The sequence below is a fragment of the Rhizobium sp. BK008 genome (assembly GCF_014197345.1).
GTDB lineage: Bacteria > Pseudomonadota > Alphaproteobacteria > Rhizobiales > Rhizobiaceae > Rhizobium > Rhizobium anhuiense.
In genome coordinates this window covers 283,020-645,698 of record NZ_JACIFK010000003.1, presented here as the reverse complement: position 1 = coordinate 645,698, position 362,679 = coordinate 283,020, and the positions used below count along the sequence as shown (strand labels likewise).

Genomic DNA, 362,679 nt, shown 5'->3' with positions numbered 1-362,679 from the left:
ACATTGGCCGCCAGCGTATAGGAGGCGAGCGCCGTCTTGACCGTATCGGTGCCCTCGCCGGCATTCTCGGTGATCACGTCCCCGGCATTGTCGACGACATAGGTGTCGTCACCGGTGCCGCCGATCAGCGTGTCCGCACCCGTCCCGCCGTCGAGCGTGTCGTTGCCGGTGCCGGCTGTGATCACGTTCGCCAATGTATTGCCGGTGCCGGTGAAGGCTGTTGTGCCGGTGTAGGTCAGGTTCTCGACATTGGCGAGTGCAGCCAGCGAGTAGCTGGCAAGTGCCGTCTCGATCGTGTCGGTGCCGGCGCTTGCGGCTTCCGTCACCACATCACCGGCAGCGTCAACGATATAGATATCGTTGCCAAGGCCGCCGACCATCGTGTCGGCGCCTGCGCCGCCGTCGAGGATGTCATTGCCGGCTCCACCGGTGATGACGTTGACCGCAGCATTGCCCGACCCGGTGAAGTCGCCCGTGCCGGTGAAGGTCAGGTTCTCGACATTGACCAGCGAGGACAGAGAATAACTGTTCAGCGTCGTCTTGATCGTGTCGGTGCCGCCGCCGGCGGCCTCCACCACCACGTCGCCTACGTTGTCGACCACATAGATGTCGTTGCCGGCCCCGCCCGTCAGCGTGTCGGCACCGGCTCCGCCGTCCAGCGTGTCGGCACCTGCCGCACCCGTGATCGTGTTGACAAGCTCGTTGCCGGTGCCGGCAAAGGCCCCCGTTCCGTTATAGGTGAGGTTCTCGACATTGGCGCCGAGCGTATAGCTTGCCAGGTTCGTGCGAACCCCGTCGGTTCCTTCATTAGCGTTCTCGGTGACGCTGTCGCCGGCATTGTCGACGATGTAGGTGTCGTCGCCCGCACCGCCGATCAAAATGTCCGCATTTGCCCCGCCATTCAGCGTATCATTACCGGCGAAGCCGAGGATCACATCGTTGCCGGCCGCGCCATCGATCGTATCGTCGCCGGTCCCGCCCGTCAGAATATCGTTGCCGGCGGTGCCGACAACGTCGATGCCACTCCCCGTCGTCGATGACAGATAGGACTGATTGACCGCAAGAGCCACCGCGAAGTCAGCCTTGGTGGTGCCGGATCCGAGTGCCGACGTCCAGAAGGATGCCTCCGAGGCGGTCGGCGCCCTGCCGAGAGCATTGAGGAAGAGCTGATTGACGAGATCTGCCGTTGACAGGCCGCCATAGAGCGTCGTGAAAGCCGAGGAGGCCAGAATGTCATTGGCGACCTGGAACTGGGTTTCGGTACCGCCGGTGATTGCGGTTGCCTTCGTGGCCGCTTCGCTTCCCGACGGATCGCGGCCGAGCAGGACGCGATAAAGACGATCGACAGTTTCGGTCGCCGCGGCCTTGTCTGTCGAATGCAGATACTTGCCCGAAGTCACATTAGTCGTGACATGATCGTTGCCGACGACTTGATGTTCCGCGCTCTCCGAAATCGCAAGGATCAGGCCCGCCCGCGTAATGCTGCCGGAGTTCAGTTTGCCGAGCCATGTTTGCATCTCGCTGACGGATGCATTGCGTCCATAGGCATTCTGATAGAGCACTTCGACGAAGCCGACATTCGACAAGGTCCCGTAGTTCGTCGTGAAGGCTGCGCTTGCGATGAGGTCGGTCGCAAGTTGCGTCGTATTGAGCGCACCCTGGGTCAGATAGGTCCCTAGCTGCTCGCGCTCGGAGTTCTGCATGTCGCGGTCGAAGACGACATCGTAGATCCGCTGCATCTCGGCGATGTCGAGGTTTTCCTCGGTCATCTCGATTTGCGCCGATCCACTGAGACCACGCACATTCGACCAGGTGATGGTATCGATGCCATCCGGATCGATCCCGTGCCCGACATAGGCAGTGACCGATCCGGATGAAGACACCGCGTCCCAGCTATAAGAGCCGTTCGCCTCGGCGGCCACCGAGATGAATTCGTCGCCGAGATCGGTGGGCGCACTCGTTGGATCGGACGGCGTATCCGGCGACAGGATCGTCACGTCGGTGCTGCGGCCGTCGTCATCGACGTTGATGACGTAGCCGTCGGCGGAACTGTCCGCTGCGCCGGTACGCCAGGACTTGCCCGTCGGATAATCGAGCGATTGATAGGTGTTTCCTGCCGCATCGGTGTTGAACAGTTGGCTCTCGTCGATGACGCCGTCACCATCGTGATCGAAGTCGGTGACGATCTCGAGACCATCGGCGCTTGTGATGCGGACAAAGCCGCTGCGCTTTGTCCCATCGCCGTAATAGGTCGTATCGGTCTCGACCAGCTGCCCGTTGGCGTCGACGGTTGTGGTGTCGATCTGTGATTCCGAGACACGTCCGGCTGCGTCGAGCTGAGAGAGTTGTGTCTTGCTCAGGCCATCGGCGCCCGTGGTGCTGGTCACCTTGTCGAGCACGGCAACACCGTCAGAGGCGAGATCGGTAATGGTCTCGGTACGGCTGCCGTCCGGGTTGAGAACGGTCACATCCGTTCGCCGGCGATCAATCACACCGTCCCCGTCCGAATCGAAACTGTAATCGGTCTCCAGACCGTTCGCGCTGACTGACGTCGTCGAGCGATCCTTGAGAGTGCCGTCGGCATTGAAATTGGAGAACGTCGTCGTCTTGGTACCGTCGCCTGCAGTAACGGTAGTCTCCGTGTGATCGCTGACGCCATCGCCATCGCTGTCGCGGCTCTCCGTATGCGACAGGCCGTCGGCGCTATCTGCGGTCGTCTCCGAACGCAGCAAATGGCCGGTGACCGTATTCGAAAGCAGGACGGTCTCGGTCTTGCTGCCGTCGACATTCTGGACCGAGGTATCGGTCTTTGCATTCTTCGTTGAGAGCGCGATCGCAGTGGTCTTTGTCAGGCCGTTTGCCGAAATCGTCTGAACCTCCTGGTCGACGAGCCCCGTGACGCCGGAGCCCGACAACGCCGTGCCGGCGCTCGTCGTGGTCGTGGTACTGCCATCGCTATTGTGGACCGTAAGCGCGCTTGTCGCCCAAGTATGATTGCCGCTCCACTGCTGGGTGACAAGGTCGCCATTGGTGGAGGTCGTCTTGATGACCTGGTCGATAACCTGGCCTGTTGTATTGGTATCGCGCAGCGTCTCGGTACGCGAACCGTCGGCGTTGAGCACCGTCCCATCGAAAATCGTTTCGCTGTATGAGTCGGTGTCGTCGCTGTTGGTGAAATCGTTCTTGACCGTTTTCGTCAACCCGTCGGCACTGACGGTCGTCGTCTTGATTTCGTTGAACGCGACCGGATTGTTGATGCCGTAGCTTTCGACGATCGTGACCTGCGAACCATCGCTATTAACCGAGTTGACGGTCGTCTGCGCATTGGTTGGCGGAATACCGTTCGAGAGATCACTTGTACTGCTGCGGCCATCGGCGCTCGCTGTCGTCAGCGTATGGACGTATTTCAGGCGATTGACACCGGCGACACCGTCCTGAATGTCGAGGGTGCTACCGTCTGCATTGCGCGTGCGGGCCTCGTGAACCGTTTTGTCGACGGCGGAGTCGCTGCCGATATAGGTGTCGGTCGTGAGTGTTTGACCATCCGCGCTGATCGTCGTCACGGTCTTTCCGGTCTGCGTGTTTCCATTCCCGTTGCTGCGAGTAACGATGACCGTCGATGACCCGTCGGCATTTGTCGTGGTTGCCGTCACCGACCGGCTGTCGAAGTCGCCGTCGCCGTCGGCATCAGTTTCCACCGTCTTTACAAGACCGTCAGCCGACGTCGTGGTGACGACGCGTTTTTCGAGGATCGTTCCGTCCGGGCTGAAGGTCGAGACACTATCGATCGTGCTGCCATCGGCGGCAACAGTGACCGCCTCGACGGTGTCGAACCCGCCGTCGCCATTCGCATCCGTATCGAACGTTTTCGTTCGGCCGTCTGCCTGCTCGATCGTTACCACCTTGCTGCGGAGTGCAGAGCCGTTTTCAACCGTGATCACTTCGGTGGTCGAGCCGTCGGCGTTAAGCGCCGTGACGTCGGTCACGGTCGTGTCGACAAGCCCGTCGCCATCGGCATCGAGCGTCGTCACCCTGCTATATCCGCTATGGCTTGTCGTGATGGTGTTTCGATCGACAAGCGTCGTGCCGTTGCCCGCATAGTCCGAAACCATCTCCACCCTCGACCCGTCCGGGTTGAAGGAAGTGACGTCGCGGGTCACGCTGTCAAAGGTTCCGTCGCCATCGAGATCGGACTGAACGGTGATCTGGCGGCCATTCGCGCTCGTGGTGGTCACGCGCCTGGCGGTCAGATTGGCGGCAGCAACAGCCGTGCCGGCATAGTCGGAGACAGTCTCAACCCGGCTTCCGTCCGCGTTGAGCACCGTCACGTCGCTGCTGTGCCGATCGGTGTCCCCATCCCCATCGCTGTCCGTCGTGGCAATGGTCGTCAGGCGATCGGCGCTCGTCGTCGTCAACGAAGATTGGAGCAAATGCTGTCCATCGGCGCTGTAAGTCGACGAGGAGGTCGTTTCGCTGCCATCGGCGGCGATGTTTGAAATCGTAACCTGTTCGGGACTGGAGAACTGATCGAGATAGGTGCTGGTCGTGATGCTCCGGCGGTCGGCGCTCGTGACGGTGACCGTCTTGCCGATTTGCGCCGACGTGGCGCCAGCGGCTTTGACGACCGTATGCGTCTGGGAGCCGTCTGCATTCAGCACGGTCGTATCTCGTTCTGAAGTATCTTTCGAACTGCCGGCGCCAAGGTAATTATCGACGGTGGTGGTTTTTCCGTCGGTGCTGACCGTGGTGATGGTCTTACCCGTCTGGATGCTGTGATCGCCGTTCCAGTTCGTAACCGTGGTCGTCGAGGAGCCGTCGGTGTTGATGACCGTCGCGGTATCCGACTGCTTGTCGAAACTCCCGTCGCCATCCTCATCGGACCGTAGGTTCTTTGACAATCCATCGGCGGACGTCGTCGTCACCGTCCGATATGACAAAACGGTTCCTGCCGGGTTGAAGGTCGAGAGCGTATCCGTGATCGTTCCGTCGCTGGCCACCACGATCGTTTCGACGGAATCGAATCCTCCATCACCATTCGCATCGGTCTGAACCGTCCTGCTGCACCCATCTGCGCTCCAGGCCGTCACTGTTCGATCCCGCAACGTCAGATCGTCGTTCTTATCAGTGACGGTTTCGACCCGGCTGCCATCGGCGGCAATCACCGTGCTGTCCTGGCGGGTCAGTTCGAAGGCACCGTCACCGTCGGCATCCGTGTTGGTTGAACGCACGAGGGAGTCGGCGGTGAGCGTCGTGACGGTCTTGCTGAGCAGGGTTCCGTCAGCGCTCTTCACAATCTGCGTGGCCTCGGACGTACCATCCGTGTTGACGACAATGAAGTTTGACTGAAGCTGATCCGTTAGCCCATCGCCGTCGAGATCGGTGGTTACGCTCTTGCTGCGGCCATCGGCGCTTGTCACCGTCACCGTTTCGTCGATACCGCTGACGCCTGCCGTACCGGCATATTCGCTGACGTCTTCAGTTCGTGCTCCGCCGTTCGCCACCGATATCATATCGGTCGTGGTGGCATCGACGATGCCGCGTCCGGTCGAGTCCACGGTCTTCGTCTTCGTCAAACCATCCGCACTGGTTATCGTTGTCGTCTGATCCTTCTCCGAGCCATCGGCATTCAGATCGGTCACTGTAACGGTCAGCGTACCGTTCGCGGCGGTGGCATCGGTCTCCCGCTGGGTGGTAAAGCCGCCTCCCGTCTGATCTCTGGAGATGGTAACGAGTTTGCCGTCAGCGCTGGTCACTGTGGTCGTGCGGTCGGTCAGGATCGAGCCGCCATGATCAAAGTCGGCGAGCACTTCCGTCCGACTGCCGTCGCTTGCAACGGTGATCACATCGGTTTGCCGCTCGTCGATGATGCCGTCGCCATCCGTATCGATCGTCAGGGTGCGGGTCAGACCATCCGCCGAGGTCGTCAGGATGCGCTCGGACTGAAGGCTTCCATCAGTGCCGCTGACCTTCGTGTCGATGACGGTCGACCCGTCTGCGGGGTGCGACGTCGAGGTTGACGTGACGACGCCGGTCTTGTCGAAGGCCAGTGACACGTCCGCCGCCGTGCCGGTCGAACCGTTGCTTCGCTGAAATGTCGCGGTGCCGCTGATGGCCGAGCCATCGGGCTGAGTGGTTGCCTGGTTGTTCGAGATAAGATCGATTGACGAGATGCCAAGATCCGAAAGGGTTTTCAGCTGTTGCGTGCCATCGGCCTGCGTGACGACGACCTTGAAATCGGCAAAACGGCTGTCGCCGGCATCGAGCTTCCCATCATGGTTGGTGTCGAAGACATCGCGCAGCGCCTGCATGTCCGTCGCCGCCGTCGTGTCCCACGCGGTAAAATCGATCTCGCTTTTCTGATCGATCTTGCCGTCACCATTCGCATCGACCGCCAGCACGCCGTCGCCGGCCGCTGCCCAAGCGGTCAGATGCTTCTTGCCGTCCCCGGCCATGTCGAAATAGGTGATCGACGAGGTCTGCTGCGTCAGCTTTATACCGTTGCCGTCCAAGTCGAGGACGATTGGCTCGTCGTCGTCACCATCGTCATCGTCATCGCTGTCGTTCCCGTCATCATCGTCGAGATCTCCATCGATGTCAGGAAAATTGCCATTATCGTCGTAGGAACGCGGGCCAACGTCTGGCATTGCATCGCGGGGAGGCTCGTAGTCGCCGATATTGAGCCCTCCAAGATAGTTTTCCTGCCTATCGGTCGAGCGGTTGCTTTGCCCGCCAGATGATGATTGTGACGGTCCGTCGCTGTCATCCGAGCTGGAATTGTCACCCATGCCTTCGCTGCTTGATGAAGAGCCGGATATCGAGGGGGCGGAGTCACTATTATCGGAGCCGCCGTTGGTCCAGTCGTCAGTATAGAAGTAGTCCCAAGATTTCGGTGTATTGCGCACAGTGGTGAAGCCAAAATTCGCCGGGTCGGTGAAATTACTGCTGGGATCGGCTGCAAAGTCGGTAGATGCCACCTGGTTCGCGGGCAATCCGAATCCACTGCTGACGCTAAGACCAGCATAAGGGTCGTACACGTCGAGTGTGTCCGCATCTAATAACGGTGCCTGCGATATGCCGAGCCGATCGAGAACTGCTGCGGCGAGTTGTTTCTCGTTGTAGTCTTGGGTTGCATAATACTTGGCTTCGTCCAGCGCGTCGAGTTGTCCGGCGACGTAGTTTCGAACGGAAGGACCGAGTCCTTCACTGTAGGTGAGTGCCGCTGCGCCTCCCAAAATAGCGAAAGTGACTGGATTTTCTGCGGCTGATACTTCCGCCACCCCGCTTGCGAGCGATACTGCGAGGCGGCCAGCGGAGAGCGCTATGCTGTCGTCGACGTAAATTCCCACAGACCGATTCAGAGCTGATTGCTTATCATGGGACAGGATATCGAAGATTGCGTCCACCGGGAGAAGACTTTTGGTCAGCAGATCAGAACGTGCCGCCATGCGTGCGTAGGAACTGATCGATGAGTCCGCCGAGACAGCCGTCGCTATGTGGTCGAACTCACCGTTGGCGAGCTCCGAAGCTATGTCGTTTATTCCCAATTGCTTGGTAGTGCGCGTACTTTCCGCGTAAGTTGCGGAGATTGTGTAGGCCATAAACGACTGAACAGCAAATGCCGCTCTGCCAACTTCTTTATTGAATTGATCGAACTCGTTCTTGAGGTCATCGAAACTGAACGTGACACTGAGAGTATTCATCAGGAATTCTCGCGATCTTTTATTGTCTTGCGATAGATGTGGTATAGATGCACAAAAAACAAAATAAAGAATAAGGACGTTAAGATGTTTGCCATGTAAAGATTAAAGAAGCCGCTATCCCTGGACCCTATAAAAAAGTCTATCGCATAACACTTCGCATTTTCGCAGGGCGTAGTTAATCTGTAATCAGAGACATATATGACGAGGCAGGCCGTTATTACTACTGAAGCCGCCACCGATGCGCTCTTTATATTCCTTTCAACCGGGACCTTGCTGAGTCTGTAAAAAAATCCCTCATCAGTCACCTTAGCGCGACGGGCCATCCACCAGGCGATTGGGAAGAAGATCAAAGCGATTACAATCTGCGCAACCAAGAAGATGAGCAGATAGTCAGGGGCTCGAAATCGGTGAAATAACGCGAGAGATGAAATTGTCACCGCGACCATCAGAATCGCGAAAACGCTATCTAAGCTAATAATGCTTCGTCGAAGTAGAATTCGACCTACTAAGAACAGGAAGATCAGAAACAGGACGATGGGGACGGGCCCGATCGGGGAAAGCGGGCTTGCAGGTACAAAATCACCGTTCACGCTCGGATCCTCCATCAATATGACGAGACGACGGAAAATACCGACCATCTCGGTTGCTGCGGGGGCGCATCGCTTTTATCAAATTACCGCTCCTTCATTGCATCGCTCGCCACTTCAACGAGAGGCGAAAACACGTAGGCCAGTATCCGCCTCGAACCGGTTCTGACCTCGGCCGTTGCCGACATTCCCGGTGAAAGCGAAACAACCGCGCCATCCGCCTGCACCGCATTTTGCTCAAGCTTCAGCGTCACCGCGAAAACGAGGTTCTGTGTCCGCTCGGCACCCGCAAACAGCGAAGTTTGCGGTGCGGCAGCAGCGTCTTCCTCTCGGCGCTCGGCGTCCGGCTCCGGAATGGCATCGGTTGCTATTTTGGTGATCGTTGCCGGAACCGTGCCGTATTGGGTGAACGGGAAGGCATCCAGCTTCACCACCGCCGGCTGGCCGACATGAACGAAGCCGATATCGCGATTGGGAACGTAAACCTCGAGTTCCAGTGTGGCCCCTGCAGGAACGACCCTCAGAACCTCTTCGCCAGCCGTCACCACCTGACCTTCGGTGGAGATCGCGGAGGCCTGGACGACGCCGTCGATCGGGCTGCGCACCGTCATTTGCGCCAGTTCGGCGCGGCTCTTTGCAAGGCGCTGTTCGAGATCTTCGGCCTGACGCTCGGCGTCGCCGAGTTTTTCGGTCTGGTCACTGATGAACGTGCTGCGTGCCTTCTCAATTTCGGCACTGAGGACATCGATCCCGGCTACGGCGTCGGCAAGTTGACCCTTTTGGATCGCAAGCTGTGTCCGCTGCGTCTTTAAGGTTTCGGTCGCGTCGATGACGCCGGCGACCGGCCCTGCGTTCTCACCCACGAGCGTGTTACGCATTGTGACCCGCTGTTGCAGCGTATCGACGAGCGACGCCTGCTCGTCGAGTGTATCCTGGAGATGGTCGCGCTCCCCTTCCTTCTGGCGCATTTGGGAACGCAATGACGTCAGCGACGCATCGAGCTGACCAAGCTCGCTAGAGAGAATGGCATCCTCCCGCTTGCGAAGCTGCTCGGGTACGTCTGCCGCCCAGTCGATGCGAGCACCGCGAGGATCATCCGCTGCAGCCGCGGCAACAAGCGCCTCACGTCGGCGCGCGGCTTCTGCCTGAACGGATGCGAGCGCGGTCTCTGCATCCCTTTCGTCGGCAATGGCTTCGGTCGAGTCCAGCTGGAACAGCACGTCACCGCGATGCACTTCGGTCCCATTGGCGGGCGGCAGACCAACGACCTTGCCGCCGTAGAGCGGCTGGACGACCTTGACCCGTCCGACCGGCTGGATCTTGCCCTGTGCCGTCGCGATGATGTCGATCCTGCCGAGATATGCCCAGGCAAGCGCGACGGCCGCAAGCAGACAGATAATCAAAAGGAGCGCCGTTCCGACCGGAGACGGCGGCGTTTCAAGTACCTCGAGTGCAGGCGCCAGGAACTGGTTGTCGGATCTCGACCGTGTAGGCGGAGGCGAGGCAGCGACGGTGCGGGCTGCGACAGTCATGCCGGAACCCTTGTATCGTGCTGCAACGTCCAGAGTCGCGCAAAGAGACCATCCTTCTTTGTCAGAAGCTCGTCGTGCGTTCCCATCTCGACAACCCGGCCATCTGCCATGCCGACAATCCTGTGGCAGTTTCTGACCGCCGCAAGGCGATGGGCGATGATGATCACGGTTCGCCCCTGGACGATGTGGCGCATGTTTTCCTGGACGACGCGCTCGCTTTCATAATCGAGGGCACTCGTCGCCTCGTCGAAGATGAGGAGCGGCGGGTTGGTGGCGAGCGCCCTTGCGATGGCTATGCGCTGCCGCTGCCCACCCGACAGGTTGGCGCCCCGTTCCTCGATGACGGTGTCATAGCCCTGCGGCAGCTTCGATATGAACTCGTCCGCACCGGAAAGCCGGGCCACCGCCAGGACCTGGGCGCGTGGCAATGCGGGATTGGCGAGTGCGATATTCTCGTGGATCGTGCGGTTGAAGAGCAGGTTCTCCTGCAGAACGACGCCAATATGACCTCGCAACCACGCCGGATCCATTTGCGAAATATCCATCCCGTCGAGCAAGACTTGGCCTTCGTTGGCAAGATAGAGCCTCTGGATGAGCTTCGTCAGTGTCGATTTACCTGACCCCGAAGCGCCGACGATACCGACCACCTCGCCTGGGCGGACATGCAGGTTGATGCTTTTCAGGATATCCTGACCGCCGGGGCGGTAGCGGAAACTGACATTCTTGAATTCGATGAGACCTTTCGGAGCGGGAAGGGCAAGCCGCGTTGCCGGGGTTCGCTCCATCGGCGTATTCAGAATGTCGCCGAGACGGTCGATCGAGATCTGGACTTGCTGGAAGTCCTGCCAGAGCTGCGAGAGCCGGAGGACGGGTGCGGTCGCCTGGCTGGCGATCATGTTGAAGGCGACGAGCGAGCCTACCGACAGCTCGCCGTTGATGACGGCGCGCGCACCGAACAGCAACAGCAGCGCAGTCGTAAGCTTGCTGATGTACTGGATGACGTTCTGCCCACCGGCGCCGAGCAGCGTCGTCTGAAACGCGGTCTTCACGTAGGCGGCGAGCTTTTCTTCCCACTGCGCCTGCATGACCGGTTCGACCGCCGCCGATTTGACGGTCTGTATGCCGATGATCGCCTCGACGAGCAGCTGCTGGCTGACCGCGCCACGGTTGAACTTCTCCTTGATCATGTCGCGAAGCGGTGGGCGGACGAGAAAACCGACGAGGGCGTAGAGCGGGATCGAGCCGAGAACGATCAGTGTCAGGCTCCACGAGTAGAGCCACAGGATGCAGAGAAAGACGATGGCGAATACCAGGTCGATTGCGGCAAACAGCCCCTGCCCCGTGAGGAAGTTCCGGATCGTTTCCAATTCCCGGACACGGGCGACCGTCTGGCCTGCAGACCGGGTTTCGAAATAGTCGAGCGGCAAGCGAAGCAGGTGACGGAAAAGCCGTTGTCCCAGCTCGACGTCGATACGGTTTGTCGTGTGCGACAACGCATAGGTTCGCAGGTACTGTAAGACGACATCGAAGAGACCGATGATCGCAATTCCGGCGACCAGAACGAACAGGGTCGAATAGCCCTTGTGCGTGAGAACCTTGTCGACGACCACCTGGAAGAAGAGCGGCGTTACCAGGGCAAAAATCTGAACGAAGAGCGAGGCGACGAGGACATGTGCAAGTGGCTTGCGGTAGCGCCAGAGGGACGGCAGAAACCATTTCAGTCCGAAGGTCCTGGGATCTGTCCCTGCCCCTCCTAATTTCCGGGCCACGAGGAGCGCGCGGGCACCTGTCTCGACAAGCAGCTCAGCCGCCGATAATTCACGATCGGCGCGTGTTACGGGATCAACGACCCTGTATCGGCCGGCAGGGGTCGGTCCGCCGAGAATGGCGAATGTGCCTTCCGGCATATGCACGATCGCAGGAACAGGCAGATTTCTGAGACGCGCTTCGGTCAATTCGCGGACGGCCCTTGCCTTCAATCCGACTGCCGATGCCGCCCGCAGAAGATCCTGCTCGGAAGCTAGTCCGCTGCCAATTGCAAGCTCATGATGAAGCTGGTTCGGATCGGCAGCAATCCGGTAGAAGGCTGCAATTCCGCACAAAGCACGCAGGCCGGAATCCACCGGTTGCGCTGCCGCATTTGCGATGCCAGGGTCGAGACTGCCCATAGAAAATCCCATTGTATTGAATGTATAAATATTGCAATCCGGGTCGAACGAGATGAGGTAAATCCATTACCCAGGCTGGCTTTGAGATCTTTACTTAATTAAGAGGCGATATAGTTTCTGCAATCCTGTATATTCGCTCCGGCGACAACGTGACGTGAAATTCTATCAAAAGGCGCTCAGGCCTCCGGCAGGCTCCACGCTCCAGAGATGCGATAGTTTTCCATGGAAAGGAGAAACACCTACGCATCGCGCGTCCTGCAGCGGACTCGCGCCGTTGTTGAACTCTCGAAGCAGGGCGCACTCCAAAAGCGCGCTAGCTCGCACAAGAATCTTGACTTAATTTGAGATTTTTTGAGGTGCTTTAATCACTGGCGGGGCTCGCTTCTTCTTGTAAAGGGTAGTTACCTTTGGCTTTAACAAAGGCTCCTAAAGCAACCGGCTTTGACTAATCCCGTCGCGCCCTACGCGCAGAAGGATTGGTTACTCCGAGCCCCCGCTCGTCAACGCCAGTTGGTTACTTCATGACTTAGAAGTGGACAGCCAATTCTTGTCAGAAAGACTACCTATGATTTTGTTTTGGTTGCCTCACGTTTAATCGGAGAGAACTATCGGTCAAATCACGGCTCCGTGATAACGTGTGCATTTGGGCCCTGAGGCCATTTTGTCGCATGAGGTCAACGCAACTCTCGTACGAGATTGATCCGTATCCATAGTCTTTGACGATGTTCGGTTGATCGAAGACCGGTTCGACGGAAGGCCGACAGCGCCCTTGTATCCGCGCATCGGGCTTTGTAAAACCAAATTCGGGCGATCCGCTAGATTGTCCTCGCGATATGCGCTTATGGGAGAATCTGAAGGCCAATCCATGCCCTCTATCTTTAACTTCACCGGAACTTCCGGCTTTTAATCTTCTGCGCGAAATCAGGATATGGAAAGAACGTTGATAAGGACCACGGTGACGATCCCCATGTCGATCTCGTGGTTCATTTCCAGTTGAGCTTTTGCCGTTATTGCTTCGCTTATCGGCCCGCGCTCGAATAGATGACCCAATTCGATGGAGACTAAACATGCGTGTGGCTAAGATCGGCATGGGCGTTATACTGCTGGTGACCATTCACTCCGTTTCAGCTTTTGCAGCAAACACCGATCACGCCACGGCAGCGGGTTCCCTCGCCAATCATGACGATGCAGCCATCAACGCGTTTCAGGTCATGTGCACGCTAGAGCCGGAAAGCTTTGATCATATCAGCGCGACAGCGCAGGCGATGCTCATGCGTAAGTCGATTGATAAGACGGAAACGCAGCCTGGAGATATCACGCGTCATCTCGAAGTCTTTGGAGGTACTCTGTCGACTGGCCCCTTCAGCTTACTTGTCGAGAAGATCAGCGGGCCCACTATCGACGCCACAAACTGCGGAGTAGCATCAAATACACCGGATAAACGCGCCTATTTAGATGACCTCGTCAGAACACTTCACCTGAGCCAGAACGGCTCCAGACGAACAGACCTCAATGGCAACCAGGTGACAACGTGGCACGATGTTTACGGCCCTCATACATTTCTCGATCTGACCGATTTGAGGGGGAGCAATGGCGTTCTGGTCCAGCTGCTGCATGCGCCCGCAAAACCTGAATAGCCTGACCATTAATCTACGTGCGAACCGTAATCAATCTGTTGGTTGCGCGGACATACAGCGTCTGGCGCAGTTGAACGGAGTCGAACCGCCGACCACCACTCGTGATAGTTAGGTGATTGGCAAGCAACACGTTCTTCTGTTCCCCCGCCGGAGAAGTTCCCTCCGATACATTATGCGATCTTCTTCGCACAGAATGTGAACACAACGGCAACAGACCGGACGCTGGCCTTGAAAACACTCGCCGTGCCAGAACCGTTGACCCGCTATTTCAGTGTAAGTATTTATGGACGCAACGCAGGCCGCCGCTTCTGCTAAACAAGTGAAGAAGTTAGACGCTTTTTCATGCTGATATCACCAGTCTAGCATTAACAAAACGAATGACGGTTCGACTAGGACCTTTGGCGCATGATACGACCTTCGACCTCGACTTCACCTGTCGGATGGATAACGTGTATATCGTCGCGGCAGCTTGGGATCACCGTTTCGAGATCCGTCAATAATAGCGGATCTAAGGTAATTTACCTTCGTGATGAAAAGCGCTCCCAGTTGTGATACATTTCCATCAGAAGCTGTATCGCGACGGCGCGTCTGAAGGGGGCTCCGATGGCTACGGATTCGTTCGCCTACGACGTATTTGTCTCATACGCTACTGACCCAGACGGCCAGCTGGTCCGCGCAGTCGAGGACCTTCTGGAAAACTTCCATCGCCGCCCTGACGTACCGAAAGATTTGATCACCGAATTGAAGCTGTGCGTCGATGGTCGCGATTTCAAGTTTCCTCGGCTCTCCCCGGGTACCGAACCCACCGATGCTATCGAACAAGTCGTCAGGGGCTACCTTCGGCAATGTAGATCACTCATCGTGTTTTGTGGGCCGATGGCTCATCGCCACCCTTGGATCAATCGTGAGATCGAGTGGTGGGACAAGGAGCGGCCCGATGGGCCAATCTACTTTGCATTTACGCACGGACAATATCCGGACCCCGCCAAAAAGACAGGGTACATGCCGAAGAGCTTGATAGCGCGGGGTGGTCCTGACAACTCCTCGTATTTTGACCTTCGCCGCTTCTATCAAGGACGGCACTGGCTTAATTTTAAGCACCAATACAGGCTATTGGCCCAAACCGTGGCCGGACCCCTGACGCGCAAGAACCGGCCACGTTCAGAGACCAATTCGCATCGAAACAGCAGCAAATATTCGAATTTGCTCAATAACGCATCCGAATGGAAATCGGTCCGATCCTTTGATGATGAGGTATGCAGGATTGCGGCACAGCTCGTTTCCGACAAATTAGAAAAGTCACTGGCTGTTGCCGACCTGACCAACACGTATCTTGCCGCCGATTACAACGCGAGAAAAAGACGTGTATGGCGAGTAGCTACCGGCGCAGTGGTGGTCTTTATCGCGATCAGCACCGCCTGGATGTATCTGGATAGAATGGCGCGAGAACGGCGGGCGTCGGCGTTGGCCGATCAAGCGCAGGCGGAAATCGACAATCGGCAGTATGAACAGGCCATGCGACTTGCGCTCGCTGGCTTACCGCTCGAACGTGACGCGCCATGGGCACCGGGCTGGGAACACCCGACAATTCAGACCCTCTTGGCCAAACTGGCGGGAGCCGCCACCCTCTCAGGATACAGGGCGGAGATTACTGAGGGAGACAACAAAACGCTTACCAGCGCGGCCTTCAGCCGCGACGGCCAACGAATTGTTACGTCCTCGGAAGCAGGGGTCACTTCGCTATGGGATTCTCGATCCATGGAGAAAATTGCGAGTTGTTCCTTCGACAGCGTAATAGCTCCAAAGGACCGCAAGCAAGGCCTCCATAAGGGGAGCCCAGGTTGGATTCGCGACTCGCAATTCAGCGCTGATGGGAAGCGCATTGTCAGTGTCGGTCCATATCGCACTGCTTGGATTTGGAGCGCCCAGGATGATGGTTGTACTCATCCCATTTTACTGTTGGGCCATGAAGATGATGTGAGGACAGGCGCCTTCAGTCCGAACGGTGAGCTGGTGGTGACTACCTCCGACGATGATTCAGTTAGAATCTGGGATTCCGCATCGGGCGCACAACGACTTCAATTGAAAATTCCTGGCACGTCCCTTTCTCCGAGCGATTACACGACGAGCGCGGAATTCAGCCCCGACGGCAGTAGGCTGGTTATCACCAGGTCCGACGGCTTGATAGCGTTGGCCGACACCAGCGATTTCAATGTCGTGGCATTGGAGACTGGCTCCTTCGCCTGGCGAGCACGTTTTAGTCGTGACAGTAAGAAGCTCGTGACGGTGTTAGATAACGGCAACATCGCCATCTGGGATGTCACAGGCCGCTTCAAGATTCCATTACCGAAGCAATTTCAGCCAGTTGTGGACGCGTCTTTTAGTCCGAACGGTCGCCTCGTGGTAACAGCATCAGCCGATGCCTCGGTACGAATATTGGATCTCACCACTTTTACCGAGCGCTTCGTGTTCAGAGGCCATCAAAAAAGTGTCACGCGTGCGGAGTTCAGTCCCGACGGCAAAGAGATCCTAACGTCATCTGCCGACGGATATGCACGCATTTGGACTGCCGAGGGCAATGTCGCCCCTTTGACCGTGAAGGCGCACGCCAAGTCAATAAAACACCTTGAAATCAACCCAGGTGGCAACAGCCTCTTCACCGTGGGTAGCGATCGCACAGCGAAGTTATGGGAATTGCGTGATGGGGATCCAAGACTTCTGAAGGAATTTGGATCCGACGATCACTACGTGATTAGCGCAGCCTTTCATCCGCGAGAACAAAATCTCGTTCTTGCGTACTCCGATGGACGTGTTTCAGTGGTGAGCCAACCGGACGGCAAAGAGATATACTCCGCCGAGATTGGCCTCACCGACAACACATCCGTAAGTTTCGACCCGAGTGGTACGCAGGTCGTGATAGGTGATGATTCAGCCAAGAGCGCGGTCGTCTGGAACCTAAGGACCGGGGAACGCAAGAACCTCGAAGGCTCAAGGAGGATTAGAAGTATCGCGTTTAAGAACGAAACCCTGGTGGCCATGGGATTCAAGAGTGCTGAGCAAGGCGCAAGAGTTGGGATCTGGGACACGTCCTCAACCGAGATGGTTCAGAGTTACCCGCACGATGGGGACGTCCTATCGGTTCATTTTAATTCCGATCATACCCGCCTTGCGACAGCGTCGCTTGATGGAGTGGCCCGAATATGGGGGACTTCCACCGAAGAACCGGACTTGACGCTCTATCACGGCAAGGATGTTAATAGCGCTCGCTTCAGTCGTGATGGATCCCGGATCGTCACTGCGTCGGGCGACCACACGGTTCGAGTATGGGATGCACTGACCGGAAGTCAGATCATCCGGTTTGACATTGAGAGCACCGCACGGGATGCTCTTGTTACCCCGGATGGTGACCGCGTTGTAGTGGCCTCGGATGAGGGCTTTCTGGAAGTGTTTGATGTCTCCTGGACGGCCGATAAGACCGATCTTCCGAGACGCGTCTGCCGGGAAAAGCTTAAGGGCATCGAGTCACAACCGAGAATGGCAAATCAGCCCGCCAACCCACTGTTAGGATCAGACGATATAAATCCTTGCGACCGCTTTCGTTGAAAGAACGCTCTCAGCCTCCGAAAACTAACGCAACAGAGAGCTTCGGAGATAACCGGCGGTGCTTTGTAGCCGCAACGAACCCGCTAGATGCTCGGAGACTCGGTTTGAGTTGCGGTAGAGATCCGTGCATTGAAGCAAAGCGTGAAACCTGTACTTTGAACTTATAGGTAACGAGTCTTTTCCCAATGCTTTCTCGCAATGTGTAAGGTGCAGATGAGCACGACCGACGAAATTTCCCCGCGTCCCTCGCTGACAGCCGCGCCAGTCGCTGTGCGCGATATTCACAAAACGGTTGTGCCGCTCGATAATCCGACGGCGGCGGTGTTGAAGGACATCGAGCGCGACTTGACGGCCTTAACGACAAGCGGCGAATTCATTGAGCTCGAAGCCAGCGTCAATCGCTTCTGTCCGTTCGAGCAATCGGTATGGTTCGAGCCGAGATTCGACACGGGAACGCCTTTCATATCTGCCTAGCCCAAACGGCCACACGCATTTGAAACGGGCGCTGTTGAGGGCATTCCTTCCGGCTTGCTTCGAGGACTATGATGAAGCTGCATCAAAGAGCGGTCAGCGCCTTTTTTTCGCGAGTAAGAAAGCGTCTCAAATAACAACAAATTGTCCCTTCCGTCGAACATGTAACGCGTTGAGATGGCTGTTTTTGCTGCTAGGCGACGTCTAGCCTAAGCGCCTGTATGTCTGGGTCTCGTATGCAACATCTCCATGCCTTCCTGCTCCTCCAAGAGCCGTTCAAGATCGTTGTCCAGCATCCGTCGATCACGCTCAGATTCAAAAGTCAGAATTCTCAACACCAGAATTGGCACTCCCCCGGCTGTCTATCGCTTGAGATTACTGCCCTCACGGTGTTCCTGCACACGATTCTGGGCAATCTTGGAGCCAAAGTAGTGAGCGAACAGGCCAATACCCAGCGCGACCACCGAGCCACCGAAGCCAGGAATGAGGCTTGCTGCGACGGACCCTATTACTTGGGCCACCGGCTCCAATCCTGACGACCCCGCCAGCCGATTTGTGAGAAAATCGAAAACAGTACGAGCCGTCGTACCCGTGACAGGCTGGCTGGCAATCAATGCCTGAAGCTTGGACAAGTCAGGGAGACTTCCGGCGTCGATACTCTTCAGCACATCGGAGATTATTGGAGTACCTTTCCGAATTTCGTCGAGCAGCGAGATCGAATTTGGAGCCGTGGGGTTTGCCAAATAGGTCTGTAGTTGTGCAAGGATTCCGCCGAATCCCGGGGCAGGAGTTGTCGCTCCGCCGCCGGCCGTGACTGCTGTGCTGTTTCCAATTCCTAGCACTCCGAAAATTCCTGAAATCCAGCCCAGTAGCTTTGTGCGGCGGGCGTCTATAACCGTCGCCGAGCCTTCCTTCACAAGATCCGCCTCAGTCGCATTCAGCCTCGACCTATCAAGCGGCCGCGAGGGCGCATTGTTGAGTGCGACCATCGTGGCGGAGTCCGCGATGCCCGTGACCGTAATGCCGTTGTCCAATTGAAAGGCACCGACAGCCGCGCGGGTCAGGGTGCCGTACACCCCGTCAACGGCACCAACGCTGTAACCAGCCTCCTTCAGCATTTGCTGAAGCCCCCGGACTGCCTCGCCGCTTCCCCCAAACTGAAGGATCATTGAAGTACCTCCCCTGGCCGTCCAACCCGCGTCCAATGGAGCGGTGACGACTGAGAGTTCCTTGTCGTACGCGATTAGTTCGTGTTGCTTGATCAAGCGGATGAGTTTTTTCCCATAGTCGGGGTCGGTTGCGTACACGCCGGTGAGTGCATTGCAGAATGCTACCGAGTCGTCCTTAACCGCCATCGCTTTTCGGTAATAAGAAGACGTCCCTAGTAGGCGCCCGTGCTGCGAGAACGCCTCGTCGAAGTTTGCGAACTTTTTGAAGCGTGCCGTAACCGTGACTCTCTTGCCGTTTAGGACTTCACCTGTCCGCGCGAGAACATAGGGCTCGCCTTCCTTCGCTTTGATGCCAAATGGATTGTTCGATCCCGGCGGCATGCGCTTGCCACCCGCGCTTTCAAGGACAAATTGCGCAAGAGTCACGGAAGCAGGAACGCCCCATATGCGATCCGAAGCTTGCGCTGCCGTGATAACCGCGGAAACCAAACCGATCTCGGGTATCTCGTTAATGACATCGTCGGTTGGTGCCGAAGTTCTGCCAAATGTATCCTCATCTGTGTCGTCAACGATCGCCCCGAGACTTATTCCAGGCCGTCGAACACTGTCCGGTGGCGGTGGCGGGGCGGTTTCCGCCCCTGACCAAGCCGCGATGGTCGCGGCGACGTTTTCCGCCCAAGCCTCGTCTCCCAGGGGTGGATATTCACCTCGCAACAATGTCTCAATCGATGTACCGCTGTATTGAAGGTGCGGCAGTTCCCAACTCAGTGGCTCTAGATTATTCGCACGCCCAATCGAATGCAGCCTCTCCCACCACTTGTTGAACTTTCCCTTCGACGACCAACTCCAATTCCCGTCAATACGAAGGACGAAATCAACCGCCAAGCCGTACTGGTGATAGGACGACCAAGGACGGGCCTTGGTGACGATATCACCTGGCGCCGTCCTCCCCTGAGCGTACAGCATCCTTTGACGTTCGGGCGTGCGGTAAGCTTCGAAAACCTCAAACGGTATCTCCTCTGCCCGAAGCTGGGCGATCACGCGATCCACGGCATCGCGTACAACTGGATGAAGGACCCGAAGGTCAGCTAGACGTGCGGCATCCGAAGACATTGACTTGCCCCTACACTTTCAATGCGATCTGTTTGCTGATGTGCCCCTATTGGTTGAATATACTACAGGTGCAATATAAATCCAGTACAATCTTTGATGCGATCAAGTATTATCGTCTACTGCTCCCTCAATCCCTTGCAACCCCTCGTCGCGTACAGCTTTTCTTCGGATAGGCGGAGTTCTGATGACCGTCTCTCCTGCATCCTGTCTATGACCGCAGGATTGATATCAGCTGATTGAAGTCCGAAATGTTTTGCCGTTCGCATTCACCGGCCGAGTCCTGCTTTTCGGTGAGAAGGTCGTCTACGACGTGCCGTGCGTTGGCGGATAGCGCCCAGTTCATAGGCACCGCCATTGAACACAGATCGACCGTCAAGACTTTTGTCGGCACTCCCCCGGCTTGGGTCGGAGCGAAGCGATATAGAAGCGTCTTCAATCGTTCGCCGTGAGCGGCCCGGCTTCGATAGAGGCCCTGGATGGGGCCGAACAGATCGGGCGCTATGGTAGATAGACCGCCGTCTTTTCCCGGACATCCTGATTTTGGGGATTGGTCTCGACAGGCGATCGGAGTGGACGGACCCGCGACCGCGCCAACCGCGTCAGGCGTGAACGGTGGATTGACGCCATCGTTGGAGATCAGCAGGAAAATAGGCTGTATATTGTCAGTCGAGGCCACTCCACCCGATGCCACCATGCTTTGGGCAAGGCCCCTGGCAACTTCGACACCCGCCGCGTCAAAGTAGCCACCATCGACGATATGCACCGCGTCCACGTGATGAGGCATCACGGGGTTTGATATTGTGCCACTTGAACTGACGTAGGGGAACCGTGCTCCATTTAATATGGCGGTCGACAAGCGGACATCGGTTCCGGCGATGTAATGGAAGTCCCACGCATCAATCGCGTTGCCGACTTGGATGTTGCTGGTTAGAACGGGGCGACCATCTTCCTGGAGTGCACCGCCAATCAGCCATGCCGGAATCCAAGCCTTTCTCGATGGCTGCGACCAGAGCGATAGGAAGTCCGTCGAAAACTTCGAGGGGTCGTCACAAGGAATAGCTTCGCAACGCTTCCTCCATCCGTATTCCCAACCTTTCTCAAGTGCTTCCGACCTATCGGGAAGCACCGAGATGGGCACGAACCGTTGGAGTAAATCCGGGAAGAGCATTCCGGCGAGCGCGGGGCTCAGATAATCATCTCCCACAAAGGAAGATACAGCCTGCCTCAACGTTACGCCGCCTGCCGCTATAGCAGCTCCGGTTTTCTGATCCTGGATGCTGGAGAGAAAGCCCGCGACACCGAGACTCCCCCCCGAAATCGAGCTGATCGCAAACACATGCTTGGAGAACTCGCCCTTGCTTTCCATTTCCAGTTGGGACAGGACGGCTGCCGTCCAATAACCAGCTCGGGAAGCCCCACCCTCGCTGGCCACAAAGATCAGTGGGATTGGCTTTTCGGTTTTTATGGGAAATTGCGCTCGCCAGGTCTTGTAGGCCTGGTCGAGAGTTGGCCGCCCAAGTATCGCGGCACGTTGAACCGCCGCGCTGGACCGCGACCGCCTAACTTCGTGATTGTCGACCCAATAGCTGAAAACGATCACCAACAACAGGAGCGTGATTCCAATACGAAGATGATATCGGCCGCCTATAAGCAGCAGAGTTGTTAGAATGGGTATGAACAAAGCACATGCCGTTAAGACGACTGCGGCAGGACCAAAGAAGACGGGAAGCCTGACAGGGTCCACTATTATCACGGCCATTGCGATTATAGCGTAGGCGATTCCGACCCCTAGAACCGTACGACGCAGATTCGTAAGGGAAATCTCCAAGGCAGCGGCGGCTTTTGGACGACCGTTCTTTTGCAGACGCTCCGAGGCCCGGTGCATGGCTTTTGTAAGTGGTAGGCGGGCCCACGACAGAATAAAGAACGCAAGGCCGAGCCCTGCCAAGAGCCACGCCAGCCAAGCGTTAGCTGAGTTCACGCGCCACAATGCGATAAAGAGCAAAACAAAAGGGATAAGCCCGAGTAACCTAGGCGCCCAGGTCAGGTAGTATCGATACCGCCATTCCTCACGGGGACCGAATTCCGTTTCGACTATGACCCGCGCCCAAAACCACGCTTGAAATGCCAGTACGACCACCGATAGGCAGAGCCAGAAAACTTTGGCATCAAACCCCGTGTGCTCGGAGCCGATATCGGTAACCGTCCGGATGAGGTCCTGACCTTGCCCCATCCAAGCCAAGATCGAACCTACCGCGGTGGTAATCGCAAAAATCGGAAAGAACCCACGGGTTCTGAATAGAAGGTCGGAGATGCCCTCCGCCACTGTAGTTCTTCTAGGTCGGGTCGAAGTGTCCATCGAAGCGTCCGCGTAGAGAGCATTGACCGTTCTCAAAGCCACGCAATACAAATTCATCTTTGGATACTTATGTGCGGCCGGCCAATATTGGTTAACGATCTAATTTCAAACTGGACAGTCGGTATGCCAAGTGTATTTTATATTATTCCACAACCACCGGAATGCAAACAAAAAGTTGCTTGTGAAAACAACCCCGAGAGAATCGTGTTTAGATACGATAAGCTCACAGCGGTATAACACCTCCACAAGGAATGGTTGAATGCACATATAAAAAGTGCATCAATGATGATGGATAGCGTGCTCCAATACTCTTTCGGGCGAATACTTGCCATGTCTGGTGACCGGGACATGGCAGTTCAGAACGGTAAGGGGGTACCTGGAGCCTAACCCTTCGGGAATTGGCGTCGGGCGACTTACTCTTCGACGATCAGTTCTTCGCCACGTACTGCGATCGATTTGGCCGGAAGGCGACAGCTCGGAATCACTCCCTGCACGTCTCTTGCTAGAGATCAGTCAGGAGAGCATAATTTTAGAATGTCAATAACATGTCAGTTTGCGGATTCCAAAGAGGGAGGGGGACCCATGCGACAAGAGCTCGACCCACGCGAGCTAGTCCTTTTTGCGAAACGGCCTGGTGATATCTAATCCCTTCTATAGAGTGTGACTGTTATTGCGTTTGTCAGTTTTCAAAGGCGATCGATCGGACGCCGGCTACTCGATCGCATCTTCGGCTTCGACTTTTTTATCTCATACTCATGGAAAGATGGTGGGACATACGCAAGAAACCTGGCACACGCCCTCGAGAAGGAAGGCTTCGAGGTATTCCTCGATCGGGAAGACTATTCATCAGGCGACAGCTGGAAGGAGGTTGGACGTTGGACCTTATGGCGGACCGCTCAGCTTGTTCTTGTGGCGACCCCCGAGGCCCTCGATTCAAAACCCGTTGAGCGGGAAGTCCGCTTATTTCAGAAATCAAAACGCCGCATTGTACCTATCGAGTTCAACGGTTCTTTAGGGCTGGGTTCCACAACGCGTGTCGGAAACCTTCTCAAGTCAGATGTTCTCAGGCTCAGCGAGCCGTGCTGCGCAGACACTCCTGCCGACGTAACGATTAAAGAAATTCGCAAAACATTCACTCTCACGAGGCAAGACAGAAAAAGGAGTCGCATCCTCCTGATCGTGGCGGCCACCATGATGGTGCTGGCTGCAATCGGAGCAAGCATGGCTGTGATTGCGGAAAACGCGCGAACAAAAGCAGAAGAAAGTGCAACAAGGGCATTGGCGCAGCTTTTTCGAGCGCGGCCTACAGCTTGGTGGAGCGTGATCCTACATTCGCCCTGCGCCTATCTCAGCACGCATTGACATAATAACAACACCACAGCATATATCGCGCTTCTTAAGGCGTTCAATTCGGGAAGCTGGCTTTATTCTCAGCGTATAGATGCAGCGATTGACGGTGATTTCGCTGGAGACGGCAAGAGCTTCGCCTGGACAGATGGGAAGAAGATCATCCTTCGCACGTTGGATGGCGCGTCTATCGGCGAATGGCCCGCTCAAGCGGACCACGTGCTGTTCGACGAAAATGGCAATCTGGTGTCATGGTCCCCATGGGAGGGACCAGGATCCGAGGGCCGAGTCGACATTTGGGGCAAGGATCGTTCGCTCAAGGGGCAATTCAGAGGACCGTTGATTTCAGCCGAGCGATGTGGCTCGAGCAGAATTGCCTTCTTGACGTTTCAGCGGGGCAAAAGAGATGAGCGTGAGGTCGCACTCCATCGAATGAACACCACCGACAGCCAATCGACTTTCGTCAGCCTGCCAGGTTTCGTCGATGGACTCCGGGCGTCGATCGGGTGTTCAGCCGATGGCAATATAGTTGCCCTTGCTGGACCACTCTCACGAACGCTTTATGTTGTGAAAGAGGGGCAAGCTGAAGCAACATCCCATGCCTGGCAGGGCAGCGGCCGACCGATCGATGTGCTGGTTGAGCCGTCCGGGCAGTTCGCTCTTATTTACCTCGTATCCGACCGCGAGGGTGCCAACGATGCGATTGCTGTTGTTCCGCTCGAAGGCGATGCCCCCGCAAGCAGAATCGACCTTGGGCGTTCAGCTGTGGGTGACGAACCTGGCGGGCTGCTCCTATCGCTTGGCAGGAATCGAGTACTTGCTGCGTCGACCGGAGGCTGGACTGTCGTTGTTGATTTGACTGACGAAAAGCCTGCCGTCCTGGAAAAAGCCGGTCGAGCTGCTGACCGCCTTGCCGGTTCAGTCCACACCGGCGAATTTGTTATTGGACAGCGCTCAGGCCTTGCTACGATCTACAATGCATCCGGTTTTCAGATTGGCCGACTGCTGGGGTCCTCTTCCTCAGACGGTCTCAATCCTTCCTTCTCTAGATTGGTTGTCAGCTCGGATGGCCAGACGATATTAACAATCACTAGGGATGCCGGTCTGCGTCTCTGGAGCCGCCCGGAATATCCACTTTTGATTGCACGAGCTTCTAATGCTGAGCTTATTGACGATAAGCTGCCAGCTAATCTTGCTGCCCGCCTTAGCGTACTGGTCGGTCCGACACAGACCCTGACAGCGAAGCAATGCGAGGGTACTAGGTCGATCGTTATCGACGGCTACGGCGAGATGAAATTATGTTTCGAATTCGGAGGGCGCACTGAACTGATGAGCCCAGGCCTGACCGATGCAGATATTGAATTAATAGCCAGTTCCAGCGAGCCTGGTGACATAGCGGCATGGTACGGGGCACGCGCCACCCAAATGTTTGTTATGTCACCCACTCGGATACTGGATTGGCTGAACGCGACCAAAATTCAACCGTGGTCTCCGACCATCGGCGAAATGGAGGAACTCGTCCAATAAATTCTCAAAGGCCACCAACCGTTAGGCGGGTTCCCACCGGGCAATGACGACTCTGACTCAGCCAGCCCGTGCGCAGCAGCTGAGAACGGGGCCCGTCGTGGGCCCAATAATTGATTGTCCAGGCACACGTCAGACTGCTGCTCAATTTACAACCCGTTACGTACCGAACCGCTCCGGCGGCTGATGGCATTTTGCTGCTGCAAATCTGCTCTGTGGAAACGATTCTAGCAGTTTCGGCGATGCCAATGAGCTACGTCCAAAAGTAGGATTGGTTACCGCGGAGCCGCTGATCGAAGTGGAATCGCGCGCAATCAAACGGTTGCAATATCGGAACAAAGTAAGCACAAAGATATTGAAGTTTTCATCCTTTGACAGTATTTATGAAGAATTGCATCTTCCGCGATATAAGGGAGTTTCCGATGGCTGACCGTCGCCACATCTTTATCAGCCATCACCATGCCGATGACGCGCTTGTCACAAACCTTACGCGCATGCTCGGACGGACTGGTTACGAGATCCGCAACAGTTCTATTCGCGCCAAACCAGCCAATCAACGCCGCCTCGATGAAGGACAGGTTCCCGAGCGCACGCTGAAGCGCCTGTTGCGTATGAAAATGTCTTGGGCATCCACGGTCGTATTGCTGATCGGCAAGGATACACACAAGCGCCCCTGGGTCGACTGGGAGATCAAAAAGGCGAACGAGTTGGGTAAGCGGATCGTTGGCGTTTATGAGCGTGGCGGCACCGAAAACGACGTGCCTGAGGCATTCAATAAATACGGCGATGCACTAGTATGCTGGAATTCGGCGAGCGTAATCGATGCCATCGAAGGCAAATGTGATCCGTTTGAGGGGCCTGACGGCGCGCCGCGCCAACCAACTAACTATACTCCTCGTAGTAACTGCGCCGCCTGATGACGAACGTATATGTCTATGCTGTGAGTTATGACTTGGGGTTTGCACCCAATCCGTTTGGCGGGCTGTGCAGCTTGGCATGCTGCAAGCCGAAGATCCGTGAGAAGGCCGTCCATGGCGACTGGATCATCGGACTTACGGGCGTCAAGATCAAACCTGCTATGCGCTGTATCTTCGCAATGGTCGTCACAAGTAGTACCAATTTCGACGAATACTGGGGACATCCCGATTTCATCACGCGACGTCCAGTGCGCAACGGGACGCCGAAGAAGCAGGTTGGTGACAATATTTACCGTCGCGACACACCCGCTTCGCCGTGGCTTCAGGAGGATTCAGCCCACAGTCAGGTTGACGGCACGCAATGCCTACTGAACACCGCCCATGACACACGGATCAACAGGGTCCTGCTTTCCAACAAATTCGTTTATTTTGGCTCTTCGGCGCCGTCAGTGCCGCAACCAGTTCGTGAAGCTTTGCAGTATTCACGAAATCCGCGAGACTATCGCAAGTTTGATGCGGCCCAAGCCAAGCCACTCATAGACTGGCTCGCTCCCGAGATCGAAAGACATCCCAATCAGGTGCTTGCCGACCCTATTAATTTTGCTTCAGGCGCTAAACGTTTCTCCTCAACGCTGCAGCGTATGATCTGAGTACCACCGCATCACGGCCAGCGCTGCGGTTTTTTTGCTTTTACCTCACCTGAAGGACTTCCACTCCGCGCCCTTTGAGGTAAACGGCTCAAGGGGTCAGGTGACCGCCTGGTGGTCCGGCCGTATTATGGCCAGCAGGGGCCTGCGTGCACCTTGAGCTTTACGCGGCTAGAGCCTTAGGTTCTGGACGAATAAAATCACGACAAAAGTCGTGGCGTTCGCAACATAGGTTGTCAGCAAGATCAGCTGTGGCAGGCCAAAAGATCACACACATTTATAGACTTGTGGGTAATTTCGATTTGCTTGGCAGGCACAAGAATCGGGCAATCATAGATCTTTACTTTTTGGTAGTCTGGCCTAACCTGAGGTTTTAAGAACTCACTGATTCTTCGCGTTCTCGTTGATTGAAAATCTGTTCCAACAAAGAAATGCCGCAAAAGCCATGCCGTCCTATCGAAACATCAGTTTTGCTTCGGTCTCAAGCGTCCAGGAGCTTTTGCTCAATGGAGCGGACGTCATTGTCAAAGAGCGTCAGACGAAAGAGCTGATTGCAAGGAGCACGCGACTGGAGCGGCCGCTTGAGCGCTACCTGTATGTCCCGAAACGTCATAACGACATTGTTGCGCAATTCGCGGAGAGCATGTGGGTGCTGGCGGGCAGAAATGACATAGCCTGGCTCAAGAAATATCTCCCGCGGGCACCGTTGTTTTCCGACGATGGGAAAACATGGCGGGGAGCTTATGGCCCGCGCCTGCGGTGCTGGCGCAGCGTCGACCAGATCGACGCGGTGCGAAAGCTTTTGCTAGCTGATCGGACAAGCCGCCAGGCAGTCATGACCCTGTTCGACCCCGCCCTTGATTACGAGCCATCCAAGGACATCCCCTGCAACAACTGGCTTGGCTGGATCATCCGCGTAGATCGGTTGCATATGTCTGCAGCGCTGCGCAGCAACGACGTATGGTGGGGTTTTTCGGGAGCCAACGCGTTCGAGTGGAGCATCCTTCATGAGATGATGGCCTACTGGTTGGACGCGGAGGTCGGCCAGGCGGATTATCTCGCTATGTCGTTCCACCTTTATTCCGACCACTTCGACCGCGGCGGACAGATGGTGAGTGGCTTCCATGGGCTCTCCCCCTACGATTTCGGGGTACACCGGGCGGCCTTCGCAACCCCTTGGGATAGGTTCCAGTCGAAGCTCGATCGTTGGTTCGCGATCGAGGCTAAGATTTCCGCGCGACCTGACGCGCCACTTGGAAGTTTCGGGCAGGTCGGCGACCCGTTGCTCGACAGCGGCCTGACGCTAGTCCATATCGCCCAAGCGCACGCGCTGTGGGGCGAAGGGCGATTGGCCAGTGAAATGGCGCAATTGCCTGCCTGCGACTATGCCGCCGCGCTTTACGAGCAGTATGGCCGCATATATCCGAGTCTTCTGCAAGCGGTCCCGCAGGGGCCCATTGCGGATTATCTCGCCGCTCGGTCGCGTAGCAGCGCCGACATGATTGGCGACTTCAAGGCGGCTGTCAAAAAACTGCACGCCGAGAAGGATCGCGCCTATGGCGGAGCGTGGAAAAAGCGGGGCGAGCTAGTCAGCATCCAGCCGAACATTGCCCGCAAAGTGGACCGCCTCGACACATTGTCCACGACCGGAGCGGGCCTCACCGGCGAGACAGCCCTGGACACCGCCGTGGACTTGTTCGTCTATGTAGAGAAATACCGCCTGTTCCTTGTCGAGAGCCTGCCTGCTGGCGCGCTTGTGCCGGCAGACGCGCCCGTCCCTCTCAGCAGCCATGAGCAGAACTTCAACACATTGATCGACCTGCTAGAACTTAAGCCACCCACTCGCCCCCTTGCTGAGACAATCAAGGACGTGAACACGGCTTTTGACGCCTGCTGGCATGGGGCTGAAGACCGCGCCGCGCCGGAGGAAAAACTCATACTGGCAACTACTCTATCGGGATACGCTGCCGAACTGCTCGCACTGCTCGTTCACGGCAACAGGCAGGCCCTGGTCGCCTTTCTTCAAACCGGAACCACCACATGAGTCCCGAAGATCTTACAAAACTTACGCTAAAGCTGCGCGAAGCCGTCACCGAACGGCGGCCGGGTTCGCGGGTGGCCATTGCCGGCTGGTCTGCCGCTGCCTTTGACGTTGCGGCGGACCCGGTCTTCACTTCAGGTGCGGCCGAACTGGTCGGCATCTTTGCCGGGGAAGGCGGAGCGTCGGTTAAGCCGCTCAAGGAGCTACCTGCCCACTTTCCGGATATCCTGGTCATCGCCGAGGACGCAGGGAAGGAGCCGATCCTCGAAGCCATCGCTTTAACGCTGTCGCCCAACACGAAAATCGTGATCGGCGGCTTCTCACACTTTGAGTTTAGTGATCCCGTATTTGATAAGATCAGGCGCGACGTCTTCATTCCGTCCTTCGCCAACGGCTATCGGCACAGTCTCGTCCATATCTACCAATGCCTACAGAACGCACACCGTCGGGGCCTCAAGGGGTGCGTGGCGGAGTTCGGCATGTTCAAAGGCGGAACCACAATGTTGATCTCGCGCTTCATTGAGGCGCTTGGGGCCGACTGGAAGGTATACGGATTCGACACGTTCGACGGCTTCCCAGACAAGCGTAGCCCACTCGACATGTACTACCATCCCGATTGTGTATTCCGGGACGTGGACATGGTCAAAGCCGTCTTCGGCGGCCGCAACGTGGAGGTGGTCGAGGGTGACGTGGTGGAGACCGTGTCCCACCTTGCCGCCGAAGATCTAGTGCTTTCTTTCGTGGATACCGACAATTTCACGTCGGCAGAGGCGATCATTCGTGTCATAGCTGATCGGACCCAAACCGGGGGCGCGATTATTTTCGATCATTGGACGGGACACGATCGCCACATCGACACTATTGGTGAGAGAATAGCCGCAAAACAGCTCGCGGCCGACACACGATACTTCAACCTGCATGGCACCGGTGTATTCTTGAGGCAGTTATGAACCCTTCCCCGACCCACTTCAGCCGACGCAGTCCGCCCCAGCTACGCAACGGAGTTTATGAGCTCTACTGGACGTTCGCATCACGGCGACAATCGGCCTTCGAGGCGCGACTGGCCGGACAGAGCCAGCCTTGGACGTCCGACCCAATTCTGCAGGTTTATAAGTTCTGTAACGTTTTTCGGGCGGCTGACCGCGTGTCTCAGTTCATGATCAAGGACGTGGCGTACGGACAGGACGCCGAAACCACCGCCCGCGATCGAGTGTTCCAGATTACCGCCTTCCGCACCTTCAGCAACATTGCCACGTGGGAATCGGTAACCTCCGAACTCGGAGGATCACCACGTCTCGATCACCTCCGCTCAGGCGAATTCGAGCGGGCTCTCGATCGAGTCAAGGCGCAGAACGGCGGGCTCTACACCGGTGCATTTATCCTTTGCGCCAACAAGGCGTTCGGTTTCGACGAGAAGCACCGCAACCACGTTGCGCTCTTCAAGCACATGTTCCTCGATCACGCCTGTGCCGAGCGGGTACTACAGGCGCCATCACTGGAAGCCGTCGTGGAATTGTTGCAGGGCTTTCCGCTGATGGGACCGTTCATGGCCTATCAGACTGCAATCGACCTCAATTACTCCGAACTGCTCGACTTCAGCGAGGACGACTATACTCAAGCCGGCCCAGGCGCGCTGCGTGGACTGAAGAAGGCCTTCACCAATCTTGGGGATTACTCGCCGGCGGACACCATCCTCTGGATGGTAGATCGGCAGGACGAGGAATTCCGACGGTTAGGCCTGTCCTTTCGAGGTTTGTTCGGCCGCAGGCTGCATGGTATCGATTGCCAGGGCCTATTCTGCGAACTCGACAAATATTGCCGCGAGGCGGTTCCCCAACTGACCAGCGCGCGCAGCCGGATCAAAGCGAAATACTCAGGGTCGGAGCGAAATATCGACCTGTTCTTTCCTCCCAAATGGCAACTTCCTTCGTCGGGTGTCATTCGCGGATCGAGACCTATGTCTGGTGAGCGTAAGCGTAGGCAGGCAATGGTCGCGCCGCTCAAATCTCCAAAAGAGGTTCACGAAGAGCTCGCCATTGCAGATCTTTTTGCCTAACCACTACTGAATAGCGACTCGACCTGCGCACTGGTGAAATGCTCCTCGCGCCCATTCTTGCTTTCGAGAAACCTGATGATGTGGTTGCTGTAGTCAGCATTGCGAAACACCGCCGTCTCGCGCTCGGGTCGCGCGACAAGCCCGTCAAGCACGCGCCCCTGCGCTTGTTCCAGCGCTCGAACTCCCCAGTAGCTCCCTCCGGATCGCCGGCATTCAGCGTTTGAGTCAGAGTCGCGCTCGAAATAGCGCCGGTGTTGAACTGCCAGGAGACAAGCTCGTCAAACTGGTTTTGTGATAGTGTAACACCTTCACCTCCCGGGTGATATCACGCTCGAACTTCGCGAGGTCGTTGCGGAAAATATTGATCGCTTCACTGAGCGAAATCTTCATTCCAGAACTGGGCCGAGGCGCTCCGGTGGCAGCGGTGTGCCCGACTCCGACTTCTTCGAACTCGCGAGATCACACTCAGGTCGCTGCAAAGCCGCGCGGTTAATTACTCTTCCGAGCCGGAGGTTGTTGGCCCCTCTGACGTTGCGAACGTCATACGCCGCACGAATCCCTTGGAGCGGAACTGTTCCGGTTGCGGCCACGGTGCCTTTAGAAAGCGACACTTCGACACGCACGCAAGCTCTCGACCTTTGCGCGACAAAATTGCACACGGCCTCGTCTTCGACTATCATCGCGCCCGCCATGAAGAACGGTCGGAAAACCGCACATGCATACGGAGGATCAGGCAACAAAACGGGGTTGGTTCCGCAGGCTGCTGGCTGCACTCGGGTGGCCGCTGAACGCCGAGCCCGTCAGCGCCGCTGGGAACTACGCCTTCATCAGTTACCATCACCAGGCAAACGACACCGTCCAGGCCGAATGGCTCTTGACGGCGCTCGAAACATATTCCGTACCGGCAGATCTAGCAAAGCAGCTCAAGGTGCCGCCGCGCCTCGGCAAGGTATTCCTCGCCAGCGCGGATCTTGCGGCGACGCCCCATCTATGGGACGTCATTGTCGCCGAGCTCAAGAAGAGCAGGAACCTCGTCGTGCTGTGCTCGCCAGAGGCTGCCGATCGACCCTGGATCAATGATGAGATCTTGGAATTCATCCGGCTAGGTCGGCGCGATAGGATCTTCGCCGTGCTTCTCGAAGGAGAGCCGGCCGAGTCATTTCCGTCTGCGCTGCGCACGATCAGCACGAGGCCCGACGAGGTCGAACGGGCATTAAGCCGCCGGGAGGAGCCTTTGGCGGCGGATCTCAGGCCAGTGACGGACGTGAGCCTGCGGCGTGTGCGGCGCATAGCGCTGCTGCGGCTTGTTGCGGGCATGCTCGGCGTCGGCTTCGACGCGCTTCAAAACCGCGATCAAGAAAGGCAGATGGCGAATATCCGCCGCATCGCTTTCGGCGCCGTGGTGGCGACTGTCATCGTGTCCGGCCTGGCTGTCTGGGCCCTGATCAACCGTGCGGCTGCGGCCCGCGAGCGCGAAGCGGCCGTCAATAACGAGGCGCAGTCGATTGCGCGTCTCGCCGACAACTGGTCCGCCCAGAAGGAAGTGCTGGATGCGGAATCGGGATATGCGGCCTCGATCGCCGCCAAGGACCGCGCCCAGGTTCGAGAGTCCCTGCTCCGGATAAGGGCCCAGGGCATTTCCCATCTCTGGGACGCGCCGTCCCGCATGGGCGGCAACGCAATACTGACTGTTCCGGACGGCAAGGAAGTGGTCGCCGCGCAGGGCGATTACACCATCCGAGTGCTGAGCATCGCCGACGGCTCGGAGCGCATTGAGCTTGGCGGACACCGCGCCCTGGTCGTAGCGCTTGCACTGTCGTCAGATGGCAAGCGGCTTGCCAGCGCGGATGTCGAAGGATCTATCCATGTCTGGGATATGCTCGACGGATCGTCGATCGAGACTTATGCGCCGCGACCGGCACGCGTCGTGGCCCTAGGCTTCGACCGGAACGGCCGTCTCTGGAGCATCAGCAGCGACAACCAGCTGGCGCGCAGGGAGGTCAATGGAACACTCGCGACCACCCCCATTCCGGGCAACAGCGTCTCCGCCGCGGTCATACGGCCCGACGGACCTGAGATCATAGCTGGAGACACCAAGGGCTTCATCCGCAGGATAAGTCCGGAAAACGGCACTGATCTCTCGGTGTTCAAGGCCGACAAGCTGGCGATCACATCGATGGCGGTCGATACCGAGGGAAAGCGTGTGGCCGAGTGGGGCACGGACGAGCGCTATGTAAGCCATACCGGAGAGCCATTGCCCTGCAAATGCGTGCGGGTCTGGTCGCTGGAAACATCCGCCTTCCTGGGAGAACTCTTTGACAGCCCCGGATATCCGGGTCAAAGCGCGCTAACCTTTTCGCCTGACGGCACCATGCTGGCGATTGCAACGCTGAGCGGCAGCGAGATCTGGGATATCGGCTCGCAACGGCTCCGGAAAGTCGAGGCTAGGCGTCATGGTGTCGGCGCGGTGTGGTCGGCCGCGTTCTCGACCGACTCGAAGCGGCTGTTCGCCATCGGCGAACGCCTCAATGCGTACGACGTTGCCTCGCTCGAAAAGCTGGAATGGCTGGGCGGGCACGACACGTCCGCAAGCAGCCTCGCCTTCTCCCCGGACGGCAAGAGGCTGGTGAGTGCTGGGCTCGGGGGCGATCTCAGGTTTCACGACGCCGACACCGGGCAAGAAGTGAGTGTCATCGACGACACTTCCGGCGGATTAAGCAGCATCGAATTCGACCCCACTGGACGGTGGATTGTCGGATGCACATTTAGCGGAGGCCTCAAGCTGTGGGACATGACAGCCGGAATCAGTATCGAGCGACCGGCCCGGGGATATACCAAACAGTGCGCCAGCCTGGATAGCAATGACGGACGCCTTGCCGTCGCGCAAGGCGATATGGTCGTCTTCTATCGGCTGGATGGCGAGCCTGACGGCGTCGTGCCTCTCACGGGCGTCTCTCCCGTCGGCGTAACCTACTCTCCTGATGGGACACAACTCGCCGTGGCCAACAGCTCCGGCCAAATCCGCTTCTACAAAGAGACCTATTACGGAACGCCGGAAGCCGTGCCGCTCGCGCCCGATATCAATCGGCTTTCCCATATCGCATTCAGTCCCAATGGCAGGCTGTTTGCCGCGGCGGGCCAGAATATTCTAGTGATCTGGTCGGTAGACAAGCCGGTGCAACCGGTGCATGCCATCACTATTCCCGGAGAGGTCAACAGCATGACCTTTAGCCCGGACGGCCAGCTGGTCGCTCTGGCGATGTACGGCGGCGTCAGCATTATCGACGTGATCAATGGGACGGTGATTGCCCATATCAACCCGTATCGCACGCTCAAGGCGCATATAACGAGCGTTGCCTTCGATCCTGCAGGCAAACGGCTCGCCATCGGCAGCGATCAGGGCGTCATTCGCAACTACACGATCGGCGACGGCGCGGAGACCTGGACCATTCGTCCTCCAGACCGCATGCCGGGCGACTATTCCTTCACGCCAGATGTGGCGTTTTCACCAAAAGCGGCGCGTGTCGCGATAAAGGGGCTGGACCAGAGCATCCGGCTCTTCGACCTCACCAGCCGGCGCCTCATCGACACGATCAGCGGCGATTATGCCAGGGGCGAAGGCTTGCTGTTCTCCGCCGACGGCAGGACGTTGACCACGGGTTCGCAGAGAGGTGTCATCCGGACCGTGACGCTGGATGGACACTCGGTGGACGAGATCGCGGTCGCGAAGGACGACCAGCCCGTCAACCTGATCACGGCGTCTAAGGACGCATCGCTATTCGCATTCGCCACGCATGACTCCGGCCAGAAAGATGTGGATTCGACCACTATCGTCGTCTGGGACAGGAAGGCGGGAAAAGCCAATGCCGTCCTCACTGGTCATGGCCGTGCCGTAATGTCGCTGGCCTTCAATCCGGTGGCGCCCGTCCTGGCCTCATCATCCTATGACACAACGGCACGGCTATGGGATCTGACTCGGCCCGGCTCTTACCGGGACCTCCCGGGGCATGCCGGCTCCGTGACGTCGATCACCTTCAGCCCAGACGGCAAATTGGTGGCGACGGCGTCTCGCGACGGCTTCGTCCGTATCTTCGATGCCTCCACCGCGGGGCTCATTGCCACGCTGGAAGCCGCCACCGACGGCAGCTATGTCGAGCAGGTGACCTTCGCACCGTCGGGAGACGTGTTGATCGCCAGCGGCCAGGGTGGCACCACGATCTGGCAGGCGGGGTCCTGGACCTCGCTCGTCCATCTCAGCGGCCATAATGATCAATGGGTCCAGACGGCGGCGGTCGATCTAACCGGCACCTGGCTGCTGACGACATCGCAGGATCCCTATATCCGGGTTTGGGACCTGAAGGCGCTAGCGCGCTTTCGCGAGGAAGATCCTCAAGCCATTCTCGCGGACAGCGTGAAACGTACCGATCGAAGCCTCGGCGATCTTATGCCGCGGTGATTGCCGGCGGGTTGTGCGGCGATACAGCGAAACCGCAATACATGGCCGCCCTTTTGCGTCTTGGCCATTGCGCCCGTGCCGCGTCTCTCTGTATGATCGAGTTGCGCGCCTTCACCACAGAACCATCTGGTTGCGCATACAGCATGCAGCGCCAAATGGGGACGGGAGAGCATGGTGGCGAAGACAAGCAATGCCGGGGAGACCTGGGCCGAAATCCTTGGGGCTACCGATCCAGATAGCGCATTCGGCGAGGTTTTCTTCGCAACCTACGGCAAGCGCCTCTGGGCGCCGGACGCGCAAGACGCCCTGGCGGCGCATGCATTTCATATCGAACTTATATCGCGGATCGCCACACAACCTCTCGGCTATAGCGAGGGCGTAGAGGAGCGCGCCCTGACCAGCGTGTTCGATCTTTTCGCTCGGGCTCGCGCGATATGTGACGCGAACCTGAAGGGGACCACCTTCGAGACGCTGGTCTGGTACGTGCTCAACACCCACGTCCGTCCGTTCACCGCCAAGTGGCACGCGAAAAAAGCCGCGGGCGTGCTCAATGCCCTCGACACGACCGATCAGTTCCGCGCCGAACTCAAAAACGTCCAGACGGCACTGATATCGCTGGATCATGCGCTGCAGGCGGTCATGTCTGCCGAGGGCTACCTCATCCCGGATGTTGCGGCATCGAATCCCAATCTCGGATCGATCGACGATGAAATGTCAAAGTCCGTCACATGGCGGCCGATGGGGGAAAAGTCCGCCGCCAAAGGCGAAGCACATTGGGACCTTGTGGAGCAAGAAGCTGTCTGGATTCGAAGGCGCCGAGAAAGTTACAGCTTGACAACCACTCAACCGTGGGCAGCAGGGCTCGCGCTGTCGGGAGGGGGTATTCGCAGCGCGACGTTCGCACTCGGCGTCATGTCGTCGCTCGCCAAGCGCGATCTTCTCCGCCAGTTCGACTATCTCTCGACCGTTTCGGGCGGTGGCTATGCCGGAACCTTCCTAACGCAATTGCTCGGGTCGCTGCCGGAGAGGGGAAAGCCGGCCCAGAGCGGGCTTGTGCAGCCGGATGATCCGCAGCTTAGCCTGAAGCGGGATCATCTACCATTCGCCCGCAACGAAGGCGAATCGGAGCTGCTTCGGACCATCCGGCAGAATGCCAGCTATCTCTCGGGATCGCTGTGGGAACGGCTCGGGATCGCGATGACCCAGGCCTATGGGATCTTCATGAACCTCGCCGTCGTGGCCCTGTTTGCCGCCGCCTTCGCCTTTGTCGACTACGTGCTTCGCGAGATCGTACCCGCACCGGCCGGCCAGTGGACCTCGATCATGTCAATCGGCCTACTTGCGGTTTTCCTCGCGATCCCGCTGCTTAGAAAGATCGCGTTGTTCTCCGCGGGCAGTCTTTTCTGGATGGCGGTGCTCGGGGTCATGTTCCTGCTGCCGCTTTTTTGGCTGGCGCTCGGTCTGGTGCATACGCTGTGGCAACCGATCACAGCTCTGTGGAATACTCTCTACGATGTGCTGGTGAAAGAGGTACCGGAGAGAGGGGTGATGACGACGCTCGCTGCTGTATTCGTGTCGGGATCGGCATTGGCCGGCGCTGTCATGGCCCGGCTCATCAAAGCAAGGCCGATCCTTTTGACTATTCTCATCTTCATCTTTTTTGCGGTGCTGGAGACGATCGCCTTCTATAGCTACACCGCGCTGCAACTGCCTTATGCCACCCTCACATTCGCCAGTCTGATGGTTATCTTCGGATATCTCTGGCTCTTCCTCGACGTGAATTCGATTTCTCTGCATGGCTATTACAGGGAGAAGCTCGCCACCGCCTTCCTGATCGATGCGGCGCGCCAGCCGGCTAAACCGATCCACCTCACTGAATTCACTCCCGATTGGGCGCACTTTCCGATCATCAACTGCGCCGTCAACCTTCCGGGCTCGAAGAATGCGTCGATGCGGGGCCGCCTGTCGGACGTTTTCTCGTTCACGCCCGTCGCCACTGGCTCACCGGTGCTCAAATACGAAGCTACAAGCCTTTGGGAAAAGAGACATCCGCAACTGGACATCGCCACGGCGATGGCATTGTCGGGCGCGGCCGTCTCGCCGCAAATGGGGCTGCGTACGTCGCGCTATGCCAGCTTCTGGCTGACGCTGCTGAACCTCAGGCTGGGCGCATGGCTTCGGAGAGCAGGCGAAGACGAAACGAAAGGCCCCGGCATCGGCTATCTATTGCGCGAACTGAGCGCGACGGCCGATGAAAATGACGCCTATGTTAACATCTCGGATGGAGGGCATATCGAAAATCTTGGCGTCTACGAACTGCTTCGGCGCCGATGCCGCTTTATCGTCGCAGTCGACGGTGAGAACGATCCCCAGATGACTTTCCATGCGCTCACCAACCTACAGCGTCTGGCCTACATCGACTTCGGGATTGTGCTGGAGGTCAACCTCGACGACCTACGCCTGAACCAAGCCGGCCTAAGCCGCTCGCATTTTCAGCTATGCCGCATCCTCTATCCGAAGGGCGCCCAGGATTCGGAGCAAGAGATCGGATATCTCGTCTATCTCAAGCTATCGCTGACCGGCAACGAGGGCGAGTTCCTGCGCCGCTACAAGCTCGACGAGCCATCATTTCCCCATCATTCGACGGCCGACCAGTTCTTTTCCGAGCCGCAATTCGAAGCTTACCGCGCGCTCGGCGAGCATGTAGGTGAGAAAATGTTCCTTCCAGCGATCACAGGCGATCTCGGACAGGATGTCATGTTAGAAGAGTGGTTCCGGCAGCTTGGGCGCAGCTTCCTCGATCCGCGCCCCGCCGCGTCGATCAGCAGGCCTGCTGCGGTGCCGTAGCGCAGGGCTAGCGCCTTATGTTCTTAGATCAATCGAGAGGCGGAAGCACCTAGTATGCTCGATCTCCTTCGCATTCATGTCATCTGGGACATCCAGTCGGCCGCGGCAACCCATACCGCGGAAGTCATTTCACGGCATTTCGACGGTATCGGAATGGAGCGTGAAGGCGTCGCCTTCCGCGTCCCCGTTCGTTTCAGAAGCGCACCTTGGAAACTGGGCTCGCTCCACCCGCGTGCCGTCGAGCTCGATAAGGCGCAGCACAATGCCGTGGTGCTCTTGTTCGACGACTATATGAACACCGAGCGCGCCGCATGGGAGGATTATGTGCGCGGCATCCGGTCCGCGATCGACACGCGGGCCGGCGCCGATGTCTACATGGCCTTCGGAAGTCCTACTGGGGAGACGCCATTCGCCAGTGACCTGGCCCGAAACACGCAATATGCCAGGCGCGACAAGTGGCATCGGCTTGTGTCGGACAACGCGAGGGATAGCCGTCTCCTGCTTCATCTTCTGCTGAAACTCAGAAGGCACCTGCGCGGTCCGCTCGGCAAGGACACGCAGGCAGAGCCGCTTTTCGTCAGCCATGCCAAGGCAGATGGAGACACCACAGCACGCGCAATCGTAGACTATGTGAACGACAGCAGCAACGACGTTCCAGTGCAGACCTTTTATGATGCGATGGAACTCTCGCCGGGCGACGATTTCGAGGAGCGTTTCGAGGAGGAGATCAGCAAGGGCACCTTGCTGGCGATCGTGTCGGACATCTACGAGGCGCGCCCGTGGTGCGTCTATGAACTGACGACGGCCAAGCGGCATCAGCGCCCGATCGTGCTGGCGGATGTCGGGAAGGTCCGTGTCAGCCGGACATATCCCTATGGCGCGAACCTACCCCGTATCCGCATATCGCCCGAACAGGAAAGTTCTATCTGGGTCGAGCCTTTGCTGGTCGAAACTCTATCCGAGGGGCTTAGATGCGATCTCTTCGTTGCTCACGCCGGACAGATCCTTGCGGCAACCACGCTGAAAGATGTGACCGTGCTTCCCCGCCCGCCGGAATTGCTTGATATCGTCGAGCTTCCCGAACATCCCCATACCATCGTCTATCCGTCCCCTCCTCTCGGCAAGATCGAGCGCGACATATTGGAGAAGGCCCTCGCGCGCGTGGCGCCGGGCTCGTCGATATTGAGCTTGGGAGACGTCATATGACCGTTTTGGCGGGCAAATCCGTCGCGATATCGATAAGCGATGCGCCGGACAGGCTCAGACTTGGCTTCCCCGAGCGCGAGATCGAGCGCATAGTCTATTCGATCTGCATGGCCGTAGTTAGGGCCGGCGGCCGGATCTTCTATGCCGGTGACCTCCGGCCAACCGGCTACACGTTCAAGATATTTCGCCATCTCGCAGGCGCTTACGCCGCACAGGGAGTGACGCCCTTCACCCATGTCGTCCCGCAGCCAGCCCTCATGCGATCAAAATTCGACGAATGGGACCTTTCGCTGAAGGAAGCCCGCAACACCGCGAAGACATTGCTCGTTATAGGGGATGACGTGGTCGCGTTTCGCCGTGCTGCCGACGGGCTTTTGGTCGGTAGCGCCGGAGAAGTCCCATCTCTGCTGATCAAGGACGAGGCTGCCTTCATTGCATGGCAGTCGTCGCTGCCGCGCGTTGACGACGCAGTGGCCTTCACCATCGCCCGCAAGACGGTCACCGTCATGACGGAAGCGCGGATTGCGATGGGCGGCAAGATGGGGCTGCTGAACAACCCAAATGACCATTATCGGGGCGCTGCCCCGGGCATCATCGAGGAAGTTACCCTGAACCTAGAGGCGAAGAAGCCCTGCGTGCTGCTTGGGGCCTTCGGCGGTGCGACTCGAGACGCGGCGATCGCGCTTGGTCTGCTGCCGGCTGGGCATAGCGTGGAGCGGGGGACACAGATGCCGTCCTATCATGATGCCGTCGCAAAACTCGGCGGATTGCGCAACGCGCTACCACCCAGCTTGCGGGACCGATTGGCCACCCTGGCCGACGATGATGGATCGGAAACGCTCGCCGCAGCTGTCGTCGCGGTCATAGCAGACTGGGCGCAGAACGCTTCGCCGCCAAGGAGCGATTAGGCCCTTCTTTCAGCAGCGGGAATTCGATCTGTTTCCCATGCCGCGGCGGGTTAAGCCTCCGACAACGCCAGGCGAAAACCGAAATCCGTTGGGCGATGCGTGACGGGCACGCCATGAAGGCGGAGATAGCTCCGGACCTCAAACCGGTCGTTCTTGAACGAGCCGCCGCGCAGGACACAGTCACTCTCGCGCGTTCCTTCCGCAATCACGAACTCCCAGACATTGCCGGCCATGTGAAAGCAGCCAAATTTGCTAGCGCCGTCCTTGTAATCCGTCACCGGGCAAGTCCCGTTCACACCGGCCTCGGCCGAATTGCAGCGCGATAGATCGAAGACGTCCCCCCAGGGATAAATACGCCCCTCCTCCGACCGTGCGGCAAACTCCCACTGGTCTTCGGTCGGCAGAAACCATTCCTCATCGCCATTGGCTTCCGAATTGTACCAGTTTATGAAGGCTTTGGCTTCGAGGAAAGAGATGGACGAGACGGGGTGATGTTCCTGCCCTGCCGGAATGGTGTCGGAATTCGCCCAATTTGCCGGCCCCATCGACTTCTTGTCGCTCGTTAAGAACTGAGCACGATAGGACCCGCCGACCGTCCAGAATGCGGTGTTGTGATATCCGCCGCTTTTCACGAACTCGAAATATATCAGGTTCGTGACAGGGTAAGGCGCGATACAGATCGACTTTGGCAGCCTGACGGCATGGTTTCCGCGCGTCACGACCCATGGGCTGTGACGTTCGTCCGGATCCATGTAGCGAATAACGCTCGAACCCGGCGTAACCCTGATCAGCGACAGCCGTTTCGGCGCCCCAACGAACGCCGGCGAGATCGGAGCCTCGACGCTGCTCTTCTCACTGATCTCAGCCAGCATCGGCAGCAGCTGCTTTGCCAGCCGGGCGCGCGAAGGATCATCGTCAAGGATGGTGCGTCCCAGTTGCGCCGTGATCGCATCCTCGAAACGCGCGGCGGTTGTTGGATGCATTGTTGAGATCAGGCGCTGCAGCAGCACCAGCCCCTGGAATTGCTCGAACGCCGACTTGCCGCTCCCGATGGCGGACAACGCCATGTCAGCATGATGCCGTTGGGGATCCGTTCGCGCCAGGGCGAGACCAACGATACGTGCGCCATCGGTCGCCTCACTGAACAACCTTTCCCCTACCGTCCCCGCATCGCGCTGCCCGGCAAGTGTCTGGGCGCGGTTCACGATCGACGTCATTAGGTTCGTACGCGCGTTGCTGGCCGGCATGCGTTTTCTGATGTCGTCATATTCCAGACCAAGCCAACGCAGCTCCTCGTAGAAATCGTTTGCTCCGTGCGAGGTGAATGCAACCAGTCCCTCCGACATCCGACGTTCATCAATCAGGTAATCGTCGTTGAGTGGCTCCCCGTTGAGATACTCCGAAAGCTTCAGCATGCGGGCGAGCATCGATGTCGTCTGGTGATATTGGTCGCGAAACGGGGACAGCACTTCTGTATAGGCATAATAGGGCTCGTAGCTCACGGGAACTTCGCCCCAGTAAGTCTCCTCCTGCCAAGGATCGAGATGAACCATGAGGCCTGAAAAGCGGGCACGTGCAATGTTGGTCGCGATTTCGAGCCGGTCCTTTTCCGATGCCTCGACCCGGGTGGCCAGAGGCCAGATTTTAATTGTCGGCTCACCGGAGGGCGCGTGCCGGGCCGTGAAAGCGTGCCGTGCGGCGGCAGAAGCGCCGAACACGCTCTGGCGATTGAGCGTGAAGCACACGACGAGCTCGTCCGGCATCTGCAGCGTGCATATACCCGACGTATCGCTAACACCCGTCCGGCTATCGATCAGGATGAAGTCATAGGCTTTGCGCAGATTGACCTTCACCGCCTCGAACAGCACGCCACCGCCAAGCTGCTCGTAGAAGTCATGCCAGTCGAAGGAATTTACCCGGACGCCATAGGCGCTGTCCTGCTTGCCTGCTGGCACGAGGTGCAAGACGCCCCCGTTCGGAAACTCCCAATTTAGAGGGATGGCGTGTGCCAGGATGTCGCCAAACTCCTCGAACCACCGGGAGTCCGATCCGTCATTTTTCGAAACAGCGGCGGTTGCAAAGTCGCGCACGAAATCAATCACACCGGTGGAATGTTCGAGATTCTTGTCGTCCAGAAAGGGTTCGAAATAGCGATGCAGGCCGGGTGCCTCCAGGTCCCAGTCTATCGTCAGAACGCGCTTGCCGGCATTGGCGAGAATCCATGCGACGTTGGCCAGCGCCATCGACCGCCCCGTGCCCCCCTTGTAAGAGTAGAAGGTGACGATCTTCCCTTGTGGCGTGGGCTTTGTCGCGGAAATCATCGGTCGGGACTTCCCAGACTTGGCAACGAACCCGTGGAAATGCCCATGGCCGCAGCGGTTTCGGCCATACCGTCATCTGCGGCCCGTCGCAACGCTGACGCCCGGGGCGTGCCTGGCTGAGCGGATGGGCCGGACGGACCGGACATCAGTTTCTTCATCAGGCGTGAACGTATTTCCTCAATCAGTTTGGCCGTGCGCTCTTCCAGCGTGCTCTGCGAAAAGATCGTGCGCCACTCATGATAGGGCGGCGGGTCCCCAACCTTTTGCGGACACATGGTCTGGAGAGCAATCCAACGCGTGTCGTCTTCGATCTTGTCCTTGACCTCCGCCTCCCACGGAACGATAGCAGCACAGTTCAGATAGTACTTCTCGTCATACTGCTCCATCGATTCCGACACCGCCTCCTCGCCCAGACTTCTTGGGTCGAGAAAAAGCACCGTTGGAACGTCGTTCTCGTAGGTCTCCTTCAATTTCTGCGACAGAGCAGAGTCACAGAGGATTTCTTCGTATCGAAGACCGAGATCGCCTGAGATCTTCTGGGACAGTGCCCCAATACCAGATTTGTCCGGATCATAGGGCTTCCAGTCCCAGCCGTCCCGCGCGAGGTACACGAAGCATGTTTTCGAGATGTTGCCCTGCATATGGGAGGGCTGGGGAGCCGCGTTGCGGGCCGGTGACCAGGCCGACTTCACCTTGTTAAAATCGAGGCTGTCCAAGGGTGTCAGGAGCTCATTTTGAACGGCGTCCACAATCCGGTCCGCGAACACATCGAGAACATCTTCGTAAAGGGCGGGATACGCCCCCTGGAGCGCCGCCAGCTGTCGCATGCCGCGGGAACTATATTCCGGCGGCAGCCTACCATCCTGATATTGCACCTTGGCCGCGCTCTCGGGTAGCTCCGGAATGGTTTTCAGCCAGCGGACCGGGATGATGCCAGTGACGCCTGCATCCTTCTTGCAGCGGTCGAGCAGGACCTGGAATTCCTTGCCGCACCATTCGCGGGTGAAGTAACTGGGGCTATAGAGAACTATCGATGCCTTACATTTCATCAAGGCGTTCTTGAGTTGCTCGGGCCAGAGTTCCCCCGTCTCGATGTTTTCGTCGACGAAGTATGCGTCTTCGATAGGGATAGCCAGCAGGCTGGCGACCCTCGCCCCGAGATCGGTGATGAAAGTTCTGAAGTTTTCACGGAATTGCTCGTGCTTAACATCCTCTCGGGCGTAACTCACAAAAAAGGCGGGCGAGTTGGTCATGAGTCGCTCTTCGCTAGGCTGCAGTCAGCGTCATATTGCTGAACCACTCGATGGTATTTTTAGTTGAAATCCAAATCAAGTTCCCCTTGCAACACTGAGATTGAATTTTCGGGCGCATTGCAAATCGCTTGAACGACTTCGTACTGATCATGGGAAGCAACCCTCTGGATTTGTGGCAACATGTTGTGACGAAGCCGCCATATTTCATGCGCCGCCTATACTTAGCCAGCGTCAGCTGATCATGTGCGTTCAGGCCGAATTCGGCCACAGCGCAAAGCGCGACGATCGTTGGTCCAGTGTTCGCTGCAATCTCTGCGGCGGTGCGGCGCCAAAGCGTATCCCGTAGAAGCAAGTCCGCCTCTAAACGCTTCGGTTTTTCTGTAGTCAGCACATCAGTTCATTGCTAGCCTTCGACTGCCGGGGCTGTCTGAGAGGGATAACCGAATGTCTGATAAAGCGTCAGAACCCGAGAAGAGCAACTTCGACGTCTTCATCAGTTTCGTCGCCCAGACAGATTATAAGACGGCGCGATTGATAAAGAATTTTCTGGGAACGTTCCACAAGAGGGTTGATGCTAGCGGACTGAAAATCCCCGAGATCAAAGCCTTTATGGACACCGATAATCTAAGACGCAGCGTTAACTTGTCAGGTAGCCAGGATCTCGATGACTCGCTTCGATCCGCGCTCTCGAATTCAAAAAATCTGCTTGTCCTGTGCTCGCACGCGACGCCGAGCTCGCACTGGGTGAGAAGCGAATTTCAATGGTATATCTCGCAGCGAGGTTCGAAAACGGTGCTGCTTGGTGTAACCGAACCACTTGATCCCACGAACACCGCAGCGAAATTTTTCCCGACCTACGTGACGGAACACGGATTAGAGAAACGGCTTTGGTACGATTTCCGCTCCGTTCGACTACGAAAACGAGATGGCATCCGCCCTAGGCCTATCGAGGACGTACTCACCCAACTGGCGGCGCATCTGACCGGACGGTCGGTCGAAGAGACCACCTCTGCTTGGTACCGTGAACAGCGACGCATCGCCCGGATGCGCAGTTATTACATTGCAGCAATTGCGGTTACCACTGTGGTTGCGGTGATCGCCGGCTCTGTTGCGTATCTCTCCCATCAGACAGCTGAGCGCAGTATGGCGGACAAACTCATCCAGCAAGGCCTTAAGGCCGAGGCCGATGCGGACATCGTGTCCGCCGCGACCGCATATGCTCAGTCACTGAGCCACGCAGATACCCGCATCGCCCGTTTTCAAATAGCGGGATTGCTCAAGACGCCGGTATCACCGATCAAGCTTTTCCAGCTGCCAGTGACAGGTGCAGAGGGCGAATTGTCGGCGGTCGCTTTCGTAGCAAAACAGAGCTTCGCGATCGGCGACAAAGCCGGCAATCTCATACTCCTAGACATCGAAAGCGGTGTTGTGACTAGGCTTGCGACGATGGCCTCCGGAATAAATGCCCTGGCATTTTTCCCGATCAGCAACCGGCTAGCGGCCGGCTTGGCTGGTGGCGACGTCATTTCCATTGACCTTGCCACCGGAAAGTCGACCCAGATCAGAAAGTTAAACCAACCGATTCTGGGCCTGAAAGCTGAGAGCGAACGCGAATTGCTAGCAATCGGGGTGGCAAACGATGCCGGTGTGTTTGTCCTAGACAAAGACGGCAAGCAGATGATGGGCCTGGACACTCACACCGATGATGTCCAGGCGCTGGCGTTCAACGCGGACGGCACGTATCTGTATTTTGGAGGTTCCAGCCCTTACATCTGGGCCTGCCCTGTCAGCAACGATCAATGCTCCATGATCACCCGAGTAGAACAATATGTCTATTCGATCAGCGCGAGTGCGACGACCCGTTACAGCCTTGCTACGGTAGGAGATCAAGTTCTTCTTTTCGATCATGCTCTCCAAAAGATGGACACCCTCTCGAAATCCGGGGGAGCGCATTTTTACGCCAGTTCGTTCGACCCGTCTTCACAGTTTGTCGCGATCGCGTCTTCCAGAGGGTTTATCGAAGTCTTCGACGTTCAAGCCAAGCGGGCGATCCTCAACACACGAGGTCACCAGGGAGAGAGCTACGCCTTGGCTTTCAACTCGACCGGCGACAAGCTAGTCTCCGTCGGCCTGGACGGCACGGTCATGGTGTGGAACTTGGAGCGGGACGCCGCCGTCATACCTTCGCAGAAGTTTACACCGACAGCCCAGATGCTGACACCACCGCAGCGTAATCAAATCATCGACATGAGAGTTCTCGATGACAAGCTTGCCGTCGTTGCCTTGGCCGATATGTCGAACCGCATTTACGAGCTGCCCTCACTTTTGCCCGCTCCCCTAGATGACAGCCCGGCGGATATGGGAGGCAAACTGGCTTCTTCATTCGTCCGCGCGCGCGGCAGGACTGCATTCGGCCAATTCGATCCAATCGCCGTTTGGAAGAGCGAGCACGAAGCCGCAGCCTCCGCCCTTGATAAACTGAGCGTCGAGGCGACGGCTTCGGCAATTTCCAGGGACGGCCGTTTTGTTGCGCTGGTTTCGAAAACTGGCGACGTTTACATTCTCGACTCGTCCAAAGGCATTACGGTCAAGGGCCCGACGAAGATCACGAACACGACCGCGATCGCGTTCGTCTCATCCGAGTCGCCTTCCATTGCGGTTGCGGACGGCGACGGTAAACTCACGATGTTGACCATCTCTGACCTCACGCATCAATACTCCGGGACGATCCACTCTGGCGCGGTAAGAGCGATGGTTTATTCAGAAGCCGCAAGAACGTTGGTCGCGATCGGTGACGATGGCTTTGTCGGCGCGATAGATCCGGCGACGACCCACGTTCGCAAGTCCGTCACTGACGCCGGCGCGCAAAGCCTAGCAGTCGCCCCGAACGGCAAGGTCGCCGCCGTGGGCTCTTTGACCGGCACAATCGAAATCTTCGACATTACATCAATGGAGTCGCTGGCGAGATTGTCGGCCAATCAGGGTGGCGTAAACGCGATGGATTTCGATCCGCGTGGCCGCTACTTATATTCTGGGGGCTTCGACGAAGCCCTGCGCCGTTGGGATATCGATTCGATAATCTCTGCCAGCTTTGGCAAGGTCGACGATGTGTTGGCGAGCACGGCGGCTATTGAGATGCCAAAAGCGATCAAGGTATCGGAATCCTCGAACAGCGAATAGTGGGGGGATCCAAGCGCGATGCAAACGGTGCAGGGCAGCCGCTCTGAATCGGCTAGTCGCTTGTGCGCGGTCGTAAGGATGCACCAATCATCTACGTTCAATCACGGTCCAGTAAACCTTAAGCCAACCTTTTCACCGATCGAATGCGTGAAACCCCATTAGGCGACTCCGGCGATGAATACGATGCGTTTTTGTCCTACAGCACTGCCGTTGACGGTCAGCTCGCACCAAAACTGCAAAACGCCATCGAACGGTTGCCGCTCCTTGGTATCGACCCCGGTCGTTAAGAATTTTTCGCTACAGCACAAACCTGAGTGTACCTCCCGATTTGTGGCAGGCTATAAAATCTTCCATAGCCGACGCGCGCTTCTTTATCCTGCTAGCGTCGCCTACGGCGGCGCAGTCCAAATGGGTCAAAAGAGAAGTTCAGTTGGCTGAATTACCACGGTTCAAGTCGGTTTCTCATAGTCCTGACATCTGGCACCATCGCGTGGAACGATGTTTGCAACGATCAGGGTTGGAGCAATACGGACGCTTTGCCGAAAGAACTGGCGCAAGCGTTTTCGCGTGAGCCCGTGAGCCGCTTTACGCAGACTTACGGTGGGCCAACGACCCCGAACGGGTCATGCAGCGTATCATTTTCCGCTTTCCGAGTTCGAGAAGCTCACGAATGGTTCGACCGATCGGCCTGATGCGTCCTTTTTCACAAGGTGATAACCTGGAAACGCTCTTGCGCAGGGTGTTTGCGCCAGACGGCAAACAGAGAGTTGGCCGGTGAAGCAAATCTAAGGCCGGTCAACTCTAAGCAGAATCGACGAGGACCACCGCACGTTTCAGCTTCGCAATTGTGCTGTTACTGGTTGATTCACCGACCGATTAATCTATCCAATGTTTGGGGCGCATTGGAAATAAACTGTCTTCAAGTCGGCATTCCAGTTCAACCGTCGGTTAAGATCTGGGAGACGCTGTGAACCGAAGGAGATAAAGTGGACGACCGGTTTGAGCGCCGAAGCATTTGGAGAGCTTTTCTCGACCGTGTGTTTGGCTATGATTTTTTTATTTCCTATTGTTGGGCGGATGGTCAACGTTACGCCACGGCGCTTGCGAAATATTTGGAGGAGCGGGGATACGAACTTTTCCTCGATCGCAAGGATTATGATCCCGGCGATGACTGGGTGAGGATCGGCTCGTGGAGCCTAGCGCGTACCAGCCAATTGATCCTGGTGGGGACAGCTGGAGCACTGGATTCGCCGCCTGTGCTGCGAGAGGTCCAACGCTTTAGCGCGACGAAGAGGCGGATCATTCCGATTGCATTTGGCGATAGCCTAAGCATCGAGTCCTTGAAGAACTCAGGTCTGGCCCCCTTCCTTCCAGAAGAAGCGCTGCGTGTGCTAGAGCCGGCAGAATCGATTACTGCGGGCCCGACAGAGGACGCCATCACCCGAATAGTCGGGTCGTTCACCCACATGCGCCAGGACCGTAAGCGTGCCGCAATTTTTGCATTTGTTGCGCTGGCCCTCGCTGTTCTGACCGCTGTTTCGTTCTGGTTCGAACGATCTGCCAACTACCAGCGCTTTGTGGCATCGGCGAATCTCATGAGTGCAAGGTCTAGGCTAGAATTCGAGCACGGCCGCAACCGCATGCTTGTCGCAGCGATGCTGGCGCGGGAAGCCCTCTATCGTCTGAAGGAGAGTGATCAACCCCACACGGAAGCTTTCGAGGTTCTGCAAAGGACCACCAAACTCATGCCGGGTCGGCCTACGGCACGGCCGGAGCTGCCCTCCGAGGCGGACCAAATGATTTTGCAAACACGCACAGAAACGCTGCAGCTGATGCTCGCTGATGGTGAGCTTTGCTCTGTATCCTTAGCCGATCATACCGTCCACTGCTTGTCTACAGGGCGCCAGCTTACGCAAATCGCCGATATTCCTGGGACCACGTTTTTCGCAGTCTCCGACAAGGATGGAAGGCTATGCTTTTTCTCCGCTTCGGATGGTCGGGCACCCCAGCCCGTACATTGCGAAGAACCATCGATGTTTCAGTTCCAAAGCGATCCTTCGCGAGGAACCTCCGATTGGCTTGTGACCGGAAATGGCCAGATACTTATGGCGTTTGATGGCGACAGGATTTGTAGTTGGACCCTTCAGAATGGCGTATCCCCATTGTACCGACGCTGTCACGTCATTGCCGGGATCAGCCAATTGCTCCCCTACGGGGACGATCGGGTCCTCGTCGTCGCGAACAACACGGCGTGCGTCTATGCGGCAGACGAGCGCGAGACAATTGCCGAGACTGCCTCCCATAAATGTGCTGCGGTGCTCGAACGCGTGGTTGGCGTCCTGCCTGATCTTTATTTGGCCTCGGCTAACAATGACCGGGCGCAAATTCACGACTTGACGCGCAATGCCACTTTCGACGTCGCTGTTGATCATGTCTGGCAAGTGATCTTAAACCGGGACTTTCATGTCGCTGCAATCCGTCAAATGCCCCAAGCCTCCACTCGGAACGAGGTTTTTCTTGTCGATCTCTCTACCCAACTGGAACGCACCCGTCTGGGCCATGACGGACGGATAAATCAAATTATGATAGTCCCCGGCACACCATATTTGCTGACGCGGAGCGGCTCCAGCTTCCCGTCGGATCACACGGTTAGCGCCTGGGATTTGCGAAGCGGAGAGGAGGTTCGACGTTTCGTGGTTGAAGGACCGGCGACAACGTTTGCCATCGCGGAAGATACGTCGGTGCTTGCCGTTTCGGTCGCACGAGAGGAGGCACCCCAATTTCCCGCCAGCCTCGTTTTCTGGCCGCTCGACTGGGAACTGCTTCAAACGGTGCCTCTTTTCCAGAAGATCGTCAGATCGCACATTTATGTCGACAGAGCACCGGCCGTTGCATTGACCGGAGAGTCCCTCCGCACGTGTGTGATGGAAATCGGCGGGTCACTGCAGCAACGATGCGTAAATCACGGGGATAGTCCGACGGATATTGCATTTGTGTTCCCCGATAAGCTGATTGCCGTCATGGGAGATGGTGAGCAGGCACATTTGTGTCTCGGCCATTTTGGAGCCAACCCTTTCGACAACTTGGAATGCAAGCAAGGAAGCCCGGGCGCCGTTGAGGCGATTTCAAAAAACGGTCAATGGTTTGTCGTCAGGCAGGAGGGAAGACTGTGTGTTTCTTCGGTTTCGGGTGCACCGCTCAACTCAACTCGTTGCCTTGGCTCAGCAAGCGCTTTAAAAGCGCGTCTGATCTCTAATGATGGTCAGCTCCTGCTCACGGATCAAGACAGCAACGGCACTATCGTCTATGATGTCGGGTCATCAAAGCCGATCTTGACGGTTCCCCCCATCAAAGGAGATTGGGACCTGTCCGAATTCTCAGAAGACTCAAGATCGCTGGCGGTTTCGATAGGAAACGGCGCTGCAACGTCGGCGCAACTGTTCGTCTATGATCTCACCTCAGGCACGGAGCGGGGCCAGCTATCGTTCCCGGAGCGGGTTCTGAGCCTCACGTTTGGAATTCGGAGCACTTTAGTCCTGGGAGCCGAACAATCGAAAGCCGCGTATCTGTGGAATTGGGGGGCCGGGGTGATCGAAGGTCGCATTCCACTTGACTTTCCGGCTCAGGCGATCGCAGTTGATAAATCCGGGACACTTTTCACATTGGCAGGGCCGAGAACCAGAGCTTACGGTGAACTCCGCAGATGGTTTACGACTGACGAGGCGATTTTGGCGGCCTCATGTCGACAACTGCCCGACTCTATTCCAAAGGAGCACCTGGCCACGCATGGAACCGACAACGTGCCAATTTTCGACTGCAAAGCGCGTTGATGCGCGCCCAAGTTAATATTCAACGCTGCCTTCCGATTATAAGAGGTGTTCCACTAGGTGACGGTGGCGCTTCCTCCGTAGGAAAAGTCGCTTTGGCTGCGAGGACATCGAGTGAGGGCCCTAAGAGGGTTAAACAATAGGATGTTAAAGCACCCCCATGCCCGAAACCTCCCCCTCCCCGTTATCTCCCTGAGGCCGAGCTCCAAAAAGATCCGCCGCGCCGCCTGCGGCGTGACCTCGAGCGTCTTCGCCACCATTTTTCCGGACACCAGCGGTTTCGCCATGACCAGCTTGATGAGCTCCGGCAATTTTGAAGACGTCCGCCGCCCCTCCAGCTTCCGCTCCAACAGGGTTCGGGCCAGCGTTAGCCGGGGTCATGCTCCTTTAGTCCGATCTCGGCGGCCGCGATCAGCCCGTGGGCGATCGCAAGCAGCCGGGTCTCCCAATCACGATGCCGGCGCCGATCTACGGAAATGGTTTTGAGGCCGAGATTGATGGCGGCGAGATGTGCGCCGGTGGTGATGCCGCCTTCCCGCAGGATCGACGCGGCGAACAGCCGGCCGAGCCAGGGCGCGTGCTGAAGAACGGACAGCTCGTTCCAGGCATCCAGGGCGAAGATCGCCTGCAGGATAGCCGGCAGGTTTTCTGCCTGGCGCAGCACGCCGCGCCATTCGCCGAGCCGGGCATCCTCGTCCCAATCGAGATCGTAGATGATTGGATCTTTGTCCTGACCGCCGCCACGGCCCGGCCGTCTGGCGTTTTTGATCGCCGCCTCCGACCGGGCGAGCACCGCATCGATGGCGGCGTAGTCGACGCCCGGAAGATTTTCGACGTCATCATCACCCCCCTCCCCTTCCGCGATGATCGCGACCGCAGGCCGAGTGACGCCGGCCGGCTCTACTGCCTCAGCACCGACAAGATTGATGTCCGACGTCTGTCGCAAAGTGCGGATGCCCTCTGTCGATAGCGCCCAATCCGGCAACTGCGTAGCGATGAGTCGGCGGGTGCGCAGCACGTCACGGGCAATGGTGAGTACATCGGTCGGTGTGCGAATATCCTTCGTGGCGTCGTGGAGGAGGTCTTCGAGATGCACGAGCTCGCCGTCGATCCACAGGGAGGCGCAGGCGTCAGCAAAATTTTGGCGTTCGATCCAGCCCTGACCGACCGGCGAACGGGCGATGCACTCATCGATGCGTGCCAGCTCGACACCGGCGCGAAAAGCCGGCTCCATCAGTAACTGGAGCAGATCTGGTGGCAGAAGGGATTCCTGTTTTTGTGAATCATGATTCACTTCCTTTATGACGAAGCGCCGCCTCCCCATGGCCGAGCATGCCGACACGCTGTCGCTGAAGGCGCTGCGGGAGTTGATGACTGGTCTGGTGGAGCGGGCTGATCGGGCAGAAATCCGGATCGAGAAGCTTGAGGCTGACAACCGAAAGCTTCGTGAAGACAACGACCTGCTCAGGGTAGAGAACACGCGGCTGAAGGTCGACAACCAGCTTCTGCGCGACGAGATTGCGCGGCTCAAAAACCTGCCGCCACGCCCACCCTTCAGGCCGTCGGGTATGGACCAGGCAACGAGTGACAAAACGGTTGCCGGCAGCCGAAAGCCTGCGCGGCGTCGCGGGCCGAAAGGCGACAAGAGCAGCGTCACGCGCGAAGAGGTGCTGCCTGCCAACGCACCACCCGGATCGCGCTTCAAGGGCTACAAGGATTGCGTGGTGCGGGATCTGGTTGTGCGGGCCGAAGTGGTGCGCTATCGCCGCGAATGCTGGGTGGCTCCGGATGGACGCACGATCGTCGCGCCGCTGCCTGCGGGGATAAAGGGCGGCTACGGCGCCAGTCTGCGTCGCTTCTGCCTGATGCTTCATAGCCATGGGCAGGTGACGACGCAGCGATTGACGACCTTGCTGAACGATGTCGGTATCGAGATTTCCAAACGCCAGGTCATCCGGTTTTTGACAGAGCGGCTGGATGGCTTTCATGCCGAGGATGCTGCCGTGCTGCATGCGGGCCTGATCTCGGCTCACTTTGTCACGGTTGACGACACTGGCGCCCGTCATGCCAACCGCAATTTCCACACGACACAAATCGGCGGCGAACATTTCACTGCCTTCCGCACGGCGCCGTCGAAGTCGCGGCTGAACTTTCTGGCCCTGCTGCGCGGCAACTATCAGGACTATGTTCTCAACGATGCCGCCTTCACCTTTCTGGAAGACCGTCAGGTCGACCCCGCCCTTCTGGCGCGGTTGAAGACACGCCAACCGCGGCGGTTTGCCAATCAGGTTCCGTTTCTCGAGTATCTGGCCGCCAATGGTATCGACATCTTCGACAAAGAAATAATCCGCCCGTTTGCCGAGGCCGGCATCTGGGGCGCCATCCGCCATCATGGTCTGGTCGGCAATGCGGTGATTGTCTCCGACGATGCCGGACAGTTCCGCGTCGGCACCCATGCGCTGTGCTGGGTCCACGCCGAACGGTTGCTGCACAAACTGATGCCGGCGACACCCGGCCAAGTACGGCATGTCGAAACCCTGCGGGATCTCATCTGGCGCTTTTACAAGGCCCTGAAAGCCTATCAGCGAAGACCTGATCCGCGTGCAGCCCGGAGCCTTCAGGCCCGGTTCGATCGGATTTTCTCGCTGCGCACCGGTTATGGCGACCTCGACAAACTGCTGTTTCGACTGAGACGCCGCAAGGCAGAACTGCTGCGGGTTCTCGAGCGGCCTGAAACCCCGCTCCATACCAATGCGTCGGAAAGAGATCTGCGCGGATTTGTCATCAAGCGAAAGATTTCCGGCGGCACGGTCAGTCGCAACGGTCGCCAAGCGCGTGACAGCATGCTCGGCCTGATGAAGACCTGCCAAAAGCTCGGCCTGTCGTTCTGGCACTATCTCGGCGATCGGCTGGGGATCAGTGACGAAGATCATGCTGTTGCACCCCTCGCCTCCCTGGTTGCAGCTCGCGCCTGAACGCTCTCGGCCCTTCGAGCACCCTGCTCGGCGCCAGACATGCTGATTGTGTCGGCATGGCCACCAAATCAGCCCCGCTTACCTCCATCAGGGCTGTCATGCTGATTTTCGCGAGATCGTAAGCCATTAAAATCATGGTAAACGAGCCATTAACTAGAAGAGATGTTGGCCATTGCTTCCGCTGCTTCAGACAATTGCGGGTTGGTCTTATAACCATCGATAAGTATCAAGTATCGATAGTGATGGATTTGGCGGCGCAGAACCGCTAAAGTCGGGGCAAGTCACAGCGCCAGAGACCGCCATGCTAGAGCCAAAAGCCCTCCCCTCCCCTGTCGATCCGGTGCATCGCCGCGCCGAGGAACTTGATGCACTCGACGCCATCCTGCCGTTTGCCCGTCGTGATCAGCTAGCCGCATTGCTGACGGACGATGATGTCGCCACCTTAAAACATCTGGCGCAACAGGGCATGGGCGGCAACACGCTCAGGGCGCTCGCTTCCGATCTCGGCTATCTTGAGGCTTGGTGCGCGCTTGCCATCGGCTCTCCACTGCCCTGGCCGGCGCCGGAGAGCCTGCTGTTGAAATTCGTCGCTCATCATCTCTGGGACCCTGTTGAACGTGCCGAGGATCCGAACCATGGCATGCCGGTCGAGGTCGAGACAGGATTGCGCGCCGAAGGGTTTTTACGGGTCAACGGCCCGCATGCGCCCGACACGGTGCGCCGGCGCCTGACCTCGTGGTCGATCCTGACACGCTGGCGCGGACTAACCGGAGCGTTTTCGGCGCCATCATTGAAGACCGCGCTCCGGCTTGCTGTGCGCGCCGCGCCGCGGCAAAGCCGCCGCAAGAGCAAAAAAGCGGTTACCGGCGATGTCCTGGCAAAGCTCATGGTCACCTGCGCCGGCGATCGTCTGGTCGATGTTCGCGATCGTGCCCTGCTGCTGACCGCCTTCGCTTCCGGCGGCCGCCGACGCTCCGAAATTGCAAGCCTTCGCATCGAGGATCTGATTGACGAGGAGCCGGTGCATGCCGACCCGCAGAATTCCGCCTCCCCTCTCCTGTCCTGCCTGACACTCAAGCTCGACCGCACCAAGACGACGAATGTAGAAGATAAGGCCCATGCCGTCCTGATCGGCCGTCCGGTCGGGGCTTTGAAGCGATGGATCCAGGAGGCAAAAATTGAGGCAGGGCCAATCTTCCGTCGTATCGACCAGTGGGGCAACGTCGATCGCCGCGCCTTGACACCGCAGTCCGTCAATTTCATCCTCAAGGCCCGCTGCAGGAAGGCTGGTCTCGATCCAGAGATATTTTCAGCCCACGGGCTGCGATCTGGTTATCTCACCGAAGCGGCCAACCGCGGCATCCCGCTTCAGGAAGCCATGCAGCAGTCATTTCATAAATCGGTGGCGCAGGCTGCAAGCTACTACAACAATGCAGAACGGAAGAACGGGCGGGCCGCAAGGCTGGTCATTTGACGGATTGACCCTCAAATCGCACCGTTGGCGCAAAAGTTCTACGAGGCAATTCAGGTCGCCGTCATGGAAGGCTGGAAATGTACTTGGTCTGCATCAACGCCAGCCACTGTCATAACGATAGCCTGTGCCGTCAAAATCGCGATAGCCGGAGTTGTCCTCATGACGCGGACCAACTCTGTAACGGTAGCCCGAGTCACCATAGTCGCGATAACCGACATTACCTTCATAGCGCGGGCCGCGGCTGTAGCGATAATCTGCGCCTTCATCATACCGCGGACGGTCCCTGTCCTCGATGAGAGCACCGGCAACCAGTCCGCCGATGAGCCCCGCCGCCAGCCCACCAACGATGGCAGCACTCCTGTCGCCGTGCCGGTGCTCGCGATAATCATGTGCGCTCGCGGAGCCATAGGAAGTGAAGATGCTGCCGGTCGCGACCAATGTAGCAAGTGTCGAGAGAATGATCTTTTTCATCGGCTACTCCATCAGAGCCTGTGTTGGGAGGTAAGGCTCTTTCTGGTTACTTGATGACATTGGCGCGCTGAACAGGCTGTGAATGTTGCGTTTCGCTGCCGTTCATCGACCGTTGGAGTTAAGGCCCCACGCCAACGGCCGCGGTAGAAATCAATCCAGTCATCGACCTTGGGTTAAAGATGGCGTTCCGAACAACCGACGCGGCGAGCCTTTAGGCGCACGGCAATGTGAACGACGCGCGACGCGCCAGCGGACGCAGCCGAGCTATCAACATATCGTCCTTGCAATTACGGAATTATACTCCATAAATGCAAGGATGATTGAACGTCGAATATCTACAAAACTGACTGAGTTGATCGATTCGAGCCCCGCCGTTGCGCTCATTGGCCCGCGTCAGGTCGGCAAGACTACGCTGGCTCTCGCCATAGCCGAACAACGCCCATCAATCTATCTCGACCTGGAATCGGATGCCGACCGCGCCAAACTCACCGAGCCGGAACTATATCTCAGCCAGCATAGCGACAAGCTCGTTATCCTGGATGAGGTTCACCGGCTACCAAATCTTTTTCAGAATTTGCGTGGGCTTATCGATCGGGGCCGGCGAAATGGGAGGAAGGCTGGCCATTTCCTGCTGCTCGGGTCCGCATCCATCGATCTATTGAAACAGTCGGGTGAGACGCTGGCCGGTCGCATCGCCTACCTTGAAATGGGTCCGATCGACAGCCTGGAAGTACCAGTTGATGATCTGAATAAGCTATGGGTGCGAGGCGGCTTCCCTGATAGTTTCCTTGCGGTAAATGATCGTGCAAGCCAGCGCTGGCGGCAGGACTTCATACGAACCTATCTGGAACGAGATATTCCCGTGCTTGGTCCTCGTATTCCTGCCGAGACATTGCGGCGCTTCTGGATAATGCTCGCACATCATCAATCCGGACTTCTGAATGCCGCAGAATTTGCGCGTTCGCTCGGCGTCGATGGCAAGACGGTCGCCTCCTATCTCGATCTCCTGGTTGATCTACTCCTCGTACGACGCCTTGAGCCTTGGCATGCGAATGTTGGCAAGCGCCTTGTCAAATCACCGCGGGTCTATGTTCGCGATAGCGGCATCACCCACACCCTTTTGGGACTGACCACTCAGGAGGACCTGCTTGGACACCCAGTCGCCGGGGCAAGCTGGGAAGGTCTCGTGATCGAGACGTTGATTGCAGCAGCCCCCCCCGGAACTCAGAGCAATTTTTACCGAACATTGGCTGGTGCGGAGATTGGCCTCCTTCTGACGCCCCCGGGTGAACGACCTTGGGCTATCGAAATCAAGCGGAGCCTGACGCCGAAACTCGAGAAAGGCTTCTATCTTGCATGCGAAGATCTCGACCCAGCACGACGCATCGTCGTTTACCCTGGGCAGGAAACTTTCCGCCTAAAGCACGATGTGGAAGCAATGCCCCTAGCCTCGATAGGCAAAGCTCTGGTTGACCTTACCTAGCGGGCGTATCGCCTATAGAAGCCCGCTCCAGCATCTCTCTGGGCAACAATGCGCGAACAATGCGATAGCGCTCATTCAAACACACAGTTCTGCGGCATTACGCCGGTGGAAGGCCGCTGACGCGCGTTCCGTGTCGACCGGAAGACGCGCTGGGAGCGCCTCCTCTCTTTGATCATAAAACATACTCGCAAAGGGTCATTTCTTCGCGCATTCCTTATTTGTACAAAGCACCTGAAAAGCAGCCGCAAAGACCCATGGCAAGACGACCAGCTTCAAATCAGCCGCCATTACCGAAACGGCTCGTCGGCTACGCCCGCGTCTCGACGGACGATCAGGTCCATGACGCGCAGATGGATGAGTTGCGCGCCGCCCACCTTCTGCGTTCTATCGACCGCTTCGTCGACCTGTCCGGCCTTGCGGTCCCACTTGCGGCCTTTCTATAGCGAGATCGGGCGGCCCTCGATTGATCCAGAACTGATGATCCGCATGCTGATCGTAGGCTACTGCTTCGGCATCCGTTCCGAGCGTCGGCTGTGTGAGGAGGTGCATCTGAACCTCGCCTATCGGTGGTTCTGCCGGCTCGGCCTGGAAGGCGATGTGCCGGATCATTCGACTTTCTCCAAGAACCGGCATGGCCGCTTCCGGGATAGTGATCTGCTGCGCGAGCTATTCGAGACGACAGTAAGGCGTTGCATCGACGAGGGTCTTGTCGGCGGCGAAGGCTTCGCCGTCGATGCGAGCCTGATCAAGGCGGATGCGAACAAGCAACGCTCGGCGGAAGGGTCGGAAACGGTCGACTGGAGTGCGATGGCCGAGACCCGTCGCTGGGTCCAGGAATATCTCGACACGCTCGATGACGCGGCGTGGGGTGCGGCCAGTGAGGTGAAGCCGAAGTTCGAATCGAGGTCTGATCCGGCGGCGCAGTGGACCGGAGCGCAGAAGGGCCATGCCTTCTTCGCTTACGCCACCAACTATCTGATCGATATGAACAATGCCATCATTGTTGACGTCGAAGCGAGCCGGGCGATCCGACAGGCCGAAGTCGGCGCGGCACGCACCATGATCGAACGCACCCAGGATCGCTTCGACCTTTATCCAGAACGGCTGGCCGCCGATAGCGCCTATGGTTCTGCCGAGATGCTGGGCTGGCTGGTGCACGAGCGGGGATAGAGCCGCATATCCCGGTCTTCGACAAGTCCGAGCGGCGCGACGGCACTTTCGAAAAAGCCGACTTTGTCTACGACCACAAACGCGATCTCTATACCTGCCCTGGCGGCAAGGAGTTACGCTCGCAACAGATCACCCACAAAAATGAGCGTCCGCTTGTCGACGAGGATGGCATGGTATGCTACCGAGTCAGCGAGCACGACTGCGATCCCTGCGCCCTGAAACCCAAATGCTGCCCGAACACCCCGGCGCGCAAAATACCACGCTCCATCTATGAGGGCGCTCGCGACATGGCTCGCGATATCGCCAAAACGGAAGCCTATGTCACTTCGAGGCGGGAGAGGAAAAAGGTCGAGATGCTCTTTGCTCACCTCAAACGCATCCTCAGATTGGATCGCTTGCGACTACGAGGGCCGAATGGAGCTAGAGATGAGTTCCACCGCGCAGCCGCAGCCCAAAACCTCCGGAAACTCGCAAAGCTAATCCCGACGCCGATGCCGAAACCAGCACAAAGGGAGCTACACCTTGGCGCGCCAGCCGCAATCCAGATGCTGCCGCACGATCTCGACGCGACTTTATCAAAGGTATCTGCCCAAAGCGGCCGTTGCTCAAACGGGGGCAGCAACCTTACGGCTCGGTAGGAGATACCAAAAGACAGAAGTCAAAACGACTGCACCGCCCAGAAGGACTGGTAGCGTGATCTCCTCGCTGTAGAAAATCCAGACCCATATTGGGCCAAGGATGACATCAAGCATGGATAATAGTCCGGCTTCACCTGAACCAATCCGGCGAGAGCCAAGCAACAAAAGCACATAACCAAAGCCGGTCGTGAAAATCCCATAGAAAGCGCATGCGAGGAGTTGTGTCGATGTCGGTATCGAATACTGCATGAGCGGAAGGGCGATGCAAAAGCAGGCCAACGCGGCCAAGACCGTCATCATCGTCGAATCCATGCTTGGAAACCGTTTGGCAATGACAATCTGCGTGGCGCATCCAGCCGTCATGATAAAAGCAGCCAGGATGCCAAGAAGGTCGTTTGCCGACATAGCTGCTCCGACCGAAATAGCTACTCCCAGGAAAGCTAGACAGCCAGCGATCACGAAGCGGTATGTCACGCGGTCGTGCAGCCATAAGAAAGCGATCCCGGTCGCTACAAACGGAAGCGTGGCGTACACCGTCATGACATTCGCGACGGTCGTCCACTGCAAAGACGCAATATAGGTGATCGCCGCTACTGTAGAAACGACACATGCAACCACACCGGGCATGCCGAAAGTCCCTTTAACACCTTTCTTCGTCCATCTTCGGCGGATCAATAGAAATGCGCCAAGCGTGACGAATGAGAAGGCCGACCGCCAAGCGACCATTGACCAGACATCCATGTCGGCGATGCGCACAAAAAGCCCGGCCGTGCTCCACAAAACAGCAGAAGAAATCACGAGATAGATGCCGACAAGCCTACTGGGTGCTATGCTCATATGAGGTCACTCCGTGGAGAGAGATGTGCATAAACAACCTAGTAGACGATTGGTCTAGTTATGGATGGTCAATCTGCGACGCGTGAACGCCTCATTTCCGAAGGTATGCGGCAATTGCTGGCGCATGGCTATGACGGTGTGGGGATCGGCCCGATCCTGAAGGCCGTCGATGTCCCGAAAGGGTCCTTCTATTATTTCTTTCAGAGCAAGGATGACTTCGTCGTAGCGGTCGTCGAAGCGTATGAGGAGAAGTACCGGCAGGTGCGGGAGAAATTCTTCACTGACATGTCGCTCCGTCCGCTGGCCCGCCTCGATGCCTATTTCGCAGCTCTTGAACAAGAGTATAAGGCGGCCGCCCCATATGCAGGGTGCCTTTACGGTATGATTGCCCAAAGCGCTGCAGGCCGGAGCGCAGTCGTTCTCGATGCGCTCGCCGCTTCATTCGAACGCTGGGAGAAAAGTATTCAAGGGGTGCTGGCCGCTGCGCAGCAGGATGGCGATATCGACAGTGACGAGAACATCAATGATCTAACAGCGAGTATCGTGGACGCTTACGAGGGGGCGCTCATTCGAGCTAAAGCCAAGGATGGTGTGTTGGCATTCACCCGCTTCCGTGAAATCGGGCTGAAACGTTTGATTTCGCCCACGAAGCTAAATGTCCGCTAGTCGCATTCAGCCAATCCGGAAGATTCCAATGATCCTGGAAGGTAATAAAGTGGTATCATTCCAACGAAATTGATTCCGCGTAATCAAGCTGATCGACATCCCCATTCAGAGGCGAAAGGGCATCTGCCTTTTCGGTGGCCAACGCGCCGGTGACGCAGCGTGTGCTCCCCGTTCCTGGAGTGCAGGACCTTCTTGGGAAGCCACATTCACGGTCGTCTTCGATTAACGCGGTTCCTCGAGAGAACGTGATCTCCGAGGCGATTAGTTCCCACAAAATCCCTCTCAAAACTGCGAGTAGACGATATTGGATCTTTCGCCTATCGATTGCTTATGAAATCGTCGCTCGATCATATGCCGCTTCGCAAGCAACGAGAACTCGGCCGGGTCCTTGAAATCCTCCACGAGGAATTCGAGGACGCGCTGAAAGAAGGCACGGCCGATTTCAAGAAGCGCGGCCGGATTCTGAAGATTATCCTGTTCGGCTCGTACGCCAAGGGCGGATGGGTCGATGAACCCTTCACCATGAAAGGGTATCGCTCCGATTTCGATCTCTTGATCATCGTCAACAACCGCAAGCTCTGCGAATTCGCCGACTACTGGTACAAGGCCGCCGACCGGCTAATCCACGAGGCCTCGATCGAAACGCCGGTGAGCTTCATCGTCCATTCAAGGCGTGAGGTGAATACCTACCTCAAGGAAGGACAGTATTTCTTCTCCGACATTCGCAAGGAAGGCATCGTCCTTTATGAACTTGACGATGAACCGCTTGCGGAAGCCGCACCACTAAGCCCGGCAGACCAACTGCGTATTGCTAGGGAGCACTTCAAGGACAGGTTCTCGCTTTCCCAGACATTCTTAAAGGGTTTCCGGTTCTATGTCGGAGAGAGAGAGTTTCGCGTCGCCGCCTTTGAACTCCATCAATCGCTCGAGCAAGCTTATTCCTGCGTCCTGCTCACCCTCACCAACTACGGCCCACCATCGCACAATATCAAGTTTCTGCGCTCCCTCGCCGAGGAACAAAACCGCCGGCTGGCCGAAGCCTTTCCGCGTGATCAACACAAGGAACGCGCGTGGTTCAACACATTGAACGAAGCATATGTGAAGGCGCGCTATTCAAAGCATTATGAGATCAGCGAGGAGGCGCTCAGGTGGCTCGGCGAGCGAACAACAATGCTGCTCGAATTGGTCAGGGTCGTTTGCTCCGAGCATCTGGAAAAGCTGAAGCACAGCAGCGACTAGAAACCGGACGACACGGCCATGATTGGTGGGACGCAAAAGGCTTGATCACCAAGCTTTAACAATGGCTTCAATTCCCCGGGCCGGACCTACGCGAAGAACTCGCAAAGCGGCCGGTGGCCGGCTTTGCGAGGTGCTTGCCGTCAGTTCCTGATGGAATGGTTGGACCAGACTAGAGCCGGATACCGCCAATTGTGAAACCACCGTCGACGGTGATTTCCTGGCCGGTGACGAAACTGGCATCGTCCGACAGCAACCACGCCACGGCGCCCGCGACGTCTTCTGATCTGCCGTTACGGCGAAGAGGCGTGTGACTGGCGAGGCGAGCCGCGAAGACAGGGTCGATGACGTCATCGGCCATCGGCGTCAGGATGATGCCAGGGTTTATGGCGTTGACGCGGATGTTCCGTGGGCCTTGTTCCACCGCAAGGGTGCGCATCATCGCCTGCAGGGCACCCTTCGTGCCGGCATAGGCTCCGGCGCCTGGCATCACGCCACCAGCCGTCCAGGAGGCGTTGATGAGGATCGCACCATCGGCCAGAAACGGCAGGCATTGCTTGATGGTGAAAAAGGTGCCGCGCAGATTGGTGGCGATAAGCGCGTCGAATTCGTCCGCTTCCGTAACAGCCAATGGCTTGAACTCCCCAAGCACGCCGGCGTTGGCGAAGAGGGCATCCAGTTTGCCGAAGCGAGTTATCGTCGTGTGGACGGCCGCGGCAACCGCCTCGTTGTCGGCGATATCGCAGGCAATCGCAATGGCTGTGCCGCCAGCGGCCTCGATCTCCGACTGCAATTGGCCGATAGGCTCGGGCCGGCGTCCGATGAGAGCGACCTGGCCACCCTCTTCGACCAATCGAAGCGCGGCAGCCCGCCCCATGCCCGTTCCCGCCCCGGTAATGAGGACCGTTTTGCCCGTGAATCTGTTCTGCGCCATGTCGTGCTCCTTGTTTGCAGCGTCACAGGAGTTGTAATTTCGCCCATACAAATGGATAATCGCGAAAATAATATCGTCATTTAAAAGCAGAGCTATCGAATGGGCCTATTCCGATCCATGCAGGTATTCGTGACAACGGTGCAAGAGGGCTCGATGAGTGCCGCCTCCGGCAAGCTCGGGATGTCACCGGCAATGGTTGGGCAGCATGTGGCAGCACTTGAGGAGCGCCTCGGAACGCGTCTTCTGAACAGGACGACCCGCCGTCAGAGCCTGACGGATTTCGGCGCCAGCTATGTCGAACAGTGCCGAGATATTCTGGAGCGCGTGGCGATTGCCGATCAGGATGCCGAGGCATTGCAAGCAGAGCCTCGCGGCAAGCTGAAGATGACGGCTCCGACGACGTTCGGCGCAGAGATGCTGATGCCGAGACTGCAGCGCTACCGCGCGCTTGCCCCGGATGTCACGCTGGATATCACCTTGACGGATCGCAATGTCGATATTGTCGACGAAGGATTCGATATTGCCTTCCGTATCGGCGAGTTGCCCGATAGCCGCTTGATCGCGCGCCGTCTTGCCCCTTACCAGATGATGATCTGCGCTGCACCAGACTACCTTGCTCGAAGGGGCAATCCAGGTCATCCAAGTGACCTGGCCAACCATGATGCCATCGGCTTTGCCCCGGCAGCGCGGTCACCATGGAAGCTGGCGAACGGCGACGTTAAGGTCGAAGTCATTCCGCGGATGTCGATCACCGTCAATAGCGGTCAGGCCGTGCGCATGGCCGCGCGCGCGGGCCTGGGAGTGATCATGCAGCCATCCATTCTGCTGCGTTCGGATGTCGAGGCAGGCCTGCTCGTTCAACTCTTTCCAGACTGGCATCTCCGCGAGCGACCGATGTCGCTTATCTATCATCGCGATCGCCGCATGACGCCGCGCCTGCGCAGCGTCATCTCGTTTGCCATTTCAGAATTCGGCGCGACATCCGAATGGCGGGAAGATCCCCATTCCTAATGACCCGTCGTGGCGGGCTGGTCAGCCGACGGCTATCGGACTGGCGCGCTGCTTTCTCGGACGAACCGATCGACCACCGTTTTCGGCACTGACCAAGCGGCTGTTGTGATAAGCGGAATTCCTCTCGCTCGGCGGGGCGCCTTTACGTCCGAACAAGAGCCATCGATTGCCCAACGCGACGATCGCCATACAGCGGGAACAGCAGCACCACTTGGAACGTTTAGAGAACGAATTCAGGAGGCCGCTATGAGTGACAATCCGAAAACGAAGACATCATCCAACACAGAGAAAGACCCCGACGATTGGGTCAGCGGCGACGAGCCGATGACCGGCGCGCAGCGGTCCTATCTGAAGACCTTGTCGGAACAGGCGCACCGGCCTGAAGCCTATGCCGAGGATCTGACCAAGGCCGAAGCGTCCAAGCGGATCGACGAACTCAAGCAGTCGCTCGATTTGGAATGAGCGGCCGCCTTGTCGTAGCCGATTGATTGAGGCCGAACGCCGAGGGCAGACTTTTGCGCCCCACTGTATTCCGATTGCGCAACGGCAAAAGGGCTGCTGCAACGCGAACCAGTCCGCGTGATTTTTGGTGCACAAAGGATTTACGCCGTTGGCCAGCGTGGTGGTCGCTGCGAGCACCCTCGCCGATCTTGGTTCCGGCCGCGGCCCGATAGTAGATCCCAGTGCCCGAAAGCGGCCACCGCCGCATTTGCATTGGCGATGACGTGATCGCGATCTTCAACATCTCACGAACCTCGTATCCCCGGGCCTGGGTATTTCCTTCACCTGCACTGTCAGCTGCTCGAAGACAAGCCTGGCATTTCATTGCGCGCACTGAGATGGTGTAGGTGACCCCATCGCGACCGGACTTTGCCTGGTGCGGTCGAACATGCCCGCGAACTGGTTACACTCGAAACCTGGACAAGCCCCATAATCGCATCATCTCAGCTGGAGCCGAGATATCTGCCGGGATCACATAAGGGTCAGCAGATCGTGGTGTTATGACGCTCTTGCGTTTCTTGATCGGAAGCCCGTGGCCCATGTTGCTGACCGAATAGAGGGCCACTTTCCTCTCGCCGGTCACTTTCCACGACTGCAAGCTGCCCCATGGTTTTTTCTCCAAGCGGCCGCTGCTTTCTACAATGCCCTGAACTTCGAGCCACTGAGCAACACAAGCGAGCGCATTGGCGGGCTTGACCACCCGGTCTTCCATGCCCTGCCAGATGGTTATCGGAGGCCATGCCCTGACTTCTGGCGAAATCTCGGCGATCGGCCGTCCCCATCCGCCCGGTGGCGGCGTCGCACCTGACTTCATCGCGCGCAGGGCCGACATCGCGTCGCGGACAGATCCGAACGGCATGCCGGCGATGATTGCGGCGCCGGCAAACAGTGAGGGATAGATCGCGACAAGTGCGCCCGTCATCGCCCCGCCGGCGGACAGCCCCGCGATGAAGATCCTCGACCGGTCGATGCGATGTCGCTCGCATAGGTGCTCGATCATCTGCTTGATCGAACGGACCTCGCCGCGGTCTCGCGCGACGGCACTTGGTCGAAACCAGTTGAAGCAATCTTGCGAATTGTTTGCTCTCTTCTGCTGTGGATAGAGAAGAACGAAACCGCGTTCTTTCGCGAGCTTGGAAAAGCCCGCCGCGGCATCCAGGCTTTCAGGAGTCTGACGGCATCCGTGAAGCAAGACGACAAGCGCAGGGTTCTTCGGCAGCCTGGACGTCGGAACGAAGGATTTCATCGCCAGGCGGCCCGGGTTGCTTCCAAACGCGGTTGTCTCGACCAAAATCGGTTTCGCGGGACGGGGCGTTGAACGTTTCGTTTTGCGTCGGGTCTTTGCGACAGCTTTCTCGATCCGTTTGCTGATTTTCTTTTGGGCTCTGAGGACCCTCAATAGCGATCTGCCGAAACTGAGCTTCATGGGTCGATGTTCTCAACCCGACAAAGGAGCGCTCGCAGACCCGGCCGGGCTGCCTCGCGCATGGCATCCTTCAGTGGGAACCAATGTGTTTTACGGATGCTTTTCTCCGGAAACTCGTCCGCGATGCGCGACACCTGGAGAAGATGGACGGACACATGGTAGTGGTTGGGACCCGTGTCCTTTCGATACGAAAAGGAACCGAACACGGTCGTGTCGACGAGGCCCACCACTCCGGCTTCCTCGAAGGCCTCTCTGAGCGCCGCAGCGCTGGTGATTTCACCATACTCGACGCGCCCTTTCGGAATGCCCCAGCGACCGTTCCGTCGGCTGCCTACAAAAAGAATTTCAAGTCCACCGCCTTCGGTCCGACGATAGCAAAGAGCACCAGCCTGCGCGACATCGCGACCAGACAGGGTGTTCGTAAGTTCCGTCTGGTCGTTTTCGTTGAGCATTGTCCGCCTCCGGTTTCGAAGCCCGCGCACGCTAGCGGGGCTGCCTTCAAGAGTCCAGTTTGCTTGATCACCTCTGGTGGCACTCTCGAGTTGCGCCTTTCTGGGCTTTTCTGCCAGCGGCATGCACGCGACTTAAATCAATGTTCACGCATGTATTCCATGGTGATTGTGCTTGGCCGGCAGATTTCCCAACCGGATAATTTCGAAACAGGCCCGGCACGATGCACGAGGCACGCATGACACCCAAGTCGTCTTCAATGAGCAGCTCGGAGCGGCGCATGCCGTTCACGGTGGTGAAATTTGCCGAGGCGACGAAATTATCCCTGATCTCGATCGACAGCCACGGAGATATCGACTTCGTCAATCCCTCCGCCTGCGCGCTGTTCGGCTACACCAAAGGCGAGATGATCGGAAAGCCCATCACTATCATCATCCCGGAGCGGATGCGGGGCGCCCACATGGCAGGGCTGCAAAAAGTGTCGGCGGGGCAAAAGCCAAATCTCGGTGGCAGGCCGGTCGAGGTGTCGGCGGTCAGGAAGGACGGCACGGAGTTTCCGATCGAAATCACCCTGTCGACCTGGCGTGGCAAACGCGGCTTCTGTGCTGGCGCCGTCATCACCGATATTTCAGAGCGACGGGAGAAGGAAGGGCGACTGTTGCGCCTGGCAAGCCAGGATACCCTGACGGGACTGCTTAATCGTCATCGCTTTTCCGCGCTGCTTGCCGATACGCTTGCTGCGGGAAACGCTGCCGCCATCATGCTCTTGGACCTGGATGGCTTCAAGGAAGTCAACGACACGCACGGACATTTGGTCGGCGATTGCCTTTTGCAGGCCGTCGGTGTCAGGCTCCCATACACGCTGCGTCCTGACGCTCATATTGCACGTGTCGGCGGCGACGAATTTGCGGTGCTGTTGCAGGATGTAAGCGACCCGCGTGCCGTTTATGCCCAAGCCGATGCTATCCTCCAGGCATTTGCAAAGCCGTTTGAACTCGGCGGACATGTCCTGGAACTCGGCACCAGCATCGGCTTTGCTCTTTCACCGGCCCACGGGGTGGAAGCCGAAGAGCTGATTGCCAGTGCCGACTACGCCCTGTATCGAGCGAAAGCCGCAGGCGGACACTCGATCCGGATGTATGACGCCACCATGCGAAGCGAGACGTCGGCGCGGCGCGAACTGCGCGATGAGCTTCTTGCCGGGATGCGTCAAGGTGAGCTGGAGCTCTTCTATCAGCCCCAGGTCAGACTCTCCGACGGAAAAATCATCGGGCTCGAAGCATTGATCCGCTGGCATCATCCCACCCGGGGCCTGCTGACGCCTGGAGCCTTTCTTCCTGCTCTCGATCAGAGCGCATTGGCTCTGGATATTGGCTGGTGGACGCTTGACGAAGCAGCAAAGCGCGCCAGCGAACTGCAGGCGTCAGGCTACAAAATCAAGATCGGCGTCAACCTCTTCCCGGGGCAACTCCGCGGCCCCAATCTCATCCACAAAGTGGCCAACGCACTTCAAAGGCACTCCCTTGCACCCGAGGGACTGGAGCTCGAAGTCACCGAAACGATCGCACTAGCCGATGACGATCGTTCTCTGGAAGCGATGACGGCCCTACGGGAGCTTGGCGTTGGCATCGCCTTCGACGACTTTGGAACGGGATATGCCTCGCTCAGTTCCTTGCAGCGCTATCCACTGACGACGCTGAAGATCGATCGCGGTTTCATCCAGCAGATCCGCAGCAGGCCGAACGATGCTGCGATCACACGCGCACTGATCGGGCTCAGCCGAGACATGGGACTGGACACCGTCGCGGAAGGCATTGAAACCCGCGAACAGGAGGAGGCTCTCTTGGCCTTGGGTTGCCCATATGGCCAAGGCTACCTCTTCGGTCGGCCTATGCCGTTCAGCGCGGCCGTCGGTGTCATTGAGCAGAATGCAGCATCCACCCCGCCCAGAGCTGACTGCATTTGATGCAGTCCCGCGATGCATCCGACGCTTCGCCTTGTCAGCTATGGCGTGCCGGGAAACTCCGGCGTCAGCAGTTTTGACCATCGCCGCGAGCGATTTTAGTTGCCGCGGCGGCGCGATAGTAGATTTCAGTCACCCGAAACCGACCCTCGAGGCGTTTGCACTGGACGATGACGTCGATCGCGATCTTCAGCATCGCGCGTATGTCGTTTCGCTCCAGGTCCCGCCCGCCGTCGGATTCCTTCACCAGCAGTGTCAGCTGTTCGAATGCAAGGTCGGCGGAGTCGGCGTGCACCGTTGTGATCGAACCCGGATGGCCTGAGTTCACATTGCGAATGTAGTAGAACGCGGTGCCGTCGCGCAGCTCCTGCAGAAGAATGCGATCCGGCCGCATGCGCAGGCAGGATTCGAGCAGATCCTTCGCCCCGACTTTCGCCAGCCCTTGGCCGCCCTTGGAATAGAAGAGACGGACGTGGTTCGGCTGCGGGATGACGAGCTCCGGCGTGTCTTCAATCGAGATGATGCGTTCGCTCGACGGGATATGGCGAATCAAGGCTTTCGAGAGCGTCGTCTTGCCGGATCCTGTCGCCCCGGAGATGATGATGTTCTTGCGTGCGTAGACGGCCTCTCGCAGAAATGCCTGGTAGGACCCCGTTCTATAGAATTCCAGAAGCCTCCGGTCGGCCGAGGAGATGTCCGCCTCTTGCCTCGCAACCTCGGCGAACAAGCCGCCCTGGTCAAGATCGTTGAGGCTGAGCGACACGGAAGACGGTTTTCTGATCGTGATGCTAACGGTTCCCTTCGTCGTAGCGGGCGGGATGACGATCTGGATCCGCTCGTCGCCGGGCAGCGTTGCCGAGAGGATGGGCCGGGTTTCGTCGATCGACTGGTTGGAAAAGCTTGCGACAGCGCGCGCCAGACGCATCAGCTTGTCGAACGACAGCTCCGGCAGATCATGGGCCTGCCACCCGGCCGTGCCCTCGGTGACCACCTGGGTCGGCCAGTTGACGATGATCTCATAGAGGGATTTGTCGCGCAGGAAGGGCGACAGGGGTGCCAACAGCTCTCGCACGACGCCTGAATCGGCTCCCTCTGTCATGGCGGGCTATTTCGTGACCAGGGTCGAGGCTGGCGCGAAGTCCCCGAGAACCGCCCGATCGTAGACTCGGTTGCGCGGTTCCGTCACGCGGAGGCGATAGACGCTCGAGAAATCGAGATCACGCGCAACGAAGATCGAGACGAGCTCCCCTTGATGCTTCAATAGCGTCGGCGCAATGTTGATCGACTGCTCGACGGCGATGGTCGCGGCCTGCTTGCCGGCGCTCGTCGTGTTGTCTGCATCGACATCGCTGTCCTGCAGCTGGCTGTTGACGTAGGAGGTGGCGTCGCCGACGATCGACAACAGGATCGCGCTGCCGAAACGCTCCCACCAATGGGTATCGACGTAACCGTCGACTCCGGCACGCCCAAGGGCGTCGGTTGCCGGCGACGCCAGGGTGATGATCACCCCCTTGGGCGTCTTTGCCCGGTTCCAGAGCACAAACAGGCGCTTCTGGCCGCGGCGAAGGCCGCCGCGATATTCGCCGACCACCTGCGTGCCCTTCTCCATCAGCACGACCCGGCCGTTATCCGAAAGGACGTCGCGGCTGATGACACAGCTCGTGAACCCGGGTTGGTCCGACGACAGTGCCGTCTCCAGAACGCATGGAATGGAGGTTCCCATGGCGACGATGAAGTCGCGATTCCCAAGCGTGCCGGCGCGCGAGCCCTGCAGCTGGGTCGGCGTCAACAGCCGATTGAAGCGCTGGTCCTCGTTTTCGGCCTGGGCACCGGGACCGCCCGAGTTGCTCCCGAGCGGAACGTAATTTGACGCGGTATCGGCGCTGGCGTCCTGGTCTCGAGAATGAGACGGAGAGGATTGCTTCCCACCATAGGCGATGACCGGCGCGCGGCGGGCAGCGTCGAGAAGCTTCTCGTCCTCGCCCGCCTGTTCGGGCATCCCGGGTGTTGGCAGCAGCGTTTCCGGCGGCGTGGCGACCGGTTGGACCGGTTCCTTCGCCGGCTCGAAATCCGACGTCTGCCGGATGACGACGCGTTCGGGCTGGATGCCATCTACGGGCTTATCCTGGCCGCGCATCGACCAGAGGGCAAAGCCAACGAAGGCGACGATGGCGAGCGCCACCGCACCGCGTCTCACCGTCGGATTGCTGTCGAGACCGCGGCCCGTCGTCGTTTCGGCGCGCTCACCGGGAATGTGGGTGCTGTCTTCCTCGGCCATGGCGTCCTCCTATTGTCCTGCCACAGCCTGCGTCTTCACGACGCGCTCGACAGAGGGTGAGGTCGTATTCGTATCGGGATCGATGCCAATACGGTCATAGGCCTCGTTGAAGACGCAGAGGACGTCGCCTCCCCTGCGCAGGATGAACTTGCGGCTGATCGCGTGCACCAGCACCAGGTTGTTCTCGACGGACTTCGGCACGAGGCTCTCGCTGCCGTCGGAATTTTCCATGTAGATCGCCGGCATTTCCTGGTTGCCGGCAAAGGAAAAGGTCGTGACCTTGCCATTGTCGTAGACGGCCTGCGGTTCAAGTGCCGAGGTCCCTTGAGCCGAATAGCGCCAGTTGCGTGGCCCATAGGCCTCGTGGAGAGCCAGAACCTTGTCAGCTTCTCCGGCCTGAGCTGCTTGCGCGCGGGCAGCGGTCTCCAGCCTCCGGCGTTCGGCCTCGTCGGCGGGATAGCGATACTTCACATAGAAGTAGGTGTTCTGCCCGGCCTCGACGCTGCCATCGCGCACCGTCAGCTCCATCTGGTAGCTGCGGGTCGAGCCATCCCGCCTGGTCGTGACGACCGAGATGTTCGTCACCGGCTGGTTTTCGCGGGGTTTTAAAAACAGGATGTTGCCGGCCGGCGCCACTTCCCACGCGACGCTGTTGCCGAGTGCCACATGGGCGATCTCCTCATCGGCGGCGAACTCTATCTGCACCGAAGACCGCAACGTGCCGACAATCTTGGTGATGTTATAGGGCTGGTAGTCGATGAAACGGACGCGGCTATCCTGCGATGCGCCTCGCGGGATATCGAGCGCCAGCGCGGTCGTGGTGAGTCCTGCGGTCACCGTCAGGGCGATGAGGAAACTCTGCTTCAATTGATGGCCTCCGGATCGGCGCGATATTCGCTGACGGCAAAACCAAGCGGATTGGTCAGCCGGTCGGTCGAGGACATCGGCGCGTTGACATAAGAAAAGGTGAGCGTCGCCACCCAGTGGGTGGTCCGGACGTCGTCACCACGCGTGACGGTCCTGGTATAGCGCACCGATACGACATTGGCGTTGATCAGCGAGATCGAGACGATGTTGACGCGTGCCGTCGCGCCGCGGCCATAGATATTCTGCGGAGAGTCCGGATTGCCGCCTCGGTAGATCGCCGCAAAACGCGTCTGCTCCGGCTGGGTCGAGAGCAGAGCGACGGTGCGAAAATTCTCCTCGGCCTCGCTCCAGACATAGGCTTCCCGCGCACGCACATATTTGGCGGCGAAATACTTGGTCACCGCCTCGTCGTAGCTGCCGGCAGTCGACGTCAGCGCCGAGACGACGTCGACGATGCCGGTCGAATTGTCGACCCGAACGACGAAAGGCTCGACCGTCTTCAAAGGCGTCAGCCCGGCAACGGCGACGATCGAGGTGGCGGCAAGCACGCTTGCGGCAATCGCGATAGACCAGGCGATGCGCGCCGACCGCTCCACCTGGACCAGCCGATCCTGATCGAAGCGGCGTGCCCTTTCGAAATAGCTCTTCAGACTGTCGGTACTCACGATCTCACCCCTCCTCGCATGGCCGATAGGAACCCGCGGCATCGAAATGCGCGAAGTCGGCTGGCCCCTCCGTCAGCGGCTCTTTTCCATAGGAAGACACCTGGCCGGCCGCCGTCGCCGGGACTGCGTCATTGCCGCTTTGCTTGGCGGGCTTGTTGTCCTCCCACTGCCACATGGCGCGGTTAAGCGGCCGGCGCGAATAGCCATCGCATTTGGGCAAAGGATGGGACCTCGATGCGCAGCCGGTGAACTCCAAGGCAAGGAGGAGCGAGACGATAATGCGGATCATTGAAATGCAAACCTCTGAAACATTTGTCGTGGAGAAGTCGTCTTCCGGCCCCTCAAGATCTGAGACGGCGGCCGACGGAACGGGCGCCGCGACCAACAGCTCTGGCACCATGCGAGGCGGCCCAGGCGAGCGTGCCCTCATGGGCGTCTCGGGCAGCACCATAGCCGTAGGTCAGCGACGCCCCGCCCGCTGCAAGCGCTGAGGCGATTCCGGGCAGTTGGTAGAAGACGTAAAGGGCAGCAAGGCAGATGGCGCAAAGGGCGACCGGGCGCATCATGACATCGGTATAGCTTTCGACCGCCGTGAAGGTCGTGTCGATACAGCTGATCAGCAGTGAACCGATCGCGACGACCAGGACCTGGAGAATGACGAAATTGGCGAGCTGACCGATCCAGGATTCGGTAAAACGACGGGTGGACTGGAACATCGCCAGCGCCACGAAGATCGGCCCGATGGCCAGCACGATGGCGAGCGCCAGCCGGGCATAGAGCGAGACGATATAGCCGATCGCAGCCACCGTGAAGCTCGCGCCGATGGCCATCATCCCGCCGATGCCGTTGACGATGTCGGCAGGCCAGGTGGCACGCGCCCAGATGTCCTTGGCGCATTTCTGGCCCTTGTCGAGCAGGCTGTCGAAGGTGGAGGCACTCGGTGCGCTACCCGAGTTCAGCGCCTGGGAAATCTCGCGCGGCAGCGTCTCGAAGAAAATCTTGGTGACATAAGTCTGATATTCGCTGGCGTTGCGCACCAGCATGACGATGATCGCAAGTTTCATCGCCCGGAAGGCGAATTCGACAATGGGCTCCTGGACTGAGCCCCGAAGGACGAGGTAACCATAGAGCACGACGTAGAGCGTCAGCGCCGCGGTGAGCGGGCCGCTGATCCAGCTGGCGATGTTCGACGTGCCCGACGAGATGAAATTCTCGAGCGGCGACTTGAACTGACCATCGACGAAGCTGAAGACCTGGTACATGGCTCAGCCTCCAGGCGTAGTGCGGAGCCACAGCTTCCAGTGCGCCGCCTCGGCGTTTTGGCAATTGGGCGTCTGACGCAAGGCGCCAGGGTTGCTGCGGCATTCGCTTGTGATCTTCGCGAGCAGGGCCTGATCAGCCATCAGTTCGTCGACGGTATAGATCTTGTCGCCCTCGCCGAAGCAGCCGGAAAGCGCAAGCGCGGCGATACCAGGAACGAGATATTTCATTTGAGCGCCTCTGCCATGGCATCCAGGCGCTTGCGCCAATCCTCGGCCCTGCGCTGGTCGTCGACCTGAACCTGTGCCTGCTGGACCATCTGCAGAGCCTGCATGCGCAGCACGTCGGTTTGCAGAAAGGCGGTTTCGGCCTGCAGGCGTGCCTGAAGGTCGGCGATATCCTTGGCGTCGGCTGCACCCGAGATCTGCTGGCGTAGCTGATCGATGCCGTCGATGCGCTTGGTGGCGGCATCGTAGATCTGCTGGCCGAGGCTCATCTGCCCGGCATTCTGGTTCTGAGCGCGGGCCAATTCTTGCGCATAGAAATCATTGGCATCGGTGCGATAGGTCGAATTTTCTTCGAGGAATTTCGAGGCGGAGGTGGCGAAGACACCGCTGCCCGAGCCTTTGAGCAAGCCTTCGATGGCATTGAAATCCTGCGGCAATGCCTTGCGGATCGAAGGGTCGTTCAGCAGACCGGCGACATCGGCCATGTTGGTAAGCTTGTTCAGCGATGCGTAAAGCTGCTGCGCCTGCTGGAGCTGCTGATTGAGCGTGTCGAGCTGGGATTTCAGCTGAGTGATGCTCTCGATCTGCTTGGCGATCGCCGTCTCATCGATGACCGGAATGCCCTGTGCGAATGCCGTTCCAGCCGGCAACAGTGCAACCATCATCGCCAGAGCAAACTCTATTCTGATCCTCTCCATCAATCCGTCCTCCTTCTTTGCCGAAACACGGGTAGCCAGTCTTCCAGCCGGTCGCCGATCTCCGCCCGGATCGTCTCGGCGAGTTCGACGTTGGCGGTGCGGCCGGACAGGATGTCGAGCTCGTCGTCAAAGCCCCTGAGGTTCAATTCGGCGACGACGCTGTTGTGGCCCTGCTTGACGATGAAGCGCCGGCTTTCGACCGAAAGCTCGCGCGAGAGCAGTTCGAATTCGCGCTCCGTCAGTTTGAACCCGTCGACGTAATCGCCATGGTCGCCGCGCGGATTGGGAAGGAAGATCTGCGTCGGGCACTGCTCGATGATCGTATGGGCAATCGGCGAGACGATCGCGTCGCGCGGGCTTTGGGTCGCAAACAGCATCAGGCCGTTCTGTTTGCGGATCGTCTTCAGCTTGTTCTGCGCGAGGTCGCGAAAGCCTTCGTCCTGCAGCGCCTTCCAGAACTCGTCGATGACGATGATGATGCGCCGCCCGTCGATCAGTTGCTCGATGCGGAAGAACAGGTAGGCCATCAACGGGGTGCGGATTTCCTCATTGTCGAGGAAGTCGGTCATGTCGTATCCGATGAACTTGGCGCCGATCCCGATGTCGTCGGTTTGGTTGTCGAACACCCAGCCGAGCGGCCCACCCCTTTCCCACCGCCTGAGCCGCGCCGCGATGCCTTCGGGATCGGTATTGTTGAGGAAGGTGCGCAAGGCGCCGATCGAACGCCCTTCGACCGGCAGGTCCGCCAGCCCGTCGATCGCCGAGGCGATGTCGCGCAGCTCCAAGACCGTCAGTTGACGCTTTGCCGACCCGACCAGCTGGCCGACCCAGCGGGCGAGGAACACCTTGTTTTCCGGGGTGAGTTCAAATGCCTTCAACGGCGCGCAGCCGGTGGCGACACCGTTTCGAAGCGGCAGGTAGGTGCCACCCGCGGCCCGGACGAACAGGTCGGCTCCGCGATCCTTGTCGAAGAAGACCATGTGCGGATCATGTTTTTCGAGCTGGGACAGCATGAAGTTCAAGAGCACCGTCTTGCCCGTGCCGGACGGGCCGCAGACGAAGGTGTTGCCGAGATCGCTATGGTGGAAATTGAAATAGAAGGGCGAACCGGAGGCGGTCTTCAGCATGGCGACGGCCGGTCCCCATTCGTTGCCGTCTTTCCTGCCGGCGGGATAGGAATGGAAAGGGGAAAGTGCGGCAAAATTTCGCGAGGTGATGGCGCCCGATCTTGCCCGGTAGCGGAAATTGCCCGGCCCCTGCCCCCCACCAGGCCGCCTCAAGGCCAAGATCCTCGCGGGCGACGACCGCACCCCCATTGGTGAGATAGGCGCGTGCCTTGGCCATATTGTCGGTGAGTTCCTTCACCGAGGGCGCAAAGACCGACAGGGCCAGATGATGTTCTCCAAGCACGAAGCGGTTCGATTCCAGATCGTCCATGGCATCGGCCAGCTCTTCGATCTGCGACGCCGCCTTGTCGCCGGCGCTGACCATCTGGTTCTGCTTGCGCCCCATGATCGTGCGCGCATCGGCTTTTGCGACGAAGGCGAAAGATTGCGTCAGGATAAGCTCGAAGGGCGCCGTCAGGATGCCGTCGAGCATGCCGCTGCGGGTGGTCGCCGGATATTCCTTGAACCCGAATATGCCGGCGTAACGGCTTGCGGCCTCATGACGGATCTCGACGGTCTCCCGCCCGAAGATCACCCGGTGCGAATAGATCGCCGAGGATATACGGCCTTCCGTCAGCGGGACGCGCTCGCGCCGGCCGCCGACGATCTGATGCAAAACCTCGCTCGGCTCGGAAAAGACGATCTCGTCCTGTTCGTAGAGGCAAAGCACACGAGGCTCGAAGCGTTTCAGCCCGGCGGTCACGTCGGAGACCTTGTCCCTCAGATGCTTCAGGGCATCCTCATCAAGCTCGACACGGTCGCGGCGCGCCTTGCGCAGGCGGGAGAGAAGATGGGCGGCTTTTTCTGCGGGATCCCGGCCCGGATGCCAGACAAGCGAGAGGTAAAGATCATTGCGAAACAGATCCTCTTCGATCATGCGGTCGCGATATCGAGCGTTCAGACCTTGCGAGAAGGGGTTGGCGAAGGCTCCGTCCGGGTAGGCGTTGTCGCGGCGGCGGATGACATGAGTCCAGAGCGCCAGATGGTCGTCGGCGATGTTGCGGTAAAGCGTATTAAGATCGCGGTGCAGGCTGTTGAGGTCCAGGACATCGGCAGTTTCGAAGGATATGCCTTCAAGCGCGACCATCACCATCAAGGCCCTGGATTCGAGCGCGATCGTCGTCTCGTCGACATGACGGACGTATGGAATGAAAGTTTCGGGCCCGAGTTCGCGCGAGCGAAGCGTTGCGGTGCTAGGCAAAGCTCAAATCCTTTTCGTCATAGCGCCGGATGAGCCTCAGGGGCGACAAGCTGGCGCCGCCCCAATAGGCGGCGTTGCGCGACCGGCCGCGGGTCTCGATCCAGGAGATCAGGATGCGGAACATGTTGTGGTCATGCTTGACGAGCGTGCGGAATATGAAATGGAAGACGACGCCGACAAGTGCGTAGGCGATCGATCCCGCGGTGATATAGAGGATGGTCGTCAGCATGACGTTGACGCCCATCGCCTCCATCGTCACGCCGGCAATCATCGCCGGGCGCGTGCAGGCAAGAAACAAGATATCTTCCTCGATAGCGGCGGCTGTTTGCATGATGATCAGCTTCCGACGATCGTATTGACGAGTTCCGTCGCACCAAAGATTCCGCCGATGCCGATAATCCAGAAACCGGCGCGGCGAAGATCCATGTAGCCGAACATCCAGGCGATGCAGATGATGATGACGGCGATGACCGCAAGCAGCCTGGCAATATTGCCGGTCAGCATGTCGACGATGTTCTGCAGGACGGTTTCGACGCCGGCCGCCTGCGCGAAGGCCGGCTCTACCAGGCAGGCGCTGATGACGGCGGCCATCAGGAGAGGGGCTGCGACAGGGCGAAAGTCTGCTCTTGAGATCATTTTCGTTGCTCCGATCGTTCGTCTTGAAACACGAGAACCTGGGATGACCGCCGGACGTTGAAGACGTCCCACGATGCGGCTCCGCCGGATTGGGAAAGCAATTGTGTAGCCGGCGATATCTCCCGCCTGGCTGACGGGTCCGCGACAGGGGTTTCTTGCCGCGGCTCGGCGATAGTGAGAGACGCAAGGTCGGAAGGCAGGCGGCTCATTTCCTGGCGGACCTCAGCGTCATATTTGATCATTTCGCCAACAGACGGATCGTCACGCCCGTAGTAGGACTGAAGCATCACCTTTTCGGCTTGCGTCGCATCGGCCCCGGAGCGCAAGGCAAGGCGGTAGTAGCCATCGAGCAGAGTGGCCGTCGCCTTGAGGTTCAAGCAGGGATCGAACGCATCCGAAATCGAAAGCTTCAGTCTGCCCAGCTCCGCCGCCCCAATGCCGCCCAGACCGATCCGGATGTCCTGCCGATCGGCAACAAGGGAGGTCGCGCGCTCGATCGCCTCCGCCTTCGACGCGGGTTGGCGCTCAGGCGGCGGACCGCTGTTGATATCAATGGCGAGTGGATTGAAGCCGCTCTCCAGACTGACGACGGCGGCAAGCGTCCTGACGTCCACCACGGGTGCGCAGTTCTGGGCGAGATCAACGAATGCCACAGCCATAGTTCAGTACCAGACCCGTTGCGTGCCCATCCCATCGATGGTGACGTCGACATAGTGGGGCTGCGATCTCACCATCGGGCGAGCGGTCGCATAGCCCATGCATTGGCGCCGACCATTGACCAGCTGCCATCGCGGCGCCAAAACCGAATTGTTGCTGGAACTGCTGCTCTCCCCGAGATCGGGGCAGAACGCGTCGCTCACCGGCTGAAGGGCGATCGACACGCAGGTTATTTCCTGCCCGCGCGGACCATAGTCGCTTTGCAGCCGGTATCCGCTTTCGCAGTAATACGGCTCATAGCCCGGGCGGGAACTGTGGAAGGTGGCGCCGCTGCAAGTGGGGAACGAATGCCCCTCGGCAAGCTCGCGCCAGAGCTTTTCGATCGGCGGGCGGCATTCTGCAAACTGCGTCGGGCCTCCGGGGTTGGAAAGGCACAGAATAACCTCGCAACCCCACTCATTTGCTTGCGCCCTGCCTGGTGAATTAAGATAGGGTGGCAATATGCAGCAGGCCGCGACAACCGTGTTGAACAGAAGGTTTTTCATGAGCACGACCCTTCAAAGACGTCCCATTGCGGAAGAGGTAGCGTGGTGCTAGTGCGATTTATACTGATTTATATAACACAGTAAAAAGACATGACAAGAGCAATTGCAACCCAGTGGCGTAATCTGGCTTTCTCAGGCCTTATCCTGCATGAGATCCTCGATCACCCCCAGGAAGACGAGACGCCTCAGGCAAGGCTGAAGCAGGTCGGCATGATGACGGTCCTCTACAGCATGAACCAAGCGCACCAGAAGCTAACTCTTTCCAGCATCATGGAAATCACGTCTCTGACGCGCAGCGGCGTCAAGGAGACGGTGGACCTTCTGGTGAGGCGAGGAATGTTGACCGAGACGATCGTCAAGAACTCTATGGGTCGTGGAACGGCGCGTCAGTTCGAGATCTCGGAAGCGCTTCTGGAGAAGCTAAGTTCGTTCGGAAACGAATGAGCGGCGGATTTAAGTGACGTTTTTCAGATCGTCCAGCATTCGGCTGCCATACCCTCCGGCGGATGATCTGGTAAACTGAGCTCATGATGACACCCGATCAATACAGTTTTCGCAGAGCGACACTGGACGACCTTGATTTGCTCATGGAATGGCAATCAAAGCCTCATCTGCGTGAATGGTGGAATTCGGATGAGCCATAACGATGAAGAGGAGTTGGCTGATCCTCGGGTAGCACGCTGGATTGTTTCATCCTTCGGACTTCCCTTCGCGTTCATGCAGGACTACACAGTCCATGGGTGGGAAGATCACCATTTTGCCAAACTTCCCGAGGGTTTCGCGGGGAATTGACCAATACATTGGCGACCCCGATACGATCGGTGTTGGGCACGGATCAGCATTTATCGGCGCCAGAATGCAGGCTCTCTTTGATGAGAAGGCGCCGTGATCGCAACCGATCCTCATCCTGGCAACGAACGAGCGATTGCCGTCTACAAAAAACTGGGTTTCGAGCCGTTCGGACCGCCTCAGGAAACTCGGTTGGGGCCTGATCTTGCCAATGAGGCGCTAAGGGCTGGCAATCCACGGCAGCTTGATCCTCGGAGCAGAGCTTCTTTACATCGGCCCGATCCGACCCGGCACAGCTTAACAATCCCGAACAGGACGTCTTTGAGCGCGGCTGTCTCCCTGCCAGCAGGCGCCTAGGCTCCTGTTGTATTTAGACTAGAAGTTAGAGTTGAAGTGTCCCTGTTTGTGCAAAGTTGGAATGTCACTCCGCCCGGATTTCGATGAGGTGGGGGTGCCATCTCGATCGAAACTGCATCAAGCCCTTTATGCGAGCCGTCGCATAGCCGTCAGCTGTTTGCCAACGCCTCTCCCCAACGTCCTTCTCGAACCGACGCGCGACATCGACCTGCAAATCAGGCCCTTGGACGGGATCGAGCGGCGGCTCACCGCACAATTCCGGTACCGATCAGTTTGACAACTACAGGTTCGCGCAAGCCAATCTGATTACACTCCTCTTTGCTGGGCAGTGAATTTTCAGAGCGTTGGTTCTTTTCAGAGCCCGGCCAAACAGGCGGTGCAGGCTTCGAAACGCTGAACTTTATTGTATTGGCTAACGCAAGAGTTTTTACATATGACGTCGATTGTTTCCTCCCTTACCAGCAGTCAGATCAGGTCTCTTGCAACGTCCACGGTTGCAGCCTGGACGACGGAAGATGTGGCCTCGCTTACCACCAAGCAGATCAGCGCGCTTTCGTCGTCTCAAATCGCTGCTTTGGACACGGAAGATGTCGATGTTCTCAGCTCGCAGCAATTAAGTGCCATTTCACAAAGTGCCATTGTCGGTTTGACCGTGGATCAACTGGCTGTCTTGAACAGCACTGACATCGAAAGCCTGAGCTCGCTTCAAATTGCGGCAATCACGACCGCGCAGATTGGCGCATTGACGACAGATCAGGCACAGGCCCTGACCTCATCTCAGGTGGGTGCTCTCAGTTCGTTGCAGCTCGCCGCTTTAAGCGCCGCGGATGTGGCGACTTTCTCGACCACCGATCTCGCGGCGATCACCAGCAAAGCCATATCGGGCCTGTCCACGGCCGCTATCGCAACCCTCTCGACGGATCAGATCTCTGCCCTGAGCGCGAGCGCGATCGCGGGCCTCACCACAAGCCAGATCGCGGCGCTGAGCACATCGCAGGTTGCCGCCTTGACGACGGCCCAGGTCGGCGCGCTCAAGGCATCGCAAATCGCGGCCATGGGCACGAAAGACATTGTGGTGCTTTCCACCGCCCAGCTTGTTGCTCTCAGCACAGGTGCGGTTGCGAGCTTGACGACCAACCAGATCGCCGCCCTGAGCGCGGCACAGGCCGAGGCACTGTCGGCCACGCAGGTAAAGGCGCTGAGCTCAACCCAGATTGCAGCCCTGGGGTCAGATGATTTAGCCACCTTCTCGACCGCCGATATGGCGGCGATCACCAGTCAAGCCATATTGGGCCTGAGCACGGGCCTTGTCGCCGCCCTTTCCACCGAACAGGTCGCGGCCCTGAGCACGAGCGCGATCGCTGGTCTGACGACCAGCCAGATCGTCGCCCTCAGCACGGCGCAGATTGCCTCGTTGACGACGAGCCAGGTCGGCGCCCTCAAGGCATCGCAAATCGCGGTCCTCGACACGAACGACATCACGGTGCTTTCCACCGCGCAGGTTGCCACCCTGAGTAAGGGTGCGATCGCCGAGCTGTCGACCAGCCAGATCGTCGCCCTCAGCACCGCGCAGATTGCCGCCTTGACGACGACCCAGGTCGGCGCCCTCAAGGCGTTGCAAATCGCGGTGATGGACACCAACGACATCACGGTGCTTTCCACCGCGCAGGTTGCCGCCCTCGGCACATCAGGCATTGCGGGTCTGACGTCCGGCCAGATCGCCGCCCTGAGCACGGCACAGGCCGAGGCATTGACGACGATCCAGGTCGCAGCCTTGAGCTCGACCCAGATCGCGGCCCTGGGAACGGACGACATAGCCACTTTCTCGACCGCCGATATGGCGGCGATCACCAGTCAAGCCATGCCGGGCCTGAGCACGGCCGTGATCGCCTCCCTCTCGACGGACCAGATCGAGGCACTGAGCAAGGCCGGCATTGCGGGCTTGACGAGCGAGCAGATCGCCGCCTTGAGCACGGCGCAGGCTGGAGCATTGACGGCGAGCCAGGCCGCGGTTTTGAGCTCCAGGCAGATTGCGGCTTTAGGTACGGCTATCGTCGCATCCCTGTCCACCGCGCAGGTTGCCGCCCTCAGCACATCAGGCATCACCGGGCTGACCTCCGACCAGATCGTCGCCTTGAGTACGACACAGACCGAGGTCCTGTCTGTCGCACAGGTGAAGGCGCTGAGCTCAACCCAGATCGCGGCGCTCGGAACGGACGACATAGCCACCTTCTCGACCGCCGATATCGCGGCAATTACCGGCAAGGCGGTCACCGGCTTGAGCACGGGCCTTGTCGCGGCGCTTTCCACCGCGCAGGTCGCGGCCCTTAGCACGAGCGCGATCGCGGGTCTGGCGACCAGTCAGGTCGAGGCCCTCTCGACGGAACAGCTTGTTGCTCTGAACACGAGCGCTGTCGTTGCCCTGACGACCGGTCAGATCGCCGCCTTGAGCCCATCGCAGGTCGCCGCCTTGACGACGACCCAGCTTGGCGCCCTCAAGGCATCGCAAATCGCGGTCCTGGACACGGCCGACATCGCGGCGCTTTCCACCACGCAGCTTGCCGCCCTCAGCACATCAGGCATCACGGGTCTCACCTCCGATCAGATCGTCGCCCTGAGCACGGCGCAGGCCGAGGCACTGACCACCTCACAGGTGAAGGCGCTCAGCGCCGCCCAGATCGCGGCGCTCGGAACGGACGACTTGGCCACCTTCTCGACTGCAGATATGGCGGCAATCACCAGTAAAGCGGTAACCGGCTTGAGCACGGCCGGCATTGCCGCGCTTTCGACGGATCGGATCGCTGCTCTGGGCACGACCGCCGTCGTTGCCCTGACGACCAGTCAGATCGCAGCGCTCGGCACATCGCAGATTGCCGCCTTGACGACGGAACAAGTTGGCGCCCTCAAGGCGTCGCAAATCGCGGTCGTGAACACCAAAGACATCACGGTGCTTTCTACCGCGCAGGTTGCCGCCCTCAGCACATCCGGTGTCACGGGACTGACCTCCGACCAGATCGCCGCCTTGAGCACGGCGCAGGCCGAGGCACTGTCCGCCTCACAGGTGAAAGTGCTGAGCTCCGCCCAGATTGCGGCGCTCGGAACGGACGACTTGGCCACATTCTCGACCGCCGATGTGGCGGCGATCACCAGCAAGGCCATGGCCGGCTTGAGCCCAGACGGCATTGCAGCACTCTCGACCGATCAGATCGCCGCCTTGAGCACGAGCGCCGTCGTTGCCCTGACAACCAGCCAGATCGCCGCCTTGAGCACCAGCCAGGCTGGCGCGCTGACGACGACCCAGGTCGCGGTCCTCAGCTCAACCCAGCTCGGCGCTCTTGGGACGGATGACATAGCCACCTTCTCGACCGCCGATATCGCGACGATCAGCAGTAAAGCCATATCGGGCTTGAGCGCAGAACAGATCGCAGAGCTTTCCACCGCACAGGTTGCGGCCCTCAGCGCGAGCGCGGTTACTGGCCTGACGACCAGCCAGATCGCAGCCCTGAACACCAGCCAGGTTGCCGCCTTGAGCACCGCTCGCGTTGCGGTGCTGAGTTCAACGCAAGTCGCGGCCCTGGGGGCGAATGTCGTCGCATCCCTTTCCACTGCGCAGGTTGCGGCCCTCAGCGCCGCCGGTACGGCGGGTTTGACCACCGAACAGATCTCCGCCCTGAGCACGACGCAGGCGGAAGCATTGACGACGACCCAGGCTGCAGCGCTGACTTCAACACAGTATTCCGCCTTGGGGACGGATGATATCGCGACCTTCTCGACCGCCGATATTGCGGCGATCGGCAGCAAAGCCATATCGGGCTTGAGCACGGCCGTCACGGCAGCCCTCTCGACGGATCAGATCGCTGCCCTGAGCGCAGCAGGGGTTGCAGGTCTTTCGAGCAGCCAGATCGCGTCCCTGAAGCCGGCGCAAATTGCCGCCTTGACGACCGCGCGGGTTGCGGTGCTGAGTTCGGCGCAAGTGGCGGCTCTCGACAAGGACGCCGTTGCTTCCCTTTCCACTGCGCAGATCTCTGCCCTGAGCGCGGCCGGCATTGCGGGTCTGACCACCGAACAGATCGACACCCTGAGCACGGCCCAGGCAGCGGCATTGACGACGACGCAGGTCGCCATGTTGAGCTCGACCCAGCTTGCGGCCCTGGATGCGAACGATATCGCCGCATTCTCGACCGCCGATATTGCGGCGCTCGGCAGCAAAGCCATATCGGGCTTGAGCACGGCCGTCATAGCAGCCCTCTCGGCGGATCAGATCGCCGCACTGAGCACGGCCAGCGTCACAGGCCTGACCACCAAACAGATCGACGCGCTGAGCACCGGTCAAATTGATTCCCTGCTCACCAAGCAGGTTGCGGCGCTGAGTTCAACGCAAGTCGCCACCCTCGGTACGGATGTCGTCGCTTCCCTTTCCACCGCACAGATTGCCGCCCTGAGCACATCCGGCATTGCGGGTCTGACAACCGATCAGGTCGAGGCCTTGAGCACGGCGCAGGCAGAAGCATTGACGACGGCTCAGGTCGCCGCGCTGAGCTCCACCCAGGTGGGTGCTCTGGAACCCAATGACGTCGCCACTTTTTCGACCGCCGATATCGCGGCGATCACCAGTAAAGGCATGTCGGGCTTGAGCACGGCTGTCATAGCGGCGCTTTCGACGGATCAGATCGCCGTCTTGAGTGCATCCGCGATCGCCGGGCTGACCACCAGCCAGATCGCCGCCCTCGGCACGTCGCAGATTGCCGCCTTGACCACCGCGCGGGTTGGAGTGCTCAGCTCAGCGCAGGTGGCTGTTTTGAGCACCGATGTCATCGCCGCCCTTTCCACTGCGCAGGTCGCCGCTCTGAGCGCATCCGGCATTGCGGGTCTGACCACCGAGCAGATCGCCGCCCTTTCCACTGTACAGGCGGAGGCCCTGACGACGACGCAGGTCGCCATGCTGAGCTCAAATCAGATAGCCGCCCTGCAGACGGATGATCTGGACGCTTTCTCGACCAAGGACATCGCGGCGATCGGCTCGAGCGCCGTATCAGGCTTGTCCACGACCGCTATGGCTGCCCTCTCGGCGGATCAAATCGCGGCCCTGAGCACGTCAGGCATTGCGGGTCTGACCACCGAACAGATCAATGCGCTGAATTCCGGTCAGATCGACGCCTTGCTCACCAGGCAGATTGCAGCGCTGAGTTCGACGCAAGTCGCCACCTTGAGTACGGATCTTCTCGCCGCCCTCTCCACTGAGCAGATCGCAGCCCTGAGCACATCAGGCATCGCAGGCCTTTCCACCACACAGATTGCGGCGCTGAGCACCGCCCAGGCCGAGGCCTTGACGACCACGCAGGTCGGCGCTCTCAATTCCAAGCAAATCGCTGCTTTGAGTCCGGACGACATAGCCACGTTCTCCACCAAGGATATCGCGGCCATCAGTTCGGGTATCATATCGGGATTGTCCACCGCCGTTATCGCGGCCCTCTCGACGGATCAGGTCGCGGCCCTGAGCACGTCAGGCATTGCGGGCCTTTCCACCAAACAGATCGTCGCTTTGAGCACAGCACAGCTTGACGCTTTGACCACCGCTCAGATCGGCGCCCTCAGTTCGACACAGCTTGCTGTGCTGGATGCCGACGACATAGCCACGTTCTCGACCAAGGATATCGCCGCCTTCAGTGCGAGCGCCATAGCGGGATTGCCCACCGCTGTCATAGCCGTCCTCTCGACAGATCAGATCGCGGCCCTGAGCACATCCGGCATCGCACAGCTTTCCACCAAACAGATCGCCGCCCTGAGCACCGCACAGGCCGAGGCATTGACGACGATCCAGGTCGGGGCGCTGAGTGCGACGCAGCTTGCGGCCCTGGATACGGACGATATAGCGACTTTCTCAACCAAGGATATGGCGGCGATCGGTTCGAGTGCGATCACCGGATTGTCCACGACGGTTATCGCCGCGCTGTCCAGTGCTCAGATCGCTGCCCTGAGCACGGCCGGGATTGCCGGCCTTTCCACCAAACAGATCGCGGCCTTGGACGCCGGGCAAATCGACGACTTGCTGACCAAGCAGGTTGCTGTGCTCAACTCGACGCAGATCGCCGCCCTGAGCACCGCTGCGGTCGCTTCCCTTTCCAGCACGCAAGTTGCCGCGCTCAGCACGTCCGGTATTGCGGGTCTGACCACCACGCAGATCGCTGCGCTCAACACAGGTCAGGTTGGGGCCCTGACGACGACACAGGTCGGGGCTCTCAGCTCCAAGCAGCTTGTCGCCCTGAGCACGGATGATATCGCGGCCCTGTCAACCGCCCAGATTGCGGCGCTGAGCACGACCGGCATCGCCGGCCTGACGACCACGCAGATTGCCGCATTGAGCACGGACCAGGCCGAGGCTCTGACGACGCCCCAGGTTGCGGTGCTGAGCTCGACCCAGATTGCGGCGCTCGGAACGGACGATCTCGAGACCTTCTCGACTGCCGATATCGCGGCGATCAGTTCGAGTGCCATTTCGGGATTGAGCGCGGACACGATCGCAGCCTTTTCGACGGACCAGATCGCGGCTCTGGGTACGGCTGGCATTGCGGGCCTTTCCACCGCGCAGATCGAGGCCTTGAGCACCGATCAGCTGGAGGCCCTGACCACAGCTCAGGTCGGCGCGCTTGGTTCCAAGCAAGTTGCTGTCTTGGCGACCGCTGATATCGCGGGACTGACGACCGCGCAGATCGCGGCACTCAGCACGGCCGGCATCGCAGGTCTGAGCGCCGCGCAGATTGCCGCATTGAGTACCGATCAGGCCAGTGCCCTGACGACACTGCAAGTCGCAGTCTTGAGCTCGACCCAGATCGCGGCGCTCGGAACGGACGATCTCGAGACCTTCTCGACCGCCGATATCGCAGCGATCAGTTCGAGCGCAATATCGGGATTGACCGCAGACACGATAGCAGCCTTTTCGACGGGCCAGATCGCGGCCCTGGGCACGGCTGGCATTGCGGGCCTTTCCACCGCGCAGATCGTTGCCTTGAGCACTGGCCAGCTTGAGGCCCTGACGACCGCTCAGGTCGGCGCGCTTGGTTCCAAGCAGGTTGCTGCCTTGAGTACCGATGATATCGCGGGACTGTCGACCGCGCAGATCGCGGCTCTGAGTGCCGCCGGCATCACAGGTCTGAGCAGCGCGCAGATTGCCGCACTCAGCACAGGTCAGGTTGAGGCCTTGACGACGACCCAGGTCGGGGCTCTCAGCTCCAAGCAGACCGCGGCGCTCGGAACGGACGATCTCGAGGCGTTCTCGACCGCCGATATCGCAGCGATCGGTTCGAGCGCACTATCGGGATTGTCGACAGCCGTTATCGCGGCTCTGTCGACTGCCCAGATCGCGGCCCTGAGCACGGCTGGCATCGCCGGCCTGGCGACCGCGCAGATTGCCGCATTGAGCACCGATCAGGCCAAGGCTTTGACGACGAGCCAGGTTGCCGTGCTGAGCTCAGCCCAGATTGCGGCGCTCGGAACGGACGATCTCGAGACCTTCTCGACCGCCGATATCGCGGCGATCAGCTCGACTGCCATATCCGGTTTGAGCACGGCCACCATCGCAGCCTTATCGACGGGTCAGATCGCGGCCCTGGGCACGGCTGGCATTGCGGGCCTTTCCACCGCACAGATCGAGGCCTTGAGCACCGATCAGCTGGAGGCCCTGACCACCGCTCAGGTCGGCGCGCTTGGTTCCACACAGGTTGCCGTCTTGACGACCGATGATCTCGCGGCCTTGTCGACCGCGCAGATCGCGGCTCTAAGCGCCGCCAGCGTCGCCGGTCTGAGCAGCGCGCAGGTCGGTGCTTTGAGCATCGAGCAGGTTGAGGTGCTTTCCACCACACAGATTGCCGGGTTGAGTTCGGCCGGCATCGCGGGCCTCGCCACCGACGACCTGGCAACCTTCTCAACAGCCGATATCGCAGCGATCAGCTCGGCTGCCATACAGGGATTGTCTACCGACTTTATCGCCACTCTCTCCACGGCTCAAATTGCCGGCCTGGGCACGGCAAGCATTGCCGGTCTGAGCAGCGTTCAGGTCGCAGCCCTCAGTATCGAACAGGTTGAAGCGCTTTCCACCACCCAGATTGCGGCATTGAGCTCGGCTGGCGTCGCAGGCCTGACCACCGAGGATCTGGAAAGCTTCTCGACAAAAGAACTGGTGGCGATCAGCTCGAGCGCCATATCGGGATTGTCCACAGCCGTTGTCGCCACGCTTTCCAGCGAGCAGGTCGCCGCTTTGACAAAAAGCCAGGTCGCCTCGCTGGGTTACAAGCAGGTGGCGGCCATGAGCACCGATCAAATCGCGGCCTTGTCGACGGCGCAGATCAGTGCCCTGAATGCAGTGCAGCTCGCCGCACTGGACACGGACGACCTCGCTCTCTTCTCCACCGACGACATCATCGCCTTGGGTTCAAGTGCGATTTCGGGACTGACCACCAGAGCCATCGCCGCCTTGACGACAGAACAGGCGGAGGCTTTGACCTCAAGCCAGGTCACCGGCCTGACTTCGGCCCAAGTCGCGGCACTGACCACCGAGGAGCTGGCAACCTTCTCGACCGCCGATATCGCATCGTTCAGCTCGACCGGTGTGGCTGGATTGTCCACGGACGATATTGTGAGCCTGTCGAGCGAGCAACTGAATGCTCTCATGGAAACCCAGATGGGGAATCTGAGTTCGGACCAGATAGCGGCAGTCATTTCGGTTTATCTGAATGCCTGATCGCACGGCGGGAGCGCGAGCGAGCAGCGCAAGGATTTCGGCCATCGCAAGGGTCGCAGTCCCACGCTGATTTCAAGAGGTGTCTGCCCGACATGTTTAGAGCAAGCTATCGCCGTTAGCTATCGTTAGCCTTTCGCAAATGGTAGCAATGCCGGCCGTCAATTCGTGGGATGTCCATGGTCACCAATGATGCATCAGCGCCAATTCCCGTTCCGTCACTGGCTGGGATCCTGGAGCTCGCGCGCACTCAGCGCCTTTCTTTCACGGACTTGTTTCAGTTCGCCGAAAGTCGCAGCGCCGTCGGGCAAAGACTCGAGGCGGCAGAGGTCTACAAGGTCTGGATCGCCTTCAACGAGACTCATCCTTTCCTGCATCTCGTCTATTTCAATTATTCGGTCACCCTGCGGCAGTTGGGCGACGTGGCAGGCTCGATCCACGCATTGCGCGCCTGCTTGAAACTTAATCCGCGCTTTGGACCGGCGCACATCAATCTTGGACGGGCGTTGGAAGACAGCGGCGTTGCCACGCAGGCCATTCTGCAATGGCAGAGTTTCGTGGAGATGACTGCGGAGAGCACAGCCGACGGGCTGCTGCATCGCCTGCTGGCGCTTCAGCACATCGGGCGCGTCATGGAAAACGCGGGCCTCCTGGAAGACGCGGAAACGGCATTGTGGCAGGCGATGGAACTGCGGCCCGACAAGACGGAAGCCGGGCAACATTGGAGCGCGCTCCGCCAGCGCCAGTGCAAGTGGCCGACGCTGGTGCCGTCGGACCATGTCTCCATGCGTCACCTGCTCGATTCCATGTCGCCGCTGGCGCTCGCCTGCTTTTCCGATGATCCATTATTCCAGCTCGCCAAAGCCTACCGCTACAACAAGGCCTTCGTCGGACGTCCGGATACCAGCGGCTTCTCACGCAAGGTGCCGAAGCAGAAGACGGGAACCGGCCAGCGCCTTCGCGTCGGCTATGTCTCCTCGGATCTGCGCGACCACGCGGTCGGTTTTGCGCTTAGAGAGGTGCTGGAGCTGCATGACAAGAAGAGCCTCGAAATCTACGCCTATTATTGCGGCGAGCCGGTTGCAGGGGATGCGACCCAGGCACGCATGAAAGCTGCCGTTGATTGTTGGCGCGATATTGCCGCGCTGAGCGATGCCGACGCTGCAAGGCAGATCGCCGACGACGACATCGACATTCTTGTCGATGTCAACGGCTACACCAAGCATGCACGAACGAAAATCTTTGCCTACCGGCCAGCGCCTGTGGTGGTCAACTTTTGCGGTTATCCCGGCACCATGGCCAGCCCGTTCCATCACTACATCATCGCCGACGAACACATCATCCCGCCCGAGAACGAGATCTATTATTCGGAAAAGGTGCTCAGGATTGCCTGCAACCAGCCGATCGATCGCAAGAGGGTGATCGCCGAAAGGCCGTCGCGAGCAGAAGCCGGACTGCCGGAAGACGCCTTCGTTTTTGCCTGCTTCAACGGCATGCAGAAAATCACGCAGGAAACCTTTGCCGACTGGATGAAAATTCTTCTTGCGACGACCGGCAGCGTGCTCTGGCTGCTCGCTGGAAACGACGATGTGGATCAACGCCTGCGCCAGGCAGCGGAGAAAGCCGGTGTCGCGCCGGAACGGCTCATTTTCGCGCCCAAGGCGCCGAATGCGAAGCATCTCGCCCGCATCGCGCTCGCCGACCTGTTCCTCGACACATTTCCCTATGGAGCGCATTCCACCGCAGCCGACGCGCTCACCATGGGACTGCCTATCCTGACATTCCCCGGCAAGAGCTTTGCCGCGCGTTTCTGCCATAGCATCGTTGCCGCCGCCGGCGTCCCGGAACTGATCTGCTCGGGGCCGCAGAGCTACATCGAAAGAGCCATTGGCTTTGCAAACGACCCCAAGAGCCTGAGAACGATCAGGGAATCCTTGCAGGCAAAACGGGAGAGCTGCACGTTGCGCGACATTCCAGCTCTTGCCGCCCGCCTCGAGGCGCTTTTCTGGCAAATGCAAGCAGAATCCGAAGGCGGTGAAACACCTGTGCCGGACTTGCGCAACCTCGGCATTTATTACGACATCGGGATGGAACTCGTTCAGGACAATATCGCGTTTTCGGACGATCGGGCTTACAGGCAGGCTTACCGCAACAAGCTGGCCGAATGGCACGATTATGCGCCTTTCCCCTACGACAGCCGCCTGGCGACGGAAGGGTTCACCGCCTCGACAATAAGCGCCACCGGGAAGAGCTGATCGGCAATGCCGCGGATTGAAAAAATTGCCGTCGTCGGCGCGGGCCTTTCAGGTGCAGTCATCGGGCGTGAACTGGCCAAGGCAGGTCACGAGGTCGACGTCTTCGAAACGCGAAACCATATTGCCGGCAATTGCCACACGGAGCGCGACGCGGCGACCGGCGTCATGGTTCATGTCTACGGGCCGCACATTTTTCACACCGATGACAAGGACGTCTGGGACTATGTGAATGTCTTTCAGAATTTCCTGCCCTATAAGAACCGGGTCAAGACGACCAGTTCCGGGCAGGTCTATTCCCTGCCCATCAACCTTCACACGATCAATCAGTTTTTTGGCAAGGTGTTCAGGCCTGACGAGGCGCGCGCTTTCATCGACAGCTGCTCGGACAAAAGCATAAGCGATCCGAAGACCTTCGAGGATCAGGCGCTGCGCTTCGTCGGCAAGGACCTGTATGATGCCTTCTTCAAGGGATATACGCAGAAGCAATGGGGATGTTCGCCGGCCGAGCTTCCGGCGTCCATCCTGAAACGGCTTCCAGTCCGTTTCAACTACGACGACAATTATTTCTTCCACAAATACCAGGGCATGCCGGAGCACGGCTATACCGAGATGATCGGGCGAATTCTCGATCACACAAATATAACAGTCCATCTGGAAACGCGCTTCGATAGCGGTCTGCGCAAGAGCTTTGACCACATATTCTATTCCGGTCCGCTCGACGGCTATTTCGAATACGAATATGGCCGTCTGGGATATCGCACGCTGGATTTCGAGCGCTTTACCTATGAGGGCGACTACCAGGGCTGCGCGGTCATGAATTATGGGGATGTCGCCGTGCCCCATACGCGGGTGACGGAACACAAGCATTTTTCCCCATGGGAAGATCATGCCGGCTCGGTCTGTTATCGCGAATTTTCCAGGGCCTGCGGTCCGGATGACATCCCCTACTATCCGATCCGCCTGATAAAGGAAAAGGAGCAGCTTGGCCAATATGTCAGGCGCGCCTTACAGGAGGCTTCCGTCACCTTCGTCGGCCGGCTCGGGACCTACCGCTATCTCGACATGGACGTGACTATTCGCGAAGCCTTGGACACCGCACGGCTATATCTCTCCACGAGCGCCGGTGAGACGCCCATGCCTGCATTCTTGCATCCGCCGCTCCAGATGCCTTGATTGGCGCCGGGACGAGGGCGCGAACCCGCCTTTCCCGGCCGGGTCCGGCGTTGAAGTCATTTCAAAAATTTGCAGCATGCTTTTTTGGCAGTGCTCGTCCCAGTCGTTCGAATCCCGCTGCGCCGGGCGAGCGAGGGTGGCGATAGGCGTTAGCGAAGTCTTTTCCGGACACGGAGGCCCTGTTCCGCTCAGCCCTGGGAGCGGTCAAAAAAGCCGCAGTTCTAGAATTATTTTCTCCAATCATAGGAGTTATTTGGAATCGATCGGAATAGTCATCTCCGGTTACCGCTTATAGTCTATTAAATTCATAGACTATAAGCATGCCCCCCGCCGAATATGCGTCGCAAGAGGACCCATTTTACGGATGATCGCAATGGCCAAACAGGTGATCGAATATGCCGGCGTTCCGGTCGGCATCGTCGTTCCAGACAAGGACCTGCTGAAGTTCATCGCCGTGAAGTTTCATGTGCATGACCTCGACGGCCAGCACTTCGCCGCGCCATCGGATGTGCTGCGGGCAATCCACAAATTGATGTCGGCATCACAAGCCGGCATTCATCGCGCCGCCTGATCGGAGAAACACCATGGGCAGGCTACGCCAATTCTTCCGGCTCTCTGCGTTGCGCGACGAGCTCGAAACGAGGTTGCTTGCTCGAGAGTATCGCTCCCTGCTTCTCGACGACCATTTCGAAGACGGCACGGAGAGGGAACTCCAATCGACATACGCGGAGCTCACCATCGAAATCTCTTCGCGCCAGTATCGGCACCGCCATTGAAAGCGCACCCGCTGTTCACGCCATCCTGAACAGCGCCGTCAGCGCTCAAGAAGTGACTGTCAACACCATCATCGACCTGTCGACCGCTTCCATTATCGATCGGCTGGCGTTGCGACCCAATCCCGAGCCGGGTTTTACCGGACCTCAAATTCCGGATCCGGCGGGACCTGCAAGGCCAGCGCAAGATGATTTGTCTGCGCCGCAAGCCCGATGATCGTTAGAAGTTCGCCATGCTGTGCATCCGTCATGCCGCGCGAACGGGCCGCTGCGGTATGGGATTGAATACAGTACTGGCAAGCATTCGCCGTCGACACCGCTATGTAGATCATTTCACGTGTCAATGGATCGATCGCACCTTCCACGGTCATGACCGATTTCAGCGTTTCCCATACCCGCTTGAGGTTTGCGGGATCGTTCGCAAGCGCACGCCAGAAGTTGTTGATGAAGTCGGTCTTGCGCGTCGCCCTGATGTCGTCGAACACGGCTTGAACGGCCGGAATGGCCGCAGCCTCTTGGTCAGACAGGAGCTTGACTGTTGCCATCGAAAGTTCCTTTCCGGCGGCCTCCATGGACGGCCGTAAACGTGATCTTTTCTTCGGTTGCGTCGGCAGGCGAGAATTCACCGACAAGAGGAAATATCTAACGCAGCCGTTTCGGGGAAGCGGGCAAAATTAGAATTATTATAGAATTTATAGATTATCCTGTTCCCTAGCCCTGTCGAGTTTAGCGATGAGATTTTCGATCGCCCGGTGGATGCCCATCGGGTGCATGTGACTTGCCGTCTTCTTCCAAGACCAACCAGGAGCTTTCCATGAGCAATCCAGTTCTCGTCAATCAGATCATTCCCGAGTCCGATGTCGTGCCGCTGACCGGCCGTGTCGGCGCCGAAATCAGGGGTATCCGCCTTGGCGGAGAACTTTCCGACGCGACGGTGGCAGCCATCAACCAGCTTCTCCTGAAACACAAGGTCATCTTCTTCCGCGACCAGCAACATCTTGACGATACCGAACAGGAAGCCTTCGCACGCCGCCTGGGCGACCTTGTACCGCATCCAACCCAGGGTCCGGTGGCCGGCACGGCTTCCATCCTCAATCTCGATTCCAGCCGCGGCGGCGGCAGGGCGGACCAGTGGCACACCGATGTCACCTTCGTGGATGCCTATCCTAAATTCTCGGTCCTTCGCGGCGTCGTCATTCCGGCAGCTGGAGGCGATACGATCTGGTCCAACACGCATGCCGCATATGAAAGTCTGCCGGCGCCGCTCAAATTGCTGGCGGACAATTTATGGGCCATTCACAGCAATGCCTATGACTACGCAGCCGTGCGCCCTCGCGCCACCGCTGAAGAGAAGAAGCATTTCGAGGAAGTCTTCACCTCGACCATCTACGAGACCGAGCATCCAGTCGTACGTGTCCATCCCGAAACCGGCGAAAGATCGCTGCTGCTCGGCAATTGCGTTCAGCGTCTAGTCGGCCTGTCGAAGAGCGACTCCGCGAAACTTTACGAGGTGTTCCAGTCCTACGTGACCGCCCCGGAAAATACCGTGCGCTGGCGCTGGAGAGCCGGAGATGTCGCAATTTGGGATAACCGCGCGACCCAGCACTATGCGGTCAACGACTACGGCGACCAGCACCGGGTCGTGCGCCGCGCCACCGTCGATGGCGACGTCCCTGCCAGTGTCGACGGTCGCCGCAGCGTCACCCACGTTAAGGCTGCCCGGCCGAAAGCAAATGCCGCATGAGCGCGGCCGGACAGTGGAAGGACATGAAACTCGCAAGCGCTTGCCGTGCTGATCGCCTCGGCTGGCGCAGGCTCCGGAATCCACTTGAAGTCGGTTGCTGCAAAATTCCTTAAATCGGCATCGATTGAAGGATAACATCATGCAGTATGTCAAAGTCGACAGCGCCCTCTGCGTATGTGGAAATACGCGCGGCGCTGTCGTGAGATTCCAAGAGCGCACTATCGATGACATCGAGGCAGAAGGGAGATTAGCAATGAGGCGGTTTGCGACACGCGTTGCCATGATTTTCGGGATGACATTTTTCTCGGCCGTTGCGGCCGCTCGGGCCGACGAGCCGGGGCTCTGGAAGGTTTACAACGACGCCTTCAAGGGCGCGAAATATGTGGATCTGACCCATACCATAACTCCGAAAATCCCCGTTTGGGCGGGCTTCGGCAATTCAAGCTTTGCACCGGCAAAGGCGGGTGCGAATTTGGAAGGCTTCGCCAAGCAGGGCGATGTCTACACCTACGACAAGCATGGTTTCGAAGCGACGAGCTACCTGCTGACAACAGATCAGCTCGGCACGCAGCTCGATCCGCCGGCCCATTGGGCACCGGAATATGCCGCAATCGACGAGTTGCCGGCGACCTTCGCGGTCCGCCCGCTCGTCGTCATTTCTATCGAGGACAAGGTGAAGGCCGATCCCGGCTATCACCTGCAGGTCTCCGACATCAAGGATTTCGAGGCGAAACACGGAACGATTCCCGAAGGATCGGTTGTCTTCGTCCGCTCGGGCTGGTCCAAGACATGGCCGGACCCGGCGCTCTCGACCACCACGCCTTTTCCGGGCGTCAGCCTGGATGCGCTGAAATTCCTCCATCTCGAGCGCAAGATCCTGTTTCACGGCCACGAGCCGCTCGATACCGACACCACGCCCAACCTCGAGGGCGAACACTGGCTGATGCATAACGGCTTTGCGCAGGCCGAAGGCGTTGCCAATCTCGATCAGGTCCCGGAAACGGGTGCATTGGTCGCGATCGGTTATCCGAAATTCGGGGGTGGGCTTGGCGGCTATGCCCGCTATATCGCCATCTGCCCTCCGGATTGGCCGCATGGCGTGACCATCGGCTCGGTGCCGGAAGCGCCGCTCGCAAAATTTGACAAACCGCTTCACTACGATGAAGCGGCAGGCATGCGCATTCGATAAATCGGGCGGCGACATCAAGTCCGCTCGGAGAGGTCATTGCCTTTTGGCACACGCCGATCATCCACATAAGGAGGATGTTCGCGTTTGGCGACCGCCAATGGCACGACATCGAGCTCGATGACAATGATCGAGCTCGTTTGGTCGTGGGATCGATGAGCGGTTGTAAGGGCGTCACGGCAAAGGCGCGGTCGGCAAGCAGGCACGGTCCGGATGGCGAGGCCCAGTTTTCGAAGCGAATCCCTGATACACCGAGGAAAAATCAGAAGAGGAACACATCCATGACCGCTCAACCCGTTGCCACCCGCATCGTTCTTGCATCGCGCCCATCCGGAAAGCCGGTGGCGGCGAATTTCCGGCTCGAGCGGGAGACGGTTCGCGATCTCACCGAGGGCGAGGTTCTTCTTGAGACGCTTTATCTTTCCCTGGACCCCTACATGCGCGGCCGCATGGACGATGCCAAATCCTATGCCAAGCCGGTCGACATCGGCGGCGTGATGGAAGGGGGCACGGTCGCGCGGATCGCACGCAGCCGCAACGCGGCGTTCAAGGCGGGGGACATCGTGCTTTCGCATTCCGGCTGGCAGAGCCATGCGATTTCAGATGGTGCGGACTTGCGGAAGCTCGATCCGCAAACCGCACCGATCACGACGGCACTCGGCATTCTCGGAATGCCCGGCTTCACGGCCTATGCCGGGCTTCGCAATATCGGCAAGCCCAAAGAAGGCGAAACGCTTGTGGTCGCCGCGGCGAGCGGCGCGGTTGGCTCGGCAGTCGGGCAGATGGCAAAGATTTCCGGGGCACGTGTCGTTGGAATTGCAGGCGGGCCTGAGAAATGTGACTACATACGCCAGGCGCTCGGCTTCGATGTCGCCATAGACCATCATGCAAGCGATTTTCCGGCACAACTTGCAGCCGCTTGTCCGAAGGGTATCGATGTCTATTTCGAGAATGTCGGTGGCCACGTCTGGAGCGCGGTGTTTCCATTGCTGAACGACTTCGCACGCATACCGGTCTGCGGGCTGATCGCGCATTATAACGAAGGATCCTCTGCCTTGAGCGGACATGATCAGCTTCCTGCGGTGATGCGCGCCATCCTGCGCAAAAGCCTCACCATCCGCGGTTTCATCCAGCGCGAATTCGCCGATCAGCGTCCTGACTTCTATCAGCAGGCTGGAGCGTGGATCACCGAGGGACGGCTCAAATACAAGGAGGACATCGTTGACGGACTTGAAAACGCTCCAGAGGCTTTTCTTGGCCTTCTGGAAGGGAGGAATTTCGGAAAACTGATCGTGCGCGTCGCGCCCTGAAACATCGCCTTGACGTTTCCTATTTCGCGGCGCGGTTCTTTTTGCTCGTTGTCGCAACAGAACAAAAAAGCCAATCCCTAAGAAGCGGATGCCGGAGCACGTATATTCTATGAAAAAGATAGAGACACTTTAATTTAGCCTCATCCTATTCCGGAGGCTATGATGAAGATTACAAGACGCGCTTTCACGGCGGTGGTGGCAGGCGCCATCGCGACACCTTTGACGCATGTTCGACTGGCTGGCGCAGCTGACAAGGTCGTGCGTATCGGCTACCAGAAATATGGAACTCTGGTGCTTCTCAAAGGCAAAGGGACGCTGGAGAAGAAGCTTGAATCGGTCGGCTACACGGTTGAATGGACCGAGTTTCCAGGCGGCCCTCAACTGCTCGAGGCGCTGAACGCCGGTGCCGTCGATTTCGGATCGACCGGCGAAACGCCGCCGATCTTCGCCCAGGCCGCCAACGCTCCGCTCGTCTACATCGCGCACGAGCCCCCTGCCCCGCGCGGCGAAGCCATACTTGTCCCGAAGGACAGCCCCATCAAATCGGTCGCGGAGCTGAAGGGCAAGAAGGTCGCCTTCAACAAGGGCTCGAACGTGCATTACCTGCTCGTCAAGGCGCTCGAAGAAGCCGGCTTGACCTACGAGGACGTGGAAGCATCCTTCCTCGCCCCGGCCGACGGCCGCGCCGCCTTCGAAAAGGGCGCGGTCGATGCTTGGGTCATCTGGGATCCCTTCCAGGCAGCGGCGGAAGTGGCGGTCGAAGCGCGAGAACTCAGAAACGGCGAGGGCATCGTTCCCAATCACCAGTTCTATCTCGGCACCAAGGCGCTGGTCGACGGCCACGCCGAGGCGATCGATGTCTTGATCGAGGCCATTTCCGAGATCGACGAATGGACCAAGTCCGATACCGCGGCTGCGGCGGCCGAGCTGTCACCGTCGGTCGGCATCCCCGAACCTGTGCTCGTCAAGGCGCTCGAGCGTCAGTCCTACGGGGTCAAGAGCCTGGATGACACCGTCGTCGCGCAGCAGCAGAACATCGCCGACACGTTTTTCAAACTGAAGCTCATTCCCAAGCAAGTGAAGATTGCGGACGTCATCCGCAAGAGCAAGGCGTGATCCCCACCTGAGATCCTGGTCCCAGCGGGAAGGTCTGGCCAACCTTCTCGTTAGGAGCCGCGTTGTGAGCCTGCCGAGTGTAGCAAACCTCCGGCGCGTGAGGCGTTATGCGTCATCATCCCTAGAGCCCGAAGGAACGGAACGACTGATGCGGTTAGTTGGCGAGGCCCCCGCGCACTACGCCTTTTGGACGGATATCGCCGTGCTCCATCCGTCGCTACAATCCTCGCGCGAAATGACGGGGATGGGGGATGCGTCAGGGTTATCGCAATCCACAAAAGAGACCGGTGCTTCTCAAGTTTCCGGGTTTGGTCATCGGCGCGCTCGCGTTTGGTGCGGCCGGCGGCTGGACCGCGAGCGACTTGCTGGCCTCATGGAGCGCTTCTGGCGGCTCCGGACAATCGTGCAGGATCAAGGGCAACATCTCCATCAACACGGGCGAGCGTATCTTCCACCTGCCGGGGCAGCGACGCTACGCAGAGACGAAGATCAGCCCCCAGTTCGGGGAAAGATGGTTCTGCTCAGAATTCGAAGCGTGGGCCGCCGGCTGGCGGAAATCGAAATCGTGATGCTTCGGCGTGGGGCCGGAGAAGCTTTGGCGCGGGCATGCCGCAGAGACCGGGCCGCATCGACTTAACACGTTCTCTGGGAAACGATGGTGCTACGGATCGGGGACTAACCCAGCCCCGATCCGTCAATCCAAGTTGACGTGAGAATCCTCGATAAGCCTTTAACCGCGCTCGCACCGGCGCCCGTCGTGGGACACCGCGAAGTCGCAGCAGTATCGGCTGCTACTCTCCCGTTTGGGGGTTCCTTGCAATTCGTTCGCCGGTTTGGGGGTTTCTTGCCCCTTCGCCCTGCACTTTCCCCGAGCCTGTCGGACCACTCTCCTTGGAGCCAGGCGCTTCGGCCCCGTTTTGCGGCCCGCCCAACCAATCATCGGTCTCGCCGGTACGCTGCTCATTCCATTTAAGCTGGCCCCGAAGATCTTGAGATACTGGCTGGGGAGGCTTTGCCGTGCCAGACGAGTTGGAAGGAGCGGCTTGGCTGGGGTCTTCGGGCGCAGCCGCGTATTCTGGGGGGTCTTGGATTGTCTTCTTGGCGGGAGGCGTCTTAGAGTTATCGGTCATCACGATCTCCACTGTTGCGCCTTGTTGGATTGGGTAAGGCGGACCAACGAAAATTATCAGACCAACGAATTGAAAACTACCGTAGGATTTAATGGTATATTTTACCGTCTCAGGTTGTAAACTTAGATCGACCGGCGAGAGCGGCGGAAAAGATTTCCCTCGAAGACCTCACAGAGGACATAGCGCCGCGGATTGCTGACCAGCCTGAATGCTCGCCCGCAGACGCTTTTACGTGCTATGATGGGCCGCACGGCTCAAGCTCGACGTCGGCAATATGGCAGAGCCGAAAGCTACTTTGCCCCGGCGTAGAGATTTTGCGCCCAGCACGGGTTCGAGCCCCGGAGCGCTGGGTGTGTTGCCTTTTTTGCTGATCCGAGGCGAGGAGGTTGTTCATGTCCACGAGTAGTGTTGACCGCCCGCTGCAACCCGGCGACCGGGCACCGAATGTTGTATTCGACGCGATCTCGCGCGAAGGCAAGATCGCGCTCGATGATTTTCGAGGCCGCAGCCCGTTACTGATCGGTTTGTTTCGAGGCCTACACTGTCCGTTCTGCCGGCGTCATCTCGCGGCGATGGCGCAACTCAACCCGGCCCTGAAGGAGAAAGGCATCGAATGTCTCGCAGTGGTCAAGACGCCAGTCGAGCGGGCGCGGCTCTACTTCCGCTACCATCCGCTACCCGACCTTCTTAGCGCATCCGACCCGGTGGGGGCTTCACATCGCGCCTTCGGTTTACCCATCCTCGAGTTCACGGAGAATGAAACCGAATGGCCGCACAAGCTCGGAATGGACGCGGTCATGACAATGCGGATCGATCTGCCGGGGGAGTTGCCCGTGCCGATGAACCCGGCTGCGGCGGGCGACTTTCTTGAGAAAAAGGACTGGTATGAAATTACGGCGGCCGACCGGCAGATTATGATCGCCGGTCACATGCCGCTTATCGGCGAGTTCCTGCTCGATCGGGAAGGCACTGTGCGCTGGAGTTTCACAGAAGCCGAAGAGGAAGGCCAAAATCTATGCCGGGCGCCGAGTCCCGAAGAATTGATGTCCGCAGCTTCCCAAGTCGCACATCTATAAGCTGCTGAAAATCTCGACGACCACCGTCCTCAGACGGTCGGCAGCCTTTACCAATACTCGGCGGACTCGCAGGGCTTCCCGTTGTTGACGATGATCAGCAGGTCGAAATCCGCCCGATAGCCCTTCGTTGTGAAGGGTTCATCCACCCAGCCACCTTTGGCCTAGAAGCCAAACAGGATGATCTTCAGGATCCGGCCACTTCCAACACCGCGCCTAATTTAACTGTTGGCGAAATGATGTAGGGCCAAGCCGAGGTCGGATACGCGCCTAAGCTCCTCGGCCGCGTGCATTGCCTGTGGCTGATCGGGTCCGTATGACTGCCGCCGGCTAACGGCTCGCGGCCGTAGTCGATGGCGCTTCCCATAAGGCGGGGAACCTCGTCGCAGCTGCGAGCTGAGCGGCGTCGATCCGGCCGCGCGAGGCCAGCATCGTGATGTCGCTCTCCTTGATGTTGATGATCGCTGGGACCGTGCGCGGTTCGTCGCATCTGACGGATGTCGAACCAGCGACCCCTTGACCCCAGGAATTGGAGCCGTGATCGACGGTTTTGCCGCCGATCGCGACGCCTTCCAGCATTGTCAATGTCCGGACCTGGACTTGGGCCTCAGATATGCAGGGCACTTCCCAAAGCTTTCAGCGCCGCCTCCATCACCGCTTCGCTGCGGGTCGGATGTGCATGGATGGTGCCTGCGATGTCTTCCAGACGCGCACCCATCTCGATGGCCAGCGCAAAAGCCGCCGAGAGCTCGGAGACCCCGGCGCCCACCGCCTGCAGGCCGAGCACGAGATTGGTGTCGGCGCGGGCCACCACGCGCACGAAGCCCTCTTCGGATAGCATCGTCATCGCCCGACCGTTGGCGCTGAACGGAAACTGGCCGGTGCGGATTTCATAGCCTTGCGCCTTCGCCTCTGCCGGCGACAGGCCGGCGCTGACGATCTCCGGGTCGGTGAAGCAGATGGCGGGAATGCATCTTTTGTCCCAGGCCCGCTTCTTGCCCGCAATGATCTCAGCCACCATCTCGCCTTGCGCCATGGCCCGGTGGGCAAGCATCGGCTCGCCGGTCACGTCACCGATCGCATAGATGCCGCGCATCGACGTGCGGCAACGATCGTCGATCCTCAGATAAGGGCCGGCACGATCGAGATCGAGCTCTTCGAGACCCGACCCAGCCGTTCTCGGGCGGCGGCCGACGGTGACGAGGATGCGGTCCGCCGGCAGGCTTTGCTGACGGCCATCCGGTGTTTCGACGATCAATGCGTCGCCATCGTCGGCAAGGCCGATCGCCTTGGCGCCGGTCAACACCCGGATACCGCCTTCGGCCAACTTGCGCATGACGGGCCGCACCAGCTCGGCATCATATTGGGGCAGCACCTGCGGCGTCGCCTCGACGACCGTCACATCAGATCCCATCTTGGAAAAGGCCGTCCCGAGCTCCAGCCCGATATAACCGCCGCCGACCACGACGAGTTTGTTCGGCAGCTCGGTCAGCGACAGCGCCTCTGTCGAGGACATGACGCGGCCGCCGAAAGGCAGATCGGCAAGCTCCACCGGATCGGAACCGGTGGCGATCACCACGGTCTCGGCCCGGATGATCTGCTGGCCGGTTTCCGTCTCCACCTCCACCGTCTTGCCGTCGCGGAAGCGGGCCCGACCGTGGACGATCTTGACCCGCGCCTTTTGCAGCAGTCCCGAAACACCGCCTGTGAGCCGGCCGACGATCCCGTCCTTCCAGGCAATCGTTCTGCCGAGATCGATCGAGGCGCCTTCGACGCGGATGCCCATCGGGTTCCTGCCAGCCAGCATCTTTTGCGTCGCGTCGAATTCCTCAGCCGCATGGATCAGCGCTTTGGAGGGAATGCAGCCGACCGTCAGGCAGGTGCCACCCGGTTTACCGGCCTCGACGATGACGGTATCGATGCCGAGCTGTCCGGCGCGGATGGCGCAGACATAGCCGCCCGGACCGGCGCCGATGACGAGGAGCTTGCAGAGGATCTCTTTCATGGATCTCAGCCTTCGATGAAAATGAGCGCCGGCGTTTCGATCAGCGTGCGGATGCGCTGCACGAAGTTTGCCGCATCCCAGCCGTCGATGATGCGATGGTCGAAACTGGAGGAAAGGTTCATCATCTTGCGCGGCACGAATTGCGCGCCGTCCCAGACCGGTCGCGTGGCGATCTTGTTGACGCCGATGATCGCCACCTCGGGATGATTGATGATGGGTGTCGAGACGATGCCGCCGAGCGCGCCGAGCGAGCTGATGGTGATGGTGGAGCCGGAAAGCTCATCGCGCGTCGCCGTCCCGGATCGTGCTGCTTCCGCCAGCCGGTTCATCTCGGCGGCGCAATCCCAGATGCCGCAGGCTTCCGCATGCCGGACCACCGGCACGGTCAGGCCGGCCGGCGTCTGTGTGGCGATGCCGATATGGACGGCACCGTGGCGGGTGATGATGCCGGCATCGTCGTCGAAGGTGGCGTTGACGTCAGGCTGCTCGGAAATCGCCTTGACCAGTGCGCGCATCAGGAAGGGCAGAACAGTCAGCTTCGGGTGGCCTGGCCTGCGGTCGCCGTTCATGGTGGCGCGAAGCTCCTCGAGCGCGGTCATATCCACTTCCTCCACATAGGTGATGTGGGGGATGCGCGAGGCGGAAAGCACCATCTTCTCGGCGATGCGGCGGCGCAGGCCGGTCAGCTTGATCTCCTCGGTCGCCGTCTTCCTGGCAAAACCGTTCTTCACTGCTGCGGGAGCGGCTCCTGGGGTCAGGAATTGCTCGATATCCTCGCGCAGGATACGCCCGGCCGGTCCTGTCCCCTGCACCTGCCTGAGATCGACACCGCTTTCCCTGGCAAAAAGCCGCACCGAGGGAGCGGCAAGCGGCTTTTCCGTCGATGCAGCCGCCGGCACTGGCGCTGGCGCTGGCGCTGCCGGGGTAGGTTTTGCAATGTCGGCCCTGGGGGCTTCGGCAATCGGCGCCTGCCCAATCACCACAGGCTGCGTCTCGCCGACATCTCCCGCCGTCTCGATCCGCACCAGCGGGGCCTTGACCGCGATGCGGTCTCCGACCTCGCCGGCAAGCCAGATGACGGTGCCATGGACGGGCGACGGAATTTCCACGGTGGCCTTGTCGGTCATGACGGCGGCAATCACCATGTCCTCGCGGACGGGATCGCCTGTCTTCACGTGCCATTCCACAATCTCGGCCTCGGCGACCCCTTCCCCGACATCGGGCATCTTGATGATGAATTCGCCCACGGCTCAGGCCTCCATGACTTCGGCAAGCGCCCGCCCGACACGGCCGGGACCGGGGAAATAGTCCCACTCCTGCGCATGCGGATAGGGCGTGTCCCAGCCGGCGACACGCACGACCGGCGCCTCGAGATGATAGAAGCAATGTTCCTGCACCAGTGCTGCGACCTCGGCGCCGAAGCCCGACGTCAGGGTTGCCTCATGCACGACGACGCAGCGCCCCGTCTTGGCGACCGATTTGACGATCGCATCGAGATCGAGCGGCAGCAGGCTCCTCAAATCGATCACCTCGGCATCGATGCCGGCATCTTCGGCTGCGGCAAGCGCCACATGCACCATGGTGCCGTAGGCAATCACGGTCACCGCCGATCCGACGCGCCGCACCTCGGCCTTGCCGATCGGAATAGTGTAATGGCCATCGGGCACCTCGCCGAGGTCATGCTTCGACCAGGGCGTCACCGGCTTCTCGTGATGGCCGTCGAAGGGGCCGTTATAGAGCCGCTTCGGCTCCAGGAACATGACGGGATCGGGATCCTCGATCGCTGCGATCAGCAGGCCTTTGGCATCGTAGGGATTGGAAGGCACGATCACCTTCAGCCCGCAGACGTGGGTAAAAAGCGCCTCCGGGCTCTGGCTGTGCGTCTGGCCGCCGAAGATACCGCCGCCGGTCGGCATGCGCACGACGATCGGGCAGGTGAAATCGCCGTTGGACCGGTAGCGGATGCGCGCCGCCTCCTGCGTCAGCTGGTCATAGGCCGGATACATGTAATCGGCGAACTGGATTTCGACACAGGGCTTCAGCCCGTAGGCGGCCATGCCGATCGCCGTGCCGACGATTCCGGATTCGCTGATCGGCGTATCGAAGCAGCGTGTTCTGCCGTATTTTGCCTGCAGGCCCTGCGTCGAGCGAAAGACGCCGCCGAAATAGCCGACGTCCTCGCCGAAAACGACGACATTGTCGTCCTTCGCCATCGAGACGTCCATGGCGCTGCGCACCGCCTCGATCATCGTCATCCTGGCCATGTCAGTACCCCGCCTGCTGCCGCTGACGGCGGATATGCGGCGGCATCTCGGCATAGACGCCCTCGAAAATGTCGCGCACCGAGGGCCTGCCGCCGGCATGCAGGGTGCCGTGCGCCTCTGCCTGGCGCTGCGCCTCGATCACCTCATCCATGATTTCGGCTTCCGCCTGCACATGCCGCTCCTCCGACCAGACACTCTTGACGATCAGATGTTTCTTCAGCCGCAGCACGGGATCTCCGAGCGGCCAGGCCTCCGATTCCGTCTTCGGCCGGTAGGCGCTCGGATCGTCGGAGGTCGAGTGGGCGCCGACGCGGTAGGTCACATATTCGATCAGCGTCGGGCCGAGATTGCGCCGCGCGCGCTCGGCCGCCCAGCGGGCGACCGCATGGACGGCGAGATAATCGTTTCCATCGACACGCAGCGCCGGAATGCCGAAGCCAAGGCCGCGGGCGGCGAAGGTGCCGGAGCCGCCGCGGGCGATGCCCTGGAAGGTGGATATCGCCCACTGATTGTTGACGATGTTGAGGATGACCGGCGCCTTGTAGGTCGAGGCGAAGACCAGCGCCGAGTGGAAATCCGATTCCGCCGTCGATCCGTCGCCGATCCAGGCCGCGGCAATGCGGCTGTCGTTCTTGATCGCCGAGGCCATCGCCCAGCCGACGGCCTGCACATATTGGGTAGCGAGATTGCCCGAGATGGTGAAGAAGCCGTGCTCCTTGGAGGAATACATGATCGGCAGTTGCCGGCCGCGCAGGGGATCGCTCTCGTTCGAGTAGATCTGGTTCATCATCTCGACCATCGGATAGTCGTCGGCGATCAAGAGGCCCGCCTGGCGATAGGTCGGGAAATTCATGTCTCCCTTCTCGAGCGCCTTGCGGAAGGCGCAGCTGACGGCTTCTTCGCCGAGATGCTGCATATAGAAGGAGGTCTTGCCCTGCCGCTGCGCCATCAGCATGCGGGCGTCGAAGGCCCGCAGTTTCATCATGTTGCGAAGCCCGGTCAGCAGCTCCTCATCGGAGAGCGACCCGGCCCAGGGGCCGACCGCCTCGCCGTCGCGGTTCAAAACACGGATGATGGAATAGGCAAGATCGCGGATGTCTTCCGACGCGACATCCACCTCCGGCCGCGGCACCGCGCCGGCCTTGGCAATCCTGACATTGGAAAAATCAGGCTGGCCGCCAGGTCGGACGGCGGGTTCGGGGACGTGCAGGCTCAAACGAGCAGAATCCACCATGTCGTTTCTTTCCTCCCTTGCCGGCCTTGCCCCTCTCCTCCGAGAGCCGGGCCGGATGTCGTTCTATAGATTGCGGGCGATCACCATGCGCTGCACGTCGCTCGTTCCTTCGTAGATCTGGCAGATGCGCACATCGCGGTAGATGCGCTCGACCGGATAGTCGGCCATGTAGCCATAACCTCCATGGATCTGGATCGCATCGGAGCAGACACGCTCGGCCATCTCGGAGGCAAAGAGCTTCGCCATCGAGGCTTCCGACAGACAGGGCAGCCCCGCCTCCCGGAGCGAGGCGGCATGAAAGACGAGCTGCCGCGCCGCCTCGATCCGCACCGCCATATCGGCAAGGCGGAAGGCCACGGCCTGGTGCTCAAAGATCGGTTTGCCGAAGGCCGTGCGCTCGCGGGCGTAGTCGCGCGCCGCCTCGAAGGCCGCCCGCGCCATGCCGACGGCCTGCGCCGCAATGCCGATCCGCCCGCCCTCGAGATTGGCGAGCGCGATGCGATAACCTTCACCTTCCGCACCGAGCCTCAGCCCGGCCGGGATGCGCATGTTGTTGAAGGCGATCTGGCAGGTATCGGTGGAATGCAGCCCAAGCTTCTCTTCGACGCGGATCACCTCGTAGCCTGGCGTCTCCGTCGGCACGATGAAGGCGGTAATGCCTTTCTTGCCGGCGTCGGGATCGGTGACGGCAAAGACGATGATGACATCGCCGTTCTTTCCCGAGGTGATGAATTGCTTGGAGCCGTCGAGCACATAGTGGTCACTGTCACGCCGCGCCCGGGTCTTCAGGTTCGAGGCATCCGAACCCGCCTGCGGCTCGGTCAGCGCAAAGCCGCCAATCCATTCGCCGTTGGCCAGTTTCGGCAGGAAACGCTGCCGCTGCTCCTCGGTGCCGAATTTCAGGATCGGCACACAGCCAACGGAACTATGCACGCTCATGATCGTCGAACAGGCTCCGTCGCCGGCGGCGATCTCCTCAAGTGCTGCGGCATAGGCGACCACGCCGGTATCCGAGCCGCCATAGGCTTCCGGCACCAGCATGCCGAGCAGCCCGAGTTCACCCATCTCCTTCAGTTCCTCGCGCGGAAAGAGATGCTCCCGGTCGCGTTTGGCTGCCCCCGGCGCCAGCCGGTCGCGGGCAAAGTCGCGGGCGAGATCTGAAATCTGCTGCTGGAGGTCGGAAAGGATCATCTGTTCTCTCCTCCTATTGCCGCTCGATGGCGACGGCGGTCGCCTCGCCGCCGCCGATGCAGAGCGCCGCCATGCCGCGCTTCAGATCGTAGCGCTCCAGCGCCGCAAGCAGCGTCACCAGGATCCGGGCCCCCGAAGCGCCGATCGGATGGCCGAGCGCGCAGGCGCCGCCATGCACATTCACCTTCTCATGCGGCAGGTTGAGATCGCGCATTGCCGCCATGGCGACGACGGCAAAGGCCTCGTTGATTTCGAAAAGATCGACCTCCGACAACGATAAGCCGGGGCGATCGGACAGTTTCTGCAGCGCCCCGATCGGTGCGGTAGCGAAAAGATTGGGCGCCTGCGAATGGGTGGCATGGCCAAGGATGGTGGCAAGCGGCTTGAGGCCGCGATGCTCCGCCTCGGAACGGCGCATCAGCACGAGGGCTGCCGCGCCATCGGAAATCGAGCTGGAATTGGCGGCAGTCACCGTGCCGCCGTCTCGGAAGGCCGGTTTCAGCGTCGGGATCTTGTCGAGCTTCGCCTTGCCGGGCTGTTCGTCGCGGCTCGCCACCTGCTCAGTCCTGCCGGATTTCACCGTAACCGGCACGATCTCGCGGTCGAAACAGCCTTCGGCAATCGCCTTCTGCGCCCGCGTCAGCGAGGCGATGGCGTAGCTGTCCTGCGCCTCGCGCGTGAACTGATAGGCCTCGGCGCAATCCTCCGCGAAGCTGCCCATCAAGCGCCCCTTGTCATAAGCATCCTCCAGCCCGTCGAGGAACATATGATCCACGACACGCCCATGGCCGAGCCTGTAGCCGCCACGGGCCTTGTCAAGGAGATAGGGCGCATTCGTCATGCTTTCCATGCCGCCTGCAACCGCCACCGAGGCGCTGCCTGCGGCGATCAGGTCATGCGCCATCATCACGGCCTTCATGCCCGAGCCGCACATCTTGTTAACGGTGCTGGCCGCCGTCGCGAAAGGCAGGCCGGCATGGATCGCCGCCTGGCGCGCCGGCGCCTGGCCCTGCCCGGCCGGCAGGACACAACCGAAGATAACCTCCTCGATCGCCTCGGCCGCGATGCGGCTGCGCTCAAGCGCTGCGCGGATCGCCGTCGCTCCAAGCTCCGGCGCTGTCGCCTCTTTCAGCTCTCCCTGAAAGCTGCCGATCGGGGTGCGCGCTGCACCGACGATGACGATGGGATCCTGCAAAACCATCTTTCCTCCTTGGGGCGACGCGTTCACCGCGCGCCCATCCGCAATGCGCCGTCGAGGCGGATGACCTCGCCGTTCAGCATGTTGTTTTCCAAGATATGGCGCACCAGCCCGGCAAATTCCGCCGGCCGGCCGAGCCGCGGTGGAAAGGGCACGCTCTTGCCGAGTGCGGCCTGAACCTCAGCCGGCATATCAGCCATCATCGGCGTCTCGAAAATGCCGGGCGCGATCGCGACGACGCGAATGCCGTGACGCGCAAGCTCGCGGGCGATCGGCAAGGTCATCGCCGCCACCCCACCCTTGGAGGCGGCATAGGCTGCCTGGCCGATCTGACCGTCGAAGGCGGCGACCGAGGCCGTATTGACGATGACGCCGCGTTCGCCTTCGGCATCCGGATCGGTCTGCTGGATCGCTGCGGCGGCAAGCCGGATCATGTTGAACGTGCCGATGAGATTGATTCCGACCGTGCGGGCAAAACTTTCCAGCCGATGCGGCCCGTCGCGGCCGATCACCTTTTCGGCCGGTGCGACGCCTGCGCAATTCACCAAGCCGCGCAAGCCGCCGAAGGCGTCGACGGCAGCGGCAACCACTGCTGCTCCCTGCTCCTCATCGGCCACGTCGGCCTTGACGAACTGTGCAGCGCTTGCGAATTCCCGGGCGACATGTTCGCCCGCTTCGGCATTGAGATCGGCGATCGTCACGCGCCCGCCTGCCTCGACAAGCGCGCGCACCGTGGCAGCACCGAGGCCGGAGCCACCGCCGGTGACGATGAAGCTTGCTCCATGGACCAACATGAATCTGTTCCTCCCTGCCGGCGGCGACCGCCTCCAAGCGCAACCGACGGGTACGATTCTATTCGCTCCACCTATTGCAAGCGATGACAGAAATGCTCCATTATTTCGGCCAGTTTTGCCATAGCGAGGGTGGGATGGCCGAGATTGAGCGACGGATGATCGCGCCGGGCTTCGTAGAGGAGGCGCTCGACAGCCTGCGGCGGCTCGGCAAACCGACGGCGCCGATCCTTGCGCGCGTGGGACTGCCGCCGCGGATCGATCAACCGGTGTCGGCCGAGACCTATGGCGCGCTCTGGCTGGCCATCGCCGCCGAGCTCGACGACGAATTCTTCGGTATGGGCGGCCGACCGATGCGCAGCGGCAGCTTCACGCTGCTCTGCCACTCTGTGCTGCATGCGCCGACGCTAGGTCATGCGCTTCGTCGGGCGCTGCGTTTCCTCGATATCGTACTCGACGATCCCAGGGGACAGCTCGTCATCCGCGACGGTCTGGCCGAGGTCGAGCTTCGGGATGCCGGCGGCCCGCGTTCGGCCTTCGCCTATCGCACCTATTGGATCATCCTGCACGGCATCATCTGCTGGCTGGTCGGCCGGCGCATTCCGATCCGGCGCGTCGACTTCCGCTGCGCCGAGCCCAAACAGGGCGCTGACTACCGGCTTTTCTTCGGTGCGCCGGTGCGCTTCTCGCAAGCCATCAGCCGGCTGGGCTTTGACAACACCCTGCTCGACCTGCCGATTTCACGCAGCGAACAGGCGCTCAAGCAGTTCCTGCGCGGCGCGCCCGCCAATATTCTGGTGCGCTACCGCTATGATGCCGGTATCGCCGCCGCCGTCCGCCGCCGCTTGAGTCAGGCAACGCCTGCCATGTGGCGGAGTTTTGCCGAGCTTGCCGCCGATATGCGCATGCCGCCCTCCACGCTCCGCCACCGCCTGCACGACGAGGGACAAAGCTATGCCGCCATCAAGGACGACATCCGCCGGGATCTCGCCGTCGACCTGCTGCTGAACACGCCGAAGACCATCGGCGAGATCGCCGTCCAGCTCGGCTATTCCGAGCCGAGCGCCTTCTTCCGGGCCTTCAGGAAATGGATAGGCAAGAGCCCTGAGGCCTTTCGGCGGGACGGAACGGAAAATCGAGAGGATGTCAGTCGAATCGATTGACTCGTTCTGACCGGCCCCGCGCGTTCGCGAACATGACGGCAATCTTCATCACGAAGGACTTGCTGAAGCGACCAAGAACCTCCTGATGAGGCTCGATGTACCAGGAACGCTCGACGATATCGTAATTGTATTCGTCGACGACGATCCAACTTTGTTTGAGATCACCGAGACCAGCACGCCGACGTTCGATATCGGGAATTTCCAGCGCAGCCCTTCCCGACGGCGGCGGTTGCGTGGTGATTGCCAGAAGGGCGAGATGCGTATTTCCATCGCTCGCACTGCGGATCGCAATGATGACACAGACCGGGCGCTGTTTGCGCCCCTCCGTCTCACCACGCTGCTGCTGCCATGCCCAGAGATAGGGATAGGTTATCACCTCGCCAGGGCGAAACTCATGGTTCATCGTCGTAACTTTCCCCGCGCGCCAGTCGCTCAATCGCCTCGCCGAACAACTCGGCATGCTCATCCGGCATCTCCGAAATGTGATGCGCGCGACGCGGGTCCTCGCCGCTGCGCATCCGCTGATAGTGTTCATAGCTCATCAGCACGAAACGGGGCTTGTTGTGGCGGGTAAGAATAACCGGCTCGCGGCTCGCGACATCGGTGACATCACCAATCTGTTTATTGAGATCACCTGTCGTGAACTGTCGCATGACTATACTCTCCGGTTTAATTTCCATATATTCCATATTTTCCATCTTTTCAAGAAAATGGCGTTCACGCGCCCTCGACGAGAATTCTCAAGGCTCTCCACCCGTATCATTCAAGGGCACTTTGACCCCGCCGCAACCCGCGCTACATATTTCAGCGGGAGGAGTGCCATGTTTGATTTTTCGCTCGGCGAAACCGCGGACGCGATCCGTGAAACGACGGCGCGGTTTGCTGCCGCTCATATTGCTCCGCTGGCTGCGGAAATCGACGAAAGCAACACGTTTCCACGCCAGCTCTGGCCTGAGATGGGCGCCCTCGGCCTGCATGGGATTACCGTCGAGGAAGAATTCGGCGGCGCCGGTCTCGGTTATCTCGATCATGTCGTCGCCATGGAGGAGATTTCACGGGCCTCGGCTTCCGTGGGCTTGAGTTACGGTGCCCATTCCAATCTCTGCGTCAACCAGATCCGCCGCTGGGCCTCGCCGGAACAGAAACGCCGTCATCTGCCGAAACTGATCTCCGGCGAACATGTGGGTTCGCTTGCCATGTCCGAGGTGGGCTCCGGTTCCGATGTCGTCTCCATGCGCTTGCGTGCCGAGAAAAAGGGGGACCGCTATGTTCTGAACGGCGCCAAATTCTGGATCACCAACGCGCCGCATGCCGATGTGCTGGTCGTCTATGCCAAGACCGATCCCGCAGCCGGCCCGAAAGGCATTTCCGCCTTCATCGTCGAAAAGGGCCTGCCGGGCTTCAGCGTCTCCAAGAAACTCTCCAAGCTCGGCATGCGCGGCAGCGATACCGCCGAACTGGTCTTTCAGGATTGCGAGGTGCCGGCCGAGGCGCTGATGGGCCGGGAGGGAGAAGGCGTGAAGATCCTGATGTCCGGCCTCGACTACGAGCGCGCCGTGCTCGCCGCCGGGCCGCTTGGCATCATGCAGGCCTGCCTCGACGTCGTGCTGCCCTATGTCAGCGATCGCAAACAGTTCGGTAAGCCGATCGGTGACTTCCAGCTGATGCAGGGCAAGATCGCCGACATGTATGTCGCGCTGAATTCGGCGCGCGCCTATGTCTATACCGTTGCCCGGGCCTGCGATGCCGGCCGCGCGACGCGCACGGATGCGGCCGCCGCGATCCTCTTTGCCAGCGAGAATGCCGTGAAGGTCTCGCTGGAAGCGATCCAGGCACTCGGCGGCGCCGGCTATACCAAGGAATGGCCGGTCGAACGCTTTTTGCGCGACGCCAAGCTCTACGATATCGGCGCCGGTACCAACGAGATCCGCCGCTACCTGATCGGCCGGGAGCTCATCGCATCATGACGGTGATTTCGACTGCGATCGACCGCGATAGCGAGACCTTCAAGGCCAATACAGCCAAGAACAAGGGCCTTAGCGACGAACTCCACGACCGCTCGGCGAAAGCGCGCCAGGGTGGATCGCAGGCAGCGCGCGAGCGCCATACCGGCAAGGGCAAGCTCCTGCCGCGCGACCGGATCCAGCTGCTCATCGATGCCGGCAGCCCGTTCCTGGAGATCGGCACGCTGGCGGCCAACGGCATGTATGATGATGAGGCGCCCGGCGCCGGCATCATAACAGGCATCGGCCGTGTTTGCGGCCGCGAGGTGATGATCGTCGCCAATGACGCGACGGTGAAGGGCGGCGCCTATTACCCCCTGACGGTGAAGAAACATCTGCGGGCGCAGGAGATTGCTCTGCAGAACCGGCTGCCATGCCTCTATCTGGTCGATAGCGGTGGCGCCAATCTCCCGCATCAGGCCGACGTCTTTCCCGACCGCGACCATTTCGGCGCGATCTTCTACAACCAGGCCCAGATGTCGGCCGAGGGAATCCCACAGATCGCCTGCGTGTTGGGAAGCTGCACCGCCGGCGGCGCCTATGTGCCCGCCATGTCCGACGAGACGGTCATCGTGCGCAATCAGGGCACGATCTTCCTCGCCGGTCCGCCGCTGGTGAAGGCCGCGACCGGCGAGATCATCTCGGCCGAAGAGCTCGGCGGCGCCGAGACCCATGGCCGCCGCTCCGGCGTCGTCGATCATGTCGCCGAGAACGATGAACATGCGCTGCTGCTCGTGCGCGATATCGCAGCCACCCTCAACAGTGTGAAATCAGTCGATATCGACCTCCAGCCGCCGCGACCGCCGAAACTCGATCCCGAAGATCTCTGCGGTCTCATCCCGGATGATGTGCGTTCACCCTACGACGTGCGCGAGGTCATCGGACGGATCGTCGATGGCTCGGAACTGCATGAGTTCAAGCCGCTCTACGGCACCACGCTGGTCTGCGGTTTCGCCCGCATCTGGGGCATGCCGGTCGCCGTCATCGCCAATAACGGCGTGCTGTTTTCCGAAAGTGCGCTGAAGGGCGCCCATTTCATCGAGCTCGCCTGCCAGCGGCGCATACCCTTGCTTTTCCTGCAGAATATTTCTGGCTTCATGGTCGGCGGCCGCTATGAGGCTGGCGGCATCGCCAAGGACGGGGCCAAGCTGGTGACGGCCGTTGCAACCGCCACCGTGCCGAAGGTCACCGTCATCATCGGCGGCAGTTTCGGTGCCGGCAATTACGGCATGTGCGGCCGCGCCTATCGCCCGCGCTTCCTCTTCACCTGGCCGAACAGCCGCATCAGCGTGATGGGCGGCGAACAGGCGGCCTCCGTGCTTGCCACCATTCGCCGAGATTCCATGGAGGCGCGCGGTGAGAATTGGCCCATGGAAGAGGAGGAAGCCTTCAAGGCGCCGATCCGCGCCGGCTACGAGGCCGAGGGCAATCCCTATTATGCCACCGCCCGCCTTTGGGACGACGGCATCATCGATCCACGCCAGACGCGGGACGTGCTGGGCCTTGCCTTTTCCGCCTGCCTGAATGCGCCGATCCCGAAAGGGCCGCGCTTCGGCCTGTTCAGGATGTGAGGCGTCGATGATGGAAAGCCTGCTCATTGCCAACCGGGGCGAAATCGCCCGCCGCGTCATCCTCACGGCCAGGATGCTCGGCATCCGCACCATTGCCGTCTATTCCGAAGCCGATGCCGGCCTGCCCTTTGTCAGGGAGGCGGACGAGGCGATCGCCATCGGCCCCTCGCCGGCCCGCGAAAGCTATCTCTCGCCGCAGCGCATCCTGGAGGCTGCCCGCAAGAGCGGCGCCGCTGCGATCCATCCGGGCTACGGCTTCCTGTCGGAAAATGCCGATTTTGCCGAGGCGGTGGAGAAGGCCGGCATCGTCTGGGTCGGCGCGCCGGCCGCTGCCATCCGGGCGATGGGGCTCAAGGATGCCGCCAAGGAATTGATGCAGGCAGCCGGCGTGCCCGTGACCCCCGGTTATCTCGGATCGGACCAGGGCGAAGAGAGGCTGGCGGCGGAAGCCGAGGCCATCGGTTATCCCGTACTCATCAAGGCGGTTGCCGGCGGCGGCGGCAAGGGCATGCGCCGCGTCGACCGCGCGCAGGATTTCGCCGAACGTCTCGCCTCCTGCCGCCGTGAGGCGGCCGCCGCTTTCGGCGACGACCGCGTTCTGATCGAACGCTATATCGCCAATCCGCGCCATATCGAGGTGCAGGTTTTCGCCGACAAGCTCGGCAATTGCGTGCATCTCTTCGAACGCGATTGTTCGCTGCAACGCCGTCATCAGAAGGTGATTGAGGAGGCCCCTGCCCCCGGCCTCGATGCCGCCACCCGGGCGGTGATCTGCGAGGCGGCGGTCAAGGCCGCAAGAGCGGTCAACTATGTCGGCGCCGGCACCATCGAATTCATCGCCGATGCCTCCCAGGGCCTGCATCCTGACCGTATCTGGTTCATGGAGATGAATACGAGGCTGCAGGTAGAACACCCCGTCACCGAGGCGATTACTGGCGAGGATCTGGTGCTCTGGCAGTTGAAGGTCGCGAGCGGCGAGCCCTTGCCGAAAAGCCAGGACGAGATCGCCATGAATGGCTGGGCCTTCGAAGCCCGGCTCTATGCCGAAAATCCGGCCGCCGGTTATCTGCCTTCGACCGGCCGGCTCGACCATCTGCGCCTGCCGCAGTCCGTCCGCGTCGACAGCGGCGTCGAACAGGGCGATGAGATTACCGCCTTCTACGATCCGATGATCGCCAAGATCATCGCGCATGGACCGGACCGCGAGGCAGCCCTTTCGAAACTTGCAGCCGCCTGCGCCGGCATCGAGGTCTGGCCGGTCAGATCCAATGCCGGCCTGCTTGCCCGCATCGCCACCGATCCGGATTTTCGCGCCGCTCGGATCGATACCGGCTTCCTCGACCGCCATGGCGATAGCCTTGTGGCGAGGGAGCCGAGCGAAATCGCGATCGACACCGCAGCCGCCGTGCTTTCAAGAAATACCGATGATGATCCCTGGGCCGCGCTTGCCGGATTCCGCATCGCCGGCGCGGATGACAATCGAGTGCGCATCCGTATCGGCGATCACCTCTTCTGGGGGCAATCACGTCGGAAGCCTGAGGCAAATATCGTCACGATTGGTGAAACGACCGTGCTTTTCGACGCCGGCAATACCTGGCCGATCAGCCTGCCCGTCGCCAGCGAAATCGAGGCGAGCCAGGGTGCGGGCGATGGCGCGATCCTTTCGCCGATGCCCGGCCTCGTGATTTCGGTGGATGTCGCCGAAGGCGATCATGTCGCCAAGGGGGACCGTCTGCTGACGGTCGAAGCGATGAAAATGGAGCATTCGCTGCGCGCGCCTTTCGACGGCATCATCGGAAAACTGCAGGTTTCCACCGGCGCCAGGGTCTCGGAGAACCAGCTGGTCGTCACCGTCACGAAGGAGCAGGATTGATGGCCGGCCGCTATTTCGACGAATGGACGCTCGGCGACCGCATCGCCCACGAGATCCGCCGCACGGTCACCGAGACCGACAACCTGCTGTTTACGACGCTTTCCCACAATCCGCAGCCGCTGCATCTCGATGCCGATTATGCGGCCGGCACCGAATTCGGCCGGATCGTCGTCAACGGCACCTTCACCTTTGCGCTCACCGTCGGCCTCTCGGTCGGCGACACAACGCTCGGCACGCTCGTCGCCAATCTCGGTTACGACAAAGTGACGATGCCGAAGCCGGTCTTCATCGGCGACACGCTGCGGGTGGAAACGGAGGTGACCGAACTGCGCCGCTCGAACTCCCGCCCCGACGCCGGCATCGTCACCTTCCGGCACATCACCCTGAACCAGCGCGGCGAGATCGTCTGCCAGTGCCTGCGCACCGCCATGCTGAAGGTAAAGCCGTCATGAGACTTCGCTCGCTGCTCTTCGTGCCCGGCGATCGGCCGGAGCGTTTCGAGAAAGCACTCGCCTCGGGCGCCGATGCCGTCATTCTCGATCTCGAAGATTCGGTTGCACCCGCCAACAAGCCACGCGCCCGCCAAGCCGTCCACGAATTCGTCCTGCGCCAGACCGGCGAAACCAATCTCCTGATCCGCATCAATCCCCTCGCCTCCCCGGAGTTCGAAAACGACCTTGCCGCTCTGAGTGGCCTCCATCCTTTCGCGATCATGCTGCCGAAGGCCGAGGGGGCGGCTTCGGTGCTGAAGCTCGCAGGCTCACTTGCACCTGAAATCCCCATCTTGCCGATCGCAACCGAAACGCCGTCCGCGATCTTCGAGATCGGCAGCTACCGGGACGTCGCGGCCAGCCTCTGCGGCCTGACCTGGGGTGCCGAGGATCTGCCCGCCGCGATCGGGGCTGCGACCGCGCGACGGACGGATGGCCGTTACACGCCGCCTTACGAGCTTGCCCGCTCGCTGACGCTCTTCGCAGCCCATGCCGCCGCGGTTCCGGCCATCGACACCGTCTATCCCGATTTCCACGATCATAGCGGTCTCAGGGCCTATGTCGGCCGCGCCCGGCGCGACGGCTTTTCCGGCATGATGGCCATCCATCCGAGCCAGGTCGAAACGATCAACCACGCCTTTACGCCGGATGCATCCGAGATCGCCTGGGCGGAGAAAGTCGCCGCCGCCTTTGCCGCCAGGCCCGACGCAGGTGTCATTCAACTTGACGGGCGCATGCTGGATCTGCCGCATCTCAAGCTCGCGCTCCGCATCCTGGAGATATCAGGACGATAGTCAGGGAACGCGTTTGACCGCCTTCTGCCGATCAGCCCGATTTCGCCGCCTGCTCGGAGGCGACAGGCACTTCTGGCGAGAGATAACCGGCGCCGACGGCGACATAGAGATCCACATAGTCTTTGGCAACCTGCTGCACGGTAGCGGCAAGGCTTGCCTCAGCATCGGAAACCGACCGCTGGGCGTCGAGGACATCGAGCAACGACGAGGCGCCGTCCTTGTAGCTTGCGGTCGACAGTGCCAGGGATTCCTCCGCCGTCTGCACCTGCCTGCGCAACGGCGCCAGTGTCTGCGTGTCGCGGCGAACTGCCGACAGCGCGTTTTCCACCTCTTCGACCCCGTTCAGCACCGCCGCTTTCCAGGCGAGATACTGCGCCCTCGCATCGGATTTCTCGATATCGACATTTGCGCGCAATTTGCCGCCGTCGAAGATCGGCAAGTTGAGCGTCGGTCCGAAGGACCAGCTGGTGAGGCTCGAGCCGCTGGCGCCCGATGATTTGACCCAGCTCGGCGAAATCGAACCGGAGAGCGAGATCGACGGATAAAGCTGGGCTTCGGCAGCACCGATATCGGCGACGGCCGCCGCCAGCTCGCGTTCGGCCTTTCTTATATCAGGACGGTTGCGGATGAGATCGACCGGAATGCCGGCGCGAATATCGCCGCGGAAAACCGGCTGACCGGCGCTTTTCTGCAGCTCGTCCATCAGCGAGGCCGCCGGCATCCCGAGCAGCGTGGCAATGTGATGGGCCGATTCGGTGAAGCTCTGTTCGAGGCCGGGAATGTCGGACTTTGTCGACTGCACCAGGCCCTCGGCCTGAACGACGTCGAGGCGGGAGGCCGCACCTGCCTTGAGCTGCAACTGCGTGAGTTCGTAAGTTTGCTGGCGGGATTTCAAGCTCGCCTGTGCAAGCGCGATGCGCTCCTGGTAATAGCGGGCGTCGATATAACTCTCGACAAGGTCTTTCAGGAAGGTGAGCTTTGCATTGTCGGCCGTCGCATAGGCGGCTCCCAGCGAGGCGATGGCACTCTCCTTGGAGCGACGGTACTGGCCGAAGATGTCGAGCAGCCAGGAAAGGCTGGCCTCACCGCCTGTGGTATTCGTGGTGCCGACCGTCGTGCGCAGCCGCCCCTTTTCACCGGATACCGTGTGCGAAGCGTCGACACTGAGGCTCGGCAGACCGCCGGCGCCGGCAACCGTGACATTGGCGGCAGCCGAATTGATGCTCTCGAGCGCCTGCAGCACATCGAGGTTTTCGCTGAGGCCATGGGCCACCAAGCCGTCGAGCCGCTTGTCGCGATAGGCCTTCCACCACTCAGCCGTCACGACATTGCCGTTGCTTTTGGTGGTGCCCTCTTCGAATTTGGCGGGAAGCGGCATCTCAGGGGGAACGTGATCCGGACCGCTGACGCAGCCTGCGAGCAGCAGCGTGAAGGCGGATGCGGCGTAGCGGAGGGATGATAGTCTGGTGCGGAGCGACGGACTCACTGGCAAGCTTTCTGAACCGGGATCGGAGATCCAGGCTTAGCGAGGCCAGCGTTAATGGCGGTAAAGAAACTGTAAAGTTAGGTAAAATCCCGGGATGCTTGATCATCAACCGAACCCTAGGGCGTCGGCCGTCTCGGAAGTTCCAGCGTGATCGCCAGGCCTCCGGCGTCAGGCAACGACGCATGCGCACGCCCGCCATGGCGCTCGATGGCCTGCCGGGTGATGGCAAGACCCAGGCCGTATCCGCCTCTTGGAACCGCCTCTTTCCCGCGTGAGAACGGCTGGAAGATGCGTTCGAGTTCGTCGCGCCTCACACCTGGCCCCCGATCGGTGACGCAGATTTTGAGGCGCTCGGCCGCCGCCTCGCAAGACACGGATATGTGCGAATGTTCGGCCGTGTATTTGACGGCGTTGCGCACGACGTTTTCGAGTGCCCGGTAGAGCAGCTCGCCTTCGACCTCGGCGCGGAAGCTGCCGTCGACGCTTGTCGTGATCGACACATCTCGTGCCTGGGCTTCGAATGCGGCGTCGCCAAGGATTTCATTCAGCAGTTCGATGACATCCAGGGCCTGGGTCTTCAGCGGCAGGCCGGAGCCGGCGGTGAGCCTGGCAAGGGTCAGAACTTCGCCGACCAGCGCGTCGAGCCGTTCAACCTCCCGGTCCATTCGGTCCAGCATGGCGCCGAGTTTGGCCGGGCTCTGCCGAAGAACGCCGACGGCAGCCTGCAGGCGGGACAGGGGCGAACGCAATTCATGGGAGACATCATGGAACAGCCGCTGCTGCGCATCCTGAAGCTCCTGAAGCCGCGCGGCGGTGGAATCGAAGTCATGCGCCAGCGCAGTGACTTCATCCTTTCGGCCGGCCATCTGGTCGCCGATACGGAAGTCGAAGCGGCCATGGGCGAGCGCGCTCAGGCCGTCGCGCAAATGCACGACGGGTCGAATGAGATAGCGGGCGAGTGCTGCGGCAGCGACCGTACTCGAAACGAAAATCGAAAGCCAAGGCACCAGCAGCGCCAGGTTATCCACCACGTTGAGAAGGAAGTTCGCTTCCGGCGCCACGGAGATCCGGTAGCAAATTCCGTCCTTCAGAATGGACTTCGTCTCTGCCCTACCTTCGTCTCCGCACGCAGGCGACCCCATGGTTTTCGAAAGCGTCAGGCCCAGCGGCACCGTATCTTCACTTGAGCGGATGAAGCGCTCTGCGGCGTCCTCCCCATCCCTTGCGAGGACGTTCGCGGTCAGCTTCAGAATGATCGCTCGCTCCTGGTATTCCCGATCGCGGCCAGGCGGCGGGATCTGAAAGAGGTTGACGATCACGATGATCACAGTGAGCGTCGTTGCAAGCGTCAACCAAATCGTCGCGAAGAATTTCCAGAAAAGCCTAGGCATGGTCAGTCCACGAGAAGTTGATAGCCCTGGCCGCGAACGGACTGGATCCAGGATTGCCCGTCCTCCCTCAGTCCGAGCTTCTGGCGCACGCTGCTGATATGGACGTCGATACGGCGATCGAACGGGGTCAGCGGCTTGCCGAAGGCCCGTTTCGAAATGTCCTGCTTCGACACGAGCTGGCCGGCGCTGCGGGCAAGCACTTCGAGCAGGCTGAACTCGGTGCCGGTCAGCTCCAGGCTTTCTCCGCGCCATTCGGCGATCCTGCTGCCCGGATGGAGCACGAGCTGCCCCGCCCTGATCGTGTCGGTCGACGCGCCGGCTGCCGGCTGCCCCGCCCGGCGCAGGATGGCGCGCAGCCGCGCCGCCAGTTCGCCCGGCGAGCATGGCTTCGGCACATAGTCGTCGGCGCCGAGATTGAGGCCCGATATCCTGTCCACGTCATCGCCCCTTGCGGTCAGCATCAGCACCGGAACCTGGCTGAGCTTCCTGATCCTCTGCAGAACCTCGATCCCGTTCATCCGAGGCATCATGATGTCGAGCACGATGATATCGACCGTATTGCCGGCAGCAGCGGCAATGGCAGCGCGACCGTCCGTATCCGTTGCGACGTCATATCCCTCTTCAACGAGATATTCCTGCAGAAGCGTCGTCAGCTCGGCATCGTCGTCGATGAGGAGAACCTTGTTCATTCACTTCGTCCGTCATTAATTCGATGAAGCCATACAGCACAAACACCGTCGCGTGAGCGAGTTTTACCTATCTTAACACTAACTTGACCGCACTTAACGTTCGCCCCGTTACTTATCCTGCCATGACATGGACGCGCGCCGAGGCCGGTTGCCGCGCATGAGTGGCAATCATCCGCCAAGTTGGCGCGGATCGGGAAAGGGCAGCGATGCCTTTGACCACAAGGAGTGCATCGTTGAGAAAACCATCTGGAATATTCGCCACCGCTCTTATTGCGGCAGCGCTTCTGCTGCCGCTGCGCAGTGCCGTGGCGGATCAAGCCGCCGCCCCCGCCCTGACCGTCTCGCTGGCGGCGCCGGCTGAGCGGGACTGGCCGGAAACCGTTCCGGCAAGCGGCTGGCTGAAACCCTGGCAGGAAGCCATCATCGCTTCCGAGACGAGCGGACTTCGCATCACCGAAATCCTGGCCGATGTGGGCTCCGTGGTTAAGAAGGGGCAGACCCTCGTCCTGATGTCGCAGGACAGTGTGCAGGCCGATCTTCGCAAGCAGGAGGCGGCCGTCGTGACCGCGAAGGCAAACCTGACAAAGGCAAAGGCCAATGCTGATCGCGCTCGCCAGCTTCAACCCTCCGGCGCTCTCTCGGACGAGAAGATCGTCGAATATCTTGCCGACGAACAGACCGCGGCGGCAAGTCTTCAATCCGAAGAGGCAGCGCTCGACAGCCAGAAGATCAAGCTCGACCAGACAACCGTCACGGCCGTCGACGACGGTCTGATCACCTCGCGCTCGGCCGAGCTCGGCGCCGTCGTTTCCTCCGGCAGCGAATTGTTTCGCATGGTCCGCCAGCAGCGGGTCGAATGGCAGGCCGAGGTTTCCGCCCGGTACCTCTCGCGCATTTCGGAAGGATTGCGCGTCGACATCGACGGGCCGGACGGACGCCGCATTCAGGGCAAGGTGAGGCTCGTCGGACCTTCGATCGACACCAATACGAGCCGGGCGATCGTCTATGTCACCCTTCCCCAGGACGTTCAGCCGCGCACCGGTCTTTATGTCACCGGCACCGTCGAACTCAGGACCACGCCGGCGCTGACGGTTCCCGAGACCGCGATCGTTTTCCGTGACGGGATCAACTACGTCTTTGCGGTTGGCGAGGACAAGCGGGTAAAACGGGTGCGGGTCGAGACCGGGCGCCGCAATGACGGCGAAGTCGAGATCATCTCGGGCATTGATAAATCGGCGAGAGTGGTGACGTCGGGCGGAGCGTTTCTGTCGGACAACGATCTCGTGAAAGTCGCGGGAGAAGGCTGATGAACTTTTCCGCATTTTCAATCCGCAATCCCGTACCGGCGATCCTGCTCTTTGCAATGCTTGCCGTCGGCGGCCTGCTGGCCTTCAAGCATCTGGCGGTGCAGAACTTCCCCGATATGGATCTTCCGACCATCAAAGTGACTGCGACGCTCGACGGCGCCGCACCTTCGCAGCTGGAAACTGAGGTCGCCCGCACGATCGAAGACAATCTTGCCTCGCTGAGCTATCTCGACCACATCACGACAACGATTACCGACGGCTCGGTGTCGATCAGCGTCTCCTTCAAACTGGAGAAGGACAGCGAGACCGCCTTGAACGAAGTCCGCAATGCCGTGGACAGCGCAAAGTCCGATCTGCCGGCGCAGATGCAGACGCCAAGCGTCAGCAAAGTCACCGTGCAGAATTCGGCGCTGGTCACCTATGCTGTCCGGTCTTCCGTCCTCAACGAAACCGAGCTCTCCTGGTTCATCGACAACGATCTGACCAAGGCGCTGCTCTCGGTGCCGGGCGTTGGACAGGTCAATCGTATCGGTGGTGTCGATCGCGAGGTTCACGTCGACCTCGATCCGACGACGATGGCCGCATTCGGCGTCACGGCGACCACTGTGTCGGCGCAGTTGAAATCGGTTCAGGCCGATACCTCAGGTGGCCTCGGAGAGATTGGCGGCACCCGTCAGACCTTGCGCACGCTCGGCGCCGTTGCCTCGGTCGACGCGCTGAAGGAACTGCGAATTCCCCTGGCCAACGGGCAGCAGGTTCGCCTCGACGACGTCGCATCCGTCACCGACAGCTTCGCGGAGCGATCTTCGATGGCCTATCTCGACGGCAAACCGGTGGTGGCGGTCGAGATCAAGCGCTCGAACGGCTTTTCGGACAGTGGTGTCGCCGCGGACGTCGACAAGGCAATGAAGGAGTTTGCGGCCAAGCATTCCAACGTCCAGATCGAGGAGGCCTACAGCACGATCGGGCCGATCCTCGACAATTACGACGGTTCGATGCACATGCTGTACGAAGGCGCGATCCTGGCGATCGTCGTCGTCTGGCTCTTCCTTCGGGACTGGCGTGCGACGATCCTGTCGGCCGTGGCGCTGCCACTGTCCGTCATACCGACCTTCCTCGTCATGTACCTGGCCGGATTCAGCCTTAATATCGTCACCCTGCTTGCGCTGTCGCTCGTCGTCGGCATCCTCGTCGACGACGCCATCGTCGAAGTCGAGAACATCGCCCGCCATTTGCAGATGGGCAAGCGGCCGATCGACGCCGCTCTGGAGGCGGCCGACGAGATCGGACTCGCCGTCATCGCCACCACCTTCACGCTGGTCGCCGTCTTCCTGCCGACGGCCTTCATGAGCGGCATACCAGGGCTCATCTTCCGCCAGTTCGGTATCACCGCCGCGGTCGCCGTCCTCGTTTCGCTCGTTGTCGCACGCCTGCTGACGCCGATGATGGCCGCCTATTTCATGAAGGCCCATCCGAAAGAGGAAAAGGACGGCCGCATCATGCGCGCCTATATGGCAATCGTGAAAGCCGCCATGAACCACAGGAAGACCACAGTGGCCGTGACCGCCGTCGTCGTCGGGCTTTCGCTGGCCACCATCCCGCTCCTGAAATCCGGCTTCCTGCCCGCTTCCGACGACGCGCGGGCCCAGATCACGCTCACCATGCAGCCGGGCGCCACCATCGAGCAGACAGACGCCACGACCAGCCAGGCCGCCGATATCATCGGCAAGCTCCAGGACGTGACGCATGTCTTTTCCGCGGTCGGTTCGGCATCCTCGGGCGGCGGCCCAGATTCCAGCACCTCGAGCAGCGTCGGATCCGCGACGATCGTCGCCGTGCTCCCACCCATCGGCGAGCGCGACCGCAAACAGTCGGAAATCGAAAACGACATCCGGCAGGCTCTCTCGGTCCTTCCCGGTGTGCGGATCGCCGTTGGCGGCGGCGGCAACGGCACGAAGCTCGAGATCACCCTTGCCAGTGACGACGCCAACGCGCTCGACAGCGCAAGCACGGCGCTTGAAGAACAGCTGCGCACGCTGCAGGGCATCGGCGCGGTGACATCGACCGCGGCCAGGCAGGCGCCGGAGATCCAGATCACGCCCGATTTCGCCCGCGCAGCAGCGCTCGGGGTGACGTCGAGCGCCATCGCCGAGGCCGTGCGCGTGGCGACGGATGGAGAATATTCCGCCGATCTGCCGAAGCTCAACCTGCCGCAGCGCCAGGTTCCCATCGTCGTCCGCTTCAGCCCCGAGACGCGCACCAAACTCGACGACATCAAGAACATGCGGGTGTCTGGGACGAACGGCAATGTCGATCTCGGGTCGATTGCCGATATCCGGATCGGCGGCAGCCCGTCGGAAATCGACCGCATCGATCGTATGCGCAATGTCACTCTTTCAGTCGAGCTCAACGGCCGCATCCTGGGCGACGTCAACCGCGAGGCGCAGGCGCTGCCGGCGCTTCAGCATCTGCCGTCGGGCGTCACCCTTGTCGAACAGGGAGAACTCCAGCGCAGTTCGGAGCTGTTCCAGAGCTTTGGTCTGGCGATGGCAATCGGGGTTTTCTGCATCTACGCGATCCTCGTTCTGCTCTTCCACGACTTCCTGCAGCCCCTCACGCTTCTGATGGCTCTGCCGCTCTCGCTCGGCGGCGCGCTGGTGCCGCTGGTGGTGACCGGAACCAGCTTCTCGATGGCGGCCGTCATCGGGCTGCTCATGCTCATGGGCGTGGTGACGAAGAATTCGATCCTTCTGATCGAATACGCGATCATGTCGCGCCGCCAGGGCATGCCTCGGTTCGATGCTCTTGTGGATGCATGCCACAAACGCGCGCGACCGATCATCATGACCACCATTGCCATGGCATCCGGTATGCTGCCGGTGGCCCTCAGCCTGACAGGCGGCGATTCCAGCTTCCGGCAGCCGATGGCGATCGTGGTGATCGGCGGGGTGATGATGTCGACGCTGCTCAGCCTCGTCGTCATCCCTATCATCTTCACCTTCGTCGACGACTTGAACGAGGCGCTCAGGCGCCTCGTTCACCGGACCGGCCCGGAAACCGCCGAGGCCGAACCGCATCCATCCAACGATCACACGACGATCACCTTCAAGCCTGAGCTTTCGAAGCGGGGGCAAGGTCAGAGATGACTGCTCTCGCCGGGTTATTGGCCAGAAGGTCCCGCGCCCGATAAGGGCGACGCCTGGCGATCGTCAACCTCTTCGGTCTCGTTCCTCTCCCCCGGAACGAGACCGCGGGACGTAATGCCCCCGCAGGCGGCATCGTGCCGCCTGCGCGTCCTGCACCGTGTGGAAAGTCCAGGCACGCATCGCCTTGGTGGCAACTGCCCTCGTCTGAATCTTTACCAAACTTTACACTTCCTTAACCGCGCTTAACATCCGAACAGCTATTAGAGTTCGACCTCAGCCCAATCCGGAGTGTCGTGTGTCCAAGGCACATCGAAATATTCTGCGTTGCCGCTTCGCGGAGCGGAAAGTCATACTTGCCGAGGCTTCGCGATGCATTCTCAAGTTTAAATCAAACTATGAGTATTGTTATATTTTCTTGAGCGCACGCGTTATTATGGTAGTTCGGTTTTGTATTTCAAATCAGTGCGACACAGCGCCTCGTTTCTTAAGATTTAGGAGCGAATCAGACCGTATGGAAAACGTTCGAAAGGAGTGTGATGCTCTGTCGGAAGACATTTCGATTGGTGGAACGGGGTGATTGATGACATGCTCCGGATTAGATCGAGTCAATACCCTCTTGCACGCCAGCACTCCCTGGCTATGGCGATCGCGGTGACCGGTGGGCTGTTGATGTCGATGCTGCTCAGCCTCATCGTCATCCCTGTCATTTTCACACACGTCGACGACCTGAACGAGCCGGAAACCGCCGACACGGAAGCGCATTCATCCAACGATCACACGACGATCACCTTCAAGCCCGAACCTTCCAAGGGAGGGCAAGGCCAGCGATGGCTGCTTTGGCGCACACTGCGGCAGAGAAGATGGGCGGCGTTGCAATGGCAAGAGGGTCGCAACCCGATACGGGCGATTCCTACCGACCTCAGTGACAACCTCTTCGGTCGAGTTCCTCTCCCCGGAACAAGGCCGCGGGACGTATTCCCCCCGCAGGCGGCGTCAGCCGCCTGCGCGTCCTGCCATCGTTGACCCGGCTTTCGGGATCGACGGACGGGTCGCCGACGAATTGAAAACCACCGCCATTCCTGAAAATCGCCAGGTCTAACGACCATGCTTGGCACGCCAGGCGGCAAAATCCTCGATATTGCCCGGCTGTGTTGCCGGATAGAGGCCGATGATCGATTGACCGGCCAGCACCCGTTCTGTGACGAAATCCTCGTAAGCCGTCATTTCCACCGCCTCATCGGCAATCTCGTCGGCCAGTTCGGCCGGAATGACGATCACCGCTTCATCGTCGCCCACCATGATATCGCCGGGCCACACCGCCACATCGCCGCAGCCGATCGGCACATTGATGTCGAGCGCTTGATGCAGCGTCAGATTGGTCGGCGCCGACGGGCGGTTGTGATAGGCGGGAATCCCCAGCCCGGCAATTTCCGGGCTGTCGCGAAACCCGCCATCGGTGACGACGCCTGCCACGCCCCGCACCATCAGCCGCGTCACCAGAATAGAGCCGGCGGATGCGGCGCGCGGATTTTTGCGGCTGTCCATCACCAGCACGGCCCCGGCCGGGCAGCTTTCGACGCAGGCGCGCTGCGGATGCTCCGGATTGCGGAAAACCTCGAGCTTGTTCAGGTCTTCGCGCGCCGGAATGTAACGCAGCGTATAGGCCGGGCCGACCATGTTCCGGCCTTTGCCGGCGACCGGCTGCACATCCTGAATGGTCTGGTTGCGCAGGCCGCGCTTGAACAGCGCGGTGCTGATGGTGGCAACGCTGACCTTCATGAGTTTGTCGCGCGTGCTGTCCGAAAGTGTCGTCATGCCTGTCTGTCCTCCTGGAAAATGTCTGGCTAGAAAATATCCGGTTCCCCTGCCGCCGGGCCAAATTCCGGCAGCAGATAGTCGAAATCGCAGCCCTTGTCGGCCTGGCTGACATGCGACGCGTACATCCAGCCGTAGCCACGACCGAAACGGTCGGCGGGCTTCACCCAGGCGGCACGGCGCCGCGCCAGTTCGACTTCGTCGACCAGCATGTCCAGCCGGCGGTTGGGAATGTCGATCCTGACGATGTCCCCATTCTGCAAAAGGGCGAGCGGGCCGCCGACATGGGCTTCGGGCGCCACATGCAGCACGCAGGCGCCGTAGCTGGTGCCGCTCATGCGCGCATCCGAGAGCCGCAGCATGTCGCGATGCCCTTGTTTCAGCAGTGCCTTGGGCATCGGCAGCATGCCCCATTCCGGCATGCCGGGACCGCCGAGCGGCCCGGCATTGCGCAGCACCATCACGTGATCGGGCGTCACATCAAGCGCCTCGTCCTCGACTGCCGCCTTCATGTCGGGATAGCTGTCGAAAACCAGGGCGGGACCTTGATGGACATGGAAGCGCGGGTCGCAGGCCACCGGCTTGATCACCGCGCCATCGGGCGCCAGATTGCCCTTGAGCACGGCCAGCGATCCCTCCGGGTAGATCGGGTTGGAAAGCGGCCGGATCACATCGTCATTATAGACCTTCGCGTCGGCCAGCGCGGCACCCAGGGTTTCGCCCGAAACCGTCATGGCGCTGAGATCCAGCCGCTCCCTGATCTGCGACATCAGCGCCACGAGGCCGCCGGCATAGTAGAAGTCTTCCATCAGATAGGTCTTTCCGGAAGGGCGGATATTGGCCACGACAGGCGTGGTGCGGCCGAGCGCGTCCAGATCATCCAGCGTCAGCGCGACCCCTGCCCTGCGCGCCATCGCCAGCAGATGGATGACCGCATTGGTCGAACAGCCGGTCGCCATGGCGACCGTCGCCGCATTGCGCACCGCCGCCGGCGTCACGATCCGGTCCGGCGTCAGATCCTCCCAGACCATGTCGACGATCCGCCGTCCTGACTGGGCCGACATTCGGATATGATTGGCATCGGGCGCGGGAATGGATGAGACCCCCGTCAGCGTCAGACCCATCGCATCGGCAATCGCGGTCATGGTCGAGGCCGTGCCCATCGTCATGCAATGGCCGTAGGAACGGGCAATGCCGGCCTCGATGCCGGCCCATTGTTTATCGGATATCGTTCCGGCGCGCCGTTCGTCCCAATATTTCCAGGCATCCGATCCCGATCCAAGCTGCTGGCCGGCATAGTTGCCGCGCAGCATCGGCCCCGCCGGCAGGTAGATCATCGGCACCCCGGCGCTGAGCGCCCCCATGATGAGGCCCGGCGTGGTCTTGTCGCATCCGCCCATCAACACCACGCCGTCGACCGGGTGGGCCCGGATCTGCTCTTCGGTCTCCATCGCCAGAAGGTTGCGATAGAGCATGGTCGTGGGCTTCATGAAATTCTCTGACAGCGCCAGCGCCGGCATTTCCACCGGAAAGCCGCCGGCCTGCAGCACGCCGCGCTTCACGTCTTCGACGCGATGCTTGAAATGGGCGTGGCAGGGATTGAGATCCGACCAGGTCGACAGGATGCCGATCAGCGGCTTGCCGGCCCAATCGCCGGCGTCGTAGCCCATCTGCATCAGGCGCGAGCGATGGCCGAAGCCGCGCAGGTCTTCCGATGCGAACCAGCGCGCCGATCGCAGGTCTTCCCGTGTCTTCGTCACTTTCAAAGACATGCCGACATGCCTCCATCCACGTAAACTATGTGACCGTTGACATAGCTTGAAGCGTCCGAAGCGAGAAAGATACAGGCGCCCGTCAATTCCTCAAGCCTGCCCCAGCGGCCGGCCGGCGTGCGCCGTTCGATCCAGCTCGAAAACTCCGCATCGGCGACGAGCGCGGCATTGAGCGGGGTATCGAAATAGCCGGGGGCTATGGCATTGACCGCCAGCCCATAACGCGCCCAGTCGGTCGCCATGCCTTTGGTGAGATTGCCGAGCGCACCCTTGCTTGCGGTATAGGGCGCAATTCCCGGCCGGGCGAGCGCCGTCTGGATCGAAGCGATGTTGATGATCTTGCCGCGCCCGCGCTTGATCATGTGGCGGGCGACGGCTTGCCCGACATTGAAGGCGCTGGAGACGTTCGTGCGCATCAGCAGCTCGAACATCTCGGGGTCGAACTCCTCCAGGGGCGCGCGATGCTGCATGCCGGCATTGTTGACCAGAATATCGATCGGCCCGCTGGCTTGCTCGAATGCGTCGATGGCGGCACGCACGGCCTTGGCGTCGGTCGCATCGAACAAAAGTGTCCGCGGCGGCGTGCCGGCACCGCCCAGGCCCTCGGCTGCAGCGGCGAGCTTTCCAGCATCACGGCCATTGAGGACGATTTCGGCGCCTGCCGCAGCAAGGCCCTGAGCCAGGCTGAAGCCGATGCCCTGGCTCGATCCGGTGATAAGCGCCCTTTTGCCGGACAGATCGAACACTTCAATACCCTTTGGCACGGCAGCACTCCTCATGACAGCGGCGTCATCGCTTCGAAATCGGGCAAGGCGCCGCTCGCATAGCCGACGGCCCCGAGCGAAGCGATGGCGATCCGGCCGTCGCGGATCGACAGCAGCGGTTCATCGGAACCCTGCTCGTAGAGATCGGGATGAGCCGCGGCAAAGCGCGCCTTCTCTGCCTGCGGCGCGCCCTGCATGCCGGCGACATAGTGATGACCGTTACGCTCGACATGGGAGAGGCCAAGCAAGGACACCAGCGCCAGATCCTGCTGCACGGCAAGCCCGGCCTGGCAGGTCAGATCCTCGCCCGAGAGGAACAGTCCCGGCACCGCTCCGGTTCTGATGCGGATCGCCTTCATCAGCGAGCGGTAAATGCCCTTGCAGGTTTTCGAGGAGACGCCGGTGTAACCGAGCCCCCGGGCGCGGGCGAAGGCCTCGTCGTCGTCGTCGCTCTCATCGATCAGGAAGGGCAATTGCGCCGCGAGAGCCCCGAGCGGCGTTTCCATCGTGATCGCGCGTGAGAACGGCTGTTCGACAAAGGCGATGGCCGCGCGCAGCCTGGCGAGCAGCGGCATGGCCTCGATCCGCGCCAGCAAGGCGGCGAACTGTTCGGCGCTGCCGAACTGTTCGTTGCCGTCGACCGTCACCCAATAGTCGGACATCCTCTCCAGCACGGCGGCGATCCGCAGCAGGCGGTCGAGATCGGCCTCGATCGCGCCCGAAAGCTTGATCTTGAACCAGCGATTGCCATAGCGCCTGATCACCGCCTCGAGGCTTTCCGGCAGGCCGTCGTGAACAGGATGGATGACATCGCCCTCGGTGATCGGGTCGAGAAGCCCGATCGTATGCCGAGCCGAGATCGCGCCGGCAGGGCGAAGATCGGCCAGCATCGCCGAGGCGGCGTCGGCGTCGATATCACCGGGCAGCATCGGGCCGCCGATGCCGATCCAGTTTTGACGTACCGCCTCGAAGAAGGAAATGCCGGCAAGGCGGCAATAGGCATCGAGCGCAGCACGGGCGATCAGCGACGGGCCGAAACCAGCGGCGAGCGGATTACCAGGCAGGCGCCGCACCGTTTCCACCTCGTTCAGACGGGCGGCGGCAAACAATGTCGTCGGCTGAGACGATTCGAGCGAGGCAGCGGCAGCCGCACGGATCGAAGTGCGCAACTGATCGACATTTTGCGCCGGCGTCAGCGCCGGATCCTTGTCGAACCATTTCGGCACCATCAATTCGGCGGCGCCGCCGATGGCGGTTCGCCCCTTTTCGTCCTCGACGCGGACCCTGAGGAAGGCTTGCGGCGCCTTTTCAAGGGTGGCCGCGCCAAAGCGGAACGGCAGACGCAGGCTGATATCGCGCTCGAAGGCGTCGATCTCGATGATCTTGATGCGTGGGGCAGTCACGGAACCTCCAATACTTCTGTCCACCGTCACGCCATCCGGTCGAGCATGGCGCGGGTCACTTCATGCCGGAGCGGTTCGCGGCGAAGCAGCCGGCCGATCTCGTCCACCATGGTCTGTCCCTGCGCGAAATGCGCCTCTTCAGTATGGCCGGCAGCATGCGGTGAAATGGTGACATTGGCCAGGGCCGGATCGCGGAACGGGCTATCCGGAGGCAGCGGCTCGTCGTCAAAGACGTCGAGCGCCGCCTCGATACGGCCGGAGCGGATCGCGGCGAGCAGCGCTGCCTCGTCGACCAGCTGCGAGCGCGCCGTATTGATGAAGAGTGTGCCGGGGCGCAGCAGCGCCAGTTCGTGGGCGCCGATCATCCGGCGCGTTTCGGGCAGGACAGGCGCATGCAGGGAAATCACGTCGCTTTGCACGAGCATATCGTTCAGCCCGGCGCTGACAACGCCGAGGGCTGCGGCCTCGCTCTCATCCAGGAACGGATCGACGACCAACACGCGGCAACCGAAGGGAACGAGCAGACGCATCACCGCCCGCCCGACATAGCCGGCGCCGACGATGCCGACCGTTCTGGCGCCCAGCAATCTCTGCGGCACGGCGGCGCGGACGTCGAGCCATTCACCGCCATTGCGCAAGTGATGATGCAGCCGATGAATGCCGCGCATGGCGAGCAGCGCTTCGGCGACGACAAATTCGGCAACCGAGGCGGCAATTTTCGAGGCGGCATGGGTCACGCGAAGGCCATCGTCGAACAGACGCGCCGGGACCAGTGTGCGGACACTGCCTGCCGAATGAGCGACAAGGGCGAGCTGCGGATGGCGGGCGCGCACGGCGGGGTCGAAGGGCGGTGTGCCCCATCCGGTGAGGCATGCGGTGGCGCCTTGCAGCAGGTAGTCGACATCGCCGGCGTCGATTGTGGCGCCGGCCGGCCAGCGCACCGCGCCAAGGGCGTTCAATTGGGTTATCGCCGCATCGTCCAGCATCATCCGGCGGGTCTTTTCGGTCAGCAATACGGCAATGACGGGAGCCTGTTCGTTCATGGTTCTACTCTTTCACTGCGGCGACCAGCCGCCTGAGATGGGCGAGATCGGCGCGGACCTTGTCGAGCGCCTGTTGCTGGGGAACCCGGTATTGCGAATGCACCGACAACACACCGGTAAATCCTGTCGTCACCATATGCGGAACGATGTCGCTCCACGGCACCATGCCTTCGTCGAGCCCGTACCAGTCCGAATGCCATGCGCGCTGGCCGTGGGCTCCGTAAGTGCCGGGGAACCAACCGCTGTTCTTGACGCCCATGCAGCAGAACCACGGATCAAGAATGTCGAGGGTCAGACGCCAGTCTTCGCTTCCCTCGCGAATGATCTGATTGGCCGGATCGACATAAGCGCCGATCCTGACGGGATCTCGCCCGGCCAGCAATTGCACCGCCAGCGCGCCCGAGCTGTGCAGGGTCCCGCCGTGGAGCTGGATGGTCAGCGTGACGGCGAAGCGTTCGGCCAGGCGCTCGAAGCCGTCGAGATCACGCCGCGCCTCATCGAGCTGAACCTGCCAGCGCCGCAACGGGTCGTAACGCCAGAAGCCAAGCCTGATCTGGCCGATGCCGGCCTCGCCGCAACAGCCGAGAAGCCGGGATGCGGCATCGTCGGGCCGTGTGGAATCGATGGTGGCCATCGGGGCACGCACCCCGGCTGCGGCAAAGAGTTTTACGGCCTTGACGATCTCGTCCGGCCTGTCTGGGGAAACGGCATGGCCATCTCGAATGAGAAGATCGGCACAATCGAATCCCAGGCCGGCAGTGATCTCGGCCGCCCTCTTGAGCGGCAGGCCGTCCAGGGTCTTGGTGAAATAGGCGATATCCATGGATCAGATCCCAGAGAGAAAGGCGCTGTTCATGAGCGGGCGATACAAAGCTCGCTGCGGCGGCCGAATGCATCGCGGGCGCAGACCGCGTAACGCACGCCCTCCGGCGGCGACATATGCAGGAATGCGGTCGAGATCAGCGGCGCGGGACTGACCTTTTCAAACGTCCCGCCATCGGCGCTGGCCAGGACATCGTAGAAGATGGCAGGGCCGGCATCGCCGGCAGCCCAGAACAGCATGCGCTCCTCCCGGCCGCCGAGACCGAGGTAGCGTTCGACGACAAGGCCGGTCGGTGCAGCCGGGGCCGCGCTGGTGTCGGGAACGACAAGCACCTGCGTCAGTGACGGCAGCGGCACATCGAGATCGACACTGATCCGGCCGTCGTCGCAGGCGACGACGCTGACTGGATGCAGCAAGGCGGGCTCCTGTGCCCGGCGCAGCTCGGCAAACTGCGCTTCACTAGGTGCCGGCGGCGCGCCGACCGGCTCGAAGGGGCCGCGCGGGTTGCTTTCGTCGCGCTGGGCTTCCCAGACCTCCATCGGATTGGTGAATTCCTCGTCGATGCGCAGCAGGCAAAGCGCATGGCGGCCAGGAACCAGGCCGCTCACCTCGAGGCGGACGGCGGTCCGGCCCGAACGGTTGATGGCATCGACACTGTGGATGAGGCTGATGGAAACACCGCCGCCCGGCAGCCGTGTCGGCAGGATCGCCAGGCCATCCTGGTCGGGAGCAAGCGGCGGTTCGGCCGTCACCTTGCAGACGGTATCGCCAAGCGTTGCGAGCAGTTCCATCGATGTCAGGCCGGGCTTCTTGATGATGTCGAAGGGCGGCGCCCGATCGACATCCGTCACCACAGTGCTGAGATCGGTCTTGTGCTCCCATTGCGCCTTGGTGAAATTGCGCGGGCCGAAATAGGCAAAGATGGTGCGCTGGCTCCAGCCGCCGATAAAGGCATGGTCATTGCTGAGGAAGGTGAAATTCGCCGCTTTCGGGGCGATGATGCGGCGGTCGTGCTGTTCGATGATGCGGGCGATGATCCCGGCGTAATAGGCTTTGCCGTGCCAGCTATGATGATCGCTCCAGCCGAGCTGCGGATCGCATTCGTCGTTGATCACGGGCAGGCCCGCGAGACGCGGGTGATTCTCCTTGAGATAATCGACGACGAGAAGCGTGCGGTCGACGATGCCGTTGGTTTTCGGGGTCAGATCTTCCTTGCTGCCATTGACGCCCTTTTCGTGGATCGAGATGTAGTCGAGGCGCGGCGGGCCGTTGCCGGTCAGGCAGCTCGTGCCGCTGTCGCAATGCGCCATCAGGGCGCGAAAGATCGGCGAGAGCGTGCGGGCGGTGCCAGGCCCGCCCATCGGCAGGCTGGGATCGACGGCATCGAGGCCGGCGACGCAGGCGTCGTAGTAATTGGTGTAACCCTTGATCCCATAGGTCCACCAGCCGGAGTCGGCCTCGTTCGTCGTTTCGAAATACCATGTGCGCAATTCGTCCATGCCGTAACGTGCGCCATAGCGATCTGCCGTCACCGTCACGAGATCGCGCCAGCGCTTGACCTGATCCATATCCTCATAGTCGGTGAACACACCCGACGGGTTGCCCATCAGCTCGAAGAACGGCTTCAGGCGGTGTTCGATCATCACGTCGAGCGCGCGGTCGAGCAGGGACCAGTCGTAGCCGGCCCCGCCCTTTGCGCTCAGCAGATTGTAGAGATAATGCACACGCAGGAACTTGATGCCCTCATTCGGCAGGCCGCCGATATAGGCGAGCATCTGGCGCATCTCGGGCTCGAGCAGCAGCTCGGCCGGCGAAAAGCCGGTGCCGCGCCAGAACCGGTTGAACGGGCGCACCGCTTCACCGGCATCAATATTTATTCGCGTACGTTCACGCATGGGTCGTCTCTCCTTGGGCGGAAGTTTGGCGACGCGCCGCAAAGCCGGCACACGGGGCCAGGAGCCGGATTATTTGAACTTGTCGCGCATCGCATCGATGCCGGGGATGGTTTTGGTCAGATGCTGATGGGCGGGGTCGAAGCGCTGGATCAGACCTCGGCGATGCTTGCCGACCAGGATGGTGAAGATATAGCCGCGATGCCCCGGAGAGGTGACCGTCGGGTGGTAACCCCGGTCGACCAGGACAGTGTCGCCATTGCGGGTCATCAGGATCTTGACCGGACCGTCCTCGTCATAGGTGATCTGGCTGCCGAAGCCGGTCTCCGGCTGGAAGCGGTAGTGATAGAGTTCTTCGTGCCGGGTCTCGACATCGCCGTCTTCGGTATCGTGCTTGTGAGGAGGATAGCCGGACCAGCAGCCTTCGCCGGCATAGAGTTCGCTCACCAGCAGGTTGCCGCAACGTCCGTTCTGCCGTTGGCCGAGCAGATGGACGATCCGCCGCTGGCTGTGCGTGTCAGACGAACCGACATTGACCGCATCGACCTCATCCGGCGTCACCCGAAACGGGGCGTAGCGGGTGTCGCAGAGACCGCCGGCAATGGCGACCTCCGCCGCGGCGCCACGAGCCGATATCCGGATATTGGCGCCGACGGGCGCGTAAACCGAGTCCGCATCGCCTCCCCAGATATCGGCTCGCCGGCCCACAGCTTCGAACATGATGCCATCCACCTCGATATCCACCTGACCCGACAGCACGACGTAGAGGCTTTCGTGCGCGGGCAGCCGCCGGATGTCCTGCTCGTTGGAGGCGAGCGTGACGAGATCGAAGTAGATGAGATCGAGCGTCGCGGAGGAGCTATCCACGATGGGACGCTGCTCGGAGCGTGGAATGAATTCAGGCATCAATTGAACTCCGGAGCGGTACGGTCGGCGAAAGGATTAAGCGACAGGGATTCGGCGTGGTGACAGGCCACGGCGTGCCCATCGGCGGTGACGGTGCGCAAGCCCGGCACCTCCTGCTTGCAAAGGCCGGTGGCGTAGCGGCAGCGCGGATGAAATGCGCAGCCGGGCGGCGGATGAGCGGGGTCGGCAACCTCGCCCGCCAGCCGGATGCGTTGACCGTGGCGGCGCATCCTCGGATCGGCGATCGGCACCGCCGAGAGCAGCGCTTCGGTGTAGGGGTGGAGCGGGCGCGAGAAGATCTCTTCCGTCGGCGCCTTTTCGACGACCCGGCCGACATACATGACGGCAATATTGTCCGAGATGTGCCGGACGACCGAGAGGTCGTGGGCGACGAAGAGATAGGTCAGTCCGAACTGCTCCTGCAGATCCTGCAGCAGGTTGATGGTTTGCGCCTGGACGCTGACATCGAGCGCCGAGACGGCCTCATCGGCAATCACCAGGCGCGGATTGGACGCCAGCGCCCGGGCGATGCCGATGCGCTGGCGTTCACCGCCGGAGAAAGCATGGGGATAGCGGTGCATATATTCCGGCCGCAGGCCGACGCTCTGCATCAACTCGGCGACCCGATGTTCGAGTTCACGACCCTTGGCGATGCCGTTGACAGCAAGCACCTCGCCGATGATGTCGATGACGGGCAGGCGCGGATTGAGCGAGGATTGCGGATCCTGAAACACGATGCGCAGGTCGCGATGGATTTCGTCGAGGGCGGAACCGGACAGCGTGGCGAGATCGACCGTGCCACCGCTGCGGCTACGATAGCGGATTTCGCCGCTCGTCGGCTGATAGATGCGCAGGACCGTGCGGGCAAGCGTCGACTTGCCGCAGCCGGACTCGCCGACAATCCCCAGTGTTTCGCCATCCTCGACGCGAAGCGAAACGCCGTCGACCGCCTTGACGTGGCCGACCACACGCCGGAATGCGCCCTTGCGAATGGGGAAATGCATCCTGAGATCATTCAGTTCGAGCAGAGGGCTTCGTTGGATCATGGGATCGGCCATCATCGTCCTCCTTCGTAAAGCAGACAGCTGGCGACATGCCGGTCGCCGATGGCGACGGGCTGCGGATCCCTTTGGTCGCAAAGGCCGGCCCTCGCCTCTTTGCATCGAGGATGAAAGCTGCAGCCCTGGGGTCGGTTGAAACGCGAGGGCACCATGCCGTCGATGATCGCCAGCCGTTCGCTGGGTTGTCCATGCATGCGCGGCACCGATTGCAGCAGCGCCTTGGTGTAGGGGTGGGCCGGAGCGTGGAAGATCGTGTCGACATCGCCTGCCTCCACGACCCGGCCGACATACATGACGACGACTTCATCGGCGATTTCGGCCACCACGCCGAGATCATGGGTCACGAACAGCACCGAGAGCCCGAATTCGGCCTGCAGCGAGGCAAGCAGATCGAGGATATTGGCCTGGGTGGTCACATCGAGCGCCGTCGTCGGCTCGTCGGCGATCAAGAGCTTGGGGCGGCAGGCGAGCGCGAGCGCGATGCAGACGCGCTGGCGCATGCCGCCGGAAAACTGGAAGGCATAGCTTTCCATACGCTCGGCCGGCCTGGGAATGCCGACCAGAGCCAATGTCTCGATGGCATGCTCGCGCGCCTCCTTCTTTCCCATCTTCAGATGCAGGCGGATCACTTCCACCATCTGGTTGCCGATCGTATGAACGGGGGAAAGGGCCGCCATCGGCTCCTGGCTGATCAGGCCGATCTGGGCACCGCGGATCGCCCGCATATCGCGGCCGCGCGGATCGAACGCCGCCAGGTCGACGGAGGGTGCTGCGGGATCCGGCCGGTAGCGGATTGCTCCCGAGACGATCCGCCCTCCGCGCGGAACCTGGTTGAGAATCGAGCGGCCGGTAATGCTCTTGCCCGAACCGGATTCGCCGACGACGCAGACCGTCTTGCCGCGCGGAATGGAAAAGGAGACGCCGTCGACCGCCCTGATCGTGCCCGCACCGCTGAAGAAATGGGTCCTGAGATCGTCGACCTCGATCAGCGGGTCGCGAGCACCGTGCCGGTCGCCAGTGGCGGCGAAATTGGGATCAGTATTCATAGGGATCTGCAGCATCGCGTAATCCATCACCGAGGAAATTGAGGGCGAGCACGGTGACGATCACCGCAAGACCGGGAAGAAACAGCCAGGGCGCGCTCGTGACCGCGAGAATGTTCTGCGCCTCCTGAAGGAGCACGCCCCAGCTCACGACAGGCGGGCGCAATCCGATGCCGAGGAAGGAGAGCGCAGTTTCCGCGAGGATCATCGTCGGGATGGCGAGCGTCACCGAGGCGATGATGTGGCTCATGAAGGACGGCACCATATGCCGCCAGATGATGCGCATCTGCGAACAGCCATCGAGACGTGCGGCAATCACGAAATCCTCCGTCTTCAGCGACAGGAAGCGCCCGCGCACCACCCGTGCCAGATCGGTCCAGCCGATCAGCGACAGGATGACCGTGATCCAGAGATAGACCAGGATCGGATCGGCACTGATCGGAACGGCAGCCGCAAGGCCCATCCACAGCGGGATGGTCGGGATGGAATTGATGAGTTCGATGGAGCGCTGGATCACATCGTCGACCCAGCCGCCGTAGAGCCCCGAGATGCCGCCCAGGATGATGCCGAGGATGAGACTGATTGCGACCCCGATCAGTCCGACGGACATCGAAACGCGGGTGCCGTGGACCGTCCGGCTGAAGACATCGCGACCCAGCCGGTCGGCGCCGAACAGGTAGAAGGGTTTGCCCATCTCGGTCGGGCCGATCAAGTGCCGGTCCAGATTAAACAGGCCCCAGAGCCGATAGGGTTCGCCTTTCACGAAGAAGCCGATGGGAATGACGACGGCCGGATCGGCCACGTAATTGCGGCTGAGCGCGATCGGATCGACCTTCATCGAATAACCGTTGACATAGAGGGGATGAAACTGCCCCGCCGCGTCGTGGCCGGCGAATCTGATCTGCTGCGGCGGCGCATAGGTGTAGCGGGAATCATAGGTCTGCGATGAAACCGGAGCGAGAACCTCGGCAAACAGGGCGACCATGTAGATCAAGAAGATGACGACGCCAGCGGCCAGCGCCAGCCGATGGCGACAGAAGCGCCGCCAAATGAGCTTCCACTGCCCGGCGACCGCGTCGGAATTCTGGATCAGTTCAGGTGATAGCGCGATGGCTTGATCGGTCATATCTCTCGTCCTTCAGCCGTTGCGAATGCGTGGATCGAGCCAGGCAAGCAGCAGGTCCGAGATCAGCGTGCCGATCAGCGTCAGCATGCTCATCAGCAGGATGAAGGTGCCGGCCAGATACATGTCCTGGGCAAACAGGGCGTTGAGCAGCAGCGGCCCGGTGATCGGCAGGCTGAGAACGATGGAGACCACCACCGAGCCGGAGACGAGGTGCGGCAGCACCCAGCCGACGGTCGAGACGAACGGGTTGAGCGCCACCCGCACCGGATATTTCAACAGCAGCCGGATTTCACTCAGGCCGCGGGCCCGGGCCATGTCGACATAAGGCTTGTTGAGCTCGTCGAGCAGGTTGGCGCGCATGATGCGGATCAGCGCTGCGGTGGCGCCAGTGCCGAGAACGACGACCGGGATCCACATATGCGAAATGAGATCGCCGAGCTTGGCCCAGCTCCAGACGGCGTTGATATAGGCGGGCGAAAACAGCCCGCCGGTACTTTGGCCGAAATATTGCGCCGAAACATACATCAGCACCAGCGCCAGCAGGAAGTTCGGGATGGCAAGGCCGAGAAAGCCGAAGAAGGTGGCGACGTAATCGCCCGCCGAATATTGCCGCACGGCCGAATAGATGCCGATTGGAAAGGCGACCGCCCAGACAAACAGCAGCGTGGTGACCGATACCACCAACGTCAGGCCCATGCGGGCCCAGATCAGCTCGCTAACCGGCTTGTTCCAATCGAGGGACTGGCCGAAATCGCCGCGCAGCAGGATGCCGCTGATCCATTTCCAGTATTGGACCGCCCAGGGCTGATCGAGGCCATAGCGTTCGCGCAGGCCGGCGATGACGCCGGGATCGATCGTTTCGTTTTGGGAGGCCAGACGCGCGGTCATCGCGGTCAGGAAGTCGCCGGGCGGCAACTGGATGATGATGAAGGTCACGACTGAGATCGCGAACATCATCGGGATCATATAAAGCAGACGTCTGATGATGAAGCCGGCCATGGTCAAGCTCCTTCAATCGGCGATCGCCGCCGGATGATTGGGACTGGGCTGGTATTGCTGGGATGGCGCCCGGAGACGCCATCGCTGTCGGTCGCGTGCCGTTACTGCTGGTAGTAGAAGGTCTCCGGCTTTGCCGGTCCTGGCGTCATGTAGAATGACGTGCTGGGGATGACCTTCGGGACATTGCGCATATTGGTCTTGACGATGCCGACGCGGTCCGGCTCCAGGTTGGTGCCGATGACGTAGAATTCGTCACGGGTGATCGCCAGCAGTTCCTTCATCGCCGCCAGCTGCTTTTCGAGCGTCGGCGCCTCCTGTACCTGCCGGTAGAGATCCATCTGCTTCTTGGCAGCGGGGCTCGGCTCCTCAGCGTTCGGATCCTTGGGGTTCTGGTAGTAGAGGCCCCAGGCCGTCGCGAAGCTCGATTCATATTCGTGCGGGAAATACCATTTGGGATCGAGCAGGCCGAGGAAATCGTAGCCCCCGCCGCCAACCCATCCCAAGCCGTCGTTTTCATTGTTCTGCAGGCGGGAGAAAATCAGCGAACGTTCGGCCGGGCGCGGCTGCATGTCAATGCCGACGGCCCGCCAGTAGCGCTGGATCATCTCGAGCGCGTCCACCTGGATCGGGCTTCCGGTCAAAGCGTCGATCGCAAAGGTAATCCGCTTGCCGTCCTGGCCGAGGCGATAGCCTTCGGCGTCATGTTTGGTCAGGCCCGCCTTGTCGAGATATTGATTGGCGAGATCGACATTATATTCCAGATACTGCGTCGCCATCTTTTCGTCGTAGAGCGCGGTGCCTTCACGCGGCGCTGCCTGATAGGGTTTAGCCTGTCCGGCATAGATCAGCTGGTTGAGCTCTTCGCGGTTGATGGCATAGCTGAGGCCGATGCGGAAATCCTTGTTGGAGAAGACGGCGCGCAAGGCCGGATTCTTGTGCGTCTGGTTGAGGGTGATCAGCAGGGCGTTCGACCACGCCGGCCGGGCGATAAACAGGCCGTAGCCGCCCTTCTCCTGGTTCTGCACGATCACGGTTCGGGCGTCGGTCGTCTCGATGAAGCGATTCTGCATGTCGATTTCGCCGCTGATCGCCTTCAGGATGATTGCCTGGGTATCCTGCATCACATCGATGGTGATCCGATCGAAGTAAGGCAGCTGGTTTCCTGCCGTATCCACCTTGGCATAATATGGATTGCGTTCGGCAACGACCTGCGTGGTCCCGTTATAGGGCGCGGTCAGCACCCAGGCATCGAGTGTCGGGCGGCCGAGATCGCGCCAGCGGCCGGGAAAGCCGATCTTGTTGTTGAAGAGCTGGACCCAGTCGGTTGCGCCGGCTGCTTTCACCAGGGCGTCGATACCGTCGGGATTGAAATCCTTGTGGAATTGCTTGAGGTAGTGCGCCGGTGCGGCTGCCAGAATATCGGAGCCGCGCACAGTGGCCATGTTCATCAGGAACAGGCCGTTCGGTGCGGCAAACTTGAAGACGACCTTGTCGTCGGCGAGCTTTTCGACCTTGACGGTCTCCCCGCCTGCGGTCAGCCAGTCGGGCGCTGCAGGCGTGATCTTGGTGTTGCGCAGCACGTTCTCGTTCCACCACACCAGATCGTCGGCGGTGAAGGGCTCGCCGTCCGACCAGCGCGTGCCTTCGCGCAAGGTGAAGGTATATTCGGTGGCATTGGCATTGACCTCGACGCTTTTGGCGATATCGGGGATCACCTCGGTCCATTCCGGGTTCCAGCGGACCAGTCTCGTATAGCCGATCGAACGCTCGATCTCGCTGTCGCCACCGCCAAAGGTGGCCGTGCGCCAGGTGCCGCCATAGGTACCGACCGATTCAAGCGGCGTGAGCACCAGCGGCTCCTTGGGCAGCCGTTTTTCCACAGGCGGCAGCTTGCCGGCATCGACCAGCGCCTTCAGTTCCGGCGATTCTTCAAAGCCGAATGCGGCGCCGGCCCAGCCGGCGCCAATGAGGATCGCCGCGGCAACGGTCGAGACAACCTGCTGTCTTAAGATTCTGACGTGTTGCATTCTTTCCTCCCAATATTCCGCTCTAGGTTATCGTTAACGTATTCTCCTCTTTCTCGAACGTTATCGTTACCGTACAATCTTGTCAAAGAGATTCTCCCTGCCTTGCATTGAGCCGGAGTTGCCTTGGCTTTCCGGGAAATTATGCTAGTTATCGTTATCGTAAGTTTCTAACCCCTCCGAGAGACAGTCCCGTTGAGCCGCCCTAAAGAGCCAGAATCCAAAATAACCATCGCCGATGTTGCCCGCGCCGCAGGAGTGTCGCCGATGACGGTGTCGCGCGTGCTCAATGACCAGGGCGGAGCCAGTGCGGAGACCAGTCAACGGATTATTCTGGCGGCGAGCGAACTCAACTACCGGCCCAATCCCTTTGCGCGCGGATTGCGGTCCGATCGATCGAAGGCCATCGGCCTTCTCGTTCCCGACATCACCAATCCGTTTTTTCCCGAAGTCATCCGGGGAGCCGAGGATGCCGCGAGCGCTGCCGGCTACAACCTGCTTCTGTCCAATGTCGTCGAGAACAGCAAGCGGGAGGAAGAGCTCATCGAAACGCTGCTCAGGCATCGGGTCGACGGGATCATCGTCTGCAGCCCGCGACTGCCCGATGCCGCCTTGCATAAGGCGCTTGCGCCCCACCGGGCCGTGGTGCTCATCAACCGCGAGGCGCCCAACGAGGTCGCCGGGACGATCGTCACCGACTACGAGACAGGAGCATCGCGCGCCATCGACCATCTGGTCGAGCGCGGACGCCGCAAGATCGCGATCATCGCCGGGCCGCGCAGTTCGTTTGGCGGCAAGAGCCGTCTTGTCGGAATTCGCAAGACGCTGGCGGCCCACGGGCTGAAGGCGCAAGGCATCGTCTATTGCGATCCCACCGCCGCCGGCGGCCAGACGGCGGCCGCGCAATTGCTGGCGGAAGCGCCCGGCATCGATGCGCTTGTCTGCTACAACGATCTTAATGCGATCGGCGCCATGAAGGCCTGCCGGGCCGCCGGCATTTCGATCCCCGGGCAGATTGCCCTGATCGGTTTCGACGACATTCCGACGGCCGAACTGCTGTCTCCGGCGCTCACCACCTTGCGGGTGCAGAAGCGGGAAATGGGGGAGGAAGCTGTGCGTCTGCTGCTCAGCCGCATCGCCACCAGAAACCGCCAGCACGGCATCGTCATCGTGCCGGAGCTCATCATCCGTGAAACGACCTGAACGCCCCGGAGCATGATGCCGAAACGTGTGAGCGGTCTTCGGACGACATCATGCTCCAATCTTAAAGTTTGGAACGGGAGGAATATCCGATGGATATCGACAATCTGCAGTCACTGGCCCTGCCTGAGGAGAAGAAGGCCTGGTTCGTTCACGACCGGTTCGGCATGTTCGTGCATTGGGGGCTGTACGCGCTGCCGGCACGCCATGAATGGGTCAAGAGCCGCGAAGAACTGAACGACGCCGACTACCAGAAATATTTCGATCACTTCGATCCCGATCTCTACGACCCACGCGAATGGGCGAGGCGCGCAAAAGCCGCCGGCATGAAATATGTGGTGCTGACCACCAAGCACCATGAAGGCTTCTGCCTCTGGGATACCCAGGCCACCGACTTCAAGGTGACCAACACGCCTTATGGGAAAGATCTGTTGCGCCCCTTCGTCGACGCCTTCCGCGCCGAGGGCCTGAGGATCGGCTTCTACTATTCGCTGATCGACTGGCATCATCCCGACTTTACGGTCGATCCGCGCCACCCGCAGCGCAATCATCCGGATGCGCTGAAAATCAACGAAGGCCGGGATATCAGCCGCTATGCCGCCTTCATGCGCGAGCAGGTGCGCGAGTTGCTGACCGAGTTCGGCCAGATCGACATCATGTGGTTCGATTTCAGCTATCCGCAGTGGAAGCTCGGCGAACTGGTTGGAAAGGGCCATCAGGATTGGGAAAGCGAGAAACTCGTGCGCCTGGTGCGCGAACTCGCCCCTGATATCATCATCAACAACCGGCTCGATCTCGCCGGCCTGCAGCCCGATATCGTCACGCCGGAGCAATATATGCCGCGGGCCCGGCCGCTACGCGACGGCAAGCGCGTCGTCTGGGAAGCGTGCCACACGCTCAGCGGCTCCTGGGGTTATCACCGCGACGAGGACACCTGGAAAAGCACGGAGCAACTGGTGCAGATGCTGGTCGGCACCGTGGCCATGGGCGGCAATCTGCTGATGAATGTCGGGCCGACGGCGCGCGGCACGCTCGACCACCGCGCGATAGCTGCCCTTGCCGCTTATGAGGAATGGATGGCGCTGCACGAGCGCAGCATTGTCGGCTGCAGCCAGTCCGACTTCACCGCGCCGGCCGATTGCCGCCTGACCCAGAATGGCGATCGTCTCTATATCCACCTCTTCAACTGGCCCTATCGCCATCTGCATTTCGATGCGCTGGCGGGCAAGATCGAATATGCGCAATTCCTGCATGATGGCAGCGAGGTCGCCTGGCTGCGCCCGTCCGCCAATACGTTATGGGCAAACACCCAGTTTCCCGTCGGCGAGGATCAACTGACATTCGTCCTGCCGGTGCGCCGGCCTCAGATCGTGGTCCCGGTCATCGAAGTCAAGCTCAAGGCAGGGAGTGCCCCAGGCGTCCAGGATTAGAAGGTGGTGACCAGCTTGCCTGAGCGGACATATACCCGCTCAGGAGAATGGCTCGGCCGGTCCCGCCGCCGGATGCCGACAACGGGCTCAGGGATTGGCTGCGGTAGTCTCCACGAAGAACTGGTTGAGCTGCTTCATTTCAAGCGCATGAGCGCGCTTTCTAAGAGCGACGGCCTGTTTGAGCGTCTCAAGCTCATCCGTTATGTCAATGAGATGAGCCTCGGCGACGAGCATCTCGGCTTCGATCCTTCCCTGCTCTCTCAATTGCCAGGCATCTCGGATGCGGAATTGAACGATGATCGTGCCGAAAAGCGCCGCGAGCGCCGAGCTCATCATAGGAAGCCATTGGGGAACGGCCGTGCCATAGGCCGAAAACAACGAAGAGAGGCCGCTCAGAACGATGATCCCCATTGTGAGAAAATTCCAGAGATACTGGTTGACCCTGGAGGATCGCGCATACCAGTTTCGATGCGTCCGCAGGTCACGCAAAGCCTGCCTTTTGATCTCCACCGTATCCGATGGAAGCATCCTTTCCGCTCTCTCTCGAGCAAACTCCCGTCTTGCTGCCAAAATCACGTTGATGACAACGATGGTTATCCCGAAGGTAATCATGAACCAGGAGATGTAGCTCAAGGGAATTTGGTCGAGGATGACGTTCGGAGGAAATTCCGGCTCAAAAACCTCAATTAAAGCGCCAAGCGATATCAAGAATACAGATAAAACAACAACCGCTATAGAAAGCATCCCTAATATATTTCTATATCGTGATGGCAATGGCATTTGCTGCTGCAAAGCAGGGTCATCGTCCCTCTTCCTGAACAAATCCATCACCCTATCCTCGGGGTTGGAGGTTTGACCACAGTCAAACTTGCAACACACGAAAAATCAAGTAACGTTTACTAATGATACTTGATTAGGCGATCGCCGGCGGCTCTATCGCTTGCTTCAGGATATGCTGATTGCCACCGGCCGGTCGAGATCGCGAGCGATATAATCCTGGATCTGGCGGACGATCTGCCCGGCGTGAGCGATCGCCAGCTGATCGGCCCGTTCGGCGTCGCCGGCCTCGATCGCGGCGATCATCTCCTCATGTTCGTCGACATATTGGCGCGGCAGGCGGTCGTCGAAGGTCGAATAATACAAGCGAAGAATGCGCCGGCCCTCGTCGAGCAGCCTGGCGAAGAAGGCCGTATAATAGGAATTGCCGGCCAGTTCGGCGATCGCCACGTGAAATTCGCGGTTCGCCTCGATCATCGCATAGGCGTCGCGCGCGGCAACGGCATCGGCGAAGTCCCTCTGATGCGACCGGATCACCTTCATGACTTCGGGGTTACGCCGCTGGGCGGCGCCGCGCGTCGTGACCCGGTACATCAGCGTCAACGCCTCGAAATAGGTGGGCAGGCTGGCGAAATCGATCGTCGCGACGATCGTGTTCCTGTTCGGCAGGGTCGTGACCAGCCCATCGGCGGCGAGCCGCAACAGCGCCTCGCGAATGGGAGTCCTCGACATCCCGAACCGTTCAGACAGCCGCACTTCATCGAGCGGACTGCCGGGCTCCAGCGCCATCGACAGGATTTCCCGGCGCAGCGTGATATAGACGCTCTGCGTGCCGGAACCGCGCACCCGCACATTATCCGCCTCGTTCTGCATCCGCGCCTCCGCTGTCATGAGAGCCTTGTATTGCGTTTCGGCCGATTCCCGCAACGGCAGTCTTCCGCCTGCAAATTTTAGGATCGCGCCGGATTGAATCTTGTCGACAGTTTGTATATAACGCAATCAAATTCAAGGAGGTCGATCGATGACAACAGGATGGAAGGGCGTATTTCCCGCCGTAACGACACAATTCAACGAAGATCTTTCCGTGGATCTGGCTGCGACCCAGCGCGTCCAGGACGCGCTGGTGAACGACGGCGTCAACGGGCTGATCGTGATGGGCACCTGCGGCGAGAACAATTCGCTCGATCCCGAGGAGAAGCGCACGATCCTGAAAGCCGCCGTCGAGGTCGTCAACGGCCGCGTTCCCGTTGTGACAGGCGTCTCCGAATTCGACACGCGCCGTGCCGTCGCCTATGCCCGCGACGCCGAAAAACTCGGCGCCGATGGCCTGATGCTGCTGCCGGCCATGGTCTATGTGCCGAAGCCGGAAGAGCTGATCGCGCATTTCCGCACCGTCGCCGAGGCGACCTCGCTGCCGATCATGCTCTACAACAACCCGCCGGCCTACCGCGTCAATATCGGCGCCGATGTGCTGAAGGTGCTTGCCGACGTGCCGAATATCAAGGCGGTCAAGGAAAGCGCCCCGGATCCGCGCCGTTTCACCGATCTCATCAATGAATTCGGCGATCGTTTCGATATCTTCGCCGGCCTCGACGACGTCGCGCTCGAAGGCCTGATGCTCGGCGCCAAGGGCTGGGTCTCCGGCCTCACCAGCGCCTTCCCGGAGGAATCCGTGCAGCTGGTGGCCGCCGCCGAACGCGGCGACTGGGAAGAGGCCCGCAAGATCTATCGCTGGTTCATGCCGCTTCTGCATCTCGATGCCGAACATGATCTCGTGCAGTCGATCAAACTCGCCGAGCAGATCATGGGCCGCGGCTCCGAGCGTGTCCGCCTGCCGCGCCTGCCGCTTTCTGGCGCCCGCCGCGCTGAAGTTACTGCGATGGTGGAGAAGGCCGCGGCCACGCGCCCCTCGAAGATCCGCCAGGCTGCCTGAGACAACGGGGCCGGCAAACGCCGACAAGCGGTTGCCGGTCTTTCCATTCTCGCTACTTTTCAGGCGAGAGCCCGTTGTCGCCCGGCCGCGGCAGACCTTCTGGCTTTCGTTCCTATCTCGTGTTCTTGGAGTTTCCGGAACGGATCAGGCTGTTTCGGCTGACGAGCGACGGTATCTGGAAAATATGCTCGGCAGCTGTGCGGCCTTCTATTCTGGAAATGAGGGTTCGCGTTGCGATCTGACCGAGTTCCCTGCCCGACTGGTCGATGCTTGCGAGATTGACGAGACCGAGGGCTGCCGTGGACGAGTTGTCGTATCCGATGACGGCGAGATCTTCGGGCACGCGCACACCCATTTCCATCGCTAGGCTCAAAAGGGTGATCGCGTCGAGATCGCTCCAGCAGAATACGGCGCGCGGCCTGTCTTTCCGCGATAGGAATTTTCGCATCGCCTCTTCCCGCTTTGGCGAAGCAATGGGAATTTTGCCGATCGCTGGCGAGGAGCCGAGCCCGCCACGCTGCATGGCCCGGCGGAACCCGATCTCACGCTGGCGGACCACGGAGACCGCGTGCCCCTGGCGCTCGCCAAGGCTGAGCATTTCGATATCGCGATAGCCGCAGGCCAGAAGCGCTTCCACGGCGATCTCCGCACCGCGCTGATCGTCTGCATTGATGGTATCGAAAGCCGTGGCGTTGGCATCGTGGTAACCGACCGCGACGATCGGTATCTGGACTGCGAATTTTGCCAGGATCTCCGAGGGCAAACGCGGCGCAACCAGGATAAGGCCATCCATCTTGTAGTCGATCATCGACTCGATCAACGACGTTTCCAGTTGCACGCGCGCATCGCTGACGCCGATCATCGCCTGATAGTGCGAGGGCGCCAGCACCCCGTTGACGCCGGCAATCACCTCCGGAAGAAAGGGATTGCGGATGTCGATCAGGAGCACACCGATGGTGAAACTCCGGCCGCGCAGCCCGCGCGCCGCCCGCGAGGGGCGATATGCGAGGGCCTCGATGGCATCCATCACCCTTGCGCGCAGTGCGTCACTGACGCCGTAAGCATTTCGCATCACCTTGGAAACCGCTGCGACCGATACGCCTGCATGAGCTGCTACGGTCCGGATCGTTACACGATCGTTTCGTTGCGGCTTTTGTTTTTCTTCGACTGACATGAAATCTCTGACTTGCGGCTGCGGGCCGCCAACATTGCCCGCAGAACCACCATGACAGACTGGCAACGAAAATTCTATTGCGCTTCAGAAGAAAATGTAGAACGTTATATGGAGAACGTTCTACAACTCGTCGGGAGGACTTGATGAACTTTCAGCCGGCAGCCATCAGCGGCAACCTCGTTTTGCGTGCCTGGTCCGGGGATATGATCGCGCCACTATCGGATAGCGGTCAGGGAACGGCCGCAAGCTTCGTCTCCAAGACTTTTGAACATGATGGCGCCAAGCTTCCCGTCGAGCTCTTTATCTCCGCACTTGGCCTCTACCGCTGCTTCATCAACGGCGTTCGCGTCGGCGACGACCTGTTGACACCCGGCTGGACCAACTACGACGATCGCCTTGCCTATCAGCGATATGATGTCTCGGATCTGCTCAAGCCGGGCCAGAACCGCATCGAAATCTGGCTTGCCGACGGATGGTATCGGTCGCCTTTGATGTGGGGCGCCCAGGCGATCCCGAATTGCTGGGGCAACAGGATCGGCGCCATCGCCGATCTGCTCGGACCGGATGGCAACCTTCTTTCCACCGACACCACATGGCGAAGCGGTCTTCTGCCGATCCTGAAGTCCGGGATCTACTTCGGCGAAATCTATGATGCCCGCCAGGAAAATTACGCCGAGACCCATGGCACCGAGAAGCTGGACTTCGACAGGGCGCTGCTTGTCGCGCATGAAACGGCTGCAGTGCGCGAGTTGCGGCCACTCACCCCGGTTGACAGCTGGACCGACGATAACGGCAGGACCGTCTACGATTTCGGCCAGAATGTCGGCGGCTATGCCAGATATACGGTCCGCGGAACCGCCGGTGCCGAAATTCGGGTGGAGCATTCGGAGGTTCTCGGCCCCGGCCGTCATTTCGATAATCGCAACTATCGCACGGCGGCCGCCCATACCGTCTACACGCTGCGTGGCGACGGCGACGAAACCTACGCGCCGCATTTCTCCTTCCATGGTTTCCGTTATGCGCGAGTGACCATCACAGGCGACGCAAAGATCCTGTCGATCGCATCCGTCCCGATCTCGTCGGTCCCCGATCCGGCCGGCGGTTTCACCTCGGGCAATGCGCTGGTCAATCGCCTCGTCGAGAATACCATCTGGTCGCAGCGCGCCAATTTCGTCGAAGTACCCACCGATTGCCCGCAACGCGACGAACGTTTGGGCTGGACGGGCGACGCCCAGGTATTTGCCGCAACCGCTTGCTGGCTGAGCGACAGCCAATCCTTCCTGAGGAAATATCTGCGCGACGTGATGGCCGACCAGCGCGAGGACGGCGCCGTCTCGCATTTTTCGCCGGATCCGACACGTCTGCATCCGGCCAACTTCCCGGGCTATGCCGGCTCGACCGGCTGGGGCGACGCGATTGTCGTCATCCCCTGGGTACTCTATACCCATTACGGCGACCGGGCAGTCCTGGCGGAATGCCTGGATTCGATGGTGCGTTGGGTCGATTTCGTCTGGTCGATCTCGGATGGTCCGCTGGTGCGCCCGCCGTCGCATTGGGGTGCCCGCGGCTTCACCTTCGGCGACTGGCTGCAGCCGGTCGGCGACAACCGGAAGCCTCGCCCGACGATCGCCGACGATTGCGCGGCGACGCTCTACCACTTCATCTCGACCGACCTTCTGGCAAGGATCGCAGCCACGCTCGGCGAGCATGCGCTTGAAGAGCGAATGAAAAGCCGCGCCGACGAGATCCGGCGGGCATTCACCAACGAATTCATCACGCCATCGGGACGGCTCGCGCATAACGACCAGACGTCCTATGCGCTCGCCTTCCTCCACGAGTTGATACCGGCCGAGCACAAGCAAGCCGCGCAGCAGCATTTCCGGCAGGTGATCATCGATGCCGACTACAAGATCGGCACCGGCTTCATCGGCACGCCTGCCCTGCTGCCGGCGCTGACGAAGCTTGGGATGGACGATCTGGCCGAAAAGGTCTTCCTGCAGGAAGATGTACCGGGCTGGCTCTATCAGGTATCGAAGGGAGCGACGACGATCTGGGAGCGCTGGGATTCCATGGCGCCCGACGGCACCATCTACGAACCCGACATGAACAGCTACAACCACTATGCCTATGGCGCCGTCTGCCAATGGCTGTTCGAAAGCGTCGCCGGGATTTCGCCGAGCCCGCGCGCACCGGGATTTGCCGAGGTGATCGTCGATCCCGCGCCGATTCCGTCCCTTTCGCCGGTTTCAGCCCATCATGACGTGAGCCAAGGGCGCATCGAGGTTGGCTGGCAGTGCGACGGCAACGAAGTCACCTATGTGCTGACGCTTCCGGAAGGCTGCATCGGTCGCTTCCGGCCCGGAAAGCGACATCAAAACCCATCGCTCAATGGAGCGCCTGTGGCCGAAGAAGCCGTTCTTCCCGCCGGAACACACAGACTGGTCTTTTCCCTACCCGAATCTTGAGGAGCATACACGTCACACCGTTCAGAGGAGGAACGTCATGACACATCGGATAAAGCTCATTCTTGCCGGCACGTCCGCGCTTTTGGCATTGGTCGCGGCCGGTCCGTCGCATGCGGAAGTCACGCTGTCATTCCTTATCGACAATAACCCGGACACAGTCGCGGCGGCCGAGGCACTGGTTGCCGCCTATCAGGCAAAAGCACCCGACGTGACGATCGAAATCGAGCCGCGGGCCGGTGGCGGCGAAGGTGACAACATCATCAAGACGCGGCTTGCGACCGGCGAGATGTCCGATGTATTTCTCTACAATTCCGGTTCGCTCTTACAGGCGCTGAAACCGACGCAGACGCTTGTCGATCTGAGCGGCCTGTCGTCGCAAGCGAAGGTCGACGAAAGTTTCAAAGCGGTCGTGCGTGCCGATGGCAAGCTCTATGGCGTTCCCTTCGGCACGGCGATGGCAGGCGGGATCCTCTACAACAGGAAAATCTACCAGGACCTCGGCCTCTCCGTCCCGAAGACATGGGCCGACTTCATGGCGATCAACGCGAAGGTCAAAGCTGCCGGAAAGGTCGCCGTGGCGCAGACCTATCGCGACACCTGGACCTCGCAGCTGTTCGTTCTGGCTGACTATTACAACCTGCATGCGGCTGTGCCGAACTTCGCCGCAGACTATACCGCCAACAAGGCAAAATACGCCGAGACGCCTGCGGCCCTGAAGGGCTTCGAACGTCTGAAGGACGTTCACGACGCCGGTCTGATGAACGAAGATTTTGGCGCGGCAAGCTACGACGATGGCCTGAGAATGGTCGCAACCGGCGAGGCGGCGCATTATCCGATGCTGAGCTTCGCGGTCGGCGCCCTCAAACAGAATTATCCGGACAACCTCAACGATGTCGGCTTTTTCGCGCAGCCGAGCGACGACGCTGCGACCAACGGCTTGACGGTCTGGATGCCGCCAGCCCTTTACATTCCGGTGACCAGCCAGCACGCCGAGGAAGCACGGAAATTCGTCGATTTCGCCGGAAGCGTCGAGGCCTGCAAGATCATGGTGGAAACCAACGCCGTTCAGGGGCCTTCCCTGATCGACGGCTGCGACCTGCCAGCTAGCGTACCGCCTGCGATCAAGGACATGCTCCCCTATTTCGAGGCCAAGGACAAGACGACGCCGGCGCTGGAATTCGTTTCGCCGATCAAGGGACCGGCTCTCGAGCAGATCACCGTCGAGGTCGGCTCCGGCATTCGCCAGCCCGCCGAGGCAGCGAAACTCTACGACGACGATGTCCGCAAGCAGGCCAAGCAGCTCGGCCTGCCCAACTGGTAGCGGTCTTTCGGGCCAGTTATCCTCGCTCCTGACGGAGCGAGGTTCCACCCGATCGAAGAGATAGAGATGACCGAGACACGCCGCCGCTCGCGCAAGTCGCCCTACCCGCTCTGGTTTTTCATTCCCGCCGCCGTCATCTACGGCGTGCTGTTTCTGTTTCCGACGATATCGTCTCTCTGGTTCAGCCTGACGCGCTGGGATCTTTCGACGGCCGAATTCATCGGGCTTGAAAACTTTCGGCAATTCTTTTCCGAACCGTTTCTAGTCAAAGGGCTCGTCAACACGCTGATCTACGCCGTGACGACCTCCGGCCTGAAGACGGTCTGCGGACTGCTGTTGGCTGTGCTGCTCACCAGCAATATCTTCGCCCGCGGTTTCCTGCGCACGCTGGTCTTCTTCCCCGTCCTGGTCTCGACGATCGGCATTGGCATCACCTTCACGGTGATGATGCATCCGACCAAGGGTATCATCAATGGCACACTCGAGACGCTCGGCATTCCGGGACCTGGATGGCTCACCAATCCGGCCTTCGCGCTTTTTTCGGTGGCTCTGGTCGATGTCTGGAAGGGTGTCGGCCTCGCCACCCTGATCTTCATCGCCGGTCTTGCCGCAATCAGCCCCGATTATTACGAGGCGGCGAGAATTGACGGCGCCACGCGTCTCCAGCAATTTTCCCGGATCACCCTGCCGCTCGTGCGTCCGGCCACCGTCATCGTCGTGACATTGTCGCTGATCGGCGGGCTCCGCTCCTTCGATCTGATATGGGCCATGACCCGCGGCGGGCCTGGCTTCTCCTCCGACGTGATCGCCTCGGTCATCTACAAGCAATACCAGGCGGGTTTCTATGGCCTGTCGACGGCCGGAAACGTCATCCTGTTTGCGCTGATCGCTGCAATCATCCTGCCCTTTACCCTGTGGTTCAACCGGCGCGAGGTCGGGGAATGAGAAACGTCCGCCCTTATGTGACCGGCGCGATGGCCCTTGCGGTGGCGGCGATCATCTTCGTCATGCCGTTCGTCTTCGTCGCTCTCCAGGCGGTCAAATCGAAATCCGAAGCGTCCCGGCTCGATTTCGAATTGCCCGAGCATTGGCTGTTCTGGGATAATCTGGTGGCCGTCTTCAAGGCCCGCGACTATCAGCTTGCGCTTGCCTATTTCAACTCCACCCTGATCACGGTCGTCTCGGTCACCATCCTGATCCTGCTGTCGGCGATGGTCGGATATGTCATGCAGCGCCGCAAGACCGTCTGGAACAGGGTGGCCTCTATTGCCCTCTTCATGGGCCTGATGATGCCGCCGGCCGTGGTGCCCACCATCGGCCTGTTGCAGGATATCGGCCTGTTCAAGACCATGACCGGGATGATCCTGATCCAGGTCGCCTATAATCTCTCGTTTTCAGTATTGCTTTATCGGTCATTCATCTCGACCATACCGCGCGATCTCGATGAGGCGGCGCTGATCGACGGCGCCAAACCCCGGCAGATTTTTTTCAGAGTGGTCCTGCCGCTTCTGAAACCGGTGACCGTGACCAATGTCGTCGTGCAGTCAATCGCGATCTTCAACGATTTCACCAATCCGCTCTACTACCTTCCCGGCAAGGAGAACGTCACGGTGCAGCTGACGCTCTATAATTTCCAGAGCATGTATACGAGCCAGTACAATCTGCTCTTCATGAACATCCTCCTCGTGACGATCCCGCCGCTGATCGTCTTCATCTTCTTCAACCGGCAGATCGTCGCGGGTATGACGGCCGGCGGCGTAAAGGGGTAGCAAAATGGCTGAGCTCACTCTGAAACAGGTTCGCAAGAGCTTTGGCGCCCTCGAAGTCATCAAAGGGGTTGATCTCGAGGTTGCCTCCGGCGAGTTCGTGGTGTTCGTCGGTCCGTCAGGATGCGGGAAGTCGACGCTGCTGCGCATCATCGCCGGCCTGGAAGACACGACCTCAGGCACGTTGACCATCGGCGGCAAGGACGTGACCTATGCCGAGCCCTCGGAACGCGGCATTGCCATGGTGTTCCAGAGCTACGCGCTCTACCCGCATATGACCGTCGCCGAAAATATCGGCTTCGGCCTTTCGCTCGCCCACCGTCCGAAGGCGGAAATCGCCGCCAAGGTCGCGGCGACGGCGGAAACGCTGCAGCTCACCCAGCTCTTGGAGAGAAAGCCGAAAGCCCTCTCCGGCGGCCAGAGGCAGCGCGTCGCCATCGGCCGGGCGATCATCCGCGATCCCAAGGTCTTCCTGTTCGACGAGCCGCTCTCCAATCTCGACGCTTCGCTCCGAGCCCAGATGCGCCTTGAAATATCAGATCTGCACGCCCGGCTGAAATCGACGATGATCTATGTCACCCACGACCAGGTCGAAGCGATGACGATGGCAGACAAGATCGTCGTCCTGAATGGCGGGGTGGTCGAGCAGATCGGCAGTCCGATGGAGCTCTACCGTAACCCCGCGACACCCTTCGTCGCCGGCTTCATCGGCAGCCCGAAGATGAACCTGTACGGCGGCGAGACGGCACGGCGATTGAACTGCACGACCTACGGCATCCGCCCCGAACATATCAGGCTTTCGCAAGGCGCCGGACAATGGCAGGGCAGGATCCGGCATCTGGAGCGGCTTGGCGCCGACGCGATCCTCTACCTCGAGGTCCCCGAACTCGGCGAGATGGTCGTTCGCGCCGAAGGCGAGACTCCGTTTGCGCCCGGTATGACGGTCTGGGCAAATCCGGTCGAGGGAGCGGAGCATCGGTTCTGAGGCGCGCGCCCCTTGGCATCGATCCAATTGAGTGTCAGACGAAAAGCGCCGGCCAACATCTCGCTGAAAAGTCTGTGGAGTGTCAGGCGAGAAGTCGCGCGGGTTGGCCTTGGCGGACTAGCAGTTCGACCGCCTGCTTGTCGAAAGACACGACGGTCTCGCCGCCAAGCCATGCTCCTTCATGGGCAATCACGCCATCTGCGAAATCGCCACCCGCTTCCAACATCTCCAGTCCTGCTTCGACCGCAGGGCGGTTCATTGCCACATTGCCCGCGTTGAGCAGGTCGTGAACCGTCTGGGCAACATCTTCCTTCGATAGCTTGGCGCCTCGATGCAGTATCCAAGCCAGCTCGCATAGGCTCGACAGCGAAACCGCAATCAGCGATGCTTCCTTGAGGAGTTTTGCCGCTGACTTTCCCTGCTCGGCATCGTCCTGCAGGACGGCCCGAACAAGAATGTTGGTATCCACTGAAACTTTCATTCCTCGCCGGCCCAGCCTGAAGCTGCGATTTCGTTTATCTCTTCGTTGGTCAACGGCTTTTTCGGCTTGCCAGCACGCCGGCCCTCTTGCCGCGATCGACGCCCTCGGCGAGGCCGTTTATCACTTTCATGCCAAGGACACGTTTCTCAACGCATCTGTCCAGGCGACGACGAGCCGGTTGCAGAGCGGCTCGATCGTGAACATCGCCGCTCCCTCGTGGAGCTACATCAAGCTCTGCTACGGCCACGGCGAGAGCTGCTAGCGCGAGTTCTGCTACCGTCTCAGCATGAACGATTACGGCTGGCTGTCGATCGCGCACGAGGACGTCATAACTGTCGAGCACGGAAGGTCTGGTTCGTTCCGTCAACCTTCTCCAAGCCGTCGCTCCGACGGAGCCGAGCGACTACGCACCGCAGGCGATTTGACGAGCAACGATTGCGCGGCGCTGGAAGTTTGAGACGATGCGCTTAGGACTCGTCGGCTATGGAACCCGAGGGCAGCATTTCCATGCTCCGTTCATCCAAGCGGCAAGGGCGTGGAACTGGCGGGTGTCGTCGCCCGCGCGCCCGAGACGATCTCTCGTGTTCGAGCCGACCTGAGCGACATTCCCGTCTTACACATCCATTCTCGGCGGTGATGGCTGGAGCTCCTTCCGCGCACGCGGCAATAGCTCGATGAATGCCAACACACTACCTCAGTCTATTGCGATATTCCGAAGATGTGCTCGGAATAGTGCCTTGAAGTCTCGGAAGCAATTGAAACCGAACGCATGTGCAAGGCGCAGAACCGTCTGCGGTGCGACCCCACACGAGACGGAGATCGACTTGATGGTGCCGAAGGCCATTTCCTCGGGACGCTCGAACGCGAACTGTGCGACCTTTTTAAGTTGATCCGGCAGGACCACTGTCCGGGATACTACCAGACCTTTGAGGTCCTTGATTGTCGTCGGCCGCGCCGATCGCTCTATGTCAATCATGTCCATAGCTCCGGATTGATCGCGGCCGAGTTCGTTGACATCACTTCACGGGCACGGGGGCGTTCTTCTGGACCGACTCGATGCAAGCGAGCGCGATCGCCAGCGCCTGGCGGGCGTCGTGCCCCGTCGCACCTCCGGAGAGCTTGCCTTCGCGAACCGTCTTCGCGAACGAGGCGAGTTGGGCGGTATAGCCGTGGATGAAGTGGTCGGTGTCGCGACGCCATGTGTCGTTGGACACGCCGTCCTTATCGAACATGGTCATGCTGGAGCGGCGGACGTCTCCCATGGTGATCATGCCGCCTGAGCCGAACACCTCGCCGCGGATGTCATAGCCATACATGGCGCAGAAGTTGGCTTCCGCCACGGCCACGGAGCCGTTGTCGAACCGGATGGTGACGACGGCGGTATCGAGAAATCCTTCGTCCTTGGCGTCCGGGCGGACCAACGCGTCGCCAACGGCGTAGACCTCGGTGACCTTCGCACCGGGGTTCAGCCACAGCAGCGTGTCGAAGTCGTGGATCAGGGTCTCGTAGAAGATGGTCCAGAGGGGAATGCGGTCCGGATCGGCACCGAACGGGCCGGGATCACGGGTAAGCGAGCGGATGAGCTGGGGAGTGCCGACCTTCCCGGCGTCGATTGCTGCCCGGCCTTCGGCGAAAGCCTGATCCCAGCGTCGATTGAAGCCGACCTGGAGAGGGACGCCAGCCGACTTGGCGGCGGCAACGGCACGCTCGGCGTCTTCGAGGGTAAGAGCCATCGGCTTCTCGCAAAACACGGCCTTTCCGGCCTCGGCCGCCTGAACGACGACATTGGTGTGGAAGCGGGCGGGCGTGGCGATGATCACGGCGTCGAGGCCTGGATGGGCGAGCAGCTCGGCGACATCAGTATAGGAGGCGTCGACGTCAAGCTTGGCGGCTAGGTTTGCGGCGGCACCGGGAGCCGGGTCGGCAATGGCGACGAGTTCGGCATCGACCAGACGACGGGCGACGGTCTCGCCATGGAAGGAGCCGATGCGGCCGGCTCCGATGAGGCCGATGTTGACGGGTTTCTTAGGCATTTTCTTGTTCCTGTTTTGGGAGACTTGAACTGTCAGAGAGTGAAGGCTTTGCGGAAGGCTTCGAGAGCGACGTCGGAGTCTCCGGATGCCCAGGCCTCCATGCCGATCGGACCGGAATAGCCCATGGCGGCCAGCGCCTTGGCGATGCCACTCCAGTTGACCTCGCCTGTGCCCGGTTCAAATCGGCCGGGAACGTCGGCGACCTGAATCTCGCCGATCCAAGGTAGAGATTTGCGGCACAGCTCGATCAGGTTCCCTTCGCCGATCTGCGCGTGATAAAGGTCGAGATTGAGCCTCAGGCGCGGATGATCAATGCTGGAGACCAGCGCCAGCGTGTCCTCGGCGCGGCCGAACGGGACCCCTGGATGGTCGACAGGGAGGTTCAGGTTCTCGAGCGTAAATGTCACGCCTTCCTCTTCGGCGAGGTCGACGATGCGGGATAAGGTGTCGCGGGCCTTGAGCCACATGGCTCCTGTCACGATCTCGATCGGCTGAACCGGGAGGCCGCGGTCGCCAAGTCCGGTGCCGTGAAGGTTCAGGCGTTGAACGCCGAGGCGCTTGCCGACCTGTGCGGTCTCGCGGGCCGTCTTGAGCAGCTCGGCGGCACCATCGTCATCGGTGAGCCGGCCCGTCAGATAGCCATTCATGATCGTGAACGTCGCTCCGGTCGCTTCGAGCTTGCCGATGTCGTGCTCTGGCCAGTTCCAGAGACCCACACCGAAACCGAGTTCTTTGAGACGGGAGGCGCGCCATTCGATCGGCTTGTCGCGCCAGATCATCTCGGCGCAGGCTGCGAGCGGGAACGAAGAAGTCATGTCATTACCTGGTCCGGTCGTCGCCGGACTCCTCTTGGCTTGTTTCTGGATCGAGCCGATCATCGATCGGAGTGAGGTGTGGCTCCGGACTCCGGGGCCACGGAGCGGGCTAGATGGTGCCTCCGAGTTCCTGCGAAACGGACTGCAGCTCCTTGCCGCCGGCCATCAGGTTCTGAAGCTCGTCGATGCTGATCTCGCCCTTCGTGAAGGTGCCGAGCGTCTTGCCGCGGTTGAGAACCGTGAAGCGGTTTCCGACTGCGTAGGCGTGGCGCACGTTGTGGGTGATAAAGATTACGCCGAGGCCCTTCGCGCGGACCTGGTTGACGTATTTTAGCACCATCGAGGTCTGGGCCACGCCGAGGGCCGACGTCGGCTCGTCGAGGATCAGGACCTTTGCGCCGAAGTAGACCGCTCGTGCGATGGCGACGCACTGGCGTTCGCCACCGGACAGCGTACCGACGGCCTGCTGCGGATCGCGAACATCGATGCCGATACGGTGCATTTCGTCGCGCGTGACGTTGTCGGCGAGGTCCATGTCCATGGTCTTGAACGGGCCGAAGCCTTTCAGGGGCTCCCGGCCCATGAAGAAGTTCCGGGTGACCGACATCAGCGGGATCATGGCGAGGTCTTGGTAGACTGTGGCGATGCCCGAATCGAGGGCGTCGCGCGGGCCTGAGAACAGCCTCGGCTGGCCATCGACGAGGAATTCGCCTGAGCTGGGTTTGTGCACGCCAGCGAGCGTATTGATCAGCGTGCTCTTGCCCGCGCCATTGTCCCCTAGCAGGCACAGAACTTCGTTGGAATGCACCTTCATCGACACGCCGTTGAGGGCGATCACGGAACCAAAGTGTTTGACGAGGTCCTTGACCTCGATGAGGGGCGTCTGGGAATTGCTCATCACCGTTCTCCCGTAACGCGCTTGCGGATGACGTTGTTGAAGATGACCGCGATCAGCAGCATGCCGCCGAGGAAGACGAGATACCAATCCTGGTCGATAGAGGTGTAGGTCAGGCCAATCAGGACCATGCCGAACACGATGGAGCCGAAGAAGGCACCGATCGCCGAACCGTAGCCGCCCGTCAGGAGGCAGCCGCCGATCACCGCGGCGATGATCGCCTCGAACTCTTTCTGGAACCCGCGACGCGCATCCGTAGAGCCGGCATCGAGGACGGTCAGGATGGCAACGAGGGTGGCGCAAAGCGCGGTGATCACAAAGAGCGTCGTCTTGACCCGACGGACCGGAACACCTGACTTCTGGGCCGCCCATGCATCGCCGCCAGCGGCGAATATCCAGTTGCCGAACCGGGTCCGAAGGAGGAGCCAGGTCGCACCGAGCGCGATGGCGATGAACCACAGGATTTCGACGGGAACGCCGGGCACCTGCGGATTGCCGTTGGGAAGCTTGGCGATTACGCCGAGCTCGGCCATCCAACGGAACAATCCCGCAAACGCATCGCCCGAGAAGATGGGGGCAAGCGGACTGTTGGCGGCGGCTTCCTTCATTCCACGGAGCTGGGTGGAACCGCCGCTGGCCCATTTGAGACCCACGAGTGTCAGGCCTCGTAGAATGAAGAGGAATGCAAGCGTCACGATGAACGATGGTAAACCCGTCCGGATCGTGATCTGGGCGTTGGTGACGCCGATGCAGACCGCGAAAGCCATGGCGATGAGGATGGCGACGCTGAGGGGAAGCTGGAGCACGACGAGAGCTGTGCCGAAGACGAGGCCGGCGAAGGCCACCATCGACCCGATGGAGAGGTCGAACTCCCCGCCAATCATGAGCAGGGCAGCTCCTATCGCGAGGATGCCGAGCTGCGCGGCGGGGGCCATGAAGTTCATGATGCCCGCGAGCGTGAACATCGCCGGGTTCGCGGTGAAGACGAAGAATATTGCAACGAGCACAAGTCCGGCGACGGCCCCGAGTTCAGGGCGGCGCAGAAGCGAGGTGACGGTCGACACCTTCTTGAGCCGCTCATCGGCGCGCGAAGCCGTCGCGCCGTTTTGTTCATTGACGAGGGACATGGCCCGTTCCTTTGCGAATGGTCGTTCAAGTCGCGCCGAAGCCAGAGTGTGCGAGGGACTCCATGGCAATGCGCGTCAGGCAAGAGTGGCGGCCCCCGTGGAGGTTGGGGACCGCCGGGCTTCGCTTAGCGAATGCCCTGGGAGGACTTCTCGATGACGGAAGCGGCGGTGTCCTTCTCGACGAAGCTCGGACCCGACGGGACATTGCCTGCCGGGATGGTGCCGTAACGGGCGTTGAGCGCGAGGAAGGTCACGGGCAGGTAGCCCTGCAGATAGGGCTGCTGGTCGACGGCGAACAGCGCCTTGCCGTCGGCGACGGCCTGGAGGAAGTTGGCGGACAGGTCGTAGGAAGCCACCTTCACCTTGTCGGCAACGCCCATCTTCTCAACGACGGCTACGGCGCGCTCGCCGACAAGCGGAGCGGACAGACCCAGGACGACGTCGATTGACGGATCGGATGTCAGGGCAGCCTGAATCTTGGCTTCGATTTCGGCCGGATCGGCGGTCGTCGGAAGCACGGTTAGCTTGCCGCCTTCAAAGCCCTTCTCGGTTCCGGCGCAACGCTGGTCAAGCGCGGCATTGCCGACTTCCTGGTTGACGCAGAGGACATGCTTAAGGCCGAGCGACTTGAGCATCGCGCCGACCTTGATGCCTGCCGGAGTTTCGTCCTGGCCCACATGGAGCCTGATGCCCAGCTTCTCTTGGGCGGCGATGCCCGAGTTCATCGAGATGACCGGGATGCCCGCGGCGACGGCCTTTTCGATCGCCGGGCCGAGAGCGTCCGGATCGGGATTGGAGATGACGATGCCAGCAGGATGCTGGTTGACGGCGGCTTCGATCAGCTGGCCCATCGCGACCATGTCAAAGGTTTCGGGCGCGCGGTAGTCGACCTTGACGTTGCTGTCCTTGGCAGCCTGCATCATGCCGTTCTTGACGATTGACCAAAACGGGTCCGAAGCCTGCCCGTGCGTGACGGCGATGATGGAGATTTCCTGCGCCTTGACGGCGACGGCGGCCGAGGTGGCGACACCGAATGCGATTGCGCTCATGGCGAGCGTCTTCAGCAGAGCTTTCATTTCTTCCTCCTGGTATGCCGTCCCACTCCTCAGGTCGGCCAAAAAACATCTTGCACCCGGGTGCAAAATCGCTTGCACCCGGGTGCAAGTGGATGCATATTATTGTCAGATGTTATAAAAGCAAGAGATATTTCATCGGCAGGCGATGATGGAATATTTGTTCCATCCCAGGGGAGAGGCATGCGAAAGCGGGCTACGGCAAAGGAAGTGGGGGAGGCGGCGGGGGTGTCTAAATGGACGGTCATTCGCGCGTTCAAGCCCGGCGCGTCGATCACCGACGAAGCCAAACGCAAGATCATGGAGGCGGCGGAGAAACTGAACTATTCGCCCAATCTGCTCGCGCGCAGCCTTTCGACGAATGTGACCCATCAGGTCGCCGTGCTCGTCGACGACTTCGCCAACCCGCAGAAACTTCCGTTTCTGGAATCCCTGACCGAGCGCCTGCAGGCCGCGGGTCTCGTGGCAATGCTCATCAACATCAACAATCACTTCGACCATGTACATGCGCTTCTCAATGCCGACCAGCGCCTGGTCGATGCCATCATTCTCCTCGGCACCGCATTTCGGGACGAGACGTTGAACGACCGTCGCTTGGGACCGGGCATGCCGCCCATGTTTGTCCTCGCGCGCGATAGCCAGATCGAAGGTGTCCCGGCGGTCGTCTGCGACTCGGAAGTCGGCCTGAGGGATATCGTGGACCACCTTTATGAACGGGGCTACCGGCGGCCAGGCTTCATGACCGGGGCCTCGGCGCTGTCGACCGCATTGAAGCGGAGGCACCACTTCGCCGAGTTTTGGAGGCAGAAGGGTGTCGAACACATCGTGGACATCTCAGCCGAGCGCTACAGCCGGGAGGACGGAGGAGCCTCGGCCCGTGAATATTTGAAGAAGACCTCCCCTGAAGACCGGGTCGACGTCCTGATGTGCGAGAACGACATCCTGGCGATCGGCGCGATGGAGACGATCCGCAGCGAGTTCGGTGTTAGCGTGCCGGAGGACATCGCTGTCGTCGGCTTCGACAACTACGAACTCGGCGCGACACCCGCGTTCGGCCTCACGACCTACGAGCAGCCGTGCCGCGAGATGGTCGACCTCATCGTGGAAATGGTCACTGGCAAGCGCGAAGGAGAGACCATTTCCCTTCCGGGCAAGCTCGTCGTCCGGTCGTCCACGTGATCTGAAACCTGTCATTCGAATCTGCGCCCTGCGGCGCGGGATCGAGAACCCATGCGCAAAATTTGGAGACGCAGATGAACCAGTCCCTATCCTCCCTCCCGCCAGGCGTCCGTCTTGGAGTGAGTCCGTTGTCCTGGGCGAACGACGTTCTTGAGGACCTGGGCGCGAACATCCCGCTCGAAACCTGCCTGGATGATGCGGCCGCAATCGGCTACCAGGGGGTCGAACTCGGGCGCAAGTTTCCCCGCGACGCCGCCGCTCTTCGACCGCTTCTGGATTCGCGTGGTTTGGCCTTGGCCTCGGGATGGCATTCAGGCGAACTGGCCGAGAGGGACGTCGAGGCCGAGATGGCTGCGGTAGCTCCTCATGCCAGCCTTCTTCGCGACATGGGCAGCTCGGTCATGGTCTATGGCGAGGTGGCGATGATGACCCCTGGAGCGCCGCTCGACGCCCCGATGTCAAAAAGGCTTGTCATGCCCACCGACGAAATCGCTGCGTACGCGGTCCGGCTTACGGAATTCGCCAAGCGCCTCCAAGATGCCTATGGCCTCCGGCTCGCGTATCACCACCATCTCATGATGGTCACAGAGACCCTTGACGAAATTTCCACATTGTTCGACCGAGCTGGAGGTGATGTCGGCCTTCTTCTGGACACCGGACACGCGGTTGGCGGCGGCTTCGACTACAAGCACCTTATCGATCGCTTCGGCGACCGGATCGCCCACATCCATCTCAAGGATGTTCGTGGCAAGGTAATGGAGGTGGTGAGGGCGGTTGATCTCAGCTTCAATGAGGGCGTGCGCCGGGGCATGTTCACGGTTCCCGGTGATGGCGACGTTGATTTCGCCCCCATCGCCGATTTCGTGCTGAATGGCCGCTATCGCGGATGGTTGGTCGTTGAGGCTGAGCAGGACCCCGAATTGGCTCCGCCTAAGCCTGCCGTGACAGACGCATTTGATCGCGTCCGTCGGCTTTTCGCTTGAGGATGTCCGCTATTGGCGGATTATGTTGACAAACGCCGCAACGGATCAGCGTCTCATTTTGCCTGAAGTGATGTTGCGCGACTACGGCTTGCACAGGCTCTGCGCAATCTTGTTTCGCCACAGGCAAACAGTTGGAATTGTGTTCATCGCGTTTCGCGTGAAAATCACTTCGAATGCGGCCCTAGTGGAGTCTTCCAACACAATCTGCCCAAAGCGACCACGAGCTCCCGTCGACCGGTGACACTTGCTGACGAATTCGTCCATTGCCCCAATCCGCTTCTGGAAATCGTGGGCAGCAATCCGACGCGGATCCTCAGCGCAACCATTTGGCTTGCTGATATCTCCGAGTTCGAAGAGATGAATATCGTCTGGGACGCCTGGATGTCCCCAGGTCATGCGCCGGTGCGCGCCACGGTCGAAGCGAGGCTCGCCGGGCCAGAATTCGCCGTGGAGATCGGCATTATCGCAGCGACTGGCAATTGACGGTCCGTGCCTCGACCCAGCCGTCACATCAGCGAGCGGCTCCGATGTGACATACAGTCGACGCTGACGAGAGGCATTCTGGTCCCGGCCAATTTAGGCAATGCCACCGAGGCATACGTATTTAAGCTCGGTATATTCGTCCAACCCGTGCCTTGAGCCTTCGCGGCCGAGGCCCGACATCTTCACGCCGCCGAACGGCGCCTCGGCGGTGGAGACGAGACCGGTATTGACGCCGACCATGCCATATTCGAGCGCTTCAGCGACGCGAAATACCCGCGACAGATCGCGCGCGTAAAAATAGGAGGCCAGTCCGAACTCGGTGTCATTTGCCTGTTCGATGACGTCCTCTTCGTCGCGGAAACGAAACAGCGGGGCAAGCGGCCCGAAGGTTTCCTCGCGGGCGACCTGCATGCCGGCAGCGACATCGCGCAGGATCGTCGGCTCGAAGAAATGGCCGCCGAGCGCGTGGCGCTTGCCGCCCAAGACGATCCCGGCGCCCTTTGAAACGGCGTCGCTGATATGGCTTTCGACCTTGGCAAGGGCGTTGTCGTCGATCAGCGGGCCGAGCACGACGTCACGGTCGAGACCATTGCCGACCTTTAAGCCCGAAACCGCCTTGGCAAGCTTGGCGGCAAAGGCCTCATAGACGCCGTCCTGGACATAAAGCCGGTTGGCGCAGACGCAGGTCTGGCCGTTGTTGCGGAACTTGGCGATGAGCGCGCCTTCGACGGCAGCGTCGAGATCGGCATCGTCGAAGACGATGAAGGGGGCGTTGCCGCCAAGCTCGAGGCCGAGCTTTTTGATCGTCGGCGCGCATTGCCGGTAAAGCAGTTCGCCCGTCCGGGTGGAGCCGGTGAATGTCAGCACTCTGATGTCACGGCTTGATGTCAGCGCACCGCCAATGGCCGCTGCGTCACCGGTCACGATGTTGAGCAGCCCCGGCGGCAGGCCGGCACGCTCCGCGAGAACGGCAATCGCAATGGCGGAGAATGGCGTCTGCAGCGCCGGCTTGAGGACGACGGCACAGCCGGCGGCAAGCGCGGGACCGATCTTGCGGGTGATCATCGCGTTCGGAAAATTCCAGGGCGTGATCGCCGCCACCACGCCCGCGGGCTGGCGCAGCACCAGGATCCGCTTGTCCGGCTGATGCCCTGGGATGGTCTCGCCGTTAATGCGCCGTGCCTCTTCGGCGAACCATTCGATGAAGCTCGCACCATAGGTGATTTCGCCCTTGGCTTCGGCCAGGGGTTTTCCCTGCTCCAGCGTCAGGATCATCGCCAGATCGTCGCGGTTTTCGATCATCAGGCGGTGCCATGCCTTGAGAACGTTGGCGCGCTCCCCGGCGGTCTTCTTCGCCCAAAGCTTCTGGGCAATGACGGCGGCGCGGATCGCGTCCTCCGTTTCCGCCGCACCAAGGTCTGGGACCACCCCCAGCGTCTCGCCCGTCGCCGGATTGCGGACCGTCGCCGCCTTGCGGCCTTCGGCTTCGATCCAGCGATCGGCGATGGGGCATGCCTGGCGGAACAGCGAGGGATCATTGAGCTTCATAGGACAACTTTCAACAGAATACGTGAGCGGCGCCGGGATCGAAATCCAGATGGACTATATCTCCACGGCTAAGCCCGGCAATAGCCTCATGACCGAACGGCAAGCGGACTGAAAGCGCCTCGCCTGCCGCCGTCTCTGTCGAGACGTGGATATTGTTGCCCAGAAAGGTAATGTCGCTGACCGTCGCGGCAAGACCCGCGCCGGCCGCCCGGGCGCGCGACAATCGAATGCGCTCGGGCCTCAGCATCAGAGCTGCCCTTGCACCGGAGGTCCCTTTGCCATGCACCGGAATTTGATTGAAAATGGTCCCGCCGCCCAGGGTAATGGTGGCTTGTCCGTCGGAAGATGACACCAGGTCGCACGAAATGAAGTCGCTGTCGCCGATGAATTCGGCAACGAAGCGGGTCTTCGGATTGGCATAGAGTTCGGGGCCGGTCCCGATCTGGTCGATGACGCCCTTGGAAAAGACGGCGATGCGGTCGGAGAGCCGCAGCGCCTCCTCCTGGTCGTGCGTGACATAGAGGATCGTCACTTCGGTCTGCTGGTGGATGCGGCGGATCTCATGCTGGATTTCCTCGCGCAGCTTCTTGTCGAGCGCCGACAGAGGCTCGTCCATCAGAAGCACCGGCGGATCATAGGCGAGGGCTCTGGCAAGAGCGACGCGCTGCTGCTGGCCGCCGGACATTTGCGCGGGCTTCCGATCCTCGAAGCCTTCGAGCCGAACGAGGCGCAGCATCTCCTTCACCTTGCTGTCGACCTCGGCCTTGGACTTGCGCCGGACCTTCAGCGGGAAGGCGATGTTTTCCCCCACCGTCAAATGCGGAAACAGGGTGTAGCGCTGGAACACCATGCCGATGTTGCGCTTGTGCGACGGCGTGGCGAGCAGGGTCTTGCCCTCCAGCGTGATGTCGCCTTTCGTCGGATTTTCAAAGCCGGCCAGGATGTAGAGGGTCGTGCTCTTGCCGGATCCGGACGGTCCGAGAAAGGTGAGGAACTCCCCGCGTCGGACGTCGAGATTGACGTCGTGCACGGCGACGACAGGGCCGTATTCCTTGCGTATTCCGCGGATCTGAAGGAATGGTTCTTTCATTGTTTCAGTACCTTACGCACGACGGCAACAAGCGCCATCAAGATGATCGTCAAAAGGATGAGAAGGGTCGACGCGGCGGCGACTACAGGCGTCAGATCTTGTCGCAGCGTCGCCCATACCTTCACCGGCAGCGTCTGCAGGGTCGGACTGGACATGAAGATCGCCACCACCACCTCATCCCAGGATGTCAGGAACGAGAAGACGGCAGCCGAAAACAACCCATGGCTGATCGCCGGCAGGGTGACCCTGATCTTTGCTTCCAGAGGCGAGGCGCCGCAGAGAACCGCCGCATCCTCGATCGATTTGTCGAAGCCCTCCAGCGCACTTGATATGGAGAGGATCGAGAAGGGCAGCGCCAGAACGAGGTGCGAAATGACGAAGCCCGCCAAGGTGCCGCCCAGGCCGATCCTCAGAAAGAAGGCATAGAGGGCAACCGCAAGGACCACGACGGGAAGGATCATCGGCGTCAGGAACAGTGCTTTCAGCGCGTCGCGGAACAGGAACGAACCGCGCACCAGCCCGAAGGAGGTCACAAGCCCGAGCAGCACCGACAGGATGGTGACGATGACCGCGATCTTGAAGCTCGTCAAAGCGGATTCCAGCCAGCGCGGATCGGCAAAGAGCTCGCCGTACCATTGAAATGTCCAGCCGGGCGGCGGGAAGATCAGCCACTGGGAGGAGCCGAAGGAGAGCGCCGCGATAAAGACGATCGGCAGCAGCAGGAAGGCCGCGGTCAGAAGCGTTATCGTCAGCAGGATATATTTCCACCAGCCGAGGCGGTCGAAATTGAGCAGCATGTCAGCGCCCTCCCGGGTTCTGGTTGCCGAAGAAGCGCAGTTGCACGGCATAAAGCGACAGGGTCACCACGAGGAGAACCAGCGCCGCAGCACCGCCCATGCCCCAGTTGACCAGCGACTGCACGAATTGCGCGATCAGTTCTGCGAGCATCATGTTGGCGGTGCCGCCAAGAAGCGACGGCGTGACGAAATAACCAAGCGACATGACGAAGACCATGAGGGCGCCGGCCGCCATGCCGGGCATCGCCAGGGGCAGCAGGACACGGGTCAGGCATTGCCACCGGTTGGCGCCGCAAAGGGCGGCCGCCTGCAGGGTCGACGGATCGATCTTCTTGATCACGCCGTAGAGCGGCAGGATGATGAAGGGCAGCATGATATAGGTCATGCCGATCGTGACGCCGGTCAGGTTGTTGACGAGTGCCAGGGGCTTGTCGATCAGGCCCATTCCGATCAGCATCTTGTTGATGAGGCCCGTCCGCTGCAAAAGCACCATCCAGGCATAGGTGCGGGCCAGCAGGTTGGTCCACATCGACAGGAGCAGGATGGCAAAGATCACCGACGCCAGGCGCCCGGGCATGATGGCCAGCGCCCAGGCCACCGGGAAGCCGATCAGCAGCGAGATCACCGTGACCAGACCCGAGACGATGAAGGTGTTGGCGAAAATCTTGAGATAGGTCGCGGAGCCGATCAGCTGCGCATAGTTTCCAAGGCCCGGCACGGGTTCCAGCACGCTTCGCAACAGGAGCACCGCCACCGGTGCGATGAAAAAGATCCCCACAAAGGCGAGCGCCGGAACGACCCCGCTAAAACCTGTTGGCCTGCGCACCTTTGGCAGGGGCGCTATTGCAGCGGAGGCATCGCTATACGTCGACATGACAGTCCTTCCCACCCGTCAGTTTCCACAGGCGCCGAGGCCTGACAAACGGGCACTGACGCTGCGGGAGGCACGGCGAACATTCGCCGTGCCCGTTCATCTCATCTTCCAGGCTATTTCGCCTGCCAAGCGTACCACTTCTCGCCGATGGCATCGCGGTTCTCAGCCCAGTAGTTCATATCGGCATTCACCTGGCTTGCCGTCTGCTGATCCGGCAGGGTCTTGGCCGTCTCCGGATCCATCAGCTTGGCCGAGTCGACGTTGATCGGCGCATATCCGGTGGCCTTTGCCAGGGCGGCCTGCGGTTCGGCCGAGGTCGCCAGTGCAATGAACTTCATCGCGGCTTCGACATTCGGCGAACCCTTCGGCACGACGAGCGCATCCGCAGCGGTGATGTTCTGTTCCCAGGACGTCTCAACCTTGATGCCGGTCGCAGCAAGTGCGGTCATGCGGCCATTCCAGACACTGCCGAAGGGAGCCTCGGCGGATGCCAGAAGCTGCTGCGACTGCGCGCCGCCCGACCACCAGATGATATCGGATTTGATCGTATCGAGCTTCTTGAAGGCACGATCGAGATCAAGCGGATAAAGCTTGTCGGCAGGCACGCCGTCGGCAAGCAGCGCAGCTTCGATTACACCGGGAGCCGACCATTTGTAGAATGTACGCTTGCCCGGAAACTTGGCGGTGTCGAACAGATCGGCCCATGTCTTCGGGCAGGCGCTGACGGCATCGGCATTGCAGCCGATCACGAAGGAATAATAGAAGCTGCCGACAGAATAGTCGGTGACGAAGCGCGGATCGAGCTTGGATTTATCGATGACGGAGAAATCGAGCTTCTCAAGCTGGCCGTTCTTGCCGGCCTGGGCGGCATAGTCACCTTCGACGTCGACGACGTCCCAGGTGACCTCACCGGCCTCGACCATCGCCTTGAGCTTGCCGTAGTCGGTCGGTCCATCCTGCACGACGGTGATGCCGGTCTTCTCGGTGAACGGGCTTGCCCATGCCGCCTTCTGCGCGTCCTGGGTCGTTCCACCCCAGCTCGAGAAGACCATGTTGTCGGCGTGTGCCGGTGCAGACACAGCCACGAATGCGGCAACCGCCGCGAAAGCAAATGTTGTTTTCATGTTCCCTTATCCTTGTTCTGGTTTGTCCTACGGGTATGCCTATGCCGTCAGTGCGCCTCGCTCCTGAGAGAAAAGTTAGCTGGCTTCATAATCTTGTTTTCCGCCACTTCGATCAGATCGCGGATCTTGGGCAGGAAGGCCTGCCACCGGGGATCGGCCATAAGCCTCTGGCGCCGCGCCTCCCGGTCGTCCAGGCTGGTAAAGGCCCAGATGTGGACGATCTCGTTGATCGTCCCGATTTCCGAAAAGAAGTAACCGACGAGTGTGCCGAGATGGCCCTTCTGGATCTCGATCCCCTCTTCCTCGACGACCTTGAGATATTGCGGGATCGTGCCGTTCTTCAGCCGATAGGTCCGGATTTCGTAAAACATCGGCGCTACCTCATCACGAAGGGATCGGGGATCGGATCGTCCGATGTCCTGAGCCAGATCGTCTTGGTGCGGGTATAATCGAGCACTGCGGCCATGCCGCCTTCCCTGCCATGGCCCGACAGGCCGAAACCGCCGAACGGCGCGATCGGCGATACGGCGCGGTAGGTGTTGACCCAGACGATCCCGGCGCGGATCCCCTTCATCAGTCGGTGCGCCCGGGTGAGATTCTGGGTGAAGACGCCGGAGGCCAGCCCATAACGGGTATCGTTGGCAAGGCGCAGCGCCTCGGCCTCGGTCTCGAACGACACGACGGACAAGACCGGCCCGAAGAATTCCTCGATCAGCGAGGGCGAGGCGACATCGTCGCAGTCGAGGATCGTCGGCGGGAAATAATAGCCTGCGCCGTTGATCTTGCTGCCGCCGGTGACGAGGCGGGCGCCGCTTTCGATCGAGCTGGCGACGAGGGCGCCGATATGGTCCTGCTGGCGCTTGGTGGCAAGCGGGCCGACTTCGGTCGCCATATCGAGCGGCGCGCCGATCCGGATCGCCTCCGCCTTCTCGCGCAGCAGGGCGACGAACTTGTCTTTGACGCTGCGTTCGATGATGAGGCGCGATCCGGCAACGCAGCTCTGCCCCGTCGCCGCGAAGATGCCCGCGACCTGGGCGTTGGCGGCGCTTTCGAGATCCGCATCGGCAAAGACGATGAAGGGTGACTTGCCGCCAAGTTCAAGCGAGGTGGAAGCGAGGTTTTCGGCCGAGTTGCGAACGACGTGCCGGGCGGTTTCAGGACCGCCGGTGAAGGCGACATGCGCGACCTTCGGGTGCCGCCCGAGAGCCGCACCACAGGAGGCGCCGAAACCGGTGATGATGTTGACGACGCCTGCGGGAAAACCTGCCTCGTGCACGAGTCGCGCAAATTCGAGAAGCGGCGCCGGCCCGTCTTCGGAGGCCTTGACCACCATGGTGCAGCCGGCCGCCAGCGCCGGGCCGATCTTGACCGCCGACAGGAAAAGCTGGCTGTTCCACGGCACGACCATCGCAACGACGCCGATCGGTTCACGGCGAAGCCAGACATCCATGTCAGGCTTGTCGATCGGCAGATAGGCGCCTTCGATCTTGTCTGATATGCCGGCATAATAGCGGTAGTATTCGGCGACATAAGCGATCTGCGCCGATGTTTCGCGGATGATCTTGCCGGTGTCGCGCGTCTCCAGCTCCGCGAGGACCTGTGCGTTGGCGGCGACCAGATCGGCCAGCCTGTAAAGCAGCTTGCCGCGTTGCGTGGCCGTCATTTTCGGCCAGGGGCCTTCGTAAAGCGCCCTGTCGGCCGCGTTGACAGCCAGATCGACATCACCTTCGCGCGCTTCGGGCATCTCAGCCCAGACCGCGCCAGAGGCGGGATCGATGCTCGGATAGCTGGCCTCGCCATCGGAGAATTCGCCGTCGATATAGTGCTGGAAACGCCGCATGGTCTTACTCCTGAAATGCCGGCATGACCTCGGTGATGAAGCGTTCGAGCGACGCCTTCTTGCGCTCGAAGCTCATGCCGGTGTCGATCCAGAAGGAATATTCGTCATAGCCGAGCGCTTCATACGCCTTGAGCCTGGCGATGACGGTCTCAGCGTCGCCAACCACATTGTTGGTGCGCATGACCTGATCCGAGAGCATCTCGTTTGCTCTGATCTGTTCGTCCGGAATCCGTTCAATCAGGCCCTGGGTAACCGGCTTCTCATTCTTGAACCAGGCGAAGAAATAATTGTAGTAGACGCTGAGTTCATGGGCGGCCTGGGCGACATCGTCCTCTGACGAGCCGACATAGGTATGGCGCAGCAGCATGATCTTCGGCCGCTCGAGATCGGGATTCTTGGCGCAGGCGTCGTTGAAGCGCTCCATCAACGACTGGACCTCGTCGTCGCCCTGCCAGAGCGGCGTCACCTGAACGTTGCAGCCGTTGGCAACGGCAAATTCATGCGAGTTCGGATCGCGCGCCGCAACCCAGATGGGCGGGTTCGGCCGCTGCAGCGGCTTCGGCGCCGAGGTGGTCGAGGGAAACTTGAAGAACTCCCCGTCATGGGCGTAGTCGCCGGCCCATATGCCCTTGACCGCCGGAATAAGCTCGCGCATGCGCTGGCCGGCGCCCCAGGCATCGAGACCGGGCAGCAGACGTTCATATTCGAAGGAATAGGCGCCGCGCGCGATACCGATATCGAGCCTTCCGTCGCAGATGATGTCGGCCATGGCGGCCTCGCCGGCTAGCTTGATCGGGTGCCAGAAGGGGGCGATCACCGTCCCCGTCCCAAGCCGTGCCCGCGATGTGCGGCGCGCCAGATCGGCAATGGTCACGAACGGGTTGGGCGCAATGGTGAAATCCATGCCATGGTGCTCGCCCGTCCAGATCGCATGCATGCCGCCCTTGTCGGCAATCTCGCAGAGCGCGACGAATTCCTCATAGAGGCTTTTGTGGCTCTGGCTGGCGTCGAGCCGTTCCATATGGACGAAGAGGGAGAACTTCATGATTTTGCGCCCTTGGCTGGAATGGGATGAACGGTGCCGCCGGTCTCGTCGCCGAAATAGACGCCGAAATTGCCGATCGAGCTTTCCATCGCAAAACGGTTGACGATATCGGCGGTCGAACTGGTCTTGAACTTTGCCGCAACCAAGGCGTCAGGTTTTACGAACCTGCCGCCGGCAGGCTCGCCCTCGCCGGCAACGGCGTGATAGACGATGTGCTGCTTGCCGTCGCTCTTGCCCTCATAGACCGAATAGAGAAAGCCGATGCTGACCTTCAGCCCGGTGAGCGACTCCAGGTATGTTTGCAACGCCTCGGTCGGGTTGCCATCATAGGCGTCGACGCTTGGCAGGGAGAGCACATCCTCGCCGAGCAGCAGTACCTCTCCGCGGCGCTCGACGACGGCGGCCAGTTTGATATTGCCCTCGCTTGCCGCGGAAACCGCCTTGCTTGCCAGCGTCGGCGTGAAATAACCGCCGCGCGCATAGCCGAGACCGTTGCGGCCGCTATTGTCGAAAGCTTCGATGCGTCCCATCAAAATGACGTGGTCGCCGGCCTCGATGACCTGTTCCATGGCGCATTCGAACCAGGCCGCCACATTCGAGAATATCGGGCAGCCTGCCGATCCCCTCGCCCACTCGACCGCCGCAAACCTGTCTTCGACCGGGCGCGCAAAAGTGTTCGACACGTCTTTCTGCGTTTCCGAAAGCACGTTGATGGCAAAATGCGGCGCTCCGGTCATGATGGCGAAATTGCGCGACGTCTTGGCAAGGCAGACGAGCAGCAGAGGTGGATTGAGCGAGACCGAGGTGAAGGAGTTCGCCGTGAAGCCGATCGGATTTCCATCCCCGTCGCAGGCGGTGACGACGGTCACGCCTGTGGGAAAAGCGCCGAATGCATCTCGCAATGCCCTTGGGTCGACAGTCTGGATTGTCATCGTTCATCCTCCCCGAACGACAGCCACTCAGCGAGCAGCGAATTGACGATATCAGGCGCGGTCAGGTTCACCATGTGACGATGACCTTCGACGATACGGACGTAGCCCTGCGGCGCAAGCTCTGCCATTTGCGTCGCCATCAGGGGTGTCGAATTCGGATCATCGGACCCCGTCAGGAACAGGGCCGGACCGGCCACATCCTTCCAGCCATCGGCGTAGGTCTCGTCTCCGCCCGCAAAGGCAGCGTAAGCGACGGCATAGCCCTGGGGATCAACGAGGTTCAGCCACTTTCGTGTCAATTCACGCGCAACGATGCTGTCCGCATCATCGCCGAACCAGCGGGCCAGAGGCCCTTCCTTGTCGACGCCCGCCACCGGAATGGCCGCAGCCCGCGCCAAGACGGCAGCCTTGGCTTCAGGGTCGCGCCTGTAGACGCCATTGAGGTATGCGACACGGCTGATACGCTTGCCAAAGGTCGCTGCCGCCCCTCCCGATACCAATGCGCCCATCGAGTGCCCGGCAACATTTGCCGCGTCGATCGCCATCTCGTCGAGAAAGCGGCCGAACCAGGCGACGAATTCCTCGAGCCGACTGCCTGCCGGCAGCTTTGCGCTCTCACCGTGTCCCGGCATGTCGACGGCGATGACGCGATGGTCCGCAGACAGAAATGCGATCTGCGGAGCCCAGGCCTCGAGCCGCATGCCGACGCCGTGAATGAGAACCAGCGGCTCACCACTGCCGGCCTCGTGATAGGCCGTGCCGCTTGCCGTCTTCTTTCGGGGCAAGGCACCGGCGGCGTTCGTTGCTGCAGCGGTGCCTGTGGTCGATCCGGCTGTCAGCATCTCAAAGCGCTCCCTCAAACGCCCGCAGGATTGGCAACGTCCTGCCCCAGGTCCTTCAGATCTTGGTAGCGGTCGCCGATGCGGTGATGGGGGCGTCCGCCTATCGAAGCACCGAGGGCCACGACGATCTCGTCGGCGGCAGGCGCGTCGGGGATCGACGTCTGGATGGTCAGGTAGTGCGAGCGGCGACCCTCATCGTTCTTGTCCATCAGCGGGATCATGATCGGCGCGTTGGCAGGACCGCGTGTGTTGCAGAAGGCGAGATAGGACTTGGCGCCGACGGCTTGGCGATAGAAATTGCCGAAGCGCAGCGTATGGATGAGCGCCGATCCGTGTTCGATCTCGCCGTCCAGGCCGACGACCGCGGACTTTCCATATGCTTCGACGGCCTCACCGGAGCCGACCGCATCGATGATCATCTTGGTCAGCAACTCGCCGAGCACCGGAGCGCCTGCATGGATTTCAGGCTTGAGGTCATCGACGAAGCCACGGCCCGCCCAGGGATTCTTCACGACCGCGAAGGCGGTAAACAGCTTCAGCGGAACCGCCGCGGCCTTGCCGCCCTCGATCAACGTCGTTTCGATCTGCAGTCCCGTCTTGCGAATTTGAATGGCCACCAAACACCTCATTTCTCAGTTTCGTATTATGGTATACCATAATATACGAGTGTCAAGTTCGTTCCCGCGAAGACGCGGACTTAGACAATCCTCCCAAGATACTCATTCAAAAACAAAGGCTTGTCCGCTGAACGCGATCGCCGCAGATCAGCTGCTGCCAATGTTGGCCGGCTCTGGAATCTCGACGTCGGCACGCGTGCGCATTCGACGCTCCGGAAGCACTTTCCTTCTTTCAGCCTGTGGTGAACCGCCAGAGGCCCCGCAACGGCGGCCCGCAGGCGCAACGAAGCCGGACGCCACAACCATCCCAGTTCCTATGATACCGCCTCATATATTATTTATTATGGCATACCATCACATTGAGCAAAGTTGAGTGTCAAGCGCGGAGTATGAATTGTCGTGAATTGCACGAGGTCATCATGGCGAATGCCGTCTGCATTCGGCCGGTATGTGGATTCAGTTCCGTGCGGCTGCTCGCCCAACGTCCATGCTCCGCAAGGGACCTTGATACGGCTTGACTCATTTGTCTGCGGGCGCCTATCGAGCTTTGATCACTGATTTACTCGAACGGGAAATGAGCTTGTCGCCACAAGAAAAACGCATGCGGATGATCCGTCAGGTCGTGATCTTCGGCATTGTGCTCGCCGCCTTTTTGGGCTTCGACGCCTACCGCCTGAAGACAGGCAATTTTGGATAAATGCGCGCCCTTGCGCAGTGAATGCGTATGTTTCCCAGAAGGATTATGACCGCGGGTCGGGAGAGGGAAAAAGCCGTGTCGTCGATCTATCTTCTTCCGCACATTGCCGAAAGCGGAAATCCACATGCGTCCTGAACGTGGCGCATCGATCGAAGCGAGCTTTGCGTCGGAGAGCGTCAAAGCCGGTCTGCTCGCACGCCTTGCAAGCTCGCAGGGGGTGCCCGCACTTTGACGCAAATTCCCTTGTTCGATGTGCAGAGAAGGTTGCCGGTTTGGCACGCGATGTCGGAGGTGTTCCTCGACAGCGAATTGCAGGCAAAGGACTATCGCCGGATCGCCAAGGCGCTCGACATATCCAGATACTCCCTTGCGGAGCTCCGATCCATCCTGGAGGACGAGGTGGCCCCGGCATTTGCATCAAACCTCTGCTCCGTTGCAGGAGAATGGGCCGGTTGGCGCGAGAACGATGTCCAAACCATCATGTTCCAATCGCTGTCGCGGCGACGTTTTCGTCTTCTGTCATGGCTGAAACGGGTGATGCGTCGACGGCATATCGAGCAAGAATGGGAGAAGATCGCGCAATTCCTCGAACAGGGATGAGGCCACCCTCGCAATATGCCGCAATACCGCAGCGGCCTGCGCCTCGCCTATTCGGCCGGCTTCTTGGCGGACAGTACCGCTTCGGCGATCGCGCTCGCAGCGGCGACGTGATCCATCGCCGCCCGGTAAGCCCCCTCGCCGTCGCCGCGGCGGATGGCATCGACGATCTTCGACATCTGTGCCGGTCCTTCGATGCCGCGCCCCTCCGTCTTGATCGTCATCGAACGTAAGTGGTTTATGCGCACGGTGAGGAGGTTGACGACGCCCCAGGCAACGTGCCTGTCGACCATCGTGAACAGCGTTTGATAGAAGGAAGAGGTGTTGGTCAGCACACCCGCCATATCGTTATCGCGGTAACTGTTGCGAATCCCACTCAGGGATTCTTCCAGCGCGGCGACGATCTCGGGGCTGCGGCGCTCGGCGCATAGCCGCGCCGCCATGCCTTCGAGCGCGCCGCGGATCTCATAGATCTGTTTGGCTTCCTCGATGTCGAGCTGCGCGACGATCGGCCCCTTGTTCGGCAGATTGGCGACAAGCCCTTCCGATTCGAGATGTCTCAGAACCTCGCGCACCACCGTTCGGCTGACCCCGAGCTGGGCGCAGAGATCGCGCTCGACAAGGCGATCTCCGGGACGGAAATATCCGTTGACGATGGCCTCGCGGACCTTGTCGAGCGCCAATTCCCGCAAGGTCTTTGCAGGACGCTCGACTCTAATGGCGTCCTTCAGAGCACCGCTCATTCTGTACCTCAGTGTTGGACTGACTTCGCACGCTCAAATTCCCCAGCGGCAGCCGAATGCAAGAATCGTATTATGGCGTACCAGATACTGTAGCTGTCGGCGACCGGCAATTCAACAAGCGCCGTGCCGCCCGGAAAGGTTCAGCCTCTCGAAACGATCTCCTCGGCTACGGCCTTGGCTTGCACCCGGATATCCGGAACGGCGGTGATCTCCCAGAATTGTCCCGCCGTCAGGGCGCCGACTGCGAAGAGTCGGGCCGGCGAGATCTCGGACGGGGCTGTCACCTCGGAAGCGGCATTCACCTGGATCCCGAGACCAAGGGGATCGGGGACGATCAATTGAAACCGGCTCATCTCCTTCAGGAGCGGTGAGTGGCTGATCCCGGCGCGCTCCATTCCCGTGCAGTTGACGAGCCAGTCCGCATTGATCCCGGCGATCTGCGGCGTTGCTCTCACCCTGTAGCTGGCAAGGAGCCTGCCCTCCTGGGCTCCCAGCGATTTCAGGAAACCCGCGTGGAAACGAACGATTCCGTCCGAGACCAGCTTCTCAAACTTGTCGAACACGTCGGGCGCGACCCGATGGCGATGGATATTCCACCAGGGAAGCGCATGCCTGAGGAATCGCGACCGTTCCTTGCTGGAAAGCCGTTGCCAGAGAGCCTGCGTTGCGGGCCTCAGACCGTCCATCACGCCTCGCCAGTCGGCAACCGTCCTGCTCTTGCCCCGCAAGCTCTTCAATATCTCGCTGATCGTATCCGGAAGCGCCTCGACGTCGATCGGCAATGGCGCCGGCAATTCCCTCGCATGTCCGAGCGGTGCGAGCCCGCGCCGCGAAAGTACATCGATCCTGCCGCTATGGCCGTGGGCGCGTAGCGCCAGAACCTGATCGATCATCGTCAGACCGGATCCGAGGATGCACACCGCATCGGACGATGCGACGCGCCTTAGCCACGAAAGCCGCCACGGATTCTCGATGATCCGTGATCGCAGCGATGGCGGGACGCCATCCGGATCGACCGGAAGGCTGGCATTGCCGACACCGAGACAAAGCACCACGTTCCTGCCGGCAATCTCGTCGCCATTACCGAGATGGAAGGCCAGCGTGCTGCTGTAACGTTCCACGCATCCGGCCGCCTTGGCCTTGATGAAATCGACCCGGCAACGACCGTCCCGCTTTCGAAGCAGCCGCGCAAGTGTGTCGCGGACATAAAGACCGTAATCGCTGCGCGAGGCGAAATCGCCTGCCTGCATCAGGCGTCCATGACGTTTCAGCCAGTCGACAAAGTCGTCGGGTTGATGCGGCAGCAGGCTCATGCGGCCGGCGGGAACATTGAGGCGATGGAGATAGAGCTCCGTTCGGTACGCCGTCCCGCGGCCGAAACCGGGATCGTCGCCGACGACGGCAACCTTCGCCGAGGCGGGAAGCTGCTCGATGAGATTGCAGGTCACGGCAATCGCTGAAAAACCGGAACCGACCACGATAACATCGTATATCAACGCATTCTCCCTGAAGCTCCCCAACGCCCGGCGAGACATTTCGTCATTCACGCCTCGAGATCGCTCGCCGTGCCTTACGGATCGCACAAGCGGCAGAATCACGAAACAATTATCTCTATCGTCTATAAATATAGTTTGTTATTTCTCCCGCTAGCCCGTTCCCAACCATTACCCTTTTGCGGGTGAGATCGAGGGCCGTGCGGCCCTGAACAAAGGGGCTCAGAATGAATTTTAAGACTTTGGTTGCCGCGATCGCTATCGGCGTCGGCACGCTTGCAACGACTGTTATCGCCGAAGCGGCGGACCAGAAGGTGGTGGTCGGCTATCAAACCGATGCCTTGCCGTCTTCCGTGGCGATCGCCAATGGCGAATTTGCCAAGGAAACCGGGTATGACATCGACTTCCGCAGATTTAATTCGGGCGCCGAGATCTTTGCGGCGATTGCCTCCGGTGACGTTCAGGTCGGTTATGTCGGCTCCAGCCCGTTTGCGGCTGCAGTATCACGCGGGCTCGAGGTCAAGGCCTTTTACCTCGCCTCCATCTCGGGCATCGACGAGGCTCTCGTCGTCCGCAACGGTTCCGGCATCGAAAGCCTGAACGATCTGAAGGGCAAGAAGCTTGCTGCCGCGCCTGTTTCCACCGACCACTATCAGCTGCTGGCGCTGATCAAATCGTTGGGCCTGACCGAAAAGGACGTTCAGGTCTTCGCCATCCCTCAGCCCGAAATCGTCGCCAGCTATAACCGCGGCGATATCGACGGAGGCTTCGTCTGGGATCCGGCGCTCACCGAACTGAAGAAGAACGGGAAGGTTCTTGTCACCTCCAAGGACGTGGCGGACAAGGGTGCGCCGACATTTTCGGCCTGGGTCGCGACCTCGAAATTTGCCGCCGACAACCCGGCATTCCTGAAGGGCTTCGCGTCGGTCATCAACAAATACTACGCATCCTTCGCCTCGGACAAAGCCGCCTGGGGTCCCGACAGCGACAACGCCAAGTCGCTCGCCAAGCTTCTCGGCGGCACAGCCGACCAGCAAGCATCGGCCCTGAAGAACCTCACGCTTCTGACGCCTGAGGTTCAGGCATCGGATGCCTGGCTCGGCGGCGGCGAAAAGGCGGGTGCCGGCAAGATCCTCAAGGACACGGCATCATTCCTGAAGGAACAGGGCAAGGTTTCCGACGTGCTGGCCAATTACGGCGCCTTCGTCACCGCCGACGCGCTGACCGGCGTCAGCAACTGATCCTCCTCGACGCCGGCGCGGCTTGCCGCACCGGCGTCTAACATGCGAGCAGGAATATGCTTAAAGTCGATCACGCCAGTGTTTTCTTCGCAGCCCGCGACGGGCGGACCGTTCACGCGCTTGATCGCGTGTCTTTCGATATTCCCGAACGGGGTTTCGTCGTCGCACTCGGAGCGTCGGGATGCGGCAAATCAACTCTTCTCAATGCGATTGCCGGTTTCCTTCCGCTTTCGGAAGGCCGGATCACGCTCGACGGCCGCGCGGTCGAACGGCCGGGTGCCGATCGCGGCGTCGTCTTTCAGAAGGACTCGCTGCTGCCGTGGAAATCCGTCGTCGACAATGTCGCGCTCGGTTTGAAATTCGCCGGGGTCAAGCGCAAGGAGCGCGAAGCGCGCGCCCGGGAGTTGCTCAGGCTCGTCGGCCTCGATGAATTCGCCGGCGCGTTTCCCTACGAGCTGTCTGGCGGCATGCGCCAGCGTGTCGGCATCGCGCGTGCTCTGGCGACAAATCCCGACATCCTGCTGATGGATGAGCCGTTCGGCGCGCTCGACAGCCTGACGCGTGAGCAGATGCAGGAACTGCTGGTTTCCATCTGGGATAAAACGGCAAAGAAGGTTTTCTTCATCACCCACTCGATCGAAGAGGCCCTGTTCCTGGGTACGCAGGTCCTGGTCATGTCGCCTCGACCGGGACGCGTCGTGGCGCGTTTCGATCTGGATTTCGTTCGCCGCTTCGCCGAAACCGGCGACGCCCGATCGATCAAGGCGTCGCCGCAATTTGCCGAGCTGCGCGAGGAGATCCGCGCCATTCTGCACAGCACCGAAGATTTAAGGAGCGCCGCATGAGCGATATAGTCCAGGCATCGCCGATTGCGACTGGTAGTGAGGACCGCCGGGTCAAGCTGGTGAAAATGGCAAGCTTCGGAGCCGGTGAGAAGTCGACGGTGGCCATCAGCATTGCCACGGCGCTTGCCATACTGCTGCTGTGGTGGGTCGTATCCGCGCTCGGCGTCGTTCCACACCTGTTCCTGCCGCGTCCGGACGAGGTGCTGACACAGATCGGCGCCGTCTATCGCGACGGTTACGCCGGCGCGTCACTGTCCGAGCATATTTTTGCAAGCCTGTTCCGCATCGTGGCCGCAGCCCTCATCGCCATTTCCGCCGGCATTCCGCTCGGCTTGCTCATGGGACTGAACCGCTGGGCAAAAGGCGTGCTCGACGCACCGATCGAGTTCTACTGGCCGCTTCCGCCGCTCTCCTACCTGCCGCTGATGATCATCTGGCTCGGCATCGGCGAGACGTCGAAGATCACGCTGCTGGTGCTGGCGATGTTTGCGCCGATCTGCCTCTCGGCCCAGGCCGGCGTTCGTTCGCTGCCGATCGAGCGGGTCAATGCCGCGCGTTCGCTGGGCGCGAGCCGGCTGCAGCTCTTCCTGGACATCGTCCTGCCCTCCGCCCTGCCCGAGATTCTCACCGGCATCCGCATTGCGCTCGGTGTCGGCTGGGGCACACTGGTGGCGGCCGAATTGATCGCCTCCACGCGCGGAATCGGTTTCATGATCATGTCGGCTTCACAGTTCCTGGCGACCGACGTCGTCTTCGTCGGCATCGGCATCATCGCGATCTGCGCCTTCACCTTCTCGGCCGCCATCCGCTTTCTGGAGGCGTTCCTCGTGCCCTGGAAAGGCAAGCTCTGACCGAATGGCGGGATGGCGCGCCATCCAAACATCGGCTTGCGTACACGACATTCGGTGCAGCTCGGGGGCTGACGTCAACCTCCGAGCTCGCCCGTTAGGGCCATCCTAGATTCACCGAGTATCGAAAATTCGCGGCATCGCTCGTGGATGTCGCGATCGGTCAGTGCACAGTAACCGCATCGGCCTGGCGCTGCTGCAGGCTGCGGACCAGCATCACGGCCTCCCTGACGATTGCCGAAAATGTTGCATCATCGGCCTCTGCGATCCTTCCGGTCATATTGCGAATGATTGTCGTCAAATGGATAATGGAATGGCGATGCTGCGGATCTTCCGATCCGATTTCGGCATCGGCCATGGCAAGCAGCGTCTGAACTAACCGCTCCATGGTTTGCCGGCGCCTGGTCCTCGGGTCGGCATTCGGATCTTCGCTCAGGCGCAGGAGGTCGGCGGCAATGTCGGACATCCGATTCCACTCACATCGCAAAAGCCGGCGGCATGGCAGCGACATGCCTTCGACCGCGCGTCTGCGCCTTCAAGTTCTGCAACAGCCGGTAGCCGTTGCGCCAGCGGCCGAAGCCGCTGGAAACATTGATATGGCCGGCAAGGCCGATATTCCTGGTCTCGGCATTCCACAGGCGGCCAAACAGGGTCAACCGATCGACCGTCATGTAGGCATCGTTCATGCTGCCGACGACGATACTCGGAAAGGGCAGAGGCGCCGTCGGCATGGCGCCAAACGAGATATGCCCCGGATGCAGAATTTCCGTGGCCGGCAGATCGCACGGAGCGACGAGTAGGGCTCCTTTGACGCGGCGCGCCGCACTTCGCCCGGCCAGCCGGGCGGCAAGCAGGCATCCGAGACTATGGGCAACCAGATAGGCCTCACCGGCCTCCTCAAGCGCGCCTTCCAGTCGCAACAGCCAGCTGTCCAGATTCGGATGATCCCAATCGTCCTGAGCGACGCAACGGCTGTCCGGCTGATCCTCCAGCCAATGCTGCTGCCAATGCCCTTCTCCCGAGCCGAAAAGCCCGGGAAGAATAAGTACATCGATCATCTGGCGCCATCCTCTCCCGGGCGGCGCGCCGGTCCTTTTTCCCATCGGGGCAAACATCTGGCACCATTCATCGGATCAACCCGATCACCAGAGCGAACAGGAATGTGAAAGAGCTGACGATCGTGCAGATCCCGGCCGCATGCCTGAGCTGCGACATGACGCTGCTTCCCGCCCTTCTCGCATTGTGCCGACGCAGCTCGGTCTCAACGACAATCGCCATCACACCGCTCTCCTCAATACCAAAGGCCTGGCATGGCGCCCCAATAATGGAGCTCGTATTCGCGTGCGGACCAATCGCGCTCTTCGTCGCGCGTGAACAATCCATTGGCAGGCGCGTGCGCAGCCGGCGCCTTCGGCTCGAGCAATCGGCCAATCGTCAGTTTCAGCCAGAGGTGAAAATCAAGCTTCATGCGAACCTCCTGTCAGGGACTGGTACTTTTCAGCGAGAACTTTTGTTTTCACGCAATTCCGGACGCAAACCGCTGTGCACTTTTGCTGGAATTGCCCTAGGACATCAGCGAATGACGGCTCGCATTGGCGAGAAGATCGCGGAGCGATGCTGTCGGTCCGTAGAGCATCAGCAGGCGGTTCTCCTCGCGTTTGGCGAGGCGATATCGTCGGGCGAATTCGAAGACGCTCCACAATTGATCGCTTGGCCCCGGCCTTTCCGCATCATCCATTTTCGCCTCCTGAGATCGAACCATGGCGGCGCCCCTTACTCGGCCGCCGCCAGTGCAGGGTTTGCGTCCGGGAAGAAGGCAGCCAATTCGCCGATCACTTCGTTGATGCGGGCCAAAAGCGGATCGGATGAGACCGCATAGTCGGTAAAATCGCGATCGGCCGCATAAACGGCAGTCGGCAAGGTATGGGCCATGAAGAAACCGAACAGCGGCCGAAGCTGATGCTCGACCATCAAGGCATGCCGGTCACCGCCGCCTGTCGCGGTGATGATGATCGGCTTGCCACGAAGCTCGTGCGGATCGAGCAGATCGATGAGGTGCTTGAAATGGCCGGGATAAGAGCCCTTGTAGGTCGGCGAGCCGATGATCAGGGCATCGGCCTGCACGATCTCGTCGACGACATGTCTGGCCTGCTCGTCGAGGTCCTTGCGCCACAAGGCCCTGCCCAGCGATGGACCGACATCATTGAGATCATAGGTCTTGCTCGCAAATCCGTAACGAATGCTCGCGCGGTCGGCGACGTGGCGCACGAGTGCCAATGTCTTCGAAGGACGGTTGAAGCTGCCAGCAATGCCGACGAGTTTGAAACCTGACATGGTTTTTCCTCTCTTTGGATTGCCTCAACTATTGTCTACAAAATTGATAGATTAAAGGAACGTGCATCTCTCCTTATTCGGCTGGTTGAAAAAAACGTTCGCTCTCGCCCCGGCACGCACAGGCTGAAGGGCGATCGTCACCGGTTCTCGCGACCGCAGGCAGAAACGGGATATCGGCTCCAATGGGGAAAGACGTCGTGGAACATGGAAACACCGCGGGGGCGGTCAATGCCGTCACCAGCAAAAAGCGCCGGTGAACCGCTCGGGCTAAATGGCTTTGCCGCAAGGTTGGATATTATTGGTATAAGATTTCCGGTTCAGCGGAACGATTGGATGACACGCTCTGCCCTTTCCGTCGCAGAAAATATACATTCCTTATAGATTTTAGCGGGAGTTTTTCATGCCATTGCAGACGGCTGATGTCATCGATTTCCAGGCTTACCGGCAATCGCGCTGCAAAGATGCGGCTGATGCGTCAAAGGCGCTCGCGCCGGCATCTTTCGCGATGCAGCCCGTTCTGATGTGGGTGCCCTATTGGGGTTTTATCCCGGTGATGGCAATGGGCATTGCCGGATATGGCGTCTGATCAAGCGCTTCTCTCCGACGCCGAAACCATAGACGCCGCCGAGCAGATCACCGTTCAGACAGGACAGAATTTGCGGCGCATTCGCACCCGCCGCGGCTATTCCCTGGACAGGCTGGCAAAGATCGCTGGCGTCAGCCGCGCCATGCTCGGCCAGATCGAAACGGGCAAAAGCAGCCCGACGCTCAGCATTCTCTCGAAGATCGCGCTTGCTCTCGGCATTCCCTGCGCAGCACTGATTGCCGAACGCGGCGAGACCTCGATCATTACAGTGCCGCGGGCAAGATCGAAAATCCTCGCCTCGTCCGAAGGGCGCTTCCGGACACGGGCTCTTTTCCCCTTCGAAGGCGAGCGAAAAGTAGAATTCTACGAGCTGAGGATCGCTCCGCACCATAGCGAAAGTGCCGATGCCCATCAGCATGGAACGGTGGAAAATCTGGTCGTTGCCCAAGGCACCGTCGAAATCATCGCCGGCAGGCAGGCGCCGCATATCCTGGGCGAAGGCGACGCCATCATCTTCGATGCCGACGTGCCCCATATCTACCGCAACATGACGGGAACGGAAGCGATCCTCTACCTGGTGACGACCTATCTCGAAGACGTTCGCGTCTGACGCAAAAAGAGCCCCCGTCTCCGGAGGCTCTTGGTCATTTCCTCTAAGAGGCCAATGGCTCAGGCGGCCATCGTGCAGCACATTATCATGCCGCCGCAGTTCATCATGACAGGCATGCCGCCGGACATCATCGACATCATGCGCTTGCAGCATTCCATGAACATGTCCTTGTCCATGCCTTCCATCGGCTTCATTTCGCAGACCATGCCCTCGGCAGTCATCGTGCACTTCATGGCGCCCATCATCATCATCATCGGCATGGAGGCCATCATCGGCATCATGGCGCCGTTCATCATGGGCATGCCTGACATCATCGGCATCATTCCACCCATCATCGGGTTCATCATGGCGGGCATCATGTTGTTCATCATCGGCATCATGTTCATGGCGGGGTTCATTGTCTCTCTCCGATCAATATAGCGGCGTTTCGCGTTTCGCTGAAACGGGAGATAAAAGAACTAATTAGAGCAAACAATGTAAAAAAATCTTCCCCCATCTTTTCCTCCAATAGAATGGAACGGTTTCGATGGGAATGCGCAATATTGCCAAGATAACGGAATTCCATCCGCTATCATCGCCCGAGCGGGACGATCGCTCTGAACAGTCTCCCTGAATACGCCAGGAGAATTAAGTCCCCCACGCCATTGTGAAGGACTTTCTGAAAGTCTGTCGTTTCCGAACTAAGTTTCCGATATCTCGACCGACAGATCCGGGCCGAGCGCCTGCAGGAAGCTAGCGGCATCGAAAATGGCTGCCGGCGCCTTTGCGCCGATATCGCGGATGCGTCCCGAGAGGATACGCTGGACCGCTTCACAGATGATCGGAGCCGTGACGGCGTAGATGTCTTGTCCCTGTGCGACAATCTGACGGCGCACGTCACCCTGCGTGACGATCACTTCTACTGCAAAGCGCTGCGCCGAACGCCCAGATTCGTCGACTGCCTGCGGCGGAGGCGTCGACGAGTCGCGAACATCCCGCAGAGCGGTTGTGCTCAAGAAGGTGTGCAGTTCCTTCGTCCGGACGTGCCGGGCGATCAGCGGCACTTCCGAAAAGGGAAGCTCGACGAAAGTCTGCCGGCCGAACGGGGCCGGTAAAATCGACACCCTTTCAGCAGGCGGTTGAGGCACCGGCTCCAGCTGCCCACCGCTGACGGCCAGGCGCCGTGCAGTGTTTCTTTCTCCGGTAACGCGTGTGCCTCTCGTCGGCAGCCAGCTGTCAAGCGCAACTCGAATTTCGATGTCGTCAGCGTGCTCCCACTCGTCCATGACAGCTGCCACGAGCAGGTCGGCCAAGCCGCCATAGAAACCCATGGCCGGGATGACGGCTATGCCCGCTTCCCGGGCCGCAACCTCATGCCTCTCGAACGTGGCCTGCACACTCGGTTGCTCGGCCGTCACGTCGAGATAATGAATCCCCGCTCGCAATGCGGCACGCACCACTGCGTCGGCGGTGTCCATGAACGGGCCGGCGCAGTTGATGACCGCCGCCGCGCCGGCTAGCGCCCTGTCCAGTTCCCCGTCATCCTCGACCGCTGCTTCGCGGCATTCGATGCCGCGCTCTGCAAAGCCCGCAGCCGCCAGCCGCTGGGCATTCCGTCCAATCGCGATGGGCTTGAGACCGCGCCGCAACAGTTCGGCGACGACAAAACGACCGGTATGGCCGTTCGCTCCCAAGACCGCGATAGATTGGGACGTCTTCGTGATGTCGGCTTCGTAGATGGTCATTGTTTTCTCCTGCGCTACAGACCTGTCTGTATTCAATAAAACATACAGGTCTGTAGCGTGTCAATCCGTTTGCTGTTATGCTGGCGACCTTGGAGGTACACGAATGTCGAAAAGCGCAACGAACTCCCGTGCCTCTGGCGGCAACGAGGTGCGGGATAGAATTCTCGAGACGGCGTCGGAACTCTTTTACCGGCGCGGCGTGCGTGCTGTCGGTGTCGATCTTGTGGTCGAAAAATCCGGCGTCGCCAAAACCAGCCTCTACCGCCATTTCGGCACGAAGGACGACCTCATCGCGGCCTTCCTCAAGCGCGAAGACCTGGACTTCTGGAGCACCTGGGATCGCGTGACGGAACAGCATCCGGACGATGCCGAGGCCGAGCTCGATGCACATTTTGAGTGGATCGGCGAACGGGTCGGGCGGGAAAACTACCGAGGCTGTCCGCAGATCAACACCGCAGCCGAATTTCCCGAAGCGGATCACCCTGCCCGCAAGGTCGCCGAAGCCCACATGCGCGAGATGCGGCGGCGTCTGAAGACCATCGCCGAGGAGCTTGCGGTTGCCGCGCCCGATCGGCTCGCCGGTCAACTCGCGGTTCTGATCAACGGCGCCTTTGTCAGCATGCAGCTCTTTGAACCCGGCGAGGCCACCGGTTTGCTGCGCGATGCAGCGCACGCCCTGATCGCCGCCAGCCGTAGCTGATCACACTGGACATCCGCTGAAAGTACAAATTGCAGAGCTGTGAAATGGGGGCAAAAGGAAGCCGCAAGACAGGGCGACTGAGCAGCCCCCAAATCCCGGCTTTTCAAACATCATTGCCCGGTCCGGCTCAGGTAGAAATTTTAGGAATGATGAGGATGCGTGGGATCGTCGTGCGGCTTCAGGAAAAACCGGCGCGCAATATCCCCATAGCCATCATAGACAAGCCCGCCATTCAACCGGACAAGCGTTTCGCGGTTTTTGCGATAGACCGCCGGAAGGCGATACCATGAGATGCCCGGCCGGCGGTGATGGAGAACGTGCAGATTGTTGTAGAGAAACAGCAAGCCGAAGAGATGGCTGTTTTCGACGATGGCGGTGCGCTCCTCATGGCTTTCAGCATATCTGTGCTCGGCATAGGATCTCAGCCGCGTCATCGCAGCACCCGTATAGACGAAAGCAAGATAGAGCCACAGCGGCATACCGCAGACGACGGTCGACCAGAATAGGACGCCGACGACGCCGATGCCGTGCGCTGCCCATATCCGCCGCCGTCCCGGTTCGTCCGCCCGTATCAGCCGCCATTCCTGCCCAAGGAAACTCAACAGCATCACCACAGGACCGATGGTCAATCGGCCGAACAGGGTGGTATTCCACCGGGCCAGCAACCGCCCGGTCGCACCGAGCTGCTCCCAGGCGGCCTTGGTGAAATAGGAAGATTCCGGATCCTCGATCGGATCGGTCAGATATTCGTCGCGATGATGCTCCAGATGGCTTTCCCGATAGATCGGATAAGGCAGCCACAGCGACAGCGGTATCGACCCGATCGCATCGTTTATCGCCTGGTTTCCCGTCGGGTGGCCATGAATGACTTCGTGCTGAAGCGATCCGTGCCAGGCAATCAGCCAACCTCCTGCGATCATGACCACGAGCGGCGGCAACGATTGGCACCACCAGGTGAGCGCCAGAAACCCGCCATGAATGACGAGTGCAAGAATGACCGTCGGCCACTCCGTCGAACGCGTGGGAACCATGGTCCCGGCGGCCCGCAAAGTCCTGTCGAGCATGCGTGTGATTTCCCCATCAACCACACCAATTTATCGCAGGGCATCGGCAGAATGGAATAAATTCCATCTATTTTATAGACTTATGTGAAAAAATCCGTCTCTAAGGCTTGTCGCCGTGAAGATGACGTTCGAGGAAGGACAAATTGTCCTGCCCCCAATAGATCTCGCCATCATAGACATAGGTAGGAAAGCCGAAGACGCCGCTGTCGCGGGCATGCACGCGGTCCGCCGACCATTTGTTCTGGACATCGTCGTCGGCTTGTCGCCGAAGAAGTGCTGCGCCATCGAAACCTGCCGAGGTCACGATCGCCTCGCGCACATCGGGCTTGCCGATATCCTCCGCCTCGCTCCAGAAGGCATGTTGCAGAGCGCGGGAAACGCCGATCCAATCCTGTCCGTCGAGATAGGCGGCAATCACGAATAGGGATGCAGGCGTCGGATCGCTCAAATCCGGGCGATGCTCAAGCCGCAGGTCCTTGCCGCGCACGCGCGCCCAGCGCTTGAGATCCCGCGTCCAGTAGGCACGCCGGATCTCCGGGCGATTGCGCGAAAAGATACCGCCGTTTTCCTCGACCACCGTCGTCAGATAGGGTGTGATGACGACATGGTTCTTCGCCGCAAGTTCGGCAAAGGCGTCGAAGCCTATATAGGCCCAGGGCGAGCCGATCGAAAAGAAATATTCTACCGATTTGGTCACTGATGCATATTCCCTAAGAGGTGATGGTCCGGCGTCGTACGGGCGACGCATTTCAGGAAGCGGCACGGATGCCGGATTGCGCTTTCCATCCGAGCTCCGGTGCAATTGTCGTCACGAAGTCGTGGAGAATTTGGCGATATTCCGCGTGCTCGAACTCGTAAGGGAGTTCCAGCCTCAGCTCGCTGACCTCGGGCAGGATCGGATCGGCAAAAAGCTGCGCCAAAATCTCGTCCGACGTGCCGACGATATCACGGGCGAAAAGCGTGCGCCGCTCGCCCTGTGGCGAAAGGGTCCGCTCGTGGCGGCCATCGGCATAGTCTCGATATCGGCGCCGCGTTGCCGCATCGGCGCTGTCGAAAGGCACGATGACGCGGCCCAGCGCGACGCGGCGCTGCTTGCCCGCGGCGCGAAAGGTTTCGATTAGCCGCGATTGCGCGGTGAAGAAATCATCCGTTCCCTCCCCCGTGATCACATTGCCGGTCAACAGGTTGAAGCCGTTGCGGCCGGCCCATTCGGCCGAGCGCTGCGACCCGCCGCCATACCAGATCCGGTCGATCAGGCCCTTGGCATAAGGCTGCAGCCGCGGCCGCTGCGGGCCGAACGGTGTCTTGATCAAGGTCTGCTCGTCGCCGAGATAGGTGCCGCGCAGATTGTCGGCAAAACGCGCCACGCGATCATGCGAGAAATCGTAACCCGTCCAGTCGCCGTCGAAGACGAGCGGGGCGACCAGGTCTGCGTGCAGCGGCCGGCCGGCGCTGACGCCGATATTCAGCCGCCCGCGCGACAGAATATCGACGGTGGCGAGATCTTCAGCCAGCCGATAGGGGCTTTCATAACCGATCGGAATAACGGCGGTTCCGAGCTCGATCCGGCTGGTGCGCTGCGTCGCCGCCGCCAGGAAGGCGCTCGCAGAAGAGATTCCAGGCTCCAGGTGCCGCTGGCGGACCCAGGCGCTGTCGAAACCCAGATTCTCGCCATATTGCAGCTGCTGCAGCGTCTGCTCCAATCCCGACAGCGGGTCGTCGTCGGGATAGTTGCCGGGGGTGAGGAAGCCGATATGGCCGATGGATATATTGCCCACTCGTGCCATCCCATCAATATTTCGGCAGGCCGGGCGGGTTGGTCTCCGACGCCGGCAGGGCCTCCTCGGACAGGTGCCAGTGGTCGAGGATTTTTGCGTATGTGCCATCCTTGATCAGGCCGTTGGTGGCGACAGTCAGCGCGTCGGCCAGCCCGCTCCCCTTGCGGGTGGTGATCGCAACATCCGAGCGATCAGGCCAGCCGGCGCTCAGCGTGCCGACACGCCTGATGTTCTTGTCGCGCGCGGCAATGAAGACGAGCTGCGCATGCGGCTGGACGATGACATCGGCCCGGCCGGACCGCAGCGCGAGAAGACTTGCTGCCTCGTCGTCGTAATATTGCAGCTCGATCGGCTTCAGGCCGGCGGCGACATCTTCCTGGCTCCACTTCACCAGGATACGCTCCTGGTTGGTGCCGGCGCCGACGATGATCCTGAGGCCGGCGGCGTCCTTCGGCTCCTTGATCGAGGTGACGGCACTGTCGGATTTCACGAAGAAACCATGCAGCCCCTGGCGGTAGGTGGAGAAATCGAATTTCTCCTTGCGCTGCTCGGTGACGCCGACATTGGAGATGACGGCGTCATATTTGCCTGAGGTCAGGCCGAGTGGCCAGTCGATCCAGGCGACGGGCACGATCTCCAGCGTCAGGCCGAGGCTGTCGGCAATGGCATAGGCATAGTCGGGATCTGCCCCGACCACCGACTTGGCGTCCGTGGCATAGGTGGCAAGTGGCGGGCCGCCGGGGCTGACGGCGATGGTGAACTTGCCGGGTGTGACGAACTTGAATTCCCTAGGAATGGCAGCGATGGCCGCATCGTTCCTGGCGGCATGAAGCCGGCCCGGCTGTTCCGGGCTCAGGTCAAAATCCTCGGCCGCGTGGGCGGAACCGAAACCAGTCAATGCTGACACCAGGGCTGCGAAGAGCAAAGTGCGAGATGTCGGATGGATCGTCACGTTCAATATGTCTCCGTTTGCGTCGAGAAGTGGGAACGGACCGGCGCGCTACCCTGTAACGCCGGTCCACCAGACCAAGATTACGAACCGCTCTTCGGCAAGCCGGGCGGGTTGGTCTGAGCCTTGTCGATTGCCTCGGGACCGAGGTTCCACGTATCGAGGATCTTGCGATAGGCGCCACTGGCGATCAGATCGTTGACGACATCGGTCAAGGGCGCTGCCAGGCCACTGCCCTTGCGTGTGGTGACGGCAATTTCTGCCGTGATCGGCCAACCGCCGCTGACGGTGCCGACGAGCTTGGTCTTGCCGTTTATCCCGGCCGAATAGGCCTGCGTCGCGTTTACGCTGAAGACGGCATCGGCTCTGCCGGACTGGACGGCGAGATCCTTGACCGCATCGTCGTCATAATATTGCACCTCGATCGGCTTCAGGCCGGCGGCGACATTCCGGCGGTCCCATTCCAGCAGGATCTTCTCCTGGTTGGTGCCGGCATCGGTGATGACCTTCAGGCCGGCAATATCCTTCGGCTCCTTGATCGCCGCAATCGGGCTGTCGGCCTTGACGTAGAAGCCGAGCTCATCCTTGCGGTAGGTCGAGAAGTCGAATTTCTCCTTGCGCTCTTCCGTGACGGTCACGTTGGAGATCACCGCATCGAACTTCCCCGAGGTCAGCCCCAGCGGCCAATCGGCCCAGGCGACGGAAACGAGCTCGAGCTTCAGCCCCAGGCTGTCGGCGATCGCCTGCGCCAGATCGACGTCGTAACCGATAACGGTCTTGGAATCGGAGGCATAATCGTGCAGCGGCAGATTGCCGCTCGAGCTGATGCCGACGGTGAAGACGCCGTTTTCGACGAACTTGAAGTCCTTGACTTCGGCAATGCGCTTCTCGTTCTTTTCCACCCTCAGCCGGTTCGGCTGCTCGGGGCTGAGATCGAATTTCTGCTGCGCCTGAGCGGAACCGAAACCGATCGCGGCAATGGTGACGGCTCCCGTTATCAGCAGCCTTGCCCTATCTGTAAATGTCATGCCCCTTCTCCATTTCATCTTTAGGTTGTAGTTATTGTCATTCAGCCAGAGCAGCCCGTCGCGGCCCGGCATTTCGCCAGCGCTATCGGGCGCTAGAGAACCTTGGCGAGGAATTCCCGTGTTCGGGGATGTTCCGCTTGCGTGAAGATGCGGGCCGGCGGGCCGGCCTCCAGAATGCGGCCGCCGTCCATGAAGACGACGGTGTCTGCGACTTCGCGGGCAAACCCGATTTCATGGGTGACGATGACGAGCGTCGTACCGGTGCGGGCAAGCTCCTTGATGACATCGAGCACTTCGCCGACGAGTTCCGGATCGAGCGCCGAGGTCGGCTCGTCGAAGAGCAGCACCTTGGGACGGAGCGCCAGGGCGCGGGCGATCGCCACGCGCTGCTGCTGGCCGCCGGAAAGCTGGCGCGGATAGGCGTTGATCTTGTCGCTGAGGCCGATGCGGGCCAACAGCTCCTGCGCCAATTGCACCGCCTCCTCGCGGCTGACGCCGCGCACCTGGACCGGCGCCTCGATGAGGTTTTCAAGCACGGTCAGATGCGGGAACAGATTGAAGCTCTGGAAGACCATGCCGATATCGGCGCGGCGGGTGAGAATATCCTTTTCCTTGAGCTCGTAGAGCGTGTCGCCCTTCCTGCTGTAGCCGACGAAATCGCCGTCGACCGAGATGAAGCCTTCATCGACACGCTCCAGATGGTTGATGGCACGCAGAAGCGTCGACTTGCCGGAACCGGACGGGCCGAGGATTGCGGTCACGCTGCCGGCGGGAAGGCTGAGCTCGACATCATCGAGCACCTTCAGCGAGCCAAAGCTTTTGGAAATACCATGGATACGCACCGCACCACCCGTCCGCAGGGCCGCCGCATCATCGAAGCCGGGCCTGCGCACTCGCTCGCTCGCCGTATCGAGAGCTAGCAGCGGACGGCGGAAGCGTTCGAAGAATGCCTGGAAGGGCAGCGGTGTCGGATTGCGCACGGCACCCTTTGAGAAATAGCGCTCGATATAGTGCTGGGCGACCGACAGCACCGTCATGATGATCAGATACCAGACGGTCGCGACCATCAGCAGCGGAATGACTTCGAGATTGCGGCGGTAGATCACCTGGACGGTATAGAAGAGCTCCGGCAGCGCCAGCACATAAACCATGGATGTGCTCTTCGCCAATCCGATCAGCTCGTTAAAGCCGGTCGGCAGGATCGAGCGCATGGCCTGCGGCAGAACGATGCGGAAAGCCTGGCGGCGGCGCGGCAGGCCGAGTGCGGCGGCGGCTTCCAGCTGACCATGATCGACTGAAAGGATACCGCCGCGCACGATTTCCGCAAAGAAGGCCGACTGGTTGAGCGTGAGGCCGAGAAAGGCGGCGGCAAAGGGTGTCAGCAATTGCACGGTGGGATAATCGAGGAAGACGGTATCGGTGAAGGGGATGCCGATCTTGATCGTCTCATAGAGATAGCCGAGATTGTTCAGGATCAGCAGCAGCACGATGACCGGGATCGAGCGCAGCAGCCAGATATAGCCCCAGGAAAGACCGGAAAGCAGCGGCGACTTGGAAACGCGGGCAAGCGCCAGCGCCGTTCCGAGAATGGAACCGGATATGGCGGCAAGCGCGGTCAGGAGCAGCGTCCTTCCGAGGCCGACGAGCACGGGCTCGGCAAAGAACCATTCGGCAAAGACGCTCCAACCCCAGCGCGGATTGGTGAAGGTGGAATAGAGCACGGCGATGATGACGAAGGCGGCGAACACCGTGCCTGCCAACCGTTCGGGATGGCGCGCCGCCACGATCCGGTACCGGGAATAGTCCTTCGATTCTGCCGTCCTGCTGCCGGGGTCGATGCCGGCGAAATCCGTCGTCAGTGCCATTGTGCTTCCCTTTTATGATTGTCGGTCTTTGCCGCTTTCAGTAATTTGCGCCGGCCACGCGCAACCGCGGCTCGGCATCGTCGAGAGCAGGCTCGGCGAGATGGGTGATGTCCTTTTCGAAAGGCAGGCTCTTGTAGATCTCGGGATCGGCTGACGTGTCGAAGAGCGCGGTGTAGCCATAGTTCAGATAGAGGCCGACGGCCTCGGGTTGGCGAAAGCCTGTCGTGAGATAGATGCGGGCATAGCCCTGGCGGGCGGCCTGGGCCTCCAGCTCCACCAGCACCTTGCGGGCAAGGCCCTGCCGGCGCAGATCGGAGCGCGTCCAGATACGTTTGAACTCGGCCGTGCGTTCGTCATAATGCTTGAAGGCGCCGCCGCCGATGGTTTCGCCATCGCGGATCAACAGCAGAAAATTGCCATCCGGCGGCGCAAAGGCTTCGGGGGGATAGCGGTTGAGCTCGGCGGCCGCACCTTCGGCATTGAAATAGGTGCCGTAGCGGCTGTCATATTCGTAGATCAATTCATCAATCAGCGGCTTGGCGCGCGGGTCGAGAGGACTGGTATAGAGAAACGTATCGCTCATATCGTTCATCACCCGTTGTCATCAGTGAGGAAGGTTTCGGCGAGCCGCACCCAATAGCGGGCGGCGGGCGCGATGATCGCGTCGTTGAAATTGTAATGGGCGCTGTGGAGAGGAGCGCTGTCGCCATTCCCGACGAAGAGGTAGCTGCCGGGGTTCGCCTGCAGCATGAAGGCGAAATCCTCGCTCGCGGTTCTCGGTCGGAAATCCTTCTCGATCGCCGCTGGACCAAGAGCGTCATATGCGACCCGGCTGGCGAATTCGGTTTCCCCGGCATGATTGACCAGCGCCGGAAAGCCGAGGCGATAATTCACATCGGCCTCGGCGCCGAAGCTTTCGGCCTGGGCATGGGCAAGGGCCGGAATGCGCTCTCGCAACAGTTGACGGACGATTTCGCTGTAGGCCCGCATGGTCAGCTGCATCTCGACGCTTTCCGGGATGACGTTCGAGGCAGAGCCGGCATGGATCGAGCCGACGGTGACGACCGCCATCTCCTGCGGATCGACATTGCGCGAGACGACGCTCTGCAGCGCGGTGATGAAGGAGGCCGAAGCGAGCACCGGATCGACGGTGCGGTGCGGTTCGGCGCCATGGCCGCCCTTGCCGATGATCTTGATGATCGCCTTGTCGACCGAAGCCATGGCCGGGCCGGCGACGAAGCCGAATTTGCCCGTCGGCACACCCGGCCAATTGTGCAGCCCGAATACCGCATCGACGGGAAAACGCTCGAACAGACCTTCCGAAATCATCTTGCGGGCGCCGGCGCCAATCTCCTCGGCAGGCTGGAAGATCAGCCGCAGCGTGCCGTTGAAATTGCCGTTCTCTGAGAGATAACGGGCGGCGGCGAGCAGGATCGCGGTATGTCCGTCATGGCCGCAGGCGTGCATGACGCCGGGATTGCTGCTGGCATAGGCCAGTCCGGTCGCCTCCTCGATCGGCAGCGCATCCATGTCGGCGCGAATACCGATCCGCTTCTTGCCGTCGCCGCGCGGGAGGGTGGCGACGACGCCGGTGCCGGCAATGCCCGTCACCACCTCGTAGCCCCAGGCGGAAAGGTGAGATGCCACAAGCTTGCTGGTTCTGAGCTCCTGGAAGGCAAGCTCCGGATATTGGTGGAGATCGTGGCGAAGCGCGATGATTTCATCGAGGTAGGTGGCGATGCCCTTCTCGACCGGATCGTTGCTGCGCGGGTTTTGAGCGATGATATCCATGACGGTTCGCCGGCGCCTCAGGCGCCGACGGCCTTTCCGCGTTCGAGCGGCTCCGCATCCGCCGCATAGCGGCTTTCGCGGAAGGGTAGGCCGAGATGGTCGCGCAGCGTCTCACCCTTCAGGACCGGATCGAAATAACCGCGCTCTGTGAGGATCGGCAGAACGTATCTGGAGAAATCGTCGAAACCCTCGGCGATGACGGGAAAGCCCAGAATGAAGCCGTCGGCCGCGCCCTGATCCACCCAGCGAATGATTTCGTCGGCGATATGCTCGGCGGTGCCGATGAAGGCGGTGCGCGGCGTTGCCGAATCGAGCGCGACCTGGCGGAGCGTCAAGCCCTTCTCCCGCGCCGTCCGTTTGATGCGGTCGGTGGTGGCGCGGAAATTGTTCCTGCCGATATCGCCGAGTTCGGGGAACGGCTCGTCCAACGGATAAACACTGAAATCATGATGATCGAAGAAGCGGCCGAGATAGAGCAGCGCCTCCTCTATCGTGACGAGGTTGCGGATCGCCTGGTACTTGGCTTCCGCCTCTTCCTGCGTCGCCCCGACGATCGGCCCGATACCCGGATAGATGCCGACTTCCGCCGCCGGACGCCCATGAGCGATGACGCTGTCCTTCAACTGGCGATAAAAGGCCTGCGCCTCCTCGAACGGCCCGCCATTGGTGAAGACGGCATCGGCATGCTTGCCGGCGAGCCTGATGCCGGAATCCGAGGCGCCCGCCTGGAACACGACCGGCTGGCCCTGCTTGGAACGGCCGATATTGAGCGGTCCCTCGATACGGAAGAACCGGCCCTTGTGATTGAGGCGATGCATCTTCGTCTTGTCGGCATAGACGCCGGTCTCGCGATTGCGCACGAAGGCGTCATCGTCCCAGGAATCCCATAGACCCTTGATCGCATCGATATAGTCCTCGGCGATCTCGTAGCGCAGTTCGTGTTCGGGATGTTCGCGGCTGTAATTGCGCCCCGAACCCTCTAGCGGCGAGGTCACGGCATTCCACCCTGCCCGGCCGCCGCTGATGAGATCGATCGAGGCGAACTGGCGGGCAATGGTGAAGGGATCGCTGTAGGAGGTCGAGACCGTGCCAACGAGGCCGATTTTCGAGGTCGAGGCGGCAAGCGCCGAGAGGATGGCGATCGGCTCGAACCGATTGAGGAAATGCGGGATCGACTGCTCGTTGATATAAAGCCCGTCGGCAACGAAGGCGAAGGCGATGCCGGCCGCCTCCGCCTTACGCGCCGTCTTGACGACGAAGTCGAAATTGACGCTGGCATCGGCCGGTCCGCTTGGATGTTTCCAGGCATTCATGTGGCCGCCGGGACCTTGCAGCATGATGCCGAACGTGACGTGTTTCTGAGCCATGGGATCAATCCTTCTTGGAAACGGTCAGGCGACGAGGGAAAGCCGCTCCGCGGCGAGCAGTTCGATGGAGGCAAGACGCTCGGCGACCGAAAGCGCCGGCGTGTCGAGCACGAACTCCTTGACCCCGTAGCTGCGGTGAAGCTCGTCCAGCTCCTTGCGGATTTGCTTCGCCGTGCCATGCAGCACGCTCGGCACCTTTTCCTCAGTGCGGTAATCGGTGACGCCGGCCTGGCGAGCGAATTCGGCCGCCTGCTCCTCGCTGCCGACATTCACGGTCTGGCCGTTCGGCAGGAACACCTTGACGATGCGCAGTTTGCCGACGCGCTCGCGGGCGTAGTCCTCGCTTTCGGCGGCAAAGGCTGCGAGCGCCAGGATCGGACGCTTGCCGCCGGATACCCGCTCATAGGCCTCGAAGGTCCTGCGCAAATTGTCCGGATCGCCGTTCAGGTGACCGGCAAAGACAAGTTCCCAACCCTTCTCGGCGGCCAGCTCGGCGCTTTCGACGCTGGCGCCGAGCAGGAAACGTTCGGGAGCCGTCGGCGGGAAAGGGGTCGCCTGCGCACCATCGTAATTCGGGTCGGCGGCGAGATAGGTGTTGAGATCGGCAAGCTGGCTGGCAAAATCCGGCTTCCTGGATGGATCGACGGCTAGCTGGAGAGCGCGCGTCGACAGCGGAAAGCCGCCCGGCGCCTTGCCGACACCGAGATCGACGCGGCCGGGCGCAAGCGAAGCCAGAAGATTGAAGGTCTCCGCAACCTTATATGCGCTGTAATGCTGCAGCATGACGCCACCGGAGCCGATGCGGATTTTCGACGTCTTTGCGAGAAGGTAAGCTATCAGCGCCTCTGGCGCCGAGCTCGCCAGGTTGGACATGTTATGATGCTCGGCGACCCAGAAACGGTGATAACCAAGTTCCTCGGCCCGGGCAGCAATCTTGACCGTCGCCCGCAACGCATCTGCGGCGGTTAAACCCTGTTCGATCGGGCTTTTGTCGAGAAGACTGAGGAGGTAGGTCATGACGTCACGATCCGATCCCTGGTTGCAAAGCTTAGTCTATAAAATCAGTAGACAAACATCATTATAAGAAATGACATTCTCTTTCGAACACGCTGAGTGAAAAAAAGATGGCCGCACATAAGATGGAAATCGCCTGCCAGAACTGGGTCTCACCGGCAGCGGAGGGCTTCTTTCAATCGACCAATCAAGGATCAATTTTCCGGTCGAAAGGGCGTAAGTGAATGAAGCTGTCAAAACAGCTAAAGCCGATCAGCGACCTCAAGGCGCATGAGCCGACGATCCTTCGGACACTTAAGGATCATTCGCAGCCGGTCGTCATTACGCTTCACGGAGAAGCGAAAGCTGTCCTTCAGGACGTCGGCCAATATGAAGAACACAGGAGACGCTGGCGCTCACCAACCGGCAGGTCGAGGAGGGCAAACTGCGCCCCGCTGCGGAATCCTTCGCACGGATCAGCAAACGTCTGGCCGACAGCCAATCCTAATTCATTATGGTGTTCTTTTCGCTGAGGACGCGGAACGCGACATCGAGAGCCCATGCACCGAGCCTGAGGGATTTCCCAACCCGTACACCAGCCTGGCCGCCATCAGGGGCGTCTTACCGCATAGGCGTGCATTATGTGCGCGACGTCCTTGCCCCATATCGTAAAGCTGACCGGGTTCTACTAGCAGGCAAGCTATACGATCCAGCCCCCAGACACGATCCGGCAGTACCATGGCCGATTCCTGCCTGAGGACAAAGCCGCCCTAACCGCCCGTATCTCATAACCCATTGATGCCACAGCAAACGTGCCGTTAACCAGAAGTGATATCGCCTATTACTTCCGCCGCACGGGATGGACTTGTGCATTTCTCCCTCACTTCCGAGAAGGATTCGTTATCGAAGTGAGGTCTTCAAGGTGTTCTGACGTTCCCATAGATCGTGGCACCGCGCCGCGACATTCTTTCGCGGGGGCCGACACCACGCAGTAGACCAGCCACAAACAGCGAGGCTCGCAAGAATTTTGCCGACCTCTTCGAACGCGCCGACCAGGGCGAGGAAATTACCATCATGCGCGCCGACACCGTCTATGCCCGCATCGGTCCAGCCGATACGACATTGTCGAAAAGGGCCTGCTGCACGCCCGTTGCAAAGCTTGGACCTCTTTGCATTGGTGGCACCTCTCATCCATACGATCCGCAAAACCAAAGAGTTCTTTCGAAGGCTTTGGGGATGGAGCTCTTCGTAGCAGCCTGCAGAGACTTTTGCCCGAGCTTAGCCACCGCCGCCGCCCAGACGGAGCCGAAGACCTATCCAAATTTCCGTCCGGCTGACGCATTTGCCCGCAGAAGAGCCATCAGCATCGGGCCGATCGCGAATTCTCCCTTTTCGCTTCGTCGTGTCAGGCCACGAAGATAGCCACCAGCCGAATTAATGTGGCCACCGCGCTCCAGGATGCATGCCATGACGGTTGCCGCGTTTTCCGGACCCATCACATTGGCGGCCTCTTCGTAGGCCGACGGACTGACGCCGAGCATCGAGCGAACCGTGACCGCCGCGGTCATCAGATCGCGCCAGTTGCGGATGATACCGCCCGGACCATAGGCGAGAATTTCCGGGCAGGCTTGCAGAACCAAGCCGAGCGGGAAGGATTTCAGTCGGTCACCATCATTGCGGCCGCCTGTCCGTAGACTGTGCTCTTTCTCGCACCGACTCGAATGGGCTGCCTCAGCTCTACCCTCTTCTGACGTCGCGGCCCGTCGCCCGTTGTCTTGCTCCGGCATCGCGCCCTGCTTCGTGTCGAAGTCTGGTTCAAGTTCAGAATTAGATTCGGGATTCGAATTCTGTATGTGGCGCTCAATATAATTGGCATTGCCGCGCTCTTTTATTGATTCAATCCGAATTTCCAACCGGTTAAGGACATCTGCCCGCAGAGTCGTCAATTCATCCAGCAACAGTTCGAGCTGCGACGCCGTCGGGGATCGGGGCAGGCCTTCGATCAGGTCTCGGAACTCGCAGTACAGGCCTTGCCAGTCGCCAGGGATCTGTTCCTCGACGGCTGCTTCGATCAATTTTGCGATGTCGCGACGGCAAAGAGTGATGCGTTCGCGCAGACGCTGGACATGCAGCCGCTCGGCCATCACTTCGGCTGCGAGTTGTTCGATCTCGCTAGCACGGGCAAGCAGTGGCGCAAGCGAGAAGCCGAACGCCTCGTTGACCTCCCCTGCCCTGTTCCTGCGGACATAACGCTTGCCGTTGGGGCTGTCCTTGCGCAACAGCAGACCTGCCTGGACGAGCGCGGCGAGATGACGCCGGACGGTCTGCTCGGCCATGCCGTGCGTTCTGAGCGAAAGCTGGATGTTTGATGGGAATACGATCAAACCGTTCTCCTGCGCCAGCTCGTTCTTCGGATAAAAGCTCAAAAGAGCGTTGAGTACGGCAAGCGCTCGATCGCTGATGCCGAGAAGCGGCTTTGCTTCGCAGAGCGCGCGAAACAATCTCCACTTGTCGACGGACTGATCAGTCTTGATCTCGCGTGCCATTACTTGGCTTGTGAGCATGCCAAGCGTCATTAACCGCCGCCCGAAGGGCGTCGTCACATTCCCGGTTTCCATATCTTCCACCTCAACGAGGCAAAAGAAATCCGCTCGCCAAAACGGCGCCAAAAACTCTTGACAGCGATTCTCGGAAGTGCGATTCTCGGAGGTGTTCAAGACTACGAGGAAAGCTTCCGTGACGGTGACGTTCGGGGGCTTTTTTCTTTTGCGCGTTATCTCCTATCCGGATTGTCAGCTGACAATCCGGTCTGACTGCCTCATTTTCCCTCATTCTCCTCTTCGAACTCGGCGGCGAGGCTTACCAACCGCTGAGCCAGGAATTCCGAAAACGCCGCCGATTTAACGGTGATGCGAAAGGTTTTGCCGGAGCGGGCCACCAAAGCAAGCGGAGCGCCACCCTGGGCCCGGAGGGTCTGCTCGGCCCGCTGCGGTGGGGTCTTCTCCTCCAGCGCTTTCCAGATGACATCAAAGCGGCTGTTGGTGTCCAACGCCAGGAAGCCGCGGGCACCGATTGCGGCCTGGGCCTTCTTCTGCCCGCCCGTCTCCCTGAATTTTTCGGCAAACGCCAGCCAGCGCGGGCGTCCAACCTTGGGAGCCGGCCCAACGGCGAGAATAATCTCGGGGTCGATGGTCTGAGCCACCTGCAGGAGCCGTGAGGTTTCCGGCTTGTCGGTTGTCAGCGCCGTGGCGATCATCTCGCGGCTGAATCCATGCTCATCCAGGCGGCGCGCAAACAGTGCCCGCTCGATAAAACTCAAGTCGACTCGGGGGCCGTTTTCCTGGCCCTGTGCGAGGATCAGCTCTTCATCCGTGAGCTTTCGCACGACGGCCTTGACGGGAACCCCGATCTCTGCCGCGGCTCGCAGGCGCCTGTGGCCATAGGCGGCCTGGTAGTGCCCAGCCCTTACCGGGTCCGGCCGTACCAGGATCGGAACCTGCTGGCCGCTGTCCCGGATCGATTGCTTCAATCGCTCGAACTCTGCATCCCTATCGACCGGGATACGGTCGCGGATAAAGGACATTTCGACGGCAGCCGGATCGATCTCCAGTACCTTGTCGCCGGAGGCCAGCGATTCACGCAGCGCCTTGGCGGCAGCCGCTTCCTCTCCCAACCGGCCAAGCGACAAATTCATCGCCTTGACCGCTCCCGATGGGCGGTGCGGCGGCTGCGCGATTGGCGCCTCCGGCCGTGTCGGCTCGACGGCGCCGACCATGCTTTTCAGGATGTCGCGTCCCTTTGGGCTCATGTCCTGCTCCATGCGCTGCGGATGAGTTGCTCGACCTCGGCATTGACGCTGTCGACGGATTCCACCCCGCGGTCATAGGTCTGACGATGCATCGTCTCGCGTCCTGCCTCGTAGATTGTCTGCTTAGAGAGTCCCGCATCCGAGACAGCCGTCGACTTGACCATCATCGCCGTCAGCACGCGCTCGCCGAACAGACTGCGCAAGAAGGCGACGATCTGCGCCTGCGGCCCATCATTGGGCTCATAGCGGGTGATGAGATAACGCATCCAGTCGTAATCCAAATTGCCGCCTGCCTGTTTGACTACGGCCAGCAGGTCGGAGGTCATCGTTAGGAACTGGTTCATCGACGCCACGTCGAGCATCTGCGGATGGACGGTGATCAGGACGGAGGTTGCGGCGCAGAGGGCAGACAGCGTCAGGAAGCCCAGGGTCGGTGGGCAATCGATGATGACGACGTCATAGTTCTGCTCCAGCGAATGCAGCGCATTACCGACCCGCATGAAGAACATGTCCTTGTCGTCGCGGTTGGTGTCGGCAAGCGCCTTTGGCGTATCGTGTTCGAACTCGTGCAGTTCGAGATTGCCGGGAATGAGATCGAGCCCGGGGAAATAGGTCTGACGGACGATGTCGCTGACATCGCGGCGCGTCTCGTCATATTTAATGGCGCCGTAAAGTGTCTCGTTTTCGCCGACATCGAATTCGGGCTGATATCCAAGCATCGCCGACATCGACGCCTGCGGATCGAGGTCGACGGCGAGCACGCGGTAGCCACGCAGAGCCAGGAACTGCGCCAGGTGGACTGATGTCGTCGTCTTGCCGGAGCCGCCCTTGAAATTGGTCACGGCGATCACCTGGAGATGGTCGCCCGGTCGGCGCATCGGCAGATAGGAGGGTTTGGTGCGCCCTAGGTGCTGGCGCATCGCATGGATTTCCTCGAGCGAGAATACCCGACGGCCAGCCGCTGTCTTTTCCGGACTGATGCTCTCGACCTGGGCGGCGAGATGACGAACATAGCTGTCGGTGACGCCGAGCAGCTTGGCTGCCTCGGTGCTGCTGAACCGCCGCAACGATTTGCGGGCATTGGGTGAAAACAATCGCTCGAACAGCACCTGCAGCTGGCTGCCGAGCATCGTCGAGTCCTGCGCAATCGTCTCGTCGATCGAGACTGGACTCGCTCTCTTGGCTTTCTCAACAATCGCGACCTTGGTCGGCATTCACGCAAATCCTGATAAATCGAGTGATTTTGCGCAAATGATCGTGAGTCTGCTGATTCCGTCAAGCGGTTTCTTGGATGGCCAATCTATTATAAAATGGATTCTGCAAAAAAATCATGTGGAATTCCGGAATCTTAGCACCATTGTCAGCTGACAACGACGGCCTGCTCCGGGTCGATGAAAGCCAGCCTCAAAGTATCGCGGCACATAATCGATACGACTCAGCGTCGCTAGCGCTCCATCCAAGCGCACCTTCGGACGCCTGGCATAGACCGATCAGGTTGTTCGATTTCTCATTTGTAGGCGGACGAACGGTACAGGTTTTCGGCTTCCAGCCCGCGGACGGGTTCATTGCCGGAAGGCTTGTCATTTGCGTCCTGGGTTTCGGCATCGCGGCGTGACGCTGCAAGGGCCAGCATTTGTTCGAGACGGCCCGCATTGAGCGGAGCGCTTATTCCCTTGAAGTTCATTGACACATCCTTCGTCATAGATTGCGTGAAGCCGCAGAGATAAGCGTAATTCGAACCCGCCGATAACCGCCAGGCAGCGTTATCACCATCTTTTCCTGGGGCCGGGAAGGGGAGGGCCTCCATCTTTCAGGTGGTTCAAAAATGCAGCGACCGGCGGCCACGATGGGGATTTCGGATCACTCTGCTTACCAAGTTGGAAAGGAGCCTCGCAGACACAGGCCGGGCGTGAAAGGAAGGCGGCCCATCTTTGATAGCAAGGGCGAGCCGGCACTGCCGCTGATCGTGCTTCATCGCGGTGGAGGTCTTCCTGCAGAAGCGCTTTGCTGCGCAGCCTATCGGGGTGAGGGGACATTCGGCCTTGGTCTTCTCCGCCCCAATCTAAGTCGGCGAGCAGCTGGTATCAGAGGGGTGGGGCTTCGGTTGCGTCAGGAACCTGTCAATGGCCAATCGATCACACACCTAGTCCGGTGCCGGCGTCAGAACGGGGTCATAGCTGCAATCATGCCGGGACGACGCGGCCTCGACGTCGAAGATCGCAATAGCGCGCTAGGCGAATCAGGCATCAGCCGATATGATCGGCAGGCCAGCGGGTTCACGCAGTATCGTTCAGCTCCCGAGCCAGTCCCCCATCGATACGCTCCGCAAAACCACGATCCTTCCTAGCGGAACTGATTGTTGAGTTTGCTTCCGTATACGAAATTCTTCTTTGTTTACTGCATGTTTACCATAACGCCCCCGATCACCGCCAAGCCCGCATCGCCGCCCATCCGCGCGCCTTTGTCATTTGGTGCTACGTGAGGAAGGGGGTGAGCCTATCGCGCCTTCGTTGCCTCGCGATTGGTAAAATGCGCGTTGCCCAAACCTGTACCGATGGTCAGCACGGCCCATCTCGACACGTCGTTCATATAAGGGATCTGCGACAATCCCTGCACGACGGCATCGTTGTGCATCATCACGAATGTGCTGTCGTCGCCGATCTCGGGAATGGCCTTCATCAGCGCGGCGGGAAGGTTGAAGCTGTCGCTCTCCCAGTTTCCGCCCGGCAGGTTCTGTCCGCCGCGTTCGATGGAGCCATCGGCTTTGATGATTCCGGGGCATGCGATCCCGATGATGGGCGCGGGTTTGAGATTGGCTTTCTCAGCCTTGCCAATCAGATCCTGCAACATCGCGGCCAATCTCTCGATGGTTGCGGTACGGCTTGGCTCGTCGTCGGCGTGGCGCCAGATGGCTGATTCCCAGACGCTCGCATCTTTAAAATTCGGTACGTCGTTCTTTCCGAATTTAACGACGCCGGCGCGAACATTTGTCCCGCCGATGTCGACGGCGAGCATCGCCTCGTGGCCTTTGAAAATCCACGGCGGCATCAGGTGAACCGCGCCGATCAGTCCGGCCTCATCGGGATGGTGAACGATCGGCACCACCTCGACATCAATGCCCGCCACCTTGAGAAGAACCATGGTCCTGGCGATCGCCAGCTCGCCAAAACGGCTCTGCCGGAAGCCACCGCCGACGACGATGCGTTCCGTCCTGCCCCAGCGCTTGTCTTTGAGGAACTTTCCGATCACGTCGGCAAAGTCCTGGGAAAAGTCCTCCACCGCCCCCATGACCAATGCCGCCGCCTCCATATCGTCGCCTTTCAGAAAGGCATCGATCTTCTTCTTGGAAAGCTTCGCCGTCGCGGTCTTGCCGATCGGGTCATCTCCGACCTTGCGGATGCGCTTTCTCCAGTCGTCGAGCTTCTGTTGGAAAGTCTTCTTGTTGGCGTTGTCGCCAACGAAACCATCCTTGTCACGCAGTTCGTTGTTGTAGTCGTCGATCGTCACCAATGGCAGATTGAAAGCGCCATGTGCCAGCGGGGCGTTGACCTCATCACGGGGATCAGAACTGCTTTTGGCCATCAATGTACCTTCTACGGCGCGAGTGCTCGAACGGGCGGCGAGATACAACGCGGACTAGCCTCAGGATGTTCCGGAGTCTGAAAAGCCACCTTGTCCTTGTTGGCCGGCGACCTAGCTTCAATCATTGCAGAGTTTGGAGAATACCGTGCAGGACGACACCGCTACCCAGGAAATGCTTTCACTGGTCTTGGAAGAGCCGGACCATTGGGCGATGTTTCTCGATATCGACGGGACGCTGCTCAATCTTGCGCCCACACCGGATGCGATCGAGGTCCCAGAAGCGCTTCCCGGACAACTTCATCGCCTGTCGAACAAGCTCGGCGGTGCCCTGGCGCTGGTCACCGGACGATCACTTTCTTATGCCGACGAGCTGTTCAAACCCTTTGAATTTCCGACAGCCGGCCTGCACGGTGCCGAGATCAGAAGCGCCACCGGCATGCAGACGGTCGAGGCGACACCTGAGTTTCAGGCACTGAAACATGCGCTGACCGCGGAAGCCGAGCACTATCCCGGTGTCTTGATCGAAGACAAGGGCGCGGCCGTTGCCGCCCATTACCGTCTCGCACCCGAATATGAAAAGGTGCTTGAAGACCGCATGCAATACTATGCCGAGCTCGCCGGACCGAACTGGGCATTGCAACTCGGCAAGAGGGTATTTGAATTGCGGCCGGCACGGTCGAGCAAGGGCGATGCACTGGAGCGATTTTTCCAGTCCGATCCCTTCAGGAACCGCTGCCCGATTACGATCGGCGATGACCTGACCGACGAGTCGATGTTTGCGATCGCCAATGCCCGCGGCGGCGTTTCCGTGCGTGTCGGCGCGATCGGCACCCCGAGCTGCGCCACGAGCCGGCTGTCCTCCTCTGCACTGGTCAGAAACGTCATTGCCGCCTTGGCAGCCTGAACTGCGTCCTCGGACGATATGCATGCGGATTGTTGCCGTCTTTCCGTCCGCTCCGCAGCGTCAATTGTCAAAAAAGTATCGGTTTTGACTGGGAATCGTGGTGGCGGGCGTGAAACGAGACCACTACACTCCCCTTAACAATAAAGCCAAAAAGGGAATTTGGCGGGCTGGCGTGGAGCCGTCCTCGGAGGAGGAAACAATGGAACCTGACTTGGAAGTCATTCAGATCAGGCCGGGCGAATCTTTCGCAACGAAGGCGCACGGCTATCCCTACCATACGGTTCGCTGGCATTTTCACCCCGAATACGAACTTCATCTGGTCGTGGCGACGACAGGACGGTATTTCGTCGGCGATTTCATCGGCGAGTTCGAGCCTGGCAATCTCGTGCTGGCGGGGCCTAACCTTCCTCACAACTGGATCAGCGATGTCCCGAAAGGATCGAGTATTCCGCTTCGCTGCCAGCTCATCCAGTTTAGCGAGAATTTCATCAGCGACACGATGAAGGTGTTCGCCGAACTCGGTCCCTTCGATGCGGTTCTCGAAGCCTCCCGCCGCGGCGTGCTCTTCGGAGCCGACACCAGCCGCGAGGTTGCTCCCCTGATGAACGAGGTGCAGCAGGCGCACGGCGTGCGTCGCATCGAACTGTTCATGATGATCGTCGGCCTGCTCAGCCGGGCGCAGGATTCCCAACTTCTCGCCAGCCCGAGCTATCTGCCCGATCCATCGGGATACATGTCGGCCGGCATCAACAAGGCGCTCGCCTATATCAGGGAAAATCTGACGAAGTCCTTCGACGAAGCCGATCTCGCAGCGATTGCCGATCAGTCGACAGGCGCCTTTTCGCGCGCCTTCCGACGCCATACCGGCATGTCGCTGGTACAGTATGTGAAACGCCTGCGCATCAATCTTGCCTGCCAGATTTTGATGAGCGATGACCATGCATCGATCACCGATATCTGCTTCGAGGTCGGCTTCAACAATCTGTCCAACTTCAACCGGCAGTTTCTCGCGGAAAAAGGCATGACGCCTTCTCGTTTCCGGCGATTGCTGGGTGACAATATCAACGTGGCAAAGGCGGCCTAGAGGAGGAGTCGAAAGGGCACAGCCCGAGGGAGGACAAAGAGGAGGAACCAAAACTGACACTGACTTGAACGTGGGCGCGCGATGAGCGCGCTCGCGATCGGAGATGCTTGTCCTCAAAACGTCAAACCGCAGGGACAGGCGCGACCGTTCATTCAGCCGAACGGCCAGAGCAGAACAGTGCAATCGCGAACCTACACAATTTTACCAATGGGAGGAGATGGAAATGATGAAATTCTCGACAAAGTCGGCAGGCGCCGCGGTCTTCGTTCTGTCCTTGCTGGGCGGTACTTCCGCCTTTGCGCAAGCAGCCGTTTCGGATGCGACAGTTGCATTCCTCATGCCCGACCAGGGCTCGACCCGCTATGAGGAGCACGACCATCCGGGTTTCGTCGCGGAGATGAAGAAGCTTTGCGCGTCATGCAAGGTTCTTTATCAGAACGCCGATGCCGATATCGCAAAACAGCAGCAACAGTTCAATTCGGCGATCACCCAAGGCGCCAAGGTCATCGTGCTCGACCCGGTGGATTCGGCAGCGGCCGCATCGCTCGTCCAGCTCGCACAGAGCCAGGGCGTGAAGGTCATTGCCTATGACCGTCCGATTCCAAAAGGCAAGGCCGATTTCTACGTCTCCTTCGACAACAAAGCGATCGGCAAGGCAATTGCGGAATCGCTCGTTCAGCATCTCAAGGCTCAGAATGTGCCGACCGATGGCGGTGGCATCCTGCAGATCAACGGTTCGCCGACCGATGCGGCTGCCGGGCTGATCAAGGACGGCATTCACGAGGGGCTGGCGAGCGGCGGATATAAGACGCTTGCCGAATTCGACACACCCAACTGGCAGCCCTCGAATGCGCAGCAATGGGCAGCCGGCCAGATCACCCGTTTCGGCAAGCAGATCGTTGGCGTGGTCGCCGCCAATGACGGTACCGGCGGCGGCGCAATTGCAGCTTTCAAGGCAGCGGGCGTCGATCCCGTGCCGCCGGTGACCGGCAATGACGCGACGATCGCGGCACTACAGCTGATCATCTCAGGGGATCAGTACAATACGATCTCCAAGCCGAGCGAAATCGTTGCCGCTGCCGCTGCCGACGTCGCCGTGAAGCTCCTGGCCGGAGAAACGCCGAAGGCCGAAATGACGCTGTACGACACGCCGGCGCAACTTTTCGTCCCTGCGGTCGTCACTGCCGAAAACCTCAAGGCTGAGATCATCGACAAGAAGATCAACACCGCCGAGGAGCTGTGCACCGGCCGCTATGCTGACGGCTGCAAGAAGCTCGGCATCACGAAGTAATCCGCAACGGGAAGCGCGACCGGTTCGCCGGCTGTGCTTCCCGCTTCGCTTTCCTGAAAGGCCAGGCGATGTCTGAAACCTCCCATACCCTTCACCCCTACCGTCAGCCTGTCCTCAGCCTGCGCGGAATATCGAAGAACTTCGGGGCTGTGTCGGCGCTCACCGATATCGAACTCGACGTGCATGCCGGCGAGGTTGTGGCGCTGGTTGGCGACAACGGCGCCGGCAAGTCGACATTGGTCAAGATCCTGGCCGGTGTGCACCAGCCAAGCTCGGGCACGATCCTGTTCGAGGGCAAACCGGTGAACCTGCCGAGCCCAAGTGCTGCTCTCGGGCTCGGCATTGCAACGGTATTCCAGGATTTGGCACTTTGCGAAAATCTCGACGTCGTCGCCAATATCTTTCTCGGCAAGGAACTCAGTCCGTTTCAGCTCGATGAGGTCGCCATGGAGATCCGCGCCTGGCAGCTCTTGAACGAGCTTTCGGCTCGCATTCCAAGTGTGCGCGAGCCGGTCGCCTCACTCTCCGGAGGGCAGCGCCAGACCGTGGCGATCGCCCGATCGTTGCTGCTTGAGCCGAAACTGATCATGCTCGATGAACCCACAGCAGCGCTTGGCGTTGCTCAGACCGCCGAAGTGCTTGACCTCATCGAGCGCGTGCGGGAACGCGGCCTCGCCGTCATCATGATCAGCCACAATATGGAGGATGTGCGCGCCGTTGCCGATCGCATCGTCGTCCTTCGTCTCGGCCGCAACAATGGCACCATGCCGCCCGACGCGTCCAACGAACAGCTGGTCAGCGCCATCACCGGCGCCGCCAACAATTCCGTCTCCCGCCGCGCGTCGCGCCGCCAGGCGCAAAGCCGAGAGAACGAGGAGGGCAGGCCATAATGAAGACCATCCAGAATGACCCGGCGGCGCCGGCGCTGCTCGACCGGCGTGACGAGAGAGTGCGCCACGATGACAGTCTGGGAGGCTCGATCCAGGCCTTTTGGGATCGCATCCGCTCCGGCGATCTCGGTTCCCTGCCGGTCATTGTCGGCCTGGCGATCATCTGGACGGTGTTCCAGGCGCTCAATCCGGTGTTTCTCTCCAGCAGCAACCTCGTCAACATGCTGTTCGACTGCTCGACGGTCGGGGTCATCTCGCTCGGTATCGTCTGCATCCTGATGGTGGGTGAGATCGACCTCTCCGTCGGCTCCGTCAGCGGCTTCGCCTCGGCGCTGGTCGGCGTCTTCTGGGTCAACCAGGGTTGGCCAGTGGTCCTGGCAATCCTCGCCGCCATGATTGTCGGCGCCCTCATCGGCTCGCTTTACGCGTTTGTCTTCAACCGCTTCGGCATGCCGAGTTTCGTGTCCACCCTGTCCGGGCTACTCGCGGTTCTCGGCCTCCAGCTCTATATCCTGGGAGCGACCGGTTCGATCAATCTCCCCTACGGTTCCTGGCTCGTCAGTTTCGGCCAGATCATGGTCATGCCGGATCCGATCGCCTATGCGCTGGTGTTACTTGCCGGCATTGCCTTTTTCTTTTCCGGCTACCGTACGGCGACACGCCGGCGGGCAGCCGGCCTGTCGGCAAAATCGACCGGCGGGCTGCTGCTGCGCGCCGTCATCATCACGCTCGCCCTGGAAGCCGTCGCATTCTATCTCAACCAGTCGCGCGGCATTCCGTGGATGTTCGGCCTTTTCGTCGGACTCGTCGCCGCAATGAACTATGCGCTGACGCGCACGAAATGGGGGCGCTCCATGCATGCCGTCGGCGGCAACAGGGAAGCGGCCCGCCGCTCCGGCATCAACGTCTCGCGCATCTATACGAGCGCCTTCGTCATGTGCGCGCTGCTGGCGGCAGCCGGCGGCGTGCTGTCGGCCGCACGGCTGGCGACGGCAAGCCAGCAGGCCGGCACCGGCGACGTCAATCTCAACGCCATTGCGGCAGCCGTCATCGGCGGCACGAGCCTGTTCGGTGGGCGCGGCAGTGCCTACTCAGCCCTTCTCGGCATCATCGTCATCCAGTCGATCGCCAGCGGGCTGACGCTTCTCGATCTGTCGTCGTCGCTTCGATACATGATCACCGGTGCTGTCCTTGCCGTCGCCGTCATTGTCGACTCGCTGGCACGCCGATCGCGGATCTCGCACGGCCGAGCTTAGAGCAATTTCAGCAAAAGTGCGCAGCGGTTTTGCCGTCCGGAATTGCGTGAAGACAAAGAGATAGAGCGCTTCCGTGATTCGAAGAAGAACGGAAATGCTCTCACCAACTGGGAAAACAGAGGAAGAAAATGGGACAGGATCTGTCTGGAAAAGTCGCGGCCGTCACCGGGGCGGCGTCGGGTATCGGACTTGAATGCGCCAAGGCTTTGCTTGCCGCGGGCGCTCGGGTCGTGCTGGTCGACCGCAATGAGGAAGCGTTGCGGGAAATTTGCTCGAAACTGGGCGCCAATGCCATTCCACTGGTCATCGAACTCACCGATCCGAAAAGCGTCGAACGGATGATGCCGCAGATCCTGGAAAGAGCCGGCCAGCTGGATATCTTCCACGCCAATGCAGGCTCCTATATCGGCGGTGAGGTGCTGGGTGGCGATCCTGATGCCTGGGATCGGATGCTCAATCTGAACGTCAATGCTGCCTTCCGTTCGGTGCATGCCGTTCTGCCGCATATGGTCGAGCGCAAGACCGGGGATATCATCCTGACGAGTTCCGTTGCTGGCATGATCCCTGTCGTCTGGGAGCCGATTTACACGGCGTCCAAACACGCGGTCCAGGCATTCGTCCATACGTTGAGGCGGCAGGTGGCCAAACATGGATTGCGCGTCGGCGCCGTCGCTCCAGGCCCCGTGGTCACCGCTCTTCTCAGTGATTGGCCGCAGGAGAAGCTGGATGAGGCGCTCGCCGCAGGCGGCCTGATGGAAGCGAACGAAGTGGCCGAAGCGGTGCTCTTCATGCTGACGCGCCCACGCAACATCACCATCCGCGATCTCGTCATCCTGCCGCAGAGCGCCGACATCTGACGAAAGTGCGAACGCCCACGTAAGAGGAACCGAACATGATCTTCGACAGATTTCGCCTGAACGGACAGGTGGCGCTGGTGACCGGCGGCACGCGCGGCATCGGGCTTGCCATCGCCGAGGCGCTCGGCGAGGCGGGCGCCAAAGTCATCATTACGGGCCGGGCCCGCAATGCGGCGGCGGAAGATCGGCTCTCCAAGGCCGGCGTCGAATGCGATTTCATCGCCGCCGATCTGAGGAAGGAAAGTGCTGCCGACGAGCTCGTCACCGAAACCCTTTCGCGCGCGGGCCGGCTCGACATCCTCGTCAACAATGCCGGCATCGCCATTCACGGCGACAGCGGCGAATTCTCCGATGCCATCTGGCGCGAGATCATGACCATCAACCTCGACGCCGTCTTCCGCGCCTGCCGCGCCGCGCTCGCCCCCATGCGACGCCAGCGCGGTGGCGTGATCCTCAATATCGGTTCGATGTCGGGCATCGTGTCCAATATTCCGCAAAACCAGGTCGCCTATAACACCTCCAAGGCGGCCGTCCACATGATGACCAAGAGCATCGCCAGCGAGGTTGCCGCCGAAAACATCCGCGTCAACGCCATCGCACCCGGCTATATCGAGACCGATCTGTCACGCGGCGGCATCGACAATCCCGACTGGTTCCCGACCTGGCGCAGCATGACCCCCATGGGACGCGTCGGGCAGCCTGAGGAGGTGGCCGGCGCTGCACTGTTTCTCTGCTCGGCCGCGGCAAGTTATGTCACCGGCGAAGTGCTTGTCATCGACGGCGGTTATACAACGCGGTGAGACGCAGGCCTCGGGGTCGGGGAGCTCGGTTCGGTGCCGCCCACGTCTGAGGCGCAATTCAGCAATCTCTCCTCAGCCCTTTGAGAACTGAACCGGGATGGTGATTTCAAACTCGGCGCCGTCGCCGGTCGTCTGCAGCGGCCGGATCGTACCGCCATGGGAGCTCAGCATGGCGCGGACGATGCCGAGACCCATACCGTGCCGCCCTGCTCGCGGCGGGTGGAGAAGAACGGCTGTTCGGTCGCTGGCCGATACGCTGAGTTCCAACAGGCTGGCGCCGTACCGAAAAGCGTTTTCGGCAAGGGGACGCAGCGAACATCACCCAATCAGTTGACTGGCTTGCCGAGATTTGTGAGCGGATCGTTGAAAAATGCCAGGACGCCTCATCGGAACCTTGGCGCACGTTTGGCATTGTGAAGCAGTTCGCAGGCGGTCGCGAACGGCCCAAAAAGTTTGAGCAACAGCGCTTGTTGCTCGGCGTCTATACGGTGTCGCGCGCAGAACTCGGTAACGGACCAGACTTTGGTCAGATCGTCCGTTTCGATTTGGCTGGGTTCGATATGTTCGGTCAACGGCGTATCCTCCGATACATCGAGCCTACCGCTCTCCGGCGTTTATAAGAACTAGCTAAAAAGAACTATGCCGTTTTGCAGACCTTCTGACAAGCGGAAATGAAAACGCCCGCCAATTGCGCGGCGGGCGTCGTGTCTTACTGATCTACCGTTGTCGCTCAAGCGATATGGGAAGAATCAAAATCCGTGCCGGTGATGTTGAGCGTCACCTTGGCGGTGTCCGTGTGGCCTTCGCCGTCGGAGATCTTGTAGTAGCGCAGAACTTCCGTGTAGGTCTGGCCCGCATTCAGATCGCTCGTCAGTTCGTAGGTGAATTCGCCGTTCGACTTGACATGGAACGTGCCATACGTGCCGGCGACGTCGGTAACGGCGTCATTATTGGCATCGACCTTGGTGCTCAGGAACTGGCGGAGGAACATCTTGCCGTTATCGCCGGCAATGTCGTTGTCCAGAACGTTACCAGCGATGGCGCTGCCTTCGGTGAAGTGGAAAGTATCGTCGACCGCGATCGGCTTGACCTGAGTGACGCCCTGGATGTTCAGGGTGAACAGACCGACGTCGGTATGACCGCTGCCGTCGGAGATCTTGTAGGAAACCTTCTCCTGGTAGGATTCACCATTGGCGAAGCCGATCTTGGCAGCGTCGCTCAGGACATAGGTGTAGCTGCCGTCCGGCTTGACGAAGAAGGTGCCGTAGTCGCCCTGGATCTCGGTGACCTGGCTGTTGCCGCTCTTGGCGCCAACGCTCGCGCCGTCGAAGGCACGCAGGAACAAGTGGCCGTTATCGGATGAATCGTTGGAAAGAAGATTTCCGGAAATTACGTCAGTTTCAAGAAAAGTTGCACTATCATCAGTTGCGTGTATCGGCGAAGCCATCGCTCTCTCCTAAAATTGTTTATCATCGGGTCAATTTCGACCTCTGCGAGCCGCTCCTTTAACAACCTATTAATACTACAAGTCAATGGCCTATTTAACGGAAGGTTAATTTGGCTGATGGTCTCCACGTTGCTTCCATTCCGGCGAAATAATGTCACATTCGAGCCGAATCTTAGAAATTTCGGCCCGAACTACACCCGGATAACTTGAATAAAATCGTATGAAGTATATCTGAAGGCGACTGGCGATGCCGACGTCGTGCTATCTGGGCCATCCGTTGCAATCGCAGCCGCCGATACCTATGTTGCGGATGTGCCCGATCCAAGCAAAATCGAAGCCCGCTTCTGGCCTGATTGAGGCGCTTTATGCATCGGTGCGCCTAGGGCCAGGTGATGCGCAATCCCACAAACAATCGATGACGCGGCCACGGCCGACGAAGGATTTCATTTTGAACGACATACATACAGCCACCGCCGTTGCGGCGGCGAGCCCGCGTGAGGATGACGAAGCTGTCCGTAGCGCTGCCAAGACTTGGAAGCCGTCTCCCTGCCTGCTCACCCGCCGTGAATTGCAGGCTTTGATCGCCGAGCAGCTCGGCTGAGCGCGATTGGCGCACCATCCAAACAAGGAGAACTCGAAATGCAGGTACTCGTCAGAGACAATAATGTCGATCAAGCACTCAGGGTCTTGAAAAAGAAAATGCAGCGCGAAGGGCTGTTTCGTGAAATGAAGGAACGGCGCGCTTATGAGAAGCCGTCCGAACGGCGTGTCAGGGAAAAGGCGCAGGCGATCAGCCGGCACCGCAAGGCCGCACGCAAGAAGATGCAGCGTGAAGGTCTGATCGCCGCGCCAAAACGGGCGGTGGCCGCCCGTTAGCGACCCATTCCGACCGGGTTTCGGCGGTTACATTCCCTGAAAGGAACAGACAATGGACGAACTCAATAGCCTCACCGTTTCGGAAGAACGCCTCGAGGATTGCCGCGATGTCGTGGAGCCGGATCTGCAGGATCTGATCCAGAGTGCTTTGACATCGGGCTTTTCCCGTGAAGAAATCCTCATCGCCGTCAGCGAACTGGTCGCGGAAGACTTCGCAATGGTCATGAAAACCCCAAGCGTCCATTGAGGCGCGGGCGCAGTGGCTATCAGAGCGTGGCTGCCGGCGCGGAACATCGGTCGCGGCAGATGGTTACTCCGTCTCCTTGACAGATGGAGATGATGATGGCCGAGCATGACGATGCGATGCGGGTATGGGAGCTGATCGACAAGATCGGGTTTTGCATGCTGACAACGCGCAGCAGCGACGATCTCAGAGCCCGCCCGATGTCCGCCTATACCGCGCAAATCGAGAACGCGATCTATTTTCTGACGGATGTCAGCAGCCACAAGGACGATGAGATCGTTCGCTGGCCAAATGTGTGCCTGGCCTTTGCCGACACCAAGGGACAAAAATATGTTTCCGTGTCAGGCACAGCCGAAGTGCAGAACGACCGCGACAAGATCAGGGAATTATGGGCGACGCCGGCAAAGGCGTGGTGGGACAATCCTGCTGACCCCTCCATCCGCATCCTCAAGATTACCCCTTCTTCGGCAGAATATTGGGACAGCCCGGGCACCATCATCAGCTATATCAAGATGGCGGCCGCCGCGGTCTCGAACAGCAAACCCGATATGGGCGACAATGCCGAGGTCAAACTCTGACGCTGAGATACGTTTTGCAGACGACGGGCCTTAGGCCTGGTTTGCCGATGCCTTGACGAAGTCGATGAAGGCCCGCAGCGGTGCGGGCACCAGGCGCCGACCGGGATAATAGAGGAACGGCCCGGAAAAGCTCTGCCACCACGGTTCGAGGATGGGTTCGAGCGCACCGCTGTCAAGATGCGGGCGCAGCCAGTCCTCGAAAACGGAGATGATCCCCGTGCCCGATATTGCGGCGTCGACGGCAAGATCCATTGCCCCGCCGACCCTGACGATCAATGGTCCGGTCGGTTCGACCCGTACCACCTCGTCGTCTCGCTCGAATTCCCATGGGGACGTCAGCGCACCGCTGGCAAAACGACCCAGCAGACAGGCATGGCCGAGCAACTCGCGAGGGTGTTGCGGCCGGCCACGGCGATCGAGGTAGTCGGGCGAAGCCGCAGTGGCAAAACGCTGGATGCGTGGCCCGATCGGCACTGCGATCATATCCTGCTCCAGCCGCTCGTCATAACGGATGCCTGCATCGCAGCCGGCAGCCAGCACGTCGACGAAGCTCTCCTCTGCAACGACTTCCAGCCGAATGTCGGGATAGGCGGCGAGGAACGGTGGAATGATGGCCGGCAGCACCAGCCGCGCCGCGCTGACCGGCACGTTGAGGCGCAACGCACCAGCCGGCCTGTCCCGAAATCCGTTGACCACGTCGAGGGCAGACTCCACCTCGCTCAAGGCAGGGCCCAGCCGATCCAATAGACCCTTGCCCGCTTCGGTGGGGACGACGCTGCGCGTCGTGCGGTTGAGCAGCCGAACACCGAGCTCGGCCTCCAGGCGTCGCACCGCTTCGCTGAGGAAGGAGGCGCTGCCGCCGCTGGCGCGCGCGCCCTCGCGAAAACCGCCGGCCCGCGCCACGGCAACGAACGCATTCAGATCACCCAGGTCGACTTTCATTGTTCGCCACTCCGCACAACCCGTGCGGTTTGTACCTGATTATCCCACGCGTCGACAGCGCCTATCTTGGTGTCATCTCTTGAAAGGAGTGAGACCATGTCCATTATCGATCAGGCCGGCAGTTTCAATCTCGGCGGTCGCAGCGTGAAGCGGCTCGGCTACGGCGCCATGCAGCTTGCCGGCCCCGGCGTGTTCGGCCCGCCCAGGAATCATGGCGCGGCCCTGGCCGTGCTGCGCGAGGCGGTGGAAAGCGGCGTCAATCACATCGACACCAGCGACTTCTATGGCCCGCACGTCACCAACCAGATCATCCGTGAAGCGCTCCATCCCTATCGCGACGATCTCGTCATCGTCACCAAGATCGGCGCCCGCCGCGGCACGGACGGATCATGGATTCCGGCGTTCTCGCGGGAGGAACTGACGCAGGCAGTCCACGACAATCTCCGCAATCTCGGCCTCGATGTGCTTGATGTCGTCAATCTCAGGATCATGTTCGACGTGCACGGCCCAGCCGAAGGGTCGATCGAAGCACCGCTGACGGTCCTCGCCGACCTGCAGCGGCAAGGTCTGGTTCGTCACGTCGGGCTGAGCAACGCCACATCGAGGCAGATCGCCGAGGGCCGCCGGATCACCCAGATCGTCTGCGTGCAGAACCAATACAATCTGGCGTATCGGGCCGACGACGAGCTGATCGACGATCTCGCCCGCGAAGGCACCGCCTACGTGCCGTTCTTCCCGCTCGGCGGGTTCACCCCGCTGCAGTCGTCCACCCTGTCCGATGTCGCCGCCCGCCTTGATGCCACGCCCATGCAGGTGGCGCTCGCCTGGCTGCTGCGTCGCGCGGAAAACATCCTGCTGATCCCGGGCACCTCGTCCGTCGGCCATCTCAGGGAGAACCTCGCCACCGCCAGCCTCGCACTGCCGGATGACGCCGTCTGGGAATTGAACCGCATGGCTGATATCGCCGCCTGACGGTTATCGCAAGATCGCAGCTGATCCCCGATCGCTACGCCACGCTATTGCATGGCGTAGCGGCACAATTCTGGGCCGCCGATTGCGGCCCCACTTCAATAGCGCTCCGGCACGAGCATTTCAGCCGGAACCGGCGCCCTATTGTAATCGGCGTGACGGATGCGGTCCGGCAACTGGATCTCCGGTTTCGGAACATCCTCGTAAGGGATCTGCTCGAGAAGATGGGCGATGCAGTTCAACCGCGCCCGTTTCTTATCCACGGCCTGCACCACCCACCAGGGTGCATCCTTGGTGTGCGTGCGCGCCAGCATCTCTTCCTTGGCCTTGGTATATTCCTCCCAATGGACACGGCTCTCCATATCCATCGGCGAGAGCTTCCACTGCTTCAGCGGATCGTGGATGCGCATCTTGAAGCGGAATTCCTGCTCTTCGTCGGTGATCGAAAACCAGTACTTGATCAGCACGATCCCGGAACGGACCAGCATCCGCTCGAATTCAGGCACCGAGCGGAAGAATTCCTCGAGTTCATCAGGGGTGCAGAACCCCATGACGCGCTCGACACCGGCGCGATTGTACCAGCTTCGGTCGAAGAGCACCATTTCACCGGCTGTCGGAAGATGCGGGACATAACGCTGGAAATACCATTGATGCCGCTCCCGCTCGGTCGGGGCGGGCAGCGCGACCGTCCGGCATACGCGAGGATTAAGCCGCTGGGTCACGCGCTTGATCGCGCCTCCCTTGCCGGCCGAATCCCGACCTTCAAACAGTACCACCACTTTCAGCTTCTTATGCTGAACCCAGTCCTGCAGCCGCACCAGTTCATGCTGAAGCCGGAAAAGCTCCCGGAAGTAGATCTTTCGCTCGAGCGTCTGCTCCGCCGGTTCCGACATTCCTTTGGCGACCAGATCGTCCAGCCGGTCTTCCTCCATCTGCATTTCCAGCTCCTCATCGAAGCTGTCGGCGATTTCGGCCTTGATCCGGTTGAGCTGGTCCTGATGTGATTGCGACATGGCCTTTTCCTTTTGCTTCTTTTGACAGGAGCATGTCAGTGCGAAGTTTGTGTGACGACCACTTCGCGAAGACCAAAACGGCTACTTGCCTCTCTCGTTCCACGCACTCGATAGAAACAGGTGCCGAGTGGGATCAGTGCGTCTACAGCTGCCCTGCTCGGTACTGGTCGACAAGGTTCCGGCAGGCGCGGATCGTCAGGGCCATGACGGTGAGCGTCGTGCCGGCGATGCCGCTGCCGGGAAAGGCGCTGGCATCGGTGACGATCAGGTTCGGCGCATCCCACACCTGGTTGTAGGGATTGAGCACCGAAGCCTCCGGGGTTTCGCCCATGCGCGCGGCGCCCGTCTCATGAATGGCCGCGCCCATGCACATGGTCTTGCGGAACCATGTGCGGAACATGAAACGGCTGAAGGCATCGGCTTCGGGAAAGGCGCCTTTGCCCATCTCCTTGAGGCCGGTGGGCGAACCAATGAATTCGAGGTCGCCGCCGACCTCCTTGATCATGGCAATCAGCGTTTCTTCCTGCCTTTTGAGCAGCGCCTGCTCCTCCTCCTGCATGACGCAGCGGATATGCGGCACGGGAATGTTCCAGGCATCCCTGCGCTTGGCGTCGAGCGTGATGCGATTGTCGGCATAGGGCAGCATTCGGCCGAAACCAAAGAAGGCGAGACGCGCATCTGCGTCCGCGGAGACCGGCGCCCGGCCGACGCTTCCCTGGTAGTCGAAATCGCCGCGGGCGGCGTCGCCCTCGCCGAAGCGGGGAATGAAGATCCCGCCCGACGGATTGTAGAACGGGTCGGTCGGCGCGGACTCGTCCGTCGCCCAACCCTTGGCCTTCGAAAAGGAGCCGAACGCGAGACACGGAAGCTGATCCATGAAATAGCGGCCGAGGGCGCCCGAACCGTTGCCAAGCCCGCCCGGATGTTTCGCCGAAGCCGAATTCAACAGCAATCGCACGCTCTCTATCGGCGAGGCCGAAAGCACAACCATCGCAGCCCGCGCGGTCGATACTTCGCCCGTATTGCGATCGATGAACTCCGCGCCGGTGGCGCGGCCCGTCTTCTCATCCGTGGTGATGCGACGAACGACGGCGTCGTAGCGGACGCTCAGCTGGCCGGTCGCCTTTGCTTCGCGCAGCGGTCGCGGCATGCGGTCGGCATCGGGCGCGATATAACGCCAGGAGACGACGTTCCGCTCCGGCCAGCGGCTTTCCACCGCCTGCTTAAAGGTCTGTTCGGCCGGCGTCAGGCTGGCCGGCTTCGCATAGACGCCGTCCGGCAGTGTCGCCACATTGTCCTTGTTGCCGTAGAGCCCGAGATAGCCCTCAACCTCGTCGTAGAAAGGCGTCAGCTCTTCATAGGAGACCGGCCAGTCGATGCCCTTTCCCGTGCGCGAGCGGAGCTTGAAATCGTCGTCGGTCCAGCGCAGCAGCACCCGGCCGAAACTGTGGAGGCGCCCGCCGCCCTGGCGGCCGCGGATCCACAGGAAGGGCGCGCCCTTCGGCGTCGTATAGGGGTTCTTGCGGTCGTTGACGAAGAAATGGCTGAAACGCTCGGTGAAAAACGCCGCACGCGCCTGGATCGGCTGGCCCTTGAGAGTGGCGCGCGCGCGCTCCCAGATATTGATGCTGCTTGCCGGCGCCTTCTTGCGGGCGGGATCGAAATCCTTCGGCCCGACGGCGGGACCGGCCTCGAGCAGCAGCACCGACAGTCCTTGGGCCGTCAGTTCTTTGACCGCAAATGAACCCGCGGCGCCGGAGCCGATCACCAGCGCATCATAGACGATCTCAGCCATGTCTTTTCAAATCCTGTCCTGGAGGCAATCCTCAAAACGGCGCGAAACGCGCCCGGAATTGCGGGAAAACAAAGGGACGGCACATCACAGCCGCGATCCATCGGCGCCGAAGAGGGACGCCTTGGCGATATCGAGCCCGGGAGCCAGAGCATCACCGGGCTCAAGGGTCACGTCGCCCATCAGCCGGAGCGAGAGGCTTTGGTCTGCCCAGTCGAACCAGACAACAGCATCCGGGCCCATCGGCTCGACCACAGAAACGCGGCCGGGAATGGTGGGCAGGCCACTGGTGAACCCATCGAGCACAAGGTGTTCCGGGCGAAAGCCGAGTGTAGCCGGGCCGTCCGCCGCAACGGCACGGAAAGAATAACCGGAAAGATCGATGGTCAGCCCGTTACCCCGGAAGACCGGCGCCCCGACGCTGCGCTCGATCCGGCCCTCGATAAAATTCATCGCCGGAGCGCCGATGAAACCGGCAACGAACAGATTGGCCGGGCGGCGGTAGATCTCGGCCGGGGAGGCGAGCTGCTGGATCACGCCATCGCGCATGATGGCGATGCGGTCGGCAAGCGTCAGGGCCTCGACCTGGTCATGGGTGACATAGATCATCGTGTTGCCGAGGCGCTGATGCAGCTTCTTGATTTCGACGCGCAATTCGTTGCGCAGTTTGGCGTCGAGGTTCGACAGCGGTTCGTCGAACAGGAAAACATCGACTTCGCGCACCAGCGCCCGGCCGATGGCGACGCGCTGGCGCTGGCCGCCCGAAAGCGCGGCCGGGCGCCGGTCGAGCAGCTTGTCGAGGTGGAGAAGGGCGGCGGTGCGGGCAACACGCGCCTCGATCTCGGATTTCGGCAGGCCGGCGACGCGAAGTCCGAAGGAGAGGTTTTTGCGCACCGACATGCGGGGATAGAGCGCGTAGGACTGGAAGACCATGCCGATGCCGCGATCCTTCGGCTCCTCCCAGCTGACGTTCTTGCCGGAGATCCAGACCTCACCTGATGTAATCTCCTGAAGGCCGGCAATGGCGTTCAGAAGCGTGGACTTGCCGCAGCCGGAAGGGCCGAGCAGCACCAGGAACTCTCGTGGCGCGATGTCGATCGACATCTTCTCGATCACCGTATGGTCGCCATAGGCGATCTTCAGATCCTTGACGGAGACGGCAGATTGCATGGAAGCGTTACCCCTTGACGGCGCCGGCCGCGATGCCGCGCACGAACCAGCGGCCGGACAGGAAATAGATGGCGAGCGGAACAATGGCGGTGAGGATGGTCGCCGCCATGTTCACGTTGTAGGTGCGCTCGCCCATCGTGGTGTTGACGATATTGTTGAGCTGCACGGTCATCGGCAGGTTGTCGCGCCCGGCAAAGACGAGACCGAGCAGGAAGTCGTTCCAGATGCCGGTGAACTGCAGCATGGAGACCACGACGACCATCGGTACGGCAATCGGCAGCATGATCTCGAAAAAGATGCGCCAGAAGCCCGCGCCGTCGACGCGCGCCGCCTTGCAGAGCTCTTCCGGCACGCTGACGAAATAGTTGCGGAAGAGCAGCGTCACCAACGGCAGGCCGAAGATGACATGCACGAGGATGATACCCGCCAGCGAATTGTAGAGATCGATATTCGCCATCGCCCGGACCATCGGATAGAGGAAGATCTGGTAGGGGATGAGGCCGCCGGCCATCAGCAGACCGAAGAGCAGGTTTGCCCCGCGCGGCCGCCAAAGCGACAGCGCATAACCGTTGACGGCGCCGATGAAGACCGAGAGCGCGACCGAGGGAAGGGTGATCGCCACCGAATTCCAGAAGCCGCTGCGAATGCCGACGCAGACGGTTCCCATGCAGGCGCCCGACCAGGCGGTCATCCAGGCAGAGAAATCGAGCGTCGCCGGCAGGGAAAAGATCTGCCCGAGCCGGATTTCGTCCATGGACTTCAAGGAGGTGACGACCATGGTATAGAGCGGCAGAAGGAAGAACAGTGCGGCGACGACGAGGAAGGCATAGAGGCCGATGCGCCCGGCGGTGATCCGTGCCGGTTTCGGCCCGTTCGGATGAGGATCGGCCATCACGCGGCTCCCTTCGCTTTGTCGCGCATGTGCATGATGTAGCGGAATGGGGCGACGGCGATGATCACGCCGAGGACAAGCACCGTCGCGCCGGCTGTGGCGAGGCCGAGGTTCTGGCGTCCGAACAGATTGTCCATGATGAATTTCGCAGGCACCTCGGTCGCATTGCCGGGGCCGCCATTGGTCATGGCGACGACTATGTCATAGGTCTTGATCACGCCCATGGCGAGCAGCATGCCGGCGGCGGCCAGCGCCGGCCCGAGCTGCGGCAGGATGATCGAGACATAGATCCGCCAGACGGGAATGCCGTCGATCCGCGCCGCCTTCCACTGCTCGGCCTCGATGCCGCGCATGCCGGCGAGCGCAATGACCATGACCAGCCCCGCGCCCTGCCAGACGCCGGCAAGCACCAGCGCATAGATCGCCATGTCGCGGTTGACCACCCAGTCGAGGACGAAGCTTTCCCAGCCGAGCGAGCGCACGCTTGCCTGGATGCCGAGCGTCGGATTGAGCATCCATTGCCAGATCAGTCCCGTCACCACGAAGGACATGGCGTAGGGATAGAGGAATATGGTCCTGAAGGCGCTTTCGAAACGGATCTTGCGGTCCAGTGCTGCGGCCAGCAGGAAGCCGAGCAGCAGACAGCCTGCGACGTAAAGGACGCCGAAGATCAACACGTTTTGCAGCGATGCCAGCCATTTGGCGGAAGAGAAGAGCTTCGAATATTGGGCGAAGCCGACATAGCTCGAGGACGGAAAGAGCGTCGAATTGGTAAAGGACAGCCGGATCGACCAGGCCATGGTGCCGATGAAGACCACGACCGCAACGAACCATGTCGGCAGCAGCGCGATGGTGGCGGAAAGATTGGGCTTGCGTTTGACGGACATCGGCCAGCTCGTTGACGGAATGGAAAGCAGGGCTGGCGCCGCCGCGCGAGGCGGCGCCCGGCAGCTGTGGCGTCGGGTCAGACCGACGCCACAGTCACTATCCTACTCGAAGATGGCGAAGAAGTTTTCGGCCGCAGCGCCTGCATCGTTCGAGCCGCCGCTCCAATATTCGTCGACGAAATCGTCGAGCGCACCGACCTGCTGGGGCGTCAGCACGATCGCCTGATCCGGCACGATGGCGCCGGCGCTCATCAGCTCGACGCCCTTCTGGGCGCAGGCGTCCAGCTTCGACTTGTCGACGTCGGCGCGCATCGGAACCGAGCCCTTCTTGAGAGCAAATTCGACCTGGATGGTCGGGTCCATGACGACTTCGGCGAGCAGTTTCTGGGCCTTGTCGGTTTCGGCCTTGCCTGTTTTGGGGAACCAGAGGGCGTCGGCGATGTAGACCATGCCCTTCGACTCCGGAACGATCATGCAGCCGTAGTCCTTGCCCGGCTCCTTGCCGGCGACGGTGAATTCGCCTTTGGCCCAGTCGCCCATGAACTGCACGCCGGCTTTGGCGGTGATCAGCATGGCGGTCGCGTCGTTCCAGTTGCGGCCGGCGGCACCCGCGTCGACATAGCCGCGCAGCTTACCGAGGACTGCAAGTGTCTTTTTCACGCCCTCGACCGATGCCGGGCTCTTGTCCTTGTCGACATAGATCTTCAGGAATCCGTCGATGCCGACCTGCGAGAGCAGGATCATGTTGAAGACCTTGGTCTGCTGCCAGGGCTGGCCGCCCCAGGCGACCGGAACCATACCGGCAGCCTTCAGCTTGTCGAGATCGGCAAAGAGCTCGTCCCAAGTCTTGGGCTCTTGCGCGATGCCGGCCTTGCCGAAGGCTTCCTTGGAATAAAAGAGCCAGCTTTCGCCATGGGCACCGGTCGGCGCAAGGTAGACCTTGCCGTCATAGGAGATGAGATCATGGATCGATTTCGGCAGGGCGTCGGCCCATTTGCCGCCGGCGGCCACGTCGTCGATCGGATTGAACAGGCCCTGGTTGATGAAATCGGCGGCAGCCAGCCCGATGACGCCCTGCTTGGCGCCGGGCGCGTCACCGGCGACGATGCGGTTCTGGAAGGCGGCATCGGCGGCGCCGAAGCCGGCGATCGAGGAATCCTTCCAGACGCCGCCGCGTTTTTCGAACTCGGTCTTGATGACGTTGAGGGCCGCCGCTTCGCCGCCCGACGTCCAGGACGACATGATCTCGATCGTCGGCTTGTCCTCGGCATGCGCCGAGGTCATGAGACCGGCGAATGCCACGCCGGCAAGAAAAAGCTTCATCATGGTCTTCATAGTTCCACCTCTTGAAAATGCCCTCTTTGCGGGGCGTTTGTTGTCGTCGGAATTGTTGTCAGCGATAGATCGGCAGGAGCGCCTGCCGGACGAGCGTGAGCCCGTTGGCGATGTCGCGGACGGGATCCGGCGCGGCATCGAGTTCGAGGATCGCCCAGCCTTCATAGGCCCGGTCGCGCAGCAGCCGGATCCAGGCCGGCCAGTCGACCCGTCCGAGGCCGAAGCTGCAGAAATAGGGCTGGTGGCGTTCATGGATATGCTTGTCGATCGGCGTGTCGGCGGGCATCGGGCCGATCGCATCCTTCCAGTGGGCGATGATCATGCGCTCGTGATGGCGATCGACGAGTTGGACGGGATCGGAGCCGGCAACGATGATGTGGGCGGTGTCCGGACACATGTGCACATAGGCCGGGTCGGTCAAAAGCATCATCAGATCGACGTCGCGCGCGGCGGCAAAGATCGAGTGCGCCTCGGTGTGCAGCGCCAGCCGTACGCCCCTGGCATGGAGGGTCGCGCCGAGCCGGTTCAGAAAATCGGCGATCACCTTGGCGCGGTCGAAATCATGGAACTGCACCGGCTGGGCGCCGAGCGTCTGGCGTAAGGGCGCGCCGATCACCATGATGTCGCTGCCGCAGGCTTTCAGGAAGTCGGCATAGCGTTCCGCCTTGTCGATCAGCGCGCGCTGGGCCGCGGGCTCGGCGAAGTCGCCGGCCGCCTCAAGTTCCGCAAAGAAACCGCTGCACAGCGTCAGACCGCGTGTTGACAGCTCGGCTGCGAAAGCATCGACGGAACCATAGGTCTTGATCGCGTCCTGCCAGTTGAAGGGAGAAAAGGTCAGCTCGACGCCGGTAACGCCGGAGGCCTGGACACTGTCGAGGATCTTGTCCCAGAAGGCCCGCGGCTCGGCGCGTGCATGGTCGACGATCGCATCGTGGCTGTCGACGCCCCAGAAGCCGGGATGGAAGAATGTCACGAGATCGACGCCGAAGCGCAGCCTATCGCCAGAAGCCATAACCTATCCATTTCTCGAGGCATGACCTACCCGCGTGCGGAAGGAGAGTTCCGCATCCAATAAGCCATGGATTTTCAACGCATTAAGAAATGGCAATCGTTTGCCATGACTAGATAATAGCCAAGCCGGTTTTTTAAGCAAGCGGTTTTTGGCAAACGTTTGCTAAAAACCGTCGCCTGTCCTAGAGTTGCAAATCGAAGCATCCGGGAGAATGAAATAAACATGAACAAAAACAAGGATGTGGCCGGAGAGGAACCATCGGGCGCTTTGATGGCCGATGTTGCCAGGCTCGCCGGTGTGGCGATATCGACGGTCAGCCGGGCGCTCGCCAATCCCGGACGGGTCAACGAGAAGACGCGCGCCAAGATCAATGCCGCAGCCAGGCAACTCGGCTACACCCCGAATGCGATGGCGCGCGGCCTCAGGGTCGGCAAATCCAACGTCATCATGATCATCCTGCCGGGATCGCTCTATTACGGCGTCTCGCAGATCATTCCGCAAGTGCTGCAGAGCATCAACAAGTCGCTGATCCAGGGCGGCTATAACCTGATGATCGCCAACCTCGATCGCGACGAGATTTCCGAACGGCATATTCTCGACCTGGCATTCGGCGGCAGCGTGCGCGGCGCCATCATCCTGTCGTCGAAGCTTCCAGAGGTGGACGGGCGTTCGCTGGCGAATTCCGGCCTGCCGATCGTGTCGATGCTGCTCGACATGAGCGATGCCGGCCTGCAGAGCGTGGTCACCAACGACCGCGAGGCAGTGCGCGACGTCACGGCCGAACTGATCCGGCTGGGCCATCGACGGTTCTTCTATCTCGCCGGGCCTGAAGGCAATTATCACGATGTCGAGCGTTATGCCGGCGTGCTCGAGGCGCTCGAGGCGGCTGGCCTGTCCGACGAGCTGGTGCGCCGCTCGGGTGGTCATCTTGATTATCAACACGGCTTCGATATTGGAGTGCAGGCAGCAGACGATTTCGCGCAACTGACCGAGAAGCCGACAGCGGTGATCGCCACCAGCGATGACATGGCGATCTCATTTGTCAGCTGCATCCAGCGGGGGGGCTTGAGCATTCCGGGTGACCTGTCTGTCGTCTCCTTCGACGGCTCGCCGGTCTGCGAATTCTCCTCGCCGCCGCTCTCGACGATCGAACAGCCGGTGGAAGAGATGGGACGCGCGGCGGTCGATCTGCTGCTCGACGCCATTGACCAGCGGCAAAAGACGGCGGAGGTCCGCACCGTCATCCGCAGCAGGCTTATTCTGCGGGAGAGCATCGCCGCCCCGAAGAGCTGACGATGACGAAACCGGCCTCGCTGGCGAGATGCCCCATCGGGCGCGCTGACTGCACTCCATCAAAACTTCGTCTGACCCCATCAGTCTGCACGTCGTGCTACGAAAAATCACAACACCGAGCGACGTGAGATGTCTGGTCCGCGCGGTGGAATTCTGAAATTCCGAGCACGCACATGAACCTCTCGAAGATCAAGACGCTGATCGACTTTGTCGGACGATCGAACATTAGCGAGCTGACCGTGACGGAAAAGGACGTGACGGTGCGGATTTTCCGCACGTCGCCGGGTCAGGAGGCTGTTGCCGAGCCCTCGAAGGAGCCGGAATCGACGACAAAACCCGTCTCCCAAGCGCCTTCGAGCGCCGAGAAAACCTCCTATGCGGTGAAGGCGCCTGTCTTCGGCGTTCTGCACAAGGCCCCGGCGCCCGGGGAGCCGCCATTTGTCGCGATCGGTGACGCGGTGGAGGAGGGGCAGACGCTCTTCATCATCGAAGCGATGAAGGTCTTCAACACGATCGCCGCGCCGCGGTCCGGGCGCATCACGCACCTGACCCATATCGACAATGGCGAGGTCGAGACCGGCGACCTGCTCGCGGAGATTGGCTGATGCCGGAAACGCCTGAACAATCTGCGGCCGGCCGCTTCGATACCGTTCTGATCGCCAATCGCGGCGAGATCGCCGCCCGGATCCAGCGCGCCTGCCGCGAGCTCGGCCTCAAGACGGTCGCCATCTGTTCCGAGGCGGATAGGCAAGCGCCTTACGGCAGTACCGCCGACAGCTTTCTCTGCATCGGCCCGTCGAGCGCCGCCAAGAGCTATCTCAATCAGGACGCCATCCTTCTGGCGGCGCGTCTTGCCGATGCGGGCGCCATCCATCCGGGTTACGGTTTTCTGTCGGAAAACGCCGCCTTCGCCGACGCCGTCGACAAGGCCGGGCTGATTTTCATCGGTCCGACCGCGTCATCGATTGCGATCATGGGCGATAAGATCTCGGCAAAGCGGGCGATGATGGCGGCCGGCGTACCCTGCGTTCCCGGCCCGGACACGGCGCTGCCCGACGACCCTGCCACCATCGAGCGCACAGCGCTGGAGATCGGATATCCCGTTATCATCAAGGCAGCCGGCGGTGGCGGCGGACGCGGCATGCGCGTCGTGCCAAAGGCCGATATGTTGCATGAAGCAATCGCGTTGACGCGGGAAGAGGCTCGCAAGGCCTTCGGCTCGCCCGCGCTCTACATGGAGAAATTCTTAGAGCATCCGCGCCACATCGAGATCCAGGTCATTTGCGACGATCACGGCAATGCAGTGTGGCTCGGACACCGGGATTGCTCGATGCAGCGCCGCCATCAGAAAGTGGTGGAGGAGGCGCCAGCGCCGGGGATCGCACCCGACATCATCCAGCCGGTCGGCCTGGCCTGCGTGCAGGCCTGCCTTCAGATCGGTTACCGGGGTGTCGGAACTTTCGAATTCCTCTACGAGGACGGCGCCTTCTATTTCATCGAGATGAACACCCGACTTCAGGTCGAACATCCTGTCACCGAGATGACGAGCGGTGTCGATATCGTCCAGGCTCAAATCAGGGCGGCTCAGGGTCACGTTCTGGATCTCCTCCAAGGCGATGTGACATGCGAAGGCCATTCCTTCGAATGCCGCATCAACGCCGAGGATCCGGAAACCTTCCTGCCGTCGGCGGGTGTCGTCACCCGTCTGGCCTTGCCCGAGGGACCAGGCATCCGTGTCGATACGCATATTCATGCCGGCTACAAGGTTTCGCCCTATTACGATTCGCTGATCGCCAAGCTGATCGTCCATGCGCCGACGCGGACCGAAGCGATGGCAAGAATGCGCGAAGCGCTTGCCGGCACCGAGGTCGAAGGGATTTCCACCAATATCCCCTTCCTGCGCGTTTTATTCGAGGACGACGCATTCGCGCGCGGTGAGACCGACATTCACTATCTCGAACAATGGCTGAAGCTGCGGAGGGCGGCATGAGCGCGATCGATTTCAGCGATCCGGCGACCATCGCATTGCTCACCGAGGCGCTGACGGCCGCCGGCGTGGACGGCCTTGAAATCTCCCGGCCGGGCGGACAGCTTCTTATCGTCGTCGCCGGAAAAGGCGGCGCCCGTGTCAGCTCGAGCGAAGCGACGCCACGCGCTCCCGGCTCAGCATCCGCCGTCGTAAAGGCGCCGATGGCGGGCCGCTTCTGCGTCGAGCATCCGGCCGCCTCCGCCGCGCCGCAAAAACTGCCGCGCTCCGTATCCGATGCGGATATCGTCGGCTTCATTGGGGTAGGGCATATCCTGCTTCCCCTTCGCGCCGGCCGCTCCGGTGTTTTGACCAGGCTGCTCGCAGAACCCGGCGCGCCGGTCGGCTTCGGTGATCCTCTGTTCGAAATCGAGCTCCAGCCATGATCGTCACGACGAACAGACATGCATCGCAACGTGAGATCGTTCCGGCCACCAACAGCCGGGCGCGAGTTTCCTCGATCGGCGCCAGATCCTTCCTGCTCGAGGCACCAGGCGATTTCGACCTCGTTGCGCAGCGACGGATCTGGGCTCTGTCCCAGACGGTGAAGAGCTGGCCGGACCTTGCGGAAAACATTCCCGGCATGACCAACCTGCTGGTGATCTTCAAGGAGACGCCCGAAGTTCCCGATACGGTGGTCGCCCGGCTGCTGGAGGCATGGGAGAATGCGCGCAGCATCGATCTCAACGGCAAGACCATCGAGATCCCCGTCCATTACGGCGGCGAACATGCGACCGATCTTGCAGCCCTTTGCGATCTCTCGGGGCTCAGCGACCGCGAGGTCGTGCGCATCCATCATGAAGCGACCTACCGTGTCTTCGCCTTGGGCAGCGCTCCCGGTTTCGGTTATCTGCATGGCCTCGATCCGCGTATCTACATGCCGCGGAAGACCGTTCCCTCGCTGAAGATGCCGAAGGGTTGCGTGACCATCGGCGGCATGCAGACCGGCGTCGCCATGCTCACGGGTCCGAATGGCTGGAATTCCATCGGCTTTGCCACGCTTGAGATGTTCGACCCCACCTCGCCGAGCCCTGCCATGATGGCGCCGGGCGATACGGTGCGCTTCCTGCCGGCGAGGATCGAATTATGATCGAGATTTTGGAAAGCGGCCCGTTCAACACGGTGCAGGATCTTGGCCGCCCCGGCTATCGCGACATCGGCGTGTCGGCGAGCGGCGCCATGGATCCGCTGGCGGTCCGGATCGGCAACATTCTCGTCGGCAATGACGACAATGCGGCTGTGATCGAGGTGCAGACCTTCCCGTTCAGCCTGCGTTTCGAGCAGCGTGTGGTCTTTGCCGTGACGGGCGCCGACGGCAATCCTCATCTCAACGGATCGGAACTGCTTGCCTGGTGCGCCTATACGGCAGAGCCCGGAGAGGTTCTCGAACTGAAGCAGCCGCCGCGGCTCGCACGTGCCTATATTTCGCTCGGAGGCGGGCTGGATATTCCCGTTGTCATGGGTTCGCGCAGCACGTCGCTGCGCGGTGGTTTCGGTGGCAATGCCGGCCGGCCTCTGGCGAAGGGCGATCGGATCGCGGTCGGCGAGGACGCCGAGATCGCCATGCTGCCGGCCTCGGGTCTCGCCGTCGTCGAACCGGCCGTGGCACTGCGCGATGTCTTCCCCGCACCTGTCGACGGCGCATTGACGATCCGCGCGCTGCCGGCCGGCGAGCATGATCTTTTCGCCGGAGATGGCGAAGCCTTCTGGAGCCAGACCTGGAGGATTTCCTCCCGCAGCGACCGGACGGGCTATCGCCTGTCCGGCGAACCGATCAAGCCGACGGCGTCCATCGAGATGCGCTCCCACGGCGTCGTGCCCGGCGTGATCCAGGTTCCGCCCGGTGGCGAACCGATCGTGCAGATGAGCGATGCGAACACCGCCGGCGGCTATCCGAAGATCGCCGGCGTGATCGAATGCGACCTGTGGCGGCTCGGCCAAGCCCGCATCGGCGCCCGCCTGCGCTTCGTTCGCTCGACGCATGCGGAGGCCCGCGCGGTGGAACAGGCAGTCGCCCGCTATGTCGACGACGTCAGGCAGACATGCCGGATGGTCAAGCGCGCCCTGAAGGCGATGGCCTAATGGGTGTCTCCCAAAAGGCCGTCAAAAGGAGGAACCGATGAAGATCGATCTGAATTCCGACATGGGCGAAGGATTTGGCCCCTACCGGCTGTGCGACGACGAAGCGATGATGAAACTCGTCTCGTCGGCCAACATCGCCTGCGGTTTCCACGGCGGCGACCCCGAGATCATGGGGCGCATGGTCCGGCTCGCGAAGCTGAACGGCGTCGGCATCGGCGCGCATCCCGGCCTGCCTGATCGGCTCGGCTTCGGCCGGCGCGAAATACCGTTTCCGGCAGACGAGCTTCGCCAGCAGATGCTCTATCAGCTCGGCGCACTGATGGCGATCGCCAAAGCCGAGGGTGTCACGGTCTCCCATATCAGCTTCCACGCGGCGATGGGCAATATGGTCAATCGCGATCCTGTGCTAGCCGACCTGATGATGGATGCAATCGCCACGGTCGATGCCGGTCTCGTCGTCTTCGTCACCCATGGCAGCGAGATTCAGCGGGCGGCGAAACGCGCGCGTTTGAAGACGCTGGCGCTTTTCCTCGCCGACCGGGCCTATGACGCCGGCGGGAAACTCGTCGCGCGCGGGCTGCCTGGGGCCGTCATTAAGGATGAAGCCGCCGTACGTGCGCGTGTCCGACAATTCCTGCTCGACGGAACCGTTCAGACGATCGACGGAGCCGTAATCGCCATGCCGGCCCGCTCCATTCTCGTCCACAGCGACACGCCGGGCGCCCTGGAACTTGCCGGCATCGTGCGCGGCGAGATCGAAGCCACGGGTGCCGCGCTCGCGCCCGCCGCCGAACTCGCCGACTGACGCAATCCCGATCGCCTGCGGGCGGTCTCCCGTTCCCATCTCTCATCGAAGGACCATGTCGATGTCCGTCATCGCTGACCGCCTGAAAAACGTCTCCATCTCCGCATCCGCCGCCATGACCCAGCGCGCTAGGGAACTTGCCGCCAAGGGCATCAAGGTCGTCAGCCTGTCATCCGGCGAGCCGGATTTCCTCACCCCGGCGCACGCAATCGAAGCGGCCCATGCGGCAGCTCTTGCCGGCGATACGAAATATCCGCCGATGGACGGCACGCCGGCGCTGAAGGCCGCCATCATCCGGAAGTTCAAACGCGACAATAATCTCGACTACGATGCCAGCCAGATCGTCGTCTCCGGCGGCGGCAAGCAGGTGATCTTCAATGCCATGCTGGCCACCTGCAATCCGGGCGACGAGGTCGTTATTCCCACGCCCTCCTGGGTCAGCTATGCCGATATCGTCAAATTCGCCGGCGGCGTCCCGGTTCCGGTCCCCTGCTACGAGCAGGCCGGCTTCAAGCTGCGTCCGGAGGATCTGGAGGCGGCGATCACGCCGCGCACCAAATGGCTCTTCCTGAATTTCCCGAACAATCCCACCGGCGCGGCCTGCTCCCGGGCGGAGATGGCCGCCATCGCCGAGGTTATGCTGCGCCATCCCAACGTCTGGATCATGACCGACGACATCTACGAACACCTGGTCTATGACGACTTCCAGTTCTGCACGATCGCCGAAGTCGAGCCCAGGCTCTATGAGCGCGTTTTAACGATGAACGGCGTCTCCAAGGCTTACGCGATGACAGGCTGGCGGCTCGGCTTCTGCGCCGGGCCGAAAGACCTGATCTCCGCCGTCAGCAACGTCAACGGCCAGAATGGCGGCGGTATCGCGACGCTGACGCAGGCAGCGGCGACCGCGGCGCTTGATGGTCCTCAGGATCTCTTGAAGGAGCGTGCCGCGATCTACAAGGAAAGACGCGACTTCGTCCTCGACAGATTGTCTGAGGTGGAAGGGCTGCGGTGCCATCGGCCCGAAGGCGCCTTCTACATCTACCCCAATATCTCCGGGCTGATCGGCAAGACCAGCAAGGGCGGGCGAAAGATCGAGACCGACGTCGATTTCGTCATGGCACTCGTCGAAGAGCATCATGTCGCGACCGTGCAAGGGGCGGCTTACGGAATGAGCCCCTTCTTCCGTATTTCCTATGCGACCAGCATGGAAAAGCTCGGCGAAGGCTGCGAGCGTATAGCTCAGTTCTGCAGGGATATGCGCTGAGCGTAGCCTCCTCAGACTTTCAGCCGTGCCGTCAGCTCGAGAAGGATGTCGCGGACGGCAAGGGCCGGTTCCGACAGGGGATTCTGGTCGGAAACGCATAGCGACAGAGTTTCCTCGATCCGTGGTGAGACGAGCCGGCAGATCAGCGGCTCGCTCGATTCCGACACGATACGATCGGCAATGGCTTTCGGCATGATCGTCGCGCCGAGGCCGCTGCCGACCGCGCGGGCCAGCGTGCGGACGATTTCGACTTCGGCCACGACCTTCAGATTGGTGCGGGTGCGCGTGAAGGCGGTGTCGACTGCGCGGCGGACGAAATTATAGGCCGGCGGCAACAGCAGCGGTATTCCGTCGAGCGCATTGACCGGAACGGGTTTCGCATCCGCTTCGATGGCAAAGTCGCGATGCGCGACAAGAAAAAACTCTTCGCTGAGGATCGGTTCGAACCGGACGCCCTTGATCGGTCCGGTTCCGTGGAGAAGCGCCATCTCCAGCCGGCCGTTCATGATCATCTGGCTATAGGTCTGCCCGACGCTTTCGGTCAGATGCAGCAGGATGCCGGGATGGCGTTTACGGGTCTCCGCCAGGAGGTCGACCGATAGCGTGGCGGCACTGCTGAACGGCACGAGACCGACGGAGACGCGCCCGGCAAGCGAATTGCCGGCTGCCGACGCATCCGCTTGCGCCTGCTCCATCTGCCGAAGGATGATCTGCGCATGGCGATACACCGCATGCCCCGCATCGGTCATGCTGACGCCCTGCTGGCTGCGGATCAGCAGCTTGTGGCCGAAATGTTCCTCCAGTGCCGCAAGCTGCTGGCTGAGGGCGGGTTGGGCAATGTGCAAAAGATCCGCCGCTCGCGTGATGCTGCCGCTGTCGACGATCACGATGAAAGATTTGAGGCGTCTGATGTCCATGAGGATCGGGGTACCGTTCTGATGTGCGTGGCTTACATGTTTGCAGACGCGCAATGCTTTTGCAACGCGACATGGTCTCTGACAGCCCGAGGGACCGGTGATGCCGACATCACCTGTTTCTCTTCTTCGGCAGCCGTCTCGCCTCCATAACCGTTGCTTATTGCTCCAGAGATAATCGGTCTTAGGCAAGGGGTTAAAGCTTCGCTACTGTCTCGATCAACAACAAGGGAACGACAATGCCATTCTCCGACTACAAGACCGCACTGGTGACCGGCGCATCCTCCGGTATCGGCGCAGCCGTGGTTGAGCGGCTCCGCCGGGAGAACATCGAGGTCCATGCCATTGCCCGCAGCGCCGACGCGCTGCAGCAGCTGGCCGCACGCACGGGCTGCATCGCCCATGTCACCGATGTGACCGACCGTCAGGCCATGGCCGAGCTCACCCGCCGGGTGGAGTTCGATATTCTCGTCAACAATGCCGGCGTCGATCGGCCGAAGAAGTTCCTGGAAGCCGAAGAGGGCGATATCGATCTCATCGTCGACGTCAATCTCCGCGCAGTCCTGCATCTCTGCCGCCTGGTCGTGCCCGGCATGGTGGCGCGGGATCGCGGCCATGTCATCAACATCTCGTCGATCGCCGGCGCCTATAATTTCGGTGGCAACTCGTCCTATCACGCCGCCAAGGCAGGGGTGAGCATGCTGTCCAACCAGCTGCGCATCGACGCCTTCGGCAAGCGGGTGCGGGTCACGGAAATCTGCCCCGGCCGGGTCGCCACGGATATTTTCAATCACGTCCACGGCGATGACCCGAGCATCCGCGAACGGTTCATCGACGGCTTCGAACTGCCGCAGGCAGCCGATATAGCAGACGCGATTGCCTTCGCCATCGCAGCCCCCGTCGCCGTCAACATCGGACACATGGAGATCACGCCGACACTGCAGGTCATGGGCGGTCTGCAGACGGCAAAGCCCCAGACTCCGGCAAAGACGGCTCAATCCGGGGAGCCAAACCCGTGAGCGGTTTCGACCTTTCGGCAATCCTGGCAAATCCGGAATATACCGCCATGCTGCTGCATGGCATCGAGATGACCTTCATCATCTATGCCGGTTCCTGGTCGATGGCGATGGTGCTGGCGCTTCTGCTGCTGGCTTTGCGTTTGTCGCCCTTTCGCTTTGGCGATCCGTTAGTCGCCGCTTACGTCTCCTATCACCGCAACGTCCCCACCCTGGTTCAGCTGATGCTGTGGTATTTCGGGATTTTCACCCTGATGCCAAGCGGGGTGTCGTCGTGGCTCGCCATCCATAATGCCGAGGCCATTTTCGCGGTGATCGGGCTCGGCCTCTGCCAGGCGGCTTATTTCAGCGAGGATCTTCGGTCGGGCGTGCGCTCGGTCAGCCCCGGCCAGATGCAGGCGGCCCGCGCCCTCGGCCACGGTTATATCTCGGCGATGCGTTTCGTCATCATGCCGCAGGGCGTGCGCAACGCATTGCCGCCGCTCATCAATCACAGCGTTTCCCTGTTCAAGAACAGCAGTCTGGCCGTCGTCATCGGGGCCTCGGAACTGACGCATGCCGTCAAGGAAATCGAGAACCTCAGCTTCCGGACCTTCGAGATCTACCTGATCGGCACAGTTCTCTACCTTTTCTTCTCGCTCGTGATCATGAGCATCGGCGCCTATGTATCGATGCGCACCGATCCTGCCAGGAGTGCGCGCGCATGATCCACGACATGATCGCCATCGTCCGGGACTACTGGCTGCTGCTCTTGATCGGCCAATATCCGAACGGACCGCTCGGCGGGCTCGCCAACACGCTGATCCTGTCGGCGCTCAGCATCGCTCTCGCCTTTCCGGTCAGCATCCTCTTCGCATTGGCGCGGCTCTCCAAGTCGGCGCTGCTGCGCTGGCCGGTCACGGCACTCGTCTATTTCACCCGGGGCGTGCCGCTGTTGATGCTCATCCTGTGGAGCTATTTCCTGGTTCCGCTCATGACCGGCGCCGATGTGCCGAGCTTCGTCACGATGTTGACGACGCTCGTTGTCTATCAAAGCGCGTTCCTGAGCGAAGTGGTCCGTGCCGGCATCGTCGCGCTCGGACCGGGCCAGATGGATGCGGGGCGTGCGCTTGGCCACAGCTATATCGGTGCAATGCGCTTCATCATCCTGCCGCAGGCGCTCTACAACATGATCCCGAGCATCATCTCCACCTTCGTCTCGACGATCAAGGACACGACGCTCGGCTACGTGATCAACGTGCCGGACCTGACCTTTGCCGCAAGCCAGGTCAACAACCAGCTGCTGACGCAGCCTTTCCAGGTCTTCCTCATCCTGGCGATCGTCTACTTCGCCATCTGCTGGACGCTCACCCACTTCGCAAATCGCCTCGAGCGGCGCATCACGCGGCGGCGTGCGGGACTTTCCGGCCTTCCCGCCGCCTCTCTGGTCGCGCCATCGAAAATCATCTCGGAGCAGCTATGACCATGACAGTCCCAGCACAGGAACAGCAGACGATCCGGCTTTCCCAGGTCTGCAAGAGCTACGGCGACTATCCGGTCCTCAAGGATATCGATGCGCAGGTGGCGCGCGGCGAGGTCGTGGTCATCTGCGGACCGTCCGGCTCGGGGAAATCGACGCTGATCCGCACGATCAATCGCCTCGAAGAGATCAACAGCGGCTCGATCACGCTCGACGGGCAAAACATTCACGCCGCCATGCGGGCAAAGGAACTCAACGCGCTGCGCAGCCGGATCGGCTTTGTGTTTCAGAACTTCAACCTGTTTCCGCATCTTTCGGTGGTCGAAAACGTGTCGATGTCGCCGATCCGGGTGAAAGGCGTGGCGCCCGACGTCGCCGAGGAGAAGGCGCTCAAGCTTCTCGATCGGGTCGGTCTTGCCGACAAGGCCCGGGCCTATCCCGGTCAGCTGTCAGGCGGCCAGCAGCAGCGGGTGGCGATCGCCCGCGCCCTTGCCATGGAACCGCCGGTCATGCTGTTCGACGAGCCGACCAGCGCACTCGATCCCGAAATGGTCGGCGAAGTGCTCGCCGTCATGAAGAGCCTGGCGTCCGAAGGCATGACCATGCTCTGCGTCACCCATGAAATGGGTTTCGCGCGCGACGTCGCGGATCGGATCTGGTTCATCGATGCCGGCCAGATCATCGAAATGGCGACACCCGAAGAATTCTTCAACAATCCACGCCATCCCCGGGCTCAGCGTTTTCTCGCTGATCTCCGGCATTGATACCAACCACCAAAAACAAAGGAGAACAGCAATGAACTGGAAATGCCTAACCCTCACCGTCGCATTTGCCGGCATGGCGGCCGCCGTGCCCGCGAAAGCCGATCAGCTCGACAACATCATCTCGGCGAAAACCCTGCGCTGCGCGACATTCGCCGACGTTCCTCCCTTTGCCTCGCCCGATCCGAAGACCCGCGAAATGGCCGGTTTCGACGTCGACCTCTGCGGCGCTATCGCCAAGGAACTGGGCGTCAAGGCTGAAATCAAGCCGGTTTCGGTCGAGGCGCGTGTGCCCGAGGTCAAGCTCGGCCGCGTCGACATCACCGTTGCCAACCTTGCCTATACGCTCAGCCGCGCCGAGCAGATCCAGTTCAGCGATCCCTATTATCTCGCCAAGGAAATGCTGATCGTGCCGGCGGACGACGCCGGCAAGACGAAGGCCGATTTCGCCGGCCAGCGTATCGCTTCGACCAAGGGCTCGACGTCGGAAATGTCGATCAAGCTCAACAAATCCGATCCGCTGACCTTCCAGGATACCGCCTCGGCCTATCTCGCCGTCCAGCAGGGCAAGGCCCGCGGCATGGTGGCCAACACCATGACGACGACCAAGTTCGTCAATGAATCGAAGAGCAAGGGCAAGCCGATGCGGATGATCGAGGAGCCGATGCTCTACCAGCCGATCGGCATCGGCATGGCCAAGGATCAGCCGGCGCTGACCGCCAAGATCAACGAGATCCTTCGCAAGCTGGACACATCGGGCGAGATCAACAAGATCTGGGACAAGTGGCTCGGCCCGGATACCGAATACAAGATGAAGCGCACCGACAAGGTCGTATCGCTCTCCGAGCTGAAGTTCGACCCGATCCCTTAAGACCTCGGCATCGTCCGATGACGATATCCAAACGAAATCAGACGGCGGGACATGCCCGCCGTCGGCCAACGAAGGGAGGCATCCATGATCCATATTAAAGATATTGCCGAACGGCCAAGCAAAGCCGATATCGACGCCGTTTCCAAGTTTTCGCCCGCGACGATCCACGAAGCCCAAGGGCGCCGCGGAGCCCTTTCCTCCCGACTGAGGCCCGTCGACTACCGCATGAAACTCTGCGGTCCGGCCTTTACGGTGAAATGCGCGCCGCGTGACAACATCATGCTGCAGCTTGCCATCAATTACGCAAAGCCGGGCGATATCATCGTCGTCTCGGCGGGCGAATACGAAGAGGCCGGATCCTTCGGCGATGTCCTCGCCAACGCCTGCCTGGCAAAGGGCATCGGCGGTCTCGTGACCGACACCGGCGTGCGCGACACGCTTCAACTGAGGGAGCTTGGCTTCCCGGTCTTCTCGCTGAGCGTCTGCATCAAGGGAACAGTGAAGGAAACCATCGCGGCGGTGAACGACACGATCATCGTCGGCGGCGAAATCATCCATCCCGGCGACATCATCGCCGGCGATGCCGACGGCCTGGTGATCGTGCGTCGCCAGGAAGCGCAGGAAGTCGCCAGGCTGTCACAGGCCCGCGAAGATGCCGAGGCCGGCTATATCGCGGCATATAAGCAGGGTAAATCGGTCATCGAGGTCAGCAATCTCGAACCGGTGCTGACAGCCAAGGGCCTCGTCGTCGACATCTGACGCGACAGCGCAATAGCTATCAGCCCTGCCACCTTATAGGGCGGCTGGTCTTTTCGGCCAGCCGCCTTATGCAAAACTAGAACGGTTCAAACACTTTCGGGCGTGATCGTTTCAAAGGGAACCACGCGCTGAAGGATGGTTGTACTGTCGCGGTGTTCGAGCGCTGCGATCATCGTGGCAATCAATTCGTCTGATATCTGATCCAAGGGATGGCACAAGGCCGCCATGATCAGGCCTTCCGTCAGGCCCTTGCGCGTTTCCGGGCCGATGTCGCGGCAGACGACCCTGACCTGATCCCGTTTTTCGGCAGGGGCTTCGCGAAGAGCACGCAGCACCCCGGAAATTCCCCCTCCAACGATGAAAATGCCTCTGAGGTCATCGAGTTCGGAAAGCAGCTGGCTCACGATCCGGTAGGCTTCCTGCGGCTCCTCATGTGTCGGTCTGCTGTCATCGACCTGAAGATGGGGCGCGTGCTCGCGCATATAGGATCGAAAGCTCGCATCGGAGACATCCTGGCACTGATAACGATGATTGCCGATGAACACGGCGATCCGGCCGGGCATCGGCGTGGTCTGAGCCAGAAACCATGCAGCGGTCCGCCCGAGTTTCCAATTGTCGGTGCCGACGAAGCCGGCGCGATCCCTGGCGGACTGATCGGTTATATAGGCAACAACCGGCTTTCCCCTCTCCTTGAGGGATTGGATGGTCTGCCCGATTAACGGGTGGTCACCCGCAATGACAGCAACTGCATCACAGCGTTTTCCGAGCGCTTCGAGCCGATCTGCAATATTTTGTGGCTCGAGGACATCGACGAAATCGACCACAGCCACGATTTTCTCGTGCTGGCGTCTCGCGGCGGCTTCCGTGATCTTGGAGCCGAACAGCCGGTAAAGCTCGCGGCTTGACTGCTGGAGAAGAAAGCCGAAACGATAATTCGGCAGGAGCCGCTGCCGGCGGTCCTCGATCACGCCGCGGCCATAAAATCCAATCTCTTCCGCGGCATTTTGCACCCTCTCGATCGTTTCCGCACGCACTGCGCCGGCACCTCCGAGGATGCGGTTGACCGTGGCGATGCTGACGCCGGAGGCCTGGGCAAGATCGGCAATGGTCGGTCTCTTCATGATATATTTTGTTCCATTCTTGGATGAAACGAAATGATATATTAATTTCACAGAAACGCAATAGACATTCCATTTTCAGATGTCAGTTGATACAAATATTCCAGCGAGTTGGGAGCCTTGCTTTGAGGAATTGTTACTCTCGACCGCCTTTTTGGGAGGAAATCACATGAGTTTTTCAATGCGCGCCGTACGCGGGCTGCTGGCTGGCGCTGTTTTCGTTCTTGGCGCTTCTTCTGTCCTGGCTGCGAATATTGCCGTCGTCGGCGGCAAGACCGACGACGAATTCTGGAGCCGCATCAAGAAGGGCGTCGACGACGCCCGGCTCGTCGTCGAGAAGAACGGTGGCTCCGTCAGCTATCTGCAGCTGCAGACCTACGACAATCTCGGGCCTGACGCCGCACAGCTCGTCCGCACGGCCATCAGCCAGGGCGTGACCGGCATCGTGGTGCCCGACTGGGTGCCCGAGGCCGAAGACGAGGCCATCAAGGCTGCCGTCGCTGCGGGCATCAAAGTCATCCTCATGAATGCCGGCAACATCGACAAGGCTCGCGAGCTTGGCGCGATCAACTATGTCGGTTCGGATGAATACACGGCCGGCAAGGCAGGCGGCGAATATTTCGCGTCCAAGGGTGCGAAAAATGTCATTTGCGTCAATACGCTCCCGGGTGCGGCAAACCAGGAGGCCCGTTGCAAGGGTGTCATCGACGGCATCACCGGAAAGGGCGGCACTGGCAAGCAGCTGCCGTTGCCGGCGACCAGCTTCGGCGATCAGACGGCGATCGCCGAGGCCGTCAAGGCGACACTGCTCCAGGACGACACCATCGACGGCGTCCTCAATGTTGGGGCTTCCGATGCTGATGCGGCTGCGAGCGGGATCGCTCAGGCGAACAAGGTCGGCAAGGTCGCGCATGGCACCTTCGACCTCAATGCCTCGGGGCTTGCCCGCATCAAGGACGGTTCGCAGACCTTTGCGATCGACCAGCAGCCTTACCTGCAGTCGCTGCTGGGGGTTTCGCTTCTCGCCGCGCATATCGACTACGGCACCAACCTGCCGACCGCACCGGTGCTGACCGGCCCGGGCATCGTCGATACGTCGAACATCGACGCCACCCTGGCCGGCGTCAAGGAAGGCGCTCGCTGATCGTTCGAAACGGGCTCCGACCCGCGGAAAAATACGCGGGTCGAAGTCTATCGGGCGTGCGGACCACCGCGTCCGCACGCCTGGAGATTCACGCCCAAACTGGGATAGGCATATGAACAATCTTTCATTCGGCAACCTGTTGCGCCGTCCCGAGGCGGGTGCATTCCTCGGACTTGTCGGCGTCCTCCTGTTCTTCGTCGTGTTCGGCAGCACCAAATTCCTGGAGCCCGCCGGCGCCGCAAGTTGGCTCAACGTCGCCGCCAATCTCGGCATTATCGCTCTTCCCATCGGACTTTTGATGATCGCAGGCGATCTCGACATTTCGATCGGCGCGATGATCCCCGCCGGCTCCATGACCGTCGCGGTCCTCTCGGGCTACTACGATCTTCCCATATGGGTCGGAATGTTCGGTGCGCTTGCCTTCGGCCTCATCGTCGGGCTGGTCAACGGCTACCTCGTCGTGCACACGGCCGTGCCTTCGCTGATCGTTACGCTCGGCACCCTCTTTGCGGTACAGGGCCTGATGCTTGGCACCTCGGTTCTCGTCACCGGCACGACGAGCGTGGCACTGACGGCCGACCCTTGGGCAAAGTTCCTTTTCGGGCAATTCCTGGGCGGATCGTTTCAGGTGATCATTCTGTGGTGGGTGGCCATCACCGCGATCTTCATCTTCTTCATTCACTTCTCGCCTTACGGAAACTGGATTTTCGCGATGGGCGGCGACAAGGTCAGTGCCCGCAACGCCGGCATTCCGACGACCCGCCTGACGATGGTTCTCTTCGTCCTCTCGGCGATGAGCGCGTCCTTCGTCGGCATGTGCCAAGCCATCCTGTTCAATTCCGCGCAGGTTTCGGGCGGGATGACATTCATCTTCAACTCGATCATCTCGGTCGTCGTCGGAGGTGTGCTGCTGACCGGAGGCTTCGGGTCGGTGATCGGGATCTTCTTCGGCACGATCACCTTCGCCGTCGTCAACCAGGGCATCTATTTCACGACCTTCGACCGCAATTGGTCGAGCCTGATCATCGGCGTGATGCTGCTCGTGGCCGTCCTGATGAACAATACGTTCCGCCAGATGGCGCTGACCTATTCACCCAAGAAGAAGAAGTGAGAGCTGAGACATGGCTGGCCCAATTCTTGAACTTGAAAACGTCAACAAGTCCTTCGGCCCGATCGATGTGCTCTACGACATCACATTGAGCGTTCATCCCGGTGAAGTGCTTTGCCTGCTGGGTGACAACGGCGCGGGAAAGTCCACCCTGATCAAGACCTTTGCCGGTGTCTACAAGCCGACGAGCGGCACGGTGAAGTTCGAAGGCCGGCCGATCGTCTTCCAGAATCCGCGCGAAGCTGCAGACCTCGGCATCGCAACGGTGCATCAGTTCGGCGGCACCTTTCCGCTGATGAGCATTGGCCGTTCGTTCTTCGTGGGGCGGGAGCTGACCAAGGGCTTCGGACCGTTCAAGATCTACGACCGCAAAGCCGCAAATGAAATCGCCGTCAAGGCCGTGCGCGAGTTCGGCATCACCCGTATCGACGATGGCGATCGCCTGATCGGCGGTCTGTCGGGCGGGGAGCGGCAATCCCTGGCAATCGCCCGAGCCGTCCACTTCGGCGCCCGAGTGCTGATCCTCGACGAGCCGACCGCGGCTCTCGGCGTCAAGGAGGCGGCGCATGTGCTGCGCATTGTCCTGGAAGCGCGCCGTCGCGGCCTCGCCGTCATTTTCATCACCCACAACGTCATTCACGCCATGACGGTGGGAGACCACTTCGCGGTGCTCATCAAGGGTGCGAAGGCGGCAGATTTCCGCAAGGGCGAAAAGACACGCGAAGAGATCACCGACCTGATGGCAGGAGGCGAGGCCATGGCCGAACTCGAAGCCGAAATCGAAGCGTATTCGACGGCGCACAGCGGACATCCCCCGCCGGTCTGAGCGACCGCCGCAACGGATGAACTCCAGAAACTCTAATGAGCTCGCCTACGCCGGCGGGATGGCCCAGCACAATCATCGGACAGGTAACAGCCATGAAGATAGCAATCGACCCCTTTATGCATCGCCACCTCTCACTCGAAGAATTGCCCTCGAAAGTGGCCGAACTCGGATACGAGTGGATAGAACTCAGCCCGCGGGCCGATTTTCTCGAGTGGTTCAAGGCGCCGCGGGTGTTTCCGGCCCGCGCCAAAGCATTCAAGAAAGCACTTTCCGACGCCAAGGTCGGCATTGCCTCGATCTTGCCGATGTACCGGTGGGCCTCGAACGATGAAAATGAGCGGCAAGCTGCCGTCAAGCACTGGAAGCGCGCCATTGAGATCAGTGTCGAACTCGGCGTCGACACGATGAATTCGGAATTCGGCCGCGGGCCCCACCCGGACAAGGGTTCGTGCTACTGCTGCCATACCGGTTCCATGATCGAGGCCTGCGAAGACGCCTGGTGGCGTTCGATGGAAGAGTTGGTGCCGATCTTTGAAAAGGAAGGCATAAATCTGCACGTCGAACCGCACCCCGAGGATTGGTGCGAAACCCTGCAGCCAGCACTCGATATCATCAGGACGGTCAACTCGAAGAACGTCAAGTTTGTCTATTGCGCGCCGCATACCTTCTATTTCGGTGACGACACCAAGGCGATGCTCCGGGAAGCAAAGGACGTGCTCGCCCATGTCCATGTCGGCGACACCTTCAATCACAAGGCCTCCTCCGGGCTCCGCTACATCCTCAACCCTCCGGGCACGCAGGCCAGGGTGCACCAGCACCTGAACATCGGCCAGGGCGAGGTTCCCTGGGAGGATTTCTTCAGCACGCTGGCCGAGATCGGGTTCGACGGCATCATGACCGCATGTGTTTTCGCCTGGGAGGATAAGGCCGACCACTCCGGCAAGTTCATGCGCGCCGAAATGCAGCGCTTTGTCGACAAGTACTGGACCGCGAAATAACGCGCGATGCCCCTCCAGCGCTTGCGATGCAGCCAAGCGATTGGCGCGAGCGACCGCGACCGGGGTTCTGCCCAGAACGCTCAAACATCACAGACATTCATTCCTGGAAGGACAGAAGATGATCAACGGAGAAAGAACCATCGAGCGCCCGCTGCGCTGGGGCATGGTCGGCGGCGGCCGCACCGGGCAGGTGGGCTACAAGCACAGAACCGGCGCCCAGCGCGATGGCACATACCGGCTCGTCTGCGGCGCCTTCGATCTCGACGCCGAGCGCGGGCGCGACTTCGGCACGAAGCTCGGCGTCGCCGCCGACCGGTGCTACGATGACTATAAGGAGTTGCTCGCCAAGGAGGCCGGACGCGAGGACGGTGTCGAGGTTGTCTCGATCGCCACCCCGAACTTCACCCATTACGAGATCACCAAGGCATGCCTCGAAGCCGGCCTTCATGTGATCTGCGAAAAGCCGCTGTTCTTCACCGTCGCCGAATGTGACGAGGTCGCGAGACTCGCCGAACAGAAGGGCCTGATCGTCGGCGTCACCTACGGCTTCACCGGCCATCCGCTGGTTCATCAGATGGCGGCGATGGTCAAGAAGGGCATGCTCGGCGATATAAGAATTGTCGACATGCAATATACCCACGGCTTCAACGCCGGCGACGATATCGGCGCCGGCGAAGCCGTGAAGTGGCGCACCAATCCCAAGACCGCCGGTCCGACCTTCGTTCTCGGCGATATCGGCACGCACCTCTACTATCTCTCCGAAGTGGTGCTGCCGCATATGAAGATCGAAAAGCTGCTCTGCGACCGCAAGGCCTTCATTCCGACCCGTGCGCCGCTCGAAGACCACGCGACCGTTCTCATGCATTACGACAACGGCGCCCGGGGCCGTCTTTGGGTGTCCTCGGTGAATGCCGGCAATATGGGTTCGCAGCGCTACCGTTTCGTCGGTTCCAAGGCCTCGATCGAATGGTCCGATTCCCATCCCGACCAGCTGATTTACGAAGTGCAGGGCGAACCGAACCGCACCCTGCACCACGGCATGCCCTACCTCGAAGAGGAAAGCCTCGCCTGCGATCGCATGGGCGCGCTGCATACCGAGGGCCTCGGTGACAGCTGGGCGAACATCTACCTCTGGATCGCCCAGGCGATCGACGCAAAACGCCGCGGCGACGAGGCCTTCCTCAAGAACCATCATTATCCCGGCATCGAAGCCGGCACCGAAGGTGTGCGCTGGCTGGAAAACTGCGTCCGCTCGGCAGACGCAGGTTCGGCTTGGGTCGAGTTCAATTGATCAACCAGGGGACGTGCCGGATCTCCTCCATCCTCCTCCCAGGCGCGTCCCCAACCCCGCTTTTAGAAAGACAATGACATGAAACTATCGATCTGCACCGACGTGATGGGCGACCTTTCCTTCACCGACATGCTCGACAAATGCGTCAAACTGGGTGTCGAAGGCATCGAGATGACCGGCGGCGGCTGGTCTCGTGCGCCGCATTTCCGCGCCGACGAACTGCTTGCCGACAAGGGTCTCTTGAAGACGAAGCTCAAGGAAATTGAAGCGCGGGGCCTGGAAATCGCTGCCCTCAATTGCTCGGCCAACCCGCTCGATCCGGGTGACATGGGCAAGCGCCACCGCAAGGAGATGGAGCAGACGATCCGTCTCGCCGGTGAAATCGGCGTGAAGACCATCGTCACCATGTCCGGACTGCCGGAAGCAGCACCCGGCGACATGGTTCCGAATTGGCTGGTCTACACGAAAAGCTGGCCGGAGGAGATGCCCGAGCGCGATCGCTACCAGTGGGAGGACCGCGCATTCCCACTCTGGCATGATCTCGTGAAGCTTGCCAAGGAAGTGGGCGTCGAGAAGTATGCGCTGGAAAACTTCTCGGCCATGCTCGTCTGGAACCCCGAGACTCTGTTCCGTCTGCGCAACGAGGTCGGCCCGACCGTCGGCATGAACCTCGACCCCAGTCACCTGTTCTGGAAGGGCGCCGACCCGATCGCCTCCGCCCGGGCGCTTGGAAACGCAATCCACCATTGCCATGGCAAGGACACGCGCATCGAACGCGGGCTTGCCGATGTCAACGGTCTCCTTGAACTCAAGGACGTCACGGACGTCGCCAACCGCACCTGGAACTACGTTGCCGTAGGTGCCGGACATGATCTGCAGTGGTGGAAGGAATTCTTCTCCGTCGTCCGCATGGTCGGTTACAACGGTTGGGTCAGCCTGGAAATGGAAGACTTCACCATGTCGACCGAGGCCGGCATCCAGTCCTCCATCGATGCGCTGCAGGCAACGATCAGCCGCTGATGGGCAGGCGCGGGCGACATTCGCCCGCGCCCCCCTGCATTCGTCGTTTCCTGCGAAGAGGCCGGCGATGTCCAAACCGATCACCATGACAGATTTCAATAGGACTGCGAGGAAACCGACATGACCAAGACATTGGACGTGATCACGATCGGGCGAGCCGGCGTCGACCTCTATGGCGCACAGGTCGGAGGACGGCTGGAGGATATGGGATCCTTCGAAAAATATATCGGCGGCAGTCCGACCAACATCGCCTGCGGCACGGCGCGACTGGGCCTCAACTCGGCGCTGATCTCCCGGGTGGGCGATGAGCATATGGGCCGGTTCATCCGCGAGGAGCTTGCCCGGCATGGTGTCGACGGTAGGGGTGTGGTGACCGATCCCGAGCGCCTGACGGCACTCGTCATCCTCGGCATCCGCGACGAGGAACGGTTCCCGCTGATATTCTACCGGGAAAACTGCGCCGACATGGCACTTTGCGAGGAGGATATCGACGAGGCCTTCGTTGCCAGCGCCCGCTCTGTGTTGGTGACGGGAACACATCTGTCGCATCCGCGCACGGAAGCCGCCGTGCTGAAGGCGCTCGCCTTTGCTCGCAAGCATGGCGCCCGGACGGCTCTCGACATCGACTATCGTCCGAACCTTTGGGGTGTGGCCGGTCATGGCGAGGGGGAAAGCCGCTATGTGGCAAGTGGGCAGGTGACCGAAAAACTGCAGGCGACGCTTCATCTGTTCGATTTGATCGTCGGAACCGAGGAAGAATTCCACATCGCCGGCGGGACGACCGATACCGTGGCGGCGCTCAGGGCGGTACGCGCCGTCACCGCGGCGACGCTCGTCTGCAAACGCGGCGCCAAGGGGGCGGTCGCATTCGAAGACGCGATACCGGATAATCTCGACGACGGCATTTCGGGCGAGGGTTTCCCGGTCGAAGTCTTCAACGTTCTCGGCGCCGGAGACGGCTTTTTCGCCGGGCTGCTGAAAGGCTGGCTCGATGGCGAGGATTGGCCGACCGCGCTCCGATACGCCAATGCCTGCGGCGCTTTTGCCGTCTCCCGTCACGGCTGCACGCCGGCCTATCCGTCACTTGAGGAGCTGAATTTCTTCCTTAAGCGCGGCATGATGCGCCCCGACCTGCGCAATGATGCCGCGCTGGAGCAGATGCACTGGTCGACCAACCGGCATGGCGACTGGTCCGAGATGCGCGTCTTCGCCTTCGATCACCGGATGCAGCTCGAAAGCATGACGGGTTACACGCCGTCGAAGGGCGGCGCCTTCAAGGAGCTTTGCCTTCAGGCAGCCCTGGAAGTGCAGAAGGGGCGAACCGGCTACGGGATCCTCTGCGACGACCGGATTGGCCGGCGCGCGCTCCATACCGCCTCCGGCACCGGCCTGTGGATCGGCAGACCCTGCGAATGGCCGGGGTCGCGGCCTCTGACCTTGGAGCCGTCCCTCGGTCCCGATTGCGGCGGGCTGTCGGAATGGGCGCGCGAGAACGTCGTCAAGGTGCTCTGCTTCTGCCACCCTGATGACGACGATTCGACCTGGGACCGGCAACTGGCGGAAGTGCGTCGGCTTTACGTGGCGTCGCGCCGCAACAGGTTGGAATTCCTGCTCGAGGTCATCCCGTCCAAGGTCGCAAGCGTCACCACGGATACGACCGCGACACTGATCCGCCGCTTCTATGCCGAAGGCATTTATCCCGATTGGTGGAAGCTCGAGCCGCTGGACGAACCCGAAGCATGGGCGCGGGTCTGCGCCGCCATCGAGGAAAACGATCGTCATACCAGAGGGATCGTCGTCCTCGGCCTGGATGCGCCGGAGGACCTCTTGAAGGCGAGCTTCGAAGTTGCCGCGCGCTTCCCGCTCGTCAAGGGATTTGCCGTCGGCCGGACGATCTTCGGCTCGGTCGCCCGCGGCTGGTTCGAAGGCACGATCGGTGACGAAGAGGCCGTCGAGGAGATGGCGATACGATACTCCAGGCTCTGCGCGGTCTGGGACGGCGCACGGGCGCGCGTACGGGAGGCAGCAGAATGAGAACGATACGACTGACCGCGGCGCAGGCTATGGTGAAATGGCTTTCGGTGCAGATGACGGAGGATGGCGAGCGCTTCATCGAAGGCGTCTGGGCGATCTTCGGTCACGGCAACGTCGCCGGTATCGGAGAGGCCCTGCATGGGATCGGCGATGCCCTTCCCACTTGGCGCGGCCAGAACGAACAGACCATGGCGCATGCGGCGATCGCTTATTCGAAGACGCTGAAGCGCCGGCGCGCCCAGGCGGTGACGTCCTCGATCGGCCCGGGCGCCACCAATCTGATTACGGCCTGCGCGCTTGCCCATGTCAACAGACTGCCCGTGCTGTTCATACCCGGCGACATCTTTGCCAACCGCCGCCCCGAGCCGGTGCTGCAGCAGATCGAGGACATCAACGACGGAACCGTCAGCGCCAATGATTGCTTCCGGCCGGTCTCGGCCTATTTCGACCGGGTCGCCCGTCCCGAGCATCTCCTGACCTGCCTGCCGCGCGCCCTGGCGGTCATGACCGATCCGGGCAGTTGCGGCCCGGTCACGCTGGCATTCTGCCAGGATGTGCAGGCAGAACTCTACGACTACCCGGAAGCCTTTTTCGAACCGAAAGCTTGGCGCATCCGCCGTCCCGAACCGGACCCGCGGGAGGTCGAAGATCTTGCCGACGCCATCCGGGCCGCGCGCAGGCCGGTCATCATATCAGGCGGCGGCGTCATCTATTCTGAGGCCGAGGCCGAGCTCGCCGCATTCGCGGAGAAGCACCATATCCCCTTTGTCGAAACGCAAGCCGGGAAGGGCGCCAACAGCTGGGAGCACCCGCTGAATTTCGGGTCGCCTGGCGTGACCGGATCGGCGTCGGCCAACGCCCTTTGCGCCGAGGCGGATCTCGTGATCGGCATCGGCACGCGTTTCCAGGATTTCACCACCGGCAGCTGGGCGCTTTTCCGCAATCCCACGCGGCGGCTCGCCTCGATCAACCTTGCCGGATACGATGCCACCAAGCATTCGGCATTGCCCTGCGTCGGCGATGCCAGGATCACGCTCACGCGCCTTTCCGCAGCACTCAAGGCCTATCGCGGGCCTGAGGTCGATGCCGGGATCAGGACCGATTGGCATAGAACGGTCGAGCGCGTGACGGCGGCACCGGAAACGGACGGGCCGGGAAACCTGCCCACCGACGCACAGGTCATCGGCGCCGTGCAGCGGGCGGCGACGGAAACCTCCGTGGTCATGTGCGCGGCCGGCACCATGCCGGGCGCACTGCAGGTGCTGTGGCAGTCCGCCAAGGGCGGATACCACATGGAATATGGCTTCTCCTGCATGGGTTACGAAGTGGCAGGCGCCATGGGCATCAAGCTCGCGCGCCCCGACAAGGACGTCATCTGCTTCGTCGGCGATGGTTCCTACATGATGGCCAATTCGGAACTCGCCACCGCCGTCATGCGGCGGGTGCCGTTCACCGTCGTGTTGACCGACAATTGCGGCTACGGCTGCATCAACCGTCTCCAGATCGAGTGCGGCGGCGCCGAGTTCAACAACATGTACAAGGACTGCAATGTCGATGTGCAGCCCGAGATCGACTTTGTCGCGCACGCCGCCTCGATGGGCGCCCATGCCGAAAAGATAGGGTCGATCGCCGAACTCGAGGCACGCATCGCCGCCGCGCGGGGACGGAACATTCCGAGCGTTCTGGTGATCGACACCGATGCGGTTCCTGGAACCGACGCAGGCGGCCATTGGTGGGATGTCGCCGTTCCGCAGGTCGGCGGCCCGGAGCGGCTCGAGCGAGCCCGCGCGCGTTACACCGAGAATGCCGCCAATCAACGCGTGTTCGATTGATGCAGGTCAACCCGCCGGCCAGTCCTCGCCGGTCTCAGAGCAGAGGTTCTTTCGCGAAGCCAGGAAGTCGATGAAGGTGCGGACCTTGGCGGACAGATATTTCCTGCTGGGATAGACGGCGTGCAGGGTCGTGCTGAACATCACCTCTTCGGGGAGCACCACTTCCAGCCGGCCCTCGGCGATATCGGTCTGCGTCATCCACGCCGGCAGGAAGACCAGACCCATGCCCTCCAATGCGGCCAGGTGCAGCATGATCTCGTTTTCGCTCAGCATGACGGGGCGGAACTTCATCGTCGTCTGGCCCTTCGGTCCGTCGAGGGTCATGCTGCCGCTGGGATTCATGCCTTTGTAGAGCAAGATCGAATGCCCGTTGAGATCGCCGACTTTCGATGGCCGGCCGGTGCGCGTGAGATAGGCAGGGGACGCGACAAGATGAAAGGGGACGTCCATCACCGGCCGCGCGATGAGGCCGGGATCGAGCCGGTCGGGCGACGTGGCGCGGAGTGCCAGGTCAAAGCCCTCGTCGACGAGATTGACCAGCCGGCCGCTGAAATCCATGTCGAAGCACACGTCGGGATAGCGCTGATGATATTCCGCGATCACGCGGGCAATCGGCGTGTTCGCAAACCACATCGGGACACTTAGCCTCAAGGTCCCGCGCGGCGTCACCGTGACATTGCTGACGGCGTCTTCCACCTCGTCCAGGCCGTCGAGCAACAGCCTGGCCTGGTTGAAATAGAGCGTGCCGGTCTCGGTCATGCTGACAGAGCGGCTGGTACGGTTGAGCAACCGGCTTCCCAGCCGTTTCTCCAAGTGCATCACATGTTTGCTTGCCATCGCCGGCGAGAGACCGAGACGATCGGCGGCGGCCGTGAAGTTCTTCAATTCCGCCACAGTGCAGAAGACGCGCAGGCTCGTTAACGTATCCATCGATCATCAACATAGAGGAAACGTTCGCTCAATGAAAGCGTGATTGATCAATTGCTACGAAACGACGAATTTGGTCGAAAACCAGATTTCCTGGTCCCATGCCAGCATCGCTTCGAAAGAATGCAATCCGTGACCAGTCTTCGTCTTCCCACCTATTTCGTCAGTCATGGCGGCGGCCCCTGGCCCTATATGAGCGGCGAGTTCCGTCGCAATTTCGACAAGCTCGAGCAGTCGCTGATCGAGATGCGGGCCGAACTCGGCGATGCGCCCAAGGCGATCCTCATGGTCTCGGCGCATTGGGAGGAGCAGGGCTTTGCCGTCTCCTCCGGCGAAAGACCGGGGATGCTGTACGACTTTTACGGCTTCCCGGAATATCTCTACCACGTCAAGTACGGTGCTCCGGGCTCTCCCGAACTCGCGCGGCATGTCCGGGAATTGCTGAAGACCGGCGGCATCGACGCCTGGCTCGATCCCGCCCGCGGCTTCGATCACGGCACCTACGGCATCATGCAGCCGCTCTACCCCGAAGAAGACATGCCCGTGGTCCAGCTCTCCATCCATGCCAGCTACGATCCCGCCGTCCACCTTAAGGTCGGGCGGGCGCTGGCGCCGTTGCGCGACGAGGGCGTGCTGATCATCGGCGGCGGTCTCAGCTATCACAATCTGAGGGCTTTCCAGGATGGCAGCGGACGCGAGCCATCCCGGCAATTCGATGCCTGGCTCCAGCAGACGCTGCTGCGTTCGCCGCCCGAAGAACGTGCCGAGCGGTTGTTGAACTGGGAGCGGGCGCCGCTCGCCCGCGCCGCGCATCCAAGAGAAGATCATCTCATCCCGCTGATGGTCGCGGTCGGCGCCGCAGGGAGCGAACCGGGCGCCGTCACCTATCACCAGACCGATTTTGCCGGCGGGCTCACCGCATCCAGCTTCCGTTTCGGCGCAACACCACGGCCCATCCTTTCCAAGGGAGACCTGCAATGACCGACAATACCCTGAAACCGATCCTCTACTTCAAGCAGAACTGCCCGTTCTGCTTCAAGGTCCGGCTGTTCCTGCTCGAAGCAGGCTTGAACGAAGACGTCGAGATCCGCGAATTTGTCTCCGGATCGCAGCAGGAGAACGACATTCGAGCCGAGCTCAGCCCGCACTTGGACAAGGTGAGTTTCCCCGCCGCCCGGTTCGAGCCAGGCCGTTACATTGCCGAGTCGGATGACATCGTCGCCCTCCTGGCGGCGAAGGCCGGCCGCGAACCGGCTTCCATGCCGGCATTCACCAACTATGTCGAAGGCCCTCTGAAGCTCGTGATGAACCTCTGGAAAGAGAACATAGAGCTCAAGGCGGCCGCCGCTTGAACATCAAAACCATCATCCAGGAGAAATAACGATGCCAGACACGATCAAGTGGACGCCTTATATCCTCGCCATTTTGCGGATCGTCACCGCGCTGCTGTTCCTTGAACATGCCACGATGAAATTCTTTCAATTCCCGGCCGCCATCCCGGGCATACCGTCGCCTTTGCCGACGATGATCCTCGTCGCCGGTGCAATCGAGGTCATCACTGGCCTGCTGATGACGGTCGGCTACTACACCCGCGTCGCCGCCTTCATCGCTTCGGGCGAAATGGCCGCCGCTTACTGGATGGCGCATGCGCCGCAAAGCTTCTGGCCGGCGCTCAACATGGGCGAGTCCGCCATCTTGTTCTGCTTCGTTTTCCTTTATCTCGCCTTTGCCGGCCCCGGCCGCCTGGCAATCGACAATGCAGCGAAGCAGACGTCGCTCGCGAGAGCCTAAGCCCTCGACCTCCGCACTCCCGCTGTGCAGCGGGAGTGCCTTCAGATGACTGCGCGCAAAGATCCATCTGGACACTATTATGGACACATGTTCTATAAAGTGGACAGAGTTGAGGGGAGCGGGCGATGCATCTTTCCATGTGGACTTATCCCTGGGACATCCAGGATCAGGGGCTTGGTGCGTTTGCCGCCGAGCTTGACGGCCGCGCGGGCCTGAACACGGTCAGCCTGGCGACCTCCTATCATGCCGGCCGTTTCCTTCAGCCGCGCAGCCCGCAGCAGAAGGCCTATTTTCCCGAGGACGGAACGGTCTATTTCCGGCCGGATGAAAATCTCTGGCAGGACAAGCTGATCCGGCCGCTGATGGCCGGGAATGTCACTGAGCGCGGCGACATGCTGGATGCGCTCGTCAGGGCGCGCGATGCGACGGGCCTCAAGGTCTCCTGCTGGACGGTCTGCCTGCACAATAGCCGCCTCGGCATGCTGCATCCCGATCATGTGACGCGAAACGCCTTCGGCAATGCCAACTACTACAATCTCTGCCCCTCCAGCCCGGCGGCGCGGGACTATGCCGTCACCCTCGTGCGCGACATCACGACGAACTACCGGCCCGACATGGTGGAACTCGAGAGCCCGAACTTCATGGGCTTCGCGCATGAATACCACCACGAAAAAGACGGCGTCGGCCTGAACGCCGAAGACGACTTCCTGCTATCGCTCTGCTTCTGCGACCATTGCACGGCGCGCGCCGAAAAGGCCGGCGTGCCGGTCGAAGGCGCGCGCCGCTCGGTCGCGCGCTTCATCGCCGAGCTCTGCGAAAGGGCTGTCCCGGAACCGCAGTTCCCGGACTTCCCGGCAGCCGGCATCGATGCCTTCCGCGACCATCCCGACCTGCATGCCTATCTCACCTGGCGCAGCGAGCCGGTGACCAGCCTGATCGGCGAAATCAAGGCGGCCGCCGACCCGGCGACACGCGTCGTGCTGATCGACCTGAAGGACGGCTGGCTCGGCGGCGTCGATCTCGCAGCCGCCGGCAAGCTCTGCGACGGGGCGATCCTATGCTGCTACGACATGGCGCCTGATGCCATCGGCGATGTCATCCGGACCGGCCGGGCGGCAATCGGGCCGGACAAATTTCTCGGGGTGGGCCTGCGCGTCTTCTATCCCGAGGTGAGCGCGGCTGCGGTGCTGGCAGCGCGCGCCAGGGCCGCCGTCGATGCCGGCGCTGACGGCGTGAACTTCTACAATTACGGCCTGATCCCGGCCAAACGTCTCGACTGGGTCAAGGCGGCAGTCGATGCCATCACTTGAGCAGATCGGCGCTCTTCAGGATGTGATGGGTTCGGCGACCTGGATCAGGCAGTCGCCGGCCTGGCTGTCGCAATGCAGCCTGTGGGAAATGACGATGCCGCTCTCGGCAAAACGCAACTCTTCCTCCGGCTGCTCCAGCCCTTCGAGATCATGATACCATCCGGCCAGATCGCCGGCGGCAACGGTGGCGCCGAGGGCAACAGCCGGCTCGAACCAGCCTCGGCGGTGCGCATAGATGCCTTGGCTGTGCCGCGATAGCGACAGCAACTGTAACGGCCCGGGCTCGGCGAGCGGTACGCGCGACAGGACCGGACGCTTCACGATGCCAAGTGTGACGAGCAGCCGATCGATCGCCACCGCCGTGAAAGCCATTGTCTCAGGCGTCACGGTGCCGCCGCCGCCGAACTCGCCGGAAAGACCGACGGTTCCGGCCCTTGCCGCAGCGCCCATCGATGTCGGCGCCGTCGGCCCGTTATCGGCGATGAAGGCATGCGACGCACCCATTGCACGCATCAGCGAAACGGACCGCTCGAAGCGGGCGGCATCGGCCTGCCGCTCGATCAGCGTGCAGGGAAGGTGCGCCATGGAGGTGCCGCCCGAATGCAGGTCGAGCACGGCGTCATGACGCGGAAAGAGTTCATGTTCGAGGAAATGCGCCATCCGCGCCGTCGGCGAACCGGTTGGATCACCGGGAAAGGCCCGATTGAGGTTGCCGCCGTCGAAGGGCGAACAGCGCTTGGCCGCCATCACCGCCGGCAGGTTCGCCATCGGCAGGATGGTGACGGCGCCGCGGATTTCGGCGGCATCCAACAGCCGCATCAGCCGTCCGAGCTGCAGTTCACCCTCATACTCGTCGCCATGATTGCCCGCCATCAGCAGCAAGGACGGCCCCTCGCCATTTTTGAGGCGAAGGACCGGAATGCGGATCTGATAATAGGGCGAACGGTCGACCGAATAGGGAATGGCGAGGTGACCGGCCTGCCGGCCCTCGCACGAAAAGTCGATCGGATTGACGAGGCCGCTATGCATGATCTCTCCAGTGCGGACGGTTGCGATGCCGTTACAGCGCGGCGATCGCGGTCATTTCAACACGCAGATCGGGATCGGCGAGACGAGCTTCGGTGCAGGCGCGGGCCGGCGGATTTTCGATGTCGATCCAGCTATCATAGACGCTGTTCATCGCCTCGAAATCGACGATCGCCGGCAGGAAGACGTTGACGGCGATGAGGCGCGAACGGTCGATCCCAGCCTCCTTCAACAGGGCGTCGATCTTGCCGAGCACATCGCGGGTCTGGTCCTCAATGCCCGCCTTGCGATTTTCCGCGACCTGGCCGGCAATATAGACGAGACCGCCGTAGCTGACGGCTTGGCTCATACGCGAACCTTTCTGATAACGCTGGATCATAAGCGGGTTTTCCTTTTCTTGCTTTTTGGAGGGAGAGTTCAGCCGAAGCTGGTCAGATAGGCCGCCGTCACCGAATGGTCCGGATCGAGCCCGTAAAGGATGGCATGCCGGTCAAGGCAGGTGCAGGGATGCGAGATGCCGTACTCGATGACGTCGCCGACCGAAACGTCGCTGCCATCGGCAAGTGCCACGAAGGCGTGCTGATCGTTAAGGCGAAACACTTCGGCGCCTTCGAGATCGGCAAGATGCGCACCATTGCGGTAGAGCGCCAGCGGCCGCGGCAGGCCCTGGTCCATCGCCACGTCGCGCATGCCCATGCCGCAGATTGCAAGCCGCGGCTCCGGCCGCGACAGCACCTCGGCCCAAACCCGCAGCGCCGGACGGAAACCCGCAGCCGCGGAAATCATCTCGCCGCCGATGCGCAAGCCGCCGCGTGCATCGAGGCCGGCAAGGCCGCGCTCGTAGATGCCGTGATCGTGGAAGAAGATCGCGCCGCTGCGCAGCACCAGCCGACAGGCCGGATCGGCCGCAACGGCGGCTGAAAGCCTGGCAACCACAAGGTCGAAAAACACCGAGCCGCCTGCCGTGACGAGGAGCGGCCGCTCGTCGCCGATGCAGGCGCGCAGCTTCGGCAGGAAATCGGATGTCACCGCCATCAGCGAGTCGATGCGACGCATCGTCTCTTGCGCATCGGCGGTCGCCGCCGCGCCCTCATAGGCGGCGATGCCGGTCAGCCGGAAGGTCGGAGTCTCCACGGCAAGGATCGCCTCGAGAATTGCCTCGGCGGCGTCGGCGCTTCGGGCACCGGCGCGGCCGGCGCCGAACTCCACCAGCAGGCCGAGAGGCGGCAGATCGGCACGTTCCCGCCATGCGGCGCAAAGAGCCTCGACGAGCGCCGTCGAATCCACGAAAATATGCAGTTCCGCATCGGGATATTGGCCGAGCAGGGCCGCCAGCCGTCGGGCGGCGGCAGCTCCACCGATCTCGTTGGCGAGGATCAGCCGACGCTGTCCGGCCTTGAGCAACACGGCCGCCTGACGGATATCGGCGACCGTCGTGCCCCAGGCGCCTGCGGCCAGAAGCGCCGCCGACAGCGCCGTCGACATCGGGGTCTTGGCGTGCGGGGCGATTTCGGCGCCATGGCTCTTCACATAGATCATCATCAGTTCGGCATTGTCGGAGAAAGCCTGCTGGTCGAGCGAGATCAGCGGCAGGGCCATCCTGCCGTCATAGGGCTTCCATCCCTGCCTGCCGATGGCATCCAGCGGGAGCGGCGGATTGCCTGGCGGAAAGCCGCGCACCCGCTCGTCGATCAGCAGGTTTTCGGTCGTAGTATGAAGGTCAGACATGGCAGTCCCTGATCTCGGCCGGATCGGCGATGCCGAGGCGATAGGTGTCATTGGCGGTGGCAAAGAACAAAGCGCGCTGCTCGTCGTAAGAGAGCTGCGCGGCGACCGTGCGGAAAACCTGATAGACCTCGTCGAAAGAGGCGTGCAGGCCCGCGACCGGAAAGTCGCTTGCGAACATGGCGCGTGTCGGGCCGAAACAATCGAGGCAATGCTCGATCACCGGCCGCAGGCTTTCGAGCGTCCATTGGTTGTCGTAGGCGACGAGGTCGGAGATCTTCAGGTGCACGTTCGGCTCGCTGCCGAGCGCCCGCAGGCCACCGCGCCAGAGCGTCATGCCATCCGCCGTCCGGTCGGTGGGGCTACCGCCGTGATTGAGCACGAAAAGCGTTTGCGGAAAGGCGCGCACCAGGTCTAGCGCCTCGCTCATCTGCCAAGGATAGAGCATCAGGTCGAAGACCAGCCCGAGCCGCGTGGCGTGCGCCAGGCCCGCCCGCCAGGCGGGATCGCTCATGCGGTTGGCGCGCGACGCAAAACTCTTCGCCACATCGGGATGCCAGCTCAAAATATCGCGGATGCCGACGACGTTGGGATTTGCCGCTTCCGCCTCGAGCAGGCGCATGGCGTCCGGCCCGTCGAGGGGAACGCGCGCGATATAACGGTGCGCCACGCCGGAACTGCGGTCGAGGCCATCCAGCCAGCGGCTCTCTTCCAGCGGATACGCAACGGACCAGCCGGCCTCGACATGCACCGTGGCAACCACATTCTGGCGGGCAGCATCGGCGCGATAATCGTCGATGCCGTAGTTGCGCAGGATCGGCGCCAGGCTTCCGAAAACCATCTCTTCGCCTGATGCCCGCGCCTTCTGAAGCCAGGGATGACGTTCCATCCTAAGGTCCCAGAGGTGATGGTGCGCGTCGATCACCGGCCCGTGATAGAGTTCCGTCATCGGCGCGCCTCCCGGCCGGAAACCAGCAGAAGGGCGAGGATCAACGTGCCGAACATGATCGACCGCCAGCCGGGCGAGGCATTGACGACCGTGATCAGCGCCGTCGTCGTCACAAGCAGGATCGCCCCCGGAACGGTCCCGGCATAGGTGCCGCGGCCGCCGAGGATGGAGGTGCCGCCGAGCACGACGGCGGCGATCGAGGTCAAGAGATAGGGGTCGCCGATGCCGACATAGCCCTGCCGGTTCATGCCGAGGACGAGAATGCCGGCAAGACCGGCGAAAAAGCCCGACAGGGTATGGCCGACCAGCGTGTTGCGCGTGACGCTGACGCCGGAAAGCCGGGCCGCCAGCGGGTTCGCCCCAAGCGCCAGGAAACGGGCGCCGATCGGCATGCGGTGGACGAGCAGCAGGTCGACGATCGAAACGACGAGCCACAGGATGATGCCCGAGGGGATGCCGAGCGGCCGCGCCTGCCCGAGCAGGATGACCGCCGGATTGCTGACAGTGACGGCGCTGCCGCCGGCGATGATGACGAGCAGGCCCTGCAGGAAGGTCGCCATGGCAAGCGTCATGATGATCGGCGGCACGCGAAGATAGGCAGCACCGGCGCCGTTCATCAGGCCGATGCCGGTGGCGATGGCAAGGGCCGCCACGATGCCGGCAAGGCCGGTCGGGTCCCAGGCCGGCGAAATCAGCGGCAGCAGGATCGCCGTGACGGTGATGACCGCTCCGACGGAGAGATCGATGCCGCCCATCAGGATGACGAGCGTCTGCCCGGCGGCGGCAATGCCGATCACCGCGGCGAGTTCGAGCAGGTAGCGCAGGTGGCCATAGGCGCCGAAACCACGCAGCGAGAGGCTTGCGACGATCCAGACGAGTGCGACCAGAAGCAGGGTCAGGAGCGGCGGATTGCGGAACGCGGATCGGATCATGTTCATCGCCTTGCCCTCCATACCCCAAGAAGTTCCGGAACAGCGACCGCCCCAACGATGATCAGCCCTTGCGCGACATATTGCGCGACCGGCGGGAAACCCAGGAAGAACATGACGTTGATCATGACCGAGAGCAGCAGGCTGCCGCAGATCGCGCCGCGCATCGTGCCCTTGCCGCCGAGGAAACCGACGCCGCCGAGCACGGCGGCGGCGATCGAGTTCAGCGTGAAGGGCGTGCCGATCACCGGATCACCCGAGCCGGTCTGCGCGGCGACGAACAAACCGGTCAGCGTTGCAAGCAGACCGGACAGCGCGAAGGCTGCGACCTTCACCCGCTCGACCGGGACGCCGGAGCGGAATGCGCCGACCGGATTGTCGCCGGCCGCGTAGATGCCGAGGCCGAGCGGGGTTGCGAGAAAGACCTTCCAGAGCACGAGGATCACGATGAGCAGCAGGAAAGCGACGGGCGTGTGGCCGGCCAGCGTGGTCGACAGCCAGTCGGGAATGAACCCGCCCGGCCGCGGCAGCAGGATGAGTGCCACACCGCCGATGATGAAGGAGCCGGCAAGCGTGACGATGATCGCCGGCAGCCTCAGATACGTGACGATGGCGCCGATGACGGCGCCGATCGAAAGACCGGCGAGCGAGACCGCGAGAATGCCGCCCGGCACGCCGAGCGCTCCTTCCATCGTCGTCGCGGCGATCACCGCTCCAAGGCTGACGAGCGGGCCGATCGCCAGCGTGATGCCGCCGTTCAGCATGAGCAGCGCCTGCGCCATGGTGACGAGCGCCAGCGGGAACCAGTTCTGCGTGAACTTGGAGAAGCCGCCGATGGAAAGGATGCCGGGAAAGAGCAGTGCATAAAGGATGAGAAAGGCGGCGACGACCAGATAGAGACCGGCGAGGCCGCGGTTGCGGCGGAGCTGGATCGAACCGTAGAGCCGGGAGGACGAAATTGTGCTCATGCCGCCTCTCCCTGCGTGGTGGCGGTAATCCCCATGGCCGCGCCGACGATCGCCCCTTCGCTGATGTCATCCTGCGACAGCACCGCCGCGACGCGACCCTCGCGCAGAACCACGACACGGTCGCAGAGATGCACGAGTTCCGGCGTATCGGAACTGGCCAGGATGACGAGCCGCCCCTCGGCGGCGAAAGCACGGAGCATGAGGTAGATTTCCCGCTTGGTCTCGATGTCGACACCGCGCGTCGGATCGTTGAGCAGCAGAACGGAAGGATCGAGCGGCAGCCATTTGGCGAGCGCTACCTTCTGCTGGTTGCCGCCGGAAAGCGCCTGCACCGGGCGGGCCGTGTCGCCCTTGATCGTCAGCCGGCGCGCGAGATCGGCGACCAGGGCGTCTTCCGCCGGCCGGTCGCGTAAGCCGTTGCGGGCGAGCCGTCCGAGCGAGGGCAGAATGAGATTGGCTGCGATCGCGTGGGGCAGCACCAGCCCCTCATGTTTGCGGTCGGCCGGGACATAGACGATGCCCGCCGCATTCGCCTCGCCGACATCGGCGGGCAGGGCGGGTTTGCCGGATACTTCCGCGCGAGCGGCTGAGGCTGGAATCGCGCCGTAAAGGCCGAGCAGCAGGTCTTCCTGCCCTTGTCCGACGAGCCCGCCAATGCCGACGATCTCGCCGGCGCGGGCGGAGAAGCCGACGTCACGCACCATGCCGGCGGAGAAACCTTCGACGCTGATGCGTGTTTCGCCGGACTTGGTGGCGGCGCGCGGCGGGAACAGGTCGCCGGTCTCGCGGCCGACCATGAGGCGCACCAGGCCCTCGCCGTCGATGCCGGAGAGCGACTGGTCGGCGGTGACCAGGCCGTCCTTCAGCACCGTGACATGCGAGCAGAGCGCCTGCACCTCATTGAGGCGGTGGGAAATATAAAGAAGTGCCGTGCCGCGGTCCTTGAGCGTCTCGATCAGACGGGCAAGGATGCCGGCTTCGTGGGCGGAGAGCGACGAAGTCGGCTCGTCCAGGATCAGCACGCGCGGCTTGCGGAACAGCGCCTTGGCGATCTCGACCATCTGACGGCGGCCGAGCGCGAGATCGGCGACCGGCATGTCGAGCGCTTCGGTAAGCCCGACCATGTCGCAGACATCCGACACGCCGCGATGAAGCGCTTTGTAATCGATCAGACCGAAGCGGCGCGGAAATGCACCGAGCCCGATGTTTTCGGCAATCGACAGACTGGCCGTCAGGCTCAGCTCCTGCTGAACGACGGCGATACCTGCCGCGCGCGCCGCCGCCGGGCTGAAGCGCCCGACGGGCTTGCCATCGACGAGGATGGAACCGCTGTCCGGCTGGAGAGCACCGGACAGGAGGTTGATCAATGTGGATTTGCCGGCGCCGTTTTCGCCGAGCAGGGCGTGAACCCTGCCCGGCAGAAGGGCGATATCGACGCCCTTCAAAACGGGATTGCCGAAAAATCCCCTGAACACCTGCCGGGCTTCCAGCAGGGGTCGTTCTTCCGTCATGACGGCTTTCCTCAACCCGAGTTACTTGGTCGGATTATTTGGGCGGATTACTTGGCGAGCAGCTTGTCGAAGAGCGCCTGGTCGTAATCGGAGTAGATATAGCCGTCAGCCGGGAACTTGTCGGCCCGGGCGAGGTAGCTGCCGATCGTGCTGTCGTCGATGACGGGCAGCGGCACCTTGACGAAGGCCGGGACATCCTTGCCTTGCAGCGCCTGCACGGCGGTATAGACGGAAAGCGCGCCGAGCCAGTTGGGCTGCATCGTCGCCCAGCCCTTCAGGCCCTTCTCCTTCCAGAGTTCCAGGAACTGCCGGGCGTTTTCACCGGTCGTCGGCACCTGCTCGCGGCCCTGACGCTCGAAGGCAAGGACCGAGCCGGCCGACAGCGCGCCACCGAGCGACAGCACGCCGTCGATTTCGGGATTGGCAAAGAGCAGGCTGGTCATCGCTTCCTGCGCCGGCGCGACATTGTATTCCGTATTCGTCTCGGTGATCACCTGGAGACCCGGATTGGCATCGAGGACCGGCTGGGCGCCTTTGCGGCGGTCGTCGCTCACCGAAATGCCGGCCGGGCCGTTCATGATGATGATCTTGCCCTTGCCGCCGAGCTGGCTGACCATCCACTTGGCAGCGGTCGCGCCCCATTCGTTGGAATCGGTGTTGATCTTGGCGGTCACCTTGTCGGTATTGACAAGGCTGTCGAAATTCACGACGGCGATGCCCTTGTCGCAGGCATCCGATATGACGCGGTCGAGCGCATTGGAGGAACCGGCGATCACGACGATGGCGTCGACATTGGCGTCGATCATCGACTGAATATGCTGGATCTGCGTCTGGGCGTTGCCCTGCGCGTCCGTGATCATCAGGTCCTTCACCAGGCCCGCCTTCTTCAGCTCCTCCACTTCAGCCGTGATGGTGCCTTCGGTCTGCTTCATCCAGGTCGGCACCGAATAGATGTTCGCCCAGCCGATCGTATAGGGCGCCTTCCTGTCACCTTTGATGCAATTGGCGGCGGCCGAGGCCGTGCCTGTGGAAAAGACGAGGAGGGCCGCCGCGGCGGCAGCGCCCGCAAGAAGGCGGCGCAGCGAAGCAGAAATGCTGTTTTCAAAATTCTTCATGTCGATCCCCTTTTTTGTGAGCGGCAGCGTTGACGGCTTGCCATCTTTGTCCAATATATTGTACATGTGATCTATATACCGGACGAGGTGATCTTATGCTGATTTTTCTACCCCGCAAGAGGGGTGGAAAAATTTCATCCGCGATGAATGACCGGATCGATTGACAGATGCGGCAGAGGGCTTGAAAAGCTTGGCCGGACAAAAAAGGATCGAAAGAATGGATGCAGTTCAGGACGAAGCAGCCGGCAAGCGCGCCCGAGGGCTCGACCGCGCCTTCGAGATCCTCGATTTCCTGCGCCAGAAGCGGCAGGCCTTGAAGCCAAACGAAATTGCCGCGCAGATCGGCGCGCCGCGTTCATCGGTTTACGAACTCGTCAACCTGCTGCTGAGCAACGGCATTCTGGAATTCACCGGCGGCGAGGGGCGTGTCTATCTCGGCCGCAAGCTCTATTTCCTCGGCGCAGCCTATGAGAACCATTTCGATTTCACCCGCGAATGCGAGGCCGCACTGGAACAGCTTGCCGACGAGACGCGGGAAACGGCGCAGTTCTGCATGCTGGATGGAAACAGATATACGGTCGTGCGCATGCGCGAAGGCGCACGCCCCTTCCGCATTTCGACGGATGTCGGCCAATCGGTGCCGATCCCGTGGACGGCGTCAGGCCGCTTGCTCGTCGCGCATCTGTCCGATCAGGACATTCTGAACTTCATTCCGCCGCAGGATTTCCGCCTGCCGAACGGCGAATGGCTGGAGCCGCAAACCTTCATCGCCGAAGTGCGCCAAGCCGAGCGTGAAGGTCTCTTCACTTTCAACAGCATCGTCGACAGCTTCACCCATTGTTTTGCCGTGCCGGTGCGCGGCGAAGAAGGCCATGCCGCCGCAACGCTCTGCCTCGTCACCCCGCGCGACGACGGCATCGCCAACCGCGACCGCTACCTCGACTGCCTGAAGAAGGCCGCCGCCGGACTGGATCATGCTCCGACCCGGCCCAAACGAGGCTGAAGCCTGAGCAAATCAGGATATTGATATCCGGCGGCACGGACATTCGTGCGAGGGAACGCCGGATGATCTCCTTATCACCGCCCCAGGCGGCTCTTTGTCACGCCTGTAGAATGCCGCCTGTCGGCCTGCCCTATAATTCGAGGGGCGGCGGCCTCGATCGTTCAATTTCGAGTTTCAAGCCGATCCCGGAAATCTATTCACGCTTCCTCCGAAACTATGAAATTAAGTTTCTCTATAAAATTTATGGAGAACGTATCTTAGTGGTCCAACAGCGCATTTATACTTGGCCTTGGGGAAGGCCAGACTGTTGACGGCAACCGGAGAGGACGCGACATGACACGGAAAATCAGGCTTGGGGCATTTCTTCCCGGTGGCGGACAGCATGTTGCCTCATGGCGGCATCCCGACCAGCCGGCCGACGGCGCGACCAGTTTCGAGTTCCACAAACGCCTCGCTTTGACGGCCGAGCGCGGGCTCTTCGATGCCTATTTCCTCGCCGACGGACTGGCCGTCGGTTTCGGCGGGGCGCGTGAAGGCGGCAATGCCCGCGTCGCCGGCTTCGAACCGGTGACCCTGTTTTCCGCCCTTGCGCCTTTCACCACCCATCTCGGCTTTATCGCCACGTCCTCGACGACCTACGAGGAGCCTTACACGACCGCCCGCAAATTCGCCTCGCTGGATCTGATCTCGGATGGCCGCGCCGGCTGGAACGTCGTCACCACGACGGGCGACCTGACGGCGCAGAACTTCAACCGCGACACCCAGCTTCCGCATGCCGACCGATATCGCCGTGCCGCCGAGCATGTCGACGTCGTCCGCAAACTCTGGGAAAGCTTCGAAGACGACGCCTTCATCCGGGACAAGGATACCGGCGTATTCTTCGACCCGTCGAAGCTGCACGACACCGACCACCGCGGCGAACATTTCAGCGTGCGCGGTCCGCTCAACGTCTCGCGGTCGCCGCAGGGGCATCCCGTCATCGTCCAGGCCGGCCAATCCGAAGACGGACGCGGACTCGCCGCGGCAACGGCCGAGGTCATCTTCACCGCCCACCAGCATATCGAAACCGCCCAGGAGTTCTACCGGGACATCAAGGCCCGCGCCCGCGGTCTCGGCCGAAACCCGGATCACATCCTGGTCATGCCCGGCGTATCCGCTTTCGTCGGCAGGACCGAGGCGGAGGCACGCGAGAAATACGACCGCCTGACCTCGCTCATCGTCGAAGAGGACGGGATCGGCCTCCTCAATGGCCTGACCGGCGGCACGCTCGATCTGCACGGTTATGACCTCGACGGGCCTCTGCCGCCGGCGCCGCCGACCGAAGGCATGAAGAGCCGCCAGGCGCTCATCCGCCAGATCGCCGATGAAAACAACTTCACCATTCGCCAGCTCTATCAGTGGATCGCATCCGCCCGCGGTCACTACACCATCGTCGGAACGCCCGAGCAGATCGCCGATACGCTGCAGAACTGGTTCGAGAACGAAGCCGCCGACGGCTTCAACATTCTGCCGCCCTGGCTGCCGACGGCGCTCGACGATTTCGTCGATCTGGTCATCCCGGAACTGCAGCGCCGCGGCCTGTTCCGCACCGCCTATGAGGGCAAGACGCTGCGGGAGAACCTCGGCCTGCCTTTCCCGACCAATCGGTGGACTGCAGGACATGCAGCTCTCCAGGCGGCAGAGTGAGGAGCGGCCATGACCTATGAAATCAACCAGACTCTCCCGAGAAGCTTTGGCCGCCTGAAAAACAGCGAAAGCCATATTTCCATTCTCGCCTCCCGCCTGCGCGGAGTGCTCGCATCGCTTTTGCCGCGCTACGGCCTTCTCATCGGCTTCCTCCTGTTCTGGCAGGTGTCGAGCACCAGGGGCTGGGTCAATCCCGCCGTCTTCCCGCCCTTGAACGTGATCCTGTCGGCCCTTTGGACCAATCTGGCCAACGGCGCGCTGCTCGATGACATCGCCATCAGTCTGCAGCGATCGGGAACCGCTTTTGCCTTTGCCGTCGCAATCGGCATTCCGCTCGGCCTGTTCATGGGCCAGTTTCGCTTGGTCGAACAGGCGCTCGATCCGATCCTGCAGCTCTTCCGCCAGACCTCGGCGCTGGCGCTCTACCCGGTCTTCATCCTGCTGCTCGGCCTCGGCGAAACATCGAAGATCTTCGTGATCTTCTGGGCGACGCTGTTTCCGGTCCTGCTCGCTACGATCGGCGGCGTCAAGGAAGTGGACAAGAAGCTGATCGAGATGGCGCGGACCTACGGCGCCGGGCCGCTGACCATCTTCCGCCGCGTCATCCTGCCGGCCTCGGTGCCTGCAATCTTCGTCGGCCTGCGCCTTTCGGCGACGACTGCGCTTCTGCTGTTGATTGCCGCCGAGATGATCGGCGCCAACAAGGGCATCGGTTTCCAGGTCATGAACGCCCAGTACAATTTCCAGATTCCGCTGATGTTTGCGGCGATCCTTCTGCTCGCCTTCCTCGGGCTTGCCGCCAATGCCTTGCTCGTTCTCCTGCAGCGCCGCCTCTGCCGCTGGTCTCAGCCGGGCCGTTGACTGCTTCCACCGATTTTCCTCTTCCGAAAAGGACCACCACATGACATTCCATCCCCGCAACCTCCTTCTGCCGGCCGTGATCGCTCTCGGCCTTGCCACACCGGCCGCTGCCACCGACACGGTGAAGCTGCGCTACCTCGCCAGCCAGGGCGGCCTTGCCGCCCATGAACTCGCCGCCGAGCTCGGCTATTTCGAAGGCACGGGCATCACGCTGGAAAATGTCGGCTATGCCCAGGGCGGCCCGGCCTCCCTCATCGCTCTGGCATCCGGTGACGTCGAGATTGGCAGCGCTGCAACCTCCGCCGTCCTGAACTCGATCATCGGCGGCAATGATTTCGTCGCCGCCTATCCTTCGAACGGCATCAACGACGAGGTGCAGTCGACCTTCTACGTGCTGGAAGACAGCCCGATCAAAGGCATCAAGGACATTGCCGGCAAGAGCATCGCGGTCAATACGCTCGGCGCCCATCTCGACTATACCATCCGCGAGGCCTTGCATTCCGTCGACCTGCCGACCGACGTCGCCAATCAGGTCGTCGTCCCCGGGCCGCAGCTCGAGCAGGTGCTGCGTTCCAAGCAGGTCGATATCGCCGCCTTCGGCTATTGGCAGACGACCTTCGAGGGTGCAGCGCTGAAGAACGGCGGTCTGCGGGCGATTTTCGACGATACCGACGTGCTTGGAGACATTGCCGGCGGCTTTGTGGTACTGCGCCGCGATTTCATTCAGCAGCATCCGGAGGCTTCGAAGATTTTCGTCGAGCAGTCGGCCCGCGCCCTCGACTATGCCCGCGAGCATCCTGAGGAAACCAAGAAGATCCTGGCCAAGGCGCTCAGCGAGCGTGGCGAGAACGCGGATATCGCACAGTATTTCCGCGGCTACGGCGTGCGCGCCGGCGGCCTGCCGGTCGAGCGCGACATCCAGTTCTGGATCGACGTCCTGGTTCGCGAAGGCAAGCTGAAGCAAGGCCAGCTGGCGGCCAAGGACATCCTCTTTGCCGCCGACGCCAAGCCGGCAAGCAACTGAGGAACCGTGATGAGCATCGCTGAGGACACGAGCCGCGGAGAGGTAACGATCCGTCACCTCTCCAAATCCTACAAGTTGAACGGGACACAGCTAGAGGTTCTCAAGGATATCAACCTCCACATCCGCTCCGGCGAAAGCCTCGCCATTGTCGGCGCCAGCGGCTCGGGCAAGACGACCCTGCTCAGGGTTCTGGCAGGTCTTGAGGATTCCGACACGGGAGAGGTTCTCGTCGACGGCAAGGCGGTGTGCGGCGTCGGCGCGGAGCGCGCCGTCATCTTCCAGGAACCGCGGCTGCTTCCCTGGCTTGATGTGCTCGACAATGTCTCCTTCGGGCTGGAAACAAGAGGTCTGTCACGTGAGCAGGCGAGGGCGCGGGCGCGCCATTATGTCAAGCTCGTCGGCCTGCAGCAATTCGAGGCGGCCTATCCCCGGCAGCTCTCCGGCGGCATGGCCCAACGCGTCGGGATCGCCCGGGCGCTTGCCGTCCAGCCGGAGATCCTGCTGCTCGACGAACCGCTCGGCGCGCTCGACGCAATGACCAAGATCGGCATGCAGCAGGAGCTAGCACGGATCTGGCGCGATGAGGATGTCACCACCATTCTCGTGACCCACGATCTCGAGGAAGCGATTTATCTCGCCGACCGGATCCTGATCCTGCCACGGGAAAAAGGCAGCGAGCCGCGCCTGATCGAAATCGATCTGCCCCGTCCTCGCGACCGCAGCGCCCCGGAATTCGTCCGACACCGCGAAGAGTTGCTGAACCTGTTCGGACTGCGCTGACATCTTCAGTCGTCAGCGCGCGCCACATGGAACCTGTTCCATGTGGCGCGCCGCAGTAGCAGGAGCGAGGGAGAGAACATCAGCGGACCGCTATTGCGCCCTGCTCTTTGAGCCGGCGGTGAGATACGGCCGCCGATCCAGTTCCGCCGACCGGTAGGAACTGCGCAGCCGCAGGAGATCCTTGCGGGCGATCAGGCCGCACAATTTCCCTGAGGTCGGATCGACGATCGGAATGCGTCCGTCGCCGGTCGACAGCATCAGGTCGGCGATGAATGCGACCGTATCATCCGGATGCCCGACAGGAACGGACGCGTCTGTCACATTTTCCGCAAGCGTCTGTCCGGCGAGGTCCAAATTCCCCTGCCAGAGCAGGGCGTCAGCCCTCGATACGATGCCTGCCAATTTGCCTCCTGCATCGACCACCGGATAGATCCGGTGCGTTTTCTCCAGCGAGGCAAAGAAGTCGCACGCCTCTCCCACCGTCATGGTGACCGGAAGCGTATCGACATCGCTGATCATGATCTCCCTTGCCCGCGATAGCTCGAACGGATCGACGCCATATTCGCGGGTGATATGCTGGCCGCGGCGTGCGATCTTCTCGGTGAGGATCGAGCGGCGCAGCAGCAAAACCGTGACGGCATAGGCCGTAACCGTTGCGGCAAGCAGCGGAACGAGCGTGCTGATGTCGCCGGTGATCTCCATCGCGAAGAAGGTTCCCGTCAGCGGCGCGCGCATGGTTCCGCCCATCATCGCCGCCATGCCGAGCAGCGCCCAGAAGCCGGGATCGTTGCCCGGCATAACAAGCCCGACCAGCCATCCGAGAGCGCCGCCGAAAATCAGAAGCGGTGCAAGCACGCCGCCCGAGGTGCCCGACGACAGGGCAAACAGCCAGATGACCGTCTTCACCAGCAGGATCGACATCACAGCCGGCGCGAGCAGCCGGTTGTTGAGCAAGCCATCGATGATGTCGTAGCCGACGCCCATTGCTCGCGGTTCAATCAGGCCGCCGAGGCCGATGACGAGACCGCCGAGCATCGGCCACCACATCCAGTGGATCGGCAAGGCCTCGAACAGATCCTCGATCCGGTAGAGCAGTGTCGTCAGCAATCCCGATTGCAGGCCTGAGATGATGCCCATCGCCGCACAGGCGAAAATCCCCCACCAGGGCAAGTCTGGCTGAAAGTGGGTCGGGAACAGCGGACCGGTACCGAACAGCAGCGGACGCCAGCAGATCGATACGCAAGCGGCGACGGCGACCGGAATGAAGCTGCGCGGCTTCCATTCGAACAATAAGAGTTCGACCGCCAGCATGACCGCGGCGATCGGCGAGCCGAAGATCGCCGTCATGCCTGCGGCGGCACCCGCGACGAGCAGCGTCTTCCGCTCTGCGGCACTCATGTGGAAGAATTGGGCGAACAGCGAGCCGATCGCACCGCCGGTCATGATGATCGGCCCCTCGGCGCCGAACGGACCGCCGGTTCCGATGGAGATTGCCGATGACAGCGGCTTGAGGATCGCGACCTTCGGTGACATCCGGCTGCCGCCGATCAGGATGGCCTCGATCGCCTCCGGAATGCCGTGGCCGCGTATCTTCTCCGACCCGAAGCGGGCCATGAGCCCGATGACCAGTCCGCCGAGCGGCGGAACCAGAACCACCCATAGCGAGCGCGGCACCGCAGCCAGAGAGGCGGGCCGGATGCCGATCTGCCCGAACCAGATGGCATTCGTCACCAGCGCGATGAGGCTGACGAGACACCAGGCGGCAAACGCGCCTGCCGTGCCGACAATGATGGACATGCCAACCAGCAGGAGGACCCGCCGGTCGGTGGTGAAATCTCCGGCCTCATGCCGGGAAAGACCGCCGGTGAAATCGTGCGGCCGGTTGCTTGGTTGATGCTGCGCCATGGAAGCCTCTGCTACGCGGAACGGATACGCTTGAGGGGCGTCAATATATCGTGACACGATATAAATCAAGGGACGAAAACATGAAGACGATCATGTCTCATAAGATGCCTCCCTTGACCGGCTGGCGACTGCCCCTCTATTCGAGATGGCCGAATGGCTTCCAACCTGGGCAGCCGCTGCGGCAAAGGAGAATGGCTTTGAAGAAGACCGCGCCGCCGCTCAGACAGGAAGATTACCAGGCTCTCGCCGACCTCCGGTTCGCGCTTCGCCAGTTCATGGACTTCAGCGCCTCCGCCGCCCAGTCGGAAGGACTGCCGACGCAACAGCATCAGGCGCTGCTGGCGATCAAGGGACAACGCGGCGGTGCCGTAACCATCGGCATGTTGGCCGAGCGGCTGATCATCGCGCCGCATACGGCGACCGAACTTGTCGGGCGGCTGTCGGATGCCGGATTGGTCGAACGTCATGCCGATCCGGCCGACAGGCGCCGCCAGACGATTCTGCTGACCGACAAGGCGGACGCGCTGCTGACGCGGCTGAGCGCCGTCCATCTTTCAGAAATACGGGAGATGGCGCCGAAGCTGATCAAGCTCCTCCTCGAACTGCAGAAAACGGCGCCGAAAGCTGAATAACAGTCGCCGCGGCGCGGCCTACGTGCCGCGTCAACTCAAGAGCGTCTTCTTGAGCCGATGGATATGGGCGGCGCCGATCCCGCAGCAGCCGCCGATGATCGTCGCGCCGGCTTCGGCCCAGGAGCAGGCGTAACGCGAATAGGCATCGTCATTCAGATCGTTGCGGGTTTCATGCAGCCCTTCATTGGCGGCCGCTTCGCCTGTTTCCCCTTCGAAGGCGTTGGCATAGACGCCGATCTCGATGGAAGCGTCCATTGTCCGGAAGACGCGCGCCGCCGTCTCCACGGCCGCCTGCATGACCTCGGGCTTGCTGCAATTGAACAGGAAGGCTTCAGCGCCCGATGACACCGCCCAGGACGCCGCGTCAGCGACGGTTTCGCCGGAGCGAAGCTTCGGTTCGCCGCCTCCGATGGCTGCCTCGTCATCCGCCAATGTGAAGGAAATCCAGAACGGCTTGCCTGATGCCGCCACCGCGTTGCGGACGGCCTCCGCCTCGGCGATCAGGCTCAGCGTCTCGCCGAGCCATATATCGACGAAGGGGCCGAGGTTTTCGACGAGCACCTCGAGATAGTCCTGCACCCGCGACGGCTGAAAGTTCTGTGGCTCGTATGAGCCGAAGATCGGTGGCAGCGAGCCGGCGACCAGCACCTTGCGATGCGAGACGGCATCTGCCGCCTCGCGGGCTAACCGACCGGCGAGACGGATCAACGCCGGCCCTTCCTTCCAAAACCGATCCTCGCCGATGTGAAAGGGCACCAGCGCATAACTGTTCGTCGTCACGACCTCGGAGCCGGCGGCAATGAATTCCTGGTGGACCTTGCGAACGATATCAGGCGCGTTGATCAGCGCCAATGCCGACCATTCCGGCTGTTTCAGTTCGGCGCCCAGCCGCAGCAGCTCGCGGCTCGTGCCGCCATCGAGAATTCGCGTCGTGCTCATGAAGAGGTCTCCATTCAGGCCGTCGCGCCGTGGCCGGCGGCGGGCTTTTCATAACAAAGTGGGCGAGATGCACGTGGTTCGTGCGCGAGGTAGTTCATGGGCCAGTCCCTTTCCGTCCGCCTAACGGCGAACCGGCACCTGCGCTTCGAGACCTCGGAAGACGCGGGCGACCACTGCGGTCAAGGCGAGATAAAAGAGGGTGACGACCAGCAGCGGTTCATAGACGAGCAGCGTGTCCTGCCGGACCTTGTTCGCCACGGCATAGAGATCCATCACTGTCACCGTAAAGGCGAGCGGCGTCGCCTTGAGCTGCATGACGATCTCTCCGGCAATGGTCGGCAGGGCGATGCGAATGGCGCGCGGCAGCCAGATGCGGCGGGTCAGCATCCAGGGCGACAGGCCGAAGGCCCGGCCGGCTTCGAGCTCACCCTTGGGAACGGCGAGCAGCGCGCCGCGCAATACCTCCGCCTCATAGGCCGCATAGTTCAGGGTGAAACTGACGGCGGCGAAGAAGAAGCCCTCGCGCAGGATCGGCCAGAACAGGCTCTGGCGGATACCGGGGATCATCGGCAGCAGCGATCCCACCCCATAGTAGAGAAGCCACAGCTGTATCAGCAGCGGCGTGCCGCGGAAGAAGGTGCAGTAGCCCCGCGCCAGTAGCCGCGTCAGCCTGCCGCCGCTGACTTGCGCGAAGGCGAGGCCGATGGCGAGGGCAAAGCCGAACACCACAGAGATCACCAGCAGGCAAATGGTCTGCCAGGCGCCCGTCAGAAGCAGCGGCCAATAGGAAGAGATCCAGGTGAAACTCATGGGGCGCTTTCTTCAGGCAAGGCGCGGCTGCCCCCGCCGTACCCGCCCCTCGATCAGTTTGAAGACGAGGTTGGAAACGAGCGTGATAGCGAGGTAGAGAAGGGCCGAAGCAAGGAAAAAGACGAAGTAGTGTTTTGTGCTTGCCCCGGCAAGACGGGTGGCGAGCGCCAATTCCTGATAGCCGACGACGGCGACCAGCGCGCTGTCCTTGGTGACCGACATCCACAGATTGGCAAGACCCGGCAGGGCGTTCGGCAAGAGCGCCGGCAGCAGGACGCGGCGAAACCGCAGCACCGGCCCCATGCCGAAGGCCTTGGCAGCTTCGATCTGGCCGACGGGAATGGCGAGGATCGCGCCGCGCAGCACCTCCGTCATGTAGGCGCCCTGCACGAAGCCCAGCACCGCAACGGCCGCGACGAAACCATTCACATTGACCGGCGGCAGGTCGAACACGGCGAGCAGCCGGTTGAGGCCGTCGGTGCCGGCATAATAGAGCCCGACGATCAGGATCAGTTCGGGAACGGCGCGGATCAGCGTGGTATATAGATCGAGCAGCAGGCGGAGCAGGCGATTGCCCGAAAGCTTCCCCAGCGCGCCGCCCGTGCCGAGCAGGAGGCCGATCGCGAAAGCGCAAGCCGAGATGGCGACCGTGGAGACCGCACCTGCCAAGAGAACGCCGCCCCATCCCGGAGGATAGGGAGACAGCAGGTCCAGAATACCTTGTTGCGCGGTCGCCATTATCGGGATTGCTTACTTCGCGCCGTAGATGTCGAAATCGAAGTATTTCTTGGTGATGGCGTCATACTGGCCGTTGGCACGGACTGCAGCGATGGCCGCGTTCAGCTTGGCCTTCAGCTCCGTGTCTTCCTTGCGCAGGCCGCCCGAAACGCCGGCGCCGAGGATCTCCTTGTCGTCGGCGACGTCGCCCGCCTTTGCGCAGCAATCCTTGCCGCCATCGCTTTTCAGGAAAGCGTCAAGCGCCAGTGAATCGCCGAAGACATAGTCGATACGGCCGGAGGCGAGGTCCTGAAAAGCCTCGTCGAGCGTCTGGTAGGTCTTTTCCTCGGCAGCGCCGGCGAAATACTTCTTGTAATATTCCGACTGGATCGTCGACACCTGGATGCCGATGGTCTTGCCCTTCACGTCCTCGGCGGTGGCGCCCGGCTTCTGGTCCTTGGGACCGATCAGGGTGCTTGGCGTGTTGTAATATTTGTCGGTGAAGTCGATCACCTTCGAGCGTTCCGCGGTGTTCGACATCGACGACCAGATCACGTCGAACTTCTTGCTCTGGAGCGCCGGAATGAGACCGTCCCAGGAAATGTCGACGATCGAGCATTTCTCCTTCATCTCTTCGCAGACGGCATTCATCAGGTCGATTTCCCATCCCTGCCATTGGCCCGACGCGTCCTTGGCGAAGAAGGGCGGATAGGATTCGTTCATGACGCCGAAGCGGACTTCGGCCTGTGCGGTGACGGCGGAAAGCACGAGTGCCGCGCCGGCGAAAAGCGTGGGGAGCAGTTTCATTCGCAGGATTCTCCTGGTTTGTGTTGTCGATGAGAGAGCGGTCGGCATCAGTGGGCGCTGAGACCGGTGAATTCCCGGCAGCGGGCGCTGACCGGCGCCCCGAATATCTGCTCCGGCGGACCTTCCTCCTCGATCCGTCCTTGATGCAGGAAGAGAACACGGCTCGAGACATCGCGGGCAAAGCGCATTTCATGCGTGACGATCAGCATCGTCCGGCCTTCTTCCGCGAGATCGCGGATGACTTTCAGGACCTCGCCGACCAGCTCCGGATCAAGCGCCGATGTCGGTTCGTCGAACAGCATGACATCGGGATCGACGCAGAGGGCTCTGGCAATCGCCGCGCGCTGCTGCTGGCCGCCGGAGAGGAAAGCCGGATAGGCGTGACGCTTGTCGAAGAGGCCGACCTTATGGAGCAGGGCCTCGGCTTTTTCGACGGCCTCGCGCCGCGGAATGCCCATCACGTGCACCGGCGCCTCAATGACGTTTTCCAGCACCGTCCGATGAGCCCAGAGATTGAAGCTCTGAAAGACCATTCCGAGCCCGGTCCGCAGCCGTTCGATCTGCCGCCAGCTGCGCGGCTGCAGCCGGCCGTCCCGGCCCATCTTCAGCGCGATTTCCTCGCCGTTCACGGCGATGCGCCCACGATCCGGGGTTTCCAGGAAATTGATGCATCTGAGAAAGGTGCTCTTGCCGGAGCCCGACGAGCCGATAATCGAAATCACGTCAGACTTGTGGGCCTCCGCCGAAATACCCTTGAGAACCTCTTGCGAGCCGAAGCTTTTATGAAGATCTTCGACGCGAAGAGCAGGAAAGGGTTGATCCGACATGCATGGTTCCGGCTGAACTGAATTTGCGAAGGATAATGATAAAATAACGCGGTTTTTTCGCGCAATATTCGTCTCTTCTGAATAATTTGTGCAAAATAATCTTCCTCACGCGGCGAATACGGCAGAAACCGCGAAGTGCCGCAGCGACAACTGGACTGAACAATGGAACAACTGGATCGTTTTGACCGCGACATTCTCGATATCGTTCAGCGCGACTGCCAGCTGAAAGCCGAAACGATCGCCGAACGGATCGGGCTGTCGGTCTCGGCCGTGCAGCGGCGGTTGAAACGGCTGCGCGAGGAAGGGATCATCAAGGCGGAGGTGGCCGTCGTCGACCGCAAGGCGACGGGAACGGCGATGGTGTTCATCGTCGGGATGGAGATCGAGCGGGACAATTACGACGCGCTGGCGAAGTTCCGCCTCTGGGCGGAGAAGCAGGATCACATACAACAGGTCTATTACGTCACGGGCGCGGTCGATCTGATCGCGATCGTCACCGCCCGCGACGTCGAACATTATGACGATATCGCTGCGCTGATCATGGCAGACAATCCGCAGATCCGCCGCATGCACACGAATGTCGTGCTGCGCGACGTCAAGCTCGGTCTGTTCGTGCCGCTGGAGTAGCGTTGGCGCGGCCGCGCGGACAAGCCGCTGGACTCGCATTCGGCAAAGGGCATAATTCCGGGCACACATTCTCGGGAGGAATGATCGTTGACGCTACGACACCAGATCATCGCATTGGCGATCGTCCCGCTCGTCATTTCGATCCTTGCGATCACCACCTTCATCACATGGCAATCGGCAAACCTCGCCAAGAACAGCATCGATACGTTCGAGCAGAACATGCTGAAGACCAAGGAAGCGGAAATCCTCAATCTGACCAACCTTGCCCTGTCCGCCATCCAGACGATTTATGACAAAGCCGGTTCCGACGACGAGGCCGCCAAGCAGCAGGTGGCGGCGATTCTGACCTCGCTCGACTACGGCAAGGACGGATATTTCTTCGTCTACGACTATGACGGCAACAATATCGTCCATCCGCGCCAGACGTTCCGACATGGGCACAATTGGCTCGACCTGACCGATCCGGATGGCGACAAGGTCATTGCCGAACTGATCGCCACGGCAAAAGCGGGCGGCGGCCTGCATCAATACAAATGGCAGAAACCATCGACCGGACAGATCGCCGACAAGCTCTCCTTCGTCGTCAGTCTCGACAAGTGGCACTGGGTCGTCGGCACCGGCGTTTACCTCGACGATGTCTTTGCCCAGAGTGCCGCCGCCAATACCGGCATGCGCGCCAACATCAGACGGACCTTCATCATCGTCGCGCTGATCGCCGTGCCTTCGGTGCTCGTCGTTTTCACCACCTGCATGCTGCTGACTTTCCACGAGCGCCGCATGGCCGACAGCCGGCTCAAGGCGCTGACGCAGCGGGTCATCGACACCCAGGAAGAAGAGCGCGCGCGGCTTGCGCGCGAGCTGCATGACGGCATTTCCCAGAATCTCGTCGGCGTGCGCTATGCGATGGACCTTGCCGGCCGCAAGGTCAGGACCAATGTCGACGATGCGGCTCTTACCATCGACCGCGGCGTCGAGGCGCTGAACGGCGCCATCAAGGAGATCAGACGGCTGTCGCACGATCTGCGGCCGCGCGTGCTCGACGATCTCGGCCTGACGGCGGCGTTAGAGGCGCTGTGTTATCATTTCGCCGAGCGGACGGGGATCGAGACGAAGATCGATGCTTCGGGCTTCACCGACACGCTGAAGGCCGAGGCGAGCACCGCGCTTTATCGCGTCGCCCAGGAAGCCTTCAACAATGTCGAACGCCACTCGGGCGCCTCCAAACTTGCGGTCAAGCTCTGGAGCGACGGCGGCCGCGCCCGCATGACCGTCACCGACAACGGCACCGGCTTCGACGGCGCCAGGGGCGACTTATCCGGCAGATCGGGTCTGGGCCTGCGCAACATGCAGGAACGGATGGCCCACTTCCGCGGTCTGTTGCTGATCAACAGCAGCGAGGCCGGCACGACGCTGACGGCGATGCTGCCGAAATCGGCCAATCGTCCCGCCGATCGGCAGGCGGAAGCCGCATGACGGAACGCCCGAAAATCAGGGTGCTGTTGATCGACAACCACCCGCTGGTGCTGGACGGGTTGAAGGCAGTGCTCGAAACATTCGACCATATCGAAGTCGCCGGCACGGCCGGGCTCGCACAAACGGGGCTCGACATCGGCCGGCAGGTTCTGCCGCAGGTCGTGCTGATGGACATCAACATGCCGAAGCTGAGCGGCATCGATGCGATCGAATTGTTCCGGAACGAACTGCCCCAGGCGCGGGTGGTGATGCTCTCCATGCATGACAGTCGCGAATATATTTCCTCCTCGGTCATGCATGGCGCTGCCGGCTATATCCTGAAGGACGTCTCGACCGACGAGATCGTCTCGGCCATCGAGACCGTGGCAGGTGGCGGCACCTATTTCTCCTCCGGTGTCTTCGACGCGCTGATGGGCGAGCGGGTGGAGGAGGGGAGCGATCCCCTGACACCGCGCGAACGCGACATTCTCGGGCTGATCGTTGCCGGCAGGAGCAACCGGGAGATCGCCGAGGCGCTCGGGATAAGCTCCGCCACGGCGGAAACCCATCGCAAGAATCTCAAGAAAAAGCTCGGCATCGCAACCACGGCCGGCCTCATCCGCTATGCGCTCGACCACGGCATCGTTGCAAAAGTCGACGTGAATTCGCGCCTACCCACTTCTGGGTAGGCCCCGGCATTTCACCCTTGCACCCATCTTGTGGGGATGAAACCAGCGTCCTAGGACTCCCCTCACGGCTGGCCGAGTGCGAGCCGTTGGGAGGAATTCACATGCGTTACATCAGCTTCCGATCGACCGGAAAACCGCAAGCGACCCGAACCGGGCCTACCGCGGCCGCCGGCTGACAGACCTGCCTTCCACGCCGACAACTGGAACATGGCGACCGCCGCCCGCGGCGCCTGAAAGGGATCCCGACATGGAAAAACCACGTAGCAAGGCAGCGCTCTGGCTGCTTGTCATTCCGTTTATAGGTCTGCTCTGGCCGCCATTCTACAATCTCCGCGAGCCGGCTCTTTTCGGCTTTCCGTTCTTCTACTGGTATCAGCTTCTCTGGGTGCCGATCACCGCGACGCTGACCTGGATCGCCTATCGGAGCACCCGCCATGACGACTGACATCAACGGCACGGCGCTTGCCGTCTTCATCTTCTTTTTCGCGCTCGTCACCGTCATGGGCTTCGTCGCCAGCCGCTGGCGCAAGCCGGAGACACTCGCCCATATCGATGAATGGGGCCTTGGCGGACGCAACTTCGGCACCTGGATCACCTGGTTCCTCGTCGGCGGTGATTTCTATACCGCCTACACCGTGATCGCCGTCCCGGCGCTGGTCTATACCGTCGGCGCCTACGGCTTCTTCGCGCTGCCGTATACCATCGTCGTCTATCCCTTCGTCTTCATGGTCATGCCGGTTCTGTGGAAACGCGCCAAGGATTTCGGTTATGTGACGGCGGCCGACGTCGTTCACGGTCAATACGGATCGCGCAGTCTCGAACTCGCGGTGGCGGCAACCGGCGTCATCGCCACCATGCCCTACATCGCCCTGCAGCTCGTCGGCATGACGGCGGTGCTGAAGGCACTCGGGCTGCATGGCGAACTGCCGCTGGCGATCGCCTTCATCGTGCTGGCGCTCTACACCTATTCAGCGGGTCTGCGCGCGCCGGCTCTGATCGCCTTCGTCAAGGACATCATGATCTATATCGTCGTGATCGCAGCCGTCGCATTGATCCCGTCGAAGCTCGGAGGCTACGCCAATGTCTTTGCCTCGGCTGACGCGGCCTTCCAGGCCAAGGGTTCCGGCAGCCTGCTGCTCGGCGGCAATCAGTATGTCGCCTATGCCACGCTCGCCTTGGGTTCAGCGCTCGCGGCCTTCATGTATCCGCATACGCTGACGGGTATCTTTGCCTCCAACAGCGGCAAGACGATCCGCAAGAATGCGATCATGCTGCCCGCCTATACGCTGCTGCTCGGCCTTCTCGCGCTGCTCGGCTATATGGGACACGCCGCCAACCTGAAGCTCGACAGCGCCAATGATGTCGTTCCGACGCTGTTCAAGACGCTGTTTTCGGGCTGGTTCTCCGGCTTCGCCTTTGCGGCGATCGCCATCGGCGCGCTGGTGCCGGCAGCGGTGATGAGCATCGGCGCCGCCAATCTGTTCACCCGCAATTTCTGGAAAGCCTATGTCGATCCCAATGTCAGCGATGCGGGTGAGGCCAAGGTCGCGAAGGTGACGTCGCTGGTGGTGAAGGTCGGCGCGCTTCTCGTCATCATCTTCCTGCCGACGCAATTCGCCCTCGACCTGCAGCTGCTCGGCGGCATCTGGATCCTGCAGACACTTCCGGCCCTGGTGTTCGGTCTCTATACCAACTGGTTCCGCGCACCCGGCCTGCTTGCCGGCTGGTTCGTCGGCTTCTGCGGCGGCACCTTCCTCGTCTGGGATGCCGGCTGGAAACCTCTGCACCTGATCAGCCTCGGCGGCGAACCCTTCACCGTCTACACGGGACTGCTGGCGCTTGCGGCAAACATCGGTGTTGCGGTCGTGGTCAACGCCCTGCTTCCGGCCAAGGTTCCGGCTCGGGCCTAGGATGAAAATAGAAGGGCAGCAAACGCTGCCCTTCGTAACCATTTGCTTTCCAGCACAAGCTGGAGGGGGATGAGCTCGACTTAAAACTCTTCCCAATCGCCGGCCAATGCCGCATTCCCATTCGCCTGGAACGACTTGCCCACCTTGGCAATCATCTGGCGCGCCGGCGAGGCCACCGGTTGAGCATGCTGTGCCACGGCGGCGGGCTGCGATATCCGCTTCGGTGCCACCGCTCCGCCGATGTTGAACTGGCCCAGCAACTGGAACAGCGCGTCGGCTTCCTTGGCGAGGCTATGGGCGGCGGCTGTCGCTTCTTCCACCATGGCGGCGTTCTGCTGGGTGCCCTGATCCATCTTGTTGACGGCGGCATTGATCTCCTTCAACCCCGTCGCCTGCTCCTGCGAAGCGCCGACGATCGCCACGACATTGCCGTCGACCTGCTGTACCTGCACTGCAATTTCCTGCAGGGCTTTTCCGGTCTCGCCAACCAGGGCGACACCGCTTTTCACATGGCCATTCGACGCGTTGATCAGTTCCTTGATTTCCTTGGCCGCCTTGGCCGAACGCTGCGCCAACTCGCGCACTTCCTGGGCGACGACGGCAAAGCCCTTGCCTGCTTCGCCGGCGCGCGCCGCTTCGACGCCGGCATTCAGCGCCAGCAGGTTCGTCTGGAAGGCGATTTCATCGATGACGCCGATGATGCTGCCGATTTCGGTGGCGGAGGATTCGATCTTGCCCATGGCGTCGACCGCATCGCGAACGACGCTGCCCGAGCGTTCCGCATTTTCCTTCGTCTTGCGAACGAGCTGGCCGGCTTCCTGAGCCCGGTTGCTCGAGTCGGCGACGGTGGTGGTGATCTCCTCCAGCGCAGCCGCCGTTTCCTCGACGGATGCAGCCTGCTGTTCGGTCCGCTTGGCGAGATCATCCGAGGCGGAGCGGATCTCCTGCGCGCCGCCGGCGATGGCGCTGGCGTTCTGGGCAACCTTCTGCATCGCGGCGCGGAGCTTTTCGACCGCGGAATTGAAGTCGGCTCTGAGCTTTTCCAGAGACGGAATGAACGGCGTGTCGATCTGCTGCGTGAGGTCACCGTCGGCCAGCGCCTGCAATGCGGTGCCCAGCCGGCCGACAGCCTGGTCCGTCTGCTCGGCCAGGGTGCGGCGTTCACCGGCATCCTGCTCGAGCCGGTGCCGTTCCGCTACCGACCTCTTGGCTTCCGCATCGGCTTCCCGTTCGGCCTTTGCCGAAATGGCGTCGCGCAAGCCGGCCACGGCCCGTGCGAGCCTGCCGATCTCGTCGCCACGCGCTTCGAGGCGACGGTCGCCGTCGAGATTGCCCTCGGCCATAGCCTTCAGCGAAAGCTGAAGTTTTGCCAGCGGGCCGACGATCGTGCGTGCGGTGATGGCAGCGGCAATGATGGACAGAACAGCCGCAATGCCGAGCGCAGTCATCGCTATCGGCTTGAAGCCGCTCGCCGCGCTGCGAACCTCGCCGCCGATCGATTTGTTCAGCGCTTCCTGATAGTCGATGAATTTGTTGATGGCGCCAAGCCAGGCAACGAAGGCCGGCCTCGCCTGTTCGAGCAGGATCTTGCGGGCTGCCTCGCCGTCGCCCTTCTCCTGCAGCGCAATGATCTGGGCGACCAGCGGATTGGTCTTCGCCTGGATGTCGGCGATTTCGCTGAGAATGGTCTTTTCCTGTTCCGTCGCACCTGCCGGCGATGCAACCATCTCCGCCATGCGCTTTTCATTCTCGGCGTAAGACGCGGCCAGCTTTTCGATCAATGCCTCGGCAGTCTTCCGCTCATCGGCAGAGGTCACCAGAGTGACGTCACGGATGGCGATCGCCCGATCGTGCACGCTGCCGCGGTAGTTGATGGCAAAGCGCTGCTTGACGCTGTTGACGTCGTTGATCGTTTCAAGATTGTCGTTGATCTCAGCGACCTTGACCGCGGAATAGATGGTCAGGCCGGCCATCAGCAGAACCAGGAAGCTGAAGCCAAGGGTGAGACGCACCGCGATCCCGAAACTCTTAATTCTCTTCATTCGCACTCTCCATCGTGTGGGCGAGGTTTGTTGAAACGTGTCTGGCCGCCAGGGTCGCGCGTGATATCTCGTTCAAATGCGAGGCCCTCGATCTGTCCCCGAATGCGCAGAAAGGCGCCTTTGCGCGCCGGAACGATGCCATTTGCATGCCCTTGCGCGTTTACCCTGTGAGTGCGCGGAGCCATCGCGCCCAAGATGCGAGGCGGTGCGTCAAAGTAACAACGTCGATATTATGCGAGATTTCGGGGCCTGGTGCGCCATCATGGCGTAGGTGACGATCCTGAGACCGTCGCTCCGACATCAAAAAATTTAGGCGAATATATTTTATAGAGTGTAAACGGAGCCGACAGGGCGCCATTCTGCAGCGCTTTTCGTATATTTTCGCGGAAATTTGCGCATTCGCTGGGCATATGCCCGCATCAAGAGAATATGATAAGTTGTCCGGCAGAATTTGCACAGATCTTATGTTGTAAGATTAGACCGTAGCACTTTTCTTGCGCCCGATTCGAGCGACGATCTCGGCGAATGACCAACAATAATTACGAGTCTTTCCGGTTGTATTAGGACAGCGAGTCGATGCCGATCAGCGGAGTTCGCCGGTTGTTAAGCCCAACACTTTGAGAATTGTTAGAGGTTCTCATGGACGATGCGGCGTGGAAAGAAATGGGGCGGAGGTGGCACGCCGGGCTTCTTCCGAGTCAAAGCATGACGAGAACCCGGCAGCGAGCTGGCGGGAACTGCTCGACAGCGCCGTGCGCCTGGATTGGGAATGCCGCACTCGGACTGGGTCGGTTCCAGCCTGACCCATGCCGCCCTGTTATCGGTCGACATCGACCATTTCAAAAGCATCAACGACATCTTTTCATTCCATCGGCGATATCGTTCTGCGCCACGTTGCCGGCTTGCCGGGCGATGCCGAGGGAAGGTAGCCTGGCAATCCGCATGGGCGGCGAGGAATTCCTGCTTCTGCCTCAGCCGCGTAGCAGTGGAAGGAGCTGATCGCCCTGCCGCCTGATCTCGGAGAGATAGGGCGTGTCGGACAGCACGAAGTGGGTGATGCCGAGATCCTGGTATTTGCGCAGCGAGCGGGCGACATCCGCCGCCGAGCCGACCAGCCAGGTGGTGCCGGCACCGCCGCCGCCGAACTTGCCCGGCGCCGTATAGAGGTTGTCGTCGAGCACGTCGCCGCGCTCATGCAGCTCAAGCAGCCGCTGCTGGCCGACGGCGAGCACACGCTGGTGATCGTGCCAGCCGGTACCTTTGTTTCTCGCCATCTCGGCGACCTTCGCCTCGGCGTCGGCCCAGGCCTGTTCCGTGGTGTCGCGGACCAGCGTCGTGATCCGCAGGCCGAATTCCAGCGGCGGGAGGTCGCGGTCCAGCTCCCGGCTCAGCGCCTTGAGCCGGTCGATCCGCTCGCGGACACCATCCAACGGCTCACCCCAGAAAAGCTGGACATCGGCCTCGGCAGCGGCCACCCGCTCGGCCGCCTCCGAGGCACCGCCGAAATAGAATTTGGGGTGCCGACGGTCGCCACGAACCTCGATGCGCGGCACCACGGTGGATTCAGCGACCCGGAAGTGCTCGCCCGACGAGGTGACGTTTTCTTCCGTCCACAATCGGCGGACCAGACGCATGAACTCCCTGGTCCTGCTATAACGATGCGCCTGATCGCCCTCGCTGTCGCCGTAGGCGGCTAAGTTGTCCTTGCCCGACACAATGTTGATCCGCACCCGCCCACCTGTGAGGTGGTCCAGTGTCGCCGCCGCGGATGCGAAATTCGCCGGTCGCCAATAGCCAGGGCGGATCGCGATGAGCGGTTCGAAGGTGGTGGTCCGTGCGGCGAGCGAGGCCGCGACGGTGAACGTGTCGGGGCGGCCCCAACCGGTGCCAATGAGCGCCCCCTTCCAGCCATGCTCTTCGAGCGCCCGCGCATGGCTGGTCAGCGTATCCAGGCTGTTGTGGTTCTCGACGGCGGAATCGCCGCGATGACCGGGTCTGACGTCGTTGGGAATATACCAGAGAAATTCGGAATGATTGCTCATGCGATGCTGCAGTTCTGTCGGTGATCGGAACACGGAAACCGGGAAGCCCAGATCATACGGCGGCCTGCGCCTTTTGCTGCTGCACCTGAACTGCGAAGCCGTTCGGCGGGCGCTGGAGGCCGAGGTTCTCCCGCAGCGTCGTGCCTTCATATTCGTGCCGGAACAGGCCGCGCTTGCGCAGGATGGGCACGACCTGATCGACGAAATCGGTCAACGCCGTGGGCAGCACCGGCGGCATGATGTTGAAGGCGTCGGCGGCTCCGTTCTCGAACCATGTTTGCATCGCATCGGCGATCTGCTCGGGTGTTCCGACAACCGTCCGGTGGCCGCGAGCGGTGGCGACCGCCAGATAGAACTGGCGCAGTGTCAGATTGTTGCGCGACACCAGGTCGGAAACCAGCTTGAGGCGGCTTTTGTTGAGTTCGGTATTATCGGGCAGGGGCGGGGCGGGGTCGTCAAGCGAGTAGCCGGAAAGATCGACGCCCCTGTAGTGGCGGGCGAGGATATTCCAGGCAATGGAGGGATGAACCAGGGATTGGATAAAGTCGTAATTCGCCTGGGCTTCGGCTTCCGTGCCGCCGAGAACGGGGAATATGCCGGGACTGATCAGCAGTTCGTCCGGCCGGCGGCCGTAGCGGGCGAGCCGACCTTTGACGTCGGAGTAGAATTCCTGCGCATCCTCGAGAGTCTGGTTGGCGGTAAAGATCATCTCGGCCGTGCGGGCGGCAAGCTCGCGTCCCGGTTCGGATGCGCCGGCCTGGACGATGACAGGATAGCCCTGAACCGGACGGCCGACGTTGAGCGGACCGGCCACCGAGAAGAACTTGCCCTTGTGATCGACGAGATGCACCTTGTCGGGATCGAGATAGACGCCGCTTTCCTTGTCGCGGATGAAGGCGTCGTCTTCATAGGAATCCCACAGGCCCTTCACCAGGTCGACGAATTCCTCGGCCCGCTCATAACGATCGGCATGGGCGGGATGGCCGGCGATCGAAAAATTCTTCGAAACATCCGCGCCCGTCGTGACGACGTTCCAGGCCGCACGGCCCTTGGAGATATAGTCCAGCGACGCAAACCTGCGGGCGAGAAGATAGGGATCCTCATAGGTCGTCGATGCGGTGGCGACGAAGCCGATATGCTTGGTGACCTGCGAGAGGGCGGCCCAGAGGGTCAGGGGCTCGAAATGCGCGCCCTGGGCGGTGCGGCGAAGCGCTTCCGCGTCCTTGGCGCGGTCCCATCCCGCAGGACTATCGGCGACGAAGACGAGATCGAATTTGCCGCGCTCGGCGGTTTGGGCGAGCTCCCGGTAGTGATCGATATTGAGGCCGGCATCGGCCTGCGCCTCTGGATGGCGCCAGGCGGCGATATGATGGCCGGTCGCCATGATGAACGCGCCAAGCCGCAGTTGCCGTTTCGATGTGCTCATTGGCTTATCTCCAGTCAAATTGAGCTGCTGCTCGTTTCAGGCAGCCTTGCAGCCCGGGAGGTCGACCCCGAGCCGGCTGAGGAGGTGGGCGCGGAATTGTGCAAAGCGCGGATCGCCATGATCGCGCGGCGTCGGCAGATCGATCTTGAGATCCTCGATGAGACGGCCTTCGTCGAGGACCAGTATCCGGTCGGCCAGCGAAATCGCCTCGTCGACGTCGTGGGTGACGAGCAGCACCGCAGGACGGTGCCTTGCACACAATTCCCGCAGCAGATCGTGCATCTTCAGCCGGGTCAGCGCGTCGAGCGCGCCGAACGGCTCATCGGCGAGAAGCAGGGCCGGCTCCCGCACCAGGGAACGGGCAAGGGCGACCCTCTGCTGCTCGCCGCCCGAAAGCTGGTTCGGCCACGCCGTTTCCCGCCCTTCAAGTCCCACTTCCGCCAAAGCCTTCCTTCCGGCGTCCTGACCGGTGGTGCCGGCCAGGCCGAGCGTGACGTTTTGGATCACGCTGCGCCACGGCAGCAGGCGGGCATCCTGGAAAACCACCGAAAGGCTTTCCGGCGTCTCGAGGGTGCCGGTGCCCTCGACATCGTGATCGAGGCCGGCAAGAGCCCTCAAAAACGTGCTTTTGCCGGAGCCGCTGCGGCCTAGCAGGGCGACGAATTCGCCTTCCTCGATGTCGAGATCGACGCCGTCAAGGATGGTCTTCTTCGCAAACCGGCGTACGAGGTTTCGCACGTGGACGGCCTTGGTCGCAGGCTTCAGTTTGCCAGGGTGCGGCGCCATGAGAGGACCCTCCGTTCGAGCAGACGGACGAGACCGTCCGAAATGAGACCCAGCAGCACATAGACCACCAGGCCGACGAGAATGACGTCGGTCTGCCCGTAATTGCGGGCAAGATCGATCATGTAGCCGAGCCCGCTGGTAGCGTTGATCTGCTCGACCACGACGAGAGAGACCCAGCAGAGGGTGACGGCAAATCGCAGACCTAAGAGGAAACCCGGCAAGGCGCCCGGCAGCACCACCTGAAGGATGAAGTCCTTCGGGCTCATGCGCAGCGTCTCGGCCAGTTCGACATAACGGCTGTCGATGCTGCGGAGCGCATTATGGGTGTGGATGTAAATCGGCACGATGACGGCAAGCACGATGGTGGTGACCTTCATGCCCTCGCCGATGCCGAACCATAGGATCAGCAAGGGGATCAGGGCCAGCGTCGGGATCGCGCGTTTGATCTGGACCGGACCATCGATCAGGGCTTCGCCGATCCGGGACAGGCCGGCGACAACCGCCAGGAGCGTACCGATCAGCAATCCGATGCTCAGGCCGAGCAGGGCGCGGGTCGCCGACGTCACGAAATTGTCCTGCAGGCGGCCCTGCTCTATCAGCCTTGCGAAAGCCTCGATGACCGTCCACGGCGCCGACAGGATGCGCGGGTCGATCCATCCGAGCGCCGAGCCGACGACCCAGGTCAGGACAAGCAATGCCGGCCCGATCTGCAGCCCGAAAGGGATCGCGGGTCCGGGACCCAGCCTACGACGGGCGCGAGGGCCGGCGGAGCCAGTCGAGCCGGCCGGCCTTGCCGTTCGTGAAACTCGATGCGCAACTCTCCCGCCTGATGTCAGGGATAGTTTCGCCTCATCTGCATCCCAAGTGGTTGCCATGCTTCAGATCTCCTCTCCGAAGGGATGTCGAACGTTACTGGCTCTTGGCCAAAGCTTCGGCGCCGAGCTTTTCGAAGCGGTTGTCGAAAAGCTGTTCGACATTGAACGACTTGTAACCGAGCTCGTCCGCAAGCAGATTGATGGTTTCCTGGTGGCGCTTCTTCACTTCGCTCCAATCGCTGGGAACGATCTGTTCGCCGGTCATCTTGACCAGATATTCCCCGTCCTCCCGGCTGAGTCCCTGCTGGCCGACGTAATATTCTTTGATCCAGAGGTCCGGGTTCCGATTCACCCATTCGGTGGCGCGGGCCCACAGGCCGACATATTCGGCGAGAGCTGCCGCCTTGGCGGGATCATCCAGAACCCATTGCGGTGCATAGAGATGGCTCGGATCATCCCGCAGGCCGTGCTCCAGGAGGGTCGCGCCATCAGGTCCGTATTGGGTGATATAGCGCCTGATATAGACGGTGCCGAGCGGTGCGATGTCGACCTGCTTGCTCGCCAACGCCTTCGGGTAGACGTCGCCGGTGCTCGGCAGTTCCACCAGGGTGACGTCGCTGCTCTTCAGACCTGCCGCATGCAACGCCCGAAGGACGAGCGTGCCCTGGGCCTGGCCCGGGCTGAAAGCGATGCGTTTGCCGCGGAAATCGGCGAGCGTCTTGACGGCTGCGCCTGGTGCAATGCCGAAGCGGTAGATGGGATTGGCGATCGGGTCACGGCGTTCGCGATAGGCGATATTGCGGACGGGCAGGTTGTTCCAGTTGGCGAAGATCGAGGGGATCTCGGCCACCGATCCGACATCGAGCGCATGGGCGCGGAAAGCTTCCGAGGTCTGCGGCCCGCCGCTGATATTGGCCCATTTCACTTCAAAACTGAGCTCTTTGTCGAGGCCGGACACTTCGAGAGCTTTCTGGGTGACCGGATCGCCGATCGTCAGCACCGTGCCTGGCGGCACTTTGGCAAGCAGGGGGGCATCTGCCTGGGCCGCCGCCGGACCGTGAACGGCACTGAGACCAAGCAGACTGAACAACGCAATTTTGAATGTCTTTGCCAATGTCATCGTCGATCTTCCCGTTTCGGATTGTTGTTTGCAGGAACGATGCACGGTAAAATGGCGGATAATCTACTAAATCGGTAGACTATTTAGTTTAATAAAAGCGTCGCTGGTGGAAAATTGTCCCCAAAAGTCGAGCATCCGGAACGATCGCATCCGGCACCTTCGCAGGATGATGGGGGTGAGCAGGCGTAAAAAAAGCGCCTGGGACGGTCGTCCGCGGGCGCTTAATAGGTCTCTTCTGTTGATAAGAGCAGGCGGCGGCCGGAGTAACCGACCTTCGCCCGAACCGGCGTCGACGTCAAACTCGCCTGATGTCAGGCCGGTGCGTATTCGTTGGCCGAGAATACGTGGTGATGCACCTTGCCGGTGAAGAGTTGCAGGAGTTCGCCAGTAACTTCGCGGCTCTCGGACCGCACACCGGAAAGCAGTGCCGCCTTCACCGCATCCATATCGGGATAACGAATGGCGAGCGCCATGGCATAGATCGGGGCGCCTTCGTCTCGTTCCATTCCGTCCAGTACCCGGATTTCCTCGGCGCCCGGAAACTTCGTCCAGAGAGGGACGAGCCGCTGCCGCACGAATGCGCGGAATTCCGCTTCTCTGCCGGGATGGATTTCGCCTTCAAACAAAGCATAACGAATGATCATAGGGTCTCTTTTCCAAAACTCGCCGGAGCTGGATCGATGGTGGTGTGTTGTCGGAATATCAGGGCGTATCGGTCGATACGCCCTGACTGAAAGGCTTATTTGCCCCAGATTTTCTTGTATTGATCGCGGTAACCGTTGTCGGGATCGAAGCTGTTCTTCGGTCCGCCGTCAAACTCGACGTTTGCGCTCGTTACCACATGCAGCGGCGAGACGTAGCCCGACCAGGGAGCGCCGGCAAAGGCGCGGTTCAATTCGTCGACGAGTTGCCAGCCCTGAAGGTTGAGCGGCTCGGCGACCGTGACGGCCTGAAACTGCTTGGCGCGGATCCGCTGATAGGCGCTCTCCGAACCGTCGCCGGCGGCGACGTTCACCGGTTTTCCGTCGCCTGCAATACCGGCTGAGGCGAGCGAAGGTCCCATGAAGTCGTAGTAGAGGTCGTTGATCGCCAGGGAATGCGTCCACTTCGCGCCATATTTCTGCAGAAGCGAGGTGGTGAGCTGCGGCATGCGCTGAGAGGTTTCGGCAATCGGCGTGTCGACATATTCGAGCACCGTGCCGCCGAGATCCTCGATCTCCTTCTTCATGCGATCGGCCTTGGCGATCGCGATCGCATAGGTGGAGTCGGTGAAGATGATGACGCCGGGCTTGCCGCCGGCATCGGCAAAGGCCCAATCCGCCGCGGACTTCGACACTTCCATCGCATCGGTGGTGACGTTTGCGAAGACACCGACTTCGGGAACCGGACCGACAGCCGACGCCGCATGCCAGGAAACCATCGGAATGCCGGCAGCCTTGGCCGCTTCCATCGCCGGCTTCTGCTCGACCGCGTCGAAGCCGTTGATGATGATACCATCCGGCTTCAGCGCCATGGCCTGGCCGAAGGCGGCGGTCCGCCCGCCGATCGAACCGGCGCCGTCGAGCGCCTTCACCGTCCAGCCCAGCGCGCCTGCCGCTTCCTGAACGCCATTGACCACGCCGAGGATGCCGCCGTTCTTCATATCGGCGGCAAGAATGACGATGTTCTTTCCGGTCGCGCCCTTGGGGCCGCTCGTCGGGCCATCCCAGGCGCTTACCTTGGAAGCATACTTGTCGACCACGGCCTTGGCGTCGGCCATGGAATCGGCCAATGCCGGGATGCTCAGCATAACGGCGACGGTTGCGACCGTTGCCTGCAATAACATTCTGCGCTTCATGTTCACTCCTCCATTTTGTTTGTTGTGAAATGCCGACATGAGCCGGCATCCTCATTTGGATGCGGGTGTGATCCTCCTCACAGCTCCGCGTTTGCGCTGGGCGTAGCCTGCTATGCCGATGGCAATCAGCAGGGTGACGCCGTTGAACAGCGGTTCGACGAAGAACGACCCGCCGAATTGCTGAATTCCGGAAATTCCGACCGCCAGGATGATGACGCCGATCAAGGTGCCCCAGACGTTCACCCGTCCGGGCTTGATCGTCGTCGATCCGAGAAATGCGCCAACAAGCGCCGGCAGCAGATATTCGAGGCCGACGCTTGCCTGGCCGATCCGCAGCTTCGAGGCGAGCAGGACCCCGGTCAGGGCCGCCAGCAGCCCCGAGGTGACGAAGGCGCCGATCACGAATTTGCGGACCGGAATGCCATTGAGGGCGGCGGCCTTCGGATTGGCGCCGATGGCGTAGAGATACCGGCCGATCGGCAGGTATTCGAGCACGATCCACATGCAGATGGCGATCAGCAGCACGTAAAAGCCGGTGATCGGCAGGCCGAACAGCATGGTGCCGTTCAGCGCATAGAAACCTTCCGGCAGGACGCCGACCACCTGTCGCCCACCGGTGTGCCAGAGGGCAAGCGCGTAAAGAACCGTTCCTGTGCCGAGCGTCGCGATGAAGCTGTCGATCTTCGCGACCTCCACCAGCAGGCCGTTTATGAAGCCGGTGAAGACGCCGAGTGCGAGAACGATGAGGACTGCGACCGGCCAGGGCAGGCCGTAGGCCGTCTGCAGGCTGATGGCGAGAATGTGCCAGAGCACGATGCCATAACCGACGGTGAGATCGATGCGGCCCGACGCCATCGGGATCATCGCGGCGAGCGACAGAAGCGCAATGATTGCCTTGTCGGAGACGATCGAGCGGATATTCAACACGGTCGGGAACGTATCGGGCAGCAGGATCGAGAAGATCACGATCAGGCCGACGGTCAGGATCACCAGCCCGTAAACCGGGATCAGGCGTCCGATCTTCTGGCCTGTGGACAGGCCGGCCATTTCGCTCTTGGTCGGCTCCAACGCCGTGGATTCAATGGATTGCATGGCTGTTCTCCCGATGGCTCAAGCGGCTTCCGATGCGGATGCGGCTGTGATGACCGCCTCCGTCGTCAGGGCGCTTCCAATCAGTTCACTGACGATTTTGCCGCGCGAGAAGACCAGCGCGCGGTGGCAGATATGGGCGATTTCCTCGAAATCCGTCGACACCACGACAACCGCGAGACCGGCCTCGAGTGCCTGCGTGATCAGACGGTAGATCTCCGCACGCGCGCCGATGTCGACGCCGGCGGTCGGATCTTCGGCAATCAGCAGCTTGCGGCCGGTCGCCAGCCAGCGGCCGACGACCACCTTCTGCTGGTTGCCGCCCGACAGGGCCTCCACCGGCAAATCCGGGTCGTTCGGCCGCAGGCCGACGGAATGGCCGATCTTATGGGCAAGATCGGCTTCGCCGCGCGGCGACAGGAAGGACAAAAGCCCACGTCCGACGGCGCCCGGATTGAGATAGGTATTTTCCCGAATGGAAAGCGACAGCGCCACGGATTCCTCCGTCCGGTCACGGGCAATCAAGCCGATGCCCGACGCCATGGCCCGCAGCGGGCTCGAAAGGTCCGGGGCCTCGCCATGCAGCAGAACCGAGCCGTTGAAGGGCTCGCAACCGAACAGCGCGCGGCCGATCCTTTCCTGCCCGGCGCCACGCAATCCAGCAAGGCCCAGAAGCTCGCCCTCGCGAATTTCGAAGGATATCGGGCTCGTGCCGGCGCAAACGAGATCGCGAACCTCGACGATTGCCTTGCCGGGCCTGATCTCCGTCTTGGAAAAGAGGCTGTCGCCGCTGCGGCCGATGATCATCGTCACCAGCTCGTCGGGTGTCGTCTGGCTGACGGGCTTCTGTCCCACCATACAGCCGTCGCGCAGAACGGCGACCCGATCGGCGATGCGGAAAATCTCGTCGAGCCTGTGGGAGACGTAGATCATGCCGACGCCGCGGTCCTTCAGCGGGCGGATCGCATTGAACAGCCGATCGACTTCATCGGCGGGAAGGCTCGCCGTCGGCTCGTCGAGCACCAGAACGTCGGCTTCGACGGCAAGCGCACGGGCAATGGCGACAAGCGATTTTTCGGTGCGCGACAGCGCCGAGACCCGCGTGGTGGGATCAAAATCGCAGCCGACCAGTTTCAAGGCTTCCTTGGCACGCGCCTGCGTCCTGTTCCAATCGATCAGGCCGCGACGCATCGAGAAGCCCTGCGACAGGCCCATGTTCTCGCCGACCGTCATCCACTCGATCAGACCGAGATCCTGGTGGATGAAGGCAACCGGCTGCCGCTCGTTCGGCTTCGGAGGGCGGTGATGATAGCTCTGGCCGCGAAACAGGATGTCGCCGCTATCAGGCTTGTAGATGCCGGCAAGTGTCTTGATGAGCGTCGATTTGCCGGCGCCGTTTTCTCCCAGCAGCGCGAGGATTTCGCCCTCGCGCAGGTCGATCGAGACGTCCCGCAGCGCCTGCGTGCCGCCGAAGCTCTTGGTGATCGACTGGAACTCCAGCAGTCTCTTGGCTTCCACTGTGGCTCCTCCCAAAGCTGCAGTTGTCATTGACTGTATGTTATCGATAACATTTACGGATGGTCAAGCGGAAAGATGACGATCGCGAATTTCTCGAGGAATTGACGTCAGCCGGCCTGAAATCCGTCGAGAAGCCGCATCGTCTCGGCCGAGTCCTTCGGCCCGAGGCCGGCAGAGCAGAGCAGGCGGTGGATCTCGACCACCGCGCCGGTCATCGGCAATGGCGTCTTCGTCTTCAGCGCAAAGGCCTGAAGCGAATCCAAGTCCTTCAACATATTGTCTATCCTGCCTGTTGGCGAGAAATCCCGGGCGGCGAATTTCGCCATGAATTCCTGCAATATGCGACTATCCGCCCTGCCGCCGGCAAGGGCTGCCGGAATGGCAGCCGGATCGACGCCGCCGGCTTCAGCGAGCTTGACCGCCTCGGCGACGGCCTGGAACAGAACGGCGCAAAACAGCTGATTGATCAGCTTCGTGGTCTGCCCGGCGCCCGATGCGCCCATCAGCGTGTAATTGGCGGCAAGATGCCGCATCACCACGCGCGCCCGCTCGAAATCCTCGGGGCTGCCGCCGGCCATGATCGTCAGGCGTCCGCTCAGCGCACCCGGCACGCCGCCGGACAATGGGCAATCCACCCATGCCATGCCGGTTTCCCGGCGCAACCGCGTCGCCATGTCGGCCGTTTCGGCCGGGTCGATCGAGGACATATCGATCAGCACCTTGTCGGCATTGGCAGCCGCCGAAACACCTTTTTCGCCGAAGACGACGGCCCGGACGATATTTGCGTGATTGAGGCTGAGCACACAAAACGCCGACCGTGAGACCGCATCCTCCACGGAGCCTGCCGCATAGGCACCCTTGGCCCGCAAAGCCGCGACTTTTTCGGCGTCCAGGTCGAAGACCGAGACCTTGTGCCCGGTTTCGATCAATCGGCTGACGATTGCCGTTCCCATGATGCCGGCGCCGATGACGGCGACATCTGCCCTGTGATCATCCTGCATGCTAATCTCCTCCCTTGACGGCCATGCCGCTCAATCCCTTGCAAGCCAGCGCTACAATATCATCCAAGGCATTATCGATCGCCACCGTCACCACACCAGGCTCACCGGCTGGCGGCTCCAGCGTCTGCAACTGGCTGTCGAGGAGGGACGCCGGCATGAAATGGCCCTGACGCGCCTGCATCCGCGACAGCAGCAGATCGCGGTACCCCTCCAGGAAAACAAAGGCCAGGCGCCCGCCCGCCGCCTGCCGCAACCTGTCCCGATAGCTTCTCTTCAACGCCGAACAGGAAATCACCAATCCTTGCGATGCGTCCAGCGCGGTGCTGATTTTCGCGCCGATCCGGTCGAGCCAGGGCAGGCGGTCGTCGTCGGTCAGCGGTATGCCCTGCGCCATCTTCTCGACGTTTTGAGGCGGATGGAGCTGGTCGCCCTCTAGAAACGCCATGCCGTTTTGGGCAGCAATGCGTTCTCCGACCGAGGATTTGCCGCAGCCGCTGACGCCCATGACGACAACGGCCAGAGGCGGTGCCATTTTCTCGCGCTTCATCGTCCCGTCTCTATCAGAGGCAGGTCGTGATGCCGCCGTCGACATAAAGCGTGTGCCCGTTGATGAAGGACGAGCCGCGGCCCGAGAGGAAGACGGCAGCGCCGACCAGTTCCTCGACATTGCCCCATCGTCCGGCCGGCGTCCGCTTCTCGAGCCATGAAGAGAATTCCGGATTGTCGACGAGCGCCTGGTTGAGCGGCGTCTTGAAATAGCCCGGCGCGATCGCGTTGATCTGCAGGCCGTACTTGGCCCAGTCGGCGCACATGCCGCGGGTCAGATTGCGCACCGCGCCCTTGGTCGCCGTGTAGGGAGCAATGCCGGGGCGCGCCAGTTCGCTTTGCACGGAGGCAATGTTGATGATCTTGCCCTGGCCGCGGGCGATCATGGGTTTGGCCGCCGCCTGGCCGACGTAAAACACGCTCGAAATATTGGTGGTCAGCAGCAGCTCCCATTTGTCCGCCGGGAAGTCTTCCAGCGGCGTGCGAAACTGCATGCCGGCATTGTTGATCAGGATGTCGAGCGGCCCGATATCGGCTTCGATCGCATCTATGCCTTCTTTGGCGGCGTCCTTGCTGGTGACGTCGAAGATCGCAGCATGGGCCGACAGGCCTTGATCCTTGAGGCTCGCGACCGCGCGTTTGACGCTTTCGGGCGTGCGGCCGTTGATGATGACCTCGGCGCCATGCTGCGCCAGCCCTTCGGCCAGGGCATAACCGATCCCCTGGCTCGAGCCGGTGATCAGGGCAAGGCGTCCGGTAAGATCAAACAAGTTCTTCATCTCATAACTCCTCCGGTCTCGCCGCGGGCGACGGCTGACGCTGCCGCTGGCGGTGAAACTCACTTGACATCCCTTTTTCGAATTATATGTTATCGATAACATAATCAACTGTCAAAATGCGGGATGGAAACGGAATGCCTGAGATGGAAATCTTGATGGCCGGAGCTTATCCGGAATGGGACATGGTGGATCTGGAGGCGAACTACCGCATCCATCGCCTGTGGGAAGCAACCGACCGGCAGGAACTGATTGCAAGAGTCGGCAAGGATATCCGCGCCATAGCGACGCGCGGCGAACTCGGCGCGTCCGCAGAGCTGATGGCGCAATTGCCGAAGCTGGAGATCGTCTCCTGTTATGGCGTCGGCACCGACGCTATCGACCTGTCCTATGCCCGCGCCAACGGCATTCGCGTCACCAACACGCCTGACGTGCTGACCGAAGATGTCGCCGATATCGCCATCGGACTGCTGATTGCCACGGCAAGGCAGATCCCGCAGGCCGACGTTCTCGTCCGCTCCGGCCAGTGGGGCAGCGTCGCCATGCCGCTGGTGACGACGGTCTCCGGCAAGAAAGTCGGGGTCGCCGGCATGGGGCGGATCGGCAAGGCGATCGCCAAGCGGGCCGCCGCTTTCGGCTGTGAGATCTCCTACTTCGCCCGCAACGAGCACAAGGATGTTGCCCATGCCTACCAGCCGGACTTGGTCGCACTTGCCGATTGGGCCGATTTTCTGATCGTCATCGTCCCCGGCGGGCAGGCGACCATGAAGATCATCAACGCCGATGTGCTCAAAGCGCTCGGTCCCAACGGCATGTTGATCAATGTTTCGCGCGGAACGACCGTCGACGAAGAGGCGCTGATCGCAGCCCTTCGGGATGGCACGATCAAGGCCGCCGGCCTTGATGTCTTCCTGAACGAACCGAAGATCGACGCGCGTTTCCTGACGCTCCCAAACGTGGTGTTGCAGCCCCATCATGGCTCCGGTACCGTCGAGACGCGTAAGGCCATGGGCCAGTTGGTCAGAGACAATCTCGCCGCGCATTTTGCCGGCAACCCGCTTCCAACTCCCGTCGTGTGAGGGTCCCGATATGAAAGCCATCGTCATCCATGCCGCCAAGGATCTGAGGATCGAGGAGCGCGAGCCGGAGGTTGCGGGCGCCGGGCAGGTGGAGATCGCCATCGAAGCCGGCGGTATCTGCGGTTCCGATTTGCATTATTACAATCATGGCGGTTTCGGCACCGTGCGCCTGCGCGAACCGATGATCCTCGGCCATGAGATCGCCGGCACGGTCAAGGCGCTGGGCTCCGGCGTCGCCGACCTTGCCGTCGGAGACCGCGTTGCGGTTTCGCCGAGCCGGCCGTGCAACCATTGCCAATATTGCCTGAAGGGACAGCAGAATCACTGCCTCAACATGCGGTTTTACGGCAGTGCCATGCCGATGCCGCATATTCAGGGCGGCTTTCGCCAGCGGCTGGTGGCGGAACGTTGGCAATGCCACAAGGTCGCCGATGGCATTTCCATCCACGAGGCCGCCTTTGCCGAACCCTTTGCCGTGACGCTGCATGCGGCAAACCGCGCCGGATCGCTGCTGGGCAAACGGGTGCTCGTCACCGGATGCGGCCCCATCGGCATGCTGGCGATCGTTGCAGCCCGCGTTCTCGGCGCCCGCGAGATCGTCGCGACCGACGTGACCGACAGCGTTCTGGCGATTGCCCGCACCAGCGGCGCCGACAGAACGATCAACGTTGCCACGCATGCCGCCGACCTCGCCGCTTATAGCGCCGACAAGGGATATTTCGACGTCATGTTCGAGGCGTCAGGCAATGAACGGGCGGTGCGCGCGGGCCTGGAGACGCTCAGGCCCGGCGCCGTTCTCGTTCAGCTCGGCCTTGGCGGCGATGTCTCGATTCCGCAGAACATGATCGTTGCGAAAGAGATCGAGATGCGCGGGACATTCCGTTTTCACGAGGAATTTGCGCTCGCCGTCGAACTGATCAACGCGCGTCGCGTCGATCTGAAGCCACTACTAACAGGTGTCTTCGGAATCGACGAGGCCGTCGCCGCTTTCGAATTGGCCGGCGATCGCAGCAAGTCGATGAAAGTCCAGATCGCCTTCTGAACCTGCTGGATCATTCCTTAAATCGGAATCGATTCAGAAATAGATGTTCAAAAATTCAAACTGTTGCAACGCCGCGCATCTGAAAGACGCGCGGCGTTGTGGTGCTCAAGCTGTCGGCGTGCCGTTCCTGTCCGTGCTTTCGCGCAGGACAACCCTATAGCCGGTCAATGTGATCTCATCGCCGGTCGCCTCGCCACTTTGCAGGGCGTGCAGCAGGCGACCGGCCGCCTGGCGACCGATGCCATAACAGTCCACATTGATGGTGGTGATGCGCGGATGACAGATGGAGGAGATCTCATAATCGCCGAAACCGGCAACGGCGATGTCCCGAGGAACCTTCATTCCCCTGCGCGTGCATTCCATGATGGCGCCGAAGGCGGAGAGGTCGGAAACGCAGAGAACCACTTCCGTGTCCGGCCAGCGCTCCAGCAGGCTGACGATTGCCTGGCCACCCTGTTCCATGGTGATGGGCGGAACGCCGAAGGAAATCATCCGTCCCGGTCCGAGGCCGAGTTCTTCAACCGTCTTCTGGAAACCGCTGCGCCGCTGGCTGCCGCGCGTATCGCGCGCCGTCGTTCCGCCGATATAACCGAACTTCCGATATCCCTGGCCGGCAAGCGTCCGCACCAGCAAGGACATCGCCTCGCTGTTGGAGAAGCCGACGACCTGATTGATCGGATCTTCCGGAAGTTCCCACGTCTCGACAACGGGAATGCCGGCTTTTGCGAGCATCCGCCGTGCGCGCGCCGTGTGCGAACCACCGGTCAGGATGATGCCTTCCGGGCGGCGGCGCAGCATCGCTTCGATCAGCTCTTCTTCTTTCTCCGCCGAATAGTCGGTATAGCCGAGAAGAAGCTGAAGGCCGGTATTTTCCAGCGCATCGGTAATGCCGCGTGCGGTGTCGGAAAAATTCGAATTGTTGATCGACGGCACCAGGGCGGCGATGAAGCCGCTGCGCCGCGACGAAAGGCTGCCGGCCGACAGATCGAGCACGTAGCCGAGCGCATCGACGGCTTCCATGATGCGCTTGCGGGTCTCCTCGGAAACGCTCGCATCCTGGCGAAAGGCACGCGAAACGGTCATGGCGGAGACGCCGACATATTTGGCGACCTCCGCCATCGTCAGCTTTTGAGCCTCTCCCGGCTTGAGACGCTTGTCTTTCGGCACATCCTCGTTTGTCACTGGTCTCCGCTTTCACAAAGCTTCCGAGTTGGGCAATTCAACACAGGATAAAGTTATCGCTATCATCGCACAATCGATTTTATTGCAGTGATGCACGGTTCCGCAGTCGAAAAACCAGGATTCTCGGCGCATCGATACCTGTACGACAGCTTCAAAACACGACAATATGGTATCGATAACAATTGATGAAACGGAGGAGCATCATGTTCGGGCAAATTGACGGTACGGGGTTCGAGGTTCTCGACCCGCGTTTCGAAAGCTGCTTCGTGGGCCACGCCCGCGTCGAGCGGCTTTGGACGGGCGGGCGCTGGCTGGAGGGACCGGCCTGGTTTGCCGCCGGGCGGTATCTGGTTTTCTCGGATATCCCCAACAACCGGATGATGCGCTACGACGATACCAGCGGGCATACGTCGGTCTTCCGCGCGCCCAGCAACAACTCGAACGGCAACACGGTCGACAATCAGGGCCGGCTCATCACCTGCGAGCACCTGACGCGCCGTGTCACCCGCACCGAATTCGACGGCAGGATTAGCGTTCTGGCCGATCGAATTGCAGGCAAACGGCTGAATTCCCCGAACGACGTCGCCGTCAAATCCGATGGGACCGTCTGGTTCACCGACCCGAGCTACGGTATTCTTCACGACTACGAGGGCGACTACGGCGAGGAGGAAATCGGCGGATGCCACGTCTACCGGCATGACCCGGCAACAGGCACGACCGATCAGGTTACTTCCGATTTCGTCAAGCCGAACGGACTGGCTTTTTCCCCGGATGAGAGCGTGCTCTACGTCGCCGATACCGGGGCAACGCACCGGCCCGGCGGCCCGCGTCACATCCGGACGCTCGCAGTCTCGAATGAGGGACGACTGAGCGATCTCGGCGTTTTCGCGGAATGTACCTCAGGCCTGTTCGATGGTTTTCGCGTGGACCGGAAAGGCCGGATATGGACGAGCGCCGGCGATGGCGTCCACGCCTATGACGCGGATGGAACGTTGATCGGCAAGATCCATATTCCCGAGGGCGTCTCCAACGTCACCTTCGGCGGAGAGAAATTGAACCGTCTCTTCATCACCGCAAGCACGTCCCTTTATGCTGTCTATCTCGCTGCCAACGGGTCGAGACCGGGGTAATCACTAAGCCGAGGCCGCCCTTTTGGGACGGCCTCTCGTTTGGGACGGCATTTACGTCTTACCTCACCGCTGGCTGAGGCCGTCCGCCAGCCGGACCAGGCCGAGGAAATCCGACCTGTAGCCGAAGCTATCCGTTCCCCGCGATGCCGCGGCGAGATCGGCAATCGCCTGATAGGAATAGGAATCGAGGGCGGCGATGCGGCTCAGTTTCTGGCCGAAGGCGGCGACGGCCACGGAGAAACGGACATCCTGCGGCGCGGCATCGACGGCGGCGACCGCGTTGCTGTCATTGACAGGCGTGGTGATGAGAGCACTCTTGTCCTCGCCCGGCCTTTTGTAGCGCATCTTGACGAAGGCAAGCTCGTCTTGACGCGCGGCATCGGCGGTCTCGGCCGGCGCCTTGTCGCCATAACGCAGGTCGTCATTCATGACCGCGGGGCTTCCCTTGGGCGTAATTTCGTAAATCGCCGTGACGCTGTGGCCGGAGCCGATATCGCCGGCATCGACACGATCGTTGTTGAAATCTTCGCGGTTCAGTGCCCGCGTCTCGTAGCCGATCAAGCGGTATTCGGCGATCCTTTCCGGGTTGAATTCGACCTGGAACTTGACGTCGCTGGCGATCGGAAACAGCGTCGATCCGGCCTCTTCGACCAGCGCCTTCTGTGCCTCCGCCAAGGTGTCGATATAGGCCGCACTGCCATTGCCGTTCTGGGCCAGCGTTTGCATCAGGGAATCGTTGAGATTGCCCCGCCCGAAGCCGAGAACGGTCAGGAAGATGCCGTCCTTGCGCTTCTCTTGGATGATGCGCTTCAAGTCCTCGTCGCTCGACGGGCCGACATTGAAATCGCCGTCCGTCGCCAGCATCACCCGGTTGACGCCGTCCTTGACGAAGGCCCGTTTGGCAAGGTCATAGGCGGCCTCGATACCTTCGGCGCCGCCGGTCGAGCCGCCGGGCTCCAGTCCGTCGATCGCCGACAGGATCTTCGATTTCTCCGCCACCCGCGTCGGCGCCAGCACGGTGCCGGCATTGCCGGCATAGGTGACGATCGAGACCGTGTCGTCGGCCTTCAGCCGGTTGACCAGAAGACGGAAAGCGCTCTTGAGAAGCGGCAGCTTGTCCGGCTCGTCCATCGAGCCCGAGACGTCGATCAGGAAGACCAGATTGGCATGCGGCTTGGTTGCCGGTGCGATGTCATAGCCCTTGATCGCCACATGCATCAATTCCGTGTCGTGGTTCCACGGGGTCGGCATGACAGTCACCGTCGCCTTGAACGGCTGGTCGGCATTGTCGGGACCCGGCCAGTCATAGGGGAAATAATTGATCATCTCCTCGACGCGAACCGATTGCGGATCGGGCATCGCCCCACCCGTCAACGACCGGCGGACGAAGGAATAGGAGGCGCTGTCGACATCGGCGGAGAAGGTCGAAACCGGATCCGTCGCGACGCTCTTGATCGGATTTGCCGCGGCATTGGCAAACCGCTCGGGGCCGGGATCGCGCTGGATCTGGATAGGTCCGTCCGCCGGCGGCGCAGGCGAGGGGGCGACGGCCATCGGTTCGGCCAGCTGCTGTTGGGGGGCGATGCCGGGTGCGGCCGGCGCGGAGCGTTTGGCTGCCCCGAGGGCCGCGGCAGAACTCTCCGACTTGTTCGTAAGGGCAGCGATGTCGTCGGCATCGAATTCGGACGTCCGTCCCGCATCGGGCTTTGCGAGGATTTGAGACTCCTTGTCCTGCGGGCCTTGCGCGTCAGCGACAGATTGCTCAGTCAGGGGGCCGTTCTCGGCCGGTGCTTGCGGCGGAATCTCCGGCGTGACCGTGACGGGTTGGCCCGCAGTTGCGACCGGTTGTTTCGACGCCTCACCTCGCGACAGGTTGCCGGCGATCTCGGTCTGGTCGACGATCGGCGATCCGTTGCGGGTCAGCTCGATCGTGAGATAACCGGCAGCCGGAATGACGAGCAGCGTCGCAAGGGCTGAACCGGCGAGGAATTTCTTGTTCATGGCAGGGCTCCATATCCAGTTGATGATGGAGCTTTGACGCCAGCCTTTCGCATTTCCTTGGGGCGCCTGCGCATTATTTTCGGCGGTGTCGAAGGCCTGCATCGCTGCGGCAAGCGCACGCGCGCGCGCCTCCGGATCGGGTGCCGGCGGCGTAAGGCGGGAGAGCTTTTCCAGTTCCTTGTCCACGGTCATACCTCTTCCTTGCCGAGCACTGTTTTCAGCCTCTTACGCGCCTCGTGGACCTGCCAGGACACGGTCGCCTCCGAGCAGCCCATGACATCGGCGGCAGCAGAATGGCTGAGGCCTTCGCCATAGACGAGCAGCACCGCGTCGCATTGCCTTTCCGGCAAGGCGCGCACGGCGGCCCATAATTCGCCCGATAGCTCGTCGTCATTTCCATCAGGCGCATCCGGCTGCGGTTCGGCGGCATAAGCGCGGAATGTCTGCTCCTCTCGGGCAAGCTTGCGTCGGTGGTCGCGGGCGGCGTTCAGCGTCAGCGTATAGAGCCAGGTCCTGAAGCGACTGGCGCCGCGAAAGCTGCGGATGGCCGCGCCGAGCTTGACGCAGACCTCCTGTGCGATGTCGTCGGCATCCGTGGAACTGCCCGACCAGCGCCACGCCGTCGCGTGGACGAAATGATAATGACGCGAGACCAGTTGCCCGAAGGCCTCCCGGTCGCCGCCCTGCGCTCGTTCTATGAGCTCCGCATCCAATTCCGCACCTACCCCAAACCGACCAGCAAGATGCTATTTCGAGATTGAGACGTTTCTCGGATGGCTTTCCTTGGGTCGGCGCTGAAAAAATTATCGCAAATTTTGAAAGTCGCGACATTCATGGGTCGCGGCCAGACAGATCGGCTCCGTCACAAAGGCGCATGATGAGGATAAAGTCGGCCAGGGACATGATCTGTCATGCCCCAAATCGCGAAAGGACCTCCATGTCCGCTCAACCGCCTGCCCCCACCGAAAAGGGTATCCTGCAGTTTCTGGCGATTTGCGATTCCTTCTATCCGCCGGACGCCGTTCAAGCATCGATCGAGCAGCAGCGCCATTGGTATGATGCTCTTTGCGCGCGTTTCGACCGGCCGCTACCCCCTGAGATGATCTTTGCCGACGGCATGCTGCAGCGCATACCGATCCGGCGCTACCGTCCGCGCAAAATCAGCACGCGCACCATTCTACTCTATCTTCATGGCGGCGGCTTCGTCGTCGGTTCGCTCGAAAGCCATCATGCCATCTGCGCCGAGATCGCCGATTTCGCCGGAGCGGAACTCGTTTCCGTCGATTACCGGCTGGCGCCTGAGTATCGCTGGCCGGCACAGACGGATGACGGCTTTGCAGTGTTGAAGCATCTGCTGTCCGCCAACAGCAAGGTCGTGCTGATCGGGGACAGCGCCGGCGCCAATCTTGCCGCCGGTCTTGCATTGCGGGCGCGCGACGAGGGCCTGTCCGGTGTCGTCGGCCAGGTCCTGATCTACCCGGCGCTCGGTGGCGATCTTGCCGCAGGCTCCTATATCGAAATGGCCGCAGCCCCCGGCCTGACGACGGCGGATGTCGCCTATTACCGCGAGATCCTGCAGGCGCCGGCAGGCAATGAGATCGCCGAGCCGCTGCAGGCAGCTTCGCTTGCAGGGCTGCCGCCGGCCTTCATCACGGTCGCGCATTTCGATCCGCTTCGGGACGACGGCCGGCACTATGCCGCCCGGCTCACCGAAGAGGGCGTCGACGTCTGGTTCCGGGAGGAGCCGCAGATGGTGCATGCATGGCTGCGCGCCCGCCACATGAGCGATGGCGCCCGCGACGGCTTCCGTGCCGTCTGCGAGGCCACAAGGCGTTTTGCGCAGACCTGACGATCACATCAGGTCACGCGCGATCCGCTTTTCCGCAAAGACCTTTTCGAAGACCTGTACGTCGTCCTCGAACGCGGTGACGACGGCGCTGATGATCCACTCGGTCCGGGTGCAGGCAATATGCGCGGTCGCGACCGTGCGGACGAACCAGCCGGGGCGGCGCATGTCGCAGGTCCAGGTCGACATCCCGGTCATCGACTGGGGATTATCGGGTGAAATCGACCAGACTTCCTCCCGCAGTTGCCGGGTCGAGAGACCTGTCCCCGGGTGTTCGGTGAGCCCGGTATCCTCGTGGATGTGATACTCCGTCCGGTTGGCCGAGAGATCGCGGACGACCTGCCGCTTCGTCGCGGCCGCCGCGTGCTCGATGTATTTCGGCAGCGGATCGGGATTGGCCGGTTCCTTGATGTCGATCCTCTGATGCTCGCCGAGCATCGGCAACCCCAGACCGAGTGCCGCGATGTCGACCTCGATGCCCTCGTCACCAGGCGGCGGCAGGATCATCGGCCAATAGGCGGTGGAAAGCGAAAGGCGGATGCGATGTCCCTTGCGGAAGCGATAACCGCAGGCATCGAGCACGAGCCGGATCGACACCCTTTCGCCTGGCACCAGCGGCTTGGGATCTGCATTGCCGTCGCGGTGGGTGAGGTTGACGACGCCGAAGGCGACACGCGTCGCCGTGCCATCCGGATGGACATCGACGAGCCGGGCGCAGAGATTTCCGCCCGTCGCCCGGGAGCGCAGTGCAAGCGTCAGCACGGGCCGGCCGAGATAGTCGCAATCGCCGGCAAGCGGCATCGTATCGAAGACCAGCGAGCCGGCATCGTCCGAACGCTGATCGATCGCCATTTCGGCGTCGGGTTTCAGCGTAAAATATTCGCCGGATGCCGTCCCGGTGTCGAGCGGAGAGCGGAGATAGACGGGATGCTCGGGCGCGTGCGGGATCGGCATGCCTTCCGTCAGCTTGCCGAATTGCTCGACATAAAAACACTGCATCCGCGGCGGCGACCAGACGTCCTTGGCAACCCAGAAACCCGGATCGCTGTCACGTCGCGGGGCAGGGCGGATGGCATCGAGAATATAGGCGCGGGCCTGCGGCAGCCCGTCGATCCCGTTATCGTCGCCGCGCAGCCATTTGTTCCACCAGCCAATCGCCTCGCCGTGGAAATCCGTGCGCGGCTTCGGCCAGGCGAAATGCGGATATTTGTGCACCCACGGCCCGATCAGCGCCTTCGCTTTGCGGCCCAAACCTTCAATCGCCATCAGAGGCGTATTGCGGTAGCCGTCCGCCCAGCCGGCGATGACAAGTGCCGGAATCTCCACGCTCGAAAAATCCTCTGAGATCGAGCCGTGACGCCAGAAATCGTCGCGCCGCTGGTGGGCCAGCCACGCCTCCATGAAGAAGGGTTCGCCTGCCAGGCGTTCCAGCCACATCTGCTTCCAGCGCTCGCCGACCAGTGCCGGATCGGGCGGGCGCGACTGGTAGCCGAGCATCGTCGCCGCCCATGAGAGCTGGGCGGAGAGATGGCAACCGTTCTTGTAATGGATGTCGTCATTGTAGCGGTCGACGGTCGAGGCGATCGATATGACGGCCTTCAGCGCCGGCGGACGCAATGCCGCGACCTGCAGGCTGTTGAAGCCGCCCCAGGAGATGCCCATCATGCCGACCGCGCCGTTCGACCATGGCTGCGCGGCAATCCAGGCAATCAGCTCGCAGGCATTGGCAAGCTCGCATTCTGTATATTCGCCATCGATGACACCATCGGATTCGCCGGAGCCGCGGATATCGACGCGCACGCCAGCAATACCGGCCGCAGCAAAGACCGGGTAGGTCGACTCGTCCCTGAGGCAGGTTCCGTCCCGCTTGCGGTAGGGCAGGAATTCGAAGACGGCGGGAACGGGATCTTCGTCCGCGCCGTCCGGCATCCAGATGCGCGCGGCAAGCCGCGTCCCATCCTTCAGCATGATCCATTCATTCTCGATGGTGGTAAAGCCGCGCGAGGTCATGCTCATTCCTTGATGCACATTGCATGCGACGAGGGTTCCGCCCCTCGTCAAGTCACCTAGTCAACTCAGTTACCGGCGCTCTCCATGCGACGCGTGGCGAGCACCCGTTCCAGCCAGCCGATTTCCATTTCCGGTACGGATTTCAACAGCAGATCGGTGTAATCGTCAAAGGGCGGCGACAGCGCCGTCGATTTCGGGCCGAACCGCACCAGCTTGCCGCGATGCATCACCGCCACGCTGTCGGCGATCGCCCGGACGATCGCGATATCGTGGGTGATGAAGACATAGGACAACTGCTCTTCTTCCTGCAGGCGCAGGAGCAGCTTGAGGATACCGTCCGCCACCAGCGGATCGAGCGCCGAGGTCGGCTCGTCGCAGAGGATGAGTTCGGGCTTGGCGGCCAGCGCTCTGGCGATCGCCACGCGTTGCTTCTGGCCGCCGGAGAGTTCGGCGGGGTAGCGATCGACGAAGCCCTTGCCCATTTCGATCTGGTCGAGCAGTTCCTTGACCCGGGCGGTCTTCTCGGCACCTCTGAGGCCATAATAGAAGGTCAGCGGCCGGCCGATGATGTCGCGGACCGTCTGCCGCGGGTTCATCGCCGTATCGGCCATCTGGTAGATCAGCTGGATGCGCCTCAGGTCGTCGTTCGGCCGGCTCTTGAGGCCTGGCATCAGCGGTTTGCCGTCAAAGACGATGCGTCCGCTGCTCGGCGGCAACAGGCCGGTGATGACGCGCGCCAGGGTCGACTTGCCCGAGCCGGACTCGCCGACGACCGCGAGTGTCTGGCCCTTCGGCACGTGCAGCGAGACATCGTGCAGCACCTTGAAGCCGTTGGAATATTCGGCGCTGACATTTTCCACCTTAAGGAGTGCCGTGGACTGATCGGCGGCTTCCTCGCGATAGGCCTGTCTGACATTGACGAGGGCGCGCGTATAATCCTCCCGCGGTGCCTCGATGATCTGCTCGACGCTGCCATATTCCACTTGCTTGCCATAGCGCAGAACCATGATGTCGTCCGAGATCTGGGCGACGACGGCGAGATCGTGGGTGATGTAGAGGGCGGCGGTATGCGTTTCCTCGATCGCATGCTTGATCGCCGCCAGCACGTCGATCTGCGTGGTGACGTCGAGCGCCGTGGTCGGCTCGTCGAAGACGATCAGTTCGGGGTTGGAGCAGAGCGCCATCGCCGTCATCGCCCGCTGCAACTGGCCGCCGGAGACCTGATGGGGAAAGCGCTCGCCGAAGGTTTGGGGATTGGGCAGGCCGAGAACCCCGAACAGATAAAGCGCACGCTTGCGCGCCTCGTCCTTCGTCATCAAACCATGCTTGACAGAGGCTTCGATCACCTGATCGCCGAGTCGATGGGCGGGATTGAAGGCAGCGGCCGCAGACTGCGCCACATAGCAGACCCGCGCGCCGCGGATTTGACGGATGCCGTTCTTGCCGAGCGCCAGGATATTGGCACCGTCGAGCAAGACCTCGCCGCCGGTGATTTCGGCTCCACCCCGGCCATAGGCGAGTGCGGAAAGGCCGATCGTCGACTTGCCGGCGCCCGATTCCCCGATGAGGCCGAGAACCTTGCCCTTTTGCAGATCGAAGGAAACGCCGTCGACGATCGTCACCCGCCTGGGCGGTTCGCCCGGCGGGTAGCTGGTTGCTTCGATCTTCAGATTGCGAACGGAAAGAAGCTCAGGCATCGCCGCGCCCTCCCTTGAGGCTGGATGTGCGTTTCAGGAGCCAGTCGACGACGAGGTTGACACAGACGGCAAGCACGGCGATCGCCGTGCCCGGCACCAATGCTGCCGATATGCCGAAGATGATGCCGTCCTTGTTGTCCTTGACCATGCCGCCCCAATCGGCCGCCGGCGGCTGAATGCCGAGGCCGAGGAAGGAAAGCGTCGAGAGGAACAGGATCGAGAAGGCGAAGCGCAGCCCGAACTCGGCCAGCAGCGGCGACAGCGTGTTTGGCAGGATTTCGCGGAAGATGATCCAGAGCTTGCCTTCGCCGCGCAGCTTGGCCGCCTCGACGAATTCCATCACCGCGACATCGAGCGCCACAGCGCGGCCGAGACGGTAGACGCGGGTGGAATCGAGGATCGCCATGACAAGGATCAGCACGACGATATTTTGCGGCAGGACCGCCAGAACGACCAGCGCGAAGATCAGCGTCGGGATCGACATCATCAGATCGTTGAAGCGGGAAAACACCGTGTCGATGATGCCGCGCGAGACGGCAGCGGTGAAGCTCAGGATAATGCCGAGCGAGAAGGAGATGACGGTGGCGGCGGACGAGACCAGCAGCGTCGTGCGCGCGCCGTAGATCAGGCGCGAGAGGATATCGCGGCCTAGATTGTCGAGGCCGAAGATATATTGATTATCCGGCAGCTGCCAGACGTCGCCGACGACCTGCGTCTCGCCATAGGGGGCGAGCCAGGGTGCAAAGATAGCGAAGATGAAGGCGATGGCGATACCGGCCATGCCGATCCAGGCGGTGATGGGGATGTCTCTCAATCTCATCGCGGATGCCTCAGCCGGGGATTGGCGATAATCGCAAGGATATCGGCCGTCATGTTGAGGAAGATGTAGACGGCCGCGAAGATCAGGCCGCAGGCCTGCACGACGGGCATATCGCGCACGGTGACCGCATCGACCATATATTGCCCCATGCCGGGATAGACGAAGACCACTTCGACAACGACGACGCCGACCACGAGATAGGCAAGGTTCAGCGCGATGACATTGATGATCGGGGCGAGCGCATTGGGAGCGGCGTGCTTGACGATCGCGCGGAAGGCGCTGAGGCCCTTCAGCTCTGCCGTCTCCATATAGGCCGACGACATGACGGAGAGGATCGCCGCCCGCGTCATGCGCATCATGTGCGCAAGCACGACGAGCACGAGCGTCGCCGTCGGCAGCGCGATCGCCTTCAACCGCTCGCCGAAACCCATGCTGTCATAGACCGTCGCCGGGAAGGTCGCCATGCCAAGGTTCACCGCGAAGAAGAGGATCAGCAGGTAGCCGATGAAGAATTCCGGCAGCGAGATCGCCGCAAGCGAGATCACGTTGATGATCTTATCCGGTAGCCGATTGCGGAAATGCACCGACAGCATGCCAAGGCCGACGGCGAGCGGCACCGAGATCACCGCTGCGAAACCCGCCAGGAAAAGCGAATTGCCAAGGCGTTTGCCGATCTGCTCGCTCACCGAATTCTTGCTGGCCCAGGAGGTGCCGAAGTCTCCCTGGACGGCATTGCCGAGCCACTCGACGTAGCGCGTCGTGACCGGACGGTTCAGCCCGAGATCCTGACGAATATTGGCAACCGCCTGCGGCGTCGCCGACTGGCCGAGATAGGTGGTGGCAAAATCGCCGGGCAGGGCTTCCAGGCCGCCGAAGATCAGGATGGAAACGGCAAAAAGCAGGACGAGACTGAGCACGAAGCGCTCGAGGATGAGGGCCAGCAGCGGAAAACGCTGCCGCAACCCGAGGCCGGGCAAGATGCTGGGGGCAGGATTGGTCATGGCGAGGACCTCGCGCTAAAACGGCGGGAGGACCGCGGGTTTCATCCCACGGTCCCGGCTTCGTTGGAGATCGGAGGGGGCAAACGCCCCTTTATCCTCAGGCGTCCAGCCAGACGCGGGTTGCGACGTAGCCGTTCGACATGTCGTTGCCGATGTCGTGGACATAACCCTTCACCTGCTTGGTGGAGGCGTTCACGAAATCGTTGAACATCGGCAGGATCACCCCGCCCTCGTCGCGCACCATCATCGCCATGGTGCGGTACATGTCCTTGCGCTTGGCTTCGTCCAATTCGGAGCGGGCCTGCAGCAGCAGCTTGTCGAAGTCAGGACGCTTGAACTTGGTGTCGTTCCAATCCGCCGTCGAGAGATAGGCGGTGGAATACATCTGGTCCTGCGTCGGACGGCCACCCCAATAGGAGGTCGAGAAGGGCTGAACGTTCCAGACGTTGGTCCAGTAGCCGTCGCCCGGCTCGCGCTTGACCTCGATCTCGATGCCGGCCTTCTTGCAGCTTTCCTGATAGAGGACGGCCGCGTCGACGGCGCCGGGGAAGGCGACTTCGGAGGTGCGCAGGAGGACCGAGCCGCTATGGCCGGACTTCTTGTAGTGGAAGGCGGCCTTGTCGGGATCGTAAACGCGCTGCTCGATGCCCTCGGGGAACAGCGCATAGGTGCTGTTGATCGGGAAGTCGTTGCCGACCTTGCCGTAGCCGCCGAGGATCTTCTGCACCATGGTCTCGCGGTCCATGGCGTATTTGAGAGCCAGGCGCAGGTCGTTATTATCGAATGGCGCCTTGTCGCAATGCATGATGAAGACGTAGTGCCCACGGCCGGCGGTCGAGAGGATCTCGACATTCGGCGCACGCTTCAGCAGGTTGACGGTCTTCGGGTCGACGCGGTTGATGTAGTGCACCTGACCGGACGAAAGCGCCGCGATGCGGGCAGTGGCATCGTTCATGCCGATGATTTCGATCGAATCGACATAGCCCCGGTCGGTGCGCCAGTCGTCCTTGTTCCTTTCGAAGGTGGCGCGGACGCCGGGCTCGAAGCTCGTCATCTTGTAGGGGCCGGTGCCGATCGAGGCCAGCGGATCGTCGACGCCGCCGTTCGGCTGGATGACCAGGTGGTAGTCCGACAGCAGAAGCGGCATGTCGGCATTGCCTTCGCTGAGCGTCAGCACGAGATTGCCGCCGTCGGCCTTGATCTCCTTGATCGAGCCGAGAACACCGAGCGCACCGGATTCCGACTTTGCGTCGGTGTGGCGCTTCAGCGTCGCAACGACGTCGTCGATCGTCAGTTCCTTGCCATCGTGGAACTTGACGCCCTTGCGGATCTTGAAGGTCCAGGTGACAGCGTCCTTCGAGGGCTCCCAGGATTCGGCAAGCGAGGGCACGGCGGCACCCGTCAGCGGGTCGGACTCGACCAGCATGTCGCCCCAGCAGCGGCCGATACAGAACATGACCTGCGACAGGAACTTTGCCGGATCCTTCGAATCGGTGGCGGCACCTCCTTCGAGGCCGAGCTTCAAGTGGCCACCGCGTTTCGGTTCGGCGGCTTGTGCACTTTCGGTGAAGAGCTTGTCGGCGACGGCAAGTGTGATGCCCGCCGCCATGGCGCGTCCCATGAATTCGCGGCGGCTGAGCCCGCCGGCGGTGACACGGCTTGCGAGATATTTGGTGTAGTCGTTCATTCCCCAGTTCCTTCTTTATGGTGCGTTGACAGAACTTCCGGGCAGATCCGCAGGCGGTTTCCTCTCCACCTCCGTCGCCCGCATCATGCGGGAAAATAGTGCGGTTGCTGCCGCCTGGTCATTTTCCTTTCCAAATGGGGCTTCGCTTCTCGGCGAAGGCCCGCGCGCCTTCCAATTGGTCCTCGCTCGAATAGAGTTTGTCGACCGTCGCAAACTGCCGCTTGGTGACCTTGTTCATGGCAGTCTGGAATGTCGAACCCTCCGCTTCGCGCACGATTTCCTTGATGGCGGCATAGACGAGCGGCGGCCCGCTTTCGAGCAGCCGGGCAAGCTCCCATGCTCTCTCCATCAGTCTGTCGGCCGGCAGGACCTCGTTGACGAAACCCCAGCGATGCGCCTCGTGGACGTCGAGCCAGCGCCCCGTCAAAAGCATGTCCATGGCGATGTGGTAGGGGATGCGCTTCGGCAGCTTGATCGAAGCCGCATCGGCAACCGTGCCCGAGCGGATTTCCGGCAGAGCGAAGGTCGCATGCTCGGCGGCGATGATCAGGTCGGCAGAAAGCGCGATCTCCAGTCCGCCGCCGCAACAGATGCCGTTGACCGCACAAATGACCGGCTTGTTGAGGTCGCGCAGTTCCTGCAGCCCACCGAAGCCGCCGACACCGTAATCCCCGTCGACTGCATCGCCTGATGCCGCCGCCTTGAGATCCCATCCGGCACAGAAAAACTTCTCGCCGGCACCCGAGACGATGGCGACACGCAATGCCGGATCGTCGCGGAAATCCCGGAAGATCAAGCCCAGGGCACGGCTGGTCGAAAGGTCGATGGCGTTCGCCTTCGGCCGGTCGATGACGACTTCGAGGACTCCGCCGTCCTGTCGTGTGCGAATGGGATCGCTCAACCTATGCTACCTCCTCCGCCGTATCAGGGCATCGACTGCGACAACGCCGTCCCCTTCGGGAAGAACCATCAACGGATTAATGTCCAGTTCCTCCAGGCGTGCCGCGTTCATTACGACATAATCTGCCGCTGCTGAGACAGCATCGACGACGGCCTCGAGGTCGCCTTTTGGTCTCCCGCGATAGCCATAGATCAATTTTGCAAGTTTAAGCCGTGAAATCGCCGCGTGAATGTCGGTTTTTGTCGCCGGAAGCGGCAAAAGGATAGAATCTTCAAGCAATTCAACGAAGATTCCGCCCGCTCCAAGCGTAAGTGACAATCCGAAGACGGGGTCGCGGATGGCGCCGACAATGAGCTCGGCAACCGGCGGATTGATCATCTTCTCGACGAGATAACCTGAATTCGGCGGCATGGCCGCCGCCGCATCCGACACTGCCTCACTATTCCTAAGGTTGAGTGCGACAGCGCCGGCCTCGGTCTTGTGGGCAATGCCGAGAGCTTTCAGCACGACGGGGAAACCGAGCCGCTCGGCCTGCTCGGCAGCTTCCCGGGACGAAAAAGCCTGCAGCCCCCGAGGAACAGGGAGGCCGCAGGCAGCAAGTTCCGTCTTTGCATCGGCTTCCGTCAGCGTCTCGATCTCGCCGCCCATGGACGGCACGTCGAGCAGCGGCAAGGGAGGCGGCGCTTTCCAGGCTTGGCCGATGCCGGCGGCGACTTCCGCTGCAATGATGGTTTCGTCGATGCCGCAGAAGGCGACGATGCCATTCGCCATCAGCCGATCTGCGATCGGCTCGGGCATGTTTTCCGGAAGGGTCGCCAGCACGCCGGCCAGCGCACCGGTTGCGGCGGCGGCCGCAATGACCGCATCCGCCGTCATCGCCCATTCGGAGGCATCGCAGCGGTCGCCACGCGGGAAGTCGAGCACGACGAGATTGAGGGCATAGCCGCCTTCGAACATGGCGCCGAAGGCTTCGGTCTGGCGTGCGAGATCGCCCCAGACGAAGGTGTGGTAGTCGAGCGGATTGGAAAGCGTCACCATCTCGCCCAGCACCCGCCGCAGACGCGGTAGCTGTTGCGGCTGCAGCGCCGGGAATTCCACCTTGCGACCGACGGCGGCATCCGCCATCAGCGAGGCTTCGCCCCCCGAGCAGCTCATCGACGAGATCGAATGGCTTGCAAGCGGGCCGGCGACATGCAGCAGCTTCAGGGTTTCGAGCAGTGCCGGCAAGGTCTGGACACGGCCAAGGCCGAGACGGGCCAGTACGGCATCGGCGACGGCATCGCTGCCGGCAAGCGAGGCGGTGTGTGATACGGCCGCACGTTTTGCCTGTTCCGATCTGCCGACCTTCAGCACGACGACCGGCTTCCTCGACCACCGGGCGATGGCGGCCAGGCGTTCGAGAGCAGCGAGATCGCCGAAGCCTTCGACATGAAGGCCGACCGCTGTAACGCGTGGGTCGTCGATCAATGCGCAGGCGACATCGGCAAGCGATGTCTGCGCCTGGTTGCCGGCCGTGACCACATAGGCGATCGGCAGCCCACGGGTCTGCATGGTCAGGTTGATGGCGATATTGGAGGACTGCGTGAGAATCGCGACGCCACGTTCGATGCGCTGCATGCCATGCTGATCGGGCCAGAGCAGCGCGCCGTCCAGACCGTTGATCAGCCCGTAGCAATTCGGCCCGAGGATCGGCATATCGCCCGCTGCCTCCAGCAGGGCCCGCTGCAGCTCGGCGCCATCCTCAAGTTCACCCGTCGCCTCGCTGAAACCCGATGCATAACAGACCGCCCCGCCGGCACCGGCTTCAGAAAGGCTGCGGACGATCTCGACGGTCAGCGTCCTGTTGACGCCGACGAAGGCGGCATCCGGCGCTGACGGCAGATCCGAGACCGAGCGATAGCAGCGCCGTCCGAGCACCTCGTCGAGCTTCGGATGGACAGGCCAGATCTCGCCGGCAAAACCCATACGATCACACTGCTCGATCACCCTGCGCGCCTCGCGGCCACCGAAGACGGCGATCGTTTGCGGTCTGAGCAGGCGGTCGAGCGGGCGAGATGTCATCGGCTCACGCTCCCAAAGGTCTAAGCAGGTCGCGGCTGATGATATGCCGCTGGATTTCGGAGGTGCCATCCCAGATGCGCTCGACGCGCGCATCGCGCCAGAAGCGGGCGAGCGGCAGGTCGTCCATCAGGCCCATGCCGCCGAAGATCTGGATCGCCTCATCGGTGACCCGGGCGAGCATTTCCGAGGAGTAAAGCTTGGCCGAGGCGATCTGCCGGTCTGCAGGCAGCCCGGCATCAAGCCGCCAGGCGGCGGCAAGTGTCAGCCAATCGGCTGCGTCGATCTCGGTGATCATATCGGCGAGCTTGAACGACACCCCCTGATTGGCGCCGATCGGCTTGCCGAACTGCTTGCGCTCGGCGGCATAGGGCAGCGTCATGTCGAAGACGCGCCGTGCCCGGCCGACGCAGGTGGCGGCAACCGTCAGCCGCGTGCCGTAGAGCCATTGATTGGCTATGTCGAAGCCGCGATGCACCTCGCCCAGCACCTGGGCTTCGGGTATCCGGCAATCTTCGAAGCTGAGCGTCGAGTTGTGGTAGCCACGATGCGAAACGGAATCATAGCCCTTGCGGATTTCGAAGCCCGGCGTGCCGCGATCCACCAGGAAGGCGGTGATCTTCTTCTTGATGCCTTTCGGCGTTTCTTCCTCACCCGTCGCGGCAAAGACAATGACGAAATCGGCGACATCGGCATGCGAAATAAAGTGTTTCGTGCCATTGAGGACGAAGTCGCCGCCGTCGCGGCGGGCGGCGCATTTCATCCCGCGCATATCGGAACCGGCGTCCGGTTCGGTGATCGCAAGCGCGTCGATCTTCTCGCCGCGCACGGCGGGCAGGAGGTAGCGCTCTCGCTGCTCGCCCTCGCAGGCCATCAGGATGCCGGAGGGCCGGCCGAAGAAAACCGTCAGCCCGAGGGAACCGCGCCCGAGCTCCCGCTCGACCAGCGTGAAGGTGACGTGATCGAGGCCGGCGCCGCCGACCTCCTCCGGGAAATTGCAGGCGTAGAAGCCGAGATCGATGCATTTGCGCCGGATCTCGTCTCCGAGCTCCGGCGGGACGATGCCTGTGCGCTCGACCTCGTTTTCGTGCGGATAAATTTCGGTCTCGACGAAGGCGCGGACCGTCTCGACGATCATTTCCTGTTCTTCGCTCAATCCGAAATCCATGCCGATCCTCCTACCGTTTCTGGCCGACGTGACGGCCGACGCCTTCAGGCGCGGCCAAATTCGCCTGCGCTTCGGCGATCGCCTTGACCTTGTCGAGAATGACGGCCGGCGCCGGCGTGGCCTTGCCGGCCTTGCTGTCGACATGCAGCAACATGTGCTCGGCGGTGGCAATGGCCTCGCCCGTCGCCGTATCGTGCAACGTATGGAAGACATGCAGCCGCTTGTCGTCGACGGAGAGGACCCGGCAGGTCGAATGGATCGTCTGGCCGAGCTTTGCCTCGCCGAGATGGCGGATGTGGGTTTCCACCGTATAGTAGCTGTGCCCCGCCTCAACATAGGCGACATCGACGCCGATGAGGCGCAGCAGCGCATCCGAGGTATCGCCGAAAACCTGAAGGTAGCGGTGTTCGGTCATATGGCCGTTATAGTCGACCCAGGCAGGGCTGACTTTCGTCTCGACGAGCCTCAGCGGTTTCGACGGGTCGACAGACGCAGTCGTCCCGCCGCCTTGTGCCCAGAGCGATTGCTCGAAGTCCTTCAAGAGCTTGCCGGCGCCCCAGCCCTTGCCGCCATCGCCGCCCTTGAGGGCCTGCAGGATGCCGACGAGGTTTTCGTCACGGATGCGTTCAAGCTCGCGGATCGACACGCCGGCCGCCTGTTCGTCGGATTGCCGGCCGATCTTTTCGATCAGCGCATCGTCGAGATCGACGACATCGGTGAGCTTGGTCCAGGGCCAGGCGAGGCAGGGACCGAACTGGGCGAGGAAGTGGCGCATGCCGGCCTCGCCGCCGGCGATGCGGTAGGTCTGGAACAGGCCCATCTGCGCCCAACGCAGGCCGAAAGAGTAGCGGATGACGTCATCGAGCGTCTCGACGGTGCAGATATCGTCATGGATCAGCCACAGAGCCTCGCGCCACAGAGCTTCGAGCAGCCGGTCGCCGACGAAGGCCTCGATCTCCTTGGCGATGTGGACGCCCTTCATGCCGATCGGCGCCAGTCTTTCCATCGCCGCCTGGATGGTCGCCGCCGAGGTCTTTTCACCGCCGACGATTTCGACGAGCGGCAAGAGATAGACGGGGTTATAGGGATGGGCGACGAAGAGGCGCTCGGGATGCTTCATGTCGCGCTGCAGATCGGACGGCAGCAGGCCCGAAGTGGAAGAGCCGATCAGGGCGTCCGGGCGCGCCGCGGCATCGATCTCGGTCAGGACTCCGCGCTTGAGGTCGAGCCGTTCCGGCACGCTTTCCTGAATCCAGTCGGCGCCAGCGACGGCTTCCGCGAGCGTCGTGCAGAAGGTCAGCCTGCCGCGCGGCGGCAGGGGCGCGCCGGTCAGCATGGCATAGGCTTTTTCGGCGTTGGCGAGCACCTCGCCGACGATGCGGTTCGCCTCCGGATGCGGGTCGAACACATCGACGTCGATGCCGGCCAGCAGGAAACGCGCGATCCATCCGCCGCCGATGACGCCGCCGCCGATACAGGCCGCCTTGTTGATCCGTGTCATGCCGTCCTCAGCGCTTCGTCAGTTTGAGTTTCTTGCGAACGTCTTCCGGACCGATGATCCGGGCACCCATGCCTTCGACCACCTGCACCGCCTTTTCCACGAGCTGCGCATTGGTGGCGAGCTGGCCCTTGCCGACGAAAAGGTTGTCCTCCAGGCCGACGCGCACGTTGCCGCCGGCGAGAACCGCGGCCGCCGGATAGGCCATGGCGTTACGGCCGATCGAAAAGGCTGAGAAGGTCCAACTCTGCGGAACGTTGTTGACCATCGCCATAAAGGTATTGAGATCGTCCGGCGCGCCCCAGGGAATGCCCATGCAGAGCTGGATCAGCACCGGATCTTCGATCAGGCCTTCCTCGGCAAGCTGCTTGGCAAACCAGAGATGGCCGGTGTCGAAGGCTTCAATCTCGGGCCGCACGCCGAGATCGGTCATCTTCTTCGCCATCGCCCGCAGCATGGCCGGCGTGTTGGTCATGACATAGTCGCCGAGGTTGAAGTTCATCGTGCCGCAGTCGAGCGTGCAGATCTCAGGCAGGCATTCGGCGACATGGCTGACGCGCTCGGTGGCGCCGGCCATATCGGTGCCCTTCGGATTGAGGGGAAGGGGGCTTTCGACATCGCCGAAGATCAGGTCCCCGCCCATGCCGGCGGTGAGATTGAGCACGACGTCGATATCGGCCGAGCGGATGCGGTCGGTGACTTCCCTGTAGAGGTCGTTGCGGCGGCTGGCGGCACCCGTGTCCGGATCCCGGACATGGCAGTGGACCACCGCAGCCCCGGCCTTTGCCGCGTCGATGGCGGACTCGGCGATCTGCTTGGGCGTGATCGGCACGTGGCTGGATTTGGAAACCGTATCGCCGGCGCCGGTGACGGCACAGGTGATGAAAACATCGCGGTTCATCGCAAGAGGCATGTTCTTGTTCTCCCTCGTCTTGTCAGCATTACGCGACAGGATGGATGGCGATGCGTTGCACTTTCGGAAGTAATCGATACATTATCGGAACTCGACGGAGGCGACCTTGCTGCAGCGATCGACGGAACGGCTCGACATTGACCTTCTCGTCCTGCCGGACGCGAATTTGATCCTGATCGCCTCGGTCATCGAGCCGCTGCGCGGCGCCAACCGCATTTCCGGCAGCGAGCTCTATCGCTGGCGGCTGCTGACGCCGGATGGAGCACCGGTCCCGACCACCAGCGATATTGCCGTGCCCGCCCAAGGCGCTTTCAAGGCGACGACCGAGGATACGCCGCTTTTCGTGCTTGCCAGCTACAACTGGCGCCGAAGTGCTACGCCGGCGCTGAAGATGCAGCTCTCCCAGGCTGCCCGCTACCGTACGGTGATTGCCGGCATCGAATCCGGCACATGGCTGCTGGCGGAAGCAAGCCTGCTCGACGGACTGCCGGCGACCGTTCATTGGGAGGACTACGAGGATTTTGCGCTGGCCTATCCGCAAGTGCGAGCGGTCAAGGATCGCTTTGTCATCGACGGCAAGCGGCTGACGACCTCAGGTTCGCTTCCGACCGTCGACCTGATGCTGGAGGTGATCCGGCAGCGGCAGGGTTATTCGCTGGCGCTCGAAGTCAGCCGGCTGTTTCGCTACGAGCAGCCGTCCTTCCATGCCGATGAGCCGCTTTCGGCAGCCTCGGCGGGATTGCGCATGCACGATCCCCGCGTGGCGCAGGCAGTAAAGCTCATGGAGGAGCATATCGAGCAGCCTCTGATTCTCACGCGGCTCGCCCGCAGGGTGGGCATCAGCGCCCGGCATCTGCAGGATCTCTTCCAGCAGAACATCGGCGCGCCGCCGCATGTGCATTATCTCGCGCTGCGCCTGAACGCGGCGCGCCGCAAGGTGATCGAGACGACCGCCTCCTTCGCCGACATCGCGGCGGCGACCGGCTTCAACTCGGCCTCGGCATTTGCGAGAAGCTACCGCGCGAGTTTTTCAGAAAGCCCGTCCGAGACCCGGCGCCGTCTGCGCCGCCGCATCACACCGACGTAGGCTGGAAGGCGTCTCGTAACATATCCGCGAGTTCGCGAACTGCCTCACTGGATCGGTAGGGATTGCGCCGGAGCACGACTTTCGAGGAATCGACCGGTGGGAAGCCGTCTTCGGCAGTCAACTCGCGGCAGCCGGGCGGAATGTTGCTGCGACACAGCGTGGTGACGGCAAGGCCCGCGGTCACGGCATTCTTCAGCCCCGAGCCGGTATCGGCGATGAAGGCGATCCGGTAATGGCGGCCGATCTGCTCCAGCGACCGGAGCGCATAATCGCGCGACCAGGTGGAGTTACGATAGGTCGCAATCGGCAGGGGATCGATATCGTGCAGCCGGTGAACCATGGATGTGACCCAGACGGTCGGGTCGATACAGAGGACCTCGCCTTTCGTCTGGTCGCTCCAGTCGAAGACCACGGCCAGATCGAGTTCGTCCCGCTCGAGGGCGGCGAGGTTGCGGACGGTATAGTCACAGGACACCGTGACCTCGACGGCCGGATGGCGTACGGCGAAAGCCGCAAGGGCCGCCGGCAGCACCGTCTGGCTGTATTCCTCGGGAATTCCGATGCGCACCGGCCCATCCAGCGGTTTGCTGCGGATCGTCGCGGCGGCCTCGCTTAGGAGGTCGATGATCCGGCGGGCATAGGGCACTAGTTGTATGCCCTGGCGTGTAAGCAGCACACCGCGGGCGCCGCGCTCGAACAGAGCTTCGCCGATCGTCTGCTCGAGCCTCTTGATCTGGGTGCTGACAGCCGACTGCGTCCGCCCGATGCGCTGGGCAGCCGCGGAGAAATTCGAGGTCTCGGCGACGACAAGAAAGGTCCTCAGCAGGTCGCTCTCAATCGGCTCGTGCATGGGAATAGCCATAGAAAAAATCGATGATAGCTATCTCTACTATTCGTTTGTCTAATGTCAATTCTTGAGGCAGAAAAGAGCCGCGTTCGACTTCCTTCTTTGAGAATATCCGCGTGACCCTTGAAAATCCGGCCAGACACCTCGCAGGCAGCGAGCACGAGAAGGGTGTGCTTCTCATCATTGCCGCGACGCTTGCCTGGAGCGCGAGCGGCGTCTATTCGCGGCTGCTCACCACTGACGTATGGACGGCGATCGCCTGGCGGTCGTTGTTCGGCGGCCTGTTCCTGCTGATCCCCTGCCTTTTCCTCGAGGGGGGTATTTCACGGCAGCAATGGCGTTCCGTCTTCCATCCGTCCGGACTTGCGATGATCGCATGCCAGACCTTCAGTCAGGGATGCTTCATCGGGTCGCTTTACATGACCACCGTCGCCAATGTGACGATGATCTATGCGACCGCGCCCTTCATCGCGGCACTGCTCGGCTGGCTCATCCTCAAGGAGAGGGTCGCCAGGCGGACGCTGATTGCCGGCGGCGTCTCGCTCCTCGGCGTCGCGGTCATCGTCGCCTCGTCGATCGGGGGCGGGACGGGGTGGGGCGATCTGCTGGCGCTCGGCATGACGGCGTCCTTCGCGCTCGTCATCATCATTCCGCGCATCAGTCCGCAGGTGCCGAGCCTGCCGCCGACCGTGGTCAGCGCTTTCCTGACCCTCGTTCTCTTCGCGCCGTTCGGTTCGGTCGGCTCGCTCGACCTGCACAACTGGATCGTCCTTGCCGCCTTCGGCGCGACCAATTTTTCCCTGGCGCTGGTGCTCTTTCTTGCCGGGGCAAAGCGGATGCCGCCGGCGGAGGCGGCGCTGATCGGCACGATGGAAATCGTGCTCACGCCCTTCTGGGTCTGGCTGCTGTTTTCCGAACAGCCGCCCGTCGCCACCTTTTTCGGCGGTGCGATCATCCTCGGCGCCGTGCTCTGGCATACGGCCATCGACGTCAACCGCAGCCGGCGGCCACATCGCGCCTAAGTCTCCCATATCAAATCGTCCCCGACGATCCGAAAAACCGCCGTATTCGCGGGATCAATTATTTCCGCTACGCAGCGAGCCATTGCGACCTTGCCGACTGTCGTCTTTGAGTTGCGCCCATGTCGTTTTCTTGATCGCTGTTTTCCGTCAGTCGTGGTTTGCTTGTGGTGTTCAAAGCGCTATCTCGCAAACTGGCGAAATGGACCTTGGGACACCGGCCTGACGCCGGCGCTGTTCCGCAGCGGTAGAAGAACTGAAATCCTCAAGGAAATCGCCGGATAGAGATCCGGAGAGATATCGAGACGGATCGAAAGGAGATTCTGGAGCCGGAAACCAGCTCTTGGCACAGCAAATCGACGGATTGCGGCGGGCGATCGCGAGCAGAACGACAGGCAAAACCCGGGCGTTCACTTCTCTTCTCCATCCAATCTGTTTTTGCAAAATCCGAATATCGCCCGATGCGGCGGTATCCTGTGTTGTAGACCGGGCTGCAGAGGAGGCAGGCCGGAGGGAAGGTTGCCATCGGCTGCATCGGTTGCAGATCGAGGCATTCAAACAAGTGGGAGGAATCCATGAGCAAGAATAGAGGCGTCGTCTATCTCCGGCCGGGCAAGGTCGAAGTTCGCGACATCGACGACCCGAAGCTGGAAGCGCCCGACGGCCGCCGCATCGAGCACGGTGTGATCCTGAAGGTGATCTCGACCAATATCTGCGGCTCCGACCAGCACATGGTCCGCGGCCGCACGACGGCGATGCCGGGCTTGGTCCTCGGTCATGAAATCACCGGCGAAATCATCGAGAAAGGCATCGACGTCGAGATGCTCGACGTCGGCGATATCGTCTCGGTGCCGTTCAATGTCGCCTGCGGCCGTTGCCGCTGCTGCAAGTCTCAAGACACCGGTGTCTGCCTGACGGTGAACCCGGCCCGCGCCGGCGGTGCTTACGGTTATGTCGACATGGGCGGCTGGATCGGCGGGCAGGCACGCTACGTCACCATTCCCTATGCGGATTTCAACCTGCTGAAAATCCCCGATCGGGACAAGGCGATGGCGAAGATCCGCGATCTCACCATGCTCTCCGACATTCTGCCCACCGGCTTCCATGGCGCCGTGCGGGCAGGCGTCGGTGTCGGCTCGACCGTCTATGTGGCAGGCGCCGGCCCTGTCGGCCTTGCGGCTGCAGCTTCGGCTCGCATTCTCGGCGCTGCTGTCGTGATGATCGGCGATTTCAACAAGGATCGTCTGGCGCATGCGGCCAAGGTCGGCTTCGAGCCGATCGACCTGTCGAAGAGCGACCGTCTTGGCGATATGATCGCGCAGGTCGTCGGCACCAACGAGGTGGACAGCGCCATTGATGCGGTCGGCTTCGAGGCCCGCGGCCACTCGGGCGGCGAACAGCCGGCGATCGTGCTCAACCAGATGATGGAGATTACCCGCGCCGCAGGTTCGATCGGTATTCCCGGCCTCTATGTCACCGAAGACCCGGGCGCCGTCGACAATGCCGCCAAACACGGCAATCTGTCGCTGCGTTTCGGTCTCGGATGGGCCAAGGCGCAGTCGTTCCACACCGGCCAGACCCCGGTGCTCAAATACAATCGCCAGCTCATGCAGGCGATCCTCCATGACCGGCTGCCGATTGCGGATATCGTCAACGCCAAGGTCATCCCGCTCGACGATGCCGCCAGTGGATATGAGAGCTTCGACCAGGGCGCGGCGACGAAATATGTCCTCGATCCGCACGGCGAGGTCGCGAAAGCCGCCTAGCGATTGCGACCGAGGAACTTTACCTGACAGGGATGGCCGGCGGAAAACCGGCCATTCCGCATTTGTCACATGACAATTTGAGTGACGAACTACTGAATGCTGAACGGAAAATATTTTGCGTTGATCATGTCGTAGGTCCCGTCCGCCTTGATGCTCTTCAACGCTTCGTTCAGGCGCGCAAGGCGCTCCTTGTCATCGAGGCGCAGCGCGATCCCGGCACCTTCGCCAAAATAGGTGATATCGACCAGATCCGGCCCCTTGAACTCGCAGCAGCTTCCCGCCTTCGTGTTCGCAATCCAGTCGTAGATGGCGAGTTTATCCTCGAGAATAATGTCCACGCTCCCATCCGCCAGGCCTTTGTATAATTCCGGCGAAGACCGAAACACCGTCTTTTTCATGTCCGGATAAAGATGGTTGGCATAGGATTCCTGCGCCGTCGACGACGTCACGCCAAGAATTTTGTCGCTGAGAGCGGCGGGGCTGACATCGCTGATTGCGGAATCCTTCCGGGCAATAAATACCGACGGACTGTTGTAGTATTTTTCAGTGAAGGCAACCTTTTGACGCCGCTCAAGGCTCATCGACATGGATGAGATGATCGAGTCGTATTTCCCGGCAACGAGATTGGGAATGATGTCGTCCCACTTCTCGATGATGAATTCGCATTCGAACTTGCCGACCTCGCAGAGGGCATTGGCTATATCGATGTCGAAGCCTTGCAGCTTGTTATTCGCATCGAGATAATTGAAGGGCGGAAATGCACCTTCGACGGCAATTCTCATCGGCATGCGATCTTGCGCAGCCACCTCGAGCGGCGAGATCGCCAGAAAGACACCCACCGCGCCCGTCATCAGCGCGCCGCGCACGATAGTCTGAATGGATATGCGCATCGTCGGGAGCTCCTTGGGGCGTATCGATCTCGCCCATAGTGCGCCGCAGCTTTTAATTCTACGTGAACGCTTCTTTGTTAGCCTCGGCCAATGCGCCCGTGTCGTGGTGTTCAGGGGTCCAGGCTTGCACATCGTTCTTCCTTCCAGCTCCAACACGTTTCAGCAGTCCTGGATTGCTTCGGGGAGAATTCTGTTTCTGATTGCCGTCAGCGGGCTTGGAGCGATCGGACTGGTCGTGCTGTCGGCACTGTGGGCGGGAACCGAGAGCGATGCTGCCGCCCTTGATCGACAGCGCCACCTTGTCAATGCCCGCTTGCGCGAACAGGTCGATCAAGTCGCGCATGTCATCGGCCAGTTCGGCAACGGCTATCTCACCCGTGTTTATCCCGCCGCCCGTTCGGCCGGAGGTTCCTCCAGCCTCGACGCGGTTCTGACGGCGGCGGCCGGGAGTGCGATCAGCCAGACCGCAATGTCCGCCTTCGGCTACGATCAGGCCTTCGTCGTCGACGAGAAGGCGCAGTTGCTCATGCTGGCGGACGCCCAAACGGAAAAGCGTTATCGCTGGATGAAGCCTCTGTTTTTGCCGCTGCTTCAGGATGCCCGCCTTGGGTTGAGACAAGGCACGGTTTCCAACGAGAGAACACCGTCCTCAATGGAAAGCCGCCTTGCAAGCACTGGCAGCTCCAACCCAGCGCTCGCCAATCTGATGCGGCTGGAAGGTCGGCCGACGATCGTCGGCGTGGTCGCCATCAACGAACCCGATGAGGGGCAACGGCAGACGATGCGGCAATTCCTGATCGTCGTGCGGTTTATCGACGGTGCGGCGCTGGACGAATTGAGCCGGCAACAGGGCCTCAACGGCGCGCGCTTCGCGCGCACGGCCGACGCAGACGAAAACGAAGTTGCCTTCCAGATCGACGCCACGGCAAACGGCGAGCCGATCGGCTTCATCGTGTGGCGGCCCGATCTTCCGGGTTCGAGGGTGATCGGCCGGTTGATGCCGGCGCTTTCGATTGCCGCCCTGGTGATCGCGATCCTGTTCTCGGTCCTGCTGGTGCGCCTGCGAAGCAGTCTCGGCGAGTTGAAGAAAAGCGAGCTGCACGCAAGGCAGCTCGCCTTGCATGATGTGCTGACCAACCTTCCCAATCGCGCCTTGTTCGCGATGCGGTTTGAGGAGTGCCTGGCCGAGACGCAGAATTCGACCGAGCGCTCGGCGGTCGCACTTCTCGACCTCGACCGCTTCAAGGCCGTGAACGACACGTTCGGCCATGCCGCCGGCGATGAACTCATCAGGATGGCTGCGGAACGGATTCGCGCCCTGCTTCGTCCGGGCGACACGCTTGCCCGGCTCGGAGGGGACGAGTTCGCCCTGCTTCTGCGTGATATCAAGGATGATGATCAGGTTTTGCCGGCAATATGCGACGCGATCGTTGCCGAACTCGGCAAGCCCTTCCCGCTTTTGCGGGGCGAGGCCGTCGCACGGGTCGGCGGCTCGATCGGCGTGACCGTCGTACCGGACGCCGGACGGAATGCCGATGACATCATGCGCTACGCCGATGTCGCGCTATACGAGGCAAAGATGGGCGGGAGAGGCCAGTGGCGCATCTATTCCCCATCCATGGACGGCGGCAGGAATGCGCGCGACATTCTCAAGAACGAATTGCGGGACGTTCTGGCCAAAAGTGCGGCCTCCTCCGCGGACGGTTCACCATCCGAACCGCTTGCGAACAGGCCGGACTACGGATCGCTCGAGGTCTACTACCAGACGGTACATCGTGCAGAGCCGGGATATACGGCGTCTGGCGCGGAGGCTCTGGTGCGCTGGCGTCACAGTCAGCGCGGATTGTTGACGCCTGCGAGCTTCATCCCAGTCGCCGAGGAAGGCGGCCTCATCGACGCTCTCGGTTTCTGGGTATTGCGCGAAGCCTGCAGGGCTGCCCGCAAATGGCCGGAAGGCACATTTGTTGCGGTCAACGTGTCTCCCGCCCAGTTGAGAAGGCCGAATTTTGCCGAGGAAGTCTTCGCCGTGCTGCAGGAGAGCGGCCTGCCGCCGTCCCAGCTCGAGTTGGAGCTCACCGAGTCCTCGCTCATCGAGGATAATTCGGATGTCTATACCGTGCTGAGGTCGCTGCGCAGCCGAGGTGTTCAGATTTCGCTGGATGATTTCGGAACCGGCTTTTCCTGCCTCAGCCATCTGGTGCGTTTCGATATCGACCGTATCAAGATCGACCGATCCTTCGTCTCGCAACTCGGGACAAAAGCCAACGGAGCGGCCATCATCGGCGCCATCGTCGCGCTCAGCCGCAACCTCGGGATCTCGACGACGGCGGAAGGCGTCGAAACCGAATATCAACGCGACTTTCTGGCCGCCCTCGGCTGCACCGATCTCCAAGGCTATTTCTTCTCCAAACCGGTTCCTGTTGGCGACCTCGATTGTTTTCGCAAAGCCGCGAGCGCCGTCGCCTGAGAGGCTTTTGATCTTCCGCCAGGAACTTTCGCCGGGCACGGCGGTTGACGCCCGAAGACCGGATGGAGGATCTGATGGGCGAGGTCGGGGAGTGGCGGCACCTTTGCGTCGACATGCAGCGGATGTTTGCCGAGGACACGCCGTGGCACGTTCCCTGGATGGTGCGGATCTCTCCGCAGATCGAAGAACTGGCCGGGCGGCATCCGTCCCGAACGATCTTCACCCGCTTCCTGCCACCCGAGCGCGCCGACGACATGCCGGGGAAATGGCGAGATTATTACCGCAAATGGTGGATGATGACGGGCGAACATCTTCCCCGCGGCTTCATCGATCTGGCCTCGTCGCTGGCAGCACTGGTTCCGCCGGCAAGGCACTTCGACAAACGCACCTATTCCCCTTGGATCGACGGCCGCCTGCATCCGATCCTTCAATCGGAGCGGGTCGACACGCTTGTCATAACAGGCGGTGAAACCGATGTCTGCGTGCTGGCCACGACGCTCGGTGCAATCGATCTCGCCTATCGCGTCATCGTGCTGAAGGATGCCGTCTGCAGCGGCGCCGACGATACGCATGATGCGTCACTGGAACTTCTGCACGATCGATTTTCCGTGCAGCTCGAACTCATGGAGACCGAAGAATTTTTGAGGGTCTTTACGTAGGGCGCTCTGCGGTTGCCCGGCGATGCTGCTCGCCGGGCTTGATGTCTTGGAGGAATCAGCCGTTCACTTCGGCGTCACGTCGAAGCCGAACCACTTTTCCGACAGCGTCTTGATCGTGCCGTCGGCCTTTGCCGCGGCAATCGCGTCGTTGAACATCGCCTTCAGCTTGGTGTCGTCCTTGCGCAGGCCGACGGAGCTGCCGCGGCCGAGGAAACCACCCTGGAAGCGCGGACCGGCCGTCGTCATGTCTTCATTGCCCGGCTTCTGCGAAGCGGTGATGAGATAGGCCATGGATGCCATCACCAGATCGACGCGGCCGGCCTTGAGGTCGAGGTCGTGCTCCTCGGTCGTCTTGTATTCGCGCACCTCAAGCACACCCTTGAGATATTTATCGACGAAGGCGGCGCCGGTGGAGGCGGTCTGCACGCCGATCGTCTTGCCCTGCAGCATCGGCTTGATCTTGTCGATCTCGGCGATCGCCCCGGCTTCGTTGCTGCCAAGCGAAAAGACCTCGCCCTTTTCCGGCAGGTTGACGAGGTCGCTTTCCCTGGAGGTTGCGAAGGCCTGGCCGGTGGAGCCGTAGGAATCGCTGAAGGCGATCACTTCCTCGCGCTTGGCCGTTGCCGACATGCCGGAGATGATGGCATCGAACTTGCCGGCATTGAGCGCCGGGATCATGCCGTCGAAGTTCTGCACGACGATCTTGCACTCGACCTTCATATGGTCGCAAAGATATTTCGTCAGCTCGATCTCGTAGCCGTCCAGCGTGCCATCCGGCTTGGTGAAGTTGTAGGGCTTGAAGGCGCCTTCGGTGGCGATCGTCACCGTCTTCCAGGTCTTGTCTTCCGCATGCGCCGTGCCTGACAGGGCCAGTACCGCGGTAGCCGACAGGGCGGTCAGAACCCGTGAAATGAATGTCATGTTTTGTTCCCCTTTTCTTCGTTTGAGCTGATGGAATTATTGGCTGATGAACTGCCGGAAACGATCCGACTGCGAATGGGCGAAGACATCCTGCGGCCTGCCGTCTTCTTCGACGACGCCCTTGTGCAGAAAGACGACGCGGCTGGAGACATCGCGGGCAAAGCCCATTTCATGGGTGACGACCAGCATGGTGCGGCCTTCTTCTGCCAGCGCGCGCATGACCCGCAGCACTTCGCCGACGAGCTCCGGATCCAGCGCCGAGGTCGGTTCGTCGAACAGCATCACCTTCGGCCGCATCGCCAGGGCGCGGGCGATTGCAGCGCGCTGTTGCTGGCCGCCGGAAAGATGCGAGGGATAGAAATTGCGCTTCTCGGCAATGCCCACCTTGGCAAGCAGGGCTTCCGCCTCTTCGATGCATTCGCTCCGGGAGCGGCCGAGCACATAAATCGGCGCCTCGACGACATTTTCGAGCACGGTCTTGTGGGACCAGAGATTGAAGCTCTGGAAGACCATGCCGAGCTGCGAACGGATGCGGTCCACCTGCCTGCGGTCGGCTGGCCGACTGCCGCCTCTCGCGTCGGGAAGCATGCGGATCGTTTCACCGGCGACGGTGACTTCCCCGGAATTCGGTGTCTCCAGCAGGTTGATGCAGCGCAGGAAAGTGGATTTTCCCGAACCCGAGGAGCCGAGGATCGACACCACATCGCCTTCACGAGCGTCGAGCGAGATGCCCTTGAGGACTTCGACCGGGCCGAAGCTCTTGTGCAGATCCTTGACGCTGAGCGCGATCGGGGAAGGGGAAGCATTCGCCGCTGTCATCGGGCGTTTCCTTCAAGTGGAGATACGGATGTCGCAACCGGATGGTATGGAGCGGGCTGGCGCAAATGCGGGCTTAGCCAATATTCGGCGAGATGGACGAGACGCGTCAGCAGGAAATTGATCGTGAGATAGATGGCGCCAGCGACGATGAACACTTCGATCGCCCGATAGCTTTCCGAAATGATCCTGGCGGCAACGCCGGTGACTTCCATCAGCGTGATGATCGAGGCGAGCGAGGTGGCCTTTACCATGGCGATCATTTCGTTGCTGTAGCCTGGCAGTGCCTGGCGGATGGCAAGCGGCAGGACGATGCGCCGGAACTGCATCAATCGTGGCATGCCGCAGGCGCGCGCGGCTTCGATCTGGCCGAAGGGCACCGACAAAAGCCCGCCGCGGATGATCTCGCCGGCATAGGCGGCGGTATTCAGGGTGAGCGCCAGGACCGCGCACCAGTAGGGCTCGCGCAGGAATGGCCAGAGGAAACTGTGGCGCACCTCCGGAAACTGGCCAAGGCCGTAATAGATCAGGAAGATCTGGACGAGCAGCGGCGTTCCGCGGAACACGAAGACATAGGCACGGGCGAACCATTCGAGCACGATGATGCCGGAAAGCCGGCAGAGGGCGAGGCTAAGCGCCAGAACGGCGCCGAGCGCAATCGAGGTGGCGGCAAGTTCCAGCGTCAGCGGAATGGCGGAGATGAGGCTTACGAAGGTTTCGAACAGGAATTGCCAGTCCATCAGCCCCTCCTGACGCCGCGCGAGAAGTGCCTTTCGGCGCGCCTGAGAAAGAGGCCGGAACCGGTGGAGATCATCAGATAGATCGCCCCGGCAATGACGTAGAAGTCGAAGGGAAGGCCCGTCGAGCCGGCCGCCACCTGCGTCTGCCGCAGCAGCTCGGCAACGCCGGTGATCGAGACGAGGGCGGATTCCTTCAGCACCACCTGCCAGACATTGCCCATCCCCGGCAGTGCGTGGCGAAGCGTCAACGGCGCAATGATGCGACGAAAGCGCAGCAACCGGCCCATGCCGCAGGCAATCGCCGCCTCGATCTCACCCGCATGCACGGCCTTGAAGGCGCCGCGAAAGATTTCGGTGAACTGCGCGCCCGAGGTGACGCCGACGGCGAGCGACCCGGCAAGAAAACCCGGAAAACCGAGAAAACCCTCGGCGCCCAACAGCCGGCCGACAGCCGTGACGACGGCGCTGCCGCCGAAATAGAAGAGGTAGATGACCAGGAGATCGGGGATGCCGCGCAGTACCGTCGTATAGGCGTCGGCGGCGATCCGAAGGCTGCGACCGCCCGAAATTTTCGCCCAGGCGCCGAATGAGCCGATCACGGCGCCGATCGTATAGCCGGCCAGAGCAATCAGTATCGTCATCCACGCGCCGGCAAGCAGCGCCTTGCCCCAACCATCGGAGCCGAAGCTGATGAGCTCGAGGATGCCGGGCTGGCTCATGGCGCCTGCCTTTCCGGCAGCGGCGGTTGGACATCGTCCGGGATCGGGTTGACGAAGGGCATGCCGTCGAGGCGCTCCTTGAGATCGGCCTTGGCGGCCTCGATGAGACCGGGATTGCAAATCAGCTCTATGGCCGTGCTTGCCATGACCTTGGCCGCATGTTCGGTGCCCTTGTGCGCCGCCGGAAGTTTGCCCTGGGCAACCAGCTGCCAGGAGTGGCCGGAGGTGCCGATGGCATAGGTCGCGCCACGCATCTGCACGGTCGGCACGACCCAGCTGACGCTGCCGACATCGGTCGAGCCTACGATCGTGCTGTCACCGGCATAGAGCGGGAAGATCTCTTCGCAGAGCGGTTGATCCTTCTTCCGCCTCAGGCCGAAGCGCGCATAGGAAGAGGCGATGTCTTCAGCGCTCATCGTCGCCTGAAACTGGCGGGCGGTGGCGCGGTCGGCGTCGTCGAAAACAGGGGGGCCGAGGCGCTGAAGGTTGGCAAACATCAGTTCTTCGAGCGGTGCGTTGCCGACCAGATTTGCATCGCCGCTGATGACTTCGCTGCGCACTGACGTCTCGGTCATCAGCGCAGCGCCTTCGGCGACCTTCTTCACGCGGGCAACGAGCGACAGCAATTCCGGCAGGTTGCGCGCACGGATGAGATACCGGACGGTGGCGCGCGCCTGCACGACATTCGGCGCCGAACCGCCGGTGTCGGTGACGGCATAGTGGATGCGGGCGGTCGACGGCATATGCTCGCGCATATAGTTCACGCCGACATTCATCAGTTCGACGGCATCGAGCGCGCTGCGGCCAAGATGAGGTGTCGCCGAAGCATGCGAGGCGCGCCCGGTGAAATGGAAATTGAGCTCGTTGCAGGCGAGCGAAACCGGATTGTTGACGCCGGCAAAGGCCGCCGGATGCCAGGAAATGGCAATGTCGACATCGTCGAAAACGCCTGATCGAACCATGAAGCCCTTCGAGGAGCCGCCTTCTTCCGCCGGGCAACCGTAATAACGAATGCGGCCCTTCAGGCCGTTTGCTGCCAGGAAATCCTTGACCGCGGCTGCCGCCAACATCGAGCCGGCGCCGAGCATATTGTGTCCGCAGCCATGGCCATTGCCATTCGCCGTGACTTCGCGCTTTTCCGCGACACCCGCCTCCTGGCTCAAGCCCGGCAGGGCATCGAATTCCCCGAGGATGGCGATAACAGGACCGCCTTCGCCGGCTTCACCCATGACGGCGGTCGGCAGGCCGGCAATACCGCGCTCGACGCGAAAACCTTCGGCTTCGAGCTGGCGCGCATGCTCCGCGACGGAGCGATATTCCTCGTAATTCGTCTCCGGCATGTCCCAGATCCGGTCGCTCAGCGCAAAGAAGGCCTCGCGCTTTGCCTCGACGATATCCCAGACGGCTTCGGTGTTTTTCATGGCTTTCAAAACGACTTCGATTCACATAGTATCCAAAATTGGCGCCAATTTAGGCTACAAAATTTTTCTGCGCAATCCGTATGCATGAATAAATTTTGGACATTTTTCTAAGGCGTTCGACAGCCTACAGAAATTCGATCGGGCGTGTTAACGGTATGCGAAACAGGGGATTTGGAATGGCAGACGTCGTGATGGACCAGCAGCAGGCGGCTTCCGACACGCGCGATGTGACGGACCTTGTCCTTCAGGACATTCTGGCCGGCGTGCTGTTGCCGGGAACCTGGCTGAAGCAGATCGATCTGGAGCGGCGCTACAAATGCACCCGCCCGGAAGTGCGCCGCGCGCTCGATCGCCTCGCACAAAAGCGGCTGGTCGAACATGTGCCGAACCGTGGCTACCATGTCTACGAGCCGGATGGCCGCCGCGCCCGCGAGGTCAGCGAGATCCGCATCATCCTCGAAACGGCCATTGCCGGAACGATCGTGCAGAATGCCTTGCCCGAGGACATCGACACGCTCAGGACGCTTGCCGAGCATTTCGACCAGATGGTGCTGAACGGCACGATGTTGGAGCTCTACGAGGCAAACCTCGCCTTCCACCGCCACCTGCTTGTCCTCGGCGGCAATCTGGAACTGGTCGACCTGATCACCGAAATCCGCCAGCGCACCTCCTCTGCCCCGGTATCCCAATGGCGCACCCGCGCCCGCATCGAGCAATCCGGCCGCCAACATCACATGATGATCGACGCCATCGCCGCCGGCGAAGCCGAGCGGTTGCAGGAACTCGTCCGGCAACATATCCTTCAGCATTGAAAGGGCTTTTCTGACTGCTGCAGAGAACGGTTTACCGGGGTCGAAAATCGACGCCGTGGTACACAATGGGCCTCCCTCCCTTACGCCCCGCGCTACCAAAGATCGCTATTGCAACTGGGTAGCTTCTTATTTATAGTACCTAAGGGTTCTGTAATGCGTTCACACCTCCCTTATCCATCATAGAGGAGCGCCCGTGATCACAAGCACGTCAACATCCGCCGCCACGTCATATCTTTGGTCGTCCATCTCATTTCGTCTTGAACACCGGATCGAGGGCGGAAGCTGCAGCGTGAACGCCATAATGGCAAACGTAACGCCTGCAATTTCATTCTGATCGACCCGATGGCCAATCTGACTGTCGGCGCCGCTATGATCGATCTTTCCCTGTGTCGAACGGAAAATATTCGTTGGCAGGCGCTTGAGGTTAGCCGCAAGTCGCGTGCGGCCCTGCTGAATCAGCGACCGGCCGTCGTTTGGCTTACCGGGCTTTCAGGATCCGGCAAGTCGACCATTGCCAATAGTGTCGAGAAGCTGCTCCACGGCAAAGGGCGCTCGACTTATGTGCTGGATGGCGACAATATTCGCCACGGTCTCAACCGCGACCTTGGCTTCACCAATGAGGACCGTATCGAAAACATCCGCCGCGTTGCGGAAGTGGCCAAGCTGATGGCCGATGCAGGCCTCATTGTGCTCGTCTCCTTCATCTCGCCGTTCCGTGCAGAACGGCAGCTTGCCCGCGAGATGATGGAAAAAGGCGAGTTCTTCGAAGTGTTCATCGACACACCGATAGAGGAATGCGCCAAGCGCGATCCGAAGGGACTCTACAAGCGCGCGATCGCCGGCGAGATCAGGCACTTCACCGGAATCAGCTCCCCCTATGAGCCGCCAGAGAATCCGGAGCTCTGTCTTCGCACGGTGGGTTCCGATCCCGATCAGCTTGCCATCCAGATCGAGACATTGCTCGACGCCCGCCCTCAGCGGAGCGATTGCACAGGAGATGCTTTTTGAACAATTTATTAGCAAGGCATATTGCTGAAGCTCGAAGCGCCCTTGCATCCCGACGGAGTTTCAACAAGGTATTCGGGATAGGCGGTCACAAGACCGGGACGACGACTCTGGCCGACGTTTTTACGCTCTGCGGCCTGAGAGTCGGAAATCAGGTTGAGGGCGAGTTGACAAGCTACTCTGCTCGCCGGGGAGATTACAGTAAGCTCATTGCTTATGTGCAAAATGCCGATGCTTTTCAGGACAGTCCGTTTGCCGAAAGCGAAGTTTTCATCGCCCTCGACGCGCTCTTCCCCAATTCGCGTTTCATCCTGACGGTCCGAGATCCGGAAGACTGGTTTCGCTCCCAAATGCGGTTTACGGCCAAGCGTTTTGGCCTCGCCGACGGCAACCAGATAACCAAGGAACATATTCAGCAAGACCAATATATTTTTAGGGGCTACTGTGCGGAAGCTCATGCCTACGCCTTCCTGATGCGTACGCCGGACTACAAGTTTCATTCATCATTCGACGTCGGCGAGGATGCGATTGAATGGGAAAAACTCTTCAATAAAGACGAATATATCCGGGCCTATTTGACCAGAAACGAGTCGATCAGACGGTTTTTTCGCGGCCGGCCACATCAACTGCTTGAAATTGACATGACCACGGCCGAGACCATCGAAAATATTGCCGAGTTCCTGGGGCTTCCGGAAAGTCTGTCCAAGGTGCCGATGCCACATGCAAACAAGACGTGACATTCCCGAGATGTAAACGCTGCGTGGCAGAGAGGAAGCGGCGACACGTTTTGATGTGCGTTGTGGGGCAAATGCCAGGCAAATGACTGACAAAGCCCTGCCTCGCCGACCGCTATTCGTTCCTTTGTCGTTCACGGCGTCGCCAACTGCGCCACTGCAAGCAGCGTGTCGGCGCTGATTGTCGAGGAGATCGGTAAGGATTGATGTCGACAGATAGGTGTTCGGAACGCCGAGCGTGCGCATTAAAGCCGCTTGACAAAAGATGTCCGCTGCCACTATTGGGTAATCGATCACCCAAGGAGGATGGTGAGGATCGTGGCAGTATCGCTTTCTGACATCGCGGAACGTGCGGGCGTCTCGGTGAAGACGGTTTCCGGCGCATTGCACGGCGGCTCCGCCCGCATGTCGGACGATACGCGCCAGAAGATCAAGGCCATCGCGGAAGAACTCGGCTACGTGACCAACTTTGCGGCGCGTGGCGTGCGTCAGGGCTGGCTGCCGCTGGTCGGCGTCGTCTCCGACGGCCTCATCACTTCGCCCTTCGCCACCGAGATCGTGCGCGGCCTCGACGGAGCGGCCCGCGGCGCCGGCATGGCGGTCTTTGCAGTCAACCACAGCAGCGGCCAGTCTATCGGCTCGGTGCTCGACGAGGTGCAGCAGTTTCGGCCGCGCGCCATTGCTTATGCCGCCATGTACCACAAGGAGGTGGCGCTGTCGGACAGGTTGGCGGGCACGGTCGGCGTCATGATCAACTGCCGCGAGGCGGCCGGCCGCGTCACCGCGCTGGTGCCGGACGAAGAGGGCGGCGCGCGGGAGATCGTGCGTTATCTCCTCGTCGCCGGCCGACGGCGCATCGCCTTCATCAACCTGCCGGGCATTCTCGCCGGCACGCTGCGCGAGATGGGGTTTCGCGCGGCGCTTGAGGAGGGGGGCATCGACCCCGTCGGCGTGTTGCCGGCAGTGCGCCGCAGCGTCTACAGCGACCGCGCGCCCAGCCTTGTTGCCTCTCATGTGGAGGCGCTTCTGAAATCCGGTCAACGGCCTGATGCCATCCTGTGCGGCAATGACCGCGTGGCGATGGAAGTCTATGCGGCGCTTGCCCGCGCCGGCCTTCGCATTCCGGATGATATCGCGGTGGCAAGCTTCGACAACCAGGTCGAGCTTGCCTCGCGGCTGGACCCGCCATTGACGACGATGGCCCTGCCGCACCGCGCCATGGGCCGTCTTGCCATGGAGATCCTCCTGGCCGAGCAGCCCGAACCGCCGCATCTGCGGAAACTGCCGTTCCATCTGGTCGAACGGGCATCCGTCTGAACATCGAATAGTGTCTAACAGGAGGAGAATATCAATGAAGACTTCGATGGGTAATCGTTTACTTTCCGCGCTCTTCGCGTCCGCCGCGCTGGTCGCAACCGCCGGTTTTGCCGAGGCGAAGACCGTCATCCACGTTATGCACCAGGGCGATCCCGGCTGGGTGAAGGCCTATGGCGACGTTGCCGCCCGCTTCGAGGCCGCCAATCCCGATGTCGACATCGAGATGATCTACGCGCCGCATGATGCCTATAACGAAAAGTTCAGCGCCGCCGTCATGGCCAAGCAGCTGCCCGATATCATGGAGCTCGATGCTCCGTTCCTCGCCAACTATGTCTGGTCCGGCTATCTGCAGCCCGTCAAGCCGCTCATTGACAAGGATCTGCTCGATGACATGACGGATTCGAATATCGCCCAGGGCACCTATCCGATCGACAAGGACCTCTATGCGCTCGGCCTCACCGACTCCTCGGTCGTGCTCTACGGCAACAAGAAATATCTAGAAGCCATTGGCGCCCGCATTCCGAAATCGGTCGACGATGCCTGGACCCGCCAGGAGTTCGAAGGCTATCTCGAGAAGCTTTCCAAGCTCGAAGGCGTGAAGTGGCCGATCGACACCTTCCGGGGTTACGGCATCAAGACCGAGTGGATCACCTATGCTTACGGCCCCCTGCTCGAAAGCGCCGGCTGCGACCTGATCGACCGCAAGACCTGGAAGGCCAGCGGCACGCTCGATGGCGAGGCCTGCGTCAAGGCGCTGACGATGATGCAGGACTGGGTGAAGAAGGGCTGGGTGGTACCGACGTCGTCGGGCACCAACCAGTTCTACGCCGAGGGACAGCCGGCCGCGCTCGCCATGGGCGGCCACTGGTTCTACGCCGAGGCATCTGCAGCGATGAAGGACAATATCGTCGTCATGCCGCTGCCGAAGATCGGCGACAAGGGCGTGAGCCCGAACGGAACGTGGATCTGGGGCATTTCCGCAACCTCGGAAAACCCTGAGATCGCCGGCAAGTTCCTGAGCTTCCTGCTGAAGGACAAGGAGTACCGGGAGTACGCCAAAACCCAGTCTGCCTATCCGGGCCTGAAGAGCTTCGCCGCCGCATCCCCGCTCTATGCGGAAGGCGGTCCGCTCGCCATCGCCTTTGAGCAGGCTTCCAAGACCGCGATCGCCCGTCCGCCGCACCCGGCCTATCCGACGATCACTTCGGCCTTCATGCAGGCCGTCGACAAGATCTTCAACGGTGGTGACGCGCAGGAAGCGCTGACGGCCGCTGCCAAGAAGATCGACGAGGATATCGAGGACAACGCCGGCTACCCGCCCTTCGACGAGCAGCAGTAAGAGGTTTTGACGGGGCCGGTTCTCGGGCCGGCCCTACACCATCTCCGGACGATACCGATGAGGAGGAAACAATGACTTTGCAACAGACCTCCACGCCCGCTTTGCGGCGTCCTGCCGCACGCCGCGACAAGCAGCGGCTCTGGCAGGAAATGGCGATGATCGCGCCTGCCGTTCTGCTTCTGACGATATTCCTGATCACGCCGTTCCTTTTGTCCTTCTGGACGGCGATGACCAACCAGCCGCTCGTGCCGCGCCCGACGCCGGTGCGCTTCGTCGGCCTCCTGAATTTCGAGCGGGTCTTCACCGATCCGTTGTTCTGGACCGCGCTGTGGAACGTTACGCGCTTCACCATCTGGGTGCTGCCGGTGCAGTGCGGCCTCGCCTTCCTGACCGCGCTGCTCTTGCATCAGAAGCTGCCGATGCAGAACCTGCTGCGCGGCCTGTTCTTCCTGCCGGCGATCACCTCCATGGTGGTGGTCTGCGTCATCTGGGGCACGCTGTTTCAGTATCCGAGCGGCCCGCTCAACCAGATCGTCGGGTTCCTTTCCGGCGGCACGATCCAGCCGATCGACTGGCTCGGCGACCCCAACTGGGCGATGTTCTCCATCGTGTTGCTTTCGGCCTGGCAGGCCTATGGCTTTCAGATGATCATCTATCTCGCCGGCCTCCAGGGCATTCCCGAAGAACTATACGATGCCGCCCGCATCGACGGGGCAAGCGCGCTGCGCCGCTTCTGGCACGTCACCATGCCCGGCCTTCGCCCGACCCATGTCTTCGTGCTTGTTATCACCACCATCCAGGCCTTCAAGCTCTATACGCAGGTGGCGATCCTCACCCAGGGTGGCCCGAAGGAAAGCACCGAAACCGTTGTCCACTACATGGTGCGCGCCGGCTTCGAGGAGCAGAAACTCGGCTACGCATCGGCCGTTTCCGTCATCCTCTTCGTCATCGTTCTTCTGATCGCGCTCCTGCAACGCAAACTCCTGAGGCGCTTCGATGTCTGATATCGCTTTGAGCCAGCCAGCCCCGCTGGCAATCGCAACGGGCAGCGGCAAGAGAAGCCTGCGCATCGTGCAGAGCCTCTGCATCCTGGTCATCGCGCTGGTGATGATCTCGCCGCTGTTCATGTTGCTGATCGCCAGCCTGAAGGACGACCGCTTCCGCATCCTCGCCGACATGGGCAGTTTCCGCGCCTTCTGGGTCAGCGACCCGACGCTGTCGAACTACAAGGAGATCGCCCATTTCTCCGGCGAGCTGGCCTATGGCCGATATCTCTTCAATTCGCTGGTGATCCTCGTCGCCACGGTCGTCTCGGGTCTGGTCATCAATTCCATGGCGGGCTTCGTTCTGGCCTGGGGCTCGCTGCGCGGCAAGGCGGTCCTCTTGGCGCTGGTCGTCGCGCTCTATGTCATCCCGCAGGAAAGCATCATCATGCCGCTCGTCGTCATGATGTCGCGGGCGGGGCTGACGGATACCTTCGCGGTGCAGATCCTGCCCTGGGTGGCAAGCCCGCTCTATGTCTTCCTCTTCTACCAGTTCTTCGCGCAGCTGCCGAAGGAACTGTATGAAGCGGCGGAAATGGATGGCGCATCGGCCTTCCGCATCTACCGGTCGATCTACATGCCGCTCAGCCTGCCGGCGCTCGCCACCGTCTCGATCCTCATGGGCATCGAAAGCTGGAACCAGTATCTCTGGCCGACGCTGGTCACCCAGACCGATTATGCTCGGCCGATTGCCGTCGCCATCGCCACCTTCTTCGGACAGGACAGCATCTACTGGGACCGCGCCATGGCCGCCTCGGTGCTGATGATGATCCCGGTCCTCATTCTCTATCTGGCTTTCCAGCGCTGGTTCGTCAGTTCATTCGTCGGCTCCGCCGTGAAAGGTTGATTATGTCTCTGCAGGCCAAGTCCGAAACGTCAGCACCTGAAACCATCGAAGCGGCGCTCCCCGAAGGCACGGTGCTGCATCTCTGGCTGAAGGCACGCCATGCCGCCAGCGAGGCGAAGCTCTTCGTCGCCGTTGATGGCAACGACATCGGCGAGCCCTCGACCCGCCGCACGGGGGAATTTGAATTCTTCGCTGTGACGCTCGCGAAAGGCGGTTGGGCTACGCTGTCCTATGATGCGGCAACCACAGCGCTCTCCGTCGCTTATGTCTTCCGGCCGGAAACCGTGATGAAGGAGGGCATCAGCGTCCTCCACAGCGATGCCCGCACCGCCGCCCCCAACGTGCCCGACAGCTACCACTTCCGCCCGCCCTTTGGCTGGATGAACGATCCGAACGGTTTTGGACGGTTCGGCGGAAACGCTCACCTCTTCTACCAGCACTATCCTCATGAGCCGCGCTGGAACACCATGCACTGGGGCCATGCCGTCTCGAAGGATTTCGTCCGCTGGACGCATCTGCCCATCTTCCTCTTCCCGGCGGCGCATCTATCGGAAAAGGACGATGGCCGTGGCGGCGCCTTCTCCGGCTCAGCGATCCCCGGCACCGGCCCGGAAGGCGAGGAAATCCGCGTCTTCTACACCGAGCATGTGCGTGACCGGCAACCGGAAGAGCAAATCCAGCTTTCCGCCGTCAGCCGCGACGGCATCGTCGCCGGCCTGCCGGAAACCATATTGCCGCTGCGCCCGGAAGGCTTGAACCTCACCACCGATTTCCGCGACCCCTATGTCTTCAAAGGCCCGGACGGCCGCTTGAAGATGCTGCTCGGCAGCCGCGACAGGCAGGGCGGCGTAGTACTGCTCTATGAAACCGCAGACGCGCAAGGTGCCGATGGCTGGACCTTCCTCGGCATCATCCATCGCGAGGACGGTTTCGGCATGACGGCGGCGGAATGCCCCTGCATGGTGCCGCTTTCCGGCAAAAACGGACAGACCCGCTGGGCGCTGATCTTCGGTCTGCTCACCAGCCGCGACCCGGCCACCGGCCGCCGCAACCTCACTTCCGTCACCGTCGGCGGTTTCGATGGCCGCACCTTCACCGCGGAGTTCGAACAGGAGTTGGATTTCGGTTCGGATGCCTATGCCTTCCAGGCCTTCGTTGATGGCGACGAGCCGGTCGGCATCGCCTGGCTCGCCAACTGGACGGATTTTTCCAAGAAGGACGATTTCCCGACGGCCATGACCCTGCCGCGCCGCGTGCTTCTCGATGGCGACACCGTGCTGACCCCGCCGGTCGCAGCCGTCGAAAGCCTGCGCCATCAGTTGCTGGACGACACCGCGCTTGCCGCCGGCAAGACCGTGCCGCTCGGCACCGGCGCCGTCGAGATCACACTTGATCTCACCGAGCCGGGCGCCGCCTTCGATCTCACCTTCGATCATCCGGATGTCGATCTCGGTGTGAAACTCGATGCCGATGGTCTGGCGATTGTCTTCGACGCCCGCACCGATAAGACGCCGCCGCGTTACATCGCCACCGGCGCGAAACCGTCGAGCCTGCGCATCTTCCTCGATGCCGGTTCCATCGAGGTCTTCGCTGACAACGGCCGCTGGACGGGGTCCAAACGCATTCCGGGCTTTGCCGCCGCACGTTCGGCAACGCTCACCGGCGTCGTCGCCGAGGCCGGCGTCTGGCAATTGAAACTGTAAGGGAGGACAGACAATGGCATCGGTAGCAATCGACCGGGTTCTGAAACAATACGGCGCAGCCTCGGTAATCCACGGGGTTTCCGCGGATATCGAGGACGGTGAGTTCGTCACGCTCGTCGGACCGTCGGGCTGCGGCAAGTCCACGCTTCTGCGCATGCTGGCGGGGCTGGAGGATATCAGCGGCGGTGAAATCCGTATCGACGGCCGCGTCGTCAACGACGTCGCGCCGAAGGAGCGCGATATCGCCATGGTGTTCCAGTCCTACGCGCTCTATCCGCACATGACGGTGCGCGAAAATATGGGCTTTGCCCTCAAGCTGCAGGGGCGCGACAAGGCGACAATTAACAAGCTGGTGAGCGAAGCCGCCGGCATTCTCGCACTTGAACCCCTGCTGGAGCGCCTGCCGAAACAGCTTTCCGGCGGCCAGCGCCAGCGCGTCGCCATGGGCCGCGCCATCGTACGCCATCCGAAAGTGTTCCTGTTTGACGAGCCGCTGTCCAACCTCGACGCCAAACTGCGGGTGACCATGCGCAGCGAGATCAAGGAGCTGCATCAGCGCCTTGGCACGACCATCGTTTACGTCACCCACGACCAGATCGAGGCGATCACCATGGCCGACAAGATCGTCGTCATGCGTGCCGGCCGCATCGAGCAGATCGGCAAACCGCTCGATCTCTACGACCGTCCGGATAACACCTTCGTCGCCGCCTTCATCGGCTCGCCGTCGATGAACCTCTTCGAGGGTGGCGTCAGCGACGGCGGCTTCCGTATCGAAGGCGGCGTTTCCCTGCCACTTCCGCCGCAATTGAGCCAAAGCGCGGCGCGCACCTACGGCATCCGCCCGGAAGACCTCGACATTGCTGAGACAGGCATTCCGGCCACCGTGCTGACTGTCGAGCCGACTGGTGCGGAGACCCATCTTTCGGTGCGTGTCGGCACGCAGACGGCAACCATCGTGCTGCACCGGCGGGTCGATTTAAAGCCCGACCAGCAAATTCACCTCGCGCCCAAATCCGAGAAAATCCACCTCTTCTCCGCCGAAGGCAATCGGATAGACTGATCCTCCGGCGCCTCCCGCTGAGCCGCGTCCGTCATTTGACGGGCGCGGTTCGGTTCCGGTACCATCCAGCCTTGCGTCTTGGTTTTGGGGTGGTCGGCCCTTCAGTTGATCGAATGGACCAATTGCGCGGCGATCTGCTGCCACAGTTCGAATCTCTTCAAGAGCGAAGATGTCAAGGTAGAGCGCTCGCGGGTCTCGCGCGCCATTGCGCAACGGCGCGAACTGGTAGGTTCACGGTGCAGGATAGGCCATCGCTGGCGACCGATAATGTTACCCGCCGCCACCGCTTGACATTTACCGGCACGGAAACCATCTGACGCCCGGTTTCTGCGAAATGGGGATTATCGATGACCACGGTACAAGAACGGCAGCCTGAACAACATGCATTCGAAGCTGATGTCAGCCGGCTGCTGCACATGATGGTGCACTCGGTTTATTCGGACAAGGACGTCTTCCTCCGAGAGCTGATTTCCAACGCGGCGGACGCCTGCGAAAAGCTGCGTTACGAGTCGATTTCCCGGCCGCAGCTCTCGACAGATGGAGCTCAGCCGGAAATTCGGGTCACGCTCAATGATGAGGCTTCGACCCTTGTCGTCGAGGATAATGGCATCGGAATGAGCCGCGACGAGATGATCGACGCGCTCGGCACGATCGCGCGGTCTGGAACTCGCGCTTTCATGGAGCGGCTGGAGGCGGCCAAAGCGGGGGAGAAAGCCGAATTGATCGGCCAGTTCGGCGTTGGTTTCTATTCTTCGTTCATGGTTGCCGACAAGGTCGATGTAATCTCCCGGCGCGCCGGGGAGGAGCAAGCCTGGAAATGGTCGTCCGATGGCAAGGGCAGCTATGAGATCGTGGCTGTTGACCTCAGCGAAGCGCCCGTCACGGGAACGCGTGTCGTGCTGCATCTGATGGACGACGCAAAAAAATATACCAGCAAATGGACGGTCGAAAAGATCATCCGCGACCAGTCCGGCCATGTGCCGGTTCCCATCCGCCTCGCGGAGAAGGAAGGTGCCGAGGCTTCTCAAGTCACCGATGGTGCGGCGCTGTGGACCAAGCCCAAGAGCGAGATATCAAAGCAGGATTACGACGATTTTTATCGCGGTGTATCCGGCCAGTACGACGAGCCGCTGACCAATATCCATTTCCGCGCCGAGGGCCGCCATGAATATACGGCGCTTGCCTTTATACCCGGCTCGCAGCCGTTCGATCTTTTCGATGCAGATCGTCACGGTCGCATGAAACTCTACGTGAAGCGCGTCTTCATCACCGATGAAGCAGAGTTGCTGCCACGCTATCTGCGTTTCGTGCGAGGTATCGTCGATACGTCGGATCTGCCGCTGAACATCTCGCGCGAGATGATCCAGGATAGCCCGATCCTTGCCGCCATCCGCAAAGGTGTCACCAGTCGCGTGCTGACGGCGCTGGAAAAGATGGGCGAGGGTGATGCCGAGACGTTCGGTAAATTCTGGGATCTATTTGGGGCAATCGTCAAGGAGGGGATCTACGACGATTTTGAACGCCGCTCCCAGCTGCTCAGGCTGTCTCGTTTCCGCAGCACCGCGTCGAACGAGGCAACGCGCAGTCTGGCCGACTACCTGCGTGACATGAAAGAGGGGCAATCGGCGATCTACTACATCACGGGCCTTTCCCTTGATCAACTGAATGCATCGCCACAGCTCGAAGGCTTCCGCGCCAAGGGGATCGAAGTCCTCCTGCTCACAGATTCCGTCGATAGCTTCTGGACGACAAATGCCCGGGACTTTGAAGGCAAGCCGTTCAAATCGATCACGCAGGGCCTGTCCGATCTGGACGACATAGCTGGCAACGATGAGGGCGGCGGCGACAAGCATGAAGCCTCTCCGGAAGTTGCCGCGTTTATCGACTTTGCTCGAGGGTTCCTTGGGCAGGAAGTCGCCGATGTCCGCGTCTCTGGCCGATTGACCGAGAGTGCGGTTTGCCTTGTCGCCTCTGAACATGGCCCGGATCGACAACTCGAGAAAATACTCCAGGGGGCAGGCAGGCTACAGACCGCATCGAAACCGGTCCTCGAGGTCAATGCGCAGAGTAGTCTGGTGAAGGCCATCGCCGCGATGAAAGACCAGGCCTTTCGGGAAGATGCTGCCTGGCTTCTCCTCGATGAAGCGCGAATCTTGGACGGCGACAGGCCAACAAACCCGCGCGCGTTTGCTGAGAGACAAGCCAGGCTTTTCGCATTGGCGATGGCGCAGAACACATAGTCGCCTGATATTATCGGGCCTCGGGCGATCGCCTGAGGCCTCGTCATATGCTGGTCAGGTTAGAGATAAGATAGTAGCCTAAAACAAAGAACTGGCTAGCCGCGAGCGTCGTCACTGAGGGTCCGCGGTTCAAATCCGGCCAAGGCCAAACCCTCACGGCATCTGAGCCCCACTCACGGCAACGTACACCGCATAAACAGACCGTGTTGCCGCAATAAACAGCCGGTTGCGTCTCGGCCCGCCGAAGGTGAGGTTGGCGACGGTTTGGGGGATGCGGATCTTGCCGATCAGTTTGCCTGCGGGGTCGAAGCAATGGACGCCATCGGCGGCACTCGACCAGAGGTTCCCGTTCATATCGGTGCGGATGCCGTCCGGGATGCCGGTGTCGATCTGGCAGAAGACGCGGCCGTTGGCGAGGCTTGCGCCGTCGACCACGTCGAAGGCGCGGATGTGGCGCGGCAGGTTTTCGTCGTGGCTGGCTGCCGAATCCGCGACGTAGAGAATGGTCTCGTCGGGCGAGAAGGCAAGGCCGTTCGGCTGGGTAAAATCGGTGACGACGGCGGAAAGCGCGCCGGTCGCCGGGTCGAGCCGGTAGACGTTGCGGGTCGGCTGCTCCGGCACGGCGCGATAGCCTTCATAGTCCGACATGATGCCGTAGGTGGGATCGGTGAACCAGATCGAGCCGTCCGATTTCACCACCACATCGTTCGGCGAATTGAGCCTGGCGCCCTCGAAACGATCGGCGAGCACGGTGATCGAGCCGTCGACCTCGGTGCGGGTGACGCGGCGCGTCCCATGTTCACAGGAAATCAGCCGTCCCTGCCGGTCGCGTGTATGGCCGTTGGTGAAGTTGGAGGGTTGGCGATAGACGGAGATGCCGCTCTCCGGCGTCCATCGCAGCATGCGCTGGTTGGGAATATCGCTCCATAAGAGCTGGTTCGCGTCGTTGAACCAGACAGGCCCCTCCGCCCAGCGGCAGCCGGAATAGAGTTCGTCGAGGCCGGCGCTCGTGACGATCAACTGCCGGAAGCGCGGGTCGTGAATTTCGTAGATGCTGGCCTCGGCCATGGTGGTCTTCCCAATTATCGCATGCCGGCCCGGCGGCCGCCGGCGAGCATGATGACGCTGATGATGATGAGGCCGGTCATGATCAGGCGGATGCCTGCGCCGAGCCCGTAGGTGTTGAGCATGGAGACGACCAGGAACATGAAGAGCGATGCGCCCCAGATCCCCGGCACGTTGGAATCGCCGCCGGCGACCGCCGTGCCGCCGATCACGACGACGGCGATCGACATCAAGAGATATTCCGAGCCCATGTTGAGCGCCGCGCCGCCGGAAAAGCACGCCAGCAGATAGCCCGCGACCGAGGCAAGAACGGCGCAGAAGAGGTAGGTGACGAAACGCGTGCCGTCGACCGGAATGCCGGCCATGCGGGCTGCCGGCATGCTCTGGCCGATCGCCGAGATCCAGCGCCCATAGATGGTCTTCTCGAGCAGGAACCAGGCCAGCAGCGAGATGAGGAGTGCGACGATCGCCACATTCGGCACGCCGAGCGTGTGCGACGTGGTGAATTCCGCCAGCATGCTCGGCGGCTTGATGCGCAGTCCCCGGTTCGTCCAGATCGCGGCGGACTGCACGATGAAGCTCATGGACAGCGTGGCGATGATCGGCGGAATGCGCAGCGCCTTGATGAGCGCATAGTTGCCGAGGCCGACCACGAGGCCGATGACGATGGCGACGAGAAGACCGGGCAGGATCATGCCGTTTTCGACATTCATCAGCTTCAGCGCCACCGTGCCGGCAAGCGTCATGGTGGCGGGAACCGAGAGGTCGATATTGCCGGGGCCGAGCGTGATGACGAACATCTGGCCGATGCCGACGATGACCGAGAAGGCCGCGAAGGTGAGGGCTGCCTGCGACAGGCCGAGCGTGCTGGCGCCGAGCGTCACCATGATCGTCAGGAACCAGACGATGAAGGCGGCAAGCCACGACCAGATCCACGGTTTGCGAAAGAGGCGAAGGAGAGGGGTCATCGGCGCTTCTCCCGCTTTTCCAGGCGGTTCAACATCAGACGAAGTCCAAGCACGATGATCAGGATTGCGCCCTGCGCCCCGATCTGCCAGTCCGGCGAGATCCGCAGGAAGGACAGGAACGAGCCGGCGAGCGTCAGCGTCAGCGCGCCGATGACGGCGCCGATCGGGGAGACGCGGCCGCCGATGAACTCGCCGCCGCCGAGGATCACGCCGGCGATCGACAGCAGCGTGTAGCGCAGCGCGATATTGGCATCGGCCGAGGTGGTCAGGCCGACGAGGGCTATGCCGGCGAGCACAGCGAAGAGTCCGGCAAGGCCATAGGCGGCGGCGCGCGCCGCGACGATCGACCAGCCGGCGCGCTCGACCGAGCGCTGGTTGCCGCCGATGCCGCGCATCAGCACGCCGAGCGAGGAGCGCATGACGAGGAGATGGGCAACCACGGCGATGACGATGCTGGCGACGATCGCCATCGGCGCCAGCGGCGGCTTGACGGTCATCAGCCAGCGTACCCAATCGGGCGCCTGCCCGCCCGGCGCCGGCAGCAGTAATACGGCAAGGCCGCCCCAGACGAAGCTCATGCCGAGGGTCACGACGATGGAGGGCAGGTCGCGCAGATAGATGACGACGCCAAGGGCCGCATAGGTTGCGATCGCCCCGGCAAGGATCAGCACGCCGGTCACGGGAGCATCCCGCAAAAAGGTTGCGGTGACGCAGGCGACGAAGCTGACGAATGTGCCCATCGAGAGATCGAGATCGTTCACCGCCATCACGATCATCTGGGCGATCGTCGCCAGCGCGATCGGCACAGCCAGGTTGAACAGCAGGTTGAGTCCGACATAGCTCATGGCGCGCGGCTGCAGCCAGAAGACGGCGGCAAGCAGCAGCGTCAGCGACAAGGCGGGAATGGCAAGACGCATCGCGTCGGACGACAGCCGGACCGTCATGCGGCGACCCCTTCGAAGGAGGCGGCGATGATATTCTTCTCGTTGACGGCGTCGCCGGCAAGTTCGGCCGTGATGCGGCCTTCGCGGAAGACATAGACACGGTCGCAGAGGCGGACCTCGTCCATTTCGGTCGAGTACCAGATGAAGGTCCGGCCATGCGCCGCTTCCTCGCGGATGATCGCGTAGACCTCCTGCTTGGTGCCGACGTCGACGCCGCGCATCGGATCGTCCATCAAGACGACAGGCGCGCGTGTCGCCAACGCCCGGGCAAAGAGCACCTTCTGCTGGTTGCCGCCGGAAAGCGACAGGATGCGATTGTCCATATCGGGCGTGCGGATCTCGATCCGCCGCTTCCAGTCAGCGCCCTTCGTCTCCTCTTCGCCCGCGCGGATGAGGCCGCGCCGGGAGAGGTCACCGAGCGAGGCGATGGAGAAATTGCGCAGGATGCTCCACAGCTCGAAGACGCCGTTGAGGCGTCGATCGCCGGCGACGAAGGTGACGAGCGGATCGCGCTCCGGCAGCCAATTGCCGGATTGGGCGGCATGCAGGGCGAGCAGCAGCTCGGTCTGCCCGTGGCCGGCCAGACCCGCCAGTCCGATGATCTCACCCTTGCGCGCCGCAAAGGGCAGGCCTTTCGCCTGATGGGACAGAATGAGCGGGGCGGTGGAGTGTTCGCGCGCCGAGCGCTGCTTGGTCTCCTCCTTCGCAACGGTGCCCATCGCTTCCACCAGGCCGTGATGGTCGAAGCCCTGCGCCGGGCGCTCGGCGACGACACGGCCGTCCTTCATGACGACGATGCGATCGGAGGTTTCGAGGATCTCGTGCAGGATATGCGAGATGAAGATGACGGACCCGCCCGTGGCGATGAAGCGGCGGACATGATCGAGCATCTGCCGGGCAAGGCTTGCATCGAGCGACGAAGTGGGTTCGTCGAGGATCACCAGACGCGGCGCAATGCCGGCGTCGGAAAAGGCCATTGATATCTCGACCATCTGCCGCTCGGCGATCGAAAGATCGCCCACAGTCCGGCTGCTGTCGATGCCGTGGCGGGGAAAGACGGCATCGAGGCTTTTCTCGATGATCTCTGCGGCGCGCCTGCGCCAGCCGAAGCCGCCGAGATGGCGATGCATGATACGCGTGTTCTCGACGATCGAAAGGTTTGGGCAGAGCGATAGCTCCTGGAAGACGCAGCGTACGCCGCGGGCACGCGCCGCGTTGATACCGTAGCGCTCCAGCCGCTCGCCGTCGCTCGCCACGCTTCCTTCTTGCGGCGTGAGGCCGCCGTTGATCACGCTGACGATGGTGGACTTGCCGGCGCCATTGTGTCCCACCAGCCCGACGCATTCGCCCGGCATGACGCGGAGGGTCACGCCGTCGAGTGCCCTGACCGCGCCGAAGCTCACCTTGGCGCCCTCGACGGCGATCACCGCCTTCAAAACCTCATCCATGCTGCCCGCCATGCCTGCTTCGCAAAGAATGCCGCGCGGCCAATTGCGGCCGCGCGGCAGTCGTCGGGAGATTTACTTTGCCGACTCGATGACCTTGATTGCGTCCGCCTGCGTGTATTCCACATTGGCGACGCCGCCGGCCTGGGTATTGGCGAGGTTGGTTTCGAGATTGTCCTGGTCGATGCGCAGGAAGGGCACGACGAGGTCCTTCTTCACCTCTTTGCCGTCGAGGATCTGCTGCGCCACCCAGAATGCGAGCGTCGAGACGCCGGGTGCGATCGACACGGACATGGTCTCGTAGCCCTTCGCGTCCTTCTGCTCCTTCCACCATTTCAGCTCGTCTTCGCGGTTGCCCATGATGATGATCGGCATCTTCCGATCGGTCGCGGCAATCGCCTGTGCGGCGCCATAACCGTCGCCGCCCTGCGTCACCACGCCGGCGATGTCGGGCAGGCTCGGCAGAATGCCGGCAACAGCCTTCTGCGCCACGTCCTGCGCCCAGTCGCCGTGAACGGAGCCAACAATCTTGAACTGCGGGAACTGCTTGACGCCCTCGTGAATGCCGGCCGAGATCTCGTCGTCGACGAAGACACCGGCAAGGCCGCGGATCTCGAGCAGGTTGCCGCCGTCCGGAATCTTCTTCGACAGGTACTCGACTTCGCTGCGGCCCATTTCCTTGAAGTTGACGGCGATGCGCCAGGCGCAGGGTTCGGTCACGATGCCGTCGAAGGAAACGACGGTGATGCCGGCGTCGCAGGCTTCCTTGACCGCACCGTTCAGCGCCGTCGGCGAGGCGGCGTTCAGCACGATGGCGTCATAGCCCTGCAGGATCATGTTCTGGATCTGCGCGGCCTGCTCCGTCGCCTGGTTCTCGGCAGTGGTGAAGGGGTCGGCTGCGGCAACGGTACCGGCCTTCACGGCCTCGCCCGTCACCTTGCCCCAACTCGTCAGCATGGCCTGGCGCCACGAGTTGCCGGCATAGTTGTTGGAAAGGGCGATTTTCTTGGCCGACGTGTCGGCAAAGGCGGAAACGGGCATCGCGGCGCAAGCAATAGCGGCCGATGCCAGAAACATCTTGCGGATTGTCATGTCTTCCTCCCTGATGATCGCGCCGGCGGCGGATCGCTTCACTCCTGCCGGCCCAATCGGGCCCGAGTGAAAATTGTTCTTGCACTGAGCTTCCTCCTCTCAGTAAGGGCAGGATGCGGGAGATCGATCGGCCTGTACAGTGTCAAGGCGGCAAGTCGTTTGCGGGTTTTGCGCAACAAGCTGCGGGTTTACGCAAGACGGCGGCCCTTCCGCGGGCGCTTACTGGGAAGGGATCGCGGCGGGTTGAGGAGCCTGCTGGCATCTCGGGGAGGAACTGACGATGCTGCATCTTTCACCCGCAGCCATGTTCGACCACTATCTCGGCATTTCCCGGCTGCTCGCGGGCCAGCTCGATTTCCGCTCGGCCATCCGTTCCGTCGCAGCCGAGGTCGCCCATATCATCCCGCACGACCATCTCGATGTCTGCGTGCTGCTGGAGGGCGGCAATTACCACACGGCCTACGAGACGGGGATCGAGACCGCCTGGGGCGATCTGGCCGGCGCGCCCGTCGTCAACAGCCCCATCCGCTCGCTGCTCCGGGGCGAGGTGGACTTTCTGCTGGCGGACGACGCCATGACGGATCCGCGTTTCCACTTCGAGGGTGCGTTCAAGCGGCCGATCGTCGAACAATCGCTGAGGAGCCGCCTGCATGTGCCGATGAAGGTGCAGGGCACGATCATCGCGGCACTGTCCTGTTCGTCGCACCGGGCGGGCGTCTATACGATGGAGGATATTGAACGCGCCCGCATCATCGCCGACCTGCTGACGCCCTATTTCTTCGCGCTGCAGGCGGCCGAGCAGGCGCAACGCTCGGCCATCGTCGAGGCCGAAGCCCGCGCCCGCGAGGAGGGATTGCGGCAAGGTGCGCTGAAGCTTACCGAAGCCCTGGAGCAGGAACGCCAGCGCATCGGCATGGACCTGCACGACCAGACGCTTGCCGACCTGACGCGGCTTGCCCGGCGGATCGATCGGCTGTCGCGCAACGGCGAAGTGGCGTCCGAGGCACTGGAGCCCGTTTCCCGTTCACTCCAGCATTGCATGCAGGATCTGCGGCAGATCATCGAGCAGGCGAAACCCTCCGTGCTCCAGCTCTTCGGCCTCGCCCAGGCGATCGAGCATCATCTCGACCGGTCGACCCGCGACACCGGATCGGCCATCGAATGGGGCCTCATCGACGAGACCCACGGCGCGTTGGAACGACTGGAGCCGACCGTCAGCGTCGCGCTGTTTCGCATCGCCCAGGAAGCGATCAACAATGCGGTGCGCCATGCCGCTCCGCTCACCGTCACGGTGCGGCTCGAGGCCGACGACGAACGGCTGTCGATCGAAATCTTTGACGACGGAACCGGGCTCGCCAAGGCGCGGGGACGGATCGGCGGCGGCATCGACAATATGAAGACCCGGGCGCGGCTGATTTCGGCGCGCTTCACCACCGGGCCTGGCCACAACAATCGCGGCACCGTGGTGCGTGTCGTGCTGCCGCTTGGCCCACACGACCCGGCGAACGGGCCAAACTGAGGAGAAGGGCACGATGAAAGTTCTGATCGTCGAGGACGACCCGCTGCACCGGTCCTATCTGCACGAGGCCGTCAACGCGGCCCTGCCGGAATGCGACACGGTGATCGAGGCGGAGAACGGAACCGTCGGCGAGAAGCTCGCCCGCGACCACAAGTCGGCACATATCGTCATGGACCTGCAGATGGCGAACCGCAACGGCATCGAGGCGGCGCGCACCATCTGGAAGGAGCGGCCGGAGACCCGCATCCTGTTCTGGTCGAATTATTCGGACGAAGCCTATGTGCGCGGCGTCTCGCGCATCGTGCCGGATGGCGCCGCCTATGGCTATGTGCTGAAATCCGCCTCCGACGAGCGGCTGAAGCTTGCGCTGCGTTCGATCTTCATCGAGAGCCAGTGCGTCATCGACCGCGAGGTGCGGGGCCTGCAGCAGAAGAGCCTCGGCCAGACGAACGGCTTCACCGATTCCGAATATGAGATCCTCGTCGATATCGCGCTCGGCCTCACCGACCGGGCCATCGCCAAACGCCGGGGTCTGTCGCTGCGCAGCGTGCAGAACCGCCTGCAACAGCTCTACGACAAGCTCGACGTCTACCAGAGCGCCGGCGACGACCACGAGGACGGCCGCTTCAATCTGCGCGCCCGCGCCGTCACCGTCGCCTTCCTGCGCAAACTGCTGAATTACAGCGCACTGGAGCGGGCGGAGGCAGAGCTGCAGGAGTGGCTTGACGGAAAGTAGTGTCCCCGCGGCGTCTGCCTTTCACGGCGCATGCGCCAGCGCGATCGCGTCGGCAGCTTCCTCGCAACGATCCACAAGCGTGCTGGTCGCCACGCGAATATGATTGCTGGGCAGGACGGAGAATTTGCTGCCCGGATTGACGGCGATATTGCGTGCGGCGAGCGTCACCATCGCGAATGGTTCGGAGACGACGGGCACCCACAGGCACAGGCCCTGGCCTGGCGGTATCGCCATTCCCCGTTCGCAGAGTGCGTCGGCAAGAGCGTCGCGCCTCTGCTGATAGATCGCGCGCGCCTCGCCGATGAGCCGCCAGGTTGCGGGATCGCGCAACAGCCAGGCGGCGGCACTCTGCAGGATGCGGCTGGTCCAGCCGGCGCTGAAGGAACGGTAGGACTGGATCTGGTCGACGATCGGCGCGGAGCTCGACAGGACGGCGAGACGCAGATCCGGACCGAGGCTTTTCGAGAGTGAGACGATATGGATCGTCCGCTCCGCAAATCGGCCACCCAGCGAATGCGGAGGCGCTGCCGACACGTCGCCGACGCCATCGTCCTCGATGACAAGCGTATCGCTGCCTTCCAGCACATCTCCGAGTTGATCGAGGCGGGATGCACTGACCGTCGTGCCGGTCACGGAATGCAGCCGCGGCTGGAACAGGAAGGCCGCCGGCCGTTGCTGCAACGCCTCGCGCAGCGAATCCGGCAAGGGGCCGTCGCCGTCGCAGGCGACGGGGATGATTTTTCCCCCGAGATCTTCCAGGATATCGAGCAGCCGCATCGCGGTCGGATGTTCGATCGCGACCGACGAACCCGGAGAGACCAGCGCATGCAACACCGTATAGACGGCGTTGTAGCCGCCATTGGTGGCCAGAAAGGCTTCCGCCTCATAGGGCCATCGCACAGAAACGGCGTCCTTCAGCTCCGGCACGATACGACTGCGCTCATAGCTGTTGAGGTCGGCGGCTGACGCGCCATAGGCCATTGCTTCGGAAAGGCGGGGAAGAAGTGCAGCATCCGGCCCGGCCAAGGTGAGGTCGAGCACACCAGCGGCATAATTTCCCGAACTCGCAAGACGCTCCGGCCTGGCGACAAAGCGGTCGCCGCTGACCCAGGTGCCGTTGCGCCCCCGGCCGCTGATGATCTTCTGCCGCCGCAATTCGCTCCAGGCCTGGGAGATCGTCGCTGGGCTGACACGCAATTCGTAGGCGATATCGCGAATCGCCGGCATGCGCGTGCCGACCGGCAGGGCACCGGCGCGGATCAGTGCACTCGTTTCGAGGGCAATCCCCCGCATGCTGCGATCGGCTATTTTTTCGGCAAACCAGGAGGCTTCGATCGTATCGCCCATTTTTCTCTCACTTTAAATGTTCAATAACGTAATAACATTTGTACTCACCATTTTGAACATTTAATTTCCCGCTCGTCGAGCCATTTCAGTGAGTTTTTGCATGCCTGTGACGCTTCGCATCGCCCTCAGAGACTGGGATTACATGACGCCGCTTGTTCTCGGCGATGTCAGTTCGTCCCGTCTCGACATCAAAGTGGATCGCGTCGGCACGCTGGTCTCCAGCCTTGGCGATGACCAGGCTCATGACGCCGCGGAAATGTCCTTCAGCCGCTATTCGCAGATGCGTCATGACGGCGATGATCGGATATTCGGCATGCCGAACTTCATCATGCGCGGCTTCCGCCATCGCTGCATCATCACCGCCAAGGGCAGCCCGATCCGCACGCTGTCCGATTTGGCCGGCAAGAAGATCGGGGTGACTGGCTGGCGCGACTCCGGAAATACATGGACCCGGGCCGCGCTGCGCCGCGAAGGCGTCGGAGTCGAGGATGCCATGTGGTATGCCGGACGCCTGACGGAGGCCCATCCGATCGCCGACCGGCTCGATGGTTTTGGACGGCCCGGCCGCATCGAGGCGGTCCCCGGCGAGCGCCCGATGGTCGATCTCTTGCTGGATGGCGGGCTGGATGCCGTCTTCACGCCTTTCATGCCGAAGGGTTTTTTCGATCAGGAATCGCCCCTGCGCCAAGTGCTGGATGATTTCCGCGCCGCTGAAGTCGCCTACTTCCACGAGGTCGGTTACGTCCCGGGCATGCATCTGATCGGCTTCAAGGCTGATATCGTCAGGGAGCATCCCTGGATCATGGATGAACTCAGCGGGCTGATCGACGAGTCCCAGCGTCTCTGGCTGGAGAAGCGTGAGAAATATGCCGACACCACGCCCTGGATGATCGACGAACTGCGCCGCTGCGCGGCCGATCTGCCGCCGAACTGGAACGTCAGCGGGCTTGCCGAGAACGAGGCGATGATCGCCGACTTTGCCGAGGAACTTTACGAACAGAAGATCATGCCGCGCCGTTTGACGCCGGCCGAGCTGTTTCCGTGGCACGCCAAGGCCCGATGAACGAGGCCAGCGAAACTCGTCACAGGCCTCGACGTTGATTAACATTTTCGCAAAACCAAAAAAGGGGAATGACATGCATTCGAAACTGATCGCTTCCGCCGCCCTGATGGGCCTGATGATGACGACGTCGGTCTTCGCCGAGGAGTCCGCCGTTGCCAAGCAGACCGTCAACGACGCGCTTCGCGCTCGCCTGCCGGAGAAGATCCGCACGGACGGCAAGATGATCTCCGTCAACAACGGTTCTTTTCCTCCCTATGAGATCGTCACCGGCACGGAACTGACCGGCGCCAGCGCCGATCTGACCGATGCGATCGGCCAGATGCTCGGCGTCACGATCGAGCACGAAACCGTCAGCGGACTGACCGCATTGCTCGCCGGCATCAATTCCGGCCGATACCAGTTCGCCTTCGGCCCGATCGGTGACTTCAAGACCCGTGAAGAGGCCAATGACTTCGTCGACTGGGTTCAGGAATACGTGGTCTTCTCCGTCCAGAAGGGCAATCCGAAGGCCATCGCTTCGCTCGACAGCGCCTGCGGCAATCGCATCGCCGTCATGGCCGGCGGCTCCGCCGAAAAGGTGATCCAGGCCCAGGTCGAAAAGTGCAAGACGGCAGGCAAGCCCGCGCCCGAAGTGCAGTCCTATACCGACCAGCCGAGCTCGATCCTGGCGGTCCGCTCCAAACGCGCCGATGCCTTCTTCTCGTCGCAGGCGCCGTTGACCTATTTCGTGTCTCAGGCAAACGGCCAGCTGGAACTGAGCGGCGTCGGCCAGAAGAACGGCTTCGACGACCTCTATCAGGGCGCCGTCGTGCCGAAAGGCTCGCCGCTCGGCCCCGTTCTACTCGACTCGATCAAGGCGTTGATGGATAACGGCACCTATGCCGCCATCATGAAGAAGTGGGGTCTTGAGAACAACATGATCAAGCAGCCCGGCCTCAATCTTGGTGGAGCCCTGCCGAAATGAGCAATCACGGCGTGACTGCCGCATCGCCTTCGGGCGGTGCGGACTTCCGGGACGTTGCGTACGCCCACAAGCCCTTTCGAACGGGTCGGCTCGTCCTTTGGATGGCCGTGCTCCTCATTGCCGCGAACTTCCTGTGGATCGTCGCCCATAACGAGAATTTCGGCTGGCCCGTCGTCGCGGCCTATTTCTTCGATCCGACTGTCATCAGCGGCCTCTATGTCAGCCTGGGTCTGACTGTGATCGCCATGGCCATCGGCATCGTTCTCGGCCTCGGGCTGGCAATCGCCCGGCTGTCGAACGACCGGCTCGCAAAGTCGCTGGCATCGCAGTTCATCTGGTTCTTTCGCGGCACGCCGCTCTTGGTGCAACTGATCTTCTGGTACAATCTCTCGACCCTTTTTCCTGAACTTTCGATCGCCATTCCGTTCGGCCCGACGCTGGCGAGCTGGGAGACCAATTCGGTGATCACGCCGATGACGGCGGCGATCGTCGGTCTTGCCTTGAACGAAGCGGCCTATATGGCCGAGATCATTCGCGGCGGCCTGCTCTCGGTCGATCGCGGCCAGTTCGAGACGGCGGAAGCCTTCGGCATGACCAAGGGCAGGGCGCTGTGGCGGATCATCATTCCGCAGGCGATGCGCTCGATCGTGCCGCCGACGGGCAACCAGCTGATCAGCATGATCAAGGCGACCTCGCTCGTCAGCGTCATCGCCATGGCCGATCTGCTCTATTCCGTCCAGTCGATCTACAATCGCACCTTCGAGATCGTGCCGATGCTGCTTGTCGCGGTCCTCTGGTACCTGTTCATCACCTCGATCCTCAATCTCGGCCAGAGCTATATCGAGGCCTATTACGGCCGCAGCGAACGGCGCAACAATGCCGTCGCCGCCAAATCCGAGACCCTTGTCGAGGAGGCAAGCCATTGACCGCCGCCGCGATTGCAAAGCCGCTCGTCAGAGCCCGCAACGTCCACAAGTCCTTCGACCAGCTCGAAGTGCTGAAGGGGATCGACCTCGACGTCATGCCGGGTGAAGTCGTCGTCGTGCTCGGCCCGTCCGGCTCGGGAAAATCGACCTTCCTGCGCTGCATCAACCATCTCGAAGCGATCAATAAAGGGTTCATCGAAGTCGATGGCGAACAGATCGGCTATCGCCTGCGCAAGGACCGGCTGGAAAAGCTGTCCAGCAACAGGATCGCTCATCAGCGGCGCAAGATCGGCATGGTGTTCCAGCAGTTCAATCTCTATCCGCATATGACGGTGCTGCAGAACATCATCGAGGCCCCGGTCGGCGTGCACGGAGAAAGCCGCAAGGCCGCGACCGAGAACGCCATGCGGCTTTTGGAGCGGGTCGGCCTGTCGGAAAAGGCGGGGAGCTATCCCCGCCAGCTCTCCGGCGGTCAGCAGCAGCGCGTCGCCATCGCCCGCGCGCTTGCGATCAAGCCGAAGCTGATGCTGTTCGACGAACCCACCTCTGCGCTCGACCCGGAGCTCGTCGGCGAAGTCCTGTCCACCATGCGCGATCTCGCCAAACAGGGCCTGACCATGATCGTCGTTACCCACGAGATCGGTTTCGCCCGCGAGGCGGCCGATCGGGTGGTGTTCATGGACGGCGGCAATGTCGTCGAGATGGGCAAGCCAGAGGATGTCATCGGCAATCCGCAACATCCCCGGACCCAGGCCTTTCTCGCCCGTTTTCTCTGAGCGATGTCAGTCGGTTGCTTCGACCCTCGGGCCGGAGCAACGGTTCTTTCGATCAATACTGGATGTTTTCATGCCCACGCTCGACAATGCCTATGCCCGCCTTTCCGATTTCGAAGCCATGGAAGCGGAGTTGAAGGCGACCCGCCAGTACCTGCATGCCCATCCGGAACTCTCCTTCGAAGAGGCGGAAACGGCGCGTTATGTCGCAGAAAAGCTGGAAGGCTGGGGTTATGATGTGACCCGCAATGTCGGTGGCCATGGCGTCGTCGCGCGGCTCAGCGCCGGCCGGGGTAACAAGGGCATCGCCATTCGCGCCGATATGGATGCATTGCCGATCATCGAGGCAACCGGACTTCCCTATGCCAGCAGCACGCCCGGCAAGATGCATGCCTGCGGCCATGACGGCCACACCACTGTGCTGCTTGGGGCGGCCGAATATCTTGCCCGCACCCGTCGCTTCAACGGCACGGTGACGCTGATTTTCCAGCCGGCGGAAGAGGCGGGCAAGAATAGCGGCGCCCAGGCGATGATCGCCGACGGCCTGTTCGAGCGGTTTCCGTTCGACGCCATCTTCGGCCTGCACAATCATCCTGGTGCTCCCGAAGGCACCATCCTGCTGCGATCCGGCCCGATGATGGCGGCGTCCGATACCGTCGAGATTACCATCAAGGGCAAGGGCGGCCATGCCTCACGGCCGCACCTGACCATCGATCCGGTGGTCGTGGCGTGCAACCTCGTCGTCTCGCTGCAGACGATCATCTCGCGCAACCTGGATCCAACCCAGACGGCGGTCATCACCGTCGGCACCATCCATGCCGGCGATGCCGTCAACGTCATTCCGGAATATGCCAAGCTCGCCTTGAGCGTGCGCTCCTTCGAACCTGGCATTCGCGATCTCTTACAGGAGCGCATCACCAAGCTTGCCCACTCGGTGGCCGAGGGTCACGGTGCTTTGATCGAGATCGACTATGATCGCGGCAATCCTGTCGTCGTCAACTCGCCTGCCGAGACGGATTTTGCCCGCATCGTCGCGGCCGAACTGATCGGCGAAGACAAGGTCGCGACCTGCCCGCTCATTCCCGGCAGCGAGGATTTTTCACACTTTCTCGAGCATAAGCCGGGCAGCTTCCTGCGCCTCGGCAACGGCATGAATTCCGCCATCCTGCATAGTGCCAAATATGACTTCGCCGATGCCAGCCTGACGGTCGGTGCGGCAATGTGGGCAAGGCTCGCGGAGCGTTACCTCCGGGACGACACCTGAAATCCCGGCTGCCCAGCTTTTACGGCGTCCCATTTGGAGCTTGCACTTTTTTGTAGCGCGAAAGGATTTCCTAGTCCTTTTTCATGCGAGAACATCCCTTCAGGATCTCTCGTCGCAATCCAGGATGCGCAGCATGATTGCCAACTATCACGACGCCGGACTCGACTTGTCCTGCGATCTCGAATTTTACGCCCTGATGGCGGAAAGCTTCGAACGAAGCGTCGGACGCCGCCTGGCGCCGGAGGGCCAAGGGGCCGAATGGCTTTACCACACGTCGCCGGCCGTAGTCCTTGCTCACAACACCGAAGCCGATCCACGCTTCATCTACGCCAACCGTGCGGCCCAGGCCTGCTTTGAATATTCATGGGACGAGTTCATCACTTTGCCGTCGCGTCTTTCCGCAGAGGCGCCGGACCGTGCGGAGCGCGAGAGATTGCTGAATGCCGTGGCAGCCAACGGCTTTATCGCCGACTACCGCGGACTTCGCATCGCCAAGTCAGGGCGGCGTTTCTATATCGAGAAAGCCATCGTCTGGAATCTCGTCGACCGCAACGGACGCCGTCACGGTCAGGCGGCAACGTTCGATTCCTGGCAGGACGAGCAGGTGAGCTGAGCGCTGGTGGTGTTCGACCAGGTTCCTCAACGCCGGCATTCCGTCGCTGTTGGCAGCTGACAATAGCGGACAAGGGACGGTGGCGGCTGGGCAATGCGATGTCGTATATCGCTGAGAGTTAGACAAGCATTGGATAACAGTGCGTTTGTCCAGGATAAGCTTGCCTCGCCAGTTATCGGGAGGCATGGTCTGTCCCTGAACAACGGAATCACGACACTGCGGGCGAAGCCCTTGGCCATGCTGGGAAGCTCGCGGCACATCGTAGACATGGCTGGCTAATGTTTTCCTTTCTGCACAGTTCGGACCTTCATATTGGCAAGCGATTTGGCAATCTTCCGGAGGATTTGAGAGGGCGCCTGCGTGAGGCCCGGCATGGCGTGATCACCAGGCTTGCCAATGCGGCGCGAGAGCATGGGGCGGGCGTTGTCCTGCTGGCGGGCGATACATTCGATACCGAGACGCCGACACCCGCCGTGCTTCGGCAGGCGCTTGGCGAGATGGCCCGGAATACGCCGCTGCGCTGGGTCCTGCTTCCGGGCAATCACGATTCGCTGCTGGCGGACCAGCTCTGGAGCGCGGCGCGCGGCGTGTTGCCCGACAATGTCATTCTGGCGACGGAAGCAGCACCCCTTGCGCTTGGACCTGACGTCGTCCTGCTGCCGGCGCCTTGCACGACCAGGAGGCCGGGCCGCGACCTGACCGAATGGATGACCGGTGCCGACACGCCGGACGGCGCTATCCGCATCGGCCTCGCCCATGGCCCGATCCAGGAATTTTCGGAGGATGCCACGGCCACGAACGTGATTGCGCCGAACCGCGCGGCGTTGGCCGGCCTCGACTATATGGCGCTTGGCGATTGGCACGGATTGGTGGCGGTGGACGCCAGAACATATTACAGCGGCGCTCCCGAGCCGGACCGTTTCAAGCATGACCGGCCAGGGCAGGCGATGGTCGTTTCCATTGCCGGACAGGGGGCGATGCCGACAACGACGGCGGTGACGACCGCCAGCTTTTCCTGGCAGACATTGCAGCTTCCGCTGCTGGCATCGGAAGACGGTGTTGAAGCGCTGAAGGCCGCATTGCCGGAACCGTTCGCGCGGCGACAAACCCTGTTGCGCGTCGCGCTGTCCGGCCGTGCCCGGTTGAACGGGCGGACGGCAATGATCAGCCTGCTGGAGCAGGTCGCGCCGGAATTTGCACATCTGGAGATCGATACCGACCTCCTAGGGACCGATTGCGAGAGCGATGATCTCGAGACCATCGACCGAGCCGGTGCGCTGCGCGATGCTGCGGACTTGCTGCTTGCCGAAAGCCTCGACGAGGCCCGTTCCGGCGACGACAGGACCGTGGCGCGTCAAGCATTGATCCGGCTGTTTTCTTATTGCGAGGCGATCGATCGATGAAACTGACCGCCCTTCGCCTCCACAATGTCAAACGCTTTGCCGGCCGCGGCATATCAGTCGAAGGAATCACCGACGGCGTCAATGTGCTGAGCGCCGCCAACGAACATGGCAAATCAACCTGTTTCGAGGCGCTGCATGCCCTGTTTTTCCAGCCGCACAGCGGCACGCCAAAGAACGTGCAGATGCTGCGTCCCTATAGCGGCGGCAATCCGATCGTCGAGGCCGATATCACGATCGACGCCGGCCGCTACCGCCTGACCAAGCAATTCTATGGCGGACGGCGCGCCAGCGTCACCGATCTCGGCAGCGGTCGGCTCGTCGCTCAGGCCGACGAAGCCGAGGCTTTCATCGGCGATCTCATTTCCGGTGGAACCTCCGGCCCGGCAGGCCTGCTCTGGGTGCGCCAGGGCGTCACCGGCATCGAAAATCGCAGCAAGAGTGAGGAAGAAAACGACAAGCGGGTGCGCGAAAGCCTGCTGTCGTCGGTGCAGGGCGAAGTGGAGGCGCTGACCGGCGGACGGCGCATGTCGGCGGTGCTTGAAGCCTGTGAGGAAGAACTCAATCGCCTGGTCACCGCGACGCTCCGGCCGAAGACCGGAGGCCGCTTTGCCGCCGCTCTCGAGGAGCGTGACCGGCTGCAGGAGGAGGAGGCGCGGCTGGCCAAGGAGGTGGAGATGCTGCACGGCGCGCTCGACCGCCGCCGCTCAGTGCAGGCGAGACTGAACGAGTTGGAAAATCCGGACGAGGAGGCCGGCCGGAAGGCGGCTATTTCCAATGCCGAGGCGGTGCTCGAAGCCGCCAAGCTGCACGAGAGGGAACTCAAGGCGCTCGATGCCGAGGCTGCCTTGGCCGCCAGCCGCCGCGAGGAGGCGCAGCAGGCATATGAGCGCTTCCAGGCCGCATTGAACCGCAGCGGCGAACTCGCGCGGCGTTTCGCCTTGGCGGCGAACGAGCTTTCCAATGCAGCCGAGCGACGCACGGCATCGCTTGTTGAAAGCGAGGCCGCAACGGCGGAGGTGCAGGCGGCCGAAGAAGACGAGCGGGTCAACCGCGAATTACTCGCGCGGCTGGAGGCGGCACTGCGTTCGCGCCACGCCGCCGAGCGTCTGGCCGAGGTTCGTCTGCGTCTCGAACAGGCGGAAGCGGCGCGGCAGCAGATCGAGGACGGGGAGGCGGCGCATGCATTGCTCGCCATTCCAGCCGATGGGATCGAACGGCTCGAAGCGGTGGATCTCAAGATCGTTGGACTGCGCGCAGCCGCCGAAGTCGACCTTCCCACGCTCCGGATCGACTACCTGAAAGACGCCTCCGGATCGGTGAGCATGGACCACCAGCCTTTGCCTGGGGGCGAGGATAGGAGCTTTGCCGGAATGGCGAGGCTCGACATAGCAGGCGTCGGCACCCTGACCATTCATTCCAGCCGGCAGGTTGAGCAGGACGGAGCGCTGGAGACCGCGCAATCCGCCCGCCAAACATTGCTTGCCAAGCTCGGTGTCGACAGTCTGCTCGCGGCGCGGCAGCGCGACATTGCCGCGCGGAGCAAACACGAGGAGCTGGTGCGGGCGCGCCAGCGGCTCGCCGATCTCGCCCCGAAGGGCATCGACGCCCTTCACCTCGACGCCGCCCGATTTGCCGAACTCAGCCAGGGTCCGATCGAACTCGACGCCGACCCGGAAGAGGTGCGCGCCCGTCTCGCGGATGCGACGCGGCGCATCGAACTGGCGCGGAACCGGGCGCGGGAGGCATCGGTGATGCGCACCGAGGCCGGCGAGGCGATATTGCGCGCGCAGACAGAGCACGCCAGGCTTGGTCAGGAACTCGAGGCCATCGAGGCGATCATCGGTCCCGAAGCCGGCCGAAATGCCGTGCAACAGGACCTTGCCGTAAAATTGTCCAGCGCCAAAGAGCGGTTCGATGCGGTCGAGCTCCGGGCCGGACCTTTGCGCCGGACAGCGCGGGACCTCGCAGGCGCAGAGGCCGCCCTTGCCCGGGCGCGCTCGGTTGCCGACGCCGCAGGACGCGAAATTGCCAGGCTTCGCGAGGAGCTTGCCGATCTCGGCGGTCAGATCCGCACCCGCTCGGACAGCGCGGTAGAAGAAAACTGGTTGGAAAGCCGGGATTTGCTTGCAGCGGCGCGCGAGCAGGTGAAGCGTTTCGAGACGGAGGTCGGCGTGCTCGATCGCCTGCGCAAGGCGCTGACGGCGACGCGGGCGGCGGCGCGCGACCTCTATCTCAAGCCGGTCATGAACGAACTCGCCCCGCTGCTCGGCCTGCTGTTCGACGATATCTCGATCACCTTCGACGGCGACACGCTGCTACCGCAGATCGTGCGCCGCAACGGCCAGGACGAGGATGTCGATCGGTTGAGCGGCGGCATGCGGGAGCAGCTCTCGGTGCTGACCCGCCTTGCATTCGCCCGGCTGCTTGCCCGCGACGGCCGGCCGGCGCCTGTCATCCTCGACGATGCGCTTGTTTATTCCGACGACGACCGGATCGAGCGGATGTTCGATGCGCTGCACCGCCAATCGCGCGACCAGCAGATCCTCGTCTTCTCCTGTCGCCAACGCGCCTTCGCCAAGCTTGGCGGAAACGTGCTGACCATGCAGCCATGGCAGCCGGATTGATCGAGATCGATGCTCAGGTAACGCCGACGCGTCGCTCAAGCCACAGATAGGCGGCAGCCGTCCAGGAAAAGCCGAGGCCACCGCAGCCTTGGCCGGTGACCGGGTCGAAATATTCTGCAAAACCTTCCGTTTCGATCGCTGTGATCGTGGATCGCCGCAGCTTTTCGGCGACAGCCGTGTGGCCGTTGCGCTTCAATCCGTCGATCAGAAGCCAGTTGATGATTGCCCAGGCGGGACCGCGCCAGTAACGCTTCGGCTCCCAGCTGGCGATGCCCGGCTTCGTCGTCGGAAAGGCGACCTTGAGATCCTTCGACCAGGCCTTCATTTCCGCAACCAGCGCGTCGGCAATCTGCTTGTCGAGATCCAGTGAGAGGAGGGGGATGAAACCGGCTTGCGTCGCCGCTTCGACATCTTCTCCCGAGATCAAGTCTTGCGAGACGAAGCGCGCGAGGTCCGGCCGCCATTGGGCCATGATCGCCTTGCGAGTGCGGTTGTTGAAGGCAGCGGTCTCGATCGCGTCCTCGGTCCGGTCGAACAGCCGGGCAAGGTGCTCGAGGTCTTCGCCGGCCTTGAGCAGGATAGCGGTCGTCTGGATCTCGGCGACCTTGAAGGACGCCTTTTCCCATTGTTTCGCCGGATCCCAGCCGCAGGCGGCATAGGTATCGACCAGATGAATGAAGCGGCGGTAATCCTCGTCACGCGGACGCATGTCGGCATCGACATGGCCGGTATCCTTGCGCACGACAGGGGTATCGGTGGTGGTGGGTACACGAGCGAGCGCGATGTCCCAGGCGGGAGAATTGTCGCTGCCGCTTTCCCAGGGATGCAGCAGCGCGACCAAGCCGGTGCCATCGGGATCGCGGGCGGAATACCACCAGCGGTGCCATTTCAGCGCCGCTTCGTAAAGTGGCAGGGTACGGGCTTCGGCACCCTTGCCGGCGGCTTCATGCAGCTTGCGCAGTGCGATCGCGAAGACCGGCGGCTGGGTTATGCCGGAGGTCGCGATCGTGTGCTTCGTGCGCCAGACATCCGGTCCAGGAAAATAGGTTTCGCTTGGGGCGTGGAAGACGATATGCGGGATCATCCCGTCCGCCCACTGGCCCTCGACCAGCCGCTCCAGCTCGCGATAGGCGCGGTCGGTGTCGTAGAGCGCGAAGCCCATGGCGACGAAGGCGGAATCCCAGTTCCACTGGAAAGGGTAGAGCCGGTCGGTCGGCACCGTATAGCCGCCGCGATCGTTGGCGGCGAGGATGCGCTTGGCTTGGTCGACATGCATGTTCATTTCGGGAACTCCGGTATTCTCAGGCCAAGACGGCCGGAAACGACTTGCCGCTTTCGGGCGAAAGCCAGGTGATGCGCTTCTGGTCGAGCTTCAGGCCAATCGTCTCGCCGCTCTTCACGGTTTCCGAGGCCGGCAGGATGACGCGGACCGGCTGATCGTGGATCGAACCGGTCAGAAGCAGATGCGAGCCCATCGGCTCGGCAACGCGCACTCTCATTTCGAGACCCTGCGGCAACGGCGCGAGTTCGACGGCCTCGCCACGCAGGCCAAGGATGACTTCATTGCCGGATTCCCCAGGCGCTGCAAACTGCTCGGACCCTGCCGCCACCTGGCCGTTCGAAACCGGCACCTTGATGAAGTTCATCGGCGGATTGCCGATAAAACCGCCGACAAAACGTGTTGCCGGGTGATTGTAGATCTCGACCGGATGGCCGACCTGTTCGACCACGCCGCCATGCATGACGGCGATGCGGTCGGAAAGGCCCATGGCTTCCGTCTGGTCGTGGGTGACGTAGATCGTCGTGGTCCCCGCCGATTGCAGCACGGTCTTGAGTTCCGTGCGCATTTCGAGGCGGAGCAGCGCATCGAGGTTCGAAAGCGGCTCGTCCATCAGGAGAACCTTCGGTTCGACGGCAAGGGCACGAGCGACCGCGACGCGCTGGCGCTGGCCGCCGGAAAGCTTGTTCGGGTAGCGGTCGAGATATTGCTCGATATGCAACAGGCCGGCGGCCTTTTCGACCTGCGCCTTCACCCTGGTGTCGTCGGCCTTCTGCATCCGCAGCCCGAAGGCGACGTTCTCATAGACCGTCATATGCGGAAAGACGGCGTAGTTCTGGAAGACCATCGCCAGGCCGCGATCCTTAGGCGGTAGACCGATCACCGACTTGTCGCCGATACGGACATCGCCTGATGTTGCGGTCTCGAGGCCGGCGATGATGCGCAGCAGCGTGGTCTTGCCGCAGCCGGACGGACCGAGCAGCGAGACGAATTCGCCGTCGTTGATCGTCAGCGAGACCTCTTTCAGCGCCTGGAAGGCTCCGAAGCTTTTGCGGATGCGGTCGATGACAATATTGGCCATGTCGATGGTCCCGTTATTTGGAGGAAATGCCCCAGATCGCGAAGAGGTAACGCCTGACCGCGAAGATGAAGACAACCGAGGGAAGGATGAGCATCAGGCCGCCGGCAAAGCGGTAGTGCATCGGGCTTTCCGAGAGCACCGTCAGCAGGTAGGCGGTCAGCGTGCGGTTGCGCACCGTCAGCACCGACGCGGCAAAGACCTCGTTCCACGAGATGACGAAGGCAAAGACCGCTGTCGCGACGATGCCGGGCAAAGCCAGGGGCGCGACCACCTTGAAGAAGGCCTGGATGCGGGTGCAGCCGAACACCCAGGCGGCTTCTTCCAACTCTCTGGGCACGCCGAGGAAAATGCCCTGGGTGACGAGCGCGGCGAACGGAAGCGCCAGGACCGTATGGATGAGGCCGACGCCGACGATCGTATCGTAAAGGCCGAGCCGGATGAAGGAGACGGTCAGCGGCAGCGCCAGGATTGCCAGCGGGAAGGCGCGGGTCAGCAGCACCAGAAGGCGGTAACTGTCCTTGCCGCGGAAATCGTAGCGGGCGAGTGCGTAACCGGCCGGCGCGCCGAGCAGGATCGAAAGCGCCACCGTGATGCCGGCCGCACCAAGCGAGTTGAGAAAGGACTGG

Annotated in this window: 308 protein-coding genes and 14 pseudogenes (1 of these 322 cut by a window edge); 147 read left to right on the top strand and 175 right to left on the bottom strand. The window is 61.1% G+C overall.

Going from position 1 to position 362,679, the window contains the following annotated elements; genetic code table 11:
• The 4 genes from FHT69_RS17645 to FHT69_RS17630 form a co-directional block, all read right to left on the bottom strand.
• Positions 1-6,644, bottom strand: a 6,644-nt coding sequence (locus tag FHT69_RS17645) for a DUF4214 domain-containing protein (RefSeq protein ID WP_246780733.1), incomplete at its 3' end; no start/stop codon positions are given.
• A 1,055-nt stretch (positions 6,645-7,699) separates the two neighbouring features.
• Positions 7,700-8,290 (bottom strand): hypothetical protein, encoded by a 591-nt coding sequence (locus FHT69_RS17640; RefSeq protein ID WP_181293369.1) that lies wholly within the window; start codon positions 8,288-8,290, stop codon positions 7,700-7,702.
• An 83-nt stretch (positions 8,291-8,373) separates the two neighbouring features.
• On the bottom strand, positions 8,374-9,819 hold the full coding sequence (locus tag FHT69_RS17635) for an HlyD family type I secretion periplasmic adaptor subunit (protein WP_183905725.1): 1,446 nt from the start codon (positions 9,817-9,819) through the stop codon (positions 8,374-8,376).
• Complete coding sequence (locus FHT69_RS17630) at positions 9,816-11,987, bottom strand: peptidase domain-containing ABC transporter (RefSeq protein WP_183905724.1); 2,172 nt, start codon at positions 11,985-11,987, stop codon at positions 9,816-9,818. Before FHT69_RS17630 ends, FHT69_RS17635 begins: the two co-directional genes overlap by 4 nt.
• Positions 11,988-13,054: 1,067 nt before the next feature.
• Here FHT69_RS17630 and FHT69_RS17625 point away from each other — a divergent pair.
• The 3 genes from FHT69_RS17625 to FHT69_RS17615 all read left to right on the top strand — a co-directional run bounded on the left by FHT69_RS17625 (position 13,055) and on the right by FHT69_RS17615 (position 17,701).
• The gene (locus FHT69_RS17625) at positions 13,055-13,624 is read left to right on the top strand and encodes a hypothetical protein (protein WP_183905723.1); all 570 of its coding nucleotides are present in this window, start codon (positions 13,055-13,057) and stop codon (positions 13,622-13,624) included.
• A 603-nt stretch (positions 13,625-14,227) separates the two neighbouring features.
• On the top strand, positions 14,228-17,227 hold the full coding sequence (locus FHT69_RS17620) for a PQQ-binding-like beta-propeller repeat protein (RefSeq protein ID WP_183905722.1): 3,000 nt from the start codon (positions 14,228-14,230) through the stop codon (positions 17,225-17,227).
• A gap of 213 nt (positions 17,228-17,440) precedes the next feature.
• Positions 17,441-17,701 (top strand): hypothetical protein, encoded by a 261-nt coding sequence (locus FHT69_RS17615; RefSeq protein ID WP_183905721.1) that lies wholly within the window; start codon positions 17,441-17,443, stop codon positions 17,699-17,701.
• A gap of 359 nt (positions 17,702-18,060) precedes the next feature.
• Here the strand turns inward: FHT69_RS17615 and FHT69_RS17610 are convergent, their stop codons facing one another.
• A complete protein-coding gene (locus FHT69_RS17610; protein ID WP_183905720.1) occupies positions 18,061-19,980 on the bottom strand; it encodes a glucosaminidase domain-containing protein in 1,920 nt (639 codons plus the stop codon).
• A gap of 208 nt (positions 19,981-20,188) precedes the next feature.
• Positions 20,189-22,306, bottom strand: a complete 2,118-nt coding sequence (locus FHT69_RS17605) for a hypothetical protein (protein WP_183905719.1) — start codon at positions 22,304-22,306, stop codon at positions 20,189-20,191.
• A 693-nt stretch (positions 22,307-22,999) separates the two neighbouring features.
• Between FHT69_RS17605 and FHT69_RS17600 the strand changes: the two genes are divergently transcribed.
• The 7 genes from FHT69_RS17600 to FHT69_RS17570 all read left to right on the top strand — a co-directional run bounded on the left by FHT69_RS17600 (position 23,000) and on the right by FHT69_RS17570 (position 30,871).
• Complete coding sequence (locus FHT69_RS17600) at positions 23,000-23,701, top strand: toll/interleukin-1 receptor domain-containing protein (RefSeq protein WP_183905718.1); 702 nt, start codon at positions 23,000-23,002, stop codon at positions 23,699-23,701.
• A 417-nt stretch (positions 23,702-24,118) separates the two neighbouring features.
• Complete coding sequence (locus FHT69_RS17595; protein WP_183905717.1) at positions 24,119-25,213, top strand: hypothetical protein; 1,095 nt, start codon at positions 24,119-24,121, stop codon at positions 25,211-25,213.
• A 419-nt stretch (positions 25,214-25,632) separates the two neighbouring features.
• The gene (locus FHT69_RS17590; RefSeq protein WP_183905716.1) at positions 25,633-26,127 is read left to right on the top strand and encodes a TIR domain-containing protein; all 495 of its coding nucleotides are present in this window, start codon (positions 25,633-25,635) and stop codon (positions 26,125-26,127) included.
• The gene (locus tag FHT69_RS17585; RefSeq protein WP_183905715.1) at positions 26,127-26,777 is read left to right on the top strand and encodes a hypothetical protein; all 651 of its coding nucleotides are present in this window, start codon (positions 26,127-26,129) and stop codon (positions 26,775-26,777) included. The genes FHT69_RS17590 and FHT69_RS17585 overlap by 1 nt, the downstream gene beginning before the upstream one ends.
• A 400-nt stretch (positions 26,778-27,177) precedes the next feature.
• Complete coding sequence (locus tag FHT69_RS17580; protein ID WP_183905714.1) at positions 27,178-28,818, top strand: thymidylate synthase; 1,641 nt, start codon at positions 27,178-27,180, stop codon at positions 28,816-28,818.
• Positions 28,815-29,765: a TylF/MycF/NovP-related O-methyltransferase gene (locus FHT69_RS17575; protein ID WP_183905713.1), complete on the top strand. Its 951-nt coding sequence runs from the start codon at positions 28,815-28,817 to the stop codon at positions 29,763-29,765. Before FHT69_RS17580 ends, FHT69_RS17575 begins: the two co-directional genes overlap by 4 nt.
• Positions 29,762-30,871 carry a nucleotide kinase domain-containing protein gene (locus tag FHT69_RS17570; RefSeq protein WP_183905712.1) on the top strand — a complete coding sequence of 370 codons (1,110 nt, stop codon included), beginning with the start codon at positions 29,762-29,764 and terminating at the stop codon, positions 30,869-30,871. Before FHT69_RS17575 ends, FHT69_RS17570 begins: the two co-directional genes overlap by 4 nt.
• Here FHT69_RS17570 and FHT69_RS34275 read toward each other — a convergent pair.
• The gene (locus FHT69_RS34275) at positions 30,816-31,115 is read right to left on the bottom strand and encodes a glycoside hydrolase family protein (protein ID WP_312865547.1); all 300 of its coding nucleotides are present in this window, start codon (positions 31,113-31,115) and stop codon (positions 30,816-30,818) included. The two genes, FHT69_RS17570 and FHT69_RS34275, sit on opposite strands and share 56 nt — an antisense overlap.
• A 471-nt stretch (positions 31,116-31,586) precedes the next feature.
• On the opposite strand from FHT69_RS34275, the gene FHT69_RS17560 reads away from it, so the two are divergent.
• The 4 genes from FHT69_RS17560 to FHT69_RS17545 all read left to right on the top strand — a co-directional run bounded on the left by FHT69_RS17560 (position 31,587) and on the right by FHT69_RS17545 (position 40,288).
• Positions 31,587-35,327 carry a TIR domain-containing protein gene (locus FHT69_RS17560; protein ID WP_183905711.1) on the top strand — a complete coding sequence of 1,247 codons (3,741 nt, stop codon included), beginning with the start codon at positions 31,587-31,589 and terminating at the stop codon, positions 35,325-35,327.
• A gap of 171 nt (positions 35,328-35,498) precedes the next feature.
• Complete coding sequence (locus FHT69_RS17555) at positions 35,499-38,174, top strand: patatin-like phospholipase family protein (protein WP_210304272.1); 2,676 nt, start codon at positions 35,499-35,501, stop codon at positions 38,172-38,174.
• 54 nt (positions 38,175-38,228) lie between these two features.
• Positions 38,229-39,380, top strand: coding sequence for a TIR domain-containing protein (locus FHT69_RS17550; protein WP_183905709.1), 1,152 nt, complete (start codon positions 38,229-38,231; stop codon positions 39,378-39,380).
• Positions 39,377-40,288, top strand: coding sequence for a hypothetical protein (locus FHT69_RS17545; protein ID WP_183905708.1), 912 nt, complete (start codon positions 39,377-39,379; stop codon positions 40,286-40,288). The genes FHT69_RS17550 and FHT69_RS17545 overlap by 4 nt, the downstream gene beginning before the upstream one ends.
• A gap of 50 nt (positions 40,289-40,338) precedes the next feature.
• Here FHT69_RS17545 and FHT69_RS17540 read toward each other — a convergent pair whose 3' ends face one another.
• The 3 genes from FHT69_RS17540 to FHT69_RS17530 are packed head-to-tail and all read right to left on the bottom strand — an operon-like array spanning position 40,339 to position 44,253.
• Complete coding sequence (locus FHT69_RS17540; protein ID WP_183905707.1) at positions 40,339-42,609, bottom strand: KGGVGR-motif variant AAA ATPase; 2,271 nt, start codon at positions 42,607-42,609, stop codon at positions 40,339-40,341.
• Complete coding sequence (locus FHT69_RS17535; protein ID WP_183905706.1) at positions 42,606-43,862, bottom strand: TIR domain-containing protein; 1,257 nt, start codon at positions 43,860-43,862, stop codon at positions 42,606-42,608. Before FHT69_RS17535 ends, FHT69_RS17540 begins: the two co-directional genes overlap by 4 nt.
• A gap of 13 nt (positions 43,863-43,875) precedes the next feature.
• Entirely contained in the window at positions 43,876-44,253 is a 378-nt protein-coding gene (locus tag FHT69_RS17530) for a hypothetical protein (protein WP_183905705.1), read from the bottom strand.
• 53 nt (positions 44,254-44,306) lie between these two features.
• Here FHT69_RS17530 and FHT69_RS17525 point away from each other — a divergent pair, with 53 nt between their 5' ends.
• On the top strand, positions 44,307-47,042 hold the full coding sequence (locus FHT69_RS17525) for a TIR domain-containing protein (RefSeq protein ID WP_183905704.1): 2,736 nt from the start codon (positions 44,307-44,309) through the stop codon (positions 47,040-47,042).
• A 986-nt stretch (positions 47,043-48,028) separates the two neighbouring features.
• Positions 48,029-50,872 (top strand): toll/interleukin-1 receptor domain-containing protein, encoded by a 2,844-nt coding sequence (locus FHT69_RS17515; protein WP_183905702.1) that lies wholly within the window; start codon positions 48,029-48,031, stop codon positions 50,870-50,872.
• 152 nt (positions 50,873-51,024) lie between these two features.
• Here the strand turns inward: FHT69_RS17515 and FHT69_RS17510 are convergent.
• Positions 51,025-52,103: pseudogene (locus tag FHT69_RS17510) on the bottom strand (RHE_PE00001 family protein); the annotation flags it as partial.
• Between the two features lie 67 nt (positions 52,104-52,170).
• On the opposite strand from FHT69_RS17510, the gene FHT69_RS17505 reads away from it, so the two are divergent.
• Together FHT69_RS17505 and FHT69_RS17500 are read left to right on the top strand one after the other, a co-directional pair.
• On the top strand, positions 52,171-53,844 hold the full coding sequence (locus tag FHT69_RS17505; protein WP_183905701.1) for a transposase: 1,674 nt from the start codon (positions 52,171-52,173) through the stop codon (positions 53,842-53,844).
• A 301-nt stretch (positions 53,845-54,145) separates the two neighbouring features.
• Positions 54,146-55,318, top strand: coding sequence for a site-specific integrase (locus FHT69_RS17500; RefSeq protein WP_183905700.1), 1,173 nt, complete (start codon positions 54,146-54,148; stop codon positions 55,316-55,318).
• A gap of 93 nt (positions 55,319-55,411) precedes the next feature.
• Here the strand turns inward: FHT69_RS17500 and FHT69_RS17495 are convergent, their stop codons facing one another.
• Positions 55,412-55,789 (bottom strand): hypothetical protein, encoded by a 378-nt coding sequence (locus FHT69_RS17495; RefSeq protein ID WP_168332975.1) that lies wholly within the window; start codon positions 55,787-55,789, stop codon positions 55,412-55,414.
• A gap of 316 nt (positions 55,790-56,105) precedes the next feature.
• On the opposite strand from FHT69_RS17495, the gene FHT69_RS17490 reads away from it, so the two are divergent.
• From FHT69_RS17490 to FHT69_RS17480, 3 genes and pseudogenes are all read left to right on the top strand, one after another.
• Entirely contained in the window at positions 56,106-57,272 is a 1,167-nt protein-coding gene (locus FHT69_RS17490) for an ATP-binding protein (protein WP_183905699.1), read from the top strand.
• A gap of 254 nt (positions 57,273-57,526) precedes the next feature.
• A pseudogene (locus tag FHT69_RS17485) lies at positions 57,527-57,643 on the top strand (recombinase family protein); the annotation flags it as partial.
• Positions 57,623-58,939: pseudogene (locus tag FHT69_RS17480) on the top strand (IS1182 family transposase); the annotation flags it as partial. The pseudogenes FHT69_RS17485 and FHT69_RS17480, both read left to right, overlap by 21 nt.
• A 108-nt stretch (positions 58,940-59,047) precedes the next feature.
• On the opposite strand, the gene FHT69_RS17475 reads toward FHT69_RS17480, so the two are convergent.
• Positions 59,048-59,917 (bottom strand): DMT family transporter, encoded by an 870-nt coding sequence (locus FHT69_RS17475; RefSeq protein WP_183905698.1) that lies wholly within the window; start codon positions 59,915-59,917, stop codon positions 59,048-59,050.
• 60 nt (positions 59,918-59,977) lie between these two features.
• On the opposite strand from FHT69_RS17475, the gene FHT69_RS17470 reads away from it, so the two are divergent.
• The gene (locus FHT69_RS17470; RefSeq protein ID WP_097596194.1) at positions 59,978-60,583 is read left to right on the top strand and encodes a TetR/AcrR family transcriptional regulator; all 606 of its coding nucleotides are present in this window, start codon (positions 59,978-59,980) and stop codon (positions 60,581-60,583) included.
• 330 nt (positions 60,584-60,913) lie between these two features.
• Complete coding sequence (locus FHT69_RS17465) at positions 60,914-61,822, top strand: nucleotidyltransferase and HEPN domain-containing protein (protein ID WP_183845058.1); 909 nt, start codon at positions 60,914-60,916, stop codon at positions 61,820-61,822.
• Positions 61,823-61,991: 169 nt separating this feature from the next.
• Here FHT69_RS17465 and FHT69_RS17460 read toward each other — a convergent pair whose 3' ends face one another.
• Positions 61,992-62,753 carry an SDR family NAD(P)-dependent oxidoreductase gene (locus FHT69_RS17460; protein ID WP_183905697.1) on the bottom strand — a complete coding sequence of 254 codons (762 nt, stop codon included), beginning with the start codon at positions 62,751-62,753 and terminating at the stop codon, positions 61,992-61,994.
• A gap of 99 nt (positions 62,754-62,852) precedes the next feature.
• Between FHT69_RS17460 and FHT69_RS17455 the strand changes: the two genes are divergently transcribed.
• Together FHT69_RS17455 and FHT69_RS17450 are read left to right on the top strand one after the other, a co-directional pair.
• Positions 62,853-63,764 carry a LysR family transcriptional regulator gene (locus tag FHT69_RS17455; RefSeq protein WP_183905696.1) on the top strand — a complete coding sequence of 304 codons (912 nt, stop codon included), beginning with the start codon at positions 62,853-62,855 and terminating at the stop codon, positions 63,762-63,764.
• A 246-nt stretch (positions 63,765-64,010) separates the two neighbouring features.
• Positions 64,011-64,226 (top strand): DUF3072 domain-containing protein, encoded by a 216-nt coding sequence (locus FHT69_RS17450; RefSeq protein ID WP_097595436.1) that lies wholly within the window; start codon positions 64,011-64,013, stop codon positions 64,224-64,226.
• Between the two features lie 442 nt (positions 64,227-64,668).
• Here the strand turns inward: FHT69_RS17450 and FHT69_RS17445 are convergent, their stop codons facing one another.
• Both FHT69_RS17445 and FHT69_RS17440 read right to left on the bottom strand, forming a co-directional pair.
• The gene (locus FHT69_RS17445; RefSeq protein ID WP_183905695.1) at positions 64,669-65,691 is read right to left on the bottom strand and encodes a PHB depolymerase family esterase; all 1,023 of its coding nucleotides are present in this window, start codon (positions 65,689-65,691) and stop codon (positions 64,669-64,671) included.
• Complete coding sequence (locus FHT69_RS17440) at positions 65,688-66,143, bottom strand: NUDIX hydrolase (RefSeq protein ID WP_183905694.1); 456 nt, start codon at positions 66,141-66,143, stop codon at positions 65,688-65,690. Before FHT69_RS17440 ends, FHT69_RS17445 begins: the two co-directional genes overlap by 4 nt.
• 236 nt (positions 66,144-66,379) lie before the next feature.
• Between FHT69_RS17440 and FHT69_RS17435 the strand changes: the two genes are divergently transcribed.
• Positions 66,380-68,107 (top strand): putative bifunctional diguanylate cyclase/phosphodiesterase, encoded by a 1,728-nt coding sequence (locus tag FHT69_RS17435; RefSeq protein WP_246780731.1) that lies wholly within the window; start codon positions 66,380-66,382, stop codon positions 68,105-68,107.
• Positions 68,108-68,171: 64 nt separating this feature from the next.
• On the opposite strand, the gene virB11 is transcribed toward FHT69_RS17435, so the two are convergent.
• The 13 genes and pseudogenes from virB11 to FHT69_RS17370 all read right to left on the bottom strand — a co-directional run bounded on the left by virB11 (position 68,172) and on the right by FHT69_RS17370 (position 78,304).
• On the bottom strand, positions 68,172-69,203 hold the full coding sequence (virB11, locus tag FHT69_RS17430; protein WP_183905693.1) for a P-type DNA transfer ATPase VirB11: 1,032 nt from the start codon (positions 69,201-69,203) through the stop codon (positions 68,172-68,174).
• A gap of 6 nt (positions 69,204-69,209) precedes the next feature.
• Positions 69,210-70,382: a type IV secretion system protein VirB10 gene (virB10, locus tag FHT69_RS17425; RefSeq protein ID WP_183845064.1), complete on the bottom strand. Its 1,173-nt coding sequence runs from the start codon at positions 70,380-70,382 to the stop codon at positions 69,210-69,212.
• Positions 70,383-70,391: 9 nt separating this feature from the next.
• Complete coding sequence (gene virB9 / locus FHT69_RS17420; protein WP_097542447.1) at positions 70,392-71,249, bottom strand: P-type conjugative transfer protein VirB9; 858 nt, start codon at positions 71,247-71,249, stop codon at positions 70,392-70,394.
• On the bottom strand, positions 71,246-71,917 hold the full coding sequence (locus FHT69_RS17415; protein WP_097595557.1) for a virB8 family protein: 672 nt from the start codon (positions 71,915-71,917) through the stop codon (positions 71,246-71,248). Before FHT69_RS17415 ends, virB9 begins: the two co-directional genes overlap by 4 nt.
• Before the next feature lies 1 nt (position 71,918).
• On the bottom strand, positions 71,919-72,203 hold the full coding sequence (locus FHT69_RS17410) for a hypothetical protein (RefSeq protein ID WP_097595445.1): 285 nt from the start codon (positions 72,201-72,203) through the stop codon (positions 71,919-71,921).
• Positions 72,204-72,255: 52 nt separating this feature from the next.
• Positions 72,256-73,176: a type IV secretion system protein gene (locus tag FHT69_RS17405; RefSeq protein WP_183905692.1), complete on the bottom strand. Its 921-nt coding sequence runs from the start codon at positions 73,174-73,176 to the stop codon at positions 72,256-72,258.
• 3 nt (positions 73,177-73,179) lie between these two features.
• A complete protein-coding gene (locus tag FHT69_RS17400; RefSeq protein WP_183905691.1) occupies positions 73,180-73,404 on the bottom strand; it encodes an EexN family lipoprotein in 225 nt (74 codons plus the stop codon).
• A complete protein-coding gene (gene virB5 / locus FHT69_RS17395; RefSeq protein WP_097630248.1) occupies positions 73,401-74,099 on the bottom strand; it encodes a P-type DNA transfer protein VirB5 in 699 nt (232 codons plus the stop codon). The genes FHT69_RS17400 and virB5 overlap by 4 nt, the downstream gene beginning before the upstream one ends.
• Positions 74,099-76,466 (bottom strand): annotated as a pseudogene (locus FHT69_RS17390) (VirB4 family type IV secretion/conjugal transfer ATPase). The gene virB5 and the pseudogene FHT69_RS17390 overlap by 1 nt, the downstream one beginning before the upstream one ends.
• A complete protein-coding gene (locus tag FHT69_RS17385; RefSeq protein ID WP_097542452.1) occupies positions 76,459-76,797 on the bottom strand; it encodes a type IV secretion system protein VirB3 in 339 nt (112 codons plus the stop codon). Before FHT69_RS17385 ends, FHT69_RS17390 begins: the two are co-directional and overlap by 8 nt.
• Before the next feature lie 5 nt (positions 76,798-76,802).
• Positions 76,803-77,102: a TrbC/VirB2 family protein gene (locus tag FHT69_RS17380; protein ID WP_097542453.1), complete on the bottom strand. Its 300-nt coding sequence runs from the start codon at positions 77,100-77,102 to the stop codon at positions 76,803-76,805.
• The gene (locus tag FHT69_RS17375; RefSeq protein ID WP_183905690.1) at positions 77,099-77,761 is read right to left on the bottom strand and encodes a transglycosylase SLT domain-containing protein; all 663 of its coding nucleotides are present in this window, start codon (positions 77,759-77,761) and stop codon (positions 77,099-77,101) included. The genes FHT69_RS17380 and FHT69_RS17375 overlap by 4 nt, the downstream gene beginning before the upstream one ends.
• A 3-nt stretch (positions 77,762-77,764) precedes the next feature.
• Positions 77,765-78,304, bottom strand: coding sequence for a hypothetical protein (locus FHT69_RS17370; protein ID WP_183905689.1), 540 nt, complete (start codon positions 78,302-78,304; stop codon positions 77,765-77,767).
• A gap of 90 nt (positions 78,305-78,394) precedes the next feature.
• Here FHT69_RS17370 and FHT69_RS17365 point away from each other — a divergent pair, with 90 nt between their 5' ends.
• The 7 genes and pseudogenes from FHT69_RS17365 to FHT69_RS17340 all read left to right on the top strand — a co-directional run bounded on the left by FHT69_RS17365 (position 78,395) and on the right by FHT69_RS17340 (position 92,388).
• The gene (locus tag FHT69_RS17365; protein WP_097622511.1) at positions 78,395-78,748 is read left to right on the top strand and encodes a MarR family transcriptional regulator; all 354 of its coding nucleotides are present in this window, start codon (positions 78,395-78,397) and stop codon (positions 78,746-78,748) included.
• 83 nt (positions 78,749-78,831) lie between these two features.
• Positions 78,832-79,316 (top strand): annotated as a pseudogene (locus FHT69_RS34820) (GNAT family N-acetyltransferase).
• Between the two features lie 567 nt (positions 79,317-79,883).
• Positions 79,884-88,187, top strand: coding sequence for a hypothetical protein (locus tag FHT69_RS17360; protein WP_183905688.1), 8,304 nt, complete (start codon positions 79,884-79,886; stop codon positions 88,185-88,187).
• A gap of 176 nt (positions 88,188-88,363) precedes the next feature.
• A complete protein-coding gene (locus FHT69_RS17355) occupies positions 88,364-90,439 on the top strand; it encodes a glycosyl transferase (protein ID WP_183905687.1) in 2,076 nt (691 codons plus the stop codon).
• Positions 90,440-90,445: 6 nt separating this feature from the next.
• On the top strand, positions 90,446-91,612 hold the full coding sequence (locus tag FHT69_RS17350) for a UDP-galactopyranose mutase (protein ID WP_183905686.1): 1,167 nt from the start codon (positions 90,446-90,448) through the stop codon (positions 91,610-91,612).
• A 373-nt stretch (positions 91,613-91,985) separates the two neighbouring features.
• Positions 91,986-92,183 carry a hypothetical protein gene (locus FHT69_RS17345; RefSeq protein WP_183905685.1) on the top strand — a complete coding sequence of 66 codons (198 nt, stop codon included), beginning with the start codon at positions 91,986-91,988 and terminating at the stop codon, positions 92,181-92,183.
• 13 nt (positions 92,184-92,196) lie between these two features.
• Positions 92,197-92,388, top strand: a complete 192-nt coding sequence (locus tag FHT69_RS17340; protein WP_183905684.1) for a hypothetical protein — start codon at positions 92,197-92,199, stop codon at positions 92,386-92,388.
• Positions 92,389-92,522: 134 nt separating this feature from the next.
• On the opposite strand, the gene FHT69_RS17335 is transcribed toward FHT69_RS17340, so the two are convergent.
• Positions 92,523-92,930 carry a carboxymuconolactone decarboxylase family protein gene (locus tag FHT69_RS17335; RefSeq protein ID WP_097542660.1) on the bottom strand — a complete coding sequence of 136 codons (408 nt, stop codon included), beginning with the start codon at positions 92,928-92,930 and terminating at the stop codon, positions 92,523-92,525.
• Positions 92,931-93,199: 269 nt separating this feature from the next.
• Here FHT69_RS17335 and FHT69_RS17330 point away from each other — a divergent pair, with 269 nt between their 5' ends.
• The 6 genes from FHT69_RS17330 to FHT69_RS17305 all read left to right on the top strand — a co-directional run bounded on the left by FHT69_RS17330 (position 93,200) and on the right by FHT69_RS17305 (position 99,947).
• Positions 93,200-94,129, top strand: a complete 930-nt coding sequence (locus FHT69_RS17330; protein ID WP_183905683.1) for a TauD/TfdA family dioxygenase — start codon at positions 93,200-93,202, stop codon at positions 94,127-94,129.
• A gap of 292 nt (positions 94,130-94,421) precedes the next feature.
• Positions 94,422-95,318: a cyclase family protein gene (locus FHT69_RS17325; RefSeq protein WP_164735890.1), complete on the top strand. Its 897-nt coding sequence runs from the start codon at positions 94,422-94,424 to the stop codon at positions 95,316-95,318.
• 278 nt (positions 95,319-95,596) lie between these two features.
• Positions 95,597-96,625: an NADP-dependent oxidoreductase gene (locus FHT69_RS17320; RefSeq protein ID WP_097595462.1), complete on the top strand. Its 1,029-nt coding sequence runs from the start codon at positions 95,597-95,599 to the stop codon at positions 96,623-96,625.
• A gap of 162 nt (positions 96,626-96,787) precedes the next feature.
• Positions 96,788-97,741 carry a sulfonate ABC transporter substrate-binding protein gene (locus FHT69_RS17315; protein ID WP_063475905.1) on the top strand — a complete coding sequence of 318 codons (954 nt, stop codon included), beginning with the start codon at positions 96,788-96,790 and terminating at the stop codon, positions 97,739-97,741.
• Between the two features lie 251 nt (positions 97,742-97,992).
• Positions 97,993-98,310, top strand: a complete 318-nt coding sequence (locus FHT69_RS17310) for a succinoglycan biosynthesis protein exoi (protein WP_097630243.1) — start codon at positions 97,993-97,995, stop codon at positions 98,308-98,310.
• Between the two features lie 953 nt (positions 98,311-99,263).
• Positions 99,264-99,947 carry a redoxin family protein gene (locus tag FHT69_RS17305; RefSeq protein ID WP_097542467.1) on the top strand — a complete coding sequence of 228 codons (684 nt, stop codon included), beginning with the start codon at positions 99,264-99,266 and terminating at the stop codon, positions 99,945-99,947.
• Positions 99,948-99,977: 30 nt separating this feature from the next.
• On the opposite strand, the pseudogene FHT69_RS34270 reads toward FHT69_RS17305, so the two are convergent.
• The 9 genes and pseudogenes from FHT69_RS34270 to FHT69_RS17265 form a co-directional block, all read right to left on the bottom strand.
• Positions 99,978-100,144 (bottom strand): annotated as a pseudogene (locus tag FHT69_RS34270) (nucleotidyltransferase); the annotation flags it as partial.
• Positions 100,145-100,274: 130 nt separating this feature from the next.
• Positions 100,275-100,523, bottom strand: coding sequence for a hypothetical protein (locus tag FHT69_RS34815; protein WP_097542468.1), 249 nt, complete (start codon positions 100,521-100,523; stop codon positions 100,275-100,277).
• 28 nt (positions 100,524-100,551) lie between these two features.
• Positions 100,552-101,949, bottom strand: coding sequence for a dihydrolipoyl dehydrogenase (gene lpdA, locus FHT69_RS17295; protein WP_097542469.1), 1,398 nt, complete (start codon positions 101,947-101,949; stop codon positions 100,552-100,554).
• Between the two features lie 5 nt (positions 101,950-101,954).
• Positions 101,955-103,196, bottom strand: coding sequence for a dihydrolipoamide acetyltransferase family protein (locus FHT69_RS17290; protein WP_183905682.1), 1,242 nt, complete (start codon positions 103,194-103,196; stop codon positions 101,955-101,957).
• A 3-nt stretch (positions 103,197-103,199) separates the two neighbouring features.
• Positions 103,200-104,213, bottom strand: a complete 1,014-nt coding sequence (locus FHT69_RS17285) for an alpha-ketoacid dehydrogenase subunit beta (RefSeq protein ID WP_097542471.1) — start codon at positions 104,211-104,213, stop codon at positions 103,200-103,202.
• 1 nt (position 104,214) lies between these two features.
• Positions 104,215-105,447, bottom strand: coding sequence for a 3-methyl-2-oxobutanoate dehydrogenase (2-methylpropanoyl-transferring) subunit alpha (locus tag FHT69_RS17280; protein ID WP_097542472.1), 1,233 nt, complete (start codon positions 105,445-105,447; stop codon positions 104,215-104,217).
• A 63-nt stretch (positions 105,448-105,510) separates the two neighbouring features.
• A complete protein-coding gene (locus FHT69_RS17275) occupies positions 105,511-106,638 on the bottom strand; it encodes an acyl-CoA dehydrogenase family protein (protein WP_097542473.1) in 1,128 nt (375 codons plus the stop codon).
• A gap of 13 nt (positions 106,639-106,651) precedes the next feature.
• Positions 106,652-107,839 (bottom strand): acetyl-CoA C-acyltransferase, encoded by a 1,188-nt coding sequence (locus FHT69_RS17270; protein ID WP_183905681.1) that lies wholly within the window; start codon positions 107,837-107,839, stop codon positions 106,652-106,654.
• 23 nt (positions 107,840-107,862) lie between these two features.
• Positions 107,863-108,630: a 3-hydroxyacyl-CoA dehydrogenase gene (locus FHT69_RS17265; RefSeq protein WP_183905680.1), complete on the bottom strand. Its 768-nt coding sequence runs from the start codon at positions 108,628-108,630 to the stop codon at positions 107,863-107,865.
• Positions 108,631-108,764: 134 nt separating this feature from the next.
• Between FHT69_RS17265 and FHT69_RS17260 the strand changes: the two genes are divergently transcribed.
• Entirely contained in the window at positions 108,765-109,790 is a 1,026-nt protein-coding gene (locus FHT69_RS17260) for an AraC family transcriptional regulator (protein ID WP_246780730.1), read from the top strand.
• On the opposite strand, the gene FHT69_RS17255 is transcribed toward FHT69_RS17260, so the two are convergent.
• Both FHT69_RS17255 and FHT69_RS17250 read right to left on the bottom strand, forming a co-directional pair.
• Positions 109,774-110,193 (bottom strand): hypothetical protein, encoded by a 420-nt coding sequence (locus tag FHT69_RS17255; RefSeq protein WP_097542476.1) that lies wholly within the window; start codon positions 110,191-110,193, stop codon positions 109,774-109,776. The two genes, FHT69_RS17260 and FHT69_RS17255, sit on opposite strands and share 17 nt — an antisense overlap.
• A complete protein-coding gene (locus FHT69_RS17250) occupies positions 110,183-110,443 on the bottom strand; it encodes a type II toxin-antitoxin system Phd/YefM family antitoxin (RefSeq protein ID WP_097542661.1) in 261 nt (86 codons plus the stop codon). Before FHT69_RS17250 ends, FHT69_RS17255 begins: the two co-directional genes overlap by 11 nt.
• Positions 110,444-110,611: 168 nt before the next feature.
• Here FHT69_RS17250 and FHT69_RS17245 point away from each other — a divergent pair, with 168 nt between their 5' ends.
• The 5 genes from FHT69_RS17245 to FHT69_RS17225 are packed head-to-tail and all read left to right on the top strand — an operon-like array spanning position 110,612 to position 116,522.
• Complete coding sequence (locus FHT69_RS17245) at positions 110,612-111,757, top strand: isovaleryl-CoA dehydrogenase (protein WP_097542477.1); 1,146 nt, start codon at positions 110,612-110,614, stop codon at positions 111,755-111,757.
• Positions 111,754-113,364 (top strand): carboxyl transferase domain-containing protein, encoded by a 1,611-nt coding sequence (locus FHT69_RS17240; protein ID WP_097630238.1) that lies wholly within the window; start codon positions 111,754-111,756, stop codon positions 113,362-113,364. The genes FHT69_RS17245 and FHT69_RS17240 overlap by 4 nt, the downstream gene beginning before the upstream one ends.
• A 7-nt stretch (positions 113,365-113,371) precedes the next feature.
• Positions 113,372-115,237, top strand: coding sequence for an acetyl/propionyl/methylcrotonyl-CoA carboxylase subunit alpha (locus FHT69_RS17235; protein WP_097630237.1), 1,866 nt, complete (start codon positions 113,372-113,374; stop codon positions 115,235-115,237).
• On the top strand, positions 115,237-115,689 hold the full coding sequence (locus tag FHT69_RS17230; protein WP_097542480.1) for a MaoC family dehydratase: 453 nt from the start codon (positions 115,237-115,239) through the stop codon (positions 115,687-115,689). The genes FHT69_RS17235 and FHT69_RS17230 overlap by 1 nt, the downstream gene beginning before the upstream one ends.
• The gene (locus FHT69_RS17225; protein ID WP_097630235.1) at positions 115,686-116,522 is read left to right on the top strand and encodes an HpcH/HpaI aldolase/citrate lyase family protein; all 837 of its coding nucleotides are present in this window, start codon (positions 115,686-115,688) and stop codon (positions 116,520-116,522) included. The genes FHT69_RS17230 and FHT69_RS17225 overlap by 4 nt, the downstream gene beginning before the upstream one ends.
• A gap of 31 nt (positions 116,523-116,553) precedes the next feature.
• Here the strand turns inward: FHT69_RS17225 and FHT69_RS17220 are convergent, their stop codons facing one another.
• The 3 genes from FHT69_RS17220 to FHT69_RS17210 form a co-directional block, all read right to left on the bottom strand.
• Positions 116,554-118,008, bottom strand: a complete 1,455-nt coding sequence (locus FHT69_RS17220) for an efflux transporter outer membrane subunit (protein WP_183905679.1) — start codon at positions 118,006-118,008, stop codon at positions 116,554-116,556.
• Between the two features lie 116 nt (positions 118,009-118,124).
• Positions 118,125-119,399, bottom strand: a complete 1,275-nt coding sequence (locus FHT69_RS17215; RefSeq protein ID WP_183905678.1) for an ATP-binding protein — start codon at positions 119,397-119,399, stop codon at positions 118,125-118,127.
• A 2-nt stretch (positions 119,400-119,401) separates the two neighbouring features.
• Positions 119,402-120,088, bottom strand: coding sequence for a response regulator (locus FHT69_RS17210; protein ID WP_047612435.1), 687 nt, complete (start codon positions 120,086-120,088; stop codon positions 119,402-119,404).
• A 206-nt stretch (positions 120,089-120,294) separates the two neighbouring features.
• Here FHT69_RS17210 and FHT69_RS17205 point away from each other — a divergent pair, with 206 nt between their 5' ends.
• From FHT69_RS17205 to FHT69_RS34810, 3 genes and pseudogenes are all read left to right on the top strand, one after another.
• Positions 120,295-121,395 carry an efflux RND transporter periplasmic adaptor subunit gene (locus FHT69_RS17205; RefSeq protein WP_183905677.1) on the top strand — a complete coding sequence of 367 codons (1,101 nt, stop codon included), beginning with the start codon at positions 120,295-120,297 and terminating at the stop codon, positions 121,393-121,395.
• Positions 121,395-124,541, top strand: coding sequence for an efflux RND transporter permease subunit (locus FHT69_RS17200; RefSeq protein WP_183905676.1), 3,147 nt, complete (start codon positions 121,395-121,397; stop codon positions 124,539-124,541). Before FHT69_RS17205 ends, FHT69_RS17200 begins: the two co-directional genes overlap by 1 nt.
• A gap of 639 nt (positions 124,542-125,180) precedes the next feature.
• A pseudogene (locus tag FHT69_RS34810) lies at positions 125,181-125,369 on the top strand (hypothetical protein); the annotation flags it as partial.
• A gap of 267 nt (positions 125,370-125,636) precedes the next feature.
• Here the strand turns inward: FHT69_RS34810 and FHT69_RS17190 are convergent.
• The 13 genes from FHT69_RS17190 to FHT69_RS17130 form a co-directional block, all read right to left on the bottom strand.
• A complete protein-coding gene (locus FHT69_RS17190; RefSeq protein ID WP_183905674.1) occupies positions 125,637-126,356 on the bottom strand; it encodes a ribonuclease activity regulator RraA in 720 nt (239 codons plus the stop codon).
• A gap of 29 nt (positions 126,357-126,385) precedes the next feature.
• Positions 126,386-128,128 (bottom strand): L-arabinonate dehydratase, encoded by a 1,743-nt coding sequence (gene araD, locus FHT69_RS17185; protein ID WP_063475885.1) that lies wholly within the window; start codon positions 128,126-128,128, stop codon positions 126,386-126,388.
• Positions 128,119-128,907 carry an SDR family oxidoreductase gene (locus tag FHT69_RS17180; protein WP_183905673.1) on the bottom strand — a complete coding sequence of 263 codons (789 nt, stop codon included), beginning with the start codon at positions 128,905-128,907 and terminating at the stop codon, positions 128,119-128,121. The genes araD and FHT69_RS17180 overlap by 10 nt, the downstream gene beginning before the upstream one ends.
• Positions 128,904-130,325, bottom strand: a complete 1,422-nt coding sequence (locus tag FHT69_RS17175; protein ID WP_183905672.1) for a mandelate racemase — start codon at positions 130,323-130,325, stop codon at positions 128,904-128,906. Before FHT69_RS17175 ends, FHT69_RS17180 begins: the two co-directional genes overlap by 4 nt.
• A complete protein-coding gene (locus tag FHT69_RS17170; protein ID WP_063475882.1) occupies positions 130,322-131,338 on the bottom strand; it encodes a hydroxyacid dehydrogenase in 1,017 nt (338 codons plus the stop codon). The genes FHT69_RS17175 and FHT69_RS17170 overlap by 4 nt, the downstream gene beginning before the upstream one ends.
• 4 nt (positions 131,339-131,342) lie before the next feature.
• Positions 131,343-132,161, bottom strand: a complete 819-nt coding sequence (locus FHT69_RS17165; RefSeq protein WP_132573411.1) for a sugar phosphate isomerase/epimerase — start codon at positions 132,159-132,161, stop codon at positions 131,343-131,345.
• 29 nt (positions 132,162-132,190) lie between these two features.
• Complete coding sequence (locus FHT69_RS17160) at positions 132,191-134,056, bottom strand: GH39 family glycosyl hydrolase (RefSeq protein ID WP_127429927.1); 1,866 nt, start codon at positions 134,054-134,056, stop codon at positions 132,191-132,193.
• Positions 134,057-134,125: 69 nt separating this feature from the next.
• On the bottom strand, positions 134,126-134,959 hold the full coding sequence (locus FHT69_RS17155; RefSeq protein ID WP_183905671.1) for a 5-deoxy-glucuronate isomerase: 834 nt from the start codon (positions 134,957-134,959) through the stop codon (positions 134,126-134,128).
• Positions 134,959-136,017 (bottom strand): ABC transporter ATP-binding protein, encoded by a 1,059-nt coding sequence (locus tag FHT69_RS17150; protein ID WP_183905670.1) that lies wholly within the window; start codon positions 136,015-136,017, stop codon positions 134,959-134,961. The genes FHT69_RS17155 and FHT69_RS17150 overlap by 1 nt, the downstream gene beginning before the upstream one ends.
• A complete protein-coding gene (locus FHT69_RS17145; RefSeq protein WP_127429925.1) occupies positions 136,017-137,066 on the bottom strand; it encodes an ABC transporter ATP-binding protein in 1,050 nt (349 codons plus the stop codon). The genes FHT69_RS17150 and FHT69_RS17145 overlap by 1 nt, the downstream gene beginning before the upstream one ends.
• Entirely contained in the window at positions 137,056-138,189 is a 1,134-nt protein-coding gene (locus FHT69_RS17140; RefSeq protein WP_047614726.1) for an ABC transporter permease, read from the bottom strand. Before FHT69_RS17140 ends, FHT69_RS17145 begins: the two co-directional genes overlap by 11 nt.
• A 12-nt stretch (positions 138,190-138,201) precedes the next feature.
• Positions 138,202-139,188, bottom strand: coding sequence for an ABC transporter permease (locus tag FHT69_RS17135; RefSeq protein ID WP_097622494.1), 987 nt, complete (start codon positions 139,186-139,188; stop codon positions 138,202-138,204).
• 101 nt (positions 139,189-139,289) lie between these two features.
• A complete protein-coding gene (locus tag FHT69_RS17130; RefSeq protein ID WP_063475875.1) occupies positions 139,290-141,215 on the bottom strand; it encodes an ABC transporter substrate-binding protein in 1,926 nt (641 codons plus the stop codon).
• A 192-nt stretch (positions 141,216-141,407) separates the two neighbouring features.
• On the opposite strand from FHT69_RS17130, the gene FHT69_RS17125 reads away from it, so the two are divergent.
• A complete protein-coding gene (locus FHT69_RS17125) occupies positions 141,408-142,415 on the top strand; it encodes a LacI family DNA-binding transcriptional regulator (RefSeq protein WP_080759860.1) in 1,008 nt (335 codons plus the stop codon).
• Between the two features lie 89 nt (positions 142,416-142,504).
• Entirely contained in the window at positions 142,505-143,842 is a 1,338-nt protein-coding gene (locus FHT69_RS17120) for an alpha-L-fucosidase (RefSeq protein WP_183905669.1), read from the top strand.
• A gap of 87 nt (positions 143,843-143,929) precedes the next feature.
• Here the strand turns inward: FHT69_RS17120 and FHT69_RS17115 are convergent, their stop codons facing one another.
• Together FHT69_RS17115 and FHT69_RS17110 are read right to left on the bottom strand one after the other, a co-directional pair.
• On the bottom strand, positions 143,930-144,670 hold the full coding sequence (locus FHT69_RS17115; RefSeq protein WP_063475873.1) for a DUF4231 domain-containing protein: 741 nt from the start codon (positions 144,668-144,670) through the stop codon (positions 143,930-143,932).
• A 117-nt stretch (positions 144,671-144,787) separates the two neighbouring features.
• The gene (locus FHT69_RS17110; RefSeq protein WP_127429923.1) at positions 144,788-145,492 is read right to left on the bottom strand and encodes a GntR family transcriptional regulator; all 705 of its coding nucleotides are present in this window, start codon (positions 145,490-145,492) and stop codon (positions 144,788-144,790) included.
• Positions 145,493-145,640: 148 nt separating this feature from the next.
• On the opposite strand from FHT69_RS17110, the gene FHT69_RS17105 reads away from it, so the two are divergent.
• On the top strand, positions 145,641-146,552 hold the full coding sequence (locus FHT69_RS17105; RefSeq protein ID WP_097622491.1) for a dihydrodipicolinate synthase family protein: 912 nt from the start codon (positions 145,641-145,643) through the stop codon (positions 146,550-146,552).
• 112 nt (positions 146,553-146,664) lie between these two features.
• On the opposite strand, the gene FHT69_RS17100 is transcribed toward FHT69_RS17105, so the two are convergent.
• Positions 146,665-147,726: a LacI family DNA-binding transcriptional regulator gene (locus FHT69_RS17100; protein ID WP_097622490.1), complete on the bottom strand. Its 1,062-nt coding sequence runs from the start codon at positions 147,724-147,726 to the stop codon at positions 146,665-146,667.
• Positions 147,727-147,869: 143 nt separating this feature from the next.
• Here FHT69_RS17100 and FHT69_RS17095 point away from each other — a divergent pair, with 143 nt between their 5' ends.
• The 5 genes from FHT69_RS17095 to FHT69_RS17075 all read left to right on the top strand — a co-directional run bounded on the left by FHT69_RS17095 (position 147,870) and on the right by FHT69_RS17075 (position 154,263).
• Positions 147,870-150,191 carry an alpha-L-rhamnosidase gene (locus FHT69_RS17095; protein WP_183905668.1) on the top strand — a complete coding sequence of 774 codons (2,322 nt, stop codon included), beginning with the start codon at positions 147,870-147,872 and terminating at the stop codon, positions 150,189-150,191.
• A gap of 37 nt (positions 150,192-150,228) precedes the next feature.
• Positions 150,229-151,512, top strand: coding sequence for an ABC transporter substrate-binding protein (locus FHT69_RS17090; RefSeq protein ID WP_183905667.1), 1,284 nt, complete (start codon positions 150,229-150,231; stop codon positions 151,510-151,512).
• Between the two features lie 66 nt (positions 151,513-151,578).
• A complete protein-coding gene (locus FHT69_RS17085) occupies positions 151,579-152,457 on the top strand; it encodes a carbohydrate ABC transporter permease (protein ID WP_183905666.1) in 879 nt (292 codons plus the stop codon).
• Positions 152,454-153,281, top strand: coding sequence for a carbohydrate ABC transporter permease (locus FHT69_RS17080; RefSeq protein ID WP_097630224.1), 828 nt, complete (start codon positions 152,454-152,456; stop codon positions 153,279-153,281). Before FHT69_RS17085 ends, FHT69_RS17080 begins: the two co-directional genes overlap by 4 nt.
• A gap of 4 nt (positions 153,282-153,285) precedes the next feature.
• Complete coding sequence (locus tag FHT69_RS17075) at positions 153,286-154,263, top strand: ABC transporter ATP-binding protein (RefSeq protein WP_097630223.1); 978 nt, start codon at positions 153,286-153,288, stop codon at positions 154,261-154,263.
• Between the two features lie 82 nt (positions 154,264-154,345).
• Here FHT69_RS17075 and FHT69_RS17070 read toward each other — a convergent pair whose 3' ends face one another.
• The 8 genes and pseudogenes from FHT69_RS17070 to FHT69_RS17035 form a co-directional block, all read right to left on the bottom strand.
• The gene (locus tag FHT69_RS17070) at positions 154,346-154,744 is read right to left on the bottom strand and encodes a type II toxin-antitoxin system VapC family toxin (RefSeq protein ID WP_097622485.1); all 399 of its coding nucleotides are present in this window, start codon (positions 154,742-154,744) and stop codon (positions 154,346-154,348) included.
• Positions 154,741-154,827: pseudogene (locus tag FHT69_RS34675) on the bottom strand (AbrB/MazE/SpoVT family DNA-binding domain-containing protein); the annotation flags it as partial. The gene FHT69_RS17070 and the pseudogene FHT69_RS34675, both read right to left, overlap by 4 nt.
• A gap of 611 nt (positions 154,828-155,438) precedes the next feature.
• Positions 155,439-155,720 (bottom strand): MurR/RpiR family transcriptional regulator, encoded by a 282-nt coding sequence (locus tag FHT69_RS17060; RefSeq protein WP_164735888.1) that lies wholly within the window; start codon positions 155,718-155,720, stop codon positions 155,439-155,441.
• A gap of 40 nt (positions 155,721-155,760) precedes the next feature.
• Complete coding sequence (locus FHT69_RS17055; protein WP_097622483.1) at positions 155,761-156,777, bottom strand: Gfo/Idh/MocA family oxidoreductase; 1,017 nt, start codon at positions 156,775-156,777, stop codon at positions 155,761-155,763.
• Positions 156,778-156,809: 32 nt separating this feature from the next.
• Complete coding sequence (locus FHT69_RS17050) at positions 156,810-157,592, bottom strand: TIM barrel protein (protein ID WP_097630375.1); 783 nt, start codon at positions 157,590-157,592, stop codon at positions 156,810-156,812.
• 109 nt (positions 157,593-157,701) lie between these two features.
• Positions 157,702-158,490 carry an ATP-binding cassette domain-containing protein gene (locus FHT69_RS17045; RefSeq protein ID WP_097622482.1) on the bottom strand — a complete coding sequence of 263 codons (789 nt, stop codon included), beginning with the start codon at positions 158,488-158,490 and terminating at the stop codon, positions 157,702-157,704.
• On the bottom strand, positions 158,490-159,614 hold the full coding sequence (locus tag FHT69_RS17040) for an ABC transporter permease (protein ID WP_097622481.1): 1,125 nt from the start codon (positions 159,612-159,614) through the stop codon (positions 158,490-158,492). The genes FHT69_RS17045 and FHT69_RS17040 overlap by 1 nt, the downstream gene beginning before the upstream one ends.
• 125 nt (positions 159,615-159,739) lie before the next feature.
• Complete coding sequence (locus tag FHT69_RS17035; RefSeq protein ID WP_097622480.1) at positions 159,740-160,690, bottom strand: sugar ABC transporter substrate-binding protein; 951 nt, start codon at positions 160,688-160,690, stop codon at positions 159,740-159,742.
• A 180-nt stretch (positions 160,691-160,870) separates the two neighbouring features.
• Between FHT69_RS17035 and FHT69_RS17030 the strand changes: the two genes are divergently transcribed.
• The 3 genes and pseudogenes from FHT69_RS17030 to FHT69_RS17020 all read left to right on the top strand — a co-directional run.
• Positions 160,871-161,866 (top strand): LacI family DNA-binding transcriptional regulator, encoded by a 996-nt coding sequence (locus FHT69_RS17030; protein WP_097622479.1) that lies wholly within the window; start codon positions 160,871-160,873, stop codon positions 161,864-161,866.
• Positions 161,867-161,940: 74 nt separating this feature from the next.
• Complete coding sequence (gene iolE / locus FHT69_RS17025; RefSeq protein ID WP_097622478.1) at positions 161,941-162,849, top strand: myo-inosose-2 dehydratase; 909 nt, start codon at positions 161,941-161,943, stop codon at positions 162,847-162,849.
• A 276-nt stretch (positions 162,850-163,125) separates the two neighbouring features.
• Positions 163,126-163,332, top strand: a pseudogene (locus FHT69_RS17020) (RidA family protein); the annotation flags it as partial.
• 93 nt (positions 163,333-163,425) lie between these two features.
• On the opposite strand, the gene FHT69_RS17015 reads toward FHT69_RS17020, so the two are convergent.
• The 12 genes from FHT69_RS17015 to FHT69_RS16960 all read right to left on the bottom strand — a co-directional run bounded on the left by FHT69_RS17015 (position 163,426) and on the right by FHT69_RS16960 (position 174,918).
• Positions 163,426-164,880 (bottom strand): NAD-dependent succinate-semialdehyde dehydrogenase, encoded by a 1,455-nt coding sequence (locus FHT69_RS17015; protein WP_097622475.1) that lies wholly within the window; start codon positions 164,878-164,880, stop codon positions 163,426-163,428.
• A 10-nt stretch (positions 164,881-164,890) separates the two neighbouring features.
• Complete coding sequence (locus tag FHT69_RS17010) at positions 164,891-165,970, bottom strand: ABC transporter ATP-binding protein (RefSeq protein WP_047612341.1); 1,080 nt, start codon at positions 165,968-165,970, stop codon at positions 164,891-164,893.
• The gene (locus FHT69_RS17005; RefSeq protein WP_047612339.1) at positions 165,967-166,767 is read right to left on the bottom strand and encodes an ABC transporter permease; all 801 of its coding nucleotides are present in this window, start codon (positions 166,765-166,767) and stop codon (positions 165,967-165,969) included. The genes FHT69_RS17010 and FHT69_RS17005 overlap by 4 nt, the downstream gene beginning before the upstream one ends.
• Before the next feature lies 1 nt (position 166,768).
• A complete protein-coding gene (locus tag FHT69_RS17000) occupies positions 166,769-167,641 on the bottom strand; it encodes an ABC transporter permease (RefSeq protein ID WP_097622474.1) in 873 nt (290 codons plus the stop codon).
• Positions 167,642-167,754: 113 nt separating this feature from the next.
• Positions 167,755-168,765, bottom strand: a complete 1,011-nt coding sequence (locus FHT69_RS16995) for an ABC transporter substrate-binding protein (protein ID WP_097622473.1) — start codon at positions 168,763-168,765, stop codon at positions 167,755-167,757.
• Between the two features lie 47 nt (positions 168,766-168,812).
• The gene (locus FHT69_RS16990; RefSeq protein WP_183905665.1) at positions 168,813-169,136 is read right to left on the bottom strand and encodes an NIPSNAP family protein; all 324 of its coding nucleotides are present in this window, start codon (positions 169,134-169,136) and stop codon (positions 168,813-168,815) included.
• A gap of 5 nt (positions 169,137-169,141) precedes the next feature.
• Positions 169,142-170,605 (bottom strand): aldehyde dehydrogenase, encoded by a 1,464-nt coding sequence (locus FHT69_RS16985; protein ID WP_183905664.1) that lies wholly within the window; start codon positions 170,603-170,605, stop codon positions 169,142-169,144.
• Between the two features lie 4 nt (positions 170,606-170,609).
• The gene (locus FHT69_RS16980; protein ID WP_183845096.1) at positions 170,610-171,650 is read right to left on the bottom strand and encodes an LLM class flavin-dependent oxidoreductase; all 1,041 of its coding nucleotides are present in this window, start codon (positions 171,648-171,650) and stop codon (positions 170,610-170,612) included.
• A complete protein-coding gene (locus FHT69_RS16975) occupies positions 171,647-172,582 on the bottom strand; it encodes a flavin reductase family protein (RefSeq protein WP_028756783.1) in 936 nt (311 codons plus the stop codon). Before FHT69_RS16975 ends, FHT69_RS16980 begins: the two co-directional genes overlap by 4 nt.
• Positions 172,579-173,424 (bottom strand): alpha/beta fold hydrolase, encoded by an 846-nt coding sequence (locus FHT69_RS16970; RefSeq protein WP_183845097.1) that lies wholly within the window; start codon positions 173,422-173,424, stop codon positions 172,579-172,581. Before FHT69_RS16970 ends, FHT69_RS16975 begins: the two co-directional genes overlap by 4 nt.
• A 14-nt stretch (positions 173,425-173,438) precedes the next feature.
• Complete coding sequence (locus FHT69_RS16965; RefSeq protein WP_028759123.1) at positions 173,439-174,041, bottom strand: amino acid synthesis family protein; 603 nt, start codon at positions 174,039-174,041, stop codon at positions 173,439-173,441.
• Between the two features lie 559 nt (positions 174,042-174,600).
• Positions 174,601-174,918, bottom strand: coding sequence for a hypothetical protein (locus FHT69_RS16960; protein WP_183905663.1), 318 nt, complete (start codon positions 174,916-174,918; stop codon positions 174,601-174,603).
• Between the two features lie 48 nt (positions 174,919-174,966).
• Here FHT69_RS16960 and FHT69_RS16955 point away from each other — a divergent pair, with 48 nt between their 5' ends.
• Entirely contained in the window at positions 174,967-175,338 is a 372-nt protein-coding gene (locus tag FHT69_RS16955; protein ID WP_183905662.1) for a hypothetical protein, read from the top strand.
• 47 nt (positions 175,339-175,385) lie between these two features.
• Here the strand turns inward: FHT69_RS16955 and FHT69_RS16950 are convergent, their stop codons facing one another.
• Positions 175,386-176,078: a GntR family transcriptional regulator gene (locus FHT69_RS16950; protein ID WP_028756780.1), complete on the bottom strand. Its 693-nt coding sequence runs from the start codon at positions 176,076-176,078 to the stop codon at positions 175,386-175,388.
• 140 nt (positions 176,079-176,218) lie between these two features.
• Complete coding sequence (locus tag FHT69_RS16945; RefSeq protein WP_183905661.1) at positions 176,219-177,613, bottom strand: FAD/NAD(P)-binding protein; 1,395 nt, start codon at positions 177,611-177,613, stop codon at positions 176,219-176,221.
• Between the two features lie 185 nt (positions 177,614-177,798).
• On the opposite strand from FHT69_RS16945, the gene tauA reads away from it, so the two are divergent.
• From tauA to FHT69_RS16930, 3 genes are read left to right on the top strand one after another with little or no spacing between them, the layout of a single operon-like run.
• Positions 177,799-178,812: a taurine ABC transporter substrate-binding protein gene (gene tauA, locus FHT69_RS16940; protein ID WP_183905660.1), complete on the top strand. Its 1,014-nt coding sequence runs from the start codon at positions 177,799-177,801 to the stop codon at positions 178,810-178,812.
• A 56-nt stretch (positions 178,813-178,868) separates the two neighbouring features.
• Positions 178,869-179,657 carry a taurine ABC transporter ATP-binding protein gene (locus tag FHT69_RS16935; protein ID WP_028756777.1) on the top strand — a complete coding sequence of 263 codons (789 nt, stop codon included), beginning with the start codon at positions 178,869-178,871 and terminating at the stop codon, positions 179,655-179,657.
• Positions 179,654-180,508, top strand: a complete 855-nt coding sequence (locus tag FHT69_RS16930; protein WP_028758375.1) for an ABC transporter permease subunit — start codon at positions 179,654-179,656, stop codon at positions 180,506-180,508. The genes FHT69_RS16935 and FHT69_RS16930 overlap by 4 nt, the downstream gene beginning before the upstream one ends.
• A 160-nt stretch (positions 180,509-180,668) precedes the next feature.
• On the opposite strand, the gene FHT69_RS16925 is transcribed toward FHT69_RS16930, so the two are convergent.
• From FHT69_RS16925 to msuE, 6 genes are all read right to left on the bottom strand, one after another.
• Positions 180,669-180,971, bottom strand: coding sequence for a hypothetical protein (locus tag FHT69_RS16925; RefSeq protein WP_028756775.1), 303 nt, complete (start codon positions 180,969-180,971; stop codon positions 180,669-180,671).
• 10 nt (positions 180,972-180,981) lie between these two features.
• Complete coding sequence (locus FHT69_RS16920) at positions 180,982-181,563, bottom strand: RBBP9/YdeN family alpha/beta hydrolase (protein WP_028758374.1); 582 nt, start codon at positions 181,561-181,563, stop codon at positions 180,982-180,984.
• A gap of 67 nt (positions 181,564-181,630) precedes the next feature.
• On the bottom strand, positions 181,631-181,783 hold the full coding sequence (locus FHT69_RS16915; protein WP_165932218.1) for a hypothetical protein: 153 nt from the start codon (positions 181,781-181,783) through the stop codon (positions 181,631-181,633).
• A gap of 13 nt (positions 181,784-181,796) precedes the next feature.
• A complete protein-coding gene (locus tag FHT69_RS16910) occupies positions 181,797-181,973 on the bottom strand; it encodes a hypothetical protein (RefSeq protein ID WP_164735886.1) in 177 nt (58 codons plus the stop codon).
• Positions 181,974-182,069: 96 nt separating this feature from the next.
• Positions 182,070-182,267: a hypothetical protein gene (locus FHT69_RS16905; RefSeq protein WP_028756773.1), complete on the bottom strand. Its 198-nt coding sequence runs from the start codon at positions 182,265-182,267 to the stop codon at positions 182,070-182,072.
• 11 nt (positions 182,268-182,278) lie between these two features.
• Positions 182,279-182,839: an FMN reductase gene (gene msuE / locus FHT69_RS16900; protein ID WP_028756772.1), complete on the bottom strand. Its 561-nt coding sequence runs from the start codon at positions 182,837-182,839 to the stop codon at positions 182,279-182,281.
• 400 nt (positions 182,840-183,239) lie between these two features.
• Between msuE and FHT69_RS16895 the strand changes: the two genes are divergently transcribed.
• Positions 183,240-183,425, top strand: coding sequence for a hypothetical protein (locus FHT69_RS16895; RefSeq protein WP_028756771.1), 186 nt, complete (start codon positions 183,240-183,242; stop codon positions 183,423-183,425).
• Positions 183,415-184,035, top strand: coding sequence for a helix-turn-helix domain-containing protein (locus FHT69_RS16890; RefSeq protein WP_183905659.1), 621 nt, complete (start codon positions 183,415-183,417; stop codon positions 184,033-184,035). Before FHT69_RS16895 ends, FHT69_RS16890 begins: the two co-directional genes overlap by 11 nt.
• A 59-nt stretch (positions 184,036-184,094) precedes the next feature.
• Here FHT69_RS16890 and FHT69_RS16885 read toward each other — a convergent pair whose 3' ends face one another.
• Both FHT69_RS16885 and FHT69_RS16880 read right to left on the bottom strand, forming a co-directional pair.
• Complete coding sequence (locus FHT69_RS16885; protein ID WP_165932217.1) at positions 184,095-184,433, bottom strand: hypothetical protein; 339 nt, start codon at positions 184,431-184,433, stop codon at positions 184,095-184,097.
• A 282-nt stretch (positions 184,434-184,715) separates the two neighbouring features.
• Positions 184,716-185,759, bottom strand: coding sequence for a saccharopine dehydrogenase family protein (locus FHT69_RS16880; RefSeq protein WP_028756768.1), 1,044 nt, complete (start codon positions 185,757-185,759; stop codon positions 184,716-184,718).
• A gap of 103 nt (positions 185,760-185,862) precedes the next feature.
• On the opposite strand from FHT69_RS16880, the gene FHT69_RS16875 reads away from it, so the two are divergent.
• On the top strand, positions 185,863-186,459 hold the full coding sequence (locus tag FHT69_RS16875; RefSeq protein ID WP_028756767.1) for a TetR/AcrR family transcriptional regulator: 597 nt from the start codon (positions 185,863-185,865) through the stop codon (positions 186,457-186,459).
• A 140-nt stretch (positions 186,460-186,599) separates the two neighbouring features.
• On the opposite strand, the gene FHT69_RS16870 is transcribed toward FHT69_RS16875, so the two are convergent.
• From FHT69_RS16870 to FHT69_RS16825, 10 genes are all read right to left on the bottom strand, one after another.
• Positions 186,600-187,523, bottom strand: coding sequence for a fatty acid desaturase (locus tag FHT69_RS16870; protein ID WP_183905658.1), 924 nt, complete (start codon positions 187,521-187,523; stop codon positions 186,600-186,602).
• 100 nt (positions 187,524-187,623) lie between these two features.
• Entirely contained in the window at positions 187,624-188,220 is a 597-nt protein-coding gene (locus FHT69_RS16865) for a 2-hydroxychromene-2-carboxylate isomerase (protein WP_183905657.1), read from the bottom strand.
• Between the two features lie 52 nt (positions 188,221-188,272).
• Positions 188,273-189,310, bottom strand: coding sequence for an LLM class flavin-dependent oxidoreductase (locus FHT69_RS16860; protein ID WP_049813424.1), 1,038 nt, complete (start codon positions 189,308-189,310; stop codon positions 188,273-188,275).
• 4 nt (positions 189,311-189,314) lie between these two features.
• Entirely contained in the window at positions 189,315-190,253 is a 939-nt protein-coding gene (locus FHT69_RS16855) for an ABC transporter substrate-binding protein (RefSeq protein WP_028756188.1), read from the bottom strand.
• A gap of 80 nt (positions 190,254-190,333) precedes the next feature.
• Positions 190,334-191,278, bottom strand: coding sequence for an ABC transporter substrate-binding protein (locus FHT69_RS16850; protein ID WP_028756189.1), 945 nt, complete (start codon positions 191,276-191,278; stop codon positions 190,334-190,336).
• A 92-nt stretch (positions 191,279-191,370) separates the two neighbouring features.
• The gene (locus FHT69_RS34565; RefSeq protein ID WP_097542522.1) at positions 191,371-193,143 is read right to left on the bottom strand and encodes an amino acid ABC transporter permease/ATP-binding protein; all 1,773 of its coding nucleotides are present in this window, start codon (positions 193,141-193,143) and stop codon (positions 191,371-191,373) included.
• A gap of 37 nt (positions 193,144-193,180) precedes the next feature.
• Positions 193,181-193,738 carry a GNAT family N-acetyltransferase gene (locus FHT69_RS16840; protein WP_028756190.1) on the bottom strand — a complete coding sequence of 186 codons (558 nt, stop codon included), beginning with the start codon at positions 193,736-193,738 and terminating at the stop codon, positions 193,181-193,183.
• On the bottom strand, positions 193,735-194,934 hold the full coding sequence (locus tag FHT69_RS16835) for a M20 aminoacylase family protein (RefSeq protein ID WP_097595497.1): 1,200 nt from the start codon (positions 194,932-194,934) through the stop codon (positions 193,735-193,737). Before FHT69_RS16835 ends, FHT69_RS16840 begins: the two co-directional genes overlap by 4 nt.
• 17 nt (positions 194,935-194,951) lie before the next feature.
• On the bottom strand, positions 194,952-196,301 hold the full coding sequence (locus tag FHT69_RS16830) for an LLM class flavin-dependent oxidoreductase (protein WP_028758369.1): 1,350 nt from the start codon (positions 196,299-196,301) through the stop codon (positions 194,952-194,954).
• A gap of 24 nt (positions 196,302-196,325) precedes the next feature.
• Positions 196,326-197,318: an LLM class flavin-dependent oxidoreductase gene (locus tag FHT69_RS16825; protein WP_028755936.1), complete on the bottom strand. Its 993-nt coding sequence runs from the start codon at positions 197,316-197,318 to the stop codon at positions 196,326-196,328.
• A gap of 221 nt (positions 197,319-197,539) precedes the next feature.
• On the opposite strand from FHT69_RS16825, the pseudogene FHT69_RS16820 reads away from it, so the two are divergent.
• From FHT69_RS16820 to FHT69_RS34805, 3 pseudogenes are all read left to right on the top strand, one after another.
• Positions 197,540-197,802: pseudogene (locus FHT69_RS16820) on the top strand (type II toxin-antitoxin system Phd/YefM family antitoxin).
• Positions 197,803-197,870: 68 nt separating this feature from the next.
• Positions 197,871-198,085: pseudogene (locus FHT69_RS34250) on the top strand (hypothetical protein); the annotation flags it as partial.
• Positions 198,086-198,257: 172 nt separating this feature from the next.
• Positions 198,258-198,410: pseudogene (locus FHT69_RS34805) on the top strand (type II toxin-antitoxin system Phd/YefM family antitoxin); the annotation flags it as partial.
• 197 nt (positions 198,411-198,607) lie between these two features.
• Here the strand turns inward: FHT69_RS34805 and repC are convergent.
• The 5 genes from repC to FHT69_RS16795 form a co-directional block, all read right to left on the bottom strand.
• A complete protein-coding gene (gene repC, locus FHT69_RS16815) occupies positions 198,608-199,912 on the bottom strand; it encodes a plasmid replication protein RepC (RefSeq protein WP_028755937.1) in 1,305 nt (434 codons plus the stop codon).
• A gap of 200 nt (positions 199,913-200,112) precedes the next feature.
• A complete protein-coding gene (gene repB / locus FHT69_RS16810; protein ID WP_183905656.1) occupies positions 200,113-201,102 on the bottom strand; it encodes a plasmid partitioning protein RepB in 990 nt (329 codons plus the stop codon).
• Positions 201,099-202,316, bottom strand: coding sequence for a plasmid partitioning protein RepA (gene repA, locus FHT69_RS16805; protein WP_028755939.1), 1,218 nt, complete (start codon positions 202,314-202,316; stop codon positions 201,099-201,101). The genes repB and repA overlap by 4 nt, the downstream gene beginning before the upstream one ends.
• Positions 202,317-202,609: 293 nt before the next feature.
• Positions 202,610-202,786 carry a hypothetical protein gene (locus FHT69_RS16800; RefSeq protein WP_164735883.1) on the bottom strand — a complete coding sequence of 59 codons (177 nt, stop codon included), beginning with the start codon at positions 202,784-202,786 and terminating at the stop codon, positions 202,610-202,612.
• Positions 202,787-203,598: 812 nt separating this feature from the next.
• Positions 203,599-204,684, bottom strand: a complete 1,086-nt coding sequence (locus FHT69_RS16795; protein WP_028758243.1) for an ROK family protein — start codon at positions 204,682-204,684, stop codon at positions 203,599-203,601.
• A gap of 124 nt (positions 204,685-204,808) precedes the next feature.
• Here FHT69_RS16795 and otsB point away from each other — a divergent pair, with 124 nt between their 5' ends.
• The 7 genes from otsB (at position 204,809) to FHT69_RS16760 (ending at position 211,766) form a co-directional block, all read left to right on the top strand.
• Positions 204,809-205,588, top strand: a complete 780-nt coding sequence (otsB, locus tag FHT69_RS16790) for a trehalose-phosphatase (protein WP_028755941.1) — start codon at positions 204,809-204,811, stop codon at positions 205,586-205,588.
• Between the two features lie 199 nt (positions 205,589-205,787).
• The gene (locus FHT69_RS16785) at positions 205,788-206,672 is read left to right on the top strand and encodes a helix-turn-helix domain-containing protein (RefSeq protein ID WP_028755942.1); all 885 of its coding nucleotides are present in this window, start codon (positions 205,788-205,790) and stop codon (positions 206,670-206,672) included.
• A gap of 217 nt (positions 206,673-206,889) precedes the next feature.
• Positions 206,890-207,963, top strand: a complete 1,074-nt coding sequence (locus FHT69_RS16780; RefSeq protein WP_028757411.1) for a sugar ABC transporter substrate-binding protein — start codon at positions 206,890-206,892, stop codon at positions 207,961-207,963.
• Between the two features lie 68 nt (positions 207,964-208,031).
• The gene (locus FHT69_RS16775) at positions 208,032-208,853 is read left to right on the top strand and encodes an ATP-binding cassette domain-containing protein (RefSeq protein WP_028755944.1); all 822 of its coding nucleotides are present in this window, start codon (positions 208,032-208,034) and stop codon (positions 208,851-208,853) included.
• Complete coding sequence (locus FHT69_RS16770; protein ID WP_049810866.1) at positions 208,853-210,109, top strand: sugar ABC transporter permease; 1,257 nt, start codon at positions 208,853-208,855, stop codon at positions 210,107-210,109. Before FHT69_RS16775 ends, FHT69_RS16770 begins: the two co-directional genes overlap by 1 nt.
• Positions 210,110-210,237: 128 nt before the next feature.
• A complete protein-coding gene (locus tag FHT69_RS16765; RefSeq protein WP_028755946.1) occupies positions 210,238-210,966 on the top strand; it encodes an SDR family oxidoreductase in 729 nt (242 codons plus the stop codon).
• Between the two features lie 35 nt (positions 210,967-211,001).
• On the top strand, positions 211,002-211,766 hold the full coding sequence (locus tag FHT69_RS16760) for an SDR family NAD(P)-dependent oxidoreductase (protein WP_028755947.1): 765 nt from the start codon (positions 211,002-211,004) through the stop codon (positions 211,764-211,766).
• A gap of 72 nt (positions 211,767-211,838) precedes the next feature.
• Here the strand turns inward: FHT69_RS16760 and FHT69_RS34800 are convergent.
• From FHT69_RS34800 to FHT69_RS16745, 3 genes and pseudogenes are all read right to left on the bottom strand, one after another.
• Positions 211,839-212,069 (bottom strand): annotated as a pseudogene (locus FHT69_RS34800) (ATP-binding protein); the annotation flags it as partial.
• 80 nt (positions 212,070-212,149) lie between these two features.
• Positions 212,150-212,338 carry a hypothetical protein gene (locus FHT69_RS16750; protein ID WP_028757536.1) on the bottom strand — a complete coding sequence of 63 codons (189 nt, stop codon included), beginning with the start codon at positions 212,336-212,338 and terminating at the stop codon, positions 212,150-212,152.
• Positions 212,339-212,496: 158 nt separating this feature from the next.
• Entirely contained in the window at positions 212,497-213,213 is a 717-nt protein-coding gene (locus FHT69_RS16745) for an Ig-like domain-containing protein (protein WP_028755949.1), read from the bottom strand.
• A 448-nt stretch (positions 213,214-213,661) separates the two neighbouring features.
• Between FHT69_RS16745 and FHT69_RS16740 the strand changes: the two genes are divergently transcribed.
• The 4 genes from FHT69_RS16740 (at position 213,662) to FHT69_RS16725 (ending at position 214,911) form a co-directional block, all read left to right on the top strand.
• The gene (locus FHT69_RS16740; RefSeq protein WP_164735882.1) at positions 213,662-213,814 is read left to right on the top strand and encodes a hypothetical protein; all 153 of its coding nucleotides are present in this window, start codon (positions 213,662-213,664) and stop codon (positions 213,812-213,814) included.
• Positions 213,815-213,852: 38 nt separating this feature from the next.
• Complete coding sequence (gene rpsU, locus FHT69_RS16735; RefSeq protein ID WP_028755950.1) at positions 213,853-214,089, top strand: 30S ribosomal protein S21; 237 nt, start codon at positions 213,853-213,855, stop codon at positions 214,087-214,089.
• 52 nt (positions 214,090-214,141) lie between these two features.
• Positions 214,142-214,336: a hypothetical protein gene (locus FHT69_RS16730; protein WP_028755951.1), complete on the top strand. Its 195-nt coding sequence runs from the start codon at positions 214,142-214,144 to the stop codon at positions 214,334-214,336.
• A 95-nt stretch (positions 214,337-214,431) separates the two neighbouring features.
• Entirely contained in the window at positions 214,432-214,911 is a 480-nt protein-coding gene (locus FHT69_RS16725) for a pyridoxamine 5'-phosphate oxidase family protein (RefSeq protein WP_028755952.1), read from the top strand.
• A 30-nt stretch (positions 214,912-214,941) separates the two neighbouring features.
• Here FHT69_RS16725 and FHT69_RS16720 read toward each other — a convergent pair whose 3' ends face one another.
• The gene (locus FHT69_RS16720) at positions 214,942-215,853 is read right to left on the bottom strand and encodes a LysR family transcriptional regulator (RefSeq protein ID WP_028757537.1); all 912 of its coding nucleotides are present in this window, start codon (positions 215,851-215,853) and stop codon (positions 214,942-214,944) included.
• 96 nt (positions 215,854-215,949) lie between these two features.
• Between FHT69_RS16720 and FHT69_RS16715 the strand changes: the two genes are divergently transcribed.
• A complete protein-coding gene (locus FHT69_RS16715) occupies positions 215,950-216,825 on the top strand; it encodes an aldo/keto reductase family oxidoreductase (protein WP_183905655.1) in 876 nt (291 codons plus the stop codon).
• 95 nt (positions 216,826-216,920) lie between these two features.
• Here the strand turns inward: FHT69_RS16715 and ppk2 are convergent, their stop codons facing one another.
• The 7 genes from ppk2 to FHT69_RS16680 all read right to left on the bottom strand — a co-directional run bounded on the left by ppk2 (position 216,921) and on the right by FHT69_RS16680 (position 224,923).
• Entirely contained in the window at positions 216,921-217,835 is a 915-nt protein-coding gene (gene ppk2 / locus FHT69_RS16710; protein ID WP_028756039.1) for a polyphosphate kinase 2, read from the bottom strand.
• A gap of 142 nt (positions 217,836-217,977) precedes the next feature.
• Positions 217,978-219,630, bottom strand: a complete 1,653-nt coding sequence (locus FHT69_RS16705; RefSeq protein ID WP_183905654.1) for a GMC oxidoreductase — start codon at positions 219,628-219,630, stop codon at positions 217,978-217,980.
• A gap of 84 nt (positions 219,631-219,714) precedes the next feature.
• A complete protein-coding gene (locus FHT69_RS16700) occupies positions 219,715-220,797 on the bottom strand; it encodes an ABC transporter ATP-binding protein (RefSeq protein WP_028756033.1) in 1,083 nt (360 codons plus the stop codon).
• 7 nt (positions 220,798-220,804) lie between these two features.
• On the bottom strand, positions 220,805-221,689 hold the full coding sequence (locus FHT69_RS16695; RefSeq protein ID WP_028756034.1) for a carbohydrate ABC transporter permease: 885 nt from the start codon (positions 221,687-221,689) through the stop codon (positions 220,805-220,807).
• Positions 221,689-222,576, bottom strand: a complete 888-nt coding sequence (locus FHT69_RS16690; protein WP_028756035.1) for a carbohydrate ABC transporter permease — start codon at positions 222,574-222,576, stop codon at positions 221,689-221,691. Before FHT69_RS16690 ends, FHT69_RS16695 begins: the two co-directional genes overlap by 1 nt.
• A gap of 102 nt (positions 222,577-222,678) precedes the next feature.
• Complete coding sequence (locus FHT69_RS16685) at positions 222,679-223,911, bottom strand: ABC transporter substrate-binding protein (RefSeq protein ID WP_028756036.1); 1,233 nt, start codon at positions 223,909-223,911, stop codon at positions 222,679-222,681.
• A 58-nt stretch (positions 223,912-223,969) separates the two neighbouring features.
• A complete protein-coding gene (locus FHT69_RS16680) occupies positions 223,970-224,923 on the bottom strand; it encodes a sugar phosphate isomerase/epimerase family protein (protein WP_028756038.1) in 954 nt (317 codons plus the stop codon).
• Between the two features lie 222 nt (positions 224,924-225,145).
• Between FHT69_RS16680 and FHT69_RS16675 the strand changes: the two genes are divergently transcribed.
• The 8 genes from FHT69_RS16675 to FHT69_RS16640 all read left to right on the top strand — a co-directional run bounded on the left by FHT69_RS16675 (position 225,146) and on the right by FHT69_RS16640 (position 232,393).
• Positions 225,146-226,216 carry a LacI family DNA-binding transcriptional regulator gene (locus tag FHT69_RS16675; RefSeq protein ID WP_183905653.1) on the top strand — a complete coding sequence of 357 codons (1,071 nt, stop codon included), beginning with the start codon at positions 225,146-225,148 and terminating at the stop codon, positions 226,214-226,216.
• Between the two features lie 173 nt (positions 226,217-226,389).
• Positions 226,390-226,821 (top strand): acetyl-CoA carboxylase biotin carboxyl carrier protein subunit, encoded by a 432-nt coding sequence (locus FHT69_RS16670; RefSeq protein WP_183905652.1) that lies wholly within the window; start codon positions 226,390-226,392, stop codon positions 226,819-226,821.
• Positions 226,821-228,206: an acetyl/propionyl/methylcrotonyl-CoA carboxylase subunit alpha gene (locus FHT69_RS16665; RefSeq protein ID WP_183905651.1), complete on the top strand. Its 1,386-nt coding sequence runs from the start codon at positions 226,821-226,823 to the stop codon at positions 228,204-228,206. The genes FHT69_RS16670 and FHT69_RS16665 overlap by 1 nt, the downstream gene beginning before the upstream one ends.
• Positions 228,203-228,628, top strand: coding sequence for an acetyl-CoA carboxylase (locus tag FHT69_RS16660; RefSeq protein WP_183905650.1), 426 nt, complete (start codon positions 228,203-228,205; stop codon positions 228,626-228,628). The genes FHT69_RS16665 and FHT69_RS16660 overlap by 4 nt, the downstream gene beginning before the upstream one ends.
• A complete protein-coding gene (gene pxpB / locus FHT69_RS16655; RefSeq protein WP_183905649.1) occupies positions 228,625-229,332 on the top strand; it encodes a 5-oxoprolinase subunit PxpB in 708 nt (235 codons plus the stop codon). Before FHT69_RS16660 ends, pxpB begins: the two co-directional genes overlap by 4 nt.
• Positions 229,329-230,324, top strand: a complete 996-nt coding sequence (locus tag FHT69_RS16650; RefSeq protein WP_183905648.1) for a biotin-dependent carboxyltransferase family protein — start codon at positions 229,329-229,331, stop codon at positions 230,322-230,324. Before pxpB ends, FHT69_RS16650 begins: the two co-directional genes overlap by 4 nt.
• A gap of 37 nt (positions 230,325-230,361) precedes the next feature.
• The gene (locus tag FHT69_RS16645) at positions 230,362-231,129 is read left to right on the top strand and encodes a 5-oxoprolinase subunit PxpA (RefSeq protein ID WP_028758231.1); all 768 of its coding nucleotides are present in this window, start codon (positions 230,362-230,364) and stop codon (positions 231,127-231,129) included.
• A 61-nt stretch (positions 231,130-231,190) separates the two neighbouring features.
• The gene (locus FHT69_RS16640) at positions 231,191-232,393 is read left to right on the top strand and encodes a pyridoxal phosphate-dependent aminotransferase (RefSeq protein WP_183905647.1); all 1,203 of its coding nucleotides are present in this window, start codon (positions 231,191-231,193) and stop codon (positions 232,391-232,393) included.
• Between the two features lie 11 nt (positions 232,394-232,404).
• On the opposite strand, the gene nac is transcribed toward FHT69_RS16640, so the two are convergent.
• The gene (gene nac / locus FHT69_RS16635) at positions 232,405-233,364 is read right to left on the bottom strand and encodes a nitrogen assimilation transcriptional regulator NAC (RefSeq protein ID WP_028759096.1); all 960 of its coding nucleotides are present in this window, start codon (positions 233,362-233,364) and stop codon (positions 232,405-232,407) included.
• 182 nt (positions 233,365-233,546) lie between these two features.
• On the opposite strand from nac, the gene FHT69_RS16630 reads away from it, so the two are divergent.
• From FHT69_RS16630 to FHT69_RS16605, 6 genes are all read left to right on the top strand, one after another.
• Complete coding sequence (locus tag FHT69_RS16630) at positions 233,547-234,326, top strand: SDR family oxidoreductase (protein WP_183905646.1); 780 nt, start codon at positions 233,547-233,549, stop codon at positions 234,324-234,326.
• On the top strand, positions 234,323-235,030 hold the full coding sequence (locus tag FHT69_RS16625; RefSeq protein WP_097542529.1) for an amino acid ABC transporter permease: 708 nt from the start codon (positions 234,323-234,325) through the stop codon (positions 235,028-235,030). Before FHT69_RS16630 ends, FHT69_RS16625 begins: the two co-directional genes overlap by 4 nt.
• Positions 235,027-235,785, top strand: coding sequence for an amino acid ABC transporter permease (locus FHT69_RS16620; protein ID WP_028755771.1), 759 nt, complete (start codon positions 235,027-235,029; stop codon positions 235,783-235,785). The genes FHT69_RS16625 and FHT69_RS16620 overlap by 4 nt, the downstream gene beginning before the upstream one ends.
• The gene (locus FHT69_RS16615; protein ID WP_028755772.1) at positions 235,782-236,546 is read left to right on the top strand and encodes an amino acid ABC transporter ATP-binding protein; all 765 of its coding nucleotides are present in this window, start codon (positions 235,782-235,784) and stop codon (positions 236,544-236,546) included. The genes FHT69_RS16620 and FHT69_RS16615 overlap by 4 nt, the downstream gene beginning before the upstream one ends.
• Positions 236,547-236,577: 31 nt before the next feature.
• Complete coding sequence (locus FHT69_RS16610) at positions 236,578-237,414, top strand: ABC transporter substrate-binding protein (RefSeq protein WP_028755773.1); 837 nt, start codon at positions 236,578-236,580, stop codon at positions 237,412-237,414.
• Between the two features lie 84 nt (positions 237,415-237,498).
• Positions 237,499-238,173 carry a 4-carboxy-4-hydroxy-2-oxoadipate aldolase/oxaloacetate decarboxylase gene (locus tag FHT69_RS16605; protein WP_183905645.1) on the top strand — a complete coding sequence of 225 codons (675 nt, stop codon included), beginning with the start codon at positions 237,499-237,501 and terminating at the stop codon, positions 238,171-238,173.
• Between the two features lie 86 nt (positions 238,174-238,259).
• Here FHT69_RS16605 and FHT69_RS16600 read toward each other — a convergent pair whose 3' ends face one another.
• Positions 238,260-239,297, bottom strand: a complete 1,038-nt coding sequence (locus FHT69_RS16600) for a LacI family DNA-binding transcriptional regulator (RefSeq protein ID WP_080759874.1) — start codon at positions 239,295-239,297, stop codon at positions 238,260-238,262.
• Between the two features lie 163 nt (positions 239,298-239,460).
• Here FHT69_RS16600 and FHT69_RS16595 point away from each other — a divergent pair, with 163 nt between their 5' ends.
• From FHT69_RS16595 to iolD, 8 genes are all read left to right on the top strand, one after another.
• Positions 239,461-240,435, top strand: coding sequence for a substrate-binding domain-containing protein (locus tag FHT69_RS16595; RefSeq protein ID WP_028755776.1), 975 nt, complete (start codon positions 239,461-239,463; stop codon positions 240,433-240,435).
• Positions 240,436-240,547: 112 nt separating this feature from the next.
• The gene (locus FHT69_RS16590) at positions 240,548-241,546 is read left to right on the top strand and encodes an ABC transporter permease (RefSeq protein ID WP_028755777.1); all 999 of its coding nucleotides are present in this window, start codon (positions 240,548-240,550) and stop codon (positions 241,544-241,546) included.
• A gap of 10 nt (positions 241,547-241,556) precedes the next feature.
• Positions 241,557-242,369: an ATP-binding cassette domain-containing protein gene (locus FHT69_RS16585; RefSeq protein ID WP_028755778.1), complete on the top strand. Its 813-nt coding sequence runs from the start codon at positions 241,557-241,559 to the stop codon at positions 242,367-242,369.
• A 92-nt stretch (positions 242,370-242,461) separates the two neighbouring features.
• On the top strand, positions 242,462-243,367 hold the full coding sequence (locus FHT69_RS16580; protein ID WP_183905644.1) for a sugar phosphate isomerase/epimerase family protein: 906 nt from the start codon (positions 242,462-242,464) through the stop codon (positions 243,365-243,367).
• A gap of 118 nt (positions 243,368-243,485) precedes the next feature.
• Positions 243,486-244,658 carry a Gfo/Idh/MocA family protein gene (locus tag FHT69_RS16575; protein ID WP_183905643.1) on the top strand — a complete coding sequence of 391 codons (1,173 nt, stop codon included), beginning with the start codon at positions 243,486-243,488 and terminating at the stop codon, positions 244,656-244,658.
• A 78-nt stretch (positions 244,659-244,736) separates the two neighbouring features.
• Positions 244,737-245,678, top strand: coding sequence for a sugar phosphate isomerase/epimerase family protein (locus FHT69_RS16570; RefSeq protein WP_028755781.1), 942 nt, complete (start codon positions 244,737-244,739; stop codon positions 245,676-245,678).
• A 120-nt stretch (positions 245,679-245,798) separates the two neighbouring features.
• Entirely contained in the window at positions 245,799-247,712 is a 1,914-nt protein-coding gene (iolC, locus tag FHT69_RS16565) for a bifunctional 5-dehydro-2-deoxygluconokinase/5-dehydro-2-deoxyphosphogluconate aldolase (RefSeq protein WP_183905642.1), read from the top strand.
• Positions 247,709-249,544, top strand: coding sequence for a 3D-(3,5/4)-trihydroxycyclohexane-1,2-dione acylhydrolase (decyclizing) (iolD, locus tag FHT69_RS16560; RefSeq protein ID WP_183905641.1), 1,836 nt, complete (start codon positions 247,709-247,711; stop codon positions 249,542-249,544). Before iolC ends, iolD begins: the two co-directional genes overlap by 4 nt.
• A gap of 6 nt (positions 249,545-249,550) precedes the next feature.
• On the opposite strand, the gene FHT69_RS16555 is transcribed toward iolD, so the two are convergent.
• Complete coding sequence (locus FHT69_RS16555; RefSeq protein WP_063475816.1) at positions 249,551-250,474, bottom strand: LysR family transcriptional regulator; 924 nt, start codon at positions 250,472-250,474, stop codon at positions 249,551-249,553.
• A gap of 129 nt (positions 250,475-250,603) precedes the next feature.
• Between FHT69_RS16555 and FHT69_RS16550 the strand changes: the two genes are divergently transcribed.
• The 4 genes from FHT69_RS16550 (at position 250,604) to FHT69_RS16535 (ending at position 253,572) form a co-directional block, all read left to right on the top strand.
• Positions 250,604-251,452, top strand: coding sequence for a DODA-type extradiol aromatic ring-opening family dioxygenase (locus FHT69_RS16550; RefSeq protein WP_183905640.1), 849 nt, complete (start codon positions 250,604-250,606; stop codon positions 251,450-251,452).
• Complete coding sequence (locus FHT69_RS16545; RefSeq protein ID WP_183905639.1) at positions 251,449-251,823, top strand: glutathione S-transferase N-terminal domain-containing protein; 375 nt, start codon at positions 251,449-251,451, stop codon at positions 251,821-251,823. The genes FHT69_RS16550 and FHT69_RS16545 overlap by 4 nt, the downstream gene beginning before the upstream one ends.
• A gap of 31 nt (positions 251,824-251,854) precedes the next feature.
• Positions 251,855-252,262: a DoxX family protein gene (locus tag FHT69_RS16540; protein WP_183905638.1), complete on the top strand. Its 408-nt coding sequence runs from the start codon at positions 251,855-251,857 to the stop codon at positions 252,260-252,262.
• 125 nt (positions 252,263-252,387) lie between these two features.
• Positions 252,388-253,572 carry a hypothetical protein gene (locus FHT69_RS16535; protein WP_183905637.1) on the top strand — a complete coding sequence of 395 codons (1,185 nt, stop codon included), beginning with the start codon at positions 252,388-252,390 and terminating at the stop codon, positions 253,570-253,572.
• A gap of 15 nt (positions 253,573-253,587) precedes the next feature.
• On the opposite strand, the gene FHT69_RS16530 is transcribed toward FHT69_RS16535, so the two are convergent.
• Genes FHT69_RS16530 through FHT69_RS16495 form a run of 8 tightly spaced genes read right to left on the bottom strand, consistent with a single transcriptional unit; the run spans position 253,588 to position 261,795 of the window.
• A complete protein-coding gene (locus FHT69_RS16530) occupies positions 253,588-254,601 on the bottom strand; it encodes a succinylglutamate desuccinylase/aspartoacylase family protein (protein WP_183905636.1) in 1,014 nt (337 codons plus the stop codon).
• 31 nt (positions 254,602-254,632) lie between these two features.
• Positions 254,633-254,977 carry a RidA family protein gene (locus tag FHT69_RS16525; protein WP_028755790.1) on the bottom strand — a complete coding sequence of 115 codons (345 nt, stop codon included), beginning with the start codon at positions 254,975-254,977 and terminating at the stop codon, positions 254,633-254,635.
• A 38-nt stretch (positions 254,978-255,015) separates the two neighbouring features.
• Positions 255,016-256,326 carry an alanine racemase gene (locus FHT69_RS16520; RefSeq protein ID WP_183905635.1) on the bottom strand — a complete coding sequence of 437 codons (1,311 nt, stop codon included), beginning with the start codon at positions 256,324-256,326 and terminating at the stop codon, positions 255,016-255,018.
• On the bottom strand, positions 256,319-257,272 hold the full coding sequence (locus FHT69_RS16515) for an amidohydrolase family protein (RefSeq protein WP_183905634.1): 954 nt from the start codon (positions 257,270-257,272) through the stop codon (positions 256,319-256,321). The genes FHT69_RS16520 and FHT69_RS16515 overlap by 8 nt, the downstream gene beginning before the upstream one ends.
• On the bottom strand, positions 257,269-258,210 hold the full coding sequence (locus FHT69_RS16510) for an ABC transporter permease (protein WP_183905633.1): 942 nt from the start codon (positions 258,208-258,210) through the stop codon (positions 257,269-257,271). The genes FHT69_RS16515 and FHT69_RS16510 overlap by 4 nt, the downstream gene beginning before the upstream one ends.
• The gene (locus FHT69_RS16505; protein ID WP_028755794.1) at positions 258,207-259,169 is read right to left on the bottom strand and encodes an ABC transporter permease; all 963 of its coding nucleotides are present in this window, start codon (positions 259,167-259,169) and stop codon (positions 258,207-258,209) included. The genes FHT69_RS16510 and FHT69_RS16505 overlap by 4 nt, the downstream gene beginning before the upstream one ends.
• Positions 259,166-260,680: a sugar ABC transporter ATP-binding protein gene (locus FHT69_RS16500; RefSeq protein ID WP_183905632.1), complete on the bottom strand. Its 1,515-nt coding sequence runs from the start codon at positions 260,678-260,680 to the stop codon at positions 259,166-259,168. Before FHT69_RS16500 ends, FHT69_RS16505 begins: the two co-directional genes overlap by 4 nt.
• 47 nt (positions 260,681-260,727) lie before the next feature.
• On the bottom strand, positions 260,728-261,795 hold the full coding sequence (locus tag FHT69_RS16495; protein WP_028755796.1) for an ABC transporter substrate-binding protein: 1,068 nt from the start codon (positions 261,793-261,795) through the stop codon (positions 260,728-260,730).
• A 217-nt stretch (positions 261,796-262,012) separates the two neighbouring features.
• Here FHT69_RS16495 and FHT69_RS16490 point away from each other — a divergent pair, with 217 nt between their 5' ends.
• From FHT69_RS16490 to FHT69_RS16470, 5 genes are all read left to right on the top strand, one after another.
• A complete protein-coding gene (locus FHT69_RS16490; protein ID WP_028755797.1) occupies positions 262,013-262,798 on the top strand; it encodes an IclR family transcriptional regulator in 786 nt (261 codons plus the stop codon).
• A 333-nt stretch (positions 262,799-263,131) separates the two neighbouring features.
• The gene (locus FHT69_RS16485) at positions 263,132-264,484 is read left to right on the top strand and encodes an LLM class flavin-dependent oxidoreductase (RefSeq protein ID WP_028757034.1); all 1,353 of its coding nucleotides are present in this window, start codon (positions 263,132-263,134) and stop codon (positions 264,482-264,484) included.
• A 9-nt stretch (positions 264,485-264,493) separates the two neighbouring features.
• Positions 264,494-265,345, top strand: coding sequence for an ABC transporter permease (locus FHT69_RS16480; protein WP_028755799.1), 852 nt, complete (start codon positions 264,494-264,496; stop codon positions 265,343-265,345).
• Between the two features lie 40 nt (positions 265,346-265,385).
• Positions 265,386-266,369: an ABC transporter substrate-binding protein gene (locus FHT69_RS16475; RefSeq protein ID WP_028755800.1), complete on the top strand. Its 984-nt coding sequence runs from the start codon at positions 265,386-265,388 to the stop codon at positions 266,367-266,369.
• Between the two features lie 9 nt (positions 266,370-266,378).
• Positions 266,379-267,149 carry an ABC transporter ATP-binding protein gene (locus FHT69_RS16470; RefSeq protein WP_183905631.1) on the top strand — a complete coding sequence of 257 codons (771 nt, stop codon included), beginning with the start codon at positions 266,379-266,381 and terminating at the stop codon, positions 267,147-267,149.
• A 90-nt stretch (positions 267,150-267,239) separates the two neighbouring features.
• On the opposite strand, the gene FHT69_RS16465 is transcribed toward FHT69_RS16470, so the two are convergent.
• The gene (locus FHT69_RS16465; protein ID WP_183905630.1) at positions 267,240-269,054 is read right to left on the bottom strand and encodes a chloride channel protein; all 1,815 of its coding nucleotides are present in this window, start codon (positions 269,052-269,054) and stop codon (positions 267,240-267,242) included.
• A gap of 197 nt (positions 269,055-269,251) precedes the next feature.
• Between FHT69_RS16465 and FHT69_RS16460 the strand changes: the two genes are divergently transcribed.
• Positions 269,252-269,686: a MarR family winged helix-turn-helix transcriptional regulator gene (locus FHT69_RS16460; RefSeq protein WP_028757039.1), complete on the top strand. Its 435-nt coding sequence runs from the start codon at positions 269,252-269,254 to the stop codon at positions 269,684-269,686.
• Between the two features lie 30 nt (positions 269,687-269,716).
• Here the strand turns inward: FHT69_RS16460 and FHT69_RS16455 are convergent, their stop codons facing one another.
• From FHT69_RS16455 to FHT69_RS16435, 5 genes are all read right to left on the bottom strand, one after another.
• Positions 269,717-270,625, bottom strand: a complete 909-nt coding sequence (locus tag FHT69_RS16455; protein ID WP_183905629.1) for a homocysteine S-methyltransferase family protein — start codon at positions 270,623-270,625, stop codon at positions 269,717-269,719.
• A 120-nt stretch (positions 270,626-270,745) separates the two neighbouring features.
• Positions 270,746-271,435, bottom strand: coding sequence for an ABC transporter permease (locus tag FHT69_RS16450; RefSeq protein WP_028756212.1), 690 nt, complete (start codon positions 271,433-271,435; stop codon positions 270,746-270,748).
• 12 nt (positions 271,436-271,447) lie between these two features.
• On the bottom strand, positions 271,448-272,173 hold the full coding sequence (locus FHT69_RS16445; RefSeq protein ID WP_028756211.1) for an ABC transporter permease: 726 nt from the start codon (positions 272,171-272,173) through the stop codon (positions 271,448-271,450).
• 12 nt (positions 272,174-272,185) lie between these two features.
• Positions 272,186-272,959, bottom strand: coding sequence for a transporter substrate-binding domain-containing protein (locus FHT69_RS16440; protein WP_028756210.1), 774 nt, complete (start codon positions 272,957-272,959; stop codon positions 272,186-272,188).
• Between the two features lie 47 nt (positions 272,960-273,006).
• Positions 273,007-273,786, bottom strand: a complete 780-nt coding sequence (locus FHT69_RS16435) for an ABC transporter ATP-binding protein (RefSeq protein ID WP_097622466.1) — start codon at positions 273,784-273,786, stop codon at positions 273,007-273,009.
• Positions 273,787-273,948: 162 nt separating this feature from the next.
• On the opposite strand from FHT69_RS16435, the gene FHT69_RS16430 reads away from it, so the two are divergent.
• The 5 genes from FHT69_RS16430 to mctP all read left to right on the top strand — a co-directional run bounded on the left by FHT69_RS16430 (position 273,949) and on the right by mctP (position 278,464).
• Positions 273,949-274,413, top strand: a complete 465-nt coding sequence (locus tag FHT69_RS16430; protein ID WP_018246856.1) for an Lrp/AsnC family transcriptional regulator — start codon at positions 273,949-273,951, stop codon at positions 274,411-274,413.
• An 87-nt stretch (positions 274,414-274,500) separates the two neighbouring features.
• A complete protein-coding gene (mctS, locus tag FHT69_RS16425) occupies positions 274,501-275,886 on the top strand; it encodes a sensor histidine kinase MctS (protein ID WP_097622465.1) in 1,386 nt (461 codons plus the stop codon).
• Positions 275,883-276,554 carry a two-component system response regulator MctR gene (gene mctR, locus FHT69_RS16420; RefSeq protein WP_097622464.1) on the top strand — a complete coding sequence of 224 codons (672 nt, stop codon included), beginning with the start codon at positions 275,883-275,885 and terminating at the stop codon, positions 276,552-276,554. The genes mctS and mctR overlap by 4 nt, the downstream gene beginning before the upstream one ends.
• A gap of 247 nt (positions 276,555-276,801) precedes the next feature.
• Positions 276,802-276,999 (top strand): DUF3311 domain-containing protein, encoded by a 198-nt coding sequence (locus FHT69_RS16415; RefSeq protein WP_028756206.1) that lies wholly within the window; start codon positions 276,802-276,804, stop codon positions 276,997-276,999.
• Positions 276,989-278,464, top strand: coding sequence for a sodium:solute symporter family monocarboxylate transporter (gene mctP / locus FHT69_RS16410; protein ID WP_047614624.1), 1,476 nt, complete (start codon positions 276,989-276,991; stop codon positions 278,462-278,464). The genes FHT69_RS16415 and mctP overlap by 11 nt, the downstream gene beginning before the upstream one ends.
• Positions 278,465-278,544: 80 nt before the next feature.
• On the opposite strand, the gene FHT69_RS16405 is transcribed toward mctP, so the two are convergent.
• From FHT69_RS16405 to FHT69_RS16345, 13 genes are all read right to left on the bottom strand, one after another.
• Positions 278,545-280,506 carry a methyl-accepting chemotaxis protein gene (locus FHT69_RS16405; protein WP_183905628.1) on the bottom strand — a complete coding sequence of 654 codons (1,962 nt, stop codon included), beginning with the start codon at positions 280,504-280,506 and terminating at the stop codon, positions 278,545-278,547.
• Between the two features lie 971 nt (positions 280,507-281,477).
• Positions 281,478-282,548 carry an LLM class flavin-dependent oxidoreductase gene (locus tag FHT69_RS16400; RefSeq protein ID WP_183905627.1) on the bottom strand — a complete coding sequence of 357 codons (1,071 nt, stop codon included), beginning with the start codon at positions 282,546-282,548 and terminating at the stop codon, positions 281,478-281,480.
• Positions 282,549-282,600: 52 nt separating this feature from the next.
• Positions 282,601-283,974, bottom strand: coding sequence for an LLM class flavin-dependent oxidoreductase (locus tag FHT69_RS16395; RefSeq protein WP_183905626.1), 1,374 nt, complete (start codon positions 283,972-283,974; stop codon positions 282,601-282,603).
• 36 nt (positions 283,975-284,010) lie between these two features.
• Entirely contained in the window at positions 284,011-284,760 is a 750-nt protein-coding gene (locus FHT69_RS16390; RefSeq protein WP_183905625.1) for an ABC transporter ATP-binding protein, read from the bottom strand.
• Positions 284,736-285,635 carry an ABC transporter permease gene (locus FHT69_RS16385; RefSeq protein WP_183905624.1) on the bottom strand — a complete coding sequence of 300 codons (900 nt, stop codon included), beginning with the start codon at positions 285,633-285,635 and terminating at the stop codon, positions 284,736-284,738. Before FHT69_RS16385 ends, FHT69_RS16390 begins: the two co-directional genes overlap by 25 nt.
• A gap of 34 nt (positions 285,636-285,669) precedes the next feature.
• On the bottom strand, positions 285,670-286,695 hold the full coding sequence (locus FHT69_RS16380; RefSeq protein WP_183905623.1) for an ABC transporter substrate-binding protein: 1,026 nt from the start codon (positions 286,693-286,695) through the stop codon (positions 285,670-285,672).
• Between the two features lie 311 nt (positions 286,696-287,006).
• Positions 287,007-287,339, bottom strand: coding sequence for a hypothetical protein (locus tag FHT69_RS16375; protein WP_097542531.1), 333 nt, complete (start codon positions 287,337-287,339; stop codon positions 287,007-287,009).
• Between the two features lie 95 nt (positions 287,340-287,434).
• Positions 287,435-288,532 (bottom strand): substrate-binding domain-containing protein, encoded by a 1,098-nt coding sequence (locus FHT69_RS16370; RefSeq protein ID WP_047612187.1) that lies wholly within the window; start codon positions 288,530-288,532, stop codon positions 287,435-287,437.
• Positions 288,533-288,583: 51 nt separating this feature from the next.
• On the bottom strand, positions 288,584-289,624 hold the full coding sequence (locus FHT69_RS16365; protein WP_028757289.1) for an ABC transporter permease: 1,041 nt from the start codon (positions 289,622-289,624) through the stop codon (positions 288,584-288,586).
• An 18-nt stretch (positions 289,625-289,642) separates the two neighbouring features.
• Entirely contained in the window at positions 289,643-291,139 is a 1,497-nt protein-coding gene (locus FHT69_RS16360) for a sugar ABC transporter ATP-binding protein (protein ID WP_183905622.1), read from the bottom strand.
• A 107-nt stretch (positions 291,140-291,246) separates the two neighbouring features.
• On the bottom strand, positions 291,247-292,140 hold the full coding sequence (locus FHT69_RS16355) for an NAD(P)-dependent oxidoreductase (RefSeq protein WP_183905621.1): 894 nt from the start codon (positions 292,138-292,140) through the stop codon (positions 291,247-291,249).
• A 1-nt stretch (position 292,141) separates the two neighbouring features.
• Entirely contained in the window at positions 292,142-292,687 is a 546-nt protein-coding gene (locus FHT69_RS16350) for a gluconokinase (RefSeq protein ID WP_183905620.1), read from the bottom strand.
• Positions 292,688-292,700: 13 nt separating this feature from the next.
• Entirely contained in the window at positions 292,701-293,465 is a 765-nt protein-coding gene (locus tag FHT69_RS16345; protein WP_047612176.1) for an SDR family oxidoreductase, read from the bottom strand.
• 134 nt (positions 293,466-293,599) lie between these two features.
• Here FHT69_RS16345 and FHT69_RS16340 point away from each other — a divergent pair, with 134 nt between their 5' ends.
• Both FHT69_RS16340 and FHT69_RS16335 read left to right on the top strand, forming a co-directional pair.
• Positions 293,600-294,541 carry a 2-hydroxyacid dehydrogenase gene (locus FHT69_RS16340; RefSeq protein WP_183905619.1) on the top strand — a complete coding sequence of 314 codons (942 nt, stop codon included), beginning with the start codon at positions 293,600-293,602 and terminating at the stop codon, positions 294,539-294,541.
• 10 nt (positions 294,542-294,551) lie between these two features.
• On the top strand, positions 294,552-295,583 hold the full coding sequence (locus FHT69_RS16335) for an L-idonate 5-dehydrogenase (RefSeq protein ID WP_097542536.1): 1,032 nt from the start codon (positions 294,552-294,554) through the stop codon (positions 295,581-295,583).
• A gap of 105 nt (positions 295,584-295,688) precedes the next feature.
• On the opposite strand, the gene FHT69_RS16330 is transcribed toward FHT69_RS16335, so the two are convergent.
• A complete protein-coding gene (locus FHT69_RS16330; RefSeq protein ID WP_097542537.1) occupies positions 295,689-296,765 on the bottom strand; it encodes a LacI family DNA-binding transcriptional regulator in 1,077 nt (358 codons plus the stop codon).
• A 203-nt stretch (positions 296,766-296,968) separates the two neighbouring features.
• On the opposite strand from FHT69_RS16330, the gene FHT69_RS16325 reads away from it, so the two are divergent.
• On the top strand, positions 296,969-297,895 hold the full coding sequence (locus tag FHT69_RS16325) for an SMP-30/gluconolactonase/LRE family protein (RefSeq protein WP_097542538.1): 927 nt from the start codon (positions 296,969-296,971) through the stop codon (positions 297,893-297,895).
• A gap of 63 nt (positions 297,896-297,958) precedes the next feature.
• Here the strand turns inward: FHT69_RS16325 and FHT69_RS16320 are convergent, their stop codons facing one another.
• On the bottom strand, positions 297,959-300,088 hold the full coding sequence (locus FHT69_RS16320; RefSeq protein WP_183905618.1) for a VWA domain-containing protein: 2,130 nt from the start codon (positions 300,086-300,088) through the stop codon (positions 297,959-297,961).
• A complete protein-coding gene (locus tag FHT69_RS16315; protein WP_097542540.1) occupies positions 300,085-300,609 on the bottom strand; it encodes an RNA polymerase sigma factor in 525 nt (174 codons plus the stop codon). The genes FHT69_RS16320 and FHT69_RS16315 overlap by 4 nt, the downstream gene beginning before the upstream one ends.
• Before the next feature lie 224 nt (positions 300,610-300,833).
• Here FHT69_RS16315 and FHT69_RS16310 point away from each other — a divergent pair, with 224 nt between their 5' ends.
• Positions 300,834-301,745, top strand: a complete 912-nt coding sequence (locus FHT69_RS16310) for an alpha/beta hydrolase (RefSeq protein ID WP_097542541.1) — start codon at positions 300,834-300,836, stop codon at positions 301,743-301,745.
• Positions 301,746-301,748: 3 nt separating this feature from the next.
• On the opposite strand, the gene FHT69_RS16305 is transcribed toward FHT69_RS16310, so the two are convergent.
• From FHT69_RS16305 to FHT69_RS16260, 10 genes are all read right to left on the bottom strand, one after another.
• The gene (locus tag FHT69_RS16305; RefSeq protein ID WP_097542664.1) at positions 301,749-303,752 is read right to left on the bottom strand and encodes a CocE/NonD family hydrolase; all 2,004 of its coding nucleotides are present in this window, start codon (positions 303,750-303,752) and stop codon (positions 301,749-301,751) included.
• Between the two features lie 65 nt (positions 303,753-303,817).
• A complete protein-coding gene (locus FHT69_RS16300) occupies positions 303,818-305,449 on the bottom strand; it encodes an ABC transporter ATP-binding protein (protein ID WP_097595550.1) in 1,632 nt (543 codons plus the stop codon).
• The gene (locus FHT69_RS16295; RefSeq protein WP_047612159.1) at positions 305,442-306,269 is read right to left on the bottom strand and encodes an ABC transporter permease; all 828 of its coding nucleotides are present in this window, start codon (positions 306,267-306,269) and stop codon (positions 305,442-305,444) included. Before FHT69_RS16295 ends, FHT69_RS16300 begins: the two co-directional genes overlap by 8 nt.
• On the bottom strand, positions 306,266-307,270 hold the full coding sequence (locus tag FHT69_RS16290) for an ABC transporter permease (protein ID WP_063475782.1): 1,005 nt from the start codon (positions 307,268-307,270) through the stop codon (positions 306,266-306,268). The genes FHT69_RS16295 and FHT69_RS16290 overlap by 4 nt, the downstream gene beginning before the upstream one ends.
• Positions 307,271-307,367: 97 nt before the next feature.
• Positions 307,368-308,957, bottom strand: a complete 1,590-nt coding sequence (locus tag FHT69_RS16285; protein WP_047612155.1) for an ABC transporter substrate-binding protein — start codon at positions 308,955-308,957, stop codon at positions 307,368-307,370.
• A gap of 118 nt (positions 308,958-309,075) precedes the next feature.
• The gene (locus FHT69_RS16280; protein WP_097595551.1) at positions 309,076-309,858 is read right to left on the bottom strand and encodes a carnitinyl-CoA dehydratase; all 783 of its coding nucleotides are present in this window, start codon (positions 309,856-309,858) and stop codon (positions 309,076-309,078) included.
• A 6-nt stretch (positions 309,859-309,864) separates the two neighbouring features.
• Entirely contained in the window at positions 309,865-311,919 is a 2,055-nt protein-coding gene (locus FHT69_RS16275; RefSeq protein WP_127429889.1) for an acetate--CoA ligase family protein, read from the bottom strand.
• Positions 311,920-311,923: 4 nt separating this feature from the next.
• Positions 311,924-313,084: an acyl-CoA dehydrogenase family protein gene (locus FHT69_RS16270; RefSeq protein ID WP_063475779.1), complete on the bottom strand. Its 1,161-nt coding sequence runs from the start codon at positions 313,082-313,084 to the stop codon at positions 311,924-311,926.
• A gap of 10 nt (positions 313,085-313,094) precedes the next feature.
• The gene (locus FHT69_RS16265) at positions 313,095-314,585 is read right to left on the bottom strand and encodes a carnitine 3-dehydrogenase (protein WP_127429888.1); all 1,491 of its coding nucleotides are present in this window, start codon (positions 314,583-314,585) and stop codon (positions 313,095-313,097) included.
• Between the two features lie 7 nt (positions 314,586-314,592).
• Entirely contained in the window at positions 314,593-315,495 is a 903-nt protein-coding gene (locus FHT69_RS16260) for a 3-keto-5-aminohexanoate cleavage protein (protein WP_063475777.1), read from the bottom strand.
• 76 nt (positions 315,496-315,571) lie between these two features.
• Here FHT69_RS16260 and FHT69_RS16255 point away from each other — a divergent pair, with 76 nt between their 5' ends.
• A complete protein-coding gene (locus FHT69_RS16255; protein ID WP_244604761.1) occupies positions 315,572-316,582 on the top strand; it encodes a GlxA family transcriptional regulator in 1,011 nt (336 codons plus the stop codon).
• Here the strand turns inward: FHT69_RS16255 and FHT69_RS16250 are convergent.
• Complete coding sequence (locus tag FHT69_RS16250) at positions 316,569-317,432, bottom strand: LysR substrate-binding domain-containing protein (RefSeq protein ID WP_097542547.1); 864 nt, start codon at positions 317,430-317,432, stop codon at positions 316,569-316,571. The two genes, FHT69_RS16255 and FHT69_RS16250, sit on opposite strands and share 14 nt — an antisense overlap.
• Positions 317,433-317,545: 113 nt before the next feature.
• On the opposite strand from FHT69_RS16250, the gene FHT69_RS16245 reads away from it, so the two are divergent.
• A complete protein-coding gene (locus FHT69_RS16245; RefSeq protein WP_127429887.1) occupies positions 317,546-318,451 on the top strand; it encodes a DMT family transporter in 906 nt (301 codons plus the stop codon).
• A gap of 572 nt (positions 318,452-319,023) precedes the next feature.
• Positions 319,024-320,214 carry a formaldehyde dehydrogenase, glutathione-independent gene (fdhA, locus tag FHT69_RS16240; RefSeq protein WP_028757431.1) on the top strand — a complete coding sequence of 397 codons (1,191 nt, stop codon included), beginning with the start codon at positions 319,024-319,026 and terminating at the stop codon, positions 320,212-320,214.
• Positions 320,215-320,303: 89 nt separating this feature from the next.
• Here the strand turns inward: fdhA and FHT69_RS16235 are convergent, their stop codons facing one another.
• Complete coding sequence (locus tag FHT69_RS16235; RefSeq protein ID WP_047612136.1) at positions 320,304-321,104, bottom strand: transporter substrate-binding domain-containing protein; 801 nt, start codon at positions 321,102-321,104, stop codon at positions 320,304-320,306.
• A 103-nt stretch (positions 321,105-321,207) separates the two neighbouring features.
• Between FHT69_RS16235 and FHT69_RS16230 the strand changes: the two genes are divergently transcribed.
• Entirely contained in the window at positions 321,208-323,571 is a 2,364-nt protein-coding gene (locus FHT69_RS16230; protein WP_127429886.1) for a putative bifunctional diguanylate cyclase/phosphodiesterase, read from the top strand.
• A gap of 74 nt (positions 323,572-323,645) precedes the next feature.
• Positions 323,646-324,230 (top strand): cysteine hydrolase family protein, encoded by a 585-nt coding sequence (locus tag FHT69_RS16225; protein WP_127429885.1) that lies wholly within the window; start codon positions 323,646-323,648, stop codon positions 324,228-324,230.
• Positions 324,231-324,293: 63 nt separating this feature from the next.
• Here the strand turns inward: FHT69_RS16225 and FHT69_RS16220 are convergent, their stop codons facing one another.
• The 5 genes from FHT69_RS16220 to FHT69_RS16200 are packed head-to-tail and all read right to left on the bottom strand — an operon-like array spanning position 324,294 to position 328,847.
• Complete coding sequence (locus tag FHT69_RS16220) at positions 324,294-325,151, bottom strand: transporter substrate-binding domain-containing protein (RefSeq protein WP_127429884.1); 858 nt, start codon at positions 325,149-325,151, stop codon at positions 324,294-324,296.
• Between the two features lie 36 nt (positions 325,152-325,187).
• Positions 325,188-325,970 carry an ABC transporter ATP-binding protein gene (locus tag FHT69_RS16215; RefSeq protein WP_127429883.1) on the bottom strand — a complete coding sequence of 261 codons (783 nt, stop codon included), beginning with the start codon at positions 325,968-325,970 and terminating at the stop codon, positions 325,188-325,190.
• Positions 325,967-326,707, bottom strand: a complete 741-nt coding sequence (locus tag FHT69_RS16210; RefSeq protein ID WP_097542551.1) for an ABC transporter permease — start codon at positions 326,705-326,707, stop codon at positions 325,967-325,969. Before FHT69_RS16210 ends, FHT69_RS16215 begins: the two co-directional genes overlap by 4 nt.
• Complete coding sequence (locus tag FHT69_RS16205) at positions 326,707-327,426, bottom strand: ABC transporter permease (RefSeq protein ID WP_028757250.1); 720 nt, start codon at positions 327,424-327,426, stop codon at positions 326,707-326,709. Before FHT69_RS16205 ends, FHT69_RS16210 begins: the two co-directional genes overlap by 1 nt.
• On the bottom strand, positions 327,423-328,847 hold the full coding sequence (locus tag FHT69_RS16200; protein WP_127429881.1) for a M20 family metallopeptidase: 1,425 nt from the start codon (positions 328,845-328,847) through the stop codon (positions 327,423-327,425). Before FHT69_RS16200 ends, FHT69_RS16205 begins: the two co-directional genes overlap by 4 nt.
• 176 nt (positions 328,848-329,023) lie before the next feature.
• On the opposite strand from FHT69_RS16200, the gene FHT69_RS16195 reads away from it, so the two are divergent.
• The 10 genes and pseudogenes from FHT69_RS16195 to htpG all read left to right on the top strand — a co-directional run bounded on the left by FHT69_RS16195 (position 329,024) and on the right by htpG (position 340,947).
• Positions 329,024-329,659 carry a GntR family transcriptional regulator gene (locus FHT69_RS16195; protein WP_127429880.1) on the top strand — a complete coding sequence of 212 codons (636 nt, stop codon included), beginning with the start codon at positions 329,024-329,026 and terminating at the stop codon, positions 329,657-329,659.
• A gap of 291 nt (positions 329,660-329,950) precedes the next feature.
• A pseudogene (cysC, locus tag FHT69_RS16190) lies at positions 329,951-330,667 on the top strand (adenylyl-sulfate kinase); the annotation flags it as partial.
• Positions 330,664-331,401 carry a sulfotransferase gene (locus tag FHT69_RS16185; RefSeq protein ID WP_127429878.1) on the top strand — a complete coding sequence of 246 codons (738 nt, stop codon included), beginning with the start codon at positions 330,664-330,666 and terminating at the stop codon, positions 331,399-331,401. The pseudogene cysC and the gene FHT69_RS16185, both read left to right, overlap by 4 nt.
• 303 nt (positions 331,402-331,704) lie before the next feature.
• Positions 331,705-332,715, top strand: a complete 1,011-nt coding sequence (locus FHT69_RS16180; protein WP_127429877.1) for a LacI family DNA-binding transcriptional regulator — start codon at positions 331,705-331,707, stop codon at positions 332,713-332,715.
• 46 nt (positions 332,716-332,761) lie between these two features.
• Positions 332,762-334,054, top strand: coding sequence for an ABC transporter substrate-binding protein (locus FHT69_RS16175; protein ID WP_165932220.1), 1,293 nt, complete (start codon positions 332,762-332,764; stop codon positions 334,052-334,054).
• A 71-nt stretch (positions 334,055-334,125) separates the two neighbouring features.
• Positions 334,126-335,058, top strand: coding sequence for a carbohydrate ABC transporter permease (locus FHT69_RS16170; RefSeq protein WP_127429875.1), 933 nt, complete (start codon positions 334,126-334,128; stop codon positions 335,056-335,058).
• A complete protein-coding gene (locus FHT69_RS16165) occupies positions 335,051-335,944 on the top strand; it encodes a carbohydrate ABC transporter permease (protein ID WP_028757242.1) in 894 nt (297 codons plus the stop codon). The genes FHT69_RS16170 and FHT69_RS16165 overlap by 8 nt, the downstream gene beginning before the upstream one ends.
• A 2-nt stretch (positions 335,945-335,946) precedes the next feature.
• Complete coding sequence (locus FHT69_RS16160) at positions 335,947-337,647, top strand: glycoside hydrolase family 32 protein (protein WP_127429874.1); 1,701 nt, start codon at positions 335,947-335,949, stop codon at positions 337,645-337,647.
• Between the two features lie 13 nt (positions 337,648-337,660).
• Entirely contained in the window at positions 337,661-338,707 is a 1,047-nt protein-coding gene (locus FHT69_RS16155; protein ID WP_132573372.1) for an ABC transporter ATP-binding protein, read from the top strand.
• Between the two features lie 347 nt (positions 338,708-339,054).
• The gene (gene htpG, locus FHT69_RS16150) at positions 339,055-340,947 is read left to right on the top strand and encodes a molecular chaperone HtpG (RefSeq protein WP_183905617.1); all 1,893 of its coding nucleotides are present in this window, start codon (positions 339,055-339,057) and stop codon (positions 340,945-340,947) included.
• 153 nt (positions 340,948-341,100) lie between these two features.
• On the opposite strand, the gene FHT69_RS16145 is transcribed toward htpG, so the two are convergent.
• From FHT69_RS16145 to FHT69_RS16125, 5 genes are all read right to left on the bottom strand, one after another.
• On the bottom strand, positions 341,101-342,015 hold the full coding sequence (locus tag FHT69_RS16145) for an SMP-30/gluconolactonase/LRE family protein (protein WP_097596067.1): 915 nt from the start codon (positions 342,013-342,015) through the stop codon (positions 341,101-341,103).
• 14 nt (positions 342,016-342,029) lie between these two features.
• Positions 342,030-342,980, bottom strand: a complete 951-nt coding sequence (locus FHT69_RS16140; RefSeq protein ID WP_047612104.1) for an ABC transporter permease — start codon at positions 342,978-342,980, stop codon at positions 342,030-342,032.
• Positions 342,977-343,924, bottom strand: a complete 948-nt coding sequence (locus tag FHT69_RS16135; RefSeq protein WP_097596066.1) for an ABC transporter permease — start codon at positions 343,922-343,924, stop codon at positions 342,977-342,979. The genes FHT69_RS16140 and FHT69_RS16135 overlap by 4 nt, the downstream gene beginning before the upstream one ends.
• Entirely contained in the window at positions 343,921-345,372 is a 1,452-nt protein-coding gene (locus FHT69_RS16130; protein WP_127429872.1) for a sugar ABC transporter ATP-binding protein, read from the bottom strand. Before FHT69_RS16130 ends, FHT69_RS16135 begins: the two co-directional genes overlap by 4 nt.
• Before the next feature lie 72 nt (positions 345,373-345,444).
• Positions 345,445-346,461 (bottom strand): ABC transporter substrate-binding protein, encoded by a 1,017-nt coding sequence (locus FHT69_RS16125; RefSeq protein ID WP_097542561.1) that lies wholly within the window; start codon positions 346,459-346,461, stop codon positions 345,445-345,447.
• Between the two features lie 280 nt (positions 346,462-346,741).
• Between FHT69_RS16125 and FHT69_RS16120 the strand changes: the two genes are divergently transcribed.
• Together FHT69_RS16120 and FHT69_RS16115 are read left to right on the top strand one after the other, a co-directional pair.
• Positions 346,742-347,980, top strand: a complete 1,239-nt coding sequence (locus tag FHT69_RS16120; RefSeq protein ID WP_183905616.1) for a sensor histidine kinase — start codon at positions 346,742-346,744, stop codon at positions 347,978-347,980.
• Positions 347,981-347,993: 13 nt separating this feature from the next.
• Positions 347,994-348,716, top strand: a complete 723-nt coding sequence (locus FHT69_RS16115; protein WP_008536437.1) for a response regulator transcription factor — start codon at positions 347,994-347,996, stop codon at positions 348,714-348,716.
• A 21-nt stretch (positions 348,717-348,737) separates the two neighbouring features.
• On the opposite strand, the gene FHT69_RS16110 is transcribed toward FHT69_RS16115, so the two are convergent.
• A complete protein-coding gene (locus FHT69_RS16110) occupies positions 348,738-350,063 on the bottom strand; it encodes a PLP-dependent aminotransferase family protein (RefSeq protein WP_183905615.1) in 1,326 nt (441 codons plus the stop codon).
• 100 nt (positions 350,064-350,163) lie between these two features.
• On the opposite strand from FHT69_RS16110, the gene FHT69_RS16105 reads away from it, so the two are divergent.
• From FHT69_RS16105 to FHT69_RS16070, 8 genes are all read left to right on the top strand, one after another.
• The gene (locus tag FHT69_RS16105) at positions 350,164-351,126 is read left to right on the top strand and encodes a nitrate ABC transporter substrate-binding protein (protein WP_183905614.1); all 963 of its coding nucleotides are present in this window, start codon (positions 350,164-350,166) and stop codon (positions 351,124-351,126) included.
• A gap of 73 nt (positions 351,127-351,199) precedes the next feature.
• A complete protein-coding gene (locus FHT69_RS16100) occupies positions 351,200-352,090 on the top strand; it encodes an ABC transporter substrate-binding protein (RefSeq protein ID WP_047612092.1) in 891 nt (296 codons plus the stop codon).
• Positions 352,087-353,016 (top strand): amino acid ABC transporter permease, encoded by a 930-nt coding sequence (locus FHT69_RS16095; protein ID WP_183905613.1) that lies wholly within the window; start codon positions 352,087-352,089, stop codon positions 353,014-353,016. Before FHT69_RS16100 ends, FHT69_RS16095 begins: the two co-directional genes overlap by 4 nt.
• Positions 353,013-353,792 (top strand): amino acid ABC transporter ATP-binding protein, encoded by a 780-nt coding sequence (locus FHT69_RS16090; protein WP_028757324.1) that lies wholly within the window; start codon positions 353,013-353,015, stop codon positions 353,790-353,792. The genes FHT69_RS16095 and FHT69_RS16090 overlap by 4 nt, the downstream gene beginning before the upstream one ends.
• Positions 353,793-353,862: 70 nt before the next feature.
• Positions 353,863-355,053 (top strand): M20 aminoacylase family protein, encoded by a 1,191-nt coding sequence (locus FHT69_RS16085; protein ID WP_183905612.1) that lies wholly within the window; start codon positions 353,863-353,865, stop codon positions 355,051-355,053.
• Between the two features lie 133 nt (positions 355,054-355,186).
• A complete protein-coding gene (locus FHT69_RS16080; protein ID WP_164735881.1) occupies positions 355,187-355,666 on the top strand; it encodes an MEKHLA domain-containing protein in 480 nt (159 codons plus the stop codon).
• Between the two features lie 278 nt (positions 355,667-355,944).
• A complete protein-coding gene (locus FHT69_RS16075; RefSeq protein ID WP_183905611.1) occupies positions 355,945-357,069 on the top strand; it encodes an exonuclease SbcCD subunit D in 1,125 nt (374 codons plus the stop codon).
• Positions 357,066-359,693, top strand: coding sequence for an AAA family ATPase (locus tag FHT69_RS16070; protein WP_183905610.1), 2,628 nt, complete (start codon positions 357,066-357,068; stop codon positions 359,691-359,693). Before FHT69_RS16075 ends, FHT69_RS16070 begins: the two co-directional genes overlap by 4 nt.
• 13 nt (positions 359,694-359,706) lie before the next feature.
• Here FHT69_RS16070 and FHT69_RS16065 read toward each other — a convergent pair whose 3' ends face one another.
• The 3 genes in view from FHT69_RS16065 to FHT69_RS16055 are tightly spaced (at most 19 nt apart) and all read right to left on the bottom strand, a layout consistent with a single transcriptional unit that may run on beyond the window.
• Entirely contained in the window at positions 359,707-360,975 is a 1,269-nt protein-coding gene (locus FHT69_RS16065) for an MGH1-like glycoside hydrolase domain-containing protein (protein ID WP_127429865.1), read from the bottom strand.
• 19 nt (positions 360,976-360,994) lie between these two features.
• Positions 360,995-362,053 carry an ABC transporter ATP-binding protein gene (locus tag FHT69_RS16060; protein WP_047612080.1) on the bottom strand — a complete coding sequence of 353 codons (1,059 nt, stop codon included), beginning with the start codon at positions 362,051-362,053 and terminating at the stop codon, positions 360,995-360,997.
• A gap of 13 nt (positions 362,054-362,066) precedes the next feature.
• Positions 362,067-362,679, bottom strand: the 3' portion of a protein-coding gene (locus FHT69_RS16055; RefSeq protein WP_127429864.1) for a carbohydrate ABC transporter permease. Its footprint extends 245 nt past the window's final position; 613 of the gene's 858 nt are visible here — the last part of the coding sequence; the start codon falls outside the window, past its right edge; the stop codon is at positions 362,067-362,069.

What these genes read in the sequence shown, in the direction of transcription:
- FHT69_RS17635 (WP_183905725.1), bottom strand. Translation starts at nt 9,819, where the DNA reads ATGACTGTCGCAGCCCGCACCGTCGCTGCCTCGCCTCCGCCTACACGG.
- FHT69_RS17630 (WP_183905724.1), bottom strand. Translation starts at nt 11,987, where the DNA reads ATGGGCAGTCTCGACCCTGGCATCGCAAATGCGGCAGCGCAACCGGTG.
- FHT69_RS17625 (WP_183905723.1), top strand. Translation starts at nt 13,055, where the DNA reads ATGCGTGTGGCTAAGATCGGCATGGGCGTTATACTGCTGGTGACCATT.
- FHT69_RS17620 (WP_183905722.1), top strand. Translation starts at nt 14,228, where the DNA reads ATGGCTACGGATTCGTTCGCCTACGACGTATTTGTCTCATACGCTACT.
- FHT69_RS17615 (WP_183905721.1), top strand. Translation starts at nt 17,441, where the DNA reads ATGAGCACGACCGACGAAATTTCCCCGCGTCCCTCGCTGACAGCCGCG.
- FHT69_RS17610 (WP_183905720.1), bottom strand. Translation starts at nt 19,980, where the DNA reads ATGTCTTCGGATGCCGCACGTCTAGCTGACCTTCGGGTCCTTCATCCA.
- FHT69_RS17595 (WP_183905717.1), top strand. Translation starts at nt 24,119, where the DNA reads ATGAACACCACCGACAGCCAATCGACTTTCGTCAGCCTGCCAGGTTTC.
- FHT69_RS17590 (WP_183905716.1), top strand. Translation starts at nt 25,633, where the DNA reads ATGGCTGACCGTCGCCACATCTTTATCAGCCATCACCATGCCGATGAC.
- FHT69_RS17585 (WP_183905715.1), top strand. Translation starts at nt 26,127, where the DNA reads ATGACGAACGTATATGTCTATGCTGTGAGTTATGACTTGGGGTTTGCA.
- FHT69_RS17575 (WP_183905713.1), top strand. Translation starts at nt 28,815, where the DNA reads ATGAGTCCCGAAGATCTTACAAAACTTACGCTAAAGCTGCGCGAAGCC.
- FHT69_RS17570 (WP_183905712.1), top strand. Translation starts at nt 29,762, where the DNA reads ATGAACCCTTCCCCGACCCACTTCAGCCGACGCAGTCCGCCCCAGCTA.
- FHT69_RS17560 (WP_183905711.1), top strand. Translation starts at nt 31,587, where the DNA reads ATGCATACGGAGGATCAGGCAACAAAACGGGGTTGGTTCCGCAGGCTG.
- FHT69_RS17555 (WP_210304272.1), top strand. Translation starts at nt 35,499, where the DNA reads ATGGTGGCGAAGACAAGCAATGCCGGGGAGACCTGGGCCGAAATCCTT.
- FHT69_RS17550 (WP_183905709.1), top strand. Translation starts at nt 38,229, where the DNA reads ATGCTCGATCTCCTTCGCATTCATGTCATCTGGGACATCCAGTCGGCC.
- FHT69_RS17545 (WP_183905708.1), top strand. Translation starts at nt 39,377, where the DNA reads ATGACCGTTTTGGCGGGCAAATCCGTCGCGATATCGATAAGCGATGCG.
- FHT69_RS17540 (WP_183905707.1), bottom strand. Translation starts at nt 42,609, where the DNA reads ATGATTTCCGCGACAAAGCCCACGCCACAAGGGAAGATCGTCACCTTC.
- FHT69_RS17535 (WP_183905706.1), bottom strand. Translation starts at nt 43,862, where the DNA reads ATGACCAACTCGCCCGCCTTTTTTGTGAGTTACGCCCGAGAGGATGTT.
- FHT69_RS17525 (WP_183905704.1), top strand. Translation starts at nt 44,307, where the DNA reads ATGTCTGATAAAGCGTCAGAACCCGAGAAGAGCAACTTCGACGTCTTC.
- FHT69_RS17505 (WP_183905701.1), top strand. Translation starts at nt 52,171, where the DNA reads ATGACGAAGCGCCGCCTCCCCATGGCCGAGCATGCCGACACGCTGTCG.
- FHT69_RS17500 (WP_183905700.1), top strand. Translation starts at nt 54,146, where the DNA reads ATGCTAGAGCCAAAAGCCCTCCCCTCCCCTGTCGATCCGGTGCATCGC.
- FHT69_RS17495 (WP_168332975.1), bottom strand. Translation starts at nt 55,789, where the DNA reads ATGAAAAAGATCATTCTCTCGACACTTGCTACATTGGTCGCGACCGGC.
- FHT69_RS17490 (WP_183905699.1), top strand. Translation starts at nt 56,106, where the DNA reads ATGATTGAACGTCGAATATCTACAAAACTGACTGAGTTGATCGATTCG.
- FHT69_RS17475 (WP_183905698.1), bottom strand. Translation starts at nt 59,917, where the DNA reads ATGAGCATAGCACCCAGTAGGCTTGTCGGCATCTATCTCGTGATTTCT.
- FHT69_RS17470 (WP_097596194.1), top strand. Translation starts at nt 59,978, where the DNA reads ATGGATGGTCAATCTGCGACGCGTGAACGCCTCATTTCCGAAGGTATG.
- FHT69_RS17465 (WP_183845058.1), top strand. Translation starts at nt 60,914, where the DNA reads ATGAAATCGTCGCTCGATCATATGCCGCTTCGCAAGCAACGAGAACTC.
- FHT69_RS17460 (WP_183905697.1), bottom strand. Translation starts at nt 62,753, where the DNA reads ATGGCGCAGAACAGATTCACGGGCAAAACGGTCCTCATTACCGGGGCG.
- FHT69_RS17455 (WP_183905696.1), top strand. Translation starts at nt 62,853, where the DNA reads ATGGGCCTATTCCGATCCATGCAGGTATTCGTGACAACGGTGCAAGAG.
- FHT69_RS17450 (WP_097595436.1), top strand. Translation starts at nt 64,011, where the DNA reads ATGAGTGACAATCCGAAAACGAAGACATCATCCAACACAGAGAAAGAC.
- FHT69_RS17445 (WP_183905695.1), bottom strand. Translation starts at nt 65,691, where the DNA reads ATGAAGCTCAGTTTCGGCAGATCGCTATTGAGGGTCCTCAGAGCCCAA.
- FHT69_RS17440 (WP_183905694.1), bottom strand. Translation starts at nt 66,143, where the DNA reads ATGCTCAACGAAAACGACCAGACGGAACTTACGAACACCCTGTCTGGT.
- FHT69_RS17435 (WP_246780731.1), top strand. Translation starts at nt 66,380, where the DNA reads ATGACACCCAAGTCGTCTTCAATGAGCAGCTCGGAGCGGCGCATGCCG.
- virB11 (WP_183905693.1), bottom strand. Translation starts at nt 69,203, where the DNA reads ATGACAGAGGGAGCCGATTCAGGCGTCGTGCGAGAGCTGTTGGCACCC.
- virB10 (WP_183845064.1), bottom strand. Translation starts at nt 70,382, where the DNA reads ATGGCCGAGGAAGACAGCACCCACATTCCCGGTGAGCGCGCCGAAACG.
- FHT69_RS17410 (WP_097595445.1), bottom strand. Translation starts at nt 72,203, where the DNA reads ATGATCCGCATTATCGTCTCGCTCCTCCTTGCCTTGGAGTTCACCGGC.
- FHT69_RS17405 (WP_183905692.1), bottom strand. Translation starts at nt 73,176, where the DNA reads ATGTACCAGGTCTTCAGCTTCGTCGATGGTCAGTTCAAGTCGCCGCTC.
- FHT69_RS17400 (WP_183905691.1), bottom strand. Translation starts at nt 73,404, where the DNA reads ATGAAATATCTCGTTCCTGGTATCGCCGCGCTTGCGCTTTCCGGCTGC.
- virB5 (WP_097630248.1), bottom strand. Translation starts at nt 74,099, where the DNA reads ATGGAGAGGATCAGAATAGAGTTTGCTCTGGCGATGATGGTTGCACTG.
- FHT69_RS17385 (WP_097542452.1), bottom strand. Translation starts at nt 76,797, where the DNA reads ATGCAAACAGCCGCCGCTATCGAGGAAGATATCTTGTTTCTTGCCTGC.
- FHT69_RS17380 (WP_097542453.1), bottom strand. Translation starts at nt 77,102, where the DNA reads ATGATCTCAAGAGCAGACTTTCGCCCTGTCGCAGCCCCTCTCCTGATG.
- FHT69_RS17375 (WP_183905690.1), bottom strand. Translation starts at nt 77,761, where the DNA reads ATGGCTGTGGCATTCGTTGATCTCGCCCAGAACTGCGCACCCGTGGTG.
- FHT69_RS17370 (WP_183905689.1), bottom strand. Translation starts at nt 78,304, where the DNA reads ATGAAAAACCTTCTGTTCAACACGGTTGTCGCGGCCTGCTGCATATTG.
- FHT69_RS17365 (WP_097622511.1), top strand. Translation starts at nt 78,395, where the DNA reads ATGACAAGAGCAATTGCAACCCAGTGGCGTAATCTGGCTTTCTCAGGC.
- FHT69_RS17360 (WP_183905688.1), top strand. Translation starts at nt 79,884, where the DNA reads ATGACGTCGATTGTTTCCTCCCTTACCAGCAGTCAGATCAGGTCTCTT.
- FHT69_RS17355 (WP_183905687.1), top strand. Translation starts at nt 88,364, where the DNA reads ATGGTCACCAATGATGCATCAGCGCCAATTCCCGTTCCGTCACTGGCT.
- FHT69_RS17350 (WP_183905686.1), top strand. Translation starts at nt 90,446, where the DNA reads ATGCCGCGGATTGAAAAAATTGCCGTCGTCGGCGCGGGCCTTTCAGGT.
- FHT69_RS17345 (WP_183905685.1), top strand. Translation starts at nt 91,986, where the DNA reads ATGGCCAAACAGGTGATCGAATATGCCGGCGTTCCGGTCGGCATCGTC.
- FHT69_RS17340 (WP_183905684.1), top strand. Translation starts at nt 92,197, where the DNA reads ATGGGCAGGCTACGCCAATTCTTCCGGCTCTCTGCGTTGCGCGACGAG.
- FHT69_RS17335 (WP_097542660.1), bottom strand. Translation starts at nt 92,930, where the DNA reads ATGGCAACAGTCAAGCTCCTGTCTGACCAAGAGGCTGCGGCCATTCCG.
- FHT69_RS17330 (WP_183905683.1), top strand. Translation starts at nt 93,200, where the DNA reads ATGAGCAATCCAGTTCTCGTCAATCAGATCATTCCCGAGTCCGATGTC.
- FHT69_RS17325 (WP_164735890.1), top strand. Translation starts at nt 94,422, where the DNA reads ATGACATTTTTCTCGGCCGTTGCGGCCGCTCGGGCCGACGAGCCGGGG.
- FHT69_RS17320 (WP_097595462.1), top strand. Translation starts at nt 95,597, where the DNA reads ATGACCGCTCAACCCGTTGCCACCCGCATCGTTCTTGCATCGCGCCCA.
- FHT69_RS17315 (WP_063475905.1), top strand. Translation starts at nt 96,788, where the DNA reads ATGAAGATTACAAGACGCGCTTTCACGGCGGTGGTGGCAGGCGCCATC.
- FHT69_RS17310 (WP_097630243.1), top strand. Translation starts at nt 97,993, where the DNA reads ATGCGTCAGGGTTATCGCAATCCACAAAAGAGACCGGTGCTTCTCAAG.
- FHT69_RS17305 (WP_097542467.1), top strand. Translation starts at nt 99,264, where the DNA reads ATGTCCACGAGTAGTGTTGACCGCCCGCTGCAACCCGGCGACCGGGCA.
- FHT69_RS34815 (WP_097542468.1), bottom strand. Translation starts at nt 100,523, where the DNA reads ATGCTGGAAGGCGTCGCGATCGGCGGCAAAACCGTCGATCACGGCTCC.
- lpdA (WP_097542469.1), bottom strand. Translation starts at nt 101,949, where the DNA reads ATGAAAGAGATCCTCTGCAAGCTCCTCGTCATCGGCGCCGGTCCGGGC.
- FHT69_RS17285 (WP_097542471.1), bottom strand. Translation starts at nt 104,213, where the DNA reads ATGGCCAGGATGACGATGATCGAGGCGGTGCGCAGCGCCATGGACGTC.
- FHT69_RS17280 (WP_097542472.1), bottom strand. Translation starts at nt 105,447, where the DNA reads ATGGTGGATTCTGCTCGTTTGAGCCTGCACGTCCCCGAACCCGCCGTC.
- FHT69_RS17275 (WP_097542473.1), bottom strand. Translation starts at nt 106,638, where the DNA reads ATGATCCTTTCCGACCTCCAGCAGCAGATTTCAGATCTCGCCCGCGAC.
- FHT69_RS17270 (WP_183905681.1), bottom strand. Translation starts at nt 107,839, where the DNA reads ATGGTTTTGCAGGATCCCATCGTCATCGTCGGTGCAGCGCGCACCCCG.
- FHT69_RS17265 (WP_183905680.1), bottom strand. Translation starts at nt 108,630, where the DNA reads ATGTTGGTCCATGGAGCAAGCTTCATCGTCACCGGCGGTGGCTCCGGC.
- FHT69_RS17260 (WP_246780730.1), top strand. Translation starts at nt 108,765, where the DNA reads ATGGCCGAGATTGAGCGACGGATGATCGCGCCGGGCTTCGTAGAGGAG.
- FHT69_RS17255 (WP_097542476.1), bottom strand. Translation starts at nt 110,193, where the DNA reads ATGAACCATGAGTTTCGCCCTGGCGAGGTGATAACCTATCCCTATCTC.
- FHT69_RS17250 (WP_097542661.1), bottom strand. Translation starts at nt 110,443, where the DNA reads ATGCGACAGTTCACGACAGGTGATCTCAATAAACAGATTGGTGATGTC.
- FHT69_RS17245 (WP_097542477.1), top strand. Translation starts at nt 110,612, where the DNA reads ATGTTTGATTTTTCGCTCGGCGAAACCGCGGACGCGATCCGTGAAACG.
- FHT69_RS17240 (WP_097630238.1), top strand. Translation starts at nt 111,754, where the DNA reads ATGACGGTGATTTCGACTGCGATCGACCGCGATAGCGAGACCTTCAAG.
- FHT69_RS17235 (WP_097630237.1), top strand. Translation starts at nt 113,372, where the DNA reads ATGATGGAAAGCCTGCTCATTGCCAACCGGGGCGAAATCGCCCGCCGC.
- FHT69_RS17230 (WP_097542480.1), top strand. Translation starts at nt 115,237, where the DNA reads ATGGCCGGCCGCTATTTCGACGAATGGACGCTCGGCGACCGCATCGCC.
- FHT69_RS17225 (WP_097630235.1), top strand. Translation starts at nt 115,686, where the DNA reads ATGAGACTTCGCTCGCTGCTCTTCGTGCCCGGCGATCGGCCGGAGCGT.
- FHT69_RS17215 (WP_183905678.1), bottom strand. Translation starts at nt 119,399, where the DNA reads ATGCCTAGGCTTTTCTGGAAATTCTTCGCGACGATTTGGTTGACGCTT.
- FHT69_RS17210 (WP_047612435.1), bottom strand. Translation starts at nt 120,088, where the DNA reads ATGAACAAGGTTCTCCTCATCGACGACGATGCCGAGCTGACGACGCTT.
- FHT69_RS17205 (WP_183905677.1), top strand. Translation starts at nt 120,295, where the DNA reads ATGCCTTTGACCACAAGGAGTGCATCGTTGAGAAAACCATCTGGAATA.
- FHT69_RS17200 (WP_183905676.1), top strand. Translation starts at nt 121,395, where the DNA reads ATGAACTTTTCCGCATTTTCAATCCGCAATCCCGTACCGGCGATCCTG.
- FHT69_RS17190 (WP_183905674.1), bottom strand. Translation starts at nt 126,356, where the DNA reads ATGACGACACTTTCGGACAGCACGCGCGACAAACTCATGAAGGTCAGC.
- araD (WP_063475885.1), bottom strand. Translation starts at nt 128,128, where the DNA reads ATGTCTTTGAAAGTGACGAAGACACGGGAAGACCTGCGATCGGCGCGC.
- FHT69_RS17180 (WP_183905673.1), bottom strand. Translation starts at nt 128,907, where the DNA reads ATGAGGAGTGCTGCCGTGCCAAAGGGTATTGAAGTGTTCGATCTGTCC.
- FHT69_RS17170 (WP_063475882.1), bottom strand. Translation starts at nt 131,338, where the DNA reads ATGAACGAACAGGCTCCCGTCATTGCCGTATTGCTGACCGAAAAGACC.
- FHT69_RS17165 (WP_132573411.1), bottom strand. Translation starts at nt 132,161, where the DNA reads ATGGATATCGCCTATTTCACCAAGACCCTGGACGGCCTGCCGCTCAAG.
- FHT69_RS17160 (WP_127429927.1), bottom strand. Translation starts at nt 134,056, where the DNA reads ATGCGTGAACGTACGCGAATAAATATTGATGCCGGTGAAGCGGTGCGC.
- FHT69_RS17155 (WP_183905671.1), bottom strand. Translation starts at nt 134,959, where the DNA reads ATGCCTGAATTCATTCCACGCTCCGAGCAGCGTCCCATCGTGGATAGC.
- FHT69_RS17150 (WP_183905670.1), bottom strand. Translation starts at nt 136,017, where the DNA reads ATGGCCGATCCCATGATCCAACGAAGCCCTCTGCTCGAACTGAATGAT.
- FHT69_RS17145 (WP_127429925.1), bottom strand. Translation starts at nt 137,066, where the DNA reads ATGAATACTGATCCCAATTTCGCCGCCACTGGCGACCGGCACGGTGCT.
- FHT69_RS17140 (WP_047614726.1), bottom strand. Translation starts at nt 138,189, where the DNA reads ATGACCGATCAAGCCATCGCGCTATCACCTGAACTGATCCAGAATTCC.
- FHT69_RS17135 (WP_097622494.1), bottom strand. Translation starts at nt 139,188, where the DNA reads ATGGCCGGCTTCATCATCAGACGTCTGCTTTATATGATCCCGATGATG.
- FHT69_RS17130 (WP_063475875.1), bottom strand. Translation starts at nt 141,215, where the DNA reads ATGCAACACGTCAGAATCTTAAGACAGCAGGTTGTCTCGACCGTTGCC.
- FHT69_RS17120 (WP_183905669.1), top strand. Translation starts at nt 142,505, where the DNA reads ATGGATATCGACAATCTGCAGTCACTGGCCCTGCCTGAGGAGAAGAAG.
- FHT69_RS17115 (WP_063475873.1), bottom strand. Translation starts at nt 144,670, where the DNA reads ATGGATTTGTTCAGGAAGAGGGACGATGACCCTGCTTTGCAGCAGCAA.
- FHT69_RS17110 (WP_127429923.1), bottom strand. Translation starts at nt 145,492, where the DNA reads ATGCAGAACGAGGCGGATAATGTGCGGGTGCGCGGTTCCGGCACGCAG.
- FHT69_RS17105 (WP_097622491.1), top strand. Translation starts at nt 145,641, where the DNA reads ATGACAACAGGATGGAAGGGCGTATTTCCCGCCGTAACGACACAATTC.
- FHT69_RS17100 (WP_097622490.1), bottom strand. Translation starts at nt 147,726, where the DNA reads ATGTCAGTCGAAGAAAAACAAAAGCCGCAACGAAACGATCGTGTAACG.
- FHT69_RS17095 (WP_183905668.1), top strand. Translation starts at nt 147,870, where the DNA reads ATGAACTTTCAGCCGGCAGCCATCAGCGGCAACCTCGTTTTGCGTGCC.
- FHT69_RS17090 (WP_183905667.1), top strand. Translation starts at nt 150,229, where the DNA reads ATGACACATCGGATAAAGCTCATTCTTGCCGGCACGTCCGCGCTTTTG.
- FHT69_RS17085 (WP_183905666.1), top strand. Translation starts at nt 151,579, where the DNA reads ATGACCGAGACACGCCGCCGCTCGCGCAAGTCGCCCTACCCGCTCTGG.
- FHT69_RS17080 (WP_097630224.1), top strand. Translation starts at nt 152,454, where the DNA reads ATGAGAAACGTCCGCCCTTATGTGACCGGCGCGATGGCCCTTGCGGTG.
- FHT69_RS17075 (WP_097630223.1), top strand. Translation starts at nt 153,286, where the DNA reads ATGGCTGAGCTCACTCTGAAACAGGTTCGCAAGAGCTTTGGCGCCCTC.
- FHT69_RS17070 (WP_097622485.1), bottom strand. Translation starts at nt 154,744, where the DNA reads ATGAAAGTTTCAGTGGATACCAACATTCTTGTTCGGGCCGTCCTGCAG.
- FHT69_RS17060 (WP_164735888.1), bottom strand. Translation starts at nt 155,720, where the DNA reads ATGATTGACATAGAGCGATCGGCGCGGCCGACGACAATCAAGGACCTC.
- FHT69_RS17055 (WP_097622483.1), bottom strand. Translation starts at nt 156,777, where the DNA reads ATGCCTAAGAAACCCGTCAACATCGGCCTCATCGGAGCCGGCCGCATC.
- FHT69_RS17050 (WP_097630375.1), bottom strand. Translation starts at nt 157,592, where the DNA reads ATGACTTCTTCGTTCCCGCTCGCAGCCTGCGCCGAGATGATCTGGCGC.
- FHT69_RS17045 (WP_097622482.1), bottom strand. Translation starts at nt 158,490, where the DNA reads ATGAGCAATTCCCAGACGCCCCTCATCGAGGTCAAGGACCTCGTCAAA.
- FHT69_RS17040 (WP_097622481.1), bottom strand. Translation starts at nt 159,614, where the DNA reads ATGTCCCTCGTCAATGAACAAAACGGCGCGACGGCTTCGCGCGCCGAT.
- FHT69_RS17035 (WP_097622480.1), bottom strand. Translation starts at nt 160,690, where the DNA reads ATGAAAGCTCTGCTGAAGACGCTCGCCATGAGCGCAATCGCATTCGGT.
- FHT69_RS17030 (WP_097622479.1), top strand. Translation starts at nt 160,871, where the DNA reads ATGCGAAAGCGGGCTACGGCAAAGGAAGTGGGGGAGGCGGCGGGGGTG.
- iolE (WP_097622478.1), top strand. Translation starts at nt 161,941, where the DNA reads ATGAACCAGTCCCTATCCTCCCTCCCGCCAGGCGTCCGTCTTGGAGTG.
- FHT69_RS17015 (WP_097622475.1), bottom strand. Translation starts at nt 164,880, where the DNA reads ATGAAGCTCAATGATCCCTCGCTGTTCCGCCAGGCATGCCCCATCGCC.
- FHT69_RS17010 (WP_047612341.1), bottom strand. Translation starts at nt 165,970, where the DNA reads ATGAAAGAACCATTCCTTCAGATCCGCGGAATACGCAAGGAATACGGC.
- FHT69_RS17005 (WP_047612339.1), bottom strand. Translation starts at nt 166,767, where the DNA reads ATGCTGCTCAATTTCGACCGCCTCGGCTGGTGGAAATATATCCTGCTG.
- FHT69_RS17000 (WP_097622474.1), bottom strand. Translation starts at nt 167,641, where the DNA reads ATGTCGACGTATAGCGATGCCTCCGCTGCAATAGCGCCCCTGCCAAAG.
- FHT69_RS16995 (WP_097622473.1), bottom strand. Translation starts at nt 168,765, where the DNA reads ATGAAAACAACATTTGCTTTCGCGGCGGTTGCCGCATTCGTGGCTGTG.
- FHT69_RS16990 (WP_183905665.1), bottom strand. Translation starts at nt 169,136, where the DNA reads ATGTTTTACGAAATCCGGACCTATCGGCTGAAGAACGGCACGATCCCG.
- FHT69_RS16985 (WP_183905664.1), bottom strand. Translation starts at nt 170,605, where the DNA reads ATGCGGCGTTTCCAGCACTATATCGACGGCGAATTCTCCGATGGCGAG.
- FHT69_RS16980 (WP_183845096.1), bottom strand. Translation starts at nt 171,650, where the DNA reads ATGAAGTTCTCCCTCTTCGTCCATATGGAACGGCTCGACGCCAGCCAG.
- FHT69_RS16975 (WP_028756783.1), bottom strand. Translation starts at nt 172,582, where the DNA reads ATGACAATCCAGACTGTCGACCCAAGGGCATTGCGAGATGCATTCGGC.
- FHT69_RS16970 (WP_183845097.1), bottom strand. Translation starts at nt 173,424, where the DNA reads ATGCTGACAGCCGGATCGACCACAGGCACCGCTGCAGCAACGAACGCC.
- FHT69_RS16950 (WP_028756780.1), bottom strand. Translation starts at nt 176,078, where the DNA reads ATGAGCGGTGCTCTGAAGGACGCCATTAGAGTCGAGCGTCCTGCAAAG.
- FHT69_RS16945 (WP_183905661.1), bottom strand. Translation starts at nt 177,613, where the DNA reads ATGTCTCGCCGGGCGTTGGGGAGCTTCAGGGAGAATGCGTTGATATAC.
- tauA (WP_183905660.1), top strand. Translation starts at nt 177,799, where the DNA reads ATGAATTTTAAGACTTTGGTTGCCGCGATCGCTATCGGCGTCGGCACG.
- FHT69_RS16935 (WP_028756777.1), top strand. Translation starts at nt 178,869, where the DNA reads ATGCTTAAAGTCGATCACGCCAGTGTTTTCTTCGCAGCCCGCGACGGG.
- FHT69_RS16930 (WP_028758375.1), top strand. Translation starts at nt 179,654, where the DNA reads ATGAGCGATATAGTCCAGGCATCGCCGATTGCGACTGGTAGTGAGGAC.
- FHT69_RS16925 (WP_028756775.1), bottom strand. Translation starts at nt 180,971, where the DNA reads ATGTCCGACATTGCCGCCGACCTCCTGCGCCTGAGCGAAGATCCGAAT.
- FHT69_RS16920 (WP_028758374.1), bottom strand. Translation starts at nt 181,563, where the DNA reads ATGATCGATGTACTTATTCTTCCCGGGCTTTTCGGCTCGGGAGAAGGG.
- FHT69_RS16915 (WP_165932218.1), bottom strand. Translation starts at nt 181,783, where the DNA reads ATGGCGATTGTCGTTGAGACCGAGCTGCGTCGGCACAATGCGAGAAGG.
- FHT69_RS16910 (WP_164735886.1), bottom strand. Translation starts at nt 181,973, where the DNA reads ATGAAGCTTGATTTTCACCTCTGGCTGAAACTGACGATTGGCCGATTG.
- FHT69_RS16905 (WP_028756773.1), bottom strand. Translation starts at nt 182,267, where the DNA reads ATGGTTCGATCTCAGGAGGCGAAAATGGATGATGCGGAAAGGCCGGGG.
- msuE (WP_028756772.1), bottom strand. Translation starts at nt 182,839, where the DNA reads ATGTCAGGTTTCAAACTCGTCGGCATTGCTGGCAGCTTCAACCGTCCT.
- FHT69_RS16895 (WP_028756771.1), top strand. Translation starts at nt 183,240, where the DNA reads ATGCCATTGCAGACGGCTGATGTCATCGATTTCCAGGCTTACCGGCAA.
- FHT69_RS16890 (WP_183905659.1), top strand. Translation starts at nt 183,415, where the DNA reads ATGGCGTCTGATCAAGCGCTTCTCTCCGACGCCGAAACCATAGACGCC.
- FHT69_RS16885 (WP_165932217.1), bottom strand. Translation starts at nt 184,433, where the DNA reads ATGAACCCCGCCATGAACATGATGCCGATGATGAACAACATGATGCCC.
- FHT69_RS16880 (WP_028756768.1), bottom strand. Translation starts at nt 185,759, where the DNA reads ATGACCATCTACGAAGCCGACATCACGAAGACGTCCCAATCTATCGCG.
- FHT69_RS16875 (WP_028756767.1), top strand. Translation starts at nt 185,863, where the DNA reads ATGTCGAAAAGCGCAACGAACTCCCGTGCCTCTGGCGGCAACGAGGTG.
- FHT69_RS16870 (WP_183905658.1), bottom strand. Translation starts at nt 187,523, where the DNA reads ATGCTCGACAGGACTTTGCGGGCCGCCGGGACCATGGTTCCCACGCGT.
- FHT69_RS16860 (WP_049813424.1), bottom strand. Translation starts at nt 189,310, where the DNA reads ATGGCACGAGTGGGCAATATATCCATCGGCCATATCGGCTTCCTCACC.
- FHT69_RS16850 (WP_028756189.1), bottom strand. Translation starts at nt 191,278, where the DNA reads ATGACATTTACAGATAGGGCAAGGCTGCTGATAACGGGAGCCGTCACC.
- FHT69_RS34565 (WP_097542522.1), bottom strand. Translation starts at nt 193,143, where the DNA reads ATGGCACTGACGACGGATTTCGCCGGCATCGACCCCGGCAGCAGGACG.
- FHT69_RS16835 (WP_097595497.1), bottom strand. Translation starts at nt 194,934, where the DNA reads ATGGATATCATCGCTCAAAACCCGCGCAGCAACGATCCGGTCGAGAAG.
- FHT69_RS16830 (WP_028758369.1), bottom strand. Translation starts at nt 196,301, where the DNA reads ATGGCTCAGAAACACGTCACGTTCGGCATCATGCTGCAAGGTCCCGGC.
- FHT69_RS16825 (WP_028755936.1), bottom strand. Translation starts at nt 197,318, where the DNA reads ATGACCTACCTCCTCAGTCTTCTCGACAAAAGCCCGATCGAACAGGGT.
- repC (WP_028755937.1), bottom strand. Translation starts at nt 199,912, where the DNA reads ATGGAAACCGGGAATGTGACGACGCCCTTCGGGCGGCGGTTAATGACG.
- repB (WP_183905656.1), bottom strand. Translation starts at nt 201,102, where the DNA reads ATGAGCCCAAAGGGACGCGACATCCTGAAAAGCATGGTCGGCGCCGTC.
- repA (WP_028755939.1), bottom strand. Translation starts at nt 202,316, where the DNA reads ATGCCGACCAAGGTCGCGATTGTTGAGAAAGCCAAGAGAGCGAGTCCA.
- FHT69_RS16800 (WP_164735883.1), bottom strand. Translation starts at nt 202,786, where the DNA reads ATGAACTTCAAGGGAATAAGCGCTCCGCTCAATGCGGGCCGTCTCGAA.
- FHT69_RS16795 (WP_028758243.1), bottom strand. Translation starts at nt 204,684, where the DNA reads ATGGCCAAAAGCAGTTCTGATCCCCGTGATGAGGTCAACGCCCCGCTG.
- FHT69_RS16785 (WP_028755942.1), top strand. Translation starts at nt 205,788, where the DNA reads ATGGAACCTGACTTGGAAGTCATTCAGATCAGGCCGGGCGAATCTTTC.
- FHT69_RS16780 (WP_028757411.1), top strand. Translation starts at nt 206,890, where the DNA reads ATGGAAATGATGAAATTCTCGACAAAGTCGGCAGGCGCCGCGGTCTTC.
- FHT69_RS16775 (WP_028755944.1), top strand. Translation starts at nt 208,032, where the DNA reads ATGTCTGAAACCTCCCATACCCTTCACCCCTACCGTCAGCCTGTCCTC.
- FHT69_RS16770 (WP_049810866.1), top strand. Translation starts at nt 208,853, where the DNA reads ATGAAGACCATCCAGAATGACCCGGCGGCGCCGGCGCTGCTCGACCGG.
- FHT69_RS16765 (WP_028755946.1), top strand. Translation starts at nt 210,238, where the DNA reads ATGGGACAGGATCTGTCTGGAAAAGTCGCGGCCGTCACCGGGGCGGCG.
- FHT69_RS16760 (WP_028755947.1), top strand. Translation starts at nt 211,002, where the DNA reads ATGATCTTCGACAGATTTCGCCTGAACGGACAGGTGGCGCTGGTGACC.
- FHT69_RS16745 (WP_028755949.1), bottom strand. Translation starts at nt 213,213, where the DNA reads ATGGCTTCGCCGATACACGCAACTGATGATAGTGCAACTTTTCTTGAA.
- rpsU (WP_028755950.1), top strand. Translation starts at nt 213,853, where the DNA reads ATGCAGGTACTCGTCAGAGACAATAATGTCGATCAAGCACTCAGGGTC.
- FHT69_RS16730 (WP_028755951.1), top strand. Translation starts at nt 214,142, where the DNA reads ATGGACGAACTCAATAGCCTCACCGTTTCGGAAGAACGCCTCGAGGAT.
- FHT69_RS16725 (WP_028755952.1), top strand. Translation starts at nt 214,432, where the DNA reads ATGGCCGAGCATGACGATGCGATGCGGGTATGGGAGCTGATCGACAAG.
- FHT69_RS16720 (WP_028757537.1), bottom strand. Translation starts at nt 215,853, where the DNA reads ATGAAAGTCGACCTGGGTGATCTGAATGCGTTCGTTGCCGTGGCGCGG.
- FHT69_RS16715 (WP_183905655.1), top strand. Translation starts at nt 215,950, where the DNA reads ATGTCCATTATCGATCAGGCCGGCAGTTTCAATCTCGGCGGTCGCAGC.
- ppk2 (WP_028756039.1), bottom strand. Translation starts at nt 217,835, where the DNA reads ATGTCGCAATCACATCAGGACCAGCTCAACCGGATCAAGGCCGAAATC.
- FHT69_RS16705 (WP_183905654.1), bottom strand. Translation starts at nt 219,630, where the DNA reads ATGGCTGAGATCGTCTATGATGCGCTGGTGATCGGCTCCGGCGCCGCG.
- FHT69_RS16700 (WP_028756033.1), bottom strand. Translation starts at nt 220,797, where the DNA reads ATGCAATCTGCCGTCTCCGTCAAGGATCTGAAGATCGCCTATGGCGAC.
- FHT69_RS16695 (WP_028756034.1), bottom strand. Translation starts at nt 221,689, where the DNA reads ATGGCCGATCCTCATCCGAACGGGCCGAAACCGGCACGGATCACCGCC.
- FHT69_RS16690 (WP_028756035.1), bottom strand. Translation starts at nt 222,576, where the DNA reads ATGTCCGTCAAACGCAAGCCCAATCTTTCCGCCACCATCGCGCTGCTG.
- FHT69_RS16685 (WP_028756036.1), bottom strand. Translation starts at nt 223,911, where the DNA reads ATGAAGACCATGATGAAGCTTTTTCTTGCCGGCGTGGCATTCGCCGGT.
- FHT69_RS16680 (WP_028756038.1), bottom strand. Translation starts at nt 224,923, where the DNA reads ATGGCTTCTGGCGATAGGCTGCGCTTCGGCGTCGATCTCGTGACATTC.
- FHT69_RS16675 (WP_183905653.1), top strand. Translation starts at nt 225,146, where the DNA reads ATGAACAAAAACAAGGATGTGGCCGGAGAGGAACCATCGGGCGCTTTG.
- FHT69_RS16670 (WP_183905652.1), top strand. Translation starts at nt 226,390, where the DNA reads ATGAACCTCTCGAAGATCAAGACGCTGATCGACTTTGTCGGACGATCG.
- FHT69_RS16665 (WP_183905651.1), top strand. Translation starts at nt 226,821, where the DNA reads ATGCCGGAAACGCCTGAACAATCTGCGGCCGGCCGCTTCGATACCGTT.
- FHT69_RS16660 (WP_183905650.1), top strand. Translation starts at nt 228,203, where the DNA reads ATGAGCGCGATCGATTTCAGCGATCCGGCGACCATCGCATTGCTCACC.
- pxpB (WP_183905649.1), top strand. Translation starts at nt 228,625, where the DNA reads ATGATCGTCACGACGAACAGACATGCATCGCAACGTGAGATCGTTCCG.
- FHT69_RS16650 (WP_183905648.1), top strand. Translation starts at nt 229,329, where the DNA reads ATGATCGAGATTTTGGAAAGCGGCCCGTTCAACACGGTGCAGGATCTT.
- FHT69_RS16645 (WP_028758231.1), top strand. Translation starts at nt 230,362, where the DNA reads ATGAAGATCGATCTGAATTCCGACATGGGCGAAGGATTTGGCCCCTAC.
- FHT69_RS16640 (WP_183905647.1), top strand. Translation starts at nt 231,191, where the DNA reads ATGTCCGTCATCGCTGACCGCCTGAAAAACGTCTCCATCTCCGCATCC.
- FHT69_RS16630 (WP_183905646.1), top strand. Translation starts at nt 233,547, where the DNA reads ATGCCATTCTCCGACTACAAGACCGCACTGGTGACCGGCGCATCCTCC.
- FHT69_RS16620 (WP_028755771.1), top strand. Translation starts at nt 235,027, where the DNA reads ATGATCCACGACATGATCGCCATCGTCCGGGACTACTGGCTGCTGCTC.
- FHT69_RS16615 (WP_028755772.1), top strand. Translation starts at nt 235,782, where the DNA reads ATGACCATGACAGTCCCAGCACAGGAACAGCAGACGATCCGGCTTTCC.
- FHT69_RS16610 (WP_028755773.1), top strand. Translation starts at nt 236,578, where the DNA reads ATGAACTGGAAATGCCTAACCCTCACCGTCGCATTTGCCGGCATGGCG.
- FHT69_RS16605 (WP_183905645.1), top strand. Translation starts at nt 237,499, where the DNA reads ATGATCCATATTAAAGATATTGCCGAACGGCCAAGCAAAGCCGATATC.
- FHT69_RS16595 (WP_028755776.1), top strand. Translation starts at nt 239,461, where the DNA reads ATGAGTTTTTCAATGCGCGCCGTACGCGGGCTGCTGGCTGGCGCTGTT.
- FHT69_RS16590 (WP_028755777.1), top strand. Translation starts at nt 240,548, where the DNA reads ATGAACAATCTTTCATTCGGCAACCTGTTGCGCCGTCCCGAGGCGGGT.
- FHT69_RS16585 (WP_028755778.1), top strand. Translation starts at nt 241,557, where the DNA reads ATGGCTGGCCCAATTCTTGAACTTGAAAACGTCAACAAGTCCTTCGGC.
- FHT69_RS16580 (WP_183905644.1), top strand. Translation starts at nt 242,462, where the DNA reads ATGAAGATAGCAATCGACCCCTTTATGCATCGCCACCTCTCACTCGAA.
- FHT69_RS16575 (WP_183905643.1), top strand. Translation starts at nt 243,486, where the DNA reads ATGATCAACGGAGAAAGAACCATCGAGCGCCCGCTGCGCTGGGGCATG.
- FHT69_RS16570 (WP_028755781.1), top strand. Translation starts at nt 244,737, where the DNA reads ATGAAACTATCGATCTGCACCGACGTGATGGGCGACCTTTCCTTCACC.
- iolC (WP_183905642.1), top strand. Translation starts at nt 245,799, where the DNA reads ATGACCAAGACATTGGACGTGATCACGATCGGGCGAGCCGGCGTCGAC.
- iolD (WP_183905641.1), top strand. Translation starts at nt 247,709, where the DNA reads ATGAGAACGATACGACTGACCGCGGCGCAGGCTATGGTGAAATGGCTT.
- FHT69_RS16555 (WP_063475816.1), bottom strand. Translation starts at nt 250,474, where the DNA reads ATGGATACGTTAACGAGCCTGCGCGTCTTCTGCACTGTGGCGGAATTG.
- FHT69_RS16545 (WP_183905639.1), top strand. Translation starts at nt 251,449, where the DNA reads ATGACCGACAATACCCTGAAACCGATCCTCTACTTCAAGCAGAACTGC.
- FHT69_RS16540 (WP_183905638.1), top strand. Translation starts at nt 251,855, where the DNA reads ATGCCAGACACGATCAAGTGGACGCCTTATATCCTCGCCATTTTGCGG.
- FHT69_RS16535 (WP_183905637.1), top strand. Translation starts at nt 252,388, where the DNA reads ATGCATCTTTCCATGTGGACTTATCCCTGGGACATCCAGGATCAGGGG.
- FHT69_RS16530 (WP_183905636.1), bottom strand. Translation starts at nt 254,601, where the DNA reads ATGCATAGCGGCCTCGTCAATCCGATCGACTTTTCGTGCGAGGGCCGG.
- FHT69_RS16525 (WP_028755790.1), bottom strand. Translation starts at nt 254,977, where the DNA reads ATGATCCAGCGTTATCAGAAAGGTTCGCGTATGAGCCAAGCCGTCAGC.
- FHT69_RS16520 (WP_183905635.1), bottom strand. Translation starts at nt 256,326, where the DNA reads ATGTCTGACCTTCATACTACGACCGAAAACCTGCTGATCGACGAGCGG.
- FHT69_RS16515 (WP_183905634.1), bottom strand. Translation starts at nt 257,272, where the DNA reads ATGACGGAACTCTATCACGGGCCGGTGATCGACGCGCACCATCACCTC.
- FHT69_RS16510 (WP_183905633.1), bottom strand. Translation starts at nt 258,210, where the DNA reads ATGAACATGATCCGATCCGCGTTCCGCAATCCGCCGCTCCTGACCCTG.
- FHT69_RS16505 (WP_028755794.1), bottom strand. Translation starts at nt 259,169, where the DNA reads ATGAGCACAATTTCGTCCTCCCGGCTCTACGGTTCGATCCAGCTCCGC.
- FHT69_RS16500 (WP_183905632.1), bottom strand. Translation starts at nt 260,680, where the DNA reads ATGACGGAAGAACGACCCCTGCTGGAAGCCCGGCAGGTGTTCAGGGGA.
- FHT69_RS16495 (WP_028755796.1), bottom strand. Translation starts at nt 261,795, where the DNA reads ATGAAGAATTTTGAAAACAGCATTTCTGCTTCGCTGCGCCGCCTTCTT.
- FHT69_RS16490 (WP_028755797.1), top strand. Translation starts at nt 262,013, where the DNA reads ATGGATGCAGTTCAGGACGAAGCAGCCGGCAAGCGCGCCCGAGGGCTC.
- FHT69_RS16485 (WP_028757034.1), top strand. Translation starts at nt 263,132, where the DNA reads ATGACACGGAAAATCAGGCTTGGGGCATTTCTTCCCGGTGGCGGACAG.
- FHT69_RS16480 (WP_028755799.1), top strand. Translation starts at nt 264,494, where the DNA reads ATGACCTATGAAATCAACCAGACTCTCCCGAGAAGCTTTGGCCGCCTG.
- FHT69_RS16475 (WP_028755800.1), top strand. Translation starts at nt 265,386, where the DNA reads ATGACATTCCATCCCCGCAACCTCCTTCTGCCGGCCGTGATCGCTCTC.
- FHT69_RS16470 (WP_183905631.1), top strand. Translation starts at nt 266,379, where the DNA reads ATGAGCATCGCTGAGGACACGAGCCGCGGAGAGGTAACGATCCGTCAC.
- FHT69_RS16465 (WP_183905630.1), bottom strand. Translation starts at nt 269,054, where the DNA reads ATGGCGCAGCATCAACCAAGCAACCGGCCGCACGATTTCACCGGCGGT.
- FHT69_RS16455 (WP_183905629.1), bottom strand. Translation starts at nt 270,625, where the DNA reads ATGAGCACGACGCGAATTCTCGATGGCGGCACGAGCCGCGAGCTGCTG.
- FHT69_RS16450 (WP_028756212.1), bottom strand. Translation starts at nt 271,435, where the DNA reads ATGAGTTTCACCTGGATCTCTTCCTATTGGCCGCTGCTTCTGACGGGC.
- FHT69_RS16445 (WP_028756211.1), bottom strand. Translation starts at nt 272,173, where the DNA reads ATGGCGACCGCGCAACAAGGTATTCTGGACCTGCTGTCTCCCTATCCT.
- FHT69_RS16440 (WP_028756210.1), bottom strand. Translation starts at nt 272,959, where the DNA reads ATGAAACTGCTCCCCACGCTTTTCGCCGGCGCGGCACTCGTGCTTTCC.
- FHT69_RS16435 (WP_097622466.1), bottom strand. Translation starts at nt 273,786, where the DNA reads ATGTCGGATCAACCCTTTCCTGCTCTTCGCGTCGAAGATCTTCATAAA.
- FHT69_RS16430 (WP_018246856.1), top strand. Translation starts at nt 273,949, where the DNA reads ATGGAACAACTGGATCGTTTTGACCGCGACATTCTCGATATCGTTCAG.
- mctR (WP_097622464.1), top strand. Translation starts at nt 275,883, where the DNA reads ATGACGGAACGCCCGAAAATCAGGGTGCTGTTGATCGACAACCACCCG.
- FHT69_RS16415 (WP_028756206.1), top strand. Translation starts at nt 276,802, where the DNA reads ATGGAAAAACCACGTAGCAAGGCAGCGCTCTGGCTGCTTGTCATTCCG.
- mctP (WP_047614624.1), top strand. Translation starts at nt 276,989, where the DNA reads ATGACGACTGACATCAACGGCACGGCGCTTGCCGTCTTCATCTTCTTT.
- FHT69_RS16405 (WP_183905628.1), bottom strand. Translation starts at nt 280,506, where the DNA reads ATGAAGAGAATTAAGAGTTTCGGGATCGCGGTGCGTCTCACCCTTGGC.
- FHT69_RS16400 (WP_183905627.1), bottom strand. Translation starts at nt 282,548, where the DNA reads ATGAGCAATCATTCCGAATTTCTCTGGTATATTCCCAACGACGTCAGA.
- FHT69_RS16395 (WP_183905626.1), bottom strand. Translation starts at nt 283,974, where the DNA reads ATGAGCACATCGAAACGGCAACTGCGGCTTGGCGCGTTCATCATGGCG.
- FHT69_RS16390 (WP_183905625.1), bottom strand. Translation starts at nt 284,760, where the DNA reads ATGGCGCCGCACCCTGGCAAACTGAAGCCTGCGACCAAGGCCGTCCAC.
- FHT69_RS16385 (WP_183905624.1), bottom strand. Translation starts at nt 285,635, where the DNA reads ATGGCAACCACTTGGGATGCAGATGAGGCGAAACTATCCCTGACATCA.
- FHT69_RS16380 (WP_183905623.1), bottom strand. Translation starts at nt 286,695, where the DNA reads ATGACATTGGCAAAGACATTCAAAATTGCGTTGTTCAGTCTGCTTGGT.
- FHT69_RS16375 (WP_097542531.1), bottom strand. Translation starts at nt 287,339, where the DNA reads ATGATCATTCGTTATGCTTTGTTTGAAGGCGAAATCCATCCCGGCAGA.
- FHT69_RS16370 (WP_047612187.1), bottom strand. Translation starts at nt 288,532, where the DNA reads ATGAAGCGCAGAATGTTATTGCAGGCAACGGTCGCAACCGTCGCCGTT.
- FHT69_RS16365 (WP_028757289.1), bottom strand. Translation starts at nt 289,624, where the DNA reads ATGCAATCCATTGAATCCACGGCGTTGGAGCCGACCAAGAGCGAAATG.
- FHT69_RS16355 (WP_183905621.1), bottom strand. Translation starts at nt 292,140, where the DNA reads ATGCAGGATGATCACAGGGCAGATGTCGCCGTCATCGGCGCCGGCATC.
- FHT69_RS16350 (WP_183905620.1), bottom strand. Translation starts at nt 292,687, where the DNA reads ATGAAGCGCGAGAAAATGGCACCGCCTCTGGCCGTTGTCGTCATGGGC.
- FHT69_RS16345 (WP_047612176.1), bottom strand. Translation starts at nt 293,465, where the DNA reads ATGAAGAACTTGTTTGATCTTACCGGACGCCTTGCCCTGATCACCGGC.
- FHT69_RS16340 (WP_183905619.1), top strand. Translation starts at nt 293,600, where the DNA reads ATGCCTGAGATGGAAATCTTGATGGCCGGAGCTTATCCGGAATGGGAC.
- FHT69_RS16335 (WP_097542536.1), top strand. Translation starts at nt 294,552, where the DNA reads ATGAAAGCCATCGTCATCCATGCCGCCAAGGATCTGAGGATCGAGGAG.
- FHT69_RS16325 (WP_097542538.1), top strand. Translation starts at nt 296,969, where the DNA reads ATGTTCGGGCAAATTGACGGTACGGGGTTCGAGGTTCTCGACCCGCGT.
- FHT69_RS16320 (WP_183905618.1), bottom strand. Translation starts at nt 300,088, where the DNA reads ATGACCGTGGACAAGGAACTGGAAAAGCTCTCCCGCCTTACGCCGCCG.
- FHT69_RS16310 (WP_097542541.1), top strand. Translation starts at nt 300,834, where the DNA reads ATGTCCGCTCAACCGCCTGCCCCCACCGAAAAGGGTATCCTGCAGTTT.
- FHT69_RS16305 (WP_097542664.1), bottom strand. Translation starts at nt 303,752, where the DNA reads ATGACCTCGCGCGGCTTTACCACCATCGAGAATGAATGGATCATGCTG.
- FHT69_RS16300 (WP_097595550.1), bottom strand. Translation starts at nt 305,449, where the DNA reads ATGCCTGAGCTTCTTTCCGTTCGCAATCTGAAGATCGAAGCAACCAGC.
- FHT69_RS16295 (WP_047612159.1), bottom strand. Translation starts at nt 306,269, where the DNA reads ATGAGATTGAGAGACATCCCCATCACCGCCTGGATCGGCATGGCCGGT.
- FHT69_RS16290 (WP_063475782.1), bottom strand. Translation starts at nt 307,270, where the DNA reads ATGACCAATCCTGCCCCCAGCATCTTGCCCGGCCTCGGGTTGCGGCAG.
- FHT69_RS16285 (WP_047612155.1), bottom strand. Translation starts at nt 308,957, where the DNA reads ATGAACGACTACACCAAATATCTCGCAAGCCGTGTCACCGCCGGCGGG.
- FHT69_RS16275 (WP_127429889.1), bottom strand. Translation starts at nt 311,919, where the DNA reads ATGACATCTCGCCCGCTCGACCGCCTGCTCAGACCGCAAACGATCGCC.
- FHT69_RS16270 (WP_063475779.1), bottom strand. Translation starts at nt 313,084, where the DNA reads ATGGATTTCGGATTGAGCGAAGAACAGGAAATGATCGTCGAGACGGTC.
- FHT69_RS16265 (WP_127429888.1), bottom strand. Translation starts at nt 314,585, where the DNA reads ATGACACGGATCAACAAGGCGGCCTGTATCGGCGGCGGCGTCATCGGC.
- FHT69_RS16260 (WP_063475777.1), bottom strand. Translation starts at nt 315,495, where the DNA reads ATGCCTCTTGCGATGAACCGCGATGTTTTCATCACCTGTGCCGTCACC.
- FHT69_RS16250 (WP_097542547.1), bottom strand. Translation starts at nt 317,432, where the DNA reads ATGCACGAGCCGATTGAGAGCGACCTGCTGAGGACCTTTCTTGTCGTC.
- fdhA (WP_028757431.1), top strand. Translation starts at nt 319,024, where the DNA reads ATGAGCAAGAATAGAGGCGTCGTCTATCTCCGGCCGGGCAAGGTCGAA.
- FHT69_RS16235 (WP_047612136.1), bottom strand. Translation starts at nt 321,104, where the DNA reads ATGCGCATATCCATTCAGACTATCGTGCGCGGCGCGCTGATGACGGGC.
- FHT69_RS16225 (WP_127429885.1), top strand. Translation starts at nt 323,646, where the DNA reads ATGGGCGAGGTCGGGGAGTGGCGGCACCTTTGCGTCGACATGCAGCGG.
- FHT69_RS16220 (WP_127429884.1), bottom strand. Translation starts at nt 325,151, where the DNA reads ATGACATTCATTTCACGGGTTCTGACCGCCCTGTCGGCTACCGCGGTA.
- FHT69_RS16215 (WP_127429883.1), bottom strand. Translation starts at nt 325,970, where the DNA reads ATGACAGCGGCGAATGCTTCCCCTTCCCCGATCGCGCTCAGCGTCAAG.
- FHT69_RS16210 (WP_097542551.1), bottom strand. Translation starts at nt 326,707, where the DNA reads ATGGACTGGCAATTCCTGTTCGAAACCTTCGTAAGCCTCATCTCCGCC.
- FHT69_RS16205 (WP_028757250.1), bottom strand. Translation starts at nt 327,426, where the DNA reads ATGAGCCAGCCCGGCATCCTCGAGCTCATCAGCTTCGGCTCCGATGGT.
- FHT69_RS16200 (WP_127429881.1), bottom strand. Translation starts at nt 328,847, where the DNA reads ATGAAAAACACCGAAGCCGTCTGGGATATCGTCGAGGCAAAGCGCGAG.
- FHT69_RS16195 (WP_127429880.1), top strand. Translation starts at nt 329,024, where the DNA reads ATGGCAGACGTCGTGATGGACCAGCAGCAGGCGGCTTCCGACACGCGC.
- FHT69_RS16180 (WP_127429877.1), top strand. Translation starts at nt 331,705, where the DNA reads ATGGTGAGGATCGTGGCAGTATCGCTTTCTGACATCGCGGAACGTGCG.
- FHT69_RS16175 (WP_165932220.1), top strand. Translation starts at nt 332,762, where the DNA reads ATGGGTAATCGTTTACTTTCCGCGCTCTTCGCGTCCGCCGCGCTGGTC.
- FHT69_RS16170 (WP_127429875.1), top strand. Translation starts at nt 334,126, where the DNA reads ATGACTTTGCAACAGACCTCCACGCCCGCTTTGCGGCGTCCTGCCGCA.
- FHT69_RS16165 (WP_028757242.1), top strand. Translation starts at nt 335,051, where the DNA reads ATGTCTGATATCGCTTTGAGCCAGCCAGCCCCGCTGGCAATCGCAACG.
- FHT69_RS16160 (WP_127429874.1), top strand. Translation starts at nt 335,947, where the DNA reads ATGTCTCTGCAGGCCAAGTCCGAAACGTCAGCACCTGAAACCATCGAA.
- FHT69_RS16155 (WP_132573372.1), top strand. Translation starts at nt 337,661, where the DNA reads ATGGCATCGGTAGCAATCGACCGGGTTCTGAAACAATACGGCGCAGCC.
- htpG (WP_183905617.1), top strand. Translation starts at nt 339,055, where the DNA reads ATGACCACGGTACAAGAACGGCAGCCTGAACAACATGCATTCGAAGCT.
- FHT69_RS16145 (WP_097596067.1), bottom strand. Translation starts at nt 342,015, where the DNA reads ATGGCCGAGGCCAGCATCTACGAAATTCACGACCCGCGCTTCCGGCAG.
- FHT69_RS16140 (WP_047612104.1), bottom strand. Translation starts at nt 342,980, where the DNA reads ATGACCCCTCTCCTTCGCCTCTTTCGCAAACCGTGGATCTGGTCGTGG.
- FHT69_RS16135 (WP_097596066.1), bottom strand. Translation starts at nt 343,924, where the DNA reads ATGACGGTCCGGCTGTCGTCCGACGCGATGCGTCTTGCCATTCCCGCC.
- FHT69_RS16130 (WP_127429872.1), bottom strand. Translation starts at nt 345,372, where the DNA reads ATGGATGAGGTTTTGAAGGCGGTGATCGCCGTCGAGGGCGCCAAGGTG.
- FHT69_RS16125 (WP_097542561.1), bottom strand. Translation starts at nt 346,461, where the DNA reads ATGACAATCCGCAAGATGTTTCTGGCATCGGCCGCTATTGCTTGCGCC.
- FHT69_RS16120 (WP_183905616.1), top strand. Translation starts at nt 346,742, where the DNA reads ATGCTGCATCTTTCACCCGCAGCCATGTTCGACCACTATCTCGGCATT.
- FHT69_RS16115 (WP_008536437.1), top strand. Translation starts at nt 347,994, where the DNA reads ATGAAAGTTCTGATCGTCGAGGACGACCCGCTGCACCGGTCCTATCTG.
- FHT69_RS16110 (WP_183905615.1), bottom strand. Translation starts at nt 350,063, where the DNA reads ATGGGCGATACGATCGAAGCCTCCTGGTTTGCCGAAAAAATAGCCGAT.
- FHT69_RS16105 (WP_183905614.1), top strand. Translation starts at nt 350,164, where the DNA reads ATGCCTGTGACGCTTCGCATCGCCCTCAGAGACTGGGATTACATGACG.
- FHT69_RS16100 (WP_047612092.1), top strand. Translation starts at nt 351,200, where the DNA reads ATGCATTCGAAACTGATCGCTTCCGCCGCCCTGATGGGCCTGATGATG.
- FHT69_RS16095 (WP_183905613.1), top strand. Translation starts at nt 352,087, where the DNA reads ATGAGCAATCACGGCGTGACTGCCGCATCGCCTTCGGGCGGTGCGGAC.
- FHT69_RS16085 (WP_183905612.1), top strand. Translation starts at nt 353,863, where the DNA reads ATGCCCACGCTCGACAATGCCTATGCCCGCCTTTCCGATTTCGAAGCC.
- FHT69_RS16080 (WP_164735881.1), top strand. Translation starts at nt 355,187, where the DNA reads ATGATTGCCAACTATCACGACGCCGGACTCGACTTGTCCTGCGATCTC.
- FHT69_RS16075 (WP_183905611.1), top strand. Translation starts at nt 355,945, where the DNA reads ATGTTTTCCTTTCTGCACAGTTCGGACCTTCATATTGGCAAGCGATTT.
- FHT69_RS16070 (WP_183905610.1), top strand. Translation starts at nt 357,066, where the DNA reads ATGAAACTGACCGCCCTTCGCCTCCACAATGTCAAACGCTTTGCCGGC.
- FHT69_RS16065 (WP_127429865.1), bottom strand. Translation starts at nt 360,975, where the DNA reads ATGAACATGCATGTCGACCAAGCCAAGCGCATCCTCGCCGCCAACGAT.
- FHT69_RS16060 (WP_047612080.1), bottom strand. Translation starts at nt 362,053, where the DNA reads ATGGCCAATATTGTCATCGACCGCATCCGCAAAAGCTTCGGAGCCTTC.